General features: G+C 38.5%; 417 protein-coding genes, 1 tRNA gene, 2 other RNA genes, 6 pseudogenes, 2 riboswitches and 8 other annotated features. Of the genes and pseudogenes, 354 read left to right on the top strand and 72 right to left on the bottom strand.

From position 1 onward, the window contains the following. The 3 genes and pseudogenes from BLR86_RS26590 to BLR86_RS06290 all read right to left on the bottom strand — a co-directional run. Positions 1–935 (bottom strand): annotated as a pseudogene (locus BLR86_RS26590) (RNA-guided endonuclease TnpB family protein); the annotation flags it as partial. Between the two features lie 186 nt (positions 936–1,121). Next, complete coding sequence (gene ytzI, locus BLR86_RS06295; RefSeq protein WP_090759401.1) at positions 1,122–1,277, bottom strand: YtzI protein; 156 nt, start codon at positions 1,275–1,277, stop codon at positions 1,122–1,124. A 101-nt stretch (positions 1,278–1,378) separates the two neighbouring features. Further along, the gene (locus BLR86_RS06290) at positions 1,379–1,636 is read right to left on the bottom strand and encodes a DUF6154 family protein (protein WP_090759399.1); all 258 of its coding nucleotides are present in this window, start codon (positions 1,634–1,636) and stop codon (positions 1,379–1,381) included. 236 nt (positions 1,637–1,872) lie between these two features. Here BLR86_RS06290 and BLR86_RS06285 point away from each other — a divergent pair, with 236 nt between their 5' ends. Together BLR86_RS06285 and ytkD are read left to right on the top strand one after the other, a co-directional pair. Further along, on the top strand, positions 1,873–2,196 hold the full coding sequence (locus tag BLR86_RS06285) for a hydrolase (protein ID WP_090759397.1): 324 nt from the start codon (positions 1,873–1,875) through the stop codon (positions 2,194–2,196). A gap of 83 nt (positions 2,197–2,279) precedes the next feature. Next, on the top strand, positions 2,280–2,774 hold the full coding sequence (gene ytkD / locus BLR86_RS06280) for an RNA deprotection pyrophosphohydrolase (protein WP_090759395.1): 495 nt from the start codon (positions 2,280–2,282) through the stop codon (positions 2,772–2,774). A 4-nt stretch (positions 2,775–2,778) separates the two neighbouring features. On the opposite strand, the gene BLR86_RS06275 is transcribed toward ytkD, so the two are convergent. The 3 genes from BLR86_RS06275 to BLR86_RS06265 are packed head-to-tail and all read right to left on the bottom strand — an operon-like array spanning position 2,779 to position 5,374. Next, positions 2,779–3,585 (bottom strand): ABC transporter permease, encoded by an 807-nt coding sequence (locus BLR86_RS06275; protein WP_175492794.1) that lies wholly within the window; start codon positions 3,583–3,585, stop codon positions 2,779–2,781. Continuing rightward, on the bottom strand, positions 3,566–4,342 hold the full coding sequence (locus BLR86_RS06270) for an ABC transporter ATP-binding protein (RefSeq protein ID WP_090759391.1): 777 nt from the start codon (positions 4,340–4,342) through the stop codon (positions 3,566–3,568). Before BLR86_RS06270 ends, BLR86_RS06275 begins: the two co-directional genes overlap by 20 nt. A gap of 21 nt (positions 4,343–4,363) precedes the next feature. After that, the gene (locus tag BLR86_RS06265) at positions 4,364–5,374 is read right to left on the bottom strand and encodes an ABC transporter substrate-binding protein (RefSeq protein WP_090759389.1); all 1,011 of its coding nucleotides are present in this window, start codon (positions 5,372–5,374) and stop codon (positions 4,364–4,366) included. A gap of 117 nt (positions 5,375–5,491) precedes the next feature. Here BLR86_RS06265 and BLR86_RS06260 point away from each other — a divergent pair, with 117 nt between their 5' ends. Both BLR86_RS06260 and BLR86_RS06255 read left to right on the top strand, forming a co-directional pair. Continuing rightward, a complete protein-coding gene (locus BLR86_RS06260) occupies positions 5,492–6,286 on the top strand; it encodes an alpha/beta hydrolase family protein (protein WP_254782239.1) in 795 nt (264 codons plus the stop codon). Between the two features lie 45 nt (positions 6,287–6,331). After that, positions 6,332–6,574 (top strand): DUF2584 domain-containing protein, encoded by a 243-nt coding sequence (locus BLR86_RS06255; protein WP_090759385.1) that lies wholly within the window; start codon positions 6,332–6,334, stop codon positions 6,572–6,574. A 494-nt stretch (positions 6,575–7,068) separates the two neighbouring features. Here BLR86_RS06255 and pckA read toward each other — a convergent pair whose 3' ends face one another. Further along, the gene (gene pckA / locus BLR86_RS06250; RefSeq protein ID WP_090759383.1) at positions 7,069–8,652 is read right to left on the bottom strand and encodes a phosphoenolpyruvate carboxykinase (ATP); all 1,584 of its coding nucleotides are present in this window, start codon (positions 8,650–8,652) and stop codon (positions 7,069–7,071) included. 218 nt (positions 8,653–8,870) lie between these two features. Beyond that, positions 8,871–9,011: riboswitch (SAM riboswitch) on the top strand. Positions 9,012–9,402: 391 nt separating this feature from the next. Between pckA and metK the strand changes: the two genes are divergently transcribed. Both metK and asnB read left to right on the top strand, forming a co-directional pair. Beyond that, positions 9,403–10,602, top strand: a complete 1,200-nt coding sequence (gene metK / locus BLR86_RS06245) for a methionine adenosyltransferase (RefSeq protein WP_090759379.1) — start codon at positions 9,403–9,405, stop codon at positions 10,600–10,602. A gap of 198 nt (positions 10,603–10,800) precedes the next feature. Further along, the gene (gene asnB / locus BLR86_RS06240) at positions 10,801–12,693 is read left to right on the top strand and encodes an asparagine synthase (glutamine-hydrolyzing) (protein ID WP_090759377.1); all 1,893 of its coding nucleotides are present in this window, start codon (positions 10,801–10,803) and stop codon (positions 12,691–12,693) included. Between the two features lie 35 nt (positions 12,694–12,728). On the opposite strand, the gene BLR86_RS06235 is transcribed toward asnB, so the two are convergent. Further along, positions 12,729–13,241: a gamma carbonic anhydrase gene (locus BLR86_RS06235; protein WP_090759375.1), complete on the bottom strand. Its 513-nt coding sequence runs from the start codon at positions 13,239–13,241 to the stop codon at positions 12,729–12,731. Positions 13,242–13,321: 80 nt separating this feature from the next. On the opposite strand from BLR86_RS06235, the gene BLR86_RS06230 reads away from it, so the two are divergent. Both BLR86_RS06230 and BLR86_RS06225 read left to right on the top strand, forming a co-directional pair. Further along, the gene (locus BLR86_RS06230) at positions 13,322–14,125 is read left to right on the top strand and encodes an alpha/beta hydrolase (RefSeq protein WP_090759373.1); all 804 of its coding nucleotides are present in this window, start codon (positions 13,322–13,324) and stop codon (positions 14,123–14,125) included. 138 nt (positions 14,126–14,263) lie between these two features. Further along, complete coding sequence (locus tag BLR86_RS06225) at positions 14,264–15,346, top strand: tetraprenyl-beta-curcumene synthase family protein (RefSeq protein WP_090759371.1); 1,083 nt, start codon at positions 14,264–14,266, stop codon at positions 15,344–15,346. 64 nt (positions 15,347–15,410) lie between these two features. On the opposite strand, the gene BLR86_RS06220 is transcribed toward BLR86_RS06225, so the two are convergent. The 3 genes from BLR86_RS06220 to BLR86_RS06210 form a co-directional block, all read right to left on the bottom strand. Then, a complete protein-coding gene (locus tag BLR86_RS06220) occupies positions 15,411–15,989 on the bottom strand; it encodes a YhcN/YlaJ family sporulation lipoprotein (protein WP_090759369.1) in 579 nt (192 codons plus the stop codon). A 469-nt stretch (positions 15,990–16,458) separates the two neighbouring features. Next, complete coding sequence (locus BLR86_RS06215; protein ID WP_090759368.1) at positions 16,459–17,031, bottom strand: tRNA 5-(aminomethyl)-2-thiouridylate-methyltransferase MnmM; 573 nt, start codon at positions 17,029–17,031, stop codon at positions 16,459–16,461. A gap of 2 nt (positions 17,032–17,033) precedes the next feature. Then, positions 17,034–17,996, bottom strand: coding sequence for a tRNA modification radical SAM protein MnmL/YtqA (locus BLR86_RS06210; protein ID WP_090759366.1), 963 nt, complete (start codon positions 17,994–17,996; stop codon positions 17,034–17,036). Between the two features lie 216 nt (positions 17,997–18,212). Between BLR86_RS06210 and BLR86_RS06205 the strand changes: the two genes are divergently transcribed. The 5 genes from BLR86_RS06205 to BLR86_RS06185 all read left to right on the top strand — a co-directional run bounded on the left by BLR86_RS06205 (position 18,213) and on the right by BLR86_RS06185 (position 21,856). Then, on the top strand, positions 18,213–18,500 hold the full coding sequence (locus BLR86_RS06205) for a YtzC family protein (RefSeq protein ID WP_090759364.1): 288 nt from the start codon (positions 18,213–18,215) through the stop codon (positions 18,498–18,500). Then, positions 18,497–18,676, top strand: a complete 180-nt coding sequence (locus tag BLR86_RS06200) for a glycogen biosynthesis protein GlgD (RefSeq protein ID WP_090759362.1) — start codon at positions 18,497–18,499, stop codon at positions 18,674–18,676. The genes BLR86_RS06205 and BLR86_RS06200 overlap by 4 nt, the downstream gene beginning before the upstream one ends. A gap of 283 nt (positions 18,677–18,959) precedes the next feature. Continuing rightward, the gene (locus BLR86_RS06195; RefSeq protein WP_090759360.1) at positions 18,960–19,778 is read left to right on the top strand and encodes a hypothetical protein; all 819 of its coding nucleotides are present in this window, start codon (positions 18,960–18,962) and stop codon (positions 19,776–19,778) included. Between the two features lie 99 nt (positions 19,779–19,877). Further along, on the top strand, positions 19,878–20,402 hold the full coding sequence (locus BLR86_RS06190) for a cytochrome c3 family protein (protein ID WP_090759358.1): 525 nt from the start codon (positions 19,878–19,880) through the stop codon (positions 20,400–20,402). A 2-nt stretch (positions 20,403–20,404) separates the two neighbouring features. Beyond that, a complete protein-coding gene (locus tag BLR86_RS06185; RefSeq protein ID WP_090759355.1) occupies positions 20,405–21,856 on the top strand; it encodes an ammonia-forming cytochrome c nitrite reductase subunit c552 in 1,452 nt (483 codons plus the stop codon). Between the two features lie 144 nt (positions 21,857–22,000). Here BLR86_RS06185 and BLR86_RS06180 read toward each other — a convergent pair whose 3' ends face one another. Then, on the bottom strand, positions 22,001–22,564 hold the full coding sequence (locus tag BLR86_RS06180; RefSeq protein ID WP_139185574.1) for a hypothetical protein: 564 nt from the start codon (positions 22,562–22,564) through the stop codon (positions 22,001–22,003). On the opposite strand from BLR86_RS06180, the gene BLR86_RS06175 reads away from it, so the two are divergent. The 5 genes from BLR86_RS06175 to BLR86_RS06155 all read left to right on the top strand — a co-directional run bounded on the left by BLR86_RS06175 (position 22,550) and on the right by BLR86_RS06155 (position 27,565). Continuing rightward, positions 22,550–22,774 (top strand): hypothetical protein, encoded by a 225-nt coding sequence (locus tag BLR86_RS06175; protein WP_090759351.1) that lies wholly within the window; start codon positions 22,550–22,552, stop codon positions 22,772–22,774. The genes BLR86_RS06180 and BLR86_RS06175 overlap by 15 nt on opposite strands. Before the next feature lie 138 nt (positions 22,775–22,912). After that, on the top strand, positions 22,913–24,100 hold the full coding sequence (locus tag BLR86_RS06170) for an MDR family MFS transporter (RefSeq protein ID WP_090759349.1): 1,188 nt from the start codon (positions 22,913–22,915) through the stop codon (positions 24,098–24,100). A 138-nt stretch (positions 24,101–24,238) separates the two neighbouring features. Beyond that, positions 24,239–24,461: a binding site (T-box leader), on the top strand. A gap of 42 nt (positions 24,462–24,503) precedes the next feature. Further along, positions 24,504–26,924 (top strand): leucine--tRNA ligase, encoded by a 2,421-nt coding sequence (leuS, locus tag BLR86_RS06165; RefSeq protein ID WP_090759346.1) that lies wholly within the window; start codon positions 24,504–24,506, stop codon positions 26,922–26,924. 53 nt (positions 26,925–26,977) lie between these two features. Beyond that, positions 26,978–27,283 carry a rhodanese-like domain-containing protein gene (locus tag BLR86_RS06160; RefSeq protein ID WP_090759343.1) on the top strand — a complete coding sequence of 102 codons (306 nt, stop codon included), beginning with the start codon at positions 26,978–26,980 and terminating at the stop codon, positions 27,281–27,283. A 96-nt stretch (positions 27,284–27,379) separates the two neighbouring features. After that, the gene (locus BLR86_RS06155; protein WP_090759341.1) at positions 27,380–27,565 is read left to right on the top strand and encodes a sporulation protein Cse60; all 186 of its coding nucleotides are present in this window, start codon (positions 27,380–27,382) and stop codon (positions 27,563–27,565) included. 131 nt (positions 27,566–27,696) lie between these two features. Here BLR86_RS06155 and BLR86_RS06150 read toward each other — a convergent pair whose 3' ends face one another. Continuing rightward, positions 27,697–28,974: a BaiN/RdsA family NAD(P)/FAD-dependent oxidoreductase gene (locus BLR86_RS06150; RefSeq protein ID WP_090759339.1), complete on the bottom strand. Its 1,278-nt coding sequence runs from the start codon at positions 28,972–28,974 to the stop codon at positions 27,697–27,699. 236 nt (positions 28,975–29,210) lie between these two features. On the opposite strand from BLR86_RS06150, the gene BLR86_RS06145 reads away from it, so the two are divergent. Together BLR86_RS06145 and BLR86_RS06140 are read left to right on the top strand one after the other, a co-directional pair. Beyond that, complete coding sequence (locus BLR86_RS06145) at positions 29,211–30,830, top strand: putative polysaccharide biosynthesis protein (RefSeq protein ID WP_090759337.1); 1,620 nt, start codon at positions 29,211–29,213, stop codon at positions 30,828–30,830. Between the two features lie 21 nt (positions 30,831–30,851). Then, the gene (locus BLR86_RS06140; RefSeq protein ID WP_090759335.1) at positions 30,852–31,577 is read left to right on the top strand and encodes a pseudouridine synthase; all 726 of its coding nucleotides are present in this window, start codon (positions 30,852–30,854) and stop codon (positions 31,575–31,577) included. A 40-nt stretch (positions 31,578–31,617) separates the two neighbouring features. On the opposite strand, the gene BLR86_RS06135 is transcribed toward BLR86_RS06140, so the two are convergent. After that, positions 31,618–32,064: a Dps family protein gene (locus BLR86_RS06135; RefSeq protein ID WP_090759333.1), complete on the bottom strand. Its 447-nt coding sequence runs from the start codon at positions 32,062–32,064 to the stop codon at positions 31,618–31,620. 188 nt (positions 32,065–32,252) lie between these two features. On the opposite strand from BLR86_RS06135, the gene speD reads away from it, so the two are divergent. Both speD and BLR86_RS06125 read left to right on the top strand, forming a co-directional pair. After that, positions 32,253–33,059 carry an adenosylmethionine decarboxylase gene (speD, locus tag BLR86_RS06130; protein WP_090759331.1) on the top strand — a complete coding sequence of 269 codons (807 nt, stop codon included), beginning with the start codon at positions 32,253–32,255 and terminating at the stop codon, positions 33,057–33,059. A 140-nt stretch (positions 33,060–33,199) separates the two neighbouring features. Then, entirely contained in the window at positions 33,200–33,925 is a 726-nt protein-coding gene (locus BLR86_RS06125) for an AAA family ATPase (protein ID WP_090759329.1), read from the top strand. 264 nt (positions 33,926–34,189) lie between these two features. On the opposite strand, the gene BLR86_RS06120 is transcribed toward BLR86_RS06125, so the two are convergent. Both BLR86_RS06120 and BLR86_RS06115 read right to left on the bottom strand, forming a co-directional pair. Then, the gene (locus tag BLR86_RS06120; RefSeq protein WP_090759327.1) at positions 34,190–35,524 is read right to left on the bottom strand and encodes an amino acid permease; all 1,335 of its coding nucleotides are present in this window, start codon (positions 35,522–35,524) and stop codon (positions 34,190–34,192) included. A gap of 150 nt (positions 35,525–35,674) precedes the next feature. Next, positions 35,675–35,896 carry a DeoR family transcriptional regulator gene (locus BLR86_RS06115; protein ID WP_063252171.1) on the bottom strand — a complete coding sequence of 74 codons (222 nt, stop codon included), beginning with the start codon at positions 35,894–35,896 and terminating at the stop codon, positions 35,675–35,677. Between the two features lie 401 nt (positions 35,897–36,297). Between BLR86_RS06115 and pepV the strand changes: the two genes are divergently transcribed. The 6 genes from pepV (at position 36,298) to BLR86_RS06085 (ending at position 43,389) form a co-directional block, all read left to right on the top strand. Beyond that, positions 36,298–37,719, top strand: a complete 1,422-nt coding sequence (pepV, locus tag BLR86_RS06110; protein WP_090759325.1) for a dipeptidase PepV — start codon at positions 36,298–36,300, stop codon at positions 37,717–37,719. 22 nt (positions 37,720–37,741) lie between these two features. Continuing rightward, positions 37,742–38,602, top strand: a complete 861-nt coding sequence (dat, locus tag BLR86_RS06105; protein ID WP_090759323.1) for a D-amino-acid transaminase — start codon at positions 37,742–37,744, stop codon at positions 38,600–38,602. 123 nt (positions 38,603–38,725) lie between these two features. After that, positions 38,726–39,292: an RNA 2',3'-cyclic phosphodiesterase gene (thpR, locus tag BLR86_RS06100; RefSeq protein WP_090759321.1), complete on the top strand. Its 567-nt coding sequence runs from the start codon at positions 38,726–38,728 to the stop codon at positions 39,290–39,292. Between the two features lie 31 nt (positions 39,293–39,323). Then, positions 39,324–40,256 carry a diacylglycerol/lipid kinase family protein gene (locus BLR86_RS06095; RefSeq protein WP_090759320.1) on the top strand — a complete coding sequence of 311 codons (933 nt, stop codon included), beginning with the start codon at positions 39,324–39,326 and terminating at the stop codon, positions 40,254–40,256. 37 nt (positions 40,257–40,293) lie between these two features. Continuing rightward, positions 40,294–42,441 carry a type I pullulanase gene (pulA, locus tag BLR86_RS06090; RefSeq protein ID WP_090759318.1) on the top strand — a complete coding sequence of 716 codons (2,148 nt, stop codon included), beginning with the start codon at positions 40,294–40,296 and terminating at the stop codon, positions 42,439–42,441. Between the two features lie 174 nt (positions 42,442–42,615). Further along, positions 42,616–43,389 carry a phosphotransferase family protein gene (locus tag BLR86_RS06085; protein ID WP_090759316.1) on the top strand — a complete coding sequence of 258 codons (774 nt, stop codon included), beginning with the start codon at positions 42,616–42,618 and terminating at the stop codon, positions 43,387–43,389. On the opposite strand, the gene BLR86_RS06080 is transcribed toward BLR86_RS06085, so the two are convergent. After that, complete coding sequence (locus BLR86_RS06080) at positions 43,390–43,668, bottom strand: YtzH-like family protein (RefSeq protein WP_090759314.1); 279 nt, start codon at positions 43,666–43,668, stop codon at positions 43,390–43,392. A 133-nt stretch (positions 43,669–43,801) separates the two neighbouring features. Between BLR86_RS06080 and trmB the strand changes: the two genes are divergently transcribed. Continuing rightward, on the top strand, positions 43,802–44,443 hold the full coding sequence (gene trmB / locus BLR86_RS06075) for a tRNA (guanosine(46)-N7)-methyltransferase TrmB (RefSeq protein WP_090759312.1): 642 nt from the start codon (positions 43,802–43,804) through the stop codon (positions 44,441–44,443). Positions 44,444–44,520: 77 nt separating this feature from the next. Then, a complete protein-coding gene (locus tag BLR86_RS06070) occupies positions 44,521–45,360 on the top strand; it encodes a YtnP family quorum-quenching lactonase (protein WP_090759310.1) in 840 nt (279 codons plus the stop codon). 54 nt (positions 45,361–45,414) lie between these two features. Here the strand turns inward: BLR86_RS06070 and BLR86_RS06065 are convergent, their stop codons facing one another. Then, complete coding sequence (locus BLR86_RS06065; RefSeq protein ID WP_090759308.1) at positions 45,415–45,741, bottom strand: PepSY domain-containing protein; 327 nt, start codon at positions 45,739–45,741, stop codon at positions 45,415–45,417. Positions 45,742–45,892: 151 nt separating this feature from the next. On the opposite strand from BLR86_RS06065, the gene BLR86_RS06060 reads away from it, so the two are divergent. From BLR86_RS06060 to murC, 7 genes are all read left to right on the top strand, one after another. Further along, positions 45,893–46,966 (top strand): M42 family metallopeptidase, encoded by a 1,074-nt coding sequence (locus tag BLR86_RS06060; protein ID WP_090759306.1) that lies wholly within the window; start codon positions 45,893–45,895, stop codon positions 46,964–46,966. Positions 46,967–47,026: 60 nt separating this feature from the next. Further along, positions 47,027–47,545 (top strand): DUF84 family protein, encoded by a 519-nt coding sequence (locus BLR86_RS06055; RefSeq protein ID WP_090759304.1) that lies wholly within the window; start codon positions 47,027–47,029, stop codon positions 47,543–47,545. Between the two features lie 148 nt (positions 47,546–47,693). Then, positions 47,694–48,185 carry a hypothetical protein gene (locus BLR86_RS06050; protein WP_254782238.1) on the top strand — a complete coding sequence of 164 codons (492 nt, stop codon included), beginning with the start codon at positions 47,694–47,696 and terminating at the stop codon, positions 48,183–48,185. Positions 48,186–48,203: 18 nt separating this feature from the next. Continuing rightward, complete coding sequence (locus tag BLR86_RS06045) at positions 48,204–48,518, top strand: thioredoxin family protein (RefSeq protein ID WP_090759300.1); 315 nt, start codon at positions 48,204–48,206, stop codon at positions 48,516–48,518. Positions 48,519–48,599: 81 nt separating this feature from the next. After that, entirely contained in the window at positions 48,600–49,412 is an 813-nt protein-coding gene (locus tag BLR86_RS06040) for a DUF1444 domain-containing protein (protein ID WP_090759454.1), read from the top strand. Positions 49,413–49,547: 135 nt separating this feature from the next. Further along, complete coding sequence (locus BLR86_RS06035; protein WP_090759298.1) at positions 49,548–52,211, top strand: DNA translocase FtsK; 2,664 nt, start codon at positions 49,548–49,550, stop codon at positions 52,209–52,211. 222 nt (positions 52,212–52,433) lie between these two features. Next, positions 52,434–53,735 (top strand): UDP-N-acetylmuramate--L-alanine ligase, encoded by a 1,302-nt coding sequence (gene murC, locus BLR86_RS06030; protein WP_090759296.1) that lies wholly within the window; start codon positions 52,434–52,436, stop codon positions 53,733–53,735. Positions 53,736–53,776: 41 nt separating this feature from the next. On the opposite strand, the gene BLR86_RS06025 is transcribed toward murC, so the two are convergent. Continuing rightward, entirely contained in the window at positions 53,777–54,892 is a 1,116-nt protein-coding gene (locus BLR86_RS06025) for an aminopeptidase (protein ID WP_090759294.1), read from the bottom strand. A 216-nt stretch (positions 54,893–55,108) separates the two neighbouring features. Here BLR86_RS06025 and BLR86_RS06020 point away from each other — a divergent pair, with 216 nt between their 5' ends. The 5 genes from BLR86_RS06020 (at position 55,109) to ccpA (ending at position 58,981) form a co-directional block, all read left to right on the top strand. After that, a complete protein-coding gene (locus BLR86_RS06020) occupies positions 55,109–55,576 on the top strand; it encodes a DUF948 domain-containing protein (RefSeq protein ID WP_090759292.1) in 468 nt (155 codons plus the stop codon). Between the two features lie 27 nt (positions 55,577–55,603). Next, positions 55,604–55,969 (top strand): YtxH domain-containing protein, encoded by a 366-nt coding sequence (locus tag BLR86_RS06015; RefSeq protein WP_090759290.1) that lies wholly within the window; start codon positions 55,604–55,606, stop codon positions 55,967–55,969. Positions 55,970–56,062: 93 nt separating this feature from the next. Beyond that, entirely contained in the window at positions 56,063–56,395 is a 333-nt protein-coding gene (gene ytxJ / locus BLR86_RS06010) for a bacillithiol system redox-active protein YtxJ (protein ID WP_090759288.1), read from the top strand. 207 nt (positions 56,396–56,602) lie between these two features. After that, positions 56,603–57,679, top strand: coding sequence for a bifunctional 3-deoxy-7-phosphoheptulonate synthase/chorismate mutase (locus BLR86_RS06005; RefSeq protein WP_090759286.1), 1,077 nt, complete (start codon positions 56,603–56,605; stop codon positions 57,677–57,679). A gap of 303 nt (positions 57,680–57,982) precedes the next feature. After that, the gene (ccpA, locus tag BLR86_RS06000; protein WP_090759284.1) at positions 57,983–58,981 is read left to right on the top strand and encodes a catabolite control protein A; all 999 of its coding nucleotides are present in this window, start codon (positions 57,983–57,985) and stop codon (positions 58,979–58,981) included. Between the two features lie 512 nt (positions 58,982–59,493). Here ccpA and acsA read toward each other — a convergent pair. Then, positions 59,494–61,212 (bottom strand): acetate--CoA ligase, encoded by a 1,719-nt coding sequence (acsA, locus tag BLR86_RS05995; protein WP_090759282.1) that lies wholly within the window; start codon positions 61,210–61,212, stop codon positions 59,494–59,496. A gap of 160 nt (positions 61,213–61,372) precedes the next feature. Here acsA and BLR86_RS05990 point away from each other — a divergent pair, with 160 nt between their 5' ends. Genes BLR86_RS05990 through BLR86_RS05980 form a run of 3 tightly spaced genes read left to right on the top strand, consistent with a single transcriptional unit; the run spans position 61,373 to position 63,872 of the window. Further along, a complete protein-coding gene (locus BLR86_RS05990) occupies positions 61,373–62,005 on the top strand; it encodes a GNAT family N-acetyltransferase (protein ID WP_090759279.1) in 633 nt (210 codons plus the stop codon). Between the two features lie 50 nt (positions 62,006–62,055). Next, on the top strand, positions 62,056–62,703 hold the full coding sequence (locus tag BLR86_RS05985) for an acetoin utilization AcuB family protein (protein ID WP_090759277.1): 648 nt from the start codon (positions 62,056–62,058) through the stop codon (positions 62,701–62,703). After that, entirely contained in the window at positions 62,700–63,872 is a 1,173-nt protein-coding gene (locus BLR86_RS05980; protein WP_090759275.1) for an acetoin utilization protein AcuC, read from the top strand. The genes BLR86_RS05985 and BLR86_RS05980 overlap by 4 nt, the downstream gene beginning before the upstream one ends. An 84-nt stretch (positions 63,873–63,956) precedes the next feature. On the opposite strand, the gene BLR86_RS05975 is transcribed toward BLR86_RS05980, so the two are convergent. Next, positions 63,957–66,689, bottom strand: a complete 2,733-nt coding sequence (locus BLR86_RS05975) for a transglycosylase domain-containing protein (protein ID WP_090759273.1) — start codon at positions 66,687–66,689, stop codon at positions 63,957–63,959. Between the two features lie 145 nt (positions 66,690–66,834). Next, positions 66,835–67,048: a binding site (T-box leader), on the top strand. A 21-nt stretch (positions 67,049–67,069) separates the two neighbouring features. Here BLR86_RS05975 and BLR86_RS25935 point away from each other — a divergent pair. The 7 genes from BLR86_RS25935 to BLR86_RS05950 all read left to right on the top strand — a co-directional run bounded on the left by BLR86_RS25935 (position 67,070) and on the right by BLR86_RS05950 (position 72,201). Beyond that, positions 67,070–67,216, top strand: coding sequence for a hypothetical protein (locus tag BLR86_RS25935; protein WP_175492793.1), 147 nt, complete (start codon positions 67,070–67,072; stop codon positions 67,214–67,216). 390 nt (positions 67,217–67,606) lie between these two features. Then, positions 67,607–68,863 (top strand): tyrosine--tRNA ligase, encoded by a 1,257-nt coding sequence (tyrS, locus tag BLR86_RS05970; RefSeq protein WP_090759271.1) that lies wholly within the window; start codon positions 67,607–67,609, stop codon positions 68,861–68,863. Between the two features lie 318 nt (positions 68,864–69,181). Next, a complete protein-coding gene (locus BLR86_RS25930) occupies positions 69,182–69,337 on the top strand; it encodes a hypothetical protein (protein WP_175492792.1) in 156 nt (51 codons plus the stop codon). Positions 69,338–69,489: 152 nt separating this feature from the next. Continuing rightward, positions 69,490–70,404, top strand: a complete 915-nt coding sequence (locus BLR86_RS05965; RefSeq protein WP_090759270.1) for a catechol 2,3-dioxygenase — start codon at positions 69,490–69,492, stop codon at positions 70,402–70,404. Positions 70,405–70,515: 111 nt separating this feature from the next. Then, positions 70,516–70,809 carry a 2Fe-2S iron-sulfur cluster binding domain-containing protein gene (locus BLR86_RS05960; RefSeq protein ID WP_175492791.1) on the top strand — a complete coding sequence of 98 codons (294 nt, stop codon included), beginning with the start codon at positions 70,516–70,518 and terminating at the stop codon, positions 70,807–70,809. Between the two features lie 86 nt (positions 70,810–70,895). Then, positions 70,896–71,312, top strand: a complete 417-nt coding sequence (locus BLR86_RS05955; RefSeq protein WP_090759266.1) for a GlcG/HbpS family heme-binding protein — start codon at positions 70,896–70,898, stop codon at positions 71,310–71,312. 37 nt (positions 71,313–71,349) lie between these two features. Next, positions 71,350–72,201 carry an alpha/beta fold hydrolase gene (locus tag BLR86_RS05950; RefSeq protein WP_090759264.1) on the top strand — a complete coding sequence of 284 codons (852 nt, stop codon included), beginning with the start codon at positions 71,350–71,352 and terminating at the stop codon, positions 72,199–72,201. A gap of 173 nt (positions 72,202–72,374) precedes the next feature. On the opposite strand, the gene BLR86_RS05945 is transcribed toward BLR86_RS05950, so the two are convergent. Continuing rightward, positions 72,375–73,880, bottom strand: coding sequence for a polysaccharide lyase 6 family protein (locus BLR86_RS05945; protein ID WP_090759262.1), 1,506 nt, complete (start codon positions 73,878–73,880; stop codon positions 72,375–72,377). A gap of 445 nt (positions 73,881–74,325) precedes the next feature. Here BLR86_RS05945 and BLR86_RS05940 point away from each other — a divergent pair, with 445 nt between their 5' ends. The 4 genes from BLR86_RS05940 to BLR86_RS05925 all read left to right on the top strand — a co-directional run bounded on the left by BLR86_RS05940 (position 74,326) and on the right by BLR86_RS05925 (position 80,298). Next, on the top strand, positions 74,326–74,637 hold the full coding sequence (locus BLR86_RS05940; RefSeq protein ID WP_090759260.1) for a heterocycloanthracin/sonorensin family bacteriocin: 312 nt from the start codon (positions 74,326–74,328) through the stop codon (positions 74,635–74,637). A gap of 168 nt (positions 74,638–74,805) precedes the next feature. Continuing rightward, on the top strand, positions 74,806–76,752 hold the full coding sequence (locus BLR86_RS05935; RefSeq protein WP_090759258.1) for a putative thiazole-containing bacteriocin maturation protein: 1,947 nt from the start codon (positions 74,806–74,808) through the stop codon (positions 76,750–76,752). After that, positions 76,752–78,689, top strand: coding sequence for a TOMM precursor leader peptide-binding protein (locus BLR86_RS05930; RefSeq protein WP_090759256.1), 1,938 nt, complete (start codon positions 76,752–76,754; stop codon positions 78,687–78,689). Before BLR86_RS05935 ends, BLR86_RS05930 begins: the two co-directional genes overlap by 1 nt. A 22-nt stretch (positions 78,690–78,711) precedes the next feature. Then, positions 78,712–80,298, top strand: a complete 1,587-nt coding sequence (locus BLR86_RS05925; RefSeq protein WP_090759254.1) for a SagB family peptide dehydrogenase — start codon at positions 78,712–78,714, stop codon at positions 80,296–80,298. 76 nt (positions 80,299–80,374) lie between these two features. On the opposite strand, the gene rpsD is transcribed toward BLR86_RS05925, so the two are convergent. Further along, on the bottom strand, positions 80,375–80,977 hold the full coding sequence (gene rpsD / locus BLR86_RS05920) for a 30S ribosomal protein S4 (RefSeq protein WP_090759252.1): 603 nt from the start codon (positions 80,975–80,977) through the stop codon (positions 80,375–80,377). 386 nt (positions 80,978–81,363) lie between these two features. Here rpsD and BLR86_RS05915 point away from each other — a divergent pair, with 386 nt between their 5' ends. Together BLR86_RS05915 and megL are read left to right on the top strand one after the other, a co-directional pair. Then, a complete protein-coding gene (locus BLR86_RS05915) occupies positions 81,364–82,770 on the top strand; it encodes a sensor domain-containing diguanylate cyclase (RefSeq protein ID WP_090759250.1) in 1,407 nt (468 codons plus the stop codon). 105 nt (positions 82,771–82,875) lie between these two features. After that, complete coding sequence (gene megL / locus BLR86_RS05910; protein WP_090759248.1) at positions 82,876–84,063, top strand: methionine gamma-lyase; 1,188 nt, start codon at positions 82,876–82,878, stop codon at positions 84,061–84,063. Positions 84,064–84,090: 27 nt separating this feature from the next. Here the strand turns inward: megL and BLR86_RS05905 are convergent, their stop codons facing one another. Beyond that, positions 84,091–84,573 (bottom strand): GAF domain-containing protein, encoded by a 483-nt coding sequence (locus BLR86_RS05905; protein ID WP_090759247.1) that lies wholly within the window; start codon positions 84,571–84,573, stop codon positions 84,091–84,093. 150 nt (positions 84,574–84,723) lie between these two features. Here BLR86_RS05905 and refZ point away from each other — a divergent pair, with 150 nt between their 5' ends. From refZ to BLR86_RS05875, 6 genes are all read left to right on the top strand, one after another. Next, positions 84,724–85,353 (top strand): forespore capture DNA-binding protein RefZ, encoded by a 630-nt coding sequence (gene refZ / locus BLR86_RS05900; RefSeq protein ID WP_090759245.1) that lies wholly within the window; start codon positions 84,724–84,726, stop codon positions 85,351–85,353. Positions 85,354–85,648: 295 nt separating this feature from the next. Further along, entirely contained in the window at positions 85,649–87,343 is a 1,695-nt protein-coding gene (gene ezrA, locus BLR86_RS05895; protein WP_090759243.1) for a septation ring formation regulator EzrA, read from the top strand. Between the two features lie 122 nt (positions 87,344–87,465). After that, positions 87,466–88,608 carry a cysteine desulfurase family protein gene (locus tag BLR86_RS05890; RefSeq protein ID WP_090759239.1) on the top strand — a complete coding sequence of 381 codons (1,143 nt, stop codon included), beginning with the start codon at positions 87,466–87,468 and terminating at the stop codon, positions 88,606–88,608. Position 88,609: 1 nt separating this feature from the next. After that, entirely contained in the window at positions 88,610–89,815 is a 1,206-nt protein-coding gene (gene thiI, locus BLR86_RS05885; RefSeq protein ID WP_090759237.1) for a tRNA uracil 4-sulfurtransferase ThiI, read from the top strand. Between the two features lie 102 nt (positions 89,816–89,917). Beyond that, complete coding sequence (locus BLR86_RS05880) at positions 89,918–90,121, top strand: alpha/beta-type small acid-soluble spore protein (RefSeq protein WP_090759235.1); 204 nt, start codon at positions 89,918–89,920, stop codon at positions 90,119–90,121. A 185-nt stretch (positions 90,122–90,306) separates the two neighbouring features. Continuing rightward, the gene (locus BLR86_RS05875) at positions 90,307–91,893 is read left to right on the top strand and encodes an acyl-CoA synthetase MbcS (protein ID WP_090759234.1); all 1,587 of its coding nucleotides are present in this window, start codon (positions 90,307–90,309) and stop codon (positions 91,891–91,893) included. A 39-nt stretch (positions 91,894–91,932) separates the two neighbouring features. Here the strand turns inward: BLR86_RS05875 and BLR86_RS05870 are convergent, their stop codons facing one another. Beyond that, positions 91,933–92,751 (bottom strand): NAD kinase, encoded by an 819-nt coding sequence (locus BLR86_RS05870; protein ID WP_090759233.1) that lies wholly within the window; start codon positions 92,749–92,751, stop codon positions 91,933–91,935. A gap of 395 nt (positions 92,752–93,146) precedes the next feature. Here BLR86_RS05870 and sppA point away from each other — a divergent pair, with 395 nt between their 5' ends. The 9 genes from sppA (at position 93,147) to BLR86_RS05820 (ending at position 100,576) form a co-directional block, all read left to right on the top strand. Next, positions 93,147–94,157, top strand: coding sequence for a signal peptide peptidase SppA (gene sppA / locus BLR86_RS05860; protein WP_090759229.1), 1,011 nt, complete (start codon positions 93,147–93,149; stop codon positions 94,155–94,157). A 114-nt stretch (positions 94,158–94,271) separates the two neighbouring features. After that, positions 94,272–94,715 carry an RDD family protein gene (locus tag BLR86_RS05855; RefSeq protein ID WP_175492804.1) on the top strand — a complete coding sequence of 148 codons (444 nt, stop codon included), beginning with the start codon at positions 94,272–94,274 and terminating at the stop codon, positions 94,713–94,715. An 83-nt stretch (positions 94,716–94,798) separates the two neighbouring features. Then, positions 94,799–95,476, top strand: coding sequence for a DUF2953 domain-containing protein (locus tag BLR86_RS05850; RefSeq protein ID WP_090759225.1), 678 nt, complete (start codon positions 94,799–94,801; stop codon positions 95,474–95,476). A 17-nt stretch (positions 95,477–95,493) separates the two neighbouring features. Beyond that, positions 95,494–95,973: a GerW family sporulation protein gene (gene ytfJ, locus BLR86_RS05845; RefSeq protein ID WP_090759223.1), complete on the top strand. Its 480-nt coding sequence runs from the start codon at positions 95,494–95,496 to the stop codon at positions 95,971–95,973. A 159-nt stretch (positions 95,974–96,132) separates the two neighbouring features. Further along, positions 96,133–96,633 carry a thiol peroxidase gene (gene tpx / locus BLR86_RS05840; RefSeq protein ID WP_090759222.1) on the top strand — a complete coding sequence of 167 codons (501 nt, stop codon included), beginning with the start codon at positions 96,133–96,135 and terminating at the stop codon, positions 96,631–96,633. A gap of 66 nt (positions 96,634–96,699) precedes the next feature. After that, positions 96,700–97,683 (top strand): class I SAM-dependent methyltransferase, encoded by a 984-nt coding sequence (locus BLR86_RS05835; protein ID WP_090759220.1) that lies wholly within the window; start codon positions 96,700–96,702, stop codon positions 97,681–97,683. Between the two features lie 242 nt (positions 97,684–97,925). Next, positions 97,926–99,113 carry an acetate kinase gene (locus BLR86_RS05830; protein WP_090759218.1) on the top strand — a complete coding sequence of 396 codons (1,188 nt, stop codon included), beginning with the start codon at positions 97,926–97,928 and terminating at the stop codon, positions 99,111–99,113. 112 nt (positions 99,114–99,225) lie between these two features. Continuing rightward, positions 99,226–100,062, top strand: coding sequence for an EcsC family protein (locus tag BLR86_RS05825; protein WP_090759216.1), 837 nt, complete (start codon positions 99,226–99,228; stop codon positions 100,060–100,062). 1 nt (position 100,063) lies between these two features. Further along, positions 100,064–100,576, top strand: coding sequence for a MogA/MoaB family molybdenum cofactor biosynthesis protein (locus BLR86_RS05820; RefSeq protein WP_090759214.1), 513 nt, complete (start codon positions 100,064–100,066; stop codon positions 100,574–100,576). A gap of 530 nt (positions 100,577–101,106) precedes the next feature. On the opposite strand, the gene BLR86_RS05815 is transcribed toward BLR86_RS05820, so the two are convergent. Next, a complete protein-coding gene (locus BLR86_RS05815) occupies positions 101,107–101,421 on the bottom strand; it encodes a hypothetical protein (protein WP_090759211.1) in 315 nt (104 codons plus the stop codon). Between the two features lie 66 nt (positions 101,422–101,487). Next, positions 101,488–101,946, bottom strand: coding sequence for a universal stress protein (locus BLR86_RS05810; RefSeq protein ID WP_090759209.1), 459 nt, complete (start codon positions 101,944–101,946; stop codon positions 101,488–101,490). Between the two features lie 104 nt (positions 101,947–102,050). Between BLR86_RS05810 and BLR86_RS25925 the strand changes: the two genes are divergently transcribed. From BLR86_RS25925 to ald, 3 genes are all read left to right on the top strand, one after another. After that, entirely contained in the window at positions 102,051–102,215 is a 165-nt protein-coding gene (locus BLR86_RS25925) for a hypothetical protein (RefSeq protein ID WP_175492790.1), read from the top strand. A gap of 169 nt (positions 102,216–102,384) precedes the next feature. Then, positions 102,385–102,702: a hypothetical protein gene (locus BLR86_RS05805; RefSeq protein WP_090759452.1), complete on the top strand. Its 318-nt coding sequence runs from the start codon at positions 102,385–102,387 to the stop codon at positions 102,700–102,702. 140 nt (positions 102,703–102,842) lie between these two features. Beyond that, positions 102,843–103,964 carry an alanine dehydrogenase gene (gene ald, locus BLR86_RS05800; protein ID WP_090759207.1) on the top strand — a complete coding sequence of 374 codons (1,122 nt, stop codon included), beginning with the start codon at positions 102,843–102,845 and terminating at the stop codon, positions 103,962–103,964. A 69-nt stretch (positions 103,965–104,033) separates the two neighbouring features. Here ald and ssrS (BLR86_RS05795) read toward each other — a convergent pair. Then, positions 104,034–104,230, bottom strand: a non-coding RNA gene (gene ssrS, locus BLR86_RS05795) — 6S RNA. A 47-nt stretch (positions 104,231–104,277) separates the two neighbouring features. Next, the gene (locus tag BLR86_RS05790) at positions 104,278–105,375 is read right to left on the bottom strand and encodes a M24 family metallopeptidase (protein WP_090759205.1); all 1,098 of its coding nucleotides are present in this window, start codon (positions 105,373–105,375) and stop codon (positions 104,278–104,280) included. 163 nt (positions 105,376–105,538) lie between these two features. Here BLR86_RS05790 and BLR86_RS05785 point away from each other — a divergent pair, with 163 nt between their 5' ends. The 3 genes from BLR86_RS05785 to BLR86_RS05775 all read left to right on the top strand — a co-directional run bounded on the left by BLR86_RS05785 (position 105,539) and on the right by BLR86_RS05775 (position 107,974). Next, positions 105,539–106,219, top strand: a complete 681-nt coding sequence (locus BLR86_RS05785; protein WP_090759203.1) for a metal-dependent hydrolase — start codon at positions 105,539–105,541, stop codon at positions 106,217–106,219. A gap of 63 nt (positions 106,220–106,282) precedes the next feature. Continuing rightward, positions 106,283–106,516 carry a hypothetical protein gene (locus BLR86_RS05780; protein WP_254782237.1) on the top strand — a complete coding sequence of 78 codons (234 nt, stop codon included), beginning with the start codon at positions 106,283–106,285 and terminating at the stop codon, positions 106,514–106,516. A 138-nt stretch (positions 106,517–106,654) separates the two neighbouring features. Beyond that, positions 106,655–107,974 carry a CBS domain-containing protein gene (locus tag BLR86_RS05775; protein WP_090759199.1) on the top strand — a complete coding sequence of 440 codons (1,320 nt, stop codon included), beginning with the start codon at positions 106,655–106,657 and terminating at the stop codon, positions 107,972–107,974. Between the two features lie 11 nt (positions 107,975–107,985). On the opposite strand, the gene BLR86_RS05770 is transcribed toward BLR86_RS05775, so the two are convergent. Next, positions 107,986–108,297 carry a YtpI family protein gene (locus BLR86_RS05770; RefSeq protein WP_090759197.1) on the bottom strand — a complete coding sequence of 104 codons (312 nt, stop codon included), beginning with the start codon at positions 108,295–108,297 and terminating at the stop codon, positions 107,986–107,988. Positions 108,298–108,391: 94 nt separating this feature from the next. Here BLR86_RS05770 and BLR86_RS05765 point away from each other — a divergent pair, with 94 nt between their 5' ends. Next, entirely contained in the window at positions 108,392–109,336 is a 945-nt protein-coding gene (locus tag BLR86_RS05765; protein ID WP_090759195.1) for a DHH family phosphoesterase, read from the top strand. Between the two features lie 330 nt (positions 109,337–109,666). Here the strand turns inward: BLR86_RS05765 and ytrI are convergent, their stop codons facing one another. Continuing rightward, the gene (gene ytrI / locus BLR86_RS05760) at positions 109,667–110,170 is read right to left on the bottom strand and encodes a sporulation membrane protein YtrI (RefSeq protein WP_090759193.1); all 504 of its coding nucleotides are present in this window, start codon (positions 110,168–110,170) and stop codon (positions 109,667–109,669) included. Then, positions 110,167–110,502 carry a sporulation membrane protein YtrH gene (locus BLR86_RS05755; RefSeq protein WP_045524254.1) on the bottom strand — a complete coding sequence of 112 codons (336 nt, stop codon included), beginning with the start codon at positions 110,500–110,502 and terminating at the stop codon, positions 110,167–110,169. The genes ytrI and BLR86_RS05755 overlap by 4 nt, the downstream gene beginning before the upstream one ends. Positions 110,503–110,651: 149 nt before the next feature. On the opposite strand from BLR86_RS05755, the gene dnaE reads away from it, so the two are divergent. The 8 genes from dnaE to BLR86_RS05715 all read left to right on the top strand — a co-directional run bounded on the left by dnaE (position 110,652) and on the right by BLR86_RS05715 (position 121,627). Next, on the top strand, positions 110,652–114,014 hold the full coding sequence (gene dnaE / locus BLR86_RS05750) for a DNA polymerase III subunit alpha (protein WP_090759192.1): 3,363 nt from the start codon (positions 110,652–110,654) through the stop codon (positions 114,012–114,014). A 128-nt stretch (positions 114,015–114,142) separates the two neighbouring features. After that, positions 114,143–115,381: an NADP-dependent malic enzyme gene (locus BLR86_RS05745; RefSeq protein WP_090759190.1), complete on the top strand. Its 1,239-nt coding sequence runs from the start codon at positions 114,143–114,145 to the stop codon at positions 115,379–115,381. A 7-nt stretch (positions 115,382–115,388) separates the two neighbouring features. Further along, on the top strand, positions 115,389–116,012 hold the full coding sequence (locus BLR86_RS05740; protein ID WP_302847202.1) for a FadR/GntR family transcriptional regulator: 624 nt from the start codon (positions 115,389–115,391) through the stop codon (positions 116,010–116,012). 199 nt (positions 116,013–116,211) lie between these two features. Continuing rightward, positions 116,212–117,087: an acetyl-CoA carboxylase, carboxyltransferase subunit beta gene (gene accD / locus BLR86_RS05735; protein WP_090759188.1), complete on the top strand. Its 876-nt coding sequence runs from the start codon at positions 116,212–116,214 to the stop codon at positions 117,085–117,087. Next, a complete protein-coding gene (gene accA / locus BLR86_RS05730) occupies positions 117,081–118,055 on the top strand; it encodes an acetyl-CoA carboxylase carboxyl transferase subunit alpha (RefSeq protein WP_090759186.1) in 975 nt (324 codons plus the stop codon). Before accD ends, accA begins: the two co-directional genes overlap by 7 nt. 302 nt (positions 118,056–118,357) lie before the next feature. Further along, on the top strand, positions 118,358–119,317 hold the full coding sequence (gene pfkA / locus BLR86_RS05725; RefSeq protein WP_090759184.1) for a 6-phosphofructokinase: 960 nt from the start codon (positions 118,358–118,360) through the stop codon (positions 119,315–119,317). 63 nt (positions 119,318–119,380) lie between these two features. Continuing rightward, a complete protein-coding gene (gene pyk / locus BLR86_RS05720) occupies positions 119,381–121,141 on the top strand; it encodes a pyruvate kinase (protein WP_090759448.1) in 1,761 nt (586 codons plus the stop codon). A 99-nt stretch (positions 121,142–121,240) separates the two neighbouring features. After that, entirely contained in the window at positions 121,241–121,627 is a 387-nt protein-coding gene (locus BLR86_RS05715; RefSeq protein WP_090759182.1) for an FxsA family protein, read from the top strand. 39 nt (positions 121,628–121,666) lie between these two features. Here BLR86_RS05715 and ytvI read toward each other — a convergent pair whose 3' ends face one another. Beyond that, positions 121,667–122,782: a sporulation integral membrane protein YtvI gene (ytvI, locus tag BLR86_RS05710; RefSeq protein ID WP_090759180.1), complete on the bottom strand. Its 1,116-nt coding sequence runs from the start codon at positions 122,780–122,782 to the stop codon at positions 121,667–121,669. A gap of 104 nt (positions 122,783–122,886) precedes the next feature. Here ytvI and BLR86_RS05705 point away from each other — a divergent pair, with 104 nt between their 5' ends. The 12 genes from BLR86_RS05705 (at position 122,887) to BLR86_RS05650 (ending at position 136,047) form a co-directional block, all read left to right on the top strand. Beyond that, positions 122,887–123,348 carry a DUF441 domain-containing protein gene (locus BLR86_RS05705; RefSeq protein WP_090759177.1) on the top strand — a complete coding sequence of 154 codons (462 nt, stop codon included), beginning with the start codon at positions 122,887–122,889 and terminating at the stop codon, positions 123,346–123,348. Positions 123,349–123,965: 617 nt separating this feature from the next. Next, positions 123,966–125,084 carry a citrate synthase gene (gene citZ, locus BLR86_RS05700; protein ID WP_090759175.1) on the top strand — a complete coding sequence of 373 codons (1,119 nt, stop codon included), beginning with the start codon at positions 123,966–123,968 and terminating at the stop codon, positions 125,082–125,084. A gap of 122 nt (positions 125,085–125,206) precedes the next feature. Beyond that, positions 125,207–126,478: an NADP-dependent isocitrate dehydrogenase gene (gene icd / locus BLR86_RS05695; protein WP_175492802.1), complete on the top strand. Its 1,272-nt coding sequence runs from the start codon at positions 125,207–125,209 to the stop codon at positions 126,476–126,478. A 116-nt stretch (positions 126,479–126,594) separates the two neighbouring features. Beyond that, on the top strand, positions 126,595–127,533 hold the full coding sequence (gene mdh / locus BLR86_RS05690; protein ID WP_090759446.1) for a malate dehydrogenase: 939 nt from the start codon (positions 126,595–126,597) through the stop codon (positions 127,531–127,533). A gap of 78 nt (positions 127,534–127,611) precedes the next feature. Then, entirely contained in the window at positions 127,612–128,088 is a 477-nt protein-coding gene (locus tag BLR86_RS05685; RefSeq protein WP_090759171.1) for a MaoC/PaaZ C-terminal domain-containing protein, read from the top strand. A 132-nt stretch (positions 128,089–128,220) separates the two neighbouring features. After that, on the top strand, positions 128,221–128,937 hold the full coding sequence (locus BLR86_RS05680; RefSeq protein ID WP_090759169.1) for a response regulator transcription factor: 717 nt from the start codon (positions 128,221–128,223) through the stop codon (positions 128,935–128,937). Further along, positions 128,934–130,697, top strand: a complete 1,764-nt coding sequence (pnpS, locus tag BLR86_RS05675) for a two-component system histidine kinase PnpS (RefSeq protein WP_090759167.1) — start codon at positions 128,934–128,936, stop codon at positions 130,695–130,697. The genes BLR86_RS05680 and pnpS overlap by 4 nt, the downstream gene beginning before the upstream one ends. Positions 130,698–130,715: 18 nt before the next feature. Further along, positions 130,716–133,349 (top strand): DNA polymerase I, encoded by a 2,634-nt coding sequence (gene polA, locus BLR86_RS05670; RefSeq protein WP_090759165.1) that lies wholly within the window; start codon positions 130,716–130,718, stop codon positions 133,347–133,349. A 44-nt stretch (positions 133,350–133,393) separates the two neighbouring features. Beyond that, positions 133,394–134,221 carry a DNA-formamidopyrimidine glycosylase gene (gene mutM, locus BLR86_RS05665; protein WP_090759163.1) on the top strand — a complete coding sequence of 276 codons (828 nt, stop codon included), beginning with the start codon at positions 133,394–133,396 and terminating at the stop codon, positions 134,219–134,221. 88 nt (positions 134,222–134,309) lie between these two features. Next, entirely contained in the window at positions 134,310–134,951 is a 642-nt protein-coding gene (gene ytaF / locus BLR86_RS05660; RefSeq protein WP_090759161.1) for a sporulation membrane protein YtaF, read from the top strand. 18 nt (positions 134,952–134,969) lie between these two features. Then, on the top strand, positions 134,970–135,572 hold the full coding sequence (coaE, locus tag BLR86_RS05655; RefSeq protein WP_090759159.1) for a dephospho-CoA kinase: 603 nt from the start codon (positions 134,970–134,972) through the stop codon (positions 135,570–135,572). 115 nt (positions 135,573–135,687) lie between these two features. Further along, complete coding sequence (locus BLR86_RS05650; protein WP_090759157.1) at positions 135,688–136,047, top strand: hypothetical protein; 360 nt, start codon at positions 135,688–135,690, stop codon at positions 136,045–136,047. 15 nt (positions 136,048–136,062) lie between these two features. Here BLR86_RS05650 and BLR86_RS05645 read toward each other — a convergent pair whose 3' ends face one another. Further along, positions 136,063–136,968, bottom strand: a complete 906-nt coding sequence (locus BLR86_RS05645; RefSeq protein WP_090759155.1) for a nuclease-related domain-containing protein — start codon at positions 136,966–136,968, stop codon at positions 136,063–136,065. Positions 136,969–137,175: 207 nt separating this feature from the next. Here BLR86_RS05645 and BLR86_RS05640 point away from each other — a divergent pair, with 207 nt between their 5' ends. From BLR86_RS05640 to BLR86_RS05585, 12 genes are all read left to right on the top strand, one after another. After that, positions 137,176–138,207 (top strand): glyceraldehyde-3-phosphate dehydrogenase, encoded by a 1,032-nt coding sequence (locus BLR86_RS05640; protein WP_090759153.1) that lies wholly within the window; start codon positions 137,176–137,178, stop codon positions 138,205–138,207. 117 nt (positions 138,208–138,324) lie between these two features. Then, the gene (locus tag BLR86_RS05635) at positions 138,325–138,720 is read left to right on the top strand and encodes a hypothetical protein (protein ID WP_090759151.1); all 396 of its coding nucleotides are present in this window, start codon (positions 138,325–138,327) and stop codon (positions 138,718–138,720) included. Positions 138,721–138,808: 88 nt separating this feature from the next. After that, a complete protein-coding gene (gene nrdR / locus BLR86_RS05630) occupies positions 138,809–139,270 on the top strand; it encodes a transcriptional regulator NrdR (protein WP_045523558.1) in 462 nt (153 codons plus the stop codon). 54 nt (positions 139,271–139,324) lie between these two features. Continuing rightward, positions 139,325–140,710, top strand: a complete 1,386-nt coding sequence (locus BLR86_RS05625) for a replication initiation and membrane attachment family protein (RefSeq protein WP_090759149.1) — start codon at positions 139,325–139,327, stop codon at positions 140,708–140,710. A 13-nt stretch (positions 140,711–140,723) separates the two neighbouring features. After that, positions 140,724–141,653, top strand: a complete 930-nt coding sequence (gene dnaI, locus BLR86_RS05620) for a primosomal protein DnaI (RefSeq protein WP_090759147.1) — start codon at positions 140,724–140,726, stop codon at positions 141,651–141,653. A gap of 197 nt (positions 141,654–141,850) precedes the next feature. Beyond that, positions 141,851–142,723 carry a putative sporulation protein YtxC gene (gene ytxC, locus BLR86_RS05615; protein ID WP_090759145.1) on the top strand — a complete coding sequence of 291 codons (873 nt, stop codon included), beginning with the start codon at positions 141,851–141,853 and terminating at the stop codon, positions 142,721–142,723. Positions 142,724–143,124: 401 nt separating this feature from the next. Next, complete coding sequence (gene thrS / locus BLR86_RS05610; protein ID WP_090759143.1) at positions 143,125–145,062, top strand: threonine--tRNA ligase; 1,938 nt, start codon at positions 143,125–143,127, stop codon at positions 145,060–145,062. A 159-nt stretch (positions 145,063–145,221) separates the two neighbouring features. Beyond that, positions 145,222–145,353 (top strand) — a sequence feature (ribosomal protein L20 leader region). Between the two features lie 119 nt (positions 145,354–145,472). After that, positions 145,473–145,991 (top strand): translation initiation factor IF-3, encoded by a 519-nt coding sequence (gene infC / locus BLR86_RS05605; RefSeq protein ID WP_175492801.1) that lies wholly within the window; start codon positions 145,473–145,475, stop codon positions 145,989–145,991. A 17-nt stretch (positions 145,992–146,008) separates the two neighbouring features. Beyond that, entirely contained in the window at positions 146,009–146,209 is a 201-nt protein-coding gene (rpmI, locus tag BLR86_RS05600) for a 50S ribosomal protein L35 (RefSeq protein ID WP_090759139.1), read from the top strand. A gap of 31 nt (positions 146,210–146,240) precedes the next feature. After that, positions 146,241–146,597 (top strand): 50S ribosomal protein L20, encoded by a 357-nt coding sequence (rplT, locus tag BLR86_RS05595; protein WP_090759135.1) that lies wholly within the window; start codon positions 146,241–146,243, stop codon positions 146,595–146,597. 70 nt (positions 146,598–146,667) lie between these two features. Next, positions 146,668–146,925: a DUF1294 domain-containing protein gene (locus BLR86_RS05590; protein ID WP_175492800.1), complete on the top strand. Its 258-nt coding sequence runs from the start codon at positions 146,668–146,670 to the stop codon at positions 146,923–146,925. Positions 146,926–146,993: 68 nt separating this feature from the next. Then, positions 146,994–147,581 (top strand): TVP38/TMEM64 family protein, encoded by a 588-nt coding sequence (locus tag BLR86_RS05585; protein WP_090759133.1) that lies wholly within the window; start codon positions 146,994–146,996, stop codon positions 147,579–147,581. Positions 147,582–147,584: 3 nt separating this feature from the next. Here BLR86_RS05585 and BLR86_RS05580 read toward each other — a convergent pair whose 3' ends face one another. Then, positions 147,585–147,965 carry a sigma-w pathway protein ysdB gene (locus tag BLR86_RS05580; RefSeq protein ID WP_090759131.1) on the bottom strand — a complete coding sequence of 127 codons (381 nt, stop codon included), beginning with the start codon at positions 147,963–147,965 and terminating at the stop codon, positions 147,585–147,587. Positions 147,966–148,068: 103 nt separating this feature from the next. Between BLR86_RS05580 and BLR86_RS05575 the strand changes: the two genes are divergently transcribed. Both BLR86_RS05575 and BLR86_RS05570 read left to right on the top strand, forming a co-directional pair. Continuing rightward, positions 148,069–148,560, top strand: coding sequence for a dUTP diphosphatase (locus BLR86_RS05575; RefSeq protein WP_090759129.1), 492 nt, complete (start codon positions 148,069–148,071; stop codon positions 148,558–148,560). A 52-nt stretch (positions 148,561–148,612) separates the two neighbouring features. Then, positions 148,613–149,698: a M42 family metallopeptidase gene (locus BLR86_RS05570; RefSeq protein ID WP_090759127.1), complete on the top strand. Its 1,086-nt coding sequence runs from the start codon at positions 148,613–148,615 to the stop codon at positions 149,696–149,698. Between the two features lie 222 nt (positions 149,699–149,920). Here the strand turns inward: BLR86_RS05570 and sspI are convergent, their stop codons facing one another. Then, complete coding sequence (sspI, locus tag BLR86_RS05565; RefSeq protein ID WP_090759124.1) at positions 149,921–150,127, bottom strand: small acid-soluble spore protein SspI; 207 nt, start codon at positions 150,125–150,127, stop codon at positions 149,921–149,923. Between the two features lie 109 nt (positions 150,128–150,236). Between sspI and BLR86_RS05560 the strand changes: the two genes are divergently transcribed. The 3 genes from BLR86_RS05560 to pheT all read left to right on the top strand — a co-directional run bounded on the left by BLR86_RS05560 (position 150,237) and on the right by pheT (position 154,937). Then, entirely contained in the window at positions 150,237–150,986 is a 750-nt protein-coding gene (locus BLR86_RS05560; protein WP_090759122.1) for a TrmH family RNA methyltransferase, read from the top strand. Between the two features lie 61 nt (positions 150,987–151,047). After that, positions 151,048–151,290 (top strand) — a binding site (T-box leader). A gap of 55 nt (positions 151,291–151,345) precedes the next feature. Continuing rightward, positions 151,346–152,383, top strand: coding sequence for a phenylalanine--tRNA ligase subunit alpha (gene pheS, locus BLR86_RS05555; protein ID WP_090759120.1), 1,038 nt, complete (start codon positions 151,346–151,348; stop codon positions 152,381–152,383). A 139-nt stretch (positions 152,384–152,522) separates the two neighbouring features. After that, positions 152,523–154,937, top strand: coding sequence for a phenylalanine--tRNA ligase subunit beta (pheT, locus tag BLR86_RS05550; RefSeq protein ID WP_090759118.1), 2,415 nt, complete (start codon positions 152,523–152,525; stop codon positions 154,935–154,937). Between the two features lie 376 nt (positions 154,938–155,313). Here the strand turns inward: pheT and rnhC are convergent, their stop codons facing one another. After that, on the bottom strand, positions 155,314–156,249 hold the full coding sequence (gene rnhC, locus BLR86_RS05545; RefSeq protein WP_090759116.1) for a ribonuclease HIII: 936 nt from the start codon (positions 156,247–156,249) through the stop codon (positions 155,314–155,316). Positions 156,250–156,352: 103 nt separating this feature from the next. Between rnhC and zapA the strand changes: the two genes are divergently transcribed. The 13 genes from zapA (at position 156,353) to BLR86_RS05480 (ending at position 171,438) form a co-directional block, all read left to right on the top strand. Beyond that, a complete protein-coding gene (gene zapA / locus BLR86_RS05540; RefSeq protein ID WP_090759115.1) occupies positions 156,353–156,613 on the top strand; it encodes a cell division protein ZapA in 261 nt (86 codons plus the stop codon). A 7-nt stretch (positions 156,614–156,620) separates the two neighbouring features. Then, on the top strand, positions 156,621–157,175 hold the full coding sequence (locus tag BLR86_RS05535) for a CvpA family protein (RefSeq protein WP_090759113.1): 555 nt from the start codon (positions 156,621–156,623) through the stop codon (positions 157,173–157,175). A 101-nt stretch (positions 157,176–157,276) separates the two neighbouring features. Beyond that, complete coding sequence (gene polX, locus BLR86_RS05530) at positions 157,277–158,998, top strand: DNA polymerase/3'-5' exonuclease PolX (protein ID WP_090759111.1); 1,722 nt, start codon at positions 157,277–157,279, stop codon at positions 158,996–158,998. 16 nt (positions 158,999–159,014) lie between these two features. Continuing rightward, positions 159,015–161,372, top strand: a complete 2,358-nt coding sequence (locus tag BLR86_RS05525) for an endonuclease MutS2 (protein WP_090759109.1) — start codon at positions 159,015–159,017, stop codon at positions 161,370–161,372. Between the two features lie 39 nt (positions 161,373–161,411). After that, positions 161,412–161,819, top strand: a complete 408-nt coding sequence (locus BLR86_RS05520; RefSeq protein WP_090759107.1) for a DUF350 domain-containing protein — start codon at positions 161,412–161,414, stop codon at positions 161,817–161,819. Positions 161,820–162,059: 240 nt separating this feature from the next. Continuing rightward, positions 162,060–163,763 carry a long-chain-fatty-acid--CoA ligase gene (locus tag BLR86_RS05515; protein ID WP_090759105.1) on the top strand — a complete coding sequence of 568 codons (1,704 nt, stop codon included), beginning with the start codon at positions 162,060–162,062 and terminating at the stop codon, positions 163,761–163,763. A 177-nt stretch (positions 163,764–163,940) separates the two neighbouring features. Next, positions 163,941–164,525: a TetR/AcrR family transcriptional regulator gene (locus BLR86_RS05510; RefSeq protein ID WP_090759103.1), complete on the top strand. Its 585-nt coding sequence runs from the start codon at positions 163,941–163,943 to the stop codon at positions 164,523–164,525. A gap of 30 nt (positions 164,526–164,555) precedes the next feature. Further along, positions 164,556–165,329: an enoyl-CoA hydratase gene (locus BLR86_RS05505; protein WP_090759100.1), complete on the top strand. Its 774-nt coding sequence runs from the start codon at positions 164,556–164,558 to the stop codon at positions 165,327–165,329. Between the two features lie 89 nt (positions 165,330–165,418). Continuing rightward, a complete protein-coding gene (locus tag BLR86_RS05500) occupies positions 165,419–166,192 on the top strand; it encodes an electron transfer flavoprotein subunit beta/FixA family protein (RefSeq protein ID WP_090759098.1) in 774 nt (257 codons plus the stop codon). Positions 166,193–166,257: 65 nt separating this feature from the next. Next, positions 166,258–167,235: an electron transfer flavoprotein subunit alpha/FixB family protein gene (locus tag BLR86_RS05495; RefSeq protein ID WP_090759096.1), complete on the top strand. Its 978-nt coding sequence runs from the start codon at positions 166,258–166,260 to the stop codon at positions 167,233–167,235. Positions 167,236–167,621: 386 nt separating this feature from the next. Continuing rightward, entirely contained in the window at positions 167,622–167,936 is a 315-nt protein-coding gene (trxA, locus tag BLR86_RS05490) for a thioredoxin (protein ID WP_090759094.1), read from the top strand. 128 nt (positions 167,937–168,064) lie between these two features. Then, positions 168,065–169,840 carry an excinuclease ABC subunit UvrC gene (uvrC, locus tag BLR86_RS05485; protein WP_090759092.1) on the top strand — a complete coding sequence of 592 codons (1,776 nt, stop codon included), beginning with the start codon at positions 168,065–168,067 and terminating at the stop codon, positions 169,838–169,840. A gap of 88 nt (positions 169,841–169,928) precedes the next feature. Next, positions 169,929–170,107: riboswitch (Lysine riboswitch) on the top strand. Positions 170,108–170,226: 119 nt separating this feature from the next. After that, entirely contained in the window at positions 170,227–171,438 is a 1,212-nt protein-coding gene (locus tag BLR86_RS05480; protein ID WP_090759090.1) for an aspartate kinase, read from the top strand. 47 nt (positions 171,439–171,485) lie between these two features. Here BLR86_RS05480 and BLR86_RS05475 read toward each other — a convergent pair whose 3' ends face one another. Then, positions 171,486–171,938, bottom strand: a complete 453-nt coding sequence (locus BLR86_RS05475; protein ID WP_090759088.1) for a YslB family protein — start codon at positions 171,936–171,938, stop codon at positions 171,486–171,488. Positions 171,939–172,389: 451 nt separating this feature from the next. On the opposite strand from BLR86_RS05475, the gene BLR86_RS05470 reads away from it, so the two are divergent. The 20 genes from BLR86_RS05470 (at position 172,390) to yihA (ending at position 195,129) form a co-directional block, all read left to right on the top strand. Continuing rightward, a complete protein-coding gene (locus tag BLR86_RS05470; protein WP_090759086.1) occupies positions 172,390–172,998 on the top strand; it encodes a succinate dehydrogenase cytochrome b558 subunit in 609 nt (202 codons plus the stop codon). Positions 172,999–173,060: 62 nt separating this feature from the next. Next, positions 173,061–174,818: a succinate dehydrogenase flavoprotein subunit gene (sdhA, locus tag BLR86_RS05465; RefSeq protein WP_090759084.1), complete on the top strand. Its 1,758-nt coding sequence runs from the start codon at positions 173,061–173,063 to the stop codon at positions 174,816–174,818. Between the two features lie 6 nt (positions 174,819–174,824). Next, on the top strand, positions 174,825–175,586 hold the full coding sequence (sdhB, locus tag BLR86_RS05460; RefSeq protein ID WP_090759083.1) for a succinate dehydrogenase iron-sulfur subunit: 762 nt from the start codon (positions 174,825–174,827) through the stop codon (positions 175,584–175,586). Between the two features lie 327 nt (positions 175,587–175,913). Then, a complete protein-coding gene (locus tag BLR86_RS05455; protein ID WP_090759080.1) occupies positions 175,914–176,507 on the top strand; it encodes a class D sortase in 594 nt (197 codons plus the stop codon). Between the two features lie 450 nt (positions 176,508–176,957). Continuing rightward, positions 176,958–179,447 carry a glycoside hydrolase family 3 N-terminal domain-containing protein gene (locus BLR86_RS05450; RefSeq protein WP_090759078.1) on the top strand — a complete coding sequence of 830 codons (2,490 nt, stop codon included), beginning with the start codon at positions 176,958–176,960 and terminating at the stop codon, positions 179,445–179,447. A 117-nt stretch (positions 179,448–179,564) separates the two neighbouring features. Next, a complete protein-coding gene (locus tag BLR86_RS05445; RefSeq protein ID WP_090759076.1) occupies positions 179,565–180,161 on the top strand; it encodes a class D sortase in 597 nt (198 codons plus the stop codon). 155 nt (positions 180,162–180,316) lie between these two features. Then, positions 180,317–180,541 carry a spore germination transcription factor GerE gene (gene gerE, locus BLR86_RS05440; protein WP_009796032.1) on the top strand — a complete coding sequence of 75 codons (225 nt, stop codon included), beginning with the start codon at positions 180,317–180,319 and terminating at the stop codon, positions 180,539–180,541. A 173-nt stretch (positions 180,542–180,714) separates the two neighbouring features. Further along, positions 180,715–181,164, top strand: a complete 450-nt coding sequence (locus BLR86_RS05435; RefSeq protein WP_090759074.1) for a MarR family winged helix-turn-helix transcriptional regulator — start codon at positions 180,715–180,717, stop codon at positions 181,162–181,164. Between the two features lie 205 nt (positions 181,165–181,369). Next, positions 181,370–182,164, top strand: coding sequence for a glutamate racemase (gene racE, locus BLR86_RS05430; RefSeq protein ID WP_090759072.1), 795 nt, complete (start codon positions 181,370–181,372; stop codon positions 182,162–182,164). 131 nt (positions 182,165–182,295) lie between these two features. Further along, positions 182,296–183,339, top strand: coding sequence for a GerMN domain-containing protein (locus tag BLR86_RS05425; RefSeq protein ID WP_090759070.1), 1,044 nt, complete (start codon positions 182,296–182,298; stop codon positions 183,337–183,339). A 119-nt stretch (positions 183,340–183,458) separates the two neighbouring features. Then, positions 183,459–184,211, top strand: coding sequence for a ribonuclease PH (gene rph, locus BLR86_RS05420; protein WP_090759068.1), 753 nt, complete (start codon positions 183,459–183,461; stop codon positions 184,209–184,211). A 13-nt stretch (positions 184,212–184,224) separates the two neighbouring features. Further along, complete coding sequence (locus BLR86_RS05415; protein WP_090759066.1) at positions 184,225–184,830, top strand: XTP/dITP diphosphatase; 606 nt, start codon at positions 184,225–184,227, stop codon at positions 184,828–184,830. 2 nt (positions 184,831–184,832) lie between these two features. Beyond that, positions 184,833–185,351, top strand: a complete 519-nt coding sequence (locus BLR86_RS05410; RefSeq protein ID WP_090759064.1) for a metallophosphoesterase family protein — start codon at positions 184,833–184,835, stop codon at positions 185,349–185,351. 103 nt (positions 185,352–185,454) lie between these two features. Beyond that, a tRNA-Arg gene (locus BLR86_RS05405) sits at positions 185,455–185,531 on the top strand. A 460-nt stretch (positions 185,532–185,991) separates the two neighbouring features. Beyond that, positions 185,992–187,023: a tetratricopeptide repeat protein gene (locus BLR86_RS05400; RefSeq protein ID WP_090759062.1), complete on the top strand. Its 1,032-nt coding sequence runs from the start codon at positions 185,992–185,994 to the stop codon at positions 187,021–187,023. 164 nt (positions 187,024–187,187) lie between these two features. After that, complete coding sequence (gene tig, locus BLR86_RS05395; RefSeq protein WP_090759060.1) at positions 187,188–188,465, top strand: trigger factor; 1,278 nt, start codon at positions 187,188–187,190, stop codon at positions 188,463–188,465. A 408-nt stretch (positions 188,466–188,873) separates the two neighbouring features. Then, positions 188,874–190,133 (top strand): ATP-dependent protease ATP-binding subunit ClpX, encoded by a 1,260-nt coding sequence (clpX, locus tag BLR86_RS05390; RefSeq protein WP_090759058.1) that lies wholly within the window; start codon positions 188,874–188,876, stop codon positions 190,131–190,133. A gap of 164 nt (positions 190,134–190,297) precedes the next feature. After that, complete coding sequence (gene lonB / locus BLR86_RS05385) at positions 190,298–191,965, top strand: ATP-dependent protease LonB (protein ID WP_090759056.1); 1,668 nt, start codon at positions 190,298–190,300, stop codon at positions 191,963–191,965. 258 nt (positions 191,966–192,223) lie between these two features. Continuing rightward, positions 192,224–194,551, top strand: a complete 2,328-nt coding sequence (lon, locus tag BLR86_RS05380) for an endopeptidase La (protein ID WP_090759055.1) — start codon at positions 192,224–192,226, stop codon at positions 194,549–194,551. Further along, on the top strand, positions 194,548–195,129 hold the full coding sequence (gene yihA / locus BLR86_RS05375) for a ribosome biogenesis GTP-binding protein YihA/YsxC (protein ID WP_090759053.1): 582 nt from the start codon (positions 194,548–194,550) through the stop codon (positions 195,127–195,129). The genes lon and yihA overlap by 4 nt, the downstream gene beginning before the upstream one ends. A gap of 466 nt (positions 195,130–195,595) precedes the next feature. On the opposite strand, the gene BLR86_RS05370 is transcribed toward yihA, so the two are convergent. Then, a complete protein-coding gene (locus tag BLR86_RS05370) occupies positions 195,596–196,084 on the bottom strand; it encodes a LiaI-LiaF-like domain-containing protein (RefSeq protein WP_090759051.1) in 489 nt (162 codons plus the stop codon). Between the two features lie 230 nt (positions 196,085–196,314). Here BLR86_RS05370 and hemA point away from each other — a divergent pair, with 230 nt between their 5' ends. The 36 genes from hemA to minD all read left to right on the top strand — a co-directional run bounded on the left by hemA (position 196,315) and on the right by minD (position 232,732). After that, entirely contained in the window at positions 196,315–197,655 is a 1,341-nt protein-coding gene (gene hemA / locus BLR86_RS05365; RefSeq protein WP_090759050.1) for a glutamyl-tRNA reductase, read from the top strand. Between the two features lie 12 nt (positions 197,656–197,667). Beyond that, positions 197,668–198,501 (top strand): cytochrome C assembly family protein, encoded by an 834-nt coding sequence (locus tag BLR86_RS05360; RefSeq protein WP_090759048.1) that lies wholly within the window; start codon positions 197,668–197,670, stop codon positions 198,499–198,501. Positions 198,502–198,516: 15 nt separating this feature from the next. Then, complete coding sequence (hemC, locus tag BLR86_RS05355) at positions 198,517–199,455, top strand: hydroxymethylbilane synthase (protein WP_090759046.1); 939 nt, start codon at positions 198,517–198,519, stop codon at positions 199,453–199,455. Further along, on the top strand, positions 199,449–200,222 hold the full coding sequence (locus BLR86_RS05350; RefSeq protein WP_090759044.1) for a uroporphyrinogen-III synthase: 774 nt from the start codon (positions 199,449–199,451) through the stop codon (positions 200,220–200,222). The genes hemC and BLR86_RS05350 overlap by 7 nt, the downstream gene beginning before the upstream one ends. Before the next feature lie 18 nt (positions 200,223–200,240). Continuing rightward, entirely contained in the window at positions 200,241–201,218 is a 978-nt protein-coding gene (gene hemB, locus BLR86_RS05345; protein WP_090759042.1) for a porphobilinogen synthase, read from the top strand. A gap of 26 nt (positions 201,219–201,244) precedes the next feature. Then, positions 201,245–202,531 (top strand): glutamate-1-semialdehyde 2,1-aminomutase, encoded by a 1,287-nt coding sequence (gene hemL, locus BLR86_RS05340; RefSeq protein WP_090759040.1) that lies wholly within the window; start codon positions 201,245–201,247, stop codon positions 202,529–202,531. Between the two features lie 135 nt (positions 202,532–202,666). After that, positions 202,667–202,804 carry a hypothetical protein gene (locus BLR86_RS25920; RefSeq protein WP_175492789.1) on the top strand — a complete coding sequence of 46 codons (138 nt, stop codon included), beginning with the start codon at positions 202,667–202,669 and terminating at the stop codon, positions 202,802–202,804. A 15-nt stretch (positions 202,805–202,819) separates the two neighbouring features. Continuing rightward, on the top strand, positions 202,820–203,008 hold the full coding sequence (locus BLR86_RS25615; RefSeq protein WP_139185572.1) for a hypothetical protein: 189 nt from the start codon (positions 202,820–202,822) through the stop codon (positions 203,006–203,008). A gap of 169 nt (positions 203,009–203,177) precedes the next feature. Next, positions 203,178–203,327 (top strand): hypothetical protein, encoded by a 150-nt coding sequence (locus BLR86_RS26380; RefSeq protein WP_217642361.1) that lies wholly within the window; start codon positions 203,178–203,180, stop codon positions 203,325–203,327. Positions 203,328–203,723: 396 nt separating this feature from the next. Further along, entirely contained in the window at positions 203,724–204,785 is a 1,062-nt protein-coding gene (spoVID, locus tag BLR86_RS05325; RefSeq protein WP_090759030.1) for a stage VI sporulation protein D, read from the top strand. 85 nt (positions 204,786–204,870) lie between these two features. Continuing rightward, on the top strand, positions 204,871–205,908 hold the full coding sequence (gene ysxE / locus BLR86_RS05320; protein WP_090759028.1) for a spore coat protein YsxE: 1,038 nt from the start codon (positions 204,871–204,873) through the stop codon (positions 205,906–205,908). A 387-nt stretch (positions 205,909–206,295) separates the two neighbouring features. Further along, positions 206,296–206,532: a binding site (T-box leader), on the top strand. Positions 206,533–206,578: 46 nt separating this feature from the next. Then, positions 206,579–209,224 (top strand): valine--tRNA ligase, encoded by a 2,646-nt coding sequence (locus BLR86_RS05310; RefSeq protein ID WP_090759024.1) that lies wholly within the window; start codon positions 206,579–206,581, stop codon positions 209,222–209,224. A gap of 64 nt (positions 209,225–209,288) precedes the next feature. After that, positions 209,289–210,611: a bifunctional folylpolyglutamate synthase/dihydrofolate synthase gene (locus tag BLR86_RS05305; protein WP_090759022.1), complete on the top strand. Its 1,323-nt coding sequence runs from the start codon at positions 209,289–209,291 to the stop codon at positions 210,609–210,611. Positions 210,612–210,683: 72 nt separating this feature from the next. After that, positions 210,684–212,402: a sensor domain-containing diguanylate cyclase gene (locus tag BLR86_RS05300; RefSeq protein ID WP_090759020.1), complete on the top strand. Its 1,719-nt coding sequence runs from the start codon at positions 210,684–210,686 to the stop codon at positions 212,400–212,402. Positions 212,403–212,621: 219 nt separating this feature from the next. Beyond that, a complete protein-coding gene (locus BLR86_RS05295; RefSeq protein ID WP_090759017.1) occupies positions 212,622–213,038 on the top strand; it encodes a prepilin-type N-terminal cleavage/methylation domain-containing protein in 417 nt (138 codons plus the stop codon). Positions 213,039–213,042: 4 nt separating this feature from the next. Beyond that, complete coding sequence (locus BLR86_RS05290) at positions 213,043–213,474, top strand: prepilin-type N-terminal cleavage/methylation domain-containing protein (RefSeq protein WP_090759015.1); 432 nt, start codon at positions 213,043–213,045, stop codon at positions 213,472–213,474. Positions 213,475–213,482: 8 nt separating this feature from the next. After that, on the top strand, positions 213,483–215,033 hold the full coding sequence (locus BLR86_RS05285; protein ID WP_090759012.1) for a pilus assembly PilX N-terminal domain-containing protein: 1,551 nt from the start codon (positions 213,483–213,485) through the stop codon (positions 215,031–215,033). 379 nt (positions 215,034–215,412) lie between these two features. After that, complete coding sequence (locus tag BLR86_RS05280; RefSeq protein WP_090759010.1) at positions 215,413–216,180, top strand: hypothetical protein; 768 nt, start codon at positions 215,413–215,415, stop codon at positions 216,178–216,180. Positions 216,181–216,205: 25 nt separating this feature from the next. Further along, entirely contained in the window at positions 216,206–217,498 is a 1,293-nt protein-coding gene (locus tag BLR86_RS05275) for a VanW family protein (protein ID WP_090759008.1), read from the top strand. A gap of 18 nt (positions 217,499–217,516) precedes the next feature. Continuing rightward, positions 217,517–219,178, top strand: a complete 1,662-nt coding sequence (locus tag BLR86_RS05270; RefSeq protein ID WP_090759006.1) for a GspE/PulE family protein — start codon at positions 217,517–217,519, stop codon at positions 219,176–219,178. A gap of 13 nt (positions 219,179–219,191) precedes the next feature. Continuing rightward, positions 219,192–220,241 carry a type IV pilus twitching motility protein PilT gene (locus tag BLR86_RS05265; RefSeq protein WP_090759441.1) on the top strand — a complete coding sequence of 350 codons (1,050 nt, stop codon included), beginning with the start codon at positions 219,192–219,194 and terminating at the stop codon, positions 220,239–220,241. Continuing rightward, positions 220,234–221,439, top strand: a complete 1,206-nt coding sequence (locus BLR86_RS05260; protein ID WP_090759003.1) for a type II secretion system F family protein — start codon at positions 220,234–220,236, stop codon at positions 221,437–221,439. The genes BLR86_RS05265 and BLR86_RS05260 overlap by 8 nt, the downstream gene beginning before the upstream one ends. Positions 221,440–221,579: 140 nt before the next feature. Beyond that, entirely contained in the window at positions 221,580–222,005 is a 426-nt protein-coding gene (locus tag BLR86_RS26750) for a type II secretion system protein (protein WP_090759001.1), read from the top strand. After that, complete coding sequence (locus BLR86_RS05250) at positions 222,005–222,760, top strand: prepilin peptidase (RefSeq protein WP_090758999.1); 756 nt, start codon at positions 222,005–222,007, stop codon at positions 222,758–222,760. The genes BLR86_RS26750 and BLR86_RS05250 overlap by 1 nt, the downstream gene beginning before the upstream one ends. A gap of 16 nt (positions 222,761–222,776) precedes the next feature. After that, a complete protein-coding gene (pilM, locus tag BLR86_RS05245; protein WP_090758997.1) occupies positions 222,777–223,772 on the top strand; it encodes a type IV pilus biogenesis protein PilM in 996 nt (331 codons plus the stop codon). Next, positions 223,769–224,557 carry a PilN domain-containing protein gene (locus BLR86_RS05240; RefSeq protein ID WP_139185571.1) on the top strand — a complete coding sequence of 263 codons (789 nt, stop codon included), beginning with the start codon at positions 223,769–223,771 and terminating at the stop codon, positions 224,555–224,557. Before pilM ends, BLR86_RS05240 begins: the two co-directional genes overlap by 4 nt. Then, positions 224,554–225,309 carry a hypothetical protein gene (locus tag BLR86_RS05235; protein ID WP_090758993.1) on the top strand — a complete coding sequence of 252 codons (756 nt, stop codon included), beginning with the start codon at positions 224,554–224,556 and terminating at the stop codon, positions 225,307–225,309. The genes BLR86_RS05240 and BLR86_RS05235 overlap by 4 nt, the downstream gene beginning before the upstream one ends. A gap of 33 nt (positions 225,310–225,342) precedes the next feature. Next, the gene (locus tag BLR86_RS05230) at positions 225,343–225,783 is read left to right on the top strand and encodes a type II secretion system protein (RefSeq protein WP_090758991.1); all 441 of its coding nucleotides are present in this window, start codon (positions 225,343–225,345) and stop codon (positions 225,781–225,783) included. Positions 225,784–225,895: 112 nt separating this feature from the next. Then, positions 225,896–226,984, top strand: coding sequence for a hypothetical protein (locus BLR86_RS05225; protein ID WP_139185570.1), 1,089 nt, complete (start codon positions 225,896–225,898; stop codon positions 226,982–226,984). 224 nt (positions 226,985–227,208) lie between these two features. Further along, entirely contained in the window at positions 227,209–227,778 is a 570-nt protein-coding gene (locus BLR86_RS05220; RefSeq protein ID WP_090758988.1) for a Maf family protein, read from the top strand. A gap of 40 nt (positions 227,779–227,818) precedes the next feature. After that, positions 227,819–228,508, top strand: coding sequence for a RadC family protein (gene radC, locus BLR86_RS05215; protein ID WP_045523430.1), 690 nt, complete (start codon positions 227,819–227,821; stop codon positions 228,506–228,508). A 153-nt stretch (positions 228,509–228,661) separates the two neighbouring features. Next, a complete protein-coding gene (locus BLR86_RS05210; protein WP_090758986.1) occupies positions 228,662–229,684 on the top strand; it encodes a rod shape-determining protein in 1,023 nt (340 codons plus the stop codon). A 30-nt stretch (positions 229,685–229,714) separates the two neighbouring features. Continuing rightward, positions 229,715–230,596 carry a rod shape-determining protein MreC gene (mreC, locus tag BLR86_RS05205; protein WP_090758984.1) on the top strand — a complete coding sequence of 294 codons (882 nt, stop codon included), beginning with the start codon at positions 229,715–229,717 and terminating at the stop codon, positions 230,594–230,596. After that, positions 230,593–231,111, top strand: a complete 519-nt coding sequence (gene mreD / locus BLR86_RS05200) for a rod shape-determining protein MreD (RefSeq protein ID WP_090758982.1) — start codon at positions 230,593–230,595, stop codon at positions 231,109–231,111. Before mreC ends, mreD begins: the two co-directional genes overlap by 4 nt. Positions 231,112–231,246: 135 nt before the next feature. After that, the gene (gene minC / locus BLR86_RS05195; RefSeq protein WP_090758980.1) at positions 231,247–231,927 is read left to right on the top strand and encodes a septum site-determining protein MinC; all 681 of its coding nucleotides are present in this window, start codon (positions 231,247–231,249) and stop codon (positions 231,925–231,927) included. A gap of 1 nt (position 231,928) precedes the next feature. Beyond that, positions 231,929–232,732, top strand: coding sequence for a septum site-determining protein MinD (minD, locus tag BLR86_RS05190; RefSeq protein ID WP_090758978.1), 804 nt, complete (start codon positions 231,929–231,931; stop codon positions 232,730–232,732). A gap of 713 nt (positions 232,733–233,445) precedes the next feature. On the opposite strand, the gene BLR86_RS05185 is transcribed toward minD, so the two are convergent. The 4 genes from BLR86_RS05185 to BLR86_RS05170 form a co-directional block, all read right to left on the bottom strand. Further along, positions 233,446–234,003 (bottom strand): hypothetical protein, encoded by a 558-nt coding sequence (locus BLR86_RS05185; protein WP_090758976.1) that lies wholly within the window; start codon positions 234,001–234,003, stop codon positions 233,446–233,448. Positions 234,004–234,120: 117 nt separating this feature from the next. Then, a complete protein-coding gene (locus BLR86_RS05180; RefSeq protein ID WP_090758974.1) occupies positions 234,121–234,339 on the bottom strand; it encodes a hypothetical protein in 219 nt (72 codons plus the stop codon). Between the two features lie 12 nt (positions 234,340–234,351). Further along, a complete protein-coding gene (locus BLR86_RS05175) occupies positions 234,352–235,023 on the bottom strand; it encodes a LamG domain-containing protein (RefSeq protein WP_090758972.1) in 672 nt (223 codons plus the stop codon). Continuing rightward, entirely contained in the window at positions 235,023–235,244 is a 222-nt protein-coding gene (locus BLR86_RS05170; protein WP_090758970.1) for a spike base protein, RCAP_Rcc01079 family, read from the bottom strand. Before BLR86_RS05170 ends, BLR86_RS05175 begins: the two co-directional genes overlap by 1 nt. Before the next feature lie 383 nt (positions 235,245–235,627). Between BLR86_RS05170 and BLR86_RS05165 the strand changes: the two genes are divergently transcribed. From BLR86_RS05165 to pheA, 10 genes are all read left to right on the top strand, one after another. Further along, on the top strand, positions 235,628–236,419 hold the full coding sequence (locus tag BLR86_RS05165) for a peptidoglycan DD-metalloendopeptidase family protein (RefSeq protein WP_368086751.1): 792 nt from the start codon (positions 235,628–235,630) through the stop codon (positions 236,417–236,419). Then, entirely contained in the window at positions 236,412–237,278 is an 867-nt protein-coding gene (locus BLR86_RS05160) for a M50 family metallopeptidase (protein WP_090758966.1), read from the top strand. Before BLR86_RS05165 ends, BLR86_RS05160 begins: the two co-directional genes overlap by 8 nt. A gap of 45 nt (positions 237,279–237,323) precedes the next feature. Continuing rightward, positions 237,324–238,784 carry an Rne/Rng family ribonuclease gene (locus BLR86_RS05155; protein ID WP_090758964.1) on the top strand — a complete coding sequence of 487 codons (1,461 nt, stop codon included), beginning with the start codon at positions 237,324–237,326 and terminating at the stop codon, positions 238,782–238,784. 48 nt (positions 238,785–238,832) lie between these two features. Then, positions 238,833–238,914: a sequence feature (ribosomal protein L21 leader region), on the top strand. Between the two features lie 12 nt (positions 238,915–238,926). Further along, on the top strand, positions 238,927–239,235 hold the full coding sequence (gene rplU / locus BLR86_RS05150; RefSeq protein WP_090758961.1) for a 50S ribosomal protein L21: 309 nt from the start codon (positions 238,927–238,929) through the stop codon (positions 239,233–239,235). A gap of 15 nt (positions 239,236–239,250) precedes the next feature. Further along, positions 239,251–239,580: a ribosomal-processing cysteine protease Prp gene (locus tag BLR86_RS05145; protein ID WP_090758959.1), complete on the top strand. Its 330-nt coding sequence runs from the start codon at positions 239,251–239,253 to the stop codon at positions 239,578–239,580. A 12-nt stretch (positions 239,581–239,592) separates the two neighbouring features. Further along, the gene (gene rpmA, locus BLR86_RS05140) at positions 239,593–239,886 is read left to right on the top strand and encodes a 50S ribosomal protein L27 (RefSeq protein WP_090758958.1); all 294 of its coding nucleotides are present in this window, start codon (positions 239,593–239,595) and stop codon (positions 239,884–239,886) included. A gap of 213 nt (positions 239,887–240,099) precedes the next feature. After that, entirely contained in the window at positions 240,100–240,630 is a 531-nt protein-coding gene (locus BLR86_RS05135) for a Spo0B C-terminal domain-containing protein (protein WP_090758955.1), read from the top strand. A gap of 42 nt (positions 240,631–240,672) precedes the next feature. Further along, complete coding sequence (gene obgE, locus BLR86_RS05130; RefSeq protein WP_090758952.1) at positions 240,673–241,965, top strand: GTPase ObgE; 1,293 nt, start codon at positions 240,673–240,675, stop codon at positions 241,963–241,965. A gap of 231 nt (positions 241,966–242,196) precedes the next feature. After that, positions 242,197–242,652 (top strand): ACT domain-containing protein, encoded by a 456-nt coding sequence (locus BLR86_RS05125; RefSeq protein WP_090758950.1) that lies wholly within the window; start codon positions 242,197–242,199, stop codon positions 242,650–242,652. Positions 242,653–242,700: 48 nt separating this feature from the next. After that, the gene (gene pheA / locus BLR86_RS05120; protein ID WP_090758948.1) at positions 242,701–243,549 is read left to right on the top strand and encodes a prephenate dehydratase; all 849 of its coding nucleotides are present in this window, start codon (positions 242,701–242,703) and stop codon (positions 243,547–243,549) included. Between the two features lie 87 nt (positions 243,550–243,636). Here pheA and BLR86_RS05115 read toward each other — a convergent pair whose 3' ends face one another. Further along, positions 243,637–244,176 carry a transcription repressor NadR gene (locus tag BLR86_RS05115; protein WP_090758946.1) on the bottom strand — a complete coding sequence of 180 codons (540 nt, stop codon included), beginning with the start codon at positions 244,174–244,176 and terminating at the stop codon, positions 243,637–243,639. 35 nt (positions 244,177–244,211) lie between these two features. Then, positions 244,212–245,342, bottom strand: coding sequence for an IscS subfamily cysteine desulfurase (locus BLR86_RS05110; protein WP_090758944.1), 1,131 nt, complete (start codon positions 245,340–245,342; stop codon positions 244,212–244,214). Between the two features lie 409 nt (positions 245,343–245,751). On the opposite strand from BLR86_RS05110, the gene iscB reads away from it, so the two are divergent. From iscB to safA, 5 genes and pseudogenes are all read left to right on the top strand, one after another. Continuing rightward, positions 245,752–246,984 carry an RNA-guided endonuclease IscB gene (iscB, locus tag BLR86_RS05105; protein ID WP_090758942.1) on the top strand — a complete coding sequence of 411 codons (1,233 nt, stop codon included), beginning with the start codon at positions 245,752–245,754 and terminating at the stop codon, positions 246,982–246,984. An 81-nt stretch (positions 246,985–247,065) separates the two neighbouring features. Next, positions 247,066–248,643 (top strand): L-aspartate oxidase, encoded by a 1,578-nt coding sequence (gene nadB, locus BLR86_RS05100; RefSeq protein WP_090758940.1) that lies wholly within the window; start codon positions 247,066–247,068, stop codon positions 248,641–248,643. Beyond that, positions 248,612–249,460, top strand: coding sequence for a carboxylating nicotinate-nucleotide diphosphorylase (nadC, locus tag BLR86_RS05095; RefSeq protein WP_090758938.1), 849 nt, complete (start codon positions 248,612–248,614; stop codon positions 249,458–249,460). Before nadB ends, nadC begins: the two co-directional genes overlap by 32 nt. 2 nt (positions 249,461–249,462) lie before the next feature. After that, positions 249,463–250,560, top strand: coding sequence for a quinolinate synthase NadA (gene nadA / locus BLR86_RS05090; RefSeq protein WP_090758936.1), 1,098 nt, complete (start codon positions 249,463–249,465; stop codon positions 250,558–250,560). Positions 250,561–250,719: 159 nt separating this feature from the next. Next, positions 250,720–250,890 (top strand): annotated as a pseudogene (gene safA / locus BLR86_RS05085) (SafA/ExsA family spore coat assembly protein); the annotation flags it as partial. A 155-nt stretch (positions 250,891–251,045) separates the two neighbouring features. Here safA and BLR86_RS26940 read toward each other — a convergent pair. Beyond that, a pseudogene (locus BLR86_RS26940) lies at positions 251,046–251,318 on the bottom strand (pentapeptide repeat-containing protein); the annotation flags it as partial. 1,454 nt (positions 251,319–252,772) lie between these two features. Between BLR86_RS26940 and BLR86_RS05070 the strand changes: the two are divergent. From BLR86_RS05070 to yajC, 12 genes are all read left to right on the top strand, one after another. Beyond that, a complete protein-coding gene (locus BLR86_RS05070; protein WP_254782235.1) occupies positions 252,773–253,762 on the top strand; it encodes a phosphotransferase in 990 nt (329 codons plus the stop codon). Positions 253,763–253,861: 99 nt separating this feature from the next. Beyond that, the gene (locus BLR86_RS05065; protein ID WP_139185569.1) at positions 253,862–254,566 is read left to right on the top strand and encodes a YhcN/YlaJ family sporulation lipoprotein; all 705 of its coding nucleotides are present in this window, start codon (positions 253,862–253,864) and stop codon (positions 254,564–254,566) included. A 138-nt stretch (positions 254,567–254,704) separates the two neighbouring features. Then, complete coding sequence (locus BLR86_RS05060; protein ID WP_090758934.1) at positions 254,705–255,256, top strand: intercompartmental signaling factor BofC; 552 nt, start codon at positions 254,705–254,707, stop codon at positions 255,254–255,256. A 312-nt stretch (positions 255,257–255,568) separates the two neighbouring features. Beyond that, a complete protein-coding gene (locus BLR86_RS05055; protein WP_090758932.1) occupies positions 255,569–256,294 on the top strand; it encodes an SDR family NAD(P)-dependent oxidoreductase in 726 nt (241 codons plus the stop codon). Beyond that, positions 256,291–257,322, top strand: a complete 1,032-nt coding sequence (locus BLR86_RS05050) for an S-adenosylmethionine:tRNA ribosyltransferase-isomerase (protein ID WP_254782234.1) — start codon at positions 256,291–256,293, stop codon at positions 257,320–257,322. The genes BLR86_RS05055 and BLR86_RS05050 overlap by 4 nt, the downstream gene beginning before the upstream one ends. A gap of 114 nt (positions 257,323–257,436) precedes the next feature. Beyond that, positions 257,437–258,546 (top strand): GAF domain-containing sensor histidine kinase, encoded by a 1,110-nt coding sequence (locus BLR86_RS05045; protein WP_090758928.1) that lies wholly within the window; start codon positions 257,437–257,439, stop codon positions 258,544–258,546. Positions 258,547–258,557: 11 nt separating this feature from the next. Further along, positions 258,558–259,196: a response regulator gene (locus BLR86_RS05040; RefSeq protein ID WP_090758926.1), complete on the top strand. Its 639-nt coding sequence runs from the start codon at positions 258,558–258,560 to the stop codon at positions 259,194–259,196. Between the two features lie 107 nt (positions 259,197–259,303). Then, positions 259,304–259,912: a Holliday junction branch migration protein RuvA gene (ruvA, locus tag BLR86_RS05035; protein WP_090758924.1), complete on the top strand. Its 609-nt coding sequence runs from the start codon at positions 259,304–259,306 to the stop codon at positions 259,910–259,912. 11 nt (positions 259,913–259,923) lie between these two features. Continuing rightward, positions 259,924–260,925 carry a Holliday junction branch migration DNA helicase RuvB gene (ruvB, locus tag BLR86_RS05030; RefSeq protein ID WP_090758922.1) on the top strand — a complete coding sequence of 334 codons (1,002 nt, stop codon included), beginning with the start codon at positions 259,924–259,926 and terminating at the stop codon, positions 260,923–260,925. Positions 260,926–260,950: 25 nt separating this feature from the next. After that, on the top strand, positions 260,951–261,979 hold the full coding sequence (gene queA, locus BLR86_RS05025) for a tRNA preQ1(34) S-adenosylmethionine ribosyltransferase-isomerase QueA (protein WP_090758920.1): 1,029 nt from the start codon (positions 260,951–260,953) through the stop codon (positions 261,977–261,979). A gap of 26 nt (positions 261,980–262,005) precedes the next feature. Further along, on the top strand, positions 262,006–263,145 hold the full coding sequence (tgt, locus tag BLR86_RS05020) for a tRNA guanosine(34) transglycosylase Tgt (protein ID WP_090758917.1): 1,140 nt from the start codon (positions 262,006–262,008) through the stop codon (positions 263,143–263,145). Between the two features lie 28 nt (positions 263,146–263,173). After that, complete coding sequence (gene yajC / locus BLR86_RS05015) at positions 263,174–263,473, top strand: preprotein translocase subunit YajC (protein ID WP_090758915.1); 300 nt, start codon at positions 263,174–263,176, stop codon at positions 263,471–263,473. A gap of 36 nt (positions 263,474–263,509) precedes the next feature. On the opposite strand, the gene BLR86_RS05010 is transcribed toward yajC, so the two are convergent. Next, the gene (locus tag BLR86_RS05010; RefSeq protein ID WP_090758913.1) at positions 263,510–263,929 is read right to left on the bottom strand and encodes a TIGR04086 family membrane protein; all 420 of its coding nucleotides are present in this window, start codon (positions 263,927–263,929) and stop codon (positions 263,510–263,512) included. A 163-nt stretch (positions 263,930–264,092) separates the two neighbouring features. Between BLR86_RS05010 and BLR86_RS05005 the strand changes: the two genes are divergently transcribed. Next, positions 264,093–264,755 (top strand): DUF421 domain-containing protein, encoded by a 663-nt coding sequence (locus BLR86_RS05005; RefSeq protein ID WP_090758911.1) that lies wholly within the window; start codon positions 264,093–264,095, stop codon positions 264,753–264,755. Positions 264,756–264,791: 36 nt separating this feature from the next. On the opposite strand, the gene spoVB is transcribed toward BLR86_RS05005, so the two are convergent. After that, positions 264,792–266,345: a stage V sporulation protein B gene (gene spoVB, locus BLR86_RS05000; protein WP_090758909.1), complete on the bottom strand. Its 1,554-nt coding sequence runs from the start codon at positions 266,343–266,345 to the stop codon at positions 264,792–264,794. 137 nt (positions 266,346–266,482) lie between these two features. On the opposite strand from spoVB, the gene BLR86_RS04995 reads away from it, so the two are divergent. From BLR86_RS04995 to dtd, 6 genes are all read left to right on the top strand, one after another. Then, positions 266,483–266,779: a post-transcriptional regulator gene (locus tag BLR86_RS04995; RefSeq protein ID WP_090758907.1), complete on the top strand. Its 297-nt coding sequence runs from the start codon at positions 266,483–266,485 to the stop codon at positions 266,777–266,779. Positions 266,780–266,864: 85 nt separating this feature from the next. Beyond that, entirely contained in the window at positions 266,865–269,129 is a 2,265-nt protein-coding gene (gene secDF / locus BLR86_RS04990; protein WP_090758904.1) for a protein translocase subunit SecDF, read from the top strand. A gap of 87 nt (positions 269,130–269,216) precedes the next feature. After that, the gene (recJ, locus tag BLR86_RS04985; protein WP_090758902.1) at positions 269,217–271,571 is read left to right on the top strand and encodes a single-stranded-DNA-specific exonuclease RecJ; all 2,355 of its coding nucleotides are present in this window, start codon (positions 269,217–269,219) and stop codon (positions 271,569–271,571) included. Continuing rightward, on the top strand, positions 271,571–272,083 hold the full coding sequence (locus BLR86_RS04980; protein ID WP_090758900.1) for an adenine phosphoribosyltransferase: 513 nt from the start codon (positions 271,571–271,573) through the stop codon (positions 272,081–272,083). The genes recJ and BLR86_RS04980 overlap by 1 nt, the downstream gene beginning before the upstream one ends. A gap of 227 nt (positions 272,084–272,310) precedes the next feature. Then, on the top strand, positions 272,311–274,506 hold the full coding sequence (locus BLR86_RS04975; RefSeq protein WP_090758898.1) for a RelA/SpoT family protein: 2,196 nt from the start codon (positions 272,311–272,313) through the stop codon (positions 274,504–274,506). A gap of 14 nt (positions 274,507–274,520) precedes the next feature. Continuing rightward, on the top strand, positions 274,521–274,964 hold the full coding sequence (gene dtd, locus BLR86_RS04970) for a D-aminoacyl-tRNA deacylase (RefSeq protein ID WP_090758896.1): 444 nt from the start codon (positions 274,521–274,523) through the stop codon (positions 274,962–274,964). 38 nt (positions 274,965–275,002) lie between these two features. Here dtd and BLR86_RS04965 read toward each other — a convergent pair whose 3' ends face one another. Then, the gene (locus tag BLR86_RS04965) at positions 275,003–276,724 is read right to left on the bottom strand and encodes an N-acetylmuramoyl-L-alanine amidase family protein (protein WP_090758894.1); all 1,722 of its coding nucleotides are present in this window, start codon (positions 276,722–276,724) and stop codon (positions 275,003–275,005) included. 153 nt (positions 276,725–276,877) lie between these two features. Here BLR86_RS04965 and BLR86_RS25610 point away from each other — a divergent pair, with 153 nt between their 5' ends. The 7 genes from BLR86_RS25610 to BLR86_RS04935 all read left to right on the top strand — a co-directional run bounded on the left by BLR86_RS25610 (position 276,878) and on the right by BLR86_RS04935 (position 283,780). Further along, entirely contained in the window at positions 276,878–277,057 is a 180-nt protein-coding gene (locus BLR86_RS25610; protein ID WP_139185568.1) for a hypothetical protein, read from the top strand. A gap of 56 nt (positions 277,058–277,113) precedes the next feature. Beyond that, positions 277,114–277,359, top strand: a binding site (T-box leader). Positions 277,360–277,433: 74 nt separating this feature from the next. Next, positions 277,434–278,705 carry a histidine--tRNA ligase gene (gene hisS / locus BLR86_RS04960; RefSeq protein WP_090758892.1) on the top strand — a complete coding sequence of 424 codons (1,272 nt, stop codon included), beginning with the start codon at positions 277,434–277,436 and terminating at the stop codon, positions 278,703–278,705. A gap of 15 nt (positions 278,706–278,720) precedes the next feature. Beyond that, complete coding sequence (gene aspS / locus BLR86_RS04955; RefSeq protein ID WP_090758890.1) at positions 278,721–280,499, top strand: aspartate--tRNA ligase; 1,779 nt, start codon at positions 278,721–278,723, stop codon at positions 280,497–280,499. 61 nt (positions 280,500–280,560) lie between these two features. Beyond that, positions 280,561–280,757, top strand: a non-coding RNA gene (gene ssrS / locus BLR86_RS04950) — 6S RNA. A gap of 279 nt (positions 280,758–281,036) precedes the next feature. Beyond that, complete coding sequence (locus BLR86_RS04945; protein WP_090758888.1) at positions 281,037–281,804, top strand: tRNA threonylcarbamoyladenosine dehydratase; 768 nt, start codon at positions 281,037–281,039, stop codon at positions 281,802–281,804. A 106-nt stretch (positions 281,805–281,910) separates the two neighbouring features. Next, positions 281,911–282,837: an ABC transporter ATP-binding protein gene (locus BLR86_RS04940; RefSeq protein WP_090758887.1), complete on the top strand. Its 927-nt coding sequence runs from the start codon at positions 281,911–281,913 to the stop codon at positions 282,835–282,837. Continuing rightward, positions 282,830–283,780 (top strand): ABC transporter permease, encoded by a 951-nt coding sequence (locus BLR86_RS04935; protein WP_090758885.1) that lies wholly within the window; start codon positions 282,830–282,832, stop codon positions 283,778–283,780. Before BLR86_RS04940 ends, BLR86_RS04935 begins: the two co-directional genes overlap by 8 nt. Before the next feature lie 362 nt (positions 283,781–284,142). Here BLR86_RS04935 and BLR86_RS04930 read toward each other — a convergent pair whose 3' ends face one another. Next, complete coding sequence (locus tag BLR86_RS04930) at positions 284,143–285,414, bottom strand: replication-associated recombination protein A (RefSeq protein ID WP_090758883.1); 1,272 nt, start codon at positions 285,412–285,414, stop codon at positions 284,143–284,145. Positions 285,415–285,560: 146 nt separating this feature from the next. Here BLR86_RS04930 and BLR86_RS04925 point away from each other — a divergent pair, with 146 nt between their 5' ends. The 22 genes from BLR86_RS04925 (at position 285,561) to BLR86_RS04820 (ending at position 307,143) form a co-directional block, all read left to right on the top strand. Then, positions 285,561–285,980 (top strand): cysteine metabolism transcriptional regulator CymR, encoded by a 420-nt coding sequence (locus BLR86_RS04925; protein ID WP_090758881.1) that lies wholly within the window; start codon positions 285,561–285,563, stop codon positions 285,978–285,980. A 45-nt stretch (positions 285,981–286,025) separates the two neighbouring features. Next, entirely contained in the window at positions 286,026–287,168 is a 1,143-nt protein-coding gene (locus BLR86_RS04920; protein ID WP_090758879.1) for a cysteine desulfurase family protein, read from the top strand. 35 nt (positions 287,169–287,203) lie between these two features. Further along, on the top strand, positions 287,204–288,322 hold the full coding sequence (gene mnmA / locus BLR86_RS04915; protein WP_090758877.1) for a tRNA 2-thiouridine(34) synthase MnmA: 1,119 nt from the start codon (positions 287,204–287,206) through the stop codon (positions 288,320–288,322). 260 nt (positions 288,323–288,582) lie between these two features. Next, positions 288,583–289,236 (top strand): tetratricopeptide repeat protein, encoded by a 654-nt coding sequence (locus BLR86_RS04910; protein WP_090758875.1) that lies wholly within the window; start codon positions 288,583–288,585, stop codon positions 289,234–289,236. Positions 289,237–289,270: 34 nt separating this feature from the next. Beyond that, the gene (locus BLR86_RS04905) at positions 289,271–291,682 is read left to right on the top strand and encodes an SF1B family DNA helicase RecD2 (RefSeq protein ID WP_090758873.1); all 2,412 of its coding nucleotides are present in this window, start codon (positions 289,271–289,273) and stop codon (positions 291,680–291,682) included. A gap of 209 nt (positions 291,683–291,891) precedes the next feature. Then, complete coding sequence (locus BLR86_RS04900) at positions 291,892–292,698, top strand: polysaccharide deacetylase family protein (protein ID WP_090758871.1); 807 nt, start codon at positions 291,892–291,894, stop codon at positions 292,696–292,698. 126 nt (positions 292,699–292,824) lie between these two features. Beyond that, on the top strand, positions 292,825–293,301 hold the full coding sequence (locus tag BLR86_RS04895) for a PRC-barrel domain-containing protein (RefSeq protein WP_090758869.1): 477 nt from the start codon (positions 292,825–292,827) through the stop codon (positions 293,299–293,301). A gap of 10 nt (positions 293,302–293,311) precedes the next feature. Continuing rightward, positions 293,312–293,503 (top strand): hypothetical protein, encoded by a 192-nt coding sequence (locus BLR86_RS04890; protein WP_090758867.1) that lies wholly within the window; start codon positions 293,312–293,314, stop codon positions 293,501–293,503. 108 nt (positions 293,504–293,611) lie between these two features. Then, positions 293,612–293,746 (top strand): YrzQ family protein, encoded by a 135-nt coding sequence (locus tag BLR86_RS04885; RefSeq protein WP_082799354.1) that lies wholly within the window; start codon positions 293,612–293,614, stop codon positions 293,744–293,746. A 93-nt stretch (positions 293,747–293,839) separates the two neighbouring features. Then, on the top strand, positions 293,840–294,919 hold the full coding sequence (locus BLR86_RS04880) for an AI-2E family transporter (protein WP_090758864.1): 1,080 nt from the start codon (positions 293,840–293,842) through the stop codon (positions 294,917–294,919). Positions 294,920–294,981: 62 nt separating this feature from the next. After that, positions 294,982–295,199 (top strand) — a binding site (T-box leader). Between the two features lie 50 nt (positions 295,200–295,249). Beyond that, entirely contained in the window at positions 295,250–297,883 is a 2,634-nt protein-coding gene (gene alaS, locus BLR86_RS04875; protein ID WP_090758862.1) for an alanine--tRNA ligase, read from the top strand. Positions 297,884–297,967: 84 nt separating this feature from the next. Beyond that, positions 297,968–298,234, top strand: a complete 267-nt coding sequence (locus BLR86_RS04870) for an IreB family regulatory phosphoprotein (RefSeq protein ID WP_090758860.1) — start codon at positions 297,968–297,970, stop codon at positions 298,232–298,234. Between the two features lie 3 nt (positions 298,235–298,237). After that, positions 298,238–298,654 (top strand): Holliday junction resolvase RuvX, encoded by a 417-nt coding sequence (ruvX, locus tag BLR86_RS04865; protein ID WP_090758858.1) that lies wholly within the window; start codon positions 298,238–298,240, stop codon positions 298,652–298,654. 12 nt (positions 298,655–298,666) lie between these two features. Continuing rightward, a complete protein-coding gene (locus BLR86_RS04860) occupies positions 298,667–298,960 on the top strand; it encodes a DUF1292 domain-containing protein (protein ID WP_090758856.1) in 294 nt (97 codons plus the stop codon). 179 nt (positions 298,961–299,139) lie between these two features. After that, positions 299,140–300,276, top strand: a complete 1,137-nt coding sequence (gene mltG, locus BLR86_RS04855; protein WP_090758855.1) for an endolytic transglycosylase MltG — start codon at positions 299,140–299,142, stop codon at positions 300,274–300,276. A 162-nt stretch (positions 300,277–300,438) separates the two neighbouring features. Then, a complete protein-coding gene (locus tag BLR86_RS04850) occupies positions 300,439–301,080 on the top strand; it encodes an O-methyltransferase (protein ID WP_090758853.1) in 642 nt (213 codons plus the stop codon). Positions 301,081–301,086: 6 nt separating this feature from the next. Further along, positions 301,087–302,016 carry a peptidase U32 family protein gene (locus BLR86_RS04845; protein ID WP_090759435.1) on the top strand — a complete coding sequence of 310 codons (930 nt, stop codon included), beginning with the start codon at positions 301,087–301,089 and terminating at the stop codon, positions 302,014–302,016. Between the two features lie 14 nt (positions 302,017–302,030). Continuing rightward, positions 302,031–303,302, top strand: coding sequence for a peptidase U32 family protein (locus BLR86_RS04840; protein WP_090758850.1), 1,272 nt, complete (start codon positions 302,031–302,033; stop codon positions 303,300–303,302). 1 nt (position 303,303) lies between these two features. Continuing rightward, a complete protein-coding gene (gene udk / locus BLR86_RS04835) occupies positions 303,304–303,939 on the top strand; it encodes a uridine kinase (protein ID WP_090758848.1) in 636 nt (211 codons plus the stop codon). 161 nt (positions 303,940–304,100) lie between these two features. Further along, positions 304,101–304,577 carry a transcription elongation factor GreA gene (greA, locus tag BLR86_RS04830; protein WP_090758845.1) on the top strand — a complete coding sequence of 159 codons (477 nt, stop codon included), beginning with the start codon at positions 304,101–304,103 and terminating at the stop codon, positions 304,575–304,577. Between the two features lie 66 nt (positions 304,578–304,643). Next, positions 304,644–306,404 (top strand): peptidoglycan D,D-transpeptidase FtsI family protein, encoded by a 1,761-nt coding sequence (locus BLR86_RS04825; RefSeq protein WP_090758843.1) that lies wholly within the window; start codon positions 304,644–304,646, stop codon positions 306,402–306,404. 70 nt (positions 306,405–306,474) lie between these two features. Continuing rightward, complete coding sequence (locus BLR86_RS04820) at positions 306,475–307,143, top strand: YrrS family protein (protein ID WP_090758840.1); 669 nt, start codon at positions 306,475–306,477, stop codon at positions 307,141–307,143. Between the two features lie 56 nt (positions 307,144–307,199). Here BLR86_RS04820 and BLR86_RS04815 read toward each other — a convergent pair whose 3' ends face one another. After that, complete coding sequence (locus BLR86_RS04815; protein WP_090759433.1) at positions 307,200–307,403, bottom strand: DUF2536 family protein; 204 nt, start codon at positions 307,401–307,403, stop codon at positions 307,200–307,202. Positions 307,404–307,557: 154 nt separating this feature from the next. On the opposite strand from BLR86_RS04815, the gene BLR86_RS04810 reads away from it, so the two are divergent. The 9 genes from BLR86_RS04810 to BLR86_RS04770 all read left to right on the top strand — a co-directional run bounded on the left by BLR86_RS04810 (position 307,558) and on the right by BLR86_RS04770 (position 315,267). Continuing rightward, positions 307,558–308,196, top strand: coding sequence for a class I SAM-dependent methyltransferase (locus BLR86_RS04810; RefSeq protein ID WP_090758839.1), 639 nt, complete (start codon positions 307,558–307,560; stop codon positions 308,194–308,196). A 14-nt stretch (positions 308,197–308,210) separates the two neighbouring features. Next, positions 308,211–308,906 carry a 5'-methylthioadenosine/S-adenosylhomocysteine nucleosidase gene (mtnN, locus tag BLR86_RS04805; RefSeq protein WP_090758837.1) on the top strand — a complete coding sequence of 232 codons (696 nt, stop codon included), beginning with the start codon at positions 308,211–308,213 and terminating at the stop codon, positions 308,904–308,906. A gap of 24 nt (positions 308,907–308,930) precedes the next feature. Further along, the gene (locus BLR86_RS04800; protein ID WP_090758835.1) at positions 308,931–309,854 is read left to right on the top strand and encodes a PLP-dependent cysteine synthase family protein; all 924 of its coding nucleotides are present in this window, start codon (positions 308,931–308,933) and stop codon (positions 309,852–309,854) included. Then, the gene (locus BLR86_RS04795) at positions 309,855–310,988 is read left to right on the top strand and encodes a bifunctional cystathionine gamma-lyase/homocysteine desulfhydrase (protein WP_090758833.1); all 1,134 of its coding nucleotides are present in this window, start codon (positions 309,855–309,857) and stop codon (positions 310,986–310,988) included. It begins immediately after the preceding gene. 129 nt (positions 310,989–311,117) lie between these two features. Beyond that, the gene (locus tag BLR86_RS04790) at positions 311,118–311,366 is read left to right on the top strand and encodes a YrhC family protein (RefSeq protein WP_090758831.1); all 249 of its coding nucleotides are present in this window, start codon (positions 311,118–311,120) and stop codon (positions 311,364–311,366) included. 422 nt (positions 311,367–311,788) lie between these two features. Continuing rightward, positions 311,789–311,929, top strand: a complete 141-nt coding sequence (locus BLR86_RS26935) for a YrzI family small protein (protein ID WP_090758829.1) — start codon at positions 311,789–311,791, stop codon at positions 311,927–311,929. A 24-nt stretch (positions 311,930–311,953) separates the two neighbouring features. Beyond that, positions 311,954–312,094: a YrzI family small protein gene (locus BLR86_RS04780; protein WP_090758827.1), complete on the top strand. Its 141-nt coding sequence runs from the start codon at positions 311,954–311,956 to the stop codon at positions 312,092–312,094. A gap of 546 nt (positions 312,095–312,640) precedes the next feature. Next, entirely contained in the window at positions 312,641–313,357 is a 717-nt protein-coding gene (gene sigK / locus BLR86_RS04775; protein ID WP_090758825.1) for an RNA polymerase sporulation sigma factor SigK, read from the top strand. A 110-nt stretch (positions 313,358–313,467) separates the two neighbouring features. Continuing rightward, positions 313,468–315,267, top strand: a complete 1,800-nt coding sequence (locus BLR86_RS04770; RefSeq protein ID WP_090758824.1) for a M3 family oligoendopeptidase — start codon at positions 313,468–313,470, stop codon at positions 315,265–315,267. A 36-nt stretch (positions 315,268–315,303) separates the two neighbouring features. Here BLR86_RS04770 and pssA read toward each other — a convergent pair whose 3' ends face one another. Next, entirely contained in the window at positions 315,304–315,843 is a 540-nt protein-coding gene (gene pssA, locus BLR86_RS04765) for a CDP-diacylglycerol--serine O-phosphatidyltransferase (RefSeq protein ID WP_090758823.1), read from the bottom strand. Between the two features lie 125 nt (positions 315,844–315,968). Between pssA and BLR86_RS04760 the strand changes: the two genes are divergently transcribed. Continuing rightward, entirely contained in the window at positions 315,969–316,769 is an 801-nt protein-coding gene (locus BLR86_RS04760) for a phosphatidylserine decarboxylase (protein WP_090758822.1), read from the top strand. Between the two features lie 16 nt (positions 316,770–316,785). Here BLR86_RS04760 and BLR86_RS04755 read toward each other — a convergent pair whose 3' ends face one another. Then, positions 316,786–316,926 (bottom strand): sporulation histidine kinase inhibitor Sda, encoded by a 141-nt coding sequence (locus tag BLR86_RS04755; RefSeq protein ID WP_090758821.1) that lies wholly within the window; start codon positions 316,924–316,926, stop codon positions 316,786–316,788. 425 nt (positions 316,927–317,351) lie between these two features. Here BLR86_RS04755 and BLR86_RS04750 point away from each other — a divergent pair, with 425 nt between their 5' ends. Genes BLR86_RS04750 through BLR86_RS04715 form a run of 8 tightly spaced genes read left to right on the top strand, consistent with a single transcriptional unit; the run spans position 317,352 to position 322,384 of the window. Beyond that, complete coding sequence (locus BLR86_RS04750; RefSeq protein WP_090758815.1) at positions 317,352–317,867, top strand: YqeG family HAD IIIA-type phosphatase; 516 nt, start codon at positions 317,352–317,354, stop codon at positions 317,865–317,867. 30 nt (positions 317,868–317,897) lie between these two features. Continuing rightward, positions 317,898–318,980 carry a ribosome biogenesis GTPase YqeH gene (gene yqeH, locus BLR86_RS04745; RefSeq protein ID WP_217642363.1) on the top strand — a complete coding sequence of 361 codons (1,083 nt, stop codon included), beginning with the start codon at positions 317,898–317,900 and terminating at the stop codon, positions 318,978–318,980. 27 nt (positions 318,981–319,007) lie between these two features. Beyond that, a complete protein-coding gene (gene aroE / locus BLR86_RS04740) occupies positions 319,008–319,838 on the top strand; it encodes a shikimate dehydrogenase (RefSeq protein WP_090758813.1) in 831 nt (276 codons plus the stop codon). A 1-nt stretch (position 319,839) separates the two neighbouring features. After that, a complete protein-coding gene (gene yhbY / locus BLR86_RS04735; protein WP_090758810.1) occupies positions 319,840–320,130 on the top strand; it encodes a ribosome assembly RNA-binding protein YhbY in 291 nt (96 codons plus the stop codon). Between the two features lie 16 nt (positions 320,131–320,146). Beyond that, positions 320,147–320,716, top strand: a complete 570-nt coding sequence (locus tag BLR86_RS04730; RefSeq protein WP_090758808.1) for a nicotinate-nucleotide adenylyltransferase — start codon at positions 320,147–320,149, stop codon at positions 320,714–320,716. Next, positions 320,706–321,272, top strand: a complete 567-nt coding sequence (gene yqeK, locus BLR86_RS04725) for a bis(5'-nucleosyl)-tetraphosphatase (symmetrical) YqeK (protein WP_090758805.1) — start codon at positions 320,706–320,708, stop codon at positions 321,270–321,272. Before BLR86_RS04730 ends, yqeK begins: the two co-directional genes overlap by 11 nt. 3 nt (positions 321,273–321,275) lie before the next feature. Then, complete coding sequence (gene rsfS, locus BLR86_RS04720) at positions 321,276–321,632, top strand: ribosome silencing factor (protein ID WP_090758804.1); 357 nt, start codon at positions 321,276–321,278, stop codon at positions 321,630–321,632. Beyond that, positions 321,629–322,384 carry a class I SAM-dependent DNA methyltransferase gene (locus tag BLR86_RS04715; RefSeq protein WP_090758803.1) on the top strand — a complete coding sequence of 252 codons (756 nt, stop codon included), beginning with the start codon at positions 321,629–321,631 and terminating at the stop codon, positions 322,382–322,384. The genes rsfS and BLR86_RS04715 overlap by 4 nt, the downstream gene beginning before the upstream one ends. A gap of 53 nt (positions 322,385–322,437) precedes the next feature. Here the strand turns inward: BLR86_RS04715 and comER are convergent, their stop codons facing one another. Next, entirely contained in the window at positions 322,438–323,262 is an 825-nt protein-coding gene (gene comER / locus BLR86_RS04710; protein ID WP_090758802.1) for a late competence protein ComER, read from the bottom strand. A gap of 86 nt (positions 323,263–323,348) precedes the next feature. On the opposite strand from comER, the gene BLR86_RS04705 reads away from it, so the two are divergent. From BLR86_RS04705 to BLR86_RS04695, 3 genes are all read left to right on the top strand, one after another. Further along, a complete protein-coding gene (locus BLR86_RS04705; RefSeq protein ID WP_090758800.1) occupies positions 323,349–323,972 on the top strand; it encodes a helix-hairpin-helix domain-containing protein in 624 nt (207 codons plus the stop codon). Positions 323,973–324,054: 82 nt separating this feature from the next. Beyond that, on the top strand, positions 324,055–324,516 hold the full coding sequence (locus BLR86_RS04700; protein WP_090758798.1) for a ComE operon protein 2: 462 nt from the start codon (positions 324,055–324,057) through the stop codon (positions 324,514–324,516). A 59-nt stretch (positions 324,517–324,575) separates the two neighbouring features. Then, positions 324,576–326,909: a DNA internalization-related competence protein ComEC/Rec2 gene (locus tag BLR86_RS04695; RefSeq protein WP_090758796.1), complete on the top strand. Its 2,334-nt coding sequence runs from the start codon at positions 324,576–324,578 to the stop codon at positions 326,907–326,909. 68 nt (positions 326,910–326,977) lie between these two features. Here the strand turns inward: BLR86_RS04695 and BLR86_RS04690 are convergent, their stop codons facing one another. Then, entirely contained in the window at positions 326,978–327,112 is a 135-nt protein-coding gene (locus BLR86_RS04690; RefSeq protein ID WP_090758794.1) for a YqzM family protein, read from the bottom strand. Positions 327,113–327,422: 310 nt separating this feature from the next. On the opposite strand from BLR86_RS04690, the gene holA reads away from it, so the two are divergent. Beyond that, on the top strand, positions 327,423–328,439 hold the full coding sequence (gene holA / locus BLR86_RS04685; protein ID WP_090758792.1) for a DNA polymerase III subunit delta: 1,017 nt from the start codon (positions 327,423–327,425) through the stop codon (positions 328,437–328,439). An 89-nt stretch (positions 328,440–328,528) separates the two neighbouring features. On the opposite strand, the gene BLR86_RS26375 is transcribed toward holA, so the two are convergent. Both BLR86_RS26375 and rpsT read right to left on the bottom strand, forming a co-directional pair. After that, on the bottom strand, positions 328,529–328,771 hold the full coding sequence (locus BLR86_RS26375) for a hypothetical protein (RefSeq protein WP_139185567.1): 243 nt from the start codon (positions 328,769–328,771) through the stop codon (positions 328,529–328,531). 87 nt (positions 328,772–328,858) lie between these two features. Next, the gene (gene rpsT / locus BLR86_RS04680; RefSeq protein WP_090758791.1) at positions 328,859–329,119 is read right to left on the bottom strand and encodes a 30S ribosomal protein S20; all 261 of its coding nucleotides are present in this window, start codon (positions 329,117–329,119) and stop codon (positions 328,859–328,861) included. Positions 329,120–329,329: 210 nt separating this feature from the next. Between rpsT and gpr the strand changes: the two genes are divergently transcribed. The 14 genes from gpr (at position 329,330) to BLR86_RS04610 (ending at position 344,990) form a co-directional block, all read left to right on the top strand. Continuing rightward, positions 329,330–330,466 (top strand): GPR endopeptidase, encoded by a 1,137-nt coding sequence (gene gpr, locus BLR86_RS04675; protein ID WP_302847197.1) that lies wholly within the window; start codon positions 329,330–329,332, stop codon positions 330,464–330,466. Positions 330,467–330,560: 94 nt separating this feature from the next. Next, positions 330,561–331,745, top strand: coding sequence for a stage II sporulation protein P (locus BLR86_RS04670; RefSeq protein WP_090758787.1), 1,185 nt, complete (start codon positions 330,561–330,563; stop codon positions 331,743–331,745). 19 nt (positions 331,746–331,764) lie between these two features. After that, complete coding sequence (locus BLR86_RS04665; protein ID WP_090758785.1) at positions 331,765–332,091, top strand: YqxA family protein; 327 nt, start codon at positions 331,765–331,767, stop codon at positions 332,089–332,091. 617 nt (positions 332,092–332,708) lie between these two features. Continuing rightward, the gene (gene lepA / locus BLR86_RS04660; protein ID WP_090758783.1) at positions 332,709–334,544 is read left to right on the top strand and encodes a translation elongation factor 4; all 1,836 of its coding nucleotides are present in this window, start codon (positions 332,709–332,711) and stop codon (positions 334,542–334,544) included. 133 nt (positions 334,545–334,677) lie between these two features. Next, positions 334,678–335,820, top strand: a complete 1,143-nt coding sequence (gene hemW, locus BLR86_RS04655; protein WP_090758781.1) for a radical SAM family heme chaperone HemW — start codon at positions 334,678–334,680, stop codon at positions 335,818–335,820. A 122-nt stretch (positions 335,821–335,942) separates the two neighbouring features. Further along, on the top strand, positions 335,943–336,974 hold the full coding sequence (gene hrcA / locus BLR86_RS04650; protein ID WP_090758779.1) for a heat-inducible transcriptional repressor HrcA: 1,032 nt from the start codon (positions 335,943–335,945) through the stop codon (positions 336,972–336,974). Positions 336,975–337,103: 129 nt separating this feature from the next. Continuing rightward, entirely contained in the window at positions 337,104–337,691 is a 588-nt protein-coding gene (gene grpE / locus BLR86_RS04645; protein ID WP_090758777.1) for a nucleotide exchange factor GrpE, read from the top strand. A gap of 33 nt (positions 337,692–337,724) precedes the next feature. Continuing rightward, entirely contained in the window at positions 337,725–339,557 is a 1,833-nt protein-coding gene (dnaK, locus tag BLR86_RS04640) for a molecular chaperone DnaK (protein WP_090758775.1), read from the top strand. A gap of 140 nt (positions 339,558–339,697) precedes the next feature. After that, a complete protein-coding gene (gene dnaJ, locus BLR86_RS04635; RefSeq protein WP_090758773.1) occupies positions 339,698–340,828 on the top strand; it encodes a molecular chaperone DnaJ in 1,131 nt (376 codons plus the stop codon). A 17-nt stretch (positions 340,829–340,845) separates the two neighbouring features. After that, positions 340,846–341,787 carry a 50S ribosomal protein L11 methyltransferase gene (gene prmA, locus BLR86_RS04630; protein WP_090758771.1) on the top strand — a complete coding sequence of 314 codons (942 nt, stop codon included), beginning with the start codon at positions 340,846–340,848 and terminating at the stop codon, positions 341,785–341,787. 52 nt (positions 341,788–341,839) lie between these two features. After that, on the top strand, positions 341,840–342,592 hold the full coding sequence (locus BLR86_RS04625; protein ID WP_090758770.1) for a 16S rRNA (uracil(1498)-N(3))-methyltransferase: 753 nt from the start codon (positions 341,840–341,842) through the stop codon (positions 342,590–342,592). Between the two features lie 5 nt (positions 342,593–342,597). Further along, positions 342,598–343,956 carry a tRNA (N(6)-L-threonylcarbamoyladenosine(37)-C(2))-methylthiotransferase MtaB gene (gene mtaB, locus BLR86_RS04620; protein WP_090758766.1) on the top strand — a complete coding sequence of 453 codons (1,359 nt, stop codon included), beginning with the start codon at positions 342,598–342,600 and terminating at the stop codon, positions 343,954–343,956. Between the two features lie 81 nt (positions 343,957–344,037). After that, the gene (deoC, locus tag BLR86_RS04615) at positions 344,038–344,712 is read left to right on the top strand and encodes a deoxyribose-phosphate aldolase (protein ID WP_090758763.1); all 675 of its coding nucleotides are present in this window, start codon (positions 344,038–344,040) and stop codon (positions 344,710–344,712) included. A 71-nt stretch (positions 344,713–344,783) separates the two neighbouring features. Then, entirely contained in the window at positions 344,784–344,990 is a 207-nt protein-coding gene (locus tag BLR86_RS04610; protein WP_090758761.1) for a hypothetical protein, read from the top strand. A gap of 42 nt (positions 344,991–345,032) precedes the next feature. Here BLR86_RS04610 and BLR86_RS04605 read toward each other — a convergent pair whose 3' ends face one another. Next, positions 345,033–345,962: a Na/Pi symporter gene (locus BLR86_RS04605; protein ID WP_090758759.1), complete on the bottom strand. Its 930-nt coding sequence runs from the start codon at positions 345,960–345,962 to the stop codon at positions 345,033–345,035. Between the two features lie 216 nt (positions 345,963–346,178). On the opposite strand from BLR86_RS04605, the gene rpsU reads away from it, so the two are divergent. The 25 genes and pseudogenes from rpsU to BLR86_RS04475 all read left to right on the top strand — a co-directional run bounded on the left by rpsU (position 346,179) and on the right by BLR86_RS04475 (position 368,500). Continuing rightward, complete coding sequence (rpsU, locus tag BLR86_RS04600; RefSeq protein WP_075686208.1) at positions 346,179–346,352, top strand: 30S ribosomal protein S21; 174 nt, start codon at positions 346,179–346,181, stop codon at positions 346,350–346,352. A gap of 15 nt (positions 346,353–346,367) precedes the next feature. Next, positions 346,368–346,814 (top strand): GatB/YqeY domain-containing protein, encoded by a 447-nt coding sequence (locus BLR86_RS04595; protein ID WP_090758757.1) that lies wholly within the window; start codon positions 346,368–346,370, stop codon positions 346,812–346,814. A gap of 115 nt (positions 346,815–346,929) precedes the next feature. Beyond that, a complete protein-coding gene (locus tag BLR86_RS04590) occupies positions 346,930–347,562 on the top strand; it encodes an NfeD family protein (protein ID WP_090758755.1) in 633 nt (210 codons plus the stop codon). 55 nt (positions 347,563–347,617) lie between these two features. Continuing rightward, positions 347,618–348,583 (top strand): flotillin-like protein FloA, encoded by a 966-nt coding sequence (gene floA / locus BLR86_RS04585; protein ID WP_090759431.1) that lies wholly within the window; start codon positions 347,618–347,620, stop codon positions 348,581–348,583. A 36-nt stretch (positions 348,584–348,619) separates the two neighbouring features. Then, on the top strand, positions 348,620–349,036 hold the full coding sequence (locus BLR86_RS04580) for a hypothetical protein (RefSeq protein ID WP_090758753.1): 417 nt from the start codon (positions 348,620–348,622) through the stop codon (positions 349,034–349,036). Positions 349,037–349,112: 76 nt separating this feature from the next. Next, positions 349,113–349,415, top strand: a complete 303-nt coding sequence (yqfC, locus tag BLR86_RS04575) for a sporulation protein YqfC (RefSeq protein WP_090758751.1) — start codon at positions 349,113–349,115, stop codon at positions 349,413–349,415. Beyond that, entirely contained in the window at positions 349,412–350,605 is a 1,194-nt protein-coding gene (gene yqfD, locus BLR86_RS04570; RefSeq protein WP_090758749.1) for a sporulation protein YqfD, read from the top strand. The genes yqfC and yqfD overlap by 4 nt, the downstream gene beginning before the upstream one ends. Then, a complete protein-coding gene (locus BLR86_RS04565; protein WP_090758747.1) occupies positions 350,602–351,579 on the top strand; it encodes a PhoH family protein in 978 nt (325 codons plus the stop codon). Before yqfD ends, BLR86_RS04565 begins: the two co-directional genes overlap by 4 nt. A gap of 162 nt (positions 351,580–351,741) precedes the next feature. Next, a complete protein-coding gene (locus BLR86_RS04560) occupies positions 351,742–353,910 on the top strand; it encodes an HD family phosphohydrolase (RefSeq protein ID WP_090758745.1) in 2,169 nt (722 codons plus the stop codon). Continuing rightward, positions 353,907–354,380 (top strand): rRNA maturation RNase YbeY, encoded by a 474-nt coding sequence (gene ybeY / locus BLR86_RS04555; protein WP_090758743.1) that lies wholly within the window; start codon positions 353,907–353,909, stop codon positions 354,378–354,380. The genes BLR86_RS04560 and ybeY overlap by 4 nt, the downstream gene beginning before the upstream one ends. Next, positions 354,364–354,738 (top strand): diacylglycerol kinase family protein, encoded by a 375-nt coding sequence (locus tag BLR86_RS04550; RefSeq protein ID WP_090758741.1) that lies wholly within the window; start codon positions 354,364–354,366, stop codon positions 354,736–354,738. Before ybeY ends, BLR86_RS04550 begins: the two co-directional genes overlap by 17 nt. A 178-nt stretch (positions 354,739–354,916) precedes the next feature. After that, positions 354,917–355,345, top strand: a complete 429-nt coding sequence (locus BLR86_RS04545) for a cytidine deaminase (RefSeq protein WP_368086755.1) — start codon at positions 354,917–354,919, stop codon at positions 355,343–355,345. Next, a complete protein-coding gene (gene era, locus BLR86_RS04540; RefSeq protein ID WP_090758737.1) occupies positions 355,335–356,255 on the top strand; it encodes a GTPase Era in 921 nt (306 codons plus the stop codon). Before BLR86_RS04545 ends, era begins: the two co-directional genes overlap by 11 nt. Positions 356,256–356,549: 294 nt before the next feature. Further along, complete coding sequence (locus BLR86_RS04535; protein ID WP_090758735.1) at positions 356,550–356,693, top strand: YqzL family protein; 144 nt, start codon at positions 356,550–356,552, stop codon at positions 356,691–356,693. Between the two features lie 31 nt (positions 356,694–356,724). Then, positions 356,725–357,477, top strand: coding sequence for a DNA repair protein RecO (gene recO, locus BLR86_RS04530; RefSeq protein ID WP_090758733.1), 753 nt, complete (start codon positions 356,725–356,727; stop codon positions 357,475–357,477). Between the two features lie 372 nt (positions 357,478–357,849). After that, positions 357,850–359,232, top strand: a complete 1,383-nt coding sequence (locus BLR86_RS04520) for a glycine--tRNA ligase (RefSeq protein WP_090758729.1) — start codon at positions 357,850–357,852, stop codon at positions 359,230–359,232. 37 nt (positions 359,233–359,269) lie between these two features. After that, positions 359,270–359,917: a transcriptional regulator CcpN gene (locus tag BLR86_RS04515; RefSeq protein ID WP_302847196.1), complete on the top strand. Its 648-nt coding sequence runs from the start codon at positions 359,270–359,272 to the stop codon at positions 359,915–359,917. Between the two features lie 72 nt (positions 359,918–359,989). After that, the gene (locus BLR86_RS04510; protein WP_090758727.1) at positions 359,990–360,799 is read left to right on the top strand and encodes a pyruvate, water dikinase regulatory protein; all 810 of its coding nucleotides are present in this window, start codon (positions 359,990–359,992) and stop codon (positions 360,797–360,799) included. Positions 360,800–361,222: 423 nt separating this feature from the next. Continuing rightward, a pseudogene (locus tag BLR86_RS04505) lies at positions 361,223–361,375 on the top strand (hypothetical protein); the annotation flags it as partial. Between the two features lie 20 nt (positions 361,376–361,395). Beyond that, positions 361,396–363,204, top strand: a complete 1,809-nt coding sequence (dnaG, locus tag BLR86_RS04500; RefSeq protein ID WP_090758724.1) for a DNA primase — start codon at positions 361,396–361,398, stop codon at positions 363,202–363,204. A 42-nt stretch (positions 363,205–363,246) separates the two neighbouring features. Next, entirely contained in the window at positions 363,247–364,374 is a 1,128-nt protein-coding gene (rpoD, locus tag BLR86_RS04495) for an RNA polymerase sigma factor RpoD (RefSeq protein WP_090758722.1), read from the top strand. A 514-nt stretch (positions 364,375–364,888) separates the two neighbouring features. Then, positions 364,889–366,028 (top strand): acyl-CoA dehydrogenase family protein, encoded by a 1,140-nt coding sequence (locus BLR86_RS04490; protein WP_090758720.1) that lies wholly within the window; start codon positions 364,889–364,891, stop codon positions 366,026–366,028. A gap of 209 nt (positions 366,029–366,237) precedes the next feature. Then, positions 366,238–366,594, top strand: coding sequence for a cytochrome c550 (gene cccA, locus BLR86_RS04485; RefSeq protein WP_090758717.1), 357 nt, complete (start codon positions 366,238–366,240; stop codon positions 366,592–366,594). A gap of 81 nt (positions 366,595–366,675) precedes the next feature. Next, on the top strand, positions 366,676–367,407 hold the full coding sequence (locus tag BLR86_RS04480) for a tRNA (adenine(22)-N(1))-methyltransferase (RefSeq protein WP_090758715.1): 732 nt from the start codon (positions 366,676–366,678) through the stop codon (positions 367,405–367,407). Further along, positions 367,385–368,500 (top strand): Nif3-like dinuclear metal center hexameric protein, encoded by a 1,116-nt coding sequence (locus BLR86_RS04475; RefSeq protein ID WP_090758713.1) that lies wholly within the window; start codon positions 367,385–367,387, stop codon positions 368,498–368,500. Before BLR86_RS04480 ends, BLR86_RS04475 begins: the two co-directional genes overlap by 23 nt. Before the next feature lie 60 nt (positions 368,501–368,560). On the opposite strand, the gene BLR86_RS04470 is transcribed toward BLR86_RS04475, so the two are convergent. Beyond that, on the bottom strand, positions 368,561–369,499 hold the full coding sequence (locus BLR86_RS04470) for a 4-hydroxy-3-methylbut-2-enyl diphosphate reductase (protein WP_090758711.1): 939 nt from the start codon (positions 369,497–369,499) through the stop codon (positions 368,561–368,563). Positions 369,500–369,847: 348 nt separating this feature from the next. Continuing rightward, entirely contained in the window at positions 369,848–370,519 is a 672-nt protein-coding gene (locus tag BLR86_RS04465) for a YqfQ family protein (protein WP_254782233.1), read from the bottom strand. 256 nt (positions 370,520–370,775) lie between these two features. Here BLR86_RS04465 and BLR86_RS04460 point away from each other — a divergent pair, with 256 nt between their 5' ends. Continuing rightward, a complete protein-coding gene (locus BLR86_RS04460; protein ID WP_090758709.1) occupies positions 370,776–372,086 on the top strand; it encodes a DEAD/DEAH box helicase in 1,311 nt (436 codons plus the stop codon). Positions 372,087–372,108: 22 nt separating this feature from the next. After that, entirely contained in the window at positions 372,109–373,002 is an 894-nt protein-coding gene (locus BLR86_RS04455; RefSeq protein WP_090758706.1) for a deoxyribonuclease IV, read from the top strand. Positions 373,003–373,040: 38 nt separating this feature from the next. Here the strand turns inward: BLR86_RS04455 and BLR86_RS04450 are convergent, their stop codons facing one another. Then, entirely contained in the window at positions 373,041–373,295 is a 255-nt protein-coding gene (locus tag BLR86_RS04450; protein WP_090758704.1) for a DUF2624 domain-containing protein, read from the bottom strand. 141 nt (positions 373,296–373,436) lie between these two features. Between BLR86_RS04450 and BLR86_RS04445 the strand changes: the two genes are divergently transcribed. The 3 genes from BLR86_RS04445 to BLR86_RS04435 are packed head-to-tail and all read left to right on the top strand — an operon-like array spanning position 373,437 to position 375,513. Beyond that, positions 373,437–374,246: a metal ABC transporter ATP-binding protein gene (locus BLR86_RS04445; protein WP_254782232.1), complete on the top strand. Its 810-nt coding sequence runs from the start codon at positions 373,437–373,439 to the stop codon at positions 374,244–374,246. Then, on the top strand, positions 374,243–375,106 hold the full coding sequence (locus BLR86_RS04440) for a metal ABC transporter permease (RefSeq protein ID WP_090758700.1): 864 nt from the start codon (positions 374,243–374,245) through the stop codon (positions 375,104–375,106). Before BLR86_RS04445 ends, BLR86_RS04440 begins: the two co-directional genes overlap by 4 nt. Further along, positions 375,103–375,513, top strand: coding sequence for a zinc uptake transcriptional repressor Zur (locus BLR86_RS04435; protein ID WP_090758698.1), 411 nt, complete (start codon positions 375,103–375,105; stop codon positions 375,511–375,513). Before BLR86_RS04440 ends, BLR86_RS04435 begins: the two co-directional genes overlap by 4 nt. 498 nt (positions 375,514–376,011) lie before the next feature. Here BLR86_RS04435 and BLR86_RS04430 read toward each other — a convergent pair whose 3' ends face one another. After that, positions 376,012–376,575 carry a hypothetical protein gene (locus tag BLR86_RS04430; protein WP_090758696.1) on the bottom strand — a complete coding sequence of 188 codons (564 nt, stop codon included), beginning with the start codon at positions 376,573–376,575 and terminating at the stop codon, positions 376,012–376,014. A gap of 108 nt (positions 376,576–376,683) precedes the next feature. Here BLR86_RS04430 and BLR86_RS04425 point away from each other — a divergent pair, with 108 nt between their 5' ends. Continuing rightward, positions 376,684–377,052: a hypothetical protein gene (locus BLR86_RS04425; protein ID WP_090758694.1), complete on the top strand. Its 369-nt coding sequence runs from the start codon at positions 376,684–376,686 to the stop codon at positions 377,050–377,052. A gap of 67 nt (positions 377,053–377,119) precedes the next feature. Here BLR86_RS04425 and ispG read toward each other — a convergent pair whose 3' ends face one another. The 4 genes from ispG to BLR86_RS04405 all read right to left on the bottom strand — a co-directional run bounded on the left by ispG (position 377,120) and on the right by BLR86_RS04405 (position 380,398). Continuing rightward, the gene (gene ispG, locus BLR86_RS04420) at positions 377,120–378,238 is read right to left on the bottom strand and encodes a flavodoxin-dependent (E)-4-hydroxy-3-methylbut-2-enyl-diphosphate synthase (RefSeq protein WP_175492797.1); all 1,119 of its coding nucleotides are present in this window, start codon (positions 378,236–378,238) and stop codon (positions 377,120–377,122) included. 100 nt (positions 378,239–378,338) lie between these two features. Continuing rightward, complete coding sequence (locus tag BLR86_RS04415; RefSeq protein ID WP_090758690.1) at positions 378,339–378,668, bottom strand: hypothetical protein; 330 nt, start codon at positions 378,666–378,668, stop codon at positions 378,339–378,341. Positions 378,669–378,756: 88 nt separating this feature from the next. Next, positions 378,757–379,536, bottom strand: a complete 780-nt coding sequence (locus BLR86_RS04410; RefSeq protein ID WP_090758688.1) for a DUF1189 domain-containing protein — start codon at positions 379,534–379,536, stop codon at positions 378,757–378,759. Positions 379,537–379,702: 166 nt separating this feature from the next. Continuing rightward, entirely contained in the window at positions 379,703–380,398 is a 696-nt protein-coding gene (locus tag BLR86_RS04405) for a Crp/Fnr family transcriptional regulator (protein WP_090758685.1), read from the bottom strand. Between the two features lie 376 nt (positions 380,399–380,774). Between BLR86_RS04405 and BLR86_RS04400 the strand changes: the two genes are divergently transcribed. The 20 genes and pseudogenes from BLR86_RS04400 (at position 380,775) to BLR86_RS04305 (ending at position 400,069) form a co-directional block, all read left to right on the top strand. After that, entirely contained in the window at positions 380,775–381,386 is a 612-nt protein-coding gene (locus BLR86_RS04400) for a superoxide dismutase (protein ID WP_090758683.1), read from the top strand. 108 nt (positions 381,387–381,494) lie between these two features. Next, the gene (locus BLR86_RS04395; RefSeq protein WP_090758681.1) at positions 381,495–382,712 is read left to right on the top strand and encodes an MFS transporter; all 1,218 of its coding nucleotides are present in this window, start codon (positions 381,495–381,497) and stop codon (positions 382,710–382,712) included. 140 nt (positions 382,713–382,852) lie between these two features. Then, the gene (locus BLR86_RS04390; protein ID WP_175492788.1) at positions 382,853–384,997 is read left to right on the top strand and encodes a peptidoglycan D,D-transpeptidase FtsI family protein; all 2,145 of its coding nucleotides are present in this window, start codon (positions 382,853–382,855) and stop codon (positions 384,995–384,997) included. A 224-nt stretch (positions 384,998–385,221) separates the two neighbouring features. Then, on the top strand, positions 385,222–386,199 hold the full coding sequence (locus BLR86_RS04385; protein WP_090758679.1) for a PstS family phosphate ABC transporter substrate-binding protein: 978 nt from the start codon (positions 385,222–385,224) through the stop codon (positions 386,197–386,199). Between the two features lie 119 nt (positions 386,200–386,318). After that, positions 386,319–387,227, top strand: a complete 909-nt coding sequence (gene pstC / locus BLR86_RS04380; protein ID WP_254782244.1) for a phosphate ABC transporter permease subunit PstC — start codon at positions 386,319–386,321, stop codon at positions 387,225–387,227. Further along, on the top strand, positions 387,227–388,105 hold the full coding sequence (pstA, locus tag BLR86_RS04375) for a phosphate ABC transporter permease PstA (RefSeq protein WP_090758675.1): 879 nt from the start codon (positions 387,227–387,229) through the stop codon (positions 388,103–388,105). Before pstC ends, pstA begins: the two co-directional genes overlap by 1 nt. A 27-nt stretch (positions 388,106–388,132) precedes the next feature. Then, the gene (gene pstB / locus BLR86_RS04370) at positions 388,133–388,933 is read left to right on the top strand and encodes a phosphate ABC transporter ATP-binding protein PstB (RefSeq protein ID WP_090758673.1); all 801 of its coding nucleotides are present in this window, start codon (positions 388,133–388,135) and stop codon (positions 388,931–388,933) included. 12 nt (positions 388,934–388,945) lie between these two features. After that, entirely contained in the window at positions 388,946–389,605 is a 660-nt protein-coding gene (gene phoU / locus BLR86_RS04365; RefSeq protein WP_090758672.1) for a phosphate signaling complex protein PhoU, read from the top strand. Between the two features lie 236 nt (positions 389,606–389,841). After that, a complete protein-coding gene (locus tag BLR86_RS04360) occupies positions 389,842–390,360 on the top strand; it encodes a DUF4912 domain-containing protein (RefSeq protein WP_175492787.1) in 519 nt (172 codons plus the stop codon). Continuing rightward, on the top strand, positions 390,350–391,591 hold the full coding sequence (locus BLR86_RS04355; protein ID WP_090758668.1) for a glycosyltransferase family 4 protein: 1,242 nt from the start codon (positions 390,350–390,352) through the stop codon (positions 391,589–391,591). The genes BLR86_RS04360 and BLR86_RS04355 overlap by 11 nt, the downstream gene beginning before the upstream one ends. 320 nt (positions 391,592–391,911) lie before the next feature. Then, positions 391,912–392,061: a 50S ribosomal protein L33 gene (rpmG, locus tag BLR86_RS04350; protein WP_015594975.1), complete on the top strand. Its 150-nt coding sequence runs from the start codon at positions 391,912–391,914 to the stop codon at positions 392,059–392,061. Between the two features lie 56 nt (positions 392,062–392,117). Next, on the top strand, positions 392,118–392,684 hold the full coding sequence (locus tag BLR86_RS04345) for a 5-formyltetrahydrofolate cyclo-ligase (protein WP_090758666.1): 567 nt from the start codon (positions 392,118–392,120) through the stop codon (positions 392,682–392,684). After that, the gene (locus tag BLR86_RS04340; RefSeq protein WP_090758662.1) at positions 392,681–393,472 is read left to right on the top strand and encodes a DUF92 domain-containing protein; all 792 of its coding nucleotides are present in this window, start codon (positions 392,681–392,683) and stop codon (positions 393,470–393,472) included. Before BLR86_RS04345 ends, BLR86_RS04340 begins: the two co-directional genes overlap by 4 nt. Before the next feature lie 64 nt (positions 393,473–393,536). Beyond that, positions 393,537–394,484, top strand: a complete 948-nt coding sequence (locus BLR86_RS04335; RefSeq protein WP_090758660.1) for an L-lactate dehydrogenase — start codon at positions 393,537–393,539, stop codon at positions 394,482–394,484. Positions 394,485–394,538: 54 nt separating this feature from the next. Continuing rightward, complete coding sequence (locus tag BLR86_RS04330) at positions 394,539–394,745, top strand: hypothetical protein (protein ID WP_090758658.1); 207 nt, start codon at positions 394,539–394,541, stop codon at positions 394,743–394,745. Positions 394,746–394,872: 127 nt separating this feature from the next. Then, positions 394,873–396,444, top strand: a complete 1,572-nt coding sequence (locus BLR86_RS04325) for a rhomboid family intramembrane serine protease (protein WP_368086748.1) — start codon at positions 394,873–394,875, stop codon at positions 396,442–396,444. Positions 396,445–396,562: 118 nt separating this feature from the next. Then, positions 396,563–396,775: a YqgQ family protein gene (locus tag BLR86_RS04320; protein ID WP_090758654.1), complete on the top strand. Its 213-nt coding sequence runs from the start codon at positions 396,563–396,565 to the stop codon at positions 396,773–396,775. 5 nt (positions 396,776–396,780) lie between these two features. Then, positions 396,781–397,755: an ROK family glucokinase gene (locus tag BLR86_RS04315; protein ID WP_090758652.1), complete on the top strand. Its 975-nt coding sequence runs from the start codon at positions 396,781–396,783 to the stop codon at positions 397,753–397,755. 127 nt (positions 397,756–397,882) lie between these two features. Continuing rightward, a pseudogene (locus BLR86_RS04310) lies at positions 397,883–398,743 on the top strand (M14 family metallocarboxypeptidase); the annotation flags it as partial. A gap of 189 nt (positions 398,744–398,932) precedes the next feature. Further along, entirely contained in the window at positions 398,933–400,069 is a 1,137-nt protein-coding gene (locus BLR86_RS04305; RefSeq protein WP_090758648.1) for a YqgU-like beta propeller domain-containing protein, read from the top strand. A 284-nt stretch (positions 400,070–400,353) separates the two neighbouring features. Here the strand turns inward: BLR86_RS04305 and BLR86_RS04300 are convergent, their stop codons facing one another. Further along, complete coding sequence (locus BLR86_RS04300; RefSeq protein ID WP_090758646.1) at positions 400,354–400,530, bottom strand: DUF2759 domain-containing protein; 177 nt, start codon at positions 400,528–400,530, stop codon at positions 400,354–400,356. Between the two features lie 253 nt (positions 400,531–400,783). Between BLR86_RS04300 and BLR86_RS04295 the strand changes: the two genes are divergently transcribed. Together BLR86_RS04295 and BLR86_RS04290 are read left to right on the top strand one after the other, a co-directional pair. After that, complete coding sequence (locus tag BLR86_RS04295; protein WP_090758644.1) at positions 400,784–401,419, top strand: MBL fold metallo-hydrolase; 636 nt, start codon at positions 400,784–400,786, stop codon at positions 401,417–401,419. Beyond that, a complete protein-coding gene (locus BLR86_RS04290) occupies positions 401,419–402,507 on the top strand; it encodes a class I SAM-dependent methyltransferase (RefSeq protein WP_368086747.1) in 1,089 nt (362 codons plus the stop codon). Before BLR86_RS04295 ends, BLR86_RS04290 begins: the two co-directional genes overlap by 1 nt. Before the next feature lie 47 nt (positions 402,508–402,554). Here BLR86_RS04290 and BLR86_RS04285 read toward each other — a convergent pair whose 3' ends face one another. Together BLR86_RS04285 and BLR86_RS04280 are read right to left on the bottom strand one after the other, a co-directional pair. Continuing rightward, the gene (locus BLR86_RS04285; protein ID WP_090758640.1) at positions 402,555–402,797 is read right to left on the bottom strand and encodes a DUF2626 domain-containing protein; all 243 of its coding nucleotides are present in this window, start codon (positions 402,795–402,797) and stop codon (positions 402,555–402,557) included. Positions 402,798–402,876: 79 nt separating this feature from the next. Then, on the bottom strand, positions 402,877–403,572 hold the full coding sequence (locus tag BLR86_RS04280; RefSeq protein WP_090758638.1) for a helix-turn-helix transcriptional regulator: 696 nt from the start codon (positions 403,570–403,572) through the stop codon (positions 402,877–402,879). Positions 403,573–403,862: 290 nt separating this feature from the next. On the opposite strand from BLR86_RS04280, the gene BLR86_RS04275 reads away from it, so the two are divergent. Continuing rightward, the gene (locus BLR86_RS04275; RefSeq protein ID WP_254782231.1) at positions 403,863–404,351 is read left to right on the top strand and encodes an ATPase, T2SS/T4P/T4SS family; all 489 of its coding nucleotides are present in this window, start codon (positions 403,863–403,865) and stop codon (positions 404,349–404,351) included. On the opposite strand, the gene BLR86_RS04270 is transcribed toward BLR86_RS04275, so the two are convergent. After that, on the bottom strand, positions 404,348–405,754 hold the full coding sequence (locus BLR86_RS04270) for a recombinase family protein (protein ID WP_090758636.1): 1,407 nt from the start codon (positions 405,752–405,754) through the stop codon (positions 404,348–404,350). The two genes, BLR86_RS04275 and BLR86_RS04270, sit on opposite strands and share 4 nt — an antisense overlap. Before the next feature lie 132 nt (positions 405,755–405,886). Next, on the bottom strand, positions 405,887–406,120 hold the full coding sequence (locus tag BLR86_RS04265; RefSeq protein WP_090758634.1) for a helix-turn-helix domain-containing protein: 234 nt from the start codon (positions 406,118–406,120) through the stop codon (positions 405,887–405,889). Between the two features lie 44 nt (positions 406,121–406,164). Between BLR86_RS04265 and BLR86_RS25915 the strand changes: the two genes are divergently transcribed. Further along, entirely contained in the window at positions 406,165–406,323 is a 159-nt protein-coding gene (locus BLR86_RS25915; protein WP_175492786.1) for a hypothetical protein, read from the top strand. Between the two features lie 22 nt (positions 406,324–406,345). On the opposite strand, the gene lexA is transcribed toward BLR86_RS25915, so the two are convergent. Further along, positions 406,346–407,320 carry a transcriptional repressor LexA gene (gene lexA / locus BLR86_RS04260; RefSeq protein ID WP_090758632.1) on the bottom strand — a complete coding sequence of 325 codons (975 nt, stop codon included), beginning with the start codon at positions 407,318–407,320 and terminating at the stop codon, positions 406,346–406,348. A gap of 171 nt (positions 407,321–407,491) precedes the next feature. Here lexA and BLR86_RS04255 point away from each other — a divergent pair, with 171 nt between their 5' ends. The 14 genes and pseudogenes from BLR86_RS04255 (at position 407,492) to BLR86_RS04195 (ending at position 414,810) form a co-directional block, all read left to right on the top strand. Further along, positions 407,492–407,710: a helix-turn-helix transcriptional regulator gene (locus BLR86_RS04255; RefSeq protein ID WP_090758630.1), complete on the top strand. Its 219-nt coding sequence runs from the start codon at positions 407,492–407,494 to the stop codon at positions 407,708–407,710. A gap of 29 nt (positions 407,711–407,739) precedes the next feature. Continuing rightward, positions 407,740–407,868: a hypothetical protein gene (locus BLR86_RS26745; protein WP_302847195.1), complete on the top strand. Its 129-nt coding sequence runs from the start codon at positions 407,740–407,742 to the stop codon at positions 407,866–407,868. Between the two features lie 14 nt (positions 407,869–407,882). Beyond that, positions 407,883–408,254, top strand: a complete 372-nt coding sequence (locus BLR86_RS04250) for a hypothetical protein (RefSeq protein WP_090758627.1) — start codon at positions 407,883–407,885, stop codon at positions 408,252–408,254. A gap of 181 nt (positions 408,255–408,435) precedes the next feature. Next, a complete protein-coding gene (locus BLR86_RS04245) occupies positions 408,436–408,768 on the top strand; it encodes a hypothetical protein (RefSeq protein WP_090758623.1) in 333 nt (110 codons plus the stop codon). Next, positions 408,768–408,947 (top strand): hypothetical protein, encoded by a 180-nt coding sequence (locus BLR86_RS04240; RefSeq protein WP_090758621.1) that lies wholly within the window; start codon positions 408,768–408,770, stop codon positions 408,945–408,947. The genes BLR86_RS04245 and BLR86_RS04240 overlap by 1 nt, the downstream gene beginning before the upstream one ends. Positions 408,948–409,048: 101 nt before the next feature. Further along, positions 409,049–409,312, top strand: a complete 264-nt coding sequence (locus BLR86_RS04235; RefSeq protein WP_090758618.1) for a hypothetical protein — start codon at positions 409,049–409,051, stop codon at positions 409,310–409,312. Positions 409,313–409,323: 11 nt separating this feature from the next. Further along, complete coding sequence (locus BLR86_RS04230) at positions 409,324–409,671, top strand: hypothetical protein (RefSeq protein ID WP_090758616.1); 348 nt, start codon at positions 409,324–409,326, stop codon at positions 409,669–409,671. 10 nt (positions 409,672–409,681) lie between these two features. Further along, the gene (locus tag BLR86_RS04225) at positions 409,682–409,906 is read left to right on the top strand and encodes a hypothetical protein (protein ID WP_090758614.1); all 225 of its coding nucleotides are present in this window, start codon (positions 409,682–409,684) and stop codon (positions 409,904–409,906) included. Between the two features lie 103 nt (positions 409,907–410,009). Then, positions 410,010–410,588 (top strand): host-nuclease inhibitor Gam family protein, encoded by a 579-nt coding sequence (locus BLR86_RS04220; RefSeq protein ID WP_090758612.1) that lies wholly within the window; start codon positions 410,010–410,012, stop codon positions 410,586–410,588. Positions 410,589–410,590: 2 nt separating this feature from the next. Next, positions 410,591–410,842: a hypothetical protein gene (locus BLR86_RS04215; RefSeq protein WP_090758610.1), complete on the top strand. Its 252-nt coding sequence runs from the start codon at positions 410,591–410,593 to the stop codon at positions 410,840–410,842. Beyond that, positions 410,839–411,114, top strand: a pseudogene (locus tag BLR86_RS04210) (zinc-finger-containing protein); the annotation flags it as partial. The gene BLR86_RS04215 and the pseudogene BLR86_RS04210, both read left to right, overlap by 4 nt. A 102-nt stretch (positions 411,115–411,216) precedes the next feature. Beyond that, entirely contained in the window at positions 411,217–411,909 is a 693-nt protein-coding gene (locus BLR86_RS04205) for an AAA family ATPase (protein ID WP_090759423.1), read from the top strand. After that, complete coding sequence (locus tag BLR86_RS04200) at positions 411,909–412,385, top strand: DUF669 domain-containing protein (protein ID WP_090758609.1); 477 nt, start codon at positions 411,909–411,911, stop codon at positions 412,383–412,385. Before BLR86_RS04205 ends, BLR86_RS04200 begins: the two co-directional genes overlap by 1 nt. Before the next feature lie 73 nt (positions 412,386–412,458). Beyond that, entirely contained in the window at positions 412,459–414,810 is a 2,352-nt protein-coding gene (locus BLR86_RS04195; RefSeq protein WP_090758608.1) for a phage/plasmid primase, P4 family, read from the top strand. Positions 414,811–414,996: the final 186 nt, after the last annotated feature.

Below are 414,996 nucleotides of genomic sequence, written 5' to 3'. Positions count from 1 at the left end.
GCTTTTAAATTGTGACCAAGATACGTCACTGATCGCTTTGGCAAGATGATGATTTTTCAACATGTTTGATACGGACAAATCTTCCATCCCAATTATGTCGTGGTTTTTGACGATATGGGTGGAAATTTTGTCTAAATAGTCTTTTCTTGCATTCGTTATTCTTTCATGGATACCAGCAACTTTTCTTTTGGCTTTGTACCAGTTCGCACCGCCTATTGTTCTTCTGCTCATCACTTGTTGTGCTTTGACTAATTTTTCTTCTAAAGTACGGAAAAACTTTGGATTGGAATAGATCGTTCCATCTGATAGAATGGCAAGGTCCTTAATGCCGACATCTATTCCAACAACAGCGTTGGTTTTAGGTAATTCTGCTACATCTATTTCTGTTCCAAGAGAAACAAAGTATTTACCAGAAGGATTGCGCCTAATAGTGGCATTCAGAATCCTTCCTTCTATTTCACGACTTTTCGCAAAACGGACAAGTCCTAGCTTTGGTAATTTTATATGGCTATTCATGACCGTTATATTCCCATTTGTCTGTTCGTGGTGTAAGATTGGACTCGGTTCTTTTTTGATTTAAAACGTGGTTTTTTATTCTGCTTTTTATAATAGCGAGCATAGGAATCCGCTAAGTTCTCAACCGATTTTTGTAAAGCGATGCTGTCAACTTCCTTTAGGAAAGAATAATGCTTCTTAAGTTCAGGTAATGATTTTACTGTTTCGAATTTATTTAGGAATTGGCCCCTCCAGTTATTTATCGGAAGTTGACCGTTTTGAACCAGTTCTTCAACAATATACCAATAAGCATCTTTTTCTTGTTGTTTACCTAGAAAAAAATTGAATACAAATCTTGAACATCCTATGGTTTTATTTATTAATTCAATCTGTTTATTATTTGGATAGATACGAAATTTATATGCTTTATTGATTAGCATGAATCTCACCTCACCGAATAGAAACGTTTGTTCCTATTATACCATAGTGAGGATTGTTTTGGCTAACGCCAACCTACTTTCATCTCTCACATACTTATTGGGCTTCGCCCTTCACATTCCTTGAGGTAGGAATCTTCTGTCGGAGAATGATAAAAGAATCCCTATTCGAAGTGAATAGGAATTCTTTTATTTTTTTTGATCTTCTTCTTCATCTTGTCTATAAGGATTATCCTCAATCGGATCTACTGTATGTTTATAGGAATAAGCCTTTGAAGTAGTAATAACCGCAAGCAAAAGAACAACGATAATAATAATGATGCTTACCACGAATATCGTATACATTTTTTCTCCTCCCCTTACACCCTATATTTTAGCATGCCATTTTGTTTTTTAAACAAAAAAAGAACTGCACATCAGCAGTTCCTATGTTCTGAGTATGTAAGTTAGTGTATATTCCTTGGATAGTAAGTATGGGCGCGTTGTTGTCCGTACTCTTCTTGCGCAAATTTTCCTTTTAAGTTCTCAATTAAGTAAAGCCCCATTAAATCGTATAATTCCTGTTTATCCATCTCTTTTATTAAATGTAATAGATCTTCATGTGACATTTCCTCTAAGAAGGCAAATGCTAACATATCAATATCCTCTTCATCACCTGTAAGCTTGTCACGATACATCTGAAATAATTCATCCACTAATTTCAATTTCGTTCACCTCCATAGTATTTATAAATCATTTTCCTTACTTATTCAATTCCCTTAATGATGAAAAATATCCTCTATAGACGAAGCAAAAAATTAATAAAAAGAAAAAAACATATTTTCTTAATATTATGACAATTATACCTTAATCATTTCTAAAAAATGAGTCGAAATTTGAATAAGAATAAATTTTATTTGTTTGTGGCAAATTTTAAATAATAGTAAAAGGGGATGACATAATGGATGATCAAAAAAAGACTTATTATATTGACGTTGGGCATGGACAAATTTCTCAAAGTTCAACAGCTTCAACATGGAACTTTAAAATTCAAGCGAACGATGTGGAAATTACTCAGCTACGTGAGCTATTTGATCAAAATTACACAATCGAATGGAAAAATTTTTTTAGGGCCCACGTTCCATATGTACAATATCATTATGATCGTGAAAACGATGCCTATGATAATACGATAGAACAGGTGTATGGCATGATCTACACACTAGGTGATGATGAAGCAAAAAGGCATATTGAATCGATGGAGATTTTACCTAAAGAAATCTAAAATAGCGGAAAATCCTTTTTGAGGGATTTTCCGTTATTTTCGATTATAATGAATGCAATAAGGGTTACCAAGGGGAGAGCAAGGTGAAAGAATTTTTAGATGCATATGGGAACAAAGTGGAGTTATCATTCAAGAAAAATGCATTCTATCAGGAAGCAAACCATGTGCTTGTCATTCTTCATTATTTGGATGTTTGGTATTTAACCAATCATAAAATTCGCGGGCTAGAATTTCCAGGGGGGAAAGTAGAGGCAGGAGAATCCCTAATTGATGCGGCTCACCGTGAAGTATATGAGGAGACAGGTGCACTCATCGATGAACTGTTGCAACTAGGGGAATATCGAGTAACAGACAAAAAGGGTTCATTTGTGAAGGCAGTTTTTTGGGGAAAAATAAAAGCTGTTGATAAAACGAATAACTATTATGAGACCAACGGACCAGTTGAAGTAAAAGGAGATTTATTACAGCTGCGCTTTGGGCAGGAATATAGCTTTATTATGAAGGATGAAGTGATTCAGGAGTGTATTAATTATATTTATAAACTCCAAAATGAAAAGAATAGCGACAAATTCAAGTAAGCCGCTATTCCTTAATAAGTTTTTTCTCTAATAGGTCCACTAGCTGATACATAATCGTGGCAACAACAGCAATGACCATTAATGATAAAAAGACTAGGGTAAAATTAAATACTTGGAAACCGTAAATAATGAAGTAACCAAGTCCCTTTGAGGAAACTAAAAACTCACCAACAATGACACCAACCCACGATAATCCAACATTCACCTTCAGTGTGGAAATAATGGTTGGAAAACTGGCGGGCAAGATGGCTTCCTTAAAACATTGAAAGCGTGTTGCACCAAATGTTTGTAGTACTTTTATATAGTTAGGGTCCACTTCTTTAAACGAGGTATAAACGACAATGGTGGTAATAATGATCGAAATGATTGCTCCCATTGCAATAATCGATGGATAACCAGGTCCAAGGGCAACGATCAAGATGGGTCCTAACGCCACCTTCGGCATGGCGTTTAAGATGACAAGATAGGGGTCAATAATTTTTGAGAACATCGGTGACCACCAGAGTAATGCTGCTAATATGGTTCCAAGTAATGTTCCGAGGATGAAACCAAAAATAGTTTCCGTTAATGTTACACCAAGGTTGGATAAAAGGCTCCCATCTTGGAGTTTTTCTAGAAATAGAGACCCAATCTTTGTAGGGGAACTAAACAGAAGCGGGTCTATCCATCGGTGTTGACTTGAAAATTCCCAGCTAGAAAAAAAGAGTAAAAAAATAAGCAATTGGAAAAAACGGACCCATCTTTTCTCAATTATTAAAGAATGTAAATAATTTTTATGGAGAAGGTTCACGTTATTTTTCTCTTGGTTCAAGTGAATCCAGCTCCTTCCATATTGACTGAAAGATATTTGAAAACGCCTCATGATTTCTTGCATTAAAAGGTGACAATTGCTTTAACTCAGCTGGCATGTCAACTACCTTATGAATTCTTCCAGGACTTGGTGAAAAGAGCACAACCCGATCACTCATGGCAATGGCTTCGCCGATATCATGTGTCACAAGGATGGCTGTTTTTCCGAATGTATTTAGTGTATTTGATACTAAATCTTCTAGCTTTAACTTGGTTTGATAGTCTAAGGCAGAAAACGGTTCATCGAGCATTAGAAGCTTCGGTTCTGTTGCCAGCGTTCGAACCAAAGCAGCACGCTGTCTCATACCGCCAGATAGCTGTTTTGGCAGCTGTTTCTCAATGCCGCTTAAACCCATTTGTTTTAAAAGGTTTAAAGCCGCTAATTTGGTTTTATCATTCAATTGTTTCGATAATTTTAAGCCAATAAGAATATTTTCTTCAATCGTTTTCCATGGGAACAAATAATCCTGCTGAAGCATATAACCGATTTGATTTTTTACTCCCGAAAGGGGTTTGTTTTCCAGTAAAATCCTTCCTTGGGTAGGCTTAAAAAGACCAGCAATAATGGAAAGCAAAGTTGTTTTGCCACAGCCGCTAGGGCCGAGGAAAGAGACAAATTCTCCTTCCTCAACTTGCAAAGAAATATCAGAGAGGGCCGTGGTCACAGAGGATTTGGTGAAATAAGTGTGATGAACATCGTTAACCATTAAGAAACTCATTTGGACGGCCTCCCAATTTAATTATTCACCTTTAACTTTTTCAGCAATTTGTGTATTGACAAGGGTCTTGTGATCGACCACTTGTGGAAGTTCACCAGCCTCATCCATGATATTCTGAAGATTGTTCCATTCTTCCTTATCCAGGATTGGGTCAGTTGCAAACGAGCCTTGCTCTTTGTATCGATCAACAACGGTACTGATTAACTTGATGTCAGTATCAGGGAAATAGGATTTAATTGCTTCTGCTACTTCTTCAGAACTATGTGTATTAACCCATTGCTGTGCCTTATAAATGGCCCTTGTAAATTTTTCAACCATGACCTTGTTTTCTTTCATGTAGCTATCCTTTGCCATAAAGGTCGTATAGGGAACATGACCTGATTCTGTTCCAAAGGAAGCAATAATATGCCCTTTTCCTTCTTTTTCAAAAATACTTGCTTGTGGTTCAAACAACTGAACGAAATTTCCTGTACCTGATGCAAAAGCACTAGGAATGTTTGCAAAATCAATATTCTGAATTAGAGTTAAATCTTGGTGTGGGTCAATTCCATGTTTTTTAAGAACGAATTCACCAACCATCTGCGGCATTCCGCCAGTACGCTGCCCTAAAAATGTGGAGCCTTTTAAAAGGTCCCATGAGAAATTTTCAATTTTATCTCTTGAAACAAGGAAGGTGCCGTCCGTTTGTGTAAGCTGCGCAAAGTTAATGACGGGATCATTTGATCCTTGAGCATAAACATAAATAGATGTCTCAGAGCCGACCAGGGCAACGTCAGCGCCACCTGACAGGAGGGCAGTCATTGTTTTATCGCCCCCAAAGGCTGTCGACAGTTCGATTTCTAATCCTTCTTTTTCAAAAAAGCCTTTGGCAATTGCGACATATTCAGGTGCATAGAAAATAGATCGGGTTACTTCTACTAATCGAACCTTTTCTAGTTTTTCGGTCTGGTCAGTATTACTACAAGCCGCTATTGAAAACATAAGAATCACGATAAGAAGCGAGGAAAAACTAAATTTTAACCACTTTTTCACAGCAAATCCTCCTTTAATACGTAAAAAAATCTGGGCTTTTGGCTTAACATATCGTATGAACGAGAAACAAATGTGTGAATGCCTAGTTACATAATTTTAAAATCGAAAGGTGAATGTATGGTGAACGAACTAAACGGAAAGATCATCGAGGTTCATCGTTTCCCTTCACCGAATCCACATGTAGAATTAAGAGAGATTACTTATCTTTCTAATGGGTTAAGAGTAAAGGGAATGCTTGCAGAGCCGAAAATAAAAGGGAACTATGATGGTTTTTTATATTTACGAGGCGGAATTAAGAATGTGGGGATGGTCAGACCGGCCAGAATCGCACAGTTCGCTTCTGAAGGATTTATTGTATTTGCACCCTACTATCGTGGGAATCAAGGTGGGGAGGGGAATGAGGACTTTGCTGGAGAAGATAGGGAGGATGCCTTTAGTGCCTTTCTGCTTTTAAAATCATACCCTGGGATAGAGAAAGTCCATATATTTGGTTTTTCCCGAGGTGGGGTAATGGCATTGTTAACGGGTCTTAAGTATCCTGAAGCTGCTTCGATTGTCACATGGGGTGGTGTATCGGACATGTTTTTAACGTACGAAGAAAGAAACGACTTACGGAAGATGTTGAAAAGAGTGATTGGCGGTACGCCAGCAAAATATCCAGAAAGATATGAAGAACGAACCCCTCTTAATGGGCTGGAAAAGCTTACAATTCCTGTCCTTATCATTCATGGTGTAATTGACGACAATGTATCTGTAGAGCATGCCTACAGGCTTGAAGAAAGACTTAAAATGTTGAATAAGCCAGTGGAATGTTGGTATTTTACTGATTTTACTCATTACTTTCCTCCGGTGGTAAACAGAAAAATCGTAAAGGATTTATCGAAGTGGATGAAATTTCAAATCAAAAGATGATAAAATAGGAGTAAGTCCAAGTACAATATGCAAGGAGCGGGTTCTATGGGAATGCCCTTTGAGTTAAATACGATGATTGTCACAAAAGGCAGAGAAAAAAGAGTAGCAGAAAATCTTTTCCTATTAGAAAAAGAAGGCTATCGACTTTATCCAATTGATATCCCCATTGATGTAAGAAAAACAATTGATAGTGATACGAGTGGGACAGGTGTTATAAAAAAAGTTGAATGGCAAAATAACAGCACTTGGTTAACGTATCAATTAATTTCATTAAACTCAACAAATTAAATGTAAAAGCCCTTATCGGTTTAGTTCGATAAGGGCTTTCCTTTTGAGGGTGCCTTTCTTAAAAGACATGCCGAAATGACAGTCGTATTGGTGGCACCGTTATCGGTTTATAAAAAAGTAAAACTCACGGCTCTTAATCAAGTAACCAGCAAAAGTAAATAAGCGGAGGTTTTCCGCTTATGCAAAGCAAAATCTCCCATTTAGGCATTTTTCGAGGCAATAGGCGGAATCTCTCCGTCTATTAAGACCTTTTTAAATAATAATTACTCATTAAGCGGAATTCTTCCGTCTATTTCTTAGTTCGGTTGCTTAACCTGCCACCTCAACCTAATATCAACATCCTTAACTTAGTCTAGCAGTTAAATTAGTTGACTGTCTAGCTACAGCGCCTAGGGGCTCGGGGTCATAAGCCAATCCGTCCGAAAGGTTAAAGAACAACCTTTCAGCCGGCTCGTCTTATGCCTGTCGCCCCTGTGCAAGGCGCTTCCGCTTTTCTATTCTGGTCCGCCTTTTTCTTCGATTTCGGCGGAGATTGTAGTGAATTTTTTAAAATTTTCTCGGAATTTTTTAGCTAATTCTTTCGCTTTGCTTTCATAGGCTTGTGGGTCCTCCCATGTTTTGTTCGGCTGTAGAACCTCATCAGGAACACCTGCAATGTGAAGCGGAATATTAAGGCCGAAAATATTGTCCTTAATGGTTTCCACATGGTTTAGTTCGCCTTCTAGTGCTGCCTGTATCATGGCTCTTGTATAGGAAAGCTTCATCCGGTTTCCTACCCCGTATTCTCCGCCAGTCCAGCCGGTATTCACAAGAAAGACGTTTACATCGTGTTCAAGAATTTTTTCTCCAAGCATCTCGGCATAACGTGTTGCTGGTAAAGGAAGGAATGGTGCACCAAAGCAGGTCGAGAATGTTGCCTCTGGTGACGTTACACCACGCTCTGTTCCCGCAAGCTTTGATGTATAACCGCTTAGGAAGTGATACATCGCTTGCTCTCTTGTTAATTTAGAGATGGGAGGCAGTACACCAAAAGCATCTGCCGTTAAAAAGACGATGGTATTCGGATGACCGGCAATGCTTGGCTGAATGATATTGTCAATTGCTTGAATCGGGTAGGCAGCCCTTGTATTTTCAGTTAGAGAAGAATCCTCATAATCAGGTATTCTTGTTTCAGGATTCAGTATTACGTTTTCAAGAACAGAACCAAACCGAATCGCATCGAAAATCTGTGGTTCTTTTTCACTAGATAGATTTATGGTTTTTGCATAACAGCCACCTTCAATATTAAAAACTCCATTTGAAGACCAACCGTGTTCATCATCACCAATTAAGCGACGCTTTGGGTCTGCAGATAAAGTTGTTTTACCTGTTCCAGAAAGACCAAAGAAAAGCGCGACATCCCCTTCAACACCAACATTAGCAGAACAATGCATCGAGAATATGTTGTTTTCGGGCAATAGGTAGTTCATGATTGAAAAGATAGATTTTTTCATTTCACCAGCGTATTCTGTCCCGCCAATTAAAATTGTCCGTTGTTCAAAGGAAATGATAATAAAGGTTTCAGACTTTGTCCCGTCGACAACAGGATCTGCTTTGAAATTTGGAGCGGAAATGACCGTGAAGCCTGGTGCGTGTGTCAGTAGTTCTTCGTCACTAGGACGAATAAACAATTGATGAGCAAATAAATTATGCCATGCATATTCATTTACAATCTGTATCGGCAATTGTGTCTTTTTATCTGCTCCCGCAAATCCTTTAAAAACAAAGATTTCATCCTTTTGTTTTAAGTAATCTAATACTTTTTGATAGAGGTTTTTAAAAACCTCCTCTGAAATTGACTGATTTAAAGAACCCCAATCAATTTTATCCTTGATTGATTCCTCGATGACGATAAATTTATCTTGTGGAGAGCGGCCAGTATATTTACCTGTTGTTACACTTACGGCACCAGTGGAGGTTAATTTACCTTCATTTCTGGATAAGATTTTTTCAACTAATTGTGGAACTGATAATTGGATGTGGACATTACTTTCGTCCAACAATGTGCTTAACTCATTTGGAATATGAACAGAATTCATCAATAGGAACCCTTCCTTTTAGGATTTTTAATATTCAATATATTTGAAAATAGTATAACACATTCGGTTTAATAATCCATACTAATTAGAAAAAATGTGTTCTATTATTAACTGGAATTTAAAAATGGAAAAAGATCGTAGGTTTAGCCTAATTTTGCTAAAAATGTCATTGACAATGTTCGACAAATTCAAGTAAGATGTTAATTTGAATGGATACTCTCTTATCCTGAGCTGGTGGAGGGACAGGCCCTATGAAACCCAGCAACCTGCTTCATGAGAACAGAAACCCGTATCATCAATTCTATTCTCGATTGCAAAGGTGCTAATCTGACGCAAGGCCCCGCCTTGAACGATAAGAGTGAAAGGCCCGAGAATCACCTTTCCTCCGTGGGTAAGGTTTTTTTAGGCTCTTTTCTTAAACTTTGTTGCTTTTAGGAATAAAAATTAAAATTTAGCTAATTCTTCGCAGAAAACAGCATAAATATAATAAGAAAAGAGCTTGAAAACTAAATTCAAAGGCCCAAAAATAACTATTGCCTCGTTAAAATCGGCTTTAAGATTTTAACAACAATCGTTACTAAAAAAGCCTTTTTTTATGCAAAAGCCTTATATTTACAGAGTTGCTAATAAAAATCCTTTGTTTATTTCATACTAAGGGAATGAGTACCGTGTCAATGTCAGTGGTTCAAGAAGTATTCCTGTCACCTTCATATGAACCTTGATTTATCTCATAATAAAGGAGGAAATCAGATGTCAGCAAAACGTCGTTTGTTCACTTCTGAATCAGTAACCGAAGGTCATCCAGATAAAATCTGTGATCAAATTTCTGATTCGATTTTAGATGCAATTTTAGCAAAGGATGCAAATGCCCGGGTTGCAGCTGAAACATCCGTTACCACAGGGTTAGTCCTAGTTGCAGGCGAAATTACTACATCTACATACGTTGATATTCCAAAAATCGTTCGTGAAACCATTAAGGGGATTGGCTACAATCGTGCAAAATATGGTTTTGACTCTGAGACTTGTGCAGTGTTAACTTCGATCGGTGAACAGAGTCCGGATATTGCCATGGGGGTTGACCAGGCGCTTGAAGCACGTGAAGGCCTTATGTCCGATGAAGAAATTGAAGCAATTGGGGCAGGAGACCAAGGGTTAATGTTTGGTTATGCTTGTAATGAAACAAAGGAGCTTATGCCACTTCCGATATCACTCGCACACAAGCTTGCGCGCAGATTAGCAGAAGTACGTAAAGATAAAGTTCTTGAATACCTTCGTCCCGATGGTAAAACGCAAGTAACGGTTGAATATGATGAAAATGATAAGCCAATTCGTATTGATACGATTGTCATTTCGACTCAACATAATCCTGAAGTAACATTAGAGCAAATCCAACGGAACCTGAAGGAATATGTTATCAATCCAGTGGTACCAAAAGAATTATTGGATGAAAATACAAAGTATTTCATTAATCCAACAGGTCGTTTCGTTATTGGCGGTCCCCAAGGAGATGCTGGTTTAACAGGCCGAAAAATTATTGTCGATACCTATGGCGGTTATGCTCGACATGGTGGTGGCGCATTTTCTGGTAAAGATCCAACAAAGGTTGACCGTTCTGCGGCTTACGCTGCTCGTTATGTAGCAAAGAATATTGTCGCAGCAGGACTTGCAGATAAGGTTGAAGTTCAGCTTGCTTATGCAATCGGGGTAGCAAAACCAGTTTCAATATCTATTGATACTTTTGGTACTGGAAAAGTTAGTGAAGATGTGTTAGTTGAGCTTGTAGGCACAAACTTTGATCTTCGCCCTGCAGGAATTATTAATATGTTAAATTTACGTCGCCCTATATACCAACAAACAGCTGCATATGGCCATTTTGGCCGTACAGATGTTGACCTTCCATGGGAGCGCACAGATAAAGCTGACACATTACGTGAACAAGCAAATAGTTAAAAGAGAAAGGGAGTTGCATTATTATGTAACTCCTTTTTGCATTTAAACGTCTAAGTTTAAGTTAAAGAAATAAAGTGAAAACTGGTGAGTACCTGAATTTTCCTACCTTTCACACTGCCATTTTTAAAAAAATAGTGGTAGTATAATAAAGTATGTTTTTGATTAAGATTTTTTGAAATGGAGTAGGTGAAGTACATAATGTGTGGTTTTATTGGTTGTGTACACGACAAAACACAAAACTATAGTGATGAACAAATTCAAAAATTTAAAAGCATGAACGATATAATTACTCATCGCGGGCCAGATGACGATGGTTTTTACTATGATGATCATCTTCAATTTGGTTTTCGCCGCTTAAGTATTATTGATATTGAGAGCGGTCACCAGCCGTTAACGTATGAAAACGAGCGTTATTGGATTATTTTTAATGGTGAGGTTTATAATTACGTAGAACTTCGTGAGGAATTGATTCAAGCTGGTTTACAGTTTGCAACGAACTCTGATACTGAAGTTATCCTTGCTCTATACAGCCATTTGAAAGAAAAGGCTGTAGAAAAACTGCGCGGGATGTTTGCCTTTACGATATGGGATAAACAAGAACAAACTCTTTTCGGTGCAAGGGACCCATTCGGGATTAAACCGTTTTTTTATTTTGTAGATGGTGAGAGAACATTCTTTGCTTCAGAGAAAAAGAGCATCCTTTTAGCCCTTGAAAATGATGTTTTAGACTACGATTCGCTTCAGTACTATCTAACATATCAGTTTGTTCCAGAGCCAAATACGATGTCTAAGGGCATTTATAAATTAGAGCCTGGTCATTATTTTACAAAGAAAATTGGCTCCCCAATGGAAATTAAAAGGTATTGGAAAGCCCATTTTAACCCTGTACAAAAGTCAGAGTCAGATTTTATAAAAGAAATACAGGATGTGTTAATTGATTCGGTGAAAATGCATATGAGAAGTGATGTTCCAGTCGGTTCTTTTCTTTCAGGCGGAATTGACTCTTCAATTATTGCATCGATTGCCAAACAATTTCACCCAGGTATTAAGACGTTTTCTGTTGGATTCGAGCATCAGGGTTTCAGTGAAATTGATGTTGCAAAAGAAACAGCAGATAAGCTAGGGTTAGAAAACATCAGCTATGTGATTACACCGCAGGAATACATGAATGAACTACCGAAAATCATCTGGCATATGGATGACCCGCTTGCAGACCCTGCTTGCATTCCCCTTTACTTTGTAGCTCGTGAAGCAAGGAAGCATGTAACCGTCGTTCTTTCTGGTGAAGGGGCGGATGAATTGTTTGGCGGCTATAATATTTATCGCGAGCCACAGGATTTGGAAGTTTTTAATAAAATCCCAAGAGTTGGAAAAGTATTGTTAAAAGGGATTGCAAACATGATGCCTGAAGGAATGAAGGGCAAAAGCTTTATTGAACGTGGTGTCACACCGATGGAAGAGCGCTATATTGGGAATGCAAAAATGTTCACTGAAGATGAAAAAAGAGAAATGCTTTCCGTTTATCATGAAGGCTTACATTTCACAGATATCACGAAACCACTCTATACCGAATCAAAAGGTTATGATCCGGTTGATCGCATGCAATACATTGATATTCACACATGGATGCGTGGGGATATCTTATTGAAAGCAGATCGGGTGACCATGGCTCATTCCCTTGAGCTCCGGGTTCCATTTTTGGATAAAGAGGTTTTTGAAATAGCGTCGAAGATTCCAACCAGCTTAAAAACGGCTAATGGTACAACTAAATATATCTTGCGAAAAGCAGCGGAAGGTATCGTTCCGGATCATGTGCTAACCCGTAAGAAACTGGGCTTCCCTGTACCAATTCGCCACTGGTTGAAAAATGAGATGAATGAGTGGGCAAAAACGATTATTCGCGAAAGCAGCACAGATCATTTAATCAATAAAGCTTATGTATTAAAACTCCTTGAAGAACACTGCCAAAATAAAGCAGATAACAGCCGTAAAATCTGGACTGTTCTTATTTTTATGGTATGGCACCAGGTTTATGTAGAGGGGAAATATTCCTTTTCTGGACAAAAAGAACTGCTGACGATGAAAAATTAAAAATGGAGCACCCATAAACGATATGGGTGCTTTAATTATTTTTGTAATGACTTATAATACTGGGCTTTCTCTGCATATTCTGTATAAATCCTGTCCATTTCTTTTTTATCATGTTCATTTAATTCCCTAATAACTTTTGCCGGTCTGCCAAATGCTAATGTATTAGGAGGAATTTTTTTTCCTTGTGGAACAAGACTGCCTGCGCCGATAAAAGCACCTTCGCCGATTTCGGCCTGATCCAGAATAATGGAGCCCATCCCGATTAAGGCTTTTTTACGAATAATACAACTGTGGAGAGTTACTTGATGACCAATCGTTACATCATCCTCCAAAATCAATGGGTTATTTGGGCTTTGGTGCAGAACGGAATTGTCTTGGATATTAACCTTTTTTCCGATAATCGTTGGCGCTACATCTCCTCTAATGACGGAATTAAACCAAACGCTTGATTCTTCGCCAATTTCAACATCACCTGTAATGGTAGTGAAATCTGCAATAAATGCTGTGTCTGCAATTTTAGGATGTTTATCTTTGTATGGATAGATCATTTTAGTCGCTCCCTTTTGACTGAAATACATATTCATTCTAATATTATACTAAATAGAAAAATTTTCTAGGGGGAAAAATCATGTGGAAGTGGGAAGCAGAAGGGGAAGCGAAGGCTGTAATCGTGATGGTCCATGGAGCAATGGAACATCACCAGCGTTATGGCTGGCTCATCGAAATGTGGCGTAGTTCTGGATTTCATGTCATTATGGGTGATCTTCCTGGACAAGGTATGACAACAAGATCCCGCAGAGGCCATATTGATTCATTTGAAGAGTACCTAATTGAAGTAAAGGAATGGATAAAAGCCGCCTATCGTTATGAGCTGCCTGTTTTTTTATTGGGCCATAGTATGGGTGGGTTAATTTCTATCCGTTTGCTGCAGGATGAACAATTAGACTTGGCAGGAGTGATCCTCACCTCTCCTTGCTTAGGCCTTGTTCATAGTCCATCAAAATTATTAGATTTGTTATCACATGGAATAAATGTTATTTTTCCAACTTTACGAATGAATTCTGGTTTAACAGTGGATATGGCGACTAGCAACCAGGATGTTATTGAAGCAGATGCAAATGACACACTGTATATCACGAAGGTCTCGGTTCGATGGTACCGTGAATTAGTAGCAGCCATGAAACAGGCATTTTTTTCAATTGAGGGCACAAAGGATGTACCGATGCTGGTGATGCAAGCAGGGGATGATAAAATAGTAAATAAGCGACCTGTAAAAGATTGGTTTAACCAGGCACCATTATCAGAAAAGAGATTTAAGGAATGGCCAAAGCTCTATCATGAAATTTTTAATGAACATGAGCGGGAAGATGTTTTTGAGTACGCGAAGGATTTTGTCAATAGTCAATTAAAAGCAATAGGTTATATTGTGTAAAAGGGCTGTTTTCAAAGATTGTTGTTAAAATCTTAAAGCTGATTTTAACGTGGAAAGAGTTATTTGCGCTTTTGAATATAGTTTGCAGAATCTTTTCTTATCAGAAAAGATCCTCTAGGAAGGGGTTGATATTTCTCCATGATGCCAATTAAACTCATGTCGAAGGTATATCGTCATATTATTCCAGCTGTTCATCAAGAATTGAGTTATTGGAGGCAACGTGCAGAAAGTATTCCAAACGAGGAGCTTCGAACACAGGCGCTTGCAAGTATTGAACACAAAACGTTTCATTGTGAGGGTGGGGGGATTCTAGGCCTTTGCGCTAAGGATGATTATAAAAAGGCAGTCAAATTTATTGTAGCCTATCAAACGATTAGTGATTACTTAGATAATCTTTGTGACCGGAGCACATCGCTGGATCCAATGGATTTTGCTGCCCTGCATGAATCGATGCATGATGCGCTGACCTTAGAATGTGAACCGAAAAATTATTACCGCCTTCGAGTCGATCAAAACGATGGCGGTTACCTAAATGATCTAGCTGAAACATGCAGATCTGTATTGCGGGAACTAAAGCACTATTCTTTGATAAGAGATTATCTATTGGAGCTTTGCGAATACTACTGTAGTTTGCAAATCCATAAGCATGTTGTTCAAGAAGATCGAGTACCTCGGCTGGAAAAATGGTTTGAAGATCATCAAAACAAACTGCCAGCGATGGAATGGTATGAGTTTTCAGCATGCTCTGGTTCCACATTGGGGATATTCTGTCTGGTTTCTTATGCGATGAGAGAAGATTTCCAAGCGGAGGATGCAGACAATATCATGAAAGGATATTTTCCATACATACAGGGGCTTCATATTTTGTTGGATTATTTTATCGATCAAGAAGAAGACCTAGAAGGCGGCGACTTGAATTTCTGCTTTTATTATGACAATCAAGAAACTCTTTTTAATCGTTTAAAGCACTTTGTCCATGAGGCAGACCGACATACTGAGTTCCTGCCACATAAAAAATTTCATCAGCTAATCAACCGTGGCTTGTTAGGAATTTATTTATCTGACGGGAAGGTTCGCAAGCAGAAGAAAATACGGAAATTAGCAAAAGAAATGATTAAGACAGGTGGTATTATCAGCTATTTCTTTTATATCAACTGTATTGCTTACAGATCCGTACAGAAATGGATTCCCACTCTTTTCACTAGACCTTTCGTAAAATAAAACGGTCAGCCAGAAATATTTTCTGGCTGACCGTTTTTTAAGTGGGTCGTTCGTTGAAAATTATTTATCGTGCAGTTGGGAAGGTTCGTCTTACTAATGTATTAAATTCATCAAAAAATCCCGCAACTGGATGACCGTTTCGAATATCATTTGCATATGAAGTCGTTCTGGTATAAAAGTCAGGATTTACTGATACATATACATTGTTAATACTTCGATCCGTTGACTTCACGACATCAGCTATTTTTCTCTCGACATCTCTTTCAAGCCGATTCCCCGTATCATTTGCTAATCTGACCGCTACGTATGCATTATGATCTGTCACAAGGACATTTGCATGTTCTACTTCGTGCATAGAAACAATTTTGTCTGTAACTTCATCCGCTACAGCAATCCGATTATTATGGTTATTAACATTGGTAACATTTCTGTTTACGTTAGTACGATTATAGTCGCGATTTGTGTAGTTAACGTTACGATTATAGTTACCATTTGTGTAGTTTGGATTGTAGTTTACGTTTTCATAGTTATTACGATCCTTATTTCTCATTGCAGTTTCATTTGCGTTATTCTTAGTTGTTCCACATGCGGTGAGTAGCAATGATGATAATGCAGCAGAAACCATAAGCGTTTTCCATTTCATGTTTGTTAACCTCCTTAAATTATCAATCCTTTTTAGTTTGCTAAAACTATATCTGATTATTCATTTAACAAATCTCTAATATTTGGGTTATTTTTTATCTTTTAAAATAAGACTGTGTTAAAGGTAAATGTTGATTTCACTCAATTTGAAAAATAGGCGGAGAAATTCCGTTTATTTCGGGAAATTCCCATATTTCCCTTAAAATAAGCGGAGTTTTTCCGGTTATACGTTCCAAAACGATGGCTTTTGTCTTATTGTGAACAGTTAATCGGAATATCTCCGCTTATATCTGCTCCTTAAGCCTCTACTATCGACATTAGCCGGAAATTCTCCGCTTAAAAATTTTTCTGCACGAAAATCAACAATGAATAATAACAGAACCTAAAATAAAAAAAGGGTGATACATTTTAAAATGTATCACCCTTTTTTTGTGTTTATTTCATTAAGGTCTTGATAACTGCGGCCTGGTTTATCTTTTTTCGATTGCAACAATAAAAGGCGGATTATTTTGTTGATTAATAAATCGGTATTGTAAGACATGCGCTTTTTGTTGATCAATATCCTGACAGTAGCTCAACAAAGCGTCACGTTCGAGCGCTCCCTCATCATGACCATGGTAAATCACAAGAATGATTACACCTTCAGGGGTCATAATCTCAAGTAATTGTTCAATGGCCGAGATGGTCGTCTCTGGTTTTGTAACAATGGATTTATCACTGCCTGGTAAATAACCTAAGTTAAAAATCGCTGCCCTTATTTTTCCGTGTTGTTCAACAGGAATTAAGTTGGTTAGCGATTCGTGCCCCGCATGAAAGATGGTCACCCGGTCTGCGATTCCGTGTTGGATAAGTCTTTCTCTACTGGTACGTATGGCTTCCTCTTGCACATCAAATCCATACACTCTGCCATTTTGACCAACAAGATTTGCGAGAAATAGTGTATCATGACCATTCCCTACTGTAGCGTCAACAACTATTTCACCAGATGTAACTGCGTTATGGAGTAATTTCTTTGCAAAGGGGAGTATTCGATCAAGCTTCATTCCTAAGCCTCCACTGTGCTTTTTTGATAAAATTTACCTTGATAGCTGTCTCTTCTTTTTAACTCCGCATCTATTGCATTTAGTACTTCCCACTTATTTACACTCCACATCGGTCCAACCATTAAGTCAATTGGACCATCACCAGTAATGCGGTGAACAATCATTTCCGGCGGTAAAATTTCTAATTGATCACATACTAAATTTACATAGTCCTCTTGGGAGAGAAAATCGAGCATTCCTTTTTCGTATTGTTTCACCATCGGCGTTCCTTTTAGTAAGTGAAGCAAATGAATTTTTATTCCTTGAACATCAAGTTTCGCCACTTCTCTTGCTGTTTCCATCATCATTTCATTGGATTCTAGCGGCAATCCATTAATGATATGGGAGCAAATTCGAATTCCATGTTTTCTAAGTTTATTTACACCTTCGATATAACATTGAAAATCATGTGCACGATTGATTAATAATGCAGTACGTTCATGGACTGTCTGTAAGCCGAGCTCGACCCATAAATAAGTCCTTTGATTTAATTCTGCTAAGTATTCTACGACGTCATCAGGCAGACAATCGGGACGAGTGGCAATCGATAATCCGACTACTCCTTCTTGTTTGAGAACCTTCTCAAATTTTTCACGGAGAACCCCAACAGGTGCATGGGTATTTGTATAGGCTTGAAAGTATGCCATATACTTGCCATCTTTCCATTTTGTATGCATTTTTTCCTTGATTTCAAGGAATTGTGTTTCTAAATCGTCTGTCCGGTCACCGGCAAAATCACCAGAACCAGCGGCGCTGCAAAACGTACATCCACCGTGGGCGACGGTGCCATCACGGTTTGGGCAGTCGAAACCGCCATCTAATGCAACTTTAAAAACTTTATGGCCAAATTGCTGGCGTAAATGATAATTCCAAGTATGATAACGTTTATCGTCAGTAGCATATGGAAAAGGGTTGGTCTGAGTCAATTCAGAAACCTCCTTTATATTTTTGAACATAAAGTAAATTTTAACATGAAAATAAAGGCATATCCAACTGAATTGTTTACCAGTAATTATCAATCGTTTGATGTAATAGGAAAAAGGAGAGAGCACAAAATAAGACATGAAGCACTTTGCTTCAAAAAAGGAAAGCAGAACGAAACAAGTGTTGAAGTGTGTTACCAAAAAAAAGGGGGTCCTTAAATGGCTACACGTGCTTCAATGGACGCATTAATGCAGCAGTGTGAGGATACAATTCGCTATGCGAAAGAACAATTTGAAGAAAGCAGCCTTCAAGAGCAATATAACAATGATGACTATACGAAGGCCTTACAGGATCTTGAACAAACCTATCAAGATATAGCAAAGATGGCCCATAGCGCAAATTCCCAGCAGCGGGACCAACTTCACCGTATGAGACTGCAAATTCAGCAGCTTCAAAATACATTGATTTTAGAAGGACAGACTTATACGGGAGGTAGCCTATCTTGAAAAAACGTTCAAAGCAAAATAACCCAGAACAAAAAACAAGAAATGGTGTTAACAATCAAGATCTTGAGCTTGGTCAGGATGTTGATCTTGTTAAGCAATCGAAAAAGAACTACGAAAAATCAGGTGGACAACCGGTGAAGTCGAAGTTTCACCAAGAAAAAAATCAATCATCTTAATAAAGCTAAAAAGCCTTCAACTTTGGTTGAAGGTTTTTTATATGCCAAAAACCCTAAAAACACAGTGAAAATAAGGTAAAATTCCAGTTCACAAATTAGAAATAACTATATTACTATTTGTGATGTTGGTCACAGAATGAGCTGGGCTAACATGGGATAAATAAAATATGAATTTCAGCAATCATTACTAAATAAAACACAGACCTTGATAATAAAATAATTTTTTTTGTATTTATTGTGAATGAGTTCACAATAAATACAAAATTTGAAAGGAAGTAAGACGATGGAGAGATTAAGTTTTATCTTTTGTTTACTGCTCCTATTAAACCCTGCAATAACGACAGCAGAAGAAAATGAAAACATCCTGAAAATGCAGGAACTTTCCATAAAAGTCATGCCAGAATTTACTTACCATCCAAATGATGTGAACAAAGAACATCCGCCATTATTAATTGGTTACCAAGGTTCCATGCTTAATCAATCAGAACAGCCGCAAAGAGGGCAAATAGAATTACCGCTGCCTATGGGGGATAAAAACTTTCGAATTGGCTATGTTGCGGATTATTCCAGTGACTTATCGAATGTGTATGAAATTGAATATACAATCGATCAAGAAAAAGGAACCATTTCCTGGATAACAAGTGAAGAAATTCAGCCAAATGATGTTTATAAATTCGTTGTCGAATTTTATACAGATACGATCAAAGTTGAAAATGAAAAGAAGTCAGTTGAATTTCAATATAAGAGCTTCACGGATGTTGGCTTATTCAATGTTTCATTCATTCAGCCCCTCCAAGCAAAAAACATAGAACTTAATCCTGTACCTGAAAAGAAAAAAACACATGCGGATGAAGAAGGCGTATATTCCTATAACTTCCAAGGATTGAAAGCTGGAGAAGAGAAAAGTTTCGAACTTTCTTATGAACGAGCTGAAACAAAAACTACGATTGAGCTGATGGAGAAGCAAGAACAACAGCCAGTTGAAAAAGTAGATAGTAAAAAAGGCTCTAGTATTCTTTCTATCGCAGCAGTCAGTGGAGCAGGATTACTTTTTGCAGGTGCCTTTACTTTGTTCCTAAAAAGAAACCGAAAAAAGAACTAACAATGTAAGACCATTCCTTGTGGCAATAGAGTGCAACTTGTACTTTATTCAATAAATAACTAGAGAGAGATTGATCTAAATAATATGGGAGGTGAAAGGATGTTAAAAAAAGGGTTCAAAAAATTGTGGTCTATTGATAAAAGGGTATTACTTTTAGGGGCACTGATAGCAGGTGTACTCTTTTCCTTTGGCACAGTTAAAACAATGGCTTACTTAGATTCACCAGGGTTTTGTCAAAACTGCCATACAATGAAGTCGGTTTATACGTCATTTGTGGATTCTACTCATGCAGAATTGCAGTGTAACGACTGCCATTTACCTCATGAGAGTGAGGCTGGAAAATTATTTTTTAAAGGCCGCGCTGGGATGACACATATCTATTATAACACCTTAGGTACTGAAGACATTCCGGATCGAATTTATGCGACGACGCGCACAATGAGGGTCATTAATCAAAACTGTGCTGATTGTCATAAGAGTACGATTAGTAATGTCTCACATGATGCGAAAGACAACTGTATGTCATGTCATCAGACAGTACCACATGGAAAAGATTTTAAGGATGATACCTTTGACCAGGCACCAAAGTCTGGCGAATTATTAAAAAATAAGGGAGGATTTTAAGAATGAATAGGTTCCGTTATGGGGCATACCTCCTTCTATTAGTATTTGTACTCGTCATTACTGGCTGCAGCAATTCCAGTGAGGATGCAGGCGGTAAAACAGCAAGTGCTAAGGAAGCGAAGGGGACAACAGGCCTTTCTAAGGATGAAATAAGCAATGAAGCATTTAAAGAATTATTTCCGCTTCAATATAATAGCTATATGAAGAATGAGAAGATGGAAGATACAAAATACGGAGGTTCAGTGAAACGTAGTAAGTATGATCCAGATAAAGAGCCTTTACTTCCAGTTCTTTTCAATGGTTATGGGTTTGCGACAGAATATAATGAAGAACGTGGACATGTTTATGCACTCGAAGATATCAAGAATGTAAAACGTATTACTGATAAGTCAGTGGGTTCTTGTTATACGTGTAAGTCAACTGCCGTTCCGCAAATGATTGAAGAAATGGGTGACGAGTACTGGGGTGCCAATTTTAATTCTGTAATTTGGCCAAAAGGGGAAGCAATGGGACATTCGCCAATCGGTTGTTCTGACTGTCATGATCCTGAAACAATGGATTTACGCGTTACCCGCCCAAGCTTTTACAAAGCTCTAGAAGCAAAAGGTGTTGATACTTCAAACCCAACGAAAAACGATATGCGCAGTTATGTTTGCGGACAGTGCCATGTTGAGTATCACTTTGCAGCTAGTAACAGCGAAGTAACCTTCCCATGGGATAATGGCTTCAAACCAGATGATATGTATGAATATTATAATACAATTGCCAAAGAAAATGGCTTTGAAAAGGACTGGGTTCACAATATTTCTGGTGCACCAATGTTAAAAGCACAGCACCCTGAATTTGAAACACATGCTAGCGGCACACATGGTAAAGCAAATGTGTCTTGTGCTGATTGTCATATGCCATATGAGCGTGTCGATGGTAAGAGAAAGATTACTTCACACTATTGGACTTCACCACTTAAAACAATGGATACATCATGTGGGCAATGCCATGGTGACCGTGATTTAGACAAATTAAAAGACCGGGTCATCGAAATCCAAGATGCCAATGTAAGTGCATTACATGAAGCGCAGGATATATCAACATCTGCTCACTATTATATTAATAAGATGATTACATCTGGAGTCAGCCCAGACAAAATCAAGCAGGCTCAAGAATTTGTCCGTAAGGGTCAATGGTTCTGGGATATTGTTGCAGCTGAAAACTCTTCAGGCTTCCATAACCCACAAGGTTCAATGGATTCATTAAGAGAGTCAGTTGTACAATCTAATAATGCCATTCGCCTTGCAACAGAAGAGTTAGTGAAAATAGGTGTGAGCATTGAAGAGCTTAATTCCGAGATTGAAAAAGCGAAAACAGCGGTACAAGCTGAAACTGTAAATGATAAGAAAAAGGATCATGCTATTAACAGCTACTTCCCTGCACAGCAGCCAGTAGCAAAAAAATAAACCCTTTCATCAATTTACTTAATCGTCCCGCTAAGAAGGATTAAGAAAGAATGAGAAAGAGTCTATAAAGGCCATGGAAAACACTGCTTTCACTGTGAGAGCGGTGTTTTCTTCTGTATATTTTGGCAAATGTAGAGCCGTGTGTCAATTTGTATGCGTGTAAGAGGAGCTTTCGGGCGCCATTTTACCAAAAAACAAAAAAGAGAGTTTTCGGTCAAGTGGGGAGCCGCCATGTGCTCCAAAAAAAAAGGAGAGTTTTCGGTCAAGTGGGGAGCCGCCATGTGCACCAAAAAATAAAAAGGAAAGTTTTCGGTCAAGTGGGGAGCCGCCATGTGCTCCAAAAAACAAAAAGGAGAGTTTTCGGTCAAGTGGGGAGCCGCCATGTGCACAAAAAAATAAAAAGGAGAGTTTTCGGTCAAGTGGGGAGCCGCCATGTGCACAAAAAAAAAAAAAAGAGAGTTTTCGATCAAGTGGGGAGCCGCCATGTGCTCCAAAAAAAAAAGAGAGTTTTCGGTCAAGTGGGGAGCCGCCACTTACCCCAAAAAACAAAAAAGGAAATTTTCGGTCAAGTGAGATGGCACGAAAAAAATAATAGGGAGTTTTTCGGAATTTAACCGTCGCCCCTGGTCTAAAACCATGGATATTACAATATTTTATATTGAGATTCCAATCCATATGAATGGAGAGACCAAAATGTTTGTTGTTCATTTTCTTGAAAACAAAAACCAACTCTTAATTCAACTTCTAAAGCATGTACCTTCAGTTGGTGACGATGTAGTAATAAAAGGGCGCAAAGGGAAAGTATCAAGTGTTACAAACGTAGATGAAAAACATATTCAAGTGCAGTTGTTTTTTGAGAAGGTCATTGTTAATAAGGGCAAAACTGTAGTAGATAATTCTAAAAAGAAAAAGCGGTAAGTAAATGTTCAAAAAGCCCATATTACAGGGCTTTTTTTTATTATTACAACAATTAAGAAAGGCATTGCACGGATACGGGAATGAGACTACAATATCCTTTGGAACTTGAATTAAGTAATAGATAAAGGAGCGTTTTTCATGCCACGTGCCTTATGGCTGTTAATTATTGGGATGGCAGTGAATGTAACAGGCAATTCCTTTTTATGGCCATTAAATACAATTTATATTCACGATCATTTAGGTAAGTCATTATCGATGGCCGGGGTTGTTTTAATGCTAAACTCCGCTGCGAGCGTCATTGGAAATCTTTATGGAGGCAGCCTCTTTGATAAAATCGGCGGCTACAAATCTAGTCTTCTAGGAATTGGTATATCGCTTGCAGCTCTTATCGGGTTAACTTTCTGGCATGGCTGGCCAGAATATATTGTCTTCTTAACCATCGTTGGTTTTGGAAGTGGAGTCACTTTCCCAGCCATGTATGCGATGGCAGGAATGGTTTGGAAGGAAGGCGGACGTAAGGCCTTTAACGCCGTTTATATTGCGCAAAACCTTGGAGTAGCAGTCGGAGCCGCACTTGGCGGTATTCTCGCCGATTACTCATTTGAATTAATCTTTCTTGCTAACACCGTTATGTATATTATCTTTTTACTAATTGCTGTTTTTGGCTATAAAGGGATTTCAATTGATCCAGCTAAACAAGCGAATAGCGTTCAGGATGCAGCATTTGTAAAGAATAGAAAAAATCTCTATGCATTATTGATTTTATGTTCAGGTTACCTGCTATGTTGGGTTGGTTATGTTCAATGGATGACAACGATTGCTTCTTATACACAGGAAATTAGTATATCATTATCGCAATACAGCCTATTATGGACGATGAACGGTGCATTAATCGTTCTAGGTCAGCCATTATTAAATGTCGTGCTTAAGCGTCTTGCTACCACACTTAAGATACAAATTCTCATCGGGATTGCTATTTTTATTATTTCTTTCCTTATAGCAGGAAATGCAGCCGCATTTTCAGGATTTCTAGTAGCGATGATTATTTTAACCATTGGGGAAATGTTTATTTGGCCGGCAGTCCCAACAATCGCCTTTGAATTAGCACCAAAAGGGCGCGAAGGGTTTTATCAAGGAATCGTTAATAGTACCGCAACCGGAGGTAGAATGATTGGTCCATTATTAGGAGGAATACTTGTTGATCTTTATAGTATGTCCATCCTATTCTTCGTGTTAATAGCCTTGTTCGTTATTGCAATCCTAACCACGTTGGTTTATGACCGTATCTTGAAAAAAGAAAAGCAATTTAATGTAAACCTAACCTAGCTTTTATTCAACCGGCTTCCTACTTGGAAGCCGGTATGTTTATGTTTAAAAAATATTCCTTAAGGTCAAACTGTTTTATGTGATTGTTACTTGCATCCTGCAGGGAAATTTAATACAATAACCGTAATACTTTTATATTTAATAACCTTGATTAGGAATAGTAGTGATTTATACCTGTTTTAGAGAGTTGACGGCTGGTGGAAGTCAACCAGGTACATCATGAACTCGCCTATGAGTTGCAGACATGAACGAAGTAGTAATGTTTGCCGTTTGCCGCGTTAAGGTGAATGAAGCGAGTGTTAACAACACTAATGTGGGTGGTACCGCGGGAAGATACATAGACAATCCTCTCGTCCCTTTTGGGATGAGGGGTTTTTTTAATTTTTTTTAGGAGGCAGCACTTATGAGTTTCGATCATCAGCATATCGAGAAGAAGTGGCAAAAGAAATGGGAAGAAGAAAAGACATTTAAAACGGGTGAAGAATATGATAAACCAAAATTCTACGCATTAGATATGTTTCCTTATCCATCTGGGGCTGGTCTGCATGTTGGGCACCCTGAAGGATATACAGCTACGGACATTCTTGCACGTTTAAAAAGAATGCAGGGATACAATGTCTTACATCCGATGGGCTGGGATGCTTTCGGTTTACCGGCAGAACAATATGCATTGGATACTGGGAACGACCCTGCAGAATTCACAGAGAAAAATATTAACACGTTCCGGAGACAAATTAAAGCATTAGGTTTTTCTTACGACTGGGATCGCGAAGTAAATACAACGGACCCAGAATACTATAAGTGGACACAATGGATCTTCTTAAAGCTATGGGAGAAGGGTCTAGCTTATATTGATGAAGTTGCTGTAAACTGGTGCCCGGCACTTGGCACCGTATTGGCAAATGAAGAAGTTATTGATGGGAAGAGTGAACGTGGAGGACATCCGGTTGAACGCAGACCAATGAAGCAGTGGATGTTGAAAATTACGGCTTATGGTGACCGTTTACTTGAGGACCTAGAAGAGCTTGATTGGCCGGAGAGCCTTAAAGAAATGCAGCGTAACTGGATTGGTCGTTCAGAGGGAGCTGAAGTTACGTTTGCTATTGATGGACATGATGAAACATTTACCGTATTTACGACTCGTCCTGATACCCTATTTGGTGCAACGTATGCAGTTCTGGCACCAGAGCATTCTTTTGTGAATAAAATTACCACAGCCGAGCAGCGTGCAGCGGTGGATACTTATTTAGACAAAGTCAAAACGAAGAGTGATCTTGAGCGTACGGACTTAGCGAAGGAAAAGACGGGCGTATTTACTGGTGCTTATGCAATTAATCCAGTAAACGGTGAAAAAATGCCAATCTGGATTGCTGATTATGTGTTAGTAAGTTACGGTACTGGTGCGATCATGGCGGTGCCTGCACATGATGAGCGTGACTATGAGTTTGCGAAACAATTTGACCTTCCAATTATTCCTGTGGTTGCAGGCGGTGATGTTGAAACGGAAGCCTATACAGGTGATGGTGAACACATCAATTCTGGATTCTTAAATGGCTTAAATAAAGAGGAAGCAATCACAAAGATGATAGCTTGGTTGGAAGAGAAGGAAATTGGGACGAAAAAGGTAACATTCCGTCTACGCGATTGGTTGTTCAGCCGTCAGCGTTATTGGGGTGAGCCAATTCCAATTATCCATTGGGAAGATGGCACGATGACAGCAGTTCCTGAAGACCAACTGCCATTAACTTTACCGAAAACAAAGAACATCAAACCTTCGGGAACGGGAGAATCACCCCTTGCGGTGATCGATGACTGGGTAAATATAGTTGATCCAGAAACAGGCAAGAAGGGGCGACGTGAAACCAATACCATGCCTCAATGGGCCGGAAGCTGCTGGTATTATTTACGCTATATTGATCCAGAAAATGACCAAGCGCTTGCTTCACCGGAAAAATTAAAGCACTGGCTTCCAGTTGATGTCTACATTGGTGGTGCAGAGCATGCGGTTCTTCACTTACTATACGCTCGTTTCTGGCATAAGGTTTTATATGATATCGGGGTTGTTCACACGAAAGAGCCTTTCCAAAAGCTTTTCAACCAGGGAATGATCTTAGGTGAGAACAACGAAAAAATGAGTAAATCAAAAGGAAATGTTGTCAATCCTGATGTTATTGTTGACAGCCATGGTGCCGACACACTTCGTTTATATGAAATGTTTATGGGTCCACTAGACGCTTCGATTGCTTGGTCAACTAATGGCCTAGACGGATCTCGTCGTTTCTTAGATCGTATCTGGCGTTTACTGGTTGAAGATAATGGAGAATTAAATCCAAAAATTCAAGAAACTGAAGAAGCGTCAAATTTAGAAAAGGTCTATCACCAAACAGTGAAAAAGGTAACAGAGGATTACGAGGGCTTGAGATTTAATACCGCTATTTCACAAATGATGGTGTTTATTAATGAAGCTTATAAAGCAACTGTTCTTCCAAAGCATTTTATGGAAGGATTTGTGAAGATGCTTGCTCCTGTTGCACCACATGTTGCAGAGGAACTTTGGGAGAAGCTCGGCCATGCAGGTACAACCATTTCTTATGAAACATGGCCAGCTTATGATGAAGCGAAATTAGTGGATGACGAAGTTGAAATTGTGATTCAAGTGAATGGGAAGGTAAAGACTAAATTACTTGTTCCTACAGGCGCCAGCAAAGAAGCTTTAGAAGGAATTGCGATGGATGATGATCGGGTCAAGGAACAAATCGAAGGAAAAACGATTCGCAAAGTCATTACGGTTCCTGGTAAACTAGTGAATATTGTTGCAAACTAATAATGAGTTCCCCCTTTTTTACCGGGGGGAATCCTTTCTAAGGGGTTGGAAAGATGGAAGAAATTCAGATTATTACACCAGACGAATTAAAGAAAAAGCTCGAAGAAGGGGAGAAACTCGAGCTTGTTGATGTCAGAGAATACGAAGAGGTTGAGCAAGGAATGATTCCGGGTGCCAAACATATCCGGATGGGCGAGATTCCTGCTAATCTTGACTATTTTGACAAAGATAAAGAATATATCTTTATATGCCGTTCAAGCGCTCGTAGTGGGAATGTATGCTACTACTTGCAAGAACAGGGCTTCAAAGTTCGCAATATGATTGGCGGTATGCTTGCATGGCCAGGAGAAGTAAAATAAACGATTCCACTAGTGGAGTCGTTTTTTTTATGCATTTAATTTTTAATTTTCTGAAAAAGTGGAAATACTGTAAGAAAAACAGAAAGGAGAATAAATATGATCCAAGTTAAGTTGTTTGATCGCGAGCATGAAAAGGATTTAGAAAAGGAAATGAACCGATTTCTAAAAGGCATCGATGAACAAAAATTAGTAGATATTAAATACAATGTAGCAGCAATGCCTGAAGAAGAAGAGGAAGAACAAATCTATTGTTTTTCAGCGATGGTTATTTATCGGGCCTGATGTATGAAAAGCGGAAGCGCCTTGCCCAGGGGCGACAGGCATAAGACGAGCCGGCAAGAAGGTTGTTCTTTAACCTTATTGACGGATTGGCTTATGACCCCGAGCCACTAGGCGCTGTAGCTAGACAGGCATCAGGCCTGATAGTGTTTTTTTGCTGAAAGGGCAGCATTGGTTCCGGCGAGTCTTCCTGTTACCAAAGCAGAAGTGATGTTATATCCTCCAGTATAACCATGAACATCAAGAATCTCCCCGCAAAAATAAAGACCTTCCATTAATTTTGAACCCATTGTCTGCGGTTCAATTTCCTTTACGGAAACACCGCCCCCGGTAACGAATGCTTTTTCCAGCGGCAAGGTACCATTCACTTTTATCAAAAATTGTTTACAGCTTTTTGCAAAAGCACGGATCTTCTCATTGGAAATTATCGCACCTTGTTCTAAGGGGTCAATCTCACTATCTTCTAATAGAAACAACAAATAACGTTCAGGTAAAAACCCTTTTAACGTATTTTTTATGCCTTTCTTCGGCTCACTTTTTACTAACTTCACGATTTCTTGAAAAATTTCTTCTTCCTTTTTATCTGGCAAGGCATCTAACCCCATCGTAACCTCTTGTAATTTCCATTTTTTCATTGCCTTGACAACGAATTGACTGCAGCGAAGAACTGCTGGTCCACTAAGACCAAAATGAGTAAAAATCATATCCATTCGATGAGTAATAATGGCTTTCCCTTTTGGATTCAAAACACTTAGCTCAATTTCCCTTAATGACAACCCTTGCAGGGATTTATTTTTAATGAAGGGTTCATTCGAGGTGACAGGCACCTCAGTTGGGAACAGTTCCGTAATCGTATGTCCAGCTTTCTGTGCCCAGGCATAGCCGTCACCTGTTGAGCCAGTATGGGGAACTGATTTACCGCCGACGGCGATGACTACGGATTTTGTTTCGAATTCTGTTCCATTTTTTAATTTAACGGAAGAAACATGACCTTCCCGGTATACAATGTCTGAAACAGGGCTGTTGGTGTATACCTTCACTTTAAGCTTCTCTAATTGATTCAATAGGGCGTCCACCACAGATTGTGCTTTATTCGATACGGGAAACATCCGCCCGTGGTCTTCTTCTTTTAATTCAATCCCTAACTTTTGAAAAAACGTAATAATATCTTCATTACTAAAAATGGAAAAGGCACTATATAAAAACTTGCCATTACCGGGTAAATGCTTAATGATTTCCTCAACAGGCAGTCGATTGGTGACATTACAGCGCCCGCCGCCAGAAATGGCCAGCTTTCTGCCGAGCTTGTCCCCTTTATCAATTAACAGGACCTTTAAGCCCTTCTCTCCCGCAGCAATTGCAGCCATTAACCCAGAAGGGCCACCGCCAATTACAACAACATCGTATTGCATACTTCCACCAACTTTTGTATATTTCGTTTATTGACTCATCCTCTGCATTATTCCATTATAATCACTCTTTTTAAAAAGAAAACGAAAAAGTCCACCAAGACATGAAATTTTAATAAGGTTGTTAGTAGCATCCGCGCAAAAAGAGTTGTAAACTACTAGTAGTGTGCAAAAATGGTCGAATTTACTTTGCTCACCTGCGCACGAACTTTTCTTCACTAGGAAGGGATTCTAATCTTATGTCGTCTAAGCTTATAAGAGGAACGTTTATTTTAACATTGGGTACGATTATATCCAAGGTTCTAGGCTTACTTTATGTTATACCTTTTTATCAAATTGTAGGTTCAGAAGGAACAGCTTTGTATCAATATTCATACATCCCCTACACAATTTTTATTAGTATTGCCACGGCGGGAGTGCCGCTGGCTGTTTCAAAATTTATTTCAAAGTATAATGCACTCGAAGAATATGCGGTAGGCCGTAAATTGTTTAAATCAGGCTTACTTATGATGCTATTAACCGGTATTGCTTCGTTTATTATTTTGTATTTTTCAGCTCCACTTATAGCTGATATGATTATATCCAAAAAAGAGGACGTCGGATCGAGGGTAGAGGATATCATAACGGTTATCCGTGCAGTAAGTTTCGCCCTGATTGTTATCCCGTTTATGAGTTTAATTCGAGGATTCTTTCAAGGACATCAATCGATGGGACCGTCCGCTGTATCTCAAGTAGTCGAACAGATTGTCCGGATTGCCTTCACACTTGCAGGAGCCTATATCGTCATAAATTTTTTAAATGGAAGTATTGTAACAGCTGTAAGTGTGGCAACCTTTGCCGCGTTTGTTGGGGCAATTGGGAGTCTGGTGGTTTTATTTTGGTATTGGTATAAACGGAAACCGCATTTAGACCAGCTGCTCCAACATGATAAAGGGGAAGTACAGGTTTCGTTAAGAGAAATTTATAAAGAAATCCTTGTCTATGCAGCTCCCTTTGTATTTGTTGGGGTTGCTAATCCATTATTTCAAGCGATCGACCAAGTTACCTTTTCACGGGCAATGCAGGATATAGGTCACAGTTATAAAGCAGCCGAAGCAGCATTCTCCATTCTAAATTTTGAATCACATAAAATTGTGATCATCCCTGTTTCCCTTGCGACAGGGTTCTCGCTGGCTCTGGTTCCAAGTATCACCAAAGCTTTTGTGGATAATGATCAGAAAGGGCTTAAACAGCAATTAAATCAGACTTTTCAAGTGTTATTGTTCTTAACACTGCCTGCGGCAATCGGGCTTTCTCTATTAGCAGAGCCAATCTACACTGTTTTTTATGAGCACAAAGAGATTGGATATGAAGTACTAAAAGCCTATGCGCCAGTTGGAATTCTTTTTTCATTATTTTTAGTAACGAGTTCCATTCTGCAAGGAATTAATGAACAACGATGGACAGTATTAAGTTTGTTAATAGGATTACTGATTAAATTATCGCTGAATATTTCCCTAATTACTATGTTTGAAACAAAAGGTGCGGTGTACGCAACGGCGCTTGGATACATCGGAGCCATATTGATTCAATTAGTGGTTATAAAAAATTATGCAAAATACCCATTCTTATTTGTTTGGAGAAGGAGTTTGTTAATCGTTATTTTTGCTGGAATCATGTGGGCAGGGACGGAAATGGTTTACAAGCTGCTGTTGTTATTCCTAACTCCGGAATCTAAGTTTCAATCACTGTTAATCATTCTAGTTTGTGCAGCCGTAGGTGCTGTTATCTATTTTTACCTTGGATTAAAATCCGGGCTTGTTAACAGACTATTTGGTGATAAGGTAGACCGTATAAAAAGGAAATTACGAATGAATTAAACTCCTAAAATAGGAAGGAGGATGACCTTGAGAATTGATAAAATGTTGGCTAATCTAGGTTATGGCAGCCGGAAAGAAGTCAAACAGCTGCTAAAAAGCGGTGCTGTTAAGATTGATGATGCTATTGTGAAGGATGCAAAACAGCATGTAGATCCGAATAAGCAAGTGGTTACTCTTAATGGGGAAATCATTGAATACAGAGAATTTATCTATCTAATGATGAACAAGCCTCAAGGAGTACTATCTGCAACCGAGGATAGTGTTGGCGAAACGGTGATTGACCTTTTGGAACTTGAGGATCAAGTATATGAGCCCTTCCCTGTCGGAAGATTGGACAAGGATACGGAAGGCCTGTTACTGATTACCAATGATGGTCAATTAGCACACAAGCTATTATCACCCAAAAAACATGTACCTAAGACTTATTTTGCCGTGATTGATGGCGAAGTTACGGATGCAGATGTCAGTGCATTTGCGGAAGGTGTAACGCTTGACGATGGCTACGAAACAAAACCAGGCGAGTTGATCATAGTAAAGTCTGGCATTCGTTCCGACATTGAGCTAACGATAACCGAAGGGAAATTCCATCAGGTTAAAAGAATGTTCGAGGCCGTTGGAAAAAGAGTGGTTTACCTAAAGAGGATTTCCATGGGTCCCCTGCCATTGGATGAAACCCTTGAACTCGGGGAATATCGGGAATTAACGGATGAAGAAGTAGAGCTGCTTAAGGAATACCAAGTAGGTTAGAAACAAGTAAAGGACAAGGCCGTGTGCCTTGTCCTATTTTTTATCCTTGTAGGAAGGATGTTAACATCCAATTATGCTTGCTTAATTTTTCAATTAGCCCAGTAAACATATCACTCGTTACCTCATCATCCACCTGTTCAGCAGCTTTTTTTCCTTCTTTCATTTCTGAGATAAGTTGGGAAAAATCATTTACAACGTTTTGTACCATTTCTTTAGCTGTTAAAACTTCAGAAGTTTCTTCGATTGTTGAAAATTGAAGGTATTCTTTTAATGTGGAAACTGGCTTTCCACCTGTAATTAATAATCGTTCTGCCAACTCATCCATGGTTCCTGCTGCTTCTTCATATAGTTGTTCAAATTTTTCATGTAAGGTGAAAAAGTGTGGTCCTGTTACATACCAGTGGAAACGATGTAGTTTTGTGTATAATACGTTCCAGTTTGCGAGTTGTTGGTTCATTACTTGTTCAAGTGTTACTGTTTGTGTCATTTTCCATACCTCCTAATTTCTTAACTAAACTTATTATAACATATATTATTTAAAAGTAAATATTAAATTATAATTATTATAAATAAGGATAGTTCAATAAATGTAAGTAACAATTTTATTAAATGGGTAATCTAAAAATATTTACGACACTGTCCCGCATTTTGAAAAATCGAAAAGGGGGAAGCAGCATGAAACTTACACCCAAAGAAACCATAGAATTACATGGCTTTAATAACTTGACGAAATCACTTAGTTTTAATATGTATGATATTTGCTATACACGATCGAAGGAAGAGCGCGAAGCTTATGTAAAGTATATTGATGAACAATATAGTGCTGAGAGATTGCAGACGATTTTAATCCATGTTTCCGACATTATTGGTGCACATGTATTAAATGTTGCCAGTCAGGACTTTGAGCCAGCTGGAGCAAGTGTAACGCTTCTCGTATCAGAGGGACCAGTCGAAGACGCTCCTTCAGAGCACTTTGAAGAGTCACCGGGGCCGCTGCCAGAATCTGTCGTTATCCAGTTAGATAAGAGTCATATCACGGTTCATACATACCCAGAATATCATCCAGATGAAGGGATTAGCACATTCAGAGCAGATATTGATGTATCTACATGTGGAGAAATTTCACCACTTAAAGCTTTGCATTACCTTATTCGTTCGTTTGAAACAGATGTCATGACGATTGATTATCGGGTTCGTGGCTTTACACGAGATAAGGATGGCTATAAATTGTTTATTGATCATGAAATTAGCTCGATCCAAAATTATATCCCCGAGGATGTCGGCGAACTCTTCGATATGATTGATGTCAATGTCTATAAAGAAAATATCTTCCATACTAAATGTAAGCTCCGAGGATTTGATTTAAATAACTATTTATTTGGCTATAAAAAAGAAACCTTACATTCAGAAGAGTTAATTGAAATTACCGAGAGAATTAAGCTGGAAATGGATGAAATTTTTTATGGCAAGAATATGGTGTAATGCATGACAATCCTACTCATCGCATTAATATGCCGAATAGTAGCCAAAAGGAAAGCACGCAGCTTTACTAAAAAGTAAAGCTGTTTTTTACATTTATCGTGTAAAATGGTAACAAAGATAAAAATGAGTGGTGACTGATTATGTTTTTAAAAAGAGTTGCTTTATTAAAAGATAACGTTCCAAACGTTAGTGATTACCCTTTTTCGATTCCATCAATAACGAGCCTCAATGAGTTGAAGTTTGAAAGGAATGTTACCTTCTTTGTGGGTGAAAATGGATCAGGGAAATCTACTTTATTAGAAGCGATTGCTGACCAATGTGGTTTTAATACTGCAGGCGGCGGAAGAAATAATTTTTATGAAGTATATGAGAAAGATTCAGAGCTTAGTGAATACATAAAGCTTTCTTGGATGCCTAAAGTTACCAATGGCTTCTTTTTGCGAGCAGAATCGTTTTATCATTTTGCTACTCATATTGATGATGTAGATGAGAATGGATTTAAAGACTACGGGGGAAAATCATTATTAAAACAATCCCATGGAGAATCGTTTTTGTCCTTATTTCTCAATCGGTTTAATGGAGAAGCGCTATACTTATTGGATGAACCAGAGGCGGCATTATCTCCTGCACGACAATTATCTCTCTTGAAAGTCATCCATGACCTTGAAACACAAGGGGCTGCTCAGTTCATCATTGCCACACATTCTCCGATCCTGCTAGGGTATCCAGATGCTGAAATCTATAGCTTCGACCACGGTCAAATTTCAAAAATCGACTATGAAAGTACAGACCATTACACGCTGACGAAATATTTTTTAGAGAATAGAAAAAGATTTCTTTATGAACTTTTTAAAGAGGAAGAATAAAGTTATTTGTTTAATTTTGAGTGCCCGTAAATTAAAGTTGGCGAAATTATGGTCACAATAAAGATTGGATGGTGCCCGTAAATTAAAGTTGGCGAAATTACGGTCACAATAAAGGGTGGATAGTGCCCGTAATTAAAGTTGGCGAAATTATGGTCACAATAAAGGTTGGATAGTGCCCGTAATTAAAAGTTGACATATTTATGGTCACAATTACGGGTGAATACCTCAAAACGAAAAAGAAGAAGTGGCCCCCCAATAAGGAGATCACTTCTTCTTTTTTGCTATAAATGAAAGGATGATTAGGACTCCCACAATTACTAAGGAAACGGTTGTGCCGATTAGATTGTTTGGACTGAAAATAAATCCAATAAAAATTAAACTCAACGCTAAAATGGCAATAATAGTAGTAAATGGGAACCACTTTACTTGAAAGGATGGTTTAACTTTATACTGTGATCGAAGCTTTAAATGGGCTGCACAGATGCCTATCCAAACCAACATAACCGTGAAACCCGGTATGGTCATAAGATAACTGATGATTTTATCAGGACTAATGTAGGCTAAGAAAACCCCAGCTAAAATAAAAACGGTTGTAATCATAAGTCCGATAATGGGAATCCCGTTTCTAGTGGTTTTCATCAAGCTTTTCGGCGCAACTCCGCTTTTAGCCATTGAAAAAAGAGTTCTCGATGTTGCATAGATACCAGAGTTTGCAGCCGAAAGGACAGCAGTAAGAAGGATGAAATTCATCACATGTGCAGCACCTGGTAATCCAGTAATATTGAAAACTTGAACAAATGGACTGTTTTGACCGGTTACTTGATTCCAAGGCATAATGCCGCAAATAATTAAGATAGGGAAGATATAAAAAATAATTACCCTCCAAACAGCACCTTTAATAATACTTGGCATGACGCGCTCCGCATCCTTTGTCTCGGTAACCGCCACCCCAATTAATTCTGCTCCGCCATAAGAAAACATAACCACCAAAAACGCACTCAGCATTCCACTCCATCCATGAGGGAAAAAACCGCCATGTGCTGTATAATTTGAAAGTGGATCCTCAATATTACTTGGCATAATCCCAAATATAATGAGAGCACCTAGTAAGATAAAAGCAACTAATGCAACAATCTTGATCCCAGCAAACCAAAACTCCAGCTCACCATAGTATTTAACTGGAAATAAATTAATGCCAATGATAATGGCTGCACAGAACAGGCTAAGAAGCCATAAGGGAATCGAAGGATACCAAAATTGTAGAAAGCTTCCTGCTGCTAACAGTTCAACAGTGATAACGATGGTCCAGTTTATCCAATACAGCCATCCATTTATATACGATAGCTGAAAACCAAATGCTTTATAAAGGAGCAATTGGACGTTGTGGTTCGGAAAAGCAATTGCCATTTCACCTAAGGCGGCCATCACAATAAATAATAATAACCCTCCAATCAAATAGGTAAAAACAACACTAGGTCCGGCAATATTTAATGTATCAGAACTTCCTTTAAAAATTCCTGTACCAATCATGCCTGCTAACGCAATAAACTGGACATGTCTTGGTAGTAATCCTTTTTTTAACTCTTGATTATTTTCCATGGTTTCCTACCCTCGTAAAAGTCTTTTATGCTCAAACGCTTTTAGGCGTTAAAGTATTATACTAATATATCATAGGGTAGTAGGGATTTAAATGAAAAAATTCAAAAAAAAACTAGCCCTCAGGACTAGTTTGCTGTGTTTTTTATATATTTATGACGACATTTTTACTTTCTTTTGTGTTGTTGTCCATTTTCCGCGGCTTGGGCTTATAACCAAGTCATTATAGGCTAAAACATTTAAATCTCGTTGAATGGTGCGAGGAGTGATACCAAATTCCTCTACAAGTTCTTGCGTCGTGACTGTACCTTTGTTACGTATAAACATGTAGATGCATTTGATGCGGTTTAACATCCGGTTAGTCGAAGGTTTCAAAGAACCACTCCCTATCCTAATTTCAAACCTATGGCGTAATCCCTCTACCGACAGCCTCTTTGATTAGTATGTAATTTTCTTCCGCAGACAACTCCTTTAGAAAATAGATAGTTGTAGTGGATACCCAGATGACTTACAATTATTGTAACCACAATTTCTGAAAATTTCCACCATTAGTGAATAATTTACATAAAAAACACAACAACTTTACAAGAATTTTCGTTTTTTCGCCTCCCTTTCGTGATTCTTACTATAGTCTATGGGTGTAAATGTTAAGATTATGACAAATTAATTGAATTTTGTGTAAATTAACAGTGGGACAAGTTGAAAAATCATTTCGTTTTTCATAGAAAAATTGATAAGATATTGGGCAAACGTGTAAATCAAGGAGGAACACACCATTGATAAAGATAAATTGGATGGATGAAGTTGAAAAGAGAAAAGCTGAACTTTTAAAAGACACACGGAACCTATTACATATTAAGAGTCTGTTAGATGAAGAACATACATTTCCTGATGCCCCACTTGGAAAAGGTGTGAAAGAAGCGTTAGATTTTATGCTGATACTTGGTGAAAAGGATGGATTTATTCCCAAGAATGTTGGAAATTTAGCAGGGCACTTAGAATTTGGTCAAGGAGAGGAGCTGCTCGGTATTCTCTGCCATGTTGATGTTGTTCCAGAAGGTGATGGCTGGACTAGTGATCCTTTTGCTGCTGAAATTCGCGATGGGAAAATATATGCCCGTGGTGCAATTGATGATAAGGGCCCGACGATGGCTGCTTATTATGCGATGAAAATTGTTAAAGAGCTGGGGGTGCCAATCAATAAGCGTGTGCGGATGATTATCGGTACCGATGAAGAAAGCGATTGGCGCTGTGTCGAGCATTATTTTAAAGAAGAGGAAATGCCAACCTTAGGTTTCGCACCTGACGCGGATTTTCCGATTATTAATGCTGAAAAGGGAATCGCTGATTTAGATATGACCCAGAAAATGTCCGGTGCAGAAACAGGAACAGGAACAGCAAATGTAGAAGTTCTTAGCTTTACTTCCGGACAAAGATACAATATGGTTCCGGATTTTGCAACAGCCCGATTAAACATTAAAGCGAATCAAATGGAGGTAGTCCAACGTTACACAGATTTCATGAAGCAAGTAGAAATAGAAAATAGCTCATATGTTGAAAACGGAGAGTTAATCCTTGTAGTAAAAGGAATATCTGCTCACGGAATGGAGCCGAAAAATGGGAGAAATGCGGGATTATTTTTAGCAGAATTCCTCTCTAAATTAGACGTAGACGATTCGGCTGCCCATTATTTCAAATTCGTATCAACCTATTTTTATAATGATTCGAGAGGTGTGAACCTTGGAGTTTCATATTCGGATGATATCTCTGGTGAGTTAACGATTAACCCGGGCAAACTTTCTTATTCTCCTAAATCGGGTGGAAGCATCGGAATGACCTGCAGATACCCGGTGACGAACAATATGGATGCTACCAAAGAAAAGCTAGATGCTCTTTTGTTGAATGAAGCTTTTGTCATTTCAAAATATAAAGATACAAAGCCACATCACGTGGACGAGAATGAATTCTTGATCCAAACATTGAAAAAGGTTTACGAAGAACAAACCGGTGAAAAGGCTGAATTGATTGCCATTGGCGGAGGAACCTATGCCCGTTCCTTAAAAGCAGGGGTGGCATTTGGTCCTTTGTTTCCAGGCAGACCAGATATTGCGCATCAAAAGGATGAATATATTGATATCGATGATTTATTGAAAGCAACGGCCATATATGCACAGGCAATTTATGAATTAGCCAAGTAAAATTAACAAGGGAAGTGGAAGAATGGAATATGCATTAGTAAATGGAGAAATTATTGAGCGTTCAGAAGCCAAGGTAGATGTCGAAGATCGTGGCTATCAGTTTGGTGATGGTGTTTACGAAGTAATTCGTGTTTATAATGGTAAAATGTTTACGGCAGCTGAACATTTAACTAGATTTGCTAAAAGCGCTGAAAGTATAGGAATTTCGTTGCCATATACCCCGCAGCAATTAACGGAAATGATAGAAGAACTTCTTAGTAAAAATAATCTTGAAACAGGCAATATTTATATGCAAGTCACTCGAGGGGTTGCACCACGAAATCATGTTTTTCCAGCCGGTAATGTTCCTCCCACACTTATTGCCTATGCCATTCGGGCAGTTAGACCGCTCGACAACTTGAAAACAGGAGTAAAGACAATTTTGACGGAGGATATTCGCTGGCTTCGCTGTGATATTAAAAGCTTAAATTTACTTGCAAATCTAATGGCGAAACAAAAGGCAAGCGAGCAGGGTTGTTTTGAAGCCATTCAACACCGGGGCCAAGATGTTACTGAAGGCAGCTCCTCGAATATCTTTATTGTAAAAGATGGAACAGTAATCACACATGAATCAAATAACCTAATCCTAAAAGGGATTACAAAAGATGTTATTTTGGACCTTTGTGGAAAAAATAATATCCCGGTTATTGAGCGGACATTCACGGTAGTAGAGCTTGCTGAAGCAGAAGAGGTATTCTTATCAAGTACAACAGCTGAAGTAACGCCAATAATTGAGATAAACGGGAATAAGGTAAATGAAGGAGCTCCAGGTCCAATCACCAAAAAACTGCAAAAACTATTTGAAAAAGAAATTGAGAAACAATGCGGTATCCTAGTTAGATAAGTAATAGTAAAATGTGCAGCAGATGAAAAAAGTCTGATGCACATTTTTTTAAAAGGAATCGAAGTTTTATCATACATACAAGTTGTAAAAAATAGTCTAAAATAAGAAAGTGGATGATAAGTTATGAATCAGCAAACACATTATTTCTTCGCGATAAAAATACCCGAAGAAACTAAATTAATGATGAAAAAGAATAGTGAGCAGTTAAAAGAACTTTTTCCATTTAATCGCTGGGTTCATCATCAAGACTTGCATATTACACTAGCTTTTTTAGGCAATGCTCCTTCTGAAAAACTTTCTATTGCTGTGGAAAATGTTCTTGAGGCATTACGCGATACAAAGGGATTTTTTTTAGAAATGAACAAGCTTGGAACCTTTGGAAAAGTAGATTCACCACGGATTTTCTGGGTGGATACAAAGGCTAGTACTGAGTTACATGGAGTTAGGAAAAAAGTGTTTACGGCTTGCAGGGAAGCTGGATTTCAACTTGAAACAAGACCTTTTAAACCTCATATTACCCTTGCCAGGAAGTGGGCAGGAGATCAACAATTTCATATAGAACTCCTTGATAGTTGGAACGCGGTTCAGCCAGAACCACTTAGATTTAAGGTGAATGAGGTAGTATTATACCAAACACATCTTGATAAAACACCAAAGTACGAGGTGAAAACGAGTTACCACTTGGAATAAAAAGAGAAAATTAACATTAAAGGTTGGTTGTATGAAACAAATTTATTTTATTATCAATCCTAAAGCGAGGAATGGCTACTGTTTAACTATCTGGAAAAGAGTTGAAGCAAAATTAATCAATAATCAGATCCCCTTCAAAGCTTTCTTTTCAGAATACCATGGGCATGTGATCAAACTAGCAGAACAATTTGCCAACAGCAATAATGAGGATAAAGTCATTATTGCTGTTGGCGGCGACGGTACAATCAGCGAAGTGGTCAATGGAATAATAAACCATACCAATATTACTCTTGGATTCGTGCCAGGAGGTTCTGGAAATGATTTTTCAAGAGGATTTCATATTCCTACCCATCCAGAAGAAGCGTTAGAAGCTATTCTTCGCCTCATGAAAACAGAAGCTCCTTTAATAGATGTTGGCAAAATTACCATGAAAGATGATTCCGAGCATTTTTTCATTAATAATATGGGCGCCGGGTTTGATGCGTTGATCTCCTATGAAGTGAACCACTCCAAAGTGAAAGCCTGGCTCAATAAACTATCTTTAGGCCGACTGGTATATGTGTATTTTTTATTAAAAAAACTATTTTCTTATAAAACCTCCACAATTGATTTATCAATTGATGGGCGTAGGCATATACTTGAACAAACATGGTTTGTAACTGTCTCCAACCAAGCCTATTACGGAGGCGGCATGAAGATTGCTCCAGAGGCAGTGCCGGATGATGGTCTCTTAGATATTACAGTCGTTCATCATTTATCAAGGTTAAAGCTATTAGCAGTCTTTATCAGTGTTTTTTGGGGAAAGCATGTTCATTTTAAAGAGGTGAAAACCTTTAAAGGCAAAGCAGTTGCGATTCACTCCTCATCCTCCTTATATGTCCATGCGGATGGTGAAAATATTGGATTTACTCCTTTAAAGATTCATGTGAAAACAAAAACCATTAAGGTGTTAACGAGGGTGTGAAGTATGAGAGAAACTGATTTGAAAGAGAGGGATTCGAATGAACTCCAATGAACGTAATTTCCTAGCCTATTTAGATGAGATAGATATCATTACGATTCTTCTTCCACTTTCCTATCATCAAGGCTTGTCTTCCACTTTCTCGATTACAGACGAATCACAAAAGAGCAGAGCTATTCAAATTATCCAAAAACAACAAATTGAGAATAATAATAAATATATTTGTAAGCTGGAGGAAGAAATTTCTTTTGGCCATCCCTATTGGATTTTAGATGAGCATGGGGGGAAAACAGATCTTCAAATAGGAGCAGTCATTCGAACAGATATTTTTGATGAACGGTTTTACTATGATGGAAATGATCTAGGCGTGAGTTGTAGGGACAATCAAACACAATTTAAGATCTGGGCTCCAACCGCAACGCAAGTTAAATTAAAATTAAGGCAGCCGAAAAATTCCTTTTCCGAAATTATAAAGATGAGACGTGAGGAGAAAGGTGTTTGGTCATCTGTTGTTAATGCTGATTTAGAACTTTATCAATATACTTTTCTAGTTTTAGTGAATCAAGAATGGCAAGAATCAGTTGATCCTTATGCTGTAGCGGTTACTGCAAATGGAGAGCATGGCGTAATCGTAAAGTTAGAGAAAACATACAGGGAGAAACCGGTGTTGCCTCCTTGTGAGAATCCAGTAGACGCCATCATTTACGAAACGCATATCAGGGATTTCACCATCCATCCAAATAGCGGCGCGGAACATAAAGGACTTTTTCTTGGTGCTGGTGAGATCAATACAAAAGGTAAAGACGGACAACTCACTGGTCTTTCTTATGTAAAGGATCTAGGTATTACTCATATCGAATTCCTGCCTTTCAATGATTTTGCAGGAGTCGATGAATTAGACCCTCATAAAGAATACAACTGGGGGTATAACCCGATTCACTTCAATGTTCCGGAGGGTTCGTATGCAACAAACCCTTCCGATCCCTATGCCAGAATCATGGAACTCAAGCAATTAATTGATTCTATTCATAGCCAAGGAATAAGAGTGATTATGGATGTTGTTTATAATCATTTATATATTCGCGAAACTTCATCCTTTGAAAAAATAGTTCCAGGTTATTACTTCCGCCATAATGAGCTTGGTTTTCCAGCAAATGGAACAGGAGTCGGAAATGATATTGCCTCGGAGAGAAAAATGGTAAAAAAATTCATCCTCGATTCGATCCGGTTTTGGATGGAGGAATATCATATAGATGGTTTTCGTTTCGATTTAATGGGGATTTTAGATAGTGAAACGATGATGGACGTTAGAAAAACTTGTGACAGTATTCAACAGGGAACCCTAATTATCGGCGAGGGCTGGAATCTAAACACTCCACTTCCAATTGAAAAAAAAGCAATTATTCGCAATCAATCAAAGCTTCCGGATATTGGTCAATTTAATGACAAATTCCGCGATTGCATAAAAGGGAATACCTTTTACTTGTATGATAAAGGATATGTACTTGGAAATGAGCATTACCATGACGCAGCAATCGAAACCATTGCTGGAAGCATTGGATTCGTTAAAAAAGAGAGCGGTCTTTTCACTAACCCCTCACAATCAGTAAATTATGTGGAATGCCATGATAATCACACGATGTGGGATAAACTCGTTTCGTGTCTGCCTGATTTAGATCATCAATTCCATATCAAATATCACCGGCTTGCTACGGGTCTTGTATTAGTATCGCAGGGGATTCCATTTCTTCACAGCGGACAGGAATTCTTCCGAACAAAGCGAGGCGATGGGAATAGCTATAAATCACCAGATCATATTAACCAACTTGACTGGGATCGAAAGCACCAGTATATAGAAAACGTTCACTATATTAAAGGAATGATACAAATTCGAAAACAGTTAACTTGTTTTCGATTAAAATCAGCGGAAGAAATAAGGGCACATATTCAAATTTTACCGCTGCAAAATCCACTGATTGGATTTTGTCTTCAGAACCAAGGTAATGAATTTCGAGAGGTTCTTTTACTCATTAATCCGCTAAGGAGTAAACAACCAATTCAAATTCCAGAAGGTAAATGGAGGCTGCTCGCCAATGATAAAAAAGCGGGAATTTATTCCAATGAATTTATTTCTAGCAAAGAACTGGTGCTGGAACCCGTTTGTTTAACAATTTTGGCAAAAAAATAGTTTGTTCAGATTTACTTGACTACAAAAGCTAATTGGAGATAAAATTTAGTATAATGGCTATTGTGTGTTATCGTCCAATAGCTTTTTTTATTTTTATATATTATATTTCTACTTTAACTACTAAATGGGTGTTTTCGCCCATTTGAGAACGGCATACATTGAAGGTGAACAATTTTGGAACATATATTAGGACAAGAATGGGAAATTGTCCCTGCGGGGGGTAAAACGGGAGAGGCCTTTTTTGCTTGCTTTGAAGACCAAAGACTTTTTCTAAAACGCAATTCCTCACCATTCCTAGCAGTATTATCTGCAGAAGGAATCGTCCCAAAGCTTGTTTGGACAAGACGATTGGCAAACGGAGATGTCATTACTGCACAGCAATGGCTGCCTGGACGTGAATTAAAGCCTTCTGACATGAACCATGAGCATGTTGCCAGGATGCTCCGGAAGATTCACCGCTCGGAACCGATGGTAGGGATGTTAAGCAGGCTTGAAAAGCAGCCTTTACAGCCAGATACGATTTTTCATTCAATAATGGAGGAATTGGATGAAGAAGTGTTATCATTACCTGCCGTAAAGAAAACGCTGAATTTTTTACAAAATGAGGCAGCAAATGTCACATGTAAAGAAAAAGTGGTTTGTCATGGTGATGTCAACCATAACAACTGGCTGCTTACAGAAGACAACCAGTTGTATTTAATTGACTGGGATGGTGCAATGATTGCTGACCCGGCCATTGACCTTGGCATGCTGCTTTATTGGTACATTCCTGAAGATAACTGGAATAGTTGGTTAACCATGTACGGGAAACCATTGACAGAAAACTTAAAACTAAGAATGAAATGGTATGTCGCACTGCAAACCCTATCTTCGATCCAATGGTACAAAAACAAAGATAGAATTCAGGAAATGGAAACATGGATCACTTTTTTAGATAACCTTCTTTAATTAAGAAAACGAATCAATATTAGACACCCATTGTGACAAATTTCCTTGATTAGAATGAATGTGTTCATCCAGATCAGCAGTTTGAGCACCGAATTGGCTGTAATCATATACCTCTTGCAAAACGGTTTTAACATTTTGATCAATTTGTGTGTTAACCATCAGAGATTTCACTAATCGTTCCAATTGTTCACATTCAGAAACAGATCCACAGCAATCGGTTTGGTGATTATTTAAAATGTCTTTTAGTAAGGAAACTTGGTCCTGATGACTTAATGGCATGTTGATACACCCTTTCAAGTGAAAATAAAAAAGAATTCACAGTTAGGTTGTGAATTCTTTTTTTGTTTATACATTAATGGGGTCACCCATTATTACCAATAATAAAAACAATATAAGATTTAGGAGTGGCATAATGAGACTTAGAAATAAACCATGGGCAAGGGAACATATAGAGGCGCATCCGCAATATATTGTCGCTAATCCAGAAAACTATAAGGGTAAGTGGCATGAAGTTTTTAATAATGACCAGCCTCTTCATATCGAAGTTGGGACTGGAAAAGGTCGCTTTATTACCGAAATGGCAAAGGCGCATCCAGACATTAATTATATGGGAATCGAGATTTACGACTCCGTAATCGTTGCTGCTTTAGATCGATTAATTGAAGAAGATTTACCAAATTTAAGACTGCTCAATGTCAATGCCAATGATTTAAATAAATACTTTGAAAAAAATGATATCGATCGAGTCTATTTGAATTTTTCCGATCCGTGGCCAAAGACTCGTCATGAAAAAAGAAGGTTAACGTACAAGGATTATTTAAAGTTGTATGAAGACATCTTGGTTGATAAAGGTGAAATTCATTTCAAAACCGATAATCAAGGCTTATTCGAGTATTCATTAAAAAGTTTTTCTGAATATGGTTTATTATTAACCTTCCTTAGCCTAGACTTGCACAAAAGTGACTATGAAGGAAATATCATGACAGAATATGAGCAAAAGTTCTCTGAAATGGGAAACCGTATTTACCGTTGTGAAGTCAAATATCAAAACTAATGCGGGAGGCAGTCTTTTTTAGGGCTGCCTTATTTTGTATATGGTAAAATATATTAACAGGGCAAAGGAGGAAGAGGATGGAAACGTTGAAAATTGGCAGAGTTCAGCTAACGTGGCTTTCAGGTGGTGTTACGAATTTAGATGGTGGAGCCATGTTTGGTGTCGTTCCTAAAGCATTATGGGCGAAAAAGTATCCGCCTAATGACAAAAATCTAATTGAATTGCCTACAGAACCAATCTTAATCCAAATGGACGGCAAGAATATTATGATCGAAGCTGGACTTGGTAAAGGGAAATTATCGGAAAAACAACTTCGGAATTTTGGTGTTACTGCTGAATCTGACGTGGAAGGTTCCTTACAACAATTGGGGTTGGTTCCTGATGATATCGATTATGTTTTGATGACGCATCTACACAATGATCATGTTGGCGGGCTGACTAGGTTAGAAGATGGAGTTTATCAATCAACCTTCCCTAATGCCCAAATTATTACCTCAACCATAGAATGGAATGAAATGAGAAATCCAAATATCCGTTCGAAAAGTACATATTGGAAAGAAAATTGGGAAGCGATTGAGTCTCAAGTGATTACTTTTGATGAAAAATGGAGTTTGGGAGCCATTAGCATGCACCATACTGGTGGTCACAGCAATGGCCATTCGATCTTGATAGTTGAGGATGAAGGCGAAATCGCCCTCCATATGGCAGACTTAATGCCGACACATGCTCATAAAAATCCATTATGGGTAATGGCCTATGACGATTATCCAATGGACTCTATCGCCGCAAAGGTAAAATGGGGTGAATATGCACAGGATAAAAACGTTTGGTTTACTTTTTATCATGATGCATATTATCGAGCAGTAAAATGGGGAGTAGATGGGCAAATTCTTGACAGTATAAAGAGAGTAAAATAAGGAACGATATAAAATAATACAGCCGTACCCCTGTTGGATACGGCTTTACGTCTTTTATAGGGCTGGATCCAACGAGGCTTTCACATCTAAAAGTGTTCCAGTCTGAGCATCGGCAATAAATTCGAATTGTTCATTAACACCATTTTTGTTTTTTGAAATACCGCCCTTATAAACCTGATAGTTGATTTGGTGTTTTTCAAAAGGCTCTACGACCATATGGATCCAAGAGCCGTTAATCGGACCATTTTGGCTGAATTGCTTTTTTACGGTTTCTAATACTTTTTCAGGTGAAACATATGTTTTTTGTGAAATGACTTCCTTCACCGCATAGCCGCTGATGACTCCAACTGCGGCACCAAGGATAAATGATTTCCAATTCATAAGGCACCTCCAAGAATTCAGTTTTTCTCTTATTTCCAGTATATCTCATTTAGGGTAAAGAACATAACAAATCGGTGGTAAGCCAGTCAAAATTTCAGTAATATTAACATATACATATTGATTTAGATACATAGTTGAGGGGGAACTTACTTTGAAAGAACAGACATTAAATCTTTTTAAAACGTTAACGGAACTACCAGGAGCATCTGGAAATGAGCATTTAGTGAGAAACTTTATGAGAGAGCAATTAGCTCAATACTCGGATGAAATTGTCCAAGATAAATTAGGCAGTATTTTTGGCGTTAAAAAAGGTAATCAAACGGGTCCAACCATTATGGTTGCTGGGCATATGGATGAAGTCGGGTTCATGGTTACGCAAATAACGGATAATGGGATGATCAGATTTCAACCGCTTGGTGGTTGGTGGAGCCAGGTCTTACTAGCACAGCGGGTACAGGTAATGACGAACAATGGACCTGTAATTGGAGTCATAGGCTCGATTCCTCCGCATCTTCTAAACGAATCCCAGCGTAACAAGCCAATGGAAATTAAAAATATGCTGATAGATATTGGTGCTGACGACCGAGAGGATGCAGAAAAAATTGGGATTAGACCTGGTCAATCCATCCTGCCAATTTGTCCGTTTACGCCAATGGCGAATGAAAAGAAAATACTCGCAAAGGCTTGGGATAACCGATACGGCTGTGGTCTTGCGATTGAACTGCTCCAGGAAGTAAAAGATGAAACCTTACCGAATATTTTATATTCTGGAGCAACGGTTCAAGAGGAAGTCGGTCTCCGTGGCGCACAAACGGCTGCTAATATGATTAATCCAGATATCTTTTTTGCCTTAGATGCAAGCCCAGCAAATGATATGTCAGGAAGTAAATCAGAATTTGGTCAATTAGGCAAGGGAGCATTACTCCGAATTCTCGACAGATCAATGGTGACACACCGAGGAATGCGAGAGTTTATTCTTGATACGGCAGAAACAAACAAGATCCCTTACCAATACTTTGTCTCACAAGGTGGAACCGATGCAGGACGCGTTCATCAGTCCAATGAAGGTGTTCCAAGTGGTGTAATCGGCATCTGCTCACGCTATATTCATACACATGCTTCTATGATCCATGTCGATGACTATGCAGCAGCGAAGGAATTAATCGTAAAACTAGTAAAGGCTTGTGACCAAACAACAGTAGACACCATCAAAGCGAACAGTTAAATTTTTAATGGGGAGGCATGCTTATGCCTTCCTTTTATGTGTATAAAAGGAGAATCAGAAATGAAAATAATTATCGGTTCCAACAATCCAGCAAAAGTTGCTGCAGTGAAAAATGCTTTTCATTATCAACAAACAGAGTTTCTTAGTCTTGACATTCCTTCAGGAGTAAGTGAACAGCCTTTTTCTGATGAAGAGACGATTAAGGGCGCAATTAACCGATCAGTGGGTGCGTTGCAAATGGGGAATGGCGATATTGGCATTGGACTGGAGGGAGGGGTACAGGAATCCGCTCACGGTTTATTATTGTGTAATTGGGGTGCACTAGCTTCAAAAGATAGGGAGCCGATTATTGCAGGTGGAGCCAGGTTTCTTTTACCCAATGAAATTGCAGAACGATTAAGAGCTGGTGAAGAGCTTGGTCCGGTTATGGATGATTATGCTAAAAAAGAAAATGTTCGCAAAAATGAAGGGGCCGTTGGAATCTTTACGAATGGTTTGATTAACCGTTCAGAGATGTTTTCCCATCTTATCAACCTTCTAGTAGGCCAATATTACTATCAAAAGGGCACTAAGAAGTGATATTTGAATACAAAAAATGAAATTTCTGCTATTCCGACGGCGAAAATCGACAAAAGACTTGTTTTTTAAATATTATGGAATGTATGATAGAGATAGGTCATTGGTCGTATATAGGAGGCGAAAATAGCTGAAATACTTTAAAGCCATTTTGATTGTAATCGTATCGATTCTTTTACTAAGTGCCTGTGGAAAATCAAATTTTAAAGCAGAAAGTAAAAAAACGATTGGTGTAGTAAAAGAAGCACTTAATGAAAAAGCAAAAAAGCCAAACAAAAAAAGTGGAGATATTAACTTTTATATGCCCTTTGGTTATGAAATCGATGAGGAATCTCCGAATAATATTTTATTAAAAAATGGATCAAAACAATATATACTTTTTAATAATCCGCAAGAAAACAAACAAAGTAATGTCGTTTATCAAGCAACTGTTGCACAAAATAAAGAACTAGAGATTAATGAGCAATTTAAGAAAGACGATCAGTTTGGATTTTTAATTATTAAGAAACTTGAAGAAGATATGAACGAAATGACGATTGGTATCGGTGGAACAAAAATCACTACCCTGATCAAAACAAGCAGCATGAAAAATGAAGCTGCGGTGATGACAGAAATGATTAAATCAGTTGTAAATGAAAAATAAATGAGGAGCTGTTGTACTATGAAAAATTTAACGTCCATGGAGCAATTTGAAGAACTCCGCGATGGCGGAAAAACGATTTTTATGTTTTCTGCGAATTGGTGCCCTGATTGCCGCGTAATTGAGCCCATTCTCCCAGAGGTAGAGGCAAATCATAGCGAATTTACTTTTATTCATATAGACCGCGATCAGTTTATTGATTTATGCCAACAACTAGAGGTTTATGGTATTCCCAGCTTTATCGCATTTGAACATGGAAAAGAACTTGGTCGTTTTGTAAGTAAGGATCGGAAAACCCAAGAGGAAATCGAAGAATTTATTAATGGTCTAAAATAATTAATGTTTACCCTCCTTCTTTTTTTGAGATGGAGGGTTTTTCATGTACAATGAAGGGGGTATGGAGGGATACAAATGAAAATGGATAGCATTAAAATGAAACGAGAATTAGAATCACGCTTAGCTGCAGATGATCGGCTAATAACATATGATCGAAAACAGGATCAACTTCGAATCGAACATAAAACGATTGGAAAAGGAATAACAATATCATTAGCGGGGATTGTTGCTAAGTGGCACACCGAGAAAGAAAAGGCTATTGATGAAGTCGTTTATTATGTAGTACAAGGTCTAAAGGCCATGACGGACACTGTCCAGTTAACTGACCACGAGAAAAAGATTTTTCCGGTTATTCGATCTACTTCATTTCCAACAGAAGCGGAAGAGGGTGTAGCTTTTTTAACAGAAGAGCACACAGCGGAAACAAAAATATATTACGCTTATGATATGGGGACAACGTATAGATTAATCGATGCGCGAATTATGGAAAAGGAAGGCTGGCAGGCTAGCCGGATTAAAGAAATTGCCTTATTTAATGTCAGATCATTGGAGACAACAGTGAAAGAAGATCACGTAGCTGGTAATACGTTTTATTTTTTAAATTCTAATGATGGGTATGATGCGAGTAGAATTCTAAATAAAGGCTTTTTAAATGAAATGCAAAAAAAAATTACCGGGACAATGGTCCTTGCAGTACCACATCAAGATGTCTTGATCATTGCTGATATTCAAAACAATACGGGGTATGATGTTTTAGCACAAATGGCAATGAGCTTCTTTGCTAGTGGAAGGGTGCCAATAACGGCGTTATCCTTTTTATATGAGGATGGAGAATTAGAACCGATATTCATTTTAGGGAAGACAGGTAATAAGGGCGATAAAGGATCACGATAAGTGGTCTTTTTTGATTGGCTTTTATGTAATATCTTCCATTAGGAGATTATATCGACTTATTCTAAGATTTTTTGTCGAAAAATTAATAATACCTGTTAAAATAGAGTGATAGAAATTGTAGAAAGAGTGATAGTTTTGAGCTGGATCCAAAACTTTTTCCAAAAGTTTATAAAGGACAAAGAAGATGAATATGCTGAATATGACATACATAACAAGCAACAGGAAAGGTCGTTTCCTCCTAAGATACATGAGGGTGGTCAACATCTAGATACGAAAATTTCATATCAGTATCCAAAAGGGAAACTACACTTACAGGTAAAAGCAGAGGTTCCAACCACAAAAACTGTAAAACCAGACCGACAAAAAAGGATTGAGCACCGTTCTGAATTAAAAAGTTCAGAACCGAAGAGTATTGTAGAAAATAAAATAAGTGCACCTTCAACGAAGAAAAAGCCATTTCAGTTGACCGAAGTTCCTTCACCTATTTTTGGTTTGAGCAGACCGGCTAGACATAAAGAGAAAGTTGTCGAGCATGAGTTAAGTCATTTTTTAGAGGATGAAATAGAAGATCAATTTAATTCTATTTCCTATGTAATGGCAAAAGATGCCGTGCCTGAAGTGGAAATGGCTGCACTTGAGACAGCAGTAGGGTTATCTGAAGTAAGTGAGAAAATTGAAGTCGAACCAATAGTCGATACTCTTAAGTTTGGACCCGTAGTTGAAACTATTGAGGTTGAAACTGTAGTTGAGGCTATTGAGGTTGAAGCTGTAGTTGAGTCTTTTGAGGTTGAAACTGTTGTTGAAACTAGTGAGGTTGAAACTGTAGTTGAGACTAGTGAGGTTGAAACTGTAGTTGAGACTAGTGAGGTTGAAACTGTAGATGAGACTAGTGAGGTTGAAACTGTAGATGAGACTAGTGAGGTTGAAACTGTAGATGAGACTAGTGAGGTTGAAACTGTAGTTGAGACTAGTGAGGTTGAAACTGCAGTTGAGATTAATGAGGTTGGACCCGTAGTTGAGACTATTGAGGTTGAAACTGTTGTCGAGACTTTTGAGGTTGAAACTGCAGTTGAGATTAATGAGGTTGGACCCGTAGATGAGGCTATTGTAGATGAACCGGCTATTGAGACGAAAATGGAAGTAAGTAATCCAGAATCTAGAGAATTATACACACCAAAACGATCTCATCTCCCTTTCAATGTTATGATGTTAAAACAGGATAAAGTAAAATGGGAAGAAAACAAAAGAAGACGATTAATGCCAACAGAAGTACCTTCTGAAAAGGCTATCGTAGAAACAATTGTGGTTCCAGCAGAATCAAATGATATCGAAAGCAGAGAAAGTGCGGAAACAACGGTAGAAGTTTGGTCAGATGCATACGAGTTTCCTCAAATGAACTTGTTAAGTCCACCAGTCAAAGTTGAAAATGACACGGAGTGGTTAACCCACCAACAAGAACTATTAAATCAAACATTGAAAAATTTTAATATCGGTGCAAAAGTTGTAAATGTTACGCAAGGACCAGCTGTGACTCGTTTTGAGGTCCAACCAGAACCGGGCGTTAAGGTAAATAAAATTACAAACTTAAGCGATGATATCAAATTGAGTCTGGCAGCAAGAGACATTCGGATTGAAGCACCAATCCCAGGTAAACATACGATTGGTATTGAAGTGCCAAATCAAAAATCACGGCCAGTTTTAATCAATGAAATTATTCAGAGCCCAGTTTTCCGAGAGTCATCATCTCCGTTAACAGCTGTACTTGGTTTGGATATATCCGGAAAACCGATCGTGACAGACCTTAAGAAAATGCCCCATGGATTAATTGCTGGAGCTACAGGTTCCGGAAAGAGTGTATGTATTAACACAATCATCGTGAGTTTATTGTTTAAGGCAAGTCCTGAAGATGTAAAGCTATTATTGATTGACCCTAAAATGGTAGAGCTTGCCCCTTATAATCGAATACCACATCTAGTTAGTCCAGTTATTACAGATGTAAAGGCAGCGACTGCTGCATTGAAATGGGCTGTTGATGAAATGGAAAGACGTTACGAACTTTTTGCGCATACTGGAGTTCGTGACATCAATCGATTTAATGAGCTTGCAATCAAACATAAGCAATACTCTGATAAACTGCCATTTATCGTAATCATTATTGATGAATTAGCTGATTTAATGATGATGTCACCAGCAGATGTTGAAGAAGCGATTTGTAGGATTGCTCAAAAAGCAAGAGCATGTGGGATTCATTTAATTGTGGCGACGCAAAGACCTTCGGTGGATGTTATTACCGGCTTAATTAAAGCGAACATTCCAACCCGGATTGCCTTCTCTGTGTCATCACAGGTCGATTCTCGGACGATTATTGATATAAGTGGTGCTGAGAAATTGCTTGGCCGTGGCGACATGCTCTTTTTAGAAAATGGTTCTTCAAAACCTGTTCGTCTTCAAGGAACTTATGTGTCAGATGAGGAAATTGACCTTGTTGTTGGACACGTCAGAGATCAGCGTGAGCCTGATTATCTATTTGAGCAAGAGGAACTTTTAAAAAAGGCACAGATTACAGAGGATGAAGATGAACTCTTTTTTGAAGCCTGTGAATTTATTATTGAGCAGGGGCTTGCGTCCACCTCTAGCTTACAACGTAGATTTAAAATCGGGTATAACCGGGCGGCAAGACTAATGGATATGCTCGAATCCAATGGCTTTATTACAAGTGCTAATGGCAGCAAGCCGAGAGAAGTTTTGATTACAGAATCAGATTTAGAGTCACTGCACGATGCCGGCACAATAAATTAATCTTCGTATTTTTTGATGACAAGAACAAAAAATAAAAAGTGAAGAAGTATCAAATAGTTTTTATTACTAAACAATGTTATAATACTTAAATGTGAATTACTTATATATTTTTTTACGTTAGTGAATTAAAGTATCACAATACCCTATACGGGTTAAAATTAGCATTTCAAGTTAGATGTCATATACTGTTTTACAGATAGACGTTGGTTGGAGGTTCTTTATATGACTATTTACCATTTTGTAGGTATAAAGGGGTCAGGAATGAGTGCGTTAGCACAAATTCTTCATGATATAAATTTCGATGTACAAGGCTCCGATGTCGAAAAGCGCTTTTTTACTCAACTAGCCCTTGAACAATCAGGAATAAAGATTCTCCCCTTTCAAAAGGAAAATATTAAACCGGGGATGACAATTATTGCTGGTAATGCTTTTCCTGATACACATGAGGAAATTCAAGAGGCTATGAAGCTCGGGTTACCGATTATTCGTTACCACCGATTTTTAGGCGATTTTATGCACAATTTTACCAGCGTGGCGGTTACGGGTGCACACGGTAAAACATCAACAACAGGTCTACTTGCCCATGTCATTAAAGGTGCAAAGCCAACTTCGTTTTTAATTGGTGACGGTACAGGTAAGGGTGAGGAAGACTCTAAATATTTTGTTTTCGAAGCCTGTGAATATAGAAGGCACTTTTTGTCCTATTTTCCTGATTATGCAATCATGACAAACATTGACTTTGATCACCCTGATTATTTTGCCAATATTGATGATGTTTTTTCAGCATTTCAGGAAATGGCCGTCCAAGTTAAGAAGGGGATATTCGCATACGGGGATGATGAACAGCTTCAAAAAATTCAAGCAAAGGTTCCAGTATTATTTTATGGCTTTGACGAGGAGAATGACTACCAAGCCAAAAATCTTATCAAAACCACCAGTGGAACAACCTTTGATGTTTTTATTCGCAATACCCTCTACGATACCTTTACGATACCCTCATTTGGGGAGCACAGCGTGTTAAATGCGCTTGCGGTCATTGGGGTGTGTCACTATGAGGAAATTGATGTTTCGATTGTTAAGGAACAATTGAGCAGCTTCCAAGGTGTGAAGAGAAGATTCTCCGAAAAACGAATTGGGTCACAAATATTAATTGACGATTATGCTCATCACCCAACAGAAATTAAGGCTACCATTGATGCAGCGAATCAAAAATACCCGGATCGGGAAATTGTAGCGGTGTTTCAGCCACATACGTTTTCACGAACACAGGCTTTCCTCGAGGATTTTGCAAAAAGCTTGAGACTTGCAGATAAGACCTATTTATGTGAAATTTTTGGATCTGCTAGAGAAAACCATGGAAAATTGACAATCCAGGATCTGCAAACGAAAATTGAGGGTGCTGAAATATTGTCAGAAGAAAATACTTCTCTGCTAGAGAAACACCAAAATAGTGTAATTGTTTTTATGGGTGCGGGCGATATTCAAAAATTCCAAGAATCCTATGAAAACCAGTTAACCTTGTAACAACAAAGGATGCCAGAAAATTAGCTGGCATCCTTTGTTATTTATTTTAAATTGTCTGGGTTTAATCCTTCTAGTTCAGGAATGACGAAAAGGCCGTCTTTTCGAATCAAGACATCATCGAAATAGATTTCACCCCCGCCGTATTCAGGGCGTTGAATGTTCACCATATCCCAGTGAATATTCGAATGGTTTCCATTAAAAGCCTCGTCATAGCATTGCCCCGGTGTAAAGTGGAAGCTGCCAGCAATCTTTTCATCAAACAAAATATCCTGCATTGGATTTAAGATATAGGGATTCACACCGATGGCAAATTCTCCAACATATCGTGCTCCTTCATCAGTATCAAAAACCTTGTTGATTCGTTCAGTGTCATTCGCAACAGCCTCGATAATTTTGCCATCTTTAATAGTCAGTTTTACATTTTCAAATGTAAATCCTTGGTAAGGAGATGGGGTATTATAGGTAATGACTCCATTTACAGAATCCCGGACTGGTGCAGTATACACCTCTCCATCAGGAATATTTGCGAGACCAGCACACTTAATGGCAGGGATGTCCTTAATGGAGAAACGAAGGTCAGTTCCTGGACCTGTGATACGAACTTTGTCTGTTCGGTTCATCAATTCAGCAAGGCTGTCCATGGCTTTATCCATTTTTCCATAATCTAAATTACAAACATCAAAATAGAAGTCCTCAAAGGCTTCGGTACTCATTTTTGCTAACTGTGCCATATTGGATGTTGGGTATCGTAGAACTACCCATTTTGTTTTCGGAACACGGATGTCACGATGGACTTTTTTCCCGATTGTATTTCCGTGAATCTTCACCTTATCATCTGGGACATCCGCTTGCTCGTTAATGTTATCACCAGATCGAAGACCTATGTATGCATCCATTTTACTCATCACATTTGCTTCAAAATCGGCCATCATGTTGAATTGCTCATCTTCTGCACCAAGAAGTAAAGCACGATCTACTTGTTGATCTTTTAATAGAACGAATGGATATCCACCAGCAAGATAGGCTTCCTTGACTAATGCCGTAACCAACTCACGTTGCAGGCCAAAATTTTCGATTAAAACTTTTTCACCCTTTTGTAAGTCAACAGAGTAGTTAATTAAATTTTTCGCTAATTTTTCAATACGTGGGTCTTTCATGTAGCAGTCCTCCTACAAAAATCTAAATCTACATACTATATTGTAACCGATTCCTTCACAAAGTGTTAAAAATTCAACTTTAAATGTTAAAACGATTGTAATCCATTGCAGGAAAATGAGACAATCATCTTGAAGTAGTATATGATACCTATTTTACGTTTAACACAGCGAATGATAGGTAATACATAAAGGTAAATAGGCGGAGGTAAATACCATATGGAAATAATTTTATACGTAAGCGTCGCTTTGATTGCGATTGCCTTTTTAGTGCTGGTGATTTATTTATCAAAGACCCTAAACTCACTTCAAGAAACGCTGTCTAGTGTCTCAAAAACGCTAATTGGATTAGAAAAACAGTTGGACGGTGTCACACAAGAAACAACCGCACTTTTACAGAAAACGAATGCACTTGCCGATGATATTCAGGATAAGTCAAAAAGTTTAAATAGTGTTGTCATTGCAGTAAAAGACGTCGGGTCAACTGTAACTAAATTCAATGGTACATTAAAAAACTTAACTGATTCATTTGATATACAAGTAGAAGAAAACAAAGAAAAAATCTCCCAAATTGTACAATGGAGCAATGTTTTTCTGGAACTAAAAGATAAATGGAATGCAAAGAAGGTAGCGAAAAAAGAAAGCAATAGCAATGCCAATGAGATGAAAAGAGAAAGATCAAAATAGAAATTTACTATTAGGGAGGAATCCATTATGAGCAGTAAGGAATACGAATCACGCGAGACAAATCAAAATAAAAGTGAAAGCTCATCAGGCAGTTTCTTGCTTGGGGCACTAATTGGAGGGCTAGTGGGTGCAGCAGCTGCAATCTATTTAACCCCTAAGTCAGGGAAGGAGCTACGAACTACGTTTACCAACCAGGCTGATGCTCTTAAGGAAAAAACCGCTCAACTTCTGAATAAAACGAAAATACAAAATGATGTAGAAGAAGATTATTATATTCCGATCGGAGACGTTCCAAATACAAATAAAGAATCTGTAAATGAACGTTCAATACGAAAAAAATTGGAAGAAACAAAAAAGGCGTTTGAAGAGGAAGAATACAAAGTAACACATTGAGAATATTCAAAAAATTAATTGGAATATTTGTATCAAAAACGGTGAAGTGATAGAATGACTTCACCGTTTATTATTTAGGAGGGTAAAATAAATATGCTTAAAAAAATTGATACAGTAGCACAATTTGAAGACTTACTGAAGCAAGAGGACCGATTTTTTCTATTAAAACATAGTTTAACATGCCCTATTAGTGACGCGGCATATAAGGAGTTTCAAAAATATGCAGGGGAAGATCAAAGCGTACCTACCTATTATTTAGCTGTTCAAGATGCTCGACCATTATCGACAGAGATTGCCGAGAAATTTGAAATTAAACACGAATCACCACAAGTGCTACTCTTTAATAATGGTAAGGCTGACTGGAATGCTTCACACTGGAAAATTACCAACCGTGCAATAAAAAATGCACTAACAGAAAATATATAGGCAACATCTCAGTATCGCCTGCATACAATGAGCTATTAAATCATATGTTACTTTAGTGCTTAAAAGCGTTTAATCATTAAAGAAAAAGTTCGTGACAAAAAAGATCATATCCGCTATAATTAAGCCTAATTATTGATAAAAAATTTTTGAATTGGGAACTAGCTGACTGTTTATTCTGTCAAGCTATTGAAAGGACGGGGACAAAAAGTGAGCAACAGTAATTTGGAACAATTAAGGTCTCGTGTCGATGGTCTTAACTTAGAATTGTTGAAGCTAATTAACGAAAGAGCTCAACTCGTCCAAGAGATTGCGAAAGCAAAAGAAACTCAAGGCGTTTACAAATACGATCCGGTCCGTGAGAGAAAAATGCTTGATGTGATTAAAGAAAATAATGATGGGCCATTCGATAACGCCACCATTGACCATTTATTTAAGGAAATTTTTAAGGCCGGTTTAGATTTGCAAAAAGATGACCATCAAAAAGCACTTCTTGTCTCTAGAAAAAAACATCCAGAAGATACCATTGTAAATCTGAAGGGTGAAACGATTGGGGACGGCAAGCAGCATTTTGTTTTTGGTCCATGTGCAGTTGAATCTTATGAACAAGTTGCAACAGTGGCAAAAGCAATGAAAGAAAAAGGTTTAAAACTGCTTCGCGGTGGTGCCTATAAACCAAGGACCTCCCCTTATGATTTCCAAGGACTTGGGGTTGAAGGATTAAAGATCCTAAAACGAGTAGCTGATGAATATGATATGGCTGTCATTAGTGAGATTGTAAATCCAGCTGATGTTGAGATGGCGATTGAGTATATTGATGTGATCCAAATTGGTGCCCGTAACATGCAAAACTTTGAATTGTTGAAAGCCGCCGGTGCAGTAAATAAGCCTGTACTGTTAAAGCGTGGTATTGCTGCTACAATTGAAGAATTTATTAATGCGGCAGAATATATTATGGCTCAAGGGAATGGGCAAATTATTCTTTGTGAACGTGGAATTCGAACGTACGAACGGGCAACGAGAAATACGCTTGATATTTCAGCTGTACCGATTCTTAAGCAAGAAACACATTTACCAGTATTGGTCGATGTGACTCACTCAACAGGAAGAAGAGATTTACTCCTTCCATGTGCAAAAGCAGCACTTGCGATTGGTGCGGATGGCGTTATGGCGGAAGTGCATCCAGATCCAGCAGTAGCCCTTTCTGATGCACAACAACAAATGAACTTGGATCAGTTTAATACTTTTTATAGTGATCTGCTTGCTTCGAACCTTGTAAGAATTTAATTAAACGAGAGTAGCCCTTCGTATTCTTGCGGAGGGCTTCTTTTTTTCTTAAACAAAGGAGGTCTATAGTGACCGAAAGTGATTTTGGAACAGGGGAACGGTCACTATAAGAGGTCTATAGTGAAGCCTTATGAAAAGTATGAAATTATAGTGGAAATGTTGACAAATTTAATTGCGGCTTTATTGTTCTTATCGTATGATTAAATACATAAAAGATTGTATACTATATCACAATGACTAAATTGTTGATAAATGCTGTAAAATAAAGAAAAATACGTATAGTGTCTAAGGAGAGTGTTAAACGTGAATATTACAATTTATGATGTTGCCCGGGAAGCCAATGTTTCAATGGCAACTGTTTCACGTGTTGTCAATAGAAATCCAAATGTAAAGCCTGTTACTCGTAAAAAAGTATTAGAAGTAATTGAAAGACTTGGTTACCGTCCAAACGCTGTTGCGAGGGGATTAGCAAGTAAAAAAACCACAACGGTTGGCGTCATTATTCCCGATATATCCAATATCTTTTATGCTGAACTAGCACGTGGTATTGAGGATATCGCTACCATGTATAAGTACAATATTATTTTAAGCAATTCCGATCAAAACATAGAGAAGGAATTGCATTTATTAAATACCATGCTTGGAAAACAAGTTGATGGTCTTGTATTTATGAGTGGAAATATTACGAGTGAACATGTTGAGGAATTCGGTAAGTCACCAGTACCAATTGTTTTAGCAGGGTCGATTGAGGAATCAGAACAGATTCCTTCTGTTAATATCGATTATGAACAAGCGGTTTATGATTCAGTGAAAGAATTTATTGATAAAGGTCATAAAAATATTGCTTTCGTTGTTGGACCACTACAGGAGCCAAAAAATACCCATAAAAAGCTTAAAGGCTATCGACGTGCGTTAGAAGATGCTGGAATTGCCATTAATGAGGAACTGATTGTAGAAGGCGATTACACCTATGATTCTGGAATAGAAGCGTTGGATAAATTATTGGAAGCAGCTGATAGACCAACTGCTATTCTCGTTGGTTCAGATGAAATGGCACTAGGTGTCGTTCATGGTGCGCAGGATAAAGGATTTAAAATCCCAGAGGACTTTGAGATAATTACATCAGATAATACTAGGCTTTCCCTAATGGTACGCCCGCAATTAACTACAATTATTCAGCCTTTATATGATATTGGTGCTGTCGCCATGCGATTGCTAACGAAACTTATGAACAAAGAAGAGGTAGACGAGCAAACTGTCTTACTGCCACATCGGATTGAGCAACGTCAATCAACTAATTAAAAACAAGGCTGTGTTAAAGGTAAATGTTGATTTCACTCAATTTGAAAAATAGGCGGAAAAATTCCGTTTATTTCGGGAAATTCCCATATTTCCCTTAAAATAAGCGGAGTTTTTCCGGTTATACGTTCCAAATCGATGGCTTTTGTCTTATTGTGAACAGTTAGTCGGAATGTCTCCGCTTATATCTGCTCCTAAAGCCTCTATTATCGACATTAGCCGGAAATTCGCCGCTTAAAAAATTTTTCTACACGAAAATCAACAATGAGTATTAACAGAGCCAAAAACAAAAGCGTAGGCGCCTTAACTGGCACCTACGCTTATTTTTAAAAGATAAGAAAGTATAAGTTTTTGAACTTAGTTTACTGTCCAGCTCCAGCGCCCTAGCGGCTAGTGTCCTTCGCTCTCCGCCCTACGATAAGTCAACATCGAATCGCCTCCGGCTCTTCGTGTTTCCTTTATCTCAGTTGGAGCGCTCCAGGCCATACGCCGCTGACCAGGGCGCTTGCGCTTATTTAATCTTCCATGGTTGATAGATCACCTGTTGGTAAGTTTAGTTCCCATGCCTTTAAGACACGTCTCATAATTTTACCACTTCTCGTTTTCGGCAACTTGTCTCGGAAATCAATTTCTCTTGGAGCTGCATGAGCCGCTAGACCTTTTTTAACAAAGAGACGGATTTCTTCTTTAAGTTCATCAGATGCTACATAGCCGTCTCTTAGGGCTATGAAAGCCTTAATGATTTCCCCGCGGACTGGATCAGGCTTACCGATTACTCCAGCCTCTGCAATTGCCGGATGCTCAATTAGCTTACTTTCTACTTCAAATGGTCCAACTCGTTCACCAGCTGTCATAATAACATCATCGACACGACCTTGGAACCAGAAGTATCCATCTTCATCCATATAGGCTGAATCACCAGAAAAATACCAACCGCTTGGCATAAAATAAGATTCGTATTTTTGAGCGTTATTCCAAATGGTTTGCATCATTGAAGGCCAGCCCTTCTTAATAGCAAGATTACCCATACGATATGGCGGAAGTTCATTTCCTTGGTCGTCGACGATTCCAGCCACGACACCCGGAATCGGTTTCCCCATTGAACCAGGTTTAATTTCCATACATGGATAGTTACTAATAATCTGTGCACCGGTTTCCGTCATCCACCAATTATCATGTATTCTTTTGTTAAAGACTTTTACTCCCCATTTTACCACTTCAGGATTTAAAGGTTCCCCAACACTTAATACATGACGAAGGCTGCTTAAATTGTATTTTTTTACAATTTCATCTCCTGCTCCCATTAACATTCGGAAAGCAGTAGGTGCGCTGTACCAAACGGTAACCCCGAAGTCTTCAATCATTTTGTACCAGGTATCAGGACTAAAACGACCACCAACGATGACGTTGGATGTTCCCGTTAACCATGGTCCAAAAATACCGTAAGATGTACCTGTAACCCAGCCTGGGTCAGCAGTACACCAATAAACATCTTCTTCTTTTAAATCCAATACCCATTTAGCAGTTTGATAATGTTGGATCATTGCATTATGTACATGCAGTACTCCTTTAGGTTTACCTGTAGACCCAGAAGTGTAATGAAGGATAAGGCCGTCGGTGCGGTCAACCCATTCTATTCGTAACTTGCTGCTCGCACCTTCAAATTTTTTCAAAAAGTCAAGGTAAGGTCCTTGTTCTTCGACATTTTGACCGATAAGGAAAATATGCTTTAATGCTGGCAGTTCAACGACAGGTACACGCTCTAACAGTTCAGGTGTAGTAACCAGTACCTTTGCTTCACTATCTTGTAAACGATCCCTTACAGCACCCTCCATGAAGGCCTCAAATAATGGTCCGACAATTGCCCCAAGCTTAATGGCTCCCAAAACAGTAAAATATAACTCAGGCGATCTTGGCATAAAAATAAAAACGCGGTCACCCTTTTCTACATCGCCATAGGTTTTTAGGACATTTCCGGCTTTATTTGAAAGCTCTTTCATTTCTTTGAAAGTGTACTTTTCATTTCTAGAATGATCACGATAATAAAGGGCTATCTTGTTCTTTCGGAAGGTTTCAGCATGACGGTCAATTGCCTCATATGCCATATTTACAAGACCTGATTCACTCCAGGTGAACTCCTTTTCAGTCTCCTCCCAGCTGAAGTTCCTATACTTTTCTTCATAATTTGCTAAATTATGATCCCCTTGCATAACCGGTAGCTTTTCTACTTTCATTCCATTTCCCCCTTATGATAGTATGTGATAATTATAGTACAAATATATATTATTCTCAATTTTTAAAATCTTTTTAATAAATTTGTTATACAAGCTAAAAAATGGTAGAAATTCGGTATAATAGAATTGATATGCGAATGATTTATCAGGCGGTGAAGTAATGGAACATAAAAAAACGTATAATGCTAAAGAATTAAAAACACCCCAAGGAAAATTAATTATTGAAGGTCCTATTTCTGCGGATAAACTTGCAGGATATGAATTTCACGAACATCTTACCGCATTTCGTCCTCCAGAACAGCAGCATCAAGCGTTGGTTGGAATTGCACAACTCGAAGAGGGCAGGATTATTATTGCAAGACATCACCATACTATCGTTGGGTATGTGACATACCTTTTTCCAGACCCGCTTGAACGTTGGTCTGAAGACAAAATGGACCATTTAATTGAATTAGGTGCCATTGAAGTGATTCCTCAATTTAGGGGATGTGGAGTGGGGAAGAATCTGCTTACAGTATCCATGATGGATGACGTCATGGAGGATTACCTTATTATTACAACCGAATATTATTGGCATTGGGATTTAAAGGGAACTGGTTTAAATGTTTGGGAGTATCGAAAAATCATGGAGAAAATGATGAATGCTGGCGGCCTGGAGTGGTATGCAACGGATGACCCTGAAATTTGCTCCCATCCAGCCAACTGTCTAATGGCGAGAATTGGTAAAAGGGTAGATGTAGATACCATTCAAAGATTCGATCGCCTTCGTTTTATGAACCGTTTTATGTATTGATACTAAATTGATACCAAGATTTCATGCGAACTTTTAAGGGGGCCTTAGGGATGATAGTGGAAATGATAATGAAAACGGAGATTATTACGGTGACTCCAACCGTTTCAATTGCTGACACAATGAAATTAATGGAAATGAAAAGAATCCGTCATATACCCGTTATTAATACGGATCAACAGCTTGTTGGCATTGTAACGTTATCTGATATTCGTGATGCTGCCCCTTCTATTTTTCGGGCAGACGAACATATAGAGGACCTGCAAAAGCCTGTTGAATCGATCATGAAAAAAGATGTTATTACTGGACATCCTCTAGATTTTGTCGAAGAAATCGCAGCAGTATTTTATGAACATAAAATTGGCTGCCTGCCGATTACAAACAATCAGAAGCTCGTTGGAATCGTTACTGAAACTGACCTTTTAAGAACGCTTGTTGAGTTGACTGGCGCCCATCAACCTGGTTCTCAAATTGAAATAAGGGTACCTAATCTTGCTGGAAAGTTAAGTGATATTACCAGCATCATAAAAGGTCGGAAAGCGAATATTTTGAGTGTTCTTGTCTATCCTGACAAAAAGAATGATCAATTTAAAATTCTCGTAATAAGGATACAAACGATGAATCCTACTGCTCTTATCGAGGATTTAAAACAATCTGGTCATGATGTTTTATGGCCCAATCTGCCAGGTGTTTCCCAATGAATGACCAGTGCTCATTTATATTTTCAGAAGAGCTGTTGAAATATAAATTCAACAGTGATCATCCATTTAATCAGTTTCGACTTAAGCTTACGGTGGATTTGTTACATAGATTAAATGCACTGGACCCTAAGCAAATCGTTCCACCGAGAATGGCAACGGATGAAGAACTCAGTCTAATTCACGACCCAAGCTATATTGAAGCTGTGAAAATGGCAGGGCATGGACAGCTTCCACAAACAGTGGCAGAAAATTATGGATTAGGGACGGAAGATACACCCATTTTCCCGAATATGCATGAAGCTAGCGCTTTGTTGGTTGGAGGGACATTAACGGCTGTCGACCAAGTTATGACTGGCCAGTCTCTTCACTCCCTACATCTAGGAGGGGGATTGCATCATGGATTTCGAGGTAAAGCATCTGGATTTTGCATTTACAATGATAGTTCAGTAGCCATTAAATATCTCCAAAGTAAATATAATGCAAGGGTTCTATATATAGATACAGATGCCCATCATGGGGATGGTGTCCAATGGTCCTTTTACGATGATCCCAATGTTTGTACCCTATCCATCCATGAAACAGGGAGGTACTTGTTTCCTGGTACAGGTAATGTTAACGAAAGAGGACAGGGGGAAGGTTATGGGTATTCCTTTAATATTCCAGTTGATGCATTCACAGAGGATGAATCCTGGCTGCAAGCATACACGCAATCACTAAAGGAAGTAGCTAATTTTTTTAAGCCTGATATTATCCTGACTCAAAATGGAGCCGATTCGCATTACTATGATCCGCTAACGCATTTATCGGCCACCATGAAAATTTATCGTGAAATCCCAAAACTCGCACATGAAATAGCTCATCAATATTGTGGAGGTAAGTGGGTTGCAGTTGGCGGCGGGGGCTATGATATTTGGCGGGTTGTTCCTAGAGCATGGGCACTTATCTGGTTGGAGATGACTGAAAACTCAAATTGTTCAGGAAGTTTACCGCAGGAGTGGCTCGACCATTGGCAAGGAAAGGCACCAGTGACTCTTCCTATAAATTGGGATGATCCCAATGATATGTACAAGCCAATCCCTAGAAAAGCTGAAATAACGGAAAAGAATTTGCTTACACTTGAAAAAGCACTCTACCCAATCAGACATTATCAAAAAAGTGAGTCATCATAAAATAGAAAATACTGGCATATAGTAGCAAATGCCTAAAAAGGAAAGGAGCCTGGAATTAATCCAGGCTCCTTTCCTGATCCTTAATTAAGGTTCAAACCCAACATCCACTAGATTAGAGATTGCTGATTCATTCCCTGCGATATCTACGGCAGTTACATGATAAGTACCGATTGGTGCAGTGACTGAAAGAGGAGAACCGCTAATAATACTCAAGACTTTTGAACCGTTTTGATATACGCGATACCCAACAATATCATTATCTGCTGGAGCAGACCAAATAAGATTATTCCCAGAGAGTGATAATGCCACCCCATCAGGGCGTTTGCCGTTATCGACCATTTTATCATTAGGAACTAGGATATTTCCCCAACGTTCCATTTTTGGTATTAGTTGATTCGTATCACTAAAATTCTTTCCAACCATTTGTGTAACGAAGTCCGGATTCAGGATGACCCCTTGTTTGGTAAATTCAGCTGGTGTAGTATCTAAAGCTAAATACCTCTTATCGCCTATCTGTACATAGTTACCTGAAATCAAACTATCATCCTGTTTTGTTGGAACATTTTCAGCATTAAAGTAATCACTTTCAACTAAACCTGCCTTTGTGCACGCATCTGAAGGCAACAAACCTGAAACTACACAATACGAGCGCTTTACAATTCCGGTCGGAACCTTAAATGATTCTTGTGGGCTAATTAACTCTGGTTTAATATCATAAGCTGCATTAATTAATTCTGCCCATAAATTGTTCGTTCTCTGGGAATAGGACATTCCACTGGTCTGTAATGATTTTGGCGTGTCATAGCCATTCCAGATTCCAAAAGTGACACTTGGATTCGTAGCCACAAACCAATTATCATTATATTCATGTCCAGTCCCTGTTTTACCTGCCCAATCTGCATTAAACTTCAATTTACTTGTGAGACCCTGAGCTGTACCACTACGGATTACATCACGCATCATATCAAGCGTTAAAAATGCAGTCTGCGGTTTGAAAACATCAACAGGCATTACTTCATGCTGGTAGATGATTTGACCGTCTTTGTCGACAATTTTTTCAATCATGTACGCATCAATAAATTTACCCTCATTTGCAAAGGTGGCAAAGGCATTGGTGTTTTCTTCAACTGTTACTCCATTTGTCATTGATCCAATAGAGGTTGAGAGATTGGTATAATCTTCCCTCGTTAAGGAGGTAAAGCCCATTTTTTCTAGATATTTTGCAGGCTGCTGGTCTAATATATCTTTATATAGCTTAACAGCAGGAACGTTATAAGATTTTTTTAGAGCATGTCTTGCAGAGGTAATCCCGCTGTACCTCTTATCATAGTTGTTAGGCCAAGGTCTTGAAATGGAAGGCTCAAGCCTTAAAGCTACATCAGGTAAAGGTGTACCTGGTGAGGCTTTCCCTAACTCAATTGCAGGTCCATAGACAAGCAATGGCTTCATCGTTGAACCATTTTGCCTGACAGCGCTTGTCGCATGATTAAGTTCTTGTTTATTGTGGTCTCTGCCACCCACAAAACTAATGATTTTACCCGTTTTATTTTCAATCAGCATCGCGCCGACTTCGACAGGTTCCTTGACGGTTATTGGTTCATTTGTTTCCGGGTCTTGCTTTTTTTGATCCTTATCAGGTCCATAGTGTTTGTAATTGTTTTTAACATCTTGGAAGACATCATAGATTTCTTTGTTAATGGTTGTATGGATTTCGTATCCATTTTGTCGTAAGTTTTGGTTGGCTAGTGTTCGATACTTATAGAAAAGGTTTTCATCTTCTTTTATATCCTTTTCTTCATAGCCGTCGTTTTTCGCTAAGACATTGGTTAAAACTTCGATCGCTCGCTTTTCAATTTCAAATGTTAAGTAAGGATATTTTTCGAGCGGGTTATCACCTGCAGGAATAAAATCCTGTGTAATATCATAGGCAGAAGCTTCAGCATACTGTGCTTCATCAATATGGCCGCCATCATACATCCTTTTTAGTACGGTTTTCATTCGGCTAAGACCAGGTTCTAAATTATTTTTCACAGTACCTTCTCTTGTAAAAGGTGTATAACCAAATGGGCTTTGAGGTAAACCTGCGATAAAGGCTGCCTGCGGTAAACTCAATTCACTGGCATTTTTTCCAAATATTCCTTTTGCCGCTGCTTGAACACCGCCAATATTTTTACCTGATGAATTTCTACCAAATGTTGAAACATTTAAGTAAGCTTCAAGAATTTCCTTTTTGCTAAAAAACTTCTCTAAACGGAGGGCAAGCAGGATTTCATTTGCTTTTCTTTCAAATGAAACCTCATTGGTTAAAATTTGGTTTTTGATTAATTGCTGTGTTAACGTACTTCCACCTGTTTGATTGGCAGAGTTTGTAACTTCTTGGAATACTGCACGAAAAACAGCCTTCGGCACAACACCGTTGTGTTTATAAAAATACTCATCCTCTGTTGCAATTACGGCTTTTACTAGGAAATCAGAAACTTGATCAATTTTCACTTCTTCACGTTCAAGATCTGTACGTAGCTTCCCAAGATAGACATTATCAGAAAAATATAAGTCCGATGTTTCCGTATAATTATAAATATCTTTTTTCATGCTATCATATGAGCGAACAGGTTCGTCCTTAACGAGCGAAGCGAAATAGCCCGCTCCTACACCGGTTGCAAATGCTCCCCCAAGGATGATAACAGTCATTAGAAGCAGCATAAGGTTCCAAAATACCTGGTACGTAATACGTGCACTTTTTACTGTTTTTTTATGGGTAAACAAGTTAGTTATGGACTTTAACTTCTCAATCCATGCTTGCCATTTATCATTCATAGAATCACCTCTTTTAAAATCACATATATTATAGCATAATGACGATTGTAAAAATGACAAACTTCTACATTTTTCTGATATTACCAGTTCCTATTTGACAACGGAAATAAATTATGGTAAAAATTCTATAAGTTATAAATTAAATAATCAAGCTACGAAGGGAATCAACTGTAGTTCTTCTATCCCTGTTTTTAGAGAGTCAGCGGCTGGTGAAAGCTGACACAAATAGAAGAGTGAATTACGTCCCAGAGCTTTCCCCGTGAAAATGGAGTAACGGAGAACGGTAAAAACCGTTAATTTTTCGAGTTGGAGGATTTTTCCTCAAGCCGGGTGGTACCGCGCGTATATGCGTCCCTGCATTTTTTGCAGGGGCGCTTTTTATGTTTATTTTGGCCGCTAAAGCTGTTCCAGACTTTGTCATAACCGTGATGATGACCAAAACAGCGATTAAAACCCCGGGAAGGAGTCATCATGATGGTGATGATGACCAAAACAGCGGTGAAAACCCCGGGAAAGAGTCATCATGATGGTGATGATGACCAAAACAGCGGTGAAAACGCGATGAAAGAGTCATCATAATGTTGATGATGACCAACACTGCAATGAAAACGCGATGAAAGAGTCATCATAATGTTGATGATGACCAACACAGCAATGAAAACGCGATGAAAGAGTCACCATGATGGTGATGATGACCAAAACAGCAATGAAAACGCGATGAAAGAGTCATCATGATGGTGATGATGACCAAAACAGCGGTGAAAACGCGATGAAAGAGTCATCATGATGTTGATGATGACCAAACCACCGGAAAAACATCGGTGAAAGAGTCATCATCCTAACTGGTGTTGATGAAACAATGGAATCATCAATCAATTTTTAAACAGTGATAATTTTAGAAAATGGAGGACAACAAAATGGATTTATTGCAAGATTTAGCATGGCGTGGACTCATTTACCAGCAAACAGATGAAGAAAGTCTTAAGGATTTGATTAGTAAGGAGAAAATATCCCTTTACTGTGGAGTAGATCCAACAGCAGACAGTATGCATATCGGACATATGGTGCCGTTTTTAACACTTAGAAGATTTCAGCAGCATGGACATCGACCTGTTGTTTTAGTTGGTGGCGCAACAGGGCTTATTGGTGACCCAAGTGGTAAAAGTGAAGAAAGAAATCTGCAAACACTTGAGGCCGTACAGAAAAATGTCGAGGGGATTCAAAAGCAGTTAGCAGCTATTTTTAATTTTGATGGTGAGAATGGTGCGGTAATGGTCAATAACTATGACTGGGCTGGATCAATGGATATCGTTTCGTTTTTACGAGATATCGGTAAACACATTGGTGTTAATTATATGCTGGCAAAGGATACGATTGCTTCCAGACTTGAGTCAGGGATTTCGTTTACAGAGTTCACTTATACGATTCTTCAAGCAATGGACTTCAATCACCTATATGAAAACTTCAACTGTAAATTACAAGTTGGCGGCAGTGATCAATGGGGTAATATTACTTCCGGGCTAGAATTAATTCGTAAAATGCAGCCGGAAGGGTCGAAGGCATTTGGATTAACCATCCCACTTGTGACAAAAGCGGACGGAACAAAATTTGGAAAAACAGAAGGTGGAGCAGTTTGGCTTGACGCTAAGAAGACAACACCTTATGAATTTTACCAATTCTGGATTAATAGTGCGGATGTGGATGTGGTTAAATATTTGAAGTACTTTACATTCTTGTCCCACGAAGAGATCGAAGGACTAGAAAGGTCAGTTCAAGATGAACCACATTTACGTAAGGCACAAAAGGCTTTGGCGGAGGAGATGACTCGTCTAATTCATGGTGAAGATTCACTGCAGCAGGCTATTAAAATAACAGAAGCCTTATTCAGTGGAGATGTTCGAAGCCTATCTGCATCAGAAATCGAGCAGGGTTTCAAAGACGTTCCATCCTTTAACGCTGTTGATACAGATGGCAACTTGGTTGATTTATTAGTTGCTGCGAAAATTTCTCCATCAAAGCGCCAGGCTCGAGAAGACATCGCAAATGGTGCAGTTACAGTGAATGGGGAAAGAATTACTGATACTTCCTATGTATTACAGGATTCTGACCGGATCGAGGGTAAGTTTACGATTATTAGACGAGGGAAAAAGAAATACTCGTTGATTAGATACTAATTATTTAGGAAAACCGGCCTTTTTTGAGGTCGGTTTTTTTGTGGCTGATGGGAAAAGATTGTAGAAGAAATGGTTGTTGAGTTTGGAATTATCGAGTAACCAGTAAAAGTAAAATAAGCGGAGATTTTCTGGTTAAATGCGAAAATGGAGCTAGTTTCAGGGGAAATAAGGGGAGGTTTTCCGATTATGTAAAGAAAAATCCCCCATTTTCGAATTATTCGAGTCAATAGGCGGAATCTCTCCGTCTATTTTGGCCTTTTTTAATGAAATTTTCTAATTAAGCGGAATTCCTCCGTCTATTTCAGCACGGGTGCTATTGTGATCATCCTCGAACCGATTGAAGTGCGGAACCTCTTGATTCTAGATGCTGGAATCAGCAGCCTTTTATCGATCACAAAAACGAAAACTGAACCATTGCAGGAATTCCCACGGCTTTCTTTTGAGCTTATTGACCATGAAGAATTCAACTCCTAAGTATGTATTTTCGACAAGAAATAACAAATATTCTATATATTTTTAAAAACTAAAATATTCAAAAAATGTCCACAATTTCAACATAAATAATCATCCACCCTATGGTATTTTTATTATGTGGAGATTTTTCAACCTTAAGGAGGAGCGAATTTATGGCTATTATGCGTCTAGGAAGAGTTGAAGTACGTTGTCCAAACTGGGAGAAATCAATTGATTACTACAAGCGAGTTATCGGTTTAATTGAGACTGCACGTGAAGAGGACAGAGTTTATCTGAAGGCATGGGATGAACATGACCATCATAGTGTCATTTTGAAAAAAGCCGACAGTGCCGGTTTGGAACATTTAGCTTTTAAATGTGAATTTGCCTCAGATTTAGACCTTTATGAAGAAAAATTAAACAATATTGGGATTTATACAGAACGTGTACCGGCTGGAGCTCGAATAGCAGAAGGAGAAGCAGTTCGATTTACTTTACCTACTGGACAAACTGTTGAACTTTACAACGAAATTGAAGTTGTTGGTAATGGATTACCGCTTGTCAATCCTGACCCATGGCCAGACGGATTACTAGGAATGCATCCGACACGTCTTGACCATCTTTTAATTTCCGGAGAAGACGTTGATGGTGCAACAAAAATATTTACAGACATTTTTAACTTCCACGTAAGTGAGCAATTAGTGGCTGGGGAAAAGAATGATCAAACGATTGCTAAATGGTTATTCAAGACAAATACTGCTCACGATATCGCTATTATTAAAGGCCCACAAAACAAACTTCATCACTTTGCATTCTGGTTAGATGAATGGGTAGAACTTCGAAATGCTGCCGATCTCATGGCAAAAAATGATGTCATGATTGACGCCGGACCGACTCGTCATGGAATTACAAGAGGGACAACGATTTACTTCTTCGACCCTTCTGGAAACCGTAATGAAGTGTTCTGTGGTGGCTATATCACATACCCTGATTCACCAACCCTCACATGGACAGAGGATACAATCGGTAAAGCAGTATTCTATTTTGAAAGAGAATTAAATGAAAGATTCACAACAGTAGTTTCGTAAAACATCTATTAACTGTCAATGAATTTCCCTTTGTCTCAAGTGTAAGCGGTTACATATCAGTGGAGAGGCTTCCTTCAAATAAAGGGATGGATAATTAAGGAGATGGTAACCATGGAGACATTTGAAATCGAGGTAAATGGTAATAAAATTTTTGTTAAGGAAAATGAAACGATCTTAAATGCCTCTATACGTCAAGCAGGTAACATTTTTGTTGGCTGTAAAGGCGGTGCATGTGGGATGTGTAAAGTTAAAATTACTATTGGTGAAACGGTAGATGGAATTTATTCAAAATCTGCTTTACCTGATGAGGAATATGCTTCTGGATATCGACTAGCTTGTCAAAGTAAGCCCACAACAGACATGAGTATTTTACCTATTAGGGAAAAAAATAAAGTATTGCGATAAGTAACATAGCATCAGGGGGCACTTTTCCCAACTGATGCTATGTTAGTTAAACATCATTTGAATTGGTGTGATTAGGAGTGGAAATCATGAAGTATTTAGAAAAGTACGCCATATCGAACGAACTTGCTAAAAATATGATTGATGCCGCCGAACAAAAAGCAAAAGAATTAGGAATTGCAGTCAATATAACCGTTGTTGATGATGGTGGAAATTTAGTTAGCTTTTCAAGAATGGACAATGCTCCATTGTTGAGTGTTGGCATTTCCCAAAATAAAGCATACACTGCGATTGCGTTTGGAAAACCGACATCTGAGTGGTATCCAATGATAAAAGATGAACCCCAATTATTAAATGGAATTGTACATACACCCAAGCTAGTCATTTTTGGCGGTGGGTTTCCTATTAAAGTAGATGGAAAAGTTATCGGTGGAATTGGGGTAAGTGGTGGCAGTGCAGAACAAGATGAATTGTGCTGTGAAGCTGCCCTTAAACTTATAGAATAAACGGGTACAGAGGAGTACTTGATTGGAGGAGATTTCCATGTCAGTTGAAGCAGGAAAATACATTGACGTTAAGGGAGTTAAAACACATTATCATGAGGATGGACAAGGGGAAGTGATTTTACTTATCCATGGTTCTGGACCTGGAGTTTCAGCATGGGCTAACTGGCGTTTAGTGTTCCCAATTCTTTCAGAGCATTTTCATCTTTACGCACCAGATGTCGTTGGATTTGGCTACACAGATCGACCAGAGGGTATTCACTATTCAATTGACGTTTGGGCAGATCATATGATTGATTTCGTTGAAACCTTAGGTGAAACGAAAATTTCAATCATTGGTAACTCATTCGGTGGGGCAATTGCTCTCCACATTGCAAAAAAACGCCCGGACCTTATCAAGCGACTTATCTTAATGGGTAGTATGGGAATTGATCACCAAATTTCCGATGGATTAGATCGAGTGTGGGGATATACACCAAGCTTTGAAAATATGAAAGATTTAATCAAACTATTTGCTTTCGACCAATCGCTGGCCGAAAATGATGACTTAGTAGAAATGCGTTTTAAATCAAGTATGCAAGCAGGCTTCCAAGAATCATTTTCATCGATGTTTCCTGAACCAAGACAACAACATGTAAGTGCCATGGCACTATCTATCGAGCAGCTTCGGAAAATCAATTTCCCTTTATTATTAATCCATGGAAGAGATGACCGTGTCATCCCACTACAAGACACAAGCTATAAATTAGCGCTTGTATTACCAAATGCACAGCTGCATGTCTTCCCAGAGTGCGGCCATTGGGTTCAAATTGAAAAAACAAAAGAATTTGCCGGTCAAGTTATTAAATTTTTAAAAGAGGAAGAACTGACTTTACAGTTTGCAACTCGCTAGTTAAAATAAAAAACCCTAGAAGCGCTGATATTATGCAACTTCTAGGGTTTTTAAGATTGCTGTTTAATAAGCAAATCAATTAACGTGAGTAGAACTCGATAGTCACGAAAACCCTGTATTTGATCGTGTCCCGATAGTTAATAGGGACATACTGATGGGAGCTCGGTTAGCTCTTATTCAGATGCGTTCAGCCATGCGGGTCCGACATCGCTCGGCTGTAAAGGCTTATTCCTTATAGGCGTTTTGGACACCTGATCTGCTCCGGCATCCCTGTTTCCTTGAGGTCGGGGCTGGCCATCCATATCATCTTTTACGGAGTAAGGCCCGTTTTTCAATGCGTTGACAATCGGACTTTTTTCGCCCGCACGGTATAATCCGTCTTCTGCCAAAGCCAGCAGAGGATTTTGCTGCTTAATCCCTGCGACCGGCCCAATCCCGAGTTCGGCGCCATACATGAAATTTCCTTCATACGTAAGAGCTGCTGAATCGTCGATTACCTTAATAAGAGGTAGCTTAGCGTTCCCGCTTGCCTGTACAACGTTATTTGCAATAATCGTGTCTACAGGCGCTAACGTATTCGTACCGCTCTTTTTATCGCCAACGATGATGTTGTTATCATTGTTCACGAGTGTGTTGTGAGTAATGAGCACATTTTTGACTTGAAAATATTTGTTGAGATCCGAGTTAGGTATGCCATTGGTTAGAACAATGGCCCCGCGTGTCGTATTGCTGCCCACAATGCCACTGATATAATTGTTGGCTATCACATGGTCTTCACCTATAACGCGGATCGCGCCGGCGTTCGCCTTGGCATTAGCGAAAAAGAAGTTGTTTTCAATGTGCGTTCCATTGCCATGTCGAAGTGTGACGGTCGCTGCATTGTTCAAAAATGTATTGCCGCGAATCACATTCTTCCCTGATTTAACCGAAATCAATTCGATTTCTCCATCATTGTTCTCGAACAGGTTGTTCTCTACCGTTGTATAGGAATCCGAGAGCGAATAGGTACTTGTTCCGATTCTCAGCGTTTCCGCTTCATTACTAATCACGTGTCCACTATCGTCGAGCAGGATGGGCCGGCCGGCAAAATGATTGTGATCAATGACATGGTGCTGCTCGCCCGCCTGCTCTCTCCAAACTACCATCGTTGCACCGATGTTTTTCTTGCCTTTGAAATAGGAATGATCCACCCTGTTATAGCTGCCGTATAATCCAACCCACTTCGTGTTCTTCGCATTGCTTGGAGGGTTATAATCAATCATTTGGACGTTAGTAAGACGGGAATGCGTCGCTTCATTATCTCCAACCCTGAACTCAATGACACCGGAATCATCGATATCTCCCCCATCTTTGAATACCAAGCCGTCCACGACAAGATATGATCCTCCGATGTTGAGCGTGGAGGCGCCGCTGAGCACTACTTGACCCGGTGTTTCCGCTCGCAGAGTGATGGGTTTATTCTTCTTGCCTGCGCCTTCCATCACAATGGCAGCATCCTTCCATACTCCGTTCCTCATCACAATCGTATCACCGGGTTGCACTTTGCTCATCGCTGCTGAAATTTCGTCCACTGAAGAGACCATCACTAACGATTCCTTAGCCGATGCACCGAAAGGGATTGCAGAGAAAACGGTTACAACAATACAAAACGACAATAAAGATTTCCATAACTTTTTCACTATACTGCCTCCTTTTTGTAAATCTACAGATATTATCCTATATTTTCCGGGACAAGTTTATGGTTTTCTTTAGCTGACTATGGTTTATTTTTAGCATGACTATGGATTTATTTGGTAACGAAAATGCATAAAATAAACATTGGTTGATTCATCTTTTTTGATTTTAAGAATTTTTTATTGGCCTCTGATTTGGTTGGGGGTCTTTTTTTGCTCTAAAAAAGCTTTTGACTACGAAATGCTTCTTAAAGTGATCAATATTCTATTCACACCTTCAACGTAAAATAGGCTGTTAAATCAGTGGCAATAACCTATAAAAATCATAATTTGATGAAGAGAGTACTCGTGGTACTTTAAAGTTTGATTTACACCAAACTGACATAATTACCTTCGTTTCCACTCTCTATTCAGGTGCATCCTGTTGAATAAATACAAAGGGGAGGAAAAAATGCATAATTTTCAGAATGATTTACAAATGTTGGGAATGGATCATTACCAAGTTGGTCAGTTAATGCCTATGGATTATCAGAGCCAAGATTCGCTTCAGTTTGGTGATATGCGTCGTTGTGGAGGCTGTGGTCGCTGCGGAGGATTTGGTCGTTGCGGAGGATTTGGTCGCTGCGGAGGATTTGGTTGTGGCGGTTTCCGATGTGGAGGCTGTGGCGGTTGTGGAGGCTGTGGAGGCTGTGGCGGCGGCTTCGGTTTTAGCTGTGTCGGCTTTGGTTTGGGCTTTGGCTGTTTTGGCTTCGGTTTTATTTAGTCGTTTTGGAGTCTCAGAAAAAAATAGTTATTTTATGAAAAGAAAGTGCCCCCTGCATGAACATGTGCCGCAGGAGGCACTTTCTTTTTGGTTAATCATAATGGACAAATAAATGAACATATAATGGTAGTGCATAATTAGGATTGCTTTGAATGAAGGAGGAGCTGAATGACAAAACTTACCTCGTCCACACGTTTGAAGGTCAAAAGGGATTCATTTTATCTACCAGATCCAAATGGTGGTGTGTATTTTCGAAATAACTTAAGTTCATTCCGAATGGAAGGAAATACGATTTATCAATGGATTGAAAAATTAATGCCGATGTTTAACGGGGAGCAATCATTGGGAGATATAACAGAGGGATTAACGGCGCAGTATCGCAACAGGGTATATGAGCTTGGAGAAACGTTGTACAAGAATGGCTTTGTTCGAGATGTTAGCCAAGATAGGACACATGAATTAAATCCAAAAGTCCTAGAAAAGTATGCTTCACAAATTGAATTTATCGAGAATTTTGTAGATTCTGGTGCGTACCGTTTTCAAGAATACCGTCAAACTAAAGTTCTGGCTATCGGTTCTGGAGCCTTTATGGTTTCATTGGCTGCCGCATTAATTGAATCGGGACTACCCAAATTCCATTTCATGTTGACCGATTCAGTACCATCAAATCAATTGCGGATAAATGAGTTAGTACGCAATGCCTACAATGCTGACTCTGAAGTGGAGGTTGAGCAAGTACTATTTGAAATAAGGGACGGAAGGAGTTTTTGGCAAGAAGCATTGCTTCCGTATGATTGGATTCTATATGTCACTCCGGATGGAAATGTAAAAGAACTAAAGGATCTGAATATCGTTTGCAAAGAGCAAAGGAAAGGTTTTTTTCCTGCCATATGTTTAGACCAAGTGGGGCTTGCTGGTCCATTGGTTCATCAGGAATCAGAGGGATGCTGGGAGTCAGCATGGCGCCGAATCCATCAATCTTCATTGCAATTAGATCGGCAGCCCCAATCTTTCTCTACAACTGTCGGAGCCATTCTGGCCAATGTCACCGTATTCGAGTTTTTTAAGAAGGCTACTGGAATTGCAGAGTCAAATCAGAGTAACCAAATTTACAAACTTGATCTTGAAACGCTTGAAGGAGACTGGATTTCATTCATCACACATCCATTGGTTTCCAATAAAGCTGCCCCTTCTGAACTGGTAGAAGATCTTGATGTAGGGATAAAGCAAGAAAAGAGTAAAAACGAACCTTCGAGTAACCTCTTGGAATATTTCAGTCTATTAACTTCGGAAGAAACAGGAATTTTCCATACCTGGGAGGAGCGAAACTTGACACAGCTTCCTCTTTCGCAGTGCTATGTTCAAGCGGCTAATCCAGTGTCAGAGGGGCCAGCAGACCTACTGCCAGAGGTTGTCTGTTCGGGTTTTACACATGAGGAGGCAAAGAGGGAAGCGGGACTGACTGGTATTGAAATGTATGTTTTACAAATGTTCAAGGAATGTAGTGATCTAAAAGATAAGGCTGGTGAAAACATAGCAGGGGATTTGATTGGCATTGGTGCAGGGGAAACAATCGAAGAGGCAGTTTGTCGCGGCTTGCAATCCTATTTAGAGAAAGAATTGAGAAATAAAAAGGACGATCCACTGAATCCTGTTTTTTGCGTACAATTGGAAGAAATTGAAGATCAACGCTGCAGATTTTATTTAAATGCCCTGACTACCTTAAATGGTACACCGACCATCGGTTTAGAAAATGAAATACTAGGATTCCCCGTAATATGGGTAAAGTCGCAGGGGCGTCAGTACACTTGTACAGGTTTAAATACCACGATGGCTTTACGGAATGCATTACAAAAAGCGCTTTTGGATGAACAAAATCAGGTGCATGCAACCGAAAGAATATCGGAGTCAGCTGTTTTTTTGAAAGAAAAGGAATTTAAACTCGAAGCCCCTTCTTGTGAAGAAATAACACAATTGGAGCTATTACAATCTTCCATTCAGGTTTTGAACCAAAACAGCAAACGTTTAATCGTTTATGATCTTGCGTTCGAACCTTTTTTAAAACAGGAATTAGCAGGGGTGTATGGTGTGCAGGTTCGAGAGGAGGAATCCTAATGGCCGCCCATATTCTCATTGACGGAGAGGGTTTATTAGCGGATTATGTTTTTGATCAATTGTCCGGCAATTATCTTGTTAGGCGTCAAAGCCTATTAGAAGAAGTACCCGAAGAAACAGAATTAGCTCTGGTGCTGAGCGATGCCTGGAATCCAGCCATTCATCAAAAAGCAGAAGAAAAATACAGGAACACTGGGATCCCGTGGCTTCGAGGTTTCGTTTCGTTTGGAGAGGGAATCATTGGTCCTTTAGTTCGCCCCGATACACCGGGATGTTCATTCTGCGCTGACATCCGGCGCATGATAGCTGGATCCGATCGGAAAGAAATGTGGCAGCTACAGCTAAAGATGGCAGCAGGAGTAGGTGTCATGCAAGATGCATGGGCGTCAAGAACAGGACTATCACAAATGGCAGCTTTGATATGTAACGAAGTGCAGAGGGTTTTTAAAGGAGAAACCTGCAATTTAGAAGAAAGAGTGTTCATTATTAACTTAAGAACGTTAACAAATTTTATTCACTATTTCTTGCCTAATTCCTCATGCCCAATTTGCAGTCCAATACCTGAAGATACACCAGAATTAGCTCAAATTAGGTTAGAATCTAGTCCTAAATTTAATAGCAGCGGTTATCGCAGCCGTTCGATGGATGAATTTAAAACAGTACTGGTCAAAGACTATCTGGATTACCGTACTGGTATCATGAATGGAAAAATGCAGGATTCCACCCTGCCATTTGCTGATGTTTTAGTGAACATGCCTTTATTTGAAGCGGACGAGGGAGTTGCTGGCCGGTCTAATTCTTATGAAATGAGTGAGCTGACTGCCATTTTAGAGGGTTTGGAACGATATTGCGGAATCGAGCCTCGAGGCAAAAGGACGGTAGTTCGTGATAGTTATCATAATTTAAAGCAAAATGCACTAAACCCTGAAAGAGTAGGTTTGCATGAAAAGGAACAATATACAAAGCCTCAGTTTCCCTTTAAACCGTTTGATCCTGATACTCCAATGAATTGGGTCTGGGGCTATTCGTTTTTACAAGAACGTTCTGTATTGGTCCCGCAGTTACTCGCCTATTACAGTTTGGGGCATGGGGAGGGCTTTGTTTATGAAACCTCCAATGGATGTGCATTAGGGGGTAGTTTAGAAGAAGCCATTTTTCATGCCATTATGGAGGTTGTCGAGCGAGATTCTTTCTTGTTAACCTGGTATGCAAAACTTCCCCTTCCACGTCTTGACCTTAGTTCGGCTAACGATAAAGAATTACAGCTGATGGTCGACCGTATGCGTGAGGTGGCGGGATATGACCTTCATTTTTTCAATTCGACGATGGAGCATGGAATTCCAAGTGTGTGGGCAGTGGCAAAAAACAGAAGATCCAAGGGTGTAAACCTCATTTGTGCAGCTGGAGCTAACCCTGATCCTGTAAGGGCTGTAAAAAGCGCAATTTACGAGCTTGCGGGAATGATGGTGCATGACGAAAAATTGGAGGCAAACGAGCAGAAATATCAACATATGTTACAGAATCCGTACGAAGTACGTACTATGGAGGACCATGGTTTGCTCTACGGGCTGCGGGAAGCAGAGGAACGGCTGAATTTTTTACTGGATGATCAACGTCCATTACGTACATTTGCAGAAGAATTCAAGGAGACGCCTGCTACTACTGATTTGAAGGAAGATCTTCAGGATATTCTTCAGGGGTTCCACCGGTTAGATCTGGAGGTCATTGTGGTGGACCAAACGACATCGATAACCAAACGGAATGGATTATTCTGTGTGAAAGTATTGATCCCTGGTATGTTACCGATGACATTCGGACATCACCTGACCCGTGTAAAAGGGCTGGAGAGGGTCCTTAAAGTGCCAATGAAACTTGGATTTATGGAACAGCCGTTATCGTATGAACAGCTTAATTCAGATCCCCACCCATTCCCATAATTGAAAAGGAGGAGGTGTAAAATTGGAACTAGAAACATTTGTACATCATCTTCACTTTGATACGGAAAAAGTTGCTCCTCCAGGTTGGCAAGTGGATTGGGAGGATGCACCACTTCCCTATAAACTGTACCGGGGCTTGCCAGAGATTCCGCTGAACGCAGATGTACCGTTAACACTCAGCGGACTGGAAGCTAAGGCTGAACCCAGCCGGGAGGAGCTAGGTCATTTCTTATGGTATGTATACGGCCTTACTCAATACTCGCAAATCGCTTTAATCGAGGACACCGAGGAACAAGGTGCTGTGAGCTATGCCCAGTTATTACGCAGATTTGTACCCTCTGGCGGGGCGTTATATCCCAATGAATTATATGTGTATGTGAAGCTGAAGGACACACCAATGGGAATTTACCATTATGATGTGGCTCACCATCGCCTCCTCTTGCTGCGAGAAGGAAATTACGATTCATACTTATCAAGAAGTCTTGGAAATAGCTATGATATTTCTGACTGTTTCTGTACTGTTTTTGTCTCTACGCTATTTTGGAAAAATTTCTATAAATACAATAATTTTTCCTACAGGCTCCAAGGGTTAGATGCAGGCGTGCTAATTGGGCAATCTTTAGAAGTGGCCAAACGAATAGGGTTTTCATCTCAGGTATGCTACCAATTTCTTGATAGGTCTATTAATCATTTGCTTGGGCTGTCTGATCAGGATGAAAGTGTATATGCCGTTATTCCTTTATCTGTTAATCAAAACGTCAATAGTGCAGGCAACGATCATAATAGAATGGAAATTGTTTCTGCCACTGAATTGTGCTGGGAAGTGCCGCTGTTGGAGCATGCCTCCTATAACCGTTCAAAGAAGGTAATAGATTATCCTAGCTTGAGAAAATTTAATGAAGCATCCATGTTTGAAACAACAGAGTCGTTTGTGAAGAGAAAGAAAGATAGTAGTGTGAAAGTTTCCTTAGATTCGGAAATGATCCTGCTTCCCTTTGCTGAGCACTTTTCATACGATCTTGCATCCGTTTGCAGGGAGCGGCATTCTCCAGATATCGATTTTATGATGGGTCAAGTCCGTCAAACGCAGCTATCCACTTTGTTAAAAGAGACCTTTTCCTTCTCATATCAGAATGACCTTGATGGTACAAATGGGAATGTGGAGAGTCCTGTTTCTTTATATGGTAGTTTTTACAACGTGGAAGGAGTTCCAAATGGTGCCTATTCTTATGACAATGCCACTCATGCACTTCGAAGAATAACTAGGGGAGATTTTCGAGAGTTTTTACAAAATGGATTAACAATGCCCAATGTAAATCTGTTTCAAGTTCCGCTCTGTCTGCATGTTGTTGGAGACAGGGAACATCTGAAAAAGGAATTGGGATATAGAGGATACCGCATTCAACAAATGGAAGCGGGCATACTCTTGCAACGATTGCTCTTGGTATCGTGTGCTTTAGGAATGGGAGGGCACCCGCTATTAGGATACGACGCGAACCGATGTGATGGACTTTATGGGATTAATTCGAAAGGTAAAACAAGCCTAATCCAAATCCCGGTCGGTCCATACCGTCCCCGGGCCTGGTTAAAAGGGAGTTTGATTAGCTAGGAAAAACAAGTGAGCACTAAAAAAACCCTAGAAAGTTTCTAGGGTTTTTATGTTTGCTATTTAATAAGCAAATTAATTACCGTGAGTAGAACTCGACGATAAGTGTTTCGTTAATTTCAGCTGGTAATTCAGAACGCTCTGGTGAACGAGTGAATGTACCTTCAAGTTTGTCTGCATCAAATGTTAAGAAGTCAGGAACGAAGTTGTTTACTTCGAGTGCTTCTTTAACAACATCAAGATTACGTGATTTTTCACGTAGGCTGATAGTTTGACCAGCAGCTAAGCGGTATGATGGGATATCTACACGAGAACCATCAACTAAGATGTGACCGTGGTTAACTAATTGACGAGCTGCACGACGAGTACGAGCTAAACCTAAACGGTAAACTACGTTATCAAGACGTGATTCAAGTAGGATCATGAAGTTTTCACCGTGAACCCCACCCATTTTGCCAGCTTTATCAAATAGATTACGGAATTGACGCTCAGTTACTCCATACATATGACGAAGTTTTTGCTTTTCTTGTAATTGCAATCCGTATTCAGAAAGCTTCTTACGTTGGTTAGGACCATGTTGTCCTGGAGCGTAAGGACGCTTTTCTAATTCTTTACCTGTGCCGCTTAGTGAGATACCAAGACGACGAGAGATTTTCCAGCTAGAGCCAGTATAACGAGCCATGAATGACTCCTCCTTAGTGTTTTTATTTTGGTAAAATAAAAACCGTTATGAAACATCAATGATAGCCATTTTGTTTTCATGCACCTTCGCCCTAGCAGCAGAGGGTTACAAGATACACCATCAAAAGAGTCCTTGCTCTTGTGAGGAACAAAATGTTCACATTCAAGTGTTCACATAGGCTGCAGTTATTTTACACAAAGAATATTATATAATTTTATACATTGATATGTCAAGTTAATTTCAGGAAACGAAAATTTGTGAAGAAATTATGTGTAAATTTAAGTAAAATAAAAAAAAATCAAAAATATCTACCAATATTACCTATTTATTTACTATAATGGATATGTTGTATAAATTTGGAAATAAACATAATGGGTGATTAACTTATGGTAGTAAGTGAAAGTCAGTTAAAAGAAGAAATAAGTAAATATAAGAAATTATATTATGCGAGTAATAGATTTCATACCTATTTGGACGAAACTAAGATTGTAGAAGAAATCATTGTAACATTCGAGGATCTTTTTTCAAATTATCGGTTTTTTTTGCAGCAATCTCTTGAGATTAACAGTTTGCATAAAAATACGAATAAGGAAAATGAGGTAAATCCCATTGTAAAGACATTTATTACTGGAGAAATTCAGGTAGAGCAAAGTAGGTCTAAGCAAAGTTGTATTCTTTATGTGCCATTAAAGGGAAAACATAATGTTAATGGTGTAATACAAGTGATTGGACCAAATATAGTGGACTTTCCAGTGACCGATATTGAAATTATTACGTTATTAGCGAATACCGTGGGCAGTGCCATAGAAAATGCGAAACTTTATTCAAAATCCAAACAAGTTATCTCTGACTTACAATTAATTAATGAAACCACCATAGAATTAAATTCAAATTTGCGATTACCTGAAACGATGAAATATTTGTCAAACCAGATTATTCAAACATTCAATGCCCAGGAAGTTGGATTCTTCCTATTGTCCAAGGACCGAAGTAAAGTGAGAGTACTCCCAGGCACAACCCCGTTCTTTTTGACGAAACCGTCAAAAATCTATGTCGACCTCCTAGAAGCCAAAATACATACTGAAAATGAATCAATATTTATTGAAGACTTTAACCTTCAACACATAAATGATTTAAAAAAATACCGTTCAATAATAGCAATTCCGATCATTCAAAGTAATAATCTAAAAGGATTTTCCATTGTTATGCACCAGAATCCTAATTTTTTCTCGCTTGAGGAATTTAATCTATTGCAGGCACTCCTAATGCACTCATCACTTGCCTTGATGAATTCATTGATCCAGGAAGAATTAGAGAATATGGTCAAAACGGATCAATTAACAAAGCTTCATTCCCGTAATTCTTTAGATGAAAGCATTCATTATTCGATGAGGGATGATAATGAAGGCACTTTTATATTAATGGATATTGATAACTTTAAAGAAATTAATGATACATTTGGTCATCAAGTGGGAGACGATGTAATAATTCAAGTGGCAAAATTAATCCAAAAAAATATCCGTGGGAATGATGTAGGCGCACGGTGGGGAGGGGAGGAGTTAGCAATCTACCTTCCTAAAGTTTCAATGGATGAGGGTTTGGTGATAGCTGAAAGGCTGGTAAAAACCGTAGCAGATTGTACCTTCCCAAAAGTTACGGTATCCTGTGGTGTTTCCTATTGGAATAAAGATAGACAGGATACCTATAATTATTTATTCAAACGGGCAGACGAAGCATTATACCTTGCTAAGAGTACCGGAAAAAACAAGGTGGTTGCGCAGAAAACAGCATAATTGCTAAGTAGGCACTCAAAAGAAGGTGAATTTGAGTGCCTAACTTTTCGTACATGAATAAGATATAGCAAGTATTGAAAGCGATCACAAAAAAGGAGGGTTACTTTGGAAAATAAAAATTTCCGTTTTGAAACAGAAGCGATTCATTCTGGGTATAGTTCAGCTGAACACCAAGGAAGTATAGTTCCCCCTTTGTATCAAACCTCTACATTTACCTTCTCAACGGCTGAACAAGGTGAAAGAAGGTTTGCTGGCCAAGAAGAAGGCTTTATCTATTCCCGTTTGGGAAATCCAACGGTAAAAATCCTCGAAGATCGGATGGCAAAACTTGAACAGGGAGAAGCGGCACTGGCATTTTCATCAGGGATGGCTGCGGTATCAGCCGTGTTGACTGCCTTGACTAAAACAGGAGACCATATTTTATGTTCGCAAGGTGTATATGGCTGTACCTTTGGTTTACTGCAATTGTTAAAAGGCAAATATCACATTGGGCATGGTTTTTCGGCTATGACGACAAGGGAAATGATAGAAAAAGATCTTCAGCCAAATACTTCCTGCATTTATATTGAAACCCCGATAAATCCGACTATGAAACTGGTTGACTTAGAATTAGTTGCCACTATTGCAAAACAGCGTGGTATTCCTGTAGTGGTGGATAATACATTCTGCTCTCCGTATTTACAAACACCCATCAGTCTTGGGTGTGATGTTGTCATTCATAGTGCTACTAAATATATTTGTGGTCACGGTGATGTGATTGCTGGGGTCATAATTGGTAAGAGTGATTTTATAGAACAGGTATCAAGAACAACACAAAAAGATATGGGCGGGATTATTTCTCCATTTGATGCATGGCTTTTACTAAGAGGGTTAAAAACGCTGCCAGTTCGGATGGATCGGCATTGTGAGAATGCAAGTATGCTCGTTGGATTTTTAAAAAATCATCCTAAGGTGGAATCGCTCTATTTTCCTGGGAAAAGTGACTATGAGAATGATCATACCATCATGTATAAGCAAATGAAAAAACCAGGCGGGTTGCTATCATTTTCAATTAAAGGAACGAAAGAGACTGCACAGCTGTTTATGAATCAATTAAACTTGATAAAAATTGCGGTTAGTTTAGGGGATGCAGAGACGTTAATACAGCATCCGGCCACGATGACACATGCCGTCGTTCCAGAAGAAGAACGGAGAAAAATGGGAATAGAGGACACATTACTCCGTCTGTCTGTCGGTCTTGAAGCATGGGAGGATATAAAAGAAGACTTAGAGCAAGCCCTTGATAAAATATAAAAAACTCGCCGCGGCGAGTTTTTTATATTACAAATGTTCAACAAGAATCGCTGTAATTTCTTCCAACTGCTCTTGATCTACCTCATCAAAGCGGTTTTTTATTGGGGAGTCAATATCTAAAACCCCGAGTAACTTTCCATCTTTAATAAGTGGAATAACGATTTCAGAGTTAGAAGCAGCATCACAAGCAATATGACCAGGAAATTGGTGGACGTCTTCTACCCGAATGGTTTCCAAGTTTTTGGCTGATGTTCCACAGACACCTTTGCCAAGTGGAATTCGCACACATGCTGGAAGCCCTTGAAAAGGACCCAATACCAACTCGTTGTTTTCATCTACTAAATAAAATCCAACCCAGTTGATGCGATCAAGAAACTGGTTTAGTAATGCAGAAGTATTACTTAAATTAGCTATTTGATTTTTCTCACCATGGAGAAGGGCAACCAATTGTTTTTTCGCCAATTCAAAATTTTCTTGGCGGGTCCCTTTGTATAATTCGACATTAAACATGTTTTTTCACCCATCCCTTTAGATACTTTTTATATATTTTATCAAACTAGCTAGAAAAAAAGCATGCTTTGTCGATAATTATATACAGGAAAAGTTCATTCTATCAAGAATTGTATAATAGAAAGGGATACAGGAGGTGTACGATTCGAAATGAGAAAGGATTCTAAAGAGGTAATTGCAAAGGCAGCCATAACGCTTTTTAATTCAAATGGCTACGCGGGAACGTCGATACGTGATATTGCCTCCGCAGCAAAAGTTAACTCGGCAACAATCGCTTACCATTTTGAGAATAAGCTTGGATTATTAGAATATTGCTTTACTTACTTTTTTGAGCAATACCTTAGCATTATTGAAGAGAAATTCTCCTTCTTGGATGTAGGCGTAAAGGATTGTTTAAAAAGAATTTCTGCTGATCTTCTCCACTTTCAATGTGAAAATATCGAACTTACCAGCTTCGTATACCGTGAGATGTCAATGGACTCGCAGGTAGTTAGAGAAATTATGTCTACCTATGCCGTAAAGGAGAAGTACTATTTTCAAAAAATATTTGAAAAAGGATTTGAAAAGAAAGAATTCCGTCCCCATTCGATCGCTTACCTGATTATCCAATACAAAGGTTTACTGATGATGCCCTTTATTAATGCTCATTATTTACGAGAGGTACTTTATATTTTTCCGAATGAAAGGTTTTTTGAACAGAAGTACTTAAAGGAAATTAATCGTTGGATTGAAAATACACTTGGCACAAAACAAGTTGAAAAGAAAGAGGCTATTTTGTAATTGATACAAAGATGCAGGTATTTATATGGTAAGCACTAGCTTGGAATCTAATTTCCTACAAGCTAGTGCTTTTTAATTTCGTGTTTTAGCGATAATCCTGTTTAAACCTAGATTTTTGTCAAAAAAATTTTCGTATAAATTTCTTTTTCAAAAAAATTGAAAATACTAGTCAAAAAATGTCGTTTACATGGTATTATAAAGGCATTGACCTTACACGAAAATGAATGATTTTTCTTATAGATAGTATATAGCGCTTTAGGGATTTAATGAAGTGTTTGAAACTGGGGGCTTTAATGTGGAATATATTATTGGATTTATTATCCTGCTACTAGCTTTATTTGTAACGGGATATTTTATAAAGAAAAAGTATTATAAAGAGATGGATAGGCTAGAAGCCTGGAAGATAGATTTATTTAATCGGCCAATAATGGATGAGATGTCGAAGGTAAAACAACTGAATATGACCGGGCAAACCGAAGAGTTGTTTGAGGGCTGGCGTAATCAGTGGGATGACATCGTAACTGTTCAATTACCGGACCTAGAAGAGATGTTATTTGATGCTGAAGAATTTATTGATCGTTATCGCTTTAAAAAAGCGAAAGGTGTTCAGCAAGAAATTAATAATAAGTTACAAGCAACTGAAAATGAGATTAATAAAATCGTTGAAGAACTCCATGAGTTAGTTGGAAGTGAAGAAAAGAACAGGACTGAAATCGAGCAGTTAAAGGAATTATATCGTGAAACGAAAAAAACGCTGCTAGCTCATCGTCATAGTTTTGGTAAGTCTGAAAAATCCTTGGAAGTACAATTAGATGACGTAACGAAAAAGTTCCACGAATTTGATGAGAAGACGGAACACGGTAATTATCTTGAAGCGCGTGAACTCGTTTTACTCATTCACGACCAATTAGGAAAGATTAAACATCATATGGAGTTAATTCCACAGATGTTAATAGAATGTCAGTCGCTTATCCCTGCCCAATTGACAGAAATTCTGGAAGGATATCGTGAAATGACTGCGAAAGGATATTATCTAAGTCATATCCAATTGGAACAAGAAATTGAAAGTTTGCAGGATAAATTGACTAAATATCTAAGTCTTATTGAAGAGACGAAGATAGAAGAGGCGCTTGAAGGAGTAAGTGAAGTAAAAGAACGAATTGACATCCTTTTTGATCTTCTAGAGAAGGAAGTTAATGCTAAGCATTTTATTCTTCAAAATGAAAAGGGAACGAGTGGACTTCTCACTACAGTTTTAGAGGAACATGATTATCTTTCTGAAGAAGTAAAACATGTTCAAGAAAGTTATCATCTAACCGAAAGTGACTTTGAAATCCAAAGGCATTTGGAAAAACAGCTTTCTTCTGTTAAAAAGCATTATGAAATTTTAATAGAAAAAAGTAATATCAATGAAACGGCATTAACGGTTCTTTGTGAAGAGCTTATAGAAATAAAAACTCAGATTGAAATGATTCAAGAAGAGCAGGAGAATTTTGGACGCAAGCTTCAAGCACTAAGAAAAGATGAGTTCGAAGCGCGTGAAACGGTAAGAGAATTAACCAAAAAAGTAGGCGAAACCATTCGTTTAGTGTCAAAAAGTAATATTCCTGGATTGCCTGAAGATTATAAGTATTTATTTGATGATACAAATGAAAGTATTCAAAACGTAAAGCTTCAGCTTCAAGAAAAGCCGCTTAACATATCGGCACTTAACCAATATCTAGAAATTGCAGTATTAACAGTGGAAAAATTGTCGAGTACTTCGATTGAACTGATTGAAAATGTATTGCTTGCCGAAAAGGCGATTCAATATGGAAACAGGTATCGAAGACAATATCCTACTGTGGCCAAGGGTCTAAATGATGCAGAAACTGCATTTAGACATTTTGAGTACCAGGAAGCTTTGGAGCAGGCTGCTGCTTCTTTGGAATCAATTGACCCAGGAGCCTTAAAGAAAATTAAAGCTTCAGTAGAAAGTATAGAGAGATAAAATTCTAAAACCGATTTGAGCCTTCGTTGGCAAATCGGTTTTTATTTGTTTTGATTGAAACCTTTTTCAATTGATTAAGTTATGGTAAGATTTATTCTGCGCAAAGATGAGGTGTTTAAAAAATGATTTATTTTGATAATAGTGCAACCACAAAACCTTATAAGGAAGTGATTGATTCCTTCGTTAAGGTTTCAAGTGAGTTTTTTGGCAATCCATCTTCCTTGCATAACCTGGGGATGCAAGCTGAAAAACTTCTCACACAGGCTCGTTTACTGGTGGCAAACCTCCTAACTGTAAAACCTTCGGAGATTTACTTTACCTCTGGAGGGACAGAAAGTAATAATTTAGCCATTAAAGGGACTGCAATCTTTCATAAAAATAAAGGGAAACACATGATTTTATCGAGTGTTGAACATCCATCCGTACGTGAGGCAATGGAACAGTTAAAAAAACTAGGTTTTAACCTTACCTATCTTCCTGCTGACCAAAATGGCAGAGTGAATGTGGAGGATGTAAAAGCTTCTATCCAGAAGGATACGATCCTTGTTTCAGTTATGTATGTTAATAATGAAGTTGGAACCATTCAACCTATTAAGGAAATTGGCAAACTCTTGAAACAACACCCTGGCATCCTTTTCCATGTAGATGCGGTACAAGCAATTGGAAAAATACCTTTAAATTTAGTAGAAAACCATGTCGATTTATGCTCGTTGTCGGCGCATAAGTTTCATGGATTAAAGGGGACTGGAGCGCTTTTTATAAGAGAGGGAGTTAGACTAGATCCGCTATTTTCTGGTGGAAATCAAGAATGGCAAGTAAGAAGTGGAACGGAAAATGTAGCAGGAGCAGTTGCGATGGCAAAGGCTCTAAGGATGACTATGATCAATAGTGAATTGGGAATAGAAAGAATGAATAGTGTAAAGGCGTTGCTTAGAACAGAGCTCGCGAGAATTGAAGGTCTAGTTATCAATACTCCAATGGAAAATTCAGCACCACATATCTTAAACTTCTCGATAAAAGGGATTAAGGCAGAAGTTTTAATACATGCTCTCGAGCAAAAGGGATTTTTTATTTCGACAACAAGTGCCTGTTCCTCAAAGAAACAATTACCAAGTCAGACATTACTAGCAATGGGTGTTTCTGATGATTTGGCTGATCGTGCATTTAGAATTAGTTTGTCGTATGATAATACGGCAGAGGAAGCGCGAAGTTTTGTTGATGTGCTGGAAGAGGCTACAGATCAATTAAGAAGGGTAATGAAATAAAATGGATTATGATCACATACTGATTCGCTATGGTGAACTCTCTACTAAAGGTAGAAACCGCAATAAATTTGTAGATAAATTAAGAAGGAGTGTTCGGATTGCGCTCGCTCCCTTTCCAAAAATAAAAATACGAGCTGAACGGGATCGGATGTATGTTCTCGTTAATGGGGAAAACGTCCAAGAGATGATAACGGCATTAAAAAATATTTTTGGTATCCAATCCCTTAGTCCAGCTATCAAGGTTGATCGCGACTTGGAACAAATGAAAGTGGCTGCACTTGCTTTAGTAAAAGGATTATATAATGAGGGTCAAACCTTTAAAATAAGCACTAAACGCTCGGATAAAACCTTTGAATTGGATACAGAGGGGATCAATCACACTTTCGGCGGCCACATTTTAAAAAATATTCCAGGGATTAAGGTCAATGTGAAAAATCCTGATATCAATTTAAAAATTGAGGTTCTACATGACGTCATTTATATGTCATGTGAAAACATTTTAGGAGCTGGCGGTCTTCCAGTTGGTTCAAGCGGAAAAGCAATGCTCATGCTCTCAGGCGGAATTGATAGTCCGGTTGCAGGCTATTTGACGATGAAACGTGGGGTGGAAATTGAAGCAGTGCACTTTTTTAGTCCCCCGTATACAAGTGAAAGATCGAAAGAGAAAGTAATTGACTTAGCCAAAAAGCTTGCTGAAATTTTCGGATCAATGAAGCTTCATATTGTTCCATTTACAGCTATTCAGCAAACCATTAAAGAGCAAATTCCTGAAAATTATTCAATGACCACGACAAGAAGGTTTATGCTTCGAATAACCGACGAAATCAGAAAAAGGCAGGAAGGGCTTGCGATTATTACGGGCGACAATCTTGGACAGGTTGCCAGTCAAACCTTGGAAAGTATGTACGCGATTAATGATGTTACCAATACGCCTATTCTAAGACCGTTGGTGACGATGGACAAAAATGATATTATAAAAATGGCGAAAGATATTGATACCTATGATATTTCAATTCGGCCATTTGAAGATTGTTGTACGATTTTTGTTCCTTCTTCACCAAAGACAAAACCGAAGAGAGAAAAAGTTCAGCGCTATGAAAGTTTCTACGATTTTGAATCTTTAATACAAACGGCAGTCCAGAAAACAGAAACCATAACGATCAAACCCGACACCAAAATGGACTCAGAATTAGATGAACTATTTTAATACATGAAAATTGTTAAGTATTTGTGAACAATTACCAATTTTAAAATAGAATACAGCCATGTGATATTACACATTCTATACTCACAAGGAGGTGATAATCACATGGCAAGTAACAACTCAAATCAATTAGTTGTACCTGGTGTAGAGCAAGCTCTTTCTCAAATGAAATACGAAATTGCTACTGAATTTGGTGTACAACTTGGTGGAGATACAACTTCACGTGCTAACGGTTCTGTTGGTGGTGAAATCACTAAGCGTTTAGTCGCAATGGCTGAGTCTCAATTAGGCGGCGGATATTCACGATAATAAATAAATAATATGGCTACAGAGAGTGGGATTCATCCCGCTCTCTCTTTTTTGTGACCAGCGCAGGCGGACCTAGCGTTTTTTATGACCAGATACTATAACCTGAAAATAATAATTTTAAATTTTGAGAATAATTTTGTATAATAATAGTTGAGATCATTTTATTTTGGGTGAGGAGGAGAAACATGAATCGCGAAGAATTAATTGCACCAGAAAAGTACAATCTTGTATCTGAAGTAGAACGATTTGCAAAAGACCCAAACAGATTAGCACTAAAATGGGAAAATGAAGCGGGCGAAATGAAACAGGTTACATATGAAGAATTATTAAAGAATGTAAACCGTGCGGGAAATGTTTTCACACAAAATGGCTTGAAAAAAGGTGATGTTGTCCTAGTTATCATTCCAAGACTTGTGGAAGCCTATGTTGTTTACTTGGCTGCTTTAAAAGCTGGACTGGTTGTTATTCCAAGTTCAGAAATGCTGCGTGAAAAGGACCTTCAGTATCGTGTTACACATGGAGATGTAAAAGCTGTCGTTAGCTATTATCCGTTTGTAGATCAATTTGAAAATATTATCAGCCCACAACCACTTTTAAAAGTTTCAGTTGGAGAGAAGAAGGTGGGCTGGGTCCATTTAGAAGAAGAAATGAAAACAACCTCAGAAGACTTTGAGCTTGCTGATACCCTTCGTGAGGACATGGCTTTTTTATCCTATACATCTGGAACAACCGGGAATCCAAAAGGTGTTGTCCATACCCATGGGTGGGCATTTGCTCATTTAAAAACGGCCGCACCAAAATGGCTTTGTATTGAAGATGGTGACACCGTTTGGGCAACCGCAGCTCCTGGCTGGCAAAAATGGATTTGGAGTCCATTTTTATCTGTTCTTGGCTCTGGAGGAACGGGGCTAGTCTATAATGGGAAGTTTGAGCCTCAAAAGTATTTAAGTCTACTAGAGAAATACTCTGTAAACGTCCTTTGCTGTACTCCTACAGAATATCGATTAATGGCGAAAGTAGAAAACCTTGATGAATACAAATTGCCTAGCCTTCATAGTGCAGTGTCAGCTGGAGAACCCCTTAATCGTGAGGTAATTGATACGTTTATGCGACATTTTCAAGTAGCGGTCCGTGACGGCTACGGTCAAACTGAAAATACTTTGTTAGTTGGTGTTACGAAAGGGATGGAGTTAAAACCTGGTTCAATGGGTAGACCAACACCTGGTAATCGCGTAGAAATCATTAATGAAGAAGGTGAAATCTGTTCAGTGGACGAAGTGGGGGACATCGCAGTACACGTCGAAACACCTGCTTTATTTAAAAGTTATTATAAGGACCCAGAACGAACCGCGATGCAATTCCGTGGTGATTATTATGTAACGGGCGATAAGGCAAAGATGGATGAAGATGGATACTTTTGGTTTGAAGGACGAAGTGATGATATCATTATCAGCTCTGGCTATACCATTGGTCCATTTGAAGTAGAGGATGCACTGGTAAAACACCCTTTTGTTAAAGAATGTGCGGTTGTGGCAAGCCCTGATGAAATTCGTGGTTTTATTGTAAAGGCATTTGTTGTATTAAAAGAGGATGTCGATGCGAATGATCCTGAATTAACAAAAAACCTTCAAGAACATGTGAAAACACTTACTGCTCCATATAAATATCCAAGAAAAATCGAATACATGTCTGAACTGCCAAAAACAACTTCAGGGAAAATACGCCGGATTGAACTCCGCCAGCAGGAGTTACAATCCATTACCAATAAGTAAGAAAAAAGAGGCTGTCGAAATTTTCGACAGCCTTTTGACTTATAAAAAAGTTCTCTTTACTTTTTCCCAGAAGGAGTTGTCTTTTAACTTCAGGGTTTTAATTTTTTTATCGCTGAGTCTGATTTTAATTCTATCAACAATACGTATGCTTAATGCCTCATTATCTAAGCCGATTACTGGGTGTTCATTGCCTTCGGAAATAACTTCGAGTGAAAGGGAACGTTTGCCGCCAATAACAAATGGTGCACCTAATGTCCGATACTTGTTATTATTAATAGATGCCACTTCACTCACCTGCATGCATGGAATTAATGGGTCCACTATTGCGCCATTAACAGATTTATTGTATGCCGTACTTCCTGTTGGGGTAGCTACAATTAATCCATCTCCACGGAAGGTTTCAAAATGTAGTTCATCAATAAAAACATCTACTTCAAGTGTTTTAATGATGGATGAGCGAATACTAAACTCATTCAGGCAAGGAAATATTCCTTGGCCGTCGACCATCACTTCGATGATGGGATAACGCCGCACCTTTAAATCATCATTGGTAACAGTCTCGACTTTCGATACAGCTTCTACCAATTTTGAGGAATCATTAATTTTAAAATCACAATACATACTTAAACTATCCTTTGTTGTGATTCCACAATAAAGTACATCATCACGAAAACCAGTTTTCCTTACTGCTTGAAGGAAAGTCCCATCATCACCGATGCTTGCAATAATATTGGCATTCCGGTGGTCATCAACAATGGTTAAACCATACTGCTTTGCTGATTGATCTAAGTTGCCTACTTTATCCAACATTTCTTTATCCAAATGATGATAAAAATAAATATTACGCCTTTGTCTCATATTGCCCTCCATTTTTTGATTAATAATTTGTAAAGTTTGTCCATTAGGCTTTTACTTTTGATAAACTTAGGTAGTCTGCATTAATTTTAGCATGATAGTAAAACAAACTTAAATTATATGGCTGTGATGTTTTAAACTAGGCTGTTGATTTGTGCTCCAGGCGCTTCGCTTTCCGCAGGCGGTTCGGGAAGCCTCCTCGGCGCTAAAGCGCCTGCGGGGTCTCCCCTGTCCCGTCCTCCTGCAGGACATTGATTTACATCCTCGAATCTGCCCACGCACGAAGAAAATGCGATAGCATTTTCGAGGAGTCTCGCGCCTTCCGCAAAAATCAACATTTACCTTTAACACAACCAATTATAAAAAAATTATTTAGATTATTTTAGGAGGATTACTACATGAATGGGAAACGATGGGCAGCCCTTGGGATTGCGACGGCATTATTTTTTGTATCGGTCATGATTAATTTCTTATCAGCCTTTGCATTTAAAGGGGTAGAAACAGATTTTAGAGAGCTTTTAGCGGCAGCCGAGCTTCCTTTTACAGAGGAAGTAATTGAGGAAGGCAATGAAATGAAAAAAATTGTTGTACTTGATGTCGACGGTGTCATCCAAGATACGAATAGTGCTGGATCACTATTTCAGTCTGCAGGATACAGTCATCAAGGATTCATGAAGCAATTAGACTATATAAAAGAGGATGGCACGGTAAAAGGGCTTATCCTTAAGATTAACTCACCTGGCGGCGGTGTTGTTGAAAGTGCTGAAATTCATGATAAGCTAGTTGAAATTCAAAAGGAAACAAAAAAACCAGTTTATATCTCGATGGGATCAATGGCCGCTTCCGGGGGGTATTATATTTCTGCTCCAGCTAAAAAGATTTTTGCCAGTGAAGAAACACTAACCGGCTCACTTGGAGTCATTATGCAAGGAGTTAATTATCAAGGATTGGCTGAAAAGTACGGAGTGGATTTTGTTACCATCAAAAGTGGGCAATACAAGGATATTATGAGCCCGACACGACAAATGACCGACGAAGAACGGCAAATTCTCCAAAAAATGATTGATAATTCATATGAAGGCTTTGTAAAAGTAATAGCTGAAGGACGAAACATGCCAGTAGAACAGGTGGAAAAAATCGCTGATGGAAGAATATACGATGGCAGACAAGCAAAAGAGTTAAACTTAATTGATGGCTTTGGATATTTAGACGATGTAATACAGCAGATGATGGAACAAGAGAAGCTTAAGGATGCAAAGGTTGTTCGCTATACGGATGCGATTGGATTTGGTTCTTTATTAAATTTAAAAGTTCAAAAGGTATTCGGTGCTGATAGCGAGATGACCGGACTTATGGAAATTTTATCAAGACCTAATTCTCCACGTCTAATGTATTTGTATGCAGAGTAGGGGGGATTACGAATGGAAAATGAAAATCAAAGCTTGAATACAATAGAAGAAAATAATTGTGAGAACGCTGTGGAGAATCAGTTGGTGGCAAATCATAAGACATATACAGAAACAATGGAAACGACTGGTGAGAGTAATCCCTCAATTCGTTACGCTGGTTTTTGGATGCGATTTTGGGCCTACCTGCTAGATTTAATTGTTGTAGGAAGTATAGAGCGCCTACTTATCAAGCCTATTTTTCGAATGCTTGAGATCCCGTTAGCTGAATTTAATATGTTTGCTCCAATTTCAATTGCGTCAGCAATCATATTTTATTTATATTTCGTATTAATGACTAAATATTTTAATCAAACTCTTGGAAAAATGGTATTCGGGATAAAAGTAATTGATTTGAAGAGTGAGAAATTATCATGGGGTACGATTCTTTTTCGGGAATGGATTGGACGGTTTATTTCTATAACAGTAGTTGTAGGTTATATCATTGTCGCTTTTCTTCCGAAAAAACAAGGTCTTCACGATCTATTTACAGACACCTCGGTGATCCATGTAGAAAGATAATTTTAAACCTGCTAACTACACGTTAGTGGGTTTATTTTTTTCACTAAAGGTGATACTAATAGGCTGAAAGGATGTGGAAATAATTGGTTTGGCTGCTAGCAGTACTCATTTTTATTATTCTTTTATTATTCCTAATCATTTGTTCGAAAGTTACCATTCGTTTTAATTATTATCATCATAATGACAATGATGACTTAACTGTCGAGTTTAGCGTCTGGTTTGGTTTAATAAAGTTTAAAAAGAATTTTCCACTTATTAAAATTGATGATAATTCACCAAGTATTGTCGTAAAGGAGAATTCAAGTGAAAATGGAGCCCCAACAAAAGTAGAACAAATTAAGAAAGATGATATTATAACTTATTTGAGCAACACAAAAGAAATCCTCCAGCATGTCATTAATATGAATGTTATCTTAAAGAAATTCATGAAAAGAATAATAGTAAAGCATTTTGAATGGCATTCGTTGGTCGGAGTGGGTGATGCAGCTCATACCGGTGTGATGACCGGAGCCATTTGGACCATAAAAGGAAGTATAATAGGCATTTTAAGTCATTTCTTAAAACTAAAGGAAATGCCGACAATGTCGGTTACTCCTCATTTTCAATTAGCGATCATTCAAACTAGACTTACATGTATTTTTCAGTTTCGTATCGGGTATGCTATTCTAGCAGGATTAAAACTTATTAAATTCTGGAAGGGCGGACGTCCGAACTTCAAAAAGAATACTGCCAATTCGAAGGAAAAAACTAATACCGTTTAAAAGAGGAGGAAACAGCCATGTCTGAACATCCAATTCAAGGTTTAATGACGACAGCTATGGAAAGTTTAAAGGAAATGATTGACGTAAATACAATCATTGGTGATCCTGTGGAAACTCCTGATGGAAGTGTTATCCTTACCGTCTCTAAAGTAGGATTTGGATTTGCTGCAGGTGGTAGTGAGTTTAAGCTTGATGGCACTCAATCGAAAGGTCAAGATGGACAAGGTCAAGGTTCACCAAAACTACCATTTGGCGGTGGTAGCGGTGGAGGAGTCTCGATTACTCCGATTGCTTTCTTAATCGTCAATTCTCAGGGAGTAAAAATGCTTCATCTCGATGAAAGTACCCATCTATATGAGAAGATTTTAGAAATGGCTCCGCAAGCAGTAGATAAGATTCAGCAAATGTTCTCGAAAAAGAATGAACAGCAGGGCTCAGGGCAAGGGTCCCATCAACCCAAACATAGCGAATCTTCTAAACAAGAATTTGATATATAGGTATATAAGTTAATCTTCCTCAAATAAAGGGAGATTAACTTTTTTGTGAAGGTTAAATCATTGCAAAAACAATTCTGAAAAGATATATTAACACTGTACATAATTGTGCTGAAGGCGAACTATTTCGCTTTTGTTCAAACGATAAAGGAGGATGTTAACATGGCAAACGTAACTTTTAAGGGGAATGCAGTAACATTGTTAGGCAACGAAGTAAAGGTGGGAGACAAAGCTCCTAATTTCAGCGTATTAGCAAATGACCTAACACCTGTAACGCTAGGAAATACAAAAGGTCAGGTTCGTTTAATCACTACTGTTCCTTCTTTGGATACTGGTGTATGTGATGCAGAAACACGTCGTTTTAATGAAGAAGCAAATAGTTTAGGTGACGTGAAAATTTTAACGATTAGCGTTGACCTGCCTTTTGCACAAAAACGCTGGTGTGGAGCAGCTGGTATTGAAAAAGTCCAAACATTATCTGATCACCGTGACCTTTCTTTTGGTGAAGCATATGGTGTTACGATTCAAGAACTACGTTTATTGACTCGTGCTGTATTCGTTGTTGATTCTAGTGATACCGTTACGTATGTGGAATATGTAAGCGAGGCAACCAATCACCCGAACTATGAAGCAGCACTTGAAGCTGCAAGAAATGCAAAGTAAATTTTATGGCGATTAAGGCCTCGTCAATGGATGAGGCCTTTTTCTTTGTCTAGGAGGTATAGTTATATGAAAATTGCTCCAGTAGAGCAGCTTTTTACTTTATTTAATGAAACAGCTCTGGTTTTGCAGGAAGAACTATCTTGTACATATTTAGAAGCATTAGCCGAAACAGGAGAAAATTTATTTCATGGCTCGGTTCTTCAGGATGAAGTTAGTGAACTTACGGAAAAAAGATTAAAAAGGCAATACGCAGAAGTTAATTTGGGCAATTTTACTAAGGAGGAAGTTCGGAAAGCCTTTCAGCTCGTGATTTTAAAAGGGATGAAAGAAAATGTTCAGCCTAACCACCAAATGACGCCCGATAGTGTAGGGATGCTAATCAGTTATCTTGTGGATAAATTTATGCAGCAGCCATCCTTTCGTTTGCTAGATCCTGCTATTGGCACAGGGAATTTAGTAACAACCGTTTTAAACCAATTGCAAAAAACTGTGCAATCGATTGGTGTTGAGATTGACGATCTGTTGTTAAAACTTGCGTATGTGAATGCGAATTTACAAGAGCATCCGATTGAGTTCTTTAATCAAGATAGTCTGGAACCTTTATTTATTGACCCAGTCGATGCGGTAATCGCTGATTTACCAGTAGGATACTATCCTAATGATGTTCGCGCATTAGATTACCAATTAAAAGCGGCTGAAGGTCACTCATATGCTCATCATTTATTTATTGAGCAAAGTGTCCGCCACACGAAGCCGGGAGGATATTTATTTTTTGTCATTCCCAATGGACTTTTTGACAGTGACCAATCAGGTCAGCTTCGTGAATTTTTTAAAGAAGAGGTCATTATCCAGGGCGTACTTCAATTACCAATAAGTATGTTCAAAAATAAAAATGCAGCTAAAAGTATTTTGATTTTGCAAAAAAAGGGTGAAGGGATTTCCGCTCCAAAACAGGCTTTACTAGTGAATTTACCAAACCTAACCAATGCTCTAGAGATGGACAATATTTTGAAGCAGATTGAAAAATGGTTTCAAGAAAATAAGCGATAAAACCGGTTTCTACAATCGGTTTTATCGCTTTTTACTTCATTGAGAACAATTAGAATAATGTGAATAGATTTACATTGTCCGCGTAAGCGCTTCCTTATGAAATACTCCTTGAATTGTAAAATATTCAGTGAAATAATGAATGCATGAGAGCAATATTCGATGTCGGTTAGCACAAAATAAGCTTGTACGAAAAAATGACCTTCATAAACCGATGTTGTTTTATAAAAGGAGCGGTAAAGTAAATGTCAAAAATTATAGCAATCAATGCTGGTAGTTCTTCTTTGAAATTTCAATTATTTGAAATGCCTAATGAAGACGTTATTACAAAAGGAATAATTGAACGAATTGGCTTAAATGATTCAGTTTTTACCATTTCAGTCAATGATGAAAAGATTACAGAAACATCAGATATTCCGGATCATGAAGTAGCTGTTAAAATGCTGCTAGATAAATTAACAACGTTAGGTATTATTCAATCACTTAGTGAAATCGATGGAATTGGTCACCGTGTCGTTCATGGTGGAGAAGCCTTTAATGACTCTGTGCTCATAACAGATGAGGTACTTGCTAAAATTGAAGAACTTTCCGAATTAGCACCACTTCATAATCCTGCTAATATTACAGGAATTAAGGCTTTCAAAGGTGTTCTTCCAAACGTTCCTGCTATTGCAGTATTTGATACTGCTTTTCATCAAACGATGCCTGAAAGTTCATACCTTTACAGCCTTCCATATGAATACTATGAAAAATACGGAATTCGTAAATATGGCTTTCATGGTACAAGTCATAAATATGTTTCCCAGCGTGCGGCTGAACTTTTAGGGCGTCCGGTTGAACAGCTTCGCCTTCTTTCTTGTCATTTGGGTAATGGAGCAAGTATAGCTGCGATTGAGGGTGGAAAATCAATTGATACATCAATGGGCTTTACACCTCTTGCAGGGGTTACAATGGGAACTCGTTCAGGGAACATTGACCCTGCGTTAATTCCATACATTATGGAAAAAACGAATAAAACAGCTGAAGAAGTTCTTGATGTATTAAATAAAGAGAGCGGAATGTTAGGTGTTTCTGGGTTCTCTAGTGACTTAAGAGATATTGAAATTGAGGCACGTAAAGGGAATGAACGCGCTCAATTGGCATTAGATGTTTTTGCGAACCGTATTCATAAATATATTGGTTCATATGCATCACGTATGTATGGAATCGATGCAATTATTTTTACTGCTGGAATTGGTGAAAATAGTGATGTAGTTCGTGAAAAGGTATTAAAAGGTCTAGAATTTATGGGTGTTTATTGGGATCCAGCTTTAAATAAAATTAGAGGTGAGGAAAGATTTATTAACTATCCGCACTCACCAGTAAAAGTTCTCGTAATACCAACAAATGAAGAAGTAATGATTGCACGCGACGTTGTTCGTTTAGCTGAATAAATTTTAAAAAAAGGCAGACTGTCCTAGGCGACGTTTGCCTTTTTGCGTTTTTTATGTGGTTTTCTTTGTGGTATACTGATAGAAATAGTGGAAGTGAGAGGAGGGATTACCTATGCCATTATCTGAGCGGGAAACAAAGGTATTGAATGAAATTAGGGAATGGGAAAAGCATTTAGTAAACTATGAGGCAAATGACCTGCAGCTTACGTATGAAAAATATTTAGAACGTTCTTTCGCGTTATTGCCTGAAAAATTTCAACATCAGTTTTTTTCAGTTATTGACAGCTGGTTATTCCATTTGCACGGTATGATTCAAGGCTCTCAGATTCAGATGGACGCAAAGGAAAGAATCCTTGCTTCCGGACGGGTATTTAATAAGGATTTACAAAAAATTGAGGATTTAAGGAAATTAGATATTGATCAATTACAGTACATAGCCATGCAGCAAATTGCACGGCATCGTCTTTATTCTTTTGCCCAGGGTGGTTTGGCTGGAACTGGGGGAACGCTTCTATTAGGTACAGACATACCAGCAATGGCTGTGATTAATTTAAGGGCGGTTCAATTAATTGCCATGACATATGGGTTTGAGGTTAATACTCCATATGAGATGATGAGTTCTTTAAGAGTGTTTCATACAGCTACCTTACCACCTCGTTTACAAAAACAGGGCTGGGCGATTCTGATGAATGATTTGGCGTCAAGCAATGATCGTTATTTTTATGAAGGAACAGAAGAAATTACAGATGTTACTTGGCTGGAGCAGCCCATTCAACAATTATTTAAAGCAATGGTTATCATGCTGTTCCGCAAAAGAATCATTCAAGGGATTCCTGTGGTCAGTATGGCCATTGGGGCAGGGACGAATTATCAATTAACACGAAAAGTTACCGAATTTGCCCAGAACTATTACCAGCTGCGATACCTTAATCAGAAAGAGGAAATGTAAGATGAGTACAACGGAACATAAGCAAGGGGCTCCAAAGAAAGTAAATTGTAAAGTAATTACGGTGAGTGATACAAGAAACAAGGATACGGATAAAAGTGGAAAGCTCATGATGGAATTCCTAGAACAAGCCGGGCATGCCATTGTTGATTATGTCATTGTGAAGGATGAAGCTGGGCCTATCGAAGAAGCAATATTAAAAGGCTGTGAGCGTGAAGATATTGATGTCATCCTGACAAATGGCGGCACTGGAATTGCCAAGCGCGATGTGACCATTGAAACAGTGCAAGGTTTGTTAGATAAAGAAATTGTTGGTTTTGGTGAGCTATTTAGAATGTTGAGCTATCAAGAGGATATCGGTTCCGCTGCTATACTCTCACGTGCAATTGCCGGGGTAGTAAAAAATAAAGGGGTTTTTTCGACACCAGGCTCTACTGGAGCAGTAAAATTAGCCATGAATAAGTTAATCCTGCCTGAAATCGGTCATGTAGTGAGAGAAATAAAAAAAGACTTATAGGAAAAGAGCTCCCTAACAGCCTGCATAGGGTTCAGTTTTCCTAAGCACCCAAGCGAATAAATAGACGGAGAAATTCCGCTTATTTAGTAAATAGCACCCGAAAATTGAGTAAATAGACGGAGAGATTCCGCCTATTTACTCAAAAAATAAGAAAATGGGGGATTTTGCTTTGCGTAACCGGAAAACCTCCGCTTATTTACCCTGAAATGAGCTCCATTCTGCATTTAACCGGAAAACCTCCGCTTATTTACTTTCGCTGGTTACACGATTAAGGACTAGACATCTTATTTAAGGGTTTATCTTAAAAATTCAAAAGACCTCATTTTGATAGAATACGGTGAACCGTATCACTAGTAAAGTAGGGTTTTATTTAAATAAGGTTTTTGTATTCCTAATAAAGAAACTCGCCAATTGGCGAGTTTAACTTTTTTATATACCAATAATGATGCCAAAACGACTGTCATTTCTGCATACACTTTAAGAAAAGTACCTCAAAACGAAATCCCATTTACTGCTTGTGGGAGCTCTTCTTATTGGTGCATTTTTTCTGAAACGGTTTGGTTCGCTCGATACCATAGCCATAAATCATTAATGATGGAAGCTAGTTCAGCTATTTCGCTGTTTAATTTACATGAGATTTTAAAATTACTTTCATCAGATAATTGGGCTTGCTTTTGATTAATTATTTTTTCAAGATCAGCAATTCGATCAGGGATGGAACCTCGGATTTGTTCCCAATGAAAAAGAATGGCCTGCTGAGTTTCCGCACTAATGCGTGTCCATTCTGTTTCTAGATTGGGAATTGAAATGCCAAGACGTTGATTGTAAGTAAAATGATCTTTCATGTGATAGCCCCCAGACGAGTTATATTCCTATATTACAACACATCGTGAAAGCATTCACGGGTTATTTCAAATTTGGTTTGAGCTTTTTTGTGAACGAACAATGAGGACATCACATGGGGCATAACGTGTTATGTGTTCTGAGACACTGCCGATTAAGAACCGCTCGACGGCATTCATTCCAGTAGCACCGCAAATGATTAAATCGATTGGATGTATTTTAGCCATTTCCTTAGGAATTTTTACTTTAGGTGAGCCATAGTCAATTTCATATTGAACGTGTGCAACACCAGCTTCTAATGCTTGGTTTTGATAATTTTCAAGCATATCGGTAGCAAGCTTGTTTGCCCGTTCTGCAATATCTGGGTCATAGGAATCAATTAACATAAATGATCTTGTGTCGATAATATGTGCCAATAATAATGTAGCATTGTTTCTTTTAGCAATTTCAATCGACTTTTCTAAAGCCCACTCTGCTTCTTTTGAACCATCAATTGCAACTAAAATATGTTCATATTTAACACCCATGATAATCCCTCCTTTCCTTAATTATACATTATTTTCTAGGAATAAATGTTTCAATTTTTCGAAAAATAAAGGGGTACTAGTCCATAAAAAGGGAGATTGAAATCATGTCTAAACAGGATCCAAATAAAACGTTTACCTTTGAATTTGATGAAAATGCTGTAAATGAGGTTAGCCAGCAAATTATGAATTCCTATAATAGCGGTTTTATTGGCCAGGATTTTGAAATGAGTAACGGAGAAGCAGCGCAGAACATACCAGATTTACATTAAGGGCTCGCCAATTGGCGAGTTTTTCTATGTATATGACCATTAAATTTCATCTATAGGGGCATTTACCCAAGAATCCTTTTTTAATCCTGCATATCCTTTAGTGTGTAATGATTAAAAATGAGGAGGAATTTACATGCAAGGAATGCCTAATTATTTGGAATCAGTAGATATTAACGAGCAAAGGTTTGGTCACGGGTTTGGTCATGGATTTGGTGGGTTTGGTCATGGGTTTGGTGGATTTGGTCATGGGTTTGGAAGACCAGGGTTTGGGTTTGGAAGACCAGGGTTTGGATTTGGAAGACCAGGGTTTGGGTTTGGAAGACCAGGATTTGGATTTGGTAGACCAGGATTTGGCTTTGGCTTCCCATTCCTAGGAGGATTAGCACTAGGGGCAGCATTAAGCCCAGGGTACGGATATGGATACGGATACGGATCTCCATATTATGGAGATCCATATTATGGAGATCCGTACTACCCTTATTATTAATACCTTAATAAATACAGGCTTCATAGCGAACAGCTTGAAGCCTTATTAATAAAATTATGGTAAAATGAAAGTGCTTTCATAGACAGGGGAAGTGTGTTTATCTTAGTTCTATTAAGTATAATTACATGGGGGGTAACTATATGCGGATAGGCGTTCCAAAAGAAATAAAAAATAATGAAAATCGTGTTGCTATGACACCAGCAGGGGTTTTTAATATAGTGAAATTTGGACATCAAGTTTATATTGAAAAAGGAGCTGGACAAGGATCTGGATTCATAGATGAAGATTATGTTTCGGCTGGTGCGAAAATTGTGGAAACGGCAACTGAAGCATGGCAAATGGAAATGGTCATGAAGGTTAAAGAACCGCTTACAAGTGAATACCAATACTTCCGCGAAGGTTTAATTCTATTTACATACTTACATTTAGCTCCAGAGCCAGAACTAACCAAAGCCTTAATGGATAAAAAAGTAGTTGGAATTGCCTATGAAACCGTTCAACTACAAAATAAATCATTACCTTTATTAACACCAATGAGTGAGGTTGCTGGAAGAATGGCCGCACAAATTGGTGCACAATTTCTTGAAAAGGTTCATGGAGGAAAAGGGATTCTACTTTCTGGAGTACCGGGTGTGCAAAGAGGGACTGTTACTATTATCGGCGGCGGCGTAGCAGGAACAAATGCTGCGAAAATGGCCATTGGGCTTGGGGCAAAGGTTACCATCATTGACTTAAATCCTGAGCGTCTACGGCAGTTAGATGACATTTTTGGATCTGAAGTGACGACCCTCATTTCTAACCCATACAACATTGCGGAAGCAGTAAAAGAATCAGATGTGGTAATAGGTGCCGTACTTATTCCAGGAGCTAAAGCCCCTATGCTGGTGACAGAAGAAGTAATTAAATCCATGAACCCAGGAAGTGTGGTAGTTGACATTGCCATTGACCAAGGTGGTATTTTCGAAACCACAGATCGAATTACTACGCATGATAACCCAACATATATTAAACATGGCGTTGTTCATTATGCCGTTGCGAATATGCCAGGAGCAGTACCGAGAACTTCAACCTTTGCCCTAACAAACGTAACGGTCCCATATGCAATCCAGATTGCAAATAAAGGCTATAGACAGGCCTGCATCGAAAATGAAGCATTATTAAAAGGGATAAATACACTAGGCGGCTTTGTAACTTATGAAGCGGTAGCAGAGGCACAAGGTCTCGATTATTCCAATACAAAAACATTACTTGGACAATTATAGTCAAGAATTGCTTACAAGTTATAAATAAAGCCAGCTTCGATTACGAAGCTGGCTTTTGAAATATAAAAAGATAGAGCCGCATTTGCCGTACCTCATATAAGAAAGTTTTAAACCACCACTCCTCAAAGTGGGTGTTCGCAAAAGCCTTCCTGCATGTCCTCCTTGTCGTATAGACAGAGGCTTGTCATTACAGCTTCGATAGTAAAACTCCCTGTTACAGCTTAAAGGTTAAAACTTAATTATCACTACGAGCAACGCAGCTTGTACTTGTATAGTACTGCAATTCCAGCTTTAGTTCAATGGTAAAAATTTCTTATCTAATGATTTGAAGTTCTTTAGGGAATTTAGTTAGGACTCTGGCTCCTTCAGCGGTAATAAACACATCATCCTCAATCCGTACTCCTGCTACATCTGGCACGTAAATCCCTGGTTCAATTGTATAAACCATTCCTTCTTCAATCATTAATTGGTTTGTTTCTGTCATTGATGGATACTCATGGACACTAATCCCTAATCCATGCCCGAGACGATGTGGGAAGAATTCTCCATAGCCTGCTTCAGCTATGATTCTTCTTGCAGTTAGATCAACCTCTGCAGCCGTAACACCCGGTTTACTTGCCTCAATCGCTGCTAATTGTCCCTTTAGAACGGTATCATAGATTTCTTTTTGTTTATCATTAATATCACCAAAGGCAACGGTCCTTGTAATATCGGAGCAATAGCGATCAACGACTACACCTAAATCGAAAAGGACGAAATCGCCTTTTTGGATTTTCGTACCACCAGGATTTCCGTGTGGAGAAGCCGCGTTTGCCCCAGTAAGGACCATGGTTGAAAATGACATTTCTGTTACACCTTTTATCTTAAGGGCATATTCAACGGCGTTGAGAACGTCTAATTCTGTTCGACCTTCTTTAATTTCACTGCATCCCACTTCAATTGCATAATCTGCTAGTGCACATGCTTCTTCGATACTTTTTAATTCCTTTGCATCTTTAATCATTCGTAGCTGTCTTAATTTTTCTTCTGCAGAAACAAATGCAGCACCTGGAAATAAGGCGGTTAACAGTTCAAAGCGTTCTACATTCATATGTTCTTTTTCAATTGAGACTTTACTTACTTTTTTGATTCTTTTATTAATGGAAGTATGTACGAATTCCCATGGATTTTCGATATCACTATACCCGATGATTTCATGGTTCCAGCCAGATTTTTTGACATCATTTACTTCCATTGCAGGGCATACAAGGAACGGCTCTTCCTCCTGGAATACAGCTAACCCTAGTAAACGCTCGTGGGGATTTGAGAAAAACCCGCTTAAATAAAAAACATTCTCAGTAGAACTAATGAAGCTCACTTCAATCCCAGTTTCCTTCATCCAAGCTTGAAGTTTTGTTAATCGTTGATTCATAAATCTTCCTCCTAAATAAAATTCCTATTAGAGCGTATCAATTTTAAAACCAAGTGTAAACATAGCATGTGCTAAAACAAACAACAAATGGCTATAAATGATGAAGGAATTTTAATATTTTTATGGAAGTAAGTATTATTAACTTTATGAAGGAGATGGGCAGATGAAGGTATCCTATCATGGGCATTCGGTTGTTCAAATTCAAACCAATGGCAAAAAAATTATCATTGATCCGTTTATTAACGGTAACCAATTAACAGATTTAAAGGTAGAAGACGTTAACCCAGATGTTATCATCTTAACTCATGGCCACAATGACCATGTCGGTGATACAGTTGAGTTAGCTAAAAGAAACAATGCGCTTGTGATTGCCAATCATGAGCTTTCTACATACCTAGGCTGGCAAGGGGTAGAAACTCATGGTATGCATATTGGCGGTGCATATCAATTTGATTTTGGAAAAGTAAAATTGACACAAGCTTTTCATGGTTCTAGCTATGAGACAGCAAATAATGAACTAGTTTACTGCGGCATGCCAGCGGGAATTCTGTTTATGGCAGAAGGGAAAACGGTCTATCATGCAGGTGATACAGGATTATTTTCAGATATGAAGCTCATAGGAGAAAGGCATCATATTGATTTAGCTTTCTTGCCAATCGGTGATAATTATACAATGGGACCAGAAGATGCTGCCTATGCGGCTAAATTACTAGGTGCTGAAATAATTGTGCCGATCCACTATAATACGTTTCCACCAATTAAGCAGGACCCTGCCCATTTTATTGATATGTTAGAAAATAAGAATGGAAAAGTGTTACAGCCTGGAGAATTCATAGAATTATAATACTTTTTTATCCCTTCCATGCATAAAGTGAAACAAGCAGTTCGTTTTGAAGGGGGAAAAAAATTGAAAAATAACCGATATTTACTTTGCCTGTTGCTTTGTGGTTTCATGCTCTATTTTGCTGTTCCGAGACTAACAGTATTTGCAGAAGGTCTCGAAGGTATCTTTACAATTTCATGGCTTGCGTTTGCATTAATTGTTATTGCAGGCAATCTCACTGCACTTTTGTATAGTCCTAAAAAATCAGTAAAAAGGCGTCAGCAGCCAAGAATAAACAAAAAATCACGTTCTTATTAGTGATAACTGTAAAGGGAGCCTGAAATTATGGGCTCCCTTCCAATTTTTATAAAAGAATTTATGAAATTGCTTAAAACAATGGTATAAATAATATAACGATTAAATTTTATTAAAGGGTTATAGAAATGGGTGAAGGTCTTGGCTACAAAACATGAACAGATTCTGCAATATATTGATGAATTGCCTGTTGGTGAAAAAATATCTGTACGTCAAATTGCTAAGGCGATGACTGTTAGTGAAGGTACAGCCTATCGAGCGATTAAAGAAGCAGAAAATAAAGGATATGTCAGCACGATTGAACGAGTGGGAACGATTAGGATTGAACGAAAGAAAAAAGAGAATATTGAAAAGCTCACTTTTGCTGAAGTGGTTAACATTGTTGAGGGGCAGGTATTAGGTGGAAAGTCTGGCTTACATAAAACACTAAATAAGTTTGTTATCGGTGCAATGAAACTTGAGGCGATGATGCGCTATACGGGCCCAGATAATCTATTGATTGTCGGAAATCGTTCACAGGCACAGGAGCTTGCATTGAAAGCTGGTGCGGCTGTTTTAATTACCGGTGGATTTGATACCGAAGAAGACATAAAGAAACTAGCAAATAGTCTTGAAATGCCGATAATATCAACAAGTTATGATACATTTACAGTGGCTACGATGATAAATCGTGCCATCTATGATCAGTTAATCAAGAAGGAAATTATTTTAGTTGAGGATATTTTAACGCCAATTGCCGAAACTTTTTATCTAAAGACAAACGATAAGGTTTCTAAGTGGCATGACTTAAACAATGAAACCACTCATAGCCGTTATCCTGTAGTCGACCAGAACATGAAGATCCAGGGTATCGTAACAGCTAAGGATGTCATGGGGCAGGAAGCGGATATCGTGATTGACCGCATCATGACGAAACAACCGATGACGGTCTCTGGAAAGACAAGTGTTGCTTCTACTGCACATATGATGGTTTGGGAAGGAATCGAAGTTCTTCCTGTTGTAGATGATTCGAACTATCTTGAAGGGATTATAAGCAGACAGGATGTTTTAAAAGCACTGCAAATGAATCAACGCCAGCCACAGGTAGGCGAGACGTTAGATGATATTGTTACCAACCAAATGGTCTTAATGCGAGGACGAGCAAAAGGGGAAGAGGTCTATTCGTGTGAGGTAACCCCACAAATGACAAACCATCTAGGAACCATCTCATATGGAGTGTTTACCACGATTGTTTCAGATGCTGCAAATAGGATCCTAAGAAGCTATAAAAAAGGTGATTTAGTTGTTGAGAACATGACGATTTACTTTTTAAAACCAGTGCAGATGGAAAGTGTTTTAGAAGTTCATCCTAGAGTGCTTGAAGTCGGTCGTAAGTTTGGAAAGGTTGACGTCGAAGTCTTTAATGATGGTGTATTAGTTGGGAAAGCAATGATGATGTGCCAGTTGATTGATCGAAATTAAAAAAAGCCGCTTCAAGATGAGCGGCTCTCGTTTATTGCTTCTTCAGCAGCGAATGGAAGATAGTGTTTATACTTTTTGAGTCCAACCCAAGTAAAGACACCGCCATACACAATAAAGATTACGGAAACGATAAAGGTAACAGTCGTTTCTGATATAAAAAATAAATGATTAAGTCCAAATAAGCAGACGAACAACCCAAGTGCTATGTTGGCTTTAGCAGCAAGCCATTTCTTCTCAACCGGACGGCGGCTTCTAAAGTATTTTGTTTTATAGAAAAGATAGAAAGCAAAGAGAATGACAATAAAAAAAACTAGAACTGACATAATATTTCCTCCAAGTCGAAAATTCTCTAGTTAATTGTACATATTATTTTAACAAAATACTACCTTTCCTTTAAAAACTATAGAGGTGATAAAAGTGAATGAAAAAATTATCGAAATGATTGAACAATATGAAACCATCATCGTTCATCGTCATGTCCGTCCTGATCCGGATGCCTATGGTTCCCAATGTGGATTAGTAGAAATATTAAAAGCATCCTATCCGAATAAAAAGGTATATGCTGTTGGAAAGGAAGAGCGATCGCTCCATTTTATGCGCCGACTTGATACCATTGAAGATGAGGTATATGAAGGGGCTTTAGTTATTGTTTGTGATACGGCAAATGCGGAAAGAATTTGTGACAAACGCTATTCATTAGGGGATAAACTAATAAAAATTGATCATCACCCTAACGAGGATCAGTATGGTGATATATTGTGGGTAGACACAACGGCAAGTTCATGCAGTGAGATGATTTATGAATTCTATTTATTTGGCAAGGACCGCGGATTAATATTAACTGATGAGGCTGCTAGGCTTTTATTCGGTGGAATTGTTGGGGATACAGGGAGATTCCTATTTCCAAGTACGACAGATAAAACATTTGCTTATGCAGGTGAACTCATCCATTATAATTTTTCACGTACCGAACTTTTTGACAAAATGTATGAGCTAGATACCAACATTATTAAACTAAACGGGTACATACTCCAAAATTTCAATATGCAGAGTAATGGACTTGCTTCTGTTGTTCTTACAAAGAAATTATTGGAAGAATACGAAGCTGTTCCATCAGAAGCTTCTTTGCTTGTTGGAACCTTAGGAAATGTTAAAGGGATATTGGCATGGGTCTTTTTCATTGAGGAGGAAGATCAGATCAGAGTCCGACTTCGTTCCAAGGGTCCAGTCATTAATGGGATTGCTAGAAAGTTTAAAGGTGGCGGGCATCCGCTTGCTTCAGGTGCATCCATCTATTCATGGGATGAAGTCGACCATGTATTAAACGAGCTTAGCGATGCATGTGATAACTATCAGTTGTAAAATAAAAATCGGCCCTCGTTTTGACGGCCGATTTTTATTTTTCGCTGTCTTCGTAAACATTGTTGTTCCTCGAAAGGTTATAATAAAACGTTCCTAAATGGGCACCTGATTCGAACACCAATGTCTGCGGTAACACCAAAGTTGTCCGAATACCACCTTGTTTCGGACTAGGTCGCCAGCGGAATTACCAAAGCTGTCCGAATACCACCTTGATTCGGACTAGAACTCCAGCGGAAACACCAAAGCTGTCCGAATACCGCATTAATTCGTGTACGAACTGTTAATTGAAACAAATAAATACAGAAAGCAACAAAGTTTAAGAAAAGAGCCTTACTTTTCAAACTCGATTTCAAGTTGAATGGAGAGGGTAGTGAAGATAACCATTTCCTTTACTTGTAGTTTATACCGTTTGTCATGTATTTTTATGGGTTTATTTTGAATGACTTTTTTGATTAATTCTTTGCTTTTATAGACTGTATCCATGTCCTTTGCAATCATCAGACTAATATCATCTTTTACCGAATCTTCAATTTCTGAAACACTTAGTAAGTCTAGTTTGTATTTTTCTGAATTCGTTATTTTTACGTTTATTTTTTGGATGGTAAGCTGCTCAATCGCCCGTTTATTTATTTCTTTATATTCTTCCTGCCAGATCTTTTTTTCATTTTCTAAGTCAATAATTTTTTCACTTTGTTCATTAATCAGTGCCGTATGCTTCTCCTGCCAAACACCAAAAATATAAATGAAAATACACCAACTGATTGCACCGCCAATGACCATACCAGCAAAAAAGCGCTGCCAAGCAGGTCTTCGATAATAGGGAGGAATTCTCACGATATATACTCCTGAGTTAACCAGTTAATAATCAATGCTCCTGTCTGTGCGCCTCCTAATGCAGAAAGGATGATGAGGAGCTGTTTAAAAATATCTCTTGTTTCCGCATTGAATAGCCCCCTCTCAAAGGTGTAGACGGCATCAAATGTTCCGCCAATGGCAGCGACAATTGCCCATATTCTTAAGTCTGTAGACAGCCGGTAAACAGCAGTTAGTGGTGGTTGTCCAGTTAGGAAGGCGGCAATCCCACCAATTAAAGAACCTCCTAAAATAACTCCTAATGCAATAAAATAGCTTTCTATAAAGGTAGGAAAAAAACCGATTTCTTTCATAACTATAACCACCCTTATTAAATATCCTATGTTTCATGTATATGGACAACCACCTATGTTTATGATTTTAAAAATAAGAACATATTTTCCTTTTTTAACGATAGGCTCTATAATGTAGATAAGAGATTTAGTTGGAAGGGGGGACAAAAATGTCTTTTATTCACCTACATGTATATAGTGCATACAGCTTATTAACAAGCACAGCCTCGGTAAATGAATTGATCGTTAACGCAAAGAAAAAAGGCTTTAAAGCGATAGCCTTAACAGATAGAAATGTAATGCATGGAACGATTGAATTTTATAAGCAATGTATAGTACATGGTATTCAACCAATTATGGGGTTAACCGTAGATGTAGAAAGTGAAAATGAAAAAGAAAATTCGTATCCGTTAGTCTTACTTGCGGAAAATGAAAAAGGATTTAAAAACCTGTTAAAAATATCGAGCGCCGTTCAAACAAAAGCAGAGAACGGTATCCCGTTTAAATGGATAAAACATTATGCAGATGGTCTTATAGCCATTTCTCCTGGAATAGAAGGGGAGATTGAACAAAATCTACTAAATGATCAACAGGAGCAAGCGATAGAAATAATTGAAAAACTGCAACTCATCTTTGGAAAAGGTTCCTTTTTCCTAGCTGTTCAGGATCATCAATTGGAGAAGGAAGCTATCGTAACAAGAAAGATAAAAACGATAGCGGAAGAACGAAACATTCCATTGGCGGCAACGAATAGAGTTCATTATATCGAACAAGATGAGATGTTTGCGCATGAATGTTTATTGGCGATCAAAAATGGAGACAAACTTCAAGATGATCACCGAGAAAAGTTAGGCAGTGATCAATTTTATTTGAAAACCGCAAGAGAAATGATCGAAGTATTTTCTGAAATGCCAGAAGCGCTAGAGAACACGATTCATATCGCTAAAAGGTGTATGGTGAATATCGAATTGAATAAAACCTATTTACCTGAATTTCCGACAGAAACTGGTCAGCCAGCCGCGGAATACCTAGAAAAACTCTGCCACAAAGGATTAATGGAACGATTTGGTTCCCCTACTCAAGAATACAGGGAACGATTGTCATATGAATTAGCTGTGATCAACTCCATGAAATTCAGTAACTATTTTTTAATTGTTTGGGATTTTATGAGATATGCACGGGAGAAGGGTATTTTGACAGGACCTGGAAGGGGCTCGGCAGCTGGGTCACTGGTTGCGTATGTTTTGTATATTACCGATGTCGACCCACTAGCTCATCATTTACTATTCGAGCGTTTCTTAAATCCCGAGCGGATTTCGATGCCAGATATTGATATAGATTTTCCTGATCATCGAAGGGATGAAGTAATCAAATATGTTGCCCAAAAATACGGAGAATTACATGTAGCACAAATCGTAACGTTTGGCACGATGGCTGCCAAAGCAGCAATAAGAGATGTTGGCAGAGCATTTGGCTTAAATACCAAGGAGCTCGAACAATTATCAAGACGTATCCCATCACGGCTAGGAATAAATCTTGAAGAGGCTTATAAAGAATCACAGCCACTGCGTGCCTTTATTGAAGAAAGTCCCATAAATCGAAAGCTATATGAAACAGCTTTAAAGTTAGAAGGATTACCTCGCCATACATCGACACATGCTGCTGGTGTTGTGATTAGTGACAAGCAGCTAATCGAGCTAATCCCCATTCAAAAGGGCCATAATAATGTCTATTTAACTCAGTATTCTATGGAACATCTGGAAGAAATAGGGTTACTCAAAATGGATTTTCTTGGATTGAGAAATTTATCGTTGATCGAATCGATATTATCTTCCATTAAAAGGAAAACTGGAAGGAAGATAGAAATTAACAAGGTACCATTAAATGATGAAAAAACCTTTCAACTATTAGCAAGGGGAGAGACAACAGGAATTTTTCAGCTGGAATCTGAGGGGATGAGAAAGGTATTAACCCGGTTAAAGCCTTCCCGCTTTGAAGATATTGTCGCGGTAAATGCCTTGTATCGGCCAGGCCCAATGGAGAATATCCCCTTATTTATCGATCGAAAGCATGGAAGACAAGCTGTAGAATTCCCCCATCATGATTTGAAACCAATACTGGAAAACACCTATGGCGTCATTGTATACCAGGAACAAATTATGCAAATTGCCTCTACCATGGCGGGTTTTTCACTAGGCGAATCTGACCTTTTACGCAGGGCGGTGGGGAAGAAGCAAAAAGATGTCTTGGACAGAGAGCGGAACCATTTTGTTCAAGGTGCTTTAAAGAAGGGGTATGACCTAAAGCTAGCGAATGAAATTTATGATTTAATTGTTCGATTTGCGAATTATGGCTTTAATCGAAGCCATGCGGTTGCCTATAGTATGATTGCTTACCAGCTCGCTTATTTAAAAGCGAATTATTCCCTCTATTTTATGGCTGGGTTACTTACCTCCGCTATCGGGAATGAGGCTAAAATAGCCCAATATATTTTAGAAACAAAACAAAAGGGATTTGATATCCTGCTTCCTTCCATTAATCACAGTGGTTATTCCTTTCAGGTAGAGAAGAACGGTATCCGATATAGTCTTGCTGCGATTAAGAGTGTTGGGGCAGCTGCATTAAAAGAAATTTTTCGAGCAAGAAAAAATAAAAAGTTTGAAGATTTATTTGATTTTTGCACAAGAGTTTCCTCAAAATCCATCAATCGGAAAACGCTGGAGGTTCTCGTTCATTCCGGGAGTTTTGATGAATTTAACGAAGACCGTGCTGTCTTGCTCGCTAGTTTGGATGTAGCGCTGGAACACGCACAATTATTTAAGGTAGACGATTCAAGTCAAGTTGAATTATTTATGGATGAATTTCAGCTTAAGCCAAAGTATGTACAGGTTGATCCTATCAGGTTAGAGGATAAGCTTCACTTTGAAAAAGAGGTTTTAGGATTTTACCTTTCTGATCACCCAGTATCCATTTTTGAGACAAGACTAAAACAAGCTGGAGCCTTTGTATTATTGGAATTATCAGCGGACCATCATCGTAAAGCAACTGGTATTTATATTACATCCTTACGAAAAATACGAACAAAAAAAGGCGAGTCCATGGCTTTTTTGAATGTAAGTGATTCCAGCGGGGAAATGGAAGCAGTCGTTTTTCCAGTTGTATATAAAAAGTATTCTCACCTTTTAGATCATGGAAAGCTTGCAGTAATCGAAGGGAAAGTAGAGGAACGAGATGATAAGCTTCAATTTGTCATCCAATTGGTATCTGAAATAGAAACATGGGTAACATCAAAAGCCAAGCAGGAATCGATTTTATATCTAAAAATCGTCAAGGAAAAAGAGGACGAACATTCATTAAATCAATTAAAACAGTTATTCAAAGGCAATACTGGAAAAACACAAGTTGTACTTCATTATGAAACCAGTAAAAAAACCTTTCGGCTGGGCAGTGAATTTATGATCCGTCCAAGCTCCAAACTAATGGAATCATTGTGTGAATTTTTAGGAAATAACAATGTTGTTTTGAAAGAATAATTCTTTACAACGAATCAAGATGTGATATAGTGTAAATGAGATATGTGTGGTCTGACCACTGGAGAAACCTACTAAAATAAATTGCATTTATCAATATCTTTTTGTATTAATATAAGGGGTGGTTTATCTTGACTTTACGCGAAGAAGCACTACATATGCATCGTATTAACAAAGGAAAGCTTGAGTCTAAATCAAAAGTACCTGTAAGAAATGCTAAGGATCTTAGTTTAGCGTATTCTCCTGGGGTTGCTGAACCGTGTAAAGACATTTATGAAAAGCCAGAAATGGTTTATGAATACACGATGAAGGGCAATATGGTAGCTGTAGTCACAGATGGGACAGCTGTCTTAGGTTTGGGGAATATTGGACCAGAAGCTGCACTTCCAGTTATGGAGGGAAAAGCAGTATTATTTAAAAGCTTTGCTGGCGTTGATGCCTTCCCAATTTGTTTAAACACAACTGATGTAGAAAAAATAATCGAAACAGTAAAGTTACTTGAGCCGACATTCGGCGGAGTGAATCTAGAAGATATCGCTGCTCCAAATTGCTTTGTGATTGAAGAGAGATTAAAAAAAGAAACCAATATTCCTATTTTTCATGATGATCAGCACGGTACCGCCATTGTAACGGTTGCTGGACTTGTAAATGCTCTTAAGTTAACGGGCAAAAAAATTACTGAAATCAAAGTTGTTGCTAATGGAGCTGGTGCAGCCGGAATTGCCATTATTAAATTATTGCACAGCTATGGTGTAAGAGATATTATTATGTGTGATACTAAGGGCGCTATTTATGAAGGCCGCCCACAAGGTATGAATGACGTTAAGGCAGAAGTAGCTAAATTCACCAATCGTGAAAATCTTACTGGTAGCCTTGCAGATGTAATTAAAGGGGCAGATGTATTTATTGGCGTATCTGTTGCAGGAGCACTGACAAAGGAAATGGTTGCTTCCATGAATAATGATTCTATTATTTTCGCAATGGCTAATCCAAATCCAGAGATCATGCCGGATGTGGCAAAAGAAGCGGGAGCAAAAGTGATTGGAACGGGTAGATCTGACTTTCCAAATCAAGTAAATAATGTACTAGCTTTCCCTGGAATCTTCCGTGGTGCGCTGGATGTGCGTGCGACACATATCAACGAAAAGATGAAGGTGGCAGCTGTTGAGGCAATTGCCAGTTTAATACATGAATCAGAGCTAAATGAGGATTATGTTATCCCTGCTCCTTTTGATCCAAGAGTGGCGCCAGCTGTTGCTGCAGCTGTAGCTAAAGCGGCTATGGAAACAGGTGTTGCCCGTATCAAGGTTGATCCTGAAGATATTAAAGAAAAAACAGCCAGGCTCGCTATTATTGGTAAAAGTGAGTGATTAATTAGTGGCGAATAAAAAAGTATATCTAGAGATTGTTAAACAGCTTAGAGCGATGATTGCTGCAGATAATTTAATATCTGGAGATAAAATCCCATCTGAACGGGAATTGTCTGAGCGCCTGAATGTCGGGCGCTCTTCCGTTCGGGAAGCTTTAAGGGCGTTGGAACTGCTTGGGTTAATCGAAACAAGACGTGGTGAAGGTACTTTCATCAGAGACTTTCAGGGCAATCAGCTTGTGCAGCTTCTTGGCACCTTTATTCTCCAAGATGAAAAAGCTAAGCTTGATGTGATTGAAACAAAGAATTTAATTGAAATGGATTTACTTCGATTAGTTATAAGTAGAATAGACGAAAAGCGGTTATTGCAGTTAAAAGGTCTAGTTGAAAGAAATCAATTAAATGACGATCAAATCTTTTATCACCTCATTGAGATAGCAGATAATTATTTGTTTTCGAGAATCTGGTTAATATTAAAGGATTATTACAATTCAGTACAGCCCAAGAATATGGAGTATAATCAGGATAATTTTTTATTGTTAATCGAAGCATTGATTGAAAAAGATGAGTTAAAGACCTTATCCGCTTATCGGCAATTAAGAAATTTGTCTAATTTAACCGACAAATACTAACAGAATTTGAAGGATCTATCCTTTATAGTGATAGACAAGCCAACGAGCCCTAAGTGAAGTGGGCATTTTTCATTTTTGGGTGGTCTGACCAATTTTTAAAGGTTAGGTTTGAATGGTCATTATTTAAGGAAAGACTTCAATATAAGATAAAAAAACTTGCCGCTTGGCTTGATTTTCAGACATGGGAGGTTTGGGCGAATTGCTTAAAGAACTTTTTACAAAAAATACACCTAAAAAGAAGAAATATGCAACGATTCCTACCGAGGCAGCGAAGAATGATGTACCTGAAGGAATTATGACTAAATGTCCATCCTGTAAAACGATTATGTATACAAAAGAATTAACTAAAAATATGAAGGTTTGCTTACAGTGTGGATACCACTTTGCCATGAACGCAAAGGAGCGGATTGTCAGCTTTTTAGATGAGGACAGCTTTTCAGAAATCAATGAAAACATGATCTCTGAAAATCCGTTGAACTTCCCGGATTATCTTGAAAAAGTAGAAAAAGATCGCCAAAAAACAAAGATTAACGAAGCAGTTGTCACTGGCTGCGGAAGTGTTAATGGTAATAAGATTGTTCTAGCGATTATGGACTCTACATTTAGAATGGGAAGTATGGGTTCTGTTGTTGGTGAAAAAATAACTCGTGCTATCGAAAAAGCAGATGAACTGTCTGTGCCATTTATTATTTTTACCGCATCTGGTGGTGCCAGAATGCAAGAAGGTGTCCTAAGTTTAATGCAAATGGCCAAAACAAGCGTTGCATTAAAGAGATTTAGTGATAATGGCGGGCTAATTATTTCGATGATGACGCACCCTACAACGGGAGGCGTTTCAGCAAGTTTTGCATCACTTGGCGATTATAACTTTGCCGAGCCAGGGGCATTAATTGGTTTTGCAGGACGCAGAGTCATCGAACAATCGATTCGTGAGGAATTGCCTGAAGACTTCCAAACAGCAGAGTTTCTTTTAAAGCATGGACAGCTTGATGCCATTATTTCACGACTTGATTTAGTGGATAAAATCACAAACATACTTGAAATTCATCAACCAGGAGGTGAGCTCGGATGGTAGGGGAATTAGAATTTGAACGCCCAATCGTGCAACTAAGAAATAAAATTGCCGAACTAAAAGAGTTTACAAAAACTGCAGATGTAGATTTAACGTCAGAAATTGAAAAATTAGAATTAAGACTTGAAAAACTTGAAAAAGATATTTATGACAATATTAAACCATGGGACCGAGTGCAAATTGCCCGACATCCAAATAGACCGACTACATTAGACTATATTTCCAACCTGTTTGTCGGTTTCTTTGAATGTCACGGCGATAGAACATTCGGTGATGATGAAGCGATTGTAGGTGGAGTTGCTAAATTTAGAGGGCTGCCTGTAACGGTCATTGGCCATCAAAGAGGAAAAGATACGAAGGAAAATATTCGCAGAAACTTTGGAATGCCTCACCCAGAGGGCTATCGAAAGGCACTAAGGTTAATGAAGCAAGCGGATAAATTTAAGCGTCCTATTATTTGTTTCATTGATACAAAAGGTGCCTATCCTGGTAAAGCTGCAGAGGAACGAGGACAAAGTGAAGCGATAGCAAGGAACCTGTTTGAAATGGCCGGACTCAAGGTTCCAGTCATTTGTATCGTTATTGGTGAAGGTGGAAGTGGAGGAGCGCTGGCTCTAGGAGTTGGCAACCGCATGTATATGCTTGAAAATTCCACTTACTCTGTTATCTCTCCAGAAGGTGCTGCAGCAATTCTATGGAAAGACTCTTCTCTTTCTAAGAAGGCTGCCGAATCCATGAAAATAACTGCACCAGATTTGAAGGAACTTGGCATCATTGATGATATCATCCCCGAAATCAAAGGTGGCGCGCATAAAGATGTCAAGGATCAAGCAGAGGCGATTGACATCTTCTTGAAGAAATCCTTAAAGGAACTTTTAGAACTATCAGAAGAAGAATTAATCGTTGATCGCTATAATAAGTTCAGAACGATTGGTGAATATTCCTTTTTAAAGGACTATATTAGTATCTAAAAACGTGCTCACTGAGCACGTTTTACTTTATTTTGCTGCGTTCACAATTATGTCAAAACATTTCCAAAAGATGTTAATGACTGCGTTTTCAACTTAGGGTTAAACGTTTTCAGTTAACCGATAATTCCGTCTATTAAATATACTAATGTGATTGAGTTGTTAAGGTGTCTCTTTAGTGGTATTTTATTAATATTACCGGCTTTTATGTAAATAATATATAAAGACCGCTTATGACCTAAGGAACGGAATACTTTTAACTTAGAAATACATACTATTAAATTAAATTGCTAGAGGTGGTATAAATGAAAAAAATTGGCGTCCTAACAAGCGGTGGTGACTCACCAGGAATGAACCCAGCTATCCGGGCGGTTGTCCGAAAAGCAATCTATCATAACGTTGAGGTTTATGGAATTTATGGTGGATACACTGGACTCATTTCTGGAAAAATAAAAAAACTTGAACTTGGCTCTGTAGGTGATATTATTCATCGCGGAGGGACTATGCTGCAAACTGCACGCTGCCCAGAATTTAAAACACCAGAGGGACAGCAAAAGGGAATTGAACAGTTAAAAGCACATGGTATTGAAGGACTTGTTGTTATAGGCGGCGATGGATCTTATCAAGGTGCTAGAGCATTGACACAACAAGGTTATCCATGCGTTGGTGTGCCTGGAACGATTGATAATGATATTCCTGGTACTGAAGCTACCATTGGTTTCGATACAGCATTAAACACCGTTATTGACGCCTTAGATAAAATCCGTGACACTGCAACATCTCATGAAAGAACCTTTGTCATTGAGGTAATGGGAAGGGACGCAGGAGACCTAGCATTGTATGCTGGATTAGCTGGTGGAGCAGAAACGATTCTTATTCCTGAAGAAGGCTATGATTTGGCTGAAATTGTAGACAGACTTCGCAAAGGGCAGGAACGCGGGAAGAAGCATAGTATCATAATTGTTGCAGAGGGAGTTTGCAACGGCAATGATTTTGCAAAGCAGCTTAAAGAAGCAACGAACTTTGATGTAAGAGTCTCTGTCCTTGGTCATATTCAACGCGGTGGATCTCCAACGGCTGCTGACCGAGTGCTGGCAAGCCGTTTAGGTGCAAGAGCCGTTGAATTGTTAATAGAAGGCAAGGGCGGACGTGCCGTGGGGATTGAAAAAAATAACCTGGTTGATTATGACATCGTCGAGGCTTTAGAAAGAAAGCATTATCTAGACCTTGAACTTGTTAAGCTTTCAAAAGAATTATCTATTTAGGCTGTTGAAAGAAAAGAGCCCTATCTAAAAGTACTAGTTGAAATATAGGAGGAAACAAAGATGTTGCGTAAAACGAAAATCGTATGTACGATCGGTCCTGCAAGTGAAAGTGTAGAAAAGTTAACTCAATTGATGGAATCAGGGATGAATGTGTGTCGCTTAAATTTCTCCCATGGTGACTTCGAAGAGCATGGTCAGCGAATCCAAAATATTCGTGAAGCATCTAAAATGACAGGTAAAACGGTTGCGATTTTACTTGATACAAAAGGTCCAGAAATCCGCACGAATAATATGGTAAACGGAGCAATTGAACTAACGTCTGGAGATAACATTATTGTATCGATGAACGAGGTAGAAGGGACAACTGAAAAGTTTTCGATTACATATCCAGGATTAATTGATGATGTTCAGGTAGGGTCTAAAATCCTTTTGGATGATGGTTTAATCGGACTAGAAGTCCTTCATATTGATAAAGAACAAAATGAAATTCAAACAAAAATCCTTAACAGTGGAACATTGAAAAACAAAAAAGGGGTTAACGTTCCTGGAGTATCGGTGAAGCTTCCAGGTATCACTGAAAAGGATACAAATGATATCCTGTTTGGAATTGAACAAGGTATAGATTTTATTGCGGCATCCTTTGTCCGCCGTGCAAGTGATGTTTTGGAAATCCGTCAGATTCTAGAAGAAAAGCAGGCTACACATATTCATATTATCCCTAAGATTGAAAACCAAGAGGGCGTAGATAATATTGATGAAATCCTTGAAGTTTCTGATGGTTTAATGGTCGCTCGTGGAGATCTTGGTGTAGAAATACCTGCTGAGGAAGTACCACTCGTGCAAAAAATGTTAATTAAAAAATGTAATGCACTTGGTAAACCCGTAATTACAGCTACCCAAATGCTTGACTCTATGCAGCGTAACCCACGTCCGACACGTGCAGAAGCAAGTGATGTTGCCAATGCAATTTTTGATGGTACGGATGCCATTATGTTATCTGGTGAAACAGCGGCAGGAGTATATCCTGTTGAAGCTGTGCAAACCATGCATAATATAGCTTCTAGAGCAGAATCAGCTCTAGACCATAAAGAAATTCTTTCTGCTCGCAGAAAAGATACAGAACACAATCTTACAGACGCAATTGGTCAGTCAGTTGCCCATACTGCTTTAAATCTTGAGGTAAATGCAATTATTACACCAACTGAAAGTGGACATACTGCAAGAATGATTTCAAAATACCGCACAAAGGCACCAATTGTGGCAGTTACTGCAAACGAGCATGTTTGCCGCCGATTAGCGCTTGTATGGGGTGTATATCCTCAGCTTGGAAAAATGTGCACCTCAACGGATGAAATGCTTGATAGTGCAGTGGAAGATAGTGTCAACAGTGGTCTTGTCAAACATGGTGATCTAGTTGTCATCACAGCTGGAGTTCCTGTTGGTGAAGCAGGTACAACCAATTTGATGAAGATTCATGTTGTCGGTGATATTATCACTAGAGCACAAGGGATTGGCCGTAAGTCCGCTTTTGGTAAAGTAGTTATTGCCCATAATGCGGGGGAGGCTATTGAAAAGGTAAAGCCAGGATCCATTTTAATTACCCTAGGTTCAGATCGTGATATGGTACCGGCTATTGAAAAATGTGCTGCTCTGATCACCCAAGAAGGCGGACTAACTAGCCACGCAGCTGTCGTTGGACTAAATCTTGGCATCCCAGTCATTGTTGGTGTTGAAAACGCACTAGAACTGTTCAAAGACGGTCAAGAAATCACAGTAGACGCATCAAGAGGTGTCATCTATAACGGACACGCAAGCGTCCTTTAAGATTGGAGAAGAGAAGGGATTACCCCTTCTTTTTTTTTGAGCACTAAATTACCAATTCGGTATATAATTAATACAAGCTGGTTTGAAGGAGATAAATAAATGCGCTATTTAGCTTTATTAATTATTGTGATCCCTGCCATTGATATTGGGGTTCTGCTTGTATCAGGAAAAACGTTCGGGGTGTTGCCAACGATTGCTTTTATTATTTTTACAGGAGTAGTTGGTGCTTACTTGGCTAAGCGAGAAGGACTGCAAACGATAAAAAGAGCCCAGGAACAGCTTGCCTATGGTCAAATTCCTGGTGACTCTGTATTGGATGGCATTAGTATTTTAATTGGCGGAACGCTTCTATTGGCACCTGGGTTTATTACCGATATCTTCGGATTTTTGTTTTTATTCCCACCTACAAGAAAGCCATTTAAATTCCTGATGATAAATTCTTTACGAAAGAGAATTGAAAAAGGGAATATTAAGATTATCAAATAAAAAACGCCAACTTCCAATTGGAGATTGACGTTTTTGCTATTATATTTCTTTTCCTTTTATAAAAGTCCATAGGTCGTGAAAAACATTTGCGCGGTAGAGGGTGCTGATAATAACTAGGGTCACTGGTCCAACGATTAATCCTAGAAAACCAATAAGTTTAAATCCGACAAACAACGCGATCAACGTGGCTAATGGATCGATCCCAATATTAGATGAGAGTATTTTGGGTTCCATCACTTGTCTTTGAACAATAACCAATAAATAAAGTACCCCTAAGCCCACAGCGAGACCAATATCCCCTGTAATGACTTCATAGATAATCCATGGTACAAAAACAGCCCCAGTACCAAGATAGGGAATAATGTCCACGACACCGGTTATTAAAGCAATGGTGATCGCATAATCAACCCGAAGGACAAGCAGTCCGATTAAAATAATAACCGTTGTTATAGAAATAAGAGTTAATTGCGCCTTCAGAAAACCAAATAAGGCCTTCTGCAAATCAACAATGACCGTTTTACTGCTTGATTTAGCTTTTTCTGGTAATATCCTGTTTCCGAACCGTGAAAATTTGTCCCAATCTTTACTAATAAAAAAGGTAGCTAGCAAGGAAAAAATTAATACTGTTGCTGCATTTGGGAACCATGAAAGAATCACTGGGATATTGCCAAAAAGATTTTGAATGAATGTTCCAACCGTAGACCCAATTGTTGTGCCGACATTTTGAATATTATTGATGATCGTATTTTGCTGGCCATTATCCAACTGTTTAAACATGCCTGTTAATTGATTATAAAGAGGGATAATTTGACCAGTAATATACTCTTCGATATAGCCAATTAATGTATCCAAATGCTCGGGAACAACTCTAGCAAGGTAATTTGCACCCGAAACAATTTCAGCAACCAACAGTGTAACTAAGCCTGCAAGAATCGCAAAAATAAAAATTAACGCCACAAAGACAGCTAATCCTCTAGGCATTCGAAGTTTTCTTTCGAATATGGTAACAATTGGATTGATAAAAAAGGCAATTACTAAGGCAATTAGAAATGGATAGGTCACTTTTGATAAATAATAAAATGCTAGAAGTGCGATAACAATAATCGCAAACACTAAAATGAACCTTACCGTTTGATACAAGTATTTTTTATCCAATAACATGCCTCCTAACCAGTCATATAGGTAGTTATAGTTTAACATTATTTGCATAACAACGCATGATTTTCCATACAGAGATGATAAAAAGGTGGATGAAGTAAATGTTTAATGAGTCATTATTGTTCTTATTACTACTGCTAATTATTGGGATTATTGCAAAAAACAACTCCTTGTTGATTGCTATTGTCGTCTTACTTGTTTTAAAGTTGAGCGGACTTGATAGCAAATCCTTTACTTTTTTACAAAGCAAAGGAATTAACTGGGGAATTACCCTCATTACAATTGCTGTGTTAGCTCCGATAGCATCGGGGGATATTGGTTTTAAAGATTTGTCTGGTGCTTTTAAATCACCACAAGCTTGGATAGCGCTCATTTCTGGTATTCTTGTAGCATTACTTGCAAAGGGCGGAATATCTTTATTACAAAATGAGCCGCATATTACAACCGCACTGGTCTTAGGAACCATTTTATCCGTATCTATTTTTAAAGGTGTGGCTGTTGGACCACTTATTGGTGCTGGAATTGCCTATACAGTAATGAAAATAATCGATTTTTTTCACTAGTTTTTTTGTAAAATAATATTTTTTTGAACTTTTCAACCCCTTTTCGTTCACAAAAATCTGATAATTGTTTATAATAGGACTTGAAAGCGCATCCTTTTTTACATAAGTCACATTAATATGCTAGATTACTTGTGAAATAACTTTTTCATCAACAAATAAGTTATTTGCTTGTTGGTCTTTTCCCGAGCAAGCGCTCAATCTAGATATTTTGTTTAAAAAGGCTGTGTTAAAGTTTATTGTTGATTTTATAGCCTGTTGTTTTGCGCGGAAGGCACGAGACTCCTGCGGGACTAGCAGGTCAGGGTGAGACCCCGCAGACGCGCAGCGGCGAGGAGGCTCACCGACCGCCCGCGGAAAGCGAAGTGCCTCGTGACAGGCAAAGAACGCCTGTCCCTGCGGTGATTATTCAATGAAGCTTTCCTTAGTGGAGCGCAAATCAACAGTCTTGTTTAACACAGCCTTAAAAAAAGAGGCGCGCCATATTCATTCATAATCAATGTTTGAAATGAAGAATATCTTTCAACACAGCTGTGACCGTTGTTCGATTTCAGCTGATAAAAATACTTCTTTTTACAAATGGGTAATGGGGAAATTAGAATGAGAAGGAGAGATTTTCTATGACAGTTACACGTGGTCTTGAAGGGGTAGTGGCAACAACTTCTTCCATCAGTTCAATCATCGATGATACATTGACATATGTTGGGTATGACATCGATAATTTAGCTGATAATGCAAGTTTCGAAGAAGTAATTTACTTATTGTGGCACCGCAAATTACCAACAGCGCCTGAATTAGCAGAATTAAAAAAGCAACTGGCTGAAAATGCGGCACTGCCACAAGAAGTGATTGAGCACTTTAAAATGTATCCAATTGAAAAGGTTCATCCAATGGCTGCGCTTCGTTCCGCCGTTTCTTTATTAGGATTATATGATGAAGAAGCAGACTTAATGGACCCCGAGTCAAACTATCAAAAGGCGGTTCGACTTCAAGCAAAAATGCCGGCCATTATTACAACCTTTGCGCGCGTTAGAAAAGGACTTGAACCGATTGCGCCAAGAACCGACTTAAGCTTTGCGGCAAACTTTCTTTATATGTTAACTGGAAATGAGCCAGATAAAATTGCTATTGATGCTTTAGACAAAGCACTTGTTTTACATGCAGATCATGAACTGAATGCTTCTACATTTACAGCGAGAGTATGTGTGGCAACGTTATCCGATGTATACTCAGGAGTTACAGCTGCAATTGGAGCACTTAAAGGACCACTACATGGCGGTGCAAATGAAGCAGTTATGAAAATGCTTAAGGAAATTGGAACGATTGAAAATGTTGAGCCATATGTTCGTGAAAAGCTTGCCAACAAAGAAAAAATCATGGGCTTTGGACACCGCGTTTATCGCTCCGGCGATCCTCGTGCGAAGCACTTACGAGCCATGTCTAAAAAATTAACGGAACTTACAGGCGAGCCTCATTGGTTTGAGATGTCTGAAAAGATAGAAGAAATCGTTACAGGTGAAAAGAAATTACCGCCAAACGTTGATTTCTATTCTGCTTCTATGTACCACAGCTTAGGTATTGACCATGATTTATTTACACCAATCTTTGCTGTAAGCAGGGTTTCGGGCTGGCTTGCTCATATTCTAGAACAATATGATAACAACAGATTAATTCGTCCGCGTGCAGAATATACCGGTCCTGGCATGCAGACTTATGTTCCAATTGAACAAAGGGGTTAATTCATTTTACTTTTATGAAAAAAATTGTTCTAATAAGATTGTAACCTATGGTTAGGGAGTCTTATCTCTAACCTTGGCTGCAATTCGATGATTGTTTTTTTACATACAGGAGGGAGAAAGAAATCATGACAGGCGAAAAAATCACAGTTATCAACGGAGTATTAAACGTACCAAACAATCCAGTAATCCCATTTATCGAGGGTGACGGAATTGGTCCAGATATTTGGGCAGCGTCCGAGAGAGTATTAAATGCCGCAGTTGAAAAGGCTTATAAAGGCGAGCGCAAATTAATTTGGAAAGAAGTTCTTGCTGGAGAAAAAGCATTTAACCAAACGGGTGAATGGCTTCCAAAAGAAACTCTTGATGTTATCAACGAATATTTGATTGCAATTAAAGGCCCACTTACAACACCTGTTGGCGGCGGTATCCGTTCGTTGAACGTTGCCCTTCGTCAAGAGCTAGATTTATTTGTATGCTTACGTCCGGTAAGATGGTTTGAAGGGGTACCATCTCCTGTTAAGCGTCCGCAAGATACGGACATGGTGATTTTCCGTGAAAACACTGAGGACATCTATGCTGGAATTGAATATGAAAAAGGCACAGAAGCAGTTAAAAAAGTAATCGATTTCTTACAAAACGAAATGGGTGTTAACAAAATCAGATTCCCTGAAACTTCAGGTATCGGTATTAAACCAGTTTCTGAAGAAGGAACATCTCGTCTTGTACGTGCAGCCATTAATTATGCGATTAAAGAAGGCCGTAAATCTGTTACGCTCGTGCACAAAGGAAATATTATGAAATTCACAGAAGGCGCATTCAAAAACTGGGGTTATGAGCTTGCTGAAAAAGAATTTGGCGATAAAGTCTTTACATGGGCTCAATATGATCGCATTAAAGCTGAGCAAGGTTCAGATGCTGCTAATAAAGCACAAGCTGATGCCGAAGCAGCTGGCAAAATTATCGTGAAAGATGCGATTGCTGATATCTTCTTACAACAAATCCTTACACGTCCACGTGAGTTTGATGTTGTAGCAACTATGAACTTAAATGGAGACTTCATTTCTGATGCTCTAGCAGCACAAGTAGGCGGAATTGGTATCGCTCCTGGAGCAAACATCAACTATGAAACTGGACATGCTATTTTCGAAGCAACACATGGTACTGCACCAAAATACGCTGGACTTGATAAAGTGAATCCATCATCAGTTATCCTATCTGGTGTATTACTACTTGAGCACTTAGGCTGGACTGAAGCAGCGAAAATGGTGATTAAATCAGTTGAAAATACCATTGCTTCTAAAGTGGTAACGTATGACTTCGCTCGTTTAATGGACGGAGCAACAGAAGTGAAAACATCTGAATTCGCAGATGAATTAATTAAGAACATGGAATAAGGGGAAAGCTCATCGCCTAGGTGTTGAAGCTCGACATGGACATTCAGGGCTGTTTTCGAACAGCCCTTTTGATTAAGGATGTTAATACTTTCAAAGGGCAAAGGGGAGAGGTAATAATGTCATTGAAGAGAAAAAAGGTTTCTGTAATTGGTAGCGGTTTCACTGGGGCTACAACAGCTTTCTTACTTGCACAAAAAGAGTTAGGTGATGTTGTTCTAGTTGATATTCCACAAATGGAAAACCCAACAAAAGGAAAAGCTTTAGATATGCTTGAAGCAAGTCCAGTTCAAGGTTTTGATGCGAATATCACGGGTACATCAAATTACGAAGACACTCGTGATTCTGATATCGTGGTTATTACTGCAGGTATAGCTCGTAAGCCTGGAATGAGCCGTGATGATCTAGTTCAAACAAACCAAAGAGTCATGAAGAGTGTTACCCAAGAAATCGTGAAGTTTTCTCCAAACTGTACAATCCTTGTCTTAACAAACCCTGTTGATGCAATGACATATACGGTATTTAAGGAATCAGGGTTTCCTAAAAACCGAGTAATCGGACAATCTGGAGTATTGGATACTGCTCGTTTCCGTACATTCGTTGCCCAAGAATTAAATCTATCGGTAAAAGATATTACCGGCTTTGTTTTAGGTGGTCACGGTGATGATATGGTTCCCCTTGTACGTTATTCTTACGCTGGAGGCATTCCATTAGAAACATTAATTCCTAAAGACCGGTTAGATGCAATCGTTGACCGTACTAGAAAAGGCGGCGGTGAAATCGTTAACCTTCTAGGAAATGGCAGTGCCTATTATGCTCCTGCGGCTTCCCTTGTTGAAATGTGTGAAGCTATTCTTAAAGACCAACGCCGCGTTCTTCCTTCGATTGCCTATCTTGAAGGAGAATTTGGATATGAAGGTATCTACCTAGGAGTGCCAACAATCCTTGGCGCCAACGGAATTGAAAAAGTAATTGAACTTGACCTAACAGCAGAAGAAAAAGCTGCATTAGACAAATCCGTAGAATCCGTTCAAAACGTAATGAAAGTATTAGTGTAACGAAAAGGAATTCGGGGAAAATGAATCCCCGAATTTTTTCTACTACATATGAAACCGTTTACAAAGGAGTGTGGAAGAATGCTTTTGGGAAAGAAAAGAAAACTAGGCAGAGAAATTAAAGAAATGTCAGTTGGCGAAAAACTAGCCTTAACTGAAAAAGTTGAAGATAAGGAAATTCTTCTGTATTTAGGGTTAACAGATGATGCGAATCCGTTATTTATTCAGCATGATTATGCGTCCCAAACACCATTCAAAAAGCCAATCGTCCCAAGTATTATGCTCACTGGAATGATTACCTCGGCGATTTCAAAGTATTTACCAGGACCAGGAAGCCATATTGTAAGCCAAGATATTCAATTTCCCAAACCTGTTTACCATTATGCAACAGTCCAGTTATTACTAGAAGTTGTTGAAGTAAATCAGGAGGACCATACAGTAATGATTACGGTTGTTGGTACAAATGAAAAAGAAGAGGCAGTTATTACCGGGAAAGTGAAAGTGTGTCCTCCGTATCACCTAGGAGGAATGGATGGCAATGTGTTAGATAATTTTTAGTATTTTTTTTAAACAAGGAATGTGCTCACTCACATTCCTTTTTTTTGTTCTTAGGTTGGATAGTAGGTAATCTTTTTGGTTCTATATTATAATGGATTAAGGTAGAAAATTGAATTATTTTCGGGGGTAACTATGAAAAATAAGGTACTAGTTGTAGACGATGAACAATCAATTGTAACGTTACTACAATATAATTTGCAACAAGCGGGCTTTGATGTAATCACAGCGATGGATGGATTAATGGGAAAACAATTAGCAGAAACAATGGCACCAGATATTATTGTTTTAGATCTAATGCTGCCCCATATGGACGGAATCGAAGTGTGTAAACAGCTTCGACAACAAAAAATCATGACACCGATCCTAATGTTAACGGCTAAAGATGATGAGTTTGATAAAATATTGGGGCTTGAGCTTGGGGCTGATGATTATATGATTAAGCCATTTAGCCCACGGGAAGTCGTTGCCCGCGTAAAAGCAATATTAAGAAGAATTCAAATACAGACAAACCAGAATGAAGAGGAAATTTTGGATAGTTCTGTAATCATGGTCGGGAGTCTACAAATCTTTCCGGAAAAATACGAAGCATATTTTAATAATCAGCATTTAGAATTAACCTTAAAGGAATATGAGTTACTGCACTACTTAGCTCAAAATAAAAATCGCGTTTTAACTCGTGATCAATTATTAAGTGCTGTATGGAATTATGAATTTGCTGGAGATACTCGTATTGTAGATGTTCATATCTCACACCTAAGGGAAAAGATTGAAGAGGATACGAGAAAACCTGCTTATATTAAAACTGTCCGTGGACTAGGTTATAAGCTCGAGGAGCCGAAGAGTGAATGATAAAATTCCGTAAAAAGCTTCTATTTGCCCTAATAACCTTACTTATTATGGGCTTAGTGGGATTAGGAATTATTCTAGGTCAGCTTTTTAAAAGTAACTACCTTGATACATATAATGAAAGATTAAATAAAGAGGGCAATCTGCTTAAATTGAATATTGAAAAAAATGGTGGAGTAAACTCAATTAATCAAGATGAAGTAATGAAAATAAGTCGTATGCTCAATGTGAGACTGGCTATTACAGATACCGCTGGGATGATTTTTTTTGATAGCGGGGAAATGGACAAGTCGATTGGTAACGGAATAAAGGAAAATATTAATGAAGTTTTAAAAGAAAAGGCAAAAAATGATACAAAGCTGATTGAACATGATGAATACGATTTACACTATTCCTGGAAGTCCATAGAAAAAGCTGGTAAGGAAGAAGGATATCTGTTTATTATTACAAAAACGGATGAACTAAAAAAAGCGTACTCACAAATTTGGTTGATTCTATCGATTAGCTTAGTGATGGCCCTTATTGTCTTTATATATCTTGGATATAGAATAACTTCAAAATATTCAAAGCCAATTGAAGCTGCTACGAATGTGGCGATTGAATTGGCAAAAGGAAATTATCGTGCACGAATAGAAAGCAACGAATTAATTGAAACCAGTATGTTAAGCACTACTATCAATGTGCTGGCTCAAAATCTTGAAGAAATGAGTAAAGCCCAAGAAATACAGCAAGACCGGTTAAGTGCACTGATAGAAAATATGGGTGCTGGGCTGCTATTGATTGACAGCCGTGGATACATAAATCTAATTAATAAAGGCTACATCGAGATCTTTCACGTGACCACATCAGATTACTTAAATTATTTATATTACGAAATAATTGAGCAGGAAGAAATCCGAAGTGTGATTGGGGAAGTTTTCCGTACTGAACAAAAAGTCAGAAAACAACTTCGTTTTCCTTTGGGAATTGAAAGAAGATACTTTGATGTGCATGGGATACCGATTATTGGGACAAATAATGTTTGGAAAGGCGTTTTACTTGTTTTCCATGATATTACTGAGTTAAAGAAACTTGAAAAAATGAGAAAAGATTTTGTAGCAAATGTATCACATGAATTAAAGACGCCCGTTACCTCAATTAAAGGCTTTACTGAAACGTTGTTAGATGGTGCGATGAACAATAAAGATACGCTTGAAGCTTTTTTATCAATTATTAATAAAGAAAGCGGTCGAATGCAATCGCTAATTCAAGACCTGCTTGATTTCTCCAAAATTGAACAGCAGGAATTTCAACTTAACATCCAGGACTTTGATCTGTCCGAATTAATACAAGAAGTAATTACCATGCTTAATAAAAAGGCAACATCAAAGGATATTCACCTAGGGCTTGAGTTTAAGGGGAAAGATTTATTTATCCAAGGAGACCATGACCGCTTAAAACAGGTATTAATTAATTTAATTAGTAATGCAATCTTGTACACCTCGACAAAAGGATATGTAAAGGTATCACTATTTGATCATGAGAGAACAGTTAAAATCCATGTTAAAGACTCTGGTGTTGGAATAAAGAGGGAAGAGATCCCACGGATTTTTGAAAGATTTTATCGTGTTGATCGAGCAAGAAGCCGTGATTCTGGAGGGACAGGTCTTGGTTTAGCAATTGTAAAACACTTGGTTGAAGCACATCATGGAAACATCACCGTGAAAAGCACCCTTGGTGAAGGCAGTGAATTTATCGTCGAACTACATAAATATATGAATTAGCCTGAAAGGGGTAAATGGATGGATAAGAAAAAATTAGTATTAATAGATGGGAACAGTATTGCTTACCGTGCTTTTTTTGCACTGCCCCTATTGAATAACGACAAAGGTGTCCACACCAATGCAGTATATGGCTTTACTATGATGCTGAACAAGATTATGGAAGATGAAAAACCAACCCATATACTCGTTGCATTCGACGCAGGAAAAACCACATTCCGTCATAAGACTTTTGGAGAATATAAGGGTGGAAGGCAAAAAACACCGCCCGAACTATCTGAACAATTCCCTTATATTCGGGAGCTTCTAGATGCGTATGGAATAAAGCGCTATGAGCTTGAAAATTATGAAGCGGATGACATCATTGGAACGCTCTCATTATCTGCCGAAAATGCTGGCTATGAAATTAAAGTCATTTCCGGTGATAAGGATTTAACGCAGCTTTCATCTGAACATACGACGGTCGGAATTACCCGTAAAGGAATTACTGATATTGAGGTATACACGCCTGCGCATGTTATGGATAAGTACGGCCTAATTCCAGAGCAAATTATCGATATGAAAGGATTAATGGGTGATCCTTCTGATAATATTCCCGGAGTACCTGGTGTCGGAGAAAAAACAGCGATTAAGCTTCTGAAGGAATTTTCAACTTTAGAGAAGTTACTAGAATCCATTGATCAAGTGGCTGGAAGTAAATTAAAAGAAAAGCTGGAAGAATTTAAAGATCAAGCAAAAATGAGTAAGGAGCTTGCTACGATTGAAAGGCAGGCGCCAGTAGAAGTAACCGTCGAAAGTGCGATTTTCGAGGGCATTGAGAGAGAAAAAGTTGTTGCTTTATATAAAGAACTTGGCTTCCACTCGTTATTGGAAAAGTTAGGCGGCGACACAACGAGTCCCGACCAACTTGAGCTTGAAGAAATAGAGTTTCAAACCCCCGAAGTGATTACCGATGAATTGTTTGCAGATAATAATCATTTCTACGTTGAGATGATTGAAGATAATTATCATTATGCAGATATTCTTGGTTTTTCGATTGTGAATGAAAAAGGATATTATTATTTACCAACAGAGTTAGCTATACAATCCGAAAGCTTTAAAAAATGGGCCGAAGATGAATCGAAAAAGAAAAACGTCTATGATGCGAAGCGCTCTGAAGTTTTACTAAGAAGGCATGATATTCATTTAAAAGGGGTCAATTTTGACACATTAATGGCCTCGTATCTTATCAATCCAACTGAATCCATCGACGACCTTTCAACGATTGCAAGAAAATACGGGATTACGATCCAGTCAGATGAGTCTTTTTATGGAAAAGGGGCTAAGCGGAAAATTCCAGATGCTGCACTGCTTGCTGAGCACCTAGTTCGAAAAAGCCTTGCCATGTTTGATCTGCATCAAAAACTGGAAGATGAGTTAAAAACAAATGAACAATATGAATTGTTTACTGAGCTAGAAATGCCTTTATCGCTCATTTTAGCTGATATGGAATCCTGTGGGATCAAAGTGGAAAAGGAACGCTTGCAAAAGATGGGCGGCGAAATTCATGACAGGCTTATTGAAATTGAAGGCATTATTTACGATTTGGCCGGTGAAAAGTTCAATATTAATTCAACCAAGCAATTGGGTGTGATTTTATTTGAAAAGCTAAACCTGCCACCCTTTAAGAAAACAAAAACAGGATATTCCACGTCAGCGGATGTTTTGGAGAAATTAGCAAATGATCATGAGATTATTGAGCATATTCTTACTTATAGACAATTAGGAAAGCTGCAATCTACTTATATCGAAGGTCTACTTAAAGTGATAAATCCAAAGACAGGAAAAATTCATACACGATACCAACAAACTTTAACGTCAACAGGCAGATTAAGCTCGATTGACCCGAACCTACAAAACATTCCCATTCGATTGGAAGAGGGGCGGAAAATTCGCCAAGCCTTTGTCCCATCTGAACCAGGATGGATCATTTTTGCAGCCGATTATTCGCAAATTGAGTTAAGGGTTCTTGCCGATATTGCCGGTGATGAGAAACTAATACAAGCATTTAAAGATGACCTTGATATTCACACAAAAACGGCGATGGATGTATTCCATGTGAGTGCTGATGAAGTCACATCCAATATGAGACGACAGGCTAAGGCAGTAAACTTTGGTATCGTCTATGGAATCAGCGATTATGGTCTTTCACAGAGCCTGGGGATTACCCGTAAGGAAGCTGGACTATTTATTGACCGCTATCTAACTAGCTACCCTGGGGTGAAAGAGTATATGGATGACATCATTCATTCGGCTAAAGAAAAAGGGTACGTATCAACGCTGCTGCATAGAAGAAGGTATATTCCAGAGATTACCGCCCGTAATTTTAATGTTAGAAGCTTTGCAGAAAGAACGGCGATGAACACACCCATTCAGGGAAGTGCCGCCGATATCATCAAAAAAGCGATGATTGATATGGCTGAAGCATTGAAGGATTATCGCCTGAGAACAAGACTCCTTCTCCAGGTGCACGATGAACTTATTTTTGAAGCACCAGAAGAGGAAATCGAAACACTCAAGAAATTAGTTCCTGATGTGATGGAAAATGCCCTTGAATTAAAAGTGCCATTAAAAGTCGACTTTTCCTATGGTCCAACATGGTTTGATGCGAAGTAGAAAGCTGCAGTGATGCTAGATAGCATTCAGGGAGGACTTAATGTATGCCGGAGTTGCCAGAAGTAGAAACAGTAAGAAAAACGTTAAAAAGTCTTGTTACGGATAAACAGATTGAAAATGTAACCGTCCACTGGCCGAAAATCATCAAAAATCCAGTAGAGGTGGAGCAATTTATTGATGCCCTAAAAGGCGAAACGATAGAGGATGTCGGTAGAAGAGGTAAGTTTCTGATCATCTATACGACGACTTTCGCCCTAGTTTCCCATTTACGAATGGAAGGGAAATATGGACTTTATCCGAGTGAAGATCCGTATGATAAGCATACTCATGTCATTTTTCATTTTACCGATGGAAGTGAGTTACGGTATCGGGATGTGCGTAAATTTGGAACGATGCACTTGTATAAAAAGGGCGAAGAATTTCAAAAACCTCCGCTTATTGACCTTGGACCAGAGCCTTTTTCAGCGGATTTTACAGTCGAGTATTTGACTGAAAAGCTGAAAAAGACAAATAGAAAGATAAAACCTGCCCTCTTAGATCAAAAAGTCTTTGTTGGACTTGGTAACATCTATGTGGACGAGGCATTGTTTCGTTCGGGAATTCATCCTGAAAGGATCGCTAATTCTTTGAATGAACCTGAATTAGCACTACTTCATCGAGAAATTGTGAAAACATTAGGTGAAGCAGTTGAAAAAGGGGGAAGTACGATTCGCTCGTATGTGAATTCACAGGGTGAGATTGGAATGTTCCAGCTTGAATTATATGCCTACGGCCGTGAAGGGAAAGCATGTAAAAACTGTGGCATGCTGCTAGAAAAAACGAAGGTAGGCGGAAGAGGGACGCATTTCTGCCCGAACTGCCAAAAGCTTTAAGCGTTAGAAGTGGATTGACAATTTAATAACAAAGGATAGGCTCCTGCCATATACTATCGTAGTGATTGACGGAAGGAGCCTAGACATCATGTTTCACTTGTTCTCACTTCTCCTGCTGGCTTTTGCTCTCAGTCTTGATAGCTTTAGCGTAGGGTTTACGTATGGCCTTAGAAAAATGGTACTGCCGCTTAAATCAGTTTTCATTATTGCCACTTGTTCAGCAATTTCATTAATGATTGCTGTGTCCATCGGCCACGGGTTAGGAAAGATTTTATCACCAAATATCACGGCAAGCTTGGGGGGCTTTATTTTAATTGCTCTCGGCGCCTGGGTATTGTTTCAATTTTTTCGATCTGAAAAAGAAAAGGAATCCGAACAACTCGAACATGAAAAGTTAATTGTTAATTTTGAAATTCGCTCGTTAGGGATCGCGATAAACATCCTAAAAAAACCAATGTCGGCGGACTTTGACCGTTCGGGTACGATAACTGGAATCGAGGCACTCATGTTGGGCTTTGCCTTATCCATTGATGCATTTGGAGCAGGAATAGGCGCCGTTATGCTGGGATTCTCTCCAATCTATTTGGCCATCACCGTTGCCGTCATGAGCTCTTTATTTGTTCTTTTTGGAATAAAATGCGGTAGTTTTTTTCATAAATTTAATTGGATCCAAAAGTTTACCTTTTTACCAGGGATTTTATTAATTATCATTGGTATTTGGAAATTATGAATATGAGAGGACAAGAGTATGTCACTAGTAATCGGATTAACAGGCGGAATAGCCAGTGGAAAAAGTACAGTTTCAAATATGCTAAAAGAAATGGACATCACTGTTATTGACGCAGACGTAGAAGCCCGCCTTGCTGTTGAAAAAGGAGAACCCGCCTATCAAAAAATCGTCGCTGAATTCGGCCAGGATATTTTACTTCCTGGTGGTGAGATTGACAGGCAGAAACTCGGTTCTATCATTTTTCATAACGCCGAGAAACGACACCTCTTGAACGGAATGGTCCATCCCGAGGTTAGAAAAAGGATGAAGGACCAAGTGGAAGCAGCCGTGGAGCGGGGGGAACAATTCGTTGTCCTCGATATCCCACTGCTATTTGAAAGTAAATTAACATTCATGGTAGAAAAAACTATTTTGGTATTTGTAGATAGAGCGGTCCAATTGCAGCGGCTTATGGAGAGAAATGATCTCTCATTGGAAGATGCAGAGGCAAGAGTGAAATCACAAATGCCGCTTGCAGATAAAGTTGCGTTAGCCGATGCGGTTATTGATAATAATGGGACAGTTGAGGAAACCAGAAAACAGCTTTTCGAAATTTTGGAAGGCTGGGGAATCACAACGTGAAAAAGAAGGGGCGAGCCTCTTCTTTTTTTGTTTGCAATGGTTGGGCAAGTGGTGAGCTCTTATATGCGCGAAAAAGAAAAAAAAGAAAAGTTTCGGTCAAGTGGGGAGCGCCCATGTGCGCGAAAAAGAAAAAAAGAAAAGTTTCGGTCAAGTGAAGGACGCCCATGTGCGCGAAAAAGAAAAAAAGAAAATTTTCGGTCAAGTGGGGGGCTCCCATGTGCGCGAAAAAGAAAAAAAGAAATGTTTCGGTCAAGTGAAGGACGCCCATGTGCGCGAAAAGGAAAAAAAGAAAATTTTCGGTCAAGTGGGGGGCTCCCATGTGCGCGAAAAAGAAAAAAAGAAATGGTTCGGTCAAGTGGAGGGCTCCCATGTGCGCGAAAAAGAAAAAAAGAAATGGTTCGGTCAAGTGGGGGGCGACCAAGTGCCCAAAAGGCAAAAATGGCTCCCGCATTACCATGTGAATCCTGGTAAATAGGGAACCATTTTTACTTTACCTGTAGTGAGCAAACCTATACTTTCCGACAATTGCAAAATTTTCATTTAATATGCGCCTAATCTGCCTTTCAGGTACTATCCCCCCACACCATTCGAAAACGCAGCGAGTAGTTATTTTTTTCTCGGGAAACAAAAGTCTTAATTCATCCACACACCTCATTACAGCTGATTCAACGTCCTCCACACACGAACATGTACCACAAGTTAACTTCGTTCTGCCAACAATAATGGAAATAGAGTTACATGAAACGCAGGTTAACATTTTTTGAAGTTTGTCATAATCATAGGCTGGAATCTTAGAAAAAGGATTTTTGTCCAGTTTTAAGGAGATTAAAAGGTTAGCATGTTTTATGTTTCTATCAGTTATCTTTGATGGAACCGTATTTAACTTATTTAAGAAGCGAATAACCTGTGTGGGTAAAATGATTTGTTGATTTTCGGGTGCATGATACAACGTAAATTCGGGGTTTATGAAAACAAGGTATGATTCGATGTGGAGATTATATCCATGCTGCTCGTTTAATTGACTAAGCAACAAATGACATCTTTTCAATTGGGCAAGTGGATCTTTCATGGGTTTCCCAGTACCATAATAGAAGCCGTCTTCTTTAAAGTAGTAATCGCCTTCAAAATTTTTTACATCAATGAGATAAAGCGATTTTTGAAAACTGATTAGCGAATCAATTTGGAAGATTGAATTATTATAGTCGAGCAATAAACCATTGGAAATCAAATTTTCACTTTGAAGATTTTCCGACAAGGAATCAAATTTTAATTCCCCCTCGAACCCTTTTTCGAGGATTAAATAATTCTGTTTCTCCTTTTCTGTTAACTTCATTCTTGGATTCAAAACTCTCAAAATTGCTAAATCTTCTGGTACCTTGCGTGGATTAATGACCATACGTCACGTCCCTTCCTCTTTCTAATTATATAAAAGATTCAAGGATTTTTGGATAAACTTATTGGACATTCTGTTAACAAGCTATCTGAATTAAAAACATTTTAAAAAAAATCCGCACATTATATATGGCTATTTCATCTAAATATGTTATACTAATTACATCAAATAAGTTAATAAGTATAACATTATTACGGAAGGGGCCGTGAAATGAGGGTGAGAATTGCAATTAATGGTTTTGGGAGAATTGGAAGGATGGTTTTTAGAAAAGCGATCCTTGAAAATACGCTTGATATTATTGCAATTAATGCGAGCTATCCAGCAGAAACGTTAGCACATTTAATTAAATATGATACGGTTCATGGACCATTTCAAGGGGATATCATTGCGTTAGATGAAGAACTAATTGTAAACGGTAAACGAGTAAAATTATTAAATAATCGAAATCCAGAACTGCTTCCATGGAAAGAGTTAAATATCGATGTGGTTATTGAAGCAACTGGGAAATTTAACTCACGTGACAAAGCAGCTCTGCACTTAGACGCAGGAGCAAAAAAGGTCATCATTACTGCACCGGGGAAAGATGAGGATATTACCATTGTTATGGGCGTTAATGAAGATCAGCTTGATATCAATCAGCATGACGTAATTTCCAACGCTTCATGTACGACAAACTGTCTAGCACCAGTGGCAAAGGTTTTGGATGAAAAGTTTGGAATTGAAAATGGTTTGATGACAACCATACACTCCTATACAAATGATCAGCGGAATATCGATAACCCGCATAAAGATTTACGGAGAGCCAGGGCATGTGGACAATCTATCATTCCAACTTCAACGGGAGCTGCCAAAGCTTTGTCACTTGTATTACCACAGTTAAAAGGCAAGTTGCATGGGATGTCACTTCGTGTACCTACACCGAATGTTTCTTTAGTTGACTTGGTTGTCGATTTAAAGCACGATGTAACCATTGATGATATCAATCAGGCTTTTATTGAGGCGAAAAATGGTCCGTTAAAGGGAATCATCGACTTTACAATGGAACCGCTTGTATCGGTTGATTTCAATACAAATCCGAAATCCGCTATTATCGATGGATTATCAACTATGGTAATAGGAAATAAAAAAGTAAAAGTGCTTGCTTGGTACGATAACGAGTGGGGCTATTCTTCACGCGTAGTCGATCTAACCTTATATGTGGCACATTTAATGGCGAATTGCAATCAAGTGAAAGTTGGATAAAAATTTTAGAAAAGAACCATAAATAATCACAACAAGAGGTGTATTTAATATACATCTCTTTTATTTTTTTCTAAAAGTATTGTAAACTAAAGAAAAGATAATATTTTGGAGGCAATCATGTCTATAATTGGCAACCTTTTTATTCGTTTCAGAAAACAAATTGAAACTTCAGATCAACAAAAAGATAGTTCCTTAACTACCCATTACTATAAAGCTACCTTCAATCAGCTATTTAAGTCTGTTGAAGAGCTATTTAGACAGGATGCGGATTGTAAAATTACGACGGTTTCAAAAGATCATGGGGAGATTGCAGTTGAAATCAATAAACCGATTCCTTGTTTCCTAATCGTCACGGTTGTTTCTGTGAAACCGTTGGAAACAGCGGTGGATTTTAATATTTCATCAGAAAAATTTTCACCCATTGGTCTGCAGCCTATTTTAAGAAAAAGACTTATTTCTTATTATGAGAAAATAAACAAAATACATACACTTGTTCGCAAAGGAAAAAGCTAATAATACTTCTTGTGTTACGGTTTTCTATCTAATAAGATAAACAATAGATAAGTATGATTATGTATGGATTGATTTGGGAGTTGATCAAATGAAGTGCCCTTCATGTCAAAATTATGGTACACGTGTGCTTGATTCCCGGCCGGTAGATGAGGGACGTGCAACCCGTCGAAGACGAGAATGTGAAGAATGTGGCTATCGTTTCACGACATTCGAGAAGATTGAAGAAATTCCACTGATTGTCGTCAAGAAGGAAGGTACGAGGGAAGAATTCAGCCGTGATAAGATTTTACGAGGCTTGATTAAAGCTTGTGAAAAGCGCCCTGTTGCTTTAAAAGAGCTTGAGGATATTACTCAAGGGGTTGAAAAGGAACTGCGCAGTCAAGGGATATCTGAAATAAAAAGTGAATTGATCGGTGAAATGGTGATGGACAGGCTAGCGCATGTTGATGAGGTAGCATATGTGCGCTTTGCGTCGGTTTACCGTCAATTTAAAGATATAAATGTTTTTATTCAAGAATTAAAGGAACTGATAAACAAGGAGAAATCCTAGAGAGCTAAAGAAAGTCTTTGGCTCTTTATTACTTTTTTAAAAGGGTGAATGAAAATGGCGCAGCATTGGCAGGAATTGATTCCGATTGACCGTTATTCTGTTACGTCAAATGGATTGCTGCATGACTATGATCGCAAAGTATTGACTTTTCTGTACCAGCCCTTAATTGGCTCCACTTGCTTAAGCTTATATATGACACTTTGGGCAGAACTTGAAGAAAATAGATTGTGGTCTGAATCCTCCACCCATCATTTATTAATGAATTTATTAAGTATCAACTTAAAGGATATATACGAAGCAAGGCTGAAGCTTGAGGGAATTGGGTTATTAAAAACATTTGTAAAATCAGATGAAAGCGGCCGGACGTTTATCTATGAAATCCATCCGCCACTAAATCCAGAGCAATTCTTTCTTGATGGAATGCTAAATATTTATTTGTATCGAAAAATCGGGAAAAACCATTTTTCCCGGCTAAAACGATTTTTTAGTGATAAGCAAAAGCCAATGGAAGAGGATTACCAAGAAGTAACGAGAGCCTTTCAGGATGTGTTTGCGTCGGCAACACCTGGAAGCCTTCAATATATGCAAGACAATAAAGAGGACCTGGAGGCAGAACACCAACAAGGATTTATTGGCCGTCAGGAACAAAAAACAATTCAAATCAATCCAAATACCTTTGATTTTGAGCTGTTAATGGCGGGTCTTAATGAATCACTAGTCCCGCAAAAAGCATTAACAAAAAAGGTGAAAGAGGTTATCAGTAACCTTGCCTTTTTATATGGTATTAGCTCCATTGAAATGAAAAACTTTATCCTAGGGGCAATCAATGAAAAGGATGAAATTGATATTGAGGATCTAAGAAAAGGTGCTCGTGATTGGTATCAATTTGAAAATTATGACCAGCTTCCAAGTCTGATCAATCGAACCCAGCCCGCTGTCCATCAAGTCCAAGTAACGGAACCGATAACGCAGGAAGAAAAATTAATTCGCCTATATGAAACTACACCGCCGATCGTGATTTTCAAAGAACTTTCAGGTGGAGTGGAACCCTCTGTTTCGAATTTGAAAATAATCGAGGAAGTCATGATTAAATACAAGCTTCCCCCTGGTGTTGTCAATGTATTGATTGAGGTTGTTCTAAGAAAAACAGATATGAAATTTACAAAGAACTTTGTTGAATCGATTGCAAGTCATTGGGCTCGATTAAAAATAAAAACCGTTAAGGAAGCGATGGAAGCAGCACGGAAAGAAGAACGCAGCGTAAAAGAAAGTAAAAAAACAGGAAAGTCTACTAAAAAGCCGATTCGTACAGAAGTAATACCTGATTGGTTTGATGAAAATGGAAAAGATAGTGGTAAAGAACAAACAATTGAAAATGATAAAGAGCTTGAAGCGAAAAAGCGCGAGCTTGATGAAATGCTAAAAGCCTTTCGTAAATAGGGGGTGAGGGTAATTGGAAAAAATCAATCGAACACTTCAGCGTTTAGCCTCAAATGAAAGTTTCCAGAAACGTTATGAAGAACAGCGGCAGCAACTGCTTAACCATCCAGATATTCTAACCTTTATCACAGAACACCAAGATAAACTGGATAAGGAAATCATTGATAAAAGCATGACCAAGCTATATGAGTATACCCAGCAAAGTAAGGAATGCAATCGTTGTGAGAGTCTCGATGGCTGTATTAATTTTATGAAAGGCTATCACCCTGATCTTGTGCTGGTGCGAAACTCGATTGATCTGGTATATAAGCGCTGTCCGAGAAAGGTTATGGCAGATGAGCAAAAGAAAAACCAAAAGCTTATCAAAAGCCTATATGTGCCTAGGGACATATTGGAAGCCACTTTTGAGAGCTTCGAGGGTGACTTGGGGCGCATTGATGCAGGAAAAAAAGCAGGCGTTTTTTTAATGAACTACGAGGCAGGCCTTAAACCAAAGGGGTTATATTTATATGGCAAATTTGGTGTGGGAAAATCTTATTTATTAGGAGCCATTGCCAACGAGCTTGCTAAGAAGCAAATTTCATCAATGATTGTCTATGTTCCAGAATTGCTGCGTGAAATGAAAAGCGCAATAGGTGATTCGACCTTAAATGAAAAAATCGAAGCACTAAAAAAAGAACCAATCTTAATGCTTGATGATATCGGGGCGGAAGCTGTTTCGAGCTGGACAAGAGATGAGGTATTAGGCCCAATCCTTCAGTTTAGAATGCTTGAAAAGCTCCCAACCTTCTTTACCTCTAATTTTGACTTTCAGGCACTTGAGCATCATTTAACCTACAGTCAGCGTGGGGAAGAGGAAAAAATGAAAGCAAAGAGAATAATGGAAAGAATTCGAAGTTTAAGTGAACCAGTCCTAGTTAATGGACGTAACCGAAGAGATTAATTACAAGGATTGCCGACAAAGTGTCGGTAATCCTTATTTTTTTATCCAAAGGTTGATTTTTCGCAAAAACATAGCATAATCATTAATTTTTGTAATAAAAAGAAACAGTTTAAGAAAAGAGCCTTTACAAACTTCTATTTTGGTCAAGTCCCCCATATAAATAGTAAAACAGAGTATGTGTCAGAGGGGGGATTTGTTTGGCAGAAATCATCTTCCGAAGCAGGATGGATGCGAAGCGGTTTTATGATCACTTGCTAGAGGGCTCAGGGTATAATCCAAAGAATCAAGATATTCTTCTTTTAGAAGATCGACATATAGTTAGAATTTTAGAAAGCAAGGTAGGGATTGAAGAGGTTAAAGAGGCATTTTACCAATTTATTGTAAAAATAAAGCGCGATGACTGGTTTAGAGCTATTTTACAAGAGCAATATTATTTTGAGGATCTAGAAGAGCAGCAGCACATTTTGGAAATTATTTATTCCGTTCTTGAAGGGCAGCGACAGGATCTGGCTGTTTTAATCAAGGGAAATGGGGATATACCGGATATTAGGGAAGCTGTTGAGGAAATTTTTCAAGGTGAAGTCTCGTTTTCCTTTGATTCTTTTCTAAAATTCCGATTGCGTCCCTATTTGAAAATGTTAGAGAGTTATGTGGAAATATCAATTGACGAATATAAAATGGAACAGGAATACCAAATGTTTATTCAAACATTGAGGGATTTTTTAGCAAGCCGCGATTCGAGAATGGACACGCTTTATCTTTTATTTGATGAAGAAATCACTTTCTTTGATGAGAAATTTAATGAGATAAAGAGGGGAGAGCTGGTGAGAATGATCGACCGGAAACTTTTGTTTAATCATCCGGTGTATGTAGATTCTGCATCAATCGCACCCCTATTATCGATCGCCCCAAAGAGTATTTTCCTCTATACAAAAAATTCAGAGGAACCGCTCGTGAGGACCATTAAGAATATTTTTGAAGAAAGAGTTACGATAAAATCATACAAAGGTCTACGTCAGGCGAAAGAATGGATTCATCAAGAGAATAATGCAAATGAAAACGGTGCTTGAAAACTTTTGTGATAAATGTGTGCTTGGTGTATTGATTTTTAAAAATAGAATCATTATAATAACGTACATAGTACGAAAATCCAATTATATCAAGCAAATGTAATGATAAGGACAATAGTATTTTTTCACGGTTACCAGAGAGGGAGGACCCGGCTGAAAGCCTCCTAGCACGGATTGAATACTTACCACCTTTAAACTTCAGCGGTGAATGCTTCTTTGAAGTGGGTAATCGCCTGACGGGAAACAGCCCGTTACCCTGTCCTAAAGTCATTTTTAAGCACTTTTTTGAAAATGAAAAATTGGGTGGAACCACGTGTTTAGTAAACTCGTCCCTTTTCCAGGGACGGGTTTTTTTATTTTTTAAAAGAGCCTATGCGCTCGAATAAAAAGGAGGAAAAACCATGTCAGACGTTGTTAAGATTTCGTTTCCAGATGGAGCAGTGAAGGAGTTCCCTCGTGGAACAACAACAGAAGATATTGCCGCTTCCATTAGCCCGGGACTGAAGAAAAAAGCCATTGCCGGGAAATGGAATGGTCAATTATTTGATCTTCGCCGTCCGATTGTAGAAGACGGTTCCATAGAAATCGTTGTCCCAGATTCAAAAGACGCTTTAGAGATTCTGCGTCATAGTACAGCCCATCTAATGGCCCAAGCGGTTAGAAGGCTCTATGGAAAAGAGGTAAACCTTGGAGTAGGACCTGTTATTGAAGGTGGATTTTACTATGATATCGACTTTGAGGAAGCGATAACACCAGAGGATTTGCCAAGAATTGAAAAAGAAATGGCGAAAATCGTCAATGAAAACATTGAAATCGTTCGGAAAGAAGTTAGCCGGGCGGAGGCGGTACAGTTTTTTAAAGCAGAGGGCGACCCTTACAAGCTAGAACTCATCGAAGCAATTCCAGATGAAGAAACTGTGACAATCTATGAGCAAGGCGATTTTGCTGATCTTTGCCGTGGTGTCCATGTTCCTTCTACTGGAAAAATTAAAGAATTTAAATTGTTGAGCATTGCCGGAGCATACTGGCGTGGTGACAGCAAAAATAAAATGCTACAGCGTATTTATGGAACTGCGTTCTTTAAGAAAGAAGACCTTGCAGAGCACCTTCGCTTGCTTGAAGAAGCGAAAGAGCGTGATCACCGTAAAATTGGCAAAGAGTTGAGTCTCTTCACTAGTTCACAATTAGTCGGACAAGGTCTGCCATTATGGTTACCAAAAGGTGCAACAATTCGCCGTGTGATTGAGCGATATATTGTCGATAAAGAGCAACGCCTAGGTTATAATCATGTGTACACTCCTATCATGGGAAGCGTGGATTTATACAAAACTTCAGGTCACTGGGATCATTATCAGGAGGATATGTTCCCGGTAATGGAAATGGATAACGAGCAATTGGTTCTCCGTCCAATGAACTGCCCGCACCATATGATGATTTACAAAAATGCAATCCACAGCTATCGTGAACTTCCGATTCGAATTGCAGAACTAGGAAATCAGCACCGCTATGAAATGTCAGGAGCATTATCTGGACTGCAGCGTGTTCGTGGGATGACTTTAAACGATGCCCATATCTTTGTTCGCCCAGATCAAATTAAAGATGAATTTAAACGTGTCGTCAATTTAATTCTTGCAGTCTACAAAGACTTTAACCTAAATGATTATTCCTTCCGTCTTTCCTACCGCGATCCGCAAGATACTGAAAAGTATTTTGATGATGACGCGATGTGGGAAAAAGCACAAGGTATGCTGAAGGATGCGATGGATGATCTTGGTCTTGATTATTATGAAGCAGAAGGAGAAGCTGCTTTCTACGGTCCAAAGCTTGACGTTCAAGTAAAAACAGCTTTAGGTAAAGATGAAACACTTTCTACTGTACAGTTAGATTTCTTGCTTCCTGAAAGATTTGATTTGAATTATGTTGGTGAGGATGGCAAGCAGCATCGTCCAGTGGTTATCCACCGTGGAGTAGTATCCACAATGGAACGCTTTGTTGCCTTCTTAATCGAGGAATACAAAGGTGCTTTCCCAACTTGGTTAGCTCCAGTCCAAGTTCAAGTCATTCCAGTTTCACCAGACGCACATTATGAATTTGCAATGCAGGTACAGGAACAACTTCAAAACGAAGGCTTCCGTGTGGAACTAGATAGCCGTAATGAAAAAATCGGCTACAAAATCCGTGAAGCACAAATGCAAAAAATTCCATATATGCTCGTTGTCGGTGACAAGGAAGTTGAAGAAAATGCCGTTAACGTCCGTAAATATGGAGAGCAAAAATCAGAAACAGTGCCATTTGGACAGTTCCTTGATTCATTGCTAGCAGAAGTGAAAAAAGGTTAACAATGTAGGGGGAGAATTTTCTCTCCCGAATATGAAAAAGTTTCTATTGAATATTTTTTCGTTTCTTGATAAAATGAATCTCGTTGTCATATGAAATGTATGTTTGACATCACGTCTTTGTCTATGTTATAGTAACTAAGGAAAATTGAATACTAGTTTTGGGAAAAGAAGAAGCACCCGCTTCTCACCTGATTGACGCAATTGGCAGTTGGCAGGTTTTACGTGAACTCTTTAGTTTATTACTTTTGTTTCGTAAAGTGTGGGTGTATGCATCCGCACTTTTTTATTTGTAAAAAAACAAAGCATCTAAAAACTGTTCATTTCTTGCCGAAACAGCAAATGTGTCAAAAGTCAGTCAGCTGATTTACTTGACCCGAAAGTTGTATTCGTGAAAACCTTGGAGGTGGCTAATTATTAGCAAAGACATGTTGTTAAATGAGGGTATTCGTGCACGCGAAGTTCGCCTAATTGATCAAAACGGCGAGCAATTGGGAATTAAAACCAAATTCGAAGCGCTGGAGATTGCCGGTCGAGTGAATCTTGATGTGGTACTAGTTGCACCAAATGCGAAGCCTCCGGTAGCCCGAATTATGGACTATGGCAAATTCAAATTCGAGAATCAAAAGAAAGAAAAAGAAGCTCGAAAGAATCAAAAGATTATTGTTACCAAAGAAGTTCGTCTAAGCCCAACAATTGATGAGCATGACTTTAATACAAAACTTCGCAATGCGATTAAGTTTTTGGAAAAAGGCGACAAGGTAAAAGCTTCAATCCGCTTTAAGGGCCGGGCGATTACCCATAAAGAAATCGGTCAACGTGTATTAGACCGTTTTGCTACTGAGTGCAAGGAAGTTGCAACCATTGAGTCTCATCCAAAAATGGATGGACGAAGCATGTTCCTCGTTCTAGCACCTAAAACTGAAAAGTAATAAGGAGGACTATCCCAATGCCAAAAATGAAAACTCACCGTGGCGCTGCAAAGCGTTTCAAGAAAACTGGTTCTGGTAAACTGAAACGTTCACACGCTTATACTAGCCATTTATTTGCAAATAAATCAACAAAAGCTAAGCGTAAGCTTCGCAAAGGTTCACTAGTTTCTAAAGGCGATTTCAAACGTATCCGTTTCTTATTAACAAATCTTAAATAATCGTTAACGATTGATATAGGAGGAAAAATTCATGCCACGTGTAAAAGGCGGTACTGTAACGCGTCAGCGTCGTAAAAAAGTTATTAAATTAGCAAAAGGTTATTATGGTTCAAAACATACATTATATAAAGTAGCAAACCAACAGGTTATGAAATCTTTAATGTATGCATTCCGCGATCGTCGCAATAAGAAGCGCGACTTCCGTAGACTTTGGATTACTCGTATCAACGCAGCAGCTCGTATGAACGGACTTTCTTACAGCCGTTTAATGCATGGCTTAAAGCTTGCTGGTATCGAAGTAAACCGCAAGATGCTTGCTGAATTAGCAGTAAGCGATGCAGCAGCATTCACTGAATTAGCGAACGTTGCAAAACAACAACAAAAATAATTTTTTAATGGCCATTCTCTTAAACGAGGATGGCTTTTTCTATAAGGGAGCTGGGGAAATGGAAATGAATATGATTTTAGTAGCGTACATCATCATGAATCTGATTGGTCTATTTGTGATGAAAGCAGATAAAGATCGTGCAAAAAAACATCAATATCGCATTAGTGAAAATACCTTGTGGCTGATAGCTCTATTGGGGGGTGCAGTAGGCACAACAGTAGGAATGCAAAGGTATCGCCATAAAACAAAACATTTATCCTTTAAGGTGGGATTTCCCCTTTTAGCTGTTGCTGAAGTCATACTTTTGGGTTATTTTTTTACCTTGTAGACATAACAGCATGACCCTTTTTATATGCTTTAACTAAACAGAAAGATTAACACCAAGGGGGCATTGTTATGAATGAGGACTTGTCTTTGCTGTTAATCATGGTGGAAGCTGGAGGGGTTTTTGCGCCATTGGCGTTCATTCTTTTTCATTTGCTGCGGTCGTTCATATTTATACCTGTATCGGTTGTCATCATTGCTGGTGGAGTCCTTTTTGGAACGATGTGGGGGACTCTATATTCCGTTATAGGATTAATGGGGGTTAGTATCTTTTTCTATGCTTTTATTGATAAGATGCCCAAAACTCAGGAGCGGATTGTTAAAATCAAAAATCGCTGGTTCGGTGAATATCGCAATCTTACTGTTGGCCAAATCGCTATTTTAAGACTCATTCCATTTGTACATTACCATCTGTTGAGCTTTTGTTTAAAACAGAGAAAACCAGGATTTAAAAAGTATATGAACGCTTCGTTCCTAACGAACATACCCATTGCCTTTTTCTATACCATTTTTGGAGAATACATCAGCACCTTTACCCCATCATTTATCGGGTTGACACTTATTGGATTAACATGTCTTGTTTATTTATTAAGAGAGAAAAAAAGTATAATTAAATGGAAGGAATTTTTTAAAAGAACGAAAGAAAAAGCCGCTGGCTAGCGGCTATTTTTGATGCAAAAATTCGTGTATGGGGCTTTTCCAATTGATTTGGGCCACTGGATATTTTTCGTTTATTTTTTTTTCAATAAAATAAAAATCTTCCTTTGCCATCCCTTGAATCGAAGTATGAGCATCAGGCGAAAGCGAAATGGAAACAACATCTATGGTATTTTTAGTGGCCCCTAAATATTTTTCTCCAGTAAACACAGCACCATTATAAGTAAGGTGAAAGTTTTTTATAACCTCTTCATTGTCCAATAACAAGAATCGTTTATGTTTCCTTGCTGATTCTAATTTACGTGTGGGGGTGAGGAGGAATTTAATTGTTACAAATAAAATAAAGCCAAGCAAGAATAGTAACACTAAGCGTAGCAGCCAAACCATGGTTTTGCCTCCTAGTACTTTTATCTACAATACGGAATAGAAAGAGAAAAGTTTCATTCTTTCCACATTTTGATATAATTTTGCGAGAGGGAGTGTTGAAAAAATGCAATTTGAAAAATTATTTAGGATGCAGCAAGCGTTGGATCAGCATATTGAAAAAAAGCATGGATTACAGGAAGAGGATTTATTTAATAGGAAGGTGCTTGCTTTACTGGTAGAACTGGGTGAATTGGCGAATGAAACCCGATGTTTCAAATTCTGGAGCATTAAGCCATCCTCTGAAAAAAGTGTTGTCCTAGAGGAGTTTGTCGATGGGATCCATTTCATTCTATCGCTTGGAATTGAATGTGGGTACCAGGATCTGGAGTATTCTATGAAAATACAACCACCTACTAGTAGTGTTTCAGAGCAATTTCTACTGATTTATGAATATGTGAATGAATTTAAAAACAGCAAGAATGATCAGGATTTCCGAGCCTTACTCGAATCTTATTTACAGCTAGGTGCACTGCTGGGGATAACCTACGAGGAGATGGAAAAAGCATATTTTACAAAAAATGAAGTAAATTATCAAAGACAGCAGAGTAACTATTAGGATAAAAATTACTGTATAATGAAATTCGAACATAGATAAAGGGGGCGAAGCAATGGCAAAATTGGATGAGACTTTAACTATGTTAAAGGATTTAACTGATGCCAATGGAATTCCCGGCAATGAAAGGGAAGTTCGCGAAGTAATGACGAAATACATAGCTCCATATGCCGATGAAGTAACGACAGACGGTCTGGGCAGTTTAATCGCTAAAAAGGTTGGAAAAGAGGGCGGGCCGAGAATTATCGTGGCTGGCCACTTAGATGAAGTCGGCTTCATGGTTACACAAATTGATGATAAAGGGTTCCTTCGTTTTCAGCCAGTTGGCGGTTGGTGGTCACAGGTTATGCTGGCACAGCGCGTCACAGTGGTGACAAATAAAGGGGATATCGTCGGTGTCATTGGATCCAAGCCACCTCACATTATATCCGTAGAAGCTCGCAAGAAACCGGTAGACATAAAGGATATGTTTATTGATATCGGCGCATCAAGCCGTGAAGAAGTTCTTGAATGGGGAGTCCTCCCTGGTGATATGGTCGTACCGTATTTCGAGTTTACCGTTATGAATAATGAAAAAATGCTCCTGGCAAAAGCGTGGGATAACCGGATTGGTTGTGCCATTGCTATTGATGTCATGAAGCAATTAAAGGATGTTGACCATCCGAATGAGGTTTATGGCCTTGGAACAACCCAAGAGGAAATTGGCTCTCGTGGTGCAAAGACTGCCGCTGAAAAAATTAATCCGGATATTGGCTTTGCCGTGGATGTTGGGATTGCCGGGGATACACCCGGAATTTCTGAAAAAGAAGCCATGAGTAAAATGGGGAAGGGTCCGCAAATTATTTTATATGATGCTACTCTTGTAGCACATAAAGGGTTGCGCGAGTATATTATCAATTTGGCTGACGAATTGAATATCCCGTACCAATTTGATGCTATCCCTGGCGGTGGAACGGACGCGGGTCCTATCCATCTTGCTCACCATGGTGTCCCTTCAATTGCAATTACGATAGCAACGCGCTATATTCATTCGCATGCGGCGATGCTCCATCGTGATGACTATGAAAATGCCGTGAAACTAATTGTAGAAGTCATCAAGCGTTTAGATCGTGAAGCCGTTGATAAGATTACGTATGAATAAGAATTTTAGGATCCTCGACATTATGTTGAGGATTTTCTCGTAAATACTGGTGGATGGCCGTGAATTAGTTGCGTATGGCGGAAATTAGTTGCGGATAGCGAGAATTAGTTACGGATGGCGAAAAATACTGGCGGATAGCGAGAAATACTGGCGCATGACCTCAAATACTAGCGGATGGCACAAAAAAGCTGCCGATTTCAACCTCGGCAGCAGCGTTCTAAATTACTTCAATCCGTTTTCAAGAGCAGCAAGCATTTCCTTTTTCTCGTCCTCGGAGGAGTTATTCCAGATAATTTCAAACAGTACCCCTAGACCTGGAAGCATTTTTTCCTCACCGTTTTGGATCGCATCAACGATTGTATCTTCTAATTCAGCTTGTGAGTTACCAGAAACATTGTGTACAATGGCGTTTCGCAAATTTAAGTTCATTCACATACACTCCTTTTTATCCTTGCATACTTTATATGTTTTCTATTTTTGGTTTTATTATGTATTTTTTTTGGGATATAATGAGTAAAAACACTTGAGGAGAACAAACTTGAAGCATATTGAATCCATACAGAATCCAAAAGTAAAACAATGGAAAAAACTCTTAACGAAAAAAGAACGTGATAAATCAGGAACTTTTTTGGTGGAAGGATTTCATTTAGTAGAAGAAGCATTAAAACACAGTGAAAGTGTCATTGAAATCATCGTTTCTGATAAAACTGAACTTCCACACCGCTGGGATTCTAGAGAAATTCCAGTTACGATAGTCACAGAAGAAATATCAAACTCACTTTCAGATACTGAGGCACCGCAAGGAATTTACGCCGTTTGCAAACAGCTGCAATTGGAAAAACCAAATGCGAAAACGTATCTATTAATTGATGCTGTACAAGACCCAGGCAATCTAGGAACAATGATTCGCACAGCGGATGCAGCTGGGATTGACGCAGTAGTGGTCGGAAAGGGAAGTGTGGATGTCTATAATGGAAAGGTACTCCGCTCTGCACAGGGCAGTCATTTTCACCTGCCGATTATAACCGGTGACCTCCATGAATGGCTGGGCCAGCTAAAGGAAAAAAATATTTCCGTTTACGGTACAGCACTTGAAGGGGCGGCTGCATACACTGATATTTCAACAAAGGAAAAGTTTGCATTACTAGTTGGCAACGAAGGGAATGGCGTCAACAAAGAGCTGCTTACTAAAACGGATGCAAACCTATATATTCCGATATATGGAAAAAGTGAATCACTTAATGTTGCGGTAGCAACAGGCATCTTGTTATATTTTTTGAAAAAATAGTCCATACTTATTTGAAACCTCTGGTAAAGTATTATATAATAATTTACATTATTGAAAAATACCAAAAACGATGACGGAGAAAAGTATCTTATCAAAGACCATTTAGGGAGAAAGTGCCGTGACTGAAAGCACTTTTATGGAAACGATAAGTGAAGTTCACCTCCTGAGTTGGTATCGGGACCATTTCTAAATGAAATGTAAAGATACCCCGGCTGATGCCGTTATCCGAATGAAGCGAACACTTATGTTTTATACATACCGTGTTTACAAGGGTGGTACCGCGACTATAAACCTCGTCCCTTTCCAGGGATGGGGTTTTTTTGTTTTCATTCGAAATCAAATTTAAGGAGGAAATCCAAATGCAAGAAAAATTAAAGGAATTGCAGCGCGAAGCGATTCAAAAAATTGAGCAGTCACAAAGCTTGAAAGAATTGAATGACATTCGTGTTGCCTATTTAGGAAAAAAAGGACCGATCACAGAGGTGCTGCGTGGAATGGGTAAGCTTTCCGCAGAAGAACGCCCAATTATGGGAGCACTCGGAAATGAAGTCCGTGAGGCAATTGCTACCACACTAGAAGCAAAGCAGAAGGGCTTAGAGGAAGTAGCTGTTTTAGAAAAACTAGCTTCTGAATCGATTGATGTTACCCTCCCTGGAAGACCTGTTAAGGTTGGGAATCACCATCCGTTAACAAGAATTATTGAAGAAATTGAAGATTTATTTATTGGAATGGGCTATCAGGTAGCTGAAGGACCCGAAGTGGAGCAGGATTATTATAACTTTGAAGCGCTAAACTTACCAAAAGGCCACCCAGCCCGTGATATGCAGGATTCATTTTATATTACAGATGAGATCTTACTCCGCACACATACATCACCTGTTCAGGCAAGAACGATGGAAAATAATAAGGCGAAAGGTCCAATCAAAATTATCTGTCCAGGTAAAGTATACCGCCGCGATAATGATGATGCGACACACTCTCACCAGTTCATGCAAATTGAAGGACTTGTCGTTGGTGAAAACATCCGCATGAGCGACCTTCATGGGACATTAGAGATTTTTGCGAAGAAAATGTTTGGTGAAGATCGTGAAATCAGATTGCGCCCAAGTTTCTTTCCATTCACAGAACCATCTGTTGAAATGGACATTTCCTGTATGATTTGCGGCGGACACGGCTGTAACGTTTGTAAGAAAACAGGCTGGATTGAAATTCTGGGAGCAGGAATGGTCCATCCAAACGTCCTTGAAATGGCTGGCTATGATTCTAAAAAATACACTGGATTTGCTTTCGGTATGGGACCAGAGCGAATAGCGATGTTGAAATACGGAGTCGACGATATTCGTCATTTCTATACAAACGATGTACGTTTCTTAAAACAATTTTCTAAACATGAATAGATTTAAAAGCGGAAGCGCCTTGCCCAGGGGCGACAGGCATAAGACGAGCCGGCATGAAGGTTGTTCTTTAACCTTCTTGACGGATTGGCTTATGACCCGAGCCCCTAGGCGATGCAGCTAGATATAGGGGGTAACCGAAATGTTGGTTTCATATAAATGGCTCCAGGATTATGTAGACTTATCCGGAGTAACAGCTGATGAATTAGCTGAAAAAATTACAAAAAGCGGAATTGAAGTGGAAGGCGTAGACGTCCTCAACGAAGGAATTACAGGTGTAGTTGTTGGTCATGTGATTGAACGTGTACAGCATCCTAACGCTGATAAGTTAAGTAAATGTCAGGTGGATATCGGTCAGGGAGAACCTGTTCAAATTATTTGCGGTGCACCAAATGTCGCACAAGGGCAAAAGGTAGCTGTGGCAACGGTTGGCGCCGTACTACCAGGTAATTTTAAAATTAAGCGTGCAAAACTTCGCGGCGAAGAGTCAAATGGAATGATCTGTTCTCTAACCGAGCTTGGTATGGAAGCGAAGATTGTCCCGAAAGAGTATTCTGAAGGAATCTTTGTTTTCCCTCAAGATGCAGAGGTTGGCAGTGACGCAATCGCACTATTAAACCGTGACGATGAAGTCCTTGAACTTGGTCTAACACCTAACCGTGCGGATTGCTTGAGCATGCTCGGTGTTGCTTATGAAGTTGCTGCGATTCTTGGCCGTGATGTAAAGTTGCCAGAAATCGACCTTCAGCCTGTCAATGAAAAAGCGACAGACTATATTACAGTAAAAGTTGAAGCAAATGAGGATAATCCTTTATATGCTGCAAAGGTCATTAAAAATGTAAAAATCGGTCCAGCACCATTATGGATGCAAACAAGACTAATGTCAGCAGGAATTCGTCCACACAACAATGTCGTCGATATTACCAACTATATTTTATTAGAATATGGCCAGCCGCTGCATGCATTTGACTATGATCGTTTAGGGTCAAAAGAAATCCTTATTCGCCGTGCACATGATGGAGAGAAATTCGTAACTCTTGATGATGCAGAGCGTACCTTAACCTCTGACCACTTAGTGATTACCAATGGAACAGAACCTGTTGCATTAGCGGGTGTAATGGGCGGTGCAAATTCAGAGGTAACTTCTGATACAACAACTGTTTTATTGGAAGCAGCTTATTTTACTGGTGGTACTGTAAGGAAGGCTTCAAAAGACCATGGCTTAAGAAGTGAAGCAAGTGCTCGTTTTGAAAAGGGTGTCGATCCAAATCGTGTTCGTGCTGCTGGAGAACGTGCTGCATACTTGATGGCGAAATACGCTGGCGGTGAAGTTTTAGAAGGTAGTTCCGAAGTGGATACCCTAACTGTTGAACCAGCTGTCGTTTCTGTTACTTTGGAAAAAATAAATAGCGTAATTGGCACAAACCTAACAGTTGGTGATGTTGAAGCAATTTTCGACCGCCTTCAGTTTACGGTAAGCAGTGAAGATGAAACTATTACGGTTACTGCTCCAACACGCCGCGGCGACATCAAAATTGAGGAAGATTTAATTGAAGAAGTGGCACGTTTATATGGTTACGACAACATTCCAAAAACATTGCCAATCGGGGAAGCCACACCAGGAAAGTTATCTGCTTATCAGGAAAAACGTCGTCTTGTTCGCCGCTATCTCGAAGGTGCAGGCTTGTATCAAGCGGTAACCTATTCATTAACAAGTGAAGAAAAGGCTGCCCAATTCGCACTTGAGAAGCGAGATTACATTCGTTTAGCGATGCCAATGAGTGAGGACCGCAGTATTCTACGTCTAAGCATTATGCCGCAGCTATTGGAAGTACTAAAATACAACAGTGCCCGTCAAAACGACAGCCTCGCTGTGTATGAGACAGGTGCAGTATTTTTAGCCAATGGAACTGAAGTGTTACCTGAAGAAGAGGAACATTTAGCTGGTGCGATTACAGGTTTATGGCACAGTCATTCTTGGCAGGGTGAGAAAAAGCCAGTCGACTTTTATGTTATAAAAGGTATATTAGAAGGATTGTTTTTAAAACTAGGTCTAACTGAAAGTGTGACCTATGTTCAAGCTATAGTGGATAACATGCACCCAGGACGGACGGCAGAAATTCACTTAAATGGTGAACGAATCGGCTTCGTCGGTCAAGTGCATCCAACCATGCAAAAAGATCTTGATTTGAAGGACAGCTATGTATTTGAGCTATCCTTGAAAACGGTCCTTGAAGTTGTTGCAGCGCCACTCAGATATGAAGCAATTCCACGTTTCCCTTCGATTACTAGAGATATCGCTCTAGTAGTGGATAAAGAAACAGTTTCAGGCAAGCTGAAGGATATTATTCAAACTGCTGGTGGACAGCTTTTAAAAGAAGTACATGTCTTTGACCTATACGAAGGTGACCGGATGGAGGAAGGCAAAAAATCCATTGCCTACTCATTGAAATATATGGATCCAGAACGCACGTTAACAGATGAAGAAGTAACAAAAGTCCACACTCAAGTACTCGAAGCTTTGAAAAATCAAGCTGGGGCAGTATTGAGAGGGTAATTAGGTGAGCAAGAAAGAGTATCCAATGCGATACTCTTTTTGCACCAGGAATTGGTGAAATTATCTACGATATCGGTCAATCAAACGGCAATCGCAAAAAAAAAGAACACCTCCGTCAACATATGGAGGTGTTCTTTCGCTTTAATTAACGACAATGTAACCAATCATAGGGACTGAAAGGTCACGGTGGGTTTATGAAGCCCAAAATGCCGGTGGTCTTGATAGAATTGACCTCATGACCGGCACATGAAGCCCAAAATACCCATAATCATAAAAAAAGTGGCCTCATAAATGGTTCATGAAGCCCAAAATACTAAAAATCTTGAAAAAATGGACCTCATGAAACGGTTCACATACAATAAACAATTGAAATCCCTTAACCTTTCTTTTTATTCACCAAACTAATCGCTTTTTCCGTATTGGCAAAGTGCAGCTTCACATATTGTGGCAGCACGTCTCGTCCTTTTTTCAAAATTAGCCTGGCTGCCGCTTCATCCACTTGAGCACCTGCTCCTTTAGGGACCCGAAAACCTGCAGATTCACTCAGCTTGTCAATATACTGAACAAACGCATACCTGGCAAGAATCGATGCAGCGGCTACTGCAAGATGGATACCCTCGGCTTTTGTACTAAAATATACATTTTCCTTCGCAACCGATTTTTGATTTTTTACATGTTGAAAATAAGTGCTCTCTTGCACAAATTGGTCAATAAGGATCGCATCTGGGTTAACAGGAGAGATTTTCTCCAGCACATTAAGGATCGCATGATTATGAAGGATAGCCTTCATTTTCCCCTGCGACATCCCAGACATCTGCAATTGATTGTACTTTTCATTTTTCAGCGTCATCAGACTGAATGGAACGACATCTTTAATAACCTTCGCAATAGCGATGATTTTTTCATCCTTTAAATCCTTTGAATCTCGGACACCTAATTCCTTCAATAACGGAATATCTTCTTTTCTTACATAAGCTGCGACAACGGTGATGGGCCCGAAAAAGTCACCAGTCCCGACTTCATCCGAGCCAATAACGGACAACTGGCTAAACCCCTCCGGTAAATTACCACGAGCAGCTTTTGAGTTGGCGGGTGCTTTCAGACTAGCGGCCACTCCCCATCTGCTAGCTTCTGCCTCATTCCCACTTCCCTGAAATAACACTTTCCCCGATTTATAGGCCGTAATCGTACAACTTGCAGTTTTGGCAGAAAATATACCGCCCGGAGGAACCTTATCTAGTAATTTACCATCGTAATAGTTTTTCATTTTATTAATTTCTGCCATACTTAAATTTAATACAACATTTCCCACTTTTGATTCACTCCTTGGCTTTTGAGTTTCTACTTTTCGACATACATCCGTTCGTGTTATATTATAAAATAGGGATTTCTTCGAATCGAATGGAGGCAGTAACTTGTCAAATACAGAGAAAACTAGAACAACCGTAGATATATACGGACAGCAATATGTTATATTAGGTACCGAGACCCAAACCCATATTCGACACGTCGCTTCGTTAGTTGACAATAAAATGCGTGAAATTGGTTCCAAGAATCCATCTTTAGACGTTAATAAGCTTGCTGTATTAACTGCAGTAAATGCTGTCAATGATTATATTAAAATGAAAGAACAGTTAGAGCGGTTACAAGCTGAACTACAAAAGGAAAAGGACTGAATAAGTCATGCTGGATTTAGCAATTATTTTATTATTAGTTTTTGGTTTTTTTATCGGTTTGAGAAGAGGATTCATCCTACAGTTAGTCCATTTAACAGGTTTTATTATTGCATACATAGTGGCAAATTTATACTATGAAGATTTGGCACCTAAACTAACTCTATGGGTTCCATATCCGAATCTTGGCACTACTTCACCTTTAAAACTACTAAGCGAGAACGGTAATATGCAGGATGCCTTTTACAGAGCGATAGCTTTTGTTATCATTTTTTTCGCAGTGAAGGTAGTCATGCAAATTATTGGTTCGATGCTCGATTTTATTGCCCACTTACCGATTATAAGACAATTAAATGTATGGGCAGGAGGAATACTAGGTTTCGCAGAAGTCTATTTGATTATTTTTATTTTATTATATATTAGTGCACTCATTCCAATGGAAATTTTACAAAAGTATTTGGACGATTCGATTATGGCGAACCTAATCGTCAATCATACACCATTTCTTACTCAGCAAATAAAAAGTATGTGGATTGAATATTCAGCTGCATTGACTTCTCTTTGAGGATAGAAGTTGTTCTTTAACTTCTCTCAAAGGAGAAGTTTTTCTATTAGGACAGTTTTCGCATTGATAAGGTTAAAATAATGGTAAGGTGGGTGGAAGTAATGGAAATAAATAAAAAGGATTTAATCCGGCATTTAGAAACAATCGCAGTATACATGGAGCTAAAAGGTGAAAATCCCTTCAAGGTATCTGCTTTCCGTAAAGCTGCTTCGGCACTTGAATTCGATGATCGCAGCCTTTCCGATATCGAAGATTTCACATCCCTAGCAGGAATCGGTAAAGGAACCGCAGCTGTAATTGAGGATTACATAAAAGAAGGCACATCCTCCGTGTTGAAAGAGCTAAAGGATGAAGTTCCGAACGGGTTAATTCCGTTATTACAATTGCCAGGGCTTGGCGGAAAGAAGATTGCTAAGCTTCACAAAGAACTAGGAATTGAAGACGTCACGACATTAGAAGAAGCCTGTAAAGCAGGAAAAGTACGAGCGCTTGCAGGCTTTGGCAAAAAAACGGAAGAAAAAATCCTAAGTGCGATTGCCAATGTGGGTTCAAGACCTGACAGATTACCGCTCGCTTACATGCTCCCTATTGCCGAACAGATTGAAGCAAAGCTGTCTGAACTTCCAGAGATTCATCAATTCTCACGAGCTGGAAGCCTGCGGAGAATGCGAGAAACGATTAAAGATTTAGACTTTATTATTTCAAGCGAACAGCCTGAAAAGGTCAAACAGTTCCTGCTGGAATTACCAAATATAAAAGATACTATTGGTGCCGGGGATACGAAGGTATCACTTGTTTTTGCATTAGAGTATGATGTGTCTGTTGACTTTCGACTCGTTAAACCAGAGGAATTTACGACAACACTCCACCATTTTACTGGTTCCAAGGACCATAATGTCCGGATGCGACAGCTGGCAAAGGAACGTGGCGAAAAAATTAGTGAGTATGGTGTGGAAAATGTCGAGACAGGTGAAATGCTTACCTTTACTTCAGAAGAAGAGTTTTTCAAACATTTTGATTTACCATTTATTCCGCCTGAAGTTCGGGAAGATGGAAAAGAAGTTGAGGATTTTGCCGCTTATGAAAAAGAATTGATTCAATTAACTGACATAAAAGGGGACCTCCACATGCACTCAACCTGGAGCGATGGGGCTCATTCGATTGAAGAAATGGTTGAGGCGTGCCGCGCTAAGGGGTATAAATATATGGCAATCACGGATCACTCCCAATACTTAAAAGTAGCAAATGGACTGACACGTGAGCGATTGCTGCAGCAAAAAGAAGAAATTAAAAAACTAAATGAAAAATATGATGATATCCTTATTTTATCAGGAGTTGAAATGGACATCTTACCGGATGGCACCCTGGATTATGAGGACGATTTTTTAGCGGAAATGGATTTCGTCATTGCATCCATTCACTCCGCTTTTTCACAGCCAAGAGAAAAAATAATGGAGCGGTTAACGACGGCATTAAGAAATGCTCATGTTGATTTAATAGCCCATCCTACTGGTAGGAAAATTGGCCGCCGGGAAGGCTATGATGTTGATATTGATTTGCTTATCGAACTGGCAAAAGAAACGAATACCGCATTAGAGCTTAATGCCAACCCGAATCGCTTAGACCTAAAAGCTGAATATTTAAGAAAAGCACAAGATGCGGGAGTGAAAATATTTATTAATACAGATGCCCATAAAAAAGAGACGCTAGCACATATGACTGTCGGCGTGTCAACAGCAAAAAAGGGCTGGATAAAAAAATCATCGGTCATCAATGCACTAGATCCGAATGAGCTACTAGAATTTTTGCATAATCGAAATTAGGGGGAGGTTTGTCTCCATGCAAGAAAGATCATTAAAGGTATTGGAATTTACGAAAGTGAGGGATCAGCTCATTGAGCATGCATCTTCATCACTAGGAATAGATAGGGTAAAGAGATTGGTTCCATCGACCGATTTTGACGAAGTTGTAAAACTTCAAGCAGAAACAGATGAGGCTTCAACCGTTTTACGGATAAAAGGGAATGTTCCATTGTCAGGAATTCACGATATCCGGGCACACATCAAACGCTCTGTAATTGGAGGAGTTCTTAGCGCCATTGAGTTGATACAGGTGGCGAATACCGTTCATGCCAGCAGGCAAATGAAGCGATTTATTGAGGACATCGCAGAAGAAAGAACTGAAGTTCCAATTCTAATCGAGCAAGTTAATACCATCATTCCTTTAGCGAGTTTGGAGGAATCCATTAAACTTGCCATTGACGAAGGTGGTGAAGTTCTCGATAGTGCAAGTGTTCTGTTACGCACGTTAAGGCAGCAGCTGCGTTCCAATGAAGCACGTGTACGTGAAAAGTTAGAGAGTATGATTCGCTCCTCCAATGCAGCAAAGATGTTGTCGGATTCAATCGTAACAATTCGAAATGACCGTTTTGTTATTCCTGTCAAACAGGAGTATCGCGGCCATTATGGGGGTATTATCCATGACCAGAGCTCTTCAGGGCAAACTCTCTTTATTGAACCGCAAGTGATTGTCCAATTAAACAATCAATTACAGGATATACGAGTAAAAGAACAGCTGGAAATTGATAGAATTTTGACTGAGCTTTCTGCTAAAACTGCTGAATTCGAGTCGGAACTGCAAATAATTGTTGACGTTCTAGCCAATTTGGATTTTATTTTTGCAAAAGCAAGATATGGGCGTAAGATAAAAGCCAGTATGCCGCGGATGAATAATGAAGGGCGAATCGCTCTTTTCAAAGCTAGACACCCGTTAATTCCTATCGACGAGGTCGTTGCGAACGATATTTTGCTCGGGAAAGATTATACAACAATTGTCATTACTGGTCCAAACACAGGTGGTAAAACTGTTACTTTAAAAACACTGGGTTTATGTTCATTAATGGCGCAATCAGGATTGCAGGTTCCTGCTCTTGATGGGTCGGAGTTAGCAGTTTTTGACGCTATCTATGCAGATATCGGTGATGAACAATCCATTGAACAGAGTTTAAGTACATTTTCTTCCCACATGGTTAACATCGTGGATATTTTAGAAAAAGTCGATTTTAACTCGCTTGTATTGTTTGATGAGCTTGGGGCAGGTACAGATCCACAGGAAGGTACTGCACTTGCGATTTCAATTCTTGACGAGGTTCACCACCGGGGGGCCAGAGTCATTGCAACAACACATTATCCAGAATTAAAGGCATATGGCTATAATCGTGAAGGAGTTCTAAATGCCAGTGTAGAATTTGATGTTGAAACATTGAGCCCAACCTATAAGCTTCTTCTAGGGGTACCAGGACGAAGCAATGCATTTGAAATTTCAAAACGATTAGGGTTGAATGATCGAGTTATTCAGTCAGCAAGATCGCATGTAAGTGAGGATACCAATCAAATTGATAAAATGATTGCGTCTCTGGAAGCGAGTAAGCGGCAGGCTGAAATGGAACATGAAGAAGCACGGGATAATTTAAGACAGTCAGAAAAGCTCCATCAGGATATGCAAAAGCAAATGATTGAGTTCTATGAGAATAAGGACTCCATGCTTGAAAAGGCAGCTGAACAAGCAGCCAAGATTCTTGAAGAAGCGAAGAGTGAGGCCGAAAAGGTTATTCGTGACCTTCGTAAAATGAGGATTGAAAAGCATGCAGACATTAAGGAGCATGAATTAATTGAAGCCAAGCGCCGTCTTGAAGCAGCAACACCTGAAATCAAGAAATCATCAAATCAAGTAAACAAGAAAACCAAGAAGCATACTTTAACGCCGGGGGATGAGGTCAAAGTCCTTACCTTTGGTCAAAAGGGTACTTTACTAGATAAAGCTTCAAATTCCGAGTGGCAGGTGCAAATTGGTATCTTGAAAATGAAGGTGAAAGAAAAGGACTTGGAATTTATCAGCACTCCTAAGCCAGTTGAGACGAGACCGATGGCAATTGTCCAAGGCAGAGACGCTGATGTAAAGTTAGAGTTGGATTTACGCGGAGAAAGATATGAGGCTGCACTCATGAGAGTGGAAAAATATATTGATGATGCGTTATTATCAAACTATCCTCGTGTTTCCATTATTCACGGGAAAGGCACGGGAGCATTAAGACAGGGAGTTCAGGAGTATTTACGAAATCACCGCTCTGTTAAGAAAATTCGCTTTGGAGAAGCGGGCGAGGGCGGCTCGGGTGTTACTGTCGTTGAATTTAAATAGGATGTTTTCACATAATTAAATGACCAGGGAGATTAAGGAATGAACCAGTTTTGGGATAACGTATATGTTCAAAGTGCTGCCAACTATAGCGTAGTCATTTTATGTGTCATTGTCTTCTTAGCTATTTTCGAATTAGTAACCAAATATAAAAATTGGGAAGAAATTCAAAAGGGAAATGTTGCTGTCGCTATGGCTACAGGAGGAAAAATTTTCGGGATTGCTAATATTTTTCGTTACTCCATTGCACAAAATGATTCCTTAGTAACGATGATTAGCTGGGGAGTATTTGGCTTTGTACTTTTACTCGTTGGCTATTTTATTTTTGAGTTTTTAACACCTAAATTTAATATTGATGATGAAATTAAAAATGATAATCGCGCGGTTGGATTCATTGCCATGGTTTTGTCAATCGGCCTATCCTTTGTGATAGGTGCGGGGATTTCATAAGGGGAGAAAAGAGTGGAAACATTAGCTAAAGTATTGCTAGGATTGTGCGCCTTGTTTTTACTGATCGGTATGGGATATATGTTGTTCTTTTAGTGTGAAAATCATCGCTGTTCATTCAGCGGTGATTTTTTTCGTTATATGGTGGACATATATTGTTATTCTAATTGTTTAAAGAGTCTGACTATAATATAATGAAAGGGAAGTGGAAAAAATTACAATGGAAGTAGAAGGAGGGTTATTATGTATGATCAAAAGCCATGGTTAGAGCATTACCCAGAGGAAATTCCTGCGGAACTGGAATTTCGGAATGAGCCTGTTCAGCAGTATCTAGTAGATGCCGCAAAAAATTTTCCAGCGAAAATCGCCATTCATTTTATGGGAAAGGAAATGACATACAAAGAGCTTTATGATGAATCCGTTTCATTTGCCAGCTACCTTCAGCAAATTGGTATTTCAAAAGGTGATCGAGTTGCCATCATGCTTGCCAATACCCCGCAAGCGGTCATAAGTTATTTTGGTATACTAATGGCTGGGGGAATTGTCGTTCAAACAAACCCATTATACACGGAACGTGAACTTGAATATCAAATGAAGGACTCTGGAGCTAAGGCGATCATCACACTCGACATCCTCTATCCTCGCGCTTCTAAGGTGATGCCGCAAACCAATTTGCAGCACATAATTGTAACCGCTATCAAAGACTACTTGCCATTTCCAAAAAATTTAGTTTATCCGTTTATCCAGAAAAAGCAATATGGAATTGTCGTAAATGTTAAACATGAAGGCAATACCCACTTATTTAAGAATATTGTAAATATAAAACCTAAAAAACTAGTCGAATATGACTTTGATTTTGAAGAAGAGGTTGCGCTCCTTCAATACACAGGAGGTACAACAGGTTCTCCAAAAGGGGTTATGCTGACACATCGGAATTTAGTGGCAAATTCATCAATGTGTACCTCTTGGCTATACAAATCTAGACCTGGTGAAGAATCTGTTTTAGGGATTGTTCCATTTTTTCATGTTTATGGGATGACGATTGTTATGATATTATCTGTCATGCAGGCCTATAAGATGATTATTTTACCGAAATTCGACCCATTGACCACATTAAAAACGATTCAAAAACAGCGTCCTACGCTTTTTCCAGGTGCGCCAACCATTTATATTGGTTTATTAAACCATCCAGATTTAAAAAAATATGATTTATCGTCTATCCATTCCTGTCTAAGCGGTTCTGCTCCGCTGCCGGTGGAAATCCAAGAGGAGTTTGAGGCAATTTCAGGCGGGAAACTTGTTGAAGGGTATGGATTAACCGAATCGTCTCCAGTTACACATGCAAACTTCTTATGGGATCGCCCGCGGATAAAAGGCAGTATCGGTGTACCATGGCCAAACACAGAAGTGAAAATTGTCTCGATGGATAATAATGAACTAATGCCAGTTGGAGAAATAGGCGAAATTATCATTAAGGGTCCTCAAGTCATGAAAGGATATTGGAATCGAATAGAGGAAACAGCGGAAACGATTAAAGATGGCTGGTTATATACAGGTGACCTGGGCTATATGGATGATAAAGGATATTTTTATGTAGTAGATCGAAAGAAAGATATGATAATTGCCGGCGGGTACAATATTTATCCAAGAGAAATAGAAGAAGTATTGTATGAACACCCAGATGTTTTGGAAGCCGTTGCTGCTGGAATTCCTGATCCATATCGTGGTGAAACAGTAAAGGCATATGTTGTGCTAAAGGAAGGATCAAAGATTACCTCTGATGAATTGAATCAATATGCGAGAAAATATTTAGCAGCATATAAAGTCCCAAGATTATATGAATTTAGAGTAGAGTTGCCGAAAACAGCAGTTGGCAAAATATTAAGAAGAACGCTTGTGGAAGAAGAAATGAGAAAAATAGAGGAAGAACATATCAAACATGCTTAGTACCAACAGTAATCGCACTTCTTTTTTTTGCACGATAGAGCTTGTCTCTTCAATTTTTGTGAAGTAAGATAAAAAGGTCATTGTATTTCTTGACAGAAATACAAGTAATAATTATTATAAAAATATGAATGATTATTCATTCATATTTTTCTTTTTGAAAATTTAGGAGTGAATACAGTGAAAAAAAATAAACCAAAATACATGCAAATTATTGATGCAGCGGTGATCGCGATTGCAGAAGTTGGGTATCATCAGGCCCAGGTTTCGAAGATTGCCAAGCAGGCAGGTGTCGCGGATGGTACGATTTATCTTTATTTTAAAAACAAAGAGGATATTCTCATTTCGCTCTTCGAAGAAAAAATGGGAACCTTTATAGAAAAAATCGATGAAATGATAGCAGGAAAAGAGACGGCGGTGGAGAAGTTATTAATGATGATAGAAGCTCATTTCAAAAATCTTTCTGATGATCATCACATGGCAATCGTAACTCAGCTAGAATTACGCCAATCCAATAAAGAATTGCGCTTGAGAATAAATAATGTTCTTAAAGGATATTTGCGAGTGATTGATAAAATCATCATTGAAGGAAAAGAAGCGGGAGAGTTCTCAAGTGATCTCGATGTTCGTCTTGCCAGACAAATGATTTTCGGCACGATGGATGAAACCGTTACAACCTGGGTTTTGAATGAGGAGAAATATGATTTAGTTGCACTTGCTAAGCCTGTTCATCGGCTGCTGATTAAGGCATGCGGTAAGCAGTAATGCTCTAGTGCAAGAGGAGGAGGGATTCTATTGGAATATTTAAAATGGTCTAATCAGGACGGAATTGCGACGATCACCATCGCCCGACCACCGGCAAATGCCCTCTCATCAGGGGTATTAAGGGAATTGTCGTCGATTCTTGACGAAATTGAACAGAATCGTGACATGAAGGTGATTGTCATCCATGGGGAAGGACGTTTCTTCTCAGCAGGGGCAGATATTAAAGAATTCACATCCCTTTCTTCTTCAGAGGGCTCGGTGAATCTTAGTCAGACTGGTCAAGATTTATTTGACAGGATGGAGAGGTTCCCCAAACCAATCATTGCTGCGATTCATGGCGCAGCACTTGGCGGCGGCTTAGAGCTGGCAATGGCTTGTCATATCCGTTTAGTAGGTGAAAATACGAAGCTTGGCCTGCCAGAACTTCAGCTCGGATTGATTCCGGGGTATGCAGGTACACAACGCCTGCCTAAATATGTTGGCGTCGCACGGGCAGCAGAAATGCTGTTTACTTCTGAGCCAATTACAGGCCAGGAAGCGGTTCAATTTGGATTGGCGAACCATGTGTATCCAGAAAATGAAGTCCTAGAACAAGCACTTAAGCTTGCCGGCAAAATCGCGAAGAAAAGTACTGGTTCATTGAAGGCCACGATACAATTACTAAACTATGCAAAAAACAAAGAGTTTTACGAAGGCTCTAAAAAGGAAATAGAGTTGTTTGGAGACATTTTTGTTTCTTCTGATGCAAAAGAAGGAATTCAGGCTTTTATTGAAAAAAGAGAGCCTCAATTTAAAGGTGAATAACTTCTACATAGAAGTTAAATAAAATTTTTTGTTATAAATTTTCTTAATCTTTTGAACAGAAAAAATTGTTGGATTATAGGAGGGAAACCATGAACATTTATGTACTATTAAAAAGAACGTTTGATACGGAAGAAAAAATTACCATTTCTGGCGGAAAGATCAATGAGGATGGTGCAGAGTTTATTATCAATCCTTATGATGAATATGCTGTTGAAGAAGCAATTCAAGTCCGCGAGGCCAATGGCGGTGAAGTAACAGTTATTTCAGTTGGAACAGAAGAAGCTGAAAAGCAATTACGGACAGCACTTGCGATGGGCGCAGACAAAGCAGTATTAATTAATACTGAAGACGATGTGGAGAACGGCGATCAGTTCACTACAGCAAAAATCATTGCAGAGTATTTAAAGGATAAAGAAGCAGATCTCATTTTGGGTGGTAATGTTGCCATTGATGGCGGTTCTGGACAGGTAGGTCCGCGTGTAGCTGAATTGCTAAACATTCCTTATGTTACGACGATTACAAAGCTTGAAATTAATGGAACCTCTGTAACCGTTACTCGTGATGTTGAAGGTGATTCTGAAATAATTGAGACGAGCCTGCCGTTATTGGTCACTGCGCAGCAAGGTTTGAATGAGCCGCGTTATCCATCTTTACCTGGAATTATGAAGGCAAAGAAAAAGCCGCTTGAAGAACTAGAATTGGATGATCTAGATCTGGAAGAAGATGATGTTGAAGCAAAAACAAAAACGATTGAAATTTACTTGCCAGCTAAAAAGGAAGCAGGAAAAGTGTTATCTGGAGATTTAAATGATCAGGTAAAAGAACTTGTACACCTGCTTCATACAGAAGCAAAAGTAGTTTAATCGTAAATGCACGTATACGTTCAGAATGCTGCTAAGCAAAAAATGATTTGCAGGAGGGTAAAGGGATGACTAGAAAAGTATTGATAGTAGGGGAAACTCGTGACGGTTCTTTACGTAATGTTTCTTTCGAAGCGGTTGCTGCTGGAAAAACGGTAGCAGAAGGTGGAGAAGTGGTTGGTGTTTTAATTGGTGAAAATGTTAGCGCTTTAGCGTTGGAATTAGTTCAATACGGTGCTGACCGTGTTGTAGTGGTTGAAGATGAAAAGTTAAGTCAATATACATCAGATGGTTTTACCCAAGCGTTACTTGCTGTGCTTGAACAAGAAAAACCAGAAGGGCTAGTTTTAGGCCATACATCATTAGGGAAGGACCTTTCACCAAGAATTGCTGCAAAATTAGCATCTGGTTTAATTTCTGATGCAACAGCAATTGAGGTTGCAGGTGGAAATGTCGTCTTTACAAGACCGATTTATTCCGGTAAAGCATTTGAAAAGAAAATCGTGACGGACGGGTTAGTTTTTGCAACAGTTAGACCAAATAATATCGCACCGCTAACGAAGGACGAAAGCAGAACCGGTGAAGTTGCTTCCCTCGCTGTTGAAATCAAAGACCTTCGCGCCATTATTAAAGAAGTAGTACGAAAAGCAAGCGAAGGTGTAGATTTAAGTGAGGCAAAGGTTGTTATTTCTGGAGGACGCGGTGTTAAAAGTGAAGCAGGTTTTGAACCACTAAAAGAACTAGCCAAAGTATTAGGCGGTGCGGTAGGCGCTTCTCGTGGCGCCTGTGACGCTGATTATTGTGACTACTCTTTACAAATCGGTCAAACAGGTAAGGTAGTAACTCCAGACTTATATATTGCTTGCGGTATTTCCGGAGCCATCCAACACTTAGCTGGTATGTCAAACTCTAAAGTAATCGTTGCAATTAACAAAGATCCAGAAGCAAATATTTTCAAAGTTGCAGATTACGGAATTGTTGGCGACCTATTTGAAGTAGTGCCACTTTTAACAGAAGAGTTTAAAAAACTTAAAGTACACTCTTAAAATTGGTTTGGCGAGCGGTGACAAACTGCTCGCTTAACTTTTTGAACTTAGATTACTGTCCAGCTCCAGCACCCTAGCGGCTAGTGTCCTTCGCTCTTCGCCCTACGATAAGTCAACATCGAATCGCCTCCGGCTCTTCGTGTTTCCTTTATCTCAGTTGGAGCGCTCCACAAGGAACGCTCCGGCAGCATAGACTTCGCACGAAGAAAAAGCGTTAGCTTTTTCGAGGAGGCCATACGCCGCTGACCAGGGCGCTTCCGCTTTTCTTTAGAATACTTCAATTATTTTAGGGGAAATTACATGCGAGACAGATTATTAGCATGATGATTTAAACAATGCTATACTTTCGTTAGTAATTCAGTTTTCATTAGGAGGGCAAATATAAAATGGCTATTTCAAACGTAACAGATGCAAATTTCTCTGCTGAAACAGGCTCTGGTCTTGTACTTGCAGATTTCTGGGCTCCATGGTGTGGACCTTGTAAAATGATCGCTCCTGTTCTAGAGGAACTTGACTCAGAAATGAGCGACAAAGTTAAAATCGTAAAATTGGATGTAGACGATAACCAAGAAACAGCTGCTAAATACGGCGTTATGAGTATCCCTACATTGCTTGTATTCAAAAATGGCGAAGTAGTTGACAAAGTAGTCGGCTTCCAACCAAAAGACGCTTTAGCAAGTGTGTTAGAAAAGCACGTATAAGCATAGATAACCTTAGCTAGGATAATTCTAGCTAAGGTTTTTTATTTTTGGAAAAAGAAACAGCTTTTCATTATCGTTTGTTTGTTTTAAAATTTAATGATAGATAAAGACGGGGAGGAGCAGCTGGTATGAATGAAAACATCAAACAAAAACTAACACTGCTGCCTGATCAGCCTGGCTGCTACTTAATGAAAGACCGTCAGGGAACGATCATATATGTAGGGAAAGCAAAGGTATTAAAAAATCGGGTACGGTCATATTTCACGGGATCGCATGACGGAAAAACATTTCGTCTTGTCAATGAAATTGAGGATTTTGAGTATATCGTCACCTCATCCAACATTGAAGCACTGCTGCTTGAATTAAATTTAATTAAAAAATATGACCCAAAATATAACGTAATGCTTAAGGATGATAAAACCTATCCGTTTATCAAATTGACAGCGGAGAGACATCCAAAACTTATTATTACTAGAAAAGTAAAAAAAGATAAAGGGAAATACTTTGGTCCTTATCCAAATGTCATGGCAGCAAATGAAACAAAAAAACTGCTTGATCGAATTTACCCGTTACGAAAATGCTCAACACTGCCTGACCGGGTTTGCTTGTACTATCATTTAGGTCAGTGCCTGGCACCATGTGTCAATGACGTACATGAAGAGCAGTATAAACAAATGACCGATGAGATAACCCGCTTTCTCAATGGCGGCTATAACGAAATAAAAAAAGAGCTAACGGAAAAAATGACAAGCGCTGCTGAAGAATTAGATTTTGAGCGGGCCAAAGAATTCCGCGATAAGATTATCCATATTGAAACGACTATGGAAAAACAAAAAATCACGATGACTGATTTTACAGACCGTGATGTATTTGGATATGCAGTCGATAAGGGTTGGATGTGTGTTCAAGTTTTCTTCGTACGCCAAGGAAAACTAATAGAGCGTGACGTTTCAATGTTCCCAATTTACAATGAGCCCGAAGAAGAAATACTCACTTTTCTAGGTCGATTTTATGAAAAGTCCAATCATATTAAACCAAAAGAAATCCTTATTCAGGATGAAATAGACTTAAGTATGGCAGAACAGCTTCTGCAAGTAAAAACCCTTAAGCCACAGCGTGGTCAGAAGAAGGACCTTGTTAAAATGGCGATTAAGAATGCAAAATTGGCATTGACAGAGAAGTTTTCACTCATTGAAAAAGACGAAGTAAGAACAATTAAAGCTGTCGAGAATCTTGGAGAAAAAATGGGGATTTATACCCCGCATCGAATTGAGTCGTTTGATAATTCGAATATTCAAGGGACAGATCCTGTATCTGCCATGGTGGTATTTATTGATGGAAAGCCGAACAAGCGTGAATACCGAAAATATAAGATTAAATCTGTTACCGGTCCGGACGATTATGAATCGATGCGTGAAGTAACAAGAAGAAGGTACTCGAGGGCATTGAAGGAAGAACTGCCGCTCCCGGATTTAATTCTTATCGATGGAGGAAAAGGGCATGTTGAGGCTGTCAGAGATGTGCTGGAAAACGAGTTAGGCTTAGATATTCCATTAGCTGGAATGGTGAAGGATGAAAAGCACAGAACCTCACAGCTGCTCTTTGGAAATCCGCTAGAAATTGTTCCACTAGGAAGAAACAGTCAAGAGTTTTACTTATTACAAAGAATCCAAGATGAGGTTCACCGGTTTGCAATCACCTTTCACCGACAAACCCGGGGAAAAAGCGCCTTTCAGTCTTTGCTGGATGACATCCCAGGTGTTGGTGAGAAGCGGAAAAAGCAATTGCTCAAAGAATTTGGCTCTGTTAGGAAAATGAAAGAAGCCACATTGGATGAGTTTAAAGCAATCGGAATTCCAGCTCCAGTAGCAGAGGAATTAATAAAAAAACTCCAATCAGAGTGATAATTCTTTACGAAATCAGACTTGTCGGAAAAAAATGACTATGCTATAATGAGTGGAAATTCATAATACTATCACTTTTTAATACTGAAGTGAAGGTAGAGGTGCGAGCTTCAATAGTAATGATTCTGAGAAGGATGAGCTTCAGAGAAGAATCATGAAAGGGGATGTTCGCCGAAGTAAAGAAAGTCTCATTTCTTTTTTTACTGGTCTGAGTATTGAATAAATACCGGATTGTCAAGACGATTGTCTTGGAGAGCTATCTTACATTGTAAACGCAAGAATTTTTTTGTGTATGTAAAGCAATGAGATGCCCTCTCATTGCTTTTTATATTTTTGCGAAAGATAATGATAACTAGCTGAACCTATAACTGAAAGCAGGGGAGAAGATGGGTTTAATTGTTCAAAAGTTTGGAGGCACTTCAGTAGGGAGTGTAGAAAAAATTTTAAACGTAGCACAGCGGATTAAAGCTGAAAGTGATCAAGGAAATCAGGTGGTGGTGGTTGTCTCAGCGATGGGGAAATCAACGGATCATCTAGTGGATTTAGCGAAAGAGATTTCTGGGCAGCCAAATAAACGCGATATGGATATGCTGTTAAGCACAGGAGAGCAGGTAACAATTGCTTTATTGTCAATGGCTTTAAATGAGCAGAATCTACCGGCAATATCTTTAACCGGCTGGCAGGCTGGAATTATGACAGAGCCTGTCCATGGGAACGCTCGTATCACCACGATTAATCCAGAAGCTGTTAAGAATCAGTTGGCTGCAGGCAAAGTAGTGATTGTAGCTGGTTTCCAAGGGATTACCGAAAATGGAGAGATTACAACACTCGGACGCGGTGGCTCTGATACGACGGCAGTAGCACTTGCGGCCGCTCTTAAAGCAGATAAATGCGATATCTATACGGATGTGACAGGGGTTTTCACAACCGATCCGAGATATATAAAGAGCGCTCGTAAATTAAAGTCAGTATCTTATGATGAAATGCTTGAGCTAGCAAATTTGGGTGCAGGTGTTTTGCATCCACGAGCAGTAGAATTTGCGAAAAACTATCAAGTGCGGCTGGTGGTCCGTTCTAGTATAGAAAAAGAAGAAGGAACCGTAATTGAGGAGGAAGCATCAATGGAACAAAACCTTGTTGTTCGTGGAGTAGCATTTGAAGATGAAATTACAAAGGTGAGTGTATTAGGCCTTGCCAATTCTTTAACGAGTTTATCAACCATTTTTACAACACTTGCAGAGAACCATTTAAACGTTGATATTATTGTTCAAAGTACAACGGATGCAGAAACGGCCAATCTTGCCTTCTCGATTAAAACGGATGACCTAATGGAAACCTTAAATGTCCTTGAAAATAACAAGGGTGTCCTTAACTATGAACAGCTTGATGCAGAAAATAAACTAGCCAAAGTATCCATCGTTGGTTCAGGGATGATTTCGAATCCTGGGGTTGCAGCGAAAATGTTTGAAGTGCTAGCAGCCAATGAAGTCCAAATTAAAATGGTCAGCACATCAGAAATCAAAGTATCAGTAGTGGTAGAAGAAAAAGATATGCTTAAAGCAGTAGAAGTCCTACACCAAGCGTTTGGACTTTCCTAATAATGAGAAAAAGCTTTCATCGAAAAGATGAAAGCTTTTTTGACATGCTACAGTGTGTCTTTTCGATCCCATTTGACGGTGAATACGACTTTGTTTGCTTTTTTTACTGGGTGTTCGAAGGTTTCGGCGATGACTTGTTTTTGGAGTTCGATTTGTTGGGCCAGGAATCCAGCTTCGATTTGGAAGTAGTGTTCTGCTTTTGATTTGACACGTGAAACAATCAGCGGGCTAACAAGTTCAAATTCAATATCATCTTTGCTTTCTTTTTTTATTACGAGCTGCCCCCAAGAGGCTTTAGCGAAAAAATCGATCATTTCATCAAGTGTATTTAATGGATGCTTACGCGCTAATCTTTTTCCTGCCCAGTAAAGGATCTCAGGTGTATCTTTCCCTAAAATTTCTGGTAAAACAAATTCTCTAATTAATTCATAACCAAATAATGAGATATTTCTTGGCTCATCCGATTGTAAATTATAGTCAATAGCCGTACTGTCTTTCATAAGCTTCCCCTCTTTCTACCATTCTATTATATACAAATAATGCTTTAAGTTAGAACACTTTTTATGGAAATGAGTGTAAAGCTTTAGAGTAATAAAGGATTGTTATTTTGCAATACAATAGTATCCATTTTATCATAACTATGGTCCCCAAAAGGGATTGTGGTCTATCATTATAATCTAAAAAACAAATGTATTTCTACTGGGTTTAATACTAAATAATTCCATTTTCATGTAAATAATCTTATAATTTATTATAATATCAATATATTTTAAAAATTTTAATTTTATCAAGTTTTTGTGTATCCGTTTTCTTGACGCTCCATGCTGTTGGGAGTAAAATGGACATGTCACATAATTGTCACAGTGATGCTAAGTTTTATAAAATTATGTAAATTAAGAATGCTAGAAAAAAAGGCTTACCATCATGTTGAAAATTCAAGGGGGGTTAATTATGGCGGGGAATCGAGAGTTTTTTAATCGAAGATTGCATTCTTTACTAGGAGTAATTCCAATTGGTTTATTCCTTGTGCAACATCTAGTAGTCAACCATTTTGCTACAGGGGGAGCGGGGTCCTTTAACAAAGCTGCAGATTTTATGGGGAACCTTCCTTTTAGAATTGTCCTAGAAACAGTAGTTATTTATTTACCAATTTTGTTTCATGCAATCTATGGCCTTTATATTGCTTTTACCGCAAAAAACAATGCCGGGAAGTATGGGTTTTTCAGGAACTGGATGTTCTTACTACAACGTGTATCAGGTGTCATTACGTTAATCTTTATTACATGGCATGTATGGCAAACACGTGTAGCAGCGGCATTCGGTACAGATGTTGATTTTGATATGATGGCCAATATTCTATCTTCACCATTTATGTTTATCTTCTATGTAATTGGTGTGATTTCAACAATCTTCCACTTTGCAAACGGCTTGTGGTCATTCTTGGTTAGCTGGGGTATAACAGTTTCTCCACGTTCACAAGTAATTTCTACATATTTTACAATTGGCGTTTTCGTGGTTCTTTCATTCGTAGCCATTCGAACACTTTTAGCTTTTGTTTAAAAATTAACTTCATACACAGTATTGAAAAATATCGGATTTTTGGATTAAGGGAGTGAGTCACAATGAGTAAGGGTAAGGTGATCATCGTTGGCGGCGGCTTAGCAGGCTTAATGGCAACGATCAAAGTTGCGGAAGCAGGAACACCTGTAGAATTATTTTCACTTGTTCCAGTTAAACGTTCCCACTCTGTTTGTGCCCAAGGCGGTATTAATGGAGCTGTAAATACAAAAGGAGAAGGAGATTCTCCGTGGATTCACTTTGATGATACTGTTTATGGCGGTGACTTCCTTGCTAACCAGCCGCCAGTTAAGGCGATGTGTGAAGCAGCACCTGGTATCATCCACCTAATGGACCGGATGGGAGTAATGTTCAACCGTACTCCAGAAGGACTATTAGATTTCCGCCGCTTTGGTGGTACACAGCATCACCGTACAGCATTTGCTGGTGCAACCACTGGTCAACAATTGTTATATGCGTTGGACGAGCAGGTTCGCCGTCATGAAGTAGCTGGATTGGTTACAAAGTATGAAGGCTGGGAGTTCTTAGGTTCAGTTGTCGATGACGATGGCGTTTGCCGCGGAATCGTAGCCCAGAACTTAACGTCTATGGAAATTAAATCCTTCGCTGGGGATGCCGTAATCTTGGCAACTGGTGGTCCTGGAATTATCTTTGGAAAAACAACAAATTCTGTTATCAATACAGGTTCTGCTGCGTCGATTGTTTATCAACAAGGTGCATATTATGCAAATGGTGAAATGATTCAGATTCACCCAACGGCAATTCCTGGAGATGATAAACTTCGCTTAATGAGTGAATCAGCTCGTGGAGAAGGCGGCCGGGTTTGGACGTATAAGGACGGAAAACCTTGGTACTTCCTTGAGGAGAAATATCCGGCATATGGAAACCTAGTGCCGCGTGATATTGCTACACGTGAAATCTTCGACGTGTGTGTCAATCAAAAGCTAGGCGTTAACGGCGAAAACATGGTTTACCTTGATCTTTCTCACAAGGATCCACATGAATTGGATGTTAAACTTGGTGGAATTATCGAAATCTATGAGAAGTTCACCGGAGATGATCCTCGTAAACTTCCGATGAAAATCTTCCCAGCTGTTCATTATTCAATGGGTGGACTATGGGTTGATTATGATCAAATGACAAACATTCCAGGACTCTTTGCTGCTGGAGAATGTGATTTTTCACAGCATGGTGCGAACCGCTTAGGTGCTAACTCATTACTTTCTGCGATTTACGGTGGAATGGTTGTTGGCCCAAATGCTGTTAAATATATCAAAGGACTTGAAAAGAGTTCTGACGCTGTTTCTTCAACTGTATTCGATCGTCATGTTAAAGAACAGGAAGACAAGTGGAATTCTATCATGACATTGAACGGTACAGAAAATGCTTATGTTCTTCATAAAGAGCTAGGTGAGTGGATGACGGATAATGTTACCGTGGTTCGTTTTAATGACAAGCTATTGAAGACAGATGAAAAAATCCAAGAACTTTTAGAGCGCTATAAAAATATCAATATCAATGATACTTCGAAGTGGAGCAATCAGGGAGCTGTATTCACCCGCCAATTAGAGAACATGCTGCAATTAGCTCGTGTTATTACGATTGGTGCCTATAACCGGAATGAAAGCCGTGGTGCTCATTACAAGCCTGAATTCCCTGACCGTAATGATGAAGATTTCTTAAAAACAACAATGGCGAAATTTGTTGATAGCTCTTCTGCGCCGGCATTCCATTACGAAGAAATAGACGTTTCTTTGATTCAGCCACGTAAACGTGATTACTCAAAAAGCAAGGGGGAGTAGAATAGCATGTCTGAAAATAAAACAGTAAAATTTATTGTCTCACGTCAAGATAGCCCGGATTCTGCTCCATATGTAGAGGAGTTTGAACTGGCGTATCGTCCCAATATGAACGTAATTTCCGCATTAATGGAAATTCGTAGAAACCCTGTAAACACAAAAGGAGAAGCTACTACGCCAATTACGTGGGATAGTAACTGTCTTGAAGAAGTTTGCGGAGCTTGTTCAATGGTCATTAACGGTAAGCCGCGCCAATCTTGCTCGGCGCTCGTTGATCAGCTGGAGCAGCCGATCCGTTTAGAGCCAATGAAAACATTCCCTGTTGTCCGTGACCTTCAGGTCGACCGTAGCAGAATGTTTGACGCTTTGAAGAAGGTAAAAGCATGGATTCCAATCGATGGAACTTATGACCTTGGACCAGGGCCACGTATGCCAGAGAAAAAGCGTCAATGGGCATATGAGCTTTCAAAATGTATGACTTGCGGTGTTTGCCTTGAGGCTTGTCCAAATGTAAACAGCAACTCAAGCTTTATTGGACCACAGCCACTTTCTCAAGTCCGTCTTTTCAACGCTCACCCAACTGGTGAGATGAACAAGGCAGAGCGATTAGAAGCCATTATGGGTGATGGTGGTCTTGCTAACTGTGGGAACTCACAGAACTGTGTCCAATCATGTCCGAAAGGGATTCCTTTGACTACATCAATTGCCGCGTTAAACCGTGATACTACATTCCAAGCATTTAGAAGCTTCTTCGGAAGTGACCACGCATAACGTAGCATCTCGGTCAATGCAGGGTGTCTGCATTGACCGAAACCCAAAATAAACAGGCATCTCGGTCAATGCAGGGTGTCTGGAGTGACCGAAACCCAAAATAAACAGGCATCTCGGTCAATGCAGGGCGTCTGGAGTGACCGAAACCCAAAATAAACAGGCATCTCGGTCAATGCAGGGTGTCTGGAGTGACCATGCATAAAGGGTAGATTCTTAAAACCTTCTTTTCTAGTATGAAGAGAAGGTTTTTCTTTACAGCTAGTACTTTTACAGGCCGATTTGATATACTAGTAGTAATAAATGTTAGAAAAAGGATGGTACATGTGAGTGAAAAAGCTTCCGTTATTCATCATACTGGCAGGATTAGTTGTAATTGGAATCGGAGTTTGGCAAATCGTGGAGACCAAATTTCTAACTGATACTTCGCTGAAAGAGGCAAAAGAAATTGTTGCACAGGCCGAATCTCGGGCAAATACTGAACTTGACGAGGAAACACCTAAGAAATCTGAAAAAATTGAACCTCCCGATTTTGGTGACACAGTAGGATTATTGTCGATACCGAAGATTAAAGCTGAATTAGCAATTGTTGAGGGTACAGACCCGAATGATTTGAAAAAAGGAGTCGGGCATTACAAAGGCTCTTACTTTCCGAGTGAAAATGGTCAGATTGTTTTATCTGGACACCGAGATACTGTTTTTAGGCGCTTAGGTGAATTGAAGCCTGGAGATATTTTTGAAGTAGACATGGCTAACGGTAAATTTAAGTATGAACTTACCGAAACCAAGATTGTCGACAAAAATGATCGGTCCATCATCACCCTGCAAAATACAAAGGAAGAATTAATCGTCATCACCTGTTACCCATTCCGTTTTGTTGGAGACGCCCCGGAACGCTATATCATCTATGCAAAACCAATCTAAAGTCCCAAAACATGGGGCTTTTTTTTATTAACATTAAAAGTTTTGATCCATCAAGTAATTTATAATAAGAAAATTTAGAAGATATAAAAAAATCACATTGACAAAAAATTAATAGGATTCATAATATAATTAATTAGTTTAGTAACCTAATTAATCTGGACTCTTGCATTATCATTCACTTTTGAAATTTTTAGATCTCCTTCTTTATGTAAGCGTATTCTGAAAGCGTGTTCTATCCCAGTTAGAACCAGTTTACTAGTTTATGAATTGCTAGGTTCACTTGAAATTATTAATACCTAAGCTTTTAGGAGGTGATGGTGGGCATTATAAATTTTTTACATTCTTTGGTCATTTCAAAGTTTTAAGGAATTCTGTAGCTGTTTTGGTTTACTTCAAGTATTGAATGGAAAGCAAGGCAAAAATTTTAATGTTAACGGGGGAAGAAGAAAAATGGCATCAGTATCTAAACAAATTAGAAAATCGTCAAAACTAAGAAAAAGACTTCTGGCAAGTGTACTTACTTTATCTTTAGCAGCTCCGATTATGGGACCGCAGGTAAGTTTTGCAGATGACCAAGGATATACAGGTGAAGAAGGGGAAGCTACGCCATATACTGGTAGAGGAGCAATCACTACATATAAAGTGAAAAAAGCTGAAGGTCAACCAGAAATTGAAGTAGCAACACAAGATAGAATTCTTGAAATTGACGGCAAATATTTTAGAGATGCCAATGGCAATAAAAGCTTAGACGTTTACGAAGACTGGAGAAAGCCAACTTCTGAACGTGTAGCAGATTTGATAAGTAAGATGGATCTTTCGCAAAAAGCAGGAATGATGTACATCAATACTCATACTCCTGAAGCTGATCCAGCAGATGGGGTATTTGTAAATGATGCCAACGCTAAAATTGTTAAAGTGGATAAATTACGTCACGTGATTTACCGTCTATCTCAAAACTTAGGTGATATTGCCAACTATAATAACCAAATGCAACAATTAGCAGAGGGTCTTGAATTAGGTATTCCGGTTGTAATTACTTCGAATCCAAGAAACTCACAATCTACTGATTACACAAATATCACTAATGTTGCAGACCAGCATACTTTCTGGCCAGGAACTTTAGGTTTAGCAGCGGCACGAGATGCAAAAGCTGTTGGAGAATTTGCAGATATTGCCCGCCAAGAATGGAGAGCTGCAGGTATTCGTAAGGTTTATGGATATATGGCTGACGTCGCAACAGATCCACTTTGGGCAAGAATTGAGGAAACATTCGGCGAAGATCCAAAAGTAGTTGGAGACATGAATTATGAATTAGTCAAGGGATTCCAAACTGCGAAACTAGGGGCAGACAGTGTAGCCATCACAGTTAAACACTTCCCTGGCGGCGGAGCTCGTGATGATGGACAAGATCCTCACTTTGCAAACGGTAGCTTTAACATTTATCCTACCGCAGGAAGCATGGAAAAGTATCATCTTCCTCCTTTCGAAAGAGCAATTGAAGCTGGTGTAGCATCCGTAATGCCTTACTATGCATTCCCAAGTAATGATAGTGCTCCTCAAGGTTTGCCACCATATAGTGGAACTGAACAATTTGAAGAAGTGGGCATGACGTTAAATGAAGGAATCTTAGCTTTCTTACGTGCTCCAAAGGCTGAGGGCGGTCTTGATTTTAAAGGATATGTTAACTCTGACTCAGCTGCAGTTTCCGGTAGTGCATGGGGTTACCTAGTTGATAAAGATGGAAATAAAATTCCAGATGTAAAAAAAGTTGCCAAAGCATTAAATGCAGGAACCAATATTATTTCAGGTGGTGCAACACCACAGCTAGTAATTGAGGCAGTTAACAGTGGTTTAGTAGATGTATCAAAAGTTAACGAATCCATTACTTATACCCTATCAGAAATGATGACATTAGGTCTGTTTGAAGATCCATACGTAAACCCTACAGAAGCTATTGCTCTTGCAAATGATGATGAACACAGAGCAAAAGCATATGCAGCACATCAAAAATCAGTTGTTCTAATGCGTAATGATGAAGTATCTGCTGGCCAAAAATTATTACCTTTAACTGCTGAAAAGTTAAAAAATGTTAAACTATATGTTGAAGGATTTATTGGGGTTGCTCCAGGAAGAAATAATCCAAATCCTCAAAAAACTATTAATGAAGAATCAGCAAAACAAACTGCTGCATTTAATGCGGACATAAAGAAAACGCTTAAAGAAAATTTCCCTAACATCACACTAGTAGACAATGTTAGTGAAGCAACACATGCATACTTGTATGTTAAGCCAACTCAATCTAACTGGGATAATGACCCACGACTTGATGTAGATCATACAACCGGTATCCTTGAATTAAATCGAATCATTGCTATCCAAAAAGCAGTTCCAACAATTACTGCTGTAAACTTTACTAACCAATGGTTAATTAACGAGTTAGAACCAAATACTGATGCATTAATCGCTACTTTTGGTACACAACAAGAGGCGGTATTTGATGTTATTACTGGAAAATTCAATCCTGTTGGAAAACTTCCATTTGCTATCCCAGCTAGTAAGGATGTAGTAAATAGAGAAGTAGGGGATGTTCCAAGTTTTGCGCCTGAAGAAATTGCAGATTTTGAATATGTGAATGCTAAAGGTGATGCTTATGCCTATGGTTTTGGTTTAAGCTATACCGCTAATCCAACACCAGTTCCGACACCAGATCCAACACCAGTTCCGACACCAGATCCAACACCAGTTCCAACACCGGTACCAACAGTGAACAATGTTCAAGCAACACCAATCTCTCAAGTAGACAAGAGCAAAGAAGGACACAAGTTACCTAATACAGCAACCAATGCTGCAAATCTGGGACTTATTGGGGCAACGATCGCTGCTTTAGGCGGAGTGGCATTATGGTTCCAACGCCGCCGCCGTGGGAGCGAAGTTAAGTAGTAAGTAAAATATCAGGATATGAAATCTTTAGTATTGATAGATTTATTGGAATGGCGATCTCAAATGAGGTAGCCATTCTTTTTTAAAAATAAGTTTTTTGAAAAGGCAGGTATTCATGTGAAAGCAAAAATTCCACTTCTAATAATATTGGCCGGGCTAATTGTTTTGGGGGTTGGTCTTTGGCAAATCGTGGAGACCAAATTACAAGGTGACACCTCACTGAAAGAGGCAAAAAAGATTGTTGCCCAGGCTGAATCTCGGGCAGAAGCTAATCTTGATGAGGAAACACCTAAGAAAGCTGAAAAAATTGAGCCTCCCAAATTTGGTGACACAGTAGGATTATTGACGATACCGAAGATTAAAGCTGAATTAGCGATAGTTGAGGGTACTGAACCGAATGATTTAAAAAAGGGAGTCGGTCATTACAAGGGCTCTTACTTTTCTGGTGAGAATGGGCAAATCGTTTTATCTGGCCACCGAGATACTGTTTTTAGACGTTTAGGTGAATTAAAGACAGGGGATATCTTTGAAATACAAATGGCAAACGGTAAATTTAAGTATGAACTTACCGAAACCAAGATTGTCGACAAAAATGATCGATCCATCATCACCCTGCAAAATACAAAGGAAGAATTAATCGTCATCACCTGTTACCCATTCCGTTTTGTTGGAGACGCCCCGGAACGCTATATCATCTATGCAAAACCAATCTAAAGTCCTTTTGCGAAGGGCTTTTAATTTTTTAAATAAATAATTCTCCCTTATTGTAAATCTAGTCACTCCAGTAGTGTCATTCACATATGATATCGTGACTAAATATATACCCACCAACGGTTCATAACTGGCGAAGGCAAGGAGGGTCACAATACTTGAAGGAGAATGAATATACTCACAAGCCGTTACTCACCAAACGTGAAAGAGAAGTATTCGAACTCTTAGTACAGGATAAAACTACTAAGGAAATCGCTGGTGAATTATTTATAAGCGAGAAGACGGTTCGAAATCATATTTCCAATGCGATGCAAAAGCTTGGTGTTAAAGGGCGTTCACAAGCAGTTGTAGAGCTCCTTCGTATGGGAGAGCTAGAACTTTAATCATGACCGGCATCCTACGGGAGGCCGGTTCATATTTTTCTTACGGTTATTTTTCCCTTTGGTGGGTTTCAACTTGTAATTTTATCGAAAAAAGTAGAAAATAAGGACAAGAATATGGTACGGGTAAAGAATTTGCCAACGCAAAGGAAAACTCATTTAGGAGTGTACTAGAAATGACTGTCGAAAATTCACCAAAGGTCAACGAGGAAATTGTCGCGAGAATAGAAAAAGATTTACGTTATATTTCAGGAATTATTAAGCAAAAGGGCAGAGAAATGCTGTCTCAATATAAAATAACCCCGCCGCAATTTGTCGCTTTGCAGTGGCTATTTGAAGATGGGGATATGACAATTGGCGAGTTGTCGACGAAAATGTATCTGGCTTTCAGTACGACAACCGATCTGGTTGATCGTATGGAAAAAAATCAACTGGTTGTCAGGGTGAGAGACCCTAAAGATCGCCGAGTAGTCAGAATTCATTTACTAGAAGAAGGCGAAAGAATAATAGACGAAGTTATTAAGAAGCGTCAGGCATACTTAGAGGAAGTTTTGACCAACTTCTCATTGGAAGAAATTCAACAACTTCAAAATAATTTGACTAAACTGCATCAAGATATGCGTTAATAAGTGCTGTTTTCGTAAAATTGTTGTTAAAATCCTAAAGCCGATTTTAACGCGGAACAAACTATTTTTTGTGCTTGAAATTAAGATTGCTGGCTCATTTCTTACAATAGAAGGCTATTTTGGAACAAATCATAGCGTAAAAAGCGCTTTTAATCTCAAAAAGCAATAAAGTTTAAGAAAAGAGCCTTAAAAAGAGGCGAGAAATTTGAAACAACCAATTGGTGTCATTGATTCTGGAGTTGGTGGATTAACGGTTGCGAAGGAAATCATTCGCCAGCTACCAAATGAAAAAATCATTTACTTGGGTGATACGGCCCGATGTCCTTATGGTCCAAGACCTTTAAAGGAAGTTAAACGTTTCACCTGGGAACTAACTACGTTCTTGTTGGAAAAAAACATAAAAATGCTAGTTATTGCTTGTAATACCGCAACAGCAGCTGTCTTGGATGAAATCAGACAAGAGCTGAGCATTCCGGTGTTGGGGGTAATCTATCCGGGAGCACGTACCGCTATCAAACGGACAAAAAACTATCGGGTGGGGATTATTGGTACAGAAGGAACCATTAAAAGCGGCGCTTACGAAAAAGCTTTAAAAGCGCTAAACAGTCGATTGTTTGTAACAGGACAAGCATGCCCGAAGTTTGTTCCGCTTGTTGAGAGCGGAGAGTACGATGGGGAAATTGCTGAAAGAATTGTCATGGAAGCGTTAAAGCCTTTGCAAAATCAAAATCTAGATACACTTATCCTCGGTTGCACCCATTATCCTTTGCTTGAACCGCTCATTCAAAAAGTTATCGGTGATGGTGTAAATGTGATCAGCTCTGGAGATGAAACAGCGAGGGAAATCAGTGCTATTCTTCAATATAACGGTATCCTTGAAAATGATGAGGATGACCCTGCACACGAATTCTACACCACAGGCTCGCGGTATATTTTTTCGAAAATTGCTACCCAGTGGCTTGGAGTCCCTATTAATGATGTGAAAAAAATAAAGTTGTAGCTCCCTATATTATAGGGGGCTATTTTAAAAATAAAAATTACTAATTGTTCTATTTTCTTTCCGAAGGCGGTCTAATTCGTTTCATAGGCTCGTATACATGATAGTACAAACTGTCTTAGGAGGGAAAAAATATGTCAAAAAATAAAGTAAAACCCCTAGTTACAGCTGTTTTTGCTTCAACACTTCTATTATCGGGGTGTGGTTTATTCGGTAAAGAAGTGCAGAAAAAAGTAGATCCGCCAAAGCAGGTTACAGAGACGAAAGCAAACCCGACTAAGGAAACCACCGGTAAAAGTGAAGTAGTCGAAGGAACAAAAACCGAATTATACTTAATAAACAAAGATGGATTAGTTGTACCACAAACATTAAATCTCCCGGATAAGACCTCTGTTGCGACACAAGCATTGGAATACTTAGTTGCAAATGGTCCAGTAACCGACATGCTGCCAAATGATTTTAGAGCGGTCTTGCCAGAAGACACAAAGATTTCCGTTGACATTAAAGATGGTTTAGCTGTAGTTGACTTCTCGAAGGAGTTTAAAAACTACCAGCCTGAAGATGAAAGAAAAATCCTTGAATCAATCACCTGGACGCTCACACAATTTGATACAGTGGAGAAAGTTAAACTGCAAATGAATGGTCATGCATTAACGGAGATGCCTGTAAAAGGCACACCAATCAGCGAGAATTTATCAAGAGCGACAGGTATTAACATTGATACTGCAGGGGTTACTGATATTACGAACACGAAACCAGTTACCGTTTATTATATGGGTGGTGAACAAGGCGCGTATTATTATGTACCAGTTACAAAGCGGGTAAAGAGCAGTGAAAAAAATGATATTGTTGCGGTAGTAAATGAATTGGTAAAAGGGCCAAGTTCAAAGTCTAATCTTGCTTCAGAGTTTATGCCAGGCGTAAAGCTTCTAGATATCCCGAAAATCGAGGATGGAAAAGTAACGTTGAACTTTAATGAATTTATTTATGGAAGCTTTGAAGAAAAAACTGTATCCGAGCGTTTACTAAATGCGCTAGTACTTTCCTTGACTGAACAAAAAGGCATTAAAAGTGTTGCCGTAACAGTTGATGGCAAGGCAGAGTTGGTAAACGATCAGGGGAAAAAACTATCTGAACCAGTAACTCGTCCAGAAAAAGTCAATACAGGTAGTTTCTAAAAAATTATTTTTGATATACTATATAGTGACAATCGCAAGAGGGTGCCTTTTTCGGCTTCCTCTTCTTTATTTGATTTTTTATCGTAGGCGAGATTTTTTTCGCCAAAGGAGGAATAGCTGTGCGTGTTGATGGAAGAGAACGACTGCAATTAAGACCGATACATATTGAAACTGGTTATTTAATGCACCCTGAAGGATCAGTCCTTATTTCAGTGGGAAATACAAAGGTGATTTGTTCAGCAAGTATCGAGGAGAGAGTGCCCCCTTTTATGCGAGGGGAAGGCAAGGGCTGGATTACTGCTGAATATTCGATGCTCCCGCGGGCAACTGAAACAAGAAATATTCGTGAATCTTCAAAAGGGAAGGTTACTGGAAGAACGATGGAAATTCAGCGGTTAATTGGCCGTGCACTTAGAGCCACTGTCGATCTTTCTGCACTCGGGGAAAGAACGGTTTGGATTGATTGTGATGTCATTCAAGCGGATGGCGGTACTAGAACTGCCTCTATTACTGGTGCATTTGTAGCGATGGCGATTGCCCTCCACCGTCTTGGCGATAAAAAGGGTTTTAAGTTCCCGATTACAGATTACTTGGCTGCTACCAGTGTTGGAATTTTAAAAAATAATGAAACTGTTCTTGATTTAAATTATACAGAAGATTCAAAAGCACTTGTTGATATGAATATTGTCATGACGGGCAATGGTGAATTTGTAGAATTGCAGGGGACAGGCGAGGAATCTACTTTCTCTTACCAACAGCTTCAAGATCTTTTAGGTGCAGCACAAGAAGGGCTGATGGAACTATTTGAACATCAAAAAACAGCTTTAGGGGAAGAAATCATAGCAAAAATAGAAGCAAGAAAAAAGAAATAAGGGGCCAGAGGGTATGAAGGAAGTAATTATTGCGACAAAAAATCCGGGTAAGGCTAAAGAATTTGAACATATTTTTGCTCCTAGAGGGATAACTGTCCGGACGCTGCTTGATTTTCCAGAGATTGCAGATGTGGAGGAAACTGGTAAAACATTTGAGGAAAATGCAACTTTGAAAGCAGAAGCCATATCGCAGCGATTGAATAAAATGGTGATTGGTGATGATTCTGGACTAATCGTGGACGCCTTAGAAGGCAGACCTGGAATTTACTCAGCAAGGTATGCTGGCGAGCCTAAAGATGATCAAAAGAATCTTGAAAAGGTGTTGGAAGAATTAAAGGATGTCTCTGAGGAGAAACGTACTGCCCGCTTTTATTGTGCGCTTGCCGTTGCGATTCCGGGTAAAGAGACCATTACTGTAGCAGGAACCTGTGAAGGACGGATTCTTGATGAACAAAGGGGAACGAATGGATTTGGTTATGATCCGGTCTTTTTTGTCCCTGAAAAAGACCGCGCAATGGCAGAACTATCTTCAGATGAAAAGAATAAAATCAGTCATCGAGCAAATGCTTTGAAAAAACTTGAGATCATCTTAGACTCAATTGCAGAGAGAGTGGAATAATCATGAGTAAAGTTCTTGTTGTGAGTGATAGTCATGGTTTAACGGAAGAACTAGAGGTTATAAGGGAAAGGCATTTGAACGACGTTGATTTAATGATTCATTGTGGCGATTCGGAAATAATGCCTGACGAAAAAGTGATAAATGGTTATTTGACTGTGAGGGGAAATTGCGATTTTGACAATTATCCATTAGAGACGACAACGACGGTCGCTGGAAAGAAGTTCTTTATTACCCATGGTCACAAGTATTCAGTAAAAACAACATTATTGAATTTAAATTATAAGGCAGCGGAAGTGGGGGCAAATATCGTTTGTTTCGGACATTCTCACGTGTTGGGAGCGGAAGTCATTGGCGGAATCCTCTTCTTGAACCCCGGCAGCATTCGTTTGCCCCGCGGGCGTATCGAAAAAACCTATGTAATCTTAGACTTATTAGAAGATAAGATTACAATGTCGGTGTATGACATCAGCGGACATGAACTAAAAGAGTTAGCTAATGAATTTGCATGGCCAAAAAACTGAGGGAAGATCTTTTTCTTCCCTATTTTTAAAAACTTCTCCAAATGGTGTTGACTTTTAGTTAAATCCTTTATATAATAAATCTTGTCTTTGAAAAACTTATTACGTCCCAGTAGCTCAGCCGGATAGAGCATACGCCTTCTAAGCGTACGGTCGGGAGTTCGAATCTCTCCTGGGACGCCATTTAACTACATACCAAAATATATTACTCACCTTCACAGAAGGTGAGTTTTTTTGTTTTTCTAGTAAAAAGAAAACATCTTACATTAACTGTGATTTCTAGGAGTGATAGTGCCCATAAATCGGGTTCGGCGAGATTACGGTAACAATCAGAGGCGAATAGTGCCCATAAATCGGGTTCGGCGGAATTACGGTAACAATCAGAGGCGAATAGTGCCCATAAATCGGGTTTGGCGGAATTACGGTAATAATCAGAGGCGAATAGTGCCCGTAAATCGGTCCCGGCAGAAATACGGTAACAATACCCCTTGAATGTGCCCACAAACCCAACGACAACAGATTTTCGGGCACAATGACTTTTAAATATGCACAAACCCCACGAACAACAAGGTGAGTTTTTTTGTTTTTATTCAAATTCATGCTAAACTAATTTCCATACTGGATAGTAGAGGACGGTTTACATATGAAAAAACGGGAACGAGCGAAACGGAAAGATAATCTAATATTCCTTCCCGGACTCGAAAAGAGATTAACGGATAGAGGACTTGAGAGCCTGCAAAATAAAAGGTATCAGGAAGCGATCACCTTGCTTGAAGAGGCAAGGGAACATGATCCGGAAAATAGTGATATCTTAATTGGTCTCGTTCTCGCTTATTTTGAATCGGGAGCCTATCACAAAGCGAAAAATAGGGCGAACGATATGCTGCTAAAAGGAATTGGGGACTATTTTCATATGGTCGATCTTTATTTGACCATTTTAATCCAGCTCCACGAATACCATGAAATTGTTACTACAATCGAAGCACTCTTTGACGAAAAGGAAATTCCCCCTGATCGCCATGATCATTTTCTCACCATCCTACAATTTAGCAGGCGGATGGCAGATCATGATGGTCAGCAGCAGGACCCTAGTGAACAGTCACAGGAAAATAGAAAAATAGAGGATCTCAATCTACTTTCGCTATCTAACCTAAATGAGCAAATGTTCGTCATTTCCAGTTTAGCAGAAAAAAATATTCGCCCTCATATGGATGAAATCAAAGAATTTCTCCAAGCAGAATCCGGGCATCCTTTTTTAAAAACAATGCTCTTAAGCCTTTTAAAAGAACAGGAATATGACAAGGAAATAATTCTTGAAAAGTTTGATATGAAATTGACCGTCATTCCAACAGAACTGCCTGACATTCAATCACAGCCAAAAATGAAGCAAATAGAGAACTTGCTAGAAAAAAGACTGGAAAGTAGTGACCCAGTACTATTTGAAAATATGAAAGGAATGCTCGAAAGGATATTCTATATCAGTTATCCATTCGAACTTGATCCACAAGATGTGTCGGCTTGGGCAGGGGCATTTCATTTCCTCGTTCTAGAGTACTTAGGTGTCGATTCCGATATAAGTGATATTTCAGATGAATACGAGATTTCACCTAAAAAAACAGAGCAGGCGCTCGCTACGCTTAGAGAATTAGAAGAAATTTCTTATCCCAATGTATAGGTAACTTTGTTGAAAGAAAAAAATTCTGTGTTATAATATAAGGGTTGCATTGTGTAAAAAATATATTTTACATAAAAAAGCGGATAATGCCTTTGATGAAAAAGGTATACGTCTACCAAATTCGTTACGAATGAAATGATAATAGATTGTTGGAGGGAAAAGTTATGACAGTAAAATGGGAAAAATTAGAAGGAAACCGCGGTGTCCTTACAGTTGAAGTAAGTGCAGATAAAGTAAGCGAAGGCTTAACTGCGGCTTTTAATAAAGTTGTTAAAACAGTAAATGTACCGGGCTTCCGTAAAGGAAAAATGCCTCGTCCAATGTTTGAAAAGCGTTTTGGTGTAGAATCTCTTTATCAAGATGCATTAGATATTCTTCTTCCAGAAGCGTATGGCAATGCGATTGATGAAACAGGCATCGAGCCAATCGACCGTCCTGATATCGATATCGAGCAAATGGAAAAAGGCAAAGAACTAATCTTCAAAGCTACTGTACAAGTTAAGCCTGAAGTAACACTAGGCGAATACAAAGGTTTAGAAGTAGAAGAGTTCGATACAAACGTAACAGATGAAGATGTTGCGAAAGAACTAGAAACTCTTCAAAACCGTCAAGCAGAGCTTGTTGTGAAAGAAGAAGGTACTGCTGTACTTGGTGATACCGTTGTAATCGATTTTGAAGGATTCGTTGATGGCGAAGCTTTCGAAGGCGGAACAGCTGAAAATCATTCACTTGAATTAGGCTCTAACTCTTTCATCCCAGGATTTGAAGAGCAATTAGTAGGCCTTGCTACAGGTGAATCGAAAGATGTTGAAGTATCATTCCCTGAAGAGTACCATGCTGCTGACCTTGCTGGTAAACCAGCGGTATTCAAAGTTACTATTCATGAAATTAAAGGAAAAGAACTTCCTGAATTAGATGACGAATTTGCAAAAGATGTTGATGATGAAGTTGAAACATTGGATGCGTTAAAAGAGAAAATCAGAACTCGTTTAGAAGATAGCAAAAAGCATGAAGCTGAGCACCACCTACGTGATTCAGTAGTAGAAAAGGCTACTGCTAATGCTGAAGTTGAAATTCCAGATGTTATGGTTGACAGCGAAGTAAACCGTATGCTTCAAGAATTCGAACAACGTCTACAAATGCAAGGTATGAACCTAGAGTTGTACTTCCAATTCTCCGGTCAAGATGAGGATGCGCTACGTGGACAAATGAAAGAAGAAGCAGTAAACCGCGTACGTGCTGCTTTAACGCTTGAAGCAATTGCAAAAGCTGAAAACATTGAAGCTACTGACGAAGACGTAAATGCTGAACTTGAAAAAATGGCTGGTATGTATAACATGACAGTTGATAATATCAAGCAAGCACTTGGCGGTCTTGAAGGAATCAAAAGCGATCTACAAAAGCAAAAAGCAGTAGAATTCTTAATCGAAAACAAAAAATAATAAGTTTTGTCAAAACATGGCACGATTTAATCGTGCCTGTTTTTATACATTTTTTCAATTACATATTATAATAAGGACAGGGAAACCTTTTTAACAAGCAGGATAAAGTAACAAGCAGGAAAAACAGAATAGCATCACGAAGTAAGTAAAACCAGCTCCATGAAAGATTGAATTGCATGAAAAATGGTTATGCTTAATGGGTACATAGGTATGATTTAAAGGGTAACCAAGCAAAAATGCGCTTCCCTAAAAAACATAGTTGAAGAAAGCTTTTTATTTCCTGTCCATTGGGTCCATGTGGTACAATGCAATACATACCGTTGAATAGTTTCGAAAAAAGGACCGGATTTTTGTTTGTGTTACGTAACTTTAAATATGGTTATAACACGTTTTTAAGGGGTGATAGAATTGTTTAAATTTAATGATGAAAAAGGTCAATTAAAGTGTTCCTTCTGTGGAAAGACACAAGACCAAGTACGTAAATTGGTTGCTGGACCAGGTGTTTATATATGTGATGAGTGTATCGAGCTTTGCACAGAAATCGTTGAAGAAGAACTAGGAACAGATGAGGAAGTAGAATTTAAAGACGTTCCGAAGCCGAAAGAAATTTGTGAAATTCTTGATGAGTATGTCATTGGTCAGGACCAAGCTAAAAAGTCACTATCAGTCGCAGTTTACAATCATTACAAGCGTATCAATTCTAACAGTAAGATTGATGACGTAGAGCTCTCTAAGAGTAACATCGCTATGATTGGACCAACTGGAAGTGGTAAAACGTTATTAGCTCAGACATTAGCGCGAATTTTAAATGTTCCGTTTGCCATTGCTGATGCAACATCTCTCACTGAAGCTGGTTATGTTGGTGAAGACGTAGAGAATATCCTTTTAAAATTGATTCAATCAGCTGATTACGATGTGGAAAAAGCTGAAAAGGGTATTATTTATATTGATGAAATTGATAAAATTGCTCGTAAATCTGAAAATCCTTCAATCACCAGAGATGTATCTGGGGAAGGTGTGCAACAAGCATTATTAAAAATTCTAGAAGGTACGGTTGCAAGCGTTCCTCCTCAAGGTGGGCGTAAGCATCCACACCAAGAATTCATTCAAATCGATACCACCAATATTTTATTTATTTGTGGCGGTGCTTTTGATGGAATCGAACCAATTATTAAGCGCCGTTTAGGTCAAAAAGTGATTGGTTTTGGTTCGGATATTAAGCAACAGGAAATTACACAAAAAGAGCTTCTTTCCAAAGTATTACCTGAGGACTTACTTCGCTTCGGATTAATTCCTGAATTCATTGGCCGTCTACCTGTTATTGCAAGTCTTGAGCAGTTAGATGAAGCAGCATTAATTGAAATCTTAACGAAGCCAAAAAATGCTTTAGTTAAGCAATATCAAAAAATGCTTGAAATCGATGAAGTAGAACTAGAATTCGAAGAAGGTGCACTTATTGAAATCGCGAAAAAAGCGATTGAACGTAAAACAGGTGCCCGCGGACTACGTTCGATTATTGAAGGAATCATGCTGGATGTGATGTTTGACCTTCCATCTCGTAATGATATTCAAAAGTGTATCATTACAAAAGAAACGGTCATCGACAATAGTATTCCGAAGCTTGTGTTAGCAGACGGAACCGTTGTAGCAGAAGAGAAATCAGCTTAATAAATTGAATGTCAGAGGACTCAGTCAAATCACTGGGTCCTCTTTTCTATCTTTTATACATCCCCTCTAAAACAGTTTCTTACAAATTGTGGTTTATTCCCTCTGTATGCAGGAAATACTTATACATATCTACCCAAGTTTACTTTGTAGCAGGAGGGAAAAATATGAGTTGGACGGGGATTGCTTTATTTATACAGCTGTTTTTTGGAATTATTATCGGGCTGTATTTTTGGAATTTGCTTAGGAACCAGCGGACACAGAAGGTTTCCATTGATCGGGAATCCCGAAAGGAAATGGAACAGCTTCGGAAGATGAGATCCATCTCATTAACAGAACCATTAGCAGAAAAAGTACGCCCTACAAGCTTTCAAGATATTGTTGGACAAGAAGATGGAATTAAGTCATTGAAAGCGGCATTATGCGGTCCAAATCCACAGCATGTTATTATTTATGGACCACCGGGTGTTGGAAAAACAGCGGCAGCAAGATTGGTTTTAGAAGAAGCGAAAAAAAATCAAAAATCACCCTTTAAACAAACTTCTGTATTTATTGAATTGGATGCGACCACCGCTCGATTTGACGAACGAGGGATTGCCGACCCTTTAATTGGGTCCGTACATGATCCAATTTATCAAGGAGCGGGAGCAATGGGCCAGGCTGGAATACCACAGCCAAAGCAAGGTGCAGTTACGAACGCACATGGCGGTGTCCTATTTATTGATGAAATTGGTGAGTTGCACCCGATTCAAATGAACAAACTTTTAAAGGTTCTTGAGGATCGTAAGGTATTTCTTGAAAGTGCCTATTATCATGAAGAAAATAATCAAATCCCAACCCATATCCATGATATTTTTAAAAATGGGCTTCCTGCTGATTTTCGCTTAATTGGTGCAACCACAAGGACTCCAAGTGAAATTCCACCTGCGATTCGTTCACGTTGTATGGAAGTTTTCTTTCGAGATTTATCTCAAGAAGAAATTATCCAAGTTGGACAAAAGGCTGCTGAAAAAGTAGAACTTGCCATCAGTGAAGCTGGATTAGAGATTTTATCTACATATGCAAGAAATGGGCGTGAAGCCGTTAATATGATTCAGATAGCTGGCGGGCTAGCCATCACGGAAGAGCGAAATTTTATTAAAGACGAAGATTTAGAATGGGTTGCCCATTCTAGTCAACTATCTCCAAGAATGGAAAGAAAAATCAATGACGATTCCCGTGTCGGTCTTGTGAATGGACTTGCAGTTTACGGACCAAATTCAGGTGCACTGCTTGAAATCGAGGTAACCGTTATTCCTGCGATAGATAAAGGATCCATTAACATAACGGGAATCGTCGAGGAAGAAAGCATTGGCGGTCAAGGTAAGTCAATCCGCAGGAAAAGTATGGCACGTGGTTCGATTGAAAATGTTATTACTGTTTTAAGGTCGATGGGCGTTCCAGCTAATGATTTCGATATTCATGTCAATTTCCCAGGCGGGGTTCCGATTGATGGTCCTTCAGCAGGGATTGCGATGGCAACCGGAATTTATTCTGCCATCTACAAAATTCCGATTGATAACAAAGTTGCGATGACCGGAGAAATAAGTATTCATGGAAATGTGAAACCGATCGGCGGTGTTTATCCAAAGGTAAAGGCAGCTAGGAAAGCTGGGGCAACGACGGTAATCATCCCAGAAGAAAACGTGCAATCGATTTTAAATGAAATAAAAGGAATTCGGATTGTTCCTGTTACGCATTTAAGTGAAGTCTTTGACGTTGCCCTCGTCAATAATCAGCCGCTCAATCAAGTGATTCCGGCATCTATAGAGCTAACAAAAAAAGAATCCATTTAACTTTATTCACTTCGGTTGTCTAACCGGAGTGTTTTTTATGAAGGCTCTTTTGTTAAACTTTATTGTTTTTTGTACAAACGAAAACAGACTTTATGAAAGAAATTAAGGAGCTTGGGGAAAATTAATCATATTGACAAGAAGAAACTGTTACTTTCGTAATATTAGACACAAATTTGCAAATGAGATAGAATTGTACAAAGACGTTTTCTGCTTTTATCAGCGGGAAACATTGATTTATGCATGTGGAGGTGCAACTTAATGGCGAAAGATAGAGAATTGATCGTTCCCCTCCTGCCGCTTCGGGGGTTGCTAGTATATCCGACAATGGTCCTTCATTTAGATGTGGGGCGTGAAAGATCGGTTGAGGCCCTTGAAAAAGCGATGGTAGATGACCATTTAATTTTTTTAACGACGCAAAAGGATATTGCAATCGACGAACCGTCTGAGGAAGATTTATACGAGATTGGTACGTTAACAAAGGTTAAACAAATGCTCAAGCTCCCAAATGGCACAATTAGAGTATTGGTCGAGGGACTCAACAGAGCCAAAATTGAAACATTTCATGATGAAGAAGAATATTATGCTGTCAGCATCGTGACATATGATGAACCTACAACAAAGGATGTAGAGGATCAGGCATTAATGAGAACAATGCTTGAGTATTTCGAGCAATACATAAAGTTATCAAAGAAAATTTCAGCAGAAACCTATGCCTCGGTTGTTGACATTGAAGAACCAGGAAGAATGGCCGATATTATCGCATCCCATTTACCAATCAAATTAAAGGAAAAACAAGAAATACTTGAAATGATTGATGTAAAAGAGCGAATGAATATGGTGATTGATACCATTCAAAATGAAAAAGAAGTACTGAATCTTGAGAAAAAGATTGGCCAGCGTGTGAAGCGCTCAATGGAAAGAACGCAAAAAGAATATTATCTGCGAGAGCAAATGAAGGCAATTCAGAAAGAATTAGGCGATAAAGAGGGTAAAACCGGTGAAATTGCCGACCTTACTGAAAAAATAAACCAAGCGGGTATGCCTGAACATGTTCAGCAGACTGCTTTTAAAGAACTTGATCGCTATGAGAAGGTGCCATCAAGTTCAGCTGAAAGTGCCGTTATTCGCAACTATATTGAATGGTTAATTACGATCCCATGGTCAAAAAAGACAAATGACGATATTGATATTAACCGTGCTGAAAAGATCCTAAATCAGGATCATTTTGGACTTGAAAAAGTGAAAGAACGTGTATTAGAATTTTTAGCCGTTCAAAAGCTGACCAATTCCTTAAAAGGACCGATTCTTTGCCTTGCAGGACCTCCAGGAGTAGGTAAGACAAGTTTAGCGCGTTCGATTGCTTCTTCATTAAATCGCAATTTTGTCCGTGTCTCCCTTGGAGGCGTTCGTGATGAGTCTGAAATACGCGGTCACCGCAGGACTTATGTTGGGGCGATGCCAGGTCGAATCATTCAAGGAATGAAAAAAGCGGGCACGATTAATCCAGTCTTTTTATTAGACGAGATTGATAAAATGTCAAGTGACTTCCGTGGTGATCCATCTTCAGCGATGTTAGAGGTGTTGGACCCGGAACAAAACCATAATTTTAGCGATCATTATATCGAAGAAACGTATGACCTATCAAAAGTCATGTTTATTGCGACGGCCAATAACTTATCCACGATCCCTGGTCCGCTTTTAGATAGAATGGAAATTATTACGATTGCTGGCTATACCGAGATTGAAAAAGTTCATATCACAAGAGATCACTTGTTAGGCAAGCAAATTAAAGAAAATGGACTTTCAAAAGGGACATTGCAGGTACGTGATGATGCCATTTTAAAGGTAGTTAGGTATTATACCCGTGAAGCAGGAGTACGGAGTCTAGAACGGCAAATGGCAACCATCTGCCGCAAGACTGCCAAGATTGTTGTTTCTGGTGAGAAAAAACGGGTTGTTGTTACCGAAAAGAATGTTGAGGATTTCCTAGGTAAGCCAAAATACCGCTATGGTCAAGCTGAAACAGAGGATCAAGTCGGAGTTGCAACCGGGCTGGCCTACACGACTGTAGGTGGCGATACACTCCAGATTGAAGTTTCCCTATCACCGGGTAAAGGCAGACTGGTATTAACAGGAAAACTAGGCGATGTCATGAAAGAATCTGCACAGGCTGCGTTTAGTTATGTTCGTTCAAAGACTGCAGAGCTTGGTATTGAAGAAGATTTTCATGAAAAATACGATGTGCATATTCACGTTCCAGAAGGAGCAGTTCCAAAAGATGGACCATCTGCAGGAATCACTATGGCTACTGCACTCGTGTCTGCTTTAACCGGTAAAGCAATTCGGCGTGAAGTAGGGATGACGGGTGAAATTACCCTAAGAGGCCGTGTGCTTCCAATTGGTGGGTTAAAAGAAAAAACACTTAGTGCTCATCGGGCAGGATTAACAAAGGTTATTCTTCCAAAGGATAATGAAATGGATATTGATGATATACCAGAAAGTGTCAGAAATGAAATTGAGTTTGTTCTTGTTTCACATGTCGATGAAGTTTTACGACATGCACTAGTAGAAGGTGGATTAAAATGAAAGTAACAAGTTCCGATATTGTCATCAGTGCCGTAAGGCCAGCGCAGTACCCAGAAACAGAGCTTCCTGAATTTGCATTGGCAGGAAGGTCAAATGTAGGTAAATCTTCGTTTATTAATAAGATGTTAAATCGTAAAGGCCTTGCCAGAATCTCGTCAAAGCCAGGGAAAACACAGACCTTAAATTTTTACTTAATCAATGAAATTCTTCATTTTGTCGATGTACCTGGCTATGGATATGCAAAGGTATCGAAGTCGGAACGGGAAGCTTGGGGAAAAATGATTGAGACGTATTTTACCTCCCGTGAGCAATTAAGAGCTGCAGTTTTGATTGTAGACTTACGGCACCCGCCGACACAAGATGATGTGATGATGTATGATTTCTTAAAGCACTATGACATTCCTTGTATTGTTATCGCAACGAAGGCAGATAAAATCCCAAAGGGAAAATGGCAGAAGTATTTAAAAGTTACAAAAGAAACGCTTGATTTAGACGAAAACGATCAAATTGTCTTGTTTTCATCCGAAACAGGCGAAGGCAAAGACAAAGCATGGACAATTTTACAAAGCTATATGTAAAAATAACGTTATGCTGAAGATTTCTAAAGGAGTCCGTTTTCGGGTGCTTCCTTATTAAAAGACACAAGAAAAGACGTATGAATTGGCATACGTCTTTTCTTTGTTTATCAAGGTTTCTACGAAATTAAAGAGGATCCGCAATTATCGGTTGGGGGATCAGGTTAAGCATCTGATCTGAAAATAGACGGAGAAATTCCGTTTAATTAGAAATTATTATAAAAAAAGGCTTCAATAGACGGAGAGATTCCGCCTATTGAATCAAAAAATTCAAAAATGGAGGATATTCCTTTGCTTAAGCGGAAAACCTCCGCTTATTTACCCCGAAACCAGCTCCATTTTGCATTTAACCGGAAAATCTCCGCTTATTTTACTTTTGCTGGTTACTCGATTAAGGACAAGACATCTTTATTTAACAGGGAGTGAGATTCCAAGAGAACCTCATTTTGATGAATTACAGTGCCTGACGTTATTTTTTCTTCCGAAAGAGAAAGTAGATTCCAACAAGAATAATAATGGCTGGCCAAAATTTCCAAACAAAACTTAGCCCATTTTGCAGTAAATTAAGATATTCAGATACTTTATCGTAAAATAATAGCAACAATGCCATTACTAAAAAGAGAAACGCTTGAAACAAACCATTATTGGTTTTTTGAAACCGAAGAAAGAAGCCAATGGATATAAACAATACCAGCATGCCAATGGTATTGTTTGGCCAGAAAGAGACTTTACCAGCCAAATGGAAATGTAGACCGAACCCCCCTATGATAACACCAGGCAGAATTGCTTCATGGTCTTTTGCAGAGTATCCCTGTCCTAAAAAAGCCGCACCGACAATAATAAGCAGCGTTGGCCATGAATACAATGCTTGAAAAGCAGTAAATCCAGATTGCTGTAAGAAAAGATAGACACCAAAGCCAATCAGGATAATTCCAGGGAAAATCCGTTGATTCTTCATATAAAACACCACTTCCAATAAGGTATACTTGAATATCATTGATTTTTTTGGTACGGTACATAAGATGATATTTTATTTTAAACATAAACTTTTTTTCCTATTTATAGTAACATATGTTTCGTTTTCTGTTCACATTTTTCGGGTAAATGTTGAAAATCCCGTGTTATAATCAGACTAGTTAATCATGTAGAAATAGTAATTGTATTACTTATTGGGGGTGTTCTAAAAAAATGCATATTGTAGTGATCGGTTTAAACTATAAAACTGCCCCTGTGGAAATCCGTGAGCGGTTGACATTTAATCAAGCCGACCTTGGGGATGCCATGACAAAATTAAATTCCAAAAAAAGCGTCCTTGAAAACATCATTGTGTCGACGTGTAATCGTACAGAGGTATATGCCGTTGTAGATCAATTGCATACTGGCCGTTATTATATAAAGGAATTTCTATCTGAATGGTTCGGAATTGAACAATCAGAGTTTTCACCATTCCTATTTGTTTACGAAGAAGACGGTGCCGTTGAACATTTATTCAAGGTAGCTTGCGGTCTTCATTCAATGGTATTAGGGGAAACTCAAATATTAGGGCAGGTTCGTTCAAGCTTTATTTTGGCTCAAGAGCAAGGAACAACAGGTACAGTCTTCAACCACTTATTCAAACAGGCGATTACAGTAGCAAAACGTGGACACGCTGAAACAGATATTGGTGCAAATGCTGTCTCTGTTAGCTATGCAGCTGTTGAACTTGCAAAGAAAATCTTTGGTTCACTTGAAAATAAACATGTCCTCATTTTTGGTGCAGGCAAAATGGGTGAGTTAGCAGCCCAAAATCTGCATGGGAACGGTGTAAGGAAAGTAACTGTCATTAATCGTACGTATGAAAAAGCAAGAGTTCTTGCCGATCGATTTTCTGGAGATGCAAAAACAGTCGATGATCTTCAAAATACGCTTATGGATGCAGATATTCTGATTAGCTCTACAGGTGCGAAGGATTTTGTCATTTCGAAATCAATGATGGAAAAAGTGGAGAAAAAGCGTAAGGGTAAGCCATTATTTTTGGTCGATATTGCCGTTCCGCGTGACCTAGATCCTAAAATCGCTGAGCTAGAAAGTGTCTTTTTATATGACATCGATGATTTAGAGGGAATTGTACAGGCAAACCTTCAGGAGCGAAAGAAAGCAGCTCAAGCCATTATGTTGATGATTGAAAAGGAAATTGTTGATTTCAAACAATGGCTTGGTTTGTTGGGCGTTGTACCTGTTATCTCGGCACTTAGAGATAAAGCGGTTGCCATTCAAGCTGAAACAATGGTCAGTCTAGAGCGCAAGCTGTCCCATTTATCGGACCGCGATCTAAAGGTATTAAATAAACATACAAAAAGCATTATCAATCAACTTTTAAAAGACCCTATCTTACAAGCGAAAGAATTGGCTGCTCGTCCTGATGCTGATGAGGCATTGGATTTATTTATGAAAATATTTAAGATTGAAGAGCTTGTTGAAAAACAAACAAAAGCAGCCGAAACCAAAAATGCAATGGTTCATGTACCTCAGGCTTCTTTTCAGTCATAAGAGGAACTTATTATGTATGACTTTTATATGACACGACTGCACGAATTGACAGTAGTTCTATATGCCTTCAGTGTATTGTTATATTTTTTCGATTTCATTCACCATAACCGGAAGGCAAACCGTATCGCCTTCTGGTTACTTGCGTTTGTATGGGTTTTACAAACGATATTTTTAACTTCCTATATGATAAAAACAGGAAAATTTCCGGCGTTAACGATATTTGAAGGTCTGTATTTTTATGCATGGATATTGGTTACGCTATCGCTAGGAATTAACCGGTTATTGAAGGTTGATTTCATTGTCTTTTTTACGAATATACTTGGCTTTATTGTCATCGCCATTCATACATTTGCTCCGATTAACCATGATTCGCATATTATTAGCAATCAGCTAATGTCTGAGCTTTTACTTATACATATCACAATGGCAATTCTGTCCTATGGGGCTTTCTCATTATCTTTTGTCCTATCGACGCTTTATCTCATTCAATATGATTTATTGAAAAGAAAAAAGTGGGGGGCGAGACTTATGAGAATTGCAGATTTGAGCAAACTGGAACGCTCCTCTTATATTTTAGTAGTAATAGGAGTTCCCATGCTGTTATTAAGCCTCATTCTTGGATTACAATGGGCCTTTCTAAAAGTTCCAGGAATGCCATGGTACGATATGAAAATAATAGGATCATTTGTTGTTTTATTAGGGTACAGTATTTATTTGTACCTGCGTATTGTTAAAAATATGTCAGGCAGACAGCTAGCCATTTGGAATACAGGATCTTTTATAGTCGTTTTAATAAACTTTTTCTTTTTTGGTCAATTATCATCATTTCATTTTTGGTATTCATAATTGCAGGAGGTAGTCATGAGAAAAATTATCGTAGGTTCTAGACGCAGCAAGTTGGCTTTAACACAAACAAATTGGGTGATTGAACAGCTGAAAAAGCTCGGAGGACCTTTTGAATTTGAAGTAAAAGAAATTGTCACTAAAGGAGATAAAATCCTTGATGTCACACTTTCAAAAGTAGGCGGAAAAGGCTTATTTGTGAAGGAAATCGAGCAAGCGATGATGGATAAAGAAATTGATATGGCTGTTCATAGTATGAAAGACATGCCAGCAGTCCTGCCAGAGGGTCTTACAATCGGCTGTATCCCATTCCGTGAGGATCATCGTGACGCGTTGATTTCAAGAGATCATGTTAAGTTAAAGGATCTGAAGCCAGGAGCAATTATTGGTACTAGCAGCCTTCGCCGTAGCGCGCAATTACTCGTACAACGTCCTGATTTAGAAATAAAATGGATCCGTGGAAATGTGGATACGAGATTACAGAAGCTTCAGGATGAAGAATATGATGCTATTATCCTAGCTGCAGCAGGACTTTCCCGTCTTGGCTGGGCAAAAGAAACCATCACTGAATTTATCGACGAAGAAATTTGTGTTCCAGCTGTTGGCCAAGGAGCATTATCGATTGAATGTCGTGAAGATGACAAAGAGCTTCTTGAACTGTTCGAAAAATTCACATGTAAGAAAACAGAAAGAGCTGTTAGAGCTGAACGGGCTTTCCTTCAAAAAATGGAAGGCGGCTGCCAAGTGCCAATTGCCGGCTTCGCCACTATCGAAGACAATGACGAGATTGTTCTAACCGTATTAGTAGCGTCTCCTGAAGGCCATGAAATCTTCAAAGAGGAACTAAGAGGTCATAACCCGGAAGAGCTTGGTATTCAAGCTGCAGACCTATTAATTGAAAAAGGAGCTAAAGACCTGATTGAGAAGGTTAAACGGGAGCTCGAAGGTCAATGCTAGAACCATTAGGTTTGAAAGACAAAAAGGTCCTCGTTCCCCGTGGAGCAGGTCAGGCAAAATCCTTTTCACAACTTGTAGAAAAGTATGGAGGGATTTCAATCGAAATCCCTCTTATTGCGTTTCGTCCGATTGAAATCAATCAACGGCTGCAAACGGCAATAAACGAAATTGAGACATATAACTGGATTATTTTTACAAGCAATATCACGGTTGATACTTTCTTTTCTTTTAAAAATATCGAAGAGTTCAGTACATTTCCTAGAGTTGCAGTTATTGGCAAGAAAACGGAAGAGGTCATTAGCGAAAAGGGGTTAAAAGCTGAGTTTGTTCCATCTTCTTATGTGGCTGAGGTATTTGTTGAAGAATTCCTCCCCTATGTGGCACCAGGTTCAAGGATCCTGCTTCCGAAAGGAAATCTCGCCAGGGAATATATATCGAGTTCTCTTATACGGCATGGTGCTCATGTCGATGAAATCGTCATTTATGAAACGTACATGCCGAATGAGAGCCTTGAAAAACTGGCAAAGCTGCTTTCTGCCGATGAGCTGGATATCTTAATGTTTACGAGTCCCTCCACTGTAGATCACTTTATGAATGTGGTGAAAGAGTATAAACTTGAGAGTCATATCGGAAATTGTGTCGTTGGCTGCATCGGACCGGTAACAGAGAAAAAACTGCGATCTTATGGATTACCAGTCCATGCTGCACCAAAGGAATATACCGTAAAAGAAATGGTCAAAAGTACGATTGAATACTTAGAAAAATAATGTTGGGGGTAATTATAAATGGAATTACAATTTTCACGTCATCGCCGATTACGATCAAGCGCTAACATGCGGGCGCTAGTGAGAGAAAACCACTTACGACCGGAAGATTTTATCTATCCGTTGTTTATTTATGAAGGTGAAAATATTCGCAATGAAGTTTCATCAATGCCAGGTGTTTTCCAAGTATCGATCGATCATCTTCAAGCAGAGATGGAAGATATCGTTGCACATGGAATTAAATCTGTATTATTATTTGGTATTCCTACAACAAAAGATGCTTGCGGAGAACAAGCTTTCCATGACCATGGGATTATTCAAGTGGCAACACGGTTTATTAAGGAAAGGTTCCCAGAAATCATTGTCGTAGCCGATACCTGTTTATGTGAATATACAGACCATGGTCACTGTGGTGTTGTCGAAGGGGAAAAGGTTCTGAACGATGAATCCTTAGAATTACTTGTAAAAACAGCAGTCGCACAAGCAAAAGCTGGAGCAGATATTATTGCACCATCGAATATGATGGACGGCTTTGTTGCAGCCATTCGTGCCGGTTTAGATGAAGCTGGATTTAAAGAGATCCCCATTATGTCTTATGCGGTTAAATATGCGTCTGCTTTTTACGGTCCATTCCGTGAAGCAGCAGAAGGTGCACCACAGTTTGGCGATCGCAAAACGTATCAAATGGACCCTGCCAACCGGATGGAAGCATTTAGGGAAGCGGAATCCGATGTTGCAGAAGGCGCAGATTTCTTAATCGTTAAACCAGGATTACCGTATCTTGATATCGTTCGTGATGTAAAAAATAACTTCAATCTACCTGTTGTAATTTACAACGTAAGCGGTGAATATGCAATGGTGAAAGCTGCTGCTGCAAACGGCTGGATTGATGAAAAAAATACTGTTCTTGAAATGTTAGTAGGGATGAAGCGTGCCGGCGCAGATCTAATTATTACCTATGCAGCAAAAGACGCATGCCGTTGGTTAAAGGAACAATAATTTCAAGATGAAAAGAGGAAAGTAAAATGCGCTCATATACAAAATCAATTGAAGCATTTAAAGAAGCTCAAAACCTAATGCCTGGCGGGGTGAATAGCCCGGTACGTGCTTTTAAATCAGTGAATATGGATCCGATTTTCATGGAAAGAGGAAAAGGTTCTAAAATCTATGATATCGATGGCAATGAATATATCGATTATGTATTATCATGGGGACCGCTAATCCTTGGACATACAAATGAACGCGTCGTTGAAGGCATTAAAAAGGTGGCTGAGCTTGGTACAAGCTATGGCGCACCAACATTAATGGAAAACGAACTGGCTAAGCTTGTGATTGAGCGTGTGCCATCAATTGAAGTGGTAAGGATGGTATCGTCAGGAACAGAAGCGACGATGAGTGCCCTCCGCTTAGCACGAGGTTACACAGGCCGTAATAAAATTTTAAAGTTTGAAGGCTGTTACCATGGACATGGTGATTCTCTGTTGATTAAAGCTGGCTCTGGTGTTGCTACACTTGGATTACCAGACAGTCCTGGTGTTCCTGAAGGAACTGCTAAAAACACGATTACAGTCGCTTACAATGATCTTGAAGCGGTAAAGTATGCATTTGAACAATTTGGCGATGATATTGCATGTATTATCGTTGAGCCAGTTGCAGGGAATATGGGGCTTGTGCCACCGCTGCCTGGATTCTTAGAGGGTCTTCGTGAGATTACCACTGAAAAAGGCGCTTTGCTGGTTTTTGATGAGGTTATGACTGGTTTCCGTGTAGGCTACAATTGTGCACAAGGCTATTTTAATATTACTCCAGATATTACTTGTCTAGGAAAAGTAATTGGCGGTGGACTGCCAGTTGGCGCTTACGGTGGTAAAGCTGAAATCATGCGTCAAATTGCTCCAGCCGGACCGATTTACCAAGCTGGAACTCTTTCAGGAAACCCACTTGCCATGACGGCTGGGTATGAGACGTTAAGCCAATTAACACCAGAGCATTATGAAGAGTTTAAGCGCTTGGGAGACTTACTTGAAAAAGGAATTACAGCAGCGGCTGAAAAATATGATATTCCCGTTACTTTCAACCGTGCTGGTTCGATGATCGGGTTCTTCTTTACAAATGAAGATGTCATCGACTATGAAACAGCAAAAACATCTAACTTAGAATATTTCGCTGCCTATTATCGTGAAATGGCTGAACAAGGAGTATTCCTGCCGCCATCCCAATTCGAAGGCTTGTTCTTATCAACCGCACATACCGACGAAGACATCGAAAAAACGATCAAAGCAGTAGAGATTGCTTTTTCAAAACTAAAATAATTCGTTCCTGGCACTTATCAAATTGATAAGTGCTTTTTTTATTGAAAAATACTTGTTAAGTAGGACATTTACAGTGTTCCAATGTGCCCCAAAACCTATAAGGGGAGAGTTTTCGGGCAAGTGGAGAGGCCCTATGTGCGTGAAAAAGGAAAAATGGAATTTTTCGGTCAAGTAGAGAGGCCCCATGTGCGCGAAAAAGAAGAAACGGAATGTTTCGGTCAAGTGGAGAGGGTCCATGTGCGCGAAAAAGAAGAAACGGAGTGTTTCGGTTAAGTGGAGAGGGTCCATGTGCGCGAAAAAGAAGAAACGGAATGTTTCAGTAAAGTGGAGAGCTCCCATGTGCGCGAAAAAGAAAAAACGGAATGTTTCGGTCAAGTGGAGAGGGTCCATGTGCGCGAAAAAGGAAAAAAGAAAATTTTTGGTCAAGTGGAGAGCTCCCATGTGCGCGAAAAAGAAGAAACGGAATGTTTCGGTTAAGTGGAGAGGCCCTATGTGCGCGAAAAAGAAGAATAGAAAATTTTCGGTCAAGTGGAGTGACCGAAGAGCATACAGAAAATGCGTTTGGGTCAATGCAGAGGTGCTGGAGTGACCGAAGAGCATACAGAAAATGCGTTTGGGTCAATGCAGAGGAGCTGGAGTGATCGAAGTGCAGTCAGAAAAAGCATTTGGGTCAATGCAGAGGAGCTGGAGTGACCGAGGAGCATTCGGAAAAGGCATTTGGGTAATGCAGAGGAGCTGGAGTGACCGAAGAGCATTCAGAAAAAGCATTTGGGTCAATGCAGAGGAGCTAAAGTGACCGAAGTGCATTCAGAAAAGGCATTTGGGTCAATGCAGAGGAGCTGGAGTGACCGAAGAGCATTCAGAAAAAGCATTTGAGTCAATGCAGAGGAGCTGGAGTGACCGAAGAGCATTCAGAAAAAGCATTTGGGTCAATGCAGAGGAGCTAGAGTGACCGAAGAGTATTCAGAAAAAGCATTAGGGTCAATGCAGAGGAGCTGGAGAGACCGAAAGAAGCCCCCATGTGCCCAAAAACATCAAGGGTGAGTTTCGGTTAAGTCGTGAAATAAAAAACAAAGAGAATCCTAAACTTTTTTTGATTACAAGGCTTTTTTATCATATTTAAAAGCTGTTATTCATAAAGTGTAAGTGACATAGTGATTTTGCGTAAAAGGAAACGAAAGGAGGAGTCGCTTTGTCTCAGGAGAATCAATCGTGTCTACGATTTTCCTTGGAGGAATCTTTGTGGTTTAGAAAGGGACAGGAAGTAGCTGAGCTTGTTTCGATTTCTCTAGACCCGGATATTACCATCCAGGAAAATGATCAATACGTAACCATACGGGGTTCGCTGGAATTAACAGGCGAATATAGAAGTGAAGAAGATAGTGTGGAGAATGAGGAAGAAAATGAACCGAACCAAAAGTATGTAGAAAGAGTGGATCCACAAGAAGAAGGAATTTGTGAATTCTCACACCGTTTTCCTGTCGATATTACCATTCCAAACAATCGAATTCAAAGTATTTATGATATTGATGTCATCGTCGAATCATTTGATTATGCAATTCCGGAGCGCAGCTGTCTAAAACTATCTGCTGAACTGACCATTAGCGGTTTATATGATTCATCCCAGCAGGATGCAGACGTGGAAGTAGAGGAAGAGGAAGAGTATGAAGTACTCCATCGCTATCAGGTAGAAGCAACAGAGGAACCACAACAAGAGGAAAATCAATTTGAGGACACTTTCTTATTTGAAGCAGAAGCAAAGTTGCAGCCAGAAGAAAAACAGGTTGAACCATTTCCGAAATTCCCGACCTTTACGTATCAAGAGCCACAAGAAGAAGAGCAGCCACAACAGCCTGCCGTTTTTGAATTTGCTAGAAGTGAAATCAGTGAGCCAAAACATGAGGAAGCGCCGGCAAAGCCAATTGCAGAAGAGGTGAAGGAACCTTCTCAACCAAAAGAACCAGTTATGGAAGAGAGTTCTTCCTCTCCAGAAGAACCACCTAAACAGGTAAAAAAGAAGGCATCTAAAAAGAAATCGATGACACTCACGGAATTCTTTGCACGCAAGGAAGAAGCGTCAGATCAAGCGAGATTAAAAGTTTGTATTGTTCAGAAGGGTGATACACTCGATAGCCTTTCCGACCGTTACGACGTTTCTATTCCCAATCTACTTAGATACAATAATCTCGAGCTCAACCAAGACGTGTATGAGGGTCAGGTATTATATGTACCTGTTGCCTTTGCAAAAAAATAACAGTCAAAACAGGGTGAGCGGGTTTGGAAAACCTGCTCACATCTGTTTAAGTACTTTGCTTTCTTTGAAAGGCAGATGATTTTCGATGAATGATTCGAATCTTGTGGATCCACTAGTCCCGATTTTAAAAAACTATCAAGTACAACCACATTTCGTTGAAGACCATGGCAGTGTTAAAAAAATCTATACGGATAAAGGGACATTTGCGCTGAAAAAAATTGACCCGACGACGGGAACTGATTTTATCCGCCATGTTCATCTGCTCTATCAAAAGGGCTATAATCGAATTGTGCCGATCTATCCAACAATGGACGGAAGGTATGCGGTCCTTCATGATAAAGCTCTTTATTATTTAATGCCATGGATGTCGAATGAAGTAACGGAAGATCGCCAGCATAAACACCAGCAACTTTTTCGCGAGTTAGCCAGGCTTCACACATTATCGGCCAAAGACATCACTGTTAACAAAGAAGAGCGGACAGAGCATTATGAAAAGACGATTCAGCTGCTCGATAAGAATCAGGAGCTTCTGGATGGGTTTATCGATGAATGTGAAAAAAAGACGTACATGTCACCGTTTGAGCTTGTGTATTGCTTGTACTATAACGAAATAAGCCAGGCGCTGCGCTTTTCGAAAACGAAATTTGAAGAATGGTATGAAAAAACAAAGGAAGAAGAAAAAGCACGAATGGTGATTACGCATGGGAAAATATCATCCGAGCATTTCCTTTATGATGATAAAGGGTACGGCTATTTTATTAATTTTGAAAATGCCCGCTATGGCTCACCCATTCATGATCTCTTGCCTTACCTGTCTCGTTCCTTTAACTCTCAGCCAAAACGAAATGATGAGGGCGTTGAGTGGATACACCATTACTATAAATATTTTCCCTACAAGGCAGATGAAAAACTTCTTTTCTTAAGTTATCTAGCTTATCCCATTCCCATCATCCAGGTGGTCGAACGGTACTATAAAAAAGAACAGCCAAAAAACGAGCTGAAGTTTGTCCGAATGCTGCAGCGCAAATACTGGCATTTGAAGAATTCCGAGTATGTAGTCATGAGAATGACAGAAATAGAGGAACAAGAAAAGAAGGCAAAAGAAGGAGCCCAGCAGCAGTAACTATTGCTTTTTGGGCTCTTAAACAATTTCAAAAAATATAAATACGGCTATCGCAATAAACACTGTTAATAATAAAATATCAAAGACAGTGGGAATAAAAATTGTCCGGATTAATTGAAAAATCGTAAACGGCAAAATCAACTGCGCGCATACTCTCCTAGTGGTTCGAAACCAGGGAGCGTAGGAATACTTGGTAATAAATTTCCTCCGCTTCATATAAACCTTCCTCTCGAAAATGGCGTTTCTTTTATGTATATTCTATCTACCTAGCGAATTCCCCTAATTCTTAACGTTTTTCCTAAAATGGTATATAAAATAAAAAATTTGGTTATCATGATTGACGTCTAGAACCTTTTTTGGGTAGTATAATACATATAATTAATTACATATATAGCACTGACAGGGAAGAGTACGATGTACACCTGCTTTAAGAGAGGGAAGCCATTAGCTGAAAGGTTGCCTAAGCAGACACTCGGAAAGTCGCCCTCGAGCTTCTTCAGCGAACGGATGTACAATCCCATTAGTTGAAGACGGATCAAATCCGTTATCCCGTTAAGAGCCAATTCATTTCTTTTGGGTTGGAAAAAAGGTGGTACCGCGAAGCAAACTCCATTCGTCCTTTTAAGACGATTGGGGTTTTTTGTTGTTGATGGAAAAAGGAGGAATAAAAATGGAAACGAAAGAAATTACTATGCCGACGAAGTATGATCCACAGTCGATTGAACAAGGTCGCTATGAATGGTGGCTAAAAGGAAAGTTTTTTGAAGCACAGAATGATGAGGGCAAACAGCCTTATACGATCGTGATACCACCGCCAAACGTTACCGGTAAATTGCATTTAGGGCATGCCTGGGACACAACGCTGCAAGATATTCTAACTCGCATGAAGCGGATGCAGGGCTATGATGTTCTCTGGCTCCCAGGGATGGACCATGCTGGAATCGCGACACAAGCGAAGGTAGAAGAAAAGCTTCGCAGTGAAGGTAAAAGCCGTTATGATTTAGGTCGTGAAAAGTTTGTTGAGGAAACATGGAAGTGGAAGGAAGAATACGCCTCCCATATCCGCCAACAATGGTCAAAACTAGGTTTAGGTTTAGACTACAGCCGTGAGCGGTTCACCCTTGATGAAGGATTATCGGCAGCTGTTCGAGAAGTTTTCGTTACCCTTTATAAAAAAGGTCTTATCTACCGCGGCGAATACATCATCAACTGGGATCCATCCACAAAGACAGCCTTATCGGACATCGAGGTTATTTACAAAGATGTTCAGGGTGGTTTTTATCATATGAAATATCCGTTAGCAGACGGTTCAGGACATATTGAAGTAGCAACTACACGTCCGGAAACGATGTTAGGCGATACCGCGGTTGCGGTTCACCCTGAAGATGAGCGCTATAAGCACTTAATCGGTAAAACCGTTATCCTGCCAATCGTGGGCCGTGAAATTCCGATCGTCGGCGATGATTATGTAGATATGGAATTTGGTTCTGGTGCTGTTAAAATAACTCCAGCTCATGATCCGAACGATTTTGAAATCGGTAACCGACATAATCTTGAGCGGGTTCTTGTTATGAACGAAGACGGCACCATGAATGATAGAGCAGGAAAATACAAAGGTTTGGACCGTTTTGAATGCCGCAAGCAAATTGTGAAGGACCTTCAAGAACAAGGTGTTCTTTTCAAAATTGAAGAGCATTTACACTCTGTTGGGCATTCCGAACGCAGTGGCGCAGTAGTAGAGCCATATCTTTCAACACAATGGTTCGTTAAAATGCAGCCTCTTGCGGATGAAGCGATTGCCCTGCAAAATAAAGAAAACAAAGTAAACTTTGTACCAGATCGTTTTGAAAAAACCTACCTGCACTGGATGGAAAATATCCGTGACTGGTGTATTTCCAGACAGCTTTGGTGGGGTCACCGCATTCCTGCTTGGTACCATAAGGAAACTGGTGAGGTTTACGTTGGACACGAAGCACCTGCAGACAGCGAAAATTGGGAGCAGGACAAAGACGTATTGGATACGTGGTTCAGTTCTGCATTATGGCCGTTCTCCACTATGGGCTGGCCAAATGTTGAGGCAGAGGACTTCAAGCGCTTCTTCCCAACAGACGTTCTAGTAACAGGATATGATATCATCTTCTTCTGGGTATCCCGAATGATTTTCCAAAGCCTTGAATTTACAGGAGAACGGCCTTTTAAAGATGTTCTCATCCACGGATTGGTTCGTGATGAACAAGGACGTAAAATGAGTAAATCCCTTGGTAACGGTGTCGACCCAATGGATGTTATCGACAAATACGGTGCTGATGCACTACGCTACTTCCTATCAACTGGCAGCTCACCGGGTCAGGATTTACGCTTTAGCTTTGAAAAAGTTGAATCCACTTGGAACTTTGCGAATAAAATTTGGAATGCCTCTCGTTTTGCATTAATGAATATGGATGGCATGACCTATGAAGAAATCGATTTTAGCGGAGAAAAGTCTGTCGCTGATAAATGGATTCTCACTCAATTAAATGAAACGATTGACCATGTAACAAAGCTCTCAGAGCGTTATGAATTTGGCGAAGCTGGTCGTGCACTGTATAACTTTATCTGGGATGATTTCTGTGATTGGTATATTGAAATGGCGAAGCTTCCATTATATGGTGAGGATGAAGCAGCAAAGAAAACCACTCGTTCGATCCTGGCACATGTTCTTGATCAGACAATGCGTCTGTTACATCCATTCATGCCATTCATTACCGAGGAAATCTGGCAAAACCTTCCACACAGCGGTGAATCGATTACAACTGCCAAATGGCCTGAAGTAAATCCAGCATATTCTGATGAACAAGCTGCACAGGAAATGAAGATGTTAATGGAAATGATTCGTTCCGTTCGAAATATCCGTGCAGAAGTAAACACACCAATGAGCAAAAAGATTAAAATGCTTGTAAAGGCAAAGGATGATTCAGTATTAAAGGCGCTTGAAAAGAATCGTGGCTATATTGAAAAATTCTGTAACCCAGAAGAATTGCAAATAGGAACAAACCTCGAAACACCAGAAAAAGCAATGACAGCAGTTATTACCGGCTTGGAAATCTATCTTCCATTAGAAGGCTTGATTAACATTGACGAAGAAATTGCCCGTCTCGCAAAAGAATACGATAAATTGACTAAAGAAGTAGAAAGAGTCGAAAAGAAACTAAACAACGAAGGCTTTATGAAAAAAGCTCCAGAAAGTGTAGTTACCGAAGAACGTGCAAAAGAAAAAGACTATCGTGAAAAACGAGCGTTAGTAGAAGCACGCATAAATGAGTTAAAAGGATTATAATAAAAAAGAGACGAGTCCTATATAGGATTCGTCTTCTTTGAGAAAATATAATGGGGTGTCATAGATGTTTACGACTTATAGCGAAGCCCTTGATTGGATTCATGGAAGATTAAGGCTCGGCATTAAGCCAGGTCTTGCCCGAATGGAATGGATGATGGAAAGATTAGGCCATCCAGAACGTAAAATAAAAACCGTCCATATTGGCGGTACAAATGGCAAAGGATCGACGGTAACCTACCTTCGCTGTATTCTCGAGGCGGCAGGATATACCGTTGGGACATTTACGTCTCCTTATATTGAACAATTTAATGAGCGTATCTCTGTTAATGGGAAACCGATTCGTGATAAAGAGATACTTGAACTAACGAACGTAATAAGTACGCTTGCAGATGAATTAGAAGAAACCGAACTGGGTGGACCAACCGAGTTTGAAGTCATCACAGCGATGTCGTTCTATTATTTTGCCAATGTCAATCAGGTGGATATTGTTTTGTATGAGGTTGGTTTGGGTGGAAGATTTGACTCAACAAACATTATTCAGCCAATAGCTTCGGTGATCACAAACATTGGTTTGGATCATACCAATATCCTAGGTCATACTTACGAGGAAATTGCCTTTGAAAAGGCTGGAATTATCAAAGCAGGGGTTCCAACCTTCACCGCAGTAAAAAATGAAAATGCCATTAAAGTAATAAAAGAACAGGCTGAAAAAAAGCGTGCCCCACTTTATAGATTGAATCAGGACTTTACGATTATCTCGCACAGCCCACAAGAAAATGGTGAGGTTTTTACACTAAAAAGTCCTGAACAAACACTAGAGCAGCTAGAAATCAGCATGATTGGCCAGCACCAAACAGAAAATGCTGCTTTAGCGGTCATGGCTGCACAATCAATCAATCATGATGGTGATTTTTCAATCAGTGAGCATGCCATTAGGACAGGTGTAAAGACTGCATACTGGCCAGGCAGGTTTGAAATCCTTTCAAAAAGTCCACTCGTCATTATAGATGGTGCACATAATGATGAGGGTATTTCGGCACTTGTCCAAGAATTATCAAATCGTTATCCTAACAATACTATTCATATTGTCTTTGCCGCATTAAAAGATAAAAAACTTGATCAGATGATTGCCCAATTGGATCAAATTGCGGATGAATTATCCTTTGTCTCATTTGATTTCCCACGTGCAGCAAAGGCAAGTGAATTGTATTCAATAAGTCATTCGAAAAATAAAGTAATGGTAGATAAATGGGAATCACATCTTGCTAAAATGATCCAAACCATAGGGGAAAATCAGATTCTCGTCGTAACGGGATCATTGTATTTCATTTCAGAGGCGAAACCATATTTAAGTGAATTATTGAAAAATAATGTAATTTCACTATGACAAGCTAAAGTATTTTTGGTAAAATAAATACATCTTGAATTCTAAATAATGGGAGAAAGGAGGAGGAGTAGAATGGTAGTAAATGCACGAATGAAAAAAGTAATATTTCTCGTATGGTTGTTAATGGTCCCTGCAGGGATGTGGTTTACTTACCATACCTATCCTCCTAATTTCTCTGGCCAATGGCTAGACCTTATTGCCTTCTTACTTTTAACTTTAGTTGTTGCCTCCATGCCAATGGTCATTAATAACACCCCGATCTTTTTAATACAGTGGGTATCGCTAGCTACTTTTTTAAGCTTTGGATTATTTGTCGAAATGGTTTTTGCCCAAGCGGCAGTGATCGTACTCCTGCTTAAATTAAGAATTCAAAAGGATCAATTATTTCGCCTGCCATTGAATTTTATTATGTTTTTTCTAGTTTCATTAATAAGTGGTGCTGTATATTACTTGCTTGGCGGTAAGACAGGACCAGAATTAATTAGTAATCCTCATGCAATATGGCTTGCAGCGACATATGCAGTCTTAAATTACTTTTTAAATCAGGTTATCGTTTCATTTTATCTCTATTTTATTTATAAAAGTAAGGGCTCCTATTTCGGAAAGGATTTCATTGTTGAAACGATAACTACATTAATTACTTTGCCGCTTGGAATTGTCTTGTACATGCTTTATAACCAAGGAGGATTATTGCCACTGTTATTAGTTGGTATTCCTTTTGTTAGTTTATCGATCATTTTCAACCTCTATTATTCTAGTGAAAAAGTGAACGCATATTTGCAGCAAGCCGCTGAAATTGGCCATCAAATGGCAGAGCGTCTCGAAGTGAACGGTGTTCTTGATTTGTTAATTGAAAAGCTCAGTGAAATGCTTCCGGTGGACTATGGCTTTATCTTCGATGTAGTAAATGAGGATGAACTTCATCTAGTTCGCAGCATCAAGGGCAAGTGTAAGGAATTACCCTTGAACATGCCGAGGATCAAAAAGAATGAAGGAATTAGCGGTTATGTTTGGTCAAAAGGGAAAGCACATTTGTATTCAACAAGTAAGCAATGGAAACGATACTCGACTGGGTATATCCCTTCCGATGCAGAAAGTGTATTAGCGGTTCCGATTGTTAGAAATAAAAAGGTAATCGGAGTGGTAATGCTGGCTTCTAAACGCAAACGCGCCTATGAAAAATATCAGTTGATGATCGTTGATATTCTCTGTTCTTATTTTGCCGTGGCAATGGAAAATGCGAAGCACTATGAAATCACAAAAATGCAAAGCGAACACTGCGCACTAACCAAATTATATAATTATCGTTACTTTGAAAAATTATTAACAGAAGAATTCAATAAACTATATCAATTTGAACGGCGTGTATTATCGCTAATCATCCTTGATATCGATCATTTTAAAGCAGTCAACGATACGTATGGGCACCAAAGTGGGAACGAAATACTTATCGAACTTGCAGATAGGCTCAGTAAAATAGTAGGCTCACGCGGAACTGTAGCCCGTTACGGTGGCGAGGAATTTGTCGTCTTACTGCCCGAGGGAAATAAAGAAGAAGCCTATCAAATGGCTGAAATGATCAGACAAGCCATTGCCAACTGGCCGTTTACCTTACAGGAATCGTTAGAACTAAAACAACACCAGGTGAAAATCACCGCCTCCATCGGTGTTGCAACAGCACCAGAGGATGCTGAGGACCCGCTCGCACTGGTTCGGCATGCTGATCGAGCACTATATGTTGGAGCAAAGCGGGCAGGGAGAAATCGGGTGGCGGAGTATTCGTCTTGTTAGCAACTTTGTAATTTAATAAACAGACTAAGGGATCATGGGAATAATTTCATGGTCCCTTAGTTTGTATAATAATGGTTGTTTATGATTTCTATTGATATAAATTTATCTAATTGATAAACTTAAGATGCCATTTATATCAAAATATTTACAAAAAAAAACAAATAATAGAAATATTAATAGATATATTTTACTAAAATTATAGTCGAAGGATGATAAGACATGAACGAAAAAGGGATGACTCTAATTGAGATATTAGCTTCGATGGTTATTTTATCAATAATTATTATTTCGTTCTTATCTTTGTTCATCCAATCGTCCAAATCAAACCAAGTAGCTCAAAAAATTATAGATACAACCTACATCGCAGAAACAGCAATGGAAGAAATGTATGGAATAATAAGGTCAAATAACACACTAGCAACCTTACCAATTCCAACTGGTTACTCTAGAAGTGTAAATGATCAAACTAGAGTTGTTTATGTGAAATATGTGTCTACTCATTATGTTGAAGTAGAATTAACCTCCGCAGTCAATGATCCTTTAGTAAGAGTTAAGGTTAAGGTGTATAACGATAATAAAAAAACAAAGCTAGAAGCTCAAATGGAGATGTTATTAAATTGGAAAAGTAGTGGGTGATTGGATGAATAATAATGAAAAAGGTTTTACGTTAGTTGAACTATTATCTGCCCTAGCTATTCTGTCAATGATTTTACTTATTGCAGGTTCTATACACATGTTTGGTCAAAAACAAATGTATCTCCAATCAGAAGTAATCCAAGACCAATCTAATGAAAGGTTAGCTTTAAATATTATTACAAAAGAAATTCGCAAAGCTAAAACTGCAGTGGTTATTGATGTTATTGATGACGTTACTAAAACGAAAACTAAAGGACTAGAAATCAATGGCACGGATGCATACACACTAAAAGATAATAATCTGATAAAAATTAACAAAGCAGGTAATCACATCATTATCTCTGATATAAAAAAATTTGATTTCTCACAAAATGGAACGAAGATTAAAATATCTGTAGAAAATATTCCTGAAACAACTATTAACTTAAGAGAGTAGGTGAATAAATGAAACTTTTGGGACTAGAAATTAACAAATTAAAAAATGAGAGCGGCATGGCTTTAATTACAGTTTTATTAGTTTTAGTTGTGATGTCTGTAATGGGACTATCACTTATGGGGATGGCAGCAAGCAATGTGAAAATGAGTTCGGGTGAACGGAGTACCCAATCATCATATTATATTGCAGAATCCGGTGTAACATATATCATGAATGATATTACTAAAAATATTGAGGGATTCTATAAAGATTCTTCCGATCAAACTAGTTTTTTTAGTAAATTTGAAAGTAACTATAAGGTTAACACTAATAATCTTCCAAATTATGATCAGTTTGAGGCAACATTTGGTCAACAAAAACCTGTTTCAAATATAAGAATCGATAGGTTAGATAACAATCCTAACTCCGCTATCACTAGAGAGTACAAAATTACATCTATCGGCGCAATTGATAAACGCTCAAGGACAGTTGAGAAACAGTTTCAACTTACTTGGAAACCTAAAGATTCTCTTTCTATCCCAGATACTGCAGTATTTACCAAAAATACTATTAAATTAGTTGGGGGAGGCGGAATCGTAGGTGGGTTAGGAACTAATTTAAATACTGCTGGATCAATCGAATTAGATGGAGGCCCCACAATTTCGGGAAATATATATGTCGGACCTACTGCAGTAAAGAAAAATGTTCTTAAAAAACCAGATTCGATGATAGTTAATAACCCTATAATTAATATGCAGTCGATAAAAACATTTAATATGCCTGTTTTCCCTACATTTCCATCTTATCCGATTCCTGCGGATAAAAGCCATAATGAATATAAAGTAATAAATAAAGGTGTACTACGAGTTGACAGTTGGCAAGTTGAAGATTATGTATTAGATATGGATAGCAATATGTCCTTTTCTGAAATAAGACTCAATTCAAATTATAGACTGTTTATAAACGTAAAAGATAGTGATAAAAGTATTGTTGTAGATCACTTAAATGTTACGAATGGGAAAATCTATATTATTGGTAAGGGGAAATTAACGATTTATGTTAGAAATAACATTACAATGGGTTCTGGCAGTTTAATCAATAGTTCTGATCAAATTGTGAATCCCCCTAAAAAGGCTTCTGCTGATGAAAAGCGTAGATTGATAGAAGAACAGGTAAAAAAACTTGAAGTTTTTTATAAAGGAACGAAACCATTTATCCTTGCGGGTGATCAGAAAATATATGGTTCTTTATTTGCAGAGTCCGCAGAACTAATTTTTTCTGGTGGTGGCGGCTTTCAAGGCCATATTGTATCTGGGGGAAATAAAGTAACGATAAAAGGTGGAGCAGAGGCGATTACACAATTATTTTATGCTCCAAATGCAGATTTTATTGCATCTGAAGGTGGAACGATTACTGGTACAATTATCGCTAATTCTTTTTCTGGATCTGGGGGAAGTAAGGTTACCTTTCCAGATACTGGTCTAAACCAGGATACTGTACCATCATTTATTGAAATAGGATCAGGTGGTTCAGTGAACCCTAAAGATATAATTATATCTGCACCGACTAGAGAAAAATAATTTTCAAATTCAATTAAGGTGCCCCACAACTTTTGGGGCACCTTTTATCTTGACCTAATAGAACACTAGGAAGGATGGGGATTAAGTGTTGGTCAAGTAATAAAAGGGTAAAAAGAACGCAAATTTGTACGATTAATAGATGAAATCCAGAAAAAACTGGTTCCAAATTGATAAAAATTCCCGAGCTTTTGAATGAGTTTTGTTGTTTGATATGTATTTAATAAATATTTTTCACCCACTTTTAAACTAGTAAAAAGTATAATACAATATTTAGTAGACGAATTTTGTCTAATTTTAGTATTTGCAATAAAAAATTATAACTTTTTGGAAGAAAATGTAGTTTTATAGAATAAATTCACTAATATAAGGATGTGAATGAATGCTAACAATTATTTGGGTTTTAGGTTCTATGCTTTTGATGTTATTAATTCATTTTTTATTACCACTTGGATATACCACTAAAGGAAAGTTTATCGTTGTCGTAACAAGTGGCTTGTTAGCATTGGGGGGACTTGCAGCAACTTCGACCATTCCTGTAGGGCAAACATTATTAATCCTACTCGCTCTTTCCTTTTTTGCAGCTTATATAATGGATAGTCGAATGGCGAAAAGCTTGTATTTGACTAAAGAGAAGTTATTAGAAAAAGTTGATTTTGAAGATAGTGACTCTTCATTTATTCTATCAAAACAAACTGAGAAAACGTTAGATATAGAATTAATGGATTCTGAACTGGAAATTTCCGCTCCTTTTTCAATATTAAAAACAGCTGAAAATACTATTTCTGTCGAATCTCTAGATGAAGATATTTCCTTCTTACAGGATCGAGAACTTGATAGCAAAAGTAAGGAAGTCATAGAAGATACTGAACTTGAGGTTGGTTATTTATCAGATATTGAAAGTCTACTAGAGGATAGTATCCAACAGAAGGTAGAATTACAAGAAGAAAAGGTAGATTCACAGGATGAAGTAGGCTGGCTAGATGAACTGGCAGAATTAACTTTAGTTAAGGATGAAGAAAGAAGCCCTATCATAGAATCTGAATTGGACGACTTTGAATTAGACGAATTATTTGCAGATATAGACGTTGCGGCAACAACTGATAATGACGAAAGCAAAACAAAGAAAGTGCTTGAATTACAAAAGTAACTTTTAAAGAAGTGGGGCATAAAGTTTGAGCAAACAACAACCATTCATTAAATTATTTGTTGTCCTTTTTTTAACTACGGCAGTTATCTTTAGTTCTTCCCATTTTGGTGCTAAGGCATTCGAAAATTTCACCAATACTTCTGACGGAAAATACTCGGATGGTACAACCGTTGGTTCAATCGATGTTTCTGGAAAAACTGAAAGCGAGACAATCTCTTTGTTAGATGAAAAGTATGTGGAATGGGTGAAAAACACAAAGTTTGAACTGCAGTATAGTGAAAAAATTGTACCATTCGATGTAAACCTTTTTAGTTTTGATGCAACCCAATCGGTTTACGCTATCAAGGACGGACAAAACAATACAGTCTCGATGTCCATTGATATCATGCCTGTTCAGGATCAAGTTCGCCTTCAATTTCCACAACTAGATTTGGATACACTTGAACTGACAAAACTAAAAGCAGATTTAGTAAGTACGGCAGCAAAGTTCGAACCAGGTTCCTATTTATTTAATTTGAATATTGATTATCTAATTGCTGACGCTAGTAATAAAGATAATGCAATTAGTAAAGCGATTGTTCAGTTAACAGAAATCCCCAATGATTTAGAAGCAATTTTAATAGCAAACCCTGAATTGCAGATTGCTGAAGGTGCGACTTTTTCATTGCTTGACTTTGCTAAGCAGCAGAAAATCGAAAGTTCATCTTCATTAAGTCTGATAGCAACCGGTATCTATCAGTCAATCTTACCAACAAATTTTAAGATTATGGAAAGAAATATCAGTCACGCACTTACAAATTATACTGCTGTAGGATTTGAAGCCAAGGTTAATACTTCTGACGGTGCTGATTTAATCATTGTTAACCCAAATACCACTCCATACACGATACAACTAAAGTTAGAGAATAAAGATTTAATCGTTACGCTTACGGGCCAACAGTTCCTTTACGATTATAAAATTATCAAAAAAGATGAACAACAATTAAAACCTAAAACAATTGTTCAATATAGTCCATTACTCCTTCCAGGCCAAACGAAGGTGCAAAATAATGGTTTAGATGGGCAAATTGTGAAAATCATCCGGGAAACTTATTCAGGTGAGCTATTGATTAACAGTGAATTATTATCAGAGGATTATTACGCACCTGATTTTACGGTTGAAATTCATGGTCTAAAAGGAACACAACAGGCATCAACAGAAACACCTAGCACGGCAACAACTAATCCTACTGGAGATCCATCAACTACATCTCCGGAAATAAACGAACAGAATTCGGATGATGACCTTTGGGGGAAACCAAATGAACAACCAAAATAATCTAAGTAGTGATATAAAATGAAACAATCGCGAAGACGACTAGGAGATTTGTTAATTGAGGAAGGGTTAATTACCCCAGAACAGCTTCAATCTACATTGGATGAAAAGGCCCCTAACCAAAAAATAGGGGATGCCCTGCTGCAAAGAGGCTTAATTACTGATCAGCAGTTGGCGGAAGTTTTGGAGTATCAATTAGGGATACCACATATTAACTTGATGCATTATCCATTTGATACGAATCTTTTTTCGCTTATATCAAAAGAAGCAGCTAGACGTAATTTGATTGTTCCTTTGAAAAAGGAAGGTAATAAACTTTTTGTGGCCATGGTGGATCCAATGGATTTCATCGTAATTGATGACCTCCGTCTTTCAACTGGCTTTCATATTGAAACGGCAATTGCAACGAAAGAGGGTATCTTAAGGGCGATTAATAAATATTACAATGTTGACGAAGGTCTTGAGGAACTATTTGATGAGATTTCCCCTAGTGAACGGGGGAGTGACGATGATATAAATGACCTTGATTCACCGATTGTGCGTCTAGTTAATCAGATCATAACCAATGCGGTTATTCAGAAGGCTAGTGATATTCATATTGATCCTCAGGAAACGAAGGTGGTTGTTCGTTACCGTGTTGATGGTGTACTTCGAATTGAACGTGTATTGCCTCGACATATGCGCAGCGTGCTAACTGCAAGGGTTAAAATCATTTCCAATCTTGACATTACTGAGCACCGTATTCCACAGGATGGACGGATTAAGATGAATTTGGATTTCCATCCTGTCGATCTTCGCGTTTCTACCCTGCCGACAGTTTACGGTGAGAAAATTGTAATGCGGATATTGGACATGGGAGCGGCTCTAAATGATTTAAACAAAATTGGCTTTAATGCTCTTAATCTTAAACGTTTTTCAGAGATGATTGAACAGCCAACAGGGATTGTCTTAATTACAGGACCAACTGGTTCTGGTAAGTCTTCAACCCTTTACGCCGCACTAAATCGATTAAACAGCGAACAAGTGAACATTATTACGATTGAGGATCCAGTTGAATATCAGCTTGAAGGAATTAATCAAATTCAGGTAAACACGAATGTGGGAATGACCTTTGCGGCCGGTTTACGGTCGATTCTTAGGCAGGATCCAAACATTATTATGGTCGGTGAAATTCGTGATAAAGAGACTGCAGAGACCGCCGTTCGAGCTTCTTTGACTGGACATTTAGTGCTTAGTACACTACATACCAATGACTCCTTAGGTACGATTACAAGGTTAATTGATATGGGTGTTGAACCGTTTTTAATTGCGTCATCATTAACAGGAATTGTTGCACAACGGTTAATTCGTAAGGTGTGCCGTGACTGTGCTGAGGTTCAAGAAGCTACCAAACGTGAAGTTGATATATTTGCTCGCCGGGGAATGAAAATCGAAAAAATCACACGCGGTAAAGGCTGTCAATCTTGTAATATGACTGGTTATAAAGGACGTGTTGCCCTTCATGAAGTGCTTGTTTTGAATGATGATATGCGCAGGATTATTATGAATGAAGATTCAACTCATAAATTAAAAGAGCATGCGATAAAAAATAAAACCATCTTCTTGATTGATGATGGATTATTAAAGGTAAAACAAGGGGTAACTACCACAGAAGAAGTATTGCGTGTAGCTATTTTGGAGTAGGAGAGCAAACATGATGAGAGAAAAAATAGAGAATATACTGCGTGCGGCGTTAGAATTTAAGGCATCTGACATCCATCTTACCGTCGGTGTCCCGCCCGTTTTTCGGATAAATGGGGATATGAAACGGTATGGTAAGGACATCTTGCTACCACCAGACACAGAGGAAATTGCAAAAATAACTATCCCGGAAAACATGTATGATTTATTTAAGGAAAAAGGAGAGCTTGATTACTCTTATGGTCTTCCAGGATTGTCGCGTTTTCGTGTAAATGCCTATCATCAACGGAAAAGTGTGTCATTGGCTCTGAGGGTAGTTGCATCAAAAACGCCTACCATTGAGGATTTAGATTTACCACCAATAATCCCACAGCTCGTTGAGAAACCTCAAGGATTAATCCTTGTAACAGGCCCGACAGGTAGTGGTAAATCAACGACACTTGCTTCGATGATTGACTATGTGAACCGAACTATGCGAAAGCATATTGTTACGTTAGAAGATCCGATAGAATATCTACACAAGCATGGAAACTCAATTATTGACCAACGTGAGGTTGGCTTTGACACAAAATCATATGCAAATGGTTTAAAAGGTGCACTTCGCCAAGATCCAGATATTATTCTGGTAGGGGAGATGCGTGATCTAGAAACCATCGGTATTGCGATTACAGCTGCAGAGACAGGTCACCTTGTATTGGGAACACTTCATACATCCAGTGCACCATCAACGATCAACCGTATTATCGACGTATTTCCACCTGCGCAGCAGCCACAAATACGTGTTCAATTGGCATCTGTATTAGTGGGGGTTATTTCCCAGCGCTTATTCCCTACTGTTGATAAAAAAGGGCGTAAAGCAGCTACTGAAGTTCTTGTAAATAACCCGGCTATCGCAAATTTAATCCGGAATGAAAAAATCCATCAAATCCAGAGTACAATGCAAACGTCACGTGCTCAAGGAATGCATACGCTTGAAATGAGTATAAGAGACTTAATTGACCGTAACTTAATTCAAAAAGAAGCAGCAACCAAATATCTACAAGAAAAGATGATGATGGATGGCTAGATTTAAATATTCAGGACGCGACAAACGTGGGAAAAAAGAGGGACAAATAACCGCTGCTTCCAGAAGGGAGGCAATGGCTAAACTAAAGGAAGACGGAATACGTGTAATTGAAATGACTGAGGTTCCTGAAACCCTGCTTACAATGGAACTGACAATAGGTAACCCAGTAAAGTTGCAGCATTTTGTCATTTATTTAAGGCAGTTTGCTACTTTAATGAAAGCTGGTGTAACAGTCGTTGAGGCCACTGAAATTCTTGCCGTCCAAACAGAAAGTAAAGCGCTGAAAAAGGCATTAATAGCAGTGGAGCAGGACCTACGAGAAGGAAATCCATATTCAGACTCAGTTGCAAAACATAAAAAGATCTTTAACTCGATGTTTATTAATATGGTAAAAGCGGGCGAAGTTGCGGGAAATATGGATGAAACACTTGAAAAACTAGCAGACGATTTTGAGAAGCAGCATGATACGGTGTCAAAAGTGAAATCTGCTTTGACGTATCCTGCAGTTATTGGGGTACTTGCAATTGGGGCAGTAATCTTCTTGTTGGTTGGGGTTGTTCCAACATTTGTTACAATGTTTGAGGATATGGGGGCTGAGCTTCCAGGGATTACGAAATTTGTCTTAAGTGCTAGTGGATTTATGCAATCATTTTGGTGGCTTATATTGCTGATTGTTTTAGGATTTGTAATCGGTATTATGTATATGAAGAAAAATAAAAAAACTAAATATTATTTAGATTATTTTCTTTTACGAATGCCGATTTTTGGTAATATGCTGCAAAAAGCAGCACTAGCACGAATGATGCGAACGCTTAGTTCTTTATTCTCTAGTTCCGTGCCTATTTTACAAGCAATGTCGATTGTGGAAAAGGTTGTCGAAAATGAAGTGATTGCCAGAGTCATTCGAGAATCTCGAGGTTCTCTTGAGAAAGGTCGCTCGATGACAGAACCAATGATGACTCACTGGGCATTTCCACCACTAGTGACACAAATGATATCGATTGGGGAAAGTACAGGGGCATTAGATTCAATGCTGTCAAAAATTGCGGAGTTCTATGAGAAAGAAGTTGAGCAAGGAACTGATCGGCTAAAATCCTTAATTGAACCACTTATGATTGTTTTCCTTGCAGGCGTGGTAGGAGTGATCGTGCTTTCTATCATGATGCCGATGTTCTCCATGTTTGACCAAATGAGTTAATGTAACAAAATACTAGTAAATGTTACAAATATGTTAATATCAAGACAAAATAAGATAAAATTCTCTTTTCATTAGCTTACAATTATTGTATACTCATAGAGAAATAATACTAGGTTCATAGAACCAAAAGGAGATGTAAAATGTTAAAAAAACTAGGTTCAAAACTTAAAGAACAAAAAGGTTTTACATTAATTGAATTACTTGCAGTAATCGTTATTTTAGGGATTATCGCAGCAATTGCAGTGCCAGCTATTTCAGGTGTTATTAATAAATCAGAAATAAAGGCTCAGGCTCAAGAAGGTGTACAAATTGTTAATGCTGCAAAAATGTATATTGCAAACGAAAATGTTCCATTTACAACTGCTGACCCTTCTGAAATATTAACAAGAGATCAACTAATGAAATATCTTGATCGTGTTGATGCTCCTTCTACTGACTTATTCACAGTTACAGTGGAAAAGGATGCTACTGGAGTATTCACTTATACATTAAAACTTCATCCAATTAATACAACTCTCGCTGAAACTGATTTAACTGAGCAAGATCTTATTGAAAAAGCAAAATAATGCTTTATTGTCTACTTTCTTTATATGGAATACTGCTAGGATCATTTTTTAATGTAGTTGGTTTAAGAGTACCATTGAAGAAATCAATTATCGTCCCACGCTCATCATGTCAGACTTGTGGGCATCAATTAAAACCATATGAATTAATACCAGTAATTTCATATCTATTTCAAAAAGGGAAATGCCGCGGCTGTCAGTCGCGGATTTCTCCTATCTATCCGTTTTTTGAGTTATTGACTGGCGTTTTGTTTGCAACTGCACCACTTGTAATTGGATGGTCCGGAGAGTTAGTGGTAGCACTTACGCTAATTTCAATGTTTATCATAATTGTTGTATCTGATATTCACTATATGATCATCCCTGATAAGATCTTAATCTGGTTTGCAGGGATTTTTTTATTGGAACGAATTATTTGGCCACTCTCACCTTGGTGGGATAGCTTGTTTGGAGCTATAACTGGTTTCGTGCTTCTACTCATAGTTGCTCTTGTTAGCAAAGGCGGTATGGGTATGGGGGATGTAAAATTATATGCAGTACTCGGTTTTGTCCTAGGTTTTAAACTAGTACTTCTATCTTTCTTTTTTTCTACATTATTTGGAGCCGTCATTGGCGGTTTGGCACTGCTTTTTAAAATTGTTAAAAGAAAGCAACCGATTCCGTTCGGTCCATTTATTGCAGCCGGGACACTGACGGCTTATTATTGGGGTTCGGAACTCATCGATTTATATATACAATTTCTTAATACAGCTTTTTAAGTAAGGGGTAATAAATATGGCATTTTCCCTCTTTTCATCCAAAAATCGAATCGTAAACCTGGTAGTAAATGACCATTCTGTTCGTTTTGTTGAATTAAAACAAGCGAACCCCCCTGCTGCACAAAAATGGTGCGAACGCTTCCTTCCCCCGGGTGTGATTACCGAGGGCAAGATTACAGATATTGATTCATTAGCAAATATACTGGAAGAGTGTATTGATGAGTTGAAAATAAAAGGGCGTCAGGTCCGTTTCCTTGTGCCTGATCCACTTGTGATCATCCGTAAAGTTTCCATACCAGCGGATATTCAGGATGATGAAATCAAAGGATACCTATATTTAGAACTTGGTTCAAGTATACATCTTCCTTTTGAGGAGCCTGTCTTTGATTATTTTCCACTCACTAATAACGGGAAGACAAATGATTTGCTTTTATTTGCTGCCCCAGAACAATATGTAATGGAATATGCAGAGTTATTCTCTAGTCTGAAGCTAAATCCCATTGCAGCTGATATTTCACCACTTGCCTTGTATCGTTTATTTTATCAACTCGGTCATGCGAGGGAGAATGATGTGTTGTTTACGGTGCAATTCGACTTAACAAGTGTCAACTTATGTATTTTTGAAGATACCGTTCCGCTTGTTATGAGACAGTTCCCACTTCCTTTTGATATTGAGAAATGGGATATTAAACAGGAGAGCACCGGCACTATGTTATTTAAATTCATTGGTGATACGGAAGAATTAGCTCTCCAGTTTGAAGATATTTTGAATGAAATTAGCAAGTTAGTCGATTTTTATCGCTATACACTATCCAACGAGAAAAAGGATATCACAAGGTTTCTTTTACATGGTGATCATCCAATGTTATCAGCGATTTTTGATGAAATGAAAGAAAGATTTGAGATTCTAGTCGAGCAGATTGAGCTAGAAGGAATTGAAAAGGGTAAAACAGGAAGCGTACCGGTTAATCTATTATTATCTTTAGGTCTCGCTTTAAAAGAGGTGAAATGATGTTAGTAGAAATTAACCTGCTTCCCCAAAAAGAACCGAGGAAAACAAGTTTTCTAATTTTAGTTGCTGCTCTGACAGTCATTTTTCTATCCCTAGGTACGTATTATTTCTTACAAATCCAATCGACCAAAAGTGATATTGCTAATATCGATAGTCAAATTAAGATGACGAAGGATTTGGCTGTTATAGAAGAAAAGAATGCACAAACAAGTCACTCGGCAATGTCCGTTACACTTTTAAAAAGCGCTGTTGAGTGGGCGAATAGCTATCCCATTCAAACCATTCCTGTTATGCAGCATTTGACAGGGTTATTGCCAGAACGTGGTTTTATCCAAACCTTTGCATATACAGAGGTGGGAACTGTCACTATTTCCGTTCAATTTGATAGCGTAAGAGAAGCTGCTTATTTCTTAGAAAATTTAAATGAATCTGAATGGATTGGTGACGCTAATCTAAGTTCTCTGACTGCAAAGGAGCAAGACGAAACCAAAGAAGCAGCACCATCAACAGCCTCTCAGAGTACTGATGGTCAACAAACTAGTACGAGCCTAAATAACCAATCGATCGTTGTCACAACAGACCCGAATAACCCAAATAGTATCATTATCACGCCAGTTGATCCGAATACGACCGCTGTCCAAGAAACATCAACTGCTGCTCAACAGCAACAAGTGGATGTATTACCAAGGTATATTGGACAATTTGAAATTAAGTTCAATAAGGAAACGATTAAGAAGCTACTCAGTAAAGGGAGCGAAGATGACGAAGGAGTGACACAATCATGAAACTAAGTTTTTCAAAAAAGCATAAACTTACTTTATTGGTTGGTATTCTACTCATTGTTTTACTGGTTGTCTTTGCGCAATTCCTTAAGCTTTCACCATTGAAATCTGACTTAGAAATGAAAGAACAAACACTTGCTTCTGAGAAAAAACTACTAGAGGTCATGGGTGAAAAAAAACTGGATGAAACAAAAAAGGTAACTGAAGATACTAGAGAACTACAGAAAAAGGTTCCCGTAAGCCCTTTACAGGAACAGTTTATTTTAGACCTTGAAAAGGCGGAGAACGTCTCAAATAGTAAGATTAGCAGCATGAGTTTTTCAAAAGATGCTGATGTACTGATGGAACCAGCAACTCCTCCTGCTACTGAGAGTACTGAAGATCCTGAGGTTAAAACCATCCAGGAAACACAAGCTGAGCAAGCAGTTCCAGCACCTACAACAGGTTTAAAGAAATTAACTGTGACTCTAAGTGTTGAATCACCTACGTATGAAGACATTGAAAAATTTATCGAAACACTTGAATCGTTAAAGCGAATTGTTGTGGTTGAATCGATTAATTACACTGGTGGAGAAGAGGTTACAACTCTTGATCCTGAAAAAGTTGACGAACCTTTATCGTATACTCTTACGGTAACTGCTTATTACCTGCCAGGCTTAGATGATTTAATTGCTGAGCTTCCAAAAATCGATGCTCCGGCACCAGCCAATAAGAAAAATCCGCTAAATGCATTTTCAGATATTAGTGAGAATTAGCCTTCTAAATACACAGTACAAAGGGTTATTACTATGAAAAAATTATTTCATTACAATGAAAAAGGATATTCTCTTATTGAAGTGTTGGCAGTCATTGTGATTTTAGGTATTATTGCTTCCATCGGTCTTGTTTCAATATCGAATGTAATCGCTGTTTCAAAAGACAAGACCTTTGTGAATAATGCATTAGCAGTTGTACATGCGGCTGATTTGTACCTTAATGATGAAAAAAAAGAGGATAAAAATAGTGTAATTAAAATCACCTATGAAGATTTATATAATTTAAATTATATAAATAAATTCCACGATCCTTATACAGGTAATGCATTAACACCGTCAGAAGACACTTATGTTGAAGTAACTGATGGAAAAATCTTAACGGTTTGTCTAAATGGAGAAAACCGTAGCCTCTGCACTGATATTGATAAAATTTCAGTAGACCTTATTAAAGTGAAAATTAAAGTGGAAAACTAAAAAAATTGGCGAAAGCATTGTGTAACAAGACGACAAAAGTCTTGTTATTTTTTTTTGCCTCTGTGATAGGATGGAAGAAATTAGCTATCGGTAGCGGGAGGAGTATGTGTTTGTGGACAAGCCGAATCGTGGCAATACTATTAAGATAAAATTAAATGGAGAAACGCAAACTTTCTCAGAAGAGCCCATCAAAAAGGAAAAAGAATCTACTAAGAATTCTTTTGATAAAGTAATCATAATTGACGAGGATTTCAATGAGCAGGAACTATTTTTAGAAACTGCTGCTGCAAAAGAACCTATCGATGAAAGCTTTGACTGGATTATTCCTGAATCTGCAGAACAGGACATCCAAGAATACAAAATTGTAAGCAGCCATAATCAAAAAAAGGGTGGGAGTAAAAGACCGGTAACTTTCTCCACCTTTTCAAAGAAGCGAAATGGGAGTCTGGTAAAATCGATTTTAGTGACAATTCTCTTTGCAGTTCTGATTGGGACAAGCTTTGGAGTTCTTATGCTTAAGCTAGTCAATAATGACAACAGTAAACCAGCAGTCGTTGAGCCGGTGGTTGTTAATAAGGGGGCAGAGAAGGGATCGGATAAAGGCTCCGAAAACACTGGTGGAAAAAGCACATCTGTTGTTCTAGGTGCTCAGACTGTGTTTATTGTCCAAGGTGGAGCTTTTTCAAACAAAGAGAAAGCACTTGAAGGTGCTAATCAAGCAAAGGGAAAAGGTGCCCCAACACAAACTATTGCAATGAGCGAGAAAGAGTTTTTGTTTTTAGGTGTGGCAGACTCTTTTGAAACAGCAAAGCAAATGGAAGGTTATTATGAAGCAAATGGCTTTGATGATGTTCTGCCAAAACAAATCCCGATTGCTGAAAAGACGGTATCCGATATAAATGAAAGTGAAAAAGGATTTTTAGAAGATTCACCAGCGATGTTTCAACAGCTGGCAAAGGTGACTGCCAATGCCATTGTTTCGGGAAGCATCTCAGCTGAAGCTAGTAAAGAAGTCACGAGTCTGGTAGATAAATTGAAGTCATCTGGAGAACTGAAAAATGAAAAAGTTAAAACTCTAAACGCTGAATTATCGAGTGCCTTAGAGAAAGTGAAAGCATTTCAAGAAAAGAAGAATAAAACTAGTATAGTTGAAGCACAACAGCATTTACTAAACTTTCTTAGTACTTATTATTCATTATAGTCGACAAAAGCTGATATTTTCCGGGAAATTACTTCCGACTAAAGCCTGTCTGAAATCGACAGGCTATTTGCTCTGAAACAAAGTATTTATATAACTAAAGATGATACTTTGCATAATCTGACATTTTTCTTCAAACTTTAATGATATAAAAATTGTACGCTTCAACAAATTCTGATACGATTAACATGTATCTCCCTAATTGATGCAAAAGGTAAGGTGATTGAATGCAAAACCTCATTTTAGCCTCTTCTTCTCCACGGCGAAAAGAACTTCTAGAAAACCTCCGAATAACATTCACGATCTCAAGCAGTGAAGTAGATGAAAGCTTTGATCCAACGCTTTCTCCAGAGGACGTAGTCATGGATCTTGCCGAGCGAAAAGCACAGGTTATTTTTAAAGAAAATCCTCATTCATTTGTCATTGGTTCCGACACGATTGTCGTTGCCGATCGTCAAGTGTTAGGGAAGCCAGTAGATGAGGCAGATGCGATTAGAACGTTAAAAATGCTTTCAGGTAGAAGGCATGACGTTTACACTGGTGTATCCATCCTGTCTCCAAATGGAACAACGCGTTTTTATGAAAAAACAGAAGTTTGGTTTTGGGAGTTGACGGACGAGGAAATCAAGTCATATGTACAAAGTGGTGAACCGTTTGATAAAGCAGGGGCATATGGCATTCAGCAGCTTGGAAGCATGCTTGTCAAAAAAATTAATGGAGATTATTTTGCGGTTGTTGGCCTGCCGGTTGCGATGACTTATCGCGAATTAAAAAGGTTGGGCTACCAGTTGTCGTAACAGCTAGTTCTTTAACTCCCTAAATAAGGGAGGAAATAGAATGTCCACTAATTCATTAATGATCCGAGATTTTCCTCAAGACGAGAGACCACGAGAACGATTTATTCAGAATGGTCCTGAAAGTTTATCGAACCATGAGCTTATTGCAATTTTGCTTAGAACCGGTACAAAGGATGAAAGTGTACTTCAATTGTCCAACCGGCTGCTGACAAATTTCGAAGGCTTACGGCTTCTAAAGGCTGCAACGTTAGAAGAAATGACAGAAATTAAGGGAATCGGGCAAGCGAAGGCGATCCAAATTCTCGCTGCCGTTGAAATTGGCAGAAGGATAGCGAACTTAAATTATACTGACCGCTATGTGATTCGTTCTCCTGAAGATGGTGCAAATTATGTGATGAATGATATGCGCTTTCTTTCGCAGGAGCATTTTGTTTGCTTATACCTCAATACGAAAAACCAAGTGCTTCATAAACAAACGATTTTTATTGGAAGCTTAAACGCCTCGATCGTACACCCACGCGAGGTCTTTCGCGAAGCTTTGAAACGATCAGCTGCTTCGATTATTTGCCTCCATAACCATCCTTCCGGAGATCCAGCACCGAGCCGCGAAGATATCGAGGTGACGAAGCGACTGGTGGAATGTGGAAAAATGATTGGGATTGATGTCCTCGACCATTTGATCATCGGTGAGAATAAATTTGTCAGCCTCAAAGAAAAAGGGTATTTATAAACTATGATTTTATTTGACGTTAGGATATAATAATGGTTATGATTTTTTAGGACATCTTTCGTGTTAACGATTTAAATTACTAGAAAAATACATGAATTAGAAGGTATATTTACTTACCTTTGGTTATTTTCGTATCAGAAAGGGAGATACACTATGTTTGGAATTGGGACAAGAGACCTTGGAATTGATTTGGGAACGGCAAATACCCTTGTTTATGTAAAAGGTAAAGGGATTGTATTAAGAGAGCCATCCGTTGTGGCTATGCAGACAGACACGAAGGCAATTGTGGCGGTTGGTAATGATGCAAAAAACATGATTGGACGTACACCTGGTAATATTATCGCGATGCGACCTATGAAGGATGGCGTCATTGCTGACTTTGAAATAACAGCTGCGATGATGAAATATCATATCCGTCAAGCGATTAGAAGTAAGAGTGTTTTCTCTGGTAAGCCATATGTTATGGTCTGTGTGCCATCGGGGATAACAGCTGTTGAGGAAAGAGCGGTAATTGATGCGACGCGCCAAGCTGGTGCCAAGGATGCTTATACGATTGAGGAGCCATTTGCGGCGGCAATTGGAGCCAACCTGCCTGTTTGGGAGCCAACTGGTAGTATGGTCGTTGATATTGGCGGCGGTACAACAGAAGTAGCGATTATCTCGTTAGGTGGAATCGTTACGAGCATTTCGATTCGTGTGGGTGGGGATGAAATGGATGATGCAATTGTTGCTTTTATCCGGAAAAATTACAACCTCATGATTGGTGAACGTACAGCAGAAGCAATTAAAATGGAAGTTGGTTCAGCTGGTGACCATGAAGGCATTGAAAATATGGAAATTCGCGGCCGTGATTTATTGACAGGTCTACCTAAAACGATTGAAATCACCGCAAAAGAAATTGCGGTTGCTTTAAAAGATACGGTTTATGCCATTGTTGAGGCTGTAAAAAATACATTAGAAAAAACACCGCCAGAACTGGCTGCAGATATTATGGACCGGGGGATTGTTTTAACCGGCGGCGGTGCCCTGCTTAGCAATTTGGATAAGGTGATAAGTGAAGAAACCAATATGCCTGTTCTGATTGCAGAAAATCCGCTTGATTGTGTAGCAATAGGTACAGGAAAAGCGTTAGACCATATCCAATTATTTAAAAACAGAGCCAAGGATTCAAGATAAATTATTTTGTAAAAATAGAGGTGTATAATCATGCCACAGTTCTTTTTGAATAAACGATTGATCGTTTTGCTGGTAAGCATTATTGTTCTCGTGGCATTGATTGGGTTTTCGTTAAGGGAGAGAAGTAAACTATCCTGGCCCGAGCAGTTCCTAAAGGACACTGCCGGCTGGGTGCAATCTCTGGTTTCAAAGCCTGCTCATTTAGTTGCAGGTTTCTTTGAAAATCTTCAGGACTTACAAAATACATATGAAGAGAATAAAGAATTAAAATCACGGATGGAGAAACTTGTTACCCTTGAAGCACAGGTGCAGGAGCTGGAAAAGGACAATAAAGAGCTGCGTGATATTCTCGGTGAAGAAGAAACCTTGAGAGATTTTGAACCTTTACAAGCAACCGTAATAGGTAGAAACCCTGATCGTTGGCATGAAATGATTATTATCAATAAAGGAAAAACAGACGGTATTAAAAAAAATATGGCAGTTGTTACTGCACACGGCTTGATTGGGAAAGTAAAAACAGTCAACCAGTTTAGCTCCACAGTTCAATTGTTGAGCGCAATGGATCCGAAGAATCGGATTTCGGCCATCGTCCAAGGCGAAACAAATGTAAATGGACTTGTCGAAGGCTACGATAAAGAAAAAAAGGCATTATTAATAAAAGCGATTCCTTCAGGAGTAGAAATTAAAAAAGGACAAAATGTTATCACCTCTGGTCTAGGCGGTGTATTTCCACAGGGCTTGCAAATAGGTAAAGTCATTGATGTGATGCCAGACCAATACGGACTAAATCAAACTGCTTTAGTTGAACCAGGTGCTAACTTTTATGATTTGGAAAACATTATTGTGATTACAAGAAAAATGACTCAGCCTACTATTGAAGAAATGGGCGCAGGGGAGGAGGAGGATTTGTGAAGAAACTCCTGCTTCCTCTTTTGTTTCTATTCCTTTTCCTTTTAGAAAGCATGTTTGTCCAATATGCCCCTCCAAAGGTTTTTGGACATGATTACATTTTAGTCCCTCATTTTCTGTTCGCAGGAATATTATTTCTAACTATTTATGCTGGCAGAAAATATGGAATTATTTATGGAGCTATTTTTGGTCTGCTATTTGATATTGTTTGGATTGAGATTATCGGTATATACTTTTTTCTATTTCCGTTCGTTGCCTACCTTATTTCAAAAATTATGCATGTCTTGCAGACGAATATTATTGTCGCCTTTCTGATTTCTTTAGTGGGGATTGCCTTACTCGAATTAGGTGTCTATGAAATGGACTTTTTAATTCATATTACCACGCTCGAATTTATGAGTTTTTTAAAGATGCGTCTTTATCCTTCGCTCCTGCTAAATGCAGTTTTTCTAGTAATTGTGAGCTATCCATTTAAGCGTCAGTTTGAAAAATTTGCAGAAAGCATACGAGATGAATGAAAAGTGTATTTCTTTTTAAAAAAAGGAGAATACACAAAGCGTGTCGAATTGTATAATAAAAGTGTGTCTCTGGCTTGTTAGGTGTCAATTTCTGGGCACTAATGTGTTTCTTATTATTTGAGGTGAGTTTTCTCCATGAAAAAGCGACAAAATGTTACGATTAAAGGTACGAAGGATGGAATTGTCCTTCATCTTGATGATAGTTGCTCCTATCAGGAGCTGCAAAAGGAGCTCGATGAAAAACTTTCAGCAAATCAAACAACCCAGGTTGAGCGTCCATTAACACCTGTGAAAGTCGATGTTGGCAATAGGTATTTAACCGATGCTCAACGTGAAGAAATAAAAGAGCTTATCCGCCAAAAAAAGAACTTAGTGGTAGATGATATTGTAACAAATGTGGTCACAAGAGCAGAAGTAGACAAGCTTAAAGCAGAAAATGAGGTCGTTACTGTTTCGCGAATTATCCGTTCAGGACAAGTACTAGAAGTCCCAGGAGATTTACTTCTAATCGGCGATGTAAACCCAGGTGGAACCGTGATGGCAGGAGGAAATATTTTTATCATGGGTGCCTTAAAGGGCATCGCTCATGCAGGGGTTTTGGGGAATGATCAAGCGGTTATTACCGCATCTAGCATGCAGCCCTCGCAGCTGAGGATTCACGATTGTATCAATCGTGCACCAGATTATGCAGGGATAAACGAAAAGCGTGAAATGGAATGTGCGTACATCGACGATAACCATCAAATCATCGTAGATAGATTGCAAGTTTTAATAAATTTAAGGCCTAATTTAAATAGATTCGAAGGGGGACATTAATGTGGGAGAGGCAATAGTAATTACATCCGGTAAGGGTGGCGTCGGAAAAACCACGACTTCTGCTAATATTGGTACAGCTTTGGCCCTTCAAGGCAAAAAAGTATGCTTAGTGGATACGGATATTGGCCTTCGAAATTTAGATGTTGTAATGGGGCTGGAAAATCGAATCATATATGACCTTGTAGATGTGGTGGAAGGTAGATGTAAAATCCATCAAGCCCTCGTCAAAGATAAAAGATTCGAAGATTTATTGTATTTGCTGCCAGCAGCGCAAACAGTTGATAAATCAGCTATTAAGCCAGAACAGATGCACAAACTTATGAATGAACTAAAGCAAGACTATGATTATATTATTATTGATTGTCCTGCCGGAATTGAACAAGGCTTCCAAAATGCTATTGCCGGTGCAGATCGAGCCATCGTGGTAACTACACCGGAAGTATCAGCCGTACGAGATGCTGATAGAATCATTGGTCTGTTAGAAAAGGTTAAGACGATTGAGGCACCGAAATTGGTGATAAACCGAATTCGTAATCATATGATGAAAAGCGGCGATATGTTAGATGTGGATGAAATCACTGCTCATTTGTCGATTGAGTTAATTGGCATCGTGGCAGATGATGAGGAAGTCATCAAAGCTTCCAATCACGGCGAACCGATTGCCTTAAATCCAAATAGCAAAGCATCCATTGCCTACCGCAATATAGCCAGACGCATCCTCGGGGAATCCATACCGCTACAGGCGCTGGAAGAAACAAACAAAAGTGTCTTTGGGAAAATTAAGAAGTTTTTTGGTGTAAGATAGATATTCGATTAGCCTGTCCTGTTTTATGTGGGGAACTGAAAAACTGCATAAAAGTGGATGAGAGCCCGAAATCGGCTAAAAGAAGAGAGCGCGGTCACTCATAGAGTGGATGAGAGCCCGGTAACTGCTAAAAGTAGAGTGCGCGGTCACTCATAGAGTGGATGAGAGCCCGAAAACTGCTAAAAGTAGAGAGAACCGTCACTCATAGAGTGAATGAGAGCCCGAAAACTGCTAAAAGTAGAGAGAACCGTCACTCATAGAGTGAATGAGAGTCCGATAAACAATAGAAAAAGGTAGAAATCTCAAATATTTGAGACTTCTACCTTTTTTTGTTATGCGAACTTTTTCAGTGCCCACATTTTTATGTGGACAGGATTTTTAATATGTATCTGACCATATTGCACCTGCCAATAATTGTTGAACATTTTGTGAAATTACTGCATTTTTTTGTAAATTTTATTAATGTATAGTGAATTTAACTGGTGAAATAGAATTGACATTATTTGTGAAATGGGGCCAAGAAAATCATTTTTGGGCTAATACTGTATTGAAAGAATAAAATTTATTTATTTATTATAATTAGTTCTTACGAAATTAAGGAAAATCGCGATTTGATAACTAAAAAAACCACTTTATTTACCTTTTTGGTTAAAAATCACTGTCGCACTCCTCGTGAGTGCGTGGATTGAATTCTAACTCACATAAGAACTTCGTTAGCTAGATACTGTAAATTTATTATTTTGAAAATGTTCGGTCTTAGTTTCCGTGAAACGTTCATACAAAAATCTTGTTGCTTCTTCTATAGTTTTTGGAACATTTTTCCCTTCTAAATACCTTCTATAATTTTTTAGGTTTAATTTATCCTCATTTTTCCTTTTATCAATCAATCCTTTAGCTTTTAACCAAATGATTTCTTTAGAGTAGTCTTCAACAACATAACCACTACCTTCAAACAAAGGTTTATTTTCGACTGAACGAATTAGTTTTATAAAAGACATTTCATGTTTTAACGAGTTAAAAGCATGTCTTAAACCTAATAGACATTGTCCTCCTATTTCTTTTTTCCTTAATTTTGTGTATGAGCCCTTAGTATTCCTATTTCTAAAGTGCCACTCATCAGCGACATTCAGCCAGAATATTACTTCACTCAAAGAAGTAGTTATAGGTAGACTGTTAGGATCAGAAGCGTTTAAGGCTTCTTTCAATCTTTTATTAGACTCTCTAAGTCCATGATGAATATAAGTCAATCTCAATTGTTTTACTGTATCCATTTACAACACCTCTCCTCCTTAACGATAATTCGCTAAAAAAGGGAGAATACCTTTTGAAATATTTGTTAAATCAATCCTACACCATTCAGAGCATCGAATAGACTTTCTTTAGTGTGACTATTCCCCTTGTGGTAACTCACCCTTTTGAGCGACTGTTTCCCAAGGCTCACAAGGTTTTCCTTCATCGTTATAACATTCATGATAATTAATTTGATACCATTCTTCGTTGTTAACAAATTGTTCAAGCATTGGTGTAACTAACTTTTCCTTTACACCACTGTAGAACTCCTGTCGCAGAACTCCCTGTGGCGATCGAATTTCGAAAACTTTCATCATGGTGAAAACCTCCTAATATTTCCAAATAGCTCCATAAACCGTTTCTGTCTTTCGATTTGATGTGTTAACGGAATACTCTCGCACGTTATTCCCTGCACCCTCATTGAGTTTCCAGTATCGTAAATGCCCTGGTTCATTTCCCTTTAATTCTTTATTCATGTTATCGATGATTTCTTGTTGGGATTTTGCAGTAGTCCATATTCGGTGTTCTTTGGTTCTACCGTTGATATGTCTTGAACGTGTGTAACCTCTTCCCATGTTGAAAAGGGTAGAGTGCCCATTATATATTACATCTACAAGTTTATTTACTAATATACCGTCCACATACGTATATACAGTTCCGCGATCAAACACATGTGCTATGTGTGTCCATTTTCCAGCAACTACTGTGTCACTTGGTAAATCCAAAAACTTATCACCAATTGCAACCCTCAAAATTCCTCGATGAGTTACCTGAGTGTAAAATCTTGGAGTTGAACCATCATTTCCATGAGAACCCGCTACACCAGAGACCGTGTTATAATAGTTCCAAAATTCCCAAGTAAAAGCCTGTCCTAAATTTTCTGAACTTGGAATAAAATCCGTTTCAATATAATCGTCCACACCGTCAAATGTTAATTCGCTAGGACCTCTTTTTACTGCATTATGATACGAATTGTCTTTTGATAATGCGATACCAATCATCAATATACACCTACAATCTCCAGTGCTGTTGTGTTTGTTGCATATACTCTTTTGACTGCAATTGGATGAATGACACCTGCAGCAAGACCTTTCAAAGTAATGATTGTACCACTTGAAAGGTCAACTCTTACATCGCCAGAAACACCCACGAAAATCCCTTTAGTCACACCCTTCGCTAGGTCTGTTGTATCACTCGGTACAACCGCAAGCGCATCTGTCATATTACTCCTCGTTAGTGTGACAGCAGATTTGTCGCACTTCACTTGAGTAGATTGAAATCTTCATTGCGCACCAGGACTGACTTTGTGATGTAGCACGCACGTGAGTTATGGATTGGAAAAGTTTTTAGAGGAGAATTTAATGGCCGAGGTTGTTGCCCTCCACTTTAGAGGGTGAATTGAAATACTTGATTTGGGAGCATAGGTTGGGATGGTTAATTCCAAATTAAAACGCTACATATATAAATGCAAAATAGTAATACATTAAATGGCAATAAATTTTGTAACAATAAAAAATCTTGAATAACGTCTCTTATAATCTCTAGTCATACTGTTGCAGACAACCACATAGACTTGTACAAAAAGCTGTCTAAAGGTTGGTGGGTATGATGAGGTCAACTCCTGAGGAAATACGGCGGAGAATAGCGAAGCGAAAAAAAGATAATGGTGGATCAACAGTAAAAGGTCCTGATCGGGGGATTACTTGGCCAGGAGATGATGAAAAATATGGTTTTAATCATTATTCTTCTTATGAACCAGGGAAGGACGACGTCGTCCATCCCTTATTTAAAAAGGAAGTTTTCATTTTCAAAGTCTTGGCATCTGCTGTTTTATTTTTGGTGATCGCCATCATGTTCCGAGAAAACACAGCAACATTTTCTCCAGCAAAGGATTTTGTAATGAAAACCATGGAGCAGGATTTTAAATTTGCTACGGTATCTAAATGGTATGAAGATCAATTTGGTAAGCCATTGGCACTTCTTCCGTTTACCGAAGATGGCAAGCAATCTGGAAAAAACGTAGTTGAAAAAGATCATGATGTTCCTGTTTTTTCAGGGAAAGTCCTCGAAAATTTCGAGAAAAATGGACAGGGAATCATGATTGAAACTACAAAAGGGGCACCGATCGAAGCGATGAATGAAGGGAATGTCGTTTTTGCGGGTGTTAAGGAAGATACTGGGAAAACCGTTATCATTCAGCACCCTGATCAAACACAGACCACGTATGGAAATCTCAATGAAATCAAGGTTAGTTTATATGAGTTTATTGCAACAGCAACCGTAGTAGGTACAGCTTCTGAGTCAACAGGAGAAGACAAATCGAAGGGCACCTATTATTTTGCCATTAAAAAGGGCGATGAATTCATTGACCCAATTCAGGTGATACGCTTTGAATAGTTTCTTACGTTTATTACAACAGGTCTATATTCATCCGTTGTTATGGATTGTCATTGCAATATCGATTGCTACAGCACATTTTTTTGAGCTATGCCTTTTGATAGGTATCATTTTCATCCATGAAATGGGGCATGCTGCTGCGGCTTCTTTTTTTTCCTGGAGAATAAAAAAGATTACCCTCCTCCCCTTTGGAGGTGTCGCCGAGATGGAGGAGCACGGAAATCGGCCGTTAAAGGAGGAGGCAATTGTTGTGATTGCAGGACCACTCCAGCACATTTGGATGGTTGTCTTAGCATACGTACTGCAATCTTTTGGGATGATTTCTGAGGATTTGTATCAATTATTTTTTCAATACAATGCCATGATCTTGATCTTCAATCTTTTTCCTGTTTGGCCATTGGATGGCGGAAAGCTTATTTTCATGCTTCTTTCTTTAAAAAAATCATTTCCGATTGCACACCGTTTAACCTTAATAATTTCCTTCTTAAGCGTGGGAATCTTTTCTGTTTTTACCCTGCTATCTGCCCCAGAGCAAATAAATGTTTGGATTATCGTATGCTTTTTACTTTTCTCGCTTTATCATGAATGGAAGCAGCGTCGCTATATCTTTATGAGATTTCTACTCGAACGCTACTATGGTAAAAAGAGCGACCTCCAAGCGCTAAAACCCATTCAGGCAAATGAACAAGACCTGTTGATTGATGTGTTAGAAAAATTCCAGAGGGGTTGTAAGCATCCAATCATTGTCGAGAGTGATGGCAAAGAAAAAGGCTTCTTAGATGAAAATGAACTTCTCCATGCGTATTTTTCCGAAAAACGGTTAACTGATAAAATCAGCGACCTTCTTTTTTCTTACTAAAGGGTTATAATATAGACAATTAGTAAATAAAGCGAGGAAGTTCGATTGGATAAATTAATTATAAATGCAGTATCAAGAGAAAAGCGATTTGCTTATGTCAGGGATAATATAGTAGAAAAAGTTATTATTGACCGACCAGAGCAGCAATCTCTGGTCGGTAATATTTATTATGGGACCGTAACCAAGGTTCTGCCGGGGATGAATGCAGCTTTTATCGATATTGGCGAGGTAAAAAACGCCTATTTACATCGTGATTTGCTGGCTAAGTATATATTATCACCAGAGCGGAGTATCGATAAAGAGAAGAAAAGTGTAACATCCTTCGTTAATCAGGGTGAAAAATTATTGGTACAGGTAGAAAAGGACGCGACAGGTGTTAAAGGGCCAAAAGTAACGGGGATTATTGAACTTACAGGAATGAACCTTATTTATATGCCGCAAGGTCGTTATGTGGCAGTCTCTAAAAAGATTGTAAATGAAAAGGAAAATCTCCGCCGTTTAGGCATGCGACTTAAAACAGAAGAAGAAGGACTTATTTTTCGAACATCAAGTACTTCTGCGACCGAAGAGGAAATAAAAAACGAACTCAACAAACTTCGCCTTTTGGCTGTAGAATTGAAGGATAAAACGGCTGTGCTTAAAAAGCCGGGAATTGTTTATCTAAAGGATAGCTTTACGGAAATGGTCTTTGATTCCATTGCTCAAATGTCTGATGGTGAAGTGATAATCGATGATCTTTCTCTTAAAAAAGTCCTCGATGATAGATATCCCAATATAAACATTACCTATTATAATGGAAAAGAAAATGTCTTCGCTGTACATAGAATTGAACATGAAATCGACAAGGCTCTTAAACGTATCGTCTGGCTCGACAAAGGTGCTTATCTGATTTTTGATGAAACCGAAGCTTTAACAGTGATTGATGTTAATACCGGCAAGTTCTCGGGTAAACATGATTATCAGGATACAGTCGTAAAAACAAATACGCTTGCTGCCATCGAAATTGCCCGCCAGCTTAAGCTTCGTGATATCGGGGGGATTGTTCTCGTCGACTTTATTGATATGAAAAGTGAAAAGGACAGGCTTTCCATCTTGGAGACGGTAAAAGCCGAATTACAAAATGATAAAACGGTAACAAAAATCATGGGCTTTACTTCATTGGGAATTCTGCAGCTGACAAGGAAGAAAACAAAGGTATCGCTGTCAGAAGCTCTTCAGATGAAATGTCCAGTTTGTGACGGGACTGGCAGGGTTTTAAGTGCAGAGACCATTGCTTTTCGGTTAGAACGTGAATTGCTTGAACATCGGAATTCAGATGCAGAAGCGGTATTAATTGAAACAACAAAAGAAGTAAAAGAGGCAATACTGCCTCATTTAGAAATGCTAGAAGAATGGATACTTATGAAAGTATACTTTTCAATCCAGCCATCCCACCATCACCACTATGTTTTAAAACAATTTGGAAATCTTGCAGAGATAGCGGGAAAAGCAGAAGACCCCTATTGACACTAATGCCTACAACATGATAAAATCTTTAATGTTATGTTTGTAGCACCCGTGCTACAACCGCACATCACAGGTATTAAGTCTTTTGCGTTAGCAGAAGCACCTGCATATGGCGAGTCTGAGTTTATAAGGAGGTGCAGTTATGTACGCAATTATCGAAACAGGTGGTAAGCAAATCAAAGTAGAAGCTGGTCAAGCTATCTACATCGAGAAGCTTAACGCAGAAGCAGGCGAAACAGTTACATTTGATAAGGTATTATTCGTTGGCGGTGAAAATGTAAAAGTAGGCAGCCCATTAGTGGCAGATGCTACTGTTACAGCTAAAGTTGAAAAACAAGGTCGCGCTAAGAAAATCATCGTTTTCAAATACAAAGCGAAGAAAAACAACCGTAAAAAGCAAGGTCATCGTCAGCCATACACTAAAGTTGTGATCGAAGCGATCAACGCGTAAGGTGTTGGGTAATAGATGATTAATATTACGATTAATCGTACTGAATCCGAATCGATTCAATCATTTGTAATAAGTGGTCATGCATTCTTCGCTAATCGGGGCAAGGATATTGTCTGTGCAGGCGCGTCCGCAGTATCCGTTGGCGCAATCAATGCTGTGCACGCCTTAACAGGTGTCACGCCAGAGATTGAGCAGGGAGACGGCTTTCTCCGCTGTGTTGTTCCGGATAATCTTCCGGAAGACATTAATGAGAAAGTACAACTTCTTATAGAAAGTATGATTATATCATTACAAACAATTGAAGAAGAGTACGACAAGCACATAAAAATAACCTTCAAAAAGTAGGAGGTGGAATACATGTTATTAAAATTAGATCTTCAACTCTTCGCTTCCAAAAAGGGAGTAGGTTCTACAAGAAACGGACGTGACTCTCAATCAAAACGCCTTGGCGCTAAGCGTGCAGATGGTCAATTCGTATCTGGTGGTTCAATCCTTTACCGTCAACGCGGTACAAAGATTTACCCAGGTGAAAACGTAGGACGTGGCGGTGACGACACTCTATTTGCGAAAATCGACGGCGTTGTAAAATTCGAACGTTTTGGTCGTGACCGTAAAAAAGTAAGTGTTTATCCAACAGCTCAAGAAGCGTAAGCTTTCAGTGAAAACTCTAACCTGAATGGTTAGGGTTTTCTTTTTTAATCTATAAGGAAAAAATATCCAATTAAAACTCAGATTTGACCTCCCGGAACATGCTTCATAATACCTCAATTGGAAAACATTCGCTAAAATTGCTTACTCAAGGGAACTTTTTTGATATACTAACAGAAAATAGTTTTTTCGACATTTAAGCTAGGAGTGCGGGTTATGGAGAAAGAATGGGATATCGTTGAAGTACTGCGGCATTCGCGGCATGATTGGCTGAACAGGCTGCAGTTAATCAAAGGAAACTTGGATTTAAATAGAATTGACCGGGCAAAAGCATATATAAATGAAATTGTTATTGAAGTACAGCATGAATCGAAGCTTACTAATTTTCAATTTCCACTATTTGCCTCCTTGCTTTTAAAATCAAATTGGGAGAAACATTTATTTCAGCTTGAATATGAGGTATTTACCGATGTAGAAGCAGTGAAAATAAATGATAAAAAACTGTCTGATTGGACAAAATCCTTGTTTGTTTGCTTAGATCAGGCAATTGAGGCCTTTCAAGAAAATCATTTATCAATAACAATTCAACCGCAATCAGATGGAGTTTGTTTCTTTTTTGATTTTAGCGGAATAATAATAAAAAAAGAACTGATTGAACAATTCCTCGTTGTATCTGAAATAGATGTCATCGTAAAGGAATTCTCAGAAAGCGAACTAGGGCTAGAAGTTTTTATGCCAGTGGTATAAGGCTAGTTTTCGTTCGTTATCAGTTATATCAGGAGGATTCACATGTTTGTCGATCAAACGAAGATTTATGTAAAAGGTGGCGACGGCGGCAATGGAATGGTCGCGTTTCGCCGTGAAAAATATGTTCCGATGGGCGGACCTGCTGGCGGAGACGGCGGTAAAGGTGCCGATGTTGTATTTGAAGTAAATGAGGGCTTACGTACGTTAATGGATTTCCGTTATCAACGCCATTGGAAAGCGCCTCGTGGTGAGCATGGCATGTCCAAAAATCAACACGGCAAAAACGCTAAAGATATGATTGTTAAAGTACCACCAGGCACCGTAGTTATGGATGCAGAAACAAAAGAAGTTATTGCTGACCTTGTTGAGCATGGACAACGTGCTGTCATTGCGAAAGGCGGACGTGGAGGACGGGGAAATTCGCGTTTTGCGACCCCTTCAAACCCTGCGCCAGAGCTTGCTGAAAATGGTGAACCAGGGCTGGAGCGCGACGTCATCCTTGAATTAAAGTTGCTTGCAGACGTTGGCTTAGTCGGCTTCCCGAGTGTAGGCAAATCCACACTATTATCAGTTGTTTCTTCAGCAAAACCTAAAATTGCCGAGTATCATTTCACAACCATTGTTCCAAACCTTGGAATGGTTGAAACAGAGGATAACAGAAGCTTCGTAATGGCAGACCTTCCAGGATTGATCGAGGGCGCTAGTGAAGGTGTAGGGCTAGGACATCAATTCTTACGACATATTGAACGGACAAGAGTGATCGTTCATGTCATTGATATGGCTGCGATGGAAGGCCGCGATCCTTATGATGATTTTCTGACCATTAATAAAGAGCTAGAAGAGTATAATCTGCGCTTAACGGAGCGTCCACAAATTATTGTTGCCAATAAAATGGACATGCCGGAAGCAGAAGAAAATTTGCAAAAATTTAAAGAACGCCTCGAAGAAGATTTTCCGATTTTTCCAATTTCAGCTTTATCAAGAAAAGGCTTGAGAGAGCTATTATTTTCGATTGCCGACAAAATCGAGCAGACTCCTGAATTTCCGCTTGATCATGAAGAAGAAGACGAAACAGGTATTAATCGCGTTCTTTACAAGCATGAGGCGGATCCAGAGGCCTTCTATATTACGAGAGAGCCAGATGGCGCATTTGTTGTGTCAGGGGAAAAGATTGAAAAGCTGTTTAAGATGACTAATTTCCAAACAGATGAATCGATTAGACGTTTTTCAAGGCAGCTTCGTGGTCTCGGTGTTGACGAGGCTTTGAGGAAAAAAGGTGCAAAAGATGGGGATACGGTTAAATTATTAGAATTTGAATTTGAATTTGTTGAGTAGTAGAAATTCTAGCTGAAGGCGCCATGATGATTTCTCAAGAATGGCGCTAAGCTTTTTGTTTAGATAAGTAAATGAATTTGACTTTGAGAATTGTTTAGCTTCAGCGCCTAGGGGCTCTCAGGTCTAAGTCAATCCGTCAAGAAGGTAAAATCAACCTTCTCGCCGGCTCGCCTTATGCCTGTTGCCCCTGGACAAGGCGCTTACGCTTTTCGTGTCAGGTGGGGATGAGAAATGAAAAATGAAAAATTTGATAAAAAATTTTACTTAATTCGAGAAGATGTCTTGCCTGAGGCTATGAAGAAAACATTAGATGTCAAAGAAATGCTGGAAAGAGGAAAGGCAGAGTCTATTTGGGATGCTGTTCAACAAGTGGATTTAAGCAGAAGTGCTTATTATAAATATAGGGATACGGTTTTTCCATTTTCCACGATTGTAAAGGAACGACTAGTAACGCTCTTTTTTCATCTTGAGGACCGTTCCGGTACATTATCAAAGCTGCTTGGTGTAGTTGCTTCTTCTGGGTGCAATGTATTGACGATCCATCAAACCATTCCACTGCAAGGAAGGGCAAATGTTACACTTTCACTGAATACAACAGAAATTTCCACCGATATAGATGAGCTACTGTCAGAATTACGAAAGCTTGAATTTGTAGAAAAAGTGGAAGTGCTTGGGACAGGCGCATAGTAATTTTTAACAACAGACAGAGATTTTTGTATGGGAGTGTGTGAAAACATGAAAGTTGGTTTTTTAGGACCAAAGGCAACATTCACTGAATTAGCTGTGAAAAAGGTTTTTCCTGGATTCGAGCTTGAACCATTTCGGACCATTCCTGAATCGATGGATGCCGTTGTTAGCGAAAAGGTAGATCTAGCGGTTGTTCCAGTTGAAAATACCCTTGAAGGTACGGTTAATATTACATTAGATTACTTAACACATGTGGTCCAATTGCCGATTGTCGGGGAAATTACGATTCCTATTAAGCAGCATTTGATGGTTCACCCGGATAATCTGGAAAATTGGCAGGATGTGCATAAGGTGTATAGTCACTCGCATGCGATTGCACAATGCCATAAATTTTTACATACTCAATTCCATGGAATACCTTATGAAAGTGTCAGCTCAACAGCTGCAGCAGCAAAGATGGTGACAGACCATCCGGAATTGCGTGTTGCCGCCATCGCGAATGAATTGGCAGCCGAGGAATATGAATTGTCGATTGTTCAGCGTGACATTCATGATTTCGACCATAACCATACCCGCTTTTTTGTTCTATCAGAACAAGTTTTGGATTTTGAAGAATTGAGCGGTTCCTCTCATTATAAAACAACTTTGATGGTCACTCTTCCTACTGACAAAGCTGGAACGCTGCACATGGTTCTTTCTGCGTTTGCTTGGCGAAAGATTAATCTTTCTAAAATTGAATCAAGACCAATGAAAACGGGGATTGGCAATTACTTCTTCATTATTGATTTGGAAATGAAACTGGATGAAGTTTTGATTCCAGGTGCAATAGCCGAGCTGGAAGCACTTGGCTGCGGTGTAAAGTTATTGGGAAGCTATCCATCTAAAATGGTTGAGTAAAAGTATCGGGCAGAGGCTCGGTACTTTTTTGCATTTAGTAAGTGTCATATACAAAGGTAGCCAATACCAGGATTGGCTACCTAATGTTTAGTATTCAATTAAAAAACCAGCCTCTTTTAATGCCGCTTCGGCTTTGTCGAGGGTTTGTACACTAGATGCCGCGATTGTATGAAGATGGATGCCGCCGGTTAATTCTGATAATAACGAGGCCTGCGTCGTTTGAATATTATCCATAAATTGCTTGACCTCTTGGCGATTTGATACCATGATCGAGGCAGTTAAATCACCGTAAACCGCATGTTCGATTTTAACATCCTTTACCAAAACCCCATGATCCACGAGTAAATTTAGCTCTTTTAATGTATCTTCCGGTAAGTGTCTGCAGGCGATGGTTCGTTCAAAAGAATGAGTACCAGTGTTTTGCTTAAAATACAAATAGCCCTGACTTGTTGCGATGATGGGTTCGTCTTTTGCTTTAAGGAGTGTAATATCTCCAACAATCACTTGCCTGCTTACATTCGTTCGTGCTGCTAACTCGCTGCCAGTAAGCGGTATAGGGCTGTCTTTTAGCAACTCAAGAATGTGAGCTCTCCGTTCATCTCCTAAGATCTTTTTTTGTTCAGCCATAATTTTCACCTCAACTTTCTATTTTAACATAGTTTCTAGTTCTTAAATCTTTTTACGATATCTACAATCGTTTCGCCGAGTTTTACAACATCTTCCATCTTAGTGGACTTACCAAAAGAAATGCGGATAAATTCTTTCGCCACTTGTAGGCTCAAGCCTAAAGCTTCTGTTACTTTTGCTGGAGTTTGCATGCCAATTTGACAAGCACTTCCGGTTGAAATCGCAAACCCATACCGGTTGCATTCCAACATCATCCATTGCCCCTCAATCCCTGAAATCCCTAAGCCGATGATCGAAGGTAACTGTGAGGATTGATCAGCTTGATGGATATGGACTAATTCCTTAATAGGTTCAAGTGTCTCCATTAAGGCAGCACGCAGCGCAATGAATTTATCCTTACTATCAAATAGTTGCGTATGGATCTTTTGAGCAGCTGCCGTCATCGCCGCAATAGCAGGAACATTTACAGTTCCTGGTCTGAATCCTCTTTCATGCGAACCCCCTGGGAAAAATGGACGCCAAGAAATCGCTGGATCAATATAGGCACCACCAACTCCTTTTGGACCGTAAATTTTATGACCCGAAAAAGAAAAGCTGCTTACAAGCGGAGCCACTTTTTTTAAATCTATTTTTCCAAATGATTGTACAAAATCACTGTGGAAATGGATGTCATTCTCTTGGCAAATCCGAGCTATCCTCTCAACGGGCTGAATCGTGCCAATTTCAGAATTAACATGCTGTACCGTTACTAAAATGGTTTCGGGAGTGAGCGAATGCTCTAATTCTTCGATGTCAATGAGACCAGAAGAATTGAGAGGCAAAAAGGTAATAGTGTATCCTTCTAATCGGCTGAGGACCCCATGGATGGAGGAGTGCTCAGCCATTCCCGCAATAATGTGCTTGCCAGGCTTTTTAAGGGCTGATAGAAGTGCTTCAATGGCTAAAAAGTTTCCTTCAGAACCTCCGCTTGTAAAGTACAATCCTTTTTTATTCACACCTAAAAGGTTAGCCAGTTCTTCACGACAATTCTCTAGTAAATCTTGTGACTGCCCGCCGATATCATGGAGAGAGTTTGAGTTCCCATAAAATTCTGTTGAGGCTTGAACGAAAACCTCTGCTACATCTGAATCTAATGGTGTGGTTGCCGCAAAATCAAAATAAATCATTCGTATTCTCCACTATTCATATTTTTTGAACATTATAAATTCTATAATAAAAAAATCTTGTATTTAGTTTAAATCTATGCAAATATAGATGTCAAGACACCTGTTTATCCAGGAGCTCAAAACAGTCAGTGGATCTAAATCATACAAAAATGAATCCCAATCATTTTGTATGAGACTGGTTCGTGCTTTCAAGCCACAGTGAGTGTAGTTTCCTGAAAAGGAGATAGCACGTTGAACTACGTTAGTGGATAAGGTAAAGAAACACCTGCGGATGTGTCCACCAGTCTGCTGCCCTGTTAGCTATGAGGAAGACTGTTTCCTAGGGTTTGGAAACCAAACACCAAAATAGCATGTCCTGTCCATTGACTTTGGCAAGGAGGAAAATACCCGTAATGGAGGTTGGTCAGAAATGACCTATTGTTTTGTGTTAGATGAGCAAGGCAACAAGTTATCTCCAACAAGAGAAAATCGTGCATGGTATTTAATTCGGAAACAGAAAGCCACTTTGAAAAGTAAATTTCCAATGATTATACAACTGAAAAGGAAAATTCCTGAAAGTAAAATTGATTCTTCCTCAATTCGGCTAGGGATTGATGATGGTTCAAAGTTAGTTGGAATTGCTATAGTACAAGAATGTGAAACTAAAAATAAACCTGTATTCAAAGGAACTATTGAATTACGAACGGATGTAAAAGAAAAAATTGCCATAAGACGAGGGTACCGTCAATACAGAAGGCAACATAAAAAATACAGACCCGCTCGATTTGATAATCGCTCTTCTTCCAAACGTGAGGGACGAATTCCGCCGAGTATTAAACAAAAGAAGGATTCTATTTTAAGAGTGGTCAACCAACTCCACAAGTGGATACGAATCGACCGTATTTTCTTAGAAGATGTCTTTATTGATATTCGAGCATTGGAGAAAGGCTATAAGCCATACAAATGGGAATATCAACAAAGTAATCGCTTAGATGAAAACATACGAAAAGCAGTAGTGCTTCGTGACCATAATACTTGCCAGGATTGTGGAATGACAAATACCCGCATAGAAGTACACCACATTACCCCAAGGCGACTAAACGGCAGTGATTCCATTCATAACTTAATCACTCTATGTACCACATGCCATGGAAAGGTAACTGGTGATGAATTAAACGATCGTGAGAGATTCTATCAAAAAGTAAATGGCAGAAAGATCTCCTATAGTGATGCCATGTATGTAATGCAGGGGAAAACCTATCTTCAAAATAAATTAAAGAAAATATCCCCATTATCCCTAACAACTGGGGGGGATACTGCAAACAAACGCATTGATTGGGGAATTAAGAAGACACATGCCAATGATGCCATTGTTATTTGTCATTCAACTGTTTGGCCTAAACAATGTGAAATGAAAAATTGGGTAATAAAACCAATGAGGAAGCACTCTAATAAGAAAATAGAGTCGTTAAATGGTTTTCATCACAGGGATTTTGTTAAATATACGAAACGTAATGGAGAAAGTTATTTGGCATATATCACCGCTTTATATCCAGAAAAAAATCAATGTAACATGACCACGATAGAGGGGGGAATTTTGAAAAGATATGGCCTTTCAAGATTAACTTTATTATGGCGATTTAACAAAATATATTGGTTATGAAACTCAAAAGAAGGATGTGAAACCTGGTAATAAAAAGAAAAATGTTACTCTATGTTACATTTTTTGTTTCCAGGAGTCAAAATGACAAAAAAGGATGATGTATTAATTTTAGGAAGTGGGATTGCTGCACTGCAGTTAGCCTCGTTGTTAAATAAGCATTTAAATGTGAGGATTATCACAAAGGAAAAACTAAGAACAGCCAATTCTTATCTTGCCCAAGGCGGTATCGCAGCGGCTATCGGTGAGCATGATCATCCTGTTAAACATATTGCCGATACGCTTGAAGCAGGTAGCTATCATAATAATCGAGAAACAGTAGAGAAAATCATTAAGGCTGCACCAGATCTCATTAAATTCATTTCTGAACAAGGAGCTGTTTTTGATAAAAATCAAGATGGTGAATTGCTTTTAGGGATGGAAGGAGCGCATAGCGAAAAGCGAATTGTTCATGGTGGCGGAGATGCCACCGGTAAAAATGTGGTCGAGTTTCTTTTGAGCACACTGAAGGATAACGTCACCATCGAGGAAAACATTTTCGCTTATCAATTATTACTCAATTCAGAGAAAAGATGTATTGGTGTAAAAGCCAAAGCAGCAGATGGAACGATAAAGAAATACTATAGCCGAAACACCATTATTGCTACAGGCGGATGTGGACAATTGTTTACCTATACTTCTAATGCCCTAACCGTTAGTGGTGATGGGATTGCAATGGCCTATTTGGCAGGTGCTGAAGTTGCCGATATGGAGTTTATTCAATTTCACCCGACACTTTTATACGTAAATGGTAAAACAAAAGGGTTAATTTCTGAAGCCGTTCGCGGTGAGGGTGCCATTCTCGTTACCGAGGATGGAATTCCAATCATGGAAGGTGTTCATCCACTTAAGGATCTGGGACCAAGGCATGTTGTATCACAAAAAATCTATGAATATCTTAAAAATGGCCATAAAGTATTTTTAGATATTAGTAATATAGAAAATTTTACGAAAAGATTTCCGTCTATCACAACCATATGTGAAGAAAATGGCATTCAATTGTCAGAGGGAAGGATTCCAGTAGCTCCTGGCAGTCATTTTTTAATGGGGGGAATAAAAACGGACCTTTTCGGACGAACTTCGATAAATGGTTTATTTGCGATTGGCGAAGCAGCCTGCACCGGTCTGCACGGTGCAAATCGGCTGGCAAGTAATTCATTATTAGAAGGTTTATACATGGGAAAGAAACTATCGACGTATCTAAATCAATCGACAACAGATGTAGTGTTTGAAACGGAGCCAACCAGTGGATATCCTTTTGTGGATAAAGTGGTCTTACCACCTGTTCAACAAATTAAGGATTCCATGATGGAACGGGTCGGGATTGTCCGAAACGAAGTCAATCTCAAAAAGCAAAAGGCGTGGTTGGACACTTTTAAAAGCTGCCAGCTAAACGACCTTGGCACTTATTCTGCAGAAGAAATAACCACAATTTTTATGCTGATCATCTCCCGGCTTATAACTGAAGCTGCTTTGGAACGAACGGAGAGCCGAGGTGGCCATTATCGAAGTGATTACCCAATGGAAGATAATCAACAGTGGCTGAGAAAAACGATTACTCATAAAAATAGCTGGGGAATGGAGACGAACCATGAACATATTGAAACTGCGCTCGCTACTTGAGCAATTTTTTATTGAAGATATTGGAGAACAGGATATTACAACCGATTTAATTTTTGCTGATGATACAAAAGGGAAAATTATTTTTCTCTCAAAGGATAACGGGATTTTTTGTGGAGAGGAAATTATTCATACTGGTTTTAAGCTTTTAAATCAGGATATTGAAACAAAGGTGTTTGTTAAGGATGGTCAGGCCATTGAAGTTGGCCAGAAGCTCGCTACCGCTTCTGGAAAGATATCCGATCTATTAAAGGGCGAAAGAGTGGTTTTAAACCTAATCCAAAGAATGAGTGGGATTGCCACTCTGACTCAAAAAGCGGTTGCCACCCTCGATAGTGGCCATACCAGAATCTGTGATACCCGGAAAACGACACCAGGATTAAGGATGCTTGAAAAGTTTGCCGTACGCACCGGAGGAGGCTTTAATCACCGTTTCGGTTTGTATGATGGCATCATGATTAAAGATAATCACATTTCATTTGCGGGTTCAATTTCACATGCTGTTGAAAGTGTTCGAAAAAAAGCCGGTCATATGGTGAAGGTAGAAGTAGAAGTTGAAACGGAAGCTCAGGTAAAAGAAGCTGTCAATGCTGGTGCAGATGTCATTATGTTTGATAATCGTACTCCGGAGGAGATTAAAGAACTGATTAAATTGGTACCATCAGGTTTCATAACGGAAGCTTCAGGCGGCATTCAATTGTCCAATTTAGCAAGTTACCGGGATACAGGTGTTGATTATATTTCACTTGGATTTTTAACACATTCTTATAAAGCGCTCGATATCAGCGTCAAAGTTCTCTATGGCAAAGGGGAGAAATAATAATGAGTATTTTAATGGCTATGAAAAAAAATAAAATGATTCCTGAAAAATATAAGCAAATGTCGAAGGAAGAATTAGAGGCTAGAGTGGTTGAAGTCAAAAATAGATTAGGTTCACGCCTGTTTATTCCTGGACACCATTATCAAAAAGATGAAGTGATTCAATTTGCAGATGCGACAGGGGATTCTTTAAAACTGGCCCAATTATCAGCTGATAATACGGAAGCAGAATTTATTGTTTTCTGCGGCGTTCATTTTATGGCAGAAACAGCTGATATCCTTACAAAGGACAATCAAAAAGTTATTCTCCCAGATATGCGGGCAGGCTGTTCAATGGCAGACATGGCTGACCTAGATCAGACTGAAAAGGCATGGGAAATCCTCCAGGGAATTTTCGGTGACACCATACTTCCATTAACCTATGTGAATTCAACTGCGGCGATAAAATCTTTTGTCGGTGCACATGGCGGTGCATGCGTAACCTCGTCTAATGCCGAGACAATGGTCAAGTGGGCATTTACCCAAAAAGAACGGATTTTATTTTTACCAGATCAGCATCTAGGCCGTAATACGGCTGCGGATTTAGGTGTTGGTTTAGACGAAATGGCAGTTTGGAATCCAATCTCAAATAAACTTGAATACGATGGTGAACCTTCAAAAATTAAAGTTATTCTTTGGAAAGGGCATTGCTCTGTGCATGAGAATTTTACGATTCAGAATGTCCAGGATACCCGCAGTCAATTTCCTAACATGACGATTATTGTTCATCCAGAGTGCCGCCGAGAAGTGGTAGAATTATCCGATCTGGCTGGTTCTACAAGTTACATTATTAATGCGATTGAAAAAGCCGAACCTGGGTCCGAGTGGGCCATCGGGACTGAAATGAATCTCGTCAATCGTCTAATTAAGAATCACCCTGATAAAAAGATTATTTCTTTAAATCCAGCGATGTGTCCTTGTTTGACGATGAATCGAATTGACCTTCCGCATTTAGTGTGGAGCTTGGATACGTTAGAGGATACCAATAATACCATTAAGGTTGCTCCGGATATTGCGGAAAATGCAAAATTAGCGTTGGAGCGGATGTTAATTAATGCTTAATAAAAGGTAGATGCAGTTTTTATAAATTGCATCTATTTTTATTTTCCTAAGGTTGATTCATATTTTACAAAAAAAAAGCATAAGTTTTTCTGAAGAATGTTAGCACTTTGCCTATCATCACATAGACTATATGGACTTATGCATAGGAGGGAAATCAGAGTGAAGATCCATATCGTACAGAAAGGGGATACTCTTTGGAAAATCGCCAAGAAGTACGGCGTGAATTTTGAAGAGCTGAAAAAGATGAATTCACAGCTCAGCAACCCTGATATGATTATGCCCGGTATGAAAATAAAAGTCCCAACGTCAGGTGGAACAATAAAAAAAGAAGCGCCTATGGGAACAAAGCCGGGGGCCACAATCAATTTAGGCGCCAAGAAAGAAATGCCAATTGCTGGGCATCCGTTTACCAAAGAGAAACCAAAAGAAATGCCAATTAAAACAGCTCCAAAGAAAGAGGTTCCTATAAAGGAAGCACCAATTAAAGCAGCTCCAATAAAAGAGGCTCCTAAAAAAGAAGCTCCCATGAAAGTAGTACCAGTACCAATACCAGTACCAGTACCAGCTAAAGTAAAGCCAGTAAAAGAAATTCCTATTAAAGAGGCACCGATTAAAGCAGCGCCGATTAAAGAGGCACCGATTAAAGAAGTGCCAATTAAAGCAGCGCCGATTAAAGAAGCACCAATTAAAGAAGTTCCGAAAACACCATATACTCCAAAAATGCCCCTGAAAATTATCCCAGAAATTGATATTAACAACTATTACATGAACAATATGACCAATATGGTTAAACAGCCAGAGCTGCCGCCTAAACCAACAAACATACTACCAGAGGTAAAAGTACCACAGAAAGAAAACCCAGTAATGCCTGTGGAATCACCAATGATGGAGCAGCCGCAAATGCCTCAAGATTATTGTGTACCGGTAACACCAGTAATGCCTGGAACAGGATTTTGTCCGCCACCACCACAATGGTGTCCGCCGCCTCCTTGTCCACCAATGTCATTCATGCCATATCCTCAAGGTCAAGGAGCGGCAATGCCACCGATGCAGCCTTATCAGCCTTATCAGCCTTATCAGCCTGGACCAATGCCAGGGGTTGCGGGAGCACAATTTATGCATCATGGATTTAATGATGAATCTTCATCCTTTATGCCGCCCTTACCGTTGACAAACCCAATGCATGGATCATATATGGCACCGCAAGGCTATGGTCAAATGCCAGGAATGGATCAAATGCCGATGGGTGGTCAAATGCCAGGAATGGGCCACATGCCGATGGATGGTCAAATGCCGGGAATGGGACACATGCCAATGGATGGTCAAATGCCGGGAATGAGCCACATGCCAATGACCGGTCAGATGCCTTATTTTGATGAAAGTCCGCAAGATATGCCAGCAGGTTCACCTGCAGCGGCAAGTCAAGACTTCAATCAACTAGGAATGGGAGAGCAAATGATGGGTCAGGGCTTTGGCCAGCCAGGAATGGGAGGCCCAATGATGGGTCAAGGCTTCGGCCAGCCAGGAATGGGAGGCCCAATGATGGGTCAGGGCTTTGGTCAGCCAGGAATGGGAGGCCCAATGATGGGTCAAGGCTTCGGTCAGCCAGGAATGGGAGGCCCAATGATGGGTCAAGGCTTCGGCCAGCCAGCAGGAATGGGAGGCCCAATGATGGGTCAAGGATTTGGTCAGCCAGGAATGGGAGGCCCAATGATGGGTCAAGGCTTCAATCAACCAGGAATGGGAGGCCCAATGATGGGTCAAGGCTTCGGCCAGCCAGGAATGGGAGGCCCAATGATGGGTCAAGGATTTGGTCAGCCAGGAATGGGAGACCAAATGATGGATCAGGGCTTTGGCCAGCCGGGAATGGGCGGACCATACGGTCAAATGCCATTTGGTTACCCACAAATGGGGCCAGCTTCTCAAGCCATGGGAACGCAGGATTTTGAATCATCAGATATGGGAATGCCATATGGAGGCGGTCATATGCCTGCCATGCACCAGCCTTTCCCTGCTCAAGGAGGCTTACCAGTTGGAGCGGGTGGCGACTGTGGATGTGGTGGACCTAAACCGCAAGCAATGCCGGAGCAACCCTTTGTACCGCCAACGCCTCCAATTTACAGTGCACCATATACAGGACCAGCAAATGTAGCGCAGCCTCCGTATATGAACCCTTATGGAATGGGTCCTATGGATGGATTGATGCGTTACGATGATGACAATGAGTATGACTTTTAATCAAAAAGGAGACGATGATTATTTCATTCGTCTCCTCTCTTATTTACGTTCGCAATTTAAAGAAAATATTGTTGACATGGTCCCATATCGAAAAAGTGTAATTTTGATTAAGACCGATAAAAATACCTATATGCTAAAAGGATTTCATAAGAATAAACGACTTCAACTCCAGGAAGCATTCACAGCTACGCTTAGAAAAGAGGGATTTTTTAAATCTTATCTTTTTGTCCATCCGCAAATAAAAGACCCTCTCTTTTTTGAGGGAACGTACTTTGGATGTATGGATTATATACCTCCTAATAAAATCCCATTTTCATTTGAATCTCAAAAAAACAGGCTGGAGGGACTTGAACTCTTAGAACAATACCATTTTGTAACCTCCTCCTTTGAGTCACGTTACCGAACCATTATTCCAAGAGGGAGTATTATTAAAAAATGGAAAGAAAGAGGTAAAATTTTTACAGCAAATATTTCTTTTTTAAAATACTTTGTAAATGAAAAATTCATCACCGAACTAATGGATTGGGCCAATTGGTCATTAAATGGGATGGAAAAAGATCGATCCTTTTTTATCAATGAACCCATTTGTGTCCTTCATGGTGATGTGGCACATCACAATTTCTTGCGGAATTCAAACGGAATATTACATCTAATTGATTTTGATTTAATTAGTATTGGTCCTCCTTCCTTAGATTATTTACAATATGCGAATCGAATTCTACCCAATATGGACTGGTCATTTGATCGGCTCGCTCATTTTTCAACATATGAAAAATTGTTGGGAGAAAAGGCATTTCTGTATGCATTAGCATTTCCTGCAGATATTTTCCGTGAATGGAACCGGCTTATTCGAGAAGGGTCGTATAGAGACCAAAACAAATATAATCAGGTTATGGACTTAACGGTTGGTCAGTTTTACCCTAGAAAAAAATTTGTTGATACATTAAAAATGAAGATAAATTAACTTTCATGGTCTATTCTGGCAGAATGAAATCCCCTAAAAGTTCACAACCTAATCGTGAGCATCAATGTATGCTCATGCTGTATAGAGGGGGTTTTTCGCTTGAATTTGAAACAGTGGATGATACCTCTGTCCGCTTTATTAGTTGTGGGGCTGTCAGGATGTGCAAAAGATGACCGTACAGCAATGGACAAAGATCACAAAGGTTTGGGTCAGCCGGTTGGCTACTATTCCAATGAAAATCATAAAAATGGTTCCAATGGGATGCCTGGAGACAATGACGGTCCGATCACAGAAATGATGGACCATAATCTTGGGGTAGAAAACCAAATGAATAATGAAGAGCGAAGGAAACGGTTGAGTGAAAGAGATAAGAATGGATATCCACCAAACCCGACAAAACCGCTCGCAAACCATGACAAAAATTTCTTTCAACGGGATAATCAGTTTAGTACCAGTGATGCGAATTATCATGGTCATTTAAATCAAAGACTAGGTAATACAGGTACAACAACGAATCCAGAGTATCAAGATAGGGTAACAGAACAAATTAAAAGTAGGGTAGCAGACGTTGACAATGTACAACAAGTCCGCTCTGTTCTTTATGGTAATTCCATTATGGTTTCTGTAAAATTAGCCGATAATAATCGAGCTGCGGAAACCAAAAGAGCCATTCAAAATGCAGTTAGTCCATTAGCAAATGGGAAATCTGTTCAAGTAATCTCCGATGATGGAGCACTTGGTCGGGAAGGTAACAGAAATAATGATTCCCAGCGAATGGAGCCGAATAGCCGTAAACAACATTAATCGTTAAAAAAAGTAATAGTGGCAAAGCCGCAATGGCTTTGTCTCTATTACTTTTTTTCAGGAAGGATAAAAAGGGAAAAAAAGGCTAAACTAGTAGTGAAAATGAATTAGATCTCTAAAAATAAGAGGTGATTATGCATGAGGTTCAATTGGGTAACACATTATCGGCTTGGTTTAGCCTTTGTTGCGGTTGTTCTCTTCATGTCTATCGGAAAGGTGCCGGGAATGATATTATCTGGCGCCGCCGAACAAATGGAAACCCATCAAGATCAACAGATGTCGGAACCTCAAGCATTGACGATTATTTTGGAAAGGATCTATCTCGATGGGGAAATAAGTGAGGAAGTTGTTCTTGATTCTTACTGGTCTATTGAAAACTTTTGGGCCAAATATGATCAATGGCAGTTAATTGAAATTGATGAATCAACAATGGTTTTTCGAAAACAAGTGGATGACATTTCGCCATTACTTAAGGCGAATGGCTATTTTGGAATTACTGAGGATGGGGTATTAACCATATTTAATGGTCGTCCTGACCGTTCACGGATTATCCAATCTTTTTTTCAAATAGATGTTAAAAAACTTGAAAGCAAAAAACAAGAAGAGCTTATTCAGGGGATTCCAATAAAAACAAAAGATCGTTATGAAGAGGTTCTTGAAACCTTTAAGCCATATTCGCTTGGGGAATAACCATAGTATTGAGATTTAGGGCTTCATGAACACTTCATGAGGTCCATTTTTGTTTGAACGAAAGGACTTCGGGCTTCATGAACATTTCATGAGGTCCATTTTTGTATGAACGAAAGGATTTTGGGCTTCAAGAACACTTCATGAGGTCCATTTTTGTTTGAACGATAGAATATTGGGCTTCATGAATTGCAAACCAACTTATTTTTCTCATCCTAAAGTTGTAGATAAAGTTCAAGCTTTTTTCGGAGGGAGGAATTTCCAATATCCTTTAAGCTAAAGACATCAAGATAAACACTTAAAGGAGCGAGTGACATGTTCAATAAAAAAGTAGTTATGATTACGGGTGCATCAAAAGGATTAGGAAGAGCCTTAACACTAGCTTTTGCAAAAGAAGGTGCCCGTCTGGCAATCTGTTCGAGAACCTCAACAGGATTATTTGAAGTTAAGGAAGAGGCAGTGGCATTAGGTGCAGAGGTGTTGGCGGTAACAGCCGATATTTCCCTTACGAGAGATGTAGAACGGTTTGTTGCCATGACTGAGGAGGCATTTGGTCAAATTGATATTCTCATTAATAATGCTTCGATTCTCGGACCAAGTCCAATGCCGTTATTGCTCGATTATCCGGAAGAGGATTTCGCAGAAGTCTTACGAGTAAATTCGATTTCGCCGTTTTTAGTGACCAGAAGAGTCACCCCCGGAATGCTGCAGCGAAACCAAGGCTCTATCATAAATGTGACCTCCGAAGCGGGGAATGTTGGTTATGCAGGCTGGGGTGCTTATGGTATTTCTAAATTTGCTGTTGAGGGTCTCACCGAAACATGGGCAGATGAATTAAGCTCAACCAACGTTCGTGTCAACATGGTCGATCCTGGGGAAATGGATACAGATATGCACCAACTAGCAGTTCCTGACTGTGATTACCGATTAGCAAAACCGGAGGATGTCGTCACCGTTTTCTTATATTTAGCTTCAGAAAAGTCAAACGGAATTACTGGTCAACGCTTCGAAGCCCAAGAGTTTTCAGAGGAGGGTTTATGATGACTGCCACTGCATTTGATTTCTATTTACCAGATGAATTAAATGCTTCACAGCCACCAGAAAGACGGGGGATTAGAAGAGATCATGTAAAAATGATGGTTTTAGACAAAAAAACGGGTCATGTCTTCCATGACCATTTCTTTCACCTAACGGATTATCTGAACCCTGGAGACTTGGTTGTTATGAATAACAGCCGAACTGTGCCTGCCATACTAAAAGCTGATTTGATTAGAGAATCAAAAAGAATCCACCAAGAAGTTGAAATTCGGCTGGCAAGGCGTCGAAATGAGGAGACTTGGGATGTGTTGGTCGTGACCGAGGAAGTTAAATTGGGTGACATCTTGCAAATTTCAACAGAACTTACGGCCGTAGTCATTGATATGAAAGCTGGCACACCACTAAAAACTATCCTATTTTCGAAAAAGGGAACCGACCTATTTAATAATATTTATGCTCTTGGGGAACCAATTCGTTATGAATATATCAATCACAACTGGAGTCTTGATTACTATCAAACTGTGTTTGCCAGCCAACCTGGTTCTGTTGAAATGCCTTCAGCAGGAAGAGCGTTCAGCTGGGAACTTCTGTTCAGCCTTCAAAAGAAGGGCATAGAACTCGATTTTATTCAGCTTCATACTGGGCTAAGCTATCTCCTTGATGATGAGCTGGAAACATCACCAAGTGATAATTACGAGGAATATCATCTTTCTGAAAAAACCATAGAAAAGATTCATAGGACTAAGGCTTCTGGAGGAAGAGTCATTGCAGTGGGGACAACGGTGGTTAGAGCCTTAGAGAGTGCAGGAGTAACGGGCATATTAGATGGTGTGACGAATCTTTATATTAATAAAAGTTTTCCACTTAAAATGGTCGATGGCATTATTACCGGCTTCCACGAACCAAAAGCAAGCCATTTGGATATGCTTACTGCTTTCGTACCACAGGATATATTATGGAATGCATATGAGGAAGCAATTGAACAGCGTTACTTATGGCATGAGTTTGGGGATATGAATTTAATTTTATAAAGGGGAAAGCTGACAAGTAACATCGTCAGCTTTTTTCCCTGATTCAAACTTGCCATCAAGATTGTGATACGAATATGATTTAGTCAATAGATACTTGGATTGGGAGAGGTTTACATGTCCAGAAATGAAGAGATTGCTATTTTAAAAGAAATTGCCGAGTTATTGAATGAGGGGACAGATTCAAAGACCATTCTAGCCGAGGTTTTAAAAAAACTCTTAAGTATAACCGGACTTCAAACAGGTTGGATTTTTTTAATAGACGAAAATGGTGGCCATCAGCTGGCAGCGAAAGCAGCCCTGCCTGAAGCATTGGCCTCCAACCATAACCAGAGAATGTGCAATGGAGATTGCTGGTGTGTAAACCGTTACAACAACGGGCGATTAAACAAGGCTGTAAACATCATAGAATGCCAGCGAATTGAGAATGTTATCCTTGAAAATGCAGGTGATACAGCCGGTCTGACCCATCATGCTACTGTCCCGCTAAGGGCTGGGAACGAGAGATTTGGAATATTAAACGTCGGCTCCCCTTATAAAACACATTTTCAAAAAGATGAACTTGCCCTGCTTGAGGCGGTAGCCTTTCAAATTGGCACAGCCCTAAAAAGAATAAAATTAACCGAAAGTGAACAAGAAACAGCCCTTATTTCCGAGCGCAATCGACTTGCTAGAGATTTGCATGATTCCGTTAATCAATTACTCTTTTCACTAAGCCTCACAGCTAGAGCTGGCAGGGAAATGACAGATGTGGTAGAGGTGAAACAAACCTTTTCCTATATCCAGGATCTTGCTCAGGAAGCGCTTGGTGAAATGAGAGCGCTGATTTGGCAACTAAAACCCCAGGGACTGGAAAATGGAATTATTAGTGCATTAAGCGGCTATGCTGAAATGCTAGGTTTAACTATAGAGGTAAAATTAACTGGGATCTCAAGCTTTCCTGAAAAAGTAGAGGAAGCACTGTGGCGTATTGGGCAGGAAGCGTTGGGAAATTGCAAAAAGCATTCACAGACCACCCATGTTTCGTTAGTTTTAAATAGAAACAGTGATTTTGTGAAGATGACGATTCTAGATCAGGGTTGTGGCTTCAATTATGATGAGAATCTCGAACTGCCATCATTTGGATTGAAAAACATGAAAGTACGAACTCAAAGCTTGAATGGGACGTTCTTATTAAAGAGTGAGCCAGGTAAAGGGACGAAGATTCAGATAAAGATTCCAATTTAGGGGGAGAAACAATGAGAATTCGGATTATGATAGCAGATGATCATCATGTGGTAAGAAGAGGGCTGGCATTTTTTCTAAAAACACAACGTGAGATTGAAATTATTGGAGAAGCTGGAAATGGGAAAGAAGCAGTTGACCAAGCACGTAAATTGAAACCTGACCTTATTCTCATGGATCTTGTTATGCCAGAAATGGATGGAATTCAGGCGACAAAAATCATAAAAAGTGAACTGCCGGAAATCAAAATTATGATGTTGACTAGTTTTTCTGACCAAGATCATGTCATCCCAGCGTTAGAAGCAGGTGCATCCGGTTATCAATTGAAAGACATCGAGCCTGATGAGTTAATTAAGTGTATTAAAAAAATCATGGCTGGCGAAAATCAGCTTCATCCAAAAGCCACCTCCCATTTGCTTGCTAATTTATCTAACAAAAAAGAAGATAGAAATTTACTTTCTGAGTTAACAAAAAGAGAATTGGATGTTCTCAAAGAAATTGCGAAAGGTAAAAGTAATAAGGAAATAGCGTCGGCACTGTTTATTAGTGAAAAAACCGTGAAGACGCATGTCTCCAACCTCTTGTCAAAGCTCGAACTGGCAGACCGCACCCAGGCAGCACTTTACGCAGTAAAGAACCAATTAGTGGAGTGAAAAAATACTGAAAATTTTTATTCTTTCCCTTCACAACTAACTTTTACTAATCCTCTAAGTTAATATGGTAGAATGGAGTACATGGAACACCGAGGGAGAGAAAGCGATTGTACGAATTTATTAAAGGAACCGTTGAGTTTGTTGGTCCGGAGTATATTGTAATTGAGAATAATGAGATTGGCTATCAAATTTCAACGCCAAATCCGTTTATTTATTCTAGTAAAATGAAAACGAATGTTACGGTCTATACATATCATTATGTACGTGAAGATTTGATGGCGTTGTACGGTTTCGAATCAAGAGAAGAAAAAAAGCTGTTCATGAAACTGCTGAATGTATCTGGAATCGGACCTAAAGGAGCACTAGCGATTTTGGCTTCTGGTGAAGTACAACAGGTTGTTTCAGCAATTGAAAATGAGGATGAAAGCTTCTTAGTAAAATTCCCAGGGGTCGGCAAAAAAACAGCAAGACAAATGATCCTGGATTTAAAAGGGAAATTACAGGATGTCGTCCCTGATTATTTCCCGAATTTATTTAATGCAGATACATTACCAGCCGCACAGTCAACTAATATCGCTTTTGAAGAGGCATTACTTGCTTTGAAAGCACTTGGCTATTCTGACAAAGAAGTGAAAAAGATTTCCCCAGAGTTACGAAAAGAACAATTGTCAACTGACCAGTATATTAAAAAAGCCCTGCAGCGGCTTTTAAAATAAGGTGATTATTCATGGATGAGAGAATTATTTCTAGTGAAGCAGACCAGAACGAAATCTCCTTAGAGCAAAGCCTCAGGCCGCAAACTTTAAAACAATATATTGGTCAGGACCAAGTAAAAAAAAGTCTTGAGATTTTCATTGAGGCTGCAAGACTCCGCAAGGAAACGTTAGACCATGTCCTTTTATACGGACCTCCCGGACTAGGAAAGACGACCCTTGCGGTTATTATTGCCAATGAAATGGGTGTAAACATTCGGACAACCTCCGGGCCTGCTATCGAGAGACCCGGTGATTTAGCTGCGATTCTAACGGCACTTGAGCCCGGGGATGTGTTATTTATTGATGAAATCCACCGGCTGCCAAGACAGATTGAAGAGGTTCTTTATCCAGCCATGGAGGATTTTTGTCTTGATATCGTCATTGGCAAAGGTCCAAGTGCCCGTTCCGTAAGACTTGATCTGCCACCATTTACCTTAGTAGGTGCTACCACCAGGGCTGGCTCGTTATCGGCACCACTTCGGGACCGATTTGGAGTTTTGAGCAGACTCGAGTATTATAAAGAAGACCAATTAAAAAATATTGTCTTAAGAACAGCAGATTTATTTGAAACGAAAATCGACGATCAGTCTGCGGGAGAGATTGCTAGAAGGGCACGGGGAACCCCTCGAATTGCCAACCGCTTACTTCGCAGGGTTCGAGACTTTGCACAAGTAAAGGGCAATGGCGAAATTGACTTAGCCCTGGCAAGAGAGTCTTTAGAGCTCCTTCAGGTAGACAAACTAGGACTTGACCACATTGACCATAAGCTACTAAAAGGAATTATTGAAAGATTCCGAGGAGGTCCTGTTGGTTTAGACACCATTGCTGCGTCTATTGGAGAAGAGTCTGTAACGATTGAAGATGTTTATGAACCGTATTTACTGCAAATTGGCTTTTTACAACGAACACCTCGAGGAAGAATAGTAACAGAATTAGTCTATCGCCATTTTGGCATGGAGCCACCAAAACAGTAATTTTTAATAAGTAGGGATGTTTTTTATGAAGGTAGATTTATTTGATTTTCATTTGCCTGAAGAGTTAATTGCACAATTACCACTTCAAAACCGGACGGATAGCAGGTTAATGGTGGTTAACAAGGAAACAGGCGAACTTAAGCATGAAATTTTTAAAAATATAGGTGAATACTTGCGTGAAGGGGATTGCCTCGTTTTAAATGATACGAAGGTACTCCCGGCACGCCTTTTTGGTGTGAAAAAGGACACAGGCGCCAAAATTGAAGTATTACTTTTAAAACAGCAGGAAGGCGATCATTGGGAAACGCTTGTAAAGCCTGCAAAACGCATCAAAGAGGGAACAGAAATTGATTTCGGTGATGGGTTGCTAACAGCTGTTTGTACGGGAACTTCCGAACATGGCGGCAGAGTATTGGAGTTCCGTTATGAGGGGATTTTTTATGAGATACTTGATCGATTAGGTGAAATGCCGTTACCTCCTTATATTAAAGAACAGCTTGATGATCGAGATCGATATCAAACCGTGTTTGCCCGCGAACCAGGTTCAGCCGCTGCTCCAACAGCAGGGCTCCATTTTACCGAAAAGTTGTTAAATGAGGTAAGAGAAAAGGGTGTTCACATAGCGTTTATTACCCTTCATGTCGGGCTTGGAACTTTCCGCCCTGTCAGTGTGGACGATGTTCTCGAACATGATATGCACGCTGAATTTTACATGATGACCGAAGGGACAGCGAGGCTGTTAAATGAAGTGCGCAAAAATGGCGGCAGAATTATTACCGTTGGCACGACATCAACTCGGACACTTGAAACCATTGCATCACAAAACAATGGCAGCTTTATTGAAAGCAGTGGCTGGACCAATATATTTATCTATCCTGGGTACGAATTTAAGGCAATTGATGGCATGATTACGAATTTTCATTTGCCTAAATCGACGTTAATTATGCTTGTAAGTGCACTAGCAGGAAGAGATAATATCTTGCATGCCTACCATACTGCTGTAAACGAACGGTATCGCTTTTTCAGCTTTGGCGACGCGATGCTCATTATTTAGGTACTATAACGAAAGGAGAAAAACATTTGACTGCGATTCGATATGAATTTATCAAAACTTGTAAACAAACAGGTGCCCGGTTAGGGCGAGTACATACACCGCACGGTTCCTTTGACACGCCAGCATTTATGCCGGTAGGGACACTTGCAACTGTAAAAACAATGTCCCCAGAGGATCTAAAGGAAATGGGTGCAGGGATTATCCTAAGTAACACCTATCACTTATGGCTCCGTCCTGGTCAAGAAATTATTAAGGAGGCAGGCGGCCTTCATAAGTTTATGAACTGGGATCGGGCGATTTTAACGGATTCTGGCGGCTTCCAGGTGTTCAGTTTAAGTGAGTTCCGAAAAATTGAAGAGGAAGGCGTACACTTCCGCAACCACATGAGTGGGGAGAAATTATTTTTATCACCTGAAAAGGCGATGGAAATTCAAAATACTTTAGGCTCTGATATCATGATGGCGTTCGATGAGTGCCCTCCGTACCCAGCCACTTTTGAATATATGAAAAAATCGGTGGAGAGAACCTCGCGGTGGGCGGAGCGTTGTTTAAATGGGCATCAGCGCCCACAAGATCAAGGGCTGTTTGGAATCGTTCAAGGAGGAGAGTATGAGGAGCTTCGTAAGCTAAGCGCAAGTGACCTTGTTTCTCTTGATTTCCCTGGATATGCTGTCGGTGGACTTTCAGTTGGCGAGCCGAAGGACGTGATGAATCGGGTTCTTGAATTCACCACACCGCTTTTACCAACAAATAAACCTCGTTACCTAATGGGGGTTGGGTCACCAGATTCCTTGATTGATGGAGCAATTCGTGGTATTGATATGTTTGACTGCGTGCTACCAACTCGAATTGCTAGAAACGGTACATTGATGACTAGTACCGGTCGACTAGTAGTGAAGAATGCAAAATTTGCTAAAGATTTCGGACCGCTTGATCCAGATTGCGATTGCTACACATGCCGAAATTATAGCAGGGCCTACATTCGTCATCTAATTAAATGTGATGAAACATTCGGAATTCGATTAACATCTTATCATAATCTCTATTTTCTGTTAAGATTGATGGAGAAAGTCAGACAAGCTATCCGAGAAGACCGGCTTGGTGATTTCCGCGAAGAGTTTTTTGAACGTTACGGTTTTAACAAACCAAACGCGAAAAATTTCTAATAGATACTTTTTGAAAGGAGGGAACAACATGCAAGGACTAGGTTCAATCATTCCATTAATATTAATGTTTGTATTATTCTATTTCCTACTAATTCGTCCGCAACAAAAACGTACAAAAGCTGTACAACAAATGCAAAACGAATTAAAAAAAGGTGATAAAGTTGTCACGATTGGCGGTTTACATGGCTTTGTCGATTCAATTGATGAAAATAAAGCTGTGATTAAATGTGGAGACGGCAGCCGTCTTACTTTTGACCGAAATGCAATTCGTGAAGTAACTGAATCTGCAAAAACTTCTACAACTGCAGAAGTTTCATTAGACAAATAATAAGAGGGAAGCCAGTTTTAAACTGGCTTCCTTTTTCTATACAATCCTTGAATTATTTGTTGCTATATTTACCCCTAATATACCACCCATCATCGCAATTAAGGTATAGCATGCGTGATAGATGAACTGTTCGGCGTCAAATAGGCGGTCATAGCCTAGATACTGCGATAACATGACAATAAAGCTATAAATTAAGCCTGTTAATCCTCCTATTAGCCAGCCCTTTTGTTTGCGCTTACCGCCAGATAAAAAACCTCCTCCAAATAGCCCAATAAACGATATTGCCGTTATAACATATTGAAGTGAGTGTTCCCGAACGGATGTAAACTTAAGAATTAATGAAAAAATGGTGCTGCTGACAATCGCGAATAAGAAGATAAAAATTAACCCGTACAAAATAGCTGTACCAAAGCTTTTTGATTCGATCGTACTCTCCTCCTTCAGTTGCCTTATCATAGAGTTGTGTCCCTAAGATAAACAGATACTTACCTAGTACAAGCATATTCTGGATTTGAAAAAGTAGAATAAAAACTTTTTATTTTTCTGGAATATTATTCCTTAAATGTTTAGACCGAAAAAGCTAACAATAGTATTGAGTGCAAAAAAGGGGCGGACCGTAGTGGAACATTACTTAACGATTATTTTTCGAACATTATTTTTTTATGTACTGATCCTCTTCATTTTTCGATTAATGGGAAAACGCGAAATAGGAGAATTAAGTATTCTTGACCTTGTCGTCTTTGTCATGATCGGTGAGATGGCGATCGTCTCAATCGATAATCCCAAAAGACCACTCATGGAAACTATTATTCCGATGGTTTTATTAATGCTCATACAAATACTCTTAGCAACGATTTCCTTAAAGAGTAAACGGTTTCGGGATCTTGTTGATGGGAAACCAACGATCATTATCAACCGTGGAAAAATAGATGAAGGAGCAATGAGAAAACAACGTTATAACTTTGATGATTTACTAACGCAATTAAGGGAAAAAGATATAAGAAGCATTGCCGATGTTGAGTTTGCGATTCTGGAATCGTCTGGAAGTTTATCTGTGATTGAAAAATTGAGTAACAGTGACGGACAGCCAAAGGAAGGGGATATTACGATCCCGTTAATTATCGATGGCTCGATTGAGGAAGAAAATTTAAAACGGATCAATAAAACCAATCTATGGCTCCGTCAGGAATTGAAAAAAATGGGTTATCGTGATGTTCGGAAAATCTCATTTTGCAGCTATGAAAATGAAAAGTTCTTTGTAGACATTATTGACGAAGATTAAAGAAGACACGCTGTTGTTTGCCTGTCTTCTTGCAGTCTATCGGATAGGGATTAAATTGCGGATGATAGGGATTCTTTTTAACTCATCTTTTTTTATTAAGCCAACGATGATTAACAAACAGATGTAGATGAGTGACATACCACTTGCAGAAGAAGCAACTCTGATGGCTAAGTGTTCTCCTAAAAGAATATGATGATATAACCAATACCCTATCCAGGCAGAAAAAGCCATGATGATAGATCCTTTCAGGTAGTCACGTACATGAAGGCTAAAGGCAATTTTCTTTAGGACTGTCGCAAAATGAAGCACGGTTACCAAGACAAAGCCAACAATTATCCCTAATGCAACACCTATGATCCCAAAGGTAGGCTGTGAAGCAAGCAGGAATATGACAGCTGTTTTAACGATGGCACCAATTAAACTATTGATCATAGCCGCTCTTGCTAAATTTAATGCCTGTAAAACTGCCTGCAATGGACCTTGATAATAATAAAACAAAAAGAATGGCGCCATAATTTGAATAAAGTAGGATCCTTTTGTCGAGCCATACATGAGCTGCATAAGCGGATCGGCTAGAACATAGAGGACAATAACTGATAATCCTCCTGTTAAAAAGGCGAATCGTAAAGCCTGCTGCAAACGATGTTCAATTAACTGATGGTTATTTTGTGAGTTAGCTTCACTAATAGCTGGGACGAGAGAAGTTGCTAATGAATACGTAACAAATGACGGAAGCAATAGTAATGGCATGGCGAACCCGGTTAATAAACCATATTGTTTCGTAGCGGATACCGCGGCAACCCCTGCGATCGCTAAACTGTTGGCCACAACAATTGGTTCAAAGAACCAAGCGACCGAGCCAATCATTCTGCTGCCCATTGTGGGTAAGGCGATCTCCAATAATTCTTTAAATGTTTTCTTACCAGAATGAACAAATTGAAAGAAATTCTTACGAAGTTTAAATCTTTTCTTTAATTTAAAGGCAGTCATTAAATAAACTAGGGAAACAACTTCACCAATTATGGAAGCAACCATTGCTGCAGCTGCAGCATATTCTATTCCATAAGGAAGAAACGCACTCGTCATCACGGCTATTAAGGTTATCCTTACTAGCTGCTCCAAGATCTGTGATACCGCAGAAGGGCGCATATTTTGCCTGCCTTGAAAATAGCCGCGCAAAACAGATGAAACAGCGATTACAGGTACGACTGGAGCTATTGCTATTAATGGATAATACGTTCTTGGATCGGTAAAGAGCGTGGTTGACAAGATTGGAGCCAATAATAGTAATGCAGGTGTAAATATAACCGATAGCGAAATGGTAATGGCAAGTGATACAACAAGAATTTTTTTAATTTCTTGATGATTTCCTCTGGCCTCTGCCTCGGCGATATTTTTTGAGATCGCAACAGGAAGCCCCATTTGAGTTAAGGTCACAACCAGAATAAAAGTGGGAAAAGCCATCATATAGAGGCCAACCCCTTCTTCACCAATACTTCGAGCTATGACAATTCTGTTAATAAATCCAAGTACCCTTGTAATTAATCCTGCAATCAACAGGATAAAAGTCCCTTTTAAAAACTTTGACATCCTACTTCCCACCTTCTCAAAAAAGAAGAATTCATATACAATTAATCTATATGCATAAGGGTGGACAAAGCATGACAAGGTGTTTTTTATTTTAAGATAATTGAGAAGGATGGAAACGTCCGTAGGAGGCAACTGCATTGGAGAAAAGCCACGCATACAATCATTTTCACACCCAGGTAAAACCAGCATTAATTAGCAAATTGGAAGAATTTCGCTTGCTTGGCTACAAAGAAGTATCAGAAGCTGGTCTTTGGGAGTTCTTACAAAAGAAAAAATGGAAGAAGGTAAAAAACGATATCAGGCTTTATGAGATTATTGATGATATCCTTTCCGTAAAGGTCAGTGATTACATAAGCTTTACAACGATTGAAACATATAAAAACAATGATTTTAATTTGAAAGATGAAAATGAATGGAAAGAGTTATTGAAATAAATTATAATAGAAGAATGATTTTTATATAAGGCTTTTCGTTGCAGTGCTTTGGCCAAAGCCTAAGCCCTAAGGAGGAACATACATAATGGTTAAGCGCAGTAGAATCATTGCTTTCCTGCTAGTAGTTTTATTAATAGGAAGCACAATGGGAGTTACATCAAAAGGTATTTTGAAAAACATTAAACTAGGTTTAGACCTTCAAGGTGGCTTTGAGGTTTTATATGATGTTACACCAGCGAAAAAAGGTCAGAAAATTGACAAAGATACGTTAGCAAGTACTGCCACGGCGCTTGATAAGCGGATTAACGTACTTGGTGTAAGCGAACCGAATATACAAGTTGAGGGAGAAAATCGTATTCGTGTTCAGCTTGCTGGGGTAACAGATCAAAACGAAGCACGAAATATCCTCTCGACCCAAGCCAATCTAACCTTCAGGGACGCGAATGACCGTATCATGATGGATGGAACAGATTTAGCTGAAGGCGGCGCTAAACAGACGTTCGACGAAAATGGAGCACCAAGTGTCTCGTTAAAATTAAAGAGTGCTGAAAAGTTCAAAAATGTTACTGAAGAAATTGTTAAAATGGCACCGAATAATGTATTAGTTATTTGGCTTGATTTTGAGGAAGGAAAAGATTCCTTTAAGACTGAAATTACAAAAGTAAATCCTAAATTTTTATCAGCGCCAACTGTAAAAGAAATTTTTAACCAAAATACTGTATCTATCGTGGGAAGCTTTACTGCAAAGGAAGCTCAAGAGCTGTCTTCACTATTAAATGCTGGAGCACTTCCTGTTAAGCTAACTGAAGTATACTCGACTTCTGTTGGAGCAAAATTCGGTGAACAGGCGTTAAACCAAACGATACTAGCAGGTATTATCGGGATAGCCCTTATTTATTTATTTATGTTAGTTTACTACCGTTTTCCTGGTTTTATTGCAACCGTTACGTTATCCATTTACATTTATCTAGTTTTATTAGTGTTTGATTGGATGAATGGGGTTCTTACTTTACCGGGAATCGCCGCCCTAATACTTGGGGTCGGGATGGCGGTTGATGCCAATATCATCACCTACGAACGAATAAGGGAAGAAATTAAAGTTGGTAAATCGATAAAATCAGCTTTTCAATCTGGTAGTAAAGGATCGTTTACCTCAATCCTTGACTCCAACTTGACGACGATTTTAACGGCAGCTGTTTTATTTTTCTATGGGACGAGCTCCATTAAAGGATTCGCCACCATGCTCTTGGTCAGCATTTTGTTAAGCTTTCTTACAGCTGTATTTGGTTCTCGCCTATTTTTAGGTATGTGGGTCAATAGCGGCTTCTTGAATAAAAAGGCTAGCTGGTTTGGTGTGAAAAAATCTGCAATAAAAGATTTAGCAGAAAATTACGATGCAATTGATCTTCCAACTAGATGGGATCGCTATGATTTTGTAAAGGTAAGAAAATTATTTTTTATCGTCTCTGGTGTACTCATTGCTGCTGGCTTAGTGTTAATCCTGATTTTACGTTTGAATCTGTCTATCGATTTTTCAAAGGGCACGCGGATTGAAGTCTTATCTGACAAACCATTGACAGCAGAACGGGTTGAAAAAGCCTTTGACAAACTTAATATTAGTATTGATGATATTACGCTTTCTGGAGATAACAAAGAAGTTGCGTCTGCTCGAACGAAAGAGGTATTATCGAAGGATGAAATCTTAGAGTTAAAAACAACTTTCCATAATGAATTCGGCGCTGATCCGAGTGTAAGTTCCGTTTCTCCGACAGTGGGTAAAGAGTTGGCGAAAAACGGAGTTATTGCCCTCATCATTGCTTCAATCGGAATAATTATTTATGTAACGGTCCGGTTTGAGTTCGCAATGGCAATTGGGGCTATTGTCTCACTGTTGCATGATGCTTTCTTTATGGTTGCTTTTTTCAGTATTACAAGACTAGAAGTGGATTTAACATTTATCGCTGCTGTGTTAACCATCATCGGTTACTCAATTAATGATACGATTGTTACCTTTGACAGAATGCGTGAGAACTTGCAGAAGAAGAAGCGTCTTAAAACTTTCGAGGACATAGCTGATGTCGTGAATGTAAGTGTTCGTCAAACGTTAACACGTTCAGTGAATACCGTATTTACTGTATTAATCACTGTTCTTGCGATGACGATCTTTGGAAGTGAGTCCATCCGGAATTTCAATATTGCAATGTTAGTTGGGTTAGTAACAGGTGTGTACTCTTCGATTTTCATCGCTACAAATCTTTGGGTTGTATTAAAAGCTAAAGAGTTGAAAAAGAAGGGAACCATTAAAACAGTGAAAGAAAAAAGAAAATACTCGGACGAGCCGCAAGTGTAATGGAAAAAACCGCATTTAGCGGTTTTTTTTATGGATTGAACTGTCAATCATGCTCCTGTATAATAGTAAAGTCTGAGGGGTGAACGCATGTTAAAGTCAAAAACTAGATGGATTGTTCGTGAATCTGACCAACAACTAGTAAAAACTCTCGAAACCGAATTGAAGATTACGCCACTTGTTGCATCGCTGCTTATCAACCGCGGAATAGATACCGTTGATTCTGCACGGTATTTTTTATTTGGAAAAGAGCATTTCCATGACCCTTATTTATTAAAAGGCATGGATATAGCTGTAAACAGAATTCGCGAAGCAATAGATAAACAAGAACCTATTTTAATTTTTGGAGATTATGATGCGGATGGTGTCAGCAGTACAACCGTATTAATGGTTACCCTTAGAGAATTGGGAGCCAATGTCCAATTTTATATTCCTAATCGTTTTACTGAAGGTTATGGACCAAATGAACCAGCCTTTCGTCAAGCAGCAGCGTCTGGAATAAAGTTAATTATTACTGTAGATACAGGGATTTCTGCCGTACATGAAGCAGCTATAGCGAAAGAACTTGATCTCGACTTAATCATCACGGACCACCATGAGCCGGGTCCAATTTTACCTGAAGCACTAGCAATTATTCATCCTAAACTACCCGATAGTAGGTACCCGTTTCGGGAATTGGCGGGGGTAGGAGTTGCCTTCAAATTAGCCCATGCCCTGTACGGAAAGGTTCCAGAGCACTTATTGGAAATAGCCGTTATAGGTACGATTGCTGATTTAGTTTCATTAAAAGATGAAAATCGTCTGATTGCAAAAAAGGGTTTAGAAAGACTAAAAGTAACATCGAACAAAGGATTAAAAGCGATTCTTAAAGTTTCTGGTGTGGATCAGCAATCTGTAACGGAAGAAACCATTGGTTTTACACTCGCGCCTCGAATTAATGCTGTTGGCAGATTAGAAGATGCAGGTATGGCTGTGGAGCTTTTGCTTACAGATGACCCGTATGAAGCCGAAAGCCTAGCACAGGAAATGGATGAACTTAACAAAACGAGACAATCAATTGTTAATTCCATTACCCTTGAAGCCATAGAAGAGGTAGAAAAAAATTATCCGATTGAATCGAATTCAGTTCTCGTCATAGGAAAAGAAGGTTGGAATGCAGGAGTAATCGGCATTGTTGCCTCAAGATTAGTTGATAAGTTCTATAGGCCGACGATAGTCCTTAGTTTTGATCAAGAAAAAGGGTTAGCAAAAGGATCAGCTCGAAGTATTGCTGGCTTAGATTTATTTAAAAATCTTTCAACTTGTCGCGATATTCTGCCTCATTTTGGCGGACATCCAATGGCAGCAGGTATGACACTAAACCTTAAAGATGTAGCAGAGCTGCGCTCAAGATTAAATCAACTTGCGGATGAACAGTTGTCAGAAGAGGATTTTGTACCCGTTACGTTACTAGATCATCAAATAAATGTAGATGCGATCAATTTGGATGCCCTAGATGAACTAAACCTTCTTGCTCCATTTGGAATGGACAACCCAAAGCCTAAGGTGTTAATCAATCATGTCCAAATCTCTTCGATGAGAAAGATTGGATCAGAGCAAAATCATCTGAAAGTCATGGTTAATGAAAATGGTGCAAACCTAGATGGGATTGGATTTGGACTTGGATCCTTAGTTGACCATATTTCACCAGCTTCAAAAATTTCACTAATTGGTGAATTAGCCATCAATGAGTGGAATAATATCCGTAAACCGCAAATTTTTATCCAGGATATTGCTGTTGAATCATGGCAATTATTTGATCATCGTGGTGTTAAACGCATACATTCAATGACACAAAACATTCCTATTGAAAACCGGAAATATATCTTTTTTAATAAAGAACAGTTTGATAAAATCGAACCAGCTCTAGCGAACGAGGCCATTCTAATTCAAGATGAGAACGATGCTAAGAGATTCGATTCCTATGAAGCCAATGTTGTTCTCGTTGACTTTCCGACATCTAAGGAACTGCTTCGTCACTTGTTTAATGGAAAACAGCCAGCTCGAATTTATGCTTATTTTTACAAAGAATCAAGTGATTTCTTTAGTACCTTACCGACTAGGGATCATTTTAAATGGTTTTATGCTTTTTTATTAAAAAAAGGCCCAATTGATTTACGTCGCCATGGTGATGAAATTGCCAAACACCGTGGCTGGTCGACTGAAACGATAACCTTTATGTCAAAGGTGTTTTCTGAACTGGATTTTGTTACAATAAACAATGGATTTATTACGTTAAATAAACTATCACAAAAGCGTGACCTAACTGATTCAATCACTTATCAAACAAAACAAGCTCAATATATCCTTGAAAGAGATTTATTATTTTCATCCTTTCAACAATTAAAGAGTTGGTTTGACCAAGTCATCGAGGAATCAGTTCATATTGAGGAGGCAATTAAGTAATGGACTTAGAACAATTTATCGCAATCGTACCAGATTATCCAAAACCCGGAATAAATTTTAAGGATATTACTCCTTTAATGAATAATGGAGAAGCATATAAGTATGCAACGGACCAAATCGTTGCCTATGCGAAAGATAAACACATTGATTTAATTGTGGGTCCAGAAGCAAGAGGATTTATTATTGGCTGCCCTGTGGCATATTCCCTTGGAATTGGCTTTGCTCCTGTTCGTAAAGAAGGAAAACTGCCGCGTGAAACAGTTAAAGTTAGCTATGGATTAGAATATGGCAGTGATATCCTTACCATTCATAACGACGCGATTCAACCAGGACAACGTGTTCTTATTACCGATGATTTGTTAGCGACAGGTGGAACCATTGAAGCAACCATCCAATTAGTTGAACAGCTTGGCGGTGTGGTTGTAGGAATTGCGTTTCTAATTGAATTATCGTACCTTGATGGTCGTAAGAAACTTGAAGGCTACGACATCATGACATTGATGAATTATTAATAGTGATGGGGGCACTCGTAAATGAGTGCTCTCTTGTTATAAAAAGAGCGCTATTAATTAGTCGTATTTCGACACTTTTTTCTTAAAATACTGTAAAATAAGTATCAATCCCTTTACTTCTGAGCGTTTTTTTTCGATAATAGTAACATTCATTAGTAACTAGTTTAATCAGGGGAACATTAAATAATAAAAAAATAAAAAAATGAGACGAAAAATAAGGTGATTTTATGGCGAACGATCAAGTTCTAACCGCCGAACAAGTCATCGACAAGACGAGTGCCTATTTAAACGAGGAGCATGTTGAATTAGTAAGAAAAGCGTACGAATTCGCCAAACATTCTCATCGTGAACAATATAGAAAATCGGGTGAACCGTACATTATTCATCCCATTCAAGTTGCTGGAATTCTAGCAGATTTGGAGATGGATCCTGAAACGGTAGCTGCTGGTTTTCTACATGATGTTGTTGAAGACACGGATGTTACATTAAAGGACATCGAGAGTGAATTTAATGACGAAGTGGCCATGCTTGTCGACGGGGTTACGAAATTAGGAAAAATTAAATATAAATCACACGAGGAACAGCAGGCAGAAAACCACAGAAAAATGTTTGTGGCAATGGCTCAAGATATCCGCGTTATTTTGATTAAGCTTGCTGATCGTTTGCATAATATGAGAACGCTAAAGCACCTTCCTGTTGAGAAGCAGCGTCGGATTTCAAATGAAACCCTTGAAATCTTTGCACCTTTAGCCCATCGTCTTGGTATTTCTACGATTAAGTGGGAGTTGGAAGATACAGCATTAAGATATTTAAACCCACAGCAATATTACCGTATTGTTAACTTAATGAAAAAGAAGCGTGCAGAACGGGAGCAATACTTAGTCGATGTCATGGATGAGGTTCGTGACAGAATGAAAGAAGTGTCCATTAATGCGGAGCTTAATGGAAGACCTAAACATATCTACAGCATTTACCGTAAAATGGTTCAGCAAAATAAACAATTTAGTGAGATTTATGATTTACTTGCTGTTCGAATTGTCGTAAATAGCATTAAAGATTGTTATGCCGTATTAGGAATCATCCATACTTGCTGGAAGCCAATGCCAGGACGATTTAAAGATTATATTGCGATGCCGAAGCAGAATATGTATCAATCTCTTCATACAACGGTCATAGGACCTAAGGGAGATCCACTCGAGGTACAAATACGGACCTCCGAAATGCACAGAATTGCAGAATTCGGGATTGCCGCCCACTGGGCCTATAAAGAAGGAAAAGCACTTAGTGATACAACATCTTACGAACAAAAATTAACTTGGTTCAGAGAAATTCTAGAATTTCAAAATGACACTGCAAATGCAGAAGAGTTTATGGAGTCTTTAAAAATTGATTTATTCTCTGACATGGTTTTTGTTTTCACCCCAAAAGGTGATGTCATTGAAATGCCGTCTGGTTCCGTTCCAATTGATTTTGCTTATCGAATTCACAGTGAAATCGGCAATAAAACGATAGGTGCAAAAGTTAATGGTAAGATGGTTACGCTCGATTATCGGCTTAAAACAGGTGACATTATCGAAATCCTTACTTCTAAGCATTCATATGGGCCAAGTCAAGACTGGTTAAAGCTTGCACAAACGTCTCAGGCTAAGAACAAAATTCGTGCTTTTTTCAAGAAGCAGCGCCGTGATGAAAATGTCGATAAAGGAAAAGAACTAGTTGAAAAAGAAATCCGTGCTATGGAATTCGATTTAAAGGAAATTTTAACTGCTGAAAACCTCAAAAAGGTTGCGGAAAAGTTTAATTTTACCAATGAGGACGATATGTATGCAGCGGTTGGCTATAATGGGGTAACCGCACTGCAGGTAGCCAATCGTTTAACAGAGAAGTGGCGTAAAAAGCGAGATCAAGAGCAATCAGCGACAATAACCAGTGCTATTTCAGATATGAAGTCATTTCCTTCTTCGAAACGGAGGGAATCAGGGGTTCGCGTTGCTGGAATCGATAATTTATTGATTCGTCTGTCGAGATGTTGTAGCCCTGTCCCTGGTGACGACATTGTCGGCTTTATTACCAAAGGACGCGGTGTTTCTGTCCATCGTGCCGATTGTACGAATATCGACTCTAATGATGCGCAAACCAGGTTAATACCTGTTGAGTGGGAATCTTCTTTAAATGACCGTAAAGAATATAATGTCGATATTGAAATCAGTGGTTATGACCGCCGGGGTATCCTGAATGAGGTTCTGCAAGCAGTAAGTGAAACGAAAACCAATATTTCAGCTGTTTCTGGCAAATCTGACCGTAATAAAATGGCGACAATCAGTATGTCGATTGCCATTCATAATGTTAATCATTTGCATAAAGTGGTTGAACGAATTAAACAAATTCCAGATATTTATTCGGTTCGCCGGATTATGAATTAGGGAGTTCAGGTAATATGCGAGTTGTTGTACAGCGCAGTAAAAATGCGAAAGTAACGGTAAATGAAGAAATAACGGGACAAATTTCCAAAGGTCTCGTCCTCCTTGTTGGTGTTACACATCATGATAAAGATGAGGATGCGGCTTATTTAGCTGAAAAAATTGCCAATCTACGGATTTTTGAAGATGACGCCGGAAAAATGAATTTATCTTTAGTAGAGGTTGGCGGGGAAATCCTTTCTGTTTCCCAATTCACTTTGTATGGGGATTGCCGAAAAGGAAGAAGACCCAATTTCATGGAAGCAGCTAAACCGGAACAAGCGAATCAATTATATGAAAGATTCAACCATTTATTACGTGAAAAAGGTATCAAGGTTGAAACGGGTATCTTTGGAGCGATGATGGATGTTGAACTAATCAATGACGGTCCTGTCACACTAATTGTTGATAGTAAGGGTTAAAAAATGCTTGGCACTTTATATAGCTGCCAAGCATTTTTTTATTCTTTAAAATACCGTGCCAGTCCATTAAATAAACCAGTTGCGACGCTTTCTTGAAATTGGCCGGATGTAAGTGTCATTTCTTCTGCTGGATTACTTAGATAGCCTAATTCCATCAAGACTGCATGCCTTTGATTTTCACGAATAACGTGGTAATCACCCGAGCGCACACCCCGGCTTTTTAACTTTGTTTGTGCATTGGTTGAATAATAAACAGCTTCTGCCAGTTTTTTTTGAAAAGAATGATAGTAATAGCCTGTCATCCCCCGGACGCTGCGGTCTATATTACTATCATAGTGTAAACTGATAAAGGCATCTGACTGATGTACACTCGCCATTCTGACCCTTGAAGGAAGGGGAAGAAATGAATCATTGCTTCTTGTTAGGAAAACATTTGCTCCTGCGGCTTTTAGTTTATCCGTTAAGAGGTGAGCAGTCCGTAGTGTTAATTCCTTTTCAAGTGTGCCACTCGTACCAGTAGCACCATTATCAATCCCTCCATGCCCTGGGTCGATGACGATGGTTTTGTAGCGCAGGTAACCTTCTGCCCCTTGTTTACCAATTTCAGGTCCGGCACCATTTGTTGTTACCAGCCATCCAGCAATAAAACCATTTGTACCATTCGGCAAGGTGATTTCATACCAATCGTTATTGACACTCTTAACTGGAAAGGAGTCTCCCTCATTTGCCCGCTGAAGGACATTTGATTGGGTGTTAGGATCCTTCCTGATATTGGTTCCATTATGGAGAATGGTAACTTTGCTATCTTTGGCAAGTTGTTTAGGGCTAGTTTTATCCCGATTGAAATACCAGCCTGCAGCCCAGCCTATTTTTCCAGCTTGATATTCAATTTTTACCCAATTATTTACTTCTGCCAAAATCGTAAACTTTTGTCCTTTCGAAACAGAACCGATTATTTTGGAGTTTAACGAAGAGTCACTACGAACACTAAGATTGCTTGCTGTTACTGTTCCAATCGATTCCTGCTCAGTTTTAGATGGCTGACTTTCTGTACCCATTTGAACATAATCAGCACTAACCCATGCTTTTTGATCAGCGTACTGGATCTCCAGCCAATTATTTTTTTTTGAAAAAATCCTGATAGTAGACCCTTTTGTTAATTTTCCAATAACCGTTCCCGTTTCAGAAGGCTCACTTCGTATGTTCAATGTATCTGTCACAATACCGTTACCGATGCTGTTTTTTTCTTTTGAAGGATTATTAGTAGTATTTTTTACATCTATGTATTCTCGTGCAACCCAGCCTTCTCCAAATGCTGCTCTTACTTTTAACCAGTTTTCATTATCCTCAAGGACAGTGACAGCTTGTCCTTTATTTAAGTAACCAATGATCCGGAAGCTAGTTCCGGGACCAGAACGCACTCGTAATTGATCGGTATTGGCTTCAGCTGTAGTTTTTTTATCAATGCTGGGCATTGTTGTACCGTTAGATGATTTTGTAACCACCCAGTTGGCAACCCATCCTGTTTTCGTTGCTGATAGCTGAATTTGAATCCAATCTCCCTTTTCTTTCAATATGGTGAAGTTCTCACCCTTTTTTACTTGTTTCACAAGCTGATAACTTAAGCTCGGACCATTCCGAATATTTACTGTTTCCTCGGCAATGGTAACCGAATCGTTTGCTGCACCTATATCTTGGGGAAGGAATACAGCAAAAATCAGCGTGAAACTTACTAATAATAGAATAAATTTCCTTAACATCCACACTCTCCCTTCTCAATATCTTTCATTTTATCGTAAAGGGGAATGGAAATCATTCCTTATTTGTAAAAATATCGGTTATTTTGTTTTGCATGTAAGTTTTTAGGAAGGTTGGAAATAATAAAACTATAGAAGAATACAATGGGGTGATGGGTGTTGAGAGCAAGCGATAAAGGAAATAGCATACAATCAATGGATAGTCGGATATATGGTGTGGATTTTCATGATTTTATACAAAAAGAACAGCATAATAATACGTTTGAGCTTGCTTCCGAATTTGGACTAACGATCGGTGATGTTAGAAAGTTGAAAAAACATCTAGAAAGAAACTAAATCCTTCTTGACATTGGAATCAATGCTCCGTAATATTAAATAAATACAATACATGGTTACAACCAATGATGGAGCATAGTAGTTAAGCTAAAAACATGACAAGAGAGGAAATGCCTTAGGCTGAGAGCATTTCTACATGATACTTAATGAATGAACACTCCGTAGGCTTCTCTCTGAAAAAGGTCTTTTTTGAGACCAAGTAGGAGTTGAACGTGAGCAGGCGTTAACTGTAAAAGAGGAAGTGCATGATCATCTATGCCTTCAACTAGGGTGGCACCGCGGAATAAACTTCCGTCCCTTGTATTTATACAAGCGACGGGAGTTTTTTGTTTTTTATTTTTACATAAAAAAAATAACGGTAAGGAGGAATTCTACTATGTCGATTAGCATTCCAAGAGGCACACAGGACATTCTGCCTGGAGAGGTAGAAAAATGGCAGTTAATTGAAGCAAAAGCAAGAGAGCTTTGCGAGAAATATCAATATCAAGAAATTAGGACTCCGATGTTTGAACAAACGGATCTCTTCGCGCGGGGAGTGGGTGACACCACTGATATTGTTCAAAAGGAAATGTACACCTTTGAAGATCGTGGCGGGCGCAGCCTCACACTAAGACCAGAAGGTACAGCTGCAGTGGTCCGGTCCTTTGTTGAGAAAAAGATGTTTGGCTATCCAAATCAGCCTGTAAAGCTTTATTACATGGGACCGATGTTCCGATATGAACGTCCGCAGGCAGGACGCTTCCGTCAATTTGTTCAATTTGGTATCGAAGCATTAGGCAGTAATGACCCAGCAATTGACGCAGAGGTTATTTCGCTTGCGATGAATTTATACAAGGAAATGGGCTTGAAAAAACTAAAGCTGGTTATTAATAGTCTTGGCGATAAGGAGAGCAGGACGGCTCACCGCAATGCATTAATCAATCACTTTCAGCCGAGAATCGGCGAGTTTTGTCACGACTGCCAAAATCGCCTGGAAAAAAATCCATTGCGTATTCTCGATTGCAAACAGGATCATGATCACGAATTAATGAAAACTGCACCATCGATTATAGATTATCTAAATGATGACTCTAAGGCATATTTTGAAAAGTTACAGCAGTATTTAACACAATTAGAGATTGCCTTTGTTGTCGATCCAAACCTTGTTCGTGGTTTAGATTATTATAATCACACAGCATTTGAAATTATGAGCGATGCAGAAGGCTTTGGGGCGATTACCACTCTTTGCGGCGGCGGTCGATATAACGGTTTAGCAGAAGAAATGGGCGGTCCAGAAACACCGGGAATTGGTTTTGCAATGAGTATAGAGCGTTTTATTGCTGCACTAAAGGCTGAAGGAATTGAGTTAGAAGTTAACCAAGGAATTGATTGCTTCATTGCCACCCTTGGAGAAGAAGCAAAAGATTATACGGTAGGGCTTTTACAAAAGCTCCGCCTTGCTGGTGTTTCGGCTGAGAAAGATTATCTAAATCGAAAAATTAAAGCGCAATTTAAGGCTGCTGACCGTCTAAACGCCAAGTATGTTGCCGTTCTTGGTGACGAGGAACTGAACAATAATAAAATTAATCTAAAGAATATGGCTACAGGTGTGCAAGAGGAAATTGATTTAACACGAATTATCGAATATTTTCAAGAATTAAAGGGATAAGAGGAGAGGATTTTCATGTACGGGAGAACGTATTTTTGTGGCGATGTTCCTGAGTCAGCCATTGGTGAAAAAATAACGCTTAAAGGCTGGGTAGCAAAGCGCCGTGACTTAGGCGGATTAATCTTTATCGATCTGCGCGACCGTTCGGGACTTGTTCAGGTTGTTTTCAATCCAGATGTATCTAAAGCGGCTCTTGAAACGGCTGAGAAGATCCGTAACGAGTATGTACTAGATATTGAAGGAACAGTTATTGCACGTGAAGAGGGAACGATTAACCCTAATTTAAAAACGGGTAAAATTGAAGTTCAAGCTGATATGGTGAACATTATTAACGAAGCGAAAACACCTCCTTTTGTGATTTCAGATAAGACGGATGCGTCGGAAGATATCCGCCTGAAATATCGTTATTTAGACTTCCGTCGTCCGGTTATTTTTGAAACATTAAAAATGCGTCATCAAGTTACTAAACAAATTAGAGACTTTCTTGATGCAGAAGGATTCTTGGATATTGAAACACCAATTTTAACAAAAAGCACTCCAGAGGGTGCGCGCGACTATCTGGTACCAAGCCGTGTACATCCTGGTGAGTTTTATGCGCTACCGCAGTCACCACAGTTATTTAAGCAGCTATTAATGCTTGGCGGAATTGAGCGTTACTATCAAATTGCTCGTTGCTTCCGTGATGAAGACTTACGCGCAGACCGTCAGCCAGAATTTACCCAAATTGATATTGAAACAAGTTTCCTTGGACAAGAGGATATCTTGGGCTTAATGGAAAAAATGATGACTGGGTTGATGAAGGAAGTGAAAGGGCTTGATATTCCTGCTCCGTTTCCACGAATGACCTATGACGAGGCGATGAGCCGGTTTGGTTCAGATAAACCTGATACTCGGTTTGGACTCGAGCTCGTTGACCTGAGCGAGGTTGTGAAGGAATCAGGGTTTAAAGTGTTTGCAGCTGCAGTGGCGAATGGCGGTCAAGTAAAGGCGATTAATGTAACAGGAGCTGCAGAAAAATACTCCCGTAAAGATATTGATGCCTTAACAGAATTTGTTGCTGTTTATGGGGCAAAAGGTCTTGCCTGGATGAAAGTAGATGCGGAAGGGTTAAAAGGTCCAATTGCAAAGTTCTTTGCAGATGAGGATGCTAATGCTTTAAGGACTGTTTTGAATGCAAATGAGGGTGACTTGCTTCTATTCGTTGCTGACAAGAAAAATGTAGTTGCCGATGCTTTAGGTGCGCTACGTTCAAAACTCGGAAAAGAATTAGGATTAATCGATCAAAGCCAGTTCAACTTCTTATGGGTTACAGATTGGCCGTTGCTCGAATATGGAGAAGAAGAAGGTCGTTATTATGCGGCCCATCATCCATTCACAATGCCGGTAAGAGAAGACTTGCCATATTTAGATACAGATCCTGCCAAAGTCCGGGCACAAGCCTATGACCTTGTATTGAATGGCTATGAGCTTGGCGGCGGCAGTCTAAGAATTTTTGAACGCCCTGTTCAAGAAAAAATGTTTAATGTGCTTGGATTTACACCAGAAGAAGCGCAGGAACAATTTGGTTTCTTGTTAAATGCTTTCGAATACGGTACACCGCCGCATGGTGGAATTGCTCTTGGATTAGACCGTTTGGTTATGCTGCTTGCAGGCAGCACGAACCTGCGTGATACGATTGCTTTTCCAAAAACGGCCAGTGCAAGTGACCTATTAACAGACGCGCCTGGTGGGGTTTCTGAAGCACAATTAAAAGAACTACACTTGTCACTAAACGTTACGAATAAAAACGAATAAAACGCTTTCAAAAACCCTTGAATGGTTTTTCTTTATATGATATTATAAAGTCAATCAAATAAGTGTCCTGAAATGTTCGTTGTATTACCTAACTTTTGACCAACATTATTTCTTCGGGAGTCTGCCGTTTTCAAGCTGCGTAAAAGCCTCAACCTATACGGTAAAAAGGACTTACAAAAACTTGGAACAAGACACCCACCTGCGAGAGTGGCGGGATCAAAAGAAGGAACTAAGCGCGACGGCACCATTGGGACCCTTATAAAAATAGTCTCCTGCATAGCAGGGGGCTATTTTTATTTTAGGGTAGAAATGGGATTGTGCCCGTAAATGGTGAACTAATGAAATAGGGGAACAATTCCTTCGTAATTGTGCCCGTAAATGGAGAGTCGATGAAATAGAGGAACAACATTCCCCCCTCTAAAGCCACATAAGCTTTTCTTATATCCCTATAGAAATACTTGAATTTATGAACAAGTATGTTATATTTTTTATGGTAAAAAATAATAATAAGTCGAATTTAATTTTTGGAGGATTCACATGCTGCATCAATTTTCTCGTAATGAACTTGCGTTTGGTAAAGAAGGTCTTGAAATAATGAAAAACACGACAGTTGCAATCTTAGGCATTGGCGGTGTCGGCACATTTGCAGCTGAAGCGCTCGCCCGCTCTGGTGTTGGTCGTTTGATATTAGTCGATAAAGATGTAGTTGATATTACCAATGTTAACCGCCAGCTAATTGCCCTTCTTTCTACTATCGGACAGCCTAAAGCAGATCTGATGAAAGAGCGCATTAAAGATATAAACCCAGATTGTGAAGTTATCGCTTTAAAAATGTTTTACACAGAAGAGACGTATGAAGAATTTTTTAAATATGGCTTGGATTTTGTTGTTGACGCTTCAGATACGATTATTTATAAAATTCACTTGATGAAAGAATGTCTAAAACGAAATATTCCGATCATCTCCAGCATGGGCGCGGCCAACAAAATGGACCCAACCCGCTTCAAAATTGCTGATATTTCGAAAACACATACAGACCCGATCGCTAAAGTAATCCGCACTAAGCTTCGTAAGGAAAGAATTCATAAAGGTATTCCTGTAGTCTTCTCGGATGAGAGCCCGATTGTCATTCGTGAGGATATCAAGAAAGAAGTGGGAAATGAGAATGCGCCGACTCGTAAGGGGCAAATGCCACCAGCCTCAAATGCCTTCGTACCGTCTGCCTGTGGATTAATTATGGCAAGCTATGTTGTTCGAGAATTACTTTCGGATATTAAAATCAACCGCGTTGCTGATGGAAAATAGGTGTTAACCCCGAACGGAAATGTTTGGGGTTCTTTTTTATTTAAATAAATTGGTAAATTTTATCTAAAATAAGTTACACTTGTTAAGAAAGAGAGGGGGGAATTTCTTGGAATCTATCGTGGTTATTAAAGATGTCACGAAAGTAATTAAAGGCAGAACGATCATAGATGATATCAGTTTTGAAGTTAATAAAGGTGAAGTTTTTGGATTTCTAGGCCCCAATGGAGCTGGCAAAACGACCACCATTCGAATGATTGTAGGCTTAATGGGCATCACATCAGGGGATATTACAATCGGTGGTTTCAGCATTAAAACCAAGTTCGAAGATGCCGTGCAACATGTCGGAGCCATCGTTGAAAACCCGGAAATGTACAAATTTTTAAGCGGATATCAAAACCTAGTCCACTACGCAAGAATGGTTAAAGGGATATCAAGGGAAAAAATTAATGAAACCGTTAAGCTAGTCGGACTATCGGACCGGATTCATGATAAGGTAAAAACCTACTCTCTAGGGATGCGGCAAAGATTAGGCTTGGCTCAATGTCTGTTGCATGATCCGAAAGTGTTGATTTTGGACGAGCCAACAAATGGACTGGACCCTGCAGGTATTAGAGAAATACGTGATTATATCCGTCTTCTTGCCCGTGAAAAGGGAATGGCTGTGATTGTCTCCAGCCATATCCTGTCAGAGATGGAAATGATGTGTGATCGAATCGGAATTATTCAAGAAGGCAGACTGATTGATGTCCAATTGGTCCAGGAATTTGTCCATGGGAATACGGCTAGCTTTGAGTTTGAAATTATTCCTAGTGAAAAGGCAATGACCCTTTTGAAAACCAACTATCCGACAATCGCAGCAACCCATTCACGAAACGGTATAACAATAGAAGTTCCCAAAAAAGAAGTACCTGCTATCGTAAAAATGTTTGTAGAAGAGGATATCCAACTATTTGGAATCAGAGAGGTTACCAAAACATTAGAGGACCGCTTCCTTGAAGTAACATCGGATAAGGGGGCTTTAAAACATGATTAATTTGATTCGGAATGAGTTAATGAAAATTTTCAGGAGACCTGGTACATATGTAATGATTGCTATTTTATTGGTCATTGTCTCAGTTACTGGTGTTTTCATGAAGTATAACTTGGTTGAAGATGAACCAAATGTAACAGAGGACTGGAAACCGGTCCTGCAACAGGAAAATGAAGCATTGAAAAAGCAGCTAGAGTCAAGTCAGTTTAAGACAGAACAAGAATATTATAAAAAACAGATAGAGATAAATGAATATAGAATTGAACATGATATTCCTTTTAGGGAAAAGTATCATTTATGGTCGTTTGTCAAAGACAATTCAGAGCTTATTTTATTAGCTGGATTATTTACAATAGTGATATCCGCCGGTATCGTCGCCAGCGAATTTTCATGGGGTACAATTAAACTGCTTCTTATTCGTCCGATCAATCGAAGTAAAATCTTGTTATCCAAGTATTTAACTGTATTGATATTCGCATTGTTTATGGTGAGCATTCTATTTGTTTTTTCAGCACTCCTTGGCGCTTTTCTATTTGGTATCCCAGACCAAGCGGTACCCTATTTAAATTACTTTAATGGAAAAATAACAGAGCAGCATATTGTCGTCCACCTCATCATTTATTATGGGTTAGGATCGATTGAAATGATGATGCTCACAACCATGGCTTTTATGATTTCTACTGTTTTTAGAAATAGCTCACTGGCTATTGGTATTTCGTTATTCTTAATGTTTACTGGCAGTCAATTTACGGCCCTGATATCGATGAAGTTTGATTGGGCAAAATATATTTTGTTTGCAAATACGAACTTAATGCAATATATCGAGGGAACCCCTCTTCTAGTGGGGATGACGATGTCTTTCTCTATTTTCATGTTACTGATATACTTCGTGATCTTTCAACTTTTGGCTTTTTATGTCTTTAATAAGCGGGATATTTCAGCATAAGAAAAAATTAGCGGGATATTGCCGCATAAGAAAAAAATAAGCGGAGATTTTCCGGTTAAATGCAGAATGGAGCGCATTTTGGGGTAAATAAGCGGAGGTTTTCCGGTTATGCAAAGCAAAATCTCTCATTTTTGAATTTTTCGAGTAGATAGGCGGAATCTCTCCGCCTATTTAAGCCTTTTTCAATAAAAAAAACTAATTAAGCGGAATTCTTCCGTCTATTCTGGGCTCGGGTGCTTAACCCTGAACCCCCACTCAATAAGTGCGTACCCGCTAGATGCGGGAATCAACAGCTTTTTATCGACCAGCATATAGAAATCAAAAACGGCACCGAAAATTAAACCTCTGGGAGGCCCCGGAGGTTATTTTTTTCGTAGAAGTTTTTCATAAACGCTTGCTAATGCCTGTTCAAATTTACCGGTTTTCTTCGGCTGATAATACTGTTTGTTTTTTAATTTATTCGGCAGATATTGTTGTGGAACCCAGCCGGACTCGTAATCATGCGGATACAAATAGCCGATTCCTCTTCCAAGCTCTTTGGCACCTTTATAATGGGCGTCGCGTAAATGATCTGGAACCTCGCCGATGATTCCTTTTTGGATATCTGCAATGGCATCACCTATAGCGATTACAGCAGAATTGGATTTTGGTGACAAACAAAGCTCTATCACAGCGTTTGCAAGCGGAATTCTAGCTTCAGGGAAACCAATTCTTTCAGATGTCTCAATGGCAGCTAATGTCCTTGCACCTGCCTGTGGACTAGCAAGGCCAATATCTTCGTAGGCAATAACGAGTAGCCGTCTGCTGATACTTTGAAGATCACCTGCTTCGATTAATCTTCCGAGATAATGGAGGGCCGCATTTACGTCACTACCTCGGATCGATTTTTGAAAGGCAGATAGGACATCATAATGCCCGTCACCATCTTTATCAGAACCAAAACTTTTTTTCTGCATGCATTCTTCTGCAGTTTCCAAATTAATATGGATGACTTGCTCCTCATCCTTTTCAGTGGAAAGGACAGCAAGTTCAAGTGCATTTAAAGAACTGCGGACATCACCATTTGAGGCGGTAGCAAAATGAATTAGTGCATCTTCGGAAATAGTAATCTTGAGCTTTCCGAAGCCACGCTCTTCATCTTCGATAGCGTGGATTAGTGCTAGTTTTATTTCTTCAGGAATTAACGGTTTGAGTTCGAAAATTTGACACCGGCTGCGAATCGCGGGATTAATCGCATGATATGGATTACTTGTGGTTGCTCCAATTAAGGTAATTAAACCATTTTCTAAAAATGGTAATAAAAAATCTTGTTTTCCTTTATCAAGTCGATGGACCTCATCCAAGAGTAAAATTACCTTTCCGGACATTTTTGCTTCTGCAGCGACGATTTCCATGTCTTTTTTATTATTTGTGACTGCATTAAGGGTCCGAAATGCATATTTCGTACTTCCGGCAATCGCACTCGCAATGGAAGTTTTACCAATTCCCGGTGGTCCATATAAAATCATTGATGTCAGTTGTTTAGCTTTCACCATTCGGGCAATAATTTTATCATCGGCCACAAGGTGCTGCTGCCCAACAACTTCTTCAATTGTCCTAGGGCGCATCCGAAATGCTAGCGGCTTTTGTTGCATTACACATCGCTCCAACTAAATAGATTCTATTTAACTCTACCATTTTCTAATGGAAAAGCATATTAAAGTACAATATGATATAATTGCTAATGCCTATCAAATTACTTGTATTTAAATGAAAAAATTAATAATAGAGGTGTACAGGAATGAGAATTTCAACAAAAGGACGCTATGGATTAACGATTATGATTGAATTGGCTAAAAACCAAGGTGAGGGACCGACATCCTTAAAATCAATTGCACAAGCAAACGAATTATCTGAACATTATCTGGAACAGCTCATTGCTCCATTAAGAAATGCTGGCTTAGTAAAAAGTATCCGCGGGGCTTACGGTGGATATATACTAGCAGAAGTTCCATCCAAAATTACTGCTGGTGATGTAATTCGCGTGTTAGAAGGACCCATTACTTTGGTAGAAGGAATTGAGGATGAGGGGCCGGCTCAAAGGGAACTATGGATTCGTATTCGTGATGCGATTAAATCTGTTCTCGACAATACTACCCTTGAAGATTTAGCTAATAATAGCGATGGTACTGAAAACGACGGTTATATGTTTTATATTTAAGGTGAAAAATAGATAGAGTGAATTATTTTGATTGAAGGTGGAACGATGGAAAGAATCTATCTCGACCATGCTGCGACAACACCGATGAATCCCGGGGTTATCGAAAAAATGATGGAAGTGATGAACCATAACTTTGGTAACCCATCTAGCATACATTCGTTTGGAAGAGAAGCACGGCATTATATTGACAATGCACGAGAAACTTTGGCAAGAAGTATTGGCGCGAAGGAAAATGAAATTATTTTTACAAGCGGCGGTACTGAAGCAGATAATATGGCTTTATTTGGTGTGGCTGAAAGTAATCATAAAAAAGGGAAGCATATTATTACGACATCAGTAGAACACCATGCCGTACTGCACGCCTGCCAACGATTAGAGAAAATGGGATTTGAGGTAACATATTTGCAAGTGGATGAGTCGGGAGAAATTTCACTTGATGAACTCCAGAAGGCATTAAGAGAAGATACGATATTGGTTTCAATCATGTATGGAAATAATGAAGTAGGAACTATCCAGCCAATTAAGGAAATTGGCGAACTTTTAAAAGCCCACCAATCATTGTTTCACACTGACGCTGTTCAGGCTTATGGGATCGAAGAAATCAATGTAAATGAACTCCAGGTGGATTTATTGTCTGTTTCCGCTCATAAAATTGGTGGCCCAAAGGGAACTGGTTTTTTATATGTACGAGACAAAGTTAAATTAGTACCTCGTGCCTATGGTGGTGAGCAGGAGCGGAAAAGACGAGCAGGAACGGAAAACGTTGCTGCCATCGTTGGTTTTCAAGAAGCTATAAAAATTGCATCCCAAGAACGGTCAGCAAAACGGGAAATGTATCAGGAATTTAAGAAAACCTTTATTCAGCAGCTCTCGGAACATGATATCGAGTTTTCCATAAACGGAATGCTTGAAAATTCATTACCTCATGTATTAAACTTAAGCTTTCCAGGAACAAACGTAGAGGCGATGCTGGTCAATCTTGATTTAGCTGGAATTGCTGTTTCTAGTGGATCTGCTTGCACCGCTGGTTCGATTGAACCGTCACACGTCCTGGTTGCCATGTATGGTAAAGAATCAGAGCGGTTGATCAATTCTATCCGTTTCAGCTTTGGCTTTAACACTACTGAAGAACAAATCATTAAAACGGCTGAAGAAACGGCGAAAATTGTGTCGCGTCTGAGAAAATAGATGTAGAGATTTTTCGGTAAAGAGAGGTGAGAAACATGGAAAGAAAGGATCCAAAAGATATACGAGTGGTGGTTGGGATGTCTGGGGGCGTTGACTCTTCTGTTGCAGCTCTGCTGTTAAAACAGCAAGGATATGATGTTATCGGAATCTTTATGAAAAACTGGGATGATACGGATGATGCTGGTTTTTGTACAGCAACAGAGGATTACAATGATGTCATTCGTGTCTGCAATCAAATTGGTATTCCTTATTATGCCGTTAATTTTGAAAAACAGTATTGGGACAAGGTATTTACCTACTTTTTAGATGAATATAAGGCCGGTCGGACGCCAAACCCAGATGTTATGTGTAATAAAGAAATTAAATTTAAAGCTTTCTTGGAGCATGCGGTAAAATTAGGGGCTGATTATCTTGCCACAGGTCACTATGCTCAAGTCGAATATCGTGACGGCGAATACAAAATGCTACGTGGTAAAGATGAGAATAAGGACCAAACCTATTTCCTTAATCAATTATCTCAAGATCAGCTAAGTAAAGTTATGTTTCCAATTGGAAATCTTGAAAAACCTAGGGTACGTGAAATTGCTAAGGAAGCAAACCTGGCCACTGCAACGAAAAAAGACAGTACAGGAATTTGCTTTATAGGCGAGCGTAACTTTAAAGAATTCCTTGGCCAATACCTGCCAGCTCAACCAGGAAATATGGAAACCATGGATGGTGAGGTGAAAGGCAAGCATGAAGGCTTGATGTATCATACTATCGGCCAACGCCATGGTTTAGGAATCGGCGGTTCAGGTGAGCCTTGGTTTGCGATTGGGAAAGATTTAAAAAGAAATATCCTTTATGTCGGTCAAGGTTTTCATAATGAAAAACTGTATTCTGACTCTATCATTGCTGACGCTGTTAGCTGGGTTTCAAATCGGGAAAAACCTGCAGAGTTTTCGTGTACGGCTAAATTCAGGTATCGTCAAGAAGATAGCAAAGTTACTGTCCAGCTTACGGAAGGTAATAAAGTCAAAGTTATCTTTGATGAACCTATTCGTGCAGTAACCCCGGGTCAGGCTGTTGTATTTTACGATGGTGATGAATGCCTTGGCGGCGGAACCATCGATGAAGTTTATAAAGATGGACAACGATTGACGTATGTTGGCTAAAAATTGGCCCTGATTCCAGCTGGAATCGGGGCTTTTTTGGTGGCAAACTAGTTCATATATAATAATTTTTGAGTTTTGAACATTTTTCGAGGGGTTTTGTACATTTTCAGCTGCTTTTGTACACTTTTTGATAGGTTTTGTACATTTATCCAAAATTTCCCAAAGAGACACCCGAAATGATACCGAATAATATTCCAAAACTCACTGAAAATTTACTAGTATATGGTATACTCTAAAATTAGAACGGAGTGATTACTACGATGGATAAAAACCAATTAGGTGTTCAATACATGCAAGAAGGCAAGTGGGAAGAGGCCGCGAAGCTTTTTAATGAGGTAATCGAAGAAAACCCGACCGATCCTATTGCGTACATAAATTTCGGGAACGTGCTATCCGCAGTCGGAGACGATGAAAAAGCTTTGAAATTTTACGAAAAGGCTATTCAGTTGGACGAAAATACTGCAGCTGCATACTACAGTGCGGGTAATATATATTTCAGTAACGATCAATTTGAACAAGCTAACAAAATGTTTGAAATGGCCATGAAAAAAGGGCTGCACTCTAGTGATAATTATTTCATGTTGGGTCTAACTCTTGTACAGCTGGGCCAAGGGAAATTTGCACTTCCCTATTTACAAAGAAGCGTTGAGCTTAATGAAGAGGACGTAGAAGCATGTTTTCAGTATGGTTTATGTCTGGCACAGTTAGAGTTAATTGATGAGGCGATTGTTCAATTAGAAAAATGCGTTGAGTTAGATGATCAACATGCTGACGCCTATTATAATCTAGGTGTATCCTATGCCTTTAAAGAGAATGGAGCTAAAGCATTAGCTATGTTTAATAAGGCACTTGAAATTCAACCCGACCATCTTTTAGCAGGTCATGCTAAAAAGTTGATTGAGGCAGCAAACTAAACCCGCCATTAACTTCAGAAAGGAGGAAGCACTCATGGACAAGCAAAGCTCGCTTGATTTATTTGCCGAGCAAGGTAAATTCGTAAAAGGGAAACACCTTGTTACGATTTTTCATAATGAGCAAAATCTGTACACCGTATTAAGAATTCGTGTGGAAGAGACGAATCATACATATGAGGATAAGGAAGCCGTAATCACCGGCTATTTTCCGAAGATTCATGAACATGAAACCTATATATTCTTTGGTGAGTTTAAGGATCATCCGAAGTTTGGCATGCAATTTCAAACGAAGCATTTTCGTAAAGATATTCCCCAAACAAAGCAAGGTGTGGCGGCTTATTTATCAAGTGAGATGTTCAAGGGGATTGGTAAGAAGACCGCTGAGAATATTGTTGAAACATTAGGAGAAAATGCGATAACCAAGATATTGAATCAGCCCTCCTTACTTGATACGGTTCCCAAGCTTCCTCCTGATAAAGCGAAAATGCTCTATGACACCTTAATGGAACATCAAGGTCTCGAACAGGTTATGGTTGCTTTAAATCAATATGGTTTTGGACCGCAGCTTTCAATGAAAATGTATCAGACATACAAGGATGAGACCCTTAATATTATCCAAAAGAACCCCTATCAACTCGTTGAGGATATTGAAGGGATCGGTTTTGGCCGGGCAGATGAGCTCGGCTATCAACTGGGGATTTCTGGAAATCATCCAGAACGGATAAAGGCAGCCTGTCTTTATTCGCTCGAGAACGAAAGCATGCAGGCTGGCCATGTTTATGTACACAGTGAGGATTTGCTTGTACAAGTTAAAAATCTTTTAGAAGAAAATAAACGTGATCAAATTGAATTTACTGATATCGCAGCCGAGATAGTAAAACTTGAGGAAGAGGGAAAATTAGTTGGTGAAGAAAAACGTGTGTATGTGCCTTCGTTATACTTTGCAGAAAAAGGACTTGTAACGAGTATAAACAAAATCCTTAAACAAACAGAATATAACGAGCAATTTCCCGAATCTGAATTTTTACTTGCGTTAGGAAATCTTGAGGAACGAATAAACGTTCAATATGCACCTACTCAAAGAGAAGCCATTCAAACGGCCCTTATGTCGCCGATGTTAATTTTAACAGGGGGGCCAGGAACGGGTAAAACCACTGTCATAAAAGGAATTGTTGAGTTATATGCCGAATTGCACGGTTGTTCACTAGAACTCAAGGACTACCATAAAAAGGATGAACCCTTTCCTTTTTTACTTGCCGCTCCTACAGGCAGAGCTGCAAAACGAATGAGTGAATCGACAGGATTACCTGCGGTTACGATACACCGCTTGCTGGGCTTTAATGGAACCGAAAGCATTGATCATGACGAGGCAAGTACTCTTGAAGGAAAAATCCTGATTGTAGATGAGACCTCAATGCTTGATATATGGTTAGCGAATCAATTGTTCAAAGCATTGCCTGATTCTATTCAGGTCATTCTCGTTGGCGATGAGGACCAGCTGCCGTCTGTCGGACCTGGACAAGTTCTTAAGGATTTACTGGAATCAGAGGTAGTCCCAACAGTGAGATTAACCGATATCTACCGGCAGGCTGAAGGGTCTTCAATTATTGAATTGGCACATGACATAAAAAAGGGATATTTGCCAGCTAATGTGACGATGAAGCAGCCTGATCGATCATTTATTAAATGTACAGCAGCCCAAGTTCCACAGGTGATTGAAAAAGTCGCCCTTAGTGCCAAAAACAGAGGATATTCAGCAAAAGACATTCAAGTGCTGGCACCGATGTACAGAGGTCCAGCAGGGATTGACCGCTTAAACGTATTGTTACAAGAAATATTTAATCCCAACCCTGATGGCACCCGAAAGGAGCTAGCGTTTGGGGATGTGAAATATCGGATTGGTGACAAAGTGCTTCAGCTTGTCAATCAACCAGAAAGTAATGTTTTTAACGGCGATATTGGAGAAATTATTTCAATTATTTATGCAAAGGAAAATACGGAAAAACAAGATATGGTTTATGTTTCCTTCGAAGGAAATGAAGTTGAATATTCACGGCAGGACTTAAACCAAATTACGCATGCCTATTGTTGCTCTGTCCATAAATCACAGGGCAGTGAATTTCCTATTGTTATCCTGCCCATTACCAGGAGTTATTACCGAATGTTACAAAGAAACCTCATCTACACAGCCATTACAAGGAGTAAACAATCCTTGATCTTGTGCGGTGAAGAGGAAGCATTTAGGATGGGGGTTCAAAGGGCCGATGAAAAGAGTCGACAAACCACTTTAACCCAGAAGCTTCAGGAGATAATTTCGGTGAAAGAACTAGATGCAGAACTGGATGAAGAGCTTGATATTGAAATGACTTTATCGATAGAGGAAAAATTAATGCAGGTAAATCCAATGATTGGCATGGAAAACGTTACACCTTATGATTTTTTGTAATACTTAAAAATGAATAGTGATAATGATTAACATAACCGTGAAAAAGGACATTAAATCGTAATGATTTTGTTGTCCTTTTTTTTGTTGTTATAGGAGTTTTTGATTGAGTTTTCGTACCAATCCTACTTACATTTCAAATCCTGTTTTCGATAAATATTTATAATAAAGACTTCAAATAATAAGTTCATCAAAGAGGAGGAGCGTATCCAATGAAAAAAATATTGTTTATAACAAGTCTTTTATCGATTTTTTTATTCTCCTTTCAAGTAAATGACTATGCATATGCATTCACTAACAGTCGAGAAGAATATGAAAAAACAGGGCGTGTTATTTGGGAAATAAACACAAAGGAAAAGTTAGTTGCCCTTACCTTCGATGATGGGCCTCATCCTGTTTTCACTCCACAAATTCTTGATCTATTGGCAAAACATGATGCTAAAGCTACCTTTTTTGTAGCTGGCAATAAAGTAGTCAGATTTCCAGAAATTTTAAAAAGGGAAGTGCAAGAAGGACATGAAATTGCCAATCATACTTTCAACCATCCTTATGGAAAAATTACCTCTGCAAGACTGTCATCTGAATTAGGAGAGACAGACAAAATTATTAAGAAATTCACTGGTTTAAAACCGTCTCTCTACCGTCCTGTAGGAGGTTTTTATAATAATGTAATTATTAATACAGCTATAAAAAATGGAAAAGAGGTCGTTTTATGGTCATGGGATCAAGATTCTCGTGATTGGACAAATCCTCCAGCAAGTCAAATTTGCAGTTATATAAAAAAAGGAATAAAGCCAGGGAATATCATTTTATTTCATGATTGGCATGGTAGTGAATATTCTGAAACCTGTTCTACTGTTAAAGCATTAGATAACATTTTAGACTTTTTAGACAAAAACGGGTATAAATGTGTAACTGTATCTGAAATGCTCTACCGTTCTACACAAATGATGTCAGAACCTTTTGGGATTTATCCTTCAAAGAAAGAAAAAACTTCTCACATTGATTTAGTGTTTTAAATGCATTATGTTGGAGGCCTTGGGAAATAAAGGGTTAAATCCAATCTACAATGGAAAACCTTACACCTAATGATTTCATGTAAATTAGCCGAAACTATAAATGTTCACAGGAGGTGGGACACTCTTTTGCGAACATTTTCTTTATTAAAAGGGCAGCCGGTCTTTGCGTCAAACACTGGCGCAAAAATTGCAGAAGTCACTGACTTGTGTATCACGAATGAAGGGGTCGTTAAAGGCCTCTTGGTTAAGAAAGGCGTTTTTTTCAAGCAAGCCTATTTTCTGGATATTAAAGATGTGGCATCATTTGGCGGTGATGGGGTTATTATTGAAAATGATAATTTCCTGGAGAGACTTAAAACAAATCCAGAATATACCCTGCACCACCAACACTCTCTAAACGGAAAAATGCTACTATCCAAAAGCGGAGAGTCACTTGGTTTATTGGAGGATGTATATTTTCATGAAGAATTGGGAACAATCATAGGGTACGAAATTACGGATGGTTTCTTTTCGGACATTACAGAAGGGAAACAGATAGTAAAATCCGATAAGCCCCCTGCGATCGGAAAGGATGCCATCATCGTAGACGTAAACCATACGTGAGGTGTCTTTCATGTTAAAGTGTCCCAATTGTCAGAGCAAGGATATCGGCAAAATCGGAATAAACCAATATTATTGCTGGAATTGTTTTATTGAATTGTCTCTTGCCAAAGGTATTATTAATACCCATCAAGTCGAAGAAGATGGCACACTTAGTTCCTTAGATGACTTGTTTGAAGAAGAAGAGCGTCGGTACACCATTTAAAGTAAAGCGCCTTGAATTAGGGAAAAAAGCAGTTCATTTTTTCCTAGGCGCTTCAGCTAGAGGTAGTCAAAGTTTTAGAACTGCAAACTACTCAAAGAGGTGAGACGTATGAATAAAGTAATGACTTCGGTTGTAGCATTTGGTGTTGGGATGGCGGCATATAATATTGCCCAGAGAAACAACATGATGTCTGGCCGTCAAATGAAACGAATGCAAAGGAAAGTAAAGCGAGCTTTATTCTAGAAATCACTCCCCCTCAACATGAGGGGGATTTTTATTAATGTATAAATCCGCTAGTAGTCTCTAAAAATAATGGTAATAAGGAGGCATGTAACGGTGGATATTCAGGTTAAATGGTTTTATCGAATCGGATTTTTGCTCCTTTTACTTATTGCCATTTACATGTTTTTAAAAATTCGATTTGTTTGGTTACCAATCGTAAAAATGGCACTAATTATCATGCTCCCCTTTTTTATTGGAGCGTTTATCACCTATTTACTTCATCCAATTGTAGAAAAATTACATGAAAAAGGATTACATAGAGGTGTCGCAGTATTTTCTATTTATTTTCTTTTTTTTGGCGGCATTGGCTTTGGTCTATACAAAGGTATCCCAGTGTTTATTTCACAAGTAAAAGAACTTGCAGAGAGTGCTCCAATTCTAGCCGAGCAATACCGGAATTGGATAAAAGCTCTCCAATCACATACACGTGAATGGCCAGACGGCCTTCAAGAGCAAATCAATGCAGGAATTATTGGATTCGAAAAAAAATTAGATGCCCTACTAACCAAAATCGTCGATTCCATGCTGCATTTTTTGAATTTTGCATTTGCCATTATGATTATTCCGTTTATTGCCTTTTACATGCTTAAGGATTTTTCGATCATGAAGAGAGCTGTGTGGTATCTTACTCCTAAAAAATGGCGGCGGAAGGGAACACGATTTCTTAGAGATATTGATGATTCACTTGGAAGTTATATTAGAGGCCAACTCCTTGTGTGTCTCATTATCGGTAGTCTTTCATCGCTTTTATTTTGGATTTTTCATCTGAAATATCCCTTATTATTAGGCCTGATCATTGGGGTCACAAATGTTATTCCCTATTTTGGTCCGATTATTGGGGCTGTCCCAGCAGTGATTATTGCTGCAACAGGATCTGTAAAATTAGTGATTATTACTATCGTAATCGTTTTTGGATTGCAATTTTTAGAAGGAAATATTTTGTCACCCTATATTGTTGGAAAAAGTCTACATATGCACCCGCTAATGATCATGGTTGCCTTAACGGCGGGAGGGGAAATTGGTGGGATTATGGGGATGATCGTAGCTGTACCCGTTCTTGTAGTCCTAAAAGTCAGCATCCTGCATGCTAAAAACCATTTCATCCGCAAAAAAGTGAATGATCAGGCACCATAACGCTGTTATCCAATTGACAAACGTTTTTTGTGTAGCTATAATCCCTTTATAGAATATTTTGGATTAACATGTTGAAGGACCCAGTACGTTGTAGTCCATCTTTAAGAGAGGAGCTTCCTTGGCTGTGAGAAGCTCTAGATGAAGGATAACAGAAAGCTAGTCCGGAGTGCAGCTAATCACTGCCGTTATTGCCGCGTTAAGGCATTTTTTGAGAGATGAACAAACTTGTTTCGATGTTCATAATCAGGGTGGTACCGCGAGGAGTGCTCTCGTCCCTGTTAGGGATGAGGGCTTTTTTGTGTTCTTTTTTAAATTAAAGGAGGTCTAAAAATGAAGTACTTAACAGGTTCGGAAATTCGTAGAATGTATTTAGATTTTTTTCAGGAAAAAGGGCATGCGGTTGAACCGAGTGCCCCGCTTGTTCCACATGATGATCCAACTTTATTGTGGATTAATAGTGGTGTTGCCACACTAAAAAAATATTTTGATGGACGAGTTATTCCAGAAAACCCAAGGATTACCAATGCTCAAAAATCAATTCGTACCAACGATATCGAAAATGTCGGCAAGACTGCACGTCATCATACTTTTTTCGAAATGCTTGGGAACTTTTCTATTGGTGAATATTTCAAAGAAGAAGCGATTGAGTGGGCTTGGGAATTCTTAACCGATAAAAAATGGATTGGCTGGGATCCAGAACAACTTTCCGTTACCATTCACCCGGAGGACCATGAAGCGTTTGAACTTTGGAATAAAAAGATTGGTATACCAGAGGAACGTATTATCCGTCTTGAAGGGAACTTCTGGGACATTGGTGAAGGCCCAAGCGGACCGAATACAGAAATCTTCTATGACCGCGGTCCAGAGTACGGAGATGATCCATCAGATCCAGAATTATATCCTGGCGGTGAGAATGAGCGTTATTTAGAAGTTTGGAATCTTGTGTTTTCACAGTTTAACCATAATCCGGACGGGACGTATACCCCACTGCCAAAGAAAAATATTGATACCGGAATGGGTCTAGAAAGAATGGCTTCCGTCGTTCAAAACGTGCCTACTAACTTTGATACGGATTTGTTCATTCCTATCATCAAAGCAACAGAAGAGATTTCTGGTGTGAAATATGGTGTTGAGAAAGAAAAGGATACTGCATTTAAAGTGATTGCCGACCACATTCGTACGGTTGCCTTTGCTGTTGGAGATGGAGCATTGCCTTCGAACGAAGGACGTGGGTATGTTTTACGCCGCTTACTTCGCCGGGCTGTCCGTTATGCAAAGCAAATCAATATCAGCCGTCCATTTATGTTTGAACTTGTTCCAGTGGTAGGAGAAATCATGGCTGATTTCTATCCGGAGGTAAAGGACAAGACAGAGTTTATTCAAAAAGTGATTAAGAATGAAGAAGAACGTTTCCATGAAACGTTACATGAAGGTTTGGCTATACTTGGCAATGTAATCAAAAAAGAGAAGGAAAAAGGCAGCAATACGATTTCTGGTAGTGATGTATTCCGTCTTTATGATACGTATGGGTTTCCGGTTGAATTAACAGAGGAATATGCAGAAGAAGAAGGCATGAAGCTGGACCATGTTGGGTTTGAAACGGAAATGGAATCGCAGCGGGAACGTGCTCGTGCCGCTCGTCATGATGTCGGCAGCATGCAGGTTCAAGGCGGAGTATTAGGTGACATTACAGTTGAAAGTCAGTTTGTTGGTTATGACCAGCTGCAAACGAGCTCAACTGTTGTGGCCATCATTAAAAATGGTGAACGAACTGAAGAAGCATTTAGTGGGGATGAGGTACAAATCATCCTTGATGTAACACCATTTTATGCTGAGAGCGGCGGACAAATTGCCGATCGCGGCATGATTTATGCCGAAGGAGTTGCAGTTGCCGTCAAGGATGTGCAAAAAGCTCCAAATGGTCAAAATCTTCATCGGGTCGTTGTCGAGTCTGGAATTTTAAAAACCGATGCAAAAGTGACAGCTACGGTTAATCAAGATAATCGTGTCCAAACGATAAAAAATCATACCGCTACTCACTTGCTTCATCAGGCATTGAAAGATGTATTGGGAACGCATGTAAACCAAGCAGGGTCACTAGTGGAACCAGATCGTCTCCGGTTTGATTTCTCACACTTTGGTCAAGTAAAACCAGAAGAACTAGAGGAAATTGAGAAAATCGTTAACGAGAAAATTTGGAAAAATATTGAAGTCGACATTAACTTAAAGCCAATTGCTGAAGCAAAAGCAATGGGGGCAATGGCTCTCTTTGGTGAAAAATATGGTGAGATTGTTCGGGTTGTAAAAGTCGGTGATTATAGCTTAGAGCTTTGCGGTGGCTGTCATGTACCAAATACATCTGTCATTGGACTGTTTAAAATTGTTTCTGAAGGCGGAATCGGAGCTGGCACAAGAAGAATTGAAGCCGTTACCGGCGAATCAGCTTATCAATTGATGAATGACCAAGTCGGGTTACTAAAGGATGCAGCCGGGACGTTGAAAACCAATCCTAAAGAAGTCGTTAACCGAATCGAAGCTTTAATGGCTGAAATCAAACAACTTCAACGGGAAAATGAATCGCTTGCGGCTAAATTAGGCAATATTGAAGCGGGTAACTTAGCCTCAAAAGCAAAGCAGATTGACGGTGTAACCGTAGTAGCGGCAAGGGTTCAAGCGTCTGATATGAATAACCTGCGAAATATGGCGGATGACTTGAAGCAAAAAGTCGGATCAGCTGTTATCCTTCTTGGAAGTGTAAATGAAGGTAAGGTCAATTTAATTGCTGCTGTGACGAAGGATTTAATTGATAAGGGTTACCATGCTGGTAAATTAATCAAAGAAGTGGCAACTCGATGTGGCGGAGGCGGCGGCGGCCGTCCAGATATGGCTCAGGCTGGTGGGAAAGATCCGGAAAAACTTGATTCTGCCCTGCAATTCGTAGACGAATGGGTAAAATCAATTTGATAATGAGACAAAGTAGTGTAAAATGTAGATAAAATAGGTAATAATGGTAGTTCTCTCCTCTACTAAAAATGCGAGGTGCATGAAATGAGCTCATTTGATAAAACGATGAGGTTTAATTTTCCTGAAGAGCCTTTTGAACATGATGTAAATGATGTTCTCCTTCAAGTTTATGAGGCCTTACAGGAAAAAGGGTATAACCCAATTAATCAAATCGTCGGATATTTACTTTCCGGAGATCCAGCTTATATCCCCCGTCATCGGGATGCTAGAAATATCATTCGTAAACTTGAGCGGGACGAAATTATTGAAGAATTAGTAAAATCCTATTTAAAACAACGACGTGAGGCTTAAGAAATGCGGATTATGGGATTAGATGTAGGCTCGAAGACAGTCGGTATTGCCATAAGTGATGAACTTGGCTGGACTGCACAGGGCCTCAAAACCCTCAAAATCGACGAGGAAAAAAATAAGTTTGGTTTTGAAGAAATTGGTCAATTAATAAAAGAGTATGGAATTAGTCAAGTTGTCATCGGTCTGCCAAAGAATATGAATGGTTCGATTGGACCCCGTGCTGAAGCGAGCAAGCGTTACGCAGAGCAAATTGAAGATCGATTTTTCGTTTCAACCATTTTGTGGGACGAGCGTTTAACGACAATGGCAGCGGAACGAGTTTTGCTTGAAGCGGATGTAAGCCGCAAAAAGCGGAAAAAAGTAATTGATAAAATGGCAGCAATGATGATTTTACAAGGCTATCTTGATAGCAAAAATTAATGAGGTGACGTTATGGAACACGGAGAAAATCAAATTACGATTGTAGATGAAAAAGGTAACGAACAATTATGTGAAGTACTATTTACATTTGAATCAGAGGACTTTGGAAAGTCGTACGTATTGTTTCAACAAGTTGGTGGAGTAGAAGACGATGAAGAAGGTCCAGAGATTCATGCCTATGCCTTCAATCCTAATGATGAGGACGGCGAAGGGGAATTAATCCCAATCGAAACCGAAGAAGAATGGGATATGGTTGAGGAAATGCTCAATACCTTCTATGATGAACAAGAAGACGACGAAGAATAAAACTATTAAGAACGATCCTAAAAACGGGGTCGTTTTTTTTGATACGTTTTGAATGCGCTTTCGCAGAAAAATTGACATTTTTCTCTCTTTATGCTGAAATAATATCTGATAAGCAATTTACTAATTTAAAAAAAGAGTTTGAAAGATATATGTTTCTGGGCTTATGGGAGGGTAATAATATGTCAACAGAAGAAACACACTCGAAAAAAGACGTAATTCGTAAAAAAATGCTTGAGCACCAAAGTGAAGCAAGAATTGTACGGAAAATTGTGCTAACGATTACCATCGTGACCGTCCTAATTTTAGGTATTATTGGCGGCGGGGGTTATTTTTACATTAAGTCTGCGCTCCAGCCGGTTGATAAGGATAATAAAACTCAAAAAAAGGTCGATATTCCTATTGGTTCATCGGTGACAGGGATCTCTGAAAAATTAGAGGAAAGCGGAATTATCAAAGATGCTAAAATCTTTAAATACTATGTAAAATTTAAAAATGAAGCAGGTTTTATGGCAGGGGAATATGAATTAAGTCCCTCGATGGAAATTCCAGAAATTATTAATCGCTTAAAAACTGGAAAAGTACTCCAACAGGCTGCCTTTCAGTTAACCATACCAGAAGGGAAACAATTAAAGGAAATTGCGCAAATCATGGGTGCTCCAGTAAATAAGTCTGAAGAAGAAGTTATGAATCAGTTAAACGACCGTACATTTATTCAAACGATGATGGCGAAATATCCTGATTTATTAACAACAGATATCTTAAACCCAAACATAAAATACCCTCTTGAAGGATATTTGTTTCCAGCAACCTATCCATTTTATAAGCAGAATCCTACTGTAGAAGAAATGGTTGATACTATGCTCCAACAAACGAGGAAGGTAGTAGCTTCCTATATGGAGGAAACGGACAATGAGGAGCTTACAGTCCACCAATTATTAACTTTGTCTTCTTTAATTGAAGAAGAGGCTACGGAAAAAGCAGACCGAAAAAAAATATCAAGCGTATTTTATAATCGAATCGAACAGGGGATGCCGCTGCAAACAGACCCAACTGTTCTTTATGCTCAAGGGAAACACAAAGAGCGAGTATTATATGTAGATTTAGAAGTGAAATCTCCCTATAATACTTACAAACATAAAGGTCTTCCACCTGGTCCAATCGCAAATGCAGGTAAGGATTCAATAGATGCAGCCATTCATCCTGAAGATACGAAGCATTTATACTTCCTTGCAACAGGTGAAGGGGATGTCGTTTTTACCAATACATTGGACGAGCATAATGCAGCAAAAGCGAAATATATTACCAATAATAATTAAGTTACATGGAGGGAATAGTTTTCTTTCCTCCTTGTTTGTGATAAAATAGTTCAAGTGTTTTATGAACAGGCAATAGCGTTTCTAAGAACGCTATTTTTTCATGTCTAAAGAGCTAAACAAGGACAATAGTGCTTTTAAAGGATAAAGGCAGGTGATGGCAGCTTGTTGAATGAAAAGCTGAATTCTTATATTGAGAAACTACTTCCAGGACGTGAATCATTATTTGTCGAAATGGAAAAGTATGCATTGGAAAATAAGGTACCGATCATGGAGCTTGTTGGGATTGAAGCTTTGCTGCAACTCTTAAGAATTCAAAATGCCAAAAAAATTCTCGAGGTAGGTACTGCTATCGGTTATTCAGCATTAAGAATGGCAGAGGCACTTCCAAATGCGTCAGTCGTAACGATTGAAAGGGATTTAGATAGAATTCATGCCGCTGAAGAATTTTTCGTACGCTCAAAGCACGGAGGCCAAATCCATTTGATAAAAGGTGATGCGCTTGAAGTGGAGGAGCTTGTAAGTGAACATGCACCGTACGATGCTATTTTTGTTGATGCTGCAAAAGGTCAATATCAAAAATTCTTTGAGATATATGCGAAGTACCTTTGTGATGATGGAATCATCATAACCGATAATGTTTTATTTAAAGGACTGGTAACTCAATCCGATATTGAATCGAAACGGATTCGTAACCTAGTCAAGAAAATAGATGGTTTTAACCAATGGCTGATGGATAATCTTGATTATCATACTGTCATTCTCCCCGTTGGAGATGGAATCGCAATTAGTAAAAAGAAGAGGTGAATCATGTTGAAAAAAACCGAGTTAATAGTTACTCCAGTATCAATAGACGATATTTCACCGCTGGCTGCTGCTGGTGCCGATGCGTTTGTCATTGGTGAACAGAGATATGGATTACGTTTAGCAGGTGAATTTAACAAAGATCAAGTAAAACAGGCTATTGAATTAGCACATGGACTGGGCAAAAAAGTCTATGTAGCGATTAATGCTATCTTCCATAATGAAAAAATAGCTGAGTTAAGTGATTATATTAAATTTGTCCAAGAGGCAAATGCGGATGCAATTATTTTTGGTGACCCTGCTGTATTAATGACTGCTCGTGAAGTCGCACCAAATATGAAGCTTCATTGGAGCACGGAAACACTTGGAACCAATTGGTTTTCGTGTAACTATTGGGGTAAAAAAGGCGCGAAAAGATCTGTTCTTGCCCGTGAAATCAATATGGATTCAATCGTGGAAATTAAAGAAAATGCTGAAGTTGAAATTGAGGTACAGGTGCATGGAATGAGCTGTATGTTCCAATCAAAACGTTCCCTACTAGGTAATTATTATGAGTATCAAGGGAAAGTAATGGAAATTGAAAACCGCAAAATAGAAAAAAATATGTTTTTACACGATAAAGAAAGAGAAAACAAATATCCAATTTTTGAAGACGAGAACGGCACCCATATTATGAGTCCGAATGATATTTGTATGATCGATGAGCTTCAGGAAATGTTAGAAGCCGGAGTCGATTCATTTAAAATTGATGGGATATTAAAGTCTTCCGAATATCTTCTTGAGGTAACAAAAGTATATCGTAAAGCGATTGACTTATTTTTTGAAGATCCTGATTTATACGAGGACAAAAAATATGATCTCTTAGTATCCATTGAGGAAATTCAGCCGCCAAATCGTAAATTAGATACAGGATTCTTTTTCAAAGAAACCGTTTATTAAGGAGGGGTTCATTCATGAATACTGTTAAAGATAATATTTCAGAAGTCATCAATGGTAAACGTATGATTGTGAAAAAACCAGAACTCCTTGCCCCAGCAGGAAATCTTGAAAAATTAAAAATTGCTGTTCAATATGGAGCAGATGCCGTATTTATCGGCGGTCAGGAATATGGTTTACGTTCTAATGCTGATAACTTTACATTTGAAGAAATGAAAGAAGGCGTAGAATACGCAAAAAAATATGGGGCAAAAATATACGTTACCACCAATATCTTTGCGCATAATGAGAACATTGATGGTTTAGAAGAATATATTCTCGGTTTAAAAGAAACGGGAATAGCCGGGATTATTGTAGCAGATCCATTAATTATCGAAACTTGCCGCAGGCTTGCACCGGAAATTGAAATTCATATCAGTACCCAGCAATCCATATCAAACTGGAAAACAGCTCAGTTTTGGAAAGAAAGCGGAGCAGAACGTGTCGTATTAGCCCGTGAAACAAGTGCAGAAGAAATTAGGGAAATGAAAGAAAAGGTCGATGTTGAAATTGAGATCTTTATTCATGGAGCTATGTGTATTGCCTATTCTGGACGTTGTACATTAAGTAATCACATGACTGCAAGGGATTCTAACCGTGGCGGCTGCTGCCAGTCTTGCCGCTGGGATTATGATTTATATCAGTTAGAGGGCAGCACAACAGAAGTGCCTCTTTATGGTGAGAATGATGCGCCATTTGCAATGAGTCCGATGGATCTTAACTTAATTCAAGCGATTCCTCAAATGGTTGAGCTCGGCATTGACAGCTTAAAAATAGAAGGCCGCATGAAGTCAATTCACTATATTGCAACGGTAGTAAGTGTTTATCGAAAAGTAATTGATGCTTATTGTGCAGACCCTGACCATTTTGTGATTAAGCGTGAGTGGTTAGAAGAGTTGGATAAATGTGCTAACCGGGAAACAGCACCAGCATTTTTTGAAGGAGTTCCTGGGTATAAAGAGCAAATGTTTGGTAATCATAGCAACAAGACAAAGTTTGAATTTGTCGGTCTTGTGTTGGATTATAACGAAGAAACACAAATGGTTACCCTTCAACAGCGAAACCACTTTAAACCTGGTCAGGAAGTAGAATTCTTTGGTCCAGAAATTCAAAACTTTACACATGTGATTGATAAAATTTGGGATGAAAAAGGTAATGAATTGGATGCTGCTAGACATCCGCTTCAAATTGTACAATTTAAATTGGACAAACCGGTTTACCCTAACAACATGATGCGAAAGGAGAACTAGGGTGATGCGCAAACCGGTTGTTATTGGTGTTACCGGAGGTTCCGGTTCAGGAAAAACCAGTGTTACAAAAGCAATTTATGAAAGCTTTAAAGGTCATTCAATTACGATGCTTCAACAAGACTTTTATTATAAAGACCAAAGTGATTTACCATTTGAAGAACGTTTAAAGACGAATTATGACCATCCATTTGCATTCGATAATGATTTACTCGTCGAACATCTTGAAAAGCTGCTGCGGTACGAGCCTATCGAAAAACCAGTGTATGATTATTCACAGCATACCCGTTCAAAAGAAATTATTGCAGTTGATCCAAAAGATGTTATTATTTTAGAAGGTATCCTTGTATTGGAAGATGAACGGTTACGAAATCTGATGGACATCAAGCTATTTGTTGACACAGACGCTGATATTCGAATTATTAGGCGATTATCACGTGACATTAAAGAGCGTGGACGTACTTTAGATTCTGTAATCGATCAATATACCAATGTCGTTCGTCCGATGCACAACCAATTTATTGAACCCACCAAGAGATATGCAGATGTCATTATCCCTGAAGGTGGTCAAAATCATGTAGCGATTGATTTAATGGTCACAAAAGTTCAAACAATTCTTGAACAAAAGTCATTTTTATGACACAATAGCCTAAAGATTAGGTTACAATGAATCCATATTGGATGAATACAAGTTGCGCGCCCTTCTAAAAGGACGCGCTGCTATGTATTTATGTGATACCTACATAACAAAATTAAACACAGTCTATGGGGGATTGTGAAGAATAGAAGGAGTGAGAAGTTTTGGCGATAGAAAAAATATTTCCAATGACGCAGGCAGGAAAAGATAAACTTATGCAGGAGCTTGACCATTTAAAATCTGTTAAGCGTAAAGAAGTGGTAGAAAGAATTAAAATTGCTAGAAGTTTCGGGGATTTATCCGAAAATTCCGAATACGATTCTGCTAAAGAAGAACAAGCTTTTGTTGAAGGACGGATTACCACTTTAGAAAATATGATTCGTAATGCAAAAATTATTGAAGAAGGCGATATGGCGACTGATTCTGTTACACTAGGTAGATCGGTTACGTTTGTTGAACTTCCCGATGGAGATGAAGAAACGTATACCATTGTTGGTAGTGCAGAGGCAGATCCGTTTGAAGGGAAAATCTCCAACGATTCTCCTATTGCAAAAAGCTTACTCGGTAAAAAAGTTGGCAATCAAGTATCAGTTCAAACACCCGGTGGTGAAATGAGCGTTCGGATAGTCTCAATTAAATAATTGATTTTTTTGCTTTATGTTTGAAATAGAAACACCTCGTCAAAACTTTTGACGAGGTGTTTTTTTATGATACGTAGACGAATTAAAGGTTTACTCTTCCTTTGTGTTGCTGGGCTGCTAGTACTTATGGCTAGATTGATTCAAATTCAGTTAGTTCAAACAGAGTCATTTTCAAAGCATAATGTTAATTTATTGGAAGAAAGTGTCCAGCAACGAACACAAGAATTAGTGATTGACAATGGCCGAGGTAATTTTTTTGATCGAAATGGAGAAATGCTAACCCATAAAAAAGTCTCAGTCTTGGTCCTGTTTCCCTTTTTGAAAAATATGAATTGGGATATTGGAGCTGTCTCAACAATTTCTGGGATTTCAGAGGTAAAGTTAAAAGACGCATTGGATCAAGCGACAAAACCATTTGCAGTGGGAGAACCAGAGCCAGTAGAGTTGACCTCCACACAAATGGAGAAAATTAATAAACTAGAGATACCTGGTGTATTTGCGATTGAAAAGAAATTTGAACGAAAAGAAATTCCAGCTGAGCAATTACTTGGTCTAACTGGAGAAAATGTGATGGAATTAAAGAAACGCTATCCCAATAAGGATCTTTCAGAAAAAACACTCATTGGTGTTTCGGGTCTTGAAGAAAGCTTTGATGAATTTTTACTTCCAGAGGGAAAATCAAAACTTGTCTATCACGTTGACGGAGGCGGAGCACCGTTATTTGGGATTAATGTAAAGTATGTGGATCCTGCAAATCCGTTTTATCCAGTAAATATAAGAACAACCATTGATAAAAGTTTACAGCAAAAATCAGAGGATTTAGTGGACAAGCATGGTATTAATAAAGGAGGATTAGTGCTCCTTGATATTGAAAGCAATAGTGTCTTAGCATCTGTTTCACGACCGGCTATTAATCAAAAGGATCCGTATAGCGGCTCGGGAATTACCAACAGAATGATTAAACAAGAAATTTTGGGGTCAATTTTTAAGACCGTCGTTGCAGCTGCAGCCATTGACCAAAATCTTGATGTCCCCACCCGCTTATTTAATTGTAGTCAAAAAATTAATGGCGAACCTGAATTAAAATATAACTATGGAATGCTCTCCTTTACAGAAAGCTTTGCACGAAGCTGTAACCGAACTTTCGGTGAGTTAGCAAAAGAACTTCAAAAGAAAGATAAAGATATGCTGGTGGATTACGCTGAGAAATTATCTTTAACTGGGACTGTCGGTTGGCAGGGTGAAGTCTATCATACAAACAATTTTAAGCAGCTTTTGGATGAAGATAAAGGAAGAGTGTTTTTAACAGAAGATGCAAAAAAAGATCCGAACTTTTCAGCAATGTCGGGGATTGGGCAGCATGAGGTTCGGGCTACACCTCTAGCTGTTGCCAATATGATGGCCACGATTGCCAGAGGTGGTAAAAAGGAAATGGTTAGAACTGCTTCAAAAATTGAGTATAAAAATGGATCAACGATGGTTGCCTTTGAAAAAAAAGAATTACCTGGTGACATGATTTCGCCTTACAGTGCTATGAAATTACAGAAATTGTTAAGAGAGGTAGTTGTCAATCCAAATGGGACCGGAAAATGGTTTCAAGATCTACCTTACGAGGTTGCTGGAAAATCTGGAACTGCAGAGACAGGAAAATATGAAAATGATAAACAACTTCATAATAAATGGTTCGCTGGTTATTTTCCATACCAAAATCCTAAATACGCGCTGGTTGCAGTAAATCTGGATGTACTTGACACAGAAGGCGGCGTAAATTTACTATTTGCAGATATGGTCAAAATGTTATTTGAGAACGATAAAGGAACTCCATAAGGGATATCCCTTCAGGTTTTTTTTCTTTCATGTTAGAATATTGAAGACCTTATTTTTGGGAGTGATATCGATGAGTAACGATTTCCAATCTGGCTCACGTTCAAGTTATCGGGCTAAAAGAAAGAAAACAAATATCATTTTAAATAGTCTAATTGTTCTTGTTCTTGCACTAATTTTCTTTGTTGCCTACACCATTTTTTTATCAGGTGACGATAAAGCTACAACGAAAAAAGATGAGCCAAAAACGGAAAATCAAGCAGTAATTAAAAAAGATAAAGATACCGAGAAGAAAGAGAAAGGTAGCGGAACGGCTAAAGAGACTGCTGCCGAACAAGGTACGGATGAAGATAGTAAAGAAGCTACAGTACCAGCACAGGAGGATGGTTCACAGGCAGTAGTTACGGATGGTGATGGATCTTCGAACGTACTGAAAACGATTGAGAACCCTGCATGGAAGCCTGTAGGGACTGTGCAAACGGGCGAACATACAACTGTTTATGATAAATCCTCTGTCGATTGGCAGGAAATGCTAAAGGCTGTTTCGTATGCTACTGGACTAGAAGACAGCAATATGACGGTTTATTGGTTTGGTCGCGATAAAGTATCTGGAAATGGATACTTTAGTACGGTTGCGTCTAAAGACAAATCTTTTAAATACAATGTTTACCTGCAATGGGTTGACGGGCAAGGCTGGAAACCTGTCAAGGTGGAAGAACTTTCCGAAATAAAAGTAGAATAGGATGGTACTCCCATCCTAATTTTTGTTCGGCTGCAGCGCCTAGGTGCTGCGGTTTTCTATTTACGTTTAAAGTGAACGACTGCGCTATAGAATCTCTGACCTTTTTCGCTAACATACATTTGATGAGAAACTGAATGTACACCTAAAAGAATAGCTTTATTTTCCTCAATCTTTTCTTCTATCCTCTTTTCCAAAACCTTAAGTTCTGTTGCTTCAAAAAATTCTACCCTATCCTCGATAAAATCCAGTTGAAAATTCATCATAATCATCAATCATCCTTTCCCTATGTACATTTTAGTTATTAATCACCTTGTAAGCAATTAGTGGTGAAGAAAAAATATACTAACATTTAAACTTTTAATTCATAGTATACATATAGGAATTATTAGTTGAATAGTCATGGAGGAACGCAGGATGGGACGTGAATTTTTAGATGTATTTGAACAATGGGCAGATTCATATGATGAAAGTATTGGCGGACAAAATCGTGAATATAAAGAAGTTTTTTGGGGGTATGACCAAATATTAGATTCTGTCACAGCACGTTCAAAGGGACATGTGGTTGAATTTGGTGTAGGAACGGGAAACTTGACGATAAACTTGCTTAATGCAGGCTTAATTGTAACGGGTATAGAGCCTTCTGCTCCGATGAGGGCCATTGCAGAAACTAAACTAGGGACGAATGTGAAAATTATCGACGGTGATTTCCTTCATTTTCCTGAAATAATAAATGTCGATACCATTGTCTCCACCTATGCATTTCATCATTTAACCGATGTGGAAAAAGAAGAAGCTATTGCCAAATATGGAAAGTTGCTTTCAAAAGGTGGTAGAATAGTGTTTGCGGATACGATGTTTGAATCAGTGGAAGATTATAAAAATGCAATCGTAAAAGCAAGAGAAGAAGGCTTTCATAACTTGGCGAATGATTTGGAAACAGAATACTATACAACTATTCCAATTTTAAAAACTATTTTAGAAAAAAATGGGTTTAGTGCTAGATTTAGTCGATGCAATGATTTTGTCTGGTTAATGGAAGGTGAAAAACAATAGAGAGAGGTTTATACATGAAAATTGCCATCATCGGAGCAATGGAAGAAGAAGTAAAATTACTACGAGACAATATTGAGGGGCAAACACAAGAAACAATTGCAGGCTGCGAGTTTACCTTTGGACAAATGAATGGTGCAGAGGTGATTTTGCTACGTTCAGGAATTGGAAAAGTAAATGCCGCGATGTCCACAACTATTTTGCTTGAAAAATATAAGCCGGATTGCATTATTAATACAGGGTCAGCAGGAGGATATAATCCTGAATTAAATGTAGGGGATGCTGTTATTTCTACAGAAGTCCGGCATCATGATGTCGATGTCACTGCCTTCGGCTATGAATACGGTCAGGTTCCACAGCTTCCTGCAGCTTTCAGAGCAGACGAAAAGTTAATTACAATAGCAGAAAGTGCAGCTAAAGACCTTAGTAAATTCCAAATTGTTAAAGGGTTAATCGCTACGGGAGATTCTTTCATGGAAAATCCAGAACGTGTGGAGTTTGTTCGTTCCAAGTTTGAAAAATTGCAGGCAGTAGAAATGGAAGCAGCTGCAATTGCACAAGTTGCCCATCGATTTGGTGTTCCATTTGTCATCATTCGTTCCTTATCAGATATTGCTGGTAAAGAATCTGAAATTTCCTTTGATCAATTTATCGACCAAGCAGCCACCCATTCAGCTACCTTGGTGATGAAAATGGTAGCAGCTTTAGGGTAGTCAGCTTTAGAAAGTGGTGGGAAAGTGAAAGTATACAAAAATGTCCATGAATTGATAGGACATACACCGATTGTGGAAATATCACGGTTTTCTCTACCAAAAGGTGTACGTATATTTGCAAAGCTGGAATTCATGAACCCGGGTGGTAGTGTTAAGGATCGTCTCGGTATAGAGCTAGTGAGAGAGGCCTTTGAAAGCGGTAAGCTAAAAGAAGGCGGAACGATAATCGAACCGACTGCTGGTAATACTGGGATTGGTCTAGCTCTTGCCGCATTAAACAAAGGCGTACAGGTAATTTTATGTGTACCTGAGAAATTCAGTATCGAAAAACAAGAATTAATGAAAGCCCTCGGTGCAAAAATTGTTCATACATCTTCAGAAAAAGGAATGAGAGGAGCAATCGCGAAAGCGAACGAGCTTCTTACTGAAATTCCTGGATCTTATTGTCCACAGCAATTTGGCAATCCTGCCAATCCAGAAACCTATTATAAAACACTTGGACCAGAACTTTGGGAACAAATGGATGGCAACATAGGCCTATTTGTTGCTGGTGCAGGTACTGGCGGTACTTTTATGGGCACGGCGCGTTACTTAAAAGATCAGGATAAAGAAATTAAAACTGTTATTGTCGAACCTGAAGGCTCGATATTAAACGGTGGTGAACCAGGTCCGCATAAGACTGAGGGGATTGGGATGGAATTTCTTCCAGGGTATATGGAACCGGATTATTTTGATGCCATTCATACCATATCTGATGAGGATGCCTTTAGCTTAGTGAAAGATTTAGCAGCGAAGGAGGGGCTATTAGTTGGCAGTTCCTCCGGGGCAGCCTTTAAAGCTGCATTGTTGGAAGCAGAAGTTGCCAAAGCAGGGACGAATATAGTCGTTATTTTCCCAGATGGAAGTGAACGCTATTTAAGTAAGAAGATTTATGAAGGTGGGATTTAGGTGAAAAGAAAAACCAAATTAATTCATGGCGGGATTAGCACCGACCCGGCAACAGGTGCAGTTTCATTCCCCATTTATCAAGTGAGTACCTATAAACAAGAAGGCGTAGGCGTTCATAAAGGATATGAGTATTCTAGAACAGGAAATCCTACTCGATTTGCTCTTGAGGAGCTTATTAAGGACCTTGAGGGCGGTCAGGCAGGATTTGCCTTTGGATCCGGAATGGCTGCTATGACAGCTGTTATGATGCTCTTTAATAGTGGTGACCATGTAATTTTAACAGATGATGTTTATGGCGGCTCATTTCGAGTCATGACAAAAGTGTTAAACCGTTTAGGAATCGATTCAACTTTTGTTGATACTAGTAACCTAAAGGAAATTTCAGCTGCAATCAAACCAAATACACGGGCGATACATTTAGAAACTCCGACAAATCCACTCTTGAAAATTACGGATATTAAAGAAGTGACAAAGCTTGCGAAAGAACATGGTTTGTTAACGATTGTTGATAATACCTTCTCAACACCTTATTGGCAAAATCCAATTGAGCTTGGTGCTGATATTGTTCTCCATAGTGCTACAAAATATTTAGGCGGTCACAGTGATGTTGTAGCAGGTTTAGCAGTGGTTAATAGTAAAAAGCTTGCTGAAGACCTTCATTTTGTTCAGAACTCGACTGGCGGCGTCCTAGGTCCACAAGACTCTTGGCTGTTAATTCGGGGGATTAAGACATTAGGTATTCGAATGGAGGAAACAGAAAAGAATACCGCTGCCATTGTCGATTTTCTACAAGGACACCAGGCAGTAAAAAAAGTATTTTATCCAGGATTGGAAACACATCCGAATCATGCTATTGCAAAAAAACAGGTAAGAGGATTTGGTGGTATGGTATCGTTTGATGTGGGCAGTGCAGAAAATGCGGATAAACTATTAAGTAAAATTCATTATTTTACGCTAGCTGAAAGTCTTGGCGCTGTTGAAAGTCTGATATCTGTACCAGCAAGAATGACTCATGCTTCGATACCAGCAGAGCGTCGAGCTGAATTGGGTATCACTGATGGACTTGTAAGGATATCAGTAGGGCTTGAGGACGTAGAAGATTTAATTGACGATTTAACACAAGCACTTGAATAAGAAAACTTGACCGGCTGAAAAGCCGGATTATTTTTTTTCTCCCTGTTTTTCTAAAATTTACATCCACATAAGTGTCCGCTTTTATGTTAAGGTAGTTTAGTAGATTTTAAGAAAAGCAGGTGACCAACAGTGGACAAACAAACAAAAAATATCTATGAAAAAATGGTTGATTTTAAACAATTTGCTGTCGTCTTACTCGCTGTCGGTGTATTTTTCTATTTAGGTGTAATCATTCCAACAAACTCAAGTACTGAGATGGATGTAAATATAATGATGATCTCTTCCATGTCTTTTTTAGCCGTTTCAATTTTACTTTTTATCCAATCAAAAAAATGTCAGCTAAAACTTTTGGATATGGAAAATAGCAGCAAAAGATAAGCGTTCCTTAAAGGGACGTTTATTTTTTTTGCACTAATCCCATTTAGGCAATTTAATTATTTTTTTAAAAAATTTAAAAAAGTGGTTTACAAAGGGAAGGTAGGTGGATATAATTACCGTAGTTAGTAAAAAATTCCGAAGGAGGTCGAAGTAAAATGATGATGAACTTAATGATTGCTAACATTGGAACTGCTACTGGTACAACAACTGGATATTTGAATAATTTGCATTCGACCAACAGGAATGGATTGCTTAACTAATTGATTTTTAGTTATCTTACATATCCATGCCGCAGGGGGAGTGCTGCCCTGCGGTATTTTTGTGCCTAAAAACTGGCCGCAAGGGAGTAATTTCTTGCGGCCTTTTTGCGCCTAAATATTGGATATGATTAACAAAATTGTTATTGAAAGGAAGTGGTACTTATGACACTAAATATATTTTTTATTTCCATTACATTCAAAAAACGCCAAGAAAGTCTTCACCAAGCAACTCGAAATGAAACGATTGAAAAACTTTATGAGCATAACAAAGATCGTCAAGCTTCTGTGTATCATTTAATGTAAAACCCTTCATGGGAGGTGATAGTCATGACCTTAAATATTTTTTTCATATCCATTACCATCAAAAAACAAGAGATGAGTATTGAAGAAGAAATACACCAAGAAAATATCAAGAAAATATATGAAGATATGAAAGATCGTCAAATATCTGTTCATCGTATTAGGTAGTAAGGCTTTAACATGATAAAAGAGAAAGGTGGTTTTTACAAATGATATATTTAGTTCAAAAACGTAGAGCATGCTTATGGAGTATAAAAGATACCACCTAGTTAAACTTGGAAGGAGATAGAGAGATGCCAGTTCATTCCTTTTTATTATTTATTTTTTTAAAGAAGAAAAAAACCTGAAATAATATCATAACTCAACATAATTGTTAATCAAGATCATTATTTGTTAACAAAATGTTCACATCCCCCTAAGTTAGATACTGTGAAAATATGATAAATTCGAAGTAGATAAAAGGATCTATCTTAAGGGGTGGAGAATATGTTCATGGTTGTGATGGCCTTGGTCATTACTGGAGCAATTGCCAGTGTGATAACGGCAGAATTGAGCGTAGAATAAATGAAAAAGCATTGATCTTTAATTAGGTCAATGCTTTTTTTTCTATATATGATAAAAAGCATTAATTTTCTTGGACAGACACAATATCCCTGTTTCTAACATAGGAATTAATAATAGGCAAAGCCCAAAAAAGCACGGGGGTGGATGTAGATGGCAGGGATTTTCACAGCACTTGGTTATCTCATAAAGGAATTTTTATTTCTTGTCTCTTATGTAAAAAACAATGCTTTTCCGCAGCCCCTATCTGCTGCCGATGAAAGGAAATACCTACGGTTAATGGCGGAAGGGGACGCACATGCTCGTAATATGTTGATTGAACATAATTTACGGCTTGTCGCTCATATTGTTAAAAAGTTTGAAAACACTGGGGAAGATTCAGAAGACTTAATTTCAATAGGAACGATTGGTTTAATTAAGGCGATTGAGAGTTACTCAGAAGGAAAGGGAACAAAGCTAGCAACTTATGCGGCCCGTTGTATAGAAAACGAGATACTCATGCATTTGCGTGCACTAAAGAAGACGAAGAAAGATGTTTCTTTGCATGACCCAATTGGACAGGATAAAGAAGGGAATGAAATCTCACTCATTGATGTACTCAAATCAGAATCGGAAGATGTAATTGATACAATTCAGTTAAATATGGAACTTGAAAAAATCCGTAAATATATCGATGTCCTTGATGACAGAGAAAAAGAAGTAATCGTTGGCCGGTTTGGTCTAGATTTGCAAAAGGAAAAGACCCAGCGAGAAATCGCTAAAGAATTGGGAATTTCGAGAAGCTATGTATCGAGGATAGAAAAGCGAGCGTTAATGAAAATGTTTCATGAATTTTATCGAGCTGAAAAAGAGCGGAAGAAAAAGAACTAGCAGAGCCGGGGTCATTTCCGTCTCTGTTTTTAATTTTTGCAGACGCTAATAATAGAATTTTTCAGATAATATATTATAATGAAAAGGTACATAGATAAGGGGGTAACAAAATGACATCCACTACATATTCTGATGTTTGGAATCTTGATGTGTTTTTTAAAGGCGGGAGCAATTCAGCTGAATTAGCGGACCATTTAAAAGTTACAAAGCAATTAATTGAGCACTTCGAAACAAAGGTAAAGAACTGGAATCCACGGGGTACATTCGAGGATAAGATCTATCTTAAAGAATTACTATCAGACTTTGAACAAGCTGGTAAAAAACTTCGCCAGGCAAGTGCCTTTGTCGGCTGCTTACAAGCACAAAATACAGAGGATAAAAACGCTTATGCGCTTGAGGCAACCGTAACGGGGCTAAGTGCCACTTTTCAAACTGCTCTAAGTACATTTGACAACTTATTATCATCGATCCATGATGAGGTTTGGGGTCAAGTTATAGAAGATGGGTACCTTTCAGAGTTAACGTTCGCACTGACTGAGAGGCGTGAACGTGCAAAAGAGAAGTTATCGATTGAGGAAGAAGCATTAATAAGCGCACTAGGTGTGGATGGCTACCATAGCTGGGGGCAATTGTATGATTTGATTGTTAGTAAAATAAAGATCCCTGTCGAGGAAAATGGCGAAGTAAAGCAGCTTTCCGTCGGGCAGGCATCAAATAAATTTTCTAGCTCGGATAGAGAAGTAAGGAAAGCCGTTTTTGAAAGCTGGGAGAAGTCCTGGAATGAGCAAGCTGATTATTTATCGAAAACCTTAAATCATCTTTCAGGATTCCGGTTAAACGTATATAAAAAACGTGGTTGGGAAGATGTATTAAAAGAACCATTAGCGATTAACCGAATGAAAAATGAAACATTGGAAACCATGTGGGCAGTAATCTCGGAAAATAAGCAGCCGCTTGTTGAGTATTTGAATCGAAAAGCGAAACTTTTAGGGATTGAAAAATTAAGCTGGTTTGATTTAGATGCTCCATATGGTTCTACGGAATCAAAGGTTTCTTTCCAAGAGGGTGCTGAATTTATCGAACAAAATTTTGCTCTTTTTGGAGAAAAAATGTCTGCTTTTGCTAAGAAAGCATTTGAGGATCAATGGATTGAGGCGGAAGACCGTCCTGGAAAAGCTCCAGGTGGTTTCTGTACTGGATTCCCGGAAAGTGAAGAATCACGTATTTTCATGACCTATTCGGGTACTCCTTCGAATGTTTCAACCCTTGCACATGAGCTTGGGCATGGCTTCCATTCCTATGCGATGCGAGGAGTACATTATCTGAACCGCGGATATGCGATGAATGTTGCAGAAACGGCATCTACATTTGCAGAAATGATTGTTGCTGATGCTGCTGTGAAAAATGCGAAGGACGAAGAAGAAAAACTTGCTTTACTTGATGATAAAATTCAAAGAACGGTTGCTCTTTTGATGAATATCCATGCCCGTTTCCTATTTGAAACTCGTTTTTATGAGGAGAGAAAAAGCGGTCCAGTGTCAGTTGAAACCTTAAATGAATTAATGACGGGAGCACAAAAAGAAGCATATTGTGAGGCTTTGGACGAATATCATCCATTATTCTGGGCATCAAAGCTTCATTTCTTCATCACGGGTGTACCGTTTTATAATTTTCCTTATACATTTGGCTATTTGTTCTCACTTGGAATTTATGCACAGGCACTTGAGGAGGGTACAGGATACGAAGAAAAGTATATCGCCTTATTAAGAGATACAGCGTCAATGACCGTTGAGGATTTGGCCGCCAAGCACTTACAGGTGGATTTAGTTCAAAAAGATTTCTGGGAAAAGGCAGTTCGTATCTGCATAGACGATATTGATGAGTTCCTTCAATTAACTGAAAATAAATAAAAATTAAGCCCAGCAGATTCTGCTGGGCTTTTCGCTTTAAACTTTTCTAAGTCTAAATGGGCTAACCATTAGGAATGATAAAATGATGATGATAAATAAAAATGTTTGTGACGGAACGTAAGGAATGGCTAAAAAGCTTAAGGTTGCTAAGCAGCCTGCTGCTGTAATAGGTAAGCCAGTAAAATACCCATTACTCTCTGAGATATTAAAGCGTGCTAGTCTAAAGGCACCACAGCCAATATAGAAAACCGTAAAAAATGATCCCGGACCGCCAAATTCATGTAAAATTCCTTGATATAGTAATAGTGCTGGGGCCACTCCAAATGATATAATATCACTCATGGAATCTAATTGTTTGCCTAGCTCTGATTCAATACTAAATTTCCTTGCGACCATTCCATCAAAGCGATCGGCGAGTGCCGCAATAAAAATTAATAGCAAACTCAATCGTAAATTACCTTCCATGGCAAAGATAATCGCAAAACCACCAAAGGATAAATTTGTTAAAGTAATGACATTTGCAGTTTGGGACTTAAGTTTCTTAATCGTAGAATCAAAAACGTCTAATAAAAACATTTTGCTCCACACTCCTTTTCAATAAGCCGGAAGAGAACTTTATTTATTTTAATCTATTATATTTAATATTAAGCTTTTTAAGCCATTTCGTAAAGAGTATTTTTACACTTTTTGGGGGTCTTGTAATGTTAAAGTATGCATATCGTTTTATGATAGAGCTAACTAATGGAAAATGGTCATCGGTTATTTTGCAGCGATTTGCTCGTTCACGGGCGAGTAAATTTGTTGTTCCTTCGTTTGCCAAAATCTATAAAATAAATCAGTCAGAGATGGAAAAAACTTTGCATGAATATCCAACTCTACATGATTTCTTTATTAGAACGCTCAAAAGAGAAGCTCGTATGGTTGATCCTAGTGAAACTACTGTGGTTAGCCCTGTCGATGCCGTCATCGAGGATGTCGGTCCTATTAATCAAACGAGTGAAATCATTGTCAAAGGTAAGACATATTCAATAGTAGAGATGTTAGGAAGTCAAGAGACTGCAAATAAGTATTTACATGGTACATATATGATCTTATATTTAAGTCCCAGTCATTACCATCGGATCCATAGTCCTGTAAATGGAACGATTGTTAAACAGTGGAGTCTTGGCTCTAAATCATATCCAGTTAATAAGATGGGTTTAAAATATGGGGTCAGAACTTTAGCTAAGAATTACCGAATGATAACAGAAGTAAATACCCTCTATGGGCATACTGCCATTGTTAAAGTGGGTGCGATGTTTGTTAACTCAATCGAAACGACTCATACAGGATCAAAGCTTGAAAAAGGGACGGAAATGGCCTACTTTAGTTTCGGATCCACAGTTGTTTTGGTGTTTGAAAAAGGAATTTTCCAACTGGAATCCTCTATTCACACACCAAAGGACATTAAAATTGGTGAAAAGATAGGAGTCTTTCAGAAGACAAAAGAAAAAGCCCTCTAAGGGGCAGAATTAATTCTTACGAAGAAATCTTCATTTTTTTTAATAAAGATCGGCGATCTATTTCTGTTTCAATTAGCTCAATAAACTCGGGAGATAGATTTAGTTCTCTTGCTTTATAGTAGGATTCGATTAATAACTCATCTGACAGTTTACGCAAGCCAGAATGCACCTCCATATGAAAAATAAATGGTACTAAAAACATAGAATGAAGCATAAAATGGTAGGTTCAATTGGTGTACCCTAAATCTACCAAAATAAAGGGAATTGGACAACCTTTCCAATTATTCACAATTAGCAGTGGATAACTTGTGATTAATTTGTTTATAAAGTTTTAAAAAGTAACTGAAACAATGGGTATAATGTTAATAACTTTATCCACAGCAGGGTAAAAACCAGGATTTTGTCGAAAAATATTTATAATATTTAGGAATACTTCATAAAGTCTTCATTTTTTTTGTGAAATTTGCTGGCCTTAGCAAATAATAATACTGCCTTCTTTTCTAGATATATTTTGATACTAAAGTGAAAATTGGGTATGATGGTACAGATAAACAGATGTTTAATTAATGAGGTGTAAGCTTAGTGTTAAAAAATTTTTTACCTGATGAGCATGTTAAGAGCATATTGGATATACGTCCTGAAGATTTGAAAAAAAGAGGGATTAGAGGTATTATTACAGATTTAGATAATACGCTCGTGGAATGGGATCGGCCAAATGCCACCCCCGAGCTTATCAAATGGTTTGAACAAATAAAAAAGCACAATATACTTGTTACCATTGTTTCTAATAATAATGAATTACGGGTAAAGGAATTCTCTGATCCATTACAAATTCCGTTTATTTTTCGAGCACGTAAACCAATGGTGCGTGCATTTTATCAAGCACTTTCCCAAATGGGAATTAAAAAGGAAGAAGCTGTTGTTATTGGGGATCAATTATTAACGGATGTTTTAGGTGGAAATAGAAGCGGATTTCATACGATTCTTGTAGTACCTGTTGCGCAAACAGATGGTTTTTTTACGAAATTTAATCGTTTTACGGAGCGAAGAATTTTAAATTGGTTCAGGAAAAAAGGCATGATTCAATGGGAGGATTAAAGTGTGAGTGAACAAGAGCAATATATATGTATGGGCTGTGGGGTAAAAGTTCAAACTGAAAACCCAGAGGAATTAGGATATGCACCGTCGTCAGCACTCGAAAAAGAAGCGATTATTTGTCAACGCTGTTTTCGACTAAAGCATTACAATGAGGTTCAGGATGTTAGTTTAACCGATGATGACTTCCTGAAAATTTTAAATGGTATTGGCCAGACGGATGCACTAATTGTGATGATTGTTGATATTTTTGACTTTAATGGCAGCTGGCTTCCAGGTTTGCACCGATTTGTAGGCAAAAATAAAATCGTACTTGTTGGTAATAAGGTGGACTTACTGCCCAAATCAGTCAAACACAATAAACTGATTAACTGGATGAAACAAGAATCAAAAGAACTTGGCTTAAGGCCAGAAGAAGTATTTTTAGTCAGTGCAGAAAAAGGGAAGTTCATCAGAGAAACTGCTGCTGCCATCGATGAAATGCGAAATGGAAAAGATGTCTATGTTGTAGGATGTACGAATGTAGGGAAATCTACATTTATTAATAGGATTATTAAAGAGGTTACTGGTGAAGGTGATATTATTACTACATCTCACTTTCCTGGGACTACTTTAGATATCATTAAAATTCCGCTCGAGGATGGCAAAGCACTGATCGATTCACCTGGAATCATCAATCATCACCAAATGGCTCACTTTGTCGATAAGAAGGATCTAAAAGTGATTACCCCTAAAAAGGAAATAAAGCCAAAGGTGTTTCAATTGAATGAAGGACAAACACTATTTTTTGGTGGATTAGCGAGATTTGACTTTATTAGCGGGGCCCGAGCTTCATTTGTCTGTCACGTTTCAAATGAAATTAATATCCATCGCACAAAAATAGAAAATGCCGATGAATTATATAGAAACCACGTAGGTGAAATGTTAGCTCCACCTCGAAAAGATGAAATGGATGGATTTCCAGAGTTAGTAAAACAAGAATTTATGATTAAGGAAGCAAAAACGGATGTAGTGTTTTCTGGACTTGGATGGGTAACGATTAACGAACCGGGGATAAAAATTGCAGCATACGTGCCGAAGGGTGTACAAACCTTAATACGAAAATCTTTGATTTAGAGATAAGGTAAATGGGGGAGAAACAGGTTGAAAAAACTATTTGCAGTTTTGGGAGATCCAATTGGCCACTCGATGTCACCAAGTATGCATAATGATTTATTATCACTTTATCAAATCGATGCCCATTATCATCCCTTTAAAGTCAGTAAAGAAGAGTTGCATACAGCTGTAAGTGGGTTAAAGGCGATAGGCATCTCTGGGTTTAATGTGACAGTACCTCATAAAAGCTCAATCATTCCTTTTTTAGATGAAATTGATCCATTGGCTTTAAGCATCGGTGCAGTAAATACTGTGGTAAATGAAAACGGAAAATTAATTGGCTATAATACGGATGGATACGGATTTCTAAAGGGATTACATGCGTATATCATATCGTTATCAGATAAAAAGGTACTAGTAATTGGAGCTGGCGGGGCAGCGAGAGCCATTTATTTTACAATGGCGAAAATGAAACCCCAAGTGATTGACATCGCTAACCGCACCATTGATAAAGCAGTAGACCTCATTGAGGCTTGCCCGTTTGATACCTCCTCAAAAGCATTATCTTTAGAAGAGGCAGGAGAACAATTGGCGGAATATGATATTGTCATTCAGACAACGATGATAGGAATGAAGCCTAATATTTCAGAAATGCCGATCAGTTTAAAATACTTAAAACCACAATCATTGGTTTGTGATATAATATACAATCCACTAGAAACACAATTTTTAAGGGAAGCAAAGCAAAAAGGTGCAACGATACAAAACGGAATAGATATGTTTGTTTATCAAGGAGCACTAGCTTTTGAAAAATGGACAGGAATTTTCCCAGATGTAAAAAGAATGAGAGAGAATGTACTAAAATTGTTGGAGGCGTGAAATGTTAACAGGTAAACAAAAGAGGTTTTTAAGGTCAAAAGCACATCATTTAGATCCTATCTTTCAAGTAGGAAAAGGTGGAGTAAATGAAAATATGGTAAAGCAGGTAGCAGATGCTTTAGAAGCACGAGAGCTTTTTAAAATAAGTGTTTTGCAAAATTGCGAAGAAGATAAAAACGTAGTTGCCGAGCAGCTTGCTGAAGGAACGGGCGCTGAAATCGTTCAAGTAATTGGAAATACAATCGTACTTTACAAAGAATCGGTGGAAAAGAAGCAAATCTCACTCCCATAGTAAAGGAGGGTTCGTCATGGCAAAGATTGGGATTTTGGGAGGGACGTTTGACCCGCCTCATTATGGACATTTGTTAATTGCAAATGAGGTACTCTCTGAACTTAATCTGGATGAAATTTGGTTTATGCCAAACCAAGAGCCTCCTCACAAGCAAAAATCAGAATCAGTTGAAAATAGTGACCGTTTGCAAATGCTAGAGCTTGCGATTAGGGAAAACCCTGCATTTACTATTGAAAAGATTGAGCTAGAAAGAACTGGTCCTTCATACACTGTCGATACAATGAAAATATTAAATGAGCGATTCCCTGACCATCAATTTTTTTTCATTATCGGTGCAGATATGATTGAGTACCTGCCTAAATGGCATAAGATTGACGAATTGATTGAGCTCGTACAATTTGTTGGAGTCGAACGAACAAGATATAGCTCGGAAACGGATTATCCTATTACCTACGTAGATATACCGGCTTTTGAGGTTTCGTCCAGTATGATCAGAGAGCGTGTTCAACTAGGTAAGACGGTTCGCTATTTATTACCCGACAAGGTCATTGATTTTATTAGGGAGAAGCATTTATATGAAACGTGAAGAAGCTTTAACTATTGTAAAACTACATTTGACTGACCATCGATATCAGCATACATTGGGGGTCATGGAGAGTGCTATTTCTTTGGCAAAACAATACGGTGCTGATGAAAAAAAGGCAGAATTAGCGGCAATCTTTCATGACTATGCGAAATTTCGTCCTAAGGATGAAATGAGAGAAATCATTGAAGAGCAAAATTTCCCTCAAGATTTACTCCAGTATAATTCGGAGCTGTGGCATGCACCCACAGGCGCCTTTTTAGTCGAAAAGGAAGCAGGTATCACGGATAAGGAAATCTTGGATGCTATTCGCTATCATACATCAGGAAGACCAGCAATGACTTTGTTGGATAAGATCATCTATTTAGCGGATTATATTGAACCAGGTCGTCATTTTCCAGGAGTAGATGAAGTAAGAGCGATGGCAAAACAAAATTTGGACACTGCCTTAATACAAGCGGTTAAAAATACAATCCTTTTCTTAATGAAAAGGAATCAGCCGGTTTATCCGGCTAGTTTTCAAACATATAATGATCTCATTATGAGACAGGAGGACTGATTAATGTCTAACCAAAAGTTATTAAAAATTGCTGTAAAGGCTGCGGATGATAAAAGAGCAGAAGATATTCTAGCGCTAAATATGCAGGGAATCTCCTTGATTGCTGACTATTTTATTATTTGTCATGGGAATTCTGACAAACAAGTTCAGGCGATTGCAAGAGAAATTAAAGCAAAAGCAGAGGAAAACGGATATAATGTGCGTAGAATGGAAGGCTTTGATGAGGCGACATGGATCTTAATTGACCTTGGAGATGTGATTGCACATGTTTTCCACCGTGACGAGAGAAGTTACTATAAGTTAGAACGCTTATGGGGCGATGCACCTTTAGAGGATATACGCAGTGAGCTTACCACATGAGTTATGAACACTTTGCCTATCTTTATGACGAGCTCATGCAAGACGCTCCATATGATGAATGGGTTAGATTTGTAAAAGAAAAATTGCAAACATATCAAGTGGATGGTAAAAATCTGCTTGATTTGGCTTGTGGGACGGGAGAGCTCTCCGTTCGTTTTGCTAAGGAGGGCTTTTCGGTTACCGGTGTTGATTTATCAGCTGATATGCTTGCGGTTGCACAGGCGAAGGCGCAGGAGGAAGGATTGCGAATTCCTTTCTTTGAGCAGAACATGGCAAATTTAGAAGGGCATGGAGAATTCGATGTTATTGGGATTTTTTGTGATTCGTTAAATTACTTACGATCAGATGAAGATGTATTACATACTTTTACCAGTACGTACGAACACCTAAAGGAAAATGGCATATTTATTTTTGATGTCCACTCTACTTATAAAATTTCTGATGTTTTTATTGATCAAACCTTTGCAAGTACGGAGGATTATGTATCTTATATTTGGAATAGCTTTTCCGGTGAGCTGCCAGATAGTGTGGAACATGAATTAAGTTTTTTTGTTTTAGATGAACAAACTGGTAAATATGATCGTTTCGATGAACTTCATTATCAAAGAACTTATCCTATTCAACAGTATACGGATTGGTTAGTGGAAGCAGGATTTGAATTACTCGAAGTCTGTGCTGATTTTGATACAAAAGAACCGCAATCAAATTCAGAGAGAATATTTTTTATTGCAAGAAAAAAGCCATCATTGTAAAAAAATGATGGCTTTTTTAAAAATAAAGGAGGATTTTGACAAAATATAGCGAATTAATGTTTATTGAACTGTGTATCAACTTTTTCTAAGTCTTCATTAAACTTATTATGTGTTGCTTGGAAAACATGTTCAAAGAGGTCTCCAAGCTCATCCTCCATCACTTTAATGCCCTCACCAGTGATACCACCCTTAACACACACCTTTTCTTGTAATGAAGGTAATGTATAATGCCCTTGTTTGATTAACGCACCAAGACCTACTATCATTTCACTTGCCAGCACTGTAGCCGTTACTTGATCAATTTCTGTTTCTTTGACCGCAGCAAAGATAAAACGTTGCAGTAAGTAGGTGAAAAAGGCAGGACCACAGCTCACAATATCAGATGCCACTCTTGTTATTTTCTCATCAATGGTTACCGGTACCGATATCTTAGAAAACAAACTTTCCAATTTTGTTTTCCACTTTTCACTGCAATGTTCACCATACGTCAGCAGAGTAACTCCTGCTAATGCCCGGTTTGTTATGCTCGGAATAACCCTTGCCACTGAACAAGCTGTTTTTGTCTCGAGTTGATTTGGATCGATTGGACTCGTGATTGAAATGATACATTTTCTATTATTCAAATGGGGATTCATTTCATTAAGAATGGGAAATACATCCAATGGTTTCACGCAAATAAATACCAAATCGGATTGAGATGCTACTTCTGCCGCATTTTCCTCAACCCTTAAATTTTTATATTTATCTTTAAGCAGCATCGCTTTTGTTTTTGTCCTATTCGTAATAACCATTGAAGAAGGGGATACTGCTTTTCCATCGATCAAAGCCTCGATCAAAATTGTCCCCATATTACCGGTACCAATGATACCAATTTTCATATTCCGACCCTCCTTCGAAAGCAGATTCTCTACTAACAATATGAAATTTGAAAATGAAATATACCAATTGAAAGGATGGATTAAAATTGAAAGAATGGATGTATGAGCACAAGATTTATGTCATTATTGCTGTCGTTATTGCTTCAGTTGCCATTTTTTATCTCTTAGGTGATAGTAAATCTCCGGTTAGTAATGTAGAAAATATCTTCCCAGCAGATGTAAACGCAGAAAAACAGAACGAAGCCCAACCATCCAATATAAAGGAACCTGAAAACATCATTGTAGACGTTAAGGGTCAGGTGAAATTACCTGGTGTCTATTCTTCGTCACAGGGTGAGCGGGTGATAGATGTAATTAATCGTGCGGGCGGATTAACGGAAAATGCAGATGAAACCCAGGTGAATTTTGCCGAGCATGTTCAGGATGCAATGGTTATCTATATCCCTGCGAAAGGAGAAGAAGGCATTGGGCCAGCCGCAATCGCTGGGGTCACAAAGACTGGGAGTGATAAACAAGCAAAAATTAATTTGAATAAAGCAAATGAAACTGAGCTGCAAAACCTTCCTGGAATAGGTCCTTCAAAAGCTACAGCCATTATTGAATACCGGGAAACAATCGGCCTGTTTAAAAGTATTGAAGACTTGAAAAATGTAAGCGGGATTGGCGATAAAACATTCGAAAAGCTTAAAGAAAGTATAACGGTCCAATAATGTTCAAATATTATTGACCTTATAAAGTCTCCACTATTACACTTAAGAGAGAAATATATCGAAATTTGGAGGAGTGGAGATAGTGGAACGCATATCGTGGGATCAGTATTTTATGGCACAAAGCCATTTACTGGCATTAAGAAGTACCTGCACGCGGCTAACTGTAGGTGCAACAATCGTCAGAGACAAACGAATTATTGCCGGCGGTTACAATGGTTCGATCGCGGGAGGAGATCATTGTATCGACAAAGGGTGCTATGTAATTGATAATCATTGTGTAAGGACCATCCATGCAGAAATGAATGCACTTTTACAATGTGCAAAATTTGGTGTACCTACAGCTGAAGCAGAGATTTATGTTACTCACTTCCCATGTCTTCAATGCTGTAAAGCCATTATCCAAGCAGGGATTAAAACTGTTTATTATGCAGAGGATTATAAAAATCACCCCCATGCAGTTGAATTATTTCAACAAGCAAATGTTAGGACTGAAAAGGTTGAATTAAAGGAATCTGTCATTGATTTTCGAAAAATTAGTCAATAATCATAAAAATAACGCCGGCAGCCCCGGCGTTATTATACCCTCAAAAATGGAGAAATCTTATGAATGGTAACTATTTTTATTTTGCAATTGCCTCATTATTAGGTGTTCTGACCGTAATCCTCTATCATTTGCCCTTCTTGTTACTTACCATCATTTATTTATACCTCCTCTACAAATATAAGAAGTATTCAACACGACAATTAGCCATCGTTATCTGCCTCTTTATTACTTTTTTCCTTACTAGTCTACATGCAGTCATAACTAATAAAACGAGCCTGTCAGATTCACCTACGACTTTCGCAGTAGAATTTACAGAGAACACTAAAGTAGATGGTGATTTACTCCAAGTCACCGCACTCGATATAAAACATAAAGAAAAGCTGTTAATCCGCTATAAAATCAAATCAGAGTCAGAGAAAGAGACGATAAAAAACACTAATTTTTACGGGCGGATCTGCCATATTTCTGGTCAATTAAGCGAACCTTCGATTGCTAAAAACCCAAATGCATTTGATTACCGTAACTATTTAGCCAGTAAACAAGTTTTTAAGATTATTGAATCTGCCGGAAACCCGCTTAGAAGATGTGCTGTAGTCAAATCCACGCCACTAACGATGATCAAAGAATTACGTTTTAATAGTATCCACTATCTAGAAAGGCATTTCCCGTCTGAAATAGCGGCTCTTTCTGCCGCTTTACTCTTTGGGGATAGAAGTATGTTTGACCCGGAAGTTTTAATGGATTATCAAAAGACAGGGATTGTTCATTTACTGGCAATATCGGGACTTCATGTTTCTTTACTCATCGGGATGGTATTTTATTTAGGGATTAGAATCGGGTTAACGAGGCAGTTCATGATAAACTTTCTGCTCGTAGTTTTACCGATATATGCAGTTCTAACAGGTGCCTCTCCTTCCGTCATTCGGGCGGTGTTGATGATCTTTCTTGTCTTGTTAATTTTAAGATGGAAAAGACAACTCAAAATGCTACCAATTGATGCGATTAGTCTTACACTAATGATTTATGTATTTTTTACTCCATTCATTATTTTAGATGTTGGTTTCCAACTTTCCTTTTCAGTCAGTTATGCGATTATTTTATCTTCCTCAATCCTGCTTCCTCGTTATCAACAAATGATTTCGTCAATGATTGTTATATCCGTCATTGCCCAAATTGCTGCTTTGCCGATCCTGCTGTACCATTTCTTTGAAATTTCTTTTATCAGCATAGCAGCCAATCTTCTTTATATTCCACTCTTTTCGTTTGTCTTTATGCCAGGACTATATGTACTGTTTTTCATTCAGATTGCTTTTGGTAATACACCATCCATTTTTATAAATGTATTTATGAAAATCATCAGCTTAGCCAATCGTCTAATTGCACAGCTAGCAGACCTATCCTTTGCACAGCTAATTACAGGAAGACCCAACTTTTTTAATCTCGTTATTTATCTAACGATCATTCTGTTCATTTTTATACTATGGGAAGCAGGTTTACAGCAAAAGAGAGAACAAAAGGTCGTTCTTTTAGCATTTGTCTTGTTTACCTTTCAAACCGTTTGGAATTGGGCATATCCATTTGGTGAAGTCACTATGATTGATGTTGGGCAGGGAGACAGTATTTTAATTCATTCCCCCTTTGGGGACGGTACTTATTTAATCGATACAGGTGGAACGATACAATTTGAAGAGGAAGAATGGAAGAAACCAGCAAAGCCTTTTGAGGTTGGGAGAGATGTGCTGGTCCCATTCCTAAAGGGAAAGGGAATTACCAACATAGATAAACTTATCCTTACACATGGTGATGCCGATCATACTGGCGGAGCTCTTGCCGTTTTAAAAGAATTGAAAGTAAAAGAAATCATTATGCCTGCAGTAGCGGATCCATCAACTTTAGATGTACAAATTATACAGGAAGCATATAAAAGAGGAATTCCAGTTATCAAGGTTGCTGAAGGGAGTCAATGGAAAAATAAACATAGCTTTTTTTATATTCTAAGTCCAGAAAAAAATTATCAAGGCGAGCGGAACGCTGGATCAATCGCTATAATGGCAAACATTGGGGGACTTAATTGGTTTTTCGGCGGTGATCTCGATCAGGCAGGGGAGGAAAGAAACATAAAAAAATATCCAAACTTAAAAATAGATGTACTTAAGGCTGGACACCATGGCAGTAAAACTTCCAGCGGTGAGGCTTTTATCAATACCGCAAAGCCGACTATTGCGTGGATTTCAGTTGGTGAAAGGAACCGATATGGCCATCCTCATCATGAAGTTCTAGAACGCCTATCCGATACCACTATATACAGGACAGATCGCCATGGGGCGATAACTTACAGATTTTATCAGAAGAGCGGAACCTTTTCAACATTTTTACATAAAATAAAGCAATAACTCTTCTAGAAACGAAAAAAAGCTGCATGGCAGATGCAGCCTTTGACAACTCATTATGTAGCATTATATTAGGATCCGATAACTTTAATAACTGTTGCAATAATAAACAATGTAGCAAAAAAGCCAAAAGAAACGATAAAGCCTACCCCAGAATCAATTGCGTCATTGCGTGTACTTTGCACATTTTTTTCAAATTCATTCACAATATACCCCTCCTATTTCACCTAATAGTATAAGCTTTTTTATTAAAAAAATCCAGCACACATTAACTTTCAACTCCCTATATTGACAAGAGTTGACACAAATAGTTTCCTCCAAAAAGGTGACACTAATTTTACACAAGGAACTCCGCCAGGCAATTAAAAGATCCTAGGGCTATAATTGCAGGCGTTCATCATAGATCGGGAATTGGCGCTTTTTAAGAAAGCTGTCAATTCCCTTTAAACACTTGTCAAATTGTCCAAGCTTCTTTACGATAGATAATGGATCTTGAATCGAAGGGGAGCTCGGAAAATGGTATTAGATATTTGGAAAAAAATTAAACAACGGGAAATTGCTCCCATTTATTTATTATATGGTACAGAGGCCTTTTTAATCAATGAAACAAAACAATTGCTGCTCAACCAGGTTTTAGATGAAGAAGAAAAGGACTTTAATTTTACTGCTTATGATTTGGAAGAAACCCCTATTGAAACTGCTTTAGAAGACGCAGAAACCTTCCCTTTTTTAGGCGAGAAAAAAGTGATTTTTTTACATAATCCCAAGTTCTTAACAGCTGAAAAAACGAAAGATAAAGTCGACCATAATATTTCAGTGCTTGAAAGGTACTTAAAAGAGCCAGCACCATATACGGTCTTAGTTATTTCAGCACCCTATGAAAAGCTCGACGAACGGAAGAAAATAACCAAAGAGCTTAAAAGAACTGCAGTGACAGTGGAGGCAAAGAAGTTAAATGAACATGATTTGAAAAATTGGGTAAAAGAAAGAGCAAAAATAAATGGGATTATTTTTGATCCAGAGGCACTTGAACTATTAATTACACTTGTTGGAACAAATATGTTTATGATTACGAGTGAAGTGGATAAATTAGCCATGTATGCTTCCGGGGAAAAACAAATTGATGCATCTATGGTGGAAAAATTAGTCTCGAGATCACTTGAGCAAAATATTTTCACCTTAATTGAGAAAGTGGTGCAGAGAAAACCGGAGGACGCCCTTAGAATTTATTATGATTTATTGAAGCAAAATGAGGAACCCATCAAGTTATTAGCCTTGCTGGCAGGGCAATTCAGGTTAATTTACCAGGTAAAAGAGCTTTCAAGAAGAGGATATGGACAACAGCAAATGGCTGGTTATTTGAAAACTCATCCCTTTAGGGTAAAGCTTGCAGCAGGCCATGCCAATCAATTTACCGATGAAGAATTGACCAAGCTTATGGCAATGCTGGCGAATGCTGATCACCAGATGAAAACAGGTGGAATGAATAAATCATTACTAATTGAAATGCTATTATTTAAAATAAAACGATAAGACAAAAAAACGATTCCGTGGAGGAATCGTTTTTTTACAAAGTATCCAGAGCGGATGTTTTTTCTCTGTAATTCAATAATGACCAAAACTTACGGAAAAATCGAGAAAATGGTCATCATTGCATCGATGATGACCAAAACTCTTGGAAAAATTGTTAAAATGGTCATCATAACATCGATGATGACCAAAACTCTTGGAAAAATCGTAAAAATGGTCATCATAACCTCAATGATGACCAAAACACATGGAAATATTGTAAAAATGGTCATCATTCTTAAACTAGAAGTTTTACGACTAGCGTTTGTTCCGGCAATTGAAAAAACGCGGTGCATTGTTAAAATAGATAACGGCTGTCGACACTATCTCGACGGCCGACAAAAAAACGATTCCGTGGAGGAATCGTTTTTTTATGCACTCTATTATAGAGCGTTAGCTTTTTTAGCAAGACGTGATTTTTTACGAGCAGCAGCATTTTTATGGATAAGTCCTTTAGAAGCAGCCTTGTCTAATTTACTAGCAGCAGCAGCGAAAACTTCTTTAGCAGCAGCACCATCATTGTTTGCAATAGCAGCTTCTACTTTTTTCACAGCAGTACGCATTGCAGACTTTGCATTTGTATTTTGAGCATTTTTAGCTTCGTTTGTTTTTACACGCTTGATCGCAGATTTAATGTTAGGCATTCCATTCACCTCCTACAAAGAATCGAGACTATATGAACTCGACTTTACCTTCATTCACAATTAATCAGAACAAGAGATATTTTATCAAACTGAGCCCTAGATTGCAATACCAGATTCTTTACATATAAGAATAAACTTGAATGTTTTAGCGGAAAAGGGGCAAAAATAGGAAATAGTTTCTAAGAAGAATAATGGATGGGAGCGATATATTTGAAAGATAACGCGAGCAGCAATATCGACTTAAGCCAGTACTCGATACGAACGGATTTAGCCATTGAGTCAAGAGAAATGGTAATTGCTAGCAGGGGAGGTACTGTCGAGCAGGAGGAAAACCTATCCCAAATTGAAGGTGTCATCATAAAAGAAAAAGATGTTGATGACATAAAAATCTCATTAGTTGAGGTTACAGAAGTTGGTGCAAAGCAATTAGGTAAAAAACCCGGGCGGTACCTAACTCTTGAAGTACAAGGGATTAGACAGCAGGATACTCCGTTACAACAACAGGTTGAAGAAATTTTTGCTAAAGAATTTGCTCACTTTTTAGAAGGAACTGGAATTAAAAAGGATGCTTCCTGCCTTGTTGTTGGGCTTGGAAATTGGAATGTTACCCCAGACGCCCTTGGTCCTTTGGTTTGTGAAAATCTCTTAATTACTAGGCACCTATTCCAGCTACAGCCAGAAAATGTAGAAGAAGGCTACCGTCCAGTTAGCTCCTTGGTTCCTGGTGTTATGGGATTAACTGGGATCGAGACCAGCGACATTATTTTTGGAGTAGTAGAAAAAACAAAACCTGATTTTGTGATTGCCATTGATGCCTTAGCAGCAAGATCCATTGAAAGGGTTAATTCTACGATACAAGTATCGGATACAGGCATTCATCCAGGATCTGGTGTAGGAAATAAAAGAAAAGAATTGAGTAAAGAAACATTAGGAGTTCCGGTGATCGCAATTGGTTGTCCTACAGTTGTGGATGCCGTCTCTATTACGAGTGACACGATTGATTATATCCTCAAGCATTTTGGTAAGGAACTTAAGGAGGGGAATCGTCCTTCAAGAGCATTGGCACCTGCCGGGATGACATTTGGAAAACGGAAAAAGCTTACCGAAGATGACTTGCCTGAAGAAAAACACCGTCAGACCTTCCTTGGAATTGTTGGCAATTTGGAAGAGGACGAAAAACGTAAATTAATATACGAAGTGTTATCACCTTTGGGACACAATTTAATGGTCACTCCAAAGGAAGTAGATGTTTTTATTGAAGATATGGCCAACCTACTTGCGAGCGGGTTGAATGCGGCACTTCACAGTAATGTTGACCAAAGTAATGCAGGGTACTATACAAGATGATGTTGGTTTTCCACCTCACAACGTAAGAATAATGGTTCTAGTAATTCTAGTGGAGTCATAAGTATTTACTAGAATCATTTTGAGAGGTGGAACTATGAAATCTACTAAAAATTCTGGATTATTTTTGACCGTACAAGGGACGAATTTACTTAAAGTAACCTCTTTTATCTTATTGTTTATGCTGCTTGTTTTTTCTATCAGTGGGCTGTTAACATCGTTAAAGCCCCAATATAGGCCGATGTCAAATTCTGTGAATACAGCTGCGAATCAAATAAATGGAAAAATGCTCTATCAATTGATGGCCTGGGAAAATCACCATTTTTTATCGATTGAAGATAATTTAACTGCAAGTCCTAAATTAACCAACTTAATTTTTAAGCTTTCGAGTAATATAAATTTAAATGACCCAAGAAGTCTATTAGGCAGAGAACTGCCAGGATTTTTTCAGTTTGATGGAAAAATCGTTGTCGCTGGAGAAGGCTCAAATTATACGAATATGCCAATGGAGTCAGCACCACCAATAGAAATCATGAAAGCGGAGCGTGAGGCCTCTCTGCAAAACTTAGAGGGAATCGATAAGGGTTCCGAAAACGAATCTTCTACACCACCGCAACTTACAACAGGTGATAAGAAGGTCGTACATCTCTATTTTACACATAATCGCGAGTCCTACTTACCTTATTTACAGGGGGTAACCGACCCTAATCTTGCCTATCATTCGCAGTTAAATGTCACGAAAATTGGCGATCAATTAAAGGCAGGCTTAGAGGCAAGGGGGATTGGAACTTCGATTGATAAATCTGATGTAATGGGATCTGTGAAAATGGCTAGTACGTACTCCAAATCAGGTGAGCTAGTACGGACTGCTATGGCCACAAATCGTGAATTACAATATTTAATTGATATTCATCGTGATGCTCGACGAAAAGATTTAACGACCCCAATTGTAAAGGGACAACCCTATGCACAGCTTGTTTTTGTTATAGGTGGTAAAAATCCAAATTACGAAAAAAATCTTAAATTGGCGACAGACCTTCACAATCTTTTGGAAAAAAAATACAAAGGTTTAAGCTATGGGGTTATGAAAAACCAAGGTGCTGGTCAGAATGGAGTCTACAATCAAAATTTATCTGAAAATGCCTTGTTAATTGAATTTGGCGGCGTTGATAATACATTCGAAGAGTTAAATCGTTCAGCGGAAGCTCTTGCAGATGTCTTTAGTGAATATTATTGGCAGGCAGAAAAAGTTAATGGTGAGCAATCCACGGATAAACAATAGAAGCAAAGGAGCATGTGCTATGAAGATGTTCATGCTGAAATTTTTCTGTATTGTGGCACTAATGTTTATTTCAGTTTTAGCTGGAATGCAAATGGCGAATGACGGCATTCACAAAATGAAGGGCTACGATGATCCAAATTTTCAAAATGCAGTTGCTCTAAATGACAATGGTGAGCAGGTAAAGGCAACCTTTTTGGGAAAAGAGATTTCGAGTCATGATATTAATGAAAAGAAAAAGAAGCTTGAGGAAATTAGTGCCTATAATATTTTTTCCTCGATGGGTAAGAAGGTTTCAGAAGGTGTATCCAATGCTTCAGAAAAATTAATAAATCTTATAACAGAATGAATCTCCCCATCGCTAAAGCGAGGGGTTTCATAAAGAATACCTTTTTAATGGCATTGTCTTTATGTGGGTGACCACAAAACCCGCTAATACATCAGGTCTTTAAAGAAGACCTTCAGCTTTGCATTAATCAAAGCCTATTTGATTCACGTTAGAAACGTGTCATGGCTTTTTAATGGCTTGAACATTTTACGTGGCATAGCTCTTATACATGCCACAACCTTTTATGTTCAGTTGTCAAAGAACATACGTTCTTATTTATAACTAGTATATTTCAAATTGATTGAAAGGTCAAGTGATATACTTATATCCCCATGCCTGAAGTCAGGGTATTACACACAATATGATAATAATCGATAGCGGTTCCCGTATAGGATGCCGCTATTATTTTTGTGTCTAGCTTCAGTGACTAGGGGCTTGGGTCATAAGCCAATTGCTTCGGAAGGCAAAAAGCGCCATCTGTCAGCGCTCGTCTTATGCCTGTCGCTCCTGGGAAAAAATGAACTACTTTTTTCCTTGGGCAAGTCACTTCCGCATTTCAGTTTTAATTGAATCTTGATTATTCTACTGTTATAATCAAAAATAGTCTACATGTGCGAGTTATAGTAGGAGTGGTATACATGAACAGAGAAGAAAAGCTTAATAGACAATCAAAGATAAGAAATTTTTCAATTATTGCCCATATTGACCATGGGAAATCAACATTAGCAGACCGTATTTTAGAAAGAACTAATGCATTAACTTCTCGTGAAATGAAAGCTCAACTTTTAGATTCAATGGATTTAGAAAGAGAGCGCGGGATTACGATAAAGCTAAATGCTGTTCAATTAAAATATAAAGCAAAAGACGGTGAAGAGTATACTTTCCATCTCATTGATACACCAGGACACGTCGATTTTACCTATGAGGTTTCTCGTAGTCTTGCTGCCTGTGAAGGGGCTGTTTTAGTTGTAGACGCGGCACAGGGGATTGAAGCACAGACATTAGCGAACGTTTACCTTGCGTTAGATAATAACCTTGAAATTATACCTGTTATTAATAAAATCGATTTACCAAGTGCAGAGCCAGAAAGAGTCCGCAGTGAAATTGAAGAGGTTATTGGACTTGACGCCTCTGAAGCAGTGTTAGCTTCTGCTAAAGCAGGTATTGGTATTGAAGACATTCTTGAACAGGTAGTAAAATCAGTACCTGCTCCAACTGGTGATCCTGATGGGCCATTAAAAGCGTTAATTTTTGATTCGCTTTATGATGCCTACCGTGGTGTAGTCGCATACATTCGAGTAGTCGAAGGCAGCGTAAAAGTCGGTGATAAAATTAAAATGATGGCGACCGGTGCTGAATTTGAAGTGAATGAAGTTGGGGTATTTACACCAAAAGCTACACTTCAAGACGAGTTAACGGTTGGGGATGTTGGATTCCTGACAGCTTCTATTAAAAATGTAGGCGATACTCGTGTCGGTGATACGATTACCAATGCAAAAAATGGGGCAACCCAAGCTCTCCCAGGTTATCGAAAATTAAATCCAATGGTTTATTGTGGTTTGTACCCAATCGATACTGCGAAATTTAATGATTTGCGTGAAGCATTAGAGAAGCTGCAGCTAAATGATTCTGCGTTGCAATTCGAGCCTGAAACTTCCCAAGCTCTTGGATTTGGTTTTCGTTGTGGATTTTTAGGACTTCTCCATATGGAAATCATTCAGGAACGGATTGAGCGTGAATTCAAGATTGATTTGATCACAACTGCTCCAAGCGTTATCTATGATGTACACATGACAGATGGCACTCAAATAAAAGTGGATAACCCTTCAAATCTTCCGGATCCACAGAAAATTGATCATGTTGAAGAGCCTTACGTAAAAGCAACGATGATGGCTCCAAATGAATATGTCGGTGCGATTATGGAGCTGTGTCAGCAAAAACGTGGTATTTTTATTAATATGGAATACCAAGGTGAAAACCGTGTAAGCATCATCTATGAAGTTCCGTTAGCAGAAATTGTTTATGATTTCTTTGATCAACTTAAATCTAGCACCCGAGGCTATGCATCATTTGATTATGAACTAATTGGCTACAAACCGTCTAGCTTGGTTAAGATGGATATATTGTTAAACGCTGAAAAGGTGGATGCTTTAAGCTTTATCGTTCATAAAGATTTTGCCTACGAACGCGGCAAAGTCATTGTTGAGAAGCTAAAGGAATTAATCCCAAGGCAGCAATTCGAAGTTCCTGTCCAAGCCGCAATTGGTCAAAAAATTGTTGCTCGTTCAACGATTAAATCCATGGGTAAAAACGTATTGGCTAAATGTTATGGGGGAGATATCTCCCGTAAACGAAAGCTGCTCGAGAAACAAAAAGAAGGTAAAAAACGGATGAAACAGGTTGGTTCTGTCGAGGTCCCACAAGAAGCCTTCATGGCAGTATTAAAAATGGATGATAACAATACAAAAAAATAAAAAATAAAACGGGAGGTTGGGAAAAGTCTATTACTAGGCAAAATCCAGCCTCTTTTTGTTACAGCAAATATAGAAAAGTGGCCTCATGAAGGGACCATGAGCAATAAACGACGAAGAATAAGAAGGTGTAAACATGATTAAAGCTGCCTATCTCCATATACCCTTTTGTGAGCATATTTGCCATTACTGCGATTTTAATAAAGTATTTCTAAAAGGACAGCCAGTTGATGAATATTTACAGACGCTAGAGCAGGAAATGATTCTTACCTTACAAAAATATCCGACAAAGCAGCTGGACACGATTTTTGTGGGCGGCGGGACACCGACCTCCCTAAATGAAAAGCAGCTTGAACGGTTTTGCGAAAGTATAACCCGGAACTTACCGATGAGTAGAAATGTTGAATTTACTTTTGAAGCAAATCCAGGTGATTTAACAAAAGAAAAGTTACAAATATTAAAAGATGCAGGTGTAAACCGACTTAGTCTTGGTGTTCAAACCTTTAATGATGAATTATTACAGAAAATTGGTCGTGTCCATCGTGCCAAAGATGTTTACCAAACAGTAGAGAATGCAAAATCTATTGGCTTCAAAAATATTAGCATTGACTTAATCTTCAGCCTGCCGACCCAAACTATTACTGACTTTAAAGAGTCATTGACTCAAGCTTTTACACTCGACATTCAACATTATTCGGGCTATTCGTTAATTATTGAACCAAAGACAGTTTTTTACAATCTGATGCAAAAAGGCAAACTTCCGACACCGGGAGAGGATACGGAAGCAGCAATGTATGAACTGCTTATGGAGCAAATGGAAAAGCACGGATTTAATCAGTATGAAATTAGTAATTTTTCAAAGCCTGGCTATGAAAGCAAACATAACCTAACATACTGGAATAACGATTACTATTATGGGTTCGGTGCAGGTGCGCACAGCTATGTGAATGGCTGGAGACGCTCGAATGCAGGACCATTGAAAAAATATATGGAACTAATTAATAACGGGAACCTCCCAATCTTTCAAGAACACCAAACTACAAAAGCAGAACAAATAGAAGAAGAAATGTTTTTAGGTCTGCGAAAAACAGATGGAGTATCTATAGCTCAATTCATTGAAAAATTTGATATTGACCCACTGGTAATATTTGAAAATGAGATTTCTGACTTGATTGCAAAAAAATGGATAGAAGTAAAAAAAGGTAATATATATTTAAGTAAAACAGGGCGGCCGCTTGGAAATGAAGTCTTTCAATCATTTTTAGGGGTTACAAATTAAACTTCATACTTGAGGATTTTCATTTTCTTAGTATCAAATGATTGACACCATCCCCCTATTTTTGATAATTTATTAATAGAATTAGCACTCGACCTTAATGAGTGCTAACAGAGGTGATGCATGTGTTAACAGATCGTCAATTATTGATTCTTCAGGTTATTGTTGATGATTTTATTCGGTCTGCACAACCGGTCGGATCCAGGAGTTTGTCAAAAAAAGAAGAAATATCATTAAGTTCAGCTACGATTCGGAATGAAATGTCAGATCTTGAAGAGCTAGGCTATATTGAAAAAACGCACACTTCTTCAGGTCGTGTTCCTTCTGAAAAAGGTTACCGTTATTATGTAGACCATTTACTGTCGCCTCAAGCTTTAGATAAGCAGGAAATATCGATTATCCAATCAATATTTGCTGAAAGGATTTTTGAATTTGAAACAATAATTCAAAAATCTGCAAAGATTCTATCTGAACTAACAAATTATACTTCCATCGTTTTAGGACCTGCGGCCAGCTTTAATAAACTAAAAAGGATTCAAATTATTCCTTTAAACAAGGAAACAGCCGTAGCAATCTTCGTTACCGATTCAGGGCATGTTGAAAACCGAACATTTTATTTGCCTCCTACAGTGGATGCGAGTGATTTGGAAAAGACGGTAAACATTCTAAACGAACGGTTAACCGGTGTAGCAATTGAAGATCTTAACGATAAAATGTACAAAGAAGTCGCGACATTGTTAAGGCAGCATATCAGAAATTATGATTTAATGCTTCATACTATAGCGGATTCCTTGAAAATGCCTGTTAATGAAAAAATATTCTTTGGCGGTAAGACAAATATGTTAAGTCAGCCGGAGTTTCATGATATTAGCAAAATTCGTAGTCTCCTGCAAATGATCGATCACGAAGAATGGATTTATCCATTAATCAAACATGACTCTGCTGGTATAAACATAAAAATTGGCAGGGAAAACAAAATTAGCGCTATGGAAAATTGCAGTCTCATTACGGCTACCTATTCGGTTGGTACAGAGAAATTGGGAACTATTGCGATTCTTGGTCCAACTAGAATGGAATATTCACGAGTAATAAGCTTGCTGAAGTTTTTGAGTAAGGACTTGACATCAGTATTAACAAACCTGTATCAAAAATATTAGGGCTGGAAATATTGAGTAAGGAGTGAAAACTCATTTTTTCACTGAGGGTGAATAACTTTTTTCACCCACCTTTTCATGAAATCATTTATTTCATATATGTTTTATTAAACCTTTAAGGAGGTGAGTAAGTTGACAAATGAAAAGAACAACACGCTTAATGAGGAAGTTGAAACACAAATGAATGACCATGTGGAACTTACCGATGAGGACGTAGAAACAGTTTTTGCAGAAGCAGTTGATTCAGAACAAGAATCAACGGTAGACTATGCTGCTGAGATCGAAGTACTCACCAGCAAGTTAGAAGATGCAGACAATCGTTACTTACGTCTTCAAGCTGACTTTGATAATTTCCGCCGTCGTACTCGATTAGATAGTGAGGCTGCTGAAAAATATAGAGCACAGAAATTAGTCACTGAATTGCTTCCGGCTTTAGACAATTTTGAAAGAGCCTTAAAAATAGAAGCAGACAATGAGCAGACGAAATCTTTACTTCAAGGAATGGATATGGTTTACCGCAGTTTAGTGGAAGCCTTGAAGACAGAAGGCGTTGAAGTGATTGAAGCAGTAGGTAATGAGTTTGATCCTAATTTCCATCATGCCGTTATGCAAGGTGAAGATGAAAGCTTCGGTTCTAATATCGTAACCGATGAATTTCAAAAAGGGTACATTTTAAAAGATCGGGTAATCCGCCCATCAATGGTTAAGGTTAATCAATAAAACCTACATATTATTAACTAGGAGGAAAAGGGAATGAGTAAAATTATCGGTATTGACCTTGGTACAACAAACTCTTGTGTCTCTGTGCTTGAAGGCGGAGAACCAAAGGTTATTCCAAATCCAGAAGGTAACCGCACAACACCATCTGTTGTAGCATTTAAAAACGGTGAACGTCAAATCGGGGAAGTAGCAAAGCGTCAGGCTGTTACGAACCCAAATACCATCATGTCAATTAAACGTCATATGGGAACAGACTATAAAGTTGAAGCTGAAGGAAAGAATTATACACCACAAGAAATGTCAGCTATTATCCTGCAATATTTAAAATCTTATGCAGAAGACTATCTTGGCGAGCCAGTTACCAAAGCGGTTATTACGGTACCAGCTTATTTTAATGATGCAGAGCGTCAAGCAACTAAGGATGCAGGCAGAATTGCTGGGTTAGAGGTTGAACGTATTATCAATGAGCCGACTGCTGCAGCACTTGCATTCGGTCTAGATAAAACAGACCAAGACCAAACTGTTCTTGTTTACGACCTCGGCGGCGGTACATTTGACGTATCCATTCTTGAACTTGGTGATGGAGTATTTGAAGTAAAATCAACTGCTGGCGACAACCGTCTTGGTGGGGATGATTTTGACCAAGTAATTATCGATTACTTAGTAGAACAATTTAAAAAAGAAAATGGTATTGACCTTTCTAAAGATAAAATGGCAGTACAACGCTTAAAAGATGCAGCTGAAAAAGCGAAAAAGGATTTATCTGGTGTAACTTCTACGCAAATATCCTTGCCGTTTATCACAGCGGGAGCAGCTGGTCCTCTTCACCTTGAAGTTACAATGTCAAGAGCTAAGTTTGATGAGCTGTCTGCACATCTAGTAGAACGTACTATGGGACCAACTCGCCAAGCATTAAGTGATGCAGGTCTTTCACCATCACAACTTGATAAGGTTATTCTTGTAGGTGGGTCAACTCGTATTCCTGCTGTTCAAGAAGCAATCAAAAAGGCAACTGGCCAAGAGCCGCACCGTGGAGTTAACCCTGATGAGGTTGTCGCAATGGGTGCAGCTATTCAAGGTGGCGTTATCACAGGTGATGTTAAAGATGTCGTTTTACTTGACGTTACACCATTATCACTTGGTATTGAAACAATGGGCGGTGTATTTACAAAGTTAATCGATCGTAACACAACGATTCCGACATCAAAATCACAAGTGTTCTCTACAGCTGCTGATAATCAAACGGCTGTTGATATCCATGTTCTTCAAGGGGAACGCCCAATGGCGAACCTTAATAAAACATTAGGACGCTTCCAATTATCTGATATTCCACCAGCACCACGTGGAATTCCACAAGTTGAAGTAACATTTGATATCGATAAGAACGGTATCGTAAATGTACGTGCTAAAGATCTTGGTACTAATAAAGAACAACAAATTACCATCAAATCTTCAACAGGTCTTTCTGATGAAGAAATTCAAAAAATGGTCAGAGAAGCGGAAGAGAATGCTGAAGCTGATAAACAACGTAAAGAAGAGGTTGAACTTCGTAACGAAGCAGATCAGCTAGTCTTTACAACTGAAAAAACATTAAAAGACCTTGAAGATAAAGTAGATGCTGCTGAAGTTGCAAAAGCAAATGAAGCAAAAGATGCTTTAAAAGAAGCAATTGAGAAAAATGAGCTTGAAGATATCCGTGCTAAAAAAGACGCATTACAAGAAATCGTTCAAGCGTTAACGGTTAAGCTTTATGAACAAGCTGCTCAACAGGCCGGGGGAGCACAAGGTGCAGAAGGCGGAGCGACTAGCCCTAATGATGATAATGTTGTGGACGCTGAATTTGAAGAAATTAAGGAAGAAAAATAGAATTTCAAACTAGTATCTAATGAAAAGGTCAAAGTCAGCCTCGGCTTTGGCTTTTTCCTTTGTCAATTGTGTTTTTATTGCAAATACCTGCTTACAAATGTTAAAATAATTTTTATGTGAAATATTCGGGAGTGGTAATCATGAGTAAACGAGATTACTATGAGGTGCTTGGAGTTAGTAAGAGCGCTTCTAAGGATGAAATAAAAAAAGCATATCGAAAGCTCTCTAAACAATATCATCCAGATATAAATAAAGAGCCAGATGCTGCAGATAAATTTAAAGAAATCGCTGAAGCTTATGAGGTTTTAAGCGATGAGCAAAAAAAGGCACATTATGATCAATTCGGTCATGCTGATCCAAATCAAGGATTTGGCGGCGGCGGTGATTTTGGCGGCGGATTTGGCGGCTTTGAAGATATTTTCAATACGTTCTTTGGTGGCGGCGGTGGATCGCGCCGACGTGATCCAAATGCTCCAAGACAGGGTGCAGACTTACAATACACTATGACTATTTCTTTCGAGGAAGCTGCATTTGGGAAAGAAACAGATATTGAAATTCCACGTGAAGAGACATGTGGTACATGTAGTGGGTCAGGTGCTAAAAAGGGAACAAACCCAGAAACATGTCAGCATTGTCACGGAACAGGGCAGTTAAATATCGAGCAAAACACTCCATTTGGCAGAGTGGTAAATCGCCGTATTTGTCACCATTGTAACGGTACGGGTAAAGAAATTAAACATAAGTGTTCAACCTGTGGCGGTACTGGTAAAGTGAAAAAACGCAAAAAAATCCATGTGAAAATTCCTGCTGGTATCGATGATGGTCAACAGTTAAGGGTTTCAGGACAAGGTGAGGCTGGAATTAATGGAGGTCCATCTGGGGATTTATATATTGTATTCCACGTAAGAGAACATGAGTTTTTTGAAAGAGACGGCGATGATGTTTACTGTGAAATGCCTATCACCTTTGTTCAAGCGTCACTTGGGGACGAAATTGAAGTTCCGACTTTGCATGGGAAAATAAAACTTAAGGTTCCTGCTGGAACACAAACTGGGACTAAATTCCGTCTCAAAGGAAAAGGGATTCCGAATGTCCGTGGTTATGGAGTAGGGGACCAGCACATCATTGTCCGTATGATTACTCCTACGAAGTTAACTGACAAACAAAAGCAACTTCTTCGAGAGTTTGCAGACCTTAGTGGTAATTCACCAATAGGGGAACATGAAGAAGGTTTCTTCTCAAAAGTAAAACGAGCCTTTAAGGGTGAGTAAAGATTGGAGTTGGTAGAATGAAATGGTCTGAATTTAGTATTCACACTACAAACGAAGCGATTGAACCAATATCACATATTTTACACGAGGCGGGAGCCAGCGGTGTAGTTATTGAGGACCCTTTTGAACTAACAAAGGAAAGGGAAGATCAATTCGGGGAAATCTACCAACTCAATCCTGATGATTACCCTGAAGAAGGCGTTATTGTAAAAGCTTATCTTCCAGTAAACAGTTTCTTAGGTGAAACGGTAGATGCGATAAAAGAATCAATAAATAACCTTATCATTCACAATATCGATATTGGATTAAATGAAGTAACGATAAGTGAAGTGAATGAAGAAGAATGGGCTACAGCATGGAAGAAATACTACCATCCTGTTAAAATTTCAGAGAGGTTTACGATTGTTCCTACTTGGGAGATATACACCCCAGTCAGCAGTGATGAATTAATCATTGAATTGGACCCTGGAATGGCTTTCGGAACCGGAACACATCCGACTACGGTCATGTGTATTCAAGCTCTAGAAAGGTCTGTTCAAACAGGTGACAGGGTAATTGATGTTGGTACTGGCTCTGGTGTCCTTAGTATTGCTGCGGCAATGTTAGGAGCAGAAGATGTCCGTGCATTTGACTTGGATGAAGTTGCTGTCACTTCAGCTAGACTTAACATAAAACTCAACAAAGTAAATGACAAAGTAACGACTAAGCAAAATAATCTCTTAGATGGGGTAGAAGAAAATTCGGCAGATGTTATTGTTGCTAATATTTTAGCGGAAGTTATTTTGCGGTTTACAGATGACGTAGCGCGTATTTTAAAACCAGGCGGACTTTTTATTGCTTCAGGAATTATTCAACAGAAGAAAGATATGGTAAAAGAAGCACTAATTTCTACAGGATTTGAAATCACAGAAACAATCTTAATGGAAGATTGGGTTGCGATTATTGCCAAGAGGGTATAATTCTTAAAGGGGATAATACCCCTTTTTTCTTTGTTTAGGGAGGGTGTATCGAATGCAACGCTATTTTGTTAAACAACGAGCAACTGAAACTAGTTTTTTGATTGATTCGGATGACCGCCATCACATAATTAAGGTTATGCGCATGGAGCTCGGGGACAAAATCATTTGTGTCGATCCTAATGGAGATGGAGCTATCTGCGAAATTGCAAAAATTACCGATGAACAAGTCGTTGCAGACGTTGTACAATGGATAGATGAGAAGTCAGAACTCCCGATTTTCATCACGATTGCAAGTGGTCTTCCTAAGGGAGACAAGCTTGAGTGGATTATTCAAAAAGGTACAGAACTCGGTGCCCATGAATTTATTCCATTCTCTGCCCGCCGTTCGGTTGTTAAATGGGATGAAAAAAAGTCAGCTAAAAAAATTGACAGATGGCAAAAGATTGCAAAAGAAGCTGCGGAGCAATCCCATCGCGGAATGGTACCAGAAATTATCCATCCAATGAATTTAAAAGCCTTAATAGAAAAAAGTAAAAATTATCATTATAAATTAGTTGCTTTTGAAGATGAAAGCAGAAGTGGTGAAACATCTATTTTCTCAGCAACATTACAAAAAATGAAACATGGTGAATCACTGCTTATTGTGTTTGGTCCAGAGGGTGGATTAGCTGAAGAAGAGGTTGATATTTTACGGGAAAATGATTTTTCTCTTTGCGGCTTAGGTCCACGTATTTTAAGAACGGAAACGGCGCCCTTATATGCTCTAGCGGCGATTTCCTACCAATTTGAATTATTGAGGAGATGAATAAAATGCCAACAGTCGCTTTTCATACACTTGGATGTAAAGTAAATCATTATGAGACTGAAGCAATCTGGCAATTGTTCAAGCAAGAAAGCTATGAGCGAGTTGATTTTGAATCAATCTCTGATGTCTATATTATTAATACTTGCACTGTAACAAATACAGGCGATAAAAAAAGCCGCCAAGTAATCCGACGTGCGGTTCGCAAAAACCCCGACGCGGTTATATGTGTAACAGGATGCTATGCACAAACATCTCCTGCAGAGATAATGGCAATTCCAGGTGTTGATATCGTAGTGGGAACTCAGGATCGGGTAAAAATGCTTGAATACATTGAACAGTATAAAACAGAGCGCCAGCCGATCAATGGTGTAGGCAATATTATGAAAAATCGTGTTTACGAAGAACTTGATGTTCCAGCGTTTACCGATCGGACACGTGCATCTTTGAAAATTCAAGAAGGTTGTAACAATTTCTGTACTTTTTGTATTATCCCTTGGGCACGTGGCTTAATGAGATCACGTGATCCGAAGGAAGTCATTCGCCAAGCACAGCAGCTTGTGGATGCGGGCTATAAAGAAATCGTCTTAACCGGAATTCACACAGGTGGCTATGGTGAGGATATGAAGGATTACAATCTAGCCTTATTGCTTCGTGATTTAGAAGCTCAGGTGAAAGGACTAGCACGCCTGCGAATTTCATCCATTGAAGCTAGCCAAATAACCGATGAAGTGATTGAAGTAATCAAGCATTCTAACATAATTGTTCGTCATTTGCATATCCCGATTCAGTCTGGTTCAAATACCGTTCTAAAAAGAATGCGTCGCAAATATACAATGGAATTCTTTGGCGAAAGATTAGATCGCCTTAAAGAAGTACTTCCTGGTCTTGCGGTGACATCTGACGTTATTGTTGGTTTTCCTGGAGAAACGGAAGAAGAATTTATGGAAACATATAACTTCATTAATGAACATAAATTCTCAGAGCTACATGTTTTCCCATATTCTAAGCGTACTGGAACGCCTGCTGCACGCATGGAAGACCAAGTGGATGAAGAAGTAAAGAATGATCGTGTCCACCGTTTGATTACACTTTCAGACCAGTTGGCTAAGGAATATTCATCACAATTTGAAAATGATGTTTTGGAAGTTATTCCTGAAGAAGAATTTGGCACAGGTATGTATGTAGGTTATTCTGACAATTATTTAAAAGTCGTCTTTCCAGCAACAGAAGAAATGATTGGAAAGCTTGTTAAAGTGAAGATTACCAAAGCTGGTTATCCTTACAATGAAGGCCAATTTATTCGTGTTGTTGAGGATCATAGTGTAAAATCAGACGTATTTGCTGAAGAAGAAGCTGCCATTTAAGGCACTTATTTTGGTCCCTATTTTTATGGTTTTTTGGGTAATCTATTATATGAAAGATTGAGAATCGAAAGGAGTTTATCTATGTCCACTACAAACATTGCTTCAATGATTGATCATACTTTATTAAAAGCTGATGCTACTCGCCAACAAATTGACACCCTTTGCCAGGAGGCAAAAGAACATAAATTCTTTTCCGTTTGTGTGAACCCCACTTGGGTAAGTACTGCAAGAGATTTATTAAATGGCAGTGGGGTGAAGGTTTGTACAGTCATTGGTTTTCCATTAGGTGCAACAACACCCGAAACAAAGGCTTTTGAGACAAATAATGCAATTGAAAATGGTGCAGACGAAGTTGATATGGTGATCAACATTGCGGCTTTGAAGGACCAAAATGATGAGTTAGTTGAAAAAGATATCCGTGCAGTTATGGAAGCTGCAAAGGGCAGGGCATTAACAAAGGTCATTATTGAAACTAGCTTATTAACGAGGGAAGAAAAAATTCGTGCCTGTGAACTGGCAGTAAAGGCAGGTACAGATTTTGTGAAAACATCTACTGGTTTCTCCACAGGCGGTGCAACGGTTGAAGATATCAAGCTCATGAGGGAAACAGTAGGGCCATCTATTGGGGTGAAAGCTTCCGGTGGAGTCCGTAATACCGAAGATACAGAAAAAATGATTGAAGCGGGAGCAACCAGAATTGGTGCGAGTGCTGGGGTAGCAATCCTTCAAGGCTTAACAGTAACTACAGATTATTAAAAAGACGGCCGAGGCCGTCTTTTATTCAGTTTTACGAGAAAGGTCGTATTTTTCGATGATGACCAAAACTCATGAAAAAAATCATAAAAATGGTCATCATAACACCGATGATGACCAAAACTCATGAAAAAATCATAAAAATGGTCATCATGTCACCGATGATGACCAAAACTTATGAAAAAATCATAAAAATGGTCATCATGTCACCGATGATGACCAAAACTTATGAAAAAAATCAAAAAATGGTCATCATCGTGCATATTAATTTGGCCATCTAGACTTTTATGACAGACTATTAAAAAGACGGCCGAGGCCGTCTTTTACTTTGCTTTTCCACCATGTACCCTCAGTATCATTTCACCGAATTTCGTAGCAAATGGCAAGACCATTACGGATGAAACTACATTAAAAATGACGCTGATATGTGCTAACTGAATCATTTTTTCATCCGCTAAATAATGGGCATTTGCGGACAGAGCAGGAATAAAGGGAGTAAACAGTAATACCCCAGCCACATTGAGCCAAACGTGTGCGAAAGCTGCCAATCTAGATTCTTTTCCGCCTCCAATCGATGCAATCAAGGCTGTAATACATGTGCCGATATTAGCACCAAACACGATAGCAATACCTGCATCAAGATGAAGAAGACCAGCGGTTAAAAAGCCCATGGTGATTCCAGTCATAGCAGTACTGGATTGGATAATGGCAGTAATGACTGCTCCAGTTAAAATACTTAATAGGATATTGTCGTTTATGGAGAGGATAAAATTATTGATGAATGGGAGCGCAGTTAATGGCTTAGCGAGAAGCTCAAAACCTTTCATAGATGTAAAGACTGAAGCAATTCCGAAAGTGACCATGCCAATGCTTCTAATTTTTATTGGTTTAAAAAATGTTAGTAAAGCCCCAATGATAGCAAGTGGCACTAAAACTTTATCTAGATCGAATGTAATTAACTCTGTTTTAAAAGTTGTTCCGATATTTGTTCCTAATATAATCCCGATGGATTGTGGGAAAGTCATAATCTTTGCGGAAATTAATCCAATCGTGATGACCATTACAGCTGAACTGCTCTGCAATAATGCCGTAACAAAGGTGCCCGTCACCATTCCTTTTAGTGGTGTACTAGTAAGTTTGGTCAGCAAACCTTTTAGTTTATTACCTGACAAATTAAATAATCCAAACCTAATAATGGTCATGCCAAAGATAAATAATAAAATAAATAAAATAAATAATATTATGTATAGCATGTCTTCCTTCACCCCTCCTCTAATTGTATGCCTGTTCGAAGAGGACATGCCAGATTTAACATGGGTTGTTCAATAAATTATGGTTTATTGAATAAATGTATCAAAAGCTTGTTTCATCTATCGAAATACAGTTGACCTTAATACGAGGTTATATTATAATTGCAAGGTACATGGATTGAATGTAAGTGTGTTGTGTTTCGGAGGGAGGGAAAGAGAATGTCTAAAACCGTCGTTAAGAAAAACGAATCGCTTGAAGATGCTCTTCGTCGCTTCAAACGTACAGTATCAAAAACTGGTACTTTGCAAGAGGCAAGAAAGCGCGAATTCTACGAAAAGCCAAGTGTAAAGCGTAAGAAGAAGTCTGAAGCAGCAAGAAAACGTAAGTTCTAAGAGAGGGTGTAATTAATGAGTCTTCTCGAGCGTTTAAATAGTGACATGAAACAAGCGATGAAAAATAAGGAAAAAGACAAACTCACAACGATTCGGATGGTAAAAGCTTCATTGCAAAATGAGGCGATTAAGCTTGGTACAAAAGAGCTTTCCGAGGATGTTGAGTTAACTATCCTTTCTCGCGAAGTAAAGCAACGCAAAGAATCCCTCCATGAATTTGATAAAGCAGGTCGCGACGACCTTGTTGATAAATTGCGTGCAGAGTTGGCTATTGTCGAACTGTATTTACCGAAGCAGCTTTCCGAAGAAGAGTTGTCAGAAATTGTTAAAGAAACAATCTCTGAAGTCGGTGCAACATCAAAAGCGGATATGGGAAAAGTGATGGCTGCGATTATGCCTAAAGTTAAAGGTAAAGCAGACGGTTCACTTGTAAATAAATTTGTACAACAACACCTTTCATAAGTATTCTGACAACCAAAACCGCAAGCGTTTAGCTTGCGGTTTTTAATTTTATCTAAATTGAAACTTTAATGGAGATGGAACGTATTACTATTGTTGACTAGAAGGGGGGGTAACCATGATTGAATTTCTCACAGACCCAATCGTTGTAACATTGCTATTAACCATTGCAGGAGCAGCCATCGTATATGAGCTATTTTCATCAAGATTTGGAATAGCAGGCTTTATCGGATTATTCGCATTACTACTTTTCTTTTATGGGCATTTTCAAGCTGGTCTTGCAGGTTTTGGTACAATAATGTTATTTGCGCTAGGTATTCTGCTTATTTTCCTAGAGTTTTTTCTTCCAGGAGCTATTTCGGGTACATTGGGATTAGCTGCATTGATTGCCAGTCTTTTTTTGGCGGGAGAAAATCCATTGAGTATCGGAATTTCCATTTTTATTTCTATCAGTATGTCCATTGCCTTGTTATTTTTTATGATAAAAGTATTAGGCAAAAGAATGGTTTTGTTTAATCGAATGATTCTGTTTGATACCGCTACAAAAGAGGATGGCTATGTGTCGAATGTGAATCGTACCGATTTATTGGGTAAAGAAGGCATTGCGTTGACTGTATTAAGACCATCAGGAACAGCCGTCTTTAATAATGAAAGACTCGATGTTGTAACTGAGGGTGATTTCATTGATCAAAATACGAAGATTACAGTCATCAAAGTTGAAGGTGTACGTATCGTTGTCAGAAAAGTATAATTAGGTTACTAACAAGGAGGTAAAGACTGTGGAATTAACGAGTGGAAGTCTTTTTATGATAGGGATTGTTATTGTTGCAATAATTTTCATTGGAATATTATTATCATTTGTTCCGGTAATGCTTTGGATTTCTGCCTTGGCTGCTGGGGTTCGAATTAGTATCTTTACATTAGTAGGGATGAGACTTAGACGGGTTACACCTAGCAGAGTAGTCAATCCGCTTATTAAAGCGCATAAGGCAGGGATAAATGTAACCATAAATCAGCTTGAGAGTCATTACTTAGCGGGCGGAAATGTGGATCGTGTGGTCAATGCTTTAATCGCTGCCCATCGTGCCAACATCGAGTTATCATTTGAACGTTGTGCCGCGATTGACCTTGCAGGACGTGACGTATTAGAAGCTGTACAGATGAGTGTAAATCCAAAAGTAATCGAAACACCATTCATCGCAGGTGTTGCTATGAACGGAATTGAAGTAAAAGCAAAAGCGAGGATTACCGTACGTGCTAATATCGACCGCCTAGTCGGTGGTGCGGGTGAAGATACTGTTGTGGCTCGTGTAGGGGAAGGGGTCATTTCGACGATTGGTTCTTCAGTCGACCATAGTAAAGTACTTGAGAGTCCTGAACTGATTTCGCAAACAGTCTTAGCAAAGGGATTAGATTCTGGTACAGCTTTCGAAATTCTATCAATAGATATCGCTGATGTTGATTTAGGTAGAAACATCGGAGCTGAGTTGCAAACAGAGCAAGCGGAAGCCGATAAGAAAATTGCTCAAGCTAAAGCAGAAGAGCGCAGGGCGATGGCTGTTGCTACAGAACAGGAAATGAAGGCAAGAGTCGAGGAAATGAGAGCTAAGGTTGTAGAGGCAGAGGCAGAGGTGCCACTCGCGATGTCAGAAGCATTAAAATCTGGTAATATCAGTGTGATGGAGTATATGAATTATAAAAATATTTCAGCCGATACAGATATGCGCGGCTCAATTGGTAAAATGACAGGTGACAAAAAGGACGATCAATAAAACGCCAGAAGTGTTCCTTCGAAAGGAGGGGAAGTCTTGGAAACAATAGTATTTCTAATTATCGCAGGTATACTCTCATCAATTTTTGGTAAAGCAAAAGGCAAAAAAAGTCCTGTTCGGGCAAAGCCTTTTACCGTAAAAGGCTTTGATGATTTCCTTACAAAGGTTGACCAACAATTGGGGAACACCTCGATAAATACAAGACAAATCTCTACAGTGCAGCCTGTGCAGCATAAATTTCAAGATATTGAGGAAAATCAACACGTGAAGGTAGACTCGCAAATGGCGCCAGCCGAGCCTGTAAAGCGGACGGTACCTGCAATGAAAAAAGTTGTGACAGAAGATTTTAAGTTTGAAAGACCTGACGAAAAGACGATTATTAATGGTATAATTTGGGCGGAAATTTTAGGTGAACCACGGGCGAAAAAACCTTATCTCTCAAAAAAAGGCTAAATCATTTATTTCAATAAAGATGTGCTAGAATCCACATTCATTTCATAAATATGAGATGAAAGGGGGTTCTTTTTTTATGGCGAAAAAATGGGGCCAGCGTGTCCGAAACTGGATGGCACAAAAAATGGATCTTCCTCAAGATGTCATGATGGACTTACCTCGGATTACGATGATTGGGCAAATCCATATTTACATTGAGAATCATAGAGGTTTGATAACCTTTACCGATAAAGAATTACGTCTGTTATTAAAACAGGGTCAATTGCAAATAAAAGGGAAGTCTTTCGTGATTAAGACCATATTGCCTGAAGAGATTTTGCTCGAAGGAAAAATTGATCAGGTGCTTTATATAAATGAAAATCCAGGAGGAACAAAATGAAGAACCAATGGATCGAATTTTTATCTGGCAGAGTAACCGTAAAAGTGTCGGGAAGAGGTATAGAAAGATTCCTAAATGTCTTAATCCGAAATGGCTTGATGATATGGAATGTAAAACGACATGGAACTGAAACCATCACTTTTACTATGAGGCTCGAAGATGCATTAAAAATTAGACATTATGCACGAGAAAGAGATTGCTCCGTTTCTTTTTTAAAAAGGGCAGGGATGCCTTTTTTATTTAAGCGATTATTAAAAAATAGTGGGTTTGCTGCCGGGGCACTTTTATTCTTATTGATCATTATGGTCTTATCAAATGTTATTTGGGGAATTGAAATTAATGGAGCGAAGCCTGCAACAGAGTATCAGATTCGCAAAGAATTGGACAAGATGGGAGTAAAAATAGGTAAAATTCAATTGTTTTTGGATAACGTAGAGGGGATTCAAAGGAAATTAACAAATAATGTAGGGAACCTTACCTGGGTGGGTGTGGAATTAAAGGGGACAACCTATCATCTTCAAGTGGTCGAAAAAAAAGAACCTGAAAAGGCCGAACAATTGGCACCGAGAAATCTTGTCGCGAAAAAAAATGCTATAATTGCTAACATGTATGTTGAAGCTGGACAGAAAATGGTCGATATTCATGATCATGTGGAGGTAGGGCAAATACTTGTATCTGGCACCATTGGAAGGGAAGGGCAAACACATCAAGTAGCGGCTGTTGGTGAAGTTTGGGGAGAAACGTGGTATAGGAGCCATGTTGAGCTGCCCTTAGAAACCATTTTCTTCGTATTCAATGGTCAAGAGAAGAGAAAAAACGCACTCATCATAGGAAATTTGGAAATCCCAATTTGGGGATTTGGAGAACCGACGTTCAAGGATTATGAGGTGGAGAAGAATGTAAAGAAAATAAAATTCCTTAAATGGGAGTTGCCAATTTCCTTTGGAACTGAAACCTTAAGAGCACGCGAAGAGACGACTCGAACGTATAGTGAAGAAGAAGCTGAAAAAAATGCACTTGAATTAGCAAAAAATAAAATAAAAACTGTGTTAGATGAAGAAGCTACCATTAAAGATGAAAAAATTTTACACAAAGAGTTGAAAGATGGTAAAGTTATCCTAGATGTCCATTTTAAAATCATCGAAAATATTGCAGTTGGACAACCAATTCCCAAGGAGACTCCTGAATGACAATAAAGCTCAAAACAATAAATGTACAACTAGAAAATCCATCCGAAGCACTTGCCCTCCTAGGCAACGCTGACACGAATTTAAAAATAATCGAAGAAGAACTGCAAGTATCCATTGTAACGAGAGGCGAGTCTGTCAGTTTATCTGGCGATGAAGAAAGAGTGGACCTTGCGAGTCAAATTCTAGACAAGCTTATTTTTATTATTAGAAAAGGTGTTACTATCAGCCAAAGGGATGTCTTATCTGCAATCCAAATGGCGCAAAAAGGGACACTCGATTACTTTGACAATCTCTATGATGAGGAAATTGCAAAAAATGTTAAAGGTAAGACAATCCGAATAAAAACACTCGGACAGCGGCAATATGTAATGGCGATCAGACAAAACGATCTTGTTTTCGGGATTGGCCCAGCGGGCACAGGGAAAACGTATTTAGCCGTTGTTATGGCAGTCAATGCTTTAAAAAGTGGAAAAGTTAATAAGATAATCCTAACAAGACCTGCAGTTGAAGCGGGAGAAAGCCTTGGATTTTTGCCCGGTGATTTAAAAGAGAAGGTTGATCCCTATTTACGGCCATTATATGACGCCCTGAATGACATTCTAGGTGCAGAGCATACTCAAAGATTAATAGAACGGGGAACCATTGAAATTGCTCCGCTAGCATATATGAGAGGGCGAACATTAGACGATGCCTTCGTGATATTGGATGAGGCGCAAAATACTACTCATGCACAAATGAAGATGTTTTTAACACGTCTAGGCTTTGGTTCCAAAATGGTTATTACCGGTGATCAAACACAAATTGATTTACCAAAGGGAGCCAAATCAGGACTAATCGCCGCTGAAAAAATCTTATTAGGTGTCAACGGGATTTCATTTGTTTTCTTAGACCAAAGTGACGTTGTCCGTCACCCGTTGGTTGGCAGAATTATTGAGGCTTATGAAAACAAACAGATACAAAGTGAAAGCAAATAAATTAAGGGATAGACCTACCAATGGGTTTATCCCTTTTGTCATATATTCACAACAAATATCCTTGCAAAAGAAATCCCTTATTTGAATAGATGGTGAAACTTAAAGGAAAAACTGTTATCATTTTACATAAAGGCTGTTTTATGTGTTTTTGGAGGGAATAAGTTGAAAAAAACCCAGCATTATACAATACAAATAAAAAAGCTCCTCGACTATACCTTCTTCAGAGTGTTAGTTTTTGTTGTTTTAGGAGTCATTCTATTTACATCTTTGTATGGGAACGTAAAGCCAGAGAAACTTGATATTAGTCTATTAACGGTAGCAGAGAAAACCATCCGATCCCCAGCAACGGTAGAGGATAAGATTAATACTGAAAAAAAACGCCAAGATGCATTGAATCAAGTTCAGGACGTTTATACATTAAAAAAAGAATATTCCTCTAATCAGGTAGATTTAATTACCTCCATTTTTGATTCAGTCTCAGAGGTTAATGATGAAATTGAGGTTAAAGCAAAAAATCACAATATGTATGAAGAAGACCCTATAGTATCAATCGAACCAACGGTTGAAGAAAAAGTAACGATGCTTAAGGGGAAATTAACGGATCGGGTTATTAAGGATCTTTCAGAGCGGGTGTTTACCGCACTAGTACAAGCTAGGAATGATGAATTATCGATTGCAAAGGACTTAACCGTAACCGCAATTAACAATGTAATGAATAAACGGATTTCTGCAGATGATGTAGAAAATGCAAAAAAAGGTTTGGAAGAAGAATTAAAATTCACCACTTTGAATGGTGACTTAAAGAATGCGGCCATTGAATTGGGCCGATATGCAGTGATTCAAAATGAATTTTATGATCCAGATGCAACAGAAGAGCTACGTAAGCTAGCAGCAGAATCTGTTGAGCCAGTGAAAATTCTCCAAGGACAAATCATTATCGAAGAGGGTAAACTAATCAGGAAGGAAGAATTTCGTCAGCTGGAGCTAGTTGGACTATTGGATAACAAACAATCGTATAAGCCTTTCATTGGGTTGCTGATCCTAATTACAATTATTCTATCGTCTGTATACTTTTATTTCTATCAAATGAAGGAGCAACCCGAAAAGAGGCAGACAAATCTTCTCTTGTTTGGAATTGTTTTTATCTTGACCTTTTTCATCTTGAAAATCATTAGTATGTTGCAAATATTTAATTATTCAGGTATTGGCTACTTATTCCCTGCTGCTATGGGCGGGATGTTACTCAAAATATTGATTGACGAGAAACTCGCGATTCTTTCATCGATCATCTTTTCTATCTTTGGAAGTATTTTGTTCAATGAAGGTGTTTCAGGTACGCTTAATTTTTCGATGGGCATATACATTTTGTTTAGTGCCCTTGCTGGTGTACTATTTTTAAATGAGCAGAATCAACGCTCCAAAATTCTTCAAGCTGGTTCTTTAGCAGCTATAGTGAATCTTTTTACCATCTGGGCACTGATGTTTTTACCAAATGGAAAATTTTCAGGCTTGGAATATGGATACTATATAGTAACGGCGATTTTTTCAGGAATTGGTTCAGCAGTGCTGACGATGGGACTTTTACCATTGCTTGAAACGAGCTTTGGCATTCTCTCGACAATGAAGTTGATTGAGCTTTCTAATCCTAATCATCCTTTACTTAGAAAAATTTTAATGGAAGCACCAGGAACTTATCATCATAGTGTAATGGTGGCTAATCTAGCAGATGCAGCCTGTGAAGCAATCGGTGCGAATGGTTTATTAGCGAGGGTAGGCTGCTATTACCATGATATTGGTAAAACGAAACGTCCAAAATTTTTCATCGAAAACCAAATGCAACTAGAAAATCCGCACGACCGTCTACCACCTGATAAAAGTGCAAACATCATTATTTCGCACGTGACAGATGGGACAAGTATTTTAAAAAAGTACAATATGCCCAAGGAAATCATTCAAATTGCTGAACAACACCATGGGACAACTTTGTTGAAATTCTTTTACCATAAAGCTAATCAGGGTGGTGAAGGTGTACTGGAAGAGGATTATCGTTATCCTGGTCCAAAGGCACAGTCAAAAGAATCAGCGATCATTGGAATTGCTGACAGCGTTGAGGCAGCCGTTAGGTCATTAAGCCAACCAACCCCTGAAACAATCGAGTCACTCGTTAAGAAAATTGTTACAGACCGGCTTCAGGATGGGCAATTAAACGAATGTGACTTGACATTAAAGGAGTTAGAAACAGTGTCACATTCCTTTTGTGAAACATTAAAGGGAATTTTTCATTCTAGAATTGAATATCCAGAAATGACGAAGAAGGTGATTCAAGCATGAACATATTGATGATTGACCTAGTAGATGAAACAAATCAATTACCAGCCGAGCATCTGGAGGAAATTGAAAAACTGTTAAATTTTGCTGCAGAAAAGGAAAAAATAGAAGAAAATAGTGAAGTATCAGTAACCTTCGTATCCAATGAACGAATCCACGAAATTAATCGGGAATACAGAGATAAAGATGCACCTACTGATGTCATTTCATTCGCGCTGGAGGAGCTTGGTGAAGGTGAGATTGAATTGGTAGGAGCCGAGCTTCCACGGGTATTAGGCGATATCATCATATCGATTCCTAGGGCAGAAGAACAAGCAAAGGAGTATGGACATTCATTTATTCGAGAGCTTGGCTTTTTGTCTGTTCATGGTTTCCTCCATCTTTTAGGTTATGATCATATGGAAAAGGTAGAGGAAGAAAAAATGTTTACTCGACAAAAGGAAATTTTAGACGATTATGGACTCACGAGATAACCCGGTCCGTTTATGGAATTCTTTTTCTTATGCTATAGCAGGTATAAAGACAGCCCTTGAGTCAGAACGGAATATGCGCATCCATTTCATTGTTTCTTTATTGGTTATCGGGTGTGGGCTATTATTTTCAATAAGTAAAATGGAATGGTTACTTGTGATCCTTGCGATAGGTGGAATCTTCTCTTTAGAGTTGATCAATACAGCCATCGAGCGTGTAGTGGATTTGGTTACAGAGGAGTACCATCCGCTTGCTAAACAGGCAAAAGATTTGGCTGCAGGTGCAGTTTTTATTTATGCAATCACGGCAGTATTAATTGGCATGATTATCTTTTTACCGTATGTTCTAAGATGGTTCTAGAACTTTGATTTTTTAGGATTTGAAATGAAAATGCTAATTAGGTACAATAACTTATCAGGCTTGTAGGAGAAATAGGTAAAATAGCTGACTTTTGTGAAAATTCAAATTTTTACATTACTTTTTCGCTACAAGTGATGATTTTGTGACAATTTTAGGGTAAAATAAAAGAAAGCGGCAGATTACTGCTGGAAGGGAAGAATGGATTTTGAACATCGAGAAATTAATCGAAGAATCAAAGAAAGCACGAGAAAGAGCCTATATTCCATATTCAAAATTTGGAGTTGGAGCAGCTTTATTAACAAGAGATGGAAAAGTATATCATGGATGTAACATTGAAAATGCCGCTTATAGCATGTGCAATTGCGCTGAACGTACTGCATTGTTTAATGCGTATTCTCAAGGTGATCGAGATTTTACTATGCTGGCAGTCGTTGCAGATACAGATCGACCATGCCCGCCTTGTGGAGCTTGCAGACAGGTAATCTCTGAGCTTTGTCCACAAGATATGAAGGTCGTTCTGACTAATCTTAAGGGTGATGTTAAAGAAATTACTGTAGCTGAGTTACTACCTGGTGCATTTACTTCGGAGGATTTACATGCTGAGTAATGATAATAAAGGGTATAAATCGGGCTTTATTTCAATCATAGGACGCCCAAATGTAGGTAAGTCAACATTTCTAAACCGAGTGATTGGTCAGAAAATTGCTATCATGAGCGATAAACCTCAGACAACTCGTAATAAAATTCAGGGTGTACTAACGTTAGAAGATACCCAAATGGTATTTATCGATACACCAGGAATCCATAAACCAAAGCATAAACTAGGCGACTTTATGATGAAGGTTGCACAAAATACATTAAAAGAAGTAGATCTAATCCTATTCATGGTAAATGCCGAGGAAGGATTTGGTCGTGGGGAAGAATTTATCCTTGAAAAGTTCGAAACCGTTAACACACCGATCTTCCTTGTTATCAATAAAATTGATCAAATACACCCAGATGAATTACTGCCACTAATTGAATCATATAAAGAAAAGTATCCTTTTAAAGAAATTGTGCCTATATCAGCACTTGAAGGAAATAATGTGGAACGTTTACTGGAACAAATTAAAGTTTATTTACCTGAAGGGCCGCAGTATTATCCGGCCGATCAAGTAACAGATCATCCAGAAAGATTTATTATCACAGAATTAATCCGAGAGAAAGCGCTACACTTAACACGTGAAGAAATCCCTCATTCCCTTGCTGTTGTTCTAGATAAGATGGAACGTCAACATGGAGGTAAAGATATCATTCATGTAATGGCAACAGTTATTGTAGAAAGAGACTCTCAAAAAGGCATTATTATTGGAAAACAAGGGAGTATGCTTAAAGAAATTGGGAAACGGGCCCGGCTTGATATTGAAAATCTCTTAGGTTCAAAGGTTTTCTTAGAGCTTTGGGTTAAGGTTCAAAAGGATTGGCGCAATAAAATGTCCCAACTTCGCGATTATGGTTTTAATGAAGATGAATATTGATTTTACTACTTGCTGTCTAGCTCCAGCGCCTAGCCCTTCGAGGTCATAAGCCAATCCGTCATGAAGGTTAAAAAGCAACCTTCCTGCCGGCTCGTCTTATGCTTGTCAGGGCTGAACGAGGCGCTTCCGCTTTTCTAGTAACCCTAACTAAAATATTAACTTTTCTAAAGAATTATGCATGGACAACATTAACAATATTTTCGTCTTATGATTTTTGCTAAGGCAGGCTATGATAATTGTAAGGTTTGGGATTCTTTAAAAGGCTAGTCTATATCATGAAAGGTGGGGTTTTCGATGATGGATTTTACGTGGAAAGTATTCCTCCAGACAGGTAATATTGACACTTATCTTCTCATAAAAGAGCTTGAGAAGGAAAACCAAGAAATACCCGGAAATCAGAATGAAGATCTAGCGCAAATGGATTTTCCCGTTTCATAAGTTTGTCTAATGTATCGGGATGGTGACAACTATGCTTCAAAAGTGTGAAGGCATCGTCATTAGAACTACAGATTATGGTGAAACCAATAAAATTATTACCCTATATACAAGGGAATGGGGAAAGATTGGCGTGATGGCTAGAGGAGCAAAAAAGCCTAATAGCCGACTTTCCTCCATTACCCAGCTTTTTACCCATGGGTACTTCCTCGTCCAAAGAGGAACGGGCTTAGGAACTGTTCAACAGGGAGAAATGATTACTAGCTTTCGGGCCATTGGTGAAGATATTTTTCTTACTGCCTATGCCAGTTATATTGTTGAATTAACAGATAAAACTACGGAGGATAAAAAGCCTAATCCTTTTCATTTCGAACTTCTTTTTCAAACGCTTAATTTTATGAATGAAGGGTATGATCCAGATATTCTGATGAATATCTATGAAATGAAAATGCTACCTGTTTTGGGATTGCATCCGATTCTAAATCATTGTTCCGTTTGCGGAAGTACAGACGGACTTTTTTCTTTTTCTATACGTGAAGGTGGATTAATATGTCACCGGTGTTTGGAGAAAGATCCGTACCATTTTAAATTATCGCCATCATCAGTAAAATTATTACGATTATTTTATTTTTTTGATCTTTCTAGATTAGGAAATATCTCAGTAAAGCAGGAAACAAAGGATGAGTTAAAAAAAATCATTTCAGCTTATTACGAGGAATATTCTGGTCTTTACTTAAAGAGCAAAAAATTCATTCAATCAATGGAAAAATTTCGCAATCAATTATAGTTGACCATATTGACTTTTTATTTGGACTTCGATAAGATGTTTCTTAATAATATGAATAGATGCTATGAAGGAAAGTAGTACTTAGCAATCTCTATAAAAGCGAACCTAGGGTGGTGTGAGCTAGGGTATAGAGGCCTAAGGAAGGCGTTCTTGAGCAAACTTGTCATAAAAGAGGCTGTTGTTATAGCAGCAAATAGGGTGGAACCGCGGGTAACTCTCGTCCCTATGCTTATTTTAAGCATAGGGACGAGAGTTTTTTATTTTTTAATGGCTGTGTTAAAGCTAAGTTTTAATTTTGACACTCTGGTGATTGGAGCGCAAAGCAACAGACTAATTTAACACAGCCTCAATAATTGAAGAGGAGTTAAGAAAATGAAAGCATCAATGGAGCAAATTGTTTCTCACGCGAAACATAGAGGATTTATTTTTCCAGGTTCAGAAATCTACGGAGGTCTGGCAAATACTTGGGATTACGGACCATTAGGGGTTGAATTTAAAAACAATATTAAACAGGCATGGTGGAAGAAGTTTGTGCAAGAGTCCCCTTACAATGTTGGATTAGATGCCAGTATCTTGATGAATCCAAGGACTTGGGAAGCATCTGGACATATCGGTAACTTTAATGATCCTATGATGGATTGTAAGAACTGTAAAGCCAGACATCGTGCCGATAAGTTAATTGAAAATGCGCTTGATGAAAAGGGAATAGAAATGGTGGTTGATGGCCTTTCATTTGATAAAATGGAGGAACTAGTGAAAGAACATAATATTGCCTGCCCTGACTGCGGCAGTCATGATTTTACTGGAATTCGCCAATTCAATTTAATGTTTAAAACCTTCCAAGGGGTAACAGAATCAAGTGCTAATGAAATTTTCCTCCGTCCTGAAACAGCACAAGGAATTTTTGTTAACTTTAAAAATGTGCAGCGGACAATGAGAAAGAAATTACCTTTTGGAATTGCTCAAATAGGGAAAAGCTTTCGGAATGAAATCACACCTGGTAATTTTACTTTCCGTACTCGCGAATTCGAACAAATGGAGTTGGAGTTTTTCTGTAAGCCAGGTGAAGAGCTGACTTGGTATGACTATTGGAAGAATTTTGCGGAGCAGTGGCTGCACTCTTTGGGATTAAACAAGGAAAATCTAAGACTTCGTGACCATTCAGAGGATGAACTTTCTCATTATAGTAACGCGACTACTGACTTTGAATATAAGTTCCCATTTGGTTGGGGAGAACTTTGGGGTGTAGCTTCAAGAACTGATTATGATTTGAAGCAGCATATGCAATTCTCTGGTGAAGATTTTAACTATATCGATCCAGAGACAAATGAACGATATATTCCATTCTGTATCGAGCCTTCCCTTGGTGCGGACCGGGTAACATTAGCGTTTTTAATCGATGCCTATGATGAAGAACAACTTGAAGATGGAACTTCCAGAACGGTTATGCATTTCCATCCAGCACTGGCACCATTTAAAGCTGCTGTTCTTCCGCTATCTAAAAAACTTTCTGATGAAGCAAAAGAAGTATATGAAAATTTAGCAAAGTACTTCTCTGTTGATTATGACGAAGCAGGTTCAATCGGAAAACGTTACCGTAGACATGATGAAATCGGAACACCATTCTGTATCACCTTCGATTTTGATTCAAAAGAAGATAAAATGGTTACCATCAGAGATCGTGATACAATGGAGCAAACTCGGGTAGCTATCTCTGAACTAGTTCCTTTCCTTCAAGAAAAGATTTTGTTTTAACATTGGATGGTGCGGTTCAATACCGCACCTCTACATAATGGATTTCAATATGGTGGTGAGAAAAATAGAACTGTCCAAACGCCAAGAACATATCATTCAGATTGTAAAGGACAATGGACCAATCACAGGGGAGAACATCGCTGAACAATTAAATTTAACAAGAGCTACATTAAGGCCAGATTTATCCATTCTAACAATGGCAGGTTATTTAGATGCAAGACCTCGGGTTGGGTATTTTTATACGGGTAAATCAGGCAATCAGCTTTTGACTGAAAATCTTCAGAAAATTTTTGTCAGAGATTATAATTCAATTCCTGTTCTTGTGAAGGAAAATGTTTCAGTATATGATGCAATTTGTACAATGTTCCTTGAGGATGTGGGTACATTATTTGTTGTAGACCAAAATTCTTTGTTAGTAGGTGTGCTATCAAGAAAGGATTTGCTACGAGCGAGTATTGGCAAACAAGAACTCACTACACTTCCAATCAACATCATAATGACGAGAATGCCAAATATAACGACATGCGAACTGGATGACACATTGATTGATGTTGCCAAATTGTTAATTGATAAACAAATCGATGCTTTACCTGTGGTGAGACCTTCAGAAAAAGGGTTCGAAGTTATTGGAAGAATAACCAAATCGAATATTACAAAGGCCTTTGTTGCCTTGGGGAATGAGTAATTAGAACAACCATCCCAATGCCTCGACATTGAAGGTGAAAAAATGTAATTCCAGAGGAGCTGTTGAGGAAGAATGATTACGCCCGTTATATATGTAGTATCTGATTCAGTGGGGGAAACAGCTGAATTAGTAACAAAAGCAGCGATCAGCCAGTTTAATGGATCTGGTATGACGTTGAAAAGATTTCCCTATGTAGAGGAGAAGGAACATATTGATGAAGTAATTTCGCTAGTTACCTTGGACCATGCCATGATCGCATTTACCTTGGTAAAACCGGATATGCGTATTTATATCAAGGAGAAAGCTGACGAAGCAGGAATTTATGCAGTAGACTTAATGGGTCCAATCATGGATCAAATCCAAATCTTTAGTGGGAAAACTCCTCTGTGCGAACCTGGACTGGTAAGAAAACTAGATGAGGATTATTTTAAAAAAGTAGAAGCCATCGAGTTTGCTGTTAAATATGATGATGGACGCGATCCAAGGGGAATATTAAAAGCAGATATCGTCTTAATTGGGGTATCAAGAACATCAAAAACTCCTTTGTCACAATATCTTGCATTAAAACGTTTAAAAGTTGCGAATGTACCACTTGTTCCTGAAGTAGATCCTCCAGAGGAATTATACAAAGTTCCAGCAGAAAAATGCTTTGGGTTAAAAATAAGCCCGCAAAAACTAAATAATATTAGACGGGAACGGTTAATTTCATTAGGATTAAATGATCAGGCAAGCTATGCAAATATTGAAAGAATTCGTGATGAGTTAACCTTCTTTGAAAAAATAGTAAGTAGAATTAATTGTCCAGTTATTGATGTAACCAATAAGGCAGTTGAAGAAACGGCAAATGTTATTCTAAATTACGTTCATAAAAGAAGATCCTAGCACATAATCTTAGATTATGTGTTTTTGAATTAATGATAAAAAAGTATGGAAATGTACAAAAAAATGTACTATAATAAAAAATTGTGATAAAAATGAATCTTTTAGGTTTAGACTTGGACGTATACGAATAAACTATTTATTGTTAGATGTCAAGAAAACCTTCAGAAAAAAATTCGACAATAAAAAGTTAGCTTCATAAAGAAGGAATATGCGGAGTGATGTAGAATTAATACTAATACAACAGGCATTCCAACTATTTTTGTCGATGCAGACTCATGCTGATGAAAGAGGAAATTGTCGAAATCACTTCAACATTTTCCCTTAAAGTTCTTTTTATCGCTTCTTCTTCACCATGGAACCAATAGGACTACATTTGCAATGCAACATGGAACTATTTTGATTCCTTAAAGGGAAGCTGCGGATTTATTCATCATGAATCAAACTACAAAGGGGGATTTCACTGTTACACAGGATATTGGACTTGCCTCCACTTTTGACGATCGGAGAAATTTTATCGTGCAACTTACGAAGAAAATTGTCGAAATATGCAGGAATTTAAATTTCTTTGAAGAATAAGTATAATTGGAGATGTTTTCATGGCAGAACGGATTGCCGAAGAAAAAATCAATCAAATTCGTCAGTCTGTTGATATTGTTGAATTAATTAGTGAATATGTTCAACTGAAAAAACAAGGGCGAAATTACTTCGGATTATGTCCTTTCCATGGAGAAAACTCACCATCTTTTTCCGTTTCATCCGATAAACAAATTTATCATTGCTTTGGATGTGGAGCGGGAGGAAATGTTTTTTCATTTTTAATGGAGCTTGAAGGAATTACCTTTTTAGAAGCTGCCGTTAAATTAGCTGAAAAAGCTAATATTGACCTACAAGTTAACATCTCAGTGAATGGAAAGGGGAAGAGTGTTTCTCCAGAACTTCAGTCAATGCTTGATGCGCATGAGCTCTTGCAAAAATTTTACCATCACTTATTGGTAAACACAAAGGATGGTCAACATGCTCTAGAGTATTTGCTGAAGAGAGGATTTACCCGAGAATCGATTGATAAATTTCAAATTGGCTATTCATTAAATTCATGGGATTTTGTATACAAATTTCTTACCAAAAGAGATTTTTCTCCTGAACTGATGGAAAAAGCAGGATTAATTATCAAACGAGAAAGGGATGAAACATACTTTGATCGTTTTCGAGATCGAATCATGTTCCCGATTTTTGATCGCAATGGAAAAACGATTGCTTTTTCTGGGAGATCATTAGGGGCCGATGAGCCCAAATATTTAAATAGTCCCGAAACAGTAATCTTTAATAAAAGTAAAATTTTATATAATTTTCATTTGGCCAAACCAAGTATACGAAAATTACAGCAAGCAGTCCTTTTTGAAGGATTTGCCGATGTCATTGCTGCTGACAGGTCTGGTGTCGAAAATGGTATCGCTACAATGGGTACCTCCTTGACAGAAGAGCACATAACGCTTATCCGGCAGAATACCCAGTCTATCACGATTTGTTTCGACTCTGACAAAGCAGGAATTGAAGCTGCTTTTAGAGCTGGCAATATGCTCACTGATTCTGGTTGTACAATTAAAGTTGCCATGATGTCTGATGGACTAGATCCAGATGAATATATAAAAAAAAATGGTCCGGAAAAGTTTCGTAAAGAGGTTATTGGTGCAAGTCTTACTTGGATGGGATTTAAATTTCTTTACTTTCGAAGAGGAAAAAATCTTCAAATTGAAGGAGATCGGCTCGCCTTTATCGAAACAATACTGAAAGAAATAAGTAAATTGACAAAAGCTGTTGAAAAAGATCATTATTTGCGGCAGCTTGCGTCAGAGTTTTCGATTTCCTTAGAGGCCCTACAGCAGCAGCTAAGACAAGTTTTCTTTACGGAAAAAAGGAAATCAAGTGGTCAAACTCCGGCGGTAAACATGCCCAGTGCCATAGTAAAACCGGTAAAAAAATTACCGAAGGCATATGTGACTGCTGAAAGGCGATTAATTGCCCATATGTTGAGAGATCGTGATACTGCTTATAAAGTTCAGGATTTATTGCAGGGAAACACGTTTAATATCGACGAACATCAGGCAATAATAACATATCTTATTGGTTTTTACGAAGAACATATGAATCCTGATTCTAGTGCATTTTTAACCTATATTCAGGATAAAAATCTTAGAAGAATGATTGCAGACATTGAAATGATGTCAGTAAATGAAGAATTAACGAATCAAGAATTAACTGATTATATCAAACAGGTGTTTAATTATCAAAAAGTGTTAAAGATAAAAGAAAAAGAAGTGGAACTGAAAGAAGCAGAGCGGCAAAGTGATCATATGAAAGCAGCTGCAATTGCTACTGAAATCACTCAATTGCGTAAATCGCTATAGATTCCATTTTTAATGTCTTTGATTCTGGAAGGAGGGGGACATATGGCTGAAAAATCAGCGCGTTCAAAAGAGGCAGAGAATGAATTGACCTTCGAACAAGTAAAAGACCAGTTAACGGTACTGGGAAAGAAAACCGGTGTCCTTGCCTACGATGATATTGCGGAAAGAATGGCAAATTTCGAGTTAGAATCCGAACAAATGGATGAATTTATTGAATTCCTAGGTGATCAGGGAATCGAATTAGTAGGAGAAAGTGACGAGGAAGATCCAAACCCTAAGCAATTAGCAAAGGGAGATGACGACGAGTTTGATCTAAATGATCTTAGCGTTCCTCCAGGAGTTAAGATAAACGATCCTGTTCGTATGTACTTAAAAGAAATTGGTCGTGTAGACTTACTTTCTGCTGAAGATGAAATTAAACTTGCAAACCGTATTGAGGGGGGCGACGAAGAAGCAAAACGACGCCTTGCTGAAGCAAACCTACGCTTAGTTGTTAGTATTGCAAAACGCTATGTTGGCCGCGGTATGCTTTTCCTTGACCTTATTCAAGAAGGCAATATGGGACTGATCAAAGCAGTTGAAAAATTTGATTATCGCAAAGGATTTAAATTTAGTACGTATGCAACTTGGTGGATACGTCAAGCCATCACCAGAGCGATTGCAGACCAGGCTAGAACCATTCGTATTCCTGTCCATATGGTTGAAACCATTAACAAACTTATCCGTGTCCAGAGACAATTACTTCAGGACCTTGGCCGCGAACCAACTCCTGAAGAAATAGGAGAAGATATGGATTTAACACCTGATAAGGTTAGAGAAATCCTGAAAATTGCTCAAGAACCCGTTTCACTTGAAACGCCTATTGGTGAAGAAGATGATTCCCATTTGGGTGATTTCATTGAAGATCAAGATGCTACTTCCCCTTCAGAGCATGCTGCTTACGAATTATTAAAAGAGCAGCTTGAAGATGTCCTTGATACATTAACAGACCGAGAAGAGAACGTCCTGCGCTTACGCTTTGGTTTAGATGATGGACGGACCCGTACCCTAGAAGAGGTTGGTAAAGTCTTCGGTGTGACCCGTGAACGTATCAGACAGATTGAAGCAAAGGCTTTGCGGAAATTACGACATCCAAGTCGCAGCAAACGCCTAAAAGACTTCCTAGAATAAATTACAGATAGTTTACTTCTTGCAAAAGGAGTAAACTATTTTTTTTGGATTTGGCTGTGTTAAACTATAATTTTGATTGAATAACCTGTTGATTTGAGCGGAAGGCGCTCGACTCCTGCGGGAGGACGGGGCTGGGGAGACCCCGCAGGCGCTTCAGCGCCGAGGAGGCTCCCCGGCCCGCCCGCGGAAAGCGTAGCGCCTGGAGCTCAAAGCAACAGCCATATTTAACTCAGCCATTGAATTTGGAAATGAAAGCACTTTCTATATTTGTATTTATTTTACTGAATTGTTTTACACTTTGCAAATAGGTAAAAAAAATCTTTTTGATTTTAAGCACTTATTATTTTTTTAATAAAGGTTTATTTTTGACTCAATCCTTAATCTTTACTTTTAAAGATTATAATTTCATATTCAAGTATAATTTATAATATTTATAAATTTTTAAATCTTGAGAATGTAGTTGAACTCCATTTATAATATAAGTAAGCGCATACATTGCTTTGGGGGGATGAATATGAATTTTGATTTAACATCCGAACAAGAAATGATAAAAAAGACAATTCGTGAGTTTTCCGAGGAAGTTGTTGCACCTGGATCAATCGAGAGGGATAGAAATAAACATTTTCCGATAAATGTCTTTAACCAGTTAGCGGAAATGGGAATTATGGGTCTGCCGTTTCCTGAAGAATATGGAGGAGGAGGGGCCGACACCACTAGTTTTGCGATTGTTACCGAAGAACTGAGCAGAGCTTGTGCTTCAACTGGAATTACCTATTCAGCCCATATCTCATTGGGTGGGGCACCTATACATTTATTTGGTACAGAAGAGCAGAAACAAAAATATTTAACACCAATATGCACTGGGGAGTCATTTGGTGCTTTCGGATTGACGGAACCTAATGCAGGTTCTGATGCTGGCGGTACTAGAACCACTGCTAACATAAGCAATGGGGAATTTATCATAAACGGGAATAAATGTTTTATTACCAATGCAAGTTATGCAAAACATTTAGCCATAACTGCTATTACAGGCATGAATGAAGGGAAAAAGGAAATAAGTGCAATCATAGTACCTACTGATGCTAAAGGATTCTCTGTCATCGATAATTATGAGAAAATGGGTCTTAATGCTTCGAATACAACTGAACTTGTCTTGGAAGATGTTCGGGTACCTGAAGAGAATTTATTAGGTAGAAAAGGGGATGGTTTTAAGCAATTTTTGATTACGCTTGATGGGGGACGGATTGGTATTGGTGCAATGGCTGTAGGGATTGCCCAAGGGGCGTTTGAAAAGTCTTTGCAGTATACTAAAGAGCGAAAACAGTTTGGTAGGTCAATTTCCTCCTTTCAGGCTGTTCAGTTTAAGCTGGCAGATATGGCGATGAAAATCGAGTTAGCACGAAATATGGTTTATAAGGCTGCTTGGTTAAAAGATCAAGGTAGACCATTTAGTAAAGAAGCCTCGATGTGTAAACTCTATGCATCTGAAATTTGTATGGAAGTAACCAATCAAGCTGTTCAATTACATGGCGGATATGGCTATATGAAGGAATATCATGTTGAAAGAATGATGCGTGACGCGAAGCTGCTTGAAATCGGCGAAGGAACTTCAGAAATACAAAGAACTGTTATTGCTCGATTAATTGGTTGTTAAAGGCAATAATAGGGAAGACTAAAAAGGCTGACTTTTCCAAAAGCATTCAGCCTTTTTCGGTTTTTTTACGTTATGAAAACAACCATTTCTAAATATTATCGTGACAAAGTAAGTTTAGGGCTTTTCCTTCTATCGTTTTTAAAGTAAAATAGTAGTTGTTTGTAGAAGACTATTTAATTACAGTTATACGTACATAAGGGGGTTTTATGATGAATCGAAATCCGGTAATTCCATACATCTTGATCTTTGTATTTGGAATCGGACTAATGTTCTTATTGTCTTTCAAAGGCCTTGGTGATATGGACGAGCTAGCCAAGGAAAAAGAAGGCGGTACTGAAACAGAACAGGTTGTTAAAGCGCCTGAAGACATTTACAAGTCATGTATAGGCTGTCACGGTGATGCTTACCAAGGGGGAATGGGTCCTGCTCTAACAGGTGTTGGCGACAGGTTATCCAAAGATGAAATTAAAGATGTGATCACCAAAGGTAGAGGGAATATGCCTGGTGGCATGGTTAAACCAGAAGAAGCAGATGCAATGGCTGACTGGTTAGCAAATATTAAATAATTTTACATTGAAAAGGTCCTTTGCTTCTGTAAAGGACTTTTTTTATACTAGAATGTATTACATAAAAAAGTGGTGAATGATTTGAATACGGATAAATTATCATTTCGGTTAGAAACGGTGGCAAAATATGTTCCAAAGGAATCCAGGCTTGCGGATATTGGTTCTGATCATGCCTATTTACCGAGTTATCTTGTAAAGAACGGGCAAATATCCTTTGGCATTGCGGGTGAAGTTGCAAAAGGTCCCTATCAGTCTGCTGAAAAAAATGTAATGGCAGAAGGCCTTTCTGAAAAGATAGTAGTACGGCTTGGGGATGGGCTGGATGTAATTCAGCCTGGCGAGGTAGACTGTATTACCATTGCAGGAATGGGCGGCAGCCTGATTGCAAATATTTTAGAAAATGGAAAAGAAAAACTACAGTTTGTAAAGCGTCTTGTGTTACAGCCCAATATTAATGCAATCGCAATTCGAAGTTGGTTAGTCGAAAATAATTGGGAACTGATTGCAGAGGAAATCATTGAAGAGGATGGTAAGATATACGAAATCCTTGCTGCTGAAAAAGGAGAACCATTAAGGCCCTATAGCGGCGTACAAGTTGAATTAGGTCTTTTAGTAGGGCCATTCCTTCTAAAGCGAAGGGAGAAGGCGTTTAAAAAGAAATGGGCCCAAGAAAAGAAAAACTGGCAGCGGATTTATGAACAGCTTGAAGTGGCGGCGCCATCTGCTGAAACAGAAGAGAAAAAACAAGAACTTGTGAAGAAAATTTCATTTATGGAGGAGGTATTGGGCAATGAAGACAGCGAATGGTCATGAAATCATACAGCTTTTTGAAAAGTTTTCTCCTAAAGCTTTTGCAATGGAAGATGATAAAATTGGTTTGCAGCTTGGTCGCTTGAATAAGAAAATTAACAAGATCATGATTACTCTTGATGTCCTAGAAGAGGTAATTGATGAAGCGATTAAAAGGGATGTACAGCTTATTATTGCCCATCATCCACCAATCTTTCGATCACTGAAGAATGTACTAACTGATACTGTACAGGGGAGAATGATTGAGAAACTGTTAAAGCATGATATTGCTGTCTATGCAGCTCATACTAACCTGGATGTGGCTAAGGGTGGTGTGAATGATCTCCTTGCTAATGCACTGGGATTAGCGAATCCAGAAGTACTTGTCCCTACTTATGAAACTAAATTAAAAAAATTAGTCGTTTTTACCCCTTTGAGTCATGCTGAGGAGATTAGACAGGTATTAGGAAAAACTGGGGCAGGTTTCATCGGCCATTACAGCCACTGTTCTTTTTCAGCAAAGGGTACAGGAAGGTTCTTACCAGAAGAAAATACGAATCCCTATATCGGACAACAAGGACATTTAGAGTCAGTAGATGAAGTGAGAATTGAAACCATTGTACCAGAGCAACTGTTAAAGAAGGTAGTTACAGCCATGATCAAAGCTCACCCTTACGAAGAGGTTGCCTATGATATTTATTCCGTTGAAAATAAAGGTGAGGTCCTTGGACTTGGACGAATCGGAACAATAGATGAAATGACTTTGGGAGAGTTTGCGGAGAGAGTGAAAACGGCTCTTGAAGTGGATAAAGTTAGAGTTGTTGGTGATTTATCATCGCGTGTTAAGAAAGTTGCTGTCTTGGGCGGAGATGGAAATAAATATTTCAAGCACGCAAAGTTTAAGGGCGCTGATGTTTATGTGACCGGAGATATTTATTATCATACAGCGCATGATGCGATGATGGAGGGGTTAAATATGATTGACCCCGGACATAATGTCGAAAAAATCATGAAAAAGGGTGTTACCGAAATCCTATCTAGAATGTGTAAAGAATCAGGCTATGAAGTCGAAATCTTCGCTTCAGAAATAAACACAGATCCATTTAAATTTGTATAGAAAAGCGGAAGCACGTAGGCAGCTTGCGCTAAAACAGAAATAACCGGTCAAAGCGACCGGTTATTTTTTAACCTTTGGTAATATTTTATTTAACGGAACATTTTTACGGCGTTCCCATGTTGCTTCATTATTTGGATCAAATTGCTCTATGAATGTAATGACTTCTTTTGTGATTGGTGTTGGAGTGGAGGCCCCAGATGTGACAGCCACATTTTTTGCATCCTTAATCCAATCTATTTCTAATTCTGATATGTCGGCAATGCGATATGCCTTAGTACCGGCAATTTCTTCTGAAACTTGAGCGAGGCGATTGGAGTTATTACTCATTGGATCACCAACCACGATTGTCACGTCAGCTGCTGTAGCTTGGCCTGCTACAGCTTCTTGGCGCACTTGTGTTGCCATGCAAATTTCATTAAAAGCTTCAGCGTGAGGATATTTTTCCTGCACCTTTTTCATTGTATCAGCAACATCCCACTGGCTCATGGTTGTTTGATTGGTAACAATCAATTTATCACTAGTAATGGTTAGTGCTTCAACATCGCTTGGTGTTTCAACTAAATGGACGGAACCAGGAGCTACACCTACAGCCCCTTCAGGCTCGGGGTGGCCCTTTTTACCGATGTAAATGACTTGAAAGCCTTGCCTTGTTTTTTCTTCAATCAAATCATGGGTTCTTGTTACATCCGGGCATGTCGCGTCAATTGTAACAAGGCCTTTATTTTTGGCCAGTTCTCTTACTTCTGGAGAAATACCGTGTGCTGTAAAAATAACAGTTCCTGTATCCACCTTATCTAGTATGTCCTTACGATTTTTACCATCAAGAGTAATAATCCCTTCTTCGGCAAAAGCATCGGTAACGTGTTTATTATGGACAATCATCCCTAAAATGTAGATAGGGCGTGGTAATGATTTATCTAAAGCAGCATTTCTAGCAATAACCATCGCATCAACAACACCATAACAGTATCCGCGTGGTGAGATCTTGATAATTTGCATATTAAAAGTCCTCCTAAGGAACATTTACTTTGAATCTATGTATTTATTATATAAAACTAATAGAAATAACACAAAGATACATTTTTCCTATGAAATTTCTGTAAAAATTTCCTATGATATTTTTTAAAAAAGCTGTGTTAAACTTGACTGTTGATTTGAGCTCCAGGCGCTACGCTTTCCGCGGGCGGTCCGGGGAGCCTCCTCGGCGCTGAAGCGCCTGCGGGGTCTCCCCAGCCCCGTCCTCCCGCAGGAGTCGAGCGCCCTCCGCTCAAATCAACAGGTTATAAAATCAACAATATCCCTTAACACAGCCAAAAAATAAAGATGCTGAAATTCAGCATCCATCCCTTAAATGTATAATTTTGGCATAGAAGATCGATTGTCGCGATGTCTTTCGCCATCGCTTTCTGATTCATGCTCTTTTATCTTTTTTGTTCTCTTAACAGGCTTGGATTCTGGAACAGAGTTTTCTGCCGTTTTAGGAGTTTCTGTTGAGTCTCCATCATGCTTTTCCTCTGTTGGCAGGTCTTTAAAGCCCTTATATAATTTCCACATCATCGGGAGATTCTTAACCATTGGTCCATACTGCTGAATCATTGGCCCAAACGATTGTACTGTATTCAAAACCTGTTGGGTGTTGTTGAGAAATCCTGTAAGACTGCCAGGATTACTAAGTGTTTGAAGGATGGAGCCAACTCCTCCTGTACCACTGGGAGCAGCGCGGCTCGCTGTCTGTAAACCTTTAAAACCACCAGATTGATTGCCTTGCTTTTTCCCACCTAGAATTTTGGATAGTAAGCCGCCGCCATTTCTTCTTCCTTGTCCTTGTCCTCGTCCTCGTCCTCTTCCCATACCTTGGCCCATTAAGGGTCTGCCACCGTTATTGGCCTGCTGTAATCCCATCGACCTTCCACCATAAGGGTTCATCATCTGTTGTTGATGACCTCCAAATGGCCCAGAACCCATCAACATTTGTCGACCCATTTGTCCATGTTGGGGATATCTCTGTCTCGTATACATACGTATGTTCTCCTCTCAAAAGAAACCTTATAATTTATGGTATGCAAATCGCTAAAAATTGGTTTAGGTATAAACCTTAAGATAAACAGTTAATTTTCATGATTAAAAGTAGTTGAAAGGTAAAAGATGATAATAACTGGTTATTTTAATGAATCTTGACTATAATTACATGATGGAAATAAAAGTGGAAGCTCTTGCTTTGGTAAGAAAACTACTCCATAAACGGTACGTTATTAATATACGAGGAGCAATAATTATGAAGGAAAATCGTTTTGAACGTTTTAATTTTCAACCTTTTATTATAGAAGCAGTTAAGGGACTAGGCTTTGTTGAACCGACTGAAATTCAAGAACGGATGATTCCATTAGTACTAAAAAATGAAAGTGCGATTGGTCAATCACAGACTGGTACTGGAAAGACTTTAGCTTTTGTCTTACCAATCCTAGAAAAAATTAATCCAGAGCGCAAAGAAGTACAAGCAGTGATTACTGCACCAACGAGAGAGCTTGCATCACAAATCTATCATCAAATATTAAAAGTAACTGAGCATTGCAGTCCTGATAAGGCAATCATGACTAGATGCTACATTGGTGGAACTGACAAGCAACGAACGATTGATAAATTAAAGGTGCAGCCACACATCGTTGTTGGTACACCAGGTAGAATTAAAGATCTAATGATTGAACAAGCTCTTTTTGTTCATACGTCGAATATTCTTGTCGTTGATGAAGCAGATATGATGCTTGATATGGGCTTTATTGAGGATCTAGATCAAGTAGCTGCAAAAATGCCGGAGAAATTGCAAATGCTGGTATTCTCTGCAACCATACCAGAAAAGTTAAAACCTTTTCTAAAAAAATATATGGAAAATCCTAAAACCATTCAAATTGATTCGAAAAGAAAAACAGCAGAGAATTTAACACATTATCTTCTGCCATCAAGACACCGAAATAAAAAACAGCTTGTTCACGATATGCTCATTCATTACAATCCATATTTAGCAATTGTTTTTACCAATACAAAAAAAATGGCTGAGGAAGTGGCCAACTTTTTAATCGCAAAGGGATTAAAGGTAGCTCGCGTTCATGGGGATCTAAGCCCGCGTGAACGAAAAAAAATGATGAAGCAAATCCAAGATCTAGAATTTCAATATATTGTAGCAACTGATCTTGCTTCAAGAGGAATTGATATTGAAGGAATTAGTCATATCATTAACTATGAGTTACCTACGGACTTGGACTTTTACATCCACAGAGTGGGAAGGACAGCTAGAGCTGGAAATTCTGGAATTGCGCTTACTGTTTATGATAATTCTGATGAGGATGCGTTAAATCGCTTAGAAAAGATGGGAATTCAGTTTAAGTATGTAGATATTAAAAAAGAGGAATTTGTTGAATTAGAGGATCGTAACAAAAGAAAGACCCGTGTAAGGAAAGAGGATGAAGCAGAAAAGACTGCTAAATCGTTGGTTAAAAAACCTCAAAAAGTAAAACCAGGCTATAAAAAGAAAATGCAATGGGAAATGGACAAAATTAAAAAACGTCAACGAAGAATAAACAAGAAGTAAGATTCGAAGGGAGAGAGAGGGTTTGTTGAAAATTGGTTCACATGTTTCAATGAGCGGTGCGAAAATGCTGCTGGCTGCGAGTGAAGAAGCCGTTTCATATGGTGCGAATACATTTATGGTCTATACCGGGGCACCTCAAAATACGAGACGAAAAAAAATAGAAGATTTGAATATCGAAGCGGGAAGAAGACATATGGAGGAGAACGGCATATCTAATATAATTGTCCATGCTCCATATATCATTAATATCGGCAATACCACAAACCCCGATACGTTTGAATTAGGTGTAAGGTTCCTTCGTACAGAAATTGAAAGAACAGAGGCAATCGGTGCGAAGCAAATTGTTCTCCATCCAGGTGCACATGTTGGGGCAGGTTCAGAAGCGGGTATTAAAAGAATCATCGAAGGTTTAAATGAAGTTTTGACTGGTAAAGAGCAGGTGCAAATTGCTTTAGAAACGATGGCTGGTAAAGGGTCTGAATGTGGTAAGTCGTTTGAGGAATTGGCGATGATTATTGATGGTGTTAACTACAGTGATAAGCTATCCGTTTGTTTTGATACCTGTCATATACATGATGCTGGTTACAATATCGTTGAAGATTTTGATGGTGTATTAAATGAATTTGATAAAATTGTAGGCATAGATAAATTAAAGGTTCTTCATATAAATGATAGTAAAAATGAAATAGGAATGAGAAAAGACCGTCACGAAAATATTGGATTTGGTCATATTGGCTTTAAGGCACTTAATTATATCGTACATCATCCACAGTTGTCTGATATACCGAAAATTCTTGAGACACCCTATGTTGGTGAAGATAAGAATAATAAAAAACCGCCATACCTATTTGAAATTGAAATGCTCCGGGCGAAGACATTTAACGAAAATCTGTTAGATAAAATCGTTCAAGGGTAACAAAAAGCTGTGCGTCAAACGAGGCACAGCTTTTTGATTTATTTTGTAAACTGAACAAAGAGCTTATTAACCTCTCTTGCTGTTTCAGGACCTGCAATTTTAGCAATTTGTTTAATTAAGGCCGATCTTTCGCGGTCATCAAAAATATTAACATTTTTTCCTCTTAAGTATTGTGCAACTTTATAGGCTTGCTGCCTATTAACTTTGATATTAAATTGGTCTGCATACTTCAATAGTTCATCACCAGTAATGGTATTAATTTTATGATTAATGACATTTTCAAAAATTTTCACACTCATCACTCCTTCATCTACTGTATGAAAGAGGAAATAAGAGTGTTACAAAAGTGGTAATAGGGATAGTTTAAACATGTGTAAAGGAAAAAGCTTTACATTAGGAAATTCATATTGTATACTACTTTAAGTTAAATCGGAATGATTCTTAAAATTAAAGGTGAGATTGTTATGGAATCGCAGTCAATTATTGACATTAAGCAACTTTTTTATCGATACGAAAAGGACACTGTCCTTGATAATATTAATCTAACTGTTCCAACTGGTTCATTTCTTGCAATTGTCGGACCAAACGGTTCCGGGAAATCAACATTGTTAAAATTGATCTTGGGGCTTCTGAAACCACAAAAAGGTGAAATACGCTTATTTGGGCAGGAATTGAATAAATTTAAAGATTGGCAGCAAATCGGATACGTATCACAAAAGGCTAATTCCTTTAACACCGGTTTTCCAGCTACCGTCTTTGAAGTGGTTTCCAGTGGTTTGACAAAGAAACTTGGCTTGTTTCACTTTTTTAAAAAGGAGCATAGCCAAAAAGTATATGATGCATTGGAAGCGGTGGGAATGAGGCAGTTTAGCAATCGAAATATCGGGGAGCTATCAGGAGGGCAGCAACAAAGAGTGTTTATTGCCCGTGCTCTTGTAAGTGAGCCTAACCTATTGATATTGGATGAACCAACTGTTGGTGTTGACGCTGAAAATGTAAATGCTTTTTATCATATGCTTGCAGCTCTAAATAAAAACCGAGCAATTACGCTTCTCTTAGTTACACATGATATCGGAACGATTTCAGATAAAGTGACTCATGTGGCATGTTTAAATAAACATTTACATTTTCATGGTGATACACATGAATTTGAAAAGCAGCGAAATGAGGGAATGTCTGACTTCTATGGAACGGATGTTCAACTTCTAGCTCATCACCATGATTATGGAGGCGTTTTTAAATGATTCAAGCGATATTTCAATATGAATTTTTACAAAATGCCTTTCTTACTGGAATCTTAATTGGTTTTCTCGCCCCATTATTAGGTGTCTTCATTGTTGTCAGGAGACTGTCATTAATTGCAGATGCATTGAGTCATGTAACTTTATCAGGAATTGCCGCTAGTTTGCTTCTTGAAAAATATTTTGTCGCCCTTAGTGGACTAAATCCACTTTACCTAGGGATGGTCTTTTCAGTTGGAGGCTCGTTGTTCATTGAAAAGCTTCGAGGTGTTTATAAACATTACCAAGAGCTTGCTATACCAATCATCCTTTCCGGTGGAATTGGCCTTGGGGTTATCTTTATATCTCTCGCTGATGGGTTCAATACTGATTTGTATGGTTATTTGTTTGGAAGTGTCTCTGCAGTCAGTCGGACTGATTTATGGGTTATTTTTATTATTAGTATCCTAGTGGTCATTACGGTCATTTTATTGTATAAAGAGCTATTTTTATTGTCTTTTGATGAGGAACATGCGAAAGCCTCTGGAATAGCAGCAAAGAGCATTCATTTTATTTTTATTATTATGGTTGCACTTGTGATTGCTGCTTCGATGCGTATTGTCGGAATCATGCTTGTTTCTTCGTTAATGACGTTACCAGTAGCTGCAAGTATCCGTATTGCTAAAGGGTTTAAACAAACAATCTTTTTGTCGATCATTTTTGGTGAAATAGCTGTCCTGGGAGGACTGTTAACGTCTTATTATATCGACCTTGCTCCGGGTGGAACGATTGTAATGATCGCTGTGGCTATTTTAGTGTTTTCAATTGTTTATAAAAAATATATGATTAAGAATCAAGTTTCACAAGGGAGGGTAGCAAGATGAATGTAAATGAAGCGATTCAATACTTAAAAGAAAATGGATTTAAACAAACAGGAAAAAGAGAAGATATGCTGCAATTATTTGCAGACAGTGATAAATATTTAACGGCAAAGGATGTCTTAGATGAGCTAAAGGAAGACTATCCAGGGTTGAGTTTTGATACCATATATCGAAACCTTTCACTTTTTGTTAAAATGGGAATTCTTGAGATGACTGAACTGTCTGGTGAAAAGCATTTTCGTTTTTCTTGTTCACGCCACCAGCATCATCATCACTTCATCTGTATGGATTGTGGTAAGACAAAAGAAATTGAAACGTGTCCGATGAACAATTTGAGTGAGGATTTAAAAGGGTACGATGTATCAGGTCATAAATTTGAAATATATGGACGTTGTCCAGAATGTATATAAAAAGTAAAACTCGCCATAGGGCGAGTTTCTTTATTAGGAATAAAATAAGCGGAGAGTTTCCGGTTAGCTGCAGAATAGAGCTCGTTTTGAGGAAAATAAGGGGAGGTTTTCCGGTTATGCCAAGTAAAATCCCTCATTTCCACGTTTTTCGAGTCAATAGGCGGAATCTCTCCGTCTATTTAAGCCCTTTTTACTAATAATTACTAATTAAGCGGAATTTAGAGACTGTCGATTAATTAGGCAAGTGAAATTCAGCAACCCCAATTTAATGAAATTGTGACCAAATATTTGCTTTTTTAGCTACTTTTTATAGTTTTTTATATCTATTTAAGCAAAAAATAGTTGGAATCTTCGTTTTCTAAAAGGTTAAATGAGTTAATCGACAGTCTCATTTATCCGGCTATTTATCAGCTCGGGTGTATAACTGATCCCCAACCGATAAGTGCGGAAGCATCCGAAAACGGAACCCTTTATTTTACGCAGCCATGCTGTTTTTCTTTATCCTAGCCAATTTTTAACCCAATGATTAGCCTCAAACCAATTATTGACACGAATAACACCTTTTGGGATTGGGTCCTGGTTATAAGGGGTATTAAACAAAAGAACCGGTATGTCGCATTCTTCATGAATCATGACAGCATTGTCATGCTTATCTTCGAGAAAAATATCAACTTGATAATGCTTTGCAGAGGAAACCTTGTCATGAGATCCAATTAATTCGATATGGTTGTAAGACAAGCCTTGTTTACTAAACCATTTCTTGGTATTTTCTAACAGGTGGGAACCCCTTGCACTTATGAAAAATAATTCATGGTCTATTTGCCATTGCTTTAGTATCTTGTCTGCACCCTCTGCAAGGGGAGATTCTTCATACATAATGGGTTCGTTTTCAATAAACCATTTTGAAAATTTTTCCTCTGATACCTTTACTGCCTTATTTAAATCATAATCTTTAATATCCGCAATGGTTAGATTTAATCCAAACCCTTTATTAATAAAAGGTACAAGTGCTGACGGACATGTAACTGTCCCGTCAATATCGATTCCAAATCTTTTCGTCATATGTAATCACCTTTATATGCCATGTTTTTAACTTTATTTTACCATACTAAAAAGCTGAAAGTTACAAACAATAATTAATGCTCCTATTACTGAAAGTGAGGGATTCGGATGGAAGATGAAAAACACACGAAAGTGCGCTCAATTCTCCAAACTCCAAACACTGATGTAGATATTCCAGATTACCCTTCAGAATATAGAGAAGAAACAGCTGCTGAAATTGCAGCACCTGTTCCTTTAGTTCAAAGAAGGGATCGTGAGGAAAGTCGAGAAAGAGCCGAAGGCGGCACAGGAATGGGTTGGGCTGCTTTAGTTCTTTCTATACTATCACTGTTTGTAATGCCGATTCTTTTTGGTGCAGCGGGTATTGTGATAGGATTTATTGCCAGACGTCGCGGAGCCGAAGGGCTTGGTGCATGGGCAATTGGGATAGGTGCCCTTTCGATCATTGTCGGTATCTTTATCCTGCCATTCTTTTAACAGCTTGCGAATATAGGGGCGAAAAAAGAAACCCGGTAACCATATGTTACCGGGTTTCTTGATGTCTTTATTTTGTTGCTTCTGCTTCTTCTAACGCCTTTTTCTGAAAGTATTCCTCGGCAAGTTGATCGATTTCTTTTTTTAACTCATCGACTAATTGGGCTTCAGGTACTTTACGAACGATCTCACCTTTACGGAAAAGCAATCCCTCACCGCGAGCACCAGCAATACCAATGTCGGCTTCCCGTGCTTCACCAGGGCCGTTTACGGCACAGCCTAGAACCGCTACTTTAATTGGCGCTTTTATTTTCGAAATATACTCTTCTACATCATTTGCAATGCTTATTAGGTCAATTTCGATCCTTCCACAGGTTGGGCATGAAATTAACGTAGCTGCGTTTGAGGAAAGTCCAAAAATCTTTAAGAGCTCCCTCGCAACTTTTACTTCTTCGACTGGATCAGCACTTAAAGAAATACGAAGAGTGTTTCCGATGCCTTGGCTAATAATCGCTCCTAGTCCAGCTGCACTTTTAACGGTACCTGCAAAAAGAGTTCCTGATTCCGTAATCCCTAGGTGCAGTGGATAGTCAAATGCCTTTGAAGCTTTTTCATAGGCTTCAATTGCAAGGTTTACATCAGAGGCTTTCATGGAAACAATAATATCATGGAAATCCAAATCCTCAAGGATCTTGATATGATGGAGGGCACTTTCAACCATTCCATCGGCAGTAGGATAGCCATATTTCTCGAGAATTCTTTTTTCAAGCGATCCAGCATTTACACCAATACGGATTGGAATACCACGTTCTTTAGCAGCATTGACGACGGCTTCTACTTTTTCTCTTTTACCGATATTTCCTGGATTAATTCGGATTTTATCAGCGCCACCTTCAATTGCTTTAAGCGCTAATTTATAATCAAAATGGATATCAACTACTAATGGAATGTTAATCCTTTTCTTAATTTCTGGAATGGCATTTGCTGCGCGTTCGTCGGGACAAGCAACACGAACGATTTGGCAGCCTGCTTCCTCAAGACGTTTGATTTCTGCAACAGTTGCTTCAACATCATGTGTTTTAGTTGTAGTCATGCTTTGTATAAATAATTCATTACTGCCGCCAATCGTTAAGTTACCAACCTTGACAGGACGGGTTTTTGTACGATGTGTAATTTCACTCAAGGAAATTCGCTCCTTCAAATTGGATTCGAATACTAGTTAGTTTAATCTCGCACCTATCATTTTATCAGTCCTTTACTCAACTTGACAAGATAGACGATTTGTCTTTCTATTTTGAGTAATCAGGAAATTGATAGGTTGAACCAATTTGAATTTTTTCTGGAGCTTGCCCTGGGTTTAAACTTTGGAAATCTTCAATTAATGTATCGATTGAGACGGGTAAAGGCTTTTTTATTTGATTTTCTACAATCGAAATTAATGTCTCACCAGGTTCAACCTCGGCTTCAAACGTTTCCAAAGTATTCTTAGGGCTAGACATTGTTACGGCTGTTTTTACTGCTGTTTGAGTTTCATCTTTTGGTAAAGTTCCAGCTGTTAAATCAATATATATTACATAGATCGTAAGTAGTCCGAATACAAAAAGAAAGATTCTTTTCATTTGCCAAGCCTCCAAAAGGGAATGTTTGTACATTCCTATGCTTGTCCACTTCATTATAGAACAAAAAAACGCATCTTTATCGATGCGTTTAGTTCTCGAGCGTTGTTTTTTCCTTTGTTATTTCTTTGATTGCTAAAAATAAGATGATAATTTCCACAAACCAATTGATAACAAAACTATTTGGTACGTTTGTATTTAATGCAGACATAATGGTAAAGAATACTGTTGGCAACGTTACACTATATGCAGCCATTCTCCATAAGTGGCGATAACTTACATTTCTTCCTGCAAGATTTTTCAATACTATTCCGATCCAAGCGAGAATGGAAATTTCAATGAAGCTTATTGCACTTGAAAAAAGAAAAATAAAAGCAGACACACTAGGAATAATAATACCTTTCATTCCATCAACTTTATCTACCATATTAATTAAGTCCTCTTTTGTTAGCATAAAGCCTTCTAACATGGAATAGGAATAGGTATCAATTTGCCCTCCCGTTGCTACCGCAAATTCATTCTTAAGCAAGGCAAAGGCATTTACTTCATCCTTTAAGTCATCGTTCGTAATAACACCGGTAGGATCGATAATTATGGAGAAATCTCCTTTATCAATAATAGTAGGTACATCTGCTTCGGCAGATAGGGTCCCATTTTCTATTGTAAATGACGGGATATCATCATTCATAACAGATTTAGTGCTTTCGATCCCAGAAGTAACCATTGTACTTAAATAATAAATGGTGGGCAAAATCGATAACAACGTAAGTAGAAATACATATAAGATCGTTTTTCCGATACCTTGAGAGCGAAAAGAGGCAATGTCCTTTGGAGAATGTGTACTTTTGTAAAACTGTTTGAAAATATTCATACATACCACCCTAATAAAGATTTACTATTCTATTGTAGCTTTTAGGCCTAATATTAACAAGAATGATGAATTAAAGAACCCTCCTCACCAGTTATTGGTGAGGAGGGTTCTTTAATGTCCAGCTCCAGCGCCCTACGCCGCTGACCAGGGCGCTTCCGCTTTTCTACTAATTCACGCCACATATTTCATACGCACAATTTTGGCAATCTACTTCTTTTCTTAAATATCCTAAGTTCTTAATCGTAAATTTTTGCTGATCATAGGAAATTACATCTTCTTCCCGCAGTTCTTTTAATGCTCGTTGAATGACTTCTCTTGTTCCGAAAGTTAAATTGGCAAGATCCTGATGAGTTAATGGCAAATCGATGAGAATGCCTTCATCAGTCTTAATACCATACGTATTACATAGACGGATCAACATAGAGTATAGGCCGCCCTTTTTACCATTCATGATTAGGTCTTGGCATTTCATTTGAGCTTTAAGGTAACTAGTACTTAGCCATGACACAAAAGCATTCATTGCATCGGGATCATTCATAATGAATTCTTCAAATTGATCTTTTTTAATGGCGAGAATCTCACTATCAACCAGGGTCTTCGCATAAAACTGATAATGGGGATTATGTTTAAATATTTGATATTCAACAATCAATTCATTACTATTTAACATTTTTAAGATAAAGTCTTTCCCTCGCATATGAACTCTCCCGAGAGCAACTGTACCACTTAGCAATAGATAAACAAACTCGACGGAATCCTTCTCCTGAAAGAGAACAGTTTTGGCCTTAACCTTCTGAACCTGCTCTGGCTTAAGGAAAAAATGATTCAATAAATTATATATAGAAAAACTGTTTCTAAGCATATATCCCCACTCCTTTTATCCCATCAATTTGATTAAATCATTTATTAACATCATGTCAATAGAGTATTTACATGATTTGGAAAGTAAATGGTCGATATATGACTTAAATCGTTGACAGAATGCCGTTTAGCTGAAACATGACAATTTCTTGAAAACTTTGCTATAAAAAAATGAGTTTAATACAAGAAAGTTAAATCATGTATAAAATTTGTTAAAGAGGGAAATTGTATATTTGTTAGGTACAATGCATTTTATTTGTAACAATAAGCAATCTCTGATAATCTTGAGGTGTAGAGCTTTAGGAATATTCTAAAATCACTTTGATTTTAGACATATCCTTAGCTAAAAATTTTTCAATACATAGGAGGAAATAATAATGGCATTTGAATTACCACAATTACCTTACGCATATGATGCACTTGAACCACACATTGACAAAGAAACAATGAATATTCACCACACAAAACATCACAACACGTATGTGACAAATTTAAATAATGCACTACAAGGCAATGAAGAATTATTATCAAAATCTGTAGAAGAAGTAATTGCTAACTTAGACGCAGTTCCGGAAGCAGCTCGTACAGCTGTACGTAATAACGGTGGCGGTCACGCTAACCACTCTTTATTCTGGCAAATTCTGGCTCCAAATGGCGGCGGTGCACCAACAGGTGAACTAGCTGACGCTATCAGCAGCAAGTTTGGCAGCTTTGAAAGCTTTAAAGAAGAGTTTGCAAAAGCGGCAACAACTCGCTTCGGTTCAGGCTGGGCATGGCTTTCTGTAAGCAATGGTCAATTAGAAGTTTCAAGCACACCAAACCAAGATTCTCCAATCATGGAAGGCAAAACACCTATCCTAGGCCTTGATGTTTGGGAGCATGCTTATTATTTAAATTACCAAAACCGTCGTCCTGATTACATCGGTTCTTTCTGGAACGTTGTCAACTGGGATGAAGTTTCAAAGCGTTACAGCGCAGCGAAATTATAAAATGTGTTTTTAGAAGGCAGCTGATCATTTTCAGCTGTCTTTTTATTTTTATCGTATAAAGGTCACCTGCTTGTTAAAGACTAACCCTTATCACAAAGGGGAGTTTTTATGGCGAAAAAGTTTACGATTTTAGGTGACGTTCAATTAACAAAAGATTTATCTTTGCTGCTAATCATTGGTGGATTATATTCGTTAAGTGTTGCACTATCAAATACTTTTGTGAATATTTTTTTATGGAAACAAACTGGTGAATACTCTGATCTGGCACTGTATAACCTTTCCATTGTCATTTTACAGCCCTTAACCTTCATCTTAGCAGGCAGATGGGCAAAAAAAATAGATCGGGTGAAAGTGTTAAGAATAGGAGTCACTTTTTTAGCTGTTTTTTATATAGTGGTTTTAATAACCGGCAAAAATGCTTCAACCTATTTACTCCTTTTAGGAGGCCTGCTTGGTGTTGGGTATGGTTTTTATTGGCTTGCCTTTAATGTCTTGACGTTTGAAATAACTGAGCCAGAAACAAGAGATTTTTTTAACGGGTTTTTGGGGATTTTAACCTCATTTGGCGGAATGATAGGGCCAATTGCAGCTGGCTTTATTATTACCCGGTTTGAAAAATTCACTGGGTATTTCATCATATTTGGGATATCTTTATCCCTCTTTACTCTTGCCGTCTTGCTGAGCTTTTCATTGAAGCCTCGTCCTGCAAACGGTAAATATTGCTTTAAAAGAATACTGGACGAAAGAAAGAATAATGAAAACTGGCGCCTGATTACCAATGCGCATTTTTTCCAAGGTCTTAGAGAAGGTACATTTTTATTTATTATCTCAGTATTTGTCTACATCTCGACTGGTAGTGAGCTAGCTCTAGGAACATTTGGTCTAATTAATTCCGGAATTTCATTTATAGCCTATTATGCAGCATCAAGATTAATTAAAAAAAATAAACGGAAAAAGGCGATTCTTCTTGGGGGGATTATCCTTTATTTAGCTGTTTTGTTAATTGTCTGGGATATAAATTATGTAAAACTTTTAATTTATGCAGCAATGATTGCAGTAGCTTATCCTATTTTGCTCGTCCCTTATATGTCAACTACCTATGATATTATTGGAACTGCTTGGAAAGCTGCAGAAATGAGGATTGAATATATTGTTGTCCGAGAAATCTTTATTAATATCGGAAGAATTGTTTCGATTTTATCCTTTTTGGCAGCAGTGACTTGGTTCAATGAAAAGCAAAGTATTCCAATATTACTTTTATTTCTTGGAGCAGGTCATTCGTTAATTTATTTGTTTGTAAGAAGAGTCCAAATACCCACCATATAATGCAATGAGTGATTCATATTACTCATTGCATTTTTTAAATTGTGGATTTTTGTGTTTATTCCTTAAATGTTGTCAATTGGTAAGTGTTTTTCGTAGTAAGAAGGGGGATTTTCCGTTAAAATAAAGCGTATCATGTCGAAATGCTAGGAAGTGAAATAAACTTGAATAATAAAAAGAAAAAGAAGGCAAATGTTACTACTCGGTTAAACATTGTTTTCTTTGTTGTATTTCTGCTGTTCTCTGTTCTAATTCTTCGTTTAGGATTAGTCCAAATTGTTTATGGAGATGATTTCAAACGGGAAATTGAGCGCACGGAAGATATAACTGTTAATAATCCAGTTCCCCGTGGAAAGATGTTTGACCGTAACGGTAAAATTATCGTTGATAATACTCCGCTAAATGCAATCACATATACAAAATTTCAAGATACAAGCACAGAGGAAATGCTTGAAACTGCTGAACGATTGGCACTACTGATAGATAAGGATACATCAAAGGTTCGGGAACGAGATAAGAAGGATTTTTGGATATTAAAAAACCCAGAGAAAGCTAAAGAAAAAATTACTAAAGAAGAATGGGACTTGTATGACCAAGATGAATTAGATGATAAAGAACTATATAAGCTTCAATTAGAAAGAATAGACGTTAAAAAAGACTTAGCAAGTTTATCACAACAAGATTTAGAAACCTTGGCCATATTTAGAGAATTTAATAGTGGATATGCTTTAACCCAACAAATTGTAAAAAATGATAATGTCACTCCTGAAGAATTTGCTGTTGTCAGTGAAAATCTTGAAGCATTGCCTGGTGTCGACACCACGACTGATTGGGAACGATATTATGCATTTGGAAACACATTGAAAACTGTCCTTGGAAATGTAACTTCTTCAGATGAAGGCTTACCAAAGGATAAACTTGAGGAATATCTTGCTCGTGATTATAGTCGAAACGATCGTGTCGGTAAAAGTTATATTGAACTCCAATATGAAGATGTCTTACATGGGCAAAAAGGCAAAGTGAAAAACATCACGGATAAAGCCGGAAAAATCTTGACAACTGAAGTGATTTCAGAAGGACAGCGTGGAAAAGACCTGGTCTTAACGATTGATATGGAACTCCAGCTTGAAATAGAAAAAATTCTTGAAGAAGAACTTATGATTGCAAAGCAAAGTCCTAAATCTGCTCTGTTAGACCGCGCTTTTGTGGTGCTTATGGACCCACATACTGGTGAAATATTAACAATGGCAGGCAAGCAAATTGCTAAAAACAACGAAACAAATAAACAAGAAATGCGTGACTTTGCTCTTGGAAATATAACGACTTCTTATGCAGTTGGATCGGTTGTCAAAGGGGCTACGATACTAACAGGTTACAATACTGGAGCAATCAAACCGGGTTCAAGCCAATTTGACGCACCGTTATTAATAAAAAATACACCACCTAAGTCTTCTTGGAAGAGTTTTGGAATGATTAATGACTTACGAGCTCTTCAAATATCATCCAACGTTTATATGTGGAAGACCGTAATTGAAATGGCAGGTGGAACCTATGCACCGAATAGGCCGCTTCCATTAGACTTAACTGCTTTTGACACCATGCGTCAATCTTTCAGTCAATTTGGTCTAGGAACAAAAACTGGAATTGATCTTCCGAATGAGAGTATTGGTTATGCTGGACCTTTAAGACAGTCTGGTTTGCTTCTTGACTTGGCAATAGGTCAGTATGATACGTATACGGTTATGCAATTAGCACAATATATTTCAACGATTGCTAATGGAGGCTATCGGGTCCAACCTCATATTGTAAAGGAAATTCGTGAACCGGTGCTTGAGAATAATGAATTGGGTCCGATTATCCAAGAAATAGCACCAAACATATTAAATCGAATTGACGGTAAGGATGAATGGATTGACCGAGTACAAGAAGGGTTTAGAATGGTTATGCAAGTAGGAGATGGTACCGGTGTTAATACCTTTAGAGGGGCGGAGTACAGTCCAGCAGGTAAGACAGGAACTGCCGAAGCTTTTTATGATGGTCCAGAGCGAAAGAAATTTGGGAAAATACCTCCTGAGGTCATGAACCTGAGTCTTGTCAACTATGCACCATCTGATAATCCAGAGGTTGCCATGGCTGTAATGGTTCCATGGGCATACCAGGGAAACAGTGGTTCAGCTACAGCGAATATTATTGGCAGAAGAGTAATGGATACCTATTTTAATCTAAAAAAACAAGATCATACTGTTGAAACGAAAGATGTGGAACAAACGTACGAAGCTACAGAATAATAATAATCAAAAAAAAGCTGTCTCAAAATGAGGCAGGTTTTTTTTTGTAAAAAATGTGCATTCTAATAGTAGGAAGAAAATATTTATGATTTACAAAAGTCATACGCTAATTTACAAAACCTTTACAATTCATTAAAACAAGCTTTACAGAAGAAGTTTATTATTAATCTTGTAAGGAAAACGAACACAATTCGACAAACCAAATTCTTAGGGGGAATTAAGCAATGAAAAGCTTTAAAAAATTAGCACTAACAGCAATGATGACTGGAGTGCTTGCTGTAACAGCAGCTTGTGGAGCTCAAGGAACTGATAGCAACAAGAACAATGAACAAAAAGAACAAGCTGGTAAAGAAGTAAAGCAACTTCAAGGTGAAATTAAAATAGACGGTTCATCTACAGTTTTCCCAATTATGGAAGCTATTGTTGAAGAATATGGTGCAGTGCAGCCTGGTGTTAAAGTTCCTGTTGGTTCATCTGGAACTGGTGGCGGATTTAAAGCTATGATTGCAGGTGATACTGACTTAGCTAATGCTTCTCGTCCAGCAAAAGAAGAAGAGCTTGCTTCACTTAAAGAAAAAGGATTTGATGTTACTGAATTCAAATTAGCGTATGATGGTATTTCAGTAGTTGTTAATAAAGATAATAACTGGGTAGAAAGCTTAACGATTGAAGATTTACAAAAAATTTGGATCGAAGATGGATCAGTAAAAAAATGGTCTGATATCAATCCAGCATGGCCTAAAGAAGAGATTAAATTATACTCTCCTGGTGCCGACTCAGGAACGTTTGATTATTTTGATGAAGTAGTTCTTAAAGATGCTCCAATCGTTCAAAAAGCTACACTTTCTGAAGATGACAACACATTGGTTGCAGGTGTTAAAGGTGACAAGAACGCAATCGGTTACTTCGGATATGCTTATTATGCAGCGAATAAAGATTCATTGAAAGTTGTTAAAATCGATGGAGGCAAAGGTGCTGTTGAGCCTAACAATAAAACAATCGAATCAGGTGAATACGCACCACTTTCACGTCCTTTATTCACATATGTAAAGAACTCAGCTGTTAAGGGTAACGAAGCAGTATATGATTTTGTTAAATTTGCTATTGAAAATGCAGGAACATTATCAGAGGATGTTGGCTACGTGAAATTACCTGAAGCAGAGTACAAAAAAGATTTAGAAAAACTAGAAGCTCTTAAATAAGAATTAGAATAATTCGATAGGTGAGAAGCGCAAAAAAATGTGCTTCTCATCTTGTCATGTGAATGAAAGGGGTTTTGAAATTGGCCACTCAAAATACAAATTCTTTCTCTGTACAGAAAATGATTCAAGAGAAGAAAAAAAGAAAGAGCGCTAGTGGAATTACCGAAAAAATTATGCCGTATATTTTGTTCCTTACCGCGGCAGTTTCTGTTTTAACAACGATTGGTATTGTTCTTACACTCATTTTTGAAACGTTCTTATTCTTTGATGCTGTATCAATTAAAGAATTTTTTACAGCTAAAACATGGTATCCTTTTTCAGAAACCAATGGATCATTTGGTATTATGCCGTTAGTAATGGGAACTCTAAAGGTATCATTAATTGCAGCTATTGTTGCTGTTCCAATCGGATTAGCTTCAGCCATTTATTTGAGTGAATATGCATCAGATCGAACTCGCAGAATTATTAAACCGATATTAGAAGTGTTAGCTGGAATTCCAACGATTGTTTATGGATTTTTTGCCCTAACCTTTGTAACTCCAATATTACGTGACATTATTCCATCCCTTGAAATTTTTAATGCATTAAGCCCTGGTATTGTAATTGGAATCATGATCACACCGATGATTGCTTCTCTCTCAGAGGATGCGATGACCTCAGTTCCTAGTGCAATGCGTGAAGGTGCCCTTGCACTGGGGTCAACTAAGTTTGAAGTAGCAATCAAAGTAGTATTGCCTGCTGCTGTTTCAGGAATAGTTGCCTCCATTGTGTTGGCGATATCTCGGGCGATTGGTGAGACAATGATTGTGGCGGTTGCGGGTGGTTCTACTCCAAATTTGGAATGGAATTTGACAGGCTCGATTCAAACGATGACTGCTTATATTGTCCAAGTCAGCCAGGGTGATGTAGGTTATGGTACGACAATCTACTATAGCATTTACGCAGTTGGAATGACGCTTTTTGTATTTACGTTAGTGATGAATTTATTCGCTCAATACATCACCCGTCGTTTTAGGGAGGCATATTAATGAATTTAATTAATCATGATTCCGTTATAAAGCGGATGAAACCAAGATTATCTAAAAATATATTTTCAAAATGGATATTTCTTGCATTAACCATGTTTATATTATTAATATTAGGAGTATTATTATATCGGATATTCTCTCAAGGATTTGGCTATTTAGATTTACAATTTTTACAAAGCCTTCCTTCAAGGAAGCCTGAAAATGCAGGTGTTTATGCTGCATTAATCGGAACCATGTGGCTTATGGCTGTTGTTGCTCCTGTTTCATTATTGCTTGGTGTGGGGACTGCCATTTATCTCGAAGAATATGCAAAAGATAATTGGATAACCAATTTCATTAAAGTAAATATTTCCAATTTAGCAGGTGTCCCATCTATTGTATTCGGGTTACTCGGATTAACTGTATTTGTTCGTGCATTAGCATTAGGGACAAGTGTTTTAGCTGCAGGTCTAACCATGAGCCTACTCGTTTTGCCGGTCATTATTGTTGCTGCACAAGAAGCTATTCGCGCTGTACCCAATCAATTAAGAGAGGCTTCATTTGGGTTAGGGGCTACTAAATGGCAGACCATTGTTCGTATTGTTCTACCAGCCGCTATTCCAGGGATACTTACTGGGGCGATTTTGGCACTTTCACGTGCAATCGGAGAAACAGCACCACTTGTTGTCCTCGGTATGCCATTATTCCTAGCATTTTTACCTAGAACTGTATTAGATAGCATGACCGTTCTGCCATTGCAAATTTACAATTGGACAAGTCGTCCTCAAGTAGAGTTTCATGCTTTGGCTGCAGCAGGTATTATTGTTTTACTTTTTATGTTAATCATCATGAATTCGATTGCTGTATTAATTCGAAATAAATTTCAAAAGAGATATTAAAGGCTAGGACCAGGGAGGCAAACTATTATGGAAACATCATCAGCCACTGCTAATTTTAATAATCCAGAAGAAAAACAAATTGTGTATAAAACAAAGGACTTAGATTTATGGTACGGTGATAATCAAGCCCTAAAGAAAATTAATTTAGATATAATGGAAAATGAAGTTACTGCTATTATTGGACCATCAGGATGTGGAAAATCCACGTATATTAAAACCTTGAATCGAATGATTGAATTAGTTCCCGGAGTAAGAACAAATGGTGAAATTCTTTACAGGGGGAAAAATATCCTTGATAAATCCTATCAGGTTGAGGAATTGCGAACAAAAGTAGGAATGGTGTTTCAAAAGCCAAACCCATTTCCAAAATCTATCTATGAAAATGTTGCTTATGGACCGAAAATTCATGGAATTCGTGACAAGAAAATCTTGGATCAGATAGTGGAAAAAAGCTTAAGAGGTGCGGCCATTTGGGATGAGGTAAAGGACCGTCTAAACCAAAACGCTTATGGCTTATCAGGAGGACAGCAACAGCGACTTTGTATCGCTCGCTGTCTAGCGATTGAACCGGATGTTATTTTAATGGATGAACCAACTTCTGCACTAGATCCTATCTCAACTTTAAAAGTAGAGGAACTTATCCAGGAATTGAAGAAAGAATTTAGTATCATTATCGTTACTCATAACATGCAGCAGGCTGCACGTATATCTAAAAAAACAGCTTTCTTTTTAAATGGAGAAGTGGTAGAATTTTCAGAAACTAACAAAATATTCTCTACTCCTAAAGATAAGAGAACAGAGGATTATATTACAGGAAGATTTGGATAAAGAGGTGAAGAGATGAGTACGAGATCAAAGTTTGACAGTAAATTAATCGGATTAAAAGAAAAACTGCTAGATATGGAAAAGCTAGCGGAAGTAGCAGTTAGGAATTCACTTAGTGCCCTTCTCAATCATGATATTGAGAAAGCTAAACAGGTTATTGATGGTGATGATAAAATTGATGCCTTAGAACATGAGATTCACGATCAAGTTTTGATATTGATTGCGAGAGAATCGCCTGTTGCAAAAGATTTACGAACACTTAATGTCGCTTTAAAGGTCTCATCTGAAGTGGAACGTATGGCGGATATGGCGGTAAATATTGCAAAAGCAGCCATCCATATTGGCAATGAAAAGCACATAAAAGAAATATTAGACATTCCGAAAATGATGGACAATGCTCTTGAAATGGTAACAATGTCAGTGAAGGCATATATTGATGAAGATGTGATGCTTGCGCAGAAATGCGCTGAAAAAGATGATGTAGTGGACAATATGTTTGGAAAATTGGTTCATGAACTTATTACTATGGTTCCAGATAATCCGAACGCTACGAACCAAATCATTCAACTTTCATTTGTGTGCAGGTTTATTGAAAGAATAGCAGATCATTCAACAAATATTGCAGAAAATGTAATCTACCTAGTAACAGGAAAACGATTTAACTTAAATGAGTAAGTAATACTATACATTCACCTTAAGATGAGACAATCAATTTGTCTCATCTTTTTTAATTGACAAGGAAGTATAAGTTTTTGAACTTAGTTTACTGTCTAGCTCCAGCGCTTTTCTATTTTTCGACAAATTGCGTTTATTGTACAGTTTGTCTACTGATGGTACCATTAAACTTAACTATGAAAGAATATTTAGTTTATTTTTGTATATAGAATTGTTTGCGGATATGGAGGAGAACTGTGATAGAGGACATCGTTTTAACTCAACCAACACTTGATTATTCCCCGATAAAGGGAGAACTCCAAGCAAAACTTGTTAATCCAAACAAGGTAATTGTCTATTGGGAGGCTTCTAAGATTCCGGGGAAGATCTTTCATTTATTTTATAATAGACAATTTGAGGATTGTGTCCATATTGTTAGAATTTATGATGTAACAGATATGATTTTCACAGGTAATAATGCACATCATTCCTATGATATTACCGTTCCTTATAACAAGGGCTATTGGTTTATTAAAGGTCTAATGTCAAATCGGACTTTTATTGCTGAATTAGGCGTTAAATTTAGTGAAAAAGACTTTTTCCCGGTCCTTCGCTCGAATTCGGTCCAAACCCCTGCTATCGATGGCAGCAACATTTATAAAAATTTAGTACTTAATCAACAGATCGAACACCATTCGCCTAAATGGATCGACCATGTAAGTACCTACAGCTATTATGAAGATTCAAAGATTTTGGGACAGAAAAATGACGAATAATCAAATGAACGAGATGCACCAAAACCCCTCGTACGAGTGGAAATTAAAAATTCTTATCCTAACCTGGGAATACCCTCCAAATGTCGTTGGCGGGCTTTCTAGGCATGTCTATGGTCTTTCTGTTCATTTGGCACAACTTGGCCATGCTGTGCATGTGGTTACCGCTGGGAATGGCAGTCTGCCTGTTTATGAAAAGAGTAATGGTGTTCATATCCATCGTGTTACGCCCCTAAACACAGAAGACGATGATTTTCTCGATTGGGTTGCTGGACTAAATTTAGCTATGAGCTATCTAGCTGAAAAAATAGCGGAAGAAATAACGTTTGATATCATCCATGCACATGATTGGCTTGTTGGAGCATCCGCGCTTACGTTAACAGACATACTCTCCATTCCGTTATTGACAACCATTCATGCAACTGAATATGGCAGGAATAATGGAATCCACACGGATATGCAACGATTTATTAATGAAAAAGAGCGGCAGATCATTTCGGAGTCAGATCAAATAATTGTTTGTAGTCATTATATGAGAGAAGAACTACTAACAAACTTCTATCTTACAGAGGAAAAAATCGCAATTGTGCCAAACGGAATTGAACAAGTTGATGTTAAGGAAGATCTAATTGAGATTTATCCATTTTTAAAGAACAGAAAATATGTTTTTTCTGTGGGCAGAATGGTTAGGGAAAAAGGATTTGAGACAATGATTGAAGCAGCACAAATTGCAAAGGAAAGCGGAAGAGAGATCTATTTTGTAATAGCAGGAAAGGGACCTATGTTAGAAAGATATCGAAAGTTGGTTTCAGAACAAAAATTAGTTCACTTCGTTGCATTTATTGGCTACGTAACAGATGTGGAAAGAAATGCCTTGTTAATGAAAAGTGAAATAGCTGTTTTTCCAAGCCTTTATGAGCCGTTTGGGATTGTCGCTCTTGAAGCAATGATTCTTGGTAAACCAACGATTGTTTCAGAAACTGGCGGACTAAAAGGAATTGTCAATCATTTGAAAACTGGTCTGCTGATGGTTCCAGGAGATGCCCAAAGTCTTATTAAAAATATCGACTTCTTTTTGCAAAATCCCAATCATGCAATGGAGATTGGTGAAAAAGGAAGGAAAATAGTTACAAGTCTTTATGGTTGGAAACGAATCGCTTCTCAAACAGTTAAAGTAATAGAAGAAACCCTGTTAAATAAACAAGGAAATCTAAACGAAATTTCTAAGAAATAAGGCATTTATTATAATGATTATGTAAAAGGATATTGTTGATTTTATAACCTGTTGATTTGAGCGGAAGGCGCTCGACTCCTGCGGGAGGACGGGGCTGGGGAGACCCCGCAGGCGCTTTAAGCGCCGAGGAGGCTCCTCGGCCCGCCCGCGGAAAGCGTAGCGCCTGGAGCTCAAATCAACAGTCAAGTTTAAGAGAGTAATTATTAAAATTAGTGATCGATTTTGTACTTTTAAAAAACAACTAGCATTTCCTTTTGAAAAGTGATATTATAGAAAAGTCGTATGAACGAACTAGCTTAATCGTTTGGAGGGAAATTGACATGCGTGTAAATATTACGTTAGCTTGCACTGAGTGTGGAGATCGTAACTATATTTCAACAAAAAATAAACGTAACAATCCTGATCGTCTTGAGCTTAAGAAATATTGCCCAAGAGAAAAGCGTACAACAGCACATCGTGAGACAAAATAAGCAGTAGGGCTTCCTGCTGCTTTTTTGCTGTAAAAAAAAGGAGATTATGATTTTATATGAATGAAAAAAATCTCATTCGTAATAAAATGAAAGAGAGCCTTGCTAATCTTTCAAAGCCCTATTATGAACATTATTCTTATAAAATAGCCAGTGCTCTATATAATCAAAAGGACTGGATGCAGGCTAAAGTAATCGGGATTACTGTATCGAGGGAACCAGAGGTTGATACATATCAAATTATTCGAAGAGCGTGGGAATCTGGCAAACAGGTTGTTGTCCCAAAATGTCATCCAAAAGAAAAAAAATTATCCTTTCGTACATTAACAGACTTTTCACAGCTGGAATCTGTCTTTTATGGTTTGTTTGAACCAATCGTGGATCAGACAATCGAGATAAATCCAAAGGAAATTGATCTTTTGATTGTGCCAGGATTAGCTTATACGAGTGAAGGATATCGGTTAGGATTTGGTGGAGGCTACTACGATCGTTTTTTAAGCCGATTTGATGGAAAGACAATGTCTCTCGCCTTTCACTTTCAAGTTATACCAAAATTGGATATCGAAAAGCATGATATACCAGTCTCAAAAATAATCACCAATAAAGAAATTATACATACAAAATGACCCAAACATTCATAGTAATCGCAATCATTATTTTTGGAGGTTTTGCAGGTTATTTGGAGCGCTCATTAAGCAGCAATGGTGCAATTGCTGCTGTATTTGTAGGAATCGCTGTCTATTTTGGATTTGGTATTAAAGGGCTTATCCTGTTAGCTATATTCTTTGCCACATCTAGCTATTGGTCAAAATATAAAAGCAATAACAAAAAAGAAATAGAAGAAAAATTAGCCAAAGGAGCGACGAGGGATTGGCGTCAGGTAGTCGCGAATGGTGGTGGTGCTGCATTATTAGGCATTATTTACTTTTTCCATCAGGATATAACCTGGCTGATTGGTTTTCTTGTCTGCATTAGCAGCTCAAATTCAGATACATGGGCATCAGAGATTGGTACCTTAAGTAAAAGTAAACCTATTTACATTCGTACTTTTAAAAAAATTGATAAAGGGACATCAGGCGCGGTCAGCTGGTTAGGAACGACAGCAGCAATACTTGGGTCAATGTTGATCGCTGTAGCAGGTACCTTGCTTTTTCAATTGGAGGTATTTCACTTCTTTATTATTTTCTTGTTCGGCTTTTTAGGTAATTGTATTGATACTTTAATTGGTGCCTATTATCAACAGGTCTATCTCTGTAGTATATGTGGAATTGAAACAGAGAAAAAGGACCATTGTCAAACAACCGGTAAAAGAATAAAAGGATATCATTTAGTGGATAATGATATGGTGAATTTTATATCTGGATTCATTGCTGCACTCTTAGCAATGGCCTTCATTTATTTTGTGAATCAATAGATAATCATTTGAAAATCGATTACAATGCTACTATATATCCCGTAATTCAGGAGGAGGAAATAGTATGGTAAAAGTGAATAGAGTTGTCCTTGTTGGAACTGGTTTTGTAGGCTCAAGCTATGCCTTTGCTTTATTAAATCAGGGTATAACAGAAGAACTAGTTTTAGTTGATTTAAATGAAGCAAAAGCAGAAGGAGATGCGATGGATTTAAATCATGGTCTTCCTTTCGCTCCTTCGAGTACAAAGATTTGGTACGGCAGCTATGCTGATTGTGACCAAGCTGATCTCGTTGTGATCACAGCTGGTGCTAACCAAAAGCCAGGAGAAACACGTCTAGACCTAGTAGAGAAGAACACCACTATATTTAAAGGTATCGTAGAGCAAATTATGGCTAGTGGTTTTGACGGTATATTCCTAGTAGCAACGAATCCAGTTGATATATTAACCTATGCAGTATGGAAATTTTCTGGTCTGCCAAAAGAGCGAGTAATTGGCTCAGGGACGATTTTAGATACGGCACGATTCCGCTTTCTACTTGGAGAGTATTATGATGTTGATACTCGCAATGTTCATGCCTATATTATTGGTGAACACGGTGACACTGAACTTCCAGTTTGGAGCCATGCAGATATTGCAGGAATGAAAATATCCGAATGGACAAATAAACATGAAACAAACCAAGAAGATTTAGATCAAATATTTATAAATGTTCGAGATGCAGCCTATCATATTATTGAACGTAAGGGTGCAACCTATTATGGAATTGCGATGGGGCTTGTTCGATTAACAAAAGCGATTTTACGAAATGAAAATTCAGTATTAACTGTCTCTGCTTATTTAGATGGGGAGTATGGTCACAATGACGTATATATTGGTGTACCTGCAGTAGTGAATCGCAGTGGAATTAGAGAAGTGGTTGAACTTGATCTGAATAAGAAAGAAAAGGAAAAATTCACACATTCGGTTCATGTGCTCAAAGAAACAATGGATCCTGTGTTAAGCAAGTTCTAAAATGAATGGATAAAAATTGATTTTCATTCACACAATATGGGTAGGAGGGATGATATGTCTCGAATGTTAACATCCATATTTATGATTGGATCAATTGGTTATTTTGCATTCCGTTTTAGATTCAGGATACTCAATCTTTTACTCAGGTCCGGTTGGTTGCGACGGATAGCTGTAGCTTCATTTATGAGCTTTCCAGGTGTAAAAAATAAAATGATGCAGACAGTATTTGGGGACCAGCGTGAAGGACCATCTGAATGGTGAAAACCATAGATGGTCTTTTTTTTGTTGAAAACTTATCATCTTGTTTATTCATCTATAAGCTTGATTATCGTTTATAATAAAATAAACTAGTGAAAATGGATAAATAATATAGACCTAATAGAAAGTAGTGGGGGTATTGAACTTTAAAGAGGATTATCTTTATTGGAGATTGGCTTATGTCTTGATTTCCGAGCATGGTTATCGGATCATTCAATTATTTGAAAATCAAAAAGAATTATGGCTGGAAAAAGTCGAAAATAAAAAAGCCCCAATTATTCGTTTGTTACGGATTGATTTAGACTGGAGTCTTTCCATGCAAAGAGATATAGAATTTACAGCTTCTAATGGAGAAAAAGTTCGAAAACAGATTGGTCGCGGTGAACTTACAGTTGTAAATATCTACATAAGTCAATTTCCTCCTGTTGACGACTACGAGCATCGCTTGGAACATCCATACGTTTTTCCACATGGAAAAAAATCCATCGTAAGCTCAGTCTTATTGACGAGTGAACAATCCGAATCAGGGCTCAAAGTTCTATCTGAAAGACTAGAAAGGGAAGTCACCTTTCCTGTTTATAATGAGTATTCAGAGCAAGAGGTTGAGTCGCTAAAGAAAGAAACCATAGATTCAGCAATACAGCTAGCAAAAAAGGAAAAAGAGATATTTACGAATGGCAAGCCGTTTTTTACATACTTTTTTATCATTATTCAAGTAATCATCTTTTTATTGCTAGAGCTTCAAGGAGGCAGTACGAATACATCTACACTGATTAAATTTGGGGCAAAATTTAATCCTTATATCTATGAGGGAGAATGGTGGAGATTTATTACACCAATATTCTTGCACATTGGATTTTTACATATAGCGATGAATAGCTTAGCTTTGTATTTTTTAGGTCCTGCAGTCGAAAGAATCTTTGGAAATAGCCGATTTTTATTCATTTATCTTTTTGCAGGTATATCAGGGGTCATTGCCAGTTTTATCTTTAGTCCGAATATATCAGCAGGGGCTAGTGGTGCTATCTTTGGATGTTTTGGAGCATTGCTATACTTTGCGCTTATTTATCCTAAACTATTTTTCCGAACAATGGGTACAAGCGTTATAACGGTATTAGTTTTTAATTTAATATTTGGATTTACTGTTTCGATCGTTGACAATGCTGGACATTTAGGCGGTCTAGCTGGAGGGTTTCTTGCAGCAGGAATCATGCATTTTCCTAAAAAGAAAAAGCCATTTTTACAGTTAGCTTTTTTAGTGGTATCTGCATTAGTACTTTATGGATCATTAGTATTTGGATTTCAAAATTCAGAAACAGGTGGGAATGAAAGCTCCACCATGATGCTAGCTCAAGAATATATTAAACAGGAGAATTATGATCAAGCATATACTATTTTAACGAATTACCTGGAGAACTCGAGTAAAGTATCAGCAGAAGTATATTTTGCATTATCTTATATTGAAATTAAGACGGGATTGCTTGATGATGCAAAATCTCATCTACTAAAAGTAATTAATCTGGATGCTGATTTACCCGAGGCATATTATAATCTCGCATTAATCTACTTAGAGGAAAATGATTTGCTTAATGCAAGAGAAAATGCTACCAAGGCTGCAGAATTAAAACCAAGCCAACAGGAGTATGTTGATTTGATTCAGGAACTTAATCGATTACTCCCGCCATCTGGGGTGAGCGATTAGAGTTTCGGGAAGTGTCCAATTTTAGTTGGTAAGAACAGCTTGAGGGTGGTAAGGGCTTACGGTATACTTTAGAGTATGTTTAATTGTTTAACATTCCTAAGTAAGAGGGCTAAAAAAAATGAAATCAATTTATGATATTCAGCAATTTTTAAAGCAATACGGAACAATTATTTATATTGGTGATCGAATCGCTGACTTAGAATTAATGGAGTCAGAATTAAGAGAGTTGTATCAAGCTCAATTAATAGATCCGAAAGAGTATTCGACTGCACTATTAATTTTAAGACACGAAATAAGATTTTTAAGAGAAAAGGCTGAAAAAGATAGGTGATGAACATGTCAGAACAATGGATAGTGGGTGTGGACCTTGGTGGTACCACTACTAAATTAGCTTTTATTGATATGAAGGGGAATATTCTTCATAAGTGGGAAATCGTTACAGATAATTCGAACGAAGGCCAGTATATTACGATCAATATTGCAAAGGCGATTGATCATAAACTAGCAGAGCTCAATGAACAGAAATCAAAATTAATTGGAATCGGTATGGGTGCACCTGGGCCAGTAGATTATCAAACAGGTATCATCCGAAACGTCGTAAACCTAGGATGGAAGAATAATTTTCCTTTACAAGAGAGTCTTCAATCACTAACAGACTTACCAGTGGTTATTGAAAATGATGCAAACTGTGCAGCATTAGGTGAAATGTGGAATGGTGCTGGTAAGGGTGCAAGTGATCTAGTGTGCGTGACACTGGGAACGGGTGTAGGCGGTGGAGTCATCGCAAATGGTAATATTGTAAGAGGTAGTTATGGCGCAGCGGGTGAGATTGGTCATATCACATCGATACCTTTTGGAGGAGCACCTTGTAACTGTGGAAAGTCTGGCTGTCTTGAAACGATTGCATCTGCAACTGGAATTGTACGGTTAGCTAAGGATGAACTTTCCAAAACCGAGGCACAGGGAGAGCTGGCCGACCTATATGCTGCAAATGGGATGGTTACAGCTAAGGATGTATTCGATTGTGCTCGTAACGGCGATGCCTTGGCGAAAAACATTCAGGACGATGTTGCCCTTCATTTAGGAATGGCTCTAGCAAATATTGCTAATACATTGAATCCAGAGAAGATTGTCCTTGGCGGTGGTGTTTCTAGAGCGGGGGACATATTATTAGATGCAGTGAAAGTTAACTTTTCCATGTTTGCTTTCTCATCTGTTCGAGAGTCTACCAATCTTACATTGGCAACACTAGGGAATGATGCTGGGGTTATTGGTGCAGCATGGTTGATAAAGAATAACTTAAACTTATGAAAAATATTAAAATGAGCCTGCATTCCTATGCAGGTTTTATTTTGCTCATTTTCTCCTTCCAACCAACATATGATTTTTATGATGGAGGGAGGGGAAAAATATGGAGGTTCGCAGCTCCAAATTACCTTATGACTCAAAAAGCTTACAAAAGCAAATAAACACTCTTAAGAAGTTATATCCATTCATAAAGGTGAAAACAATAGGTCACAGTGTTTTAGGTAATCCGATTCAGGAGTTAAGAATAGGAAAGGGATTGAAAAAGATTCATATGAATGCCTCTTTTCATGCAAATGAATGGATTACAACATTAATAATCATGAACCTCGTTAATCATTATCTCATTTCATTAACCAACAGAAGCACAATAAAAGGGATAAATACAATGAATTTATATAATGATACTGAATTATCCCTTGTCCCAATGGTAAATCCAGATGGGGTAGACCTTGTTTTAAATGGACCTCCAACTAGCCGTTATAATGAAGTAATGAAGATAAATGATGGCAGTACTGAATTTGTTCATTGGAAGGCAAACATAAGAGGGGTAGACTTAAACAATCAGTACCCGGCAAATTGGGAAATTGAGCAAAAGAGAAAGATACCAAAATCCCCCGCACCTAGAGATTATCCAGGTCAGTCAACTTTAACTGAACCAGAGGCAATTGCAATGGCTGATTTGGTCAAAAGCAATCAGTTCGATCGGGTTTTGGCATTTCATACCCAAGGTGAGGAATTTTATTGGGGCTATGAAGGCTTTGAACCGCCAGAATCTGAAGAACTTGCAAAAGAATTTGAAAGAGTTAGTGGCTACAAGGCAATTCGAAATGTCGATAGTCATGCGGGATTCAAGGATTGGTATATTCAAGAGTTTAAACGCCCTGGTTTCACAATCGAATTAGGAAAGGGAATTAATCCGTTACCTTTATCCCAAGTTAACGACATTCTTCAAAAAGTAGAGGGCATTTTTCTTGCCTCACTTTATTTGTAATTCGTTTAGTAGATGACTTGTAAAATGATATCAATGACATTAAAATAAACTATTGTGTTGGTTATTTTTTTAAAAAAAGTCGTTTACATGCGACTTTTTTCTTATTTTTATAATGTTCCTGTTATTATTGAAACATTTTTGTAATGAAAACGTACTAATTATAGAATAGAAAAAGGAGGGAGGAGGAAAATGCAGCTAAGCAAGGTAGTTAAAATTATTTTTCAAATTTCGTTTTGGCTGATTTTTGCCTCCATTTTTAGTGCTTGTACACATCAACAAGATGCTAAGCCTACCCCTTCTGAAGATGTTGAAAAGCAAAATGACCCGCATGCAGCACAGCCGGAAAAAGCGTGGAAACTCCCAATTGAAATTCCTGAAGGTGAGTTTTATAAAATTGGCGGTTGGCTTACCGACCAAGAGATACTCTATATAACAAATTATGAGCAATCATCGTCATTATACGTTTATCATCTGCTAACGGGTAGTAGCGAATTGCTTTATAAAAGTGGTGCACCCATTGTAAGCGTACAAATTAGTCCATCAAAAGAGTTAATACTCATTCAATCATCTCCTTCCACCTATGAAGGACAAGTTACCATCGTAACCCCTGATGGATCGGAAATCATAAAAAAATCTATTCCATCCTATGAATTAGAATTTGAATGGAACCAATTTAACGAATCTGAAATTCTAATTTCTTCGTTTAATGAGGATTGGAGCTTTCAAATGCTCCTTTTAGATATAGAAAAAAATAAACTTGCTGAATTATCGATTCCACAACCATTTATTAAGTGGTTAGGAAAGGAAGAAGTTGCATTTTTACACTGGGATGAAGCGAGTCCATCGCTTTTTGCTCCCCTAATGAGCAAGCATTTAGGAACGGATAAAGAGGAAACAATACTTGATGATGTTCTCCAATTTTCAACCTATCGTAACATTCTAATGACTGTTACAGTCAATGATGAAGAAAAATTACAGGCTGCTTATAGCTTTTATAAAAAGGATAAAAAGGAAGTCTTTACTTTTTCAGTTCCTCATTTGACAATGTTTTCAGGATGGTTAGTACCTTTTTACGATTTTAATGAGAGCAAGGGAAAATTCATTACCCTAAAGCCATTGAAAAGTGCTGAAGCTGATGCTTACTCTGGGGGTTTTGACCTTGTAAGTTATGATATCAATAAGGATAAGAGCGATGTTATTTTAAAAGCTCTGAAGAATGAACCTTTGCTTTTATCACCTGCAGGGGAAGCAGCACTGTATGGAAATCGATTTGATCAAATCATTGATCTCCATACAAAAGAAATTTACAAGCTCGTAAAAAAGTAAAAGACTGCCATCTGGCAGTCTTTGGATCTTTTAATAGATAAGAAAAGTAAAAATTTTTAAACTTAGTTTACTGTCCAGCTCCAGCGCCCTAGCGGCTAGTGTCCTTCGCTCTCCGCCCTACGATAAGTCAACATCGAATCGCCTCCGGCTCTTCGTGTTTCCTTTATCTCGGTTGGAGCGCTCCACAAGGAACGCTCCGGCAGCATAGACTTCGCACGAAGAAAAAGCGTTAGCTTTTTCGAGGAGGCCATACGCCGCTGACCAGGGCGCTTGCGCTTTTCTTTTTAATGTGTCCCTGTTGGAAAACCACTTTCAATCAGCGTCATAATGGCAAACCAACCAAAAACAGCTAGTGATGCTACCGCAAAAAATGCACCTAAGAAATTTTTATTTTTTAGGGCAGTGAATGAACCATATGCAGCAAGTATGGCAACCAAAGCAAAAATAATAACTACTCCCATTAATAAAGCCCCCTTTATTAGATATACTTGAGCTTAGCGCCCAACTAATTTCTAAAGATAGTTATGTAAGAATATTATATACATTCGATTCTTATTTTATATTCTTTTGATTCATTTGTCGAGGGCTAAAAAAAGTTAGCAATACAGCTTTCATAGTGTAAAATGAAATTAAGTAAAGGCTCTTTTTAAGGATTTTAACAACAATGTTTATGAAAACAGCCTTAATGTGAAAATAGTTGGAGGTAGCGAAAAGATGAAATGGTTTCAAATCCCACTAGGGGTTTTACAAACAAATTGTTATATAGTTGAAAGTCCTGAAAAAAACTGTTTGATTTTTGATCCAGGCGGTGATGGGAAAAGGTTGATTAAGTGGTTAACGAAAAGAGAACTTACGCCGATTGCGATTTTTTTAACACATGGACATTTTGACCATATCGGCGGGGTAGACGAGGTAAGAGACTATTACAAAATTCCTGTTTATATTCATGAAGTGGAAGAAGATTGGTTAACAGATCCTGCTTTAAATGGTTCCAAGTTTTTTAAAATGCAAGATTTAGTAAAAATGAAAAAAGCAGACTACCTCTTAACAAAAGAAGAAGCCATTACAATTGAGGAATTCTCGTTCACCTTATTAGAGACACCAGGTCACTCTCCTGGAAGTGTATCGTACTACTTTGAAAAAGCGGGCTTTGTAGTATCAGGTGATGCATTATTTCAAAACAGTATTGGCCGAACAGACCTCCCAGGGGGAAATCATAAACAATTAATAAAGAGTATTCATGAAAAATTATTATTTTTACCTGAGGAAACGGAAGTTTTGTCTGGGCATGGACCGATAACGACAATTGGAGAAGAAATGGACAGTAATCCGTTTTTAAATGGGTTTTAATGATGCTTGCTTATTTAAAGAGTTTAATCACAAGCTCACCAACTCGTTTGATTTCCTATGCAGAATACATGGACGCAGTCCTTTATCACCCTGAATTTGGTTACTATATGAAAAATAAACAAAAAATTGGCAGCCAGGGAGATTTTATTACGACCAGTAATATTTCCGATGTATATGGTCGAATCATTGCTAAGTGGTTTGCAAGTATTTGTGAAAAAAAGGGATTAGAACCGATATTTTGTGAGATTGGTGCTGGAAATGGCCGTTTTGCCCATGCTTTCTTACAGGAATGGGAAGATTCTATCAAAACTCCATTAAATTACATAATAGTGGAAAGCAGTCCATATCATCGAAAATTGCAAAATGAGTTATTAAAATTCCGTTATTCTATAACACAAGTATGCAAACTAGATGAACTTGAACCATTTGAAGGGATGGTCTTTTCAAATGAATTATTTGATGCCCTGCCGGTTCATGTAATAGAAAAAGTGAACGGTCAATTATTTGAAATGATGGTTGGCATTAAAAACAATTCCTTGTATGAGGACAAGGTGCCGTTAACCAATTCGTCCATTCTCTCTTTTTTGGAGGAGACTGGCTTTGTTTTACAAGAAAAACAACGAATTGAGGTGCCTTTATTTATGGAAGGCATGGTGAAGGATATATCAAGGGTAATAGCAAAAGGGATTGTTGTTACAGCAGATTATGGTTATACCAAAGAAGACTGGAATCACCCTTCGAGAATAAAAGGAAGCCTGCGTGGATATTATCAGCACCAAATGATTCATGATGTTTTAGAAAACCCAGGCGAAATGGACATTACCACACATATTCATTTTGATTGGCTGATTCAAAAGGGCGAGCAGGAAGGGTTGAAATTTCATTCAAAGCTTAGACAGGATGAATTTTTACTAAAAGCAGGAATTTTAAAGGAATTAGAAAACCATTATGATCCAAATCCTTTTTCTGAAGTTAGTAAACGCAATCGGGCGATACGAAGTTTGATCATGCCATCTGGAATGAGTTCGTTTTTTCACTTGGTTATTCAACAAAAAGAGATGCCTGATGATAATCTTTTCGAAATATAAAAAAACACCGGAGAAGGTCCCGGTGTTTTTTACGTGTTCCTATCTTCTCAATGTCCTCCACCTAGTGGCATCATAAAAGTTGTCCAATAAGTGAAGCCTGCGAAGAAAACGGTTAAATATCCACAAAAAACATACATATACATACGCTCGGATAGTTTAAGATAACTTAGTAAAACAAAGAAACCAGTTTGGGCCAAGAAAAGCAATGCGGTTTTATCCATATCACCTAGATAGAACATAACGGTAAAAATACCCGTCCAGAAACCCAAAACTCTGTACATGCGATCCATATGTATCCCTCCTTTTCCCCTATGGTACCATCAGCAATATTATAAAGAAAAGGAGGTCAAAAGTAAATAAGCTTTCAAATTAGTTTGTAACAAGTGCCTGATAAGAGCAAGTTTCGCAACCTGAAATAATATTTTCTTTTTCAATTAACTCCACTGACTCAAACAATGCTTCAAACATTCCTTTTAGGAACTCATGATGCATCGCACAAACACTTTCGTGCTCCTCTGCCACTTCTTTAAAGGGACAATTATAAATCTGGAAGAAAATTTTGTTTTGATCATCATTTGCTTCAAATTCTGGATAAAAGCCTGCTAAGGTTGCAGCACTTTTCAAGATAGCTAATTTTTGATCAAAATCTATTTCTTCTCCAAAGGATCTTCTAGCCAATTCCTGATCAATTACTTCAGCACCAAATCGTTTTCCAGTTAAGTAAAGAGCTTGTTTACCAGCTTCCCCTAACGTGAGCATGGTAGTGATAGCTACTTTTGAAAGAAGCATGTAATCTCGGAAAGGGAAGTGCAACTGAATGACATCATCTGATAGACGATATAATCTACTGGGTCTGCCACCTTTGCCAGTCTTTTTGGTTTCAGAAGCTAACATATTGACATCTTCAAGCTTAGATAAATGTAACCTCGCAACATTGGGATGGATATTAAAATTCTCAGCTACTTCTTGCACGGTAACTTCTTGATGACGTTTCGTAATGTATTGATAGATGTAGTACCTAGTTGGATCTGATAAAACATTTGTTATCTTTAATGTTTGTTCCATCTCTGTTCACCTCAAACCCCCATAATTTAATCCCATTATAATACAGCATTTTGTACATGGGAATGAGGTTAACAATGTTAACACTATATGTTTAGAAATTGTTCACAATTGCAAACTATCCGAAGGTGCCTTGTTATACAAAACATAAACGAAATATATACAGCCTGTTTGTCAATAGTTATTTTTTAGACAATAGTGAATGAAAAAAAGAAAAAATTTTTTTAAAAAAAAGAAGAATCATGAAGGAATAGCTTGAAAGGTGTCGAATTACTACAAAGACAAAATATAAGGTGGTGTTACATATTGTAAGCTCAATCGAAATACTAGCAAATAGGATTATTACAGATGCAGCCCGAAATCAAGCAACAGATATTCACATTGTTCCCAGAAAGCAAGACACATTGATTCAAATCCGCTTAACAAACAAACTGATTCCCCGGTTATCACTTCCAAAAGATGAATGCGACAGATTAATCTCTCATTTTAAATTTACAGCGAATATGGATATCGGAGAACGAAGACGTCCCCAAAGCGGTGCGATTTTTTGTGAAGTCGATGGAAAATTAATGGGTCTTAGACTTTCAACTCTTCCATCCAACAACCGAGAAAGTCTTGTCATTAGACTGCTGCCACAGCAAGAACAGATTCCCTTTCACCAACTTTCTCTTTTCCCAGGTATGACCAGAAAACTACTTGCTCTCCTTAAACATGCTCACGGCCTAATAATTTTTACAGGCCCGACCGATAACGTAACACAAATACTACTTAACGAATGCTAATAAAACTCAACATTCGTTAAGATGATTAAGTCTTTTCCTTTTTTGTTTCGTGGATTGACAGGTGGCTTTGACAAGGTTTTAAATTCAATTTTTCGGATAAACTGTGAAATGAATTTTTTCCTCTCTTCATGCTCTAAAAAGGTAAAAGTTTCATTAAAAGTAAAAACAATATCTTTCAAAGCCTCTGTGTTGATCGGCACAGGGGTTTTATATTGGACAACTTTACTTTTCAACTCATCATAGATCCCTCTCGTTTCATCCATGAGCTTTTCATACTCCTCATCCATAATTTTTTCCATCGACCATGCCAGTGTAAATTTTTCACGTTGTTTTTCCACCTTCTCCAGCTGCTTCACTAACAATTCCCGTTCGTCTTTCTTTTCTATAATAGGAGTGACGTCTTCAATTTCTACATGCTTCATATAATCATAAAGAGCTTCCACAAAACGATGTTCACCAATCGTCAGCATGGTATCACCATTTTTGTAACAGACCTGGCATTTGTAAACTACTCCCTGATATTTGCTTCCGTCCTTGCGTGTACGAATGTACCGATTGACCGATAGAAAGGATCCACAATGAGGACAAGTAAGAAGCCCTTGAAATAAATAAATTGCATGACCATCTCTCCTATGTTGGAAAGAACGATCCTCTAACATTTGTTGCAGCTTCATAAATTCTTGTTTTGAAATAATACCTGTATGTGTATCTTCATATACTTCTTCATTCCATCGTGTTGCTCCATATAAAGCTGGATTTTTTAATATGCGTAAAATACCAGTTACGTGCCAGGTACGATCTTGATTGGTCTTATTTAAGTAATCAGCTAGTTGATTGGTGGACATTCCACTTTTGATTTTATCTATCATCAGAAGCACGGTAGTTGCCTGCACGTTGGCTTCCAACTTTTCTTTTTCGTTGAGGTCAAAACCATATGGCACAGCTCCAACACGTTCCCCTCCAGAAACTTTTTCCTCTAAAGCCATTTTCACACGTTCAGAAAGGTTCTCTGTCTCCCATTGTGCGAGGAGGGCTACTAACCCTATAAACATTCGACCCATAGCGTTTGACGTGTCATACAACTCTGTGGCGCTTTTAAAACTACATTTATATTTGTCTAACATCTCTAACATTTCATATAGGTCACGAACACGTCTAGTAAAGCGGTCTAATCGATAAACCAAAATCATATTTATTTTACCTTTTTTTACATCGTCTAACATACGTTGTAATTCAGGGCGGTTGGTATCTTTAGCAGAAACCCCTTCATCAACATAGAACCTATAGTCTGTCCAGCCTTGTGCCGTACAATAGGCAATGAGTCGTTCTTTTTGTGCTGGAATAGAATATCCTTCTTTTGCCTGTTCATGTGTGGATACACGAATATATAATGCGACAGTCATAGTTGTCCCTCCTAAAAAGTGAAAAATATGTCGAAAAATATGTCGACAAATGATGTGCCAGATAATGTATTATTATTTGTAAGCCGGATGGTTGACATTTGAATCGCGGAAAAGGTATAAAACCAATTCCTCCTATGCCTTCTTTCTATTGGGTATTATAATCCATTCATATAGTTGATCACCGTGATCTAAATTAAGAATGGATGCAACGTTTTTAGCAGACTCCATGTTCATTTTTTGTTTTCCGTTAATCCATTTATCAACTTGTTGTCTATGAACACCTAAACGTCGTGCTAATTCAGCTGGAGTCATTTCTAACTCCTCCAATTTTTCAGAAAGAAGGCATCTCCCGATTCGGTATGCCATTCTTTTACCGCCTTTTTCCAATATATTATAAGGAGATTACATCGATGAAACGACTTAGTGTTGAAACAAAAAAAAATGTATTAACATTATTTTTAAACACATCAATTAAACGAGAAATTTTTAAAAAAAGATTAGTTAAAAAAGAAAAAAATACCAATCCTTGTTATATTTGTTTAAAAGCATATATAAATACTGCAGATTAATATCAACTTATTTTTGATTGGGTTACTTTGGTTCGAACATTACTTGGACCACTTTACCTATGATTCGTGCTCGCTCATTAGTTATAAAAATGGGTTCATACTTAGGGTTGTCCGGGTAAAGTATGACTTGCCCGTTTTCTGTTTTTTTGACTCTTTTTAGAGTTGCTTCATCACCGTTAATGTTTACAACAGCAATTTCTCCGTTTTCGACTTCCTGCTGTATTTTCACTACCACTTTATCTCCATCAAATATTCTACTTCCAATCATGGAATCTCCTTTAACTTTTAGTACTATTGCACCATCAGGTTTAAGGTTCCACATATTGGGGATTTCTGTCCATTCCTCTATATGGTCTTCTGCAAAAATCGGTTGGCCAGCTGCAATATGGCCTAATACGGGTACTTTTAATACGGGCATAAAATGTTCCGATATGATTTCAGCATTACTTTTATATAACTCTTTTGGATCAATATTTCTATCCACTAAATCTTTAATAATAAAATTAAGAAAAGTAATTTTTTCACCAATTGTTAAACTTTTAAATATTTTTTCAGTTATTTCTGGATCATTAATTAATTCATCCATCTCTTCTTCTGATAAATTTTCATTTGCTTCTAATAAATATTCACGAAAAACATCAGTTAAAACACCTGATTCGTTAGTTACAGAACTTACAAAAATCTCAGCTGCATTATTAATTAATTCATTAAGACCATTAACATCGCTGTTTGCACGATCGATAGCCTGCACTGTTTCTCTGTGTAGATCTCCTGAAATATATCCTGCTTTCTCCATTAATTCTTCGTACCCAACTTTTAAAGGTTCAGAGATTTTCTTTAAAATGTCAGGTGATGGCAACCCTTTTTTTCCATTTTCTATTTGAGATAGATATGCATTAGACACACCAGTCTTTTTCTCCAATTGTCTAATGGAAAGTCCTCTTTCTTTTCTTAACTCTCTTAAATATTCACCAAATTTTATTAAATCGGCGGTCATAAAATTCACCTCACAATTTTTATTATAACCCTAAACGCTTACTATTGTTATGATAAATTTTAAAAATGTTATTTTTTTAGAAAAAAATGCTAAAAAATGCTTGCTAAAGTTTGCGTTAAGGATTATTATGGAATTACAGGAAGTGATAACTAAAGTAAGCGAGGTGATGAAATGAAAATTAAATTGAAAGATCCCACTGAATTTAAAAAAATGCTGATTATTAATGGATTTTCTCAAACTGAATTAGCAAAGGCCATAGAAGTTACTCCACCTTATATAAATCAGATTGTTAATGAAGAAAGATCGCCAAGCGCAAAAATTGCTAAGCGAATTTCCACAAATCTCGGTGTGGATTTTAATGATATTTTTTTTATAGATAGTGCTTGCTAAAGAGAGCATAAGAGGTAGGAGCTGGAGAGATGAAAACGGCAGAACAGCCCAAAATTAGTGAGGAAACTTTAAAAGAAATGGCTAAATTTTTTATGAAAACGTCTATTCCGCGGATCTTGGCTGAAAAGAAAAAGGAGAAGGAATTGCAAACAAAATAAAGGAGGATTTGAAAATGGATGGGAAATATCTTGCAAGTAATACTGGCCCATTAAAAGTAATAGGTGAAGGAAAAGTGTTTATCACAATAAATGATTTGTTAAATACTGATCGCTTTAAAATGGTCGAACTAGCTGCTTACACAATTCGGGGGAGTGAATCAAGAATCGTATCTATTAATTGTTTATTTAAAAAAGAAGGTGAACATGATTCAGTACTTTTTTATAGGAGTTTTGATTTTTATAAAAGGCATGGAATGGTTGATGATGACTTAAAGTTAACAGCAGAGCACGGTATCGGATTTGGTGATTTCGATATATATAACTTTACTCAACTTCGTGACTTTTATCGGGAGCATTCGAAAGTTCCAGTTGCTGAAATTTCTTAGAGGATCCATTCCTCTAAATTTTTTAAGCCTTTGGCGAAATTTGAGGAACGAATCAAGTTCTAAATCAACCAGTTTAGCATATTAGGAGGTGATTAATACGTTAGAATTCGCGGTTGGTTATGGAATATTAGCTTTGGTTTTTAGGGTGTTAGCAGAAAAATTATTAGGAGGGAAATAAGAAATGGAAAAAGTGATGATTTCAAAAGAAGAAGCTGCGGCATTGGAAAGTGCTCTTGAAGTAAACGGTGGGGATAGAGCTAATGTAAGTCAATACCATGGTGTAAATGGATTGTGGACAGATAAACGTGAGGCATTAAATAACATTGATTTAGAAACTCTAAATGTCGCTTTATATGTTGGATATGAAATTGAACCTGGTCCTGAGGACAAGATCCTTGAATATTACCATAGTCTTGATACGAGTCGTGAGTTTTCATCAGAATGGCAGATGTCATTAGCAGTTACAAAAACTCTAAATTTATTAAACATCAAAATTAAAGGAATTAATTGCTAATGCTCGATTATTGGAAAGCTAGTCTTCCACAATTATCTTATGCCGATTTAATCACTCTTGTGGAAGATGCAGAAAGAAGAATTGGTTCTCATGTAGCAGGTGGAAATGAAATTAATGAATATGTACAAAGGCAGCAAGCATTACTGGAGCTAATCCAGGATGAACTTTTAAGGAGGTGAGTACATATGAAGATTAAAGCAAAAGCATGGTTGGCTATGTCGGTGCAGGAACGTCTTATCGCAGTTTATTTAGTGGCTAAGGATAACAGGAGGTAATTTTATTGAAAAAGAATGAAAAGATCCCTCCAGAAGAACAAAAACAATATATCTTACTTGAAAATACGAATAAAAATTATGAGAAATTATTTGGTTGGAAACCTGGTACTATCTTAAAACGAATTTCAATTTGGTATGGAAGTAATGGTTGTGGTCGTGATTTAAAACAAGCGTATTTTGTACGTGCTGATGATAACTCTACTTGGGGACATATTGTTTGGAATGACCATGTAAAAGAAATAACAGATCAATTGGAATTAGAAATTTAGGAGGTGACAATGTGTCGATTGGGAAAGTGACTGTTTGGTATATGACGGAGGAAGAGCGACTAGCATATGTAGCTAAGCACCCTATTGTGCCCACTGGTGAAGCTGTTTTTAGCACTGAAACAATTGATTATAAAAAGGTTAGCGAACGCAAAAAAGAGGCACTACAGCGAAAAGGTAAGTTAATTGATAGTGTCGATAAGGATACCCTCCACAAATTGTTTATGTCAGGTGAAACAATACCAGAGATTGCAACAGCACTAAATATATCGATTTCAGTCTTAAACAAATACATTGGTGATCAGCGGAAAATTGAACCTGATAAATGGCCCATTCGGAGTAAAGGTAGAAAAAGGGAATGAGGTGAGTAGTTTGGGAGAAATTGAGAATCCCATGATAGTAGACAGCTTGTGGAAGGAAAAGGAACAGGAACCAAAAGTAATTGGTGATTGTGCTGGATGCCAGGAAGATATTTTAGCCGGTGAAGATATTTATGAATTCGATGATTATGGGGAAACAGTACTTATTCATCAAAAAGCTGAATGTTGTCAGCAGTATGTTGCTGAAATGTCAGTTTGTAGGATTGCCGGAGAATAAAAAGACCCACTTGGCAGAGTGAGTCTCGTGTAAAGGTGATTCGTTTACATAACCTAGCTCCATTATAAATGAATCGCCTTAAAAAACCAAATGGAGGTACAAAATGAATTCCTTATTAAAAAATGAATTGCAATTAGTTGAAAATTTCTTCGAAGATGCTGTGTATGCAGAGGAAGGACAAGAAAGTCATTACTCTTTCCAAATTACTGATTTAAATAGTCTTAATTGGGTTTTTCGTAAACTTTCAGCATTAAAGACTAAGGAAAAAGAAATCAAGCAACTTGCTGAAGCTGAACGCCAAAGAATTGCAGATTGGGAACGTGGGGAGCTCTCCACAATTTCGAATAGACTTGAATCATTTGAAACTATGATTGCTGCATATCATGCAAAGCAACTTGAGCAGGATCCTAAAGCAAAAACAATCAGCACGCCTTATGGTAAATCAAAAACTAGAAAATCCGGTGAAGCTCCTGAAAAACAGGATGAAGAAAAAATCTTGCAATATGTCATTGAAAACGAAATGGACGAGTTTATTAAAAACAGTGTTAAATGGGGCGATTTGAAAAAGTCACTCAAGATTGTGGATATCAGTGGTGAAAAGGTTGTAGTTGATGAAAATGGTCAGGTAGTACCTGGTGTGACCGTTAAGCCTGAATCAATCTCCTATTCTGTGGAGGTGTAAAAATGTTAAAAGTAAATCTAATTTCTTTTGAAGATTTAACACAGCAAGAACAAGAGGATCAGCCTGATAACGGACCAGGTAAAGAGTACGCTAACTACATCAAAATTACCGATAGTGCTAATACTTTGCTGATTTTGTCAGATGCAGTTGAGCCAGAAGACGCGACTTTTAGAAGGGATTTTAAAGGTGTTGTTAGAGCGATTGAACAGGCTTATAAAATCGGTTTAAGAGATGGAAAAAAATTCACATCATGAATTGCCCTTACTGTGGAAGAGAACCAATCTTCCTCTCCAGTAAAGAATTTTACGGCCGCGACTATGGCACCAATGTTTATCTTTGCCGTCCTTGTAACGCTTATGTTGGCACTCATGGCAGAGGAAAAACTCCACTTGGGACAATGGCAAATCGGAATCTTAGAGAAATGCGTAAACGGACCCATGCTTCATTTGACCCACTTTGGAAATCTAAACGCATGAGTCGTTCAAAAGCTTATAAATGGATGGCAGAAGTGATGGAACTACCAGGGGATAAAGCTCACATTGGAATGTTTGATGAGGAGCAATGTTTGGAATTGCTTGGCCATCTTAGGGAAAAGCCAAATAATCAATTAAAAAAAGGAGTGACAACATTGGAATTAACAAATGGTTCTCAAATTACTAAAAGTAAAAATGCAAAAATTATCATTTATTCTAAACCTGGTGATGGAAAAACGACAGTAGCAGGTAAAATTCCGGGAAAGACATTGGCTTTAGATATTGATGGTACAAGCCAAGTGTTAGAAGGATATTCAAATGTCGATGTTGCAAAAATTGACGGTAAGAATCCGCATGATAGTATATTGCAATTCTATGCTATTGCAAAGGCAAACATCGGGAAATATGACAATGTTTTCATCGATAATTTAACTCATTATCAAAAGCTCTGGCTGCTTAAGAAAGGAGAAAATACTAAAAGTGGGATGCCAGAATTAAAAGATTATGCTTTGCTAGATAACCATCTTTTGGGATTAGTAGAAACGTTTAATGCATTAGATGCAAATATCATTTTTACAGCTTGGGAAACAACTCGAACAATCATTCACGATGATGGTCAACAATACAATCAATTTATTCCAGATATTCGAGATAAAATTGTAAATCACATCATGGGAGTTGTTCATGTTGTAGCAAGGTTAGTAAGAAAAGCAGATGGAACAAGAGGATTTATCCTTGAAGGTAATCAAAGTATTTTCGCTAAGAATCATTTAGATCAGCGTAAAGGTTGCGTTCAAGAAGAATTAATAGTGTCATCCATAAATCAAAACACAGGGGGTAATAAGTAATGTCATTCTTTAAATTTGATGAAGAAAATGCAAGTACAGGATTTGAATTAGTAGCTGAAGGAAAATATGAAGCAGTTATCGTTAATGCTGAAGCTGGAAAAACTCAAGCAGGTAAACCTAAATTATCAGTAGACTTTGAGATTCGTAGTGATGTTCCACAAAATCATCAGGGTGCAAAAGTGCTTTATAATAACTTTACTTTTGAGCATGAAGTTTCAGTAAGAATCGTCAATTCCCTATTAAAAGCATGCGGATTCGCTAACAATCATGCCTTTAATTCACCAGAAGATATGGCGAAGCAGCTTATTAACAAAAATTTAAAAATCACTGTTAAGCATGACGAATATGACAAATTGGTTGATGGTGTAAAACAAAAACGTACTGCAGCAAAAGCGAAATATTATGATGTGTCCGATGTAAGCCCAATGATGTCAGCTGGTGCGATTACAATCGGTGATGATGATTTACCATTCTAAAAATAACTAAATAGAGAGGTTGGTTTTGCCCAGCTTCTCTTTTTTATACCTAAAAACGTAATCGGAGGGCGCAATGAAAGAAAATCCATACAGTTTTAACGATATCCCTGCCGAGTTAAAAGCCCTTCCCCAATGGATATTGTGGAAATCAGAGAAACGAAATAACAAGCCAACCAAAGTACCTTACCAAGCAAACGGAGAGATGGCACAAGCTAATAACCGTCGAACATGGAGCACCTTTGCAACAGCAGTAAAATTCTATATGGATGGTGGCTATGACGGTATTGGATTTGTGTTTAGCCGTCAGGATAATTATATCGGCATCGATATAGACAAGTGTGTATCAGATGGAAAAACCAATGCCTTTGCTACTGAAATTATCGACACTTTAGATAGCTATACTGAATTTTCTCCATCTGGCAAAGGTATTCACATCATCATAAAGGGTAATCTCCCTCAAGGGGTTATAGGTACCGGGCGTAAAAATACAAAGCACGGCTTGGAAATATACGCACATGGTCGTTACTTTACCTTCACGGGGAATAAAGAAAATTCTAATGAAATTTATGATCGCACGGATGAAATAGCTGAAGTATTTGAGCAATATTTTGATGATAGCGATATCCAGGGGCGAATAAACCTCGCGGAATTTGAAAAAGATGAAATCAAAATTTCTAATGACACGCTTTGGGAAAGAATATTTCGTTCTAAGAATGGCGATGAAATACGCTCGTTATTCAATGGCCATTTAATCAATGGGGACCATTCAGCAAGCGACTTATCCTTGTGCAATCATCTAGCATTCTGGACAGGAAAATCAGCAACCCGGATGGATACAATGTTTCGGGAATCAGGTCTTATGCGTGATAAATGGGATGTTATTCATTTCAGGGATACCAATGAAACATACGGTGAAAGAACAATAGCAACTGCTATTTCTTCTACTGCTACAACAATTTTAGACAACAAAGAGCAATTCGCAGAATTTTCCTTTGACTTCCACAATGTTGAAGAAGATGTCGAAAAAGAAAAGCCGAAAAAGAAATTCCGTTTGACCGAACTAGGAAATGCTGAACGGATCGCATATGAATATGGCCATGTAATCCAATATGTCAGCGATATGGGTTGGTTGATATGGGACGGCAAGCGATGGAAGTTTGACACAAAAAAAGAAATCGAACGAATCACTAATAAAGTTTTGCGAGGATTGTATAAATCGGATGATGAAGCTGAAACAAAGTGGGCGCGAATGTGCGAAAGAAGAAATATCCGAATGAATAGCATTAAGGATCTTATGCCATTGGTTCCAGGAGAGCGTGAGAGTTTTGATAGACATAAGTATTTGCTTAACCTGGAAAATGGAATCGTTAATTTAAAAACAGGAAAGTTGCAGCTGCATGATCGTGAACTAGGATTAACGAAAATCACAAACGTTGCATTCGATGAAAACGCAAAATGTCCGGAATGGTTAAGTTTCTTGGAGCAAATATTTCAAGGGGATAAAGAACTTATCGAATACATGCAGCGGCTTATCGGATACTCATTAACTGGAGAAATTACCGAGCAAATAATGGTTTTTCTAATCGGTGGTGGATCCAATGGTAAATCAACTTTCATCAATACGATTAAGGACCTCATGGGCGAATATGGTAAACAAGCAAAATCAGATACTTTCATCAAAAAGAAAGAAACAGGTGCCAATAACGATATTGCCAGATTAGTAGGGGCGCGCTTTGTGTCTGCAATTGAAAGTGAAGATGGTGAACAACTATCGGAATCGTTCGTAAAGCAAATTACAGGTGGAGAGCCAGTACTTGCTCGTTTCCTTCGACAAGAGTATTTCGAATTCATTCCGGAATTCAAAGTGTTCTTTACTACAAACCATAAACCGGTAATAAAGGGTGTTGATGAGGGTATTTGGAGACGTGTTCGATTAGTTCCATTTAATCTACAGTTACCAAAAGAAAAACGTGACAAAAAATTACCAGAGAAACTCTCACTCGAAATGCCTGGCATATTAAATTGGGCGATTGAAGGTTGCTTGAAGTGGCAGCAGACAGGATTGAATGATCCCAGAACAGTTATGAAAGCAACAAATGAATACAAAGAAGATATGGATATCTTAGGACCTTTCTTATATGAACGTTGTTATGTCGGAGTCGACCAAAAGATCCCTGCAAAAGACCTTTATGAAGTTTATTCCAATTGGTGTTTCCAAAATGGAGAGTTTGCTTTAAAAAATCGAGCTTTTTATCGAGCACTTGAAACGAAGGGTTTTAAAAAGGAACGTGGAAGCGGAAATAAGTTTTTCATCTATGGAGTTACTTTACAGGAGCGAAAAGTTAGCTTTATTCAAGAAAAGTTACCAGATTTAGACGAAAATCAGCAAGATTCTTCAAAAAGTAACTTTTTTAAAATTACTTGAAAACCAATGGTATCAATGGTTTTAGTTATTTTTTATAGTTATTTAGTTACTTTGTTACTTAAAAAATATATAAATAAAAATATATATATATATATATAAGTCTATTAGTAGCGTTTAATGCCAAAATAGATAACCTTTAGTAACTAAATGGTACAAGCCCTTGGGGCAGTAAGGTTCAAAGGTGAT

Source organism: Bacillus sp. OK048 (genome assembly GCF_900103525.1).
Lineage (GTDB): Bacteria > Bacillota > Bacilli > Bacillales > Cytobacillaceae > Neobacillus.
Note: the sequence above shows the minus strand (reverse complement) of the source record. Positions and strands in the feature narration are given on the sequence as shown.

What these genes read in the sequence shown, in the direction of transcription:
- ytzI (WP_090759401.1), bottom strand. Translation starts at nt 1,277, where the DNA reads ATGTATACGATATTCGTGGTAAGCATCATTATTATTATCGTTGTTCTT.
- BLR86_RS06285 (WP_090759397.1), top strand. Translation starts at nt 1,873, where the DNA reads ATGGATGATCAAAAAAAGACTTATTATATTGACGTTGGGCATGGACAA.
- BLR86_RS06270 (WP_090759391.1), bottom strand. Translation starts at nt 4,342, where the DNA reads ATGAGTTTCTTAATGGTTAACGATGTTCATCACACTTATTTCACCAAA.
- BLR86_RS06260 (WP_254782239.1), top strand. Translation starts at nt 5,492, where the DNA reads ATGGTGAACGAACTAAACGGAAAGATCATCGAGGTTCATCGTTTCCCT.
- BLR86_RS06255 (WP_090759385.1), top strand. Translation starts at nt 6,332, where the DNA reads ATGGGAATGCCCTTTGAGTTAAATACGATGATTGTCACAAAAGGCAGA.
- pckA (WP_090759383.1), bottom strand. Translation starts at nt 8,652, where the DNA reads ATGAATTCTGTTCATATTCCAAATGAGTTAAGCACATTGTTGGACGAA.
- metK (WP_090759379.1), top strand. Translation starts at nt 9,403, where the DNA reads ATGTCAGCAAAACGTCGTTTGTTCACTTCTGAATCAGTAACCGAAGGT.
- asnB (WP_090759377.1), top strand. Translation starts at nt 10,801, where the DNA reads ATGTGTGGTTTTATTGGTTGTGTACACGACAAAACACAAAACTATAGT.
- BLR86_RS06235 (WP_090759375.1), bottom strand. Translation starts at nt 13,241, where the DNA reads ATGATCTATCCATACAAAGATAAACATCCTAAAATTGCAGACACAGCA.
- BLR86_RS06230 (WP_090759373.1), top strand. Translation starts at nt 13,322, where the DNA reads ATGTGGAAGTGGGAAGCAGAAGGGGAAGCGAAGGCTGTAATCGTGATG.
- BLR86_RS06225 (WP_090759371.1), top strand. Translation starts at nt 14,264, where the DNA reads ATGATGCCAATTAAACTCATGTCGAAGGTATATCGTCATATTATTCCA.
- BLR86_RS06220 (WP_090759369.1), bottom strand. Translation starts at nt 15,989, where the DNA reads ATGAAATGGAAAACGCTTATGGTTTCTGCTGCATTATCATCATTGCTA.
- BLR86_RS06215 (WP_090759368.1), bottom strand. Translation starts at nt 17,031, where the DNA reads ATGAAGCTTGATCGAATACTCCCCTTTGCAAAGAAATTACTCCATAAC.
- BLR86_RS06205 (WP_090759364.1), top strand. Translation starts at nt 18,213, where the DNA reads ATGGCTACACGTGCTTCAATGGACGCATTAATGCAGCAGTGTGAGGAT.
- BLR86_RS06195 (WP_090759360.1), top strand. Translation starts at nt 18,960, where the DNA reads ATGGAGAGATTAAGTTTTATCTTTTGTTTACTGCTCCTATTAAACCCT.
- BLR86_RS06190 (WP_090759358.1), top strand. Translation starts at nt 19,878, where the DNA reads ATGTTAAAAAAAGGGTTCAAAAAATTGTGGTCTATTGATAAAAGGGTA.
- BLR86_RS06185 (WP_090759355.1), top strand. Translation starts at nt 20,405, where the DNA reads ATGAATAGGTTCCGTTATGGGGCATACCTCCTTCTATTAGTATTTGTA.
- BLR86_RS06175 (WP_090759351.1), top strand. Translation starts at nt 22,550, where the DNA reads ATGTTTGTTGTTCATTTTCTTGAAAACAAAAACCAACTCTTAATTCAA.
- BLR86_RS06180 (WP_139185574.1), bottom strand. Translation starts at nt 22,564, where the DNA reads ATGAACAACAAACATTTTGGTCTCTCCATTCATATGGATTGGAATCTC.
- BLR86_RS06170 (WP_090759349.1), top strand. Translation starts at nt 22,913, where the DNA reads ATGCCACGTGCCTTATGGCTGTTAATTATTGGGATGGCAGTGAATGTA.
- leuS (WP_090759346.1), top strand. Translation starts at nt 24,504, where the DNA reads ATGAGTTTCGATCATCAGCATATCGAGAAGAAGTGGCAAAAGAAATGG.
- BLR86_RS06160 (WP_090759343.1), top strand. Translation starts at nt 26,978, where the DNA reads ATGGAAGAAATTCAGATTATTACACCAGACGAATTAAAGAAAAAGCTC.
- BLR86_RS06155 (WP_090759341.1), top strand. Translation starts at nt 27,380, where the DNA reads ATGATCCAAGTTAAGTTGTTTGATCGCGAGCATGAAAAGGATTTAGAA.
- BLR86_RS06150 (WP_090759339.1), bottom strand. Translation starts at nt 28,974, where the DNA reads ATGCAATACGATGTTGTTGTAATTGGCGGTGGCCCTTCTGGGTTAATG.
- BLR86_RS06145 (WP_090759337.1), top strand. Translation starts at nt 29,211, where the DNA reads ATGTCGTCTAAGCTTATAAGAGGAACGTTTATTTTAACATTGGGTACG.
- BLR86_RS06140 (WP_090759335.1), top strand. Translation starts at nt 30,852, where the DNA reads ATGACCTTGAGAATTGATAAAATGTTGGCTAATCTAGGTTATGGCAGC.
- BLR86_RS06135 (WP_090759333.1), bottom strand. Translation starts at nt 32,064, where the DNA reads ATGACACAAACAGTAACACTTGAACAAGTAATGAACCAACAACTCGCA.
- speD (WP_090759331.1), top strand. Translation starts at nt 32,253, where the DNA reads ATGAAACTTACACCCAAAGAAACCATAGAATTACATGGCTTTAATAAC.
- BLR86_RS06125 (WP_090759329.1), top strand. Translation starts at nt 33,200, where the DNA reads ATGTTTTTAAAAAGAGTTGCTTTATTAAAAGATAACGTTCCAAACGTT.
- BLR86_RS06120 (WP_090759327.1), bottom strand. Translation starts at nt 35,524, where the DNA reads ATGGAAAATAATCAAGAGTTAAAAAAAGGATTACTACCAAGACATGTC.
- dat (WP_090759323.1), top strand. Translation starts at nt 37,742, where the DNA reads ATGGAATATGCATTAGTAAATGGAGAAATTATTGAGCGTTCAGAAGCC.
- thpR (WP_090759321.1), top strand. Translation starts at nt 38,726, where the DNA reads ATGAATCAGCAAACACATTATTTCTTCGCGATAAAAATACCCGAAGAA.
- BLR86_RS06095 (WP_090759320.1), top strand. Translation starts at nt 39,324, where the DNA reads ATGAAACAAATTTATTTTATTATCAATCCTAAAGCGAGGAATGGCTAC.
- pulA (WP_090759318.1), top strand. Translation starts at nt 40,294, where the DNA reads ATGAACTCCAATGAACGTAATTTCCTAGCCTATTTAGATGAGATAGAT.
- BLR86_RS06080 (WP_090759314.1), bottom strand. Translation starts at nt 43,668, where the DNA reads ATGCCATTAAGTCATCAGGACCAAGTTTCCTTACTAAAAGACATTTTA.
- trmB (WP_090759312.1), top strand. Translation starts at nt 43,802, where the DNA reads ATGAGACTTAGAAATAAACCATGGGCAAGGGAACATATAGAGGCGCAT.
- BLR86_RS06070 (WP_090759310.1), top strand. Translation starts at nt 44,521, where the DNA reads ATGGAAACGTTGAAAATTGGCAGAGTTCAGCTAACGTGGCTTTCAGGT.
- BLR86_RS06065 (WP_090759308.1), bottom strand. Translation starts at nt 45,741, where the DNA reads ATGAATTGGAAATCATTTATCCTTGGTGCCGCAGTTGGAGTCATCAGC.
- BLR86_RS06055 (WP_090759304.1), top strand. Translation starts at nt 47,027, where the DNA reads ATGAAAATAATTATCGGTTCCAACAATCCAGCAAAAGTTGCTGCAGTG.
- BLR86_RS06045 (WP_090759300.1), top strand. Translation starts at nt 48,204, where the DNA reads ATGAAAAATTTAACGTCCATGGAGCAATTTGAAGAACTCCGCGATGGC.
- BLR86_RS06040 (WP_090759454.1), top strand. Translation starts at nt 48,600, where the DNA reads ATGGATAGCATTAAAATGAAACGAGAATTAGAATCACGCTTAGCTGCA.
- murC (WP_090759296.1), top strand. Translation starts at nt 52,434, where the DNA reads ATGACTATTTACCATTTTGTAGGTATAAAGGGGTCAGGAATGAGTGCG.
- BLR86_RS06025 (WP_090759294.1), bottom strand. Translation starts at nt 54,892, where the DNA reads ATGAAAGACCCACGTATTGAAAAATTAGCGAAAAATTTAATTAACTAC.
- BLR86_RS06020 (WP_090759292.1), top strand. Translation starts at nt 55,109, where the DNA reads ATGGAAATAATTTTATACGTAAGCGTCGCTTTGATTGCGATTGCCTTT.
- BLR86_RS06015 (WP_090759290.1), top strand. Translation starts at nt 55,604, where the DNA reads ATGAGCAGTAAGGAATACGAATCACGCGAGACAAATCAAAATAAAAGT.
- ytxJ (WP_090759288.1), top strand. Translation starts at nt 56,063, where the DNA reads ATGCTTAAAAAAATTGATACAGTAGCACAATTTGAAGACTTACTGAAG.
- acsA (WP_090759282.1), bottom strand. Translation starts at nt 61,212, where the DNA reads ATGAAAGTAGAAAAGCTACCGGTTATGCAAGGGGATCATAATTTAGCA.
- BLR86_RS05990 (WP_090759279.1), top strand. Translation starts at nt 61,373, where the DNA reads ATGGAACATAAAAAAACGTATAATGCTAAAGAATTAAAAACACCCCAA.
- BLR86_RS05985 (WP_090759277.1), top strand. Translation starts at nt 62,056, where the DNA reads ATGATAGTGGAAATGATAATGAAAACGGAGATTATTACGGTGACTCCA.
- BLR86_RS05980 (WP_090759275.1), top strand. Translation starts at nt 62,700, where the DNA reads ATGAATGACCAGTGCTCATTTATATTTTCAGAAGAGCTGTTGAAATAT.
- BLR86_RS05975 (WP_090759273.1), bottom strand. Translation starts at nt 66,689, where the DNA reads ATGAATGATAAATGGCAAGCATGGATTGAGAAGTTAAAGTCCATAACT.
- BLR86_RS25935 (WP_175492793.1), top strand. Translation starts at nt 67,070, where the DNA reads ATGTTTATTTTGGCCGCTAAAGCTGTTCCAGACTTTGTCATAACCGTG.
- tyrS (WP_090759271.1), top strand. Translation starts at nt 67,607, where the DNA reads ATGGATTTATTGCAAGATTTAGCATGGCGTGGACTCATTTACCAGCAA.
- BLR86_RS05965 (WP_090759270.1), top strand. Translation starts at nt 69,490, where the DNA reads ATGGCTATTATGCGTCTAGGAAGAGTTGAAGTACGTTGTCCAAACTGG.
- BLR86_RS05960 (WP_175492791.1), top strand. Translation starts at nt 70,516, where the DNA reads ATGGAGACATTTGAAATCGAGGTAAATGGTAATAAAATTTTTGTTAAG.
- BLR86_RS05955 (WP_090759266.1), top strand. Translation starts at nt 70,896, where the DNA reads ATGAAGTATTTAGAAAAGTACGCCATATCGAACGAACTTGCTAAAAAT.
- BLR86_RS05950 (WP_090759264.1), top strand. Translation starts at nt 71,350, where the DNA reads ATGTCAGTTGAAGCAGGAAAATACATTGACGTTAAGGGAGTTAAAACA.
- BLR86_RS05940 (WP_090759260.1), top strand. Translation starts at nt 74,326, where the DNA reads ATGCATAATTTTCAGAATGATTTACAAATGTTGGGAATGGATCATTAC.
- BLR86_RS05935 (WP_090759258.1), top strand. Translation starts at nt 74,806, where the DNA reads ATGACAAAACTTACCTCGTCCACACGTTTGAAGGTCAAAAGGGATTCA.
- BLR86_RS05930 (WP_090759256.1), top strand. Translation starts at nt 76,752, where the DNA reads ATGGCCGCCCATATTCTCATTGACGGAGAGGGTTTATTAGCGGATTAT.
- rpsD (WP_090759252.1), bottom strand. Translation starts at nt 80,977, where the DNA reads ATGGCTCGTTATACTGGCTCTAGCTGGAAAATCTCTCGTCGTCTTGGT.
- BLR86_RS05915 (WP_090759250.1), top strand. Translation starts at nt 81,364, where the DNA reads ATGGTAGTAAGTGAAAGTCAGTTAAAAGAAGAAATAAGTAAATATAAG.
- BLR86_RS05905 (WP_090759247.1), bottom strand. Translation starts at nt 84,573, where the DNA reads ATGTTTAATGTCGAATTATACAAAGGGACCCGCCAAGAAAATTTTGAA.
- refZ (WP_090759245.1), top strand. Translation starts at nt 84,724, where the DNA reads ATGAGAAAGGATTCTAAAGAGGTAATTGCAAAGGCAGCCATAACGCTT.
- BLR86_RS05890 (WP_090759239.1), top strand. Translation starts at nt 87,466, where the DNA reads ATGATTTATTTTGATAATAGTGCAACCACAAAACCTTATAAGGAAGTG.
- thiI (WP_090759237.1), top strand. Translation starts at nt 88,610, where the DNA reads ATGGATTATGATCACATACTGATTCGCTATGGTGAACTCTCTACTAAA.
- BLR86_RS05880 (WP_090759235.1), top strand. Translation starts at nt 89,918, where the DNA reads ATGGCAAGTAACAACTCAAATCAATTAGTTGTACCTGGTGTAGAGCAA.
- BLR86_RS05875 (WP_090759234.1), top strand. Translation starts at nt 90,307, where the DNA reads ATGAATCGCGAAGAATTAATTGCACCAGAAAAGTACAATCTTGTATCT.
- BLR86_RS05870 (WP_090759233.1), bottom strand. Translation starts at nt 92,751, where the DNA reads ATGAGACAAAGGCGTAATATTTATTTTTATCATCATTTGGATAAAGAA.
- sppA (WP_090759229.1), top strand. Translation starts at nt 93,147, where the DNA reads ATGAATGGGAAACGATGGGCAGCCCTTGGGATTGCGACGGCATTATTT.
- BLR86_RS05855 (WP_175492804.1), top strand. Translation starts at nt 94,272, where the DNA reads ATGGAAACGACTGGTGAGAGTAATCCCTCAATTCGTTACGCTGGTTTT.
- ytfJ (WP_090759223.1), top strand. Translation starts at nt 95,494, where the DNA reads ATGTCTGAACATCCAATTCAAGGTTTAATGACGACAGCTATGGAAAGT.
- tpx (WP_090759222.1), top strand. Translation starts at nt 96,133, where the DNA reads ATGGCAAACGTAACTTTTAAGGGGAATGCAGTAACATTGTTAGGCAAC.
- BLR86_RS05835 (WP_090759220.1), top strand. Translation starts at nt 96,700, where the DNA reads ATGAAAATTGCTCCAGTAGAGCAGCTTTTTACTTTATTTAATGAAACA.
- BLR86_RS05830 (WP_090759218.1), top strand. Translation starts at nt 97,926, where the DNA reads ATGTCAAAAATTATAGCAATCAATGCTGGTAGTTCTTCTTTGAAATTT.
- BLR86_RS05825 (WP_090759216.1), top strand. Translation starts at nt 99,226, where the DNA reads ATGCCATTATCTGAGCGGGAAACAAAGGTATTGAATGAAATTAGGGAA.
- BLR86_RS05820 (WP_090759214.1), top strand. Translation starts at nt 100,064, where the DNA reads ATGAGTACAACGGAACATAAGCAAGGGGCTCCAAAGAAAGTAAATTGT.
- BLR86_RS05815 (WP_090759211.1), bottom strand. Translation starts at nt 101,421, where the DNA reads ATGAAAGATCATTTTACTTACAATCAACGTCTTGGCATTTCAATTCCC.
- BLR86_RS05810 (WP_090759209.1), bottom strand. Translation starts at nt 101,946, where the DNA reads ATGGGTGTTAAATATGAACATATTTTAGTTGCAATTGATGGTTCAAAA.
- BLR86_RS25925 (WP_175492790.1), top strand. Translation starts at nt 102,051, where the DNA reads ATGTCTAAACAGGATCCAAATAAAACGTTTACCTTTGAATTTGATGAA.
- ald (WP_090759207.1), top strand. Translation starts at nt 102,843, where the DNA reads ATGCGGATAGGCGTTCCAAAAGAAATAAAAAATAATGAAAATCGTGTT.
- BLR86_RS05790 (WP_090759205.1), bottom strand. Translation starts at nt 105,375, where the DNA reads ATGAATCAACGATTAACAAAACTTCAAGCTTGGATGAAGGAAACTGGG.
- BLR86_RS05785 (WP_090759203.1), top strand. Translation starts at nt 105,539, where the DNA reads ATGAAGGTATCCTATCATGGGCATTCGGTTGTTCAAATTCAAACCAAT.
- BLR86_RS05770 (WP_090759197.1), bottom strand. Translation starts at nt 108,297, where the DNA reads ATGTCAGTTCTAGTTTTTTTTATTGTCATTCTCTTTGCTTTCTATCTT.
- BLR86_RS05755 (WP_045524254.1), bottom strand. Translation starts at nt 110,502, where the DNA reads ATGAAAGAAATCGGTTTTTTTCCTACCTTTATAGAAAGCTATTTTATT.
- dnaE (WP_090759192.1), top strand. Translation starts at nt 110,652, where the DNA reads ATGTCTTTTATTCACCTACATGTATATAGTGCATACAGCTTATTAACA.
- accA (WP_090759186.1), top strand. Translation starts at nt 117,081, where the DNA reads ATGGTAGGGGAATTAGAATTTGAACGCCCAATCGTGCAACTAAGAAAT.
- pfkA (WP_090759184.1), top strand. Translation starts at nt 118,358, where the DNA reads ATGAAAAAAATTGGCGTCCTAACAAGCGGTGGTGACTCACCAGGAATG.
- BLR86_RS05715 (WP_090759182.1), top strand. Translation starts at nt 121,241, where the DNA reads ATGCGCTATTTAGCTTTATTAATTATTGTGATCCCTGCCATTGATATT.
- BLR86_RS05705 (WP_090759177.1), top strand. Translation starts at nt 122,887, where the DNA reads ATGTTTAATGAGTCATTATTGTTCTTATTACTACTGCTAATTATTGGG.
- citZ (WP_090759175.1), top strand. Translation starts at nt 123,966, where the DNA reads ATGACAGTTACACGTGGTCTTGAAGGGGTAGTGGCAACAACTTCTTCC.
- mdh (WP_090759446.1), top strand. Translation starts at nt 126,595, where the DNA reads ATGTCATTGAAGAGAAAAAAGGTTTCTGTAATTGGTAGCGGTTTCACT.
- BLR86_RS05685 (WP_090759171.1), top strand. Translation starts at nt 127,612, where the DNA reads ATGCTTTTGGGAAAGAAAAGAAAACTAGGCAGAGAAATTAAAGAAATG.
- BLR86_RS05680 (WP_090759169.1), top strand. Translation starts at nt 128,221, where the DNA reads ATGAAAAATAAGGTACTAGTTGTAGACGATGAACAATCAATTGTAACG.
- pnpS (WP_090759167.1), top strand. Translation starts at nt 128,934, where the DNA reads ATGATAAAATTCCGTAAAAAGCTTCTATTTGCCCTAATAACCTTACTT.
- polA (WP_090759165.1), top strand. Translation starts at nt 130,716, where the DNA reads ATGGATAAGAAAAAATTAGTATTAATAGATGGGAACAGTATTGCTTAC.
- mutM (WP_090759163.1), top strand. Translation starts at nt 133,394, where the DNA reads ATGCCGGAGTTGCCAGAAGTAGAAACAGTAAGAAAAACGTTAAAAAGT.
- ytaF (WP_090759161.1), top strand. Translation starts at nt 134,310, where the DNA reads ATGTTTCACTTGTTCTCACTTCTCCTGCTGGCTTTTGCTCTCAGTCTT.
- coaE (WP_090759159.1), top strand. Translation starts at nt 134,970, where the DNA reads ATGTCACTAGTAATCGGATTAACAGGCGGAATAGCCAGTGGAAAAAGT.
- BLR86_RS05645 (WP_090759155.1), bottom strand. Translation starts at nt 136,968, where the DNA reads ATGGTCATTAATCCACGCAAGGTACCAGAAGATTTAGCAATTTTGAGA.
- BLR86_RS05640 (WP_090759153.1), top strand. Translation starts at nt 137,176, where the DNA reads ATGAGGGTGAGAATTGCAATTAATGGTTTTGGGAGAATTGGAAGGATG.
- BLR86_RS05635 (WP_090759151.1), top strand. Translation starts at nt 138,325, where the DNA reads ATGTCTATAATTGGCAACCTTTTTATTCGTTTCAGAAAACAAATTGAA.
- nrdR (WP_045523558.1), top strand. Translation starts at nt 138,809, where the DNA reads ATGAAGTGCCCTTCATGTCAAAATTATGGTACACGTGTGCTTGATTCC.
- BLR86_RS05625 (WP_090759149.1), top strand. Translation starts at nt 139,325, where the DNA reads ATGGCGCAGCATTGGCAGGAATTGATTCCGATTGACCGTTATTCTGTT.
- thrS (WP_090759143.1), top strand. Translation starts at nt 143,125, where the DNA reads ATGTCAGACGTTGTTAAGATTTCGTTTCCAGATGGAGCAGTGAAGGAG.
- rpmI (WP_090759139.1), top strand. Translation starts at nt 146,009, where the DNA reads ATGCCAAAAATGAAAACTCACCGTGGCGCTGCAAAGCGTTTCAAGAAA.
- rplT (WP_090759135.1), top strand. Translation starts at nt 146,241, where the DNA reads ATGCCACGTGTAAAAGGCGGTACTGTAACGCGTCAGCGTCGTAAAAAA.
- BLR86_RS05590 (WP_175492800.1), top strand. Translation starts at nt 146,668, where the DNA reads ATGATTTTAGTAGCGTACATCATCATGAATCTGATTGGTCTATTTGTG.
- BLR86_RS05585 (WP_090759133.1), top strand. Translation starts at nt 146,994, where the DNA reads ATGAATGAGGACTTGTCTTTGCTGTTAATCATGGTGGAAGCTGGAGGG.
- BLR86_RS05580 (WP_090759131.1), bottom strand. Translation starts at nt 147,965, where the DNA reads ATGGTTTGGCTGCTACGCTTAGTGTTACTATTCTTGCTTGGCTTTATT.
- BLR86_RS05575 (WP_090759129.1), top strand. Translation starts at nt 148,069, where the DNA reads ATGCAATTTGAAAAATTATTTAGGATGCAGCAAGCGTTGGATCAGCAT.
- BLR86_RS05570 (WP_090759127.1), top strand. Translation starts at nt 148,613, where the DNA reads ATGGCAAAATTGGATGAGACTTTAACTATGTTAAAGGATTTAACTGAT.
- sspI (WP_090759124.1), bottom strand. Translation starts at nt 150,127, where the DNA reads ATGAACTTAAATTTGCGAAACGCCATTGTACACAATGTTTCTGGTAAC.
- pheS (WP_090759120.1), top strand. Translation starts at nt 151,346, where the DNA reads ATGCAAGAAAAATTAAAGGAATTGCAGCGCGAAGCGATTCAAAAAATT.
- pheT (WP_090759118.1), top strand. Translation starts at nt 152,523, where the DNA reads ATGTTGGTTTCATATAAATGGCTCCAGGATTATGTAGACTTATCCGGA.
- BLR86_RS05535 (WP_090759113.1), top strand. Translation starts at nt 156,621, where the DNA reads ATGCTGGATTTAGCAATTATTTTATTATTAGTTTTTGGTTTTTTTATC.
- polX (WP_090759111.1), top strand. Translation starts at nt 157,277, where the DNA reads ATGGAAATAAATAAAAAGGATTTAATCCGGCATTTAGAAACAATCGCA.
- BLR86_RS05525 (WP_090759109.1), top strand. Translation starts at nt 159,015, where the DNA reads ATGCAAGAAAGATCATTAAAGGTATTGGAATTTACGAAAGTGAGGGAT.
- BLR86_RS05520 (WP_090759107.1), top strand. Translation starts at nt 161,412, where the DNA reads ATGAACCAGTTTTGGGATAACGTATATGTTCAAAGTGCTGCCAACTAT.
- BLR86_RS05515 (WP_090759105.1), top strand. Translation starts at nt 162,060, where the DNA reads ATGTATGATCAAAAGCCATGGTTAGAGCATTACCCAGAGGAAATTCCT.
- BLR86_RS05500 (WP_090759098.1), top strand. Translation starts at nt 165,419, where the DNA reads ATGAACATTTATGTACTATTAAAAAGAACGTTTGATACGGAAGAAAAA.
- BLR86_RS05495 (WP_090759096.1), top strand. Translation starts at nt 166,258, where the DNA reads ATGACTAGAAAAGTATTGATAGTAGGGGAAACTCGTGACGGTTCTTTA.
- trxA (WP_090759094.1), top strand. Translation starts at nt 167,622, where the DNA reads ATGGCTATTTCAAACGTAACAGATGCAAATTTCTCTGCTGAAACAGGC.
- uvrC (WP_090759092.1), top strand. Translation starts at nt 168,065, where the DNA reads ATGAATGAAAACATCAAACAAAAACTAACACTGCTGCCTGATCAGCCT.
- BLR86_RS05480 (WP_090759090.1), top strand. Translation starts at nt 170,227, where the DNA reads ATGGGTTTAATTGTTCAAAAGTTTGGAGGCACTTCAGTAGGGAGTGTA.
- BLR86_RS05475 (WP_090759088.1), bottom strand. Translation starts at nt 171,938, where the DNA reads ATGAAAGACAGTACGGCTATTGACTATAATTTACAATCGGATGAGCCA.
- BLR86_RS05470 (WP_090759086.1), top strand. Translation starts at nt 172,390, where the DNA reads ATGGCGGGGAATCGAGAGTTTTTTAATCGAAGATTGCATTCTTTACTA.
- sdhA (WP_090759084.1), top strand. Translation starts at nt 173,061, where the DNA reads ATGAGTAAGGGTAAGGTGATCATCGTTGGCGGCGGCTTAGCAGGCTTA.
- sdhB (WP_090759083.1), top strand. Translation starts at nt 174,825, where the DNA reads ATGTCTGAAAATAAAACAGTAAAATTTATTGTCTCACGTCAAGATAGC.
- BLR86_RS05450 (WP_090759078.1), top strand. Translation starts at nt 176,958, where the DNA reads ATGGCATCAGTATCTAAACAAATTAGAAAATCGTCAAAACTAAGAAAA.
- BLR86_RS05435 (WP_090759074.1), top strand. Translation starts at nt 180,715, where the DNA reads ATGACTGTCGAAAATTCACCAAAGGTCAACGAGGAAATTGTCGCGAGA.
- BLR86_RS05425 (WP_090759070.1), top strand. Translation starts at nt 182,296, where the DNA reads ATGTCAAAAAATAAAGTAAAACCCCTAGTTACAGCTGTTTTTGCTTCA.
- BLR86_RS05415 (WP_090759066.1), top strand. Translation starts at nt 184,225, where the DNA reads ATGAAGGAAGTAATTATTGCGACAAAAAATCCGGGTAAGGCTAAAGAA.
- BLR86_RS05410 (WP_090759064.1), top strand. Translation starts at nt 184,833, where the DNA reads ATGAGTAAAGTTCTTGTTGTGAGTGATAGTCATGGTTTAACGGAAGAA.
- BLR86_RS05400 (WP_090759062.1), top strand. Translation starts at nt 185,992, where the DNA reads ATGAAAAAACGGGAACGAGCGAAACGGAAAGATAATCTAATATTCCTT.
- tig (WP_090759060.1), top strand. Translation starts at nt 187,188, where the DNA reads ATGACAGTAAAATGGGAAAAATTAGAAGGAAACCGCGGTGTCCTTACA.
- lonB (WP_090759056.1), top strand. Translation starts at nt 190,298, where the DNA reads ATGAGTTGGACGGGGATTGCTTTATTTATACAGCTGTTTTTTGGAATT.
- lon (WP_090759055.1), top strand. Translation starts at nt 192,224, where the DNA reads ATGGCGAAAGATAGAGAATTGATCGTTCCCCTCCTGCCGCTTCGGGGG.
- yihA (WP_090759053.1), top strand. Translation starts at nt 194,548, where the DNA reads ATGAAAGTAACAAGTTCCGATATTGTCATCAGTGCCGTAAGGCCAGCG.
- BLR86_RS05370 (WP_090759051.1), bottom strand. Translation starts at nt 196,084, where the DNA reads ATGAAGAATCAACGGATTTTCCCTGGAATTATCCTGATTGGCTTTGGT.
- hemA (WP_090759050.1), top strand. Translation starts at nt 196,315, where the DNA reads ATGCATATTGTAGTGATCGGTTTAAACTATAAAACTGCCCCTGTGGAA.
- BLR86_RS05360 (WP_090759048.1), top strand. Translation starts at nt 197,668, where the DNA reads ATGTATGACTTTTATATGACACGACTGCACGAATTGACAGTAGTTCTA.
- hemC (WP_090759046.1), top strand. Translation starts at nt 198,517, where the DNA reads ATGAGAAAAATTATCGTAGGTTCTAGACGCAGCAAGTTGGCTTTAACA.
- BLR86_RS05350 (WP_090759044.1), top strand. Translation starts at nt 199,449, where the DNA reads ATGCTAGAACCATTAGGTTTGAAAGACAAAAAGGTCCTCGTTCCCCGT.
- hemB (WP_090759042.1), top strand. Translation starts at nt 200,241, where the DNA reads ATGGAATTACAATTTTCACGTCATCGCCGATTACGATCAAGCGCTAAC.
- hemL (WP_090759040.1), top strand. Translation starts at nt 201,245, where the DNA reads ATGCGCTCATATACAAAATCAATTGAAGCATTTAAAGAAGCTCAAAAC.
- ysxE (WP_090759028.1), top strand. Translation starts at nt 204,871, where the DNA reads ATGAATGATTCGAATCTTGTGGATCCACTAGTCCCGATTTTAAAAAAC.
- BLR86_RS05310 (WP_090759024.1), top strand. Translation starts at nt 206,579, where the DNA reads ATGGAAACGAAAGAAATTACTATGCCGACGAAGTATGATCCACAGTCG.
- BLR86_RS05305 (WP_090759022.1), top strand. Translation starts at nt 209,289, where the DNA reads ATGTTTACGACTTATAGCGAAGCCCTTGATTGGATTCATGGAAGATTA.
- BLR86_RS05300 (WP_090759020.1), top strand. Translation starts at nt 210,684, where the DNA reads ATGGTAGTAAATGCACGAATGAAAAAAGTAATATTTCTCGTATGGTTG.
- BLR86_RS05295 (WP_090759017.1), top strand. Translation starts at nt 212,622, where the DNA reads ATGAACGAAAAAGGGATGACTCTAATTGAGATATTAGCTTCGATGGTT.
- BLR86_RS05290 (WP_090759015.1), top strand. Translation starts at nt 213,043, where the DNA reads ATGAATAATAATGAAAAAGGTTTTACGTTAGTTGAACTATTATCTGCC.
- BLR86_RS05285 (WP_090759012.1), top strand. Translation starts at nt 213,483, where the DNA reads ATGAAACTTTTGGGACTAGAAATTAACAAATTAAAAAATGAGAGCGGC.
- BLR86_RS05280 (WP_090759010.1), top strand. Translation starts at nt 215,413, where the DNA reads ATGCTAACAATTATTTGGGTTTTAGGTTCTATGCTTTTGATGTTATTA.
- BLR86_RS05270 (WP_090759006.1), top strand. Translation starts at nt 217,517, where the DNA reads ATGAAACAATCGCGAAGACGACTAGGAGATTTGTTAATTGAGGAAGGG.
- BLR86_RS05265 (WP_090759441.1), top strand. Translation starts at nt 219,192, where the DNA reads ATGAGAGAAAAAATAGAGAATATACTGCGTGCGGCGTTAGAATTTAAG.
- BLR86_RS05260 (WP_090759003.1), top strand. Translation starts at nt 220,234, where the DNA reads ATGGCTAGATTTAAATATTCAGGACGCGACAAACGTGGGAAAAAAGAG.
- BLR86_RS26750 (WP_090759001.1), top strand. Translation starts at nt 221,580, where the DNA reads ATGTTAAAAAAACTAGGTTCAAAACTTAAAGAACAAAAAGGTTTTACA.
- BLR86_RS05250 (WP_090758999.1), top strand. Translation starts at nt 222,005, where the DNA reads ATGCTTTATTGTCTACTTTCTTTATATGGAATACTGCTAGGATCATTT.
- pilM (WP_090758997.1), top strand. Translation starts at nt 222,777, where the DNA reads ATGGCATTTTCCCTCTTTTCATCCAAAAATCGAATCGTAAACCTGGTA.
- BLR86_RS05240 (WP_139185571.1), top strand. Translation starts at nt 223,769, where the DNA reads ATGATGTTAGTAGAAATTAACCTGCTTCCCCAAAAAGAACCGAGGAAA.
- BLR86_RS05235 (WP_090758993.1), top strand. Translation starts at nt 224,554, where the DNA reads ATGAAACTAAGTTTTTCAAAAAAGCATAAACTTACTTTATTGGTTGGT.
- BLR86_RS05230 (WP_090758991.1), top strand. Translation starts at nt 225,343, where the DNA reads ATGAAAAAATTATTTCATTACAATGAAAAAGGATATTCTCTTATTGAA.
- BLR86_RS05220 (WP_090758988.1), top strand. Translation starts at nt 227,209, where the DNA reads ATGCAAAACCTCATTTTAGCCTCTTCTTCTCCACGGCGAAAAGAACTT.
- radC (WP_045523430.1), top strand. Translation starts at nt 227,819, where the DNA reads ATGTCCACTAATTCATTAATGATCCGAGATTTTCCTCAAGACGAGAGA.
- BLR86_RS05210 (WP_090758986.1), top strand. Translation starts at nt 228,662, where the DNA reads ATGTTTGGAATTGGGACAAGAGACCTTGGAATTGATTTGGGAACGGCA.
- mreC (WP_090758984.1), top strand. Translation starts at nt 229,715, where the DNA reads ATGCCACAGTTCTTTTTGAATAAACGATTGATCGTTTTGCTGGTAAGC.
- minC (WP_090758980.1), top strand. Translation starts at nt 231,247, where the DNA reads ATGAAAAAGCGACAAAATGTTACGATTAAAGGTACGAAGGATGGAATT.
- BLR86_RS05185 (WP_090758976.1), bottom strand. Translation starts at nt 234,003, where the DNA reads ATGGATACAGTAAAACAATTGAGATTGACTTATATTCATCATGGACTT.
- BLR86_RS05180 (WP_090758974.1), bottom strand. Translation starts at nt 234,339, where the DNA reads ATGATGAAAGTTTTCGAAATTCGATCGCCACAGGGAGTTCTGCGACAG.
- BLR86_RS05175 (WP_090758972.1), bottom strand. Translation starts at nt 235,023, where the DNA reads ATGATTGGTATCGCATTATCAAAAGACAATTCGTATCATAATGCAGTA.
- BLR86_RS05170 (WP_090758970.1), bottom strand. Translation starts at nt 235,244, where the DNA reads ATGACAGATGCGCTTGCGGTTGTACCGAGTGATACAACAGACCTAGCG.
- BLR86_RS05165 (WP_368086751.1), top strand. Translation starts at nt 235,628, where the DNA reads ATGATGAGGTCAACTCCTGAGGAAATACGGCGGAGAATAGCGAAGCGA.
- rplU (WP_090758961.1), top strand. Translation starts at nt 238,927, where the DNA reads ATGTACGCAATTATCGAAACAGGTGGTAAGCAAATCAAAGTAGAAGCT.
- BLR86_RS05145 (WP_090758959.1), top strand. Translation starts at nt 239,251, where the DNA reads ATGATTAATATTACGATTAATCGTACTGAATCCGAATCGATTCAATCA.
- rpmA (WP_090758958.1), top strand. Translation starts at nt 239,593, where the DNA reads ATGTTATTAAAATTAGATCTTCAACTCTTCGCTTCCAAAAAGGGAGTA.
- BLR86_RS05135 (WP_090758955.1), top strand. Translation starts at nt 240,100, where the DNA reads ATGGAGAAAGAATGGGATATCGTTGAAGTACTGCGGCATTCGCGGCAT.
- obgE (WP_090758952.1), top strand. Translation starts at nt 240,673, where the DNA reads ATGTTTGTCGATCAAACGAAGATTTATGTAAAAGGTGGCGACGGCGGC.
- BLR86_RS05125 (WP_090758950.1), top strand. Translation starts at nt 242,197, where the DNA reads ATGAAAAATGAAAAATTTGATAAAAAATTTTACTTAATTCGAGAAGAT.
- pheA (WP_090758948.1), top strand. Translation starts at nt 242,701, where the DNA reads ATGAAAGTTGGTTTTTTAGGACCAAAGGCAACATTCACTGAATTAGCT.
- BLR86_RS05115 (WP_090758946.1), bottom strand. Translation starts at nt 244,176, where the DNA reads ATGGCTGAACAAAAAAAGATCTTAGGAGATGAACGGAGAGCTCACATT.
- BLR86_RS05110 (WP_090758944.1), bottom strand. Translation starts at nt 245,342, where the DNA reads ATGATTTATTTTGATTTTGCGGCAACCACACCATTAGATTCAGATGTA.
- iscB (WP_090758942.1), top strand. Translation starts at nt 245,752, where the DNA reads ATGACCTATTGTTTTGTGTTAGATGAGCAAGGCAACAAGTTATCTCCA.
- nadB (WP_090758940.1), top strand. Translation starts at nt 247,066, where the DNA reads ATGACAAAAAAGGATGATGTATTAATTTTAGGAAGTGGGATTGCTGCA.
- nadC (WP_090758938.1), top strand. Translation starts at nt 248,612, where the DNA reads ATGAACATATTGAAACTGCGCTCGCTACTTGAGCAATTTTTTATTGAA.
- nadA (WP_090758936.1), top strand. Translation starts at nt 249,463, where the DNA reads ATGAGTATTTTAATGGCTATGAAAAAAAATAAAATGATTCCTGAAAAA.
- BLR86_RS05070 (WP_254782235.1), top strand. Translation starts at nt 252,773, where the DNA reads ATGATGACAATGAGTATGACTTTTAATCAAAAAGGAGACGATGATTAT.
- BLR86_RS05060 (WP_090758934.1), top strand. Translation starts at nt 254,705, where the DNA reads ATGAGGTTCAATTGGGTAACACATTATCGGCTTGGTTTAGCCTTTGTT.
- BLR86_RS05055 (WP_090758932.1), top strand. Translation starts at nt 255,569, where the DNA reads ATGTTCAATAAAAAAGTAGTTATGATTACGGGTGCATCAAAAGGATTA.
- BLR86_RS05050 (WP_254782234.1), top strand. Translation starts at nt 256,291, where the DNA reads ATGATGACTGCCACTGCATTTGATTTCTATTTACCAGATGAATTAAAT.
- BLR86_RS05045 (WP_090758928.1), top strand. Translation starts at nt 257,437, where the DNA reads ATGTCCAGAAATGAAGAGATTGCTATTTTAAAAGAAATTGCCGAGTTA.
- BLR86_RS05040 (WP_090758926.1), top strand. Translation starts at nt 258,558, where the DNA reads ATGAGAATTCGGATTATGATAGCAGATGATCATCATGTGGTAAGAAGA.
- ruvB (WP_090758922.1), top strand. Translation starts at nt 259,924, where the DNA reads ATGGATGAGAGAATTATTTCTAGTGAAGCAGACCAGAACGAAATCTCC.
- queA (WP_090758920.1), top strand. Translation starts at nt 260,951, where the DNA reads ATGAAGGTAGATTTATTTGATTTTCATTTGCCTGAAGAGTTAATTGCA.
- yajC (WP_090758915.1), top strand. Translation starts at nt 263,174, where the DNA reads ATGCAAGGACTAGGTTCAATCATTCCATTAATATTAATGTTTGTATTA.
- BLR86_RS05010 (WP_090758913.1), bottom strand. Translation starts at nt 263,929, where the DNA reads ATGATAAGGCAACTGAAGGAGGAGAGTACGATCGAATCAAAAAGCTTT.
- spoVB (WP_090758909.1), bottom strand. Translation starts at nt 266,345, where the DNA reads ATGTCAAAGTTTTTAAAAGGGACTTTTATCCTGTTGATTGCAGGATTA.
- secDF (WP_090758904.1), top strand. Translation starts at nt 266,865, where the DNA reads ATGGTTAAGCGCAGTAGAATCATTGCTTTCCTGCTAGTAGTTTTATTA.
- recJ (WP_090758902.1), top strand. Translation starts at nt 269,217, where the DNA reads ATGTTAAAGTCAAAAACTAGATGGATTGTTCGTGAATCTGACCAACAA.
- BLR86_RS04980 (WP_090758900.1), top strand. Translation starts at nt 271,571, where the DNA reads ATGGACTTAGAACAATTTATCGCAATCGTACCAGATTATCCAAAACCC.
- BLR86_RS04975 (WP_090758898.1), top strand. Translation starts at nt 272,311, where the DNA reads ATGGCGAACGATCAAGTTCTAACCGCCGAACAAGTCATCGACAAGACG.
- dtd (WP_090758896.1), top strand. Translation starts at nt 274,521, where the DNA reads ATGCGAGTTGTTGTACAGCGCAGTAAAAATGCGAAAGTAACGGTAAAT.
- BLR86_RS04965 (WP_090758894.1), bottom strand. Translation starts at nt 276,724, where the DNA reads ATGTTAAGGAAATTTATTCTATTATTAGTAAGTTTCACGCTGATTTTT.
- hisS (WP_090758892.1), top strand. Translation starts at nt 277,434, where the DNA reads ATGTCGATTAGCATTCCAAGAGGCACACAGGACATTCTGCCTGGAGAG.
- aspS (WP_090758890.1), top strand. Translation starts at nt 278,721, where the DNA reads ATGTACGGGAGAACGTATTTTTGTGGCGATGTTCCTGAGTCAGCCATT.
- BLR86_RS04945 (WP_090758888.1), top strand. Translation starts at nt 281,037, where the DNA reads ATGCTGCATCAATTTTCTCGTAATGAACTTGCGTTTGGTAAAGAAGGT.
- BLR86_RS04935 (WP_090758885.1), top strand. Translation starts at nt 282,830, where the DNA reads ATGATTAATTTGATTCGGAATGAGTTAATGAAAATTTTCAGGAGACCT.
- BLR86_RS04930 (WP_090758883.1), bottom strand. Translation starts at nt 285,414, where the DNA reads ATGCAACAAAAGCCGCTAGCATTTCGGATGCGCCCTAGGACAATTGAA.
- BLR86_RS04925 (WP_090758881.1), top strand. Translation starts at nt 285,561, where the DNA reads ATGAGAATTTCAACAAAAGGACGCTATGGATTAACGATTATGATTGAA.
- BLR86_RS04920 (WP_090758879.1), top strand. Translation starts at nt 286,026, where the DNA reads ATGGAAAGAATCTATCTCGACCATGCTGCGACAACACCGATGAATCCC.
- mnmA (WP_090758877.1), top strand. Translation starts at nt 287,204, where the DNA reads ATGGAAAGAAAGGATCCAAAAGATATACGAGTGGTGGTTGGGATGTCT.
- BLR86_RS04910 (WP_090758875.1), top strand. Translation starts at nt 288,583, where the DNA reads ATGGATAAAAACCAATTAGGTGTTCAATACATGCAAGAAGGCAAGTGG.
- BLR86_RS04905 (WP_090758873.1), top strand. Translation starts at nt 289,271, where the DNA reads ATGGACAAGCAAAGCTCGCTTGATTTATTTGCCGAGCAAGGTAAATTC.
- BLR86_RS04900 (WP_090758871.1), top strand. Translation starts at nt 291,892, where the DNA reads ATGAAAAAAATATTGTTTATAACAAGTCTTTTATCGATTTTTTTATTC.
- BLR86_RS04890 (WP_090758867.1), top strand. Translation starts at nt 293,312, where the DNA reads ATGTTAAAGTGTCCCAATTGTCAGAGCAAGGATATCGGCAAAATCGGA.
- BLR86_RS04885 (WP_082799354.1), top strand. Translation starts at nt 293,612, where the DNA reads ATGAATAAAGTAATGACTTCGGTTGTAGCATTTGGTGTTGGGATGGCG.
- alaS (WP_090758862.1), top strand. Translation starts at nt 295,250, where the DNA reads ATGAAGTACTTAACAGGTTCGGAAATTCGTAGAATGTATTTAGATTTT.
- BLR86_RS04870 (WP_090758860.1), top strand. Translation starts at nt 297,968, where the DNA reads ATGAGCTCATTTGATAAAACGATGAGGTTTAATTTTCCTGAAGAGCCT.
- ruvX (WP_090758858.1), top strand. Translation starts at nt 298,238, where the DNA reads ATGCGGATTATGGGATTAGATGTAGGCTCGAAGACAGTCGGTATTGCC.
- BLR86_RS04860 (WP_090758856.1), top strand. Translation starts at nt 298,667, where the DNA reads ATGGAACACGGAGAAAATCAAATTACGATTGTAGATGAAAAAGGTAAC.
- mltG (WP_090758855.1), top strand. Translation starts at nt 299,140, where the DNA reads ATGTCAACAGAAGAAACACACTCGAAAAAAGACGTAATTCGTAAAAAA.
- BLR86_RS04840 (WP_090758850.1), top strand. Translation starts at nt 302,031, where the DNA reads ATGAATACTGTTAAAGATAATATTTCAGAAGTCATCAATGGTAAACGT.
- BLR86_RS04825 (WP_090758843.1), top strand. Translation starts at nt 304,644, where the DNA reads ATGATACGTAGACGAATTAAAGGTTTACTCTTCCTTTGTGTTGCTGGG.
- BLR86_RS04820 (WP_090758840.1), top strand. Translation starts at nt 306,475, where the DNA reads ATGAGTAACGATTTCCAATCTGGCTCACGTTCAAGTTATCGGGCTAAA.
- BLR86_RS04815 (WP_090759433.1), bottom strand. Translation starts at nt 307,403, where the DNA reads ATGAATTTTCAACTGGATTTTATCGAGGATAGGGTAGAATTTTTTGAA.
- BLR86_RS04810 (WP_090758839.1), top strand. Translation starts at nt 307,558, where the DNA reads ATGGGACGTGAATTTTTAGATGTATTTGAACAATGGGCAGATTCATAT.
- mtnN (WP_090758837.1), top strand. Translation starts at nt 308,211, where the DNA reads ATGAAAATTGCCATCATCGGAGCAATGGAAGAAGAAGTAAAATTACTA.
- BLR86_RS26935 (WP_090758829.1), top strand. Translation starts at nt 311,789, where the DNA reads ATGACACTAAATATATTTTTTATTTCCATTACATTCAAAAAACGCCAA.
- BLR86_RS04780 (WP_090758827.1), top strand. Translation starts at nt 311,954, where the DNA reads ATGACCTTAAATATTTTTTTCATATCCATTACCATCAAAAAACAAGAG.
- sigK (WP_090758825.1), top strand. Translation starts at nt 312,641, where the DNA reads ATGGCAGGGATTTTCACAGCACTTGGTTATCTCATAAAGGAATTTTTA.
- BLR86_RS04770 (WP_090758824.1), top strand. Translation starts at nt 313,468, where the DNA reads ATGACATCCACTACATATTCTGATGTTTGGAATCTTGATGTGTTTTTT.
- pssA (WP_090758823.1), bottom strand. Translation starts at nt 315,843, where the DNA reads ATGTTTTTATTAGACGTTTTTGATTCTACGATTAAGAAACTTAAGTCC.
- BLR86_RS04760 (WP_090758822.1), top strand. Translation starts at nt 315,969, where the DNA reads ATGTTAAAGTATGCATATCGTTTTATGATAGAGCTAACTAATGGAAAA.
- yqeH (WP_217642363.1), top strand. Translation starts at nt 317,898, where the DNA reads ATGGGCTGTGGGGTAAAAGTTCAAACTGAAAACCCAGAGGAATTAGGA.
- yhbY (WP_090758810.1), top strand. Translation starts at nt 319,840, where the DNA reads ATGTTAACAGGTAAACAAAAGAGGTTTTTAAGGTCAAAAGCACATCAT.
- BLR86_RS04730 (WP_090758808.1), top strand. Translation starts at nt 320,147, where the DNA reads ATGGCAAAGATTGGGATTTTGGGAGGGACGTTTGACCCGCCTCATTAT.
- yqeK (WP_090758805.1), top strand. Translation starts at nt 320,706, where the DNA reads ATGAAACGTGAAGAAGCTTTAACTATTGTAAAACTACATTTGACTGAC.
- rsfS (WP_090758804.1), top strand. Translation starts at nt 321,276, where the DNA reads ATGTCTAACCAAAAGTTATTAAAAATTGCTGTAAAGGCTGCGGATGAT.
- BLR86_RS04715 (WP_090758803.1), top strand. Translation starts at nt 321,629, where the DNA reads ATGAGTTATGAACACTTTGCCTATCTTTATGACGAGCTCATGCAAGAC.
- comER (WP_090758802.1), bottom strand. Translation starts at nt 323,262, where the DNA reads ATGAAAATTGGTATCATTGGTACCGGTAATATGGGGACAATTTTGATC.
- BLR86_RS04695 (WP_090758796.1), top strand. Translation starts at nt 324,576, where the DNA reads ATGAATGGTAACTATTTTTATTTTGCAATTGCCTCATTATTAGGTGTT.
- holA (WP_090758792.1), top strand. Translation starts at nt 327,423, where the DNA reads ATGGTATTAGATATTTGGAAAAAAATTAAACAACGGGAAATTGCTCCC.
- BLR86_RS26375 (WP_139185567.1), bottom strand. Translation starts at nt 328,771, where the DNA reads ATGCACCGCGTTTTTTCAATTGCCGGAACAAACGCTAGTCGTAAAACT.
- rpsT (WP_090758791.1), bottom strand. Translation starts at nt 329,119, where the DNA reads ATGCCTAACATTAAATCTGCGATCAAGCGTGTAAAAACAAACGAAGCT.
- BLR86_RS04670 (WP_090758787.1), top strand. Translation starts at nt 330,561, where the DNA reads ATGAAATCTACTAAAAATTCTGGATTATTTTTGACCGTACAAGGGACG.
- BLR86_RS04665 (WP_090758785.1), top strand. Translation starts at nt 331,765, where the DNA reads ATGAAGATGTTCATGCTGAAATTTTTCTGTATTGTGGCACTAATGTTT.
- lepA (WP_090758783.1), top strand. Translation starts at nt 332,709, where the DNA reads ATGAACAGAGAAGAAAAGCTTAATAGACAATCAAAGATAAGAAATTTT.
- hemW (WP_090758781.1), top strand. Translation starts at nt 334,678, where the DNA reads ATGATTAAAGCTGCCTATCTCCATATACCCTTTTGTGAGCATATTTGC.
- dnaK (WP_090758775.1), top strand. Translation starts at nt 337,725, where the DNA reads ATGAGTAAAATTATCGGTATTGACCTTGGTACAACAAACTCTTGTGTC.
- dnaJ (WP_090758773.1), top strand. Translation starts at nt 339,698, where the DNA reads ATGAGTAAACGAGATTACTATGAGGTGCTTGGAGTTAGTAAGAGCGCT.
- prmA (WP_090758771.1), top strand. Translation starts at nt 340,846, where the DNA reads ATGAAATGGTCTGAATTTAGTATTCACACTACAAACGAAGCGATTGAA.
- BLR86_RS04625 (WP_090758770.1), top strand. Translation starts at nt 341,840, where the DNA reads ATGCAACGCTATTTTGTTAAACAACGAGCAACTGAAACTAGTTTTTTG.
- mtaB (WP_090758766.1), top strand. Translation starts at nt 342,598, where the DNA reads ATGCCAACAGTCGCTTTTCATACACTTGGATGTAAAGTAAATCATTAT.
- deoC (WP_090758763.1), top strand. Translation starts at nt 344,038, where the DNA reads ATGTCCACTACAAACATTGCTTCAATGATTGATCATACTTTATTAAAA.
- BLR86_RS04610 (WP_090758761.1), top strand. Translation starts at nt 344,784, where the DNA reads ATGAAAAAAATCATAAAAATGGTCATCATAACACCGATGATGACCAAA.
- BLR86_RS04605 (WP_090758759.1), bottom strand. Translation starts at nt 345,962, where the DNA reads ATGCTATACATAATATTATTTATTTTATTTATTTTATTATTTATCTTT.
- rpsU (WP_075686208.1), top strand. Translation starts at nt 346,179, where the DNA reads ATGTCTAAAACCGTCGTTAAGAAAAACGAATCGCTTGAAGATGCTCTT.
- BLR86_RS04595 (WP_090758757.1), top strand. Translation starts at nt 346,368, where the DNA reads ATGAGTCTTCTCGAGCGTTTAAATAGTGACATGAAACAAGCGATGAAA.
- BLR86_RS04590 (WP_090758755.1), top strand. Translation starts at nt 346,930, where the DNA reads ATGATTGAATTTCTCACAGACCCAATCGTTGTAACATTGCTATTAACC.
- floA (WP_090759431.1), top strand. Translation starts at nt 347,618, where the DNA reads ATGATAGGGATTGTTATTGTTGCAATAATTTTCATTGGAATATTATTA.
- yqfC (WP_090758751.1), top strand. Translation starts at nt 349,113, where the DNA reads ATGGCGAAAAAATGGGGCCAGCGTGTCCGAAACTGGATGGCACAAAAA.
- yqfD (WP_090758749.1), top strand. Translation starts at nt 349,412, where the DNA reads ATGAAGAACCAATGGATCGAATTTTTATCTGGCAGAGTAACCGTAAAA.
- BLR86_RS04565 (WP_090758747.1), top strand. Translation starts at nt 350,602, where the DNA reads ATGACAATAAAGCTCAAAACAATAAATGTACAACTAGAAAATCCATCC.
- ybeY (WP_090758743.1), top strand. Translation starts at nt 353,907, where the DNA reads ATGAACATATTGATGATTGACCTAGTAGATGAAACAAATCAATTACCA.
- BLR86_RS04550 (WP_090758741.1), top strand. Translation starts at nt 354,364, where the DNA reads ATGGACTCACGAGATAACCCGGTCCGTTTATGGAATTCTTTTTCTTAT.
- era (WP_090758737.1), top strand. Translation starts at nt 355,335, where the DNA reads ATGCTGAGTAATGATAATAAAGGGTATAAATCGGGCTTTATTTCAATC.
- BLR86_RS04535 (WP_090758735.1), top strand. Translation starts at nt 356,550, where the DNA reads ATGATGGATTTTACGTGGAAAGTATTCCTCCAGACAGGTAATATTGAC.
- recO (WP_090758733.1), top strand. Translation starts at nt 356,725, where the DNA reads ATGCTTCAAAAGTGTGAAGGCATCGTCATTAGAACTACAGATTATGGT.
- BLR86_RS04520 (WP_090758729.1), top strand. Translation starts at nt 357,850, where the DNA reads ATGAAAGCATCAATGGAGCAAATTGTTTCTCACGCGAAACATAGAGGA.
- BLR86_RS04515 (WP_302847196.1), top strand. Translation starts at nt 359,270, where the DNA reads ATGGATTTCAATATGGTGGTGAGAAAAATAGAACTGTCCAAACGCCAA.
- BLR86_RS04510 (WP_090758727.1), top strand. Translation starts at nt 359,990, where the DNA reads ATGATTACGCCCGTTATATATGTAGTATCTGATTCAGTGGGGGAAACA.
- dnaG (WP_090758724.1), top strand. Translation starts at nt 361,396, where the DNA reads ATGGCAGAACGGATTGCCGAAGAAAAAATCAATCAAATTCGTCAGTCT.
- rpoD (WP_090758722.1), top strand. Translation starts at nt 363,247, where the DNA reads ATGGCTGAAAAATCAGCGCGTTCAAAAGAGGCAGAGAATGAATTGACC.
- BLR86_RS04490 (WP_090758720.1), top strand. Translation starts at nt 364,889, where the DNA reads ATGAATTTTGATTTAACATCCGAACAAGAAATGATAAAAAAGACAATT.
- cccA (WP_090758717.1), top strand. Translation starts at nt 366,238, where the DNA reads ATGAATCGAAATCCGGTAATTCCATACATCTTGATCTTTGTATTTGGA.
- BLR86_RS04475 (WP_090758713.1), top strand. Translation starts at nt 367,385, where the DNA reads ATGAAGACAGCGAATGGTCATGAAATCATACAGCTTTTTGAAAAGTTT.
- BLR86_RS04470 (WP_090758711.1), bottom strand. Translation starts at nt 369,499, where the DNA reads ATGCAAATTATCAAGATCTCACCACGCGGATACTGTTATGGTGTTGTT.
- BLR86_RS04465 (WP_254782233.1), bottom strand. Translation starts at nt 370,519, where the DNA reads ATGTATACGAGACAGAGATATCCCCAACATGGACAAATGGGTCGACAA.
- BLR86_RS04460 (WP_090758709.1), top strand. Translation starts at nt 370,776, where the DNA reads ATGAAGGAAAATCGTTTTGAACGTTTTAATTTTCAACCTTTTATTATA.
- BLR86_RS04445 (WP_254782232.1), top strand. Translation starts at nt 373,437, where the DNA reads ATGATTCTTAAAATTAAAGGTGAGATTGTTATGGAATCGCAGTCAATT.
- BLR86_RS04440 (WP_090758700.1), top strand. Translation starts at nt 374,243, where the DNA reads ATGATTCAAGCGATATTTCAATATGAATTTTTACAAAATGCCTTTCTT.
- BLR86_RS04435 (WP_090758698.1), top strand. Translation starts at nt 375,103, where the DNA reads ATGAATGTAAATGAAGCGATTCAATACTTAAAAGAAAATGGATTTAAA.
- BLR86_RS04430 (WP_090758696.1), bottom strand. Translation starts at nt 376,575, where the DNA reads ATGACGAAAAGATTTGGAATCGATATTGACGGGACAGTTACATGTCCG.
- BLR86_RS04425 (WP_090758694.1), top strand. Translation starts at nt 376,684, where the DNA reads ATGGAAGATGAAAAACACACGAAAGTGCGCTCAATTCTCCAAACTCCA.
- BLR86_RS04415 (WP_090758690.1), bottom strand. Translation starts at nt 378,668, where the DNA reads ATGAAAAGAATCTTTCTTTTTGTATTCGGACTACTTACGATCTATGTA.
- BLR86_RS04410 (WP_090758688.1), bottom strand. Translation starts at nt 379,536, where the DNA reads ATGAATATTTTCAAACAGTTTTACAAAAGTACACATTCTCCAAAGGAC.
- BLR86_RS04405 (WP_090758685.1), bottom strand. Translation starts at nt 380,398, where the DNA reads ATGCTTAGAAACAGTTTTTCTATATATAATTTATTGAATCATTTTTTC.
- BLR86_RS04400 (WP_090758683.1), top strand. Translation starts at nt 380,775, where the DNA reads ATGGCATTTGAATTACCACAATTACCTTACGCATATGATGCACTTGAA.
- BLR86_RS04395 (WP_090758681.1), top strand. Translation starts at nt 381,495, where the DNA reads ATGGCGAAAAAGTTTACGATTTTAGGTGACGTTCAATTAACAAAAGAT.
- BLR86_RS04390 (WP_175492788.1), top strand. Translation starts at nt 382,853, where the DNA reads ATGCTAGGAAGTGAAATAAACTTGAATAATAAAAAGAAAAAGAAGGCA.
- BLR86_RS04385 (WP_090758679.1), top strand. Translation starts at nt 385,222, where the DNA reads ATGAAAAGCTTTAAAAAATTAGCACTAACAGCAATGATGACTGGAGTG.
- pstC (WP_254782244.1), top strand. Translation starts at nt 386,319, where the DNA reads ATGATTCAAGAGAAGAAAAAAAGAAAGAGCGCTAGTGGAATTACCGAA.
- pstA (WP_090758675.1), top strand. Translation starts at nt 387,227, where the DNA reads ATGAATTTAATTAATCATGATTCCGTTATAAAGCGGATGAAACCAAGA.
- pstB (WP_090758673.1), top strand. Translation starts at nt 388,133, where the DNA reads ATGGAAACATCATCAGCCACTGCTAATTTTAATAATCCAGAAGAAAAA.
- phoU (WP_090758672.1), top strand. Translation starts at nt 388,946, where the DNA reads ATGAGTACGAGATCAAAGTTTGACAGTAAATTAATCGGATTAAAAGAA.
- BLR86_RS04355 (WP_090758668.1), top strand. Translation starts at nt 390,350, where the DNA reads ATGACGAATAATCAAATGAACGAGATGCACCAAAACCCCTCGTACGAG.
- rpmG (WP_015594975.1), top strand. Translation starts at nt 391,912, where the DNA reads ATGCGTGTAAATATTACGTTAGCTTGCACTGAGTGTGGAGATCGTAAC.
- BLR86_RS04345 (WP_090758666.1), top strand. Translation starts at nt 392,118, where the DNA reads ATGAATGAAAAAAATCTCATTCGTAATAAAATGAAAGAGAGCCTTGCT.
- BLR86_RS04340 (WP_090758662.1), top strand. Translation starts at nt 392,681, where the DNA reads ATGACCCAAACATTCATAGTAATCGCAATCATTATTTTTGGAGGTTTT.
- BLR86_RS04335 (WP_090758660.1), top strand. Translation starts at nt 393,537, where the DNA reads ATGGTAAAAGTGAATAGAGTTGTCCTTGTTGGAACTGGTTTTGTAGGC.
- BLR86_RS04330 (WP_090758658.1), top strand. Translation starts at nt 394,539, where the DNA reads ATGTCTCGAATGTTAACATCCATATTTATGATTGGATCAATTGGTTAT.
- BLR86_RS04320 (WP_090758654.1), top strand. Translation starts at nt 396,563, where the DNA reads ATGAAATCAATTTATGATATTCAGCAATTTTTAAAGCAATACGGAACA.
- BLR86_RS04315 (WP_090758652.1), top strand. Translation starts at nt 396,781, where the DNA reads ATGTCAGAACAATGGATAGTGGGTGTGGACCTTGGTGGTACCACTACT.
- BLR86_RS04305 (WP_090758648.1), top strand. Translation starts at nt 398,933, where the DNA reads ATGCAGCTAAGCAAGGTAGTTAAAATTATTTTTCAAATTTCGTTTTGG.
- BLR86_RS04300 (WP_090758646.1), bottom strand. Translation starts at nt 400,530, where the DNA reads ATGGGAGTAGTTATTATTTTTGCTTTGGTTGCCATACTTGCTGCATAT.
- BLR86_RS04295 (WP_090758644.1), top strand. Translation starts at nt 400,784, where the DNA reads ATGAAATGGTTTCAAATCCCACTAGGGGTTTTACAAACAAATTGTTAT.
- BLR86_RS04290 (WP_368086747.1), top strand. Translation starts at nt 401,419, where the DNA reads ATGATGCTTGCTTATTTAAAGAGTTTAATCACAAGCTCACCAACTCGT.
- BLR86_RS04285 (WP_090758640.1), bottom strand. Translation starts at nt 402,797, where the DNA reads ATGGATCGCATGTACAGAGTTTTGGGTTTCTGGACGGGTATTTTTACC.
- BLR86_RS04280 (WP_090758638.1), bottom strand. Translation starts at nt 403,572, where the DNA reads ATGGAACAAACATTAAAGATAACAAATGTTTTATCAGATCCAACTAGG.
- BLR86_RS04270 (WP_090758636.1), bottom strand. Translation starts at nt 405,754, where the DNA reads ATGACTGTCGCATTATATATTCGTGTATCCACACATGAACAGGCAAAA.
- BLR86_RS04265 (WP_090758634.1), bottom strand. Translation starts at nt 406,120, where the DNA reads ATGGCATACCGAATCGGGAGATGCCTTCTTTCTGAAAAATTGGAGGAG.
- BLR86_RS25915 (WP_175492786.1), top strand. Translation starts at nt 406,165, where the DNA reads ATGAAACGACTTAGTGTTGAAACAAAAAAAAATGTATTAACATTATTT.
- lexA (WP_090758632.1), bottom strand. Translation starts at nt 407,320, where the DNA reads ATGACCGCCGATTTAATAAAATTTGGTGAATATTTAAGAGAGTTAAGA.
- BLR86_RS04255 (WP_090758630.1), top strand. Translation starts at nt 407,492, where the DNA reads ATGAAAATTAAATTGAAAGATCCCACTGAATTTAAAAAAATGCTGATT.
- BLR86_RS26745 (WP_302847195.1), top strand. Translation starts at nt 407,740, where the DNA reads ATGAAAACGGCAGAACAGCCCAAAATTAGTGAGGAAACTTTAAAAGAA.
- BLR86_RS04250 (WP_090758627.1), top strand. Translation starts at nt 407,883, where the DNA reads ATGGATGGGAAATATCTTGCAAGTAATACTGGCCCATTAAAAGTAATA.
- BLR86_RS04245 (WP_090758623.1), top strand. Translation starts at nt 408,436, where the DNA reads ATGGAAAAAGTGATGATTTCAAAAGAAGAAGCTGCGGCATTGGAAAGT.
- BLR86_RS04240 (WP_090758621.1), top strand. Translation starts at nt 408,768, where the DNA reads ATGCTCGATTATTGGAAAGCTAGTCTTCCACAATTATCTTATGCCGAT.
- BLR86_RS04220 (WP_090758612.1), top strand. Translation starts at nt 410,010, where the DNA reads ATGAATTCCTTATTAAAAAATGAATTGCAATTAGTTGAAAATTTCTTC.
- BLR86_RS04215 (WP_090758610.1), top strand. Translation starts at nt 410,591, where the DNA reads ATGTTAAAAGTAAATCTAATTTCTTTTGAAGATTTAACACAGCAAGAA.
- BLR86_RS04200 (WP_090758609.1), top strand. Translation starts at nt 411,909, where the DNA reads ATGTCATTCTTTAAATTTGATGAAGAAAATGCAAGTACAGGATTTGAA.
- BLR86_RS04195 (WP_090758608.1), top strand. Translation starts at nt 412,459, where the DNA reads ATGAAAGAAAATCCATACAGTTTTAACGATATCCCTGCCGAGTTAAAA.